Raw genomic sequence first — 427775 nt, 5'->3', positions numbered from 1 at the left:
TTTATGGTTCTCTCACTACAGTTTATATTTCACTTGCTATAGCTTATGCGGACACCCTCTCAGGCCAGTGCTGCCGCGGGCTGCGACGATCGGGGATCTCTTTGGGATCTCTATAGGATCTACACTGGATCTAATTAATTGGGATCTAACCAGTGGATAAGTGGATATCTTGCTAAGAAATGGGTGTTAAGCCAGCGGCTCAATCTTACTGTTTAGCTTAAAAGGCTTCGTTCGCTACTCACTAACCGAGTGTGATCTTAATTAGTGTCTGATATCGGTTTCTGACAGGCCTTCAGCATCAGACTCTGGCAATACGCGATCGACAATATCCAGTATTAAGTGCACTCAACATAAAACGAGAAGCTTTTACTTCAAGCTACATACCAACACTTCAGTAAATGATCTGCTCATCATGTCAAAAGGATCGTTGTATAAGCCCTTCTCCGTGTTTTTCATGATGGATAAGTACCAACCCTTACTGATCACCTGATAACGCATTCTGAGAGCATACAGAACGCTTTTAACCCTATCAGGCAGCATGACGAATATCAGGTATCGTTATTTCATTCTTAAATGAGGTATGAGGCAGACATCTCTACCTCCCGATCCTATGATCTTAACAAGTTAAGAAGATTTGTTCTGACCATATGCTAACGAACTGATCATCAGGCTGACGGGTAATAAGATATTGAGAGTAAAACAAATGGAGGGTGACGTTGTCACAAAGTAAGTTACTATCTTAACAAGATAGTAACTTACTTATTCGAGATTTCTTTACTGAAGCTTAGCTTTGCTGATTAACACTGAGATTTCTTCGTCTGATAAATGTTCAAGTCCGAGAATTGCGGCGCGAACAATGTCAGAACGATTTACTCGTGAACCACCAGCCAGGATTTCATTACGAATACGATTGTCGATATCTTTAAGGTTCTCATCGGTAAACGAGATACTGACTGGTTTAGCTTTAGCCTTCTTTACTGGCTCAGGATCGGGGGCTTTTGGTTGCGGAGCACCTGCTGTGGTTAATGCCGCAGTCCCGCCATTAATGAAGTCATTCTCTCTTTCTTTCGAAACGCCAGCTCTGTTTCTCATAAGATGACCTCCTGGATCAGCCTTTCAACTTCATCTTTAGCTTTACTGTTTTCTGTCTCATAAATGGTCATAGACTCTGCCCAGGCATCCCTGTGAGCTTTACGATCGCAGATACGAGTTTCAGCCAGTTTCATTTCAGGAAAATCTTCCAGAACCTTAGCGGCTTCATTGCCTTCATTAACGAACATATTGGTTGGGGTCATGTTCAGCACAAGATACCCCTTCACATCTTCGTTAAAGTCCTTCGCAGCTGTAAACACTGAGCAGGTATGAGGCACCACATCGAGATCCATTTGTGATGGACGCAGAGGTGAAATGAAGACATCTGCGGCCATCAGGCCACTACGCATTTCTGCACTGTCTCGACCAGCGCAGTCAGCAATGATGTAGTCGTAAGATTTCGCATGCTCTTTAAGCATAGCTTTGATATTGCCGGAGGCACCGGTTACGGGAATATGCGGGAGTGATTCCGGACGGTTATTGTACCAGGTTAATACGGATTTCTGGTCATCGGCATCCACGATGAGCACTCTGTAGCCACGGGAAAGCAATCCAGCAGCGAGAGACACAGCCAGGGTACTTTTGCCTACCCCACCCTTCTGACTACCCAGTACGATAATCATCGATGACCTCCATTAATAACGATAAATAGTGTAACGCTGAAATGTTGTAATCATCATATCTTAACAAGATCTGCTGATAACAACAAGACAAGATAGTATCTTGTTAAGTTGTTATTGCATCTTATTCTTAATATCTTGTTAAGATAGCCATCGTGAATTGCACTGAACCAGCACTCAAACATTCTCTTCCACCATCTCATAGCGACGCGGCAATCACGATAAATCAGTTATCTATTGCCTTAACAACTCAACGTTATTGCGGGGATTGTGAGGTTACGTGAGATCTATACGATGATATTAAGATATTTACTTAACAAGCTCGTAGTATCTGACACTTAGCTACATATCATCTTGTTAAGTTAACTTGTTAACATCTTAATTACTTCCTTTTGCTGTGATGGTTGATTATGCACCCAATAAGCAACGTTTACTCAGTACATCTCACAATATCCCAGAACGTGTTGAGGAACTAATGTTGACACATGCATACTTAGTCTGGCGCAGGTACTCTGATTAATCATACCTGCCGACCTGCCGACCTGCCGACCTGCCGACCTGCCGACCTGCAGGTATGCAGGTATGCAGGTATGCAGGTATGCAGGTATGCAGGTATGCAGGTATGCAGGCAGGCAGTGCGGGTAGTCGGCATTATGAGCACATGCCGGGGGTGCCCCAGTAAGAGATTTAGAACAAGGTTAAGATAAAATTAATATGATAATAAGTTGACGGGATAGTATTATAGTAATTTATTATCTTGTTAAGCCACTAAGCCACTAAGCCACTAAGCCACTAAGCCACTAAGCCACTAAGCCACTAAGCCACTAAGCCACTAAGCCACTAAGCCACTAAGCCACTAAGCCACTAAGCCACTAAGCCACTAAGCCACTAAGCCACTAAGCCACTAAGAAGTTATCAATATCTTAATCTATTGCTATCTTAACAAGATAACATGATAGCAATAGGTTAAAACCGATAGGCTTGTGTTGCTAACATAATTTCCTAACATCTTATTAAGATATCTATTGATGTTCTCACCCGGTGCAATGACAGGGTTAAGATATCAGATCGCGGTTATAATCGGCAGTGTGGCAAGATCGGCAGGGTTAGTAATATACGCAGTTGATAAGACAATACCGACTTAACAAGATCATAAAAAACGTTGTTGTCATCATAATATCTTGTTAAGAAGTTAACTTACCAATTCCTGGGCTGTCTTAATCAATACTAACAAGATATGATCTTATTAAAATTATCTGTTATTATGTAATTATCTTATTAAGATAATAATATAACATGATAATCTTTATTGGATGGTTTCGCTGAATCCGGAATGCCTTAATGCCAAAATCACCAGAGGGGAGCTCTCAGAACTATCTTTAAGGCGCTACCACAGCCAAAGCTTTGCAGAAAAATGCAGCAAAGCACATCACATTTTCTCTCCCTTTGCAGTGGGTGAAGCTTTATGTTCAGCACTGTAAATGAACATAGGATACCCCAGCGCCAGACTACCTGCGGCGGTCACACTTTGAACCAGGCTGTCACCCTGAATCGCAAAAGTATTGGCATAGGTGGAAGCAAATAAAGATGAACGGCTCGCAATAGGAATAGTGACCAGATCGCCAACACTTTGCCAGTTGATGTCATCTCCCGAACGCAAATGACAATGAATCTGTAGTGCCTCTGTATCTGTGAAGTAAGCATGTAACTGTCGGCAGGTAATATGCTCTACCGTTTCACCAAAGATATTCAGGCTGGTAGCAGAAACAACATTCGCCGTTATTGGTCCCAGTGCTGATAACGCATCGGCAACATAAGCCATCGACAGGCAGACCAGAGTTTGATTGACAGCGTAGGCACCCGCAGCACAAGCTATCGCAGGCAAAATGGGGGCAGGTGTTGCATTATCATGTAACGTCAAAAAATACTGGCAAAGGTCTCGGACAGGGACATAAACCCAGAAAGCAGAAATTAATGCTGGAGCAGCCGCAGCAAGACCACCAGAACAGGCCAGCCCGGCCATTGCCCCGGTCACCATGGCGATATTAGCCAGTCGAGCACAGCTACTCTGCACCGTTTGCCTTCCCTGATAAACATCTGTCGCCAGGCCTGCAAATTGCAATAAAACAGGAAGAAGGCCGGAGATGACACCCGCAGTGGTGACGGCTGCTGGCGCTATTGTCGATAAGTGTGACAGCACACCATGCCTGACAACTTCACGCGCAGCGGTGGACAAGCCTACGGATGCAAGGTTGCGTGAAAAAACAGCGCGAAAATTATCTAGGAACTGAGGAAAGTCAGCTTTCGACATTTCAGCAACAAATTCTGGCATCTCAATCGCGCTAAAATCCTTCGTGAAAAACGACTGTTCGGGAAGTTCAGCCATATCAATTGCAGTGAAATCCTTATCAAAAAACCGCCCGATATCGACTTCGCCAGGCGTGTCGCACATATTTAGCGTTGTTGAATGTGATTGATCGGTTATCGCAGAAAGCGAGATCGGGGCATGACGGGAATCGTTGCGATTAACAGCGGATGTGGAACAGGGTGTATCGACGACGTTCTTCGCATAAGAACACCCGTCAGAAAGTGTCTGTGCTCCCCATACATTAGCGGGTGCCGGGTGTTGAACCAGGGGCACAAAAGAGTGATGAGGGCAGGTGGCGATTGAAAACATGGGGCATCCATTTTTTTATTTGAGAAATGATTCGCTACTCCCAAAGTAGAAATGTTTTAACGGTTCTTCCCATATAAAAAACTTATCACCTAAAACGAGGTAGGCGCGCGGAACGTAATGTTCACAATGCAGCAAGTCAGTTGACGCCAAATCGTATGGATGTCTCATTGCGGGCGAGAGGGCAGGTTAGCGCTGTAGTACAGAGATTTTATCCCTGCACCTTTCCCTCTGTGCTACTGTGACGGGATACCCATAACGTAATTCACATCGCAAATCACCATGACCAAACATCACAACCTCGCCGTTATGCACTGGGGCACTTATCGCGTGTCTACTTCCGAAGGCTCCCTTACTGCCGTTGAACCAGTCGAATGGGACCGTAACCCTTCAGCGATCGGCCAGTCTCTGGTCGGTTCGGTGGATGGCCCCAGCCGTATCCGCCGCCCTGCAGTGCGTCTCGGTTATCTCCAGCATGGCCGCGATTCACGTCATGGTCGTGGTAAAGAACCCTTTGTTGAAGTGAGCTGGGAAACGGCCATCGCGCTGGTCGCCGATGAACTGACAAGGGTTAAGCAGACTCACGGCAACCAGGCCTTTTATGCCGGTTCTTATGGCTGGTCGAGTGCTGGTCGCTTCCATCACGCGCAAAGCCAGTTGCACCGTTTCTTTAACCAGCTGGGTGGCTACACGGACAGCACTAACACCTATAGCCTGGCGGCGGCCGAGCGGTTATTACCGCATATCATCGGAGAGCTGGATGTGTTGCAGAAGCAGCATACTCACTGGTCTTCGCTGGCCGAGCATTGCGAGCTGTTTGTCGCTTTTGGTGGCCTGCCTTTACGTAATTCGCAGGTTAATGGCGGCGCAGCAAACGATCACTCTCTCAAGCACTGGCTGGGGGAGATGCAGCGTAACGGTACCCATTTTATTAATGTGAGTCCGGTTAAAAACGATCTCTCCGGTGTTACTAACGCGGAATGGCTTTCACTGAAACCGGGCAGTGACACGGCGTTGTTGCTGGCGCTGAGTTTTGTGCTGATTGATGAATCACTCTACGACGCCCGTTTTGTTGCCAGTCACACCGTTGGATTTGCTGAGTATCGGGACTATCTGCTGGGCCACAAAGACGGCAAGGCAAAAACGCCGGAGTGGGCAGCCGCTATCACCGGGATAGAGGCGCAAGCCATTCGCGAGCTGGCGCGCAAGATGGTGGCAAAACGCACCATGATTAATATTGCCTGGTCACTGCAACGCGCGTTCCAGGGGGAGCAAACCTTCTGGGCAACTGTGGCGCTGGCGGCGATGATTGGCCAGATCGGCACTCCAGGCGGTGGCCTCGGTTTTGCCTATGCCAGCACCAACCTGGCGGGGTCGGTACGTCGTACTTTCTCCGGCCCGCGTTTCCCGGCAGGAACCAACGCGGTCAACGAAATCATCCCGGTGGCGCGTCTTTCGGACATGTTGCTGAATCCAGGTGGTCATTATCAGTTTGACGGCAGGGATTGCACCTATCCCGATATCCGTGTGGTTTACTGGGCGGGCGGTAACGCTTTCCACCATCATCAGGATCTGAATCGTCTGGTTGAGGCCTGGCGACAGCCGGATACCGTGGTGGTACACGAGCAATACTGGACTGCCCAGGCGAAATTCGCTGACATCGTTTTCCCGGTTACCACCTCGCTGGAACGCAACGATATTGGCAGCTCCAGTAATGATGGTTTTATCATTGCCATGCGCCAGCATATTGCCGCGCAGGGAGAGGCGCGGGATGATTACGCCATCTTCCACGCGCTGGCGGAAAAGATGGGTTTTGGCGAGAGTTTCAGCGAAGGGCGTGATGCCGATGCGTGGCTGCGCTTTATTTATGATGCTTCCAGACCGCGTGCGCTGGCAGATGGTATCGATTTACCTGCCTTCGACGATTTCTGGGGGCAGGGAATGCTGGAGTATGCACGTCCAGACGAACCGCAGATTTTCCTGAAAGCCTTCCGTGACAACCCGGAAGTGGCACCACTGCCGACCCCTTCCGGTAAAATCGAACTATTTTCTCAGACCGTGGCCGATTTCGGATATGAAGAGTGTCCGGGGCATCCGTTCTGGTATGAACCTGAAGCTGAGTCACAGCGTGACATCGCCTCCCAATGGCCGCTGCATCTGCTTTACAGCCAGCCGCGAACCCGCCTGCATAGCCAATATGACCACGGTAGCGTGAGTCGTAAAACCAAGATTCAGGGCAGGGAACCGCTGTGGATGCATCCTCTGGATGCCGCAACACGTAGCATCAGCGAAGGCAGCGTGGTGAAGGTGTTTAATCAGCGCGGTGCCATTCTGGCAGGTGTACATCTCAGTGAAGACATTCGTCCCGGTGTGGTGCAGATGTCAACGGGCGCCTGGTATGATCCGCAGGACCCGAGCCTCGCAGATTCACTTGATAAACACGGTAATCCGAACGTTCTGACGGAGGATCGTGGCAGTTCAAGATTGGGGCAGGGCTGTAGCGCGCAGAGCTGCTGGGTCGAGATCGTTGCCTGGAACGAACCGCTACCAGAAGTGACGGCCTTCAACCCGCCTGAGTTTGTGATGGTTTAAGGGGAATAGGATCATGTGGATTTCTGATTATCATATTAATTTGTTAAGTTAATAAGATAGCAGCTTTGTATAGTAAATGATGTGCCAAGGCACGTCTCAGGTCTTAAAAGCATGATCAGGCGAGGTTGTGACTGGCTACTAACCATGCAATAATTGTAATGACGTTTGTAAATACATTTATTGTGAGGAGTGCTGTATGGGTAGCATAAATCTTCGTATTGATGATGAGCTCAAGGCTCGTTCTTACGCAGCGCTGGAGAAAATGGGTGTCACTCCATCCGAAGCGCTGCGTATGACACTTGAATACATTGCGGAGAATCAAAGACTTCCATTCAAACAGACGCTGCTGAGTGACGAAGATTCTGAACTCATCGAAATTGTCCGTGAACGACTTCGCAATCCGCAGCCAGTACGAGTGGCGCTGGATGATCTTTAATGGCTTACCATCTGGAGTTTGACGAACCTGCCACCCCTTACCCCCGTAACAGCTCGTTCTGCTTCAGCGGCAATCCATAAGTGCTGATATCCTCTGAAACGCTTTGCAGGCCGCCCTGATGTGGCCTGCGTTCTCAAACACCATAAGGAAGATATCTTGACCACTCTTAATGACAAACTTGCCTGGCGTTACGCAACCAAGAAATTTGATGCCAGCAAAGTGGTGCCAGAAGACAAACTGGAACGCATCATTGAAGCCGTGCGCTTAACCGCGACCTCCAGCGGATTGCAGCCGTTTGAGTTGATGGTCATTACCAACGCAGAAATCCGTGAAAAAATTCGTGCCGTGGCGTGGAATCAGGCGCAGATTACCGATTGTTCGCACCTGATGGTGTTTGCTGCCTGGGATGATATCACCCCCGATCGCGTCAATATGATGTTCGATCTGACCAATGAAGTCAGGGGCTTCCGTAATGAGGGTTGGGAAAATTACCGTCAGATGCTGCTGGGCATTGTTGCTGAGCGTGGCACCGAAGGTAATTATCAATCGGCGGCGCGTCAGGCTTACATCGCGCTGGGTAGTGCGATGATTGCCGCCGCTTTTGAAGAAGTTGATGCGACACCGATGGAAGGTTTTGACCCGGCAGCAGTCGATGAAATCCTTGGTCTGAAAGAGAAAGGTCTGCGCAGTGTGATCATTCTGCCGCTGGGCTACCGTGCTGATGAAGGCGACTGGCTGGTGAACCTGAAGAAAGTTCGTCGTAGCCGTGAAAACTTCGTCACCGAAATTAAATAACCTGCCTTATTCCTTTCCGGCAGGAGTACAAAAAGGGGTTCCCGAATTGGGAGCCCCTTTTTTAAACACCAGGATCTACACGGAGCGTAAGCGCAGCGTAGCGGGCAGGATGATCTGATTTTCTGCCGGGTCCTGTCCCTGAATCATCTGCGTCAGCATGGAGAAACACTCCTGCGCCAGGCGTGGCACGTTCTGTTCTACGGTGTCGATAGGCACTGACAGCGAATCATAAAGATAGTGATCATCAAAACTGGCGATGCGGATATCGCTGGTCAGCAAATGGTGCTGACTCATATAACGCAGTACCCCTTCCAGCAGGCCACAGGCGGCGGTAAACAGCGCTTTAGGTGGACGTCCGAGTCTGGCACATAGTGCGGCAAACATCTCGTAGCCACTGCTGGGGTGATAGTTACCGTGAATAATCCACTCCGGCCGGGGTGTGACTCCGGCGCGCTCCAGCCCCTGCATAAAACCCGCCAGACGATCTTTGGTGGGTGACAGCCGCGGCTGGCCGCCGAGAAAGTAAACCTCATCAGGTCTGGCGCGTGCCAGTCGTTCCACTAAATCGGCTGTGGGGGTAATGGAGTCGGTGATCACCAGTGGCAGCTGAGTCTCGTTCATATGCCGGTCAAACAATACCACCGGCAGCTGTTCGCTGAGTTTTACGTAGTCACTGTCGCTCAACATGCTGGAGGCAACGATCAGACCATCCACCTGGCGCGCCACGAGGTTATTGACCACGACCATTTCCTGCCCGGCATTTTCATCGGTACAGGAGATCAGCAGTTGCAGGCCCGCTTCGCGACACAAATTTTCCAGCTCGTGAGAAAACACGGCGAAACCGTGGTTGGTGATTTCCGGCACCACCAGCCCCAGCGTATGGCTGCGGTCATCACGCAGCAGGCGGGCATGGATGCTCGGCTGATAATGATGTTGCTGCGCCAGCGTCAGCACACGCTCCCGCGTCTCCTTTGCCACGCGCAACTCTTTACCACGGCCGTTCAGCACCAGGCTGGCAGTGGCTTTTGACACCCCTGCCAGCGCGGCGATATCACTGATGGTAACGCGTTTTGTTTTTCTCACGACAATGCATCGGTTAATGAAACAATGACTTATTCTACCATGCAGTGACGTAACGACCAGTAGCGGGCTTGCAGATCTGCGCTGCCGCTCAGGATTAAACGTGCCGGATGGGCCGGGAAGTAACGGCTGCTCATCACGCCTTCACCATCGTTAATAAATATTTCCACGCTGGAGTGGTCACAAAGGATCTGCAAACGGCTGGCGGTTCCTTCCCAGTAACGATACAGCCACTCACCGGTCTCCAGACTGCGGCGGGCGAGGCGCAGTTCATCCTGACGCCACTCCAGAATTAGCGTGTCGGCAAAATTCAGCGTCACCTCACCCTGGCTTTCCAGCAACAGTTCCAGCCGTTGCGCCTCTAACGGCGGAGCGGTATCCGCGCTGCCGTGGTAACGCTGTTCTTCCCCACGCAGTGCCTGCAATTCTCTGATGGGTTGCTGATACAGCCTGCCATCCCGTGAGCTCAGCTCACGCAGGCAGGTCATCTGATGGATCCAGCCCTGGGCGACGGTGGGTTGGGCCATCTCTTCGCCGTCCGGCACACCCATCCAGCCTACCAGCAGACGGCGACCGTCGGCGGTGAGTGTGGTTTGCGGCGCATAAAACTCGAATCCGGCGTCCAGTTCCCGCAACGATCCGTGCCGGTAATGGACGTTGCCATAATCGAGTTGACCGCTGAGATATGCACTCGGATGGGTATTCAGATAACGTTTCTCTTCCCGCGTCACGCCCTGCGGGCAGCAGATAAGGTAAGTGTTGTCACCGAGGGAGAACATGTCCGGGCACTCCCACATATAACCTGCCTCTCCCAGACCACCGAGACCGCTGCCGGCAATCTCTCCGAGGTTATGCCAGCTGTGCAAATCCGCTGAACGCAGCAGCAGCACTTTGCCCTGCAATTGCGGGTCCTGAGCGCCCAGCACCATGTACCACTCGTCCCCGTGCCGCCACACTTTCGGGTCTCGTACATGCCCGGTATAACCCTCAGGCAGCGCAATCACCGGGCCGGTTTTATCGAAACCACCCGCGCTATTTTGCACCGCCAGACACTGCCAGGCGGTGCGCGAGCCGTCGTCATATTTGACGTTGCCGGTATAGACCAGCGTTAGCACGCCCTGGTTATCGACGGCGCTACCGGAGTAGCAGCCGCTGCGGTCATAGTCCTCATCAGGCATCAGCGCAATAGGTTCGTGTTGCCAGTGCAGCAGATCCGCCGAACTCCAGTGTCCCCAGCATTTATGCTTATGCTGGCAGCCAAGCGCATTCCACTGGTAGAACAAATGGTAGCGACCGGCAAAGTGGATAAAGCCGTTGGGATCGTTGAGCAGGCCGGTTACCGGAGCCAGGTGCCAGCCGGGATAGTGGCTGTCATTGAGCGCCCTGGGCTGGCCCTGCATCACCGCCTGTAAAATGGCGGGCAAAAGCGTTGAGGAAGCCATTATTCAGAGTCCGTTTTGTATTTAAGCAGGTAAGAGAGAACGAAGGCGGTGCTGAAGGCAATCACCATCCCAATCGCATAATTCAGCAGAGAGCTGGCCTGTACAATCGCCATACCCGGCAGGCCCGTCAGTCCGACTGCGGTCATATACACATGCACCGATACCACCCAGGCACCCCCGATGGCACCTCCGATCAGCGCTGCGATAAAGGGTTTCATAAAACGCAGGTTGATACCAAAAATAGCGGCCTCGGTAATGCCCAGCAGCGCTGAGAACGCCGAGGGCAGTGTGATAGCTTTAATCTTCGCATCTTTAGTTTTAAACCATACCGCCAGACAGGCTCCCCCCTGTGCCACGTTAGCCATCGCCCAGATCGGCAACAGGAAGTTGACTCCAATGGAAGGATTGCCCAGCAGACCGGCTTCGATGGCATGGAAGCTGTGATGCACGCCGGTGATGACAATCACCGAATACAACCCGCCAAACAACAGTCCCGCCAGCCAGCCCGCATGGGTGATCAGGGTGCTGAGCACGAAGGAGATGCCATCGCCCAGCATTCGGCCGGCCGGGCCGATGATCAGCAGCGCGACAAAGCCGGAGATAATCACCGTCAGGAAGGGTGTCAGAATCAGATCCAGCGCATCCGGGATTACCCGGCGCAGTTGTTTTTCCAGCATGCTCATAAACCACACCGCCAGTAGCACTGGAAACACCGTGCCCTGGTAGCCAATCATCGCGACTTCGATACCGAAGAAGTTCATGGTGTGGAAGCCTGCCGCCACACCCCAGGCGTTAGTCAGGGCCGGGTGGGTAAGGATGCCGCCAAGGGTAGCGCCGAGGAAGGGGTTACCGCCAAATTCGCGCGCTGCGGTAAAGCCAATCAGGATCGGCAAAATGATAAATGCGGCCGAGCTACACATATCGAGCATGATGTAGAGCGCATTATCAGGATTTACCCAGCCATAGGTTTTGACCATTCCCAGCAGCCCCATTAGCAGGCCGGAGGCGACGATGGCGGGAATGATCGGCACAAAAATATTCGACAGCAGACGGGCGATGCGCTGGAACGGATTCAGTTTACGCGCGGCAATATCAGCCGCTTCTGACTTGCTCGATTCGCTGATGCCCGCCTCGGCGATAAACGCCGCATAAACCTTGTTAACCACACCAGTACCGAAAATAACCTGCAACTGACCGGCATTGCGAAAGCAGCCTTTCACGCCATCGATTTTGCCAATGGCATCGGTATCTGCTTTAGCATCGTCCACCAGTACCAGACGCAGGCGCGTGGCGCAGTGCGCGGCGCTGGCAATATTGTCCCTGCCTCCCAGCAACGGCAGTAGCGACCGGGAAATTTTTGCAAAATCCATACTTACCTCTGTCTTCTCGTTATTGTGCTATCAGCCCGGCTGAAACGGCCCCGAAGGGCCGCGGAATCAGAACCAGGTTTCCATTTGTACACCGAAGTTCCATTCACCACCGGCCTTGAAGCCGTTGCTGCCGAAGGCATCATCGCTGGCATAGTTATCCAGGCGATGATCCCAGTCCATCCAGGTGGCGAAGAGGCGGATTTCCGGACGTTTCAGGAACTCGCCCACGTCACCGGCCTTCAGCGTTGGCGCGACGGTGAGTTTGTAGAAGCTGCCGCTTACTGCGTTACGGCTGTTGTAGCCTTTTGGACGCAGATCCATATATTGATAAGAACCTTCGTACTGCATCTCGAAATTCTGGGTAATCTCCTGAATCAGGCGCAGGTTAGCCGTTGCCCATTCATAGCTGTCACCTTTGACATACCGATCCTTGCTGCTTTGCGCCAGCAACGCCGGAGCAATATGCCAGCCCCCGCCCAGTGGCGTGATGCCATAACTTGCCAGCCGCCAGGTATTAGCTTCCGGCAGCAGGGCACCATCTGAGCCGATGGATTTCACCTCGGCCCCCAGACCGTGGCCGTAGAGCAGGGCGGTTTTCGCCGAACCTTCACGCAGACCATAGAAGCTGTCGTTATGCAGACCGAGTAAGGCGTGCATGCCGGTATTGGCCGCATCGCCTTTGACTTTGTTGCCATCAGTATCGACACGGTCATCGTTATCTCTGGCGCGCATGCCGCTCACCATCAGCTGTAACGGGCCATAGAAGTTATTCAGCGACAGGATGTAGTTCTGGGCGGTATTTTCGTTGTTTTCGATATCGCCAAAGGTGCGGCCATACAGCGAGAGGTTGCTGCGCGCGTCGTCACTCCATTTCATGTCATAGATACCTGCACCGGTCCCGGCGAGGAACACCACATCGGAGTCAATCCAGTGGATGTCGAAGTTATCGCGATCGAAGCGTTTCCCGGCCCAGACGGTGGAATCTTTGAATGCGCCGGTGAAGGTGGGCAGACGACCGATTTCAGTGAAGGCCTGGCGCAGGTTGAGATCGCTGCTGGAGGAGGTCCAGTCGTTGTAGGTGCGTTGTCCGTCGGCGAGCATCACCTTGAAACGGGTGGTTGCGCCGTTGGTCAGCGTCTGTTTGTGTTCAAGATTAAGTTCGACATAGGTATCCGGTTCGTTACCGAGGCGACCAATGTTGCCACCGGTCTCACCCGCTGGCGTGACCGTCGGGCCACCCTGGGTTTTAGATGCCGAGTTATTCATTAACAAGCCGGAGCGGGCATAGCCGTGGAACTCAAAACCTTCATCATCACTGCGGGTGGCTTTCTGTTCCAGACGGGCGGTGCGCTGCTCCACCTGGGTGGTCGTGGTTTGATTCTGTTGTTGTGCCGCGGCCAGCTGCTGTGCCTGTTTTTCGGCAGCGTCGGCGCGGTTTTCTGCGGCATTAGCGCGCTGTTCGGCGGCCTGCAAACGCTGTTCCAGCGCTGCCAGACGTGCCTCAATGCTGCTCATGCTGGGATCCGCTGCCCATGCGGACCCGGAACCTAACAACACACCAAGGGTTATAGCGAGAGTGCTTTTTTTCATTGTTTTGCGTCCCTGAGGAAAGGCTATCATCACAAAGTTATTTTTTTGCTAAACCGGTTTAGGCGTTGAATCATAATCACGGGTAATTTCTCCGCGCAATGAAATTTGCTAAACCGATTTAGTGATTGTGAGATAGCTCGCAAAACGCAGCGCTAACCGGGCCAGAAATTAGCTGAGTTGTTCCTCCAGCTGGTGGAGATAAGGCAGGGCGGTCATGGCACCTTTGGCGGTGGTCGCGAGTGCACCACAAATTTGCGCACTGGCAAGGCGTGCCGCCAGCTGGGGTTCGTTTTCCGGCAGGCCATGCTGCGCCAGTCCCCACAATAATCCCGCGACAAAGGCATCGCCCGCACCCGTGGTATCCACGCTGATCACGGGTAAGGTCGGATAATGGAAGGTCTGACCGTTGTGGCAGGCTTTAACTCCCGCTTTACCCTGTGTGACCAGCAGCAGTTTTATACCGAATTGCTCGGCCAGTTGCCGCATACTGGCATCGATATCTGCTGAACCCGTGGCAAATGCCAGCTCCTCTTCGGAGAGTTTCACCACATCTGCCAGCTGCAACGCCTGGTTCAGACAGTGGAGCAGGTTGGCGGCATCCGGCCATAAATCGTGACGAATATTCGGGTCGAAGCTGACAAAACCACCTGCCGCCTGAACGCATTGCATCGCGGTGAATGTGGTGGTGCGTGAAGGCTCCGCCGCCAGCGCGATGGAGCAGCAGTGCAGCCATTCTCCGGCCTGAAAGTCGGGTAAATCAGCGGGCTCAATAAACAGATCGGCGCTCGGGCGCACCATAAAGGTAAACGAACGTTCGCCGTCATCATCCAGTGCGACCACCACCGTCGAGGTGCGATGGGCGGGATCGGCGGTCATAAAGTGAGTATTCACCTGCTCGTCGGCCAGCGTTCGGCACATAAAGTGGCCAAAAGGGTCATCGCCGACGCGACCAATAAATCCGCTGTTCCCCTGTAGCCGGGCAATCCCTACCGCAACATTGGCTGGCGCGCCACCAGGGCACTGCATCAGGCGTCCCGGCCCTTCCGGTAACAGATCTACAACGGCGTCTCCCAGACACCAGATTCGTGCTGCCATGTCATCATCTCCAAAAGTAATTTTGTAGAAAATTAACTAAACCGGTTTAGCAAGGCAATCGAAATTTGTCTGATCGCGATCTGGTGATGGGGGTATTCTGTGAAAAGAGTAAAAGCGGGGGAGTTGACTGGGTACTTTGCTCCATGACGGCATCGCTAAAAATACGAAGCGGTCAGTAAATGACCGCCTCTTTCCCGGCCCCGGTGGGGCGCAGCCTGACAGAATTTATCCACAGGGTTTCGGGCGGGATATGCACCCTGAATGTGGACAAGATACGCGAGTGCCGCTAACGCATTGAGCGGCAGAAAATTACAAAAAATCATACCCTTTCCAGCGGTAGTTCAGCATTGAAATTACCCAGCTGATGATAAACAACCCCACCACCACAAAACCCGCGTTGCCAAGGTTTTCGTTAAGCGCGCTGACCCAGCGCCACATGCCGCCCTGTAATCCGAACTTATCCGCCAGCAGGCCCAGCGCTTCAAGTCCGCCAATAAATAACGCGGCAATCACTGAGGTACCGGTAATGGTCATGTTGTAGTAAAGCTTGCGCTGGGGTTTATTGAATGCCCAGCCGTAAGCGCTGACCATCAGGATATTATCGAGGGTATCTACCAGCATCATGCCGCTGGCAAATAGCACCGGAAAAACCATAATCGACCAGATTGAGATACCAGAAGAGGCGCTGGCGACGGAGATACCCAACACGCCAATCTCGGTGGCAGTATCAAAACCCAGACCGAATAAAAAGCCCACCAGGTACATATGCCAGCTTTTATCCACCATCTTAAAGGTGGAAGTAAATAACCAGCTCATGATGCCGCCACCGGTCATGTCGAGAGTATCGGCGGTGAGCGTTTCTCCTCGTTTCCACTGGCGGAAATTGCGCCATACACTTTTCAGAATCACCAGATTCACCAGCGCCATGGCCAGCAGAAAACAGGCAGACACGGCGGTGCCGATCACCCCTCCAACATCATGGAACCAGCTCATACGATGCTGGAAGGCAGTGGCTGTCGCGGCAATCGCCAGCGACGCGAGGATAACGATGCTGGAATGGCCGAGAGAGAACCAGGCACCAATACCAATTGAGCGTTTACCCTGTTGCAGCATTTTGCGGGTGACGTTATCAATAGCGGCGATATGGTCCGCATCGACAGCGTGGCGCAGGCCATAGCACCATGCCAGCAGGCTGGCGGCCACCAGCGCCGGGCTGTGACGGAAAATCACCAGCGCCCATGCCCAGGCGGCGAAATTGGCGGTCACCAGCAGCGCCAGCAAGACGCCAGCGCGTGAGGTCGTAGCGGATTTACGTAAATGCATCATTCTATCCTTGTGGGTTTGTCATCAGATGGGCAGCGGCGATCAATGCCTGGCCGAACGAAAGAGCAGCGTCACCGGCAGGTAACTGTTGCGGGAAGAAAACCTGAAAATCAGCGAGGTAGAAAGCCAGACGGGCACGCATCAGCCGGTTGTGCAGCACGCCGCCACAGCAAACGAGGGTAGTAATGTTCTGTAACCGGGCATGATGGCGCGCAAGGTCCGCCAGCCCCCGAGCCAGTGCATCATGAAATGCCCAGGCTCGCGCCGGGACACTACCCTGCCAGCCCAGCCACTGCCGCCAGAAAGTCGCCATATCAGGCTGACCATTAACTACAGGTAAGGTGACAGGATGCTGGCAAGGGCCATGATCGATTGCCAGTGTCTCCAGCAGGCACGCCGCCTCGCCTTCGTAACTTTGCTGCCATGGTGCGCAGCCCAGCGCCGCTGCAACGGCATCAAACAGGCGACCGCAGGAAGAGGCGAGAGGGGCATTGATGTCGCGCTTGATCGCCTTCGCCAGCGGTTGCCAGTTTTGTTGACACACCACAGTGGTTTCAGGGTAGCGCTGCCAGTCCGGCACAAAGGCTTCGCACTGCGCCAGCAGGTTACGCCATGGCTGGTGGGCCGCCAGATCGCCTCCTGGCAGCGCGACGGGCGGCAGGCCGCCGAGATGCTGACAATCACGGTAATCCACCCGCAGGCATTCACCGCCCCAGAACTGGCCGTTCGCGCCATAGCCAATGCCATCCAGCGCTAGCGCGATAACCTTGCCAGCTGTCAGCGGCCAGTGATGTTCGGCCATGCAGGCGGCAGCGTGAGCGTGGTGATGCAAAACTTCGGTCAGCGGCAACGCCATTTCCCGCCCCAGCCTTGTACTGTGCCAGGCCGGATGGGCATCGATAACCACTCGCTGCGGTACAAAGTTGTAGATTTCACACATCAGCTTTAATGCACGTCGCCACTGTGCTTCACTGCCCTCTTGCGTCAGATCGCCGAGGTACTGACTCAGCACTGCCTGCTCACCGCGCGCCAGGCAGAAAGTGTTCTTAAGGTCGCCGCCGAGAGCCAGAATGGGCGGCAGATTTTCGAAGCCGGGCGGCAGGGCGAGGGCATCCGGTACTAACCCCCTGGCGCGGCGCAACATCTCACCGCTGGCGCGCATCACGGAATCATCCATGCGCTGCAGGATGGCGCGATTATGCAGCAACCAGCCATCGGCAATGTCCGCCAGTTCCACTAACGCCTGCTGATTATCAATGGCGGGTGGCAGGCCATTAAGATTACCGGAGGTCATGACCAGCGGGCCGCCAAAATCCTGTAGCAGCAGATGTTGCAGGGGGTTGGCCGGTAGCATCACGCCGATTTCATTGCGCCCTGGCGCGATGGCAGCGCTTAACCCGCTGACGGCAGTCTGCTCCACCAGCACAATTGGTGCTACTGCAGAGGTGAGATGAAACAACGCCTCTGCGGGTAATCCCGCAGTATCTGCAACCATCACCGCAAACGGTTTTGACGGCCTGTGCTTGCGCAGCCGCAATCGCTGGACCGCAGCGTGATTGCGCGCATCCACTGCCAGATGAAAACCGCCCAATCCTTTCACCGCCACAATGTTGCCTGCTCGCAGCGCAGCAACCGCCTGTTGCAGCGCGTTTTCCCCCTTAAGGTGTTGATCAGCGCTGTGCCAGAAAATCTGCGGACCGCAATCCGCGCAGGCCACCGGCTGCGCATGGAAGCGCCGGTCCATCGGGTTGTCGTATTCATCCTGGCAGGATGGGCAAAGCGGAAACGCCGCCATCACGGTAGCAGGCCGGTCATAAGGCATCGCGCGAATGATGGTGAAGCGCGGGCCGCAGTGGGTACAGTTGATAAACGGATAACGGTAGCGGCGATCGCACGGGTTATTCAGTTCGCGCAGGCACGCTGGGCAGGTAGCCGCATCCGGGGCGATCTGAGTATCCATCGCGCTGACGTCACTGTGGCGAATGGTGAAACCTTGCGGCGGCGTGGGCCAGCGCATTGCCTGTTGTTCCACACGATCAATGCGTGCCAGAGGAGGACAATACTGATGGAGCGCAGTGAGAAAGGCGTCGGAGTGACGGGTCAGGCGCACCAGTACCCCGGCACCGTCGTTGCAGACATCACCGCTCAGTTGTAGCCGCTGTGCCAGCTGCCAGACATAAGGACGGAAACCCACCCCCTGAACTTTGCCGCGAATGCGCAGTGCTACGCCGTGATCAGATCCCTCAGACGAGGGATCTTTCGTCGGCAGGAGACGCATTACACCTCTGCCGCTTCACGCAGTCGCGCTTTCATCTCATTGTAGGTGGTCTGGGCATACATTTCGGCCCAGGCCTGATCCTCAATGGCGCTGACATTGACCGCGCAATACTTGGTTTCCGGTGTTTTGGAGATGGGGTCGAGATTATCCTGGGTCAGCTCATTACAGGCCCCGATCCACCACTGATACGTCATATACACCGAGCCCTGATTGATACGTTCATTGACGTCAGCACGGCTGATCACCTTACCGCGCCGTGAGCTGACCCATACCAGCTGACGGTCTTCGATACCCAGCGCAGCGGCATCAGTCGGATTGATCTGCATAAAGCCCGGTTCATCGGCCAGCGTTTGCAATGCGGCGCAGTTGCCGGTCATGGAGCGACAGGAGTAGTGGCCCACTTCACGTACCGTACAGAGAACCAGCGGATACTCCTCATCCGGCACTTCCGCTGGTGCGCGCCATTCGGCAGCGAACAGTTGGCCTTTACCGCTCGGGGTATCGAACTTGCTGTCTTTATACAGATACGGCGTGCCGGGATGGTCCAGAGTGGGGCACGGCCACTGCACATGTCCCATTTCACCCATTTTTTCGTAGGTCACGCCGTAGAACAGCGGGCACAGTTCGCGCAGCTCATTCCAGATCTGTTCGTTGTTGTCGTAGTGCATCGGGTAGCCCATCTCGGTGGCGATCAGGCTGATGATTTCCCAGTCACGTTTGACGTTGTATTGCGGTTCGATGGCTTTTTCAAAACGCTGGAAACCGCGGTCAGCACAGGTAAATACCCCACCGTGCTCACCCCAGGAGGTGGCGGGCAGCAGCACGTCAGCCACTTCGGCGGTTTTGGTCATAAAGATGTCCTGCACCACCACAAAATCGAGCGCTTCAAAGCCCTGACGCACCAGACCCAGATCCGCTTCAGTCTGGAGCGGGTCTTCCCCCATGATGTAGTAGGCTTTGACTTTGCCTTCCAGTGCCAGATGGGGCACTTCGGTAATACGTACGCCGACTTTGTCGTCCATGATGGCCGGGTCTATGCCCCAGGCTTTGGCGAATTTGGCACGGATATCGGCATCGACCACATCCTGATAACCGGGGAACTGGTTGGGCAGCACGCCCATATCGCAGGCACCCTGCACGTTATTTTGTCCGCGCACCGGCCCCACGCCGACGTTTTCCCGGCCAAGGTTGCCGGTCAGCAGCGCCAGGCTGGACAGGCCTTTCACCACGTCCACGGCCTGGCCGAACTGCGTCACTCCCATGCCCCACATAATGGTGGCGGAAGGTGCCGCAGCGAAGGTGCGCATCGCCTGGCGCACCTGCTGGGCAGGGATACCGGTGAGATGTTCTACGTCTTCCGGCGCGTAGCCTTTCACCCTCTCACGATAGGCTTCCAGTCCTTCCGCGTGTTTTGCCACGTATTCTTTGTCGTAGAGTTGTTCTTCCAGCAGCACATGGCCGAAGGCATTCACCAGCGCCATATTGCAGCCGTTTTTAATTTGCAGATGCTGATCGGCAATACGCGCGGTTTCGATGCGGCGTGGGTCGCAGACGATGATTTTGGCACCGTTGCCTTTGGCTTTAATCACGCGGCGCGCCACGATCGGATGCGAGTCAGCGCAGTTATAACCGACGATCAGCAGGCATTTGGAGTTTTCGATGTCGCCGATGGAGTTACTCATCGCCCCGTTACCCAGCGTGACCTGTAATCCGGCGACGGAAGGACCGTGACAGACGCGGGCACAGCAGTCGACGTTATTGGTGTTGATCACCGCGCGGGCAAACTTCTGCATCACGAAATTGGTTTCGTTACCGGTGCCGCGTGACGAACCTGTAGTCATGATGGCGCGGGGGCCGAACTGCTGTTTAATGGTTTTAAGGCGTTTTGCTGTGTAGCTGATCGCTTCTTCCCAGCTGACTGGCTGGAGTTTGCCGCCTTTTTCATAGCGGATCATCGGCTGGGTCAGCCGTGGGGTGAGCAATTTGGTGTCGTTAAGAAAATCCCAGCCGTAATAGCCTTTCAGGCACAGCTCGTTCTGGTTAGTCACGCCATCCGCGGCTTCGGCGCGCAGGATTTTATTATTTTCAACAACCAATTTCAGTTTGCAGCCTGCACCGCAGTAGGGGCAGACGGTGGTAATTTTTTTCATCAGCAACAGGCCTGTTAAAAGTTGAAAGACAGAGATGAAGCATCCAGCGCCGCACGACGGCGTTTCTCGGCGCTCATCTGTTCGAGCCTGTTGCGATCGACGCACAGGATGGCATTGGTCGGGCAGGCTTGCATACACGCCGGGCCGGATTCACGGTGGTAGCAAAGGTCACATTTATTGGCCTCGGCTTTCTCCGCCATCACGTTCAGTCCGGCACCGCTGTTACGAATCACCGGGCGGACCACCACCTCCATCGCTCCGTAAGGGCAGGCGACGACACAGGTTTTGCAGCCAATGCAGCGTTCCTGCATCACGTGGACAAAGCCTCTATCGCGGCTGATCGCACCGTTCGGGCAGGCGTTGGCACATGGGGCGTCTTCGCACTGACGGCACATGGTAGCGGTTGAGATATTCACGCCTTTAATGACGTGAATGCGCGGCAGGAAAGTTTGCGGGGTGAGCGCGGAACAATCCTGGTTTTCCTGATGGGACACGACACAGGCCACCTCGCACGTACGGCAGCCAATACACTTGCTTGAATCGGCAATGATGAAACGGTTCATCAAAAACTCCTGCATTGAACTTGTTATTACGCAGGAGCTATTCATAAACCGTGCCAGATTTTTAGTGGTTAAAAATCATGTAGTTATTTTGGCAGGGATGAAAAATGACGGTGACATTGACACTTTTGACGATGACACCGACGGCGAGATGACAGATGGAGGGGTTAAAAAATGAACAGTGAGTTATTTCCAGTATTTCTTTATAATGATGAAATCGATAATGAAAATTACCACTGTGAATGTCGCCGTGGCTCCCCAGGCATATTTTGGCCAGATGTCATACAAGGTTGCGCCAAATACGACTATTAAAATCAATGGAATCCAGACCCCCAGGACTGTCCAGACTAAGTCCTTAAACCGTGCTTTAAAAAACGCCTTCATTAATTCTCCAGTAGTTTTCCCAGGTCATAGATTGCTCCTTCCACATCACCGAAGCGGGGATATCTGATGTATTTGAATGCGGGTTCTATAAGAAAGTACATCATCTCAAGGCGCTGCCTATATAATAGCTGGTAGTAGAAATTTGCAGAGTTTTTTAATCTATTTGCAGCATCTGCAGCTTCCTGAACGATACCATAAGCACTTAAAGCGAGTGTGGAAATTGTACTGGTTTTACCTATCAATGGATTATGAATTTTGAAACTCCACGCTATTAACCGCGAAATGCTCAGTGATAGTGCAAGGGTGGTAGCTTGATTTGTCGAAAAACGAGAGCCTCCTTTTGAGAGAGTTTGAATGAGATTTTTTATATCTCTATCACTCAACCCCTTCAATCTTTCATTAACATAAATATTAATCATGTCCAGTACAATATCATTCCGCTTTAATAACTCTTTCACACCAGCCAGGAATCTAAGATCTTCTTCTTTTAATTTTGAACAAACATCCTGGTAATTTTAGGTAATACAAGAAGTGTACCAAGTGAGTCTCGTTAAACCTTTTTCTAATTGTTTGATTTGTAATTGTATGTTTCCTGAAACACCTTTAATTGCATCATTGAAACGAAGTGCCAGTGCTTCATCTGATTGGATTTTATTAATTATCATCTTATTGTACATGCTATATTCCTTTATAGCTAAATTGAGTGGTTCTCAATGAGTAGTGTAATTAGTGCAAGCGGCGAATAAAATGCGCGGATAACTTCGATGTCATTAATAAACGATAATCCGCTTTAGATACGTACGCAAGAGATATTTTCTTTGCGCAAAACCTGAATTCGGATTAATCTCTTAAAAGAATAATTTCAATATGAAAAATCAGTCTTTTCCAGTGTGATAAATCCGCCATTCCTTTCTCAATCATCCAGTCTCTGATACTCCTCAGCTACAGTTTTTATCGCTTCCGTCTCAGCTGGTCGATGGTCGGTTCTGGTTGAATGTTTTGATGATGACATTTGAGGAAATATAGATATTGAGTTCATGTGCGAACCCTGGCGCGACCAGATAAGCCGCGCCAGTCTGCATTTATGCTATGGCTGTTACGGTGAGGTCTACGCGGCGATGAAGTTGAGCCAGAGCCAGTTCTATCGCTTCAACTTTTGACGAGTGGAATACGTCGAGCAGACGATCAACCTGCATTGGTTTTAGTCCCATGCTGCGGCATAGATCAGCCTTGCGCCAGCCAGTTTCAATCATGGCATTGTGCAAAGCGGCTTTAAGAGCGACCAGAATGGGCACTGAAACCTGGTGTTCTCCAGCTTGTGGGAGGGTTCCGGCTGGAACCGGGCGGCGTTCGTCAATTTCGATTGAGATAGCGGCGCGAAGGCCATCAACACATTCGATCAACGCATCCTCAATCGTATCACCGACGGAGTTAAACAGCGGCAGATCACGGCAGGTCGCCACATAAGCGCCTGTTTCATTATCCTGCGTCAGCTGTACGGGGTGAAAGAACATGATTCACCTCATCGCTCGTGTAAAAAAAGGTTGAGGCTTAAAGCCCTGGTGCTTGTCAGTTAAGCTGTCGCTTTGGGCCTTACTTACCTGCAATCATTTGTAGCGGCGCGATTTATCGCGCTGTTTTAGGGACTTTGCGGCATTCCAAAACCCGCGCGATAAATCGCGCCGCTACTGGATATGTCTTAACTGAACGGCATCAGGGCTTAAAGCCCCAAGTCCTTGATTATCTTCTTTCTCAGTGGTTCCGGCAGCGCCTTACTTCCGTGGAAGGGGAATTGAATTTAAAGAGAAAAATCAGTCTCTTCCAGCACCATAAACCCGCCATTCCCTTCCCAGTCTGCCAGCCTCTGATATACCTCAGCTACGGCGTTTTTTACCGCCTCGGTCATGGGATAACTGAAGCCGACAATATCGGGCTGGATGCCGATAAACACCACCTCGCCGATGTCCTCCTTCAGCTGGTCGATCAGGAAATTAAGCGGCATATTATGGGTGGTCATCATAAACATTTCGGCGATATCATCCGGGTTGATCACCCGGATTTCGCCGGGTGGCAGCAGCATATCGGTGGCATCGACAATCAACAGCAGATCGGGGTGCAATGCGCGGATGGCAACCACGTCGTTTTCCGGTGCGCTGCCACCGTCGATCACGGTCCAGTCGCCGCGTGGTGCCGAGCGACATTTTTCCGCCAGCAACGGGCCCGCGCCGTCGTCACCCATCATGTTGTTGCCAACGCAAAGTAAAACCTTAGTCATAGCGCCTCCTGACCATCAGATAAATGGCCGGTTCCTGTTGAATGGCTTGTAGCATATCGAGCAGCGCCTGGCTCCAGCGCTGCTGTTGTGGGGTTTGCTCAGATCTCGCGTGATCAAATGCCTGCGCCAGCATCACCACATGACTTTGATCGATGACGATTTCACCGTAACGTGGCACCCCGCCCATTTTGCGTTTTGCCAGACTGTCTGCCGGTAATGTGGCAATCCACGTCTGATAAGCCTCCAGCGGACATACCAGGCTTTCTTTCAGGCAATCAATCACGCCGAGGTGATGGCCGATCGCCAGGCTGTAATAAACCACCTGCTGTGCATCCGGCGGCGTGTGGTCATTTTCATCAATAAACTTGCGGCTGAGCTGGCAAAACACCACAGATTCGCTCATTACACGCGCTCCAGATGCACCAGGTTTTCCAGATTGGCGACGATCTCGGTCAGGCGCGGATCATTCTCCTCTATCAGCCATTGCTGAACGGCACCATCACCTGCCGACAGTTTGCTGATGTAGTTGTCAGCAATCAGGCGTCCATAGCGATAGCCTGCCATACGGCGGGCGGCACGATCGATACGCACGCGCAGCGGCTGCACCAGCTGCGGATGCAACAACTGCGCGGGTTGCAGATCCAGGTCGCTCGCCGGGCGCGCATGGATTTTCTGCTCCAGCAGGCCAAGCGCCATCGCAAACCCGAACAAGGTCGCGGCGGGGGTAGGCGGGCAGCCTGGAATATACACATCCACCGGTACGATTTTGTCCGTGCCGCCCCAGACGCAGTAAAGATCGTGAAAAATGCCGCCGCTGTTACCGCAGGCACCATAGGAAATGCAGATCTTCGGATCCGGTGCGGACTCCCATGCCCGTAACGCCGGGGCGCGCATAGAGCGGGTTACCGCCCCGGTAAACAACAGGATATCGGCATGACGTGGCGAGGGAACGACTTTAATTCCGAAGCGTTCAGCATCAAAAATCGGCGAAAGGGTGGCGAAAATCTCGATTTCGCAACCGTTGCAACCGCCGCAGTCCACACGATAGACATAGGCGGAGCGTTTAATTTTTTTCAGCAGCGATGCCTTCATGCGTGCAATGGATTCTTCCATCGGCATCGGAAGTGGTTGACCCTGCTGATCGCGCGGGCCGACTAAGTTATTCATCCGTTGATTCCTCCCAGCTGGCGGGTGACTTCAATATTCCCGGATGAGACCAGGCTGTGCTGGCGTTTACACTCCGGGCAGGTTTCGAAGGCGGTGCGGCGGGCTTCTGCGCGGCTATCGCCGTTGTGCTGCAACAGCGCGATGGCATAATCGATCTCTTTCTGCACCGCAAAAGGACGGCCACAGTCGCGGCAGTGACACAACGGGAAACGCGCCTGTTGCAGCAAATCCGCTTTATCCCACACCGCCAGCTCGTACTGTTGAGAAAGCCGGATAGCGGCGGTCGGGCACACCTCTTCGCAGCGGCCACAAAAAATGCAGCGACCGAGGTTAAAGCTCCACGCCAGCTCTCTGCTCGCCAGATCGGTTTCCACGCTTAACGCATTGGAAGGGCAGGCATTAACGCAGGCGGCGCAGCCGATGCACTGCTGTGAATTATGTTCTGGCTTACCACGAAAATTGGCATCCACATGGACGGGCTGCAACGGGTAACGGGTGGTGGCGACCCCGCCGCTGAGGGCTTTTTTGATAAAAGTAAACATGGTAGCTCCGGGCTTATTTCAGCGGCGAATGGGTGCGCTCGATGCTATAGCGCTCCAGTTCTTTGTAAGGCACGACCTGGGTTTTCTTGCGGCGCACATCCACCACCGTCATGCGGTCAGTGCAGGAGTAGCAGGGGTCGAGACTGCCAATAATCAGTGGCGCGTCGGAAACTGTATTGCCGCGCAGCATATAGCGCAGGGTCGGCCAGTTGGCGTAGGTCGCCGCACGGCAGCGCCAGCGATACAGTTTCTGGTTGTCACCGGTCATGCTCCAGTGGATATCATCTCCACGCGGTGCTTCAGAAAAGCCAAGGGCAAAACGATGGGGAATGTAGGTAAAGCCTTCCACCGCAAGGGGGCCGCCCGGCAGGTTATCGAGGCCGAAATCAATGATATTCAGCGCGGTAAACACTTCATTGATGCGCACCTTCAGGCGTGACAGCACGTCACATCCGTCGAGGCTGTTAATCTGCATCGGTAGCAGACCGTAGCCAGCAAACGGGTGATCGACGCGGGTGTCACGGGCGTGGCCGCTGGCGCGGACCATTGGGCCCACGTTACTGAAATCGCGGGCGATTTGCGGGTCGAGACGACCAATGCCAACGGTGCGTGACTCGATATTCGGCGTGCTCAACAGGATATCGGACAGATTTTGCACTTCACGGCGCATCTGCTGTGCCAGCTGGCGGGTCTGGATCATGTCATCTTTCAGCAGGTCACGGCGAATGCCACCAATCAGGTTCATACCGTATGTCTTGCGCGCGCCGGTGAGAATTTCTGCCATTTTCATCGACATTTCACGTACGCGGAAGAACTGCATAAACCCGGAGTCAAAACCGACAAAGTGGCAGGCCAGGCCGAGATTGAGCAGATGGCTGTGCAGACGTTCCACTTCCAGCAGAATCGAACGGATCATCTGCGCGCGTTCCGGTACCACGATCCCCATGGCGTTCTCAACCGAGGTGGTATAAGCGGTGCTGTGGGCAAAGCCGCAGATACCGCATACCCGATCGGAAAGGAACGTCACCTCGTTGTAGCCCATGCGGGTTTCTGCCAGCTTCTCCATGCCGCGATGCACGTAGAACAGACGATAATCGGCATCAATAATGTTCTCGCCATCGACAAACAGACGGAAATGGCCGGGTTCATCGGAAGTGACGTGTAACGGGCCGATCGGCACCACATTGTTCTTACTGCTGCCCAGTTCATTGATGAACTCATAGGTTTCACGGTCAGTGGTCGGTGCCGGGCGCTGGCGGTAATCCATGCTGTCTTTACGCAGCGGGTAGAGATCGTCCGGCCAGTCATCCGGCAGCACCAGGCGGCGTTCATCCGGCAAACCAATCGGCTGTAAGCCATACATATCGCGCACTTCACGTTCACCCCACACGGCGGCAGGTACACGCGGTGTGACGGAGGGAAACTCGGGTTTGTTGGCATCCACCAGCACCCGCACGGTGATCCAGCATTTGGTACCGCGTTCCATCGAAAGCACATAGTAAAGCGCGAAGCTGCCGCACAGCGGGCGCTCATCATTGCCGAACAGCACCGAGAGCCAGCCTCCCTGCTGGTAATACAACCACTCGACGATTTCCGGCAGCATGCCGAGTTTGACCGTGATGGTGATTTGATCACGCGTCTGCCAGCTTTCTTCCAGCACCGCGTGAGGAAATTGCTGATGCAGCGAGGCGAGATAGTGTTGACCAATTTTTTCTTCAGACATGGATAAAATTCTCTTCAATCACGCCGCCAGCAAGGAGACGAAAGCTAAAAATGCAATACCAAAACCGGCCCAGGTGATGCGTGAAGTTTCGAGCATGCGCAGACGCGCCATGCTGTTTTCAAACAGCGCGATAATCAGCACCCCGGCCAGCAGTTTGACAATGGCCAGCACGACGGTGAGGGCCAGTCCGCCCCAGCTGAATACCGTCATCTGCCCCCAGGGCACAAACACGCCGACAAACATTTGCAGCACCACCAGTTGTTTCAGTGAGATGCCCCATTTCAGGACGGCAAAACCGGCTCCGCTGTATTCAGAGAGCGGGCCTTCCTGCAATTCCTGCTCCGCTTCGGCCAGATCGAACGGCAGCTTGCCCATTTCGATAAAGGTGGCGAAGGCGCAGGCGGCCAGCGCCAGTCCCAGCGTCAGACTATGCGCGACCGGCCAGCTATGGACAGTGAGGGTGATATTGCTGATATGGGTGCTACCGGCGACCTGCGCGGCTACCCACAGCCCGAGCAGTAAAATCGGCTCCACCAGCACGCCGAGCATCGCTTCGCGGCTGGCACCGATGCCGGTAAACGGGCTGCCGGTATCTAACCCGGCAATGGCAAAAAAGAAGCGGGCGATGGCGAACAGATAGATTAACGTGACAATGTCACCTAATGGTGGCAGTGGCGAGGCCAGTGTTACCACTGGTAGCGTGGTGGCAATGGTCAGCATCACGCCAACCATCACCAGCGGCATCAGGCGGAATACCCAGCCGGAGGCGGCAGGCGCTACGCTCTGGCGTCCCAGCAGTTTGCACAGATCGCGATATTCCTGTAACACGCCAGGACCCCGGCGATTATGCAGGCGTGCGCGGGCCATGCGGGTGACACCAGACAACAGCGGCGCGACTAAAAACAGCACCAGAGCCTGGATCAGGGCAAATAAAAACGTTGTCATGTTAGCTCCTCAGGCAATGACCGCGACCAGCAAAATCGCCAGCTCAATAAACGCCAGGTGACGAAAGAACCCTGCCAGCCACTCTCCGCGCCAGCCCGGCATCCAGCTACCTGGGTTCAGGGTGTGACGCAGGCGCAACAGCGGCGCAAAGGCGGCTTTTACCGGCTGGGCAAATCCAGTTGCGGTGATCACCATCGCCTGCTCGTGACCATAGCCGCACACCCAGGCTGCGCCGCGTGAACGGTTTGGCAAGCGGTCACCACGCAGGATAATCATCAGGATGAATGGCAACAGCGGCGTGGCGATCAGCAGCAGGGCGATCATTGGTTGAGAGACGGCGGTTTGTGCGGTTTGCAGCGGCAGTGGAACCGCCTGCTGTAACAGCGGCAACAGCCAGGGAGCGGCGACACCGGCCACAATGCAGCACAGCGCCAGCACACCGACGCAGAGATTCATCAGCCAGGGGGCGTTGCTGGCATGCTCAGCCTGCGAGGTGCGAGGTGCGCCAAGAAAAGTCACGCCATACACTTTCGCCATACACATCACCGCCAGCGCACCGGTAATCGCCAGCCCAACGGCCATCAGCGGTCCAATCAGGCGAGCGATAAAGGGTGGCAGGCTGCCAAGGTGGAAGAAAGCCTGATAAATCACCCATTCCCCGGCAAAACCGTTCAGCGGCGGCAGCGCGGCCATCGCCATCAGACCGGTCAGCATCGCCAGTGAAATCAGCGGCATCCGTTTGCCAATCCCACCCAGCTTTTCAATGTCGAGGTGACCGGTGCGATACCACACTGCGCCCGATCCCAGCATCAGCGTGGTTTTAAACAGGCTGTGGTTGAACAGATGGTACAGGCCACCGGTCATGCCGAGTGCTGTCAACACGGGCTCGTTAAGCGCCATCCCCGTCAGACCGCAACCCAGCCCAAGCAGGATAATGCCGATATTTTCCAGCGAGTGATAAGCCAGCAGGCGCTGGATGTTGTGTTCCATCAGCGCATACAGCCCGCCGATAAACGCCGTCACCATCCCCAGCACCAGAATCAGTACGCCCCACCACAGCGGCAGGTCATCACTGAGCAGCGAAAAACTCATGATGCCGTACAGTCCAATCTTCAGCACCACCGCAGAAAACAGCGCTGCAGCCGGGGCCGGGGCATTGGCATGTGCCAGCGGCACCCAACCGTGCAGCGGGATAATGCCCGCCAGCAGGCCAAAGCCGAGCAGGCCTGCAATCAGCACCAGTGGTGAAACCGCCGTGCCATGCAGCGCGAGGCGTAACTCGCTAAAGCTGAGGGTGCCGTATTGCTGCCACAGCAAAAAGCAGGCCAGCACCAGCAACAGGGTACCGAGCCGTCCGAGGGCAAACCACAGCTGCCCGGACTGGCGACAGCCGGTGAGGAAGTAGCCCGCCAGTGACACGATTTCTGCCATCAGCACCAGGGTTGCGAAGTTATCGGCCACCAGGGCGGCCACGCTGGCAGCAAGAATCAGGTTGACCAGCAACCCGTTGGCCTTGATGGCGTGATGCTGGTGCCAGGCGATGTTAAACAGCGAGATAAACAGGCCACAAACGGCCACCGTCACCAGCCACACCGCATTAAAAGCGTTGAGCTGTAGCTGCCAGTGCCAGAGCGGGGCGCTACCGCTGAACCCGGTCAACCCCTGTATACCCGCCGCCAGCAGCAGCGCGCAGCTGATTGCGCCGCCTGCTCCGGCAATAAAACCGCTGAGCGGGCGCGCAGGCGCGGTGATTCCTGCCAGCAACGCGCTGGCAAGCAATCCCGGCAACGCCCAGTGAATCAGAATCAATGCATTCATTTTCTTGCCTCTGGCTGGCTGAACAGACTCAGGTCGCCGAGCGTCACCCCAAGGGTTAACTCGCGCTTGCGCTTACTGGCGATGGCGATAGCGCTGTTATCGACCAGACGTAACGCTTTGGTCGGACAGGTGCGTACACAGGCGGGGCCACTTTCATCGAAGTTGCACAGATCGCATTTCACTGCCACGGCCCGGACACCTGGCACCCAGTCCAGCAGCGTACTGACGCTGGCCGGATCCGGCGGTGCAGGTGGGGCTTTGGCGCTATGGACATTGGCGGGGATCGATACCGGGCGGCTGCCGGAAAATTCGATGGCACCAAACGGGCAGGCAATGCCACACAGTTTGCAACTGACGCACAGGTTGGCGTTGAGCTGTACTGCGCCATCCTGCCGGGTGATGGCATTGACCGGACAGACACCGGCGCAGGGCGCATCTTCGCAGTGACGGCACAGCTGCGGTGCCGACTCATCCCGGTTACGCATTACTCTCAGGCGTGGCATGGATTGCAAACCCTGCAGGCGGTGTGCCTCGGCACAGGCCGCTTCGCAGGTATGGCAACCAATACATAATTTTGAATCAGCGATAACAAAACGGTTCACCAACGGGTTCCTCAGGTGACTGTCGTCATTTTTGACGAAACCATGCCGATATCCTGCCGCTTCGACAGTTTTCGACACCCAGCGTTACTCACACAACGGCGCGTTGCAGCTGTTCTATCGACACAGGAATGTTTTCATGTGCCGCGAGATAGAGGCTGTCGTAAACCGGACGGATCAGATCAAGGTAGTGAGTGAGCACCTGGTCACGGTCGCGATTGCTGAAGTGGTCATCCACGCGGCCTTCTTCATTCATATTTGCTCGGGCAATCATGATGTTGCCTCCCCCCTGCGGCAGTTCGAGCTGATACTCAATGCTGTGGCTGTTGAAGCCCTCGCCAGGCCGGATATGGATCACGAAGTGATCAAACAGGAAGAAGCGCAGTTCATCGTTTGGGCTGGATGCCACGGTGTGATACAGCCTGGTTTTTGCCAGCGTAATCCCCTGGGTCAGGGTATTGCCGTATAGCTTCCACTGGGCCTGCATACGTTGATGCTTGTCGGCGATGTATTCTGCTTTTTCACTCAGTTCCCTAATGTCCATCTTTGTTTCACTCTGTATTGTGCTGATATCCCCATAAGGCATGTTTCGTGCCATGTTTTTAACTTATTGTATTTATTGATTAATAATATTTAATCCGCCAGCGTTCGCCGAAAGTGACGTGTCATTTCGTCATCTTTGCCATCAGGGTGACGCTCTGCCTGGCATCGTCCTTGCATTACCCGCCTCAGTTAACCCCGGAGGTGGAACATGCACGAAATAACCCTTTGCCAGCGTGCGGTCGAACTGATTGAGAGCCACGCACGACAACATGCCGCACGTCGTGTAACCGGTGTCTGGCTTGAGGTGGGTGCTTTTTCCTGCGTTGAGACCAGCGCGATGGCGTTCTGCTTTGAACTGGCCTGCCGCGGCACATTGGCGGAAGGCTGCGAGCTGCATCTCCATCAGCAGGAAGCGGAGTGCTGGTGCCATGCCTGTCAGGCATACGTCACCTTACTGACTCAGCGAGTCAGGCGCTGCCCGCAGTGCGCGGGCAGTGACCTGCGTATCGTGGCGGACGATGGTGTGCAGATTAAGCGGCTGGAAATTGATCAGGAGATAAACCATGTGTAGTACCTGCGGTTGCGGCGAAGGCAACCGGTATATTGAAGGGGACGAGCGCAACCCGCATTCGGCGTTTCGCAGCGCGCCATTTGCGCCGGTTGGGCGTCCGGTGCAGCAAATCACCGGCGTGAAATTCGCCCCCACGGAAGATCAACAGGGCGACCTGCATTACGGCCATGGCGTGGCGGGCACCCACGCGCCGGGCATCACACAGCGCAGGATGCTGGAAATAGAACTGGATGTGCTGGATAAAAACCAGCAGCTGGCGACTTATAACCGCGCGCAGTTTGCGGCACAACACCAGCTGGCGCTGAATCTGGTCTCCAGCCCCGGTTCTGGTAAAACCACGCTGCTGACCGAAACGCTGAAGCGCTTGCAGGGGCGCGTTTCCTGCGCCGTGATTGAAGGGGATCAGCAGACGGTCAACGATGCCGCGCGGATTCGCGCCACCGGTACGCCTGCGATTCAGGTCAATACCGGAAAAGGCTGCCATCTTGATGCTCAGATGATCCGCGATGCCATGCTGCGCCTGCCGCTGGCGGAGGAGGGTGTGCTGTTTATTGAGAACGTCGGCAATCTGGTGTGTCCGGCCGGCTTTGATCTGGGAGAGCGTCACAAAGTGGCGGTACTTTCAGTCACCGAAGGTGAAGATAAACCGCTGAAATACAAATATATGTTCGCTGCTGCGTCGCTGATGTTGCTGAATAAAATCGACCTGCTGCCTTATTTACAGTTCGACGTGGCGAAGTGCCTGGCGTATGCCCGAGAGGTGAATCCGGACATAAAAATCATCTGCCTTTCTGCTACCAGCGGAGCCGGAATGGATGAGTGGATCGACTGGCTGGAGGCGGAACGATGTGCATAGGGATCCCCGGCCAAATTGTGGCGCGCGAAGCTGATGGCAGCGCCAGAGTGGACGTCTGTGGTGTACAGCGCGATGTCAATCTGGCGCTGGTGGGTGATGCCGCCGTGGGGCAGTGGGTACTGGTGCACGTCGGTTTTGCCATGAGCGTGATTGACGAAGCCGAAGCCCGCGATACCCTTGACGCGCTGCAAAACATGTTTGCGGTGGAACCGGATGTCGGTGCATTGCTTTATGGTGAGGAGCGTGGCTGATGCGTTACGTGGATGAATACCGCGATCCTGCCAGGGTGATGCAACTGATTGACAGGTTGCAGACACGCGCACCACTGCTGGCCTACAACGAACAGCGACCACTGCGCATGATGGAGGTGTGCGGTGGTCATACCCACGCCATTTTCCGTTTTGGCCTCGACCAGTTGTTGCCGAAGAACATCGAGTTTATTCACGGGCCGGGTTGCCCGGTGTGCGTATTGCCGATGGGACGCATCGATAGTTGCATTGAAATCGCCAGCCACCCGGAGGTGATTTTCTGCACTTTTGGCGATGCGATGCGCGTGCCAGGTAAGAACGGCTCGCTGTTGCAGGCCAAAGCGCGCGGGGCGGATGTGCGGGTGGTGTACTCGCCGATGGATGCCCTGCATCTGGCGCGGCAAAACCCGCAGCGCAAGGTGGTGTTTTTCGGTCTGGGTTTTGAAACCACCATGCCCGCCACCGCCATCACGTTGCAGCAGGCCAAAACGCTGGGAGTGAGCAACTTCACCTTCTTTTGTCAGCATATCACCCTGATCCCGACGTTGCGCAGCCTGCTTTCTCAACCAGACAACGGCATCGATGCCTTTCTGGCGCCAGGCCATGTCAGCATGGTGATCGGGACAGCCGCCTACGATTTTATTGCTGACCAGTTCGGCCTCCCGCTGGTGGTGGCGGGTTTCGAGCCACTGGATTTATTGCAGGGCGTGTTGATGCTGGTAGAGCAAAAAATTGCTGGTCACTGCCAGGTAGAAAATCAGTACAAACGCGTGGTGCCGGATGCCGGAAATGCCCTGGCGCAGCGCGCCATGCGCGAGGTTTTTTGCGTACAGGGTGAGTCAGAGTGGCGTGGGTTAGGGGTGATTGCGGAATCCGGCGTGCGGATAACGGAGCCTTATCGCCAGTTTGATGCGGAGGCCCATTTCCGGCCTCAACCGCAGCAAGTGTACGACGATCCGCGTGCACGCTGCGGTGATGTGCTGACCGGACGCTGTAAACCCCATCAGTGCCCGATGTTTGGCAGCGGCTGCAATCCACAAAATGCTTTTGGCGCGTTAATGGTCTCTTCCGAGGGAGCCTGCGCAGCCTGGTATCAGTACAGAAGTCAGGAAATTAATGCATGAAATCCATTGAATTAGCCCACGGCAGTGGTGGCCGGGCGATGCAGCAGCTTATCGCCAGCCTGTTCCTTCGCGCCTTTGATAACCCGTGGCTGACGGAGCAGGAAGACCAGGCCCGGCTTGAATTGGGTGAACTGACGGCCCGTGGCGATCGTCTGGCGTTTTCCACGGACAGCTACGTTATCGATCCGCTGTTTTTCCCCGGTGGTGATATTGGCAAACTTGCCGTGTGCGGCACGGTGAATGATATAGCCGTCAGCGGTGCGCAACCGCGCTGGCTCTCCTGTGGTTTTATCCTTGAAGAAGGGTTGCCGCTGGCGACACTGGAACGCACGGTCGCCAGTATGGCGCAGGCGGCGAAAGACGCGGGTGTCAGCATTGTCACCGGCGACACCAAAGTGGTGCCACGCGGGGCGGCGGATAAATTATTTATTAACACCGCAGGTCTCGGTGCCATCCCCGCCGGGCTGAACTGGGGAGCCACACAGATTGCAGCGGGTGATGTTCTGATTGTCAGCGGTACCCTGGGTGACCACGGTGCGACCATCCTGAATTTACGTGAACAGCTGGGGCTGAACGGGGATTTACACAGTGATTGCGCGGCTCTGACGCCTCTGATTGCGCCGCTGGTGGCGATGCAAGGTGTGAAAGCGCTGCGTGATGCCACGCGCGGCGGCGTAAATGCGGTGCTGCATGAGTTTGCTGCTGCCAGTGGCTGTGGCATGGAAATCATCGAAAGCCAGCTGCCAATTACACCGGCAGTGCGCGGCGTTTGTGAGTTACTCGGGCTGGACGCCCTGAATTTTGCCAACGAAGGTAAGCTGGTGATTGTCGCCGCGCGGGAGGCGGCTCCTGCAGTCCTTGCGGCGTTACAAAGCCACCCCTTAGGCCGCCAGGCCACCCTCATCGGTGAGGCGGTAGAACAACCCGGTGTCAGAATGAGCGGCTTGTACGGTATAAGACGCGTCCTGGATCTGCCGCATTCTGAACCCTTGCCGCGCATTTGTTGACTTAAACCATTAATTGTCCAATGAAGACTGAATAAACTTTGATTTTGATAAATAGTGGACGATATCCCCGCCCCGTAGTTTTGCTGGTGGTTTTCAATGGACGACAACAATGACATACACCCCGATGAGCGATCTCGGACAGCAAGGGTTGTTTGAGATCACCCATACGCTGTTACAACAGCCGGATCCTGGCGCGCTGATCAGCCGCCTCACTAAGCTGGTTAAACAGGCGGCACTAGCCGATCGCGTGAATATGTTGCTTTTTGATGCGCAGCATCAACAGGTGAGTTTTTATGGCATGGATAAAGCCGGCAGACAGCAGCAGCACGAAGATATCAGGGAGCTGACCCAGGGTCCGGTCCGGCGTCTGCTTTCCCGGCCAGAGGCGCTGATGTGCACCTGGCCGGAGTTTAGCGATACCTGGCCCCAGGTCGCCAGGCTTGATTCTTACAATGGCTTTGGCCGTTATTGTCTGCTGCCACTGGCGGCTGATGGGCATATTTTTGGCGGCTGTGAATTTATTCGCGATAACGATACTGGCTGGAGTGAGAAAGAGCTGGCCCGTCTGCATACCCTGGCCCAGGTGGTCGGATTGGTGGTACAGCAAATTCAGAGCCTGCAGGATACCCATGATGACCGGCTGCAACTCAGTCGTGAACGGGATGCCTTTCGCACACTGGTGGCAGTGACCAACGCTGTGTTGTCGAGGCTTGATCTTGACGAGGTAATTAGCGAAATCGCCCGCGAGATCCACAACCACTTCGGCATCGATTCCGTCGGGATTGTGGTGCGCAGCAGCCGTAAAGCGTGGCTGACGATACATTCAACCCATTTTGTTGATGAAGCGTCGCCGATTCACGATCAAAGCGAAGTGGCAGAAGCCGGGACGCTTTCGGAGAAGGTGTTTAACAGCGGTGAGATGCTGCTGCTTAACCTTTACAACGATGAACAGGCCGCTTCGTTTGAGCACCTGCTTCAGGATCTCTGGCACAACCAGATTCGGACGCTCTGCCTGCTGCCGTTAAAATTTGGCGATAACATGCTGGGTGTGATGAAGCTGGCGCAACGTCGGGAAGGGGGCTTTACACCGGCCAATTTGCAGTTGCTGCAACAGATTGCTGAGCGTATTGCCATCGCGCTGGATAACGCGCTGGCCTGGCAGGAAATCAAGCGGCTGAAAGAAAATCTGGTGGGCCGTGACCTGTATATCACCGAACAGATCGACAATGTAGCGGGTGAGTCCGGAGAAATTATTGGTCGCAGCGATGTGATGACCCATGTGCTGAAGCAGGTGGAAATGGTGGCCCGTAGCGACAGTACGGTACTGATCCTCGGCGAGACCGGGACCGGTAAGGAACTGATTGCGCGCGCTATCCATAATCAGAGTGAACGCAACCGGCACCGCATGGTGAAAATGAACTGCGCCGCCATGCCCGCCGGGCTGCTGGAAAGTGATTTGTTCGGCCACGAACGCGGCGCTTTTACCGGTGCCAATACCCAGCGCATTGGCCGCTTTGAACTGGCGGATAAAAGCTCACTGTTTCTTGATGAAGTGGGCGATATGCCGCTGGAATTACAACCCAAACTGTTGCGTGTATTGCAGGAAAAGGAGTTTGAGCGTCTCGGTAGCAACAAATTACTGACAGTCGATGTGCGCCTGATCGCCGCCACTAACCGCGATTTGAAGCAAATGGTGTCTGAGCGTGAGTTTCGTAATGACCTTTATTATCGACTCAACGTCTTTCCCATCCGGCTGCCACCGTTGCGTGAACGTCCGGAGGACATCCCGCTGCTGGTGAAATCCCTGACCTTTAAAATTGCCCGTCGCATGAATCGTAATATCGACAGCATTCCGGCTGAGACCCTGCGTACCCTGCGGCGCATGGACTGGCCCGGTAATGTGCGCGAGCTGGAAAATGTGATCGAACGGGCGGTGCTGCTGACGCGAGGCAATGTGCTGCATCTTTCACTACCGGACATTGATTATCGTCCACGGGCGGAAAGCAGCGAGCCTGTCACACCCGCTGCAGAAGACCACGCTGGGGAGGATGAGTATCAGCTGATTATGCGGGTGCTGAAAGAAACTAACGGCGTGGTGGCAGGCCCTCGTGGTGCGGCTCAACGCCTGGGCATTAAGCGCACCACGCTGCTATCACGGATGAAGCGGCTAGGGATTAATAAGGAGGTTTTTTAACTGTCCCAATACGCCTCTCAGGGCGCCTCAGACAGGCGTAACAGTGCTGACTGAAACGATGGCGTGAACATCGCGCCATGTGTCAGCCCGGGAAACAGCGCCCAGCTCGCTGTCACGCCGCTGGCGCGCAGGCTGGATACGGTATCCCGCACAGCACGCAGTACATTCGATGGGCCGGTGTTGGGATCCTGTCTGCTGTCACCGTTGCCTTCCATCAGTACCAGCTGTTTATGGCTGAAGCGGTCCTTGCTGACGGATGTCATCTCATTAAGCAGCTGGAAATTATCCCGCCCCAGCGAAGGGCTGGCTGAATAATAGAATGTGAAAAATGGCGAGGAGAGATACGTATCCAGTACAAATAACCCGCCATAGGAATGGCCCCAGATGCCGCGTTTTAACGGGTTGATGGGCAGATTCTGCTCGGCTTGAGGCGCGATGGTCGCCTCCAGCAAATGGCGGAAGGCAGGACTGCCGCCACCGTTTCGGCCATGAGCATCCTGCCGCGGTTCACCGTTATTATTGGTTACCGCTGGCGTGTAGTCGTAAGCCCTCGCATTGAGATCAAACGGCAAGGTGGTCTGGTAACCGATGACCACCAGCACCGGCGGGGATCCCTCTGCTGCTTTTTCCAGCAGGCTGTCGGATAACCGGTCCATTACCGCATTGCCATCCAGCATATACAGTACGGGATAGCCCGTTTTCGGCGGGCTTTTATTGGGGATTCCGGTCCAAACTTTGTAGTGCCGCTGGTCGTCGGCAGAATCAAAGGTACGCACCGAGAAATGGTAAAAAGCGGACCCTTTATCGGCAATATTTGGCCCCAGCGCGGTCATATCGGGGCGGGCGTAACCCGTCCCGACGCTGATTAGCAGCATGAAACAGGTGCACAAACTCCCTTTGACCAGCGAGGACAATTGAGAATGGTCAGACTTACTTTTCATCGTGGTATTAATCACTTATCCAATGTGAAGATGATCAGAAAGTAAAACAATTTAATGATAATGGTTCTCAATTTCAACAAAATCACGGCAAATTGAAACAACTCATCCGCCGATAATCGCTTTCAACTGGTTCAGGATGATGCGTGCTGCCGTGGGTCCAGCGTTATTAAAGTAAGGTTGGTAGTCAACTTCTACAGCCTGGCCCGCCTGCACCGCGCGCAGATTCTCCCAGCCAGCCATGGAACGGATCAGGCTGGAACCGTTTTTCTGACCGCCAAAGATAATCCAGTCGGCATCAATACCTGCCAGGTCTTGCGGCTCAATCACGCGGGAAACGTTAGCAAAATCTTCCCCGCCCCCCCAGTTCAGTCCTAAGTCATTCGCGATTAAACCGGCGAACGAGTTGCGGCCCATGAGTTTTACCCGCATACCATTGGACTGAATAAAGGCGATGGAGGTGGCTGCCGGGCGGGTATGCAGGCAATCGTGATCCCAGGATTGCAACCAGCTGTCGGCCTGCGGCAGACGACCCAACGCTTCCGCCACTTTAATAAAATCGCTGCGCCAGTTGGTGCCGCGGCCTTTTGTCACCACCGCAGGGGCGATGGCTTGCAGGGCGGTGAGAATCTCGGGCTGCTGTAATCCGGCGGAGTTCAGCAGGATAAGATCCGGTTGCACGGATTTTATTGCTTCAATATCGGGATTTTTACGCTCACCGAGGTCGCGCATTGTCCCTAAGCCACGCGCGTACTGGGGATAATAAAGCGATAAATAGGGTTCAAATACTCCCGTACCATGGCCTTGTGTGGTGCCTACAGGGATGATCCCCAGAGTGACGCAACTATCAGTCTGCCCAGTCGAAATGGTGGCAACGCGAACGGGCTTACTGGTTAAAAAAGTTTCGCCATATTCGTGTGAAATTTGGTATGGAAAAGAATTCGTCATTTCTGTCTCGGGCTGGTGTAATTTTGAATCCTGACACTAAAGGTTCCGGCTATCCCGGTCAATGGACTTTTATCTATGATTTTGATAGAAAAAATCAAATTAAGCTCAGTGACCAATGAATTTGTCCTCCTCCTTATTTAATTCATGCTTACAATTTCTTTACGAAATCTTTTCGATATAATGACCGGGATGTGTAACCCTTAATAGTTAATGGAAGCCAGATCCTGAACGATCTGGATTAATGGGGAAATCCGTAAAACGGCATCTAACTATTCACCTCGGGAGGGGGTAATGGCGTTATCAGAAGTGCAGCTTATTACTTTACGTCGTATACAGAACGGAACGAAACACAAGTTGCGTGGCGATAGAGCGATAGGACTGGAAATGAGAAGGGATATTTCGGCCTGCAACAGAAAAGATATTACCTGTCGTAGCCTGGCACCGCTAATGCGGGCAGGTCTGATTGAATTTATTACTCATCCCACCGACAAGTCGCGTTATTACGAAGTCAGACTGACGGCGACTGGCAGGGAACTTATTGAGGAAGAGTGATGAAAAACCGTTTGCTTGTTATTCAATATATCCAGCCGGGTTGCATTTATTAGCATCCGGGAAATCGGGCACATTCTGTAGCGGCACAATTTATTGCGCGGGTTTAAGCAGATAAAAAACAGCGCGATAAATCGCGCCGTTACAGACCATGATCAAGTGACGGGTATTAACGCATCATCGAGGAATCTCACCGCATTGCGTAATGCCTGGTCGGCTTCGGGAAGCAATCCGGCAAACAAATGCCACACATGGAACATCCCGGACCAGACCTCAAGCGAACTGCGGACCCGATTTTCGCCAAGATGCGCGGCGAGTCGGATTGCTCCACTCAGCATCACTTCATTTTCACCTATCTGGATGAGCGTCGGGGGCAGATCCCTGACATCGGCAAAAATCGGTGAGGCATCAGGATGGGTGGGTAATTCTCCCGCCAGAAAAATACCTGCCAGCTGGTTTAGAAATTCTGTGCTGCATAAGGGATCGAGCCCATTTCTGACGCGCGCTGATGCTCCACTGTGAGTCAGATCAGCCCAGGGAGAAATAGCTACGGCGGCGGCAGGCAACGGGATCTGCGCATCGCGTGCTTTGCGCATGATGGTAACCAGCATGGCACCCCCTGCCGAATCGCCGGAAATCGCCAGCGATTTGGCATCCACCCCGTTTGCCAGCAATGCACACCAAGCCGTGAAGGTATCTTCAATCGGGGTCGGGAAGGGATATTCTGGTGCCTGGCGGTAATCCGGGACGTAAACCCGCGCCCGCAGCTGTCTGGCATAGTTCCCGGCCAGACCTCGGTAGGCTTTTATTCCGCCATGAACATAGCCACCGCCATGGATATAAAACAGGGTCCGGCCTTCAATCACGTTATCCGGCGTGACCACCATGGTTGCAACGCCGCCTAAATCCGCCTGGCTAAAAGTCACGCCTTCCGGTGCGGGGAAAAGGCGGTCTAGCGCCGTAACATAGCTGTCGCGCGCCTCTGGCCAGCTTTGATCACTGGCTCCCTGTATTTTAAGTAATACCGGCATCGCTGCCTCTTTCCAGCCATCTAACGCTTTTTGCGCATTAACAGGTAACATTGCTCGCTCTCCTGGTGAATAATTTTCTCCATAAGTAATTTAACCAAACAGTCAGGGAATAAGTTTCTACAATGGGTATCCGTATATTCAACACTGAGCCGCATGCTGGTGCTGGCATGGAGCTCAGGACCATGCGCACCTTCGTGGCGATCGTCGAAATGGGAAGTTTTGTCGCGGCTGCGAAAGCGTTGGGCTTGACACGGTCAGCTGCGGGCAAGGCGCTGTCCCGGCTGGAAACGCATCTGGGCACGCGTTTGCTGCATCGCTCGACCCGTACTTTGTCACTGACCACCGATGGACAATGTTTTTACGAACGATGCGTGCAGATCCTGGCGGATATTGATGAAGCTGAAAGCAGCGTCAGGCAGGATAATCCCGAACCGAAAGGGACTTTGCGTCTCACAGTAACCTCAGCGTTTGGCCGCATCGTGATTTTGCCGCTGCTGAATGAATTCCTGAAAAAATGGCCTGAACTGGAAATTGAAATCAGTTTTACTGACCGGATTATCGACTTAGTTGAAGAGGGTTTCGACCTGGGTATCAGAATGGGTGATCTACCCGTCGATTCATTAATGGTTGCCCGCCGCATTACCCACTGCCAGCATTGTATATACGCGTCACCTGCTTATCTGCAACAGCATGGGACACCAGAAAATATTCATGAAATTGGGTCCCATCAGAGGCTGATATATGGCCTTCAGTCTGACTCAGGCGTCTGGCAACTGGCGGAGCAGGCGGGTGCTGAGATTGCCATAGTTGGCAATCGCCGTCTGCGCTTCGACAGTGGGGAAGCGATAAAAGATGCTGCTGTGGCGGGCATGGGGATCGCCCTGATGCCCTCATTTCTGGCGGCTGACGATGTGCATCATCAGCGTTTAGTCAGGTTATTCCCCGCCTGGGCAGGCAGGGACATCGCCATTAATGCGGTATACCCGCATCGCAAACATCTGGCGGCAAAAGTTCGGCAATTCATTGATATGTTGGTGATGCACTTTCCATCCTGAGTGTTTCCTGGTTTGACGGGCGTTGCGTTGATACCTGGATTTCTATGTATACTTTGTGATGTCCATCACATTAAGGAATTCACTATGTCACGCTTCGCGAAGATTCTGGTTGGTTCTTTTTTACTGATGCTGGCGGGCAGCGCCAGTGTTTTGGCTGCGCCCCTGCCGCGCATCGGGATTATTGGTGCGGGTGATATGGGGGGAACGCTGGGGCGGCTGTGGGTAAAGGCCGGTTACTCAGTGTTTTTTGCCTCTCGCCACCCTCAGGAGTTGCAGTCGCTGGTCAGTTCGCTGGGATCGCATGCCCAGGCAGGTACCCCGTTACAGGCGGCGAAATTCGGTGACGTGGTGGTGATGGCGGTGCCTTATGGTGCCTTACCGGCGCTGGCAAAAAGTCTGGCTGAGCCTTTGCAGGGAAAAGTGGTGCTGGATGTCGCCAATCCTTATCCGCAAAGGGATGGTGAAGTGGCCACTCAGGCGTTACAGGCCGGTAGTGGTGTCTACAGTGCCCGTCTCTTCAGCGGTTCAAGGGTGGTGCGGGGATTCAATTCGCTGGCGGCTGCCAGCCTGGCCGCCGATGCACATCGCACAGGCGAGGCGCTCGCTGTGCCGCTGGCCGGTGACGATAAGAACGCGCTGGATACGGTAGCACAACTGACACAGGCCGCGGGTTTCGCCCCGGTGGTGACCGGCAACCTGGCAACCGCGACCTTGTTTCAGCCCGGCAGCGATCTGTTTTTACAGACGCTGACGGCTGATGAAGTCAGACATGCGATCCATCAGTAAATACCGCTGCACTGACCTGCCGGCATCAACGTCCGGCAGGTTTTTTCCTTGTCTGACCCGATCAATTCGTGCACAAACCTGAAGCACATCGTAACCAGCCTGGTGCAATACAAGGTCATTATGTATTTGTTTATATAACGATTTTTCCTTTGCTGTTGGATGTTTTCTCCTTAAAAGACATAACAATCAATCGGTTAAAAAATGATCGTCTCAGGTCAGAAACCTGGCACAACTTTAGCTTTGCACATAGTGGAAATAATTATCCTATATGCAAAATGAGGCTGTTATGGTTAATATTATGACGTCCGCCGAGCCTGAGGCATTGTTCAGCCCGCAGATGAAACGCGTGCTGTATGCCAGCGTGATTGGCTCGATCATTGAGTGGTATGACTTTGTGATTTATGGAACGGCTGCGGCGATGGTGTTCAATCATCTTTTCTTCCCCGCCGTCGATCCGGCAATTGGTGTCATTTTGTCGTTAGGAACCTACGCGGTAGGCTACTTTTCCCGCCCGCTGGGTGGCGTGATCTTCGGTCATTTTGGGGACAGGTTTGGCAGGAAAGCAATGCTAACGTTAACGTTGCTGATCATGGGGTTAGGCACGTTTTTAATTGGTTGTCTGCCGACGTATCAACAGATTGGCCTGTGGGCACCGCTGCTGCTGGTAACGTTACGTTTTGTGCAGGGGCTGGGTATCGGGGGGGAATGGGGTGGTTCAGTGGCTCTGGCGGTCGAACATGCACCAAAGCACCGCCGTGGACTGATCGGCAGCTTAATCCAGCTGGGATATCCACTGGGTGTCCTGCTTTCTACCGGGGCGTTCGCATTGATCACCCTGCTGCCGCAGGAAAGTTTCCTGAGCTGGGGCTGGCGTATTCCTTTTCTGGTCAGCATCGTGCTGGTTTTTATCGGTGCGCTGATTCGCTTATATGTCCATGAAAGCCCGATATTTCAGGAAACTCAGCAAGCGGAGCCAGCCCCTTCGATCCCGTTTATCGATGTCCTCCGCCATCATAAGCAGACCTTTTTTACCGCGATTGGCTTAAAACTCTCTGAAATCGCCTGGGTGGTGACCATCACCGTGTTTGGCGTCAGTTACGTTACGCAGCACCTTGGTTTGCCGAAAACGGTGATCCTCAATGGCCTGATTTGTGCAGCGGCACTGGAGCTGATCACGATTCCTCTTGCCGGTTATTTATCTGACCGCTTCGGGCGTAAGCCGCTGTTCTACGCGGGTTGCCTGTTTGCCATCATCGCTGCCTTTCCGCTGTTTATGCTGTTCGATACCCGGGACCCGACCATTATTGCCATTACGGTTGCCATCGCCGTCAGCCTGGGTCAGGGCATTATGTTTGGCCCGGAAGCCGCCTGGATGTGCGAGCTGTTCCCAACCCACCTGCGTTACACCGGTGCCTCAATGGGGATGCAGATCGGCGGTGCGCTGGGTGGCGGCGTGGTGCCGGTGGCAGCGGCAGCGCTGCTGGTCTGGGCCAATGGGGCGACCTGGGGCGTGTCGATCATGCTGATCGTCATTGCCTGCATGACGTTAGTCGCGACTTGGTATGCCAGAGAAACCTCAACAACAGATTTATAACGGGAGAGACAGCATGAGTTCTATCGAGAGTATGGCGTCAGTCACACCTGCCGACTTTACTGGCCAGGTTGAGTTTCTGCACTTATGCCCCCGCGCCTTTCTGCCGATGCGTTCAGTGCCAACGCTGACCCTGATTGAAGGACAGGGGATTGAGGGCGACCGCTACTGCCTGAGTGGTGGATTTTATTCACATAAGCCGGAAGAGGGGCGGCAGGTCACTCTATTTGAGATTGAGACGCTGGAGGCATTAAAACGCGACCACGGTATCGATTTTGCACCGGAGGAGCATAGAAGAAATATTACTGTGCGCGGTGTTCCGCTTAACCATTTGGTGGGGCGGCAGTTTTGGGTGGGTGAGACTCTGCTCGAAGCCACACGCTTATCGACGCCGTGTAAACATCTGGAAGAAATCACCGGTAAGCCGGTGTTCGATCCTTTAATTAATCGCTCCGGGTTGAACTGCAAAATCATTAAAGGCGGGCATGTTCATGTTAATGACATCATCAGAGCGCATCGGGTTGGATAAATGAAGGCAATAATCAATGTCACTACCGTGGTTACCCGGCTGGAAATGACGGGCGATGACGTGCTGCTGGTGACGCTGTCCGACCCCGATCGCTGGGAGTTACCGGCCTTTGAGGCAGGGGCGCACCTGGTTCTCTTTTTGGGCAATGGCATGAGGCGCGCCTATTCCCTGTGTAGCGATCCTGACGACCGTTATCATTATCAGATAGCCGTGAAACGGGAAACGAACAGCCGTGGTGGTTCGGCGTGGATCCATCATCATCTTGGCATGGGGGATTGGGTGGGTGTTTCTTTACCGCGCAGTACCATGAAACTCCATCAGGATAAGAAAAAGCATCTGTTAATCGCCGGGGGAATTGGTATCACCCCGATGCTGGCGTTTATTTATCAGCTGGAAAGAAAATGCCTTGATTATGAGCTGCATTATTTTTATCGCGGAAATCCGCCGTTATTCAGGGAAGTACAGCAGGCGATGAACCATGGCCGACTTTTTCTCTATCCCTCATCGGGAAATGCCGGGGTCAAGACATCGGTGGAAGTGATCATGCCTGCCTTGAGCGAGGACATCTGTCTGTATTGCTGTGGTCCGGAACGGATGATGGTTGCCTATAACCAGGCCGGAGCAGCGTGGCCAACAGCACAGCTGCAACAGGAACACTTCTCCGGAGTGACCATTGATGACGCATCGTTGCCACCTTTCACCCTTGAACTACGGCGTAGTGGCAAAATGGTGGCGGTTGCCGGAGGGCAAACACCGCTTCAGGCGTTGCTTGAAGCGGGCGTTGATATCGACCACTCCTGTGAAGGGGGCATATGCGGGGCCTGTAGCGTGAACTGGTGTGATGGCAAGCCGGTTCATCGCGATAAAGTGTTGTCTGCAGAAGAAAGAAAGAGCAGGTTAATCCTGTGTGTGGCGGGATGCGACAGTGAAAAGCTGGTGCTCGATTTATAGTTCCCGATGACCTGATTATGGTCGCCTCTGCATCGTCGCCAGGCTATAGTTGCTCGTCTCATCATCCAGACGAGCTTTATCCGGTGAAGCTCAGACGCAACCCAGAGAGCTTATGAACAGTCGTTCTGAAGAGAGTACCCGCCAGACAATTTCTTTCCAGTTAAAGCAACAGCGTAAAGCGCTAAATCTGTCATTGCAGGCGTTATCTGAACTTTCAGGTGTCAGCGTTTCGATGATTTCTCGCACGGAACGGGGGGAGGTAACACCATCCACCACCGTGCTTTCACGTCTGGTCAATGCACTGGGCCTGAGTTTTGCCGGACTGATGGGGTCGCAGTCGTCTGAAGATATCGTTGTCATTCGTTCAGGCGAGCAGCCGGTGTTGGAAGATAAACAAAATCGCTTTACCCGCACCTGCCTGTCTCCCATTCTTCCTGGGCGTGGAATCGATGTTGTGAAAGTCAATCTCGGCGCGTATTCCGGTTCCGGTGAACTGGTGGCGCATAACTTGCCGGTTGAAGAATACATCTATGTGCTGGCAGGAAGTGTTGAAGTGACGGTGGGTGAGACGATCAATCTTCTTCATACCGGTGATTCCATGTATTACGCTGCAAAAGTGCGGCATGGATTTTATAATCCAGCCGACACGGATTGTGAATTTCTGTTGGTCATTGATGGGAAACAGGGATGAGAGATAAATCCGGCGTACCCTGCGTTGATTCATTCGCTATGGGTGCGATCTTTGCATAAATAACGACCATGCTCAGCATGTTGCAACACTCGGTGACCCGGATTGTTCTATCGGTGAAATAATCTCCGGCGGGTTCGCAGACTTTGATGCGTTTTTTCAAATCAGGATCATAGAAGCGGGCACCTGAACAGCTGTGACGTCCACTCGCGGAAAATGCATAAATTGATGCTCTTTCCCTGAGAATAATGCACAAAATTAACTGAGTATCATATCGGTGGACGGCAAATTAGCCTTAGAGTTGTTCCCATTCAGGCAGTTTGTTGACCACTTTTCGCCAGTAGTGAAACATGGCCATGAAAAAACCAAAAAGCAGCCCTGCAAAGGTTGAGGTTAATAACACGGAGAGCAAGCCGTTACCGGTATTCTTCCAGTACATTACCCACATCATAAATCCCCAGGCTGGACCGAATATCATCGAGAAGATGAACATATTTGCCCGGAAAGGGGTAAAAGGTGGTGGAGGAATGTTCACTCCCAGTTTCCATAAAAGGCGGTACAAAGGAGGCGCATAGTTGCTGCTCCACATGCCTTTACTCGCCATAATTTCAATGGCCCTTGTTTTCTTCCTGACGAACTCTGCGTCCTTTACCATGAATAGCCTCCGTTATTTATACCTTTATAGATCGATCATATCCTGATGATCAATTGTTTCATTGCGGACAAGCAGATGGCCTCAGAAAATGTCAGTGATAACCGGCCAGAGTCCCGGAATCATCTCTCCCGCTGAGAGTGTGGTAATCGCCCTGGTTCCTGAAGATTCACTGATTTTAGTTGCTAACTATTTTTCTCAGAGCAATCCGAAATTAGCATGCTTCGTTGCCGACCCTGGCTGGAAAACAGCTTCCAGTGGTGGGCTAAACGATAAAAGCACCATGATGAATACAAGGATATTTAAAATGACCATCCGCTTAAACACTGTATCTCTTATTAAAATGCTGCAAACTAAAGACGCTATGGAAAAAATTAAGTCACTTTCAGCGGGTTGTATGGCGCGTTGTTTTGCAGGAGGTCATGCCTGAGTCTGTTCAGGATTCAGAGCTCATAAAGCCATTGTCAACGATGGCTTTATTATCGGAGTTTATGAAGGCAGGTCGGGTTTTCTCCTGCTTAGTATAAACTGAATGGGTATCGTTATTCTCCGAGGCTGGTATGGAACAAACAACAAAGATGAGTGCGAATGATATTCGGAGCTTAATTTCACCAGAGTATGTCGATATCGTTTTTAACTTCCTCACTGATTATACAGAAACAGTCAGGTATGAATTGATGGATGAATGTCTGAAGTTTTTATGGATTTGTTCGTCAATGAATAAAAAAGCCTTCGTTCCGGTGAGCCAGGACGTTGATAACGTCTGGCATGCTTTTATCCTGCAAACACGTCTGTATCCGGGGCTGTGTAGTATTCTGCCAGGAAAGGACTTTATTCATCACCAGAGTGGTTCTTTCCATGATTACATGAGCGAGACATCGGGTCAGTTAATGGCAGAGGAACTCGTTCTTTGGTTGACTGAATATCACCATATGTTCGGCGACTTTACGGCGGAAGCGGCTCAGCATTGGGTGATAGTTAACTTCCTGATGCAGGCTGAAGGATTAAGTTTGGCCCAGGTCAATACTCTGGCCGCCGGAGGGGAAGTCAGTATTTCTTTGCCTGATACGGAGGCCCCGGTCAATGCAAAACAAGTCTCTGTCTTTTCGCATGGCGACAGTTGACGATGTGACTGATATTTATGAACTGATTAACAGTTGCTGCATGGATTTGCCTGGGAAATCAGGGAAAAGCCGGGGTTCCTTGCCTCCGGTTGAGATGGAAAATCTTACACAGCAGTTAAGTGAGCAGCGTTCGGCCATCGCTCTGGATAAGCATCGTATCGTGGGTTACGTCGGTGTCAGCCACGCACACCTCGAGGATGAAGACTGGCTAAGAATTGGCCCCATTTGTGCTCAGGCGGGATCCTCCTGTACAGGCATCAGCCTGATGAAATGGTGGAAAAGAAACTATCCGGCACAAAAATACTCTGTTGGATTGCTGGGCTATGTCACCGATGCGCGTGTTGCAAAACTCTATCGTTATTATTTCGCTGCCAGCTATAGGGAATATATCCGGCAAAATGGTGAAGTGATGGATATTATGTATTGCAGGTTTTAAATATATTGGTTGAAAAAGTTGCCAGTGAGGCGACGTGCGTAGCCTCACTGGCATTATGATCAGAACTTTCATCATCCTGGCAAGTCGGAACGATCTCCACGTGTTGTGGGGTGTGAAATGACAATAAATTCCACCGCTGAATCAGAGTCGTTTCTGGCCTGATGTTTTGCTTCGGGAGGAATTTCGACGCCCTGCAGGGCAGAAATTTGCTGCTTTTTACCCTCAAGTTCCATGGTCAGGATGCCTTTAACCACAAAGAAAAACTGTCTGGAAACAGAATGATAATGCCTTTTTTCCTGAGTATGGGCGGGCATTTTCTCGTGAATAATCAGCATATCCTGCCGCTTAAGCAGGTACCAGCCATCGCATCCATCACCCCAGATATAATGTTCGGCATTATCCTTTGAAATCATATTAGCTCTCTTTGTCTATAGGTCATTATCGTAATATGTGATGGTGACAGACGATTCTGGCCATTATTATGCAATAAAATAACCCTGCCAGGAAGGGTTGTGATTCGAGTATGAAGAATAATAATCCATATCTAAGGAGAGGATATGCTTTCTGTCACAAACGCTATTTCGTCTGCATCTAACTTATCTCTTTCTAATCGATGCCGTGTGGACTCATCTTTTCATATTCCGCAAAGTGTAGTCTCGATAAATAATACGGAAATAACGCATCCAGGCTCGAATGTTTCTGATGAAGTTAGTGAAAAAATGAACTGTACGATAAAAGTGCCTGAAATAGTCCACTTTGTCTGGGAAGGAAACAGTGTGCCGGAGGCTCATCTTGCTAATATCCTCAATTTCAGGAGGATTAACCCTGAGTTCGAGATTAAGATCTGGACGACCTGCCCAGGAACGATTATGCGCACTCTGGAGAAGATGCTACATAGTGATGATGCAAAATATCGTTATCTGGCATTTAATTTTAGCGATATAAAAGAGGGTGTGCGCTTCCTGAAAACAGAAGATACACGGCCACTTTTCTCTGCTTTTCCACCGGGGGTTTATGCCGCCTGGGCGAGAGAACATGACGGTAGTTTTGCTAATCAGGCAGCGGCATCCGATGTTACCCGTCTGGCGGCTTTATACCATTATGGCGGAACTTACTTTGATATCGATGTGAGCATGACGAAAAATTTTAACAGCCCGGTTTATAATCCACAACAAAAAACCACAAGTGGAATATTAGCTTGCGGTAATGCTGTTATCACTGCGATTAAAAATAGTCCGGCTATTGCCGCTACATTGATGAATATCGCTAAAAATTATAAATCGACGCCGAGGATGACCAGTGATGATTTCTATCGTAAGTACAACTTGTTTACAGATGAAAAAAACAGATTCGAAAATGAAGATGTCTGGGATATTAAGAGATCGACTAAAAGAGGAAGAATTTATGGTTCAGTCGCACTGACAGGAATAGACATCTTCAGAGAGGTATGGTGGCCAGAGAGTGATCCATTTCATTGTGATGAAATATTCGGCCATAATGAACGTAAGACGCCCATCTCTGCAAATTACTTTAATTTTAAGCACTACAAAAATGAAAGAGATCTTTTTTATAGGGTTAATGACGGGAAAGGGCAGTATATCCCGGCTTCAACTGACCCACTTTCATGTGACTGGCGAAAAGCGGTTGATGCAAAAGCGGAGTCATATAAATGGGTTTCAACCTCGAAATCCAGACGCACCAGTATCTGAACGATGAAGCAGCGCGTTTTATCGCGCTGCTTGACTTCTCCTATGGGTGCGGCGGAAACTGACCTAACTGCATAAACAACCCAAACCAGTCTTCCATATGCCAGGTGGTGGTAATATGCTCGCCATTAAGCTGATGGAACTCATGCAGCCGAAAAGTGACCGATTTTCCGGTAGCTTCAATCCCCATGATCGTCCCTTGATGTGTTCCGGTAATTTCCGCCCGTACCGCAATCTGACCGGGAACCTGGATCAGATCGTGAATGATGATCTGAACATCCGGGAAAGCATGGATAAACTCCCTGATGATAGGCTTCAGCCCTGCAGGACCCGCAGTTTGCCCGGGGGCCAGGGGAATATCATTCCAGTCTGGTGTGACCGCCTCATCAACCAAATCAGGATTCTGGAGGCTGAAAGCCTGATAAAGTTTTTCAACGGCCTGACGTTCGGCCATAAGACGATTTACGGTCTCGTGATTACCTGACATTGCTTCATTCCTCTGGCTGATGATTTTTTATGATTAATCTGTACTTCGCAGTCAGTATCACATCCGCACCCGCTATAATTGAAATAAATACCAGATATAGAGGATTATACGAATTATGGATTTTAGGGGGCTTGACCTGAATCTTCTGGTGGCTTTTGCCGCGTTGATGGAAGAGAAAAATGTGACCCGAGCTGCGACCAAAGCTTCAGTTAGCCAGCCTGCCATGAGTGCCGCGCTTTCCCGTTTACGTACGCATTTTGCCGATCCGCTTTTTATTCGCAGCGCTTCAGGACTGTTACCGACCGCGCGGGCAAAAGAAATCGGTTTGCATGTGTCTAAAGCGCTGGATGAACTGACTCATCTGCTGGCCCCGGATGAATTTTCTCCGGCCAACAGAAGCATGTCATTTACGCTGGGAATGTCGGAATACCCGATGATGGTGTTACTGCCCGGCATAATGAAAGCGGTCAATCAGCAGGCGCCAGGGGTGACGATTCATGTGCAGTCATATATCGATCGGGATGAGTCTGTTGCCCTGCTGGATAGTGGCAAAATTGACCTGGTGATCGGCATTGCGCCGACGAGATCTGAAAACAGAATATTGTCGCTGCCATTAATTCGTGATGAGTTTGTCACCCTGGTCCAGCGGGATAGTGAAGCGGCACGCGAGGGGATGACGCTGGCGTCGTATTTGAGCACGGGCCATATCCTGGTCTCGCCCGAAGGAAATCATTATGGGCTGGTAGATGAACGCCTTAAGGCGATGGGACTGACCAGAGATCTGCGCCTGACGTTGCCTTCCATGTTCGCCGTCATCGGGGTGATCCAGCAAACGCAGTTTATTGCGACAGTGTTAAAACGCAGTGCATTAGCCAGCGAAAAAAATGAAAACGTATTGATGTTCAATCCTCCACTTGAGATGCCGCAGATCCAGTTTGATTTGCTTTGGCACCGGCGATCCGATGCCAGCAAAGCACAACAATGGTTGAGGCAGCTGATTTGTGAACAAGCCAGAGAGTTGATGTAAGTTCACGCCGCGGCGGAAGCAAGCTCCCTTCACATAAACTTAAACAAGCTGTGATATCAGATTCATATTCCGAAGATGCAACCGGTTTTCACCCTTAAAGGAGTATGTAGATGGATCGCTATAAAATTATGTTTGATCGCCTGGAGCAGAATAAAGAAGGGGCTTTTGTTCCCTATGTCACCCTTGGGGATCCCAATCCTGAGCTGTCATTTGAAATTATACAGACATTGATCAATGCTGGTGCAGACGCTGTCGAGTTGGGCATTCCTTTTTCTGACCCGTTAGCCGATGGCCCGGTTATCCAGGCTTCAGCGATTCGGGCATTACAGGCCGGAGTAACACCCGATAGATGTTTTGAAATTCTTACTCGTCTTCGCACTTGCCATCCACATATACCGATCGGCCTGCTGATGTATGCCAATCTGGTGTTCACTAACGGCATCAGCCATTTTTATAAAAGATGTGCACAGGCTGGTGTGGATTCTGTGTTGATTGGCGATGTTCCGGTTGAGGAATCAAAAGATTTTCGTGAAGCCGCTGAGCGCTGTGGCATTTCCACGGTATTCTTTGCGCCACCTAATGCTGACATGACTACCTTAGAAGAAGTATCAGGATATGGCGGAGGTTATACTTATCTGCTTTCACGTGCCGGTGTGACCAGCGTTGAAAATAAGGCGGGTCTGCCTTCACCACATATCCTTGAATCGCTCAGGCGCTTTAATGCCCCACCGGCAATGTTAGGTTTTGGCATATCAATGCCATCACAAATCAGAGAAGTGATGAAAAGTGGTATTGCGGGTGTTATATCTGGTTCTGCGGTAGTAAAAATAATAGAACGCAACATTAATGCGCCAGACGCGATGCTGAGTGAACTCTATTCTTTTGTGAGATCGATGAAAGAGGCAACACGTAACCAATAGAAAAACCACGCGGTGTGAAACCACCGTGTGGTTTTTAACTTACTGAAAATCCTTAGGATTAAATCAGGAAGTCATCCAGAGATTTACCGCTTTCGATCGCAGCTTTAATGACCGCAGGGGTACGACCCTGGCCAGTCCAGTGTTTTTCCTGACCGTCTTCAATATATTTATACTTAGCCGGACGTGGAGCACGTTTCGCACGTGGTTTACCTGCGCCCTGCAGGGAACCCAGTAATTCAGTCGGGTCGATACCGTCTTCCAGCAGCAACTCACGATATTTAGCCAGCTTCTCTGCTTTCTCACGAACAGCAGCTTCTTCCGCATGGCTTTCTTCACGACGTTCTGAAACAACAACGCTGAACTTCTCAAGCATTTCTTCCAGATCGGCCAGAGCCAGTTCACGTGCCTGCGCACGCAGTGTACGAATGTTATTTAGCGCCTTAAGTGAATCACTCATGGAAATCTCCAAACGGTGTCGTTGAACGAGTAAAGTATGACGAATCTAAGATTTAAAATAAGTCTGTGAAATGAGTATATACTCACGCGTCACTATGGAAAAGGGGAAACTTAACGTTGACTATAAAAATAATGATGTTGGGGGTTATTTTTGGGAGGCAGCGAGGGTTTTTATGATAAATGTGCTCATCACCATGATGAATTATTTACTTTACTCAGAAACTTGCCAGGGGTATCGGTACAATTCTTAATTTATCCTTACGCTTTTCTACTACGTTTCAAATCCGATCACGTAATTGCAAATACATCTTTCCTTTAGGGCAAGTTGAACTATAGTTCAGTTCGGCAGCATATTGACGATAATTTCAGGCCGGTTTTGTGCTTGCCTTCTTACACCTGTTGTGTCCAAAAGTTCATGGGCAGGTTATTAGCGCCGCCGGGTCTGCCCGAAAATAAAATGCAAAGCAGCTCGATTATGATGCTGGAGGATAACCTGACGCCAGAATGAAAATAATGGACAGGTGCAACAAAGATCCCTTTTTAACCTGCTATCTGCAGGGGGGTAAACGGCCCAAGAGCAACAAATTAGATACAAGCTATTTACATTTTAGGTGAGTTGTACTTCACTAACTCTCAACGGAATAATCATGGATTACAAGGAGATGTTGCGGTGATGACGCAATCCTTAACCGAAAAAACCGGGCATCTGGCATGGTGCGCACTGATCGCTCTTGAACTGGCGAGACATGATGGGTTGGTCAGCTCGGAATCACAGGAAAATGTTTTCCTGACGCGCTGGCTGGCCACTGCGCTAAAGCAACATCGTTTTCCCCGTGAAGTTGCCAGTGATATCCAGTGGTTGTTGAAACAGGGCCGGGCATTTGGACCCGCTGCAAAACTGCGACACAAACTCGATTATCTATGGCGCTCCTGTACGGGAGAATTGTCCCAGCAGAACGACCTGTTCCGTCTGACCTACGCCATTGAAACCGCAAAACAAATGCAATGGGTCTATCGGGTGCTCAGCGACAGAGAATGGTCAGGGCGTAATACGGTGGTCACCAACGGCGAACTCGACGCGATATATCTGTCACGATCCGGACTGGACGTTTCCTTCAATGCTGACGGTGGACAGATTGCGCCACTGATGGCACGGCTAACCGGCAATGTCGCGGGTCTGGAAAAAATACTGCATCGTAGCGGCTGGCGCAGCGAAGTTTGCCAGGAAACGCAAACGCCTTTTCTTTTCCAGCTGATGACCCACTCATAATTATGTTATCAATCCAGTGGTTAGCCGCGAACGCTGTCGCAACAGTCAACGAATCGGCTGACAAATAAATTCACCTGTTCTAGACTGGCCTCAAAGGTGATGGCGTTCCACCTTCCCACAACCGCCCCGCTCGGGGCTGATGACGCCTGATATGACTCTTAATGACTTGAGAGGTATGTCAGGCTGTTCAGAATTCACCCAGCCCGCATACTTCCTGCTGCGGGGATACTCTTTTGATACATGTTACAGGCCATATCAATCCTGACAGTGATGCCATCTGTACGGCAGTGGTTACCGCTCACTGGTTAAACCGGCAACATCGTCCCGCTCACGCATGGCGTGCGGGTGCGGCCAATCGGGAAACGCATTTTATTTTCGCTGAAGCAGGCTTGCCTCTGCCGGAACGACTTACGCTTCCCCTGGCAGGCAAGGATGTCTGGCTGGTCGATTTCACCGAGCCAGCTCAGGGGCCGGATGATCTGGCTCAAAGCAACGTTATCGGCATTATCGATCACCACCGGCTCGGCGGTTTGGTCACCCAGCTGCCGCCAGAAGTGTGGATAAAGCCGGTAGGGAGCAGCGCTACCGTGCTCTGGTTACTGATGGATGAAGCCGATCGTAACAGTCTGGCCTCATCACACGCCATTCTGCTACTGGGGGCCATCCTCAGCGACACCGTGAATCTGAAGTCGCCAACGACGACGGAAGAGGATATTCGCACCGTTACCCAGATCTGCGTTCGAACTGGCATCAACCGTAAAACCTTCGGTCGTCATTTATTGAGCGCGAAAACCGACCTTGCCGGACTGTCACCCCAGCACCTGCTTGAGAAGGACCTCAAAGCGTTCGTGATCGCGGGTACGGATGTTCGCATTTCGCAGATCGAAGTGATGAATCAGTCTCAGGTTTCTCATCTGATTACCGCGCTTTGTGAGGAATTGCAGCATCAGGTCACAGAGTCCGGGGCTGGGCTGGGTGTGCTGATGATGACGGATATCACCGACAATTTTTCCACGCTCTATTTTGCCGGTCCGGCACTGAAAGATGTCGGGCCCTGCTCACTTCCGGGGATGCTCAGCAGGAAAAAACAGCTGTTGCCCTGGCTTCATCATCATCTTGAACAAAGCCGGGGGTGAAGCATGAAATTTTATACCCATGCACTGGTGCTGGTTCACGACCAGCAGGATGGCGCGTTGCTGCTGAATCATGCTGCTGTGCTGGCACAGCAGACGGGAATGAAAATCACGCTGGCACATATCAGCGAAGACTATCGCGAAATGAATTACGTATCTGACAGCGTCATGGATGACAAAGTTTCGCAAGACATTATCAGGGTGAAATCATGGTTGAGTGAACTGGTTAAGGCCGCGCCGGTGGTGGTTGATACCTGCGAGCTGGTAACCATCAACCGATTCGAGGATGTGGATCAATGCATCAAAGAGCGGGGTATCGACCTGGTGATTGCCGGACACCGCAATCGTTTCATGGGGTTACTGGCCTCACGCTCACTGGAATACATCAACCATTTGACGGTCGATGTACTTATCAAGCACACCCGTAGCTGAACCGCAGGAGAGAAACATGAGTTTTAACATCGACAGAATGACTGCGCGTGAAATTCTCGATTCACGCGGTAATCCGACCGTTGAGGTCGAGGCATTTACCACTGATGGGCTGATGGCCAGAGCCTCCGTCCCTTCGGGGGCCAGTACCGGAACCCGCGAAGCCCACGAACGACGGGACGGCGATCACACGCGTTATGGTGGAAAAGGCGTGCAGGATGCGGTGCTGGCTGTTTGCGAAGAGATCAGTGCAGCAGTAGCCGATATTGATGTGCGTGAACAGCGTGCCATTGATAACGTCATGCTCGAACTGGACGGGACAGAAAACAAAAGCCGGTTAGGGGCCAATGCCATTCTCGGCGCATCGCTGGCCGTTGCCAGGCTGGCAGCGCTGGCGACGCGTCAGCCGCTGTATCGTTATCTGGGCGGGCTACGTGCTAATCTGTTGCCGGTTCCCTGCATGAACATCATCAACGGGGGTGTCCATGCCAGAGGACAAGGCGCTGACTTTCAGGAATTTATGATAGCCCCGCATGGTGCTGCGAGTCTGAAGGAGGCGGTGCGTCAGGGCAGTGAAGTGTATCAGGCCCTCCGTCAGTTGCTGCTGGAAAAAAACCTTTCCGTTGGAGTAGGTGACGAGGGAGGTTTTGCCCCAGCGGTGTCGTCAAATCGTGAGCCGCTGGCATTGATCGTTCAGGCCATTGAGAAAGCGGGTTACCGGCCCGGTGAAGATATCAGTATTTGTATTGATCCAGCATCGAGTGAGTTTTACCGTGATGGCCAATATCATCTGCGAACGGAAAATGCCGCGCTGAGCGCCAGAGAAATGACGGCGTATTATAGCGAGCTGCTGGATCAATTTCCGATTGTGTTGCTGGAAGACGGTCTGGCCGAGGATGACTGGAGCGGCTGGAAATATCTCCATCAACAGCTGGGAAGCCGGGCAGAACTGGTTGGCGATGATTTGTTTGTGACCAACGTGAAATACATCCAGCGTGGGATACAGGAAAACCTCGCCAGCGCAGCACTTATCAAGCTTAATCAGATAGGCACGTTGAGCGAGACATTCGATGCCGTAGCGCTGTGCCAGCGTCATGGCTGGGGGGCGTTCATATCGCATCGAAGTGGCGAAACCACCGATACGTTTATTGCGGATATGACCGTCGCGCTGCGGGCCGGACATCTCAAAACCGGCGCGCCTTGCCGGGGAGAGCGGGTTGAAAAATATAATCAGCTGATGCGTATCGAGCAGGAACTTGGACAGGACGCTCAATACGCCGGGCTGGGGGCGTTTATCCGCCGCGCCTGATTACAGGCCGGGCTTCACGGCCCGGCCCTTTATGGGATAAAGCATGCATACATCGACGCTTATTTTATTACGTCATGGCGAAAGTCAGTGGAACCTTGAAAATCGTTATACCGGCTGGACAGACGTGCCGCTGACGCCACAGGGTTATCTGGAGGCTGAGCGGGCGGGCGCGCTAATCAGGAAGGCATCACTGATGCCTGACTTTGTTTGCAGTTCGGTGATGACCCGCTGCATCCATACCTCCTGGCGTGTGCTGGATCAGCTGGACCGCGCATGGTTGCCGGTGGACAAAACCTGGCGCCTTAATGAACGACACTACGGAGCGTTGCAGGGACTGAATAAAGCCGCAACCGTCGATACATTGGGTGAAGAGAATGTCTTCCGCTGGCGCAGAACGTTGCACGGCGTTCCACCGGTGGATGAAGAGGCGCCCGCCAGGCTACAGACCGATCCCCGCTATCGACACATTGCCCTGCATGACTTGCCTGCGGGAGAGAGTTTGTTTATGACCCTGCATCGGGTGCTTCCGTACTGGCAACAGGTGGTGGTGCCTGAGTTACGGGCCGGTAAAACGGTGTTAATTGTGGCGCATGCCAATTCACTCCGCGCGCTGATGACCTTCCTCGAAAAACTCAGTGACGAGGCGATTACCCGATTGCATGTGCCAACCGGGGTGCCGATCGTCTACTCCATGGACAGCACCGCCAATGTGGTGACGCAGCGCGTCCTGACCTGACCGGGTATCCGGTCAGTTGCTTCATGACATGCGATGACATAAGTCTGGAACAATTCAGAAACCCTTCCTGCCTGGCTTTTCTATATCCTTTTTCCCGTGAAGTTGTGCTTTTCCCCCTTCGCTCTCATTAACGGTAAATCGAGGTAATAAATGAAAAAGTTTCTGGTGCTGGTTGCAGGTTTCGTCTTTATCAGTGCTGCCAGCGCAGCGCCGACCGGTGCATTTATGCAGCGAGTACAGGATCGTTTCAATGCTGCAAATACCAATCATGATGGCAAATTGACGCTGGCAGAAGCGCAGGCGGGTATGCCACGTGTCGCTCAGCATTTTGCGGAAATAGATACAGCGAAAAAAGGCTATATCACCTTCTCGCAGCTCAGTGCATTTATGGCTGCGAAAAAATAATCAACCCGATGAACGCGCTATCCATGAGGACACTGAGTGTGACGTGCCGGTTTGGGCTGCTGCTGGCAGGCTGTGTACTGGCGGGTTGTAAACCCCAGCAAAATGCTCTCCCGCAGCCGGTTCCTGCGGTGTCGGTGAGCACGCCGCAAAAACTTACGTTTGACTCGTCAACCACCGTCACCGGCACTCTGAGTGCTTCAGAGCAGGTACAGATTACAGCGCGCGTCGCAGCGACGCTGCAATCGGTTAATTTTAAAGACGGCGACCTGGTGCAGGCCGGACAGGTGTTATTTACGCTAGACCCGGCTGCTTTACAGGCACAGCTTAATTCGGATCAGGCCGCGCTGGTGAATGCCCAGCGTGAAACCGACCGCGACCAGGCTCTTTATCCGTCACACGTTATCTCCCTGTCCGCGTTGCAGGACGCACAAACCGCCAGAGATCAGGCGCTGGCGCAGCGGGATATCGCGCAAATTAATCTCGGTTATACGCGTATTACTGCCCCCTTTACCGGGCGCATCGGGCGGCGCACTGTCGATGTGGGTAATCTGGTAGGGACCAGCGGTAATACCCTGTTAGCCACGCTGAATAAAATCGACCCGCTGTATGTCACTTTCAGCCTGAATCAGTCAGACGCGACGCGTTTCGGCATTATCGCCGCACGCAGCGCTGCTGTCGGACAGCAGCCGGTGGATGTCACCATTCCCGGACTGAGTGAGCCGCTGCATACCACCATCGATTTTGTCGATAACCAGCTCGACAGCGCCAGCGGCAATATCACCCTGCGTGCGACCCTGCATCAGCCGCCCGTTAATCTGCTGCCGGGAATGTTTGTCCAGGTCACTTTGCATGCGGCAGCGCCGGTGAGCCAGCTGCAGCTGCCGGCCACGGCGGTACAGGGCGACAGTGTTTTCCCGGTTTCTGCGGATGGCACGGTCAGCCGCCTTAGCGTTAAAACGGCTCCCGGTAGTGGTGAGCATGTCATTTTACTTAGCGCAAATGACGCCACACAACGCGTCCTGACCTTTGCTCGCCCGGATTTGGTGGGGAAAAAGGTGAAGGTCAGCAACGAGGCGCAAAGCCAGCATGATTAAGTTCTTTCTCGACCGACCAGTTTTCGCCAATGTGCTGTCATTGATTATCCTGATCCTCGGCGCTGTGGCTTTATGGGCGTTACCGATATCGCAGTATCCCCCCATTACGCCGCCGACGGTGCAGGTGGTGACGCACTATCCCGGTGCCAATGCGCAGACATTGCAGGATCAGGTGGCGTTTCCTATCGAACAGCAGGTGAACGGTGTCGAGCACATGTTGTATATGAAATCGACCACCGGTAACGATGGCACTTATACCCTGAATATCACCTTTGCCATCGGCACCGACAGCGACCAGGCCCAGATCCTGGTGCAAAACCGTGTGCAGGCTGCGCTCTCCCAGTTGCCCGATGCGGTGCAGCAGCAGGGGGTGACGGTGCGAAAAAGATCGACGGCCATTTTGCAGTTGTATAGCCTGCAATCGACCGACCCGGCTCAGGACACATTGTTTTTGAGCAACTACGCCACCAATCATCTGCGCGACTCGCTGGCGCGCATACCTGGCGTGGGCGATGTCACGGTGTTTGGCACCGGTAATTACAGCATTCGTATCTGGCTGGATGCGGCGCGCATGCAGCAATATGGTCTGGTACCGGATGACGTGATCAACGCCATCAAAGCGCAAAACCGTAGCGTCAGCGCCGGACAGCTGGGCGCTCCGCCCGTCAACAGCGGCCAGCAGATGCAACTGACGCTCAACGTTAATGGCCTGCTGAGCGATGCCAGCCAGTTCAATCAGATCGTGATTAAAAGCAGCACCGCGGATGGTGGCAGGCTGGTACGTTTACAGGATGTCGGCCATGCGGTGCTGGGTTCATCGAGTTATGCGCAGTTTTTCACCATGGACGGGAAACCCGCGGCAGGGATAGCCATTTCACAGTTGCCGGATGCCAACGCGCTGGACGTTGGCGCTGCGGTCGCCGCTGAGATGCAACAATTGTCTGCGCAACTGCCGGCAGGTATGCACTATTCACTGCCGTTCGACACCACCAACTTTATTAAGAGTTCAGTCGATGATGTCTACAGCACCTTGTTGATTGCCGGGCTGCTGGTGTTACTGGTGATCGTGGCATTTTTGCAGAACTGGCGCGCGGTGCTGGTACCCGCCACCACGGTACCGGTCACGATTATTGGCACCTTCGGGGCTATCTACCTGATGGGTTTTTCCATCAATCTGCTGACGTTGTTTGCCATCGTGTTGGCGATCGGCATCGTGGTTGATGATGCGATCGTGGTGGTCGAAGGCGTGAGTCATCAGATGGAACAGGGATATGCGCCGCGCGAGGCGACGCAGCGCGCCATGCGCCAGCTGCTGGCCCCCATCATTTCTATCACGCTGGTGCTGGTGGCGGTGTATATCCCGGCCAGTTTCTTACCGGGCCTCAGCGGCCAGATGTATCGTCAGTTTGCGCTGGTGATTGCCGTGACCACTTTGCTTAGCGCGCTTAATGCGCTGACGCTGAAACCGGTGCAGAGCGCACAGTGGCTGCGACCGGTGAAGCCGGGAACCAAACCCTGGATTTACCGGAAGTTCAATCAGGTTTTCGCCTGGCTCGAGAACGTTTATCTCAACACTGTTCGCCGTTTAATTCGGCACAGCAAAGCGGCGCTTATCGGTGGCATGGTGGTGATCGTGCTGGCGTTAGTCGCCTTCCTCAGAATTCCGACCGGCTTTATCCCGCTGGAAGACCAGGGTTATCTGTTAGTGTCGCTGCAACTGCCAGACGCTGTTTCGCTGGAAAAAACCGCCAACGTTACCCAGCGAGTGGAACGATTGCTGAATCAGCAGCCTGGGGTAGACCATGTCGTGGTGATCGGCGGGCTGTCACCGCTCGACAATAATGCGTCCCTGTCCAACGCGGCGCTGATTTACATCACCCTGAAACCCTGGAGTCAGCGTGGCAGAAACCAGGACCTGCGTTCAATCTATCTCAATCTGAATAAACAGCTGGCGGGTATTCCCGATGCCAGCGCGCTGGTGATTGTGCCGCCGCCGATTCAGGGCGTCGGTAACGGTGGCGGTATGCAGATGATTCTGAGCGAGAATGACGGGCAACGTGATTACCGGCATTTGCAGCAGGTGAGTGATAATTTTGCCCGGCAGGCGATGGCACTGCCGCAAGTGTCGCGCATGTTCAGCACGCTGCGTGCTGATGTGCCGCAGATCAATGTCACGCTGGATAGAACACGTGCGGCAGCGATGGGCGTATCGCCTGGTGATGCCTTTGATGCGATGCAACAATATCTTGGTGCCAGCTATGTCAATCAAATCACTCGCGAGAACCATAGCGTGAAAGTTTATGTGCAGGCGCAGTCAGATCAGCGTCTGCTGCAACAGCAAATCTCTGCACTGACGGTAAAAAATGCCAGTGGTGAGCCGGTTTCGCTGGCGACACTGGTCAGTTTCACTCCGACCCAGGGGCCAGCTGTTGCATCTTTATATAACCTCAACCCGGCTGCCACGCTCACCGGAATGCCCGCTCCGGGCTACAGCACCGGGGCGGCGATACAGGCAGTGGAGACACTGGCGAAAGCCACCCTGCCGCCGGACATCAGCCTGTCGTGGACTGATATGTCGTATCAGGAAAAAGTGGCTGGAAACCGTATTTATATTGCCTTCGCCATGTCGCTGCTGCTGGTTTATCTGGTGCTGGCGGCACAATATGAAAGCTACTGGTTGCCCATCAGCGTAATCCTTGGTGTCCCACTTGCTTTATCAGGTACGGCGATCACATTGTTAGCGTTGAATATCGCTAACAATCTTTATACCCAGATTGGCGTGTTATTACTGGCCGGGCTTTCCGCCAAGAATGCGATTCTGATTGTCGAATATGCCCGTCAGCAGCGTCTGGCCGGGAGCAGCATCATTGACGCGGCACTGACGGCGGCCAGAACACGTTTCCGGCCGATTATCATGACGTCGCTGGCATTTACCCTGGGCGTAGTACCACTGATCTTTTCCAGCGGTGCCAGCGCCAGTGCCAGAAAATCATTGGGGATTACTGTTTTCTCGGGGATGTTGTCAGCAACTTTGCTTGCCATCCTGTTAGTCCCTTGTTTTTATGTCGTTTTGCAACGTGCACAAGAGGCGTGGCAGGCGCGACGCAAGCCTGTTCATCAGCCCTCTTTATCGGGTGAATGACCATGAGTGATGCAAAAACCGAGTATAAGGCGAAGAAAATCCTCGTTCTGGACGATGAAAATGAACTGCGCAGCATGCTGCAACGCTATTTAAGCGATCAGGGATTTGAAGTCAGAACGGCGGAAAACAGCGCCCGGCTCGACCGGTATTTGCAACGTGAGCCTTTTGATTTGCTGGTGCTGGATTTGATGATGGAACCGGAAGATGGCCTGTCCGTCTGCCGCCGTCTGCGCGCGGCGAAATATACGCTGCCTATCCTGATGCTCACCGCACGCGGCGACCCGATAGATCGGGTGATTGGTCTGGAAACCGGTGCTGATGACTATCTTGCCAAGCCTTTCCTGCCGCAGGAGCTGGTGGCTCGTATTAAAGCGATCTTTCGGCGACAGGAGTTGCATCGTGGCGCAACGCCCATCGGTTCGGGAGCAGTCTGTTTTGGCCCTTATCGTCTGGATATCACCCGTCAAACGCTTTATCGCGAAGATCAGCTGATGACGCTGAATTCTGCCGAAATGAATTTGCTGATTGCGTTAGCCACCACGCCCAACCGGCCAATCAGCCGCGAAAATTTGCTGAACCGTGCCAGAGGACGTGAGTATGAAGCGCTGGATAGAAGCGTCGATGTGCAAATTTTACGCCTGCGCCAGCAACTTGAAATGCAACCTTCCGAGCCTCGCTGGCTGAAGACCGTCTGGGGCATGGGTTACATGCTGATCGCAGATAGCGAAACGTGAAAACATTCTGGCCCCGCTCCCTGCTGGCACGTAACAGCGTCCTGTTGATCTTGCTGGTGACATTGACGCAATTCACCACGCTGACGGTGTTTCTGGTTTTTATCCAGAAGCCCCGGGTCAACGACGCCGCTTCGCTGATTGCCTCGCAGATCGTGATGCTCGATAAGCTGCTGGCAACGGTACCGGCTACGGATCGTGATCGTTATGTGCAGGCGGTGCAGGGCGTTGCTCAGCCACCGCGACACTCGATAGAAATACCCACGCTGGGCCTGGCCGGATTCTATCGTCGTTATTATCTGAAAGTTTTTCTTGATGGCCTGCATCAGCAACTTCCTGCGGGAATTCAGCTGCGCTGGGAGCAGGCACCGGAAAAAAAATTATGGGTGGAGGTGAAAATCGCCGGGCAGCCGTACTGGGTTGCGCTGGCCGTGGAGCCTTCGAATCATCTTACCAGCCTGATCAGCGCGATTTTGCTGTCAGTGATGTTGTCCCTGATGGCCTTGCTCACCGCTTATGGCCTGCAACGGCGTATCAACCGCCCACTGACATCACTGGCGCGGGCTGCCGCTGACGTCGGCAAGGGTGGCTGGCCGCGTCCCTTATCGCCGGAAGGGCCGACTGAAATCAAGACGGTCAGCCTGACGTTTAATCGCATGCTGGCTGGTCTGGCCGAGATGGAGAATACCCGGGCGCAGATGCTGGCCGGAATTTCTCACGACCTGCGCACGCCACTGACCAAGCTACGCCTGGCGCTGGCAATGAGCGGGCAGGGAAAATCTACCCAGGATGATTTTGGCCGTTATTTTGATGATGTTGATAGCATTCTGCAGCAATTTATTGATTATGCCCGTGGCAGCGCGGCTGAGCAGACCCAGCCGGGTGATATCAATCAGATGATTACCGAACTGGTCCATGATTTTACCGGACTGGGACAGAACTTTAGCCTGAACCTTGCCCCGCTGCCGGTGTTCCTGTTCCGTCCGGTCAGCGTGATGCGCCTGCTGACCAACCTGATGCAAAACGCCGCCAAATATGGCCGGACAGGATTAGAGGTTGCCAGCTGGCGGGAACACAATGCCGCTAACATTGCGGTGCGCGATCGCGGTCCCGGCGTGACAGAGGAAGAAGTATTGTTGATTACCAAGCCTTTCCATCGCGGAAAAGGCACTGCCGCCCGGCATAACGGCTCCGGCCTGGGACTTGCCATCGCCCGCCAGATTGCACAGCAGCATGGTGGCGATCTCAGCGTCAACCGTCGGGCAGGCGGCGGGCTGGAGGTGAGGGTTACGCTGCCTTTGGTGTAACGTTCTTTGTCACGATCCGTAGTGGCGCGATTTATCGTGCAAGGTGTTTAATTAACAGAGCAGCGGGTGATACTGGTTGCCTTTTCCGTGCTCCCATCATCGCTCCACCGGACATACTATTCTGAGAGATAAACAGGCCTCTGAATATGAGATTCACCTCTCCTTTATGAGATATCCCCCCCTGATCAAAAAAATCACTTTTTAAGCTATGATTTCGTCTGGAAATGAATTATTAAATAACTGTCAGTTGCCTTATTCTGATAACAAACACACATTTATGATCATTTAATTTTAACCTGGGAAGAGTAATGCTGTATGACGACCATATCTTTAAATCCTGCTGTTAACATTTCAGTTCCACAAATCACAAATGATTTATCATCTCAAAAACCGAAATGTTACGATCAAAGCGCAGCAAAATTGTTAGCAAGTAGTTTGCCAACCCCGAACGAAACAACAAATGAAATTGATAATTTATTGTTGGGGGATAATGAAGGTGTTCAGGATATTTATTGCGCTATCTATATAGGTTATTCCGGGCAGAGTTACGAAGACTTTGAAGGGGAAATGAAAAAAGTAAAATCAACGCTGGAAGCATGTGTGCGCGATAATCAGGAAAAACAGATAGTTGTGGTATGTGGGGGAACCAGCGTTGGCATAGGCGGCGTTTATGATGTCGTGGCTGGGGATGCTTTTCTTAGGGAACACATCAAATGCATTGGTATTGTTTCTGAATTAGCCTCCGAAGAGGATTTGGTACAGGATAGGGCCGATTTTAAGGTGGGTATCGTGCGTGTTCCTGACCCTAAAAAATCATGGCAGACAAAATTGACTGATGGTGATCGGGAATATCAGGCCATGCTTTATCCGGCACACAAATATGGAGGAGAAGTCATGGCGTTTGGCGCTGGCGGGATCGGTTATGATGAAGTGAAAGCAGCAAAAGATATAGGTATTAAGACAACGGTATTTCCGTCTCAACCGAAAAGTGACCTGCTAGAGGCAAAGCTTAAAGATGGCAAAGAGTTTCGTGATGTCTGTCCCCTGCTATATCATGAGTTTGGGTTTGATCGTTAAATATTAAATTATCTATTGGAGGGGGCTAATAAGTATCATCGACAGTGGTTATTCCTGTTGTGTAAAATTGCCTGCCATATTTTAAATATTTTTCTTAAAAAGAAACGTCGAATTCCAGTCCTTTTTGCCCATAACCCAATCCGTTATGGGCATTTTTTATCACGCTCAATAAATTTCCGGGATTTTGCTGTTATTCATCTTCGATCCTGACTTTATCACCTGCCGCATCCTCGATCGCTTTCCGCAGTTTTTCCGCCGTGATCTCATCGAGGTGAGCGATCACGCCGGGTTCAGTAGCCATCTGGGCATCCTGCAAAGCCCAGCCTTCAGCGGACATCACCGCAAATATCGCTTTGGCGATTCCCGGCGGGTTAGGGCGGGCATTAAACACCACTTTTTTCATTGTTTGCACCTTTGTGTAAAAACATTTGATTAGCCTGAACCCATTAAAACCCGGCGGCACTTACCGATGCGCTGAGCCATCAGTCGCAGGTGTTTTCAACCAAAATGAATCCGCCCTAAATTTACCGAAAGGAGGTGTTGATAGAATGTGAACAGAACAATGTCGCAGCGAAAACTATCCAAATGCCCAGGCAACCCGTGCCAGTTAAATCCGGAGTCTCCCGAAACAGGCGTTTATTTCCTTGCGCTGCGTTTTTCCTGCGTCCCACTTTGATGCTCAGGCCTGGCGGCCATCAGCTTCTATTGTGGATCACACTGTCAACCGCGTGCTGGATCAGTTTGATATCGCGCTAGCGCAGGATCTGTTTACCCGTTGGCAGGGTGCTTATTGATTCAGCTCCTGCAACAACCGGGTGTTGATATATAACTTCTCACGCCCGACATTCATTTCTTCCAGCACGCCGATTTCGACCAACTGTTTCAGATAGGATGATGCCGTCTGACGTTTTGCGACGCCGTGTTCAACCAGGTTTTCAATGCGGCAATAGGGTTGCGCAAAGAGAACCTGAAGTAATTCATGAGTATAGATTTTAGGCAATTTTTCCCGGACATAGTCAGTCGCGTCGGCCAAAAGCCCACGTACAATCGCGATTTTTTTGGTTGTCCATCGGGCGGTGTTTTCCACGGCTTCCAGCATAAAGAGGATCCATGCTTCCCAGTTGCCCTCCGCGGTCACGCTGCGTAGCAAGGTGTAGTAATCATCACGTCTTTCGAGGATGAAACGGGAAAGATAGAGGATCGGTAGTGACAGTAGCTCAGTCTGGATCAGGTAGAGGATATTCAGGATACGGCCTGTACGCCCGTTCCCGTCTGGAAAGGGATGAATGCATTCGAACTGGTAGTGGGAAATCGCCATTTTCACCAGCGGATCGATGTCATCCTCGGCGTGTATGAAGCGTTCCCAGTTTGCCAGCAAATCACGAATGGCGGATTCACCGACTGGCGGCGTGTAGACCACATCATGGTTCTGGTCACGTAACACCGTACCCGGTGTTTTGCGGATATCGGTTTGCACCGCGCGCAACCGGGTACAAATCGATACTGCGGTATTGGTACAGAGCGGATGCGTTGCCAGTTGGCTAAAGCCCTCAAACAATGCGCTGCGATAGCGCAGGGCTTCCTTCGTGGCGGGATCGGCATGTTCGGCGCGGTCCGCAAACTGGAAGAGCTGATCGCTGGTGGTCACAATGTTCTCGATGCGGGAAGAGTCCTTTGCTTCCATGATGGGCAGGATATTGATCAGTAAACCCTGATCGGGGATCAATTCGCCGGCGGTTTTCAGCTCTGCAACGGCCGCGCGCGCACTGATACAGGCTTTGAGCACTGCGCGTGTTTCAATGCGATCGAGCTCGGGAGGGAGTAAAGGGAGTTCATTGTAGGGGATTTCTGGCAGCCAGCTCATATGTTTAAAAAAACCGATTTTATCGACATATCGCCATAATATGTCGATACCATAAGCATGTCACGGTCATATGTTTAAAAAAATCGATTTTATCGACATATCGCCAAAACGTGTCGATGCCATAAACATGTTACGACGACATGTTTAAAAAAACCGATTTTATCGATATATCCTCAGGATTCCGAATCAGCGCCCCTGTCTGCATTGATCAGCTATTCTTACCGGCTACAGCATCAAACGGTGCTGATGATGGAGCATGATCCCTTAGACGATATAAGCATTACAGAGAGTTACATGAGAAAAGTTATTAACGCCTTTTTGCCGCTCTATGCCACCACCCTGTTAATGTTGCTCGGTTCCGGTCTGCTGACCACCTACGTTTCCCTGCGCCTGGCGCATGAGCAGGTCAACGGTGCGTTGATTGGGGCGATCACCGCGGCGAACTATGTCGGGCTGGTGATTGGCGGCAAAGTCGGACACAACCTGATTGCCCGCGTCGGCCATATCCGCAGCTATGTCACCTGTGCCGGTATCATCACCGCCTCAGTGATTGCGCATGGCCTGACTGATCTGATTCCGCTTTGGGTCTTTCTGCGGCTGATTATTGGTTTATGTATGATGTGCCAGTACATGGTGCTGGAAAGCTGGCTCAACGATCAGGCTGAGTCCTCGCAGCGCGGCATGATTTTTGGCCTGTATATGGTGGCGACCTACCTTGGCCTGAGTGGTGGGCAGGTGATCCTGGCGATGCAAAGCGGTTTTGGCATCAGCACGCTGCTGATTGTCGCGCTGTGCTTTGCGTTGTGCCTGGTGCCGATTGCCCTGACGACACGAACCAACGCCAGGGCGATGTCGCCTGCACCGATGGAACTGGGCTATTTTATTCGCACCATTCCGCGTCTGCTGGCCACCACGGTGGTCAGTGGCATGGCGATCGGTGCGTTTTACGGTCTGGCACCAGTGTATGCCAGCAGTCAGGGATTCAGCACGGAACAAACCGGCCTGTTTATGAGCCTGAGTATTTTCGCCGGGCTGGTGGCGCAGTTTCCGCTCAGTTGGCTGTCAGACCGTTTTGATCGTCAGCGCCTACTGTTTTTTATCGCGCTGTTGTACGGCGTGTCGGCGCTGGTGCTGGGCCTGCCACTCAATCTGCCGTTTCAACTGCTGCTCGGCATGGCGTTTTTTATCAGTATGATGCAGTTCGGGCTTTATCCTTTGCAGGTGGCACTGGCGAATGACCAGGTGATGTCAGAACGACGCGTGTCACTGACCGCATGTCTGCTGATGGCGTTTGGTATTGGGGCCAGTATCGGACCACTGGCCGTCGGTGCCTTGATGCAGCCGTTTGGCAGCCATGTGCTGTATCTGTCTTTCACGTTCTGCGCGCTGTTGATCGCGGTGATGAACCGTCCGGTTAAGGTCCTGCCCGTGCCGACTACCGAGGTGCCACTGCCGCATGTGGTGATGCCGGATAGTCTCGCCACCTCGCCGATTGGTGCAGCCCTGAACCCGGTGCTGGAAGAGGAGGCGATTCAGGCGACGATGGTGAATACCGATGACGTGCCAGATGAGCCAGCCGAAGCCACCCGGTGAACCATTTTCACCGGATCGTAGCGGCGCGATTTATCGCGCGCCTTTTGGCTGAGGCAGCGTTGTAAATAGCGCGATAAATCGCGCCGCTACGCGTCCCTGGCCGGGTTTTGCATCAGCCGCAACGTCTCCGCCAGCAGTTTCAGGCGGGCATATTCGATAGCCGGGAGATATTTTGCTGGAATCTCGGTGATGCCCCCGGGCTCGTAGCATTTTGCCTTATACCATTCGGATTGCTGATTGATGGTTCTCGGCTCAGATTGCCCCATCCATCCCAGCACCTTGTCAGCCAGTGCCTGTTCTGAGGCGGGAATTGTGCGCCATATCTGCTGGAGCACTGTTTCGGATGAAGTGTGCCGGTAGAAATCTGCCGGTAACACGTTGGGCCAGTACAGCTCCACACCATACTTCCTGGAGAGTTCGACCCATTTCGTCAGGAAGTTAGCGGGATTGTTCAGGTATATTTCTCGCTCTGGCTGACTGAGAAATGCGGCGATATCGGTCATCCCGGATACGGTGGTCTGTAATGATGGGGGGAAGGGCGGCTCACCCGCTTGCTGACGACGATGGCAGGCCTGGAAAAATTCCGCATGCTGCCAGGCAGTGCGGGCGAACGTCAGGCAATAAATAATACAATCCCACTGGCTTTTCTGCGCAAAAGCACCGATGACGCTAATGCGGCTCTCTGTCAGTGCGGGATAACTCTTGAGCATGGGTTTTAAGCGCTGGTGAATGACATCGACAATGCCACCTCCGAGATGAGCTGCGCTCTGGACAACCATAAGTGACGGTGGTTTACCGGCGGAAAAGACCATGTCGAGATAGAAATGATGACTATTACTTTTCTTTGTCACCGGAGCCCACAAGATACAGCGATTATGTATTAATTGGCCTGTTTCCTGAGCGTGGTTATGTGCGTACAGAATATCTGCCAGCAGCGCGGCGATGGATGTCAATGATTTCAGATTGATATCAGGATGCCGGATATTTTCATTACGTATCAACGCGGGTAATACCTTCCTGTCACGCTCCCAGCTTTCCCACGTGGGGGCAAGTCCGGCATCCATATCATTGGCGGATAAATGCCAGTGATTTTTTAACGCGATCAGAGTGGTGCTGTCAGAACGTTGATAAGTCAGGAAGGACGGTCGGTTGATTTTGTTAATCCGGGATGGCTGACCGTTGTCATTTAACGTTAAAATTGCGCGCGCGTGCAAATCAGCATATCGGAACGCTAAAGAACGTGAAAACTCCGTGTCATAATGCCGCTTAATCTTTCCGGGCAGAGAGGCGGTTACATAGGCCGAAGGGTATTTGGTTTTTTGTAGCAAAAGCATCTGCACCGCATTGTTATCAAAGCTTTTTTGCGCTACGGCCTCCAGCATTTTTTTGCTCTGTGTATGTTTAATAAATTCAATGGGCAAAATGGAAGAAGGATGTTGGATAATTTCTGGGGAAAATTCGTCTGATAGCGGAATAAAGGGCGCAGTATCATTTTTAGTATGCTGGCTATCATGCCATTCCTGAAAAAGCTCCCGATATTTATATGATTTAAGCGAAAAATCCAGGCCGAAACGAACGCAATCCCACTTTTTCATTTGTGCACCCACGCCGATCATACTGATATTTGTGCAAACAAGACGGCCATCTTCTCGCCGAACCTGAATCAAACGATCGCGAAATAAACCAGATACTATTTCCCCCACCATTTGCTGGGATGAAGTGGAGAGCGAATCGCAGGAATCAATGACGATAAGCGAAGGATTCACACCCGGCTTTAGCGAGACATCAATAAATTGCGCGTGGGAAACCGTTGACCTGGCGTCAGTGGCATCATCGGCAGCCACAATATAGCGACAATGGACGGCCTTACTTGTCTGGTTCACCTCTTCATGGTCACGTTGCAGGCTGGAAATAAAGTGACGGATAGCAGGAGAGAATCTGAGATTAAGCGCGGGGTTGCGGCCATTTTCCGCCTGCACCAGTAGTGGCAAGGTTACGCTGATATCCTGCAGGAAATCATCCTGGCGGGTGGGCTGGCCATTTTTTATCGCATATAAATGTTCACGTAGCCGGTGCTGCAACGTTAACGAGGCGGGAGAGCATTGGCAGTTTACCGCTTTTAACACCGCCGATTTGAAAAGATACTGCTGATTAATAATGAAGTCTTGGGTGGCGGGAGAATGGGAGAGTGTCAGGGTAGTGGCATTCGTATGCATCATCTTTATCCTTCCATGGGTGGCTCGGCGATTCGCACCAGATGGACGATCAGCCATAACAGCTCATCATCTGTCATCCCAACTTCCAGCATCTTTTTCACATAATCATTGATCGCCAGCGCACAGCGGTGCATGCGCGGATGCTGCTGAATGATCTGCGGCAGCAGCGCATTGCCCTGGCTGTGGTTCAGCTGCCCGGCAAACATACGCTGAATAAAAAACTGCATATGGATCAGAAAGCGGGAGTAGTTAAGAGAACCGGTGTCGATGGTGATATAGGCATGGTACTGAATAATATTGAAGATATCTTTGAGCATACGCATCGCCAGCAGCGTCTGGCTGGTATCACTGTGTTCTGACTGACCATTCACCAGATGAAAAGCGATATTGCCCGCTTCCTCGGGTGGCAGTTCGAGCCGGAACTGGCTGTTCAGCCGGGTCACCACCTGCTGCGCCAGCGTGAACTCCGCCGGCCAGAAGCGCTGGACCTCAAACAACACGCGGTTTTGCAGCATGATGCCTTTGCGGCTGCGTTCCACGGCAAACATCAGGTGATCGGTCAGAGTAAAGAAAATTTGTGGACGCAGCGGGTTGCTCAGCCCCTGCTGCGCCATCTGCATCACCAGCGCCGTCATCTGGAAAACCTCTTCCGGCATGGCGGCAAAAGCATTGAGATATTCCGCGCCCGGCAGGTTTTCCTGCACCATAAACAGCTTCTCGACTTTTTCCCGTGGGATCATGTCGCCGACGCGGCTACTGAAACCAATGCCTTTACCCATCACGATGGCTTCCTTGCCATCGCTATCTTCGGTCAGCACCAGGCTGTTGTTCAGGACTTTAATGACCTTCATCTGCTAACGGGTGTCCTGTAATTGTTGTCCGTTACTGGCGATAACCTGTTGATACCAGCCAAAACTGCGTTTAGGGATACGCCGCAGATCATGCAGCGACTGCTCGTCGCGATTAACATAAATGAAACCGTAGCGTTTCGCATAGCCCTGATGGGTGCTGACCACATCAATTGCCGACCACGGGAAGTAACCGATCACCTCTACGCCATCGGCGAGCGCCAGCTGGATCTGCTCAATATGCTGGCGCAGGAAATCGATACGATAACCATCATCCACCGTACCATCCGCTGCCAGGGTGTCGGGCGCACCAATGCCATTCTCCGTGATCATCACCGGCAGGTTATAGCGTTCGCAGACTTTGCGCAGGGTTAAACGCAAGCCGACGGGGTCAATGACCCAGCCATAAGGCGTTTTCGCGGTATACGGATTCTCCTCGGGCCGGTAGACGCCTGGCTCTCCCAGCATGATCTGCTGATCACCCGCGCGCGGTGCCACGTCCGAGGCATCCCCGCGACTGGCGGCAATGGTGGCGGTGGAATAGTAGTTGATGGCGACAAAATCAGGACGCGCTGCGGCCAGCAACTCACCATCTTGCGGCAGCATCTGCGGTGCCAGGCCGCGATCCTGCAAATAACGCAGGGCAAGGGCGTTGTAGCGACCATGCACCGCGACATCGAGGAAGCTCCAGCAGCGCAGGGTTTCCCAGTTATGCGCGGCAATAGCATCTTCGGGGCGGCAGGTGGCGGCATACATCGAGGTGGTGTTGATCGCCGGGCCAATTTTCGCGCCAGGCAGCAGTGTGTGGCAACGCTGCATCACCTGGGCCTGCGCCACCAGCATATGGTGGCTCTGCTGATAGAGCGATTTTTTATCCGGCAGCGCGCGCCCAGGCGGCGTGCCAATCGCGCCCGGATGCAGGATCATGGTGTTCTGTTCGTTGATGGTCAGCCAGTAACGCACTTGGTCGCCTAATTCCCGGAACAGCAAATCGGCATAACGCACAAAAGCCTCAATGGTGTGGCGATTCAGCCAGCCACCTTGCTGCTCCAGCGCCCACGGCAGGTCGAAATGGTACAGGGTGACGATAGGTTCAATGCCATGATCGCGCAGGGTGGCGATCAGCCGCCGGTAAAAATCCAGCCCGGCTGGATTGACCGCGCCATCGCCGTCGGGGATGACCCGCGACCAGGCCACCGAGAAGCGGTAGGCTTTCAGGCCGAGTTGCGCGAACCACGCCACGTCGGCTTCCATCTGCTGATAATGATCGCTGGCTACGGTGAAATCGGCTTTGCCAACCGGATGGCTCAGCATATCGACCACTGAAGGGCCTTTACCGTCGCTGTCCCAGGCCCCTTCGACCTGATAAGCCGAAGTCGAGGCTCCCCAGAGAAAACCCGCCGGGAAAGGGGAGGATTGTTGGTAAATCATGCGGCCTGCTCCCGGAGATTGAGTTCCATAATCGGCTGACCAAAATCGACCGGTGCATCCGCCGCAATAGTGATGGCAAATTCATCGCTGTTGATCACCACCACTGGCGTGATCAGGTCATAACCGGCGGCGGCAATCGCCTGCATATCGAAGCGAACCAGCTCATCACCCGCCTGCACCTCATCCCCCACCTGCAAAGATGAACTGAAATGCTGACCACCCAGCGCAACGGTATCCAGACCAATATGGACCAGCACTTCCATACCATCGTGACTCATCAGGCCAACGGCATGGCAGGAAGGAAGAAAGGTCATCACTGTGCCGCTGACTGGGGCGCGCAGGACGCCTTCCTGTGGGCGGATCGCCACGCCCTGGCCGAGCAGGCCATTGGAGAACACATCATCATTTACTTCGCTTAACGCCACCATCTCGCCACGCAGCGGGCTGACGATAGTCCCGGGCTTCAGGTTAACCGGCGCGGGTACCACTTTTGGCGTTTGATTATCCGTTTCGGGAATATCTTCAAAGCCCAGTATCCAGGTCAGGGCGAAGGTGACCACAATAGCGATGGCACAGGTAACCAGCGCATGCACGATGTTCATCGGGTTGGCACCGATAAACGCGGGCAGGGCGGCCAGGCCTGGGGAGACAAAGGCATAACGTACCAGGCCACTTAACCCGGCGTAGATACCGGCACAACCGCCGCCGATCATCGCGGCGATCAGCGGACGTTTTAATTTCAGCGTCACGCCATACAGCGAGGGCTCGGTAATACCCAATAACGCAGTGAAACCAGCAGAGGAAGCGAGCTGACGCAGGTTTTTGTTGCGGGTTTTCAGTGCGACGCAAAGGGTCGCCGCACCCTGGGCGATGTTTGACGCCAGCATGCCCGGACCGTTAATCATCTCAAAACCATTTTTGCTCAATTGCCCGGTGGCAATCGGCGTCATCGCCCAGGCGGTGCCGGTGATCACCAGGAACGGTTGCAGCCCACCCATCAGCATCGGGATCAACCAGCTGGCGTGGCGATCGATAATCACTGCGCCGGAAGCCACCACATCGTTCAGCCAGATACCGAGCGGACCGACCACCACCAGCGCCAGCGGCGCGGTCACCAGCAGGATAATCATCGGCTTAACAAAGAATTTGATAATCGACGGGGAGAAGCGTTCGGCAAAACGCTCAATCCACGACATCAGCCAGACGGTAAGGATAATCGGCAGCACCGACCCGGCATAATCCGCCAGCTGGAAGGGCAGACCAAGGAAGTCCACCGGTTTGCCGCTGGCGATCATTTTGCCGATCTCCGGGTGCAGCATCGCTCCGGCAATGGTCATCGCCAGAATCGCGTTACATTCAAATTTCAGCGCCGCGCCATACGCCAGCAGCACCGGCAGGAAGAAAAAGGCCGCATCTGAGATGATGTTAAGCAACTGCCAGGTCGGGCTGCTCTCGTTCATCACGCCGGTCAGTTTGCAGATGGCGAGCAGCGCCTTGATCATCCCGGCCCCGGTAATCGCCGGGATCACCGGGGTGAAGGTGGTGGAGATAACGCTAATAATCTGCGAAACGATACCGCTGCGCTCTTTGTCGGCCTGCGGCACCGCCTTCGCTTTGTTGCCGCTGGTGGCTTTTTCCAGTACGCGGAACACCCGCTGCACATCGTTGCCGACCACAATCTGGAACTGACCGCCGCGTTCGACGACGCTGATTACCCCCGGCAACTTCTCGATCTGCGCGCTATCCACCGCGTCTCGGTCGTTAAATTCCATACGCAGCCGGGTAGCACAATGAGTCAGAGTACGGATATTTCCGCCCCCTTTCACCAACCGTAAAATCTCTTCCGCTAACTCGTTATGACTCATAGTTTTCCCTTTCGTTAAGGCAAAAAAAAAGACCAAAACAAAAATGCACGCCGGAAAAATATCCGGAGCTGACATTTTCATTTTGGTCTTGCCTGCCGAAGCAGTAGCACGCCGCAATAAAACGTATGTGGTTGTTGCGTGGAGGAGTATCTTTACGCCCCGCAACATTGGCAATAACTAATAATAAAAACTGTGAAGCAACGCAATCATTTCCCACCGTTTACCACCCGGGCTAACGGCTGAAAGCGCACAATAACATAGGAAAATATGATGAATAAGGCTGGACAACAGGCTGCAGAGGCGATTGCCGCCGAAAATCAACGCGGGCAATCGTCGCCGGTAATAGGAAAATCGTTGGGATTAAAACGCAATGTTAAATCTGGCGGGCATACGCCGCCGCTTTTTTAAAAAGCGCGTCTGAGGGACGCACCCCGGTATAGAGATTGAATTGCTCCACTGCCTGAATGGCGAAAACTTCAGCACCACTAATCACCGTTTTCTGTTTCTCCTGCGCATAGCGAATCAGCGGGGTTTGTTCAGGTAACGCCACCACATCAAACACGATCTCAGCCGTTCCCACTTCATCGGTGGAAAAGGACAGGGTATCAGCATCAGGACCGCCGGACATGCCTACCGGCGTGGCATTGATCAGCAATGCCGGGGCCAGGCCTGCCATGGAGGGACGATATTCATACTGGTAAGCCTCAGCCAGTTCTTTGCCACTTCCTTCATCTCTGGCAATAATATATCCCTGCTTAAATCCGAGATTTTTTAATGCACAGGCAACCGCTTTTGCCATCCCGCCACTGCCTTTGAGCGCAAATGTCAGGTCGCCTGAAACCTGATATTTCTTCAGCAGGGTGGTGATGGCAATATAATCGGTATTATATCCCTTCAAATAACCCTCGGTATTCACGATGGTGTTCACCGCATTGATTACCCGGGCGGATTCATCCAGTTCGTCAATAAGTGGAATACATGCCTGCTTAAAGGGCATCGAAATTGCACAACCACGGATCCCCAGCGCTTTCACTCCGGCAATCGCCGCTGCAAGATCATGGGTGGTAAATGCTTTGTAGAGATAATCCAGATCCAGCGCATCGTACAAATAATTATGGAAGCGGGTACCGAAATTAGTTGGCCGCGCGGCAAGAGACATACAAATTTTCGTGTCTTTATTGATCATTCTGGTCATGACATTTTTCCCTTCAGTGTGATTGCCTGCGGGGAAATATTGCTTTAAAAAGGTGAAATGAAAAACTGATGTGTTTTGCTGCACAGAGTTCATCTTTTATGAGCACACAACGGCTGGAACGGCATTATCAGAAGCTACTGGAACTGTTTCCGCAGCGTGAGGCACTGACCACCCTGCAAACCCTGGCGGATGCGCTCTATTGCAGTAAACGGCATATGCGCACGCTGATCATACAGATGCAATCCCAGGGCTGGCTGACGTGGGAGGCCACCCCTGGTCGCGGGCATCTGGCAAAACTGGTGCTGCATTATTCACAGCAGCAACTGATGCTGGCGAATGCACAACGCTTGTTAGATCTCAATGATATGCGCGGCGTGCTGAAGTTATTAGGTAACGAGAAGCATCACCTCGCGACGTTGCTGCGTGGCCGACTCGGCCATCGTATTGACGATGAGCAACAAACCTTGCGTATTCCCTATTATCGTTCGATGCCGAATCTTTATCCCGGAACCGCGCTGCGACGCTCTGAAGTGCATATCATCAAACAGGTGTTTAGCGGGCTGACGCGCATTGATGAAAGCAGCGGCCAGGTGGCGAAGGATTTAGCCCATCACTGGCGCAGGCTGGATGCGTTGCACTGGCGCTTCTTCCTGCGTCCCGGGGTGCAGTTCCATGATGGCACGCCGTTAACCAGCAGAGATGTAGTGGTTTCTCTGCTACGCAGCGCCCGATTGCCGTTGTTTTCGCATTTCAGCAAGGTTGAGGCTGAGGGGAATCTCAGCGTGATCATTACCCTGAACCAGCCGGATGAATTGCTGCCGCAATTGCTGACCGATGTCGCGGCCCTGATATTACCGGCGGACCATCAGCAGCGGCAGAATTTTGCTGCACTTCCCGTTGGAACCGGCCCCTTTAAGGTTGCCGATAATAATGAGTGGCATTTAACACTGCGGGCGTTCGATGGTTATTTTGGTTTCCGCAGTTTGCTGGACGAAATAGAAATTATTACCTGCCTGGAGAACCCGGCATCAAATGCTTCCCAGGGGCCGCTGGCGTTACTGAGTTCCAGCATGAGCGATCTGGCCTATGTATCCAGCCCGCTCAGCCATGTTAGTCGCCCTTCTGCCGATGAAATTGAACTGGAAACCGGCGGGTATTTTTTGCTGTGCGACAGTCGCTCACCATTATGGAAAAACATGGTCCACCGGCGCTGGATACGCGAGCAAATCGACCCGCAGGCAATTATTCAGAATTTCGTGGCGGAAATTCGTCCGCTATGGATGGCTGCGGCCAGCATCCTGCCGGGCTGGTTGCATCATATTGAAGCCGGGGAAAGCGTCAGTCCGTGGGAGGATTCGACCCTGCCACGGCGCTTGCGACTGGCTTACCACCATCAGCACTGGGAATTCCCGATGGTGATTGCCGAATTTAAACATCGTCTGGCGGCCAGCGGCGTCAGCTTAGAGGTGACGGAATTAAGCTATGAAGCCTGGGCGGCAGGTGAAGGGGAGTTCGATTTGTGGCTGGGAACGGTGAATTTCACTGCGCCAGAAGCGTGGAATGTCGGCGCCTGGCTCACCGGGATGCCGTTATTAACCCGCTCGGTTGCCGGTGGTGACCAGGCGTTGTTCGAAAACTGGCAACAACAATGGCGCAGTGGCGCGCTGTCTTCGCAGCAACTGGCGCAAACCATCATCCAGCGCGGCTGGTTACAGCCGTTATTCCATCACTGGATGCGCCTGCAAGGGCCAGAACAAGCCAGAGGCGTTCATTTTAATAATCTGGGATGGTTCGACTTTACCTCCACCTGGATTGAACCGGAAAACCCACCATGAGAATGCTGATCTTGTCGCAGGCCGTTCATCGGGAATGCGATACACTCGAAGCTGTGCCTCCACCATTGGACGAGAAGTTATGAATGACAAAAAAATGATATCCATTGATCAATTCAACGCAGATGAACGGCTTGCGGTTGATGAAGCATTCAACGCATTGATGCAGAAGTATCGCCAGCGCACCGGAAGAGAGCCAGACGCGAAGAAAGAGAAAGAATTCACCGCCGAGGCCAGGCAGCAGATCATGTCGGTGAAGCAGGCCAAAGAGAAAGCGCTGGCGGAGAAAGCGAAGAAAAAACCGGTGCGCAAGAAAAAACCTGAATCGCTGGCCGCGAGCGAAGTCAGTGATTTCAACTGGTCAGCTTCGGTAACCAAAGGCCGCAGATAAACCGGCTTCGACAAATTTGTAGCTGCGCGATTTATCGCGCAATACATTGCGCAGCTATATTTTCCTTATCGATATTTTGGTGCAACGCACCAGCACCACGCCCCAGGCTGGGGCAGCACTTCGGGCACTAAATGAATATCAGGTACTGAACGCCTGGCATCGCTCTTGCATTTCTCTTGTATATACATGCCCGGATGACCTCCGGTTTCTAACCATAACGACAACTGAAGGAAATAGTTATGCTTTCTCGCTATGCATTGAAAAGATCGTTTAGCACCGTTTTTTGCGCAGGGATGCTGTCAGTTACGGTTCACTCTGTTTACGCCGCGGAAACGGAACAGGTGAAAATGGGGATCGAACCCTGGCTGGGTTATGGTCAGTGGCATATCGCCTCTGCCAAAAACCTGTTTGAGAAAGAAGGGTTAAAGAAAGTCGAGGTCATCAATTTCGCCGAGGATAAAGACATCAATGCCGCGCTGGCGAGTGGGCAGATTGACGTCGCCAACATCGCGACTCATACCGCGATGGGGATGATCTCGGCAGGTCTGCCGGTGAAGATTGTGCTGCTGCTCGACCAGAGCAACACCGCCGATGCGATTCTGGCAAGCTCCGGCATAACCAGCATTAAAGACCTCAAAGGTAAGCAGGTGGCCTACGAAGAGGGCACTACCAGCGACATTCTGTTGCGCAGTGCCGTGGCCTCAGCGGGCTTGTCTTTCAGCGATATCAAACCGGTGCCGATGCCAGCTGCATCAGCCGGGAGCGCCATTATCGCCGGACGGGTACCGGTGGCCGTCACCTATGAACCCTACCTCACGGTGGCAAAAAAAGGCGATCCCAGCCTGAAAATGATTTACAGCGGTTCTTCCGATCCTGGTCTGATCAGCGATGTCCTGGTGGTACGCGATGACTTTATCAAAGACCATCCGGATGCCATCAAAGCGCTGATTAAAACCTGGGGCCAGGCGCTGGATTATTACAACGCTAATCAGAGCGAAGGGCGCGCCATTATCTCCAAAGCGGTCGGCGCGACACCGGAAGACCTCGGCACCGCGTTTGATGGTGTGAAGTATTTCACCCTGAGCGACAACAAAGCGCTGTTGTCACATGACTTCACCAGCAAAACCTTCCCGCACATTCTTCAGGCCGCCACTGCGGCAGGTATCGTTACGCAGCCGGTGACGCCTGCGCAGACCATCGATGCCAGCTTTGCCGACGCGCAATAAGCGCGGTTAAAACTTCTCCGCTGGTGCTGCCAGCGGAGAAGACCTGCCACACGGAGGAATTATGAGTTCTATCGACGTTCAGCGCGTCAATCGTCAGGCCAAAAAGAAACGGCGGCGCTCGAATTTATTAACCATCGGCAAAGAGCCAACCCGAGCTCAATTTCTCATTATCTCTGTCGCCGTGTTTGCAGTGCTGTTGCTGGCATGGTGGCTGGCGACCTCGACTGGCACGATAAAACCGATATTCCTGCCGGGGATCGAGCGCGTCTGGCATCAGATGGTCACTCTGGCGCAGAACGGCACGTTACAAAGCGACATCGCCAGCAGCCTGTATCGCATGGTTATCGCCTTCGCTATTTCCTCGGTGATGGCGATAGTGATTGGGGTGCTGGCCGGTTGTTATGGGTTGTTCAAGGCGATTGTCGAACCGCTGGTTGATTTTATCCGCTATATGCCGGTGGTGGCGTTTGTGCCGCTGACCATTTTGTGGACCGGTACCGACGATATTCAGAAGTTCCTCGTCATCTGGATCGGTACCTTTTTCCAGCAGGTACTGATGATGATCGATGCCATCAAACGTGTGCCGACGGATTTTGTCGGGCTGGGCAGAACCCTTGGCCTGTCCGATCGCCGTATCCTGCTGCGCATTGTGATCCCTTCCGCGTTACCGTCGATCTGGGATGCGTTGCGTATCAGTCTCGGCTGGGCGTGGACCTGGCTGGTGCTGGCCGAACTGGTGGCGTCTACCTCCGGTCTGGGTTATCGCATTGTGGTTTCCCAGCGTTACTTCCAGACTGACACCATCATCGGTTACATCCTGCTGCTCGGTTTCCTCGGGCTTATCACCGATCAAATCATGCGCGCGGCAGAGCGTGTGTTGTTCCGTTACAACCGGAGAGGTTCCTGATGGCGACGCTGACGCTGAATAAACTGGAAAAAAGTTTTCCGATGGGCAAAACCCGCCGCCGGGTGCTGCACGGCATCGACCTGACGCTCAACGACAACGAATTTGTCTCGATTGTCGGCGCTTCGGGCTGCGGCAAAAGTACTTTGCTCTCTATCGCCGCCGGTCTGGAAGAGTTCGACAGCGGTGATGTGCTGGTGGATGGCGCACCCATTGAAGGACCGGGACTCGATCGCGGCGTGGTGTTTCAGTCCTACACGCTGCTGCCGTGGCTGACCGCGCGCGGCAACATCGAATTTGCGTTAAAAGCCGCAGGCACCCCGGCCAAAGAATGCCGCGACATCGCGCAGCAGCATCTCGAACTGGTGAAACTGGGCAACGCGGCCGACCGCTGGCCTGGTGAACTTTCCGGTGGGATGAAACAGCGCGTCGCCATTGCCCGTGCCTTGTCTTACCGTCCCAAAATCCTGCTGATGGATGAACCCTTTGGCGCGCTGGACGCTATGACGCGTCATCAGATGCAGCAGTTGCTGATCGAAATCTGGGAAAAGCACCGCCTGACGGTGATGTTTGTCACCCACGACATTGAAGAGGCGGTGTGGCTCTCCGATCGCATCGTGGTGATGGGCCAGGGCTATATCGACTCCACCTTCCCGGTGGGGCTGCCACGTCCGCGCCTCGAAGGGGTTAACCGCACCCCGGAATTTCTTGAACTCCAGCATGAAGTGCTGAATCGCATTCAACAACACGCATTAGCTCATTGAAAAAAGGAATCAATATGCCTGTTACATTTCATGACCTGACCGATGCTGATGTCTTACCCGATCATCTTTTTAAGCGCACCGAGTCTGACCTGTCGTTTTTCATCGAGAAAGTAAAACCGATCATTGAGGCGGTGAGAACCGAAGGCGACCAGGCGCTGATTCGCTTTGCCCGCGAGTTTGACGGGGTGCAGCCAGAGACCTTTTCCATCAAAGCAGAGGAGCAGGAATTTGAAGAGGCTTTCGCCCGGGTCGATGCGGATGTGATTGAATCGATTCGTTTCTCTGTGGAAAACGTGCGTGCCTTCCATGAAGCGCAAAAGCCGGAAGAAATGTGGTGGAAGGAGATGCGTCCGGGGGCATTTGCTGGCGATCGCCATGTGCCGATTGATGCGGTGGCCTGCTACGTCCCGCGCGGTAAAGGGTCATTCCCCAGCGTGCTGATCATGACCACGGTGCCGGCGGTGGTGGCGGGTGTCCCGCTGCCGATAGTGATCACCCCACCAGGACCAGACGGCAAAGTCGATGACGCAACCTTGATTGCCGCACGCCTGGTAGGCATCAAAGATGTCTACAAATGTGGCGGCGCGCAGGGGGTGGCGGCGGTGGCTTACGGTACGGCATCGGTGCCGAAATGCCTGAAAATCGTCGGCCCTGGCAGCCCATGGGTGGTAGCGGCGAAACGTCAGTTATCGGGCTTGATCGATCCGGGCATCCCGGCAGGGCCGAGCGAAAGCCTGATTCTGGCGGATGACTCGGTGAATGGAGCGCTGGCGGCGCTGGACCTGCTGATTGAGTCGGAACATGGCCCGGATTCCTCGGCCTATCTGGTGACCTCCAGCCGTCGTGTGGCGGAAGAAGCCATGGCCGCGTTACCGGGTTACTGGGACAAAATTGGCGCGCAACGGGCCGGGTTCTCGCAGAAGGTGCTGTGCGGTACCCACGGTGGCGTGGTGCTGACCAAAGATTTTGCCACAGCTATCGAGTTTGTGAACCAGTATGCCCCGGAGCACCTTGAGGTGCTGGCGCATGAACCGATGGATGTGATGATGAAGATCCGTAACGCCGGTGAAATCCTACTGGGTGAGCATTCGCCGATTGTGTTGGGCAACTTTGTTCTGGGCCCGAATGCCGTGCTGCCGACCAACAGCGCGGCTAAAACCAACGGCCCGCTTTCGGTGTTTGATTATATGAAGCGTGTTTCCATCGCCTATGTTACCAGCCGGGGTTATCAGGAACTGGCACCGAAAGCCAAACGCTTTGCCGAGTACGAAGGCTTCCCTGGACATGCGCTGGCCGTTTCCGACATCCGTCAGGCGTTGCTGAAGGGGAGCAAAAATGGATGAAGCCCGCCCACCGTTAGCGGCGGAAGCCCGCCGCCTGACGCAGCAAGGCCAGTGGGAGCAGGCGCGGGATAAACTCAGTCAGTTGATCGCCGAGGTGACCGGGGTGAACACCGCCGCGCTTGAGATCAACCGGGACCAGTACAGCCTGAACTCGCTAAACGGCCGTGTCTCGCTGGTGGATGGCCGCACGTTGTTTTTCAAATATCACCATGAGGAAGGGGAAGAACAGACCATCCAGGAATACTACCGCGCCGAGCTGTTACGTGATCACGGCTTTGAGGTCGATGTGCCCGCTTACGCCTGCGGTGAACCCGGACGACAAATCCTGTTGTATCCGCTGCGTGATGATCAGCGGCTGGCGGATGTCTGTCGCGAGATTGAGACCGCCGCAGCGTGGCAGCAGATCGAGCCGATTGTTGCGGCGCAGCGTCGTGCCGATCAGGCGATTATCACCCATACGCTGCCGACGCTGCGCATGGGCACCAGCGCAGAAGTAGAGGCCGAATCCATCCATCAGCTGTTCTGGAATCGGCTGGTCTCGCCCGGCACCGACGTCGGTCTGGGGGGGCGCGTCGCCAGCTTTTATGTCGATCAAACCTTCACCCTCGGGGAGATGCAGCTGGACTGGCCGACTCTGAGTCGGTTGCACTGGCGGGTCAATGGGGTGGCGTATCAACAAAGCCTGCGCGATCTGTTCTTAGCGGCGGGCCGCGTGCTGGCCCCTGCGGCGCTGGCCCGGCACGGCGTGGTGGTGGCACACGGTGATGCGCATAACGCCAATGTCTGGTACGAAACCCATCATCCGCAGCCGAAGCTGGTTAGTTTCGATCCGGCTTTCGCCGGGAGCAGCATTCCGGCATTGCTGGCGGAGATCAAAGCGACGTTCCACAACATTTTTGCCCATCCCTGCTGGCTGTATGAACCGGCTGATGCGGCACAGCGTTACCAGGTCAGCGTGCGGCGTGATGGCGATACGCTGGAGGTGAATCATAACTGGGAGCTGTCACCGCTTCGTGCCGCCTTCCTGCAAAGCAAAGGGGAACTCTACTGGCAACCTTTGCTGGCTGAGCTGAAGAAACAAGGCTGGCTGCCTGCCAACTGGCAACAGATTATGCGTCTGGCATTGTTCTGCTGCCCGACGCTGGTGATGAACCTGCGCGCTGGTTCCGCGAGTCATCATAATCCCACCAGCTCAGCCGTCGGTTTCTCCATTGCCATGATGCTGGGCTGCGGTGGCGATGACGACTTCAGCCAATGGCTGGATGGCCTTCTGACGGAGAACTGAGATGAAAGCAGTGCGTCTGCACGGTATCGAAGCGGTGACGGTAGAGCAGGCGACACTGCCTGATTTACCCTCCGGCTGGGCCAGGGTTGAGGTGCATTCCGCCGGGATTTGCGGCTCTGATTTGCATAACTTCAAAACCGGTAAATGGTTTGCCAGCTTACCGGTGACACCGGGTCATGAACTGTTTGGCGTGATCAGCGAAATCAACGGTGAGGCAGACCCCTTCAGGGTGGGGATGCGCGTAGTAGCGGACTCCCGCGTCTGGTGTGGCGAGTGTGCATTCTGCCTGGCAGGGGAAAATAACCTTTGTGAGTCGTTAGGTTTTGTCGGTGAAGTGTTCGATGGTGGTTTCGCTGAGGAAGCAATCCTGCCATTACAAAGCCTGCTGGCGGTGCCGGATGATGTGCCAGACGATATCGCCGTGCTGTGCGAACCTTTGGGTGTCGCCCTGCGGGTGGTTAACCAACTGAATCCGGCCGAAGGAGACAGCGTATGCGTCGCCGGGGGCGGCACCATCGGGGGACTGACGGCACTGCTGCTCAGTCGGTTGAGAAGATGTCAGGTACAGCTGCGGGAGCCAAATCCGCAGCGCTATCAGTTGATCTCCTCCGTGGTGACGCTCGACCCGCCGGGCGCATACGCACTGGCGGTCGAAGCCTCTGGCCATCCTGCGGCGCTTAATGCGCTGATTGGTGGCATCCGCTCCGGGGGACGCATTGCGCTGGTGGGTATCTTTCATCATACCGATGGCGTGGATCTCAACGCGCTGGTTGAACGCGAAATCTCACTGACCGGCTGTAGCGTCTTTCGCGATGAACAGCACGAAGCATTACAGGTTATGGCGGCACTGGCTGAGGATCTGCGCAAGCTGGTCGCCCCGCCGATTTCACTTGATGAGGTCCCTGATACCTATCTCTCGCTGCTCGCGGGAAAATCTGACTATCTCAAAACGGTGATCAAGCTATGAATGTGTTATCCACCTTTTCTCTTGCGGGAAAACGCGCGCTGGTGACCGGAGCAACGCGCGGTATCGGTTTTGCGCTTGCCAGAGCGCTGCTGCAAGCCGGGGCCAGCGTGATCATTAGCGGACGCCAGCAGAGCACCCTGACTCAGGCGGTGAGTTTATTGCGCGAGGAAAGTGACAATGTCACCGGATTGTTGCTGGATGTCACCCAAACGCCACAGATTGCGCAGGCGATCGCCGCTATCGGCAACATCGATATCCTGGTCAACAACGCCGGTACCGAGCAGGTTTGCCCATCGCTTGAAGCCAATGAAGCGCTGTGGGATACCATTGTCGGCACCAACCTGAAAGGGGCATTTTTCTGCGCTCAGGCGGTGGCAAAAGGGATGGCTGCATCTGGTACCGGTGGGGTGATTATTAATCTTTGCTCGTTAACCAGCTGTGTGGGCGTGCCGGGCGCGGCTGCTTATGGCAGCTCCAAATCCGGACTGGTGGGATTGACCCGCACCCTCAGTACCGAGTGGGCAGGGCATAACATCCGCGTGAACGGCATCGGACCCGGCTATTTCGAAACCGATATGACGCAGGTGTTTTATCAGGATGAACAATGGCGTAACGCCATGCAGCAAAAAATCCCCCTCGGACGCTTCGGGGAACTGGATGACCTTGCCGGTAGCGTGGTGTTCCTCAGTTCCGATGCCGCTCGCTACATTACCGGGCAGATTCTGTACGTTGATGGCGGGTATCTTGCGGCGATTTAACGGGAGAGCGTGCAAAGGGCATAAGGATGTTATTATTCAGGTCAGACGTTGCAGGTAGCAACGGACACAGACCTTAATCCCTGGGGATGACTTATGAACCACGAAGTACCGCTGAAATTTTATGACATCGTAGAAGAGTATGCGACGGAAACAGCCAAGCCGGTAAGCGAGTCCGAACATGATGCGCTGGCGCGCTATTTTCAGCTGCTGATCACCCGTTTAACCAATAATGAAGAAATCAGTGAAGATGCCCAACGAGAGATGGCCAGCGAAGCGGGTATCGATCCGCTGCGTATTGATGACATCGCTGAGTTTCTCAATCAATGGGGCAATGAATAATTCTCCCTGTTGAAACAGTCATGTCCGCTTCTGGCTAACGGTCCTAAGCGGACGTTGCGCCTGGACAGGCGCAACAGATAGAAATTGCCTTGCAAAAGATAACAACTGGAAATGAACTTCTGTTTTAACTCTGTGGCCGGAAATGTGATTTTAAGTCGTGTTGTCTCAAAATAAATATACGCACTCAGCTAAGGTAAAAAATGGAAAAACCATTTTTTCGCAAACATGCTCTCGAATCTTCCGGTGATGAGTGTTCTGCAACCGTGTCGCCCGCCGTTGTTTTTTTTCGACGAAATCTGTTCTCTGTGGTTATAGGCACCGTCAGCTTCATTTATTTTATCGACAGCCATCAGCCTGATTTATTTAAAGCAACGGCAAAACCGCTGCCTCAGCTCCAGCAAATTACCGTCAGCGCTTCAGCAGACGGCACAGTCGAGCAGATCCCGGTCACCCTGGGTGAGCATGTCACATTAAAAACACCCCTCGTGCTGTTCTCAAACGAAAACAGACAGGCACTGGAAGGGACCCGACTGGTCAGCGAGCAATTAAAACTGGAGCAGAGTAGCCTGTTACAGGACATTCAACATACCCAACAGCTTGCCCTTCAGCAGGCCAGCGACAACCGCTTCCAGCAAGAAATGCTTAACGGGCAACTGGAACAACTTTCAGAACAAAGCAAAATTGAGTCATCGCAAATCAGCATGGCGCAGAACCTGGTGAACAAGTGGCGACCTTTGCTGGCAAAGGGATACGTTTCTACACTGCAGTTTGCCCAGGAACAGTCGATTGTATGGGGCTATGAGAGTCAGTACCGATCTTTACTGCAACAGCAGTATGGCACCCGGCAGCAGTTAAACGTATTGAATGATCAACAGCTCCAGTTACCGCTGACGACTTCCGTTAAAATTAATGTACTGCGGCGGCAGCTGGCGCAGGTGGATGAGAGCCTCGAGCAAAATGAAAACATGCCACAGCGGGTGGTTTATACACTCTCTGCCGGTACGGTAAAATCCGTTTTTGCTAAAGCGGGTGATGCGATAACGACCGGGCAACCATTGCTGACAATCGAGCCGGATAATGTCACCGGCCAGATAACGCAGAGAAATAGCGACGTTGTGCTTCAGTATCAGAAAATAAACGACCAGTCAGGCAATACCTCAAACAGTCCTCATCACAAAGTATCAGCCCATAAAGTGTGATGTTGCATTCGGCCTGAAACTGACGAACATACAGCCATCTGGGTGTTTAAGTGGTTAAAATAAACATTGCTATATTCATTTCGCTATGTCTTAATGACGACCTCGGTTTGGAATACAGACCTTATGAAAGCAGTTTTAGTAAAGCAGTCCTCAGTTCAAGTGTTATCCAAAGATACCCTTCTTCATGAGCCTCCTCCTAAGTGCCAAATAAGTAACTCTCTCATTGCAGGCCATTACTGCCGCTTTTCGTGGCTCATAAAATTAAGGAAGTATCTATGTCTAATAAAATGACTGGTTTAGTAAAATGGTTTAACGCAGATAAAGGTTTTGGCTTTATCACTCCTGATGATGGCAGCAAAGATGTATTTGTACATTTCTCTGCTATCCAGAGTGACAGCTACAAAACACTTGATGAAGGTCAGAAAGTTTCCTTCACCATCGAAAGTGGCGCTAAAGGCCCTGCGGCCGGAAACGTCACCGCGCTGTAAGCCGCGCTAATTATCAGTGATGCTTACAACAGCGATGAAGGCAATAGTCTGAGCAGCTAAGCTCTACTGATAGTGAAATAAACCCGCCTGGTGCGGGTTTTTTATTACATAAATTTCAGATAGTTGCCCGGTTTTCCTGTCTGGATGCGGGGCGCTTAAGCGTTCTGACCCTCTGGCCAGGGATAGTGCGGTTGAGTCAGCCCAGGGTCTGAAGCTGCAGGCCTCTCACTCGCACAGTAGAAATTTATCGTCCAGACTTACCCCAAAGACGTGGTTTGTGCAGGCATTGTGCTTTACACTGCGCGCTGCAAAAACTGAGTAGATAAACAATTAAGTAGGCGGTAATGGCGATGAAAGGCACGATCACAACCTGGTTTCAGGATAAAGGTTTTGGATTTATCAAAGATGAAAACGGTGACAACCGTTACTTTCATGTGATTAAAGTCGCCAACCCTGATTTGATTAAGAAAAATGCAGCGGTGACTTTTGAACCCACCACCAATAACAAGGGCTTGTCAGCCTATGCGGTGAAAGTCGTACCGGAAAGCAAATATATTTTTATTGCCGGTGAACGCATTAAGCTCACGTCGATCAAGTCTTACCTGGTTTACAGCGAAGAAGTGCCTGCCGATACCCGCATCGATAAGGAAAATGCGTTGTTGTCTGTGGGGATTCTGATGAAAAGTATCAGACCAAAAGCAGCTGCTGAATCCGCTGAAATGCGCTCACAGAAAAAACTGGCGATCACTACTTTCCAGGGCACAACGTTAATTTTTTCGGAAGATGAGATCGACGTGGAAGCCACGGTAAAAATGCTCAAGCTGAAATAATTCTTCCCGCCCCTGTGCCGGGATCCTGCGTTATTAATCCGCGTGGTTTCGGCCTTAATATGTCGCGATATCATTATTATCGTCATCGTTTGCCTCTCATTGGGTTGTTTCGTCCGACGACCATCACCACGCCTCGCTTGCCATGTAACCAATGCGGTAATTTTCCCTGGCCATGTGCGGTGCATCGCTAAAATCGGCCTGCAATAGCTGCCAGCGGCTGATATCCCAGGCGCTAAGATGTCCGTCGAGAGGCAATAAAGAAAGGTCGCTGTGTGCGGGAATGTTCTGTTTGGTTATTGATAGCCAGCTGGCGCTTCTTATCTCATCAATACAGGGGAGATGTAGCGCCAGCCAGGTCTCAATCTGCGGCCAGCCAAAATCCTGCGTCAGCTTTTTAAAAGCAGGACTCTGTAAAAACATTGTCATCGCGTTGGCATTCTTCCAGACATAGAGCGGGGCATAGCGGTTTTCATTGCTATATCCTTCACCGCATTTGGCAACGAGCCAGGCTTTAAACAACAAACCTGGAAAGCCGTTTAACTTTGCCCCATTCTCCTCAATGCGCTTCTCAATGATGGTCATGTCGTAATTAGCGGGCAAGGTAAAACGATATTGCATCACAATCATAATCCCTCCTCAGAGAGTAATCGCCCATTACTGAAACTCCATTCATCGGCGGTATTAAATTGAATAATCACCATCACGTCATCCGGGCTAATATCCAGCGCCGTGTTGAGTTGATTGCATAATGTGCGACAGAAATTCTTCTTCTGCTCGAAAGAGCGGGGCCTGCCTGCGGTAATATGGAACTGAATAAAATTGTCGCTGCGGCCAGCGCTTTTATAGTGATGGTCAAACACACGCAGACCGGCAGCTGGCGTTTCGAAAACCTGAAAGCGATCGTGGGGAGGGACGGCAAATTCTTTCTCAAGGCTTTGTTGCAGAATGTCGGAAATTTGCACAATTTGCTCATCGCTAAAACCCGGACGCAGAGTGATACGGGTGAAAGGCATCAGTGTTTATCCTCTTCCAGGCATTCGAGGGCGGAAACCGCCGCAGGCCAGCCCGCGTAAAATGCCAGGTGCGTGAAAGTTTCAACAAGCTCTTCACGGTTCAGGCCATTTTGTTGCGCGAAGCGGATATGCCATGGCAACTGCTGGATACGGCCAAGAGCCGTCAGGGCTGCAAGCGTAATTAAGCTACGTTCGCGCGGGGAAAGGGTTTCACGTTGCCAGATATCATTGAAAAGTAAATCCTGACTCAGTTCGGCCAACTTCGGCGCAACACGGGCCAGGGTTTCGCGATCAAGGGACTTCGTCATAGTTGTTACTCCGTATTGACAGTGAAGCCATTCTGGCGCGATATTCTGATCCTGAAAATTGAATTAATTAAGACTTACTATCCCGAATTTCAGGATGATGATGACTAAACTTCCTTTGACGCTCGACCTGGATGCACTGCGCAGTTTCGTGACCGGCATCGAGTGCGGCAGCTTTGCGCAGGCGGCGCATCGCCTCTGCCGTTCAACGTCGGCTGTAAGCGCACAGCTAAAAAAACTGGAACAGCAGTGCGGTGCCGATCTGGTGGTCAGGAATGGTCGCCATCTGGCGTTGACCCATAATGGCGAGATAATTATGGGGTATGCCCGTCGGTTGTTAGCGCTAAATGATGAAGCGCTGCTAGCCCTGAATGGCAAGCTGATGCAGGGTGAAATACGTATTGGTATGCAGGAAGATTTTGGCGAGTCGCTTATGCCGGGCATCCTTGGTGAGTTCAAACGCCACCATCCGGGGATGCGTATTATTGCCCGCGTCGATCGCAACCGGGGATTGCTGAATGCGATCAAGGATAACGCGCTGGATATGGCGCTGTTATGGCAACCGGAGAATGCGCAGCGTGGAGGCAAATTGATCGGTCAGTGCCCGCTGGAATGGATAACGCATCCAAAACTGGATATCAGTACGCTGCTGGCGCAGGGCATGCCATTACCGCTGGTGATGCTTGAAAGCCCGTGCCTGATGCGTTCCCGTGCCATCGAATGTCTGGACCGGGCGAACATCGCCTGGCAAGTGGTATTTGTCAGCCAAAGCCTGAGCGGCATATGGGCGGCGTTGCAGGCAGGGCTGGGTATCACCGTGCGAACACGTATCGGCATGCCCGGTAACTTGCGCGTTGCCGGGAGTATTTTGCCCTCGCCGGGAAATCTTGGTATTACGCTGGAGCAGGGGCTGGGAAATGAAGCCATTCATGGAGCGCAGGTGATGCTGGGGCAACTCATGGAAGAAGCGCTGCTAAGTGTGATGTGAGTATGATTTCTTTCCAGCCACTATCCTGCTTTCGCTTTTCATGGTCGCAGGCGGACCGAAAGTTTCTTCGGTCTGGCTGCTGAGTGCCAGGAGCGGGCGTCCATCTGACCAGGTACTCAAACATACCTGGTCAGATATCACTGGTAACCTGTGGTTATTTCGACAGCCAAATACTCAGATTTTATGCCCAGGCGTCTGATATTTCAGATGAACGGGCCACAATAGCGTGTTGAGGTAGGATTTTTTCGAGTAAAAACAAGTTGGTGTCATGGTCCGGATCGGCACAGCAATCACTCGCAACCACCAGACGGTAATCCAGATCAAAAGCTTGCCCGACTGTAGAAAGCACCACGCCACTGGTAGTGACACCAGCAAGGATCAAGGTTTCGATGCCTTGCGCGCGCAGAATCATCTCGAGATCGGTAAATGAAAAAGCACCAATTCGGCGTTTAATGATGACGACCTCATTTTCTGCCGGTGCAACAGCAGTGTGAATGGCCGCGCCCTCGCTGCCGGTTATGAAAATTCCGTTGTTTTTGATCGCCGAGAAAATCGTGTTGTTTTGGCTGACCTCAGGATAGCCCTTACGAAATCCAACACTGATGTAGATGACGGGTACGCCAACGGCGCGTGCAGAGGCTATCAGCGATGCAGTATTACGAATAACGTCACCAGCGCGATCTTGCGGGAGAAAGTGATTAAGAATAACCGCCTGAAAGTCCATTACCAGCAATGCGCTGTTTTTATGGATATTATTGAGTTGAGTTGTCATGAGATCTCCGCAATTTACAGGTGAAAGATAGAGCAGTCAGTCAGTGTGGAACTGACTGGCGATGTATTTTGAGATTCCAGGCCGCGCCCAGCAGCAGGATGCAGCTGGTTGCCAGAAACACAGCTCGCATTCCTATATGACCGCCGACAACCCCCCCGATCAGCGGCCCGATGAACTGGCCTGCGAACTGCGCGGCAACCGAATAGCCGAGGATGCTGCCTACCATTCCTTCTGGTACGCGATGACGTATCACCGCCGCAATACAGGGCAGTAACCCACCCAGCGCCAGCCCCATAAGGAAGCGCAGAGCAATCAACTGCCAGCCTGATGAGACAAATGCTTGTGGGATCAGCAACAAACCAGCCGCAGCCAGTGCCAGCGTGATAATGAACATATGTCCTTTTCTGTCTGCCAGTTTCCCAAGCCAGGAGGCGGAAATAATGCTTCCCAGGGCCGCTGCAGCCATCACATATCCCGCTACTTTTGTTACCTGAGAGGCATCGCTGACTAAGGTGCGTACATAGACTGTGATAATGGGTTCTATTGACATATTGGCCAGCATCAGTAACAGGCCCGTGCAAAGCATGCAGATAATCACTGAGCGGGCAGGTAGTACCGACCAGCTAACTCGTTTTTTTGCTGCAGTATCCACGGGCTTTGGCACCTCTTCGCGGATGAGAGAGAGGGTCATGATAAAAGCCAGAAATATCAGTGCACCGGCGCAAAGAAACGTGGAGCGGATACCAATCAGACCCGGCAGCCATCCCCCGGCAAGTGGGCCCGCAAGATTACCAGCCATTACGCCGGATGAAACGATCCCCAGCGCCCACGCGGCACGTTTTCTGGGAGCCTGGACTGCGATGAGAATGGTCGCTCCGGATGAATAGCCTCCGGCCAGACCAACTAGCAACCTCAGTCCGACGAGTTGCCAGATATTTGTCACCACCCCCATAAGTGAAACAGTAATCGCCATCCCCAGGCTGGCTCTGACGAGCATCGACTTGCGTCCAAACTTGTCACCCAGTCGCCCCCAGACGGGCGCGATCAACCCGGCAGTAATAAAAGTTGCGCTGAATGCCACGCCAGACCACTGGACAACAGCTGCGTGTCCGCGAACACCAAGCTCTTCGACATACAAGGGCAAAAACGGCAGCATCAGGGTCATAGCAAAGACGGTTGAGAACGAGCCAATACAGCAAACGATCAGGTTTCGCAGCCAAAACCTGTTATAAATTTGGGTCATATAAGCACTCTTTTTTGGTATACCAAATTGGGATACAATATCGATCGTGCAATTTACTGTCAATCCAGGAGAACATTGTCGTCATGAGCCAGGCATCAGAAGTTGAAAACCAATTAAGAAAACTGATACTCAACATGGAGCTGGGCCCGGGAGAAAGACTTACGGAGCGCTGGGCTGAAGCGACGTTTAACGCGTCACGAACGCCTGTACGTGCTGCATTACAAAAGCTGGAGTCTGAGGGGCTGGTATGCCGTGAGGGAATACGCTGGACGGTGGCACCGATCGATGTCAGTGAAGTTGAACAATTGTGTATATATCGGGAAGTGCTCGAAGTGGCCGCGTTAAAACTTTCAGCCAGCCGGATCACAGAAGAACAACTTAATGGTCTGGAAGCCCTGTTCAAAGTGGAGGCTCGTGATCCCTCTGAAGAGGCGATGCATGATGCCGGAACACAATTCCATCTCCAGTTGGCCCGCCTTTGTCAGAATGCATTTATTATCGAGGGGATAAGTGATGCCCTGCGCCGCCTCTCACGGGCACGATGGCTCGACAACGCGCCATCCAACCCCGCCTGGGATGAGCATCATGAAATAATCGCTGCGCTTCGGTCGCAGGACATTGAAACAGCGGCGGAATTACTATCCGGGCATCTACGCGAAAGCCGCTTCCGCCTGCTGGAGGTCATCAATTCAAGCAGACGTAGCCTGAGAGCACGGGGAATTGTTATATCCTGAACATTTGGTGAACTGTAGAAAGTAATGAAAAAGATCCGCTTCTCGCTCATAGCTGCCCTACCTAACTTCTTGATGGGCAGCTTCGTGCCAGATACGGACATGATGGATCCTCCCCTTTAGATTTATCACAGGGAATAAAACTCATGGCTATTTCTCCGTTCTGTTCCAGGGCATTTTTAACAGTAAACTCGCCATGCCACAGAAGCCACTCACTCCAGCAAACAGTAAACCTGCGCCGACAAAGCCGGACAGTAAAAACAGCCTGCTATCAGCGGTATATCCCAATACCACGCCGATAAGAATCAGTGTGCCTGCAACAATCTGAACTTGCCTCATGACAGGCAACGGTTGCTTTTTGTCTTCGATAGTCGGGAGGTGGGCGCTCTTCCACGCGTTAATGCCGCCTGTCATCAGTAAAGCCTGCGCAGGGCTTGCTGCTTTCATTAGCGCGCTGGCATTTTGGGCCGTGCGCATTCCTGCCTGACAATGAAAAATGACGGACTGTTGCTCTGCACCCTCCACCGTTTTACCTGCCGTCATCTCGGTAAGCGGAAGCGAGTGCGCGTGCGGTATGTGTTCACGCAGGTATTCAGCGCGGTCCCGAATATCAATCAGCACAGCCCCTTGATCAATCAGTTTTTTGGCTTCGAGCGGTGATACCGATTCTGGCGTCATTTGAAATCCTCCGGACAGTAAATCTCTTTTAACGTGGAGATGACTTTTTTCACCGCGTCGTTTTTGATGAAATAGTTCACCCTTTGCGCCACCCTCTCAGACTCAATCAAACCATCTTCTTTCATTTTCGCCAGGTGCTGAGAGGTTGCAGAAGGCGTTAAGCCGGTCAATTGCCCCAAATCCCCTGACGAAGTGCCGGGTTTATCAATGAGAATGCAGAGGATCAATAGCCGATTGCTGTTACTCATCGACTTAAGCAGCGTGGTTGCAAGCTGGGCACTTTCCTGTAATTGGAACAGCTGAGTCTCTTTCATTTCTTACTTTAGCATTTTCTAAATTTAGAAAAATCTAAATCAAATGACACTCACATGCAATCAAAAGATTTCAGTGCCTGGCGTGCTTTACCACACCTGTGGCGTGTTATGAATGTTACTGCCCGGATTGAAACGTTATGCTGTTACCTGAAACCCGCTTCATATCCGAAGATCATTCATTCCTGGAAATCTGACCATGGCACGTAACCGCACTTTCTCTCTCGATATTGGCTGGAGAACGCTGCTGAAAGACGCAGGCATGCAGCCTGAACATGTATTGCGTAAGGCTGGTTTGCCCGACGATCTTTTTTCCGGAACAAAGCGCGGACTGGATACTGACGAATATTTTCGTTTCTGGCGCGCGCTGGAGACGGAAGCGAATGATGTTGCTTTTCCCTTACGGCTGGTAGAAAGGGTCACCACCGAAGTGTTCGATCCTCCGCTTTTCGCCGCGCTGTGCAGCAGCAATATGATGCAGGCGATGCAACGACTGGCCCGATATAAGCAGCTGATTGCGCCGATGGTGCTGGAGACAGCAGTGGATCGAACCGGTGTCCTGACCGTGTCACCGCGCTGGTTGTCGGTCGTGACAGGTATACCCCTGTCTCTGCAGGTGGCAGAGCTTGCCTTCTTCCTGCGATTGCTGCGGCTGGCAACCCGTGAACCGATTCAGGCGTTGAAAGTGATGCTCCCTCAGCTTCCCTCCGAAATTGCGGCCCGCCACTTTGCACGTTTCTTCGGTATCGCTGTGCAGTATGGTGAAAAGCCAGCCATCAGTTTTTCCGCTACGGATGCACTTCGACCATTTTTGACGGTGAATGAAGGCATGTGGCAGGTATTTGAGCCTGAGCTGCGACGTCGTCTGAGTCAGCTGGATGAAACGGCTTCAACCGCCGAACGGGTGCGTGCGGTACTTCTGGAACTGCTGCCGGCTAACGAAGCGACTATCGAGAAAACAGCAGAACGCCTGGGTATGAGCAAACGCACCCTTCAGCGCAGGCTTGAGGAGGAAGGGGACAATTTCCGCACCCTGATCAACGGCTGTCGGGAAAATCTGGCCCGCCATTATCTGTGCAATACCAGTCTATCCGGCTACGAGATTGCGTTCCTGCTGGGCTTTGAAGACCCGAACTCATTCTACCGGGCATTTATGGCCTGGACTGGCCAGACTCCGGAAACTGTCAGGGGATCCCTGCGTCTCAATTAAAAGAGAACACGATGATGATGTCAGAAACAAAACGCGTTGTGCTACTTGCGGGTGCTACCGGCCTGGTGGGAGGCAAGCTGCTGCAAATTTTGCTGAACGATCCGGATATTGCATGCGTTCATGCGCTCAGCCGGAAACCGCCTGCAATCAGCCACCCAAAGTTAACCGTCCACCTGGTCGATTTTGCTTCTTTGCCGCAACTGCCCCGTGCCGATGAAGCCTACCTTGCTCTGGGAACAACGATTAAAGTTGCGGGAAGCCGGGAAGCGTTCCGGGCGGTGGATTTCGATGCCAATATGGCGGTTGCCCGGGCGGCGCTTTCAGCAGGCGTAAGCCGGGTAGGGCTGGTCAGTGCAGGTGGCGCCAATGCGCAATCATCCATGTTTTACACCCGCGTGAAAGGTGAACTGGAAGAGGCACTCAGAGCCATGCCGTTCACCACTCTGGTGATTGCGCGGCCCTCTTTGCTGCTTGACTCCCGTGATGGGCTGGGGCAGCCAGTACGCCCGGGAGAACTTATTTCCATACCGATCGCCAGGCTGCTATCTCCCATTCTGCCCGGTGCTTACAAACCCATCGAGGCGCTGGTTGTTGCCCGGGCGCTGGCGCAGCTGGTCCCCACCTCAACGGGTGTTGTTGTGCTGGCTTCTGACCAGATGATCAAACTGGGGAAATCCGGGCGCGTTTAGCAAGCGCTCTGGCGCGTAGTGCAAGATAGATCAGGTCTGTGCTGAGGCAAACTGGGGGCAGTTCACTTAACGAGGTGCCTATGTTTACTCAGGAAAAGAAAACCGCGCTGGTTACCGGCGCATCGTCAGGTATGGGCAAGGCCATTGCTCGTCGTTTGATCGAGGAGGGTTATCAGGTCTACGTGGCTGCCCGCAGTGTCGGGAAAATGGCTGATCTGGCTCTGCTCGGAGCACAGGCACTGCGGATGGATATTTCCAAAGATGAAGAGATTGTATCCGGTGTAAACACTATTCTGGCGCAGACTGGCGGTGTCGATGTGCTGGTCAACAATGCCGGATTTGGCCTGTACGGGCCGGTAGAAGAGATCGGTATTGACGAGGCTCGCTACCAGTTTGAGGTGAATTTGTTCGGTGCAGCACGGCTCACGCAGCTGCTGCTCCCGGCGATGCGCGCCAGACGCAGCGGACACATTGTCAACATCACCTCGATGGGCGGAAAGATGTACAGCATCCTGGGGGCCTGGTACCACGCAACCAAACACGCACTGGAAGGATGGTCAGACTGCCTGCGTCTGGAAGTCGCCGGATTTGGTATCAAGGTCGTGATCGTCGAACCGGGAGTGATAGAGACGGGCTTCGGTGAGGGTGCCAGTGACAGTATCGTCAAACGTTCGGCCAGTGGACCCTATGGGCAGTTGGTGAAGAGGGTGGCTATGTCGATCAAAAACACTTACGGCCAGGGTAAAGGCAGTGATCCGAACCTTATCGCGGAGGTGGTCTCGCGAGCGGTTAACAGCAGCAACCCACGCACACGCTATGCGGCCGGTAAATTTGCAAAGATGTTGATCCGTATGCGCGTCTGGCTGGGTGACCGTCTATTCGACCGTATCATTCTCAGTCAGACCCGCTGACGTAACATTGTGACCCAGTCCGGTTGCATCATATCGCTCACCCCGGACTGAGTTTTCTTCATCTGCCCGGCTATGTTAGCCCAGCAGTTCTCTGCGCACGATTTCTGCACCAGCACTTAACGCATTCAGCTTGCCTCTGGCCACCCGGCGAGATAAAGGCGTCATGCCACAGTTGGTAGAGGGATAGAGCTTGTCGGCGTCAACAAACTTCAATGCATTGCGTATGGTATTAGCCACTTCTTCCGCTGTTTCAATGGTATTGGTTGCCACATCAATGGCGCCAACCATCACTTTTTTACCGCGAATAAGCTCAATGAGATCCATTGGCACGCGAGAGTTGTGACATTCCAATGAAATGATATCGATATTCGATTTTTGCAGTTTGGGGAAAACTTCTTCATATTGACGCCACTCGGTCCCCAGCGTCTTTTTCCAGTCGGTATTGGCTTTGATGCCATAGCCATAGCAAATATGCACAGCCGTTTCACATTTAAGCCCTTCAATGGCTTTTTCCAGGGCAGCAATTCCCCAGTCATTCACCTCATCAAAGAAAACATTAAATGCAGGCTCATCAAACTGGATAATATCGACACCAGCAGCTTCTAATTCTCTGGCTTCCTGATTAAGAATTTTGGCGAATTCCCAGGCGAGTTTTTCGCGACTTTTATAATGCCCATCATAGAGGGTATCAATCATCGTCATCGGACCTGGCAGCGCCCATTTAATCGGCTGAGTGGTTTGCTGACGTAAAAATTTGGCATCTTCCACAAATACCGGCTTCTGGCGCGCCACTTCACCCACGACGCTGGGTACGCTCGCATCATAGCGATTACGAATTTTTACGATCTCACGTTTTTCAAAATCAACGCCGCTGAGGTGTTCGATAAAGGTCGTGACAAAATGCTGACGTGTTTGCTCGCCATCACTGACAATATCAATACCGGCCTTGAGTTGATCCTCCAGGCACAAACGCAGAGCATCTTGTTTACCGTCAATTAATTCCTCACCCTCTAATTTCCAGGGTGACCACAGTGTCTCTGGCTGTGCCAGCCAGGACGGTTTGGGTAAGCTGCCGGCAGTTGAAGTGGGTAATAACTTTTTCATCACAGGTGACCTTTTATTTTAGGTTAATCAAAGAACGGCAGTAGCAGACCATTGCTCAAGCACAGTTTGATATGGTTTGATGAAGTTCTCTTCAGTAAACTTTCCCTGCTCAATAGCCAACTGGCTACGTTCTTCTCGATCATAAACAATGCGGGTTAACGAATAATCCGGGTGCTTCAGGTTTGGCTGATAGCATTGTCCTGCTGCCGAATTCGCGTTGTAAATTTCAGGGCGGTAAATCTTTTGAAAAGTCTCCATCGTGCTGATGGTACTGATCAGTTCAAGGTTCGAGTAATCACTGAGCAAATCGCCAGAAAAATAGAATGCCAAAGGCGCAGCACTATTCGGTGGCATAAAATAACGTGCCTGCAAACCCATTTTTGCGAAATAATGATCGGTCAGGGAGAGTTCATCTTGCTGGTATTCGATGCCCAATACCGGATGTTGATTTCCCGTCTGATGATAGGTGTTTTTACTGGAAACACTCAGGCAGATAACCGGTGGCTTATTAAAGTTCTCTTTGTAAGCGTCTGAATTAACGAACTGCTTAAAGATGTTGCCATGCAGATCGCCAAAGTTTTCCGGTGTGGCGAATCCGGATTGGTTTTTATTGTGTTCAGGCAATACGACGCTGAAGTCATAATCGCGCACATAGGAGGAGAAGTTATTCCCTACAATGCCTGCAATACGTTGGTTAGTTTTTTTATCAACGATATTGGTTTTCAGGATCTCAATCACCGGGAAGGCGTTGCCATGGCCTTCGAGGTTAATATTCAACTCGGCAGAAATGATGTCCAGCTCGACAGCATAACGATCGCCATTAGGGTTATCCCAATGCGCCAGAGAATTGAAACGATTGTCAATCATCACCAGGGCGTTGCGCAGGTTTTCCTGACGTTTATCCCCTCTGGCCAGATTAGCAAAGTTGGTGGTGATGCGAGTGTTTTGGGAAGGGTTATAATTTTCGTCGAAACGAAGGCTTTTAACCGTAAATGAAAAATGCTTATTCATAGTGATCTGGCGTCCTGGTATTCAATATAAAGCCTGATTTTTTCTTGTCTTTTGAGTGTTGCCCAATTTGATGGCGGGCGTTCTCAATCAGTTGCCTTTATATTGTTTTGAAGTTAACAATGCATCTTTTATGCCAGAAGAGTTGTATGAGGAAAAGTGATTAAATTTCAATGGAACATGAGTCATCTTCATGTTCTGGCTTATGGCCAGCAGCGGCGTTGTGGCCGATGCCAGGCGGGTGGTGGAAAAAGGCTCCGCAGAGCCTTTATGTTCCACTGTGAGGTGTGAACCGGATGCCGGGTGGATAAGTCAATTCAGCCATGCAGTCTTTCAATCAATGCTGGAAACAAGGTATGCAGTGACTCAATCTGTGTTGAGCTCAAAGTCATTCGAGCCATTTTTCGCATGGCGAGAGGTGATGTAATTTCTGTCGGTGTGTCCGCTAAGGGTCTGCGCCAGATCCTCATACCAGATTTCGTCTTCCAGGTACCAGGAGTGAGACGGAAAACCGCCAACGAGTATTCTAAGTTTGGGTTCGGGGATAGCCTGATAGCGCGGCCCGCAGTCAACGTCCACCGCTTTGTTTGGGACGGGAGTATCCACTGGCATTCCCACCCGGCCCACGCGCGAACTTAAATCGATATTCTTCACATTGGAGGCGGCCAGCGCCAGGTCAAAACCGCTGTAGTAATTTGTCAGCCGCCCGCAGTGATTGAAGACGGGTAACATGTCGGCATTATCTGCTGCAAAACAGCTGGAGGAGATATCTGCGGCAAAGAGTGCGATCTGCCCGACTCGCCAGTCGTTTGCCAGGTCTGAATCACGTAATTTATCGATACGACGGAAGGCTTCGCGCACCACAAATGCGCCCATCGAATGAGCCATCACATGCACCTTAACCGGACAATCTTTGCTGGAGAAAATGGTGAAGGGGATGATGCCGTCTCTCACCAGAACCGAGGCTGTATCCAATGCATCACCACGGTCGGACAGATAATCCAGTGTCTTATCGTTTGAGGGCCAGTCGAATCCAATCACCATGCACCTGAATCCATGTTCATTCAGCTTTAACTCGGCGAGCCGCTGGCGCTTTAGGGACTCTTCGGGAGAGGTGTCATAACCGTGCACAAAGAAGACAATATCGCGCTGGTGTTCCGGAACGTTGTCGGGGTTGGCTATTTCCATCACTTTCGTCATCCATTGCTTAGCCGTACCAACCGAATGCGAAGGCAATGGAACGGTAGCTGTATCAGGCACTTCCAGATAAGTTGCCCCACCCACCTGATTGCCGAAGACATCTCCCGCCATTTTTATTCTGACGCTTAATACATAACTGTTCATATAATGACCTCATGTGAAGGACGCAATGAAAAGTGTAGAAAAGTCAGATCGCTCAGGCGGGATATATTCACGGACCGTGAGTACTATCACTCATGATTAACTCAGGCTGGCCCCGTAGAGTGGAGCCAGCCCGTGTTTTAAGGCCTTAGTGCACCCTTACATCATTCCCTGTCATCAAACCTACCATCCGGTTCTCATCCATATCCTGTTGTTCCAGCGTTGCGACAACGCGACCGTGGTACATCACCAGGCAGCGATCAACCAACGCCTGTAATTCGGGCAGGTCGGTGGAGTAAACCAGCACCGAACCGCCATCCTCCACAAACTGACGAATCGCCTGATAAATAACCTCTTTCGTTCCGACATCGACACCACGCGTTGGGTCGAATAACAGTAAGGTTTTCGCCCCGGACAGCAGCGCCCGCGCAATCAGTGCTTTTTGCTGATTGCCGCCGGACAGGGTGCCAATTTTAAAATTCAGGTAGCGAGCGCTGAGCTCCACGCGCGGGGCGACGCTACCTATTGCCTCGTCCTCGGCATCGCGTTTAATCAGGCCCAGCCGGGTAAACCGCGACAGCACCGAGGGCGTCACATTGGCAGCGGTGGACAGGGTGGGGAAAATTCCTTCGCTTTTACGGTCTTCCGGCACAAAGGCTATCCCGCTATGCAAATTCAACGCTTCACGGGAATGGCGTAAATTGACCACATGCCCATCCAGTTGTATTTGTCCGCTGCCGGGTTTCATCAGGCCTGCAAGGGTACGAAATAATTCCCGCTGGCCCTGTCCTTCAAGGGCTGCCACGCCCAGTATTTCGCCCTGATGGAGTTCCAGCGAGACATCCGCAAAGGCACTGCTACTCAGGTCATTGGTCACCAGGCGGGGGAGGTGCGCCGCAATGGCGGGTTGACGGCGGGTGGTCGAGCACTGGCTGGATCGGCGGCCCACCATCAGGGCGAAAATATCGTCATTGCTGACGGCGGATAAATCGACGGTTTCGATACTTTTTCCGCTGCGTAGTACCGTGGCATGGCTGGCAATGGCACGAATTTCAGCCAGACGATGCGAGATATACAGCACTGAACTGCCCTGTTGCGTCAGGCGGCGCACCAGACGGAATAACCACTCCACATCAGCCAGCGCCCCGGTCGGTTCATCGAGGATCAACAGGCGGGGATTGAGGTGCATCGCACGCACGATCTCCAGCCGCTGACGCGCCGCTAATGACAGGCTTTCGACATTGGCCTGCGGCGAGATATCGAAGACATCATGTTGATTAAGAATGGTTTCGGTTTCCTGTTGCATGCGTTTGCGCGCAGGCAGGCCAAATGCATTCTTCGGCGCATGGGGCAGAAAAAAATTCTGCGCCACGCTGAGATTGGGCAACAGGCTCAGTTCCTGAAATGCGGTGCTGACCCCGAGTCTGCGGGCGTGCTGAAGGGAATGCGGCGCGTAAGTCTCGCCATCCATCGTCATGGCTCCGCTATTGGGGGCAACCACGCCGGAGAGGATTTTCACCAGCGTGGATTTTCCGGCACCGTTTTCACCGAGAATAGCCTGCACCTGACCCGGCTGCAGCGTCATGCTGACTTCCTCCAGCGCGACGGTCGGACCATAGGATTTGGCGACAGATGAAAGGTGAATGCCTTGCGGCATGGCTTGTTGCATGGTGCATCTCCTGTCGCCCGATGGCAGCAGACCATCGGGCGACGTCAGGCAAAATTATGGGGTGACGGTTGGCTTCACTTTGGTGAGTTTGTATTCATCCGGTGCGGCCTGGCAGCGATCACAGTTGATCCCCGGTTCATCGGCAGCCTTCACAATAGCGGCAGGCAGCGGCTGGATAGTGGTGCCCGGCGTAGGGATACCCTTCAGAGCCGAATCGAGTGAGACCTCAGGCAAATACACCGGGTTATAGATTTCGGCGGAGAACCCTTCCGGCACCATATTGGCCGGGAACACATTACAACCCTCGGTGATTTTTCCGTCCTGACACATTTTGACCTGATCGGCGGTAACCCAAGGCAATGGATATTCGATGTTGGTCGGCGGCAGATTGCGCTTACCGGTGAGAACTTCCATCATCAGTTTGAAAGCATAACCAGCGGTGGCAGGCGGCGAGCCTGCTGATACGCCGCTCAGCCCACGTTTGCGATAATCCGCATTCAGGAAGCCTAAGCGAAACCCGTTCATATTTTCGCCCATAATCGGGATCATCTTGCCTTTGCGATCCGCAACGGCGTTCAGTACCCCGGCTTCACCCAATTCTGACCAGATACCATTGACATCAGGATGGGCGGCAAGCGCTTTCGCGGTTTCGCGCTGGCTAATACGATCGTCCCAGTAACCATAATATTCGGAGACAATCTGGATGCCTGGATATTGTTTAAAAATATGCATCGCACCATCGTAATGACGTTTATCCACCGAGGTGCCAGGCACACCACGGTTCATAAATATTTTCCCTTTACCGCCTAATTCATTGACCAGTTCCTGAGCCATGTTTTCACCCGCACCCGCCGAAATATAACTGACGTTATAGGCACATTTCTCGGTGACGGTGGAGTCAAACATAAAGAATTTCACCCCCTGGCTGCAACCGCGGCGAATAACCCGGTTTAATGCGGTGGGAGAAATAGGAAAACTAATAATGCCATCCGCTTTTGCCGCAATCATACTTTCATAAGCGGAGATCTGCGCCTGCGGATCGGTGCCGGAAATCACCTCAGTCAGGTCCACCATCTTGTCGTAAGGTGGCGTTTTTGCGAGTGATTTTATGATGTTTGCGGTTTCGCTCATCCAGTTATTTCCGCTATAGCTTAAGCTGAGAAATATTTTGTATTTCTTCGGCGCTTCATCGGCGTGAACAGCGGAAATCGTTCCGGCCATCAGCATGCAGGCGCAGGCTAACGCCGCGTATTTTTTTACACGTGTTTGAAAGGACATAGTGACTCCAGAAAATAGAATGTTAGCGTTCAGGTATTACATTTATTTGGAAAAGGCACCGATTTTCTTTGATAAAATTAAAATAGAATTAATGGAGCCGGACTGGAATAACAGCGCCAGCAGAATAATTAAGCCGGAAACAATTAAGCGCCAGCCCTGGTCTAATCCGGTCGCAGCAATCACCGAATCGACGGTGGTTAAAAACAGCGAACCTGCCAGCGTACCGATAAAGGTTCCTTTGCCGCCGAGGATAGAAGATCCCCCTACCACCACGGCGGCAATTGAGGGCAGTAAATAGGGATCACCCATACGCAACGTGGCACCATCGGAATAGCCGGTCAGCAGTGCACCGCCCAGTGCCGCACACAAGCCGCTCAGGGCATACGCCAGTACCGTTACCTTGCCCACCGGAATACCGCTGATGGCGGCGGCACGTCCGTTGCCACCCAGTGCATACAACTGGCGGCCAAACAGGGTGCGTGACTGGAGCAGCAGCGCCAGCAGGCTGAACACGATAAAGAACAGCAAAATACCGGGGATACCGAACAGGCTGCCTTTTACCACGGCCGAAAGCAGCGGGGGTGAAGCACCGAGGGTACTGCCACCGCTTGCCCCCAGCGCCAGTGAAGCCACGATGATGCCGGACCCCATCGTCATAATGAACGGCGGAATGCGCAGCAGCGTAATGCCCAGGCCGCTGATAGCGCCAATCGCGGCGGCAGAGAGCAGAATTAACGGCAGCATCCACAGCGTATTGCTGCCATTCTCGCCAATCATCCCTGCGGCCATCACACCGCCATACATGAATAACGAGGCGACGGAGAGATCCATCCCCCCGGACAGAATCACCAGTCCCTGACCAAAAGCCACCACCAGTAAAAATGAGGCGAGGGTGATAATCATCATCACCTGTGACCAGGAACCGAGGGCCGGGCTTATCAGGCGTGAGGCAAGAATCATCACCACGGTCAGCAGCAATAACAGCACTGGCGCAATGAAATCGGCATTCAGACGGCTACCGCTGCGGCGATCGTCGCGGTTGATTTCCGCGCGGGCTATGGTTGCTTTGTTCATACCGGTGCTCCTTTTTTCGTCGCACGTCGGTTAAGTAAATGGCTGGAGACAATCGACAGGATCAGCAGCACGCCCTGGAAAAAACCGATATAGAACGAGGAGACGCCGAGCGCGAACAACATTTTCTGCATCAGTAGCAGTACCGCCGCGCCCACCATCGAGCCAAACGCACCGCCACGGCCCCCGCTCAGGCTGGTGCCACCCAGCGCCACCGCCGCAAAGGACAGCAGCAGGAACGGTTGCCCGGCATTGGGATCGCCGGTCGCTGTCTGCGCGCTGAGCATGAAACCGGCCGCGCCATAGAAACAACCCGCCAGAATGAAAGCTTTGCAACGCGTCCAGCGCACCGCGACACCAGAGAGACCTGCGGCGGTTTCATCTGCGCCGATGGCATAGATAGCGGTACCGGTATCGGTACGTTTGATCACCAGCCAGATCAGGGCAAATATCAGCAGAAACAGGCCCGAGATCGGCAAAACCTGCCACAGGGAATCGGTCAGCGTGTCACTGATAAACTCCGACACGCTGCCGCCGGGTACCGGCAGCAGCAGCAGGGCGATACCCTGCGCCACAATCATGGTGCCAAGGGTGGCTGCAATGCTCTGCACGCCGTGCCACGCCACCAGATAACCGTTCACCAGCCCGATCAACGCCCCGGCGGCGAGACACATGGCCAGGCTGAAGCAGGCACCGAGCGGTCCCTCAAACGGGAAGACGGCGGTCAGAACATTGGCAATCGAAATCACCCCAACCAGCGATAAATCGAAGCCTTTTGCCAGCACCACCAGCGTTTGTCCGGCGGCTGCCAGCGCCAGCGGTGCCGCGTTATTCACCAGATTGCCAATCGCGTAAGCGCTAAAGGCATCGGGTTCGGACCAGCCGTACAACAGATACATCAGTACATACAACACCACGGCCAGCACGGCACCGTTGGGGGCGGTCAAACCTCTTTTCACAGGCCGAGGGGAGCCTGGGGTCCTGGGATCAAGACCCGACGAGAGTGAACTCATATCCGAATATCCTTTAGATAACGGCGAAGATGTGAATTACCCGTTGCGTGACAGCAGGCCCGCGTCGCGGCTATTCGAAGTTAACATCGACTTCGTCATAGCGTTTCAGACGGTAAATCAGGGCGGAGACACCCCAGCTAATCAGGAACAGGGCAATAATGGCGTAGCCAAGCGTATTGAAGTGATCGGTCAGGGCCTGCACATCGCGCCAGAAGAGGCCGGTAAACGCCATCTTGTCTGATAGCAAACTCAGCACCTCGATCCCGCCGATAAAAAAGGCCACCACAACCGACATCATGGTAATGGTCAGGTTGTAATACAGCTTGCGGATCGGGCGGACAAAGGCCCAACGATACACTCGGACCATCAGAATTCCGTCCAGCGTATCCACCAGCAGCATCCCGGCGGTAAACAGTGCGGGCATCACCATGATGCTGGCGAAGGAGATCCCGCCCACCGCCTGTGCCGAGGAGAGGCCAAACAGGGCGATCTCCGTGGCGGTATCAAAGCCGATGCCGAAGAGAAAGCCGATAGGAAACAGATGCCAGCTACGGGAAACCAACCGGAACAACGGCCGGAACAGGCGTGCCAGCAAGCCACGACGGTTCAGCAGCATGTCCAGGTCATCCGCGACCACGGTGCCGCCGTTTTTGGCCTGGCGGAAGGTTTTCCACACTGACAGCAAAATCGACAGATTGGCGAAGGCCAGCACCAGCATAAATCCGGCAGATGCCAGGGTGCTGATCAGGCTGCCAATTTCCTTCGCATCACCCAACGCCTTATCCAGCGCGCTGGCGGTTAACGCCACAAATAAGCAGCTGATAATGACCACGGCAGCGTGACCCAGCGAAAAGAACGCACCGGCGCTTTCGGCTGAGCGCCCTTCCTGCAACAGTTTGCGCGTCGCGTTATCGATAGCCGCGATATGGTCGGCGTCCACGGCATGGCGCAGGCCAAACATATAGGCTAACAGCGCGGTGCCCATCAGCGTGGGTTGCGTGCGAAACTCAACCCATGCCCAGCACCAGGCCAGAATATTGATCACAACAATGCCCCAGCACAGACCTTTCAGACGCGTTGACGATAGAGCTGTATTCATCGGTATCACCTGTAAATTGTGGTATCAACATGGCAGGGAAGGCCGCCAGACATGGCGGCTCCGAACATTAACGACTTCCCGGCACGATAGTGATCGGCGTTGGGATGCCATGAAGGTGCCCATGGTGATGATGGTGATGGTCATGCCCGTCCTGCACGCCTTTCAGCGTTGAGCAGGGATCGATAATGTGCGCCACCCGATCGAGCTGTACCGGCTGCCCGTGCGGAGTATGCAGATAAGCCAGATGCCATAGCGCCTGGCGATCCTCCACATCCTGCTCGCTGACCAGCGCTTTGTGTTGCAACATCATTTCCAGCGTGGTCAGCCACTGGCGATAATAGGCTTCGCCTAAACTTTCCCCGGGCTGCTGCGGTTGCTCGCGGATGGTAGTGGCAAAGGCTTCAACCCACTCACTCCATGAATAAACCCCGTTTTGCGACAGTTGCAGGGCGGTGGCGAAGGCTTCTGCCTGCCAGGGTTCGCCGAACGCCATTTCAGGTTCTTCAGTGGCCGCCTCTGGGGCCAGTGTCATCGACATTAACGTCATGGCTATGCTCCTCAGGCCGCTGGTTCGATGTAGTCATCCCACAGGTCGAGGTAGACCGCAGAACCTTCGGTTGCCGCCTCTCCCCATAACTCTTCTGCCTCAAAACGGACGCTGTACAGATGCTGCGGTTTTTCGCCTTTGCCATGGGCATAAGTGTCCGGGAATACGAACGAACCATGGTATTGCACGATGGTCCCGCTACGTCCACGGACATAGCGCGGTAAACGGGTGTGGCCGATTGGGTGGATATTCTTCGCCCGCACGCTATCACCGGGTGCAAAACGCACCGGCAGGGTAGTTTCACGCACATACACCGGATTGGTTTTAACTGCCGTATAGACCTGATCTTTTTCTAAAATATTCATGCCTGTGTCTCCTGATCGGCGAGTTGTTTCACTTTGGCTTCCAGCTCATCCAGCGTGAAGAGGCCGTTTTCGATGCCGAGTGTTTCCATGGCGTGATACCAGTGCACGTAATAAGGGGTGCTGAGGTATTCGCTGGGGTCCATCACCTCAATGGCGTGACGAAACTCATCAATCGGGCAGAGTCCACCGGCAAAATAGAGGCCAATGGTGGAAAATACCTGTTTTTCCCATTCCGCTTTGAATACCGGCTCGTTGAGGTCGATCTGGATCGGCCCCAGGTTATGCATACCGCCAACGTCATGAATCGAATTCATCAGGATCTCCTCAGGATTGCACTGCAGGTAAAAGATCGGTGCCAATCATGGCGTTGCGGGTGACCAGCTCTGCCAGCTCCGCTTCGGTTAAATGTTCACTGCCGCTGGGGCGCTGTGGCAGCACCATATAGCGAATCTCGGCATTGCTATCCCAGACACGGATTTCGACACTGGCTGGCAGGGTGACGCCAAATTCCGCCAGCACGCTGCGCGGTTCGATCACGGCGCGGGAGCGGTATTGTGGGGCTTTGTACCAGGTCGGCGGCAGGCCAAGGGTGGGCCACGGATAGCAAGAGCACAGCGTACACACCACCATGTTATGGACGTCCGCGGTATTCTCAGCGACATACATATGCGCGCCTTCCAGGCCGGTGAAACCGAGTTCGGCAATGGCGGCGGTGGCATCGGTCAGCAGGCGCTGTTTATAGTCCGGGTCGGTCCAGGCTTTCGCCACCACTTTGGCGCCGTTTTTCGGGCCAAAACGATGTTCAAAAATATCAATGATTTCATCGACGGCGTCCGCCTGGATGTAGCCCTTCTCAATTAATAACGACTGAATCGCCTTAATCCGCAGCGTCGGAATATTCGGGGGGGTTGTGGGCTCGGTGATCGTGCTCATTGTCTTTCCTCATTTTCTGTTGGTAACGCAATCCGGGAACCATTTCACTGGCGTGGGATTATTTTCCGCAAAAAAAAAGCCCCTAAGCTCTTGCGAGCTACAGGGGCATCTTTGCCATTGTCAGATTATTTATGAAGCAGGCGAACGAAAATATTAAAAAAGCAGCAAACCAATTTATCGTGACAGGAATATCACATGACGTCTTTAACTAAGCAATATATATGCCATAAAAATAATCTTTGATCCAGTTCATTTTTATGTTTTAAAACATGACATTAAGCGTATCTTTTGATGTCGGTTATCGGGACATAATAAAAGGTTATTTCTGTTGCGCATTTTTAGTGCAGCGCTATCACTCTGCTGGTGCGAAATAGCGATGCCATCACAATGATAATAATTTTATATGTCTGATCCATGCCTCCGGATTAGCGAGTACGATCAGGCAAAATTCTTCCACTGTTTTTTGCTGTTCGGTTGCCAGCTGACGTAATAAAGCATAGGAAGATTGTTCACTAAAATTAAACTCTTTAATCAGTAATAATTGCGCTGATAATAAAAAACGTCGCAATTGATGCCGGTGTTCAAATTGCTGCAACTGGTCCTGTAATTGCTTCTGACGCTGAAAATCATGGCGCGCCAGAATCAGGGTCGATAGCACTCCCTCAGCTTTAACCGGTTTGCGTAAATAACCATTGATGTTCTGGTCGATCACCCATTTAACCCGTGAAGGGGTTTCCATGCCCAGCAGCGCAATTTTTGCCAGTGTGGGCCAGCTGTTTTGCCCCATGCTCTGGATCAGCGCCCGATTATCCGAATCAAAAATCATGCCGTCATATGGCGCATCAAAAATAGTCGGGTGGAAATGGCTAAAACTGTCGCCCGCGATCCCCAGTCGCTGGAACTGGAGCAGCAACGCATTTTCGTCACGGGTATGACAGCCAATGAGTGCGATGCGTAATCCTCTCACCACCATCAGTTGCTTTTGCATATGCAGCTTACCCCCTTGCGACCGGTTACTGACGGGACAAATCGGACCAGGTTAACCATGGGTCCGGTGTCACAGGCGAAGCCGCCTGCCACAGCAGGTGAAACTGACCATCCGCACCGATGCGCGCCAGGCGTGGCGTCAGGCTGGCATGGTTGTTTTCGCGATTAATCCGGGTTACCCCGTTCGGCGCATCCAGTTCATAGCCGTAAATCGCTTCCTTTACCAGCGCAGGATCATCGCTACCACTGGCCTGGATACCTCTGGCCAGGAAATGGCCGCTCATCCATGCCGCCTCGGCATCGACAGTCGTGGTGGCCTGTTCGCCGAAACGCTGGTGATACCGGGCGACAAACTGTTCATTTTGCGCGTTGGCGATGCTATGAAAATAGACCGCTGATACCAGGCAACCTTCCAGCGCTTCAGCCCCGATCATCGCCACTTCACGCTCACACAGGGTCAGGCTCAGGCGCGCGGGAGCCGCTTCACGCAGGAAAGGATGTTCCGGCATCATCGTTTTCCACAATTGGAAGAAGCGATAAGCAGAGATGCCGACCAGCGTGATCAGAATCACCGGCGGACGACGCGCCAGGATGTCCTGAATAATTGGCAGCACATCGGTTTCCCCCAGCGGCAGGAACTCGCTGGCGATCATTTTTCCACCGCGGGCTTCCAACGTTTCGCGCGTAATGCGGTCGATCTCTTCGGACCAGATATAGTTAGATCCGACGTGATAAACCTCGCGCGGATAATGTGCGAAGACATAATCCAGCATCGGCAGGACATGCTGATTAGGGGCCGCCCCGAGATACATCACATGGTCGCTGCTTTCAAATCCCTCGTAACGTGCGGTGTGCCACAGCAGGGCGTTTGCCCCCTCCACCAGCGGCAGGATCAGTTTGCGCGACGCCGAAGTGTAACAACCGACAATATGTTTCACGCCGTGACTGTGCAGCAAATCACGGCAATAGCGATAGTAATTCTCCAGCTGGCAGCCGGGATCGCAGACGATCGGTGCGAGGGAAAAGTCCAGGCTATCATCGGCGTTGACCTCTTCAATCGCCAGCATGATGCCGTTCAGCATCTCGCGGCCAATGCTGCCATAGTGCCCGGACACCGAGTAGAGAATGCCAACCGGAATAGTGGACTTACACCTGCGCTCACGCGGTGTGAAAGGGGCTTCTTTTGCTGACATGCGCGTTCTCCTCTCCATTAATCCGCTTCTGCCACCGTGATCAGCAGGGGGTAATAATGTGGCTGACGCATCGCCACCAGATCTTTACGGCGCACCACATTGGTGGGATAACCGGAAGCAAGATTGCTGGTATCGATGTCGAGTAACGCCAGGCCTTCGGCATCCGTGATCAGCGTTTCCTGCCGTGGCCAGGCGAAGGTGTCCGGGCCAAAATTGCCGCTCAATCCACTGGCATCGGCATTGGCATAACTGAGATAAACATTGTTTTCACCGGCTCTGACACGGGGTAACAGCCAGTGGTAATCGCAGGCCGCCGTGGATATCGGAAAATTATGCGGTACTGCGGTTCCCGGATGGGGCATCGAAGGCGGCAACGCCAGCGTGGCCGGACAGGCGATAATATCGCAACCCTGCATCGATAATACCCGTCCCGCTTCGGGATACAGCAGGTCTTCACCCAACAGGAGCCCCACGCGGCCACAGGGGAGGTCAAAGGTTTTCCAGCAATCACCGGCACGCGCCCAGTCGCGGGTGGCATCACTGAGGTGGGTCTGCCGATAGTGCCCGACCAGGCCATCAGGGCCGATCAGCAATGCGCTGTTGTAGCAGTTATTTTCGTCATCTTTCTCTGCCATCCCCAGCACCAGATACAGGCGCAGGCGAGCCGTCAGTGCCATCAGGTTATGAATGGCCGGATGCTGCTGAGTAATGGCGCTCTCTGAGGAAAGATAAGGCCCGGTCAGGCTGTATTCCGGCAGGGTTAACAATTCCACGCCAGCCTGTGCGGCGGCAGTGGCCCAGTGGGTGATGGTGGTCAGATTGCTTGCTACGTTGCTTACCGGGGTAAACTGCGCCACGGCGATACGCGAGCGTTTGCCCGTCGGCAGCGGGAATTTATCGTAAAGCCGGAAGAAATCAAGCGGATTCCACATAAAGGTGTGCGTCATTAAACTTTTATACAACTCCGGGCGACGGCGGGTTAACTGCGGGCGTAGCGTCACTTCCGGCAATAATTCGCCATACACAATGCCATCACCACTGTCTCGCCATGCCTGAACGTTGCCATCCGGATCGATGATGCAACTGCCGCCGCTGAACTGAACGCCACGTTCGGCACCCCAGCGGTTGCTTTCAATCAGATAGCAGCCATTTTCATAGGCGCGATTGATCCAGTAAGGTGCCGGGGTACGTTCCGCCAGCCAGTTACTGATGTGGCAAATCACATCGGCCTGTTGCACACAGGCCAGCCTTGCCGTTTCGATAAAATGGATGTCCATGCAGATCAGCAGGGCGATATTACCGATCGGCGTGGCGAAGACCTGATGACCGAGATCGCCATTGGCGGCCCATTTAGGTTCTGAGATATAAGGATGGGTCTTGCGGTGTTTACCGATGACACCCTCAGGGCCGATCAGCACCGCGGTGTTGTAATACAGGTCGGTAACGCTATCCACTTCCGGCATACCGAGTACCAGATAGCAGCCATAGTGGGCAGACAGTTGCGTAAAGCGTGCGGTAGTCGTACCGGGTACGGTCTCGACAAAGTCAGCCACTTCTTCCCGATCCATCCAGCAATAGCCCGTGGTGCCCATTTCGGGCATGACAATCAATTGAGCGCCATTACGTGCCGCCTCTTCCACCAGGGCGCACAAACGTTGAATATTTTCTTCTTTGCGGAATTGCTGCGGTTCAAATTGAATCGCCGCAACGGACAGGTGCTCTTTAATCATTGTCTTGCTCCTTGAGAAAAAAAAAGCCCCATTGCCGGTTAAGGACAATGGGGCATCTTTGCCTGGTCGTATGCTGATAACTTAGCTATCGACGTCTGAAAACGTTTGACTCTGCGATGATTTTTTTAAGCAAATTAAGTGCCATATTTAATATTCATTAAAAATCATTCGGTTATATATTCTCATCAGGCCCAGCGTTTTTCATGAGCACAGAACTGGTGCAAAAAAGCAGCGAAATGCATCAGGCGGGTGCGAATGATTTTTTAACGCACAATGTCAGAAACGGCAGCATGGCGACCGTTTTTGCGCATCTTCGCACTGGCAATTTTTTCGATATCCTCCAGCGCGACACCTTTGGTTTCCGGGACAAACTTCACCAGGAACAGATAGCAGATCACATTGAAGCCCACAAATATCCACATCGAAAACGCCCCGTAAAAGTGGCTTTGCAGCCAGGCATTATCATTAACGATCGGGAACAGCAGCGTAATGATGAAATTCGCCACCCACATCAGGCTCACCGCCAGACTCATGCCGACGTTGCGGATTTTCTCCGGGAAGATTTCAGCAATCAGCACCCAGGCACCGGCACCCCAGCCCATTGCAAACGACACCATAAATAACAGAATGCCGAACACGGTTAAGTAGCCGGTATCCTGGCTGTATAAACCCCACGAGGCGATAAGCAGGCCGAGTGTGGCACCCGCAGTACCGATTTTCATGATCGGCAACCGGCCATAGCGATCAAATAAATTCATGCCGATAAAGCCGCCGACACCATTGGCCACGGCGATGAAAATCGTCTGGAACAGCACCGCATCTTTGCCGGAGGATCCCTGTTCCAGCACCAGTGGTGCGTAGTAGTTCATCACATTGATACCGGTGAACTGCTGAAGCACGGCAATCATCACGCCCACCGCCAGAATAAATTTGAGCACTGGCGTGTCAGGCAGGCTGCCTTTAATTTTGGCTCCGGTGTTTCTCGCCTGCTGGGCGGCAAAGATTTGCTGTGCCTCCACGCTGTTGAATTGCGGGTAGATGCGGCTATACAAGCTAATCGCCCGGGCGCTGTGGTTATGACGCAGATTCCACTGCGGTGACTCGGGCATGAGGGTACTGAGCACCAGCATGATCACCGAAGGCACCAGCTGCGACCCCATCATCCAGCGCCATCCCTGATTTTGCATCCAGTTATCATCCATACCGCGGGCAATGGTGTAATTGACGATAAAGACGCCCAGCACGCCAATGACCATCGCCAGGTTAAACAGGCCCGAACATTTTGCCCGGATGGCGGTGGGGGCGACTTCCGACATATACATCGGGGCAATGGTACCGGCGACGCCGACAGCGAACCCGCACAGGATGCGTCCGGACCAGAACACTTCAAAGGAATCCGTCAGGGAACAAAGCAGTGATGTAGCGATAAACACCAGCGACGACAGCAACAGCGCAGGGCGGCGTCCCACTTTTTCGGCAATGGTCCCGGCCAGCAACGCACCCACCGTCGCCCCGGCGATAATGCTGGAGACCGCCCAACCCACTTCGGCGGGTGACAGAGCGAAATACATTTTAACCGGTGAAATTGCGCCAGAGATGACGGCGGTAGAATAACCGAACATCAGGCCCCCGAGGGAAGCACAGCAGCATATGAGATACACATAGCCGGCATTAAATTTTTGTTCGTAGGACATCGCAGAACCTCTGAGCTATCAATGATGCATTAGTGATCATCTTTACTGTCTCACGCTGCAACTCAAATGATCATATTTGTATCAATTTTATGATCGCTCTCACAGGAATGAAATGAAAATGCCATTTGTGTATTTTTTAAAACATTCATTTGGGTAGTATCGGGATCAGCTTCTCCACTTATCAGGCGGGGCGCAGGTGCCATTGCCCGGCCTGAAAGTTTTCATTCAGTCCCTGAGAGTCAGAGGAAATAAAATGATTACGTCACTGCATGGTATTTCGACAATGCACGGAAATTTGATTAGTGATATACGCTTAGCCAAAGAGGCGGGATTTAATTCGCTGGAAATATTTTATCCAAAATTTGTCCGTTATCTGGAAAATGGCGGAACGATTGAGGTGTTAAAAAAACAAATCCATGACGCGGGTCTGACGGTATCTTTTCTCAGCGCCCTCGATCATATCGAACGTTTCGAACAGGACGATCGTGCCGCGCTGTTGGCCGAAGCAGAGAAAATTACCCAGGAAGCGGTGCAGTTAGGCACAGACACGGTGATGGTGCTGCCGAGAAACGGTATCGACCAATTCTCCGATGAAAAGATCATGAATATTATGACGGACAATATCGCCGCGATAGCCAGCATCGGTGAGCGTTACGGTGTGCGTTATATGATTGAATTACCGGCGTTTACTAAGTTCAGAACCCTTCAGCAAGGCCTTGAGGTGATTGAGCGTGTCGGTAAAAATAACGTCGGTATTGTGGTCGATTTCTGGCACTTCTACGCAGCGGGATGTACCCCTGAGGAAGTCAGTCGTATGAATAAAGATCATATTTTCGGCGTCCATTTCTGTGATGGATTCGTACCGAAAAATGAAAGCGACAGCTGGGATGAAACTATTCTGCGCTCCTGTATGCCGGGTGAAGGCGAGATTGATTTGCAGCAATGGTCAGATGCGGTTAAAGCCACCGGCTATGACGGTGCCTGGTCTGTTGAATTAATCAGCCCGGCCATCTGGGAAAAAGATCCGGTTATTACCACAAAGACGCTGTGTCATTCCCTGAAGCAATACGCCGCTTAATCGTCATTATTTCTGTTATCGAACATCCGGGATTTTATATTCCGGATGTCTGACTATGGATGAGGAACATTATGACTCAGGTAAAAAACAATCAACTGCCAATCGCTATCAGCCCATTATCCTGGGCCAATGAAGTGATTGCGGAATTTGGTCAGGATGCCACCGCAGACATGTGCCTCAGCGGTGCGAAAGTTGCGGGTTACGACGGTGTTGAAATGAGCCGTTTATTTCCGCATACGGCAGTGGAGCTGACTGCATTGCTTCAGCAGTACCCGCTGAAACACGCATCCGGCTGGCACAGCGGCTTCCTGACGCAGCGTAGTGTCGATGAAGAACTGGCCGCCGTTGCGCCTTTTGCCACCCTGTTACGCGACACCGGTGCCAGCGTCATGGTGTACGGTGAGTGCGGCAACATGCCGGACAATGCGCTTGATATTGCGATGAGCGGGCGACTCACCCTGACAGCTGCGCAGATCGGCGCTTATGGCGACAGACTCACGGCATTTGCCAGCGAGCTGCAGTCCCGTTATGGACTGGGGCTGGCTTACCATCATCATCTGATGATGGTGGCGGAACAGCTGGATGAAGTCAGGGCGGTGATGGCGGCAACCGGCCCTGTCGTCGGTTTATTGCTGGATACCGGCCATGCTTTCTCCGCGGGTTTTGATTATCAAATCCTGCTGGAGGAGTTTGGTGAGCGGATTAATCATATCCATCTGAAGGATATCCGCGCCGACGTGTTGCAGCAGGTACGTCGGGATGATCTCAGCTTTAACGATGCGGTGAGAAAGGGGATGTTTGCCGTACCGGGGGATGGCGCGATTGATTTTGCCCCGCTGGCGCAGTTTGTGCGTGCAAGCGGCTATCAGGGCTGGATGGTGGTGGAGGCCGAACAGGACCCGTCACTGGAACCCCCGGAAATCACTGTTGCCCGGGCGCGTCAGTTTATCCGTCACACGTTTGCCATGTAAAAAATGCCCGGCATTGCCGGGCATCTGATGAGCATCATGGCAAGGCGTAAGCCATAACGTAGTCTCCGCGATTTTTGTTAGTGCCGGTGCGGGTCGCACCACCATCAACCACCACCACGTACTGTTTACCATCCTTGCCAATGTAGGTCATGGGCACACCCTGGCCACCCACCGGCAGGCGCGAACGCCACAACTCTTTACCGGTATCGTTATCCAGCGCACGAATAAAGTAATCGAGCGTGCCGTGGAAGAAGGTCAGTCCGCCGCCGGTGACTAACGGGCCACCCAGGGTTGGCATGCCAATCGGAATATAAACGTGTGGCACCACACCTTCACCCGGGAAGATGCCATGAATCGGTGCATCCTGGATACTGCCCATCGGCACCTGCCACTTCGTTTTACCCGTCGCCAGATCGATGGCGGTCATGCTGCCGAATGGCGGTTTGAAGCACGGCGTGCCGAGTGGTGACAGGAACATTGAACGTTCCACTCCCCATGGCGTGCCTTTTTGTTCGGAATATTCACCTTCCGTTGACGGCACCAGACCGTGTTGCGCGGCTTCCTCTCGTTTGATGAACTGCCCCCACATCGCCATGCGAATATCATTGACGATTAAGGTACCGGTTGAGGCATCCAGCGCACCGCCACCCCAGTTAAAGCCACCGTAATAACCCGGCCAGATCAGGGTACGTTGTTTATCAGAAAGCGGAGTCCACTCGCCTTCCCAGCGCATTTTCTTAAACTCGATGCGGCAGTAGAGCTGGTCGAACAGCGTGGCACCCCAGGTATCGGCTTCCTTCAGCGGCTCGACGCCGACGGAAATCGCCGAATAGGGTTGGGTATCAGCCACTTTCATGCCTGGCATAGCATCGGTCGGGACCTTGCGGTACTCCACCGGTGCTACCGGTTTACCGTCACGGCGATCCAGCATAAATACCTGACCGCGCTTGGTCAGCTGGATCACCACCGGTGTGGTGCTGCCGTCTTTATTCGGCAGATCGTACAGAATCGGTTGTGATGAAACGTCATAGTCAAACTGGTCATTATTGGCCGTACGGAAGTGCCAGCGCAGTTTGCCGGTTTTCAGTTCGATAGCGACGATAGAGTCGTTAAATTCATCCGAGTAGGGGTGACGATTGCCGGTCCAGAAATCCGGTGTCTGGTTGCCCGTGGGGAAATAGGCCAGTCCGAGTTTCGGATCATAAGACGCGGTACCCCAGAAGTTCGGGGACTCCGGTGCATAGTGCTGACCGGGTGGCAACGGGGTGCTGTCGTCAGGTCGTGCCGGATCGAAGGCCCACAGCAATTTACCGCTGCGCACATCAAAACCGCGCACTACGCCGGAAGGTTCGCCGGTAGACATGTTGTCGTTCAGTTTGCCGCCCACCATGATCACGCCATCAGCCACCAGCGGGGCGGATGTCAGGTAATACGAACCTTCTTCCGGGCTGGAACCAATATCAGCGGTCAGGTCAACATAACCTTTGTCACCAAAATCTTCGCAAAGCTTGCCTGTTTCCGCATCCAGCTCGAACAGGCGGCCATCGTTGGTGTTGCTGACGATACGCTTGCGACAGGTTGCCAGCGGGGCAGCATCCGGGGTGGGAGCTGGCATGGCTGACAGATCGGCATAGCTAACGCCACGGCAGCGTTTCCAGCCTTTGTTGCTGGCGGTTTCCTTCATGTTCGGGTCGAAACGCCAGCGCTCCTTGCCGGTGGTGGGATCCAGTGCAATCACCTTATTCAGCGGGGTGCACAGGTACATCGTATCTTCAATTTTCAGCGGTGTGACCTGATACTCGGAACCATCAATCGCCAGATCGCCGGTGCGATAACTCCACGCCAGCTGCAAATCTTTGACGTTGGTCTTGTTGATTTGATCAAACTGCGCGTATTTGTTGCCACCCAGATTGCGTCCCCAGGCGGGCCAGTCTTTGCCATCGGCTTTCCCGGCCTCAGGATGAATCACTTTGGCGCTGTCGCCAGAAGCTTCAACCTCAGCGTGCGGCACGAACATCCCGGCAAGTAACGCCACGAAACTCACGGCATAGACACCGGCAACCGCGAAGGCAGCTTTGGTACTGACCGGCTGGCTGCCATCTTTGCGATGCAAATGAGGCACGCAGACTGAGACAAGTACACCAAACACCACAAAGACAATGACGCGGGGCAGGAACTGCCAAAAGTCAGTGCCGGTTTCCCACAACGCCCATATGACAGCAATCAGCGTCATCGCCAGCGTTAGCGACCAGGCAATAAATTGCCTGCGGAGCAGTGTCCAGCCTGTTAGCAGCCAGACGATCCCGGTGAAAAGGTAAAACCATGAGCCGCCGAGTACCGCAAGATACCCACCGCCTGCGCCCAGCGCGAGTCCTGCCAGAGCAATCACGACGCCGATCAGGGGAGGTAACCATCCCATTTTTCTCATTTTAATATGCCCAGTTAACGATAATGATGGAGGCTAAACATCAGCCAGATAACCTGATCGCCTTTGAGAATTATTCTCACATGAGGCGAGGTGGCGATTTTAGATCATAATGAGAACAAAATGATACAAATATGTCTCAATTAAATAACAAAATGAGGCAAAGGAGGTATCATTATGAATCATGGGGTTTTCCGGAGACTTCCGGGTAACAGATGGGTTAACATCGGCAGGAATGGACCACTGAAGGCAGGCTATTGTTTATGAACCGTAAACCCACCATGAAAGAGCTGGTCGCGGCAACGCAATTGAGCCGGGCAACTATCGATCGTGTCCTCAATCATCGACCCGGCGTCAACCCAAAAACGGTTGAAGTTGTCCAGCGCGCTTATTCCTCATTACTGGTCCAGGCGGCGGGTGGTGTGCAACTTGCCTCAGTGACACAACAAGCCAGTTTCTCGGTGGTGGTGCAGGCCAGCGAGGAGTACAACGAATCGGTGATCGCCACGGCGCAGAAGATCAAAAATCAGCTGGATGCGCGCAATGTCAGCCTCGATATTACCAGCTGTTCCGATGTGCAGGACGACGATGTGGTGCGTCTGCTGTATCAGCAGGCGGAACATGCGGATGGCATTGCTGTGGTGGCGAAGAACACCCCGATCATCAATGCCGCGGTGCAGAAACTCAGGCAGCAGGGGAAGCATATTGTTGCGTTAGTCAGCGATCTCGATCCTGATGCCAGGGATGCCTATGTCGGCATCAATAACCGCGCAGCCGGGCAGGCGGCGGGCTTTATCCTCGGCAGGCATTTACAGCATGACACCCATGCGAGCGTAGCGGTGATTGTCGGTACGCTTTCCTACAGTTGCCACGATGACCGGGAAATTGGTTTTCGGGCGCAGATCAGGAAAACCCTGCCTTCAGTGAGCGTGGCAGAGGTGATTTCCGGCAACGATAACACCCAGCAAACCTACGATGCTGCAGTGCAACTGCTGCGTAACGATCCTACTCTGCGCGCTGTCTACAATGTTGCCGGGGGCAACGCCGGGCTGGCTGCGGCGCTGGATGAATGCCAGAGTGCCATCCGACCAATTGTGATCACCCATGAAATTAATAAGGTGACGGAAAAACTGATTCTTGCCGAGAAGATCGATTACATCTTGTCCCAGGATATCGCGAAGTTGTTACTTGAAACCGTTGATAAGCTGGCGGCGATGAAAAATAACCAGGCTTTTGCTTCCCATACCTTTTTACCGATAGAAATCCTCACCCGCTTTACGCTACCGGCGTTGTAATGTGCAACGGCAGGCCCTCTCTGCCGTTTCAGCTGTTCCCCAATAATTAACCTCCTTTAAGGGTGTTTTAAGTTTCACTCGTCATCATAGCGACAATACGCTGATGGGGAGTGCCATGATGACTGACACATTAAACGAACTAAAAACTAAAGTTCCGCAGGTTACCCTGTTGTTTTGGGTGCTAAAAATGATGTCAACAACGGTGGGGGAAACCGGGGCTGACTGGATTAACTTTGGTTTAGGATTTGGACTGACCCATACCTCAATTATTGCCGCAGGTCTGTTTGTCGTTACGCTGTTGTTTCAGTTGAAATCAGACCGTTATATTCCATGGCTTTACTGGCTGACTGTGTTGCTGGTAAGCATTACCGGCACGCTGATTACCGACTATTTAACCGATCAACTTCAGGTGCCGCTACTGTATTCCGTTGCCATGTTTGGCTCGGCATTAGTAATGGTGTTGATGTTCTGGCATCGCACCGAAGGCACACTGGAATTCACCACTATTAATACCACTGGCCGGGAGCTGTATTACTGGTTAGCTATCATGATCACCTTTGCTTTTGGTACGGCGCTCGGGGATGCTCTGGCAGAAAAACTGGGACTGGGATATTTGTCCACCACGTTGGTCTTCGCGGTATTGATTGCCATCTGTTGCTTCCTGTGGCGGCTGGCGGTGTTCAGTAGTGTGGCCTGTTTCTGGACGGTGTATGTCCTGACACGCCCGCTCGGTGCGTCACTGGCGGATTTATTCTCGCAACCGATTAAAGAGGGGGGGCTGGGATACGGCACGACACCGGTGAATATTATTTTCCTGATTGCCATGGTGATTTTAATTAGCGTGTCCAGCATGTCTTACCCGACATCGCGCAATACACCGCACGCCTGAATTTACGGGGATAAAATATGCTACAACATCTGTTGGACTTTATCTCGGGCAATCATATTGTCGATATGGTGAATGCCGACCCGGTGATGGTGATCGCCATTGTTGCTGCCATTATCTTTTGTGAAACCGGGTTGGTTATTTTACCTTTCCTGCCGGGTGATTCCTTATTATTTACCCTGGGTGCTTTTTTACCGGCAACTCATCTTTCGCCACTGCTGATTATACTGGCGCTGATGGGTGCCGCTTTCCTCGGTAATACGCTGAATTACCATATTGGGAAAGGCCCCATTGGGCGTTTTATCCTTCACCGCAAATGGGTAAAAGAACAACACCGTTTAAAAGCAGAAACCTTCTTCGAGAAATATGGCAGCGCGACGGTTTTTATTAGTCGCTTTGTGCCGATTGTTCGCAGCCTCGCGCCTTTTATGGCTGGTTTATCTTCAATGCCACGCACGAAGTTTCTGCTGTGGAATCTGGCCGGTGCGATTGCCTGGTGTGGCGGGTTTGTCACCCTGGGATATTTTCTCGGTGATTTGGCCTGGGTACGCGACCATCGCGAATGGCTGGCGCTACTGATCGTTGCATTCTCGTTGCTGCCGGTGGTGTCGGCGTTTCTGCGCCCGGCAGCACAGGATCTGCCATGAGAGTGTTGCTGGTCGAAGATGACCGCATGATTGGCTCTGCGGTCGAGGCGGCACTTAAGGATGCCTCGTACGCTACGGACTGGGTACGTGACGGTGCGCAGGCGTTACTCAGCCTCGAAACGCATGACTACGATCTGGTGCTGCTCGATCTCGGCTTGCCTTGCCGTAACGGTTTTGAGGTGCTGCGCGAGGTGCGCGGGCGTGGCAATCCCGTGCCGCTGGTGATTGTCACCGCGCGTGATGCGCTGGAAGACCGTTTGCAGGGACTGGATTCCGGCGCGGACGATTACATCTTAAAACCCTTTGAGATGAGCGAACTACTGGCGCGCGCCAGGGCAGTGATGCGGCGTAAAGCGGGTCACGCCACTCCGCTATTAAGCAACGGCATCCTCGTGCTCGATCCCGCGACGCGTGAAGTGCTGCATGTCGCCAGCAATCAAAGATACAGCTTATCTGGCAGGGAATATGCCCTGTTGCAGGCGTTGTTGATGCAACCTGGCCAAATCTTCTCTCGTAGCGAGCTGGAAGGAAAAATCTACGGTTGGGGTGAGGAAGTGGAAAGCAACGCGGTGGAGTATTTTATCCATGCGCTGCGCAAGAAATTGGGCAGTGATGCCATCAGGAATATCCGGGGCGTGGGATGGAAAGTCTCAAAAAACGACTGAGCGACTCGGTGCAATTTCGCCTGTCTTTTGTCCTGTGTATGGCGATCGGCGGCATAGCCCTGCTGAGCGGCGTGCTGGGCTTTCTCTCCGCCTGGGATGAAGCGCATGAATTGCAGGACTCCTCGTTGCAGCAAATTGCCAGCCTTGCCAAAGACGGCATGCTGACACCACGCAGCAGCAGTTTTATCAGCCCGCCGCTCCAGGATGAGGAAGCCTCGCGCATCCTGGTGCATTTCATCATGCCGGGTGATCAGGCACCGGATCGTTTTGGCTGGCCGCGTCAGTTGCCTGCGGGATTCTATACGCTGCCGATTGATCACCACAGCTACCGCGTGCTGATTGAGGATGTGCATGATGGCATCCGGCTGGCGGTGGCGCAGCGTGCTTCCGTGCGCGAAAGTGTTGCGCTGTGGTCAGCCCTGCGCACCCTGGTGCCGTTCTGCATTCTGTTTCCTGTGCTGCTGTACCTGGCGGCCGATCTGGTCAGAAAGATTTTCCGTCCGATACGCAAACTGGCTGAAGATGTGGACCGGCAAAATGATGATCTCAGTATCGCTCTGAGTAATGAAGCGATGCCACGGGAGATCACCCCGTTTATCACTGCGATTAATCGCCTGCTGAAACGTGCGGCTGAATCGGTGGAGCTTCAGCGTCGTTTTGTGGCGGATGCAGCCCATGAGCTGCGTTCTCCGCTGACGGCGCTGATGCTCCAGGCCGAACTGCTGGCATCTGTCGCGATGCCAGACGAGAGTCGTCAGCGGCTGACGAGTTTGCGCGCAGGGATGAAGCGGACAGCCTGGCTGGTAGAACAATTACTTAGCCTGAGCCGGGCACAGGGCGGTGAAATTGCCAAAATTCCTGCACCGGACGATATCGCGGTGTTTGACGTGGTGAAGCAGGTGATATCCGATTTGCACCCGCTGGCGGAAAAGAAATCAATCGATATCGGGGTGGTAGGCGAGAGTCAGGCAAAGATCGCGGCTCATCCCTCGGCGCTGTATACCGTATTACGCAATATCGTACATAACGCGATTCAATATACGCCTGCGGAAGGCAGGATTGATATTGGTATTAATAATAATGATGCTTTCGTCTTTATTGAGGTTGAGGATTCCGGCCCCGGAATCCCTGCCGATAAAAGAGAAAGGGTATTTGATGCATTTTATCGTATAGAAGGCAGCGATGTAACGGGCTCTGGGCTGGGTTTATCCATCGTTAGCGCTATGGTGGCGCGCATGAAAGGGGAAGTAAAACTTACTGATGCAACTCAGGCTATTTCCGGGCTGAAAGTCAGTATTACTTTGCCATTATCTTAATATCCACAAGGAGAACACGATGTTTCTGACTTCTGAAACGGCAGGAAAGATTAACGACACCCTTTTTCTGCTGATTAATGCGCCAGTGCATGCATCATCCTTAATGCTGACCATAGGTAATGCCTGTGCAGCCTGGCTGGTTTTTATTTTCCCTCTTGCGCTACTTATTTACTGGTTCAGTTTTAAAACGGAAAAACAACAGGTGGCGTTACTGGCGCTGATATCCGCTTTACTGGCGTTGTCGGTAAATCTGGTGATTGGGGATTTCTTCCCGCATCCGCGACCATTTATGGTACCAATTGGTCACACTTTTATTAGCCATGTGGCTGATTCTTCGTTCCCGAGTGACCATATGACGCTGGCCTGTGCCGTCGCCTTTAGTTTCCTGTTAGGGCAACGGATTTATACCGGGGTCAGTCTGTTGCTGTTAAGCCTGTTTATTGCCTGGGGACGGATTTATATGGGTGTGCATTTCCCGGCCGATATGCTGGGTTCGGTATTGGTCGCCTGGTTCTGTTCATGGGGTGTGAAGAAAGCAGAGTACATCCTGATTCCGCTGTTTAAGCAGTTGTATCGACTGAATGATGCTATTTTTGGTTACCTGCGAAATACCCGCGTAAAACATTAATGAGTTGTAGCGGCGCAATTTATCGCGCAATAAATTACGCCGCTACGGATTTAATTACTGACTTTTTTGATGATAAACCGGCGAACTGACTGATTTATCGGTCATCGGATGCAATGCATCGTCGTTATTATAATGGTGGAAGGGTTCCGCATCACCCATATTGATTTTGCTTTCCTGCAAATCGAACGGGTAATTTTCATGGGTTTTACTGGGGTTGGGATGCCAGCTGGCTGGCGTCAATAGCCAGGTATTGGCGGTGCGTTCGACACCGGTATTGGCTTCTACCTGAGTAACTGCCAGCAAAGATAATGCGCCAAGTACAATAGCAATGAGTTTCTGTTTCATAGGGTCACCTCGTGATTTAACGATTACTGTTTTGTTTACAGCATCATTTTCTCACGCAGGTGGTGACCCGACTGCAACGGGGAGATGACAATTTTGTCAGGCCGGGGTATCCGGTAATATCAGGGTGAAGGTACTGCCTTTATTCAATTCGCTTTTAACACTGACTTTACCGCCGTGTAATTCAGCAATGGTTTTTACGATGGCTAAACCCAGCCCGGTGTTTTCCGCGCTGCTTCTCGATTCATCTGCGCGGTAAAAACGCTCAAATAAATGCGGAATATGTTCAGGTGCGACACCTTCACCATTATCCGTTACGCTGAAATACAGCCAGTCATTGTCCCGCCGTGCGCGGAGAATAATATGCCCACCCGATGGCGTATAATGCAGCGCATTGGATAACAGATTAGCCATAGCGCGCTGAAAATGCAGCGGATCGGCAGCAAAGGTTAAGGCACCCTGCTGGGTCAGGGTAATATTTTTTTCTTCTGCCAGAATCTCGTAAAAACCCGTCAGGCGTCTGAATTCTGTTTCGCTATTTAACGTCTCTTTCTTCAGTGGTTCACGGCTATTATCGGCACGCGCCAGAAACAGCATCGAAGAAATGGTGCGCGACAGCCGTTCACCTTCTTCCACTATCGCCTCCAGCGTTTCCTGATATTCCGTCGGGTTGCGCGGCTGATTGAGCGTGACGCTGGCGGCAGAAATCAGGTTATTGATCGGGCCGCGCAGTTCATGCGCCAGATCGGAGGAAAAGCGCGTCAGCTGGGCAAAAGATGCCTCCAGCCGGGTCATCATGCTATCGAATGATGCTGCCAGCACCACCAGTTCTGACGGCCAACGCTCGATGGAAAGCCGGGTATGCAGCTCCTCAACATTGATGTTCTCAATCCGGCGACTGATCACGCGTAAGGGCTGCAATCCCCGGCGCGCCAGGCCGTAGCCACAGGCAGCAAATAGCAGGATTGCCAGCGCGGCGGCGATTTGCATCCGCGCCCAGTAGTTCTCAATGATTTCATTGTTGCGGGAAACATTCAGCGCCGCCTGCACGGTCCAGAGTTCTTTGTCTTTCAGGGTGAAGGTGGTGGCGGTGATCAGGTATTTTTCATGATGATCGCCATCACGATGCCGCCAGCTGGAGTAATTGAAGCGGGTTGTGGGAGCAGGGTAATTGGCTTCAGGGACGCGCATGTTCTTCGATTGCGACCAGATCTTGCCATCCGGACTGATAATGCGCAGCGACAGGCGATCCTGCTCGGCGATAAATTCAAACAGCTCGTTTTGCCACTGCTCCTGTGGTCCCTGGCGTTCACTGATGGTGCTGGCAATTTCCTTTTGGATCTGTAAGGTACTGCGCAGTTCATTGACATCTTTGGTATTCAGCTGATCGCGTAAGGTTTGATACAGCAATCCGGAAACGCTATACAACACAATGGCCATCGCCACGGAAAAGAACAACGTCAGACGAACGGTGATCGGGACATTACGGGGTATCAGCATGCTCTTGTTCTTCCAACACATAACCTGCGCCGCGAATGGTGTGCAGCAGTTTTACATCATAGTTATCATCAATCTTACCGCGCAGACGCCGTATCGCCACATCAATCACGTTAGTTTCCGGGTCGAAGTTCATATCCCACACCTGCTCAGCTATCACCGTGCGCGACAATACTTCGCCGCTGCGCCGCATCAGCAGGCTTAGCAGCAGGAATTCTTTTTGTGTCAGTTCGATACGGTTACCATCGCGGGTCACTTTGTGTTTAACAAAATCGAGCACCAACCCGCCAATCTGTAATTGCGACTCGTCACTGACCACCACACTGTTGCTGGTCTGGCGGCGCAGGATTACCCGCGCACGGGCCAGCAGTTCGCTGAAGGAAAAAGGTTTGATCAGATAATCTTCTGCACCCAGCTCCAGTCCTTTGACGCGGTCCTCGACATCATCACGCGCGGTGAGGAACATCACCGGGGTGGGGCGTCCTGCCTGACGCGCCATTTCCAGTAGCTTCCAGCCATTGATGCCTGGCAGCATCACATCAAGGATCGCCAGGTCATAATCGTTGGTCAGCAGCAGATGCAGGCCATCGATACCGTTGGCTGCCACATCCACCACAAAATCGTTCTCTCTTAAGCCCTTGGCGATGTAATCCGCCGCCATGCTTTGATCTTCTACTAACAACAGTCTCATGGTTCCTCCGTCGCATGGGTCAGTGCGTCCAGACGGGCACCCGTGCGGTCAAACAGCAGATACAGCACTGGCGTAATAAATAAGGTAATAAACTGCGAGAACACCAGCCCGCCCACCACCGCCACACCCATCGGCTGGCGCAGTTCGGCACCGGCACCCCAGCCGCAGGCAATGGGCAAAGCACCCATAATGGCGCACAGGGTTGTCATCATTATCGGCCGAAAACGCTGCAAGCAGGCCTGAATAATGGCGTCATGTGCACTCATACCCTGTTCCCGCTGCGCTGACAGCGCGAAGTCGATCATCATGATGGCGTTCTTCTTCACGATCCCAATCAACAGCAGAATACCAATCATGGCGATAAAGGTCAGATCCAGCTGCATCAGCCGCAGTGCCATTAGCGCCCCGACCGCCGCCGAGGGCAGACCCAGCAAAATGGTCACCGGATGGATCCAGCTTTCATACAGCATACCCAGAATCACGTAAATCACCGCCAGCGCCAGCACAATCAGCCAGACCTGGCTGGTCTGTGACTGTTGGAACAACGCCGCCTGTCCGGCATAGCTGCCAAACACGGTGGACGGCAGATTGATATTATTCTCCGCCTGAGTGATGGCCTGGGTGGCATCCGACAGGGACTTGCCCGGCGCCAGGTCAAAGGAAATGGTAATCGCAGGCAGCTGTCCCTGATGATTCACCGCCGTGACACCCTGTACGCGACTGATATGGGTAAAGGTGGAGAGCGGCAGCAGGTCATTGGAGGAGGAGCGGACGTAAATCTGTGACAAATCGCTCTCGTCCTGGCGGAACGGCTGCTGCACTTCCATGATCACTTCATAGCTGTCTTCCGGGGCATAAATAGTGGAAGCCTGCAAGGTACCGAAAGCGTCGTACAGATTGTTGCGGATCTGGTCCACATCCACGCCAAGCAGCGAGGCTTTGTTGCGGTCGATGGTCAGCTGCGCCTGCAGGCCATTAAGCTGGGCATCGCTGTTGACGCCAACAAACACGCCGCTTTTGTTCATCTCCGCCATCAGCTGGTTGGTGTAATCATTCAGGCTCAGGCCACTGCTGCTACTGACAGATTGCAGGGTGTACTGGTAAGTGCTTTTTGCCGAACGGCCACCCACTTTGAAGTTCTGCACCGGGCTGAAGTACACCTTAATGCCGGGCAGATAGCGGGTTTCGCTGCGCAGCTGCTGCAACACCTGCGCCATCGCCGGGCGCTGGCTTTGATCCTTCAGGGTCAGATTCAGCTGGGTCGTGTCGTGGTCCACTTTGGTCACAATGGTCTCGACCGCGCTGTCTTTCAGCAGGGTGTTCCCGAGCTGGAAAGCCACGTTCTTGCGTGCGTCGTAGGACATATCCTGCGGCGTATCAATATTGGCCGTCACCTGGCCGATATCCTCCTGGGGAAAGAATCCTTTGGGGGCGCTGACATACAGCCAGGCAGTCAGTGCCACCGTCAGTGCTGCCACCGACAACATAACCGTGCGGTGATCCACTGCCCAGTTCAGACCCTGGGCATAGCGCTGCCGCAGGTTTTCAAACATCCGTTCAAACAGCTGGCTCCAGGCCGGTTCCGGTTTATCCTGATGGGGATCGTGGCGAAACAGCATCGGTACTAACAACGGAATGATGGTCAGTGACGCCGCCGCAGAAACCAGAATGGCGAGGGACACCACCCAGGCAAATTCGTGAAACAGCAGGCCCATGGTGCCGGGCATAAAGAAGATCGGGATAAACACCGCCACCAGCGAAAGCGAGATCGATACCACCGTAAAGCCGACCTCTTTAACCCCTTTCAGCGCCGCCTGCTTAGGTTCCATCCCTTCCTCGATATAGCGCATGATATTTTCCAGTACCACGATGGCGTCATCGACCACCAGGCCGACGGCAATCGTTAGCCCCATTAGCGAGATATTGTCGAGGCTCAGGCCAAAGGCGTACATCAGGGCAAAGGATCCCAGCAGCGAGATGGGCACGCTGAGCGCCGGGATCACCGTGGCACGTACATGGCGCAGGAACAGCAGAATCACCATGATCACCAGTGCGATGGTCAGCAGCAGGGTGATATTGACATCGTGGATCGCGTTACGAATCGAGATAGAACGGTCATTAAGCAGCTGCATATGCACCGATGACGGCATCTGCTGCTGCAATTTTGGCATCAGCTGTTTAATGCTATCCAGCGTCGCCACCAGGTTGGCACCTGGCTGGCGAGTGATGCTGAGTACGATAGCGGTGTGATTGTTGACGGCGCTGTGGCTGAGGGTGTTTTCGATGCTGTCCTGTACGCTGGCGATATCAGAAAGGCGCACCGGCTGACCGTTGCGGGTCGCTACCACCACATTGCTGAAATCGCTGGCATTACGCAGATCGCCATTGGTCTGCAACATCATCATCTGCCGTTTGCCATCCAGCTCGCCTACCGGCGAATTGTCATTGGCTGCTTTCAGCGCGGTATGGAGTTCTTCCAGCGTCATGTCCGTGGCGGCGAGTTTGGCCGGATCGACTTCGACACGCACCGCATAACGTTTCTGGCCGATGACTGTTACCTCCGCCACCCCCTTGATCATCGACAGCGAGGGTGAAATCAGATCGTCCGAGTAGCGGTTAAGGTCGGACAAGGTCATCGACGGGGAGTCGAGACTGATCTGCGCAATCGGCGCGTCTGCCGGGTTAACCTTTTTAAAGGTTGGCGGCGTGGTCATTTGCGACGGCAGTTTTTTTAACGACTGGTACAACGCCGCCTGCACATCCACCGACGCCGAATCAATGTTCACCGAGGGATCGAATTCCAGCACGATGGTGGTCGCGCCTTCCAGGTTGGTCGAGGTCATCATCGCCACACCGGGAATGGTCGCCAGGTTTTTCTCCAGCGGCGTGGCAACCGAGGAAGCCATAGTTTCCGGACTGGCACCAGAAAGTGACGCGTTGACTTTAATGGTTGGCGTATCGAAGGTCGGCAGGGCGGCCACTGGCAGATTATTCCAGCACACCACACCCGCTACCATCACGGCAATCCACAACAACAGCACGGCGATGGGCCGCTGCAAACAGAGTTCTGAGAATTTCATGGTTGCATCATCGCCTTATCAATATTGCTGGCGATCTGCACAGCGGCACCAGGGCGCAGATTATTGGCACCTTCATTGACGACACGGGTTCCCTGGGTAATGCCGGTGACTACCGCTAACGCCTGCTGGATACGCAGCAGCGTTATCGGTTGCACCACCGCCCGATTTTGCTTGTCGATCACATAAACAAAATGCCCATCCGGTCCGTTCTGCACCGCCTGCGGTGGCAGCACCACGGCGTCCGGGGTGACACCTGCATCCACCTTCACATTCTGGAACAGGCCCGGCCACAGCAGCGTATTGCTGTTGCTGAACTGGGCTTTGAGGGTGATAGTGCCGCTGGCGGTGCTGACGCTGTTATCGATGAAATCCAGCTTACCGGCGGTCGGTGTACCGCTGGCATTCTCGACCCATACGGTCACCGGCCCCTTTGCCTGCGCCATCAGCACGGGTTTCAGGTCTTTTTCCGGCAAGGTAAAGGACACACCAATCGGATCGAACTGCATCAGCGAAACCAGTGGCAGGGTGCTGCCGGGTTGCACCAGACTGCCCGGATGGACATTGAGCGCGCCGGTTTTGCCGTTGACCGGCGCGACGATACGGGTGTAGCCGAGCGTCACGTCGGCGGTCTGCACATCCTGCTGCGCCGCTTTGTACTGCGCCTGATACTGCTGGACGTTACTTTGCAGCGTGTCCCAGTCAGACATGGAAATGTAGTTTTTCGCCTTCAGCGCCCGACCACGTTGCAGGTCATTTTGCGCTTTGACCAGCAATGCTCTGGATTCGCCGAGTGCCGCCACGGCGCGATCGTAAGCTGCGCTCTGGCTGGCATTGTCGAGAGTGAATAGCAGCTGTCCGGCTTTCACAAAATCTCCTTCATGGAAAGCCACCGTCTTCACCGTGCCGGTAATCTGCGCCTGAATATCGACCTGATTCAGCGCGATAATATGGCCCTGGGTGTTCAGGGTGATGGGCAGTGGTTTGACCGTGGCGGTCACCATGCTGACTAACGCCGGGGTGTTGGCAGGTTTCATTGCCGCATCGGCCTGTTGTCGGGGCCAGAAATACCAGCTGCCGCAGCCAATCACCAAACCGGCGATCAGTAATAACGTTCCTTTATGTCGAAGATCCATGGTGCCTCAAAGCGATAAACTCATTTGTGCCAGTTTATCGAATGGCTCCGAACAAAAAGGAAAAGGGAAGATGACAAATTTGTCATCTTCCCTTTGGCATGTCTGGCTTAATTATGTGTCCAGTAGGTGCCGGTTTCGGGAATCGGCAGGAACTGCTGATTCATTTCACGCAGGGTTTCATCCGGGGATAAATCGTGGAATAAGTCCGGATGGAAGGTTTTGGCAAAGAACTCCGCTACCAGCAGATGCCATGGGCTCATATAAAAGTTCTGCCAGAAAGCGAACGCCTTTTGCTGCTGCACGGCGTTAAGCACCGATACCGTGCCATCCTGTGCCAGCGCCCTGATAAAGGTGGCCTGCGCGCTGGCTGCGTTTACCTGTGGTCCCAGTTGCAGGAAAGCTTTATCTTCCGGGCCTGCCGAGCCGGTGGCGATATAAATATCCGGGTTGGCGGCCAGCACTGCCTCAGGGTTGAGTTGCCCAAACACCGCCGGGAAGCGTCCGGCGGCGATATTGTCACCTCCGGCAAAGGCTATCAGATCGGCGAGATTACCGTGAGCCACGGTGGTGCAGCATTCGGCCTTTTTCCCCAGATGCAGTTGCAGCATGACTTTAGGACGCGGTCCCTTCCAGCCTGCCAGCCGGTCACGGATAAGCTGCATATGCTGCTGATAGAAGGCAATAAAACGCTCGCTTTTCGCCTGGTCATTGAGCGCTTCCCCGAGGGTGCGCAGGCTGGCAACGGTATTCGCCAGCGGATCGACGCGAAAATCGAGGAACAGCACCGGGATTTTTGACGCAGCCAGTTGCTGCATAAACAGGGAGTTGTTCGGCGGGGTGCGGGCATAGACCGGCAAAATCACCAGGTCAGGGCGCAGGGCAATAATCTTCTCAACATTCAGCTGGGAAAAGTTGGAGTTGCCGATCTGCTCAATATTGGCGATGGCCGGGAACGCTTTGACATAGCGCTGCCAGGTTTGTTTGTCGAGGTTGCGCAGATCTGCGGGCCAGCCCACCACACGCTTCGCCGGGTTACCGTCTTCAACCAGTGCCAGCGTATAAATCATCCGGCTCTCGCCAATCACGATACGTTGCGGATTATCCGGCACCTCCACCTGACGTTGCAGGCTATCGGTGAGGGTTTTGGCCTGCACCACAAACGGCAACAGCAGGCACAATGCCGCGAGAAATCGTTTCATGCATAGGTTCTCTTGTGGCTCCGCCAGTTAAGGCGGAGCGAATCAGGTTAGAAATCCACCGATGCCTGCAGGTACATCACGCGCGGCTCACCCTCGATCACGCGCAGGTTACCGGCGCTGGATTCGTAATATTCCCGGTTAAACAGGTTTTTCACGTTCAACTTCAGCTGGGTATGTTTACCCACCAGCTGGCTATCCCAGGCGATAAAGGCATCGGCCACGGTATAGGCAGGCATGACAAAGCTGTTTTCCGGGTCGCCCGCACGGGTGCCGACATAGCGCCCGCCACCGCCAACACGCAACTCACCCGGCAGCCAGGAGAAGCGCAGGGTATGGCTCAGATACAGGCTGCCCATATTGGTGGGGGCGTTGACCAGACGGTTGCCCACGTTATCCGGGTTAACGTTATCTTCGACGATTTCCGTCTTGTCGTAGCTGTAGTTGGCGATCAGATTCCAGTCCGGCGCGATTTCACCGTTAACTTCCAGTTCCGCCCCGGTCGAGCGGGCTTTGGGAATGTTGCGCGTCACACCGTTGATAAAGATCGACATATCGCTTTCATCAATACGGTACAGCGCCAGCGTGGCGGCCAGATTCGGTGCGACCTGCCATTTCGAACCCACTTCCCAGGTAGTGCCTTTCTCAGTGGAGGCGACATCACCGTTATCGTCGGTCTGCGTGGACGGGGTGAAGGACTTGCTGTAGCTGCCGTACAGCGAGACATCCGGCAACACTTTATACACCACGCCCAGCTGCGGCAGGAAGGCGTTGCCACGATCGTTCAGGGTGGTTTCCGGGTTGATAAAACCGTTGCTGGAAGTTTGCGTATAACGCTGGAAGCGTCCACCCAGTACCGCGATCCACTTATCCGTCAGATGGATGTTGTCTTTGGCAAACAGCGAACGACTGTACAGGTTGGTGCGCAGATTACTCAGCGCGTCATTGTAAGTGCTGTCGCTGAGTACCGGCTCCTCACCATACACCGGATCGTACATGTTAAAAGTACGGGAAACGGTACCGCGATAAGAACGTGCCTTGTAGGTTTCATTTTGCTCATAATCAACGCCCAGCAGCAGGTCATGCTGCATCCCGGCGATCACCGGTGAGCCGCTGACATCCCAGGAAACGTACTCGGTCTGATGGTTGAAGCCACGGTTGGCATCCGCACGGCGTGACACAATGCCGGTGGTGGTGTTAATCGCCGTGGCGCGTACTTCGTTACTGTCGTAACGGCGCTGCATCCAGCCATAGTTCAGGTGGGTGTCCCAGGTATCATCCAGGTTGTAGCCATAGCTGACGTTGAGGCGTTTGTTTTTGCCCCACGCATGGTTGGCACTGTCATCGAGGCGACGGTTGTAAGGAATATCGACCGGTTTACCGTTGATAAAGGCGGTACCGCGATCGTAAGGCACATCGTATTTGTACTCGACGTAACTGATGTTGAAGGTGGCACGCTCGCCATACCAGCTCAGTGAAGGGGCCAGCAGGGTGTGTTCATTCACGCCGAAATTGCGCCAGTAATCTTCGCGCTGGCGTTCCGCCACCATGCGGAAGGCAAAGCCATTACCCAGCGGGCCGGTGATATCCACCATGCCAGTGCCGCCGCCATAGCTGCTGGACTCGCCGCTGATATGGGTGTTCCACTCATACTGCGGCTTTTTACTCACCAGGTTAATGATGCCGCCAGGGTTAAGGATGCCGTACAGCAGGGAAGAAGAGCCTTTCAGCACTTCCACATGGTCGATGCTGGAGTCCATGGTCAGTCCCTGGTTGCTGCGCACGCCGTCGATAAAGATCGATCCGTCGGTGTTGGAACCGAATCCACGCTTCACGAAGCCATCCTCGGTGCCGCCCAGCGTGTTGCCCTGGGTCACGCCACTGACAAACTTCACGGCATCGTTCAGGCTGGTGACCTGGTAATCCTTCATTACCTGGGGTGTCACCACGCTGATTGACTGTGGCGTTTCATTACGCGGCGTATTGGTTCTGAGCGTTGCCGCCGCATCATCCTGGTTATAACTGCCGGTGTTGCTGGTGGAAGACTGATCGGCAGTCACTGTCAGGGTTTGATCCTGGGTGGTTTCTGCCGCTGCGGCAGAATGACCATAGAGAAGCGTTGATGCCAGTAAGACCTGTGACCCAGAAAGCGTATATTTCACCGCTGGTGAAAAGAAAGAAAGATACTTCATTTAACTAAATCCGCATCAAAGAGAATTATTTTGAAAGCTGGATACTAATGAGATTGATTTTCATTTACAACCATTTCTTGTTATTTCAGGGAAAATAAATCATTCACCTAAATAAAAAATGGAGATTCTCAATCAGGAGAAAACATTATTTCCTGACATTGATAAATATAATGTAGTGAATAATTTTATTTAAAATCATTATGATATGTTGTAAATGTAGTAGTTGATGTAGCATCATAATATTTGCCATCATTGCACTACATTTCTCTGGCAGGAAGGGATTGGCAACGATACTTTTGATGGATTATTGCGTTGAACTTATTAATTCATAAATTAAGGTATTCTTAATATTCAGAAGAATAATGAGCGAATGCGACGCCATGGCTGATTAAATAACCATCGGCCATTCTTTACTTAGCGGGCCTGTTCAGGCTTTACTATCAAGCAAAACGGCCCGAAAGTTAGCCTGAAAACGTGACAGAAAATGAAAAAAGGCTGATTAACTGTATAATTTATAAGGTGTTTAACTCCGGTGACTGAGTCCAATCCCAAAATCAGTAAAAAACCCTATGATCTCTATGGCGAACGCTTCCACGCTAATAAGCATCTGTTAACTCCCCGGCTGTTAAAAGTCGCGCAGCACATTCACCAGCATCGCAGTGCCGTGCTGGATAAAACCGCGCTGGAGATTGCGATTGATACCCAGACTTCTGACGCCACGGTGATTCGCGCTATCCAGGCGCTGGGTTTTTCTGGCTTCCGGGATCTGAAGATTGTGATTGCCGAATATCTGGGTGTCACCCGCCGTTCACCGGCGCGAGTGGCGGTGACCGTCAATGAACTCTCACAGGATGCGCGGGGCAGCATCGATTTCGTGCTCGACAGTTATCGCATCAGTTGCGAGATGCTGGCGGCACCGGCCAATCGTCAGGCTATTCAGCAGGCCATCGGCTTGTTGCAGCAGGCGGAGCGGGTGGCGATTTTCGGTATTGGCGCATCCGCCATCCTGGCGGATTACACCGCGCGGCTGTTCAAACGCAATGGCACTCCCTCGTATGTGCTTAACCGCACCGGCATTTCGCTGAGTGAACAGATTGCTGATATGCGCCACGCGGATGTGCTGATTATGCTGGTGCAGAGCAGTGCGCACCCGGAAGGGCTGGTGACCCTGGCAGAAGCTCAGCGGTTGGGGATGAAAATTGTGCTGCTAACCGCCACACCCGACAGTATTTTCGCGCAGCATGCTGATGTGATGATTGAAATTCCGCGCAGTCGTTCGGCTGACAAGATGCCTGTACATGCCACGCCGATGATCTGCCTGGAAATCCTGGTGCTGGGGCTGGCCGCCGCAGCACCGGTTGCCACCATGACCAGCATGAGCAAGCTGTATGAGATCAGCAATGCGCTGACCCGTCCAGGTGCGCGTAAGAACAAGTCGTCATAAATGGCTCAGGCCGCGCAGACACTGACGCTCTGGCAGCGATAGACCAACGCCGGGGGCAGGTTGCGCATCACTCTGGTTCGCGTCCAGTGAAAGTAGCCGGAAAGCAACGGTTCTGACAGCGAGGTGTACTGGAACTGAATAAATACGCCGCCGGGGTTCAGTGAGGCGACCACACGTTGCAGGATGCGATGGCGCAGCGGTTCCGGCAGCGACAGTAAGGGTAAACAGGAAAAAATGGCATCGCATCCCTGTTCGACCTGTTCTGCAGAATCCGTGAACACGGTCAGGCGGTGATCGTTTAGCGAGGAGAGTTTCAGCGCCAGCCGGGGATTGATTTCATAAGCTGACAGAGTGGCGCTGGAGTGCATACGGTTTAATAAGTGGCGCGTCAGAACGCCGTCTCCGGCACCCAGCTCTGCGACATGATGCGCCTGCTCCCAATCCACCGCATCCGACATTCTGCGACAAAGAGAGGGTGAAGAGGGAGCAATCGAGCCAAAGGCGCGGGGGTTAGCAATAAACGCCTGCATATAACGGGTCTTTTCTTTGAGCAATGAAAAAGTGGTTAATATCACGGTTATCACCTCCAGGTGTATCACTGGAGTTTAGCCATGCATTTCTTAAGGAAAACTTAAAGGGGCCAGTTTTAAGAGTGAATCCGGCCAGGATGACAAAATCGTCATGTTGCGGCAATCATTACAGCGCTATTTGTAACAGCGCGATAAATCGCGCCGCTACGAATGTGTGCAAATACGCAAATTTATTGCTGAACAATACGGTTTCTGCCACTGCGTTTAGCTTCATATAACGCAGTATCGGCCTTATTCAGTAATAAATTATAATCCGGGTGACCGCTATGTAATGTATAGCCAATACTCACCGTGAGGGTGATTGTTTTTCCGGATACGGTTTCAAAAGGCGTATTATTGACAATGCGACGAATCCGTTCTAATAAAGTATAGGTTTCCGACTGGCCTGCCTCAACCAGCACAATCAAAAACTCTTCACCGCCATAGCGGAATAAATAGTCACTGGCGCGAATGTTATCACTCAACAGGTTAGCGATATGCGTTAATGCGCGATCGCCAACCGAATGTCCCCATTCATCATTCACCTTTTTAAAGAAGTCCACGTCAATGATGGCGACACTCAACGGTAAACGGTTTTCCATTGCCAGGCTGACTTCATGTTTTAAAATAATCGGCAGGTAACGTTTATTGAGCAAATTAGTCAGCGCATCTTTACCATCCTGCATATGAGAAACGTCGTTAAATAACATCTCCATATAGGTATTAATTTTCTGACAGTTAGCATGGATAACACGCAACAGTTCCTGCAATTTTTCTACCGGTATGGCCGTGGTTAAATCAATACCCGCCATGGTTGCATCAATCTTCGCCATCAGCTGGCGCATCTGCTGAATCTGAGGGTTTTCACCAAACTGGCGCACGCATTTATGGCGGAACCACAGGCCAAAGTTAGATTCGGAAATATTCAGCAGTTGTTCCGTTTGCGATACGCCACTCACCAGATTATAGATAACCGAGTTTTCCCAGCTGGAAAGGGCAGATTGCTGTTTGCCCTGTTCCTGCCAGGCATTATTCATCAGTACATGCATACGATAAGCTTCTTCATTACGCGTGGCCCGATAATGGGACATCGCATAGGCATGGCTCATCATTTCGATGGCAATATCAATTGCCATCGCGGCATAGTGCATCACCTGTAAACTGAGGGGGTACGGTATATCATGCTGGGCAACATAAGCAAAAATACCGTATTTTAGCTGCCGGGCACCGCGCTGAACAAATTCAACCGGAATACCAATACGGGCATGTACGCCACCGACGTGGTATTGCAGCTGCGCCAGGTTTTCAAATTGGCTTTCATCTTCGGTCAGAATGGCCTTAACCCATTTCGACAGTGAACTACTGAGTCGCTCCTCAACAAGTTCATAAGACAAATGCCTGGAAATAGCCGGATCTTTGAGCAATGTTTCATAAAAGCGGTGAGCAAGATTATCGGACTGCGTTTCCGCAATCTGACGTAAAATAGCGATAACATCTTGCGGCAGTGCTGCACGTAATGGACGCCATTCTTGCAGAATGACTGCGATATATTGTTCTATTTCTTCCTGCATCATTAAACAAACCAAATGTTAGCTGGATATCCCGGTGAAAATATATCGTATCACACCTGGTGTAATGTGCCTTTGTTTTAACAATAGCATGACAATTAGAGCTAAAATTAAGACAAATAACTGCAACGGAACCCTCTGGTTCCGTTGCAGAACATCAGGATTTATCCGGCGAGGGGATAAAAACCTGCACACTTTGCTTCAGAACCGAGTTAGGTGTGACACCAAAGGCTTTACGGAACGCGTGGCTAAAGTGAGAAAAATCAGAGAATCCATAGTCGAGTGCCGCCTGAGAGACACTGGTTACCCGGCCCTGCTCCAGTGCATCGCGGCTGGCCTGTAATCTTTCCTGCCAGATGACGGCGGCGGGTGTCTTCTGTTTACGGGCAAAGGTCCGGGCCACGGTACGCACGGAGACGTGATGTGCCAGCGCCATACTTTCTACGCTCAGCTCAGGATTGGTCAGGTTTCGGCTAATGTAGTTGCGCATTCTGGCGTACAGATCGCGCTCAGACGCCGCGTTGGCGTTATCCTGCAGCTCAAGACTGAGCACCAGTAGATCCAGCAGCGTTTGCGAAAAGCGGCCTGCGACATCGGGGTTATTCATTAGCACCGGCGTCTGTACCGTCTGATAAATCATCTCCCGCAACGGGATAATCCCCGGGCGGGTATCATCCAGGATGGTGGCAGTGAAACCCACGCTGGCAGGTACTTTACCGGTCAGCAGATGGCGCGGGATGCGAATCAGATGGTTATTTCTGCCGCCAATACTGAAACGAAAGGTCTGCGCGGCATCGTACAGCACCAGATTCCCCGCCGCGAGGCTGGCTTTACGTCCCCCTTGCTCCAGTTGGCCATAGCCACCCTGGATATAACCCAGCCACAGGTCGTCTTCCGGTCCGGTGCGCAGATGCTGTGACTTACGCTCCCAGTAGTGCAGCGTCGAGGTGAGGGTGCAGACATCGATCAGTCCGACCTCCCGCACCGCAAGCTCACCCTCAAAACGCCCCTCCGCCAGCGGCTTACCATCTGAAGGAATGCAGTGACGCAGAATGACATCATTCCAGTATTCAAAGCGCTGAGGCACGGCAACATGTTCGGTGGAATAGCGGATATCCCTGGGTGTGGAATGACTGTTCACAGCGACACCTCATATGAAAACTGCGCATCAGGATTGATGGTTTCAAACTGAAAGCAATTTTTACGCCATGACGATGGCGATATGAATTGGCGGGATAATTTGACTATTCAGTGGCGCTGCCATGGCGCAGACGCACTATCGGCGGGCAACGCTGCACCGTTTCATTCCATCATCACCTGCGTCATCAGGGTTGTCCTTTCCAGCCAGGTGATTGTCCGACTAAGCCAGGAAGCCAGAAAAAATCTCCTTAGTATCAATGGCGAATTAACCCATCGCTGAAAACTATTTACCTGGGAGTCTGTATGGAATCTGCCATTGATAAACACCTGAAATGTCCGCGCACCTTGTCCCGTCGGGTTCATGACGACTATCAACCGCCTTTCCCGATGTTCGTTGGCCGGGCCGATGCCAGCCTGACTCAGGTGGTGATGGCGTATCTGGGCGTGCAGTTTCGTGAAGAACAGCGGGCAACAGCCGTCAGCGCCATGCAGCACATCGTTGCCAGCTTCAGCCTCGATAACGGACCGGGCAACCATGACATCACCTTCCATGTTGATAACCAGGGTTACGGTAACTTTATCGTGGTGGGCTACTGGCGCGATCCGGCGGCGTACTGTCGCTGGATCCGTCAGCCGGAAATCGACCAGTGGTGGTCCGCTGATGATCGTTTGCACGAAGGTCTCGGTTATTTCCGCGAGATTATTGCCCCGCGCGCCGAACAGTTCGAAACCCTGTACGCCTTTAAAGAGGATCTGCCCGGTGTCGGCGCAGTGATGGATAACCTCAGCGGTGAGATTCAGGAGCACGGCTACTGGGGATCGGTGCGCGATCGCATTCCGGCCTCGCAAAATGACTGGTTGCAACCGGACGGAGAACTGCGGGTGATTGCCGGCGATCCCGCTGCCGGAGGCCGGGTGGTGGTGCAGGGCCATGACAACATTACGCTGATCCGCTCCGGCCAGGACTGGGTGGAGGCCGACGAACAGGAGCGTCAGCTGTACTTCACGGAAATGCTGCCGCCGTTACAGGCAGGTATGGATTTTCTGCGCGACGAAGGGCAGCCACTTGGCTGTTATAGCAATCGCTTTGTGCGCAACGTCGATAAAGACGGCAACCTGCTGGATATTGCCTACGACATTGGCTTCTGGCGATCCCTGGACCGGCTTGAACGCTGGGCAGAATCCCATCCCACCCACCTGCGTATCTTCACCACCTTTTTCCGTGTGGTGACCGGGCTGCAAAAACTACGGCTCTACCACGAAGTGTCGGTCTCTGACGCCCGTTATCAGACCTTTGAATACATCAACTGCCATCCCCAGACCGGGATGCTGCGTGACGCACTGCGCTGAAAACACGACGAAATCTCATCCATCGATCACTTTCTGGGGTTTACCTTATGCACGCATTACGCTTTTTCCTGCCTGCCACCCTGCTGGCTTCTTTGCCTGCGTTCGCCGTGGAAGTGGCACCCGGCGACTACAGTCAGTTTCCCGACGGCACCACGGTAGGGCTGCTTTATTACCAGCACGCTTCAACCGGCTCGGCGCACTCGCGCGGTGACAAAGTCAGCTCGGATTACAACCTGAGCTCCGATATCGGCATGCTGCGTCTGCTGCATACCGTGCAGATCAGCGAATCCGCTACCCTCGATCCACAGTTCCTGTTGCCATTTGGCCGCATCTCTGGTGGTGGTGATGCCGCGGCGCTCGGTTCCGCCAATGGCACTGGCGATTTAATTCTGACCGTGCCGTTAAAGGTGAAACTCAGCGAAGGCGGCGATGTATTTGGTTTCGCTCCTTATCTCTACGTTCCCACCGGTAACTATGACCATAACGACGCCCTGAATCTGGGAGAGAACCGCTGGAAGGTGGATTTGCAGGCCGCCTGGGTCAAGTTCTTCACGGAAAAATGGGCGCTGGATGTGGTCGGTGACGCCATCTGGTACGGCAACAATAACGACTATGGAACCGCCTCCTCCCGTTTGCAGCAGGACAACGCTTGGGCAGCGCAGATTATGGGGCGTTATATGCCTGATCCGACGCTGGCGCTTGGTCTGGGGTTCGGTCAGACCTGGGGCGGCGCAACCACCGTTGACGGTGAGAAACAGGACAACCCGGCGCAGACCACCAATGTGCGCATCACCGCCACCAAATTTGTCACCCCGCGTGACCAGTTCCAGATTCAGCTGGGTCGGGACTTGCGCGTGGAAAATGGCGCGGAAGAGGATTTCCGCCTGAACCTGCGTTATGCCCGCGTTTTCTGATGCTGTCCTTCCTGACCAGGTGACTGTCCTTCTCAACCAGGTAGGGGTTGTGCAGTCGCGTTATGTTCAGGTCAGTAATCAGCCCTCTGCTGCGTTTGAAGCGAGCAGTGACTGGAAGCGGATGTCATCGCAGTACTCACCTTTACTTTCCCGGAGAAACACCATGGAACATGATCACGACCACACCGAGCCGCCTGCGGAAATCGCGCTACGCGTGAAAGCTCTCGAGTCGCTGCTGACGGAAAAGGGGCTGATTGATCCCGTCGCGCTGGATGAACTTATCGACACCTACGAACACCGCATTGGGCCCCGCAATGGTGCGCTGGTGGTGGCGAAAGCCTGGAGCGACCCGGATTACAAGGCCCGTCTGCTGGCGCATGGCACCGAGGCCATTGCTGAGCTGGGTTTTTCCGGGGTGCAGGGGGAAGACATGATGGTGGTGGAGAATACCGCCGATGTTCATAACGTCACGGTCTGCACCCTGTGCTCCTGCTACCCGTGGCCGACGCTGGGACTGCCGCCTGCCTGGTACAAATCCGCACCTTATCGCTCGCGCATCGTGATTGAGCCGAGAAGTGTGCTGGCTGAGTTTGGCCTGCACATCAGTGAAGATCGGGAAATCCGCGTCTGGGATAGCAGCGCCGAGCTGCGTTATCTGGTACTGCCGGAAAGACCAGCCGGAACCGAGGGCTGGAGTGAAACACAGCTCGCCTCGCTGGTAACGCGCGATGCCATGATCGGCACTGGCGTGGCGCTGCAACCGGGTAACTAAACCCTTCTTTTCAGGAGACGCTATGAACGGGATACATGATCTGGGCGGTATGCACGGTATGGGTGCTGTTGTTACCGAAGAAAACGAACCTCCTTTTCATCATGAATGGGAGCGACGCGCCTTTTCCTTTTTTGCCTCGCTGTTTGTCGGTGGTCACTTCAATGTGGATATGTTCCGCCATGCGATTGAGCGCATGAATCCGGCGCACTATCTCGAAGAAAGTTATTACGAACACTGGATGCACGCTTTCGAAACGCTGCTGCTGGAGAAGGGGGTGATCACCCTTGATGAGTTGTCTGGGGCGGTCAAACCCGTTATCGCAGCGGCGGAAACACCGGTGTTACGCCAGGAAATGGTACAGGCGGTGGTCACCACCGGTGCCTCGGCGCGCGTTGATGTTGATGTACCCGCCAGCTTCCGGGTGGGTGATCGCGTCCGGGCGAAAAACATCAATCCCCGCGGACATACCCGCCTGCCACGCTATGTACGCGACAAAATCGGCACCATCGTGATTGATCACGGTGTCTTTGTTACCCCGGACACCGTTGCTCACGGCCTGGGTGAACATCCGCAGCACGTGTACAGCGTCAGCTTTGCCGCCACCGAGTTGTGGGGTGATAACGCGCCGCCGAAAGACACGGTGCGTATCGATCTGTGGGACGACTATCTGGAGGCGTTATGAGTACATCCTTTACGGACCATGATGCGGAAAATGCGCCGTTTGAGCATCCATGGCAGGCACAGGTGTTTTCCCTGATCGTTTGTCTGCATCAGGCCGGCAAGTTCAGCTGGAAAGAGTGGGTGGATGTTTTCAGCACAGAAATCAAAGCGCACCCAATACAGGAACATGAAAGCGTTAATGATGCTTATTACCGTCAGTGGGTCGCCGCCACCGAGCACATGCTGCTGTTGCTGCAATTGACCGGGCAGGCCGATATTGCCCGCCGCACCGATGAATGGCGGCAGGCGTATCTTAATACTCCGCATGGTATGCCGGTGACGCTATCCAGCGCTGTCTGCCCGCCCGCGCATGACCATGACCATCACCACCCGGTACTGCGCGTTCCGGTGGCGGTCAGCCCGGCAGTGGCGCGCGCCAATCCCTGAATTGATTATTATCAGCCAGATATGAGGAAGAAAAATGGAACGTACCGTTAATGATATTCATGCAGGTCAGGCCCCGATCCCGTTCAATAGCGTATTACCCTGGGCGGCTTTTATTACGCTGATGGTGCTGCTGGCGGTGTATTTTATTGGTGCTGAGCAGGGGGCCACTGCGGTGTTCTCCGGCAATCAGATCCATGAATATTTTCATGATGCGCGGCATCTGCTGGGTTTCCCCTGCCACTAAGGACATCACCATGACCGGAAAACTTCTGTTAAACGGGATGATGGCAGGGATCCTCGCTGGCATCATCGCCTTCAGTTTTGCCCATTTCTTTGGTGAACCGCAGGTTGATCGGGCGATTTCATTCGAAGAAACCCTCGCCGCACAACATAGCAGCGCCGGGGGTGAGCATCACCATGATCACGATGCCGATGGCGAAGTTTTCAGTCGCGGTACGCAGTCCGGCGCAGGTCTGCTGAGCGGGATGATCCTGTTCAGTGCGGCGATGGGCGGTGCTTTGGCTCTGGTCTGGTCGTTATGCTGGCAGCGCACTGGTCCGGTCGGGGCGAGAGCACTGGCGTTGGCGCTGGCGCTGGGGGGATTCCTGATCATGAGCCTGATGCCGGGGCTTAAATATCCGCCTAATCCACCGGCGGTGGGTGATGCGACGACCATTGGCTACCGGACGATGCTGTACTTCGTGATGCTGCTGGTCTCCGCCGTGATTGTGGTCACCGCCGCCTGGAGCGCGCATCAGCTGCGGGCGCGGCTGGGAAGCTGGAATGCGGCGTTGTGGGGATTGCTGGCCGGGCTGGCGATGCTGATCGTGGCCTGCCTGCTGATGCCAGCGATAAATGAGGTCCCGCATGGCTTCTCTGCCGATGTGCTCTGGCGTTTCCGTCTGAGCTCGTTCGGCACGCAGCTGACCCTGTGGTGCGCCACCGGGCTGCTGTTTGGCGTGTTTGCCGAAAAGACCGTGCAGAATCCCCGTCACCGCTACGCGACGGCAGGATACTGATGGTCGCTGTTCTGCAACTGATTTGCCAGGGGGAAACCCTGGCAAATCGCCACTCACGTTTTCCCGCTAATGATGTTCTGAGTGAAGCCTCTCGCCTGGCGGCACAACAGATGCAGGGAGACGTCGCAGCGGGTAGCCAAATATGGCTGGCACCGGAGCTGGCGGCACTACAGACGGCACAGGCGCTGGGGGTAGTGGGGCAAAGCGTAACGGCACTGGCAGAACCGGCTTATGGACTTTGGGCGGGGATGTCGATCAAAGCAGTGATCACGCAGCAGGGTGAGGATTTTCAGCGCTGGCTGGCAGGCGAGGCTGCACCGGGTGGGGAAGGGGTGGCGCAACTGCTGGTGCGCACTAGTGCATGGTTGTCTGGACGCATTGCCGGGCGTCAGCCGCAGTGTGCCATCGTGTCAGCTGCGGTGATTCGGGCAATGGTTATTGGTCTGCTGGGCGCACCGGTCAGTGCTTTTCAGTTGATTGATATCGCCCCGCTAAGTCTCACGACCCTGCGGGGCGATGGCAAACGCTGGCATCTCACCAGCATTAATTCAGTAAGACTCGCCTTCCCCGAAGGCTCCCTCTAACAGGCAAATTTTCGCTGCGAAATGTGCCCCGGCCTGTAACGCTGCCGGGATATTTCCCTTAGCACGCAGGCTCAGCAGAAAAGCGGTGATAAAGGCATCACCGGCCCCTAAGGTATCCACCGGGGTGACGGCTTCCGGTTGTTGCTGATACCAGTTTTCTCCGTCGAACAGTATGGCCCCCTCTGCGCCCCGCGTGGCGACGGCATAGCGGCTACCGGCCTGCGCCGCCTGCATCAGCAGGTCGCGCGTAGCTGCCAGCGACCATCCGGCACAGGAGAAAAAGGCCGCGTCGAGCCAGCGACATAATGGCAATGCTTGCTCAATGACGAAGTCATCGGAAAAATCATAGGTCAGCCAGCCGGGAAGCTTTGCCAGTTCAGGCAATTGCGCGTCGATATAGCTGTAGCTACTGGTGTGGATCAGCGCGAAATCTGCCAGCCAGGCACGATGTTGCAGCACGAAATCCATCGATTCCGTCTGGCGAACGCCGCCAAGATTAGAATCGAGAAACACCCGTTCGCCTTGCTCGATGGTCAGGCGCGCATAGCCATTTTCGCCTTCAGCCTTCCGGCAATAACGTGTATCGATATCCCGTTTTGCCAGCGTCCGCATCACATGGTCTGCTGCTGCATCGTTGCCGAAGATACCCAGATAAGCAGCAGAGGCATCCAGCATCGCCGCATACACGCTGAAATTGAGTGCGTTGCCACCCGGATAGCGCACGCGGCGGTGCTCATATTTATCGACAACGTTGTCGCCTACGCCAATCACTTTCATTGCCCGCAATCCTTAGTATTCCACTACGCCCATATAGCGACGGGTTGAGAGCGGATGCTGGCGAATATCAGCCAGCGCCGCACGATAGTCGCACATGATGCTGTAAAACAGCACCGGGTTAAAGTAGTCAACCACTAACACCGGCAGGGTATCCAGACCCAGCTCGCGGGCATCCACCACCACGGTTTTGTCGTTGTAACGATTGAGGAATCCCAGCACACGCTGATCTAAACCACGGGTGCGGCCTTCATTCATCAACAGAATAAAGGGAACGTGATTATCGGTGACTTCAAACGGACCATGAAAGAATTCCCCGCTGTGAATCGAAGCGGCATCGAGACGCTGCATTTCCATCAGGGAACAAATAGCAAAACCATAGGCGTGGCCGTATGAAGCGCCACTGGAAAGCACATAAAACAGCGATTCATGCTGATATTGTTGCGCGAAGTCGGCGCAGCGGGCAGCGACCAGGGTGCGGGCCCGGCGAATCACCTGATCGATCTGACCAAAGCTCTGCTGGAAATCATGCCATCCGGCGTAGTCTTCCACCTGACGCAGCACATCAACGCACAGGCTGAGGATCAGTGCCATCGGGTTTTCAGTGACCAGCGTGTCATCACCCCATTTATACAGCAGGTTATGGTCGGCCCATTGCAGCAGTTGCGCTTCGGCATTGTGCGTCAGCGTGATGGTGGCGGCTCCGCGTGTTTTCGCCAGCTGGGCGGCAGCGACCGATTCCGGCGTATTGCCGCCATGTGAACAAACGATAACGATTGACGACTCACCTAATGCGTGAGGGGTGGCATAGACAAATTCATTGGCTGTCATCATCCACGAGCGCAGGTTTTCCCCTTGCTCATTCAGGAAATAATGCGCCGGGTACATATCTACCAGCGAACCCCCGCAGGCCACAAGGAACACCTGACGCACCGGTTTATGCTGAAAATGGCCGCGCATCAGGGAGGAAATAATCGATTGGGTCTGCATGGAATTAATCACCGTAGATATTGAAATCAAAGTATTTTTTAGCTAAGCGGTCGTAGGTGCCATTGGCGCGAATGGTGGCGATGGCCTGGTTGAAACGAGCCTGTAACGCGGTGTCACTCTGGCGCAGGCCGATACCGGTGCCGGGTCCGAAGATCTCGTCATCCTTCACCTGCGGTTGCACCAGCGTGAAGTTTTTACCCTGAGGTTTACTGAGCAGGGCTTCGGTGACCACCACGGCATCGTCGAGGGTGCCATCGAGGCGACCGTTGGTCAGATCGGCATACACCGATTCCGCATCAGGATAGGCAATCACTTCCACACCGGCGTTGCGCCAGTATTTGTTGGCGTAGTTTTCAAACACCGAACCCTGCTGCACCCCGATACGTTTGCCCTTCAGCGACTGTGCCGTGGGGGTCAGCGAACTGCCTTTGGCGGTAATCAGGAAGGCAGGGGTGTTGAACAGTTTGTCGCTGAAAGCGATGGCTTTTTTGCGTTCGTCGGTGATCGAAAGAGAAGAAAGGATGGCATCAAATTTTTTTGCCTGTAGTGCCGGAATCAGCCCATCAAAGCTGTTCTGCACCCACGAGCATTGCACCTTCATTTCCGCGCAAATCGCATTGCCAAGGTCAATATCGAAACCGACAAGTTGACCGCTGGCATTTTTCGATTCAAAAGGTGGGAAAGTGGGGTCGATGCCTAAACGCAGTGGATCTGCGGCCATCGCCGTGTGGACACAACCAAATAAGGTTATTGTTGCGGCTATTACGGAGATGGTTTTTTTTATTTTCATTATTGTTTCCCTGGTGTTGTATTTATACCTAAAAACAGACCATATAGATTGATTTACACGCAATCTGATGTATATAGCAACAACAATTCGCCGCAAAGGCGTAAAAAAATCATCGTGGTATGTTATGCTTATTTATCAAATTACAAGCTTATCAATCATTTTTATTTTTTAAATCAAATGATTGGTTTTTAAATTCTTTTTACTGACACCAGAAAAAAACAGACCATGAACAGTCCGGAAAAGCAGACCAGAAGGCCGCGCAGAAGTTATCTTGATGCGCGCAAACGCTTACTCGAAATACTAAATTCACCCGATTTCAACAGCGGCGATCAGATCCCGGCAGAACGCGAGTTGAGCGAGATGCTGGGGATCAGCCGGATGACGGTGCGCAAGCTACTGGCAGAGTTAATTGATGAGGATGTGCTGGAACGGCGCGGGAATCAGGGGACCTGGCTGGTGGATACCGCCATTGAACGTCCGCTGCAACCGGCACTGGGGATCAGTAAAATTCTCGAACTGAATGGTGCAGTGCCCAGCAGCCAGTTGATCTTCTTTCACATTTCTCCGGCCAGCGCGCGCATTGCACGGTTGCTGCAGATTGCAGAAGGGGATGATTTAGTGATGATCAAACGCCTGCGTCTGGCCGATGGTCATCCCTTCTGTATTGAAACCAGTTATTTACCGCGAGCGCGTGTCGCGGATTTAAGCGCAGAGATGTTAGAAAAAGAAGGCTCCCTCTATCGCCTGCTGGCGGAACGTTACGCTATTCATGATGTTTATGATGAAGGGACCCTCCGTGCTGCCGCAATGAGTGAAGAGGACCATCTGTTGTTGCAGGCGAAACCAGAAAGTCCGGCGCTGGTGTACCGGGGTGTGATTTATGACAGCCAGCGTCAGCCGATTGAATATCTGGTTTCGGTGAACCATCCGCAACGGGTCGCTTTCCGCATCAATGGTGGATTGAATGCAGTGGATGTGACAGCGCCGTGAGTTGAAATTGTGTAATCAGACTAAGCATTAGAAACAACATGGTCGCCTGGAGATAAAACTGAACATCATGATGATGAATGCAATTTATTAGCGGGAGGGTGTGTTTTAAGTATTTAAAGATAATTCTAACTTCAGGCGAATACTATAAATTTCTGGAGAAAAACGGAAGTCATAAAAAGTGATTCAGATAGATTTTACCTAATTTAATTAAAGGTAAAATGACATGAATCCGATACTTAACAATACTCCAACATATAGCCACGCGGAGAGCGTGGCTTCAACATCCACCCATCAGGCAAGCACTACACCTTCCAGTTCTTCAGGTAGTGATGCATTGCAGTTTTTAAGGCAACCTGTACCAGACTTCCTTAGCGATTACGAACGTCAAACAATTATGACTGAGAGGTCTGATGCTTTTGGTAGATTAATTAGTGATTTTGATCCCGGCTCACCTCTTGACTTTTCTGGTATAGATTTAAGTGATATAAATCTCAGCGATGCTGTGACTTCAGGCTTGGGACAACAGTGGACAGACGCTGATTTCGAACGAATTTTTTGTAGTTCCGATGATGATAATTTTGAATCATTCGTTACTAATAATGGTCAACTTACGCAGAACCAACAAATACAGTTAATGAATGGAATGATCGATGCGATTGATAATAATGGCTTCGACTATAGTACTATCCCTGCCTCATTTATTGATGCGCTGAATGACACAGCTTATGCGGGTGATGCAAACATCTCACGATTTATTCGGGAGTGTAATCAACAAAAGAACATCAAAAAAAATGATAGTCAAGTCAGCCCAAACATAAATAGACCTACAGATTATTCTTCACCACCTGATGATTTTAAACTTCCAAATATTAATGGACTCGGAAATGTTAGGTCACTGAATGATGATAAGAATCAATATCTGGCTGAAACAACGAATACTTTAGTCAGGAATCGGTTTAAAAGAGATGCTTATAAAAGTAATAACAAAGCTAAAGCTCATGTGCCAGAAAGTGTCCAGCGTCAGCAACAGGCCAGGCATGTAGGATACCCACTACAAAAACATATTTTCAACGGAAGAGAGTTTCCTGATTTTACCCTTGCAATGAAATTTGGAATGGGTAATTGTGATGAAATGGCTGGTATTGCAGAACAAATAATCAACACCTCTGGTGGTTATGCAAGAAGATATGGCACGGCAAGATTGCATACGTTTACTTTAGTAGGTCACCCTCCTAAATCAGCAAAAGAGAATGTTCATTTTTCAGACTTTGGCAAATGCTGGGTTGTGGATCCCTGGGCAAATATTACCTGTAAGGCGAGTGAATACACAAAAAAATTTAAAGAAAAAATGGAGCAGTGGGCCAGCGAAGGAAAATTAATCTTTACCACGGATGACCGCTGGATTAGCCCAACTTCATCTGAGTGGTTAGATGCTTGCATTGAAAGTATTAAAACTCAAATGATTCCTGAATCTTTTTATCAAAATCAAGAAGAGGCAGAGAGGCCGGATGAACCCATAAAAGAATTACCGCCACCAGTTAGAGAAGCCCTTGATAACCTTGATCCCCAGAAGGAATCAACCACCACGGAAGATATGCAGAAGGCTTTGAAAAAAGCCAAAGAATTAGGTCCAGATACTTTTCTGCAGTGGCTGGATGAAGCAGATGTGGCGAAACGTCTGGCGGAGGGCATTCTCAGTGGCCAGTCAATAACCAGCTGCGGATTACTTCTGGAAGACCTGGCGAATGATTTGCTTGATTTATTAAAAGAAGGCGCTGTTCCCGCCAAACGAATTTGTGAAGCGTTATTCCCGCCACAAGCTAAAGAATTTATTATGGCCGCTATTCCCCAGCTAATGTTGAAACCGGCGGGTGTGAGATTGACACGATTAATGGAGCAACTCGCACAAAAAGATGAGGCAACTCGTTCTGATTTAGTTGATTCTATGTCTAAACGTTCTTGTGTACCCAGTATCGAACGTGCGAATTCAGAGAAAAGTGATTTTTATGATCGCGTCGCTAGCGTTTATGATCGTTCTGTTTTTCCCAAAATCACGGCGGCGCGAAAAGGAAAATTACGAGATCATCTGCCACTGGCATTTTATAAACAATCCAGCGACACTTTGGAAAATGGTAATTTAATGAGCATTAAACATCGGCGAATTGCATCATTTACAAAAATAAGAAATGATGCTCAAAAGTTAGCGCAGGCAATGAATAGTGATGAATTAGGGCATAGGACCATCACACCTGAAATGCTACGTGAAACTCAACAGAAGGATAATGAAAATTATGAAAAGCAAAGGAATGCAATTGTAAACTATCGTAAAATCCACATTGGTAATAAAATTTCCAGCGATATCATTGCTACCGTAAAACAACATATGCCCGAACCAGAATTTGTGAGGAACTTAAATAATTTAGCATCAGAAGTGCTTGCATTCACTAATGAAAGCAATGCAATTAAGGAAGCTGAATGGGAGTCTCGACAAGAACGTATTGAAGTTCTGCAAGGTTCATCTGACGTTGCAACTGATGGTTTGTTTATACTGGCTATGGCTGGTGCAGTTATTGAAGCGACGAGTAGTGTTGAGGAAAGTATGGTGCGTCCTGCTGGCCGTGATATTAATTCAATGATAGGGAAAGGTGAACTTAAGAAGGCAATAGATCTTAACGATTTACGAAACCGTCTTTTTGACAAATTTCATGGTCTCTGGCAGGAAACATTCAAACTACTTGAGGGTGGTGTTAACGACCCCTATGATGGATTGCTGTATACCATGTTAAATATCTGGGAAACTCATCTGCATTTATTAGCCCTGCCGAACTATGCTCTCGATCTTAAAGAGGCTAACGAAATCAACTCTAAAATGGTTCAGCAATTAGTTAGAGATGGATGGTTGAATTCAAATAACAATCCTGCCCTTGACCGTTTCCTTGCCCCAACGCCAACGCCAACCATATCCGCAGCCCCAGTCGTTGAGAAACCGGTTAGTAAAGAACCGGAAAGGCAAATATCTGCAGAATCGGCATCTATAGCCTCACCTCCGAAGAAAAGGGCTAAAACAAAGAAGCAAGCCCTTTTGGCTTGATGAAAAGTGTTTTGTTGCATGATCCAGAGGAACCTCTGGGTCATGTTATTGCAGCACATGTTCTAACCCGGTGAGGTTGCTTTTCTTTTTTGATAAAACCACACAGCCGCGCAACAGCAAAACTCTTTTTAAAACGCTATCGCGATGGCGCTTACCTTAGCGTGCAAACTATTTTTATTGTGCAGGCCTACTGAAAACCCCAATCCCTCCGATAACCCCTCCATGTCGTATTCAAATCAAGAATGTTCTTATTTAAAGGGCATCGTGGAGTGTGTGTGAGAAAAATGACGTCCCGCTCAGAGTGGCAGGTTCGCTGGTTGCAGGTTAAACACAGCGGGGGCCTGCCATGACTGAAATTATCCCGGCTGTTGATATTACTGCGTCTGCGCCAGTTCATTCCGCAGCACCCATCGCTTATCCATTCGTTCTTCCGCCAGACCGTCCCTCAATTAGGGGGCCAGCAGGCATCTTCTACGACTTTAATGATGGTGCCCGGATACTACTGCCTGCGGGGCGCTGGCGCGTTGCCTTACTGGACGATGACTCAGGCAACGTCCTGTTCAGCTGTGAGTCCGGTGCTGGCTGGGTTACATCTGCCAAAAAGTATTTTGTCCGTTTCCGCATTCAGGTCTGGCGTGGCGATGAAGTGACTCCACTGCTGGATGAAACCCTCTCCCTGAAGGACCGGGAGGTGCTGATTTCCTTCCCCACCGGCACGCTGGGCGACCTGCTGGGCTGGTTCCACTACGCGGAACGTTTCCGCCTGCTGCACGGTTGCCGGCTTGAGTGTGCGATGGCACCGAACATTATTAGCCTGCTGGAAGGGCAATATCCGCACATTCGCTTCTCCGCAGCGGATGCTGTGGTGCAGCGCACCCCGTATGCCACTTATCGCATCGGCCTGTTTTTCGGTGGCAACGACACGCACCAGCCGATCGACTTCCGCCAGACAGGTTTTCATCGCATCGCCGGACATATCCTGGGCGTTGATCCCCGTGAGGAGGCTCCGCGCCTCAACCTGAGCGCCGCGCGCACCATTACCGAGCCTTACGTCTGCATCGCTGTCCAGTCTACTTCCCAGGCCAAGTTCTGGAACAACGGACACGGCTGGGCGGAGGTGGTGGCGCACCTGAAAAGCCTGGGCTACCGGGTGCTGTGCATTGACCGTGAAGCCCGCACCGGCCGCGGCTTCGTCTGGAACCACATCCCGTACGGGGCGGAAGACTTCACCGGCAATCTGCCCCTGCAACAGCAGGTGGATCTGCTGCGGCACGCCAGCTTTTTTATCGGCCTCGCCAGCGGCCTGTCCTGGCTCGCCTGGGCGGCGCAGATCCCGGTGGTGCTGATCAGCGGCTTCAGCCTGCCGGGGGCCGAATTTTACACCCCGTGGCGGGTGTTCAGCAGCCACGGTTGTAGCGGCTGCTGGGACAGTCTGCATGAGACGTTCGACCACCAGGACTTTTTCTGGTGTCCCCGCCATAAGGGAACCGATAGGCAGTTCGAGTGTACCCGCCTGATTACTGGAAAACAGGTCTGCGGCGTGACTGACCGGCTCCATGCACAGCTGCATGGGCAGTAAAACCACGCAATAAAAACTACACACAAGGTGATGTGTTCACCTGCAAACACTAAAACAAGAGAGACAGGGAAATGAATAAAGCTTACAGGATTGTCTGGAGCGCTGCGCGTCAGGCTTGGGTGGTGGCGTCAGAACGTGCCGGAAGTGGTGGACGTCCGCCGCTGGCGGTGAAGAAAGCGGCATGTGCGGTCCTGCTGCTGGGGAGTGGTGTGGCGTCGCTGCCAGCAGGAGCGGTGATTTGGGGCGGAACCCTTACGGGAGCCGGATCCTCGATAACGCTTAATAGTGGTGATAGATCGAGCAGCCTCACCGTAACCAACAATGCTTATGAATATGTCAGTAGCGGTGCTGTAGCAACATCAACGGCCATCACCAATAGCGGCAATCAGGTGATTTATGCCGGGGGTTCTGCGGTCGCGACTACCATCAGCGGCAGCGGTTCTAACCAGTACGTCAATAGTGGTGGCCTGGCAACTGGCACAACGGTCAACAGCGGGGGAAGGCAGTATGTCTCGGCAGGGGGTTCTGTTTTCTCAACGACGGTGAATTCGTCGGGTTGGCAGGATGTCTACGGCAGTGCCGATTCCACTACCGTGAACTCTGGCGGTGTGCAGTATGTTGAGAGCGGCGGCAGCGCCAGCGCCACCACCGTCGAGGGCGGAAATCAGTTTGTTGTCAATGGCGGGTCGGTGACTGACACCGTGGTGAATTCCGGTGGTCAGTTGAATACCTACGGCAGCGTCACCTCTGCCACCCTTAATAATGGCGGCAGAGCGTTCCTCTACAGTGGCGGCTCGACGGTTGCGACTCAGATCAATTCGGGTGGCATCGAATACGTCAACTCAGGCACCCTGAGCACTTCAGCCGTACTCAACTCTGGTGGCTACCAGACGATATATGCGGGCGGCGAAGCCGTCGCGGCCACGGTATCGGGGGGAACTCAGCAGGTCTTTGGTGAAGCGAAGTCAACCACGCTGAATTCAGGCGGTGCCCAGTATGTTTACAGCAACGGCACGGCGACCGGTACGCAGATAGGTAGCGACGCGGCCCAGGGTATCTATGGGACTGCCAACTCAACCACGGTGGCGGCTGGCGGTGCGGAGTATGTTTACAACGGCGGCACGGCGAACTGGACTACCGTGACCAATAACGGCTACATGAACATCAACAGCGGCGGCACGGCGTCCGATGCCACAGTCAACTCCGGCGGGACGCTGTATGTTAATGATGGTGCCAGCGCTACCGGTCTGACGCTGGCATCCGGCGCGGTGCTGGTGACCAGTACCGGTGCCGCTCTTGCGGGTACCAACGCACTGGGGGCTTTTTCCATTAGTGGTGGTCAGGCGCAAAACGTGTTGCTGGAGAACAACGGTTTTCTGAACGTCAAATCTGGCGATTCATCGATCGGGACAGTGATTAACCAGGGAGGCTGGGAGTACGTCAACGGCAGTACCACCGGCACCACGGTGAATTCTGGCGGCGTGCAGTCCGTGACAGTGAGTGGTGCCACTAGCGGCACCATTGTCAACGCGGGTGGTGCTCAGAATGTCGCGGGTACGGCTATCTCAACCACGGTTAACTCCGGCGGTACGCTTTCCGTATTTAATGGTGGCTTTGCCTCAAGTTCTGTCATTAACGACGGTGGTCTGCTTAACGTCAGCAGTGGCGGCACCGCCACGGACACCGCGGTAGCGGCGGGCGGTTTGCTGAATATTGCTGACGGCGGTGTGCTGACGCTGGCAAACGGCAGCTTCGTCAACGACGGCGTCACCACCTATGACACCAGCACCAGCGCAGCACTGAATACCGATATCACCGGCAGTGGGCAGCTCACCAAGAACGGTTCTGGTACGCTTACGCTGGGCGGCACTTTCAGCCAGTCGCAGGTTAACCTCAATGACGGCGCACTGATCATGGACGGCCTGCAGGCGACCACGGACATTGTCGCGCAGTCCGGTACCTCGCTGTCGCTGGTCAACAGCACCACCCTGACCGGTATCATCGACCCGACTGACGTGAACATTGACCAGAGCAGTAGCTGGAATATCACCGGTGACTCACTGGTCGATACCCTGACGAACGCAGGCAGCATCGTATTTGTACCGTCGCAGGGAGCCTTTACCCCGTATACGCTGACTGTGACCAACCTGGTCGGCAATGGCGGCACCATCACCCTCTACACCGTGGCGGGCGACAGCAGCTCACCGATCGATAAAGTCGTGATTGATGGCGGCCAGGCTACCGGTAGCACCGGCCTGCTGGTGCTGAACCGGGGTGGACTGGGTGCCCAGACCACCGGCAACGGTATCGCAGTGATCCAGGCCATTAACGGGGGCACGACCGATGTCGGCGCGTTTACCCTGAACCAGCCGCTGGTGGCGGGTGCGTATTCCTACAGCCTGTATCGCAACGCTGACCAGAGCTGGTACCTGACTTCACAGCTGACACAAACGCCCGCTACGGATACCGGTAGCACCACGCCGGATGAAGGTAGCAGCGACACCACGCCGGTCAGCGGTACCACCAACTACCGTGACGGCATGTGGAGCTATGCGGCGCTGCCTTCACTGTCACTCGATTTCGACCGTCTGGTGGCAGGCACGGCGGATACGCGCTTCCATTACGCGCCGGACAGCCGGGTCTGGGGCCGTCTGGTGGCGGGCCATCTGCGCCATGCTGACAGCGGCAGTCTGACAGGCGGCAGCGTGCCGGAAAGCAGCAGCGCGTATAGTTTCCTGCAATTGGGTGGGGATCTCTGGCAGCTTGACGGTGCCAATGCCGACTGGCGGGCAGGGCTGTACGGTGCCACCGGCCTGATGCGCAGCGATGTCTGGCGTGACGGTGGCAGCCACGCGGCGGGTACCGATCGCGACACGTCTTATACCGGTGGTGTGTACCTGTCGGGCCACAGCCATGCCGGTTTGCATATTGACGGGGTGCTGCAGGCGAGTCATCACAGCCTGTCTACCAACTCGAACGACGGTACGCGGTTGTCAACCGATGGCACCGGCTGGCTGGCCTCGGCAGAAGTCGGACAGGCGTTCAGCGTCGGATCAAACCTGTCACTGGAACCGCAGTTGCAGTACACAGTGCAGGGTCTTAGCGTGGATGACGCACAAGATGAAGCAGCATCACTCAGCTGGTCCAACACTCATCGTCAGTCGGTTCGCGCAGGGCTGAAGGTTGGCTCGTCGCAGGATGCGAAGGCGAAGTTGAGCTGGTGGGTTACGCCATCGATAACGCAGAGTTACGGCGGCCACAGTGGCGTGACGGCATCGGTGCCGGGTGTGGCGGTATCGGAAGCATCGTTCAGGAGCAACCTGTCGGGTACCGGGGTTGGGATCAACGGGGGTCTGGACGCACGCATCCGTCAGAACGTGACGCTGGGTGTGCAGGGTGGCTGGTCTGATGCGCTGCACGGCGCGGAATCCGGCGGCTACTATGGACAGGTCAGACTGGGCGTGTCGTTCTGATCATCATCAATTAACAAGCCGGGCATCTTTGCCCGGCTTTAACGTAAAAAACCCTTTTAGATGAAAGGGTTTACCTTGCGGAAGATAATCGATCTCGTAGTTTTTTCAGACGCTCCTGCACCTCTTTATGGGGTTCAGTATCAACACATTCTTCAATATAGGGACCATGAACTGACAGGCTATCAAACGGCCACATTTCGAGAGCATTAATCGCCATCTGACGGTTTCTGATCACCGGACTTTTCAGCGCCGCTTCCAGTAAGGGCCATCCCATTTCTGGAAAGCGTTTTAATTCCTGCAATACCGCATCCAGGTTGCGCTGAGCAGCCCATTTGGGGCCCATGCCGCTGCTCAGTGCGGGTCCACTCGCCATTTCTTTGAGGTCGAACTGAGTTTCTGCCAGAAAACATACCTGGCTTGCCTGGACGGCATCGTCCGTCTGCATCAGTTGATACCAGAGCATTGATTCAGGATTATCTCGCTGTCGGGCAAAAAGGTCAGGAAAGGGATCCTCCTAGCGATGGCGGCATACTTCAATCGCAAGATTGAACAGGTAAGCTTCTTCACCCGCCAGTGCCTGAGTAGTCACCTCATCCCACATGGCTAATGCCAGCACCTCGGCGCTCATGGCCACTAACTGCGAGGAGGTCGTGGTATCTAATGATTTCTCACAATTAGCCCACTCACCCAGATTCCTGGCTGTGAGGTAGTGCAGTGGATGCGCGGGCTGATGTGCCAGGACGCTTTGTAAATAGAGCATGCAAGCCTTCCCACCATCATCATAAGCTGACATACCGGCTACTGGACCTTCGCTTATCAGCACATACAGCATTTCCGCTGCCCCCAACAGAAGGGGATCGTCGTATTCTGTTGCCAGCGCGTCCACTAACCCGCCTCGCAGCGCACAATTCAACGCTGTATATTCATTCATGACTGAGTTAGCGAAACCCTCACGTAACAACCATTGTCGCATCGTTTCATTCAGCGCATCAGGGATACGTTCCATTAGATGGATTCGGCCCCAGCCGTTGACCCTCTGTGCCATGGCAAACCAGATAGCTGCATATTGCTCTGGTTCAATCATGGAACGCATCGCGACGACAGCATAAAGCGTGAACTCGTCATGACGCCCCAATACCTGTAACACCTCCACGCTACGCTGGCCGGGAAAGAAGGCCATCAGTGCCATAGCAAACTTTACCGCGTTGCGATCCGGGCTTTGCGTGCACAGCGATAACACCAGGTCGTGGAGTCGATCCGCTTGCAGACCGGTGCTCTCCGCGATGGCTTTCATCAGTTCATCAATGTAATACAGTGGTGAATCCTGATTTATCAGGAGATACAACCGCTGCATTGTTTGTATGCCAGGTTTTGCCAGCACCTGCTTCAACGCCAGTAGTATCTTATCAGTGCCTGGGTCATCGCTTCCTGCACCGAAGTGATAAATCATCGTTCCTTCCAGTGCTCCCGGCGCCCAAAACGTTTCATCTGAATCACCTAATGGCTGATTCTCTAAAACATGATTATCCTCAGCCAGTGGGCGTGGCTGAGCATAGGTTTGCTCAAGGCGGGCATAAATCGACGGTAACTGTGCATCCCATACCACCGATATAGTCTGTTGCGGTTGCTTGCCCAATAATCTGTTAAGCCAGTTTTTCATATCCGTTCCCTGTTAAGCATGCTTTCCCAGCACGGTTTCAAATAGCAGTGCATCCAGCAAGGCGTCATCCCGCTTATCTGCTGATCGGGGGAGTGCCACTTCAGTACGTGCCAGTTCATCCTCGATAAAGGCATGTATCACGGGCCGGCGTGGCCCATATTGTGCTTCACCGGCTCGCTGTTTAGCAGCAAGCAACGCCGCAATATCCTGCAGTAACGGGCTATCATCCAGGGTTCCTTGCAACAACTGATCGAAACGCATCGGTGGTGCGCCTTTACCCGCTTCTATCCAGCGCACGGCTAACAGCGGGCGCAGCACATAAAAGTACTTTTTCAGCCTGACTTCATCGCCCTGGAGATACTGCCGGAAGTTCTTATGCGCCATAGACCGGTAGTGCCAACGCGCGCGTTCCGGTGAAAAGAAAAAATTGCTGATAGCGTTAATGCGGACCATCACATCATCGTTCTGCCGGTATATGATAGGGGAGTCCAGCCAGTCGATAAGTGTCGGGTTGGCGCGCTTTAACAGCCCCAGCGATTTGCGCCATTCCCAGCCGCAGACGTCAAGTTCAGCGTCGATCGGTTTTTCTATCACATCTCGCGGCGATTCAACGCGCAGATACCACTCAGGTTTGTGCACGTAGAGAAAACGCACATCATAATCACTGTCTGGTGAGGCAAAACCCCAGCCGCGGCTGCCTGATTCACAGGCAAACAGAATACGCACATCGTGTTCATCTTCGATCTGGAGCAGGACTTCCCGAACGCGCTTACGCATTGACTCATTAACGCTGTGTAATCCAGTCTGTATGTTCATCTCATTTATTTCCGTCACTGATTGATTTCGTTTCCATACATATAGCGGATAGCGTGCCAATAATTATATTTTGCAGGAATTGCTAATAACATTATGATTTTAATGTTAATTATTTTTTTCTTTCGATTTGCTACGTGAGGTGAGGAGAGATATTCTTATCTTATTGGATAAGAATTTATCTTGCAGGATAAGTAATGAAAAAACGTGTCGTTATCGGCATGCTGGGAACTCAGCTCGACAGGCGCGGTAAGCGTCAACATCGGTGGACCAAATGGCGTCCAAGTGTCGCGTTGTGCCTGCATGAAGAGTTACCCATTGACCGTTTCGAGTTGTTGTATCAACCACGCGATATCAGCCTGGCAGAACGCCTGATCGAGGACATTGGCGAAATCTCGCCGCAGACCAGGGTGGTGCCACATGCGGTTAGCCTCACAGATCCCTGGGATTTCGAAGAGGTTTACGGCGCATTCCTCGATTTCGCAAGCCGTTATCCCTTCGATACCGAGCATGAGGAGTATCTGGTGCACATCACCACGGGTACCCATGTGGCGCAGATTTGCTGGTTTCTGCTGACTGAAGCACGTTATCTGCCTGCCAGCCTATTGCAGACCGGTCCGGGTAAAAAAGGAGAAGTAGCACCGCAGGGGGTGTACTCGGTCATTGACCTGGACTTGAGCCGCTACGCCACGTTAACCAGTCGCTTTCAGTATGAACAGCAGAGTTCGGTATCATTCCTCAAGTCAGGTATCGAGACTCGCAATCCCACGTTTAACGCCCTCATTGAGCAAATTGAACGCGTGGCGCAGCGATCCAGTGCGCCGATGCTTTTAACGGGACCAACAGGTGCGGGGAAATCGTTTCTGGCAGAGCGTATTTTTCAGTTGCGCCAGTCACGCCATCAGGTCAAAGGAAAATTTGTCGCTGTGAACTGCGCCACGTTGCGTGGTGATAACGCCATGTCAACGCTGTTTGGGCATATCAAAGGGGCGTTCACGGGTGCATTGGCTGCACGCACGGGTTTGTTGCGTGAAGCTGATGGCGGCATCCTGTTTCTGGATGAAATCGCGGAGCTGGGCCTTGACGAACAAGCCATGCTGTTGCGCGCGATTGAAGAGAAACACTTCTTCCCGTTTGGTTCAGACCGTGAAGTTAGCAGTGATTTTCAACTGATTGCAGGCACGCATCGTGATATGCATCAGTGGGTGAGGGAAGGGCGTTTCAGGGAGGATTTATATGCTCGTATAAATATGTGGAGCTACAGGCTGCCGGGACTTGCTGAGCGTCGTGAAGACATTGAGCCTAATGTTGATTACGAATTACAGCGCTTTATGCGCAACCAGCGCAGTCAGGTGCGTTTTGAGAAAGATGCGCGCACTCACTACCTTCGTTTTGCGAATTCAGTGGATGCCACCTGGCGAGGCAATTTTCGTGAACTCGGTGCCAGCGTAGCGCGTATGGCCACACTGGCAGAAAACGGACGCATTACATTGGCACTGGTGGATGAAGAGATCGCCCGTCTACAGGCGAACTGGCATACAGAAGATCAACAGCCTGTGGCATTGCCCATTGAGTGTGACATCGATCTGTTTGATCAAAAGCAATTAGAAACGGTCATTGAAGTTTGCCAGCGCTCTGCCTCGCTGTCAGAAGCTGGACGCAGGCTCTTTGCCATCTCCAGACAGCAAAAAAAGCAGCCAAATGATGCTGATCGGTTGCGTAAATACCTTATGCGTTTTGATTTAAGCTGGGAAGATGTGCACAAAGAAAAGGGTTGATGAGCCAGGGAGTCTGGGCAAATCAACTGAGCTTCAAGCTTCAGCGAATCGACAGATCCCAGCCATTCCTGAATATCTTACTGGCCCTGTTATGGAGCATCCTCATCCCTAAAATAGTGCGCGGGATCTCACTATTTTCTGCGATCCTTTCCCTGAGAGATACCCGTCAGTCTGTCCAGACATCATTGAAAATATCACGCAACATTTTGATAAATAATCAATAAACATATTCCTGACCTTAATGTCACAAGATGGCATTCTTTATGCATTATAAAAATCATAATGGCATTATGAAAATTCACTTTGTTTTGAGTGAGTGTGGGTTAAGCAGGCCTGGACATACGTCTGGCGTCGTTTCGCTTCTATGAGGATCTCCCTGTGGCTAAATATGCAATCAGCTGTACCTGGCAAAGAAAAACCCTCAGCGCCGTTGTGCTGGCCAGCGCCGTGCTCGGACTGTCTGGAGTCAGTGGCACCGCATCTGCTAACGAACTGGCGGACATCAAAGCACACGGCGAGATGGTGTGCGGCACGCTCTCCACCACCGAGCCGATGGGGTTTACCGATGCCAAAACCCGTAAAGTTGTCGGATTTGATGTTGATGTTTGTCAGGCACTGGCCGACCAACTCGGCGTGAAAATGGTGCAGAAAACCCTGTCCGTGGAAGCACGCATTCCGGAATTACAGATTGGCCGGGTTGATATCCTTTCCGCCGCACTCGGTTACACAGCAGAAAGGGCAAAACAGATTGATTTCACTTCCTCACATTTCCAGGTGCCACTGAAAGTGCTGGTGCCGGTCAGCGATGGCGATAAATCCCTGGCGGATTTGGACGATAAACGTGTCGGCATGACTTCCGGGTCCACTTCTGAATATTGGTTGCGCAAATCTTTCCCGAAAATCGGCGTCGTTACCTATCACGATTCCCCATCAGCATTTCTGGCGCTTCAGCAACGGAAAATCAGCGGGCAGGCATTTGCACAAACCTCCGGCATCCGTTATCTACAGGCCGGGAAAGGGAAATATGCCTTTATTGACCAGCCGATTGGCTGGGAACCCAACGCGCTGGGCGTCAGAAAAGGCGAACCTGAATTTCTGGCGGCGGTTAACAGTGCACTGGAAAAAATGGAGCAGGAAGGCAAACTGGATGCCATCTGGAATAAATGGCTGGGTAAGGGTACCGTCTATAATATGCCGCGGGAACATAAATTAGAACCGATCGAACAAATCAAACTCAGTACAGAATAAATCGCCGAAAAATAGATGATGATACTGCCGCATCTGATTCCGGTGCGGTAATCATTACGCCTGTTTTGCAAGAAACGAATATCAACCTCTATACGCAGTTATCTCATCATGATGACTATTGATTATTACGAATCTCACTGCGTTAAGGAGCTGAGTTGCAATGGTAAGTTTTGATCCACTTTCACTGCTGCAGGGTGCTTATTTGCAGTGGCTGATAACAGGTCTGGAAACAACATTAAGCCTTTTTGCTTTATGTCTGATCTCCAGCTTTATTCTGGCATTATTTCTGACCGCGATGCGTATATCAGGTATTGTCCCCCTACGCTGGTTTGTCGTTATTTATGTCGAATATCACCGTAATGTGCCGGTACTGGTTCAGTTGCTGCTGTGGTATTTCGGACTGTCGGCAGTGTTACCCGATATATTGTCTCAGTGGGTCAATGAGCACGGCAGTGAATTCTTCTTTGCCTATGTGGCTCTGACGCTGAATACCGCAGCATTTATGTCAGAAGATCTGCGCAGTGGCTTGCGCTCTATCGCCAGTGGGCAGATGGAAGCCTGCCGGGCGCTGGGGCTAACTTTTGCCCAGGCCATGCGGGATGTGATTTTACCGCAGTCGATTCGCGTCTCTGTTCCACCACTCATTAATCAGTCACTGGCGTTGTACAAGGCCACCAGCCTGGCAATGGCGATCAGCGTTGCAGAGCTCACCTACGCGGCCAAGCAGATTGAAAATGAAACCTTCAGGACCTTTGAAGCGTTCGCCATTGTCTCGGTGATTTATTTGCTGGGTTCATTGCTGATCGTTGGCGTCGGCTTTGCCTACGATCGTTTCATTTACCACGCCGGGAGCCGCTAAGATGAACGATATGCTTTCAATCGTGGTGAACTATCGCGACCTGATCCTGGTCGGGGGATATCCTGACGGCCCGCTGGGCGGATTAGCCCTGACGTTGCTGATTGCGGCGGCGGGTTTAATCTGCGCATTCCCGCTGGCGATATTGATCGGCATTGCCCGCACCAGCAAACATAAAATCATCTATGTGCCGGTAACATTATTTTCCAGCGTGATTCGCGGCCTGCCGGTATTGATGCTGGTGTTCTGGTCTTATTTTGCGGTGCCGTTAATTTCCGGCCATTCTATTTCTGGCGTGAAGACGTTGACGGTGGCGTTGATTATTTACGAAATGGCATTTTTAGGCGAAGTGGTCAGGGCCGGTATTAATGCGATTCCAAAGGGACAAACTGAAGCTGCCCGTACCCTGGGAATCAGTCACACCCGAACTATGTTTGAAATTATCTTGCCGCAGGCATTATTTAATATGATCCCCAGTATTCTGAATCAGTTCATTAACCTGATCAAAAATACTTCACTGGGTTATGTCATTGGTGTTGCCGAATTAACCTACTCCGCTTATCAAATCAACACGCTGGAGTTAACCAAGCCGCTCCAGGTATTTGGCGTGCTGGCAATTATCTATTTCATTATCTGTTTTTCGTTGACGCAACTGGTTGGAAAACTTGAAAGCGTTTTAAAGAAAAAACACTAAGTTAACCTGCAGGAGAAGGCAGATGTTAAGAATTGAAAACGTTGAGAAGTGGTATGGACCCAATAAAGTCCTCAACAACGTCAACGAGGTGGTGGAAAAAGGTGAGGTGGTGGTGGTTTGCGGTCCATCCGGGTCAGGCAAATCGACCCTGATCCGTACCATCAACCGGCTGGAAGAGATTCAGCAAGGACGGATTCTGGTTAACGGTGTAGACAGCCGCGCGCAAAACACCGACCTCAACCAGTTTCGCAGCAACATCGGTTTCGTTTTCCAGCAGTTCAACCTGTTTGCCAACCTCACCGTGTTGCAGAACGTCACGCTGGCGCAGCGCCGGGTGCGCAAGAGTAACAAACGGGAAGCCGACGCGGTTTCCATGGCCTTGCTGGAGAAAGTCGGCCTCTCGGCGAAACTGCATGCCTATCCCCATCAGCTCTCGGGTGGACAGCAACAGCGTGTCGCCATTGCCCGCGCCCTGGCGATGAAACCTCCGGTCATGCTGTTCGACGAGCCGACCAGTGCGCTCGACCCGGAAATGGTCGGCGAAGTCCTGCAGGTCATGAAGCAACTCGGCAAGGAAGGTATGACCATGGTGTGTGTCACCCACGAAATGGGGTTTGCCCGGGAAGTGGCCGACCGGGTGATCTTCATGGATCGCGGTGAAATCCTTGAACGAGCTAAGCCAGAAGACTTTTTCCACCATCCCCAACATCCGCGCGCAAAAATTTGTCGCCGATATTCGCCACTGACAGGACCAATAAGAATGACCATTTTATCCAATACCCTCTCCCGAATTAAACCTTCCGCCAGCAACGCGGCCAGCCAGCTGGCGCGTGATATGAAAGCGCAGGGGAAGGATGTTATCGCCCTGAGTTCCGGAGAACCGGATTTCGATACCCCGGAACACATCAAGCAGGCGGCATTGCAGGCGATGAACCAGGGCGAAACAAAGTACCCGCCCATCGCCGGTATTCCTGCGCTGCGCGAGGCGATCGTGGCCAAATTTAAACGCGATAATCAGCTGGAATACACCGTTAAACAAATCATCGTCTCCAATGGTGCCAAACAGATTATCTCCAATGCGCTGATGGCGACGCTGAACGCAGGTGACGAGGTGATTATTCCCGCACCTTACTGGGTGTCTTACCCGGAAATGGTCGCGCTGGCGGGCGGCACGCCAGTTACCGTCGCGGTCAGTGAAGCGCAGGGATTCAAACTCTCAGCAGAAGCGCTGGAGCAGGCGATCACGCCGAAAACCAAGTGGCTGTTGTTCAACTCACCTTCCAACCCAACAGGCGCGGTGTATTCCTTTGAAGAACTGCGTGCGCTGTCCGATGTGCTGCTGCGTCATCCGCATGTCTGGGTGATGTGTGACGATATCTATGAACAACTGATTTATGACGACAACCAGTTTTACACCTTCCCGCAGGTTGAACCCGCGTTGATGGATCGTTCACTGGTGATCAACGGCGTATCGAAAGCCTATGCCATGACCGGATGGCGCGTCGGCTACGGTGCCGGACCTGCAACGCTTATCAAAGCGATGGAAACGATCCAGGGACAAATCACCTCTGGAGTCTCTTCTATTTCCCAATGGGCTGCCGTTGCGGCGCTGAATGGTCCGCAGGATTTCCTTAATGACTGGCGCGCCAGCTTTGTTATGCGTCGCAATTATGTGGTTGAGGCACTGAATGCGGCCCCTGGCCTGACGTGCCAGGTGCCTGCGGGGGCGTTTTATGTCTATCCCTCCTGTGCCGGTGTACTGAATAAAACCACGCCAGCCGGACGTGTTATCCGCAGCGATAAAGACTTCACCGAAGCCCTGCTGGAAAGCGAAGGTGTGGCGCTGGTACACGGCGACGCATTCGGCCTGGCACCGAATTTCCGTCTCTCGTACGCCGCGTCGATGGAGCAACTGCAGGAAGCCTGCACGCGTATCCAGCGTTTCTGCCGTAGCCTGCACTAAGCTACTGCCCGGGCTTCCACCCGGGCCACATTGCAACCTGAATACTTTTTTGGCCGATTCACGATGCTGACCACGACTTTTCCTGTGTTTAAAGAACCGATGACCCGCAGGTATTTAATGGGGCAGGCCGCATCAATCCTCGGTTTATGGACGCAAAACGTCACCCTGAATTTACTGTTATGGCAGATGAGTCATTCACCCTGGCTGCTCGGGGTGCTGAACTTCCTGTTGTACTGTCCGTCTCTGGTGGTGCCGTTGCTGTTTGGCAGCCGTCTGACGCCAGCACGGGTGAAAACCATCATGATGCGCATCCTGTGTTTCTCGATGACACTCACCACGTTGCTGCTCGCCAGTGTGATCTTTGGTTTCATCAGCCCGACTTTCGTGCTGCTGGTGGCGGCAGTCGCCGGGTGCATCTCCTCAATGGAGCTGCCAACCCGACAACTGCTGCTGACCAGCAGCCTGCACGACAAATCCCTGATGTATAACGCCGTTGCCATGAACACCATGGTATTCAACATCGGGCGGATGTTTGGCCCAGCGCTGGCTGCGTTTAGCTTTAACCATGTGGGTGCTGTCGGCGGATTCGTCGTCTCCCTGTGCGGGCTGACGACCATGTTCTGTGCGGTACGTACCATTCAGGTGGTGGAAACGGAACACAGTCAACGCCGCGCCGGGGGGATGCGCAACGCGCTGCACTTCGTCACCCAGGACAGCTTTGCGCTGCGCTTTTTACCGATGCTGGCCTTTGTTGGGATCTTCGCCGGTTCTTATCAGTCGCTGATCCCGGTACTGGCGGCGCAGAGTTTCCATGATACTGCACGCTATACCGGCTGGTTTTTCAGTAGCGCGGGTGTCGGTTCGCTCTGCTCGGCGGTGTTTATCTCCAGCCGGGTGTCACACCAGCAGCTGCTGCAATGGTTGCAGGTTGCACCCTGGAGCGGGGTTGTGGCACTGGGCGGCATCGCCTTGTCCCATCAGCCGCTGCTGACCTGCCTGTGCTTTCTGCTGCTGGGGTTATCCCTGACGTTTTTCTCCACCATGATCAATTCCACCCTGCAACACCGCAGCCCGCCTGAGCTACGTGGCGGGGTGGTTGGCCTGTACAGCATGTCATTTCAGGGCACCATGCCGATCGGAAATCTGTTGGTCGGCATGCTGGCCTCGGTGGGCAACATCACCCTGACTTTTATGGTGATGGCGCTCGCACTGGCCGCTTTGCTCGCCGGGCAGTGGGGGCTTCTGAAATGCAGATAACACTTTCCTATAACGACGCAATGAAAGAACAAAAGATGAAAAAAACAATATTGATGGCGCGCACGCTGCCGGACGCGTTGGTTAAGCAGTTACGTGAACATTATCACCTCGTTGGCCCATTAACCCGTCTGGATGGCAGCGATTTGCCGGAAGGCGCGGAGTCAGCCGAGGTGTTGCTGACGATGAGCAGCATTACAACCGGTAAGGCGCTGATCGATGCATTGCCAAAGTTGCAATTGGTGAGCTGTTACGGCTCCGGGGTGGAGTTTGTTGATTGCGAGTATCTGAAACAGCGCGGCATTGCTCTGACCAATGCCGCCGGAACCAATGCCAGCAGTGTGGCGGAATTCGCCATGGGGCTGATTTTAGCCGGATCGCGGCATATTTTAGCGGGTGACCGTTTTCTGCGTACCGGCCTGTGGCAAGGCAACAGCGTCGAACGTTATCACCTCGTGCCGGGATTGCAGGATTGCCGACTTGGCATCTACGGGCTGGGGGAAATTGGCAGCCGCATCGCTCGTCTGGGGGAGGCATTTAATATGTCCATCGGCTATCACAGCCGCAGTCACAAGTCGGTGCCTTATCATTATCTGGCGAGCCTGGAAGCATTGGCTGACTGGGCTGATATTCTGGTGGTCGCCACACGCGGCAGCGAAGAAAACTATCACGCCATCAACGACAATATTCTTCAGCGATTGGGTCCGCACGGGTATTTGATCAACATTGCGCGTGGAATGCTGGTGGATGAAACCGCGCTATGTAATGCGCTGGACAACGGCCAGCTGGCGGGGGCCGCTCTGGATGTTTATGAATCCGAGCCCGCTGTTTCCGCCCGCTTACTCGCCACGCAAAATGTGATTCTGACGCCGCATATCGCTGCCAATACCCATTATGCACAAGCCGCGCAGCAGAAACGTATGCTGGACAATGTTGAATTGTATTTCTCAGGCAGTGAGCTGATTGGCAGGGTATGTTAATGCTAGTACATTACTTTTTATTGAATAACGGCTTTTGTTTACCTGACAGGAAATTATGGCAAGGCAGAAAACTACCGATATCGATCGTTCCGTCAAAGCGGTTAAGCGTACCCTGGCCATCTTAGATGCCTTTGTTGATCACCCTGGCGGTATGACGCTGGGAGAACTGGAAGAAGCGACAGGTTTGTTTAAAAGCGTCATCATGCGTTACATGCTGTCGCTGGAGGCGGAGCGCTATGTGTCCAAGCGGGTTGATGGTTGCTATGAACTGGGTTCCCGCGCCTATCAATTAGGTTGTACTTACGAGCGGACTTTCAACCTGCGCGAACACGTCATGCCGGTGCTGAATAAACTGACGGAAGTGACAGTGGAAAGTAGCTCCTTCTTTGTGCGTGAAGGGGATTTTCGTCTGTGTTTGTATCGGAAAGATTCGCCGCAGCATATCCGCTCCAGCGTCCCTGTTGGCACCTTGTTGCCGATGGACGATACCTCCGCAGCGACAGCCTTACGCCATTTTGAGCAGGGGATACCGGAAGGCTGGTCTTACGCGCAGGGCGTGTTCACCTCGACTGGCGCGGGGAGTAACCTGCCGACCAGCCTGACTGCCTCGATGTCGGTTCCCATTTTCAAGCACGATAACCAGCTGGCGGGCGCATTGGGTATTTCCGGTCCGATCATTCGCTTCGATCCGGCTAATCCTGACAGCCAGCAGTTGTTAATTGAAGAAGCCAGAAAACTGTCCTATGCGCTTGGGGCAACCATCTATGAATAAGGGAATGCCTATTTCACGCACCACGTTGCACAGTGAAATAGCCGATGCCATCCGGGAGATGATCGTCAGCGGTGAGCTGGAGCCGGGCGACAGAATACCGGAGAAAGATCTTTGTGAACGGTTTGGCATTTCCCGCACCCCGTTGCGGGAGGCGCTCAAGGTGCTGGCAACCGAGGGGATGCTGGTTCTGCTGCCACAGCGCGGTGCACGCGTAGCGATGCTGACCGATGAAGAACTGTACGAGCTGTTTCCCATCATCGCCAGCCTGGAAGGGCTGGCCTGTGAGTTAGCCTGCGAGAAAATAACTGATGACGAGCTTATCGCTATCGAACAGCTGCACGCCGCGATGCTGCAAACTTACCAGCAGCAGGACAAACTGGAATACGCCCGGCTGAATCGGGAAATCCATCTTGCGTTGTTCGCTGCCGCCCGTAATCAATCCCTGCTGGCGCTCTACCGCAACCTGGAGCAGCGCATCCGTAATATTCGCCATACCGTGCGCCAGTTGCCTGATGACTGGCGGCTGGCGATGCAGGAACATGAGGAGATCATGATCTGCCTGCGCGCGCGCGAGTCCGCCCGTCTGGCGCAAACCATGCGTCAGCACGTAATGAGTACCGCCAACGCGGTGCGCAACGCGATGAACGCCAGCCGACCCGCGGCTGACTGACGATTTACGGCGGGGGTTCCCTCGCCGTTATCCCCTTTTTTGCTTTCTTTTGCTGCTGGCGCAGTGGCTTTTGTCTGCCTTTGTGCAATATGAATTCATTATACATTATTAATTTTCGTTGACGGGATCCTCGCCAACGCATCATTCTGGCCTTCAGCGCTGTCGTCTTCTGTTCCTGCTGCCAGGTGGGAGCAGCCGAATTTTCATTTGCTTGCAGTATTTGGCTTACCACGGAGAGATCATGAAACGATATCTGCCCCTGTTAACCGTTATCACCCTGGGATTGTCTGCTTTGCCGGTTGCCGGTGAAGAACTCAACGGAACATTGAAGAAAATTGCCGACAGCGGACAGATTTCCGTCGGGCATCGTGATGGCGCTGTGCCTTTTTCCTATTACGACGACAACCAGAAGCCGATCGGCTACGCGATGGATATCTGCGGTGCGGTAGTGGATGCGGTGAAAACCCGGCTGAACAAGCCTGATCTCAAGGTTGATACCATGGCGGTGACCGGTGCGACGCGCATCCCGTTGCTGGCCAATGGCACCATTGACATGGAATGTGGCACCACCACCAACAACGCTGAACGACAAAAGCAGGTGACGTTCTCCACGACTTATTTTGTCGCCGCAGTCCGCATCATGTCGAAAAAGTCCGCGCCGGTGGCAGACATGGCTGAGCTGAAAGGCAAAACGGTAGTCACGCTGTCGGGCACTACCAGCGTGAAGATCATCAACGAGGCGAATAATGCCCAACATCTTGGGATGCGCATCCTGATGGCGAAAGATCTGGGAGAAGGGATGCTGACACTGGAAACCGGTCGCGCTGCGGCCTTTATCTTTGATGATGTTTCCCTGGCAGGGGCTCGCGCCACCGCCAAATCACCTGATGACTATCAGATCTCAGATCAGCCTTTATCCGTAGAACCTTATGGCATCATGCTGCGCCGCGACGATCCGCAGTTTAAAGCGCTGGTGAATTCCGCCATCGAGGGGCTGTATAAAAGCGGAGCGATTAACGCCATCTATGCCAAATGGTTTACCCAGCCGATCGCGCCAATGAACGTCAACATGAACTTCCCGATGTCGGCGCAATTGACGAAAGCCATCGCTAATCCGACCGACGATCCGAATCCAGAGTTGTATCGCTAAGCCACGAGACGCGGGCAGGATAAATACATGAACTACCACTGGAACTGGGCCGCCTTTTTCGATGTGTCGCTGGACGGTGCTCATACGTACTGGGAAACGCTGGTGATGGGGTTGGGGTGGACGGCGGCTACGGCGGTTGGCGCTTTCGCCATTGCGCTGCTGCTCGGTTCGCTGGCTGGCGTGCTGCGCAATGTGCCGTCACCCTGGCTGAACCGGGGCGGCAGTGCCTTCGTCGAGGTATTCCGTAACATTCCGCTGCTGATGCAGATGTTTCTGTGGTACTTCGTGTTGCCGGAAGCCTTACCAAAGGAGGCCGGTGACTGGCTCAAGCAACTGCCTGACGCTCAGTTCTATACTGCGGTGCTGTGCCTCGGCTGTTATCACGGGGCGCGTATGGCGGAAGTGTTGCGTGCCGGGCTGGAGAGTCTGTCCAAAGGGCAGCGTATGGCCGGGCAGGCGCTGGGACTGACGCTGCCCCAGACCTATCGCTATGTCCTGCTGCCGGTGGCATATCGCATCGTGACACCGGCTATTACCTCCGAATTCCTCAGCTGTACCAAAAACACTTCAGTGGCGCTGGCTATTGGCCTGATTGAGCTGACCGGCAGCGCCCGAGCCATGCAGGAAAACACCTTTCAGGTCTTCGAGGCGTTCAGCGTCGCCACCTTGCTGTATCTGCTGCTCAATATGACCATCGTCTTCACGATGCGCGGCATAGAAAAGCGGGCTACGCTGCCGGGTTATGGAAAAAAAGGATAGGTTATGCTGTTAGGATTTGACGTTCAAAGCATTATCAGCGCGCTGCCGTATTTGATTTTGACCGGTATGCGCTTCACCCTCAGCCTGACCCTCTGTGCCACGGTGATCGGTATCGTATTTGGCACCGGTCTGGCGATTATGCGCCTGTGCCGCAACCCACTGCTGGCAATGATCGCAACAGGATACGTCAACCTGATGCGTTCGCTGCCGCTGGTGCTGGTGATTTTCTGGTTCTATTTCCTGGTGCCTTATCTGCTGCAATGGTTGACCGGCTCCTCTTTTCCGGTCCGGGTGGATCCGTTCTGGTCATCGGTGGTGACTTTTACCTTATTCGAAGCCTGCTATTTCTGTGAGATCGTCCGCTCCGGGATCCAGTCGCTGCCGCGTGGGCAAAGCAATGCGGCGCTGGCGCTGGGTCTCACGCCGGCACAATCCCTGTTTTACGTGGTACTGCCGCAGGCGATGCGCAACATGCTGCCGCTGTTCCTGACACAAACCATCATCCTGTTTCAGGACACCTCGCTGGTTTACGTGCTGTCGATCACTGACTTTCTCGGTGCCGCCGCGAAAGTGGCGCAGCGTGACGGCCGCCTGCTGGAGATGTATCTGTTTGCGGCGGCGGTGTATTTCCTGATCTCTTACGGCGCTTCACGCGGCGTGCGCTATCTGCAAAAGCGCATCTCCATAGTGCGCTAGCACGACATTTCACTTTGACGGATGTTCTGATGACTGTACCCGATACCCACGATTTCACCTTGTCTGCTAACGATCCTGACGCGTTGTTACGCGCAGCCGCGGCGCGGACTGAGGTGCTGCAACACGATCGTATCGTGCTCTACGCTGGAGCCAATCTGCCCAGTCCGGCTGCAATGGCTGCCTATGCGCCAGGACTCAGCGCTTATCCGGCGATGGGGCCGGCCTTTGACAAAGAGCAACCGGACACCGGGCTGGTTTCGGCACTGGAAGTCGCGCTAACCCAGGAAATCAATGGATTGCTTGGTTCCACCTGGGCCGAGACGCGCCTGCCCAATTGCACCACCGCCAATCTGGCGGTATTCCACACCTTCACAAAGCCTGGCGATTTATTGCTGGCACCGGCTGCAGCCCACGGTGGCCATCTCAGCCAGCGGCGTGACGGTACCCCGGCGCTGGCTGGTCTGCATGTGGCAGATCTGCCGTTCGAGGTGAACAATTGTTGCCTCGACGCGGCAGCGGCGGCAGACCAGGTACGGCGGCTACGACCAACGATGGTGATGCTGGGGCGTTCGGTGATGATCAAACCGGATGACGTGGAGCCGGTGGTCGTTGCGGCCCGCGAGGTGGGCGCTGTGACGGTGTTCGATGCATCTCATGTGCTGGGCCTGATTACCGGCGGCGTGTTTCCCAACCCGCTGGCACTGGGCGTTGATATACTGACCAGTTCCACCTACAAAACGCTGCCGGGACACCCGCATAGCATCATTGCCGGGCGCGATGCCGGGCAAGGGAAACAATTAGCGCAACTTATCGGGCAGCGATTTATCGCCAATGCCGACGCCGGATGCCTGCCGTCTCTGCTGGTCACCCTGCGGGAAGCGCGTGAAGAGGGGACGCGTTATGCGCAGCAAATTTGCCGCAATACGCTGGCGATGGCTGCGGCGCTGGCCGGGCTGGGAGTGACGGTAACCGCGGCAACCGCGGGACAAATCGCTACTCACCAGTTACTGGTGCCGATGAGCGACGATTTACCGCCGAATGCGGTCATCGACAGGCTGGCCCGGCAAGGCGTGCTGGTCGGCACCTGCAACGATCCGCAGGTACCCGGGAAGTTTGCCCTGCGCGTGGGCACTCAGTTTATGACCCGACAGGGATGTGATGAACAGGCGTTTGCGGCATTCGCTGCCCGGCTGGCGGGGCTGCTGGCACGCGGCCCGGATGGGCGGATGGTTTGTTCTCATAGGGTAAAACCATGAGGGTTGAAAAAACGTACAGCAATCATATAATGTAGGTATGTTTCTACATGCTGGAGGTTGTTATGAGTATAACAACAATTTCAAGCCGGTTGTTTAATCAGCAGGTATCAGCTGCTAAGAAGATGGCAGAGAATGGCCCTGTGTACATAACGGACCGTGGAGAACCTGCCCACGTTCTGCTTACCTTTGAAGAGTACAAAAAACTGACTGGCACACGCCGCAACATTCAGGATGCATTGGCGATGTCTGGTGTTGCCGACATTGAGTTTGAGCCAGAACGCATGAACATCGGATTCAGGGACGTTGATTTTTCATGAGATATTTGCTTGATACCAATGTTATATCGGAACTTCGCAAGGCAAGGACGCCTAAGATAGATCTTCACGTATCAAACTGGACTGATACGGTAGAGGCTGGCGATATGTTTGTATCTGCGATCACCATTATGGAAATTGAAAAAGGGATTCTTCAGATTTCACGCAAGGATGCACTTCAGGGGAATATGCTTCGAGGATGGTTTACTCAGATGGTTTTGCGTGAATTTACCGGACGCGTGCTGCCTTTTGATACGGAAACGGCCATACATTGTGCCAGTCTGCATGTCCCGGATCAGCGTTCAGCAAATGATGCCATGATTGCCGCTACCGCATACCGTCATGATATGACGGTTGTTACCAGAAATGTGAAAGATTTTGAGGAATTGGGTGTAAAGTTGCTTAACCCGTGGGAGTGGCGTCAATAAATCCCTTACCTGCTGCTGTAAAGTCTCCCCATCATTTATTGGCAACCTACTCATTTCACACAAGCGAAAAAGGCCGCCCCGTGGGGCGACCTCTTCCGGCACTTCCTTTTGCGACCATCCGTTATTTGTACAGTTCAGCGGTCATATGCACACGGTTGTTGGTGTTGGCTTCGGTAATTTTATACTGATCGCCATGCTGTGCGGCCTGAGCGGCAACCTGAGCTTCGGCACCGTCCAGAGTATCGGCGGTAACAGAAATGCTCTGAGCGAAGCTTGCTGCGGACATCAGAGAAAGAGCGGCTGCGGCGGCGATGGTCATTGCTTTGATAGTTTTCATGGTCTTATTCCTTGGTTTGTATGGTTGAAAGCATGATTGCTTTCGATGGGGATAATGATAACCATGGCAACCATTAGCATATTAACAATAAATGCTGGTATTGTGATCATGCTAACTATTGCGCTGATAGGGAAAATCAATGAACATCATCCCGTCAGGCTCCTGGTATCTAAACCGACCAATAGTGGGTAGATAAGCAAATGAAGGTGATGGGAAATATTTTCAGGATTGTTGTCCTTGCTGTCTTCCTTTCGGGCGCAGCGCTGGCGGCAGATGGTACGCAGGAGGTACTGGCTGCAGGCCAGGCCAGAACCTTTGCCCTCCATGTGCCTGATGGCTCCCCTCCGGTTGGTGGATTTCCCGTGATTCTGGCCTTTCATGGCGGTGGCATGAGAGGAGCAGGGATGGAGAGGATGACGGGATTCAATGCACTGGCCGACCAGGACCGCTTTATCGTCATTTATCCGGATGGCATCGATAAACACTGGAATGATGGCCGCACAACGATCAAAAATCCGCAGGATGATGTCAGTTTCGTCGCGGCTTTGCTTGACCAGGTGCAGCATAACTATGCCGTCAACAGCAGACGAATCTTTGCAACCGGCATATCCAACGGAGCATTGTTTACTGAGCGCCTGGGCTGTGATCTTTCATCCCGCATCGCCGCTATTGCACCTGTGGCGGGTTCACTGCCTGCTGGCCTGGCCCCGGCTTGTCGGCCTGCAAAGCAGGTTGCGGTGATGCAGATCAACGGAATGGCCGACCCGATCATGCCTTACGGTGGTGGATGGGTGGAAGATTTTGGCGGCAGAGGGGAAGGGGGGCAAGTGATATCCGTTGCAGCAACCGCAGCTTTCTGGGCCAGGCATAACGGATGTGCAGGTGAGTCTAAATCCGCCAGGCTTCCCGCTGTTGTCATGTCTGACCCCACCAGAATCGTGCGGACGGATTACCTCAGTTGTCCACCGGCGGGTAAGGTGACAGTCCTTTCGGTGAGGGGAGGAGGCCACGTCTGGCCTGGTAATAACCTGTCATTTCATCCGCGAATTACCGGACAACCCAGCCATCAGATTAACGCCAGCGCAGTGATTATGGATTTCTTTTTATCTTTACCTATGAGACCGACAGACGAATGACAGGTATTAGTTACAACAAACCGCAATCTTGCTAAACACATACTTCAGCTCCGGAGAGTCCATTGCAAGGTTTCCCGGCAGGCTCAGGACCCGATATTTTAGTGGCACTTAACGTCTGTTGTAACTAAATTGTATACGGCAACTTACCTATTTCATTCTTGAAAGAACAGGCGTTTTGCCAATGAATTGATGTTTTATCACAGCAAAAACATGCAACAACAGCATCACTCCCAATGAGATACAGCTATAACGGTGAACCTGAAAGAAAAAATCATTCACTTCAGGGATCGTAACCGGTTGCGGAATAAAGAAAAGGCCAAAAAAGAAGTATCCTTTTTTCAACATCAGGAAACCGCTAATAAGGACGAGAAATATAACCAGGTAGAAAACCTCGTGGAACAATATGACAATACTTTTTTTATAACCAGTAATACTCCCGGTGTAAGGAACAGAAGGGCGAAAAAAACGCCATACAAATCGTATCATCATCAGCAAGGCAACCACCGTTGCCAACGACATGTTTAACGTAGAAAAAAACTTAAAAATTACGGGGTTGGATATAAAATGAAGCGAGTAGCCGACAATCATTGCATAGATAATACCAGCCGCCACTATCCAGTGTAATAATCTGGTAAGAAGATCATAACGCGAGTTTTCATGCTTCATTTGCCTGTCTCATTTTAAAGGTGTTGAGAAAGTTATAGGTATCTGTTATTTCATGTAAAAAATCCCGTCACCAAATTGTTTGCTGATGGGATTAAGACATCACATCATATTTATAAGTAATAACGATGAGACCTGGATATTTATGACCGAGAATATTCTCAGGAATCGGATGCGAAGACGTGGTGGGTTCAAAGTTGACCGCAGTAGCGCTTCTCCTGTAGAAACGCTATCTGTTAATAATCGGATAAAATAAACTGGCTACTCAGTTTTGTTGAATTTTTTCAAATTACTTATGGGGATATCTGAGCGACCGTACCACCGTCGCTATTCACTATCGGCAGAATTAAATCAAGCAAAAAACCTGCGCCAAGGCCTGACGCCCTTAACCAGGGCTGGCAACGCTACGTGAAATCTGAGAAAAGAGCAGGGTAATGGGGAAGGAATTTTGCCGTAGCATCGTCTGGTTTGGCGCATGCCGTAGCGGCACGATTTATCGCGCATCGTCCTGCCATGATGGCAGAAAATCCGTGTGATAAATCACGCCGCTACGGATGAGAGGTGAGTTATGAAGTGCGCTTTCAGATGGTTAATTTAACATAACTATCATTACCCGTACCTTTGTTATATAGGCAAAGCTGACCTGACCGCTTCGGGCTATCTGCTGAGGTTATGCTCAGTGACATTACCAAAAAGATTACTCAACAACTGATTAGTTGCTTGCAAAGTGCGCCTGTGCCGATTCAATTCATCTCCTGTTTTTATTTCCAGAAGAATTTTTATGAAGTCAGTGCTAATCAGGTCATTCAGAAAGTCACCTATGCCACGTTTTATAGCGTCCGGCAGAACATTTTTTGATTCAGGATGAAGTTGCAAGAGTTCTTCAAGATTGGTTTGCCAACTATTGATGAATCCCTCATAAGCAGCACTGGCAAGTACCGGAAAACGCTGAGTCTCAACCATTACTGTCCGGAGAATACCAATGGTTTCAGGATGGGTAATTTTTTCCAGAAAGAGATCGCCCACTAATTGCATCACGTCGTACAGCGGTTTTTCTAATAGGGTCTCCTGATAGCGTGATTTATCCTCGCCAGAATATTCACAGGCACTCAGTATGACAGCTTCAAACAGTTTTTCCTTGCTGATCGCATGACGATACAGAGTCATGATCGATACATTTGCCTGGACGGCAATCTCCTCCATGCTGGAGCCTTCATAACCTACACGTAAGAACACATCTTTAGCAGCGACAATGATAGCCGCACGTTTGCGTGCCATCAGTCGGGCCTTTGGATGATCATCTGACCATTGCTTCACGAGTTATCACCTCACAAACAAACGATAGGATAACCTATCGTATCTATTGGTACGATATGGTTGATTATCGTATTGTATCTCTCCAGGGCTCCTGACACCACACAGGCATGACTTAATGCCAACACCAGGATGTGTCAGGAGCCCTGCCCGATTGGATGTAAATACCTAAACTTTGTTGAAGGAAAAATTCCATGATGAGTGAACAAGTAAAAGAGACAGGTAAACAATCACCTAAACTGATGAGTACATTCCTATGGATAGAACAGTGTCTGATATTTTTTGCTTTTGTTATTTTTGGTGCAATGAAACTTTTCATGCCAGTTAGTCAGTTAGCACAAATATGGGTATGGCCCGGGCAGGTTCCGGAGATATTTTTACGGGTGATGGGATTGATTGATGCACTTGGGGGCATAGGGATTCTTATCCCGGCACTGACCAAAATTAGACCTCAGTTATCTGTCTGGGCTGCTTTTGGTTGTACAACCCTACAGGTTTGCGCCATTGTGTTCCATATTTCACGCGGGGAAGCCTATGTAACTCCACTTAACTTTGTTCTACTTGCACTTAGTGCATTTATACTGTGGGGACGACTACGTAAAGCACCATTCAAAAAATAATATTCTTATCACATTAAATGATGGGTGAATTCATGCCTATGGAAGTCCCTCAGTCATGAATATCGAATAAACAACTGTGCAGATGTACTTTCGCCGGCTTTATTGACCTTTATGCGTCATGTCAGGGAGACAGGACGCATCCAGTCATCATGAAGAATCAATTTATAAAAGAGTTATAACCAGACAACGGAGAATAGCGAAGAATGAAGGCTCGTCATCGCTATTCTCCTGATGAAATTTTATATCAGGTGAGGTTTGGCAATCTATTGTCAAGGATTTGGTTTTTACTTCCCCAACGATAACCAATATAGGTGGCTGCACAGACGGGTTTCTTTCATTTGAGTTATTTCTCTCAAGAATATTTTAAGTTATTCGGAGAGTACCACAGATATATCCTTACCCACGATAAAACATCTCCTTACTATTTCAATCACCATGATAATATTTTAAACAATATCAGCAATAATTATCCATAGGGTGCGACCTATCAATACTGCATTGTAACATGCATTGATTTCACTCATAAAGCCCGCAATAGTAATGAAGACCAGACACAGTCAGGCTGATTCATGTTCTGAAAACATACTCGTTAGCCAGCAGGCTAAGTGAATACAGAATTAATATTGCTTTAGACAGGGAATTAATCATGAGACCATTATTTATTAATCTCATTTTATTAGGTGGGACAACTGAGGAAAAGATCACGGCTTCTCACCATGCTGGCTTTGACCAGGTTGAGCTATGGCGACAAAATTTGACTGATGAAAACTTAACACCTGGTGAAGTGAAAAATATTCTGCATGATCAGCGGATGGCCCTGACCGATTATCAGGTTTTACTTGATTTTGATGGCGCACCAGAGTCAATACGTGATGAAAAGTATTTACAGGCACAACAAATGCTGGATGAAGCGGCGAAGTTGGGTGCTGATACATTATTAGTTCCGGCTTCAACTGACTTTGGTTGCCGCTCCGAATTCATTATTGATGATATGCGCTGGCTCGCGAAAGAAGCAGAACAATATAAAATACGCATTGCCTATGAGGCGATGTCATGGAGTACAGTGAATGACTTACTCCCTTCAGCGTGGCAGGTTGTGCAACAGGTGAACCGTGACAACGTTGGTTTGGTCGTCGATGCCTTCCATATTTTTGCCCGCCAACGAACCCTCGCTGATTTAGCAGGTATTCCGATGGATAAAATTTTTCTGGTACAGCTCAGCGACCTTAATGTAAAACCGTCCCCCGCTAATATCGTTGATATTGCTCGCCACCACCGTTTATTACCTGGTCAGGGGAAATTTCCTCTTCCTCAGTTAATGGATAAGCTACATAACTATCAGGGTCCGCTTGGACTTGAAGTGTTTAATGATGACATACGCGCCCTTCCTCCTGCACGGGCAGCCCGTATGGCCATGCAGTCATTGTTACATCTGATTTAATAACCTTAACAGGGGCAGGAGGATTGAGGTAATGAAACCTGTTAACACACCATCAATTACCGGAAAAACCCAACTTTTGGCGCTGCTTGCCAGCCCGGCTGAACACAGTTTATCACCCCGTATGCATAATTTGGCACTCTCACAGCTCGGGCTGGATTATGTTTATCTTTCCTTTAACGTTGGTAAAGAAAGTCTGGGCCAGATGATAGACACATTCCGGATGCTAAATATTCGGGGATGGAATTTATCAACGCCGAATAAAATCAAAGCTATTGATTTCCTGGATGATATATCACCTGAGGTCGAACTTATTGGTGCATGTAATACTGTTGTTAATCATAACGGCCGACTACGGGGAGAGAATACCGATGGCCGCGGTTTTATTCGTTCCCTTGAAAACGAATCCGTTGAGTTCAAAGGGAAGAAAATGACCGTCATCGGTGTTGGTGGAGTTGCCTCTGCGATCATTGCTCAAACTTCACTTAACGGCATTGGCGCTATAGATGTGTATAATCGGAAAGACGAATTTTTCGCTGGCAGCCAGAAAATCCTCAACAGGATAAGCCAGCAAACACACATCGACATTAAGCTCCATGATCTTGACGAACGTGACTGCCTGCGCGCTTCTCTGCAGGAATCATCAATTCTTACGAACGCGACCTCTGTTGGATTCACCCCCGCAACTCAGGGAATGTCGCCACTGACAGAGGAATCAGGATTTCATTCGCAACTCTTTGTAGCGGATGTTATCTATGCCCCACGTCAAACGTTATTTCTTAAACAAGCGGAGCGAAACGGCTGCCGTTTCATGAATGGGATACCGTTAGTGATCAACCAGGGAGCTGAATCATTTAAGCTGTGGACGGGCTATGATATGCCGGTAAGTTACGTCGGGAAATACCTGTTCGACCATTGAGTACCTTCATACTCACTTCATTTTGAGGACCCCGCGGTCCAGACCTTACGAATGAAGGACCGGGTTAATTAACAGCAACAGATGGTGTAGAATTGCCGTCTTTCTCAGCTTCCCTGAAGAGTTTATGAAAGAAAATCTTCTGATTAGCGTGTCACTGCGCCGTCTGTATGTTTTTACTGAAATTTGCAAAAACATGCATGTTGGGCAAGCTGCTGAACAACTGGGTATTACTCAACCCTCATTAAGTGAACAGATAAAAATGCTGGAAACAGCACTGGGTGTATCACTGTTTCACCGCCGCAATCGAAGCATTGAGCTGACTGAAGCTGGAGGCACGTTGCTAAATGAAGCAAGGATGTTACTCAGTGCCCACCAAAATGCCATTGAACGGGTGGAACGCGTTGCCCGGGGGAAAATGGGCAAATTATCTTTGGGTTTTGTCGGTTCCGCGTTAGCGGAGGAGCAACTGGTTTGGCAATTAAAAACCATTCAGTCCCGCTCGCCACAAATTGAGTTTACCTTGCAGGAAATTAATTGTCAGGCTGCAGTGGATGCATTAATTAATAATGATTTAGATTTGGTTATACTTCGGGGACCGGGACGTTTACCCCCTAACCTTATGTATAAAATACTCTCAAGCCAGCACATTGTCTTAGTGATGCACCCCAATCATCCCCTGGCCAGACTTGATGTCATCTCCATCAGGGATCTGGCACCTTATTCAGTGGCAGGGTATACCAGTGCTGATGATAACTTTGGTATCACTCCGATCATGCGCAACCTGGCTAAAGCTGCCGGATTGGAGCTAAAAATACAATGGAAAGTTACCACTGTAGCGGGGGTTATTAATATGGTTGCCTCGGGGACTGATATTGGTTTTGTTCCATTTCATTCAGCGCTGAGAGCCAGTTCCAGCGTCGTTATCCGTCCCTTACAGGAACCCACACAAAGTGAATTATGGTTAGTATGGCATGAGCATCGTGTTACCCCAGTGCTGGAGCATTTCCTGACACTGATGACCGATACAACGATATGACGATTCCGTATTCCAGCTATTAATCAGACCGAGCTAACATTAAACAGGTAAACTTATCCGCTTACCTGTTTTATCCGAATCAGTGACTGGCTTCAGATTGAGTTCGTTCTTTATTAATACGCAAGGCATGCACAACGTCAGGCAACATCGGGAAGGAACTCTGCCCACCATATTTTTGTATCGAGCAGGCGCTAATCTCAGCAGCAAAAGGCACTGCTTCTGCCAGGGGGATACCCTTCACAATACAATAAGCAATTCCGCCGATAAAAGAATCTCCTGCTCCGGTGGTATCCACCACATCCGGGCAGAAAACGGCCGGGAAGTGCTGGGTTCCCTCCTCAGTGGAGATTACTGCCCCCTTCTCACCTAACGTTACAATCACATTTCCCGCAATGCGCCGTTTCAGCTGTGCCGCACAGGATTGCGCTTCTGCAACCGAATTAACGGGTGAAGAGTGCATAAATCCTGCCTCAGTTTCGTTGACCACGAGGTAATCAACTAACCTAAGCGTTTCATCAGGAATATGACGGGCCGGCGCATTATTCACCAGAATCTTACACCCCAGTTTATGCGCTTTCTGAATAGCGTATTCAACGATGGCTGCCGGAATTTCAGACTGGAAAATAATCAGTGGCCTGGTGATAAATAACCCATCACTGATATCATCCTCAGTGATGAGGTAATTGGCACCTTTGATAATCGTACTGCAGTAGTCACCTGATTCCAGAATCTGAACAATGCCAATTCCTGAACTATTTCCTCGTGAAGCAATATGATTTACGATAACATTGTTATCATTAAGCGATGAAATTAACTCACGCCCATAAATATCATTCCCTACACACCCCACCATATTGACACTCAGGCCAAGTTTAGCACACTGAACGGCCTGATTTGCCCCCTTACCGCCGGGCATCAGCATTAATTCATTGCCCGTAAAGGTTTCACCAATATCAGGCAGGCGATCCTGTTGAACCAGAATGTCATAGTTCAAACTACCGATAACAACAACATCAACTTTCATGATTGAGTCCTTAACTCACTGTTCGCTTAGAGGCCACAGCATTTCTGGTATTGTGTAAACTTTCCTGACTGAATTCACTGGTCTTGCCCGCGATTATAGTAAAGATTGCATCCAGAATATTAAGGTGAACAATGCGCGTTGTTGCATTCTCACCGGTAATTGGATTGTTTTTGACAGACGAGATAATTGCATAGCGTGAAATATTACTTAACGGGCTGTTGGGGTAATTTGTCAGGCAAATGGTCTCTGCACCTTTCTCATTCGCCATTTTTGTCATATTAATAATATCGGTCGTCTGTCCGGAATGGGAAACCGTAAGTAAGATATCGCCAGGGCGCATCAGCGAGGCTGTCATCAGCTGCTTGTGACTGTCGCTGAATACAGAAGAGAAAATGCCAATCTTAAGTAATTTGTGATTAAAATCTTCACATATCGACCCGGAGCCACCGCAACCGGCAATGACTATGCGTGCATTCTCACTACGATTGGTAAATAACGCGGCAACCGATTTCACCACCGTAATATCTATCGATTTGAGTGCATCCTGTAAGGCAAGAATGGAATTATACAGCGTGCTCTCGACAATTTTCTCGGTGTAAAATTCACCACCTGAGACAGGGGGTACATCGATAAATTCTTCTGATACGGTGACAATGTTACCGATATTCATTTTTAAATCGTGAAAGCCATTAAATCCCAGCTTTTTAGCGACCTTTGTAATACTGGCAACACTGACATCCAGATAATCGGCGATATCACTGATGGACATCGAAGCCAGTGTTTCCGGATTATCATCAATGAACCTTGCGATAGATCGTTCTTTCCTTCCTAACTCAGGTGCGAGTGTGCGTGCCAGTAAAAATATTTCGTTTCCTTTTAGACGATTATGCATACCTTCCACCTGCCTGAGCCACTTTCTTATTAAAAGGTTAGCATGCGGTCTCAGCGCGAAAATGTTAACTCCATCACAGGTTGTGAAATGTTTTATTTTTGTATTTTACTCTGAGTAAAATTTCCACCATCAATTTCATCTTATGATTTTACTTTCGGTATCATTTTAAACATGGGATTTACCGTGAGGACAACATGCCTTATAACTCTGCCGACGTTCTATAAAAGGTAAAGACCATGAAATTTTCATCCCGCATCAATTCATTTCGTTCTCGCCCTGAGTTGTTCTCAGCGAAGAATAATATGGACACCTGTGATCTTGTCACGCGCATGGGCAAGGCCGAAGGATTAACCCATATCGAATTAAACTACCCTGAGCATTTTATTGGCCAGGATAAATCCGCTATTAAATCCTGCATTGCCGATAACGGGCTGAAAGTGGGCGGCATCGCTCTCCGTTATAATAAAGAATTTATTAACGGTGAATTTACCAATCCAGATGAAGAATTGCGCAGTAAAGCCATTAAAATTACACTGGACGCGGTGGAGATGTGCAAATTCCTCGGCGGTAACACGGTAACACTCTGGTTTGGTTATGATGGCTATGATTATCCCTTCCAGCAGGATTATTTCAGAGCCTATGAATTGTTGGTGAGTGCCTTACAACAAGTTACGCAGGCTCACCCGGATATGCAATTCAGCTTTGAGTACAAACCCTATGAACCACGAACCTTTTCCTTTATTGGCGATGTCTGTTCAACATTAATGTTGATCGACGATGTCGGTTCCTCCAATCTCGGCATCACTCTCGATTTCTGTCACATGATAATGAAAAAAGAGAATCCTGCCTTTTCATTATTCCAGTCAGCACGTAAGAACAGGTTGGTCGGTTTTCACCTGAATGACGGCTACGGTCACTTTGATGATGGATTGATGCTGGGATCCGTCCATCTGATGCAGACGCTGGAATATATCTATTATGCAAAACGCGTGAAATTTGATGGTCTTGTTTATTTTGACACCTTCCCAAGCCGCGAAGATCCGGTAGCGGAATGTGCTCAGAACATCCGTATGTATAAAACATTATCGAATTTTATTGATCAAATTGGCCTTGAAGAAATGGAGCGTCTCATCAGAGACCAGGATGCTATTAAAGTGCAGTCCCTGCTTCTGAAAATTATTAATTAAAAAAACGTAAATCATCTTACCTCATTTCTCTATCTATACAGTGTCCTGCACTGGGGGGAACTATGTTTAGTCTACTGGGTTTACCTAAAAATTTGTTGTGGGGTTATATTGGTCTGACAATATTCATGATTGGAGATGGTGTCGAACAAGCATGGATATCTATCTGGTTAGTTGAAAAAGGCCTCTCTGTTGCAGAGGCTTCCTTCCTGATTACGGCATACGGAATAGCGGTAACGTTGGCAGCCTGGGTCACCGGAGTCTTCGTGCAGACACTGGGCCCGCGTAAAGTGATGTTGTATGGTCTGATTGCCTTTGTCATTGGCAGCATTGGCTTTATTGGTGTCGGTTTAAAATCGATGCATATGGCGCTGATGCTGCCATTCTATGCCATTCGCGGCATTGGCTATCCGCTGTTTGCTTATTCATTCCTTGTGTGGATTAACTACAGTACGCCGGTAGAACGTCGTTCAACTGCTGTAGGCTGGTTCTGGTTTACCTTTTCACTCGGTCTGAGCGTGATTGGGCCTTTTTTCTCCTCGCTGGCCCTGCCGGTGGTAGGCGAAATTCACGTGCTCTGGACCGGGATGGGGTTTGTGATTATCGGCGCAGCACTGGCTATCTGGGTGAACAGAGACAAAGTCCCGGCGTCAGAAATCCATCCTTTCAGTGCGGCTGAGCTGGTGAAGGGCATAACCATCCTGCAACGCCCGGTTATTGCGATGGGCCTGGTGGTGAAATCAATTAATGGTGTCGCACAATACGGACTGGCTACCTTCCTGCCGTTGTATCTGATCAGTTTTGGCTACAGTAAAACCGAGTGGTTGCATATGTGGTCAGCCGTGTTCGTGGTTGCCATTTTTGCCAATCTCTTCTTCGGCTTCTTTGGCGACAAATTTGGCTGGCGTAACACTATCCTCTGGGTGGGAGGTGTGGGCTATGCAATTGTGTTGATACTGGTCTGGCTGGTGCCTCAGCTGTTGGGTCATAACTTCTACGTGATGGCTTTCGTACTCTGTCTTTGCGGGGTAACGATGGCAGGCTATGTACCTCTATCCGCATTGTTCCCAATGCTGGCTCCTGAGAGTAAAGGTGCCGCCATGTCGGTGCTTAATCTGGGTGCAGGTCTGGGTGCCTTTCTTGCGCCGGCCATTACCGCGCTGTTCTATACCTCGCTGGGAGCGGGCGGCGTACTGGGTATCTATGCCGGATTGTATCTGCTGAGTGCAGTGCTGACCCCCTTCCTCAAAACGCCGGATGAACTGGGTGCCCGGGTAGAAATGAAAGATAAAGCCGCATAAAAAATGCCGTCATCCCGGCAACGGGATGACGGATAGCACTATTTCTCTGCGCAGATGTCTATCAGTACCTTAATAAAAGGGTACTCACGATGATAAAGCTGTGGCATCACGGCAGGCACATCCTGCAATTGAATACGATGGGTGATCAGCAGCGCCGGATTTAACAATCCATTGCGCATGTAGTGCAGGGTCGTTGCCCATTCCCTCCCTGGGAAGGGAGCTGAAAGTGAATTCCACGATCCCCGCACGGTGAGTTCATTACGGATGATTTTCTCAAAGCTGGTCCGGTCAAAGTTCACATCGCCATACGGGATCCCCAGCAACAGAACGGTCCCTCCTTTGCTGGCGAGATTCATCGAGCTGGCAATCCCCCGGGCATTGCCGGATGATTCAATCACCAAATCAACGCCCCTGCCCTGCGTGGTGGCCGAGAAGCGCGATAAAAAATCCCCATCGGTCACATTGAAAACCTCGTCTGCACCGGCACTGCGGGCAACGTCGAGCTTCTGATCTTCTGTATCAAGGGCATAGACCTTCCCGGCACCATAAATGCGCGCCCATTGAACCGCAAGCTGTCCAATCGTTCCACACCCCACAACGGCCACGGTGGCTCCCGCCCTGATACTGACCTGATCGAGTCCATGGACCACAACAGCAGAGGGTTCCACAAAGCTAGCGATGCCAAAATCAAGATCGTCAGGGATTCTGATAACATTGGCAGCAGGCACACGGATAAATTCCGCAAATGCGCCGGCATGATGGCCACCCAATACTTTCAGTGAAATACATTTTGAATAACGAGCACTTTGGCAGTATTCACACTCAAAACAGGGAAAACATGGACACGCCACGACCCGGTCACCGGGTTTGAGCGCTGTAACAGCCTTTCCGGCATCGGTTACCACCCCGGCGAATTCATGTCCCCAGGTCAGTCCAGGATTGTAAGAACCTATTTTACCGAACCGGGAAATATCCGAACCACAGATGCCGGCTGTTTTTATCTGAATGACGACGTCGTCATCCCGGGATACCTGCGGTATCGGCAGATCTTCATACCTGACATCCTGTGGTCCATAGAGATTCAGTACTTTCATTACGTAGTCCTCAGACGTAAATGATTATTTAAAGAAGAATACTCAGCCTGTCTGACACTCCTCACCGGCTGACAGGATTGAAACGTCCTGATAGCGATAACCATTCATTAAGCGCAGTTCTTTCCCAGGTCAGCGGCGTCACTGACACATAACCCTCAGCCACGGCCGCGACCTCACTGTATTCAGGCAGATCCGACACGCCATGTTCAACACGCAGCCAGAAGTAGTCTTCTCCGTGAGGATCAGCGGCTGGCGAGACAGTCACGCCCTTAACCTTGCCGATACCCTGTCTGGTAACCTGTATTCCCCTCACGGCATCGGGATGGAGATTGGGGAAATTCACGTTAAGACAGCATTCAGCGGGAATGCCAAGCTGGAATAATTCCTGTAAAACCGGCAGACAATGCGCTTTGGCAACGCGCCAGTCCGGTAGATCTTCCGGCCTTTTATCCTGACTGAGCGCAATCGACGGGATCCTCAATAACGTACCCGTAATGGCAGCGCCGACAGTACCGGAGAGTACCGTTTCAAAACCGATGTTCGAACCACTGTTAATGCCAGAAAGCAGAACATCGGGTGGTGAATCATGCATGAGATGCCTGACAGCGAGGGCCACACAATCAGCAGGTGTGCCATGAACCGCATACTTTCGTTGTCCTCGTTTTTCAACACGAACTGGTTCCCGCAGACTAATAGAGTTCGACACACCGCTTTTATCGGTCGCGGGGGCGACAATCCAGATTTCATCTGCAAAATGCGCGGCAATCTCTTCCAGAATCTGAATACCCGGTGCATCAATCCCGTCGTCGTTGGCCAGCAAAATTCTGCGGTATGGCTTTTCTGACATAATGGTTCTCCTTATTTCAGGCGTAAGCACTCCTGAAGCCGTGCCTCATCGTTAAATGCTGAGTCAGAAGTTAGAGGTTATTCTTTCTCGCCAAACCCGCTGGCAAAAAGTCCTTTTATTTCAATCATCGCATCCTGCTCATCACTACCGTCGCAAATAATCTCAATATTAGAATTACCTTTGACACCCGCACCTAGAACGCTCATTAATCCTTTAAGTACCACTTCTTTTCCATTATTGATAAGCGTCACAGAAGATTCGTATTTTTTGACAGCTTTAATCAATGTGGCCGCCGGGCGTGCGTGTAACCCCGTGCTATTAACAACACGTATATTCTCTCTGATCATTTTTCTATTCCGAATCGCAGGTAAATATATTTTTCGTTTCAGGATGCACGGTTCATCATCTGAATTTTGCTGAATACATCGGCTTCAACGGCGGCTTTGGCTCCAATCATCACACGCGCCAGGTTCGCCTCATTATTATTTTCCGTCCAGGCTTTTCCGACGGATGTGATAAATGCTTTACGCAAATCGCTGGCAATATTGACCTTAACGACATTGTATTTCACGAAACTACGAATAATGTCTTCATCAATCCCTGAACCACCGTGAATGACCAGCGGAACCGGACAGATTGATGCAATTTCTTTGAGCAGAGGGATATCGATGCGAGGGATGTCTTCAAGACCGTGTACGTTACCGACCGAAACCGCAAGCATGCTGCATCCCGTTTCCTGCACGAAGCGGAGCACCTGTTTGGGATCGGTTTTGCAGTCGGCTTCACTGACGTGATCATCCTCTTTCCCAAGAATCGCACCCAGTTCAGCCTCGACAGGCACCCCGAAGGATTTACAAAAATCAACAGCGGCCTTAGTGAACGCGATATTCTCTTCGAATGGTAGCTCTGCACCATCGATCATCACGGACGTAAAACCAGCGCGCACCGCCTGCTTCACATCATCTAATTCCTTACCATGGTCGAGATGCAGACTGACTGGCACATCCATGGTGGCTGCGCGTTTTTTTACAATTTCATAGATATAATCATAGCCGGATAATTTGGCATTGGTCGGGGCAATCTGAATAAAGTTCGGCAACCCCGAACGTTCAATCGCATCCAGGATAGAGATTGTGGTTTCCAGATTGGTGGTATTGAACGCGCCAGCAAGCACGCGTTTTTCTTTAATACAATCCAGCAGAATATTTCCGTTAACTAATGGCATGATATTTACCTCTCTCTTCGTTGAAGTACAGTTCCTAAATAATATTTATCCGATTTCAGCCAGACATTACCAAATTCAGCTGGCATGTCCTGCTGGAAGAATACGAGCTGTTCCATGTGTAGCACAGGCGCATCTTCATGCACCTCCAGATAATGTCCACGCTCAGAGCCGATAATCTTTGCGGCATAGCGGCTTTCTGAAAAACTTATTTTCCTGCCTGACAGTTTTTCGATGGTTGGGAAAAGATTATTCTGATTAAAATCGACAGCATCGATCCCGGGGCAGTACGCAACATTAATACGGTTCTCAATCAACATCACCTTCTCACCTTCAACGCTACGCACACGTTTGAGATAAAGAATGGGTGCACCGACGTCAATCGCCAGCTTTGAAGCCACCAACTTTGAAGCCGGTTCAATCCGGGATGTGATCATCGTGGTTTCAAAACGCAGATGCTGGCTTTCCAGTGATTCGGCAAACGAGAGCAACCCTTCACCGAGCGAATAAGAGATATTTTCGCTTTTAACAAAAGTTCCCTTCCCCTGCACCTGCACCAATAACCCTTCATTCACCAGCATAGTGACAGCTTTTTTCACCGTTCCCCGACTGACCCCCAGCATCTCCATGATTTGATTTTCCGAAGGGACGCGGTCACCTGTGGTCAGGTCCCCTTTGTAAATGTTTTCACGGATCCACTCAGACACCTGAAGATAAAGGGGGACTTCAGAGTCTTTCAAAACGGTATTCATGCGATGTTCCCTCTGTAATTAAGATCGTCTATGTACGACTATGCACAAGTATCGCCCGAACATAACCTGATTTCCCGGTATTCACAAACGATCTACTTCACAGAATCCATGCCATCCGAGCCTGACAGCACAAGACAGGTTCTGGGAATATCGTATAAATAAGTCCCGATTCTTCTCTTCTACACGTCCATTTGCATGATCACTTTCAACACGTCATTACGCGGATCGGCAGCGAATGTAATCGCCTCTGCCAGCTGTGACAGCGGCCAGGTATGCGTAATCATGTCCTCTACATTGATGCGGTTGCTGCGAATAATCTCCACCGCCTCTGGCATTTCATAAGATGAAAGCGAGTAAGTCCCGACAACGGAAATCTGATCCTTGAAGAAACGTGCTGCGTCGATACTGACCATATTGTTATGGTCAAACGGTGAGAACACGACAACGCGTCCTCCGCGCCGGAGCAAATTAATGGCCTGCGGCAGAAGCGATGAGACGCCAGCCGCGATGACGACGACGTCAACACCGAGGCCTTCCGTGATATCGCTAATCCGGGCTTCAAGATTCTCCGTCGCAGGATTAATGGCGTGGTTAATCCCCAGCTTCAGGGCAAGATTAAGCTTGAAGGGAGACAAATCGGAAACAATGACATTTGATGCACCCATCATCGCAGCAAGCTGAGCACTGAGCAGACCGATTGTCCCGGACCCCATTACCAACACACTGCATCCCGGTGTGATCGCCGCCTTTTTCAGTCCATGCAGACAGCAGCCGATGGGCTCAACCATTGCGGCTTTTTCCCAGGAGACACCTTCCGGAATTTTGTGTGTAAGATGTTTGACGTGCAATTCGGGCAGACGGATATATTCGGCAAATCCACCCGGCTCAAAATTGGTCGGCCTGAACTGCTCACATAGGGTGAAATGGCCACGATCACAATAGTGGCAGCTGAAACACGGAACATGGATAGCCGACACCACCCGATCACCAGGGCGAAAACGGGTTACACGCTTACCCACTTTCACCACTTCAGCCGCGACCTCATGACCCAGGACGACAGGACCGGTTACAGTCTGATGCTGAGCTTTGTGAATATCCGTGCCACATAATCCACAACTCTTCATCTTCACCAGAATGTCACCGTCCTCGATCTCCGGAACGGGTACGTCTTCATAACGGATGTCATTCTTGCTGTAATAAACGCTGGCTTTCATGTTTACGTCCTGCTGATCTGATTTTCGATCTGGATTTTAGTTTCGTAGAGAGGACGGTAAATATGCTCATATACATAACTGAATCCCTCTACGGATTTTTCATCAGGCTGGTAGCGTTCAAGAATATCCTCAGGCAAGCCAGTATTTTCCGGCTCAAAACCTGCGCCTCGGGCTCCCAGCAAAGCCGCTCCACGGCTTACAGCCTCGGGTATTTTACAGGCCACAATCTCGCGATTAAGGATGGTGGATTTGAGTTGCAGCCAGTAGGGATTCTGGCAGGCTGCACCAATCACCATGACGGATTTCCAGTGGCACTCCGTCAGTGCTTCATAAGTTTCCAGCAAATGTTTCAGCTCATAGCAGAGGCCGTGAAACACCGCCTTCAGAAACTCTTCGGGATCGGTCTGATCTTTAACGCCATACACCAGTCCTTTGGCATGGATGGATCGTTTCGGCGGGCCGCTGCCGCGCAGATGTGGAATCAGGAAACTGTCCGTCGGCATTTCAGCTGCCCCTTTATCCCGTAACCAGTGCGTCATGCAGTTGAAATCTGCCGGTTTCAGGTTAAACAGGTTGCAGAACCATTCGATGGCATAACCAGCCGACGGTAGTGATGCATAGAGTGTGTACGAATCAGGGAGCACATGGTGGCCGTTGGATACTTTTGCCTGAAAGTATCTTTCGTTGGCCGAGGGTTGATGCCGCACAACCAGCAATCCCTCTGTCGTGCCCGTTGAGTTCAGGATCTGATCTTCATGTGTTATCCCGACAGCAACCGCGCCCACCATATGGTCATGTCCGGCGATCGAAATTCGGGTTTTCCCGGATAAACCTGTCGCATCACTGATATCCGCCCGTAAATCACCCGTTGATTCGCCCGCGCTGACCAGCGGGCTAAATAACGTCAGCGGAATATCCAGAGCAGAACAGATTTCTTCTGACCAGTTATTTTCTTTAATATCAAAAACCAGTGTACGGGAGGCAAGCGAATATTCCGCACGTTTAACACCACTCAGGCGAAAAGCAATATATTCTGCCATGCAGAGCCAGCTGGCAGGTGTCTGATGATTAGCATGTTCCATCAGCCATAAAATTTTATTCAGACTGTAGTTGCTATGCGCTGGAATACCGGTTATCTCATACAACCTGCTTTCGCTGATACGGCTAACAACATGCTCCAGCTGCGACTGGGTGCGCGTGTCATACCATGTCATAACAGGGCCAATCACCTGATCTTCAGCATCAAGTAAAACGCCTGCTTCACCTACACTGGCAACTGAAATACTGACTATATTTTTCGGTTCTTTAACCGATTTCGAAATAATGCTTAGCCCTTCAACAATGCCAGACCATAAGGTATTAATATCAAAATCGCTGCCATATTCAGTTATTTTTTTTGGCGTAATAAAACTGTGCTTTTTAACTAACTCCAGATCTGCAATCCGGTATAAACAAAGCTTGCAGTTTGTTGTGCCTACATCAATGCCAATTGCGTACATATCTCTCCCCTCTGGAAGGGAATAACATCGTTCAACAATAAATTAGGGAAATACCACTCAGCTTTTCCCTGAAAGAATTATTCAGTTACTTATTTAGAGACCATTGTCTGCTGTGATGCATTACTTTCCTCAATTTCATCCTGCTTTAACTGCCTGGATGTCATGCGGTACAGCAGAAGACAGGTCACGAAAATAATAGGGATAAGTGCCAGGGCAATCAGGTTTCCTTCGAAGATTTTTACCATCCAGAAGCGGAACGGGTTACCGCCATCAAGAAGGCTGGAAATTTCGCTATCCGTGTTCATCGGGAAGTGAATACTCTTTGCCACTGCGGTGAGAATCGGTGCTGCTGCCGAAGCCACATACAGATTTACCGTCAATAATGGGATACCGATGATAAAGGCGCGAGCGATGTTACCGCGGCAGGCCAGTACCACCATCGAAATTGGCACCCAGATATTGGCGAGGTCACCCAGTGGAAGCAGACGGTTGCCCGGCAAAATGACCGCCAGCAATACGCCAACAGGAATCAGCAACAGTGCGGTCGAGAGCACTGACGGATGACCAACTGCAACCGCAATATCCAGACCAATATAGAGATCGTCGCGATCCGGATACTTCTTACGCAGGTATTTTTTGACAGCATCTGAAAGTGGTAACAGCCCTTCCATCAGTAATTTAACCATACGAGGCATAATCAGCATCACGGCACCAAGGCTCATTGCCAGCGTTAATACGCCCTTGAAGTCATAACGCGCCAGTAGACCGATACCTGCCCCAAGAATGACCCCCAACATCATCGGCTCACCGAAAATACCAAAGCGTTTCTGAATCGCATCGGGGTCGGCATGCAACTTACTGATGCCCGGAATTTTATCCAGAATCAGATTTCCCAGCAGACCAACAGGGAAGAAGATGGCCGATGACAATGTGGGCAGTGAAATTCCAGGTAGATTAAAATACTTCTGGATCATCGGGGCACACCAGTCCGCCAGCAACAACGTAATGATGGAGGTCACCCCAGCAATCAGCAGGCCGAACATGAAACTGCCCGTGACGTTGTACACCATTGCGCCGACCATGGAGAAATGCCAGAAGTTCCAGACGTCGATATTCACCGTGCGGGTCCACTTCATGGTCAGCATCAGTACGTTAATGCCGATGGTTAGCGGCACCACAAAAGGAGCAACTTGCGATGCCCAGGCGATCGCTGCAAGCGGCGTCCATCCCAGATCAACCACCGGCAGATTAATCCCGGTGTGTTTCACCATGTCTTTTGCCGCAGGGCCGAGGTTATCGAGCAGCAGTCCAAATACCAGGAAGATGCCGATGAAACCCATCCCAATGGTAAGTGCTGAACGCAGGGCCTTGCTGAAACCAGCCCCAAGACACAGCCCCATAATAAAGATAATGATCGGCAGCATGATGGTGGGGCCAAGCCCCAGCAAATATTGAATCCCGCCATAGAGAGTTTGAAGCATTTGCCTGTCCCCTATTATTTTTTCAGGATTGAGACGATTTTTTCGAGCAGCTCTTCTTCACCAAAACCGGTCAACAATGGCAGACCATTTAGTACTGGCGTCTCGAGGCTCGTTTTAACGGCGGAGGTCACAATAATCAGGTCAGCCATGCCATCCTGAGAACCGATGGTGCCAATATTGGACTGGATTGGCTCCACATTGATACCGTGTTCTTTACAGTGGGTAACGACTTTCTCAGTGGCAACAGCAGAAGTGGCAATACCGCTGGTACAGGCGAAGATAATTTTCTTATTCATTTCAGACTCCGTTATAGGTAATCGGGATTTCAACGCAGCAGGGACAACGTTTATCAGTCGAGATTTTTTGCTATTATCTGCATCACTTCGTCTGTGGAGGACGTCCCGAGCAGAGTATTCATCTCGCTGGTTTTCTGGAACAGGGAAATCAGCTTCATCAGAAATTCGAGATGAGCGTCCTTCTCTTTCAGGAGCAGAAAAAAGATGACATTCACTTTCATCGTCAGATCAGGATCTTCCGCCTGATTGAATTCGATTCCTTCAGGACAGGTGACGACAACCAGCCGCTCTTCACGAACATGTTCAATATCAACGTGAGGAATTGCGACACCCATGGTCTCCAGCTGCATTGCTGTCGGGTGATTCTGTTCCCGCAGGACCAGCGCCTCACGATAGCTGTCTTCAACAATTCCTTTGGCAATAAGGTGGTCAGTGATCCTGCTGAACAACGCATTACGATCCTCTGGAGCCTGCTGCAGATAGATGAGTTCGCGTTCGAGTGATGTATTCAATGGCATCTTAAACCTCTGTCCTTCCAATTTATCGAAGCGCCTGACTGTATGTGTTCAGTGTCAGGTATGGTTGTCTATGTACAACTATGTTCAACCTGTATGAACCCTACTCCTCTCGAATGGAAATGAGCAATGTACACTCGGTGAATTTGTGCTTTTGCTCACAGAAAAAATTCAAGAAGATACGGATTTAATACTCTACATTACTGCCTAACATCATGAATCAAAATAAAAAAGCCAACAAAAACTGACAAGATTTAGGCCATTTAATCACTGGTAGAAAATAAAAGGATCGCACAATTGGCTGGAGAGCTTATCTGGGATAGTTTATAGCTATCGCACCATGAATATATTCATCCGGAATAAGGAGAAGATTTTGTCAGCATTCTTTGGAAGAGGGCGAGTATATTTCCAACACAGAGATCTGAATAATCACATGTGCATGAAAAAAATTAAGACCCTTATTATCTTAAAAGGAATAAAGGCTATGCGTAAAATGTTGTGTGGCGGATAAGGCGACTGGAGAACGGCCACTGAATCATCGCTGAGAATAAATGAAACCCTATCAATGCTAGGCCAGTAAAAAATCAAATGAGATATTTAACAGAATTTCTCAATATTAATTCAGGCTTAATGATGATACGGTCAAATTCAGTTAACTCATAAGCATGTAATCTTTTATGGAGTAATCGTGCTGCTCCCTCTCCCCAGAGTTCAATATCAAGCGAAACTTTACCGGAACGACGCCCGATCAGCACAGCACAACCGGCCGCATGCAGTCCTGATCCGTAATACATCCACCACCAATTTTTGTCCTCAGACCAGATAAAAAATAGGATTGGCTGGTGAACTTCACCAGCCAATCCATGTTATTAAAGATAATATTACCCGCAGAGACTATTTAAGTCCTGGCCGATCTTCTTCGTCTGATGTAAATAACCAGCGCAATAAGTATCAGAACACCCATTACGCCACCCAGAATCAGCAAATATCCTGGAATAACTGTCACGTTGTTATCCCGTAATACCTTCACCGCCGCCGTGTCAACCTGTTCGCCCTGATTACCAAACTGATTACGTACGTAGTTTGTTAAGGTAGCGATCTGCGCATCGGTCAGATTACCCTCAAAGCCCGGCATCACGATGTGCTCTCCAGCCCCGTTCACACGATCCACGCCATGGAGGATAACCTGCACCAGGTTGTTTGGCTTGTCTGAGCCGACCACGCTGTTTTGGGACAATGACGGATAGTATTTATTTTCTCCGATACCCTGTCCTGCGGTGCCGTGGCAGCTCGCACAGTTGCCGTTAAACAACACCGCTCCAGAGGGAGAAGCATCGTCAATTGGCATACCGCGGACTTCCTGGGTGATATCACTCTGGGCATTCTGCCCAGCACCCGATCGGTTTCTGGACGAGGTTTGCTGCGCTGGCACACTTTTGATATAGGTCGCCAACGCGTTCATATCTTCAGGCGTCAGGAAACGCAGACTGTGCGAAATAACATCAGCCATACCGCCGCCTGTCGTAGCCTTGCCGGGTAGTGCACCGGTGCGGAGATACTGCATCAGATCATCGTGGCTCCAGTTGCCAATCCCCGATTCTTTATCCGATGAGATATTAAACGCTTCCCATCCGTCAACCATAGCTCCCGCGTAGGCTTTATCACTTAACCCCATCGCGAGGTTGCGTGGCGTATGACATTCCTCGCAATGGCCAAGCGCCGTGGCAACGTATTTTCCGCGGTTCCATACTGCTGACTGGCCTGGATCTTCTTCAAACGGCTTGTAGTGGAAATTGATCAGATTCCAGCCCTTGAGTGCCAGACGCTGATTGTACGGAAACCCCATTTCGTTTTCCGGCGGATTATGGTTAATCCCCTGCAACGACATAAAATACGCATACATCGCATGAATATCTGCGTCGGTCAGTTTGGAGTACGAAGTGTAAGGCATTGCCGGATACAGGTTCTGTCCGTCTGCACGAATTCCGTGTTTTAGCGCGTTGCTGAACTGCTGCTCTGTCCAGTTACCAATACCCGTCGCTTTATCCGGGGTGATATTCGAAGAGTAGATCACGCCGAAAGGTGTTTTGAACGCCAGCCCGCCAGCAAACGTCGTTCCGCCAGGCGAGGTATGGCAAACTTCACAATCGGACGCCTTACTGAGGTATTCACCCTGCTTCACTAAATCCAGTTTCGAGTTATCGGGAGCGGCTGAATCAGCAAAGCTTGCTGTACTGAACAACAATCCCGCCAGTGGAGCCAGCAGCAATGCCGTTTTAAGTGATAAGCGCATCATACGTGTTTGCACTCCTCGATCAGTTTATCCGCCAGTCTCATCGCCAAAGCAGAAAGCGTCAGCGTACAGTTGACCGTACCGGCGCTCGCCATTACTCCACTGGAGGCAACAAACAGGTTCTGGTGATCGTGGGTACGTAAATCAGCATCAACAACCGAATCATTTGCATCGTTGCCCATGATCAGCGTTCCCATAATATGGTTATTATTGAAATATTTATCATCATGCCGCACTTCTGTACCACCAAACAGACTCGCAATATGATCAAAATGCTGATGCGCAACATCGCGGGCTTTATTGATGTAATCGTTGATAAAGTAATGCACGCCCGGTTTAGGGATACCGAGCGCATCTTTCCTGTCTTCGACAGCAACAATGCGGTTATTTCGGTCCGGAAGAATATCGAAGAAGGTGTTCACCGCTACCCAACGTGATGCATAGTCACGCACCATTGCTGGCAAATCCTTGCCGGATATGCCTTTACTCAACAAATAATTGCTGACCGCGAGTGTCGGCGAGTAGTTACCAAGGTTTATCTTCATCGCCGAATATTCGGAACGGAACGCTCCGTCGCGCAGATTGTTGATACAGCTCAGACGCATTGGTCCACGCCCTGGCCACATAGGTTCTTTACTCAGGAAGTAAACGGATGTCCCCGGATGATCCATTAAGTGACGTCCCACATTATCAGTGGTATTACCGATCCCGTTGGGATACTTATCGCTTTTGGAAATCAGCATCAGCTTTGGCGTTTCGATGGCATTGGCCGCCAGCACGAAAATTTTACCGGTGACACGAAAACTTTCACCATTCGGGTCCTTATACAGTACCGAAGTGATGTTGCCCTTCTGGTCATGTTCGATTTTATACACCACTGCATCAGGAACCAGCAGTGAACCCGCACGCTCTGCTTTGCGTAATGCGGTTTCGCCGGTGTACTGCGCTTCAATCGGACAGATTGGCATACAGTTGCTGTTACCACAGCAGGCGGGACGACCATCGAACGGTAACGTATTACGCGCGGCAGGCTCCGTGATCAGGTGATAGCCATTCTGATCGACGACCTTCTTGAATGCCTTGTCGAAATCAGACAATGGCAAGGGTGGCTGCGGATAGGGTTTGCTGCGCGGTGAACCGGTATCATCAGGACCACCGACTCCCATCTCTACTTCGGATTCATAATAATAGGGTTCGAGATCATCGTAGCTAATAGGCCAGTCTCGCCCGACGCCATATAACGATTTCAGCTTCATGTCATTGGGTAGCAACCGCCATGCCTGTGCTGACCAGTGCCAGGTGGTTCCTCCTGCTACACGCAAATAGCCAGCTTTATAAGGCTCAGGACCATATTGGATGAAATAGTCGTTATCTTCTGGTGAATATTGCGGATGAGGAGCATGTTGCGTCGGCGGGTAAGGTGACTGAAAGTCGCCTTTAAATGGAGAATTTCGATAATTTTGCACGATTTTCCATCTTTCGATGCGCGGACCTGCTTCCAGCATCAGAGTATCAATACCCGCTTTTTGCAGCTTTTGGGCTATTTGAGAGCCAGCGATGCCCGAGCCAACGATGACCACCGTAGCTGAGTGAGTTGTTTTCATGAATTATTCTCTTACATGTTCTTAATGACAGGTGGCTGCGCCCAGTAATGCGGTTCACCCCTGGCGTAGGTCGGCAGTACCACAACATCAGCAATCGGTGTGTACATCAACGCATATTCATACGCGACCACCCGGGCCTCTTTGCCGGTACCAACGATCCCTAATTGCCAGGCGCGCAGGATATCGCTGAACAAGGTCTGAACGTTGTTATCAGTACCCTGGACGGCATTGTGCATCGCTGCGGAAGACATGTCGGCATTCAGAATATTATTAAGCGTTGCTAATTGATTGCTTAGTTCTTTATTGCGGTTCTGCAATAATGTGAAAATACGGTGCCCGAGTGCTTTATCCAGCGTTGGGTAGCCACAGATAATTTCAGATGCCGCCATAAATGCGGTAAAAGTCTTGTCTGAACTCCCCCCGGAATCTATCGCCCAAACAACCTGTCCGGGAAGTACACTACTGGCGGCACCAACGATGGTGGTTGATGCCAAAAGCTTGATGAATCGCCTTCTCCCATTGGGACTGACGTCTGTTGACATGCTCATGGTTCCCTATCTTGCCTCAATGTTTTAACTTGCCTTTTTGCAGCCGTTGATTATTGTAATGTTCTGCTTCAATGGATTTAAATGCTATAAATCAGAGTTAAAAACTGCAAAAACAGTTATTTAAAGAGATACTGTTTTGCCTTAATGATTACATTGCTTGATTTCCCACAATGCTGATAAGAGGATTTTTCATGCGAATTTGCCTCCTCATATTTAATGTGGGTAATATTATGATTTGATAATAAAATGTGATCCAGATAACAAAAATGTTAATTTGATAAGCAAATGCTTATGAGACAAAGATGGCTGATACATTAAAAAGATTAGAATACTTTACTTGTCTTGCCGAGATTGAACATTATGGTAAGGCAGCTGAGAAGCTAGGGATCGCGCAATCTGCGCTCAGCCAGCAAATCAGAGCATTAGAGCTGGAAGTAGGATTTCGCCTGTTTCAACCCGCAGGAAGAGGTATACGCCTCTCTGTAGCTGGTAAACATTACCATCAGAGCGTCATTGAATTACTTGAACGTCATATTCTCGCCATCGAACAGGCAAAGAAAGCCGCAACAGGAGAAATGGGTAAAGTCACTATTAGTCATGTGGGAACCGCCCTGTTAGATGCGCAATTTCTTGCTCTTCTGAAAGACTTTCGCAACCAGTACCCTTCTATCGAAATACAGCTGATTGAGCTGCCAATGCCGGAACAACTGACATTGCTCCGTAATCAAAAAGTTGATCTGGCGATCATTCGTGGGCCATATCCTTTACTGCCTGAAGGCACGCTGAATTGTACATTTTCAGCGCAAAAACTTTGTGTGGCGATGTCACCTAACCATCCTCTGGCCTGTCATCAATCTTTATCCATGAAGGATTTAGAAAACGAATCCTTTGTGAGTTATCAGGAACCGGATATTCAGGGAATTAGCGGTTCACTGATACAACTGTCTCATCAGGCAGGCTTTAAGCCGAAAATAGAATGGCGAGTTTCTGCGGTGAATAATAGTTTAGGGCTGGTTAATGCGTGGTCTGCTGTCAGTCTCGTTCCTGAAAATATTGTTCCCTATAATATTGGTAGCGTTGTTTTTCGCCCTCTCAATGATGCCGATGCCTGGACCCAGCTGATATTCGTCTGGATGCATGATCAAATCAATCCGGTGCAAAAACTATTGACGAACTTCTTTAGTCACTATTCGGCGGGCAATCCAAAACCTCAGCCCTGACCGTCGTTTGCATAGAATCAATGCATGTCGCTTTTATATTGTGACATGATGTAATTAATTTTATCTTTAAAATCATAAGCTTGAATTAATATTGAATCCACAGAAAATTAAGCCGAAAATGCTGATGTACAGATAATAAAGCCATCACTTATATTTACCAGCAGAAAGTGACATTCAGAACCGGGCAATCAGGGTGACATTATCCATGTGGATAGACATGCGCTAAATTCAGATGTCACCCTGAACTCACCATCACACCTGAAACTCAATTTCGATGGCTGTGAACAAGTTGTATTGGCTCTTCGTATTTTCCTGCGGTTTTTTCATGGTGAGGCATTGAATAGACAACATTTTGCTTCACAGCAATCTGTGCGACGAGTTCGTCAAAAGATGTTGAACTGACAATGGGTTCTTTCATGTAGTTGATGTAGACGTAGGTTTTGTGACCCTCGCCTTTAACATACAGGATTGAATCCATTTTGATCAGATACTTACTACCGCCAACTGCATCAATGTAAAGCATGAGAACAAATCCAAAGAAAGCGAAAGTTAAGATTATTCCTAATTTCGCCATCAGAAAATGATCTCGCATAATCTTTTCATTTTCTTTAAAAAAGAGACTGTTCGGCCTTTCAGATGTTCGCTTCAGGCAGCCGGCACCCGCTGCCTGAAGTGGTCGAGACAGTTATCGTATTACTGCACTTTTAAGTTCGAGCCGTTTGATCGGACCGACAATCACCACAAAGCTGAAAATGGCGATCAGCGCATGAATGGCGACGAATACCAGCGCCCATTCAAAGTGGCCTGTTGCTTTGACGATGTAACCAATAACCACCGGGGAAACAATCCCAGCGAAGTTACCACACAAGTTGAAAATGCCACCGGCAACACCGGCCATCTCTTTTGGTGCGGTATCGGACATCACTGCCCATCCCAATGCGCCAATGCCTTTACCCAGAAACGCTAAAGACATAAACAAAACAACCAGATAAATCGAGTCGACATAGTTACAGAACACCATCACCATTGACAGCAACATGCCGAGTACAATGGGTGTCTTGCGTGCAACAGAGAGTGACTTTGTTATGCGCAGAATACGGTCCGAAATAATGCCTCCCATCAGCCCACCCAGGAAACCGCAAATCGCCGGGATGGCAGCAATAAATCCGACTGTTTTGATATTCAGCCCTTTCTCCATCGCCAGATAGAGCGGAAACCATGTAATAAAAAAGAAAGTCAGAACATTAATGCAATATTGACCAAGATAAATGCCCAGCAGCATGCGGTTAGTCATTAATTGTTTTAATGCGCTTAAATCAATTCCGCTTTTTTTCTGGGTTTTGCTTTGATCCATATCCACCAATGCCCCACCCTGACGGATATAATCAATTTCTTCGCGATTAACTCGTGGGTGGTCCAGCGGATTATGTATCACTCTTGCCGCAGTAAACGTAATCACAATACCCAACACGCCCATAAAGATAAAAATCGATTGCCAACCATAATTGAGTGTCAACCATCCCATTATCGGAGCGAAGATAGCAGTCGCGAAATATTGCGCAGAATTAAAGACTGCTGCGGCAGTAGCTCGTTCTTTAGATGGGAACCAGGCAGCAACAAAACGGCTATTGCCCGGCATCACCGGTGCTTCACACAAACCGACAAGGAAGAGAAGAATGGTGAAGCAAACAACGGCACCGAGACCATGGAAAATTTCCACACAGCCTTGCAACAAAGTAAAAACTGACCACAGGCACAAACCAGCCAGGTAAATCTTTTTCGAACCAAAACGGTCAAGTAACCAGCCTCCGGGGATCTGTGCCAGACAGTATGCCCATGCAAACGCTGAGAATATCCATCCCATCTGACCGGGGTTGATACCCAGAGCAGATGTCATATCTTTACCTGCAATTGCCAGCGTTGAGCGATCCCCCACACTCACTGCTGTTATGATAAATAAAATAATAACGACATGCCATCTGACATTGGTTTTCCTGTCATGCGAAATGTCATCAATTTCATTTAATTGAGCCATGTGACACCACCTTAAACTTGTTAGAAGATCAAAAATGCAAATAATGAATGGCTCAGATCTCGCACAATCTGATTTAATTTATTATTTGTACTCCGGATAAATACCCTTCTATTTCATCTGGCAGAATGGCCTGACTTAATAATGATATCTTTTGATATGAATACGATAGGATTCCAGGGAGAACAAGACAATGTGCATTTGCATAACAAAGTGATTTATTTTCTCTGTTTTTATGTTATTTGAAGAATTTATTTGAAGTAGATCACAAAATTAAATTAATGTCTGAGATGGGTTTACGGAGGGTTATCTACTACAGCAGGCGGGTTGTTTGTGATTTGCTGCCAGATTGTTATGGATATTGGGTGAACTGCGGCACCCGATCAGAATATTAATAATTACACCCGAAGACAAGAAGAAAATATATCGATAATAATTTAATTAAGGTAATTATGTTTAGAAGGGAAGACGTTTGAAGGCCGGTAGCATAATAACTACCGGCTAATTTTTGATTTATTCTGCGCTGACTGTCTCAGCCGCCTGCTCAACGGTTTCCATAGCTTCGAACAACACTTCGGCAGTGACTTTAACCGGCATCAGGTGAATGGTCTCTTTCGGACGCAGGGTATGCGCAATCATCGCATCAATCTGAACTTTGTCTGAGATATCGATGCCCAGCTCGTGCAGGCTGGTTGGCAATTTCAACTGACGATAGAAGCCCAGCAGCATTTGCAGTTCCTGCTCGTCCTTCATCAGTGCGACCTGAACCAGAATCCCGTACGCTACTTTGATACCGTGCAGAATGCTATGCGTCTGCGGCAGTACCGTCATACCATTGTGTACCGAATGGGCTGCCGCCACGCGGGTAAAACGTTCGCCCAACCCGCCAATTAATCCGCCACCGGCAATGATCGCATCTACCACAGCAATGAATCGTTCGGTTAATGATCCATTATGCAGATCGGCCAGTACCGTTACACTGTCACTCAGCAGCAATTCCTTAAGCCCGTGCGCCATATTGAGTGCGGTGCGCGCGAGATAAGGCACCTCAGACGCCTGGAAATTACCCACCAAAACGCTGGCCTCATACCACTTGGCTAACGTATCGGCGATCCCGGCCAGCAGATAAGGTGCCGGAGCTTGCAGAATGATCTCTGGCTCGACTAAAACCAGATGGTTCGCCTGTTTGAAGATCTCATAGCCGATATTCTCCCCCTGGGGGTTATACCAGACGGAAAGCGGTGTCCAGGCTGCACAGGTTGCTGCAATAGTAGGAATCAGCACCACCGGTAATTGCATGCGGGCTGCCAGCGCTTTCGCGCTGTCCATCACCGTGCCCCCACCGACACCAATGATCACTTTACAGCGTGGTCCGGCCTGCTCAGCCAGACGGCGAATCAGCGGGTCATTACAGTGCTCACGGATACAAGCTTTACCGGCGGATTCAACAGCAAACGCCTCTGGCAACCAGGCCTGAGCGGCCTGTAACGCTTGTTCACCATACAACCACATCGCATGTTGTAAGTCAGATTCGCTATAGAAGTTGTTTAATTCACGGATCGCGCCCGGAAAGCAGTAATAATTAGCTGGTCCTGGTACTACCTGAATTTCAGTAAAAGACATTTTTTCTTTCCTGGATGATTATCGTATTAACGCTGCACAACATCGGCATAATCTTCAGCATCAATGTCATAGCCAGCAGGTTCCCAGCGAATTGCAAACAGTGCCAGCAGGCCCAACACCGGCGACAGGGCAATCACCCAGAACAGGCCGGTGTCCAGACTTGCGGTCAGCAGCGGGAATAAAAACAGCGCGATAGTGGTAGCGAAACGGGTGATGGTCTGATTCAGCCCCACCCCAACACCCCTTATTGATGCAGGATAGCTCAGTGAGGCATACACCATGGTTTGTGCACCCGGTCCAAACCCCTGCCCCAGCAGAAACAGCGCCAGATAAGCACAGCACAGGGCTGCCTGCAGTTCATCATCAGGTCGTCCCGCCAGCGCCAGTCCCAGCAGGGCCACTAACTGACATGCGTATCCTGCAATACTCATCGCCCGCGCACCAAAACGCGGCACCAGCCTCACAGCGGCCAGTCCCCCGGTAAAGGCGAAAAACAGATTGAGTGCCAGCGATACTAAAATGGTGGTCAGCATCGACTGCTGGAACAACGTGGAAACGATGATCGGTAACCCAAAGGCAATGGCACCGTAAGCAAAGGGAGAAACGAAGGACATCACACTGGTCAGGATGGTCCGTCGCAGGTAGTGGCCCCGTAACAGTAAACCGTAATTCTTCCAGCTTGCTTTGTGTTTGATAGCGGTTGATGAGCCGGCCACTTCCGTCTGTGGAGCGGCCACGGCCGGAATGTTGTAGGACACGCGCAGGATTTGCGCCGCCTGCTCCAGATCACCCTGATTGGCAGCCCATACCGGAGATTCCGTCATATAACGCTTACGAATCGTCAGAATCACCAGCGCAGGTACCGCCCCAAATCCGACAATGTAGCGCCACAGGGATGCAGTCTGACTTTCCGGCAGCCAGTAAAAGAAGCCCAGCACCAACAGGTAAGAAACTGAGATGGCTGCGTACCAGGTCGGACACCACATCGCGATACTGGCGGCCTTGTTGCCACGCCCTTTTAGCCTGGAAAACTCAGCCAGAAATGCCATCGCCACCGGGAGGTCAATGCCGATACCCAGCCCCATAATAAAACGGCTGATGCCGAGCACTTCGGCGTTCGGTGCCAAAGCGCCCAAAATAGCGGCAAAGACAAAGAAAAACATATCCGCCATAAAGACACGATAACGGCCAATTTTATCCGTCAGATAACCGCCGATCAGCGCGCCGACAATGGCACCCATGGTGATCGCGGAGACCACCAGACCAATGCCTTTAGGGCCAAGACCGAATTCACGCGTGATGTCTTTTACCCCGAAGGCCAGCGCACCGAGATCGTAGGCATCCAGGAAAATACCGCCGAGCGCAATGGCAACAATGATGCGTGCATTGCTCCGCGCCTGGGTGGAATTGTTGACTAACTGGCTGACATCGGAAGCGCTGCGGATGGTGTGAACAGCTGAGCCTGGTGATTCAGTCTGCTCGATTTCATTAGTTAAAGTTAGTTGCGTCATGTTTACTATTTATCGTTGTCATCATCTAGATGTTTGGATGTCCAGACGGACAGATTTCCACATTCATTCAGCTCTGGCAACCTTTTTGCCGTGATTAGTTATGAAATATCGTTATATGACAGATATATAACCAAAATTTAACATTAGCTCAATTTGTCACCCCCCTCTGCCGGGGGCATGGCACTGATGTTTTTTTGGGAAAAATTGCGCTGAATGGATGCAAAGATAGAGAGGATAGGTATCAATTAAGGCGGCATAAATGCCGCCTGCTGAGTTAGGCTTTTTTCGGCAGTGCGTAAGCAATAACCTCATCACCTTCCGGGGTCATCATGCCGTGATGGCCTCCCGCCATGATGATAAGGAATTGCTGACCATTGACCTCATAGGTCATCGGCGTGGCTTGTCCTCCGGCAGGCAGTTCATCCTTCCACAGGGTTTCACCGGTTTTCACGTCGATCGCGCGCAGATAGTCATCCGTGGTCGCGCCCACAAACGCCAGGCCGCTTTGTGTGGTGAGGACACCACCATTATTCGGCAGACCGATTTGCAACGGCAGCATGGAATGCAGTCCCCATGGGCCATTACGTTCGGCGGTGCCAAGCGGACGATCCCATAGCGTTTTACCGGTTGCCAGGTCAATGGCTTTGATCATGCCAAACGGCGGTTGCTTACAAATCACACCAATATTGGATACCCAGCCGGTGTTCACATCCTGACCATAAGGCAGACCCGCCTGCGGACGGTTACGTCCCGGTGGTGGTTTTTTGTAGCGCGGGTCACCCATCCAAAACACGCCCATCGCATCATCCGCAGCGCGTGTAACCAGCTTCGAATAGCTCGGCAGGTCGTTATAGTTAGAAATGATAACGCCGTTATGCACATCGACAGAAATGCTGCCCCAATCCGAACCACCGTTGTTACCGGGGTATTCAATCCAGGGTTTATCCGCACTGGGTGGTGTGTAGATCCCCTGATAATTCGCTTCACGATACTGAATACGGCAGACCAGCTGATCGATGGGTGAAACACCCCACATCATTTTTTCAGTCAGATCGGGTTTCTGGGTATGGCTATAGAGCGAACGTGGCTGGGTTTTCGCTCGATCCGCCGGTTCCACCCCACCCTGCGGTGCCGGTTGCTCTTCCACTTTATGCAGCGGTTGACCGGTGCGGCGATCCAGCACCCACAGGTCCCCCTGTTTAGTGGTTTCTATCAACGCAGGAACCAGGCCTTTTTCGGTCGGGAAATCAACCAGGCTGGGTTGTGCTGGCGTGTCATAATCCCACACATCATTACGCACAAACTGATAGACCCAGCGGGGTTTGCCTGTGGTGACATCCAGCGCGGTGATTGAAGAGCTATATTTACGTTCTTCAGGGGTACGCGTCGAACTGTAGTAGTCACCTGCCGAGTTGGCCATCGGTAAATAAACCAGCCCCAGCTTCTCATCGGCAACGGCGGTGGACCACATGTTGGGCGTGCCTGGCGTGTAGGTTTTACCGTCAGGAGGCGTGGTCGTGATATCAGGTTGTTCCATATCCCAGGCAAAGCGCAGCTGGCCCGTTACCGCATCATAACCACGAACCACGCCCGAAGGCGCATGACGGAGCTGACCATCCATCACCTGCTGACCTGTAACCACCACCCCGCGCACCACCGTCGGAGCCGCAGTCACAGAAACAATACCGGCTGGCCATTTGCCTAACCCCTGCATCAGATCGACAAAGCCATGATTGCCAAAGTCCTGGCAAATTTCACCGGTACGCGCATCAACAGCAGCCAGTTTGGCATCCAGGGTGCCGACGATAATACGCTGTGCACAAGCCTGATTCGGTGCTGCCTGCGGATTGTCGTAGTAAGCAACACCGCGACATGCTGAGTTTGGTGGCGAAAATTCGGCTGGCGTCTGTGGATCAAACATCCATTTCTGTTTGCCGGTTGCTGCGTCAATCGCAAAGACTTTATGACGAATAGTACAGCCATAAACCACATCACCTATTTTGATCGGTGTCAGTTCATTGCCAAAGTTCGGCGTATGCGCCTCCCCGGTATGATAAACCCAGACACGCTGTAGCTGGCTGACGTTCGCCGGGGTGATTTGCTCCAGGGTAGAGAAACGCTGCGCACCATGCCCGCCGCCGTAAGTTGGCCAGTCCTGGGCAGCTGGCTGAGTCGCGTTGTCAAAATAAGTGCCTACCGGCGTGGTGGCCGCTGCGACAGCATAGGGCTTTTGCGCCAGCGGAATAGCCACCACCAATCCGACAATAGTCACCACAATAAGACCGATGCCATAGCGGCGGTAGCCGCGTGTGCCATCAGCCTTGCGGCCAGGCATCAGCGCCACGGCAATCACCAGGAATAACAGCGCTAAATCGAGACGTGGAACCAATGCCCAACCGTTCAGACCGGATTCCCATAACGCCCAAACCAGGGTGGCAACGAAGCTCAAAGCGTAAAGATAAAGTCCGGCTGGCCTTCTGAACACCGTCAGCAGTCCGGTTATCAACCAGATCAATCCCATGACGAAATAATACGGGCTGCCAGACAGGCGTGTCAGCCTGAAGCCCAGCGTTGCCAGTACTGCACCTGCCAAAACCAACAAAAGACCGAATACCAGTAAACACACCGCCCTAAGTCGCGACGGTCTGACATGTACTTTATGTGTTTCATCCATGGATATGTCCGATGAGTTGTTTGTGATTAGAAACAGCTGACGATGTGCAGATCCTGAGCAGACCGCGATGTCAGGGTTACGGGTGTGTAATGCAACTTAAGGAAAGATGTTACATTTTACACTATACCTGTATAATCTATGTATGGTTAATAACAACTGTCAAGGCTTAAAAACACCTCGCATCAAACATAACAACATGAAATATAATGATTTATTAAAACTTCAGGTCAGGAGACATGGGGCGAGAGGCTATTTGTCTGGTGGGGGGGGAATGGAACAGCAGCACGCTGGTCATCGTATGCGCAGCAAAGGTGCACAAGATGGCGCACAGGCCAAATAGAGGGCCATGTCAGGCCTTTTCATCTGCGTTACAATTTTTAACAATTGCAAAATCAATAATTAACACCACCGCGCCACATTTTTAACCAACTGATTATATTCATCTTTTTTCCATCACGTGATTCACGTCAAATTTTCACCCTTTTGCTACCGTTGGCAAATGGTGTTGCCAACGGTAGCAAAGAAAAACATAATCGCAACATTACTTCACGCACAGACTGTGTGGGATGAGTAAATCGCTGAAACACTCCCTCTAAGCATTTGGGCGCATGGAGCGGATACTTTATGCTGTGTGCCATGACGCGTCCGGACACAGTGTATTGAGTATGAGTAGAGCGAAAAACGGTGATAGAAAATTTCAGCAACCGACGGCAGATGACGTTGCCAGGCTGGCTGGTGTTTCGAAATGGACGGTACTGCGGGCTTTCAAAGAAAATGCCTCCATTTCCCCTGAGTCCAGAGAGGCCGTGCTAACAGCGGCGAACCAGCTGGGGTTCCGGCCAAACCTGCTGGCACGCGGCTTAAAGCAGCGCAGCACAAAGATTATTGGCGTAGTAGCCGATGAGTTCAGCAATCCGCATACGTTGCGCATGCTGAAAGAGGTGACTCAGCAACTCAACGAACGTGGTTATATGACGCTGCTGTTGAATATTGAGTCTCCGGAAAATTATCAATCGGTACTGCAAATGGCCGGTCAGCTACAGGTCGATGGCATCATTTATCTGGCCACCATTGTCAGTGATGAGTTGCTGGTGGTGGCCGAATCGCTTCACCATATTCGGGCTATCCATGTGTTCCGAAACACCGATAGTGCTGACGTTGAAGTGGTTAACAATGATGGATTCAAAGCGGGCCAGGCGCTGGGACAAGTGCTTATCAGTGAGAATTACCAGCGTTATGGCTATATGAAAGGGCCTGATACCGCTTCAAATCATCTGTTAAGAATGGAGGGGTATGAAGCTTGTCTGGCTTCGCAAGGTCAGTCATTAGAGATTGTACTGGTGACCGGGCATTACGACCGCGATCTTGCTTATCAATGCATGATGGCATATCTGCATGAAACGCCAGCAGATCAATGTATCGATGCATTGTTTTGCGAAAACGATGTATTGGCTTTCGGTGCCATCCAGGCTATACGGGATTTCAGTCCGGATCTGCATATTGGCGTGGTGGGATTTGATGATATTGATGAATCTCACACCACTACCTGGGAATTAACCAGCTGGAATCAGCGAGCCGACCTCCAGACCACCGAAGCCATCAATCGGTTACTGGATGATCGGATTGATGAAGGAGGGGAGTGGCAGAAAGGAGAATTATGCCTGCGCCGCTCGCATCTTAGAAAATAAATCATGCTTTCGCCATTATTTATATAATGGCGAAAATAACAGGAGACCATTACCCGACAATCTATCGCCGTCATACTCGAAATACTCAATTCAAAATCAAATAACACTGTCTATTAGATACATTCTTCTGAATATTTTATCAGTGAGCGTGTTCATGTAGTCGGTGACTCTTTTTGCCTGGAGCATCGTATGGAACGCAGAAGTTTTATTAAAGCAGGTTTAGTTCTGGCAGGAACAGGAACCGCTGCATCTGTATTTAAGCCAGCAGGTGCAGCTGAAAATAATAATGTATTGCAAGGTGGGAAACTGTGGCGCGCTAAAGAAACGGCCTTGCCGGTACCCGCAGACCCAACAAAGCGATTATATCTGAATGAACGCGAATACAACCTGGTCACAGCAATCTTTGACCGCCTGATACCCGCCGATGAACTCAGCCCCGCCGCCTCCGAAGCGGGTTGTGTGGTCTTCATCGATAATCAACTCGCCGGAGATTATGGTAAGGCGAGCTGGCGTTATAATCAGGGTCCGTTCGAAAATGGCACCGCATCTCAAGGTACCCAGACCCCCTACACACCTGCGGAAATATACCGCAAAGGCTTACTGGAACTGGATAACCATTGCCTGTCGCTTTTTGGCAAATCCTTTACTGCTTTGTCTCATGACGCCCAGGATAGTTACCTGGAAAAAATGGAATCGGGTGAATTCAAATATCCAACCTTTTCTTCAGAGGTCTTATTTGGACAGTTTCTGTCGAATGTGATGGAAGGATTTCTCGCTGATCCAATTTATGGCGGCAACCGCAATATGGTCGGCTGGAAAATGATTGGTTTCCCTGGTGCACGTTACGACTATCGTGATTATGCGCCGTTAAAAGGACAGAAGCTGAATATCGAACCAATCAGCATTATTGAACTTCTAAAAGCGTAACCCCAACAAGGCAAATTATGAATTACACCAGACCTAAGGCTGATGCCGTTATTATCGGCCTCGGATGGGCCGGTTCGCTTATGGCTGAAGAACTGACCCGCGCAGGATTAAATGTCGTCGCAATTGAACGTGGCCCATGGGAACAAACACAAACTAACTTCTCTCCTGCGATTGCCGCCGACGAGCTACGTTATGGCGTGCGACGCGAGATTTTAAAACCACCACGGGTAGAAACGCTGACTTTTCGTAATGACAGCAGCCAAAAAGCCCTTCCCGCTCGTGACTGGAATGCCTTCCAGATGGGGTTCAGTGTCGGCGGGGCCGGCAAACACTGGGCGGCGAATGCCTGGCGTTTCAACCCTTCAGATTTCGAAATGGCGACCCGCCTGCGCGACCGTTACCATAATATGAAGCTGGCTGACGGCCTGATCGTCCAGGACTGGGGCATCAGTTATGCCGAGCTTGAGCCTTTTTATGATCGTGTTGAAAAAATCGCCGGTATTTCAGGCAAAGCGGGCGTCATCGGCGGCGTGACACAACCCGGCGGTAACCCGTTTGAAGGCAGCCGCACCAGCGAATACCCTACTCCGCCGCTGATCCGCTCCCACTGGAATGATAAGTTTCACCAGATCACTGAGAAGATGGGCTACCACCCGTTCCCGATTCCTGCCGGGACCATTGGTGCTGCCTATACCAATCCGCTGGGTGTGAATCTCGCCCCCTGTACCTATTGCGGCTACTGCGGTTTCTACGGCTGCGGTAACTGGTCCAAATCATCACCTAATATCTGCGTTGTCCCGGCGCTGATGGACCGAACTAATTTCACGCTGTTGACCGAATGCACCGCGCTTTATATCGATAAAGCCGCAGACGGGAAAACCGTTACGGGGGTGACTTTCCGCGATTCGGATGGGAATACCGGTTTCCAGCCTGCGGATATCGTCTGCCTGTCGGCTTATCAACTGGATAACGTGCGTTTGCTGTTGCTGTCCAAAATCGGCAAAGCCTACAACCATGCGACCGGTGAAGGTACGTTAGGCCGTGCCTATAACTATCAGACCATGTCGATGGGCTATCTCTATTATGAAAATGAACATATGAACCCGTTCATTTCTACCGGGGCCTTGTCAACGCAGATTGATGATTTCAACGGCGATAACTTCGATCACTCCGGATTAGGTTTCCTCGGTGGCGCAGGGATCCAGGCGCTGTCCGACCAGGGTACGCCGCTGGGAATGACTGACCGCCTGCCCCCTGGCAGTAAAATGTGGGGTGCAGCCTGGAAGAAAACGTTCCAGAAAAGCTACCAAAATTACGCCAAGATCCAGGGTCAGGGGACGTCATACTCGCACCGCGATTCTTACCTTTCGCTCGATCCAAACTACACAGATGAAAATGGCCAGCCGTTACTGCGACTGACATTCGACTACAACCAGAATGATCGACTCATGGCACGCTTTATCCGCGATCGCATCGAAGATATATGCCGTGTATCCGGTGCCACATCCTGGGAGACGGAAGCCTTCCCCGATAAACACAACTCTCCCTTCCGCGCCTATGACAGCTCGCACACCATTGGCGGCGCGGTGATGGGACTGGACCCAGCGACCTCGGTGCTTAACCGCTATCAGCAACATTGGGACGCGCACAACCTGTTTGTGCTGGGTGCTTCTTCTTATCCCAATAACGGCGGATATAACCCCACCATTACCCTCAGCGCACTGACGTTGTGGACCGCTCACGCCATCGTCAATGACTATCTCAAAAATCCGGGATCACTGGTGCGATAAGGAGAATATCATGGGTAAAAACATTCGACGTGTCGCCTATGGAATGGTCACGGTCGCAGTGCTCGGCGCGATAGGTTATACCGCGTTAGTGCAAGTCGGACTGCATAAAAGCTACCCGCAACAGGTGCTGGTTGCTGATAATCATGATCAACTGAACGAACAAATCCAGCGCGGGGAGTATGTTGCAAGGCTGTCAGATTGTACGGCCTGCCATACCGCAGAAGGGGGGCAGCCGTTCGCCGGGGGTTACAAACTTAACACCCCCTTTGGCGCGATCCTTTCTTCCAATATCACTTCCGATCCGGATACCGGCATCGGCGGCTGGTCGCAGGAGCAATTCGATCGTGCAGTGCGCCACGGTGTCGGCTCTCACGGATACCTGTATGCGGCAATGCCCTACAATGCTTACGCTAAATTAACCGATCAGGATTTAGCCGATTTGTGGGCTTACATCCGTACCATTCCGCCAGTCAAAAACCAGGTTGTGGAGAACCAGCTCCCGTTCCCGTTCAACCAGCGCTGGACGCTGGCAGGATGGAATCTGTTATTTTTCAAAGACAAGGTATTTGAGCCACAGGTTAATGTCAGTGACCAGGTGAACCGTGGTGCTTATCTGGTTGATGGTCCTGGACACTGCTCGTCCTGTCATACGGCAAAAAATATGCTGGGTGGTGATACCTCCGCTTATCTGCAGGGGGGAGCGTTGCAGGGATGGTACGCACCAAACCTGACGCCTGATCCCCATACCGGTCTCGGCAAATGGAGTGAAAGCGATATCGTGTCTTATCTGCGCTCGGGCACCAATAAGATGACTGCGTCATCCGGTCCGATGACGGAAGCCATCGAAAACTCGACGCAGTACATGACAGATGACGATCTTCAGGCAATCGCACTTTATCTGAAGTCTCTGCCTGCATCCGGAAAACCTGTGCCCCAGCCTCTTTCAGCTGACAATACCGCCATGATTACAGGCAAGAAAGTCTTTGAGTCTCAGTGCAGCGCCTGCCATGTCTCTAATGGGAGTGGCATCCGTAACATGATCCCTGCGCTGGCAGGTAACCCGCAGGTGAATTCCCCTGACCCATTAAGCCTGATTAATGTGGCACTGAATGGCAGCCAGGGGCCATTTACCCATGCGAACCCAACGGCAGCGGGTATGCCGGGTTTTGCCAGGAAACTGTCTGACAGTAACATCGCGGATGTGATGACTTACATTCGTAACAGTTGGGGTAATTCGGCTGGACAGGTCTCTACAGAGGATGTGGCAAAAGCACGTTCATCAACCCAGGCGCAGCCGTGGCTGGGTAGCAAAATACAGTAATTGATAAATCTAAGCCCCGGCAGATTTCCCCCGGGGCTTAATTAAATGTCTTGTTATTCCAGCATCAGCTTAACTTTTCCGGCATCGGCTTCATTATCGCCGGATGAATTAACATAAAACATCACGATAACCGACATCAGCAGCGAAACTGCCATAAAAGTATAGGATGCACCGGGCGAGTTGGTTAAACCATTTAAATAACCGACTAACCATGCACCGAGAAATGCCCCTAATGCACCACAGCAATTAATCAGCCCCATTGAAACACCCGCCACATTCTTTGGCAGAATTTCCGGAATAAAAGCAAAGAAAGGTCCATAGGGTGCGTACATACAGGCTGCGGCTAAAACCAGTAAGCCATAAGACAGCCAAAAATGCTGTGAACCAATCAGCCAGGAGCCAAAGAAGGTTATCGAAGCAACCATTAATAATGGCCAGATAAATACTTTCCGGTTTTGAAATTTATCCGATAACCAGGAAACCAGCAGCATAGTGACAATCGCAGCAAAGTATGGCACCGCGGTAAGCCAGCCTACGGAGACAATATCAATGGTGGCGGCCATTTTTAGGATAGAAGGCATCCACATCATAAAACCATAAACTCCGACACTCCACAGTGCATGAACGAAACAGAGCATCACCACTTTTTTCGAACGCAAAGCCTCGCCATAATTGCGCATCGGCTTAATATTCTTTTGTTCTTCATCGAGCTGGTTTTGTAACACGCGTTTTTCTTCAGGATTCAGCCAGGTCACCTGTGATGGCTTATCTCTGACTAAAAACCACCAGGCAAATGCCCACAGTACCGCAGGAGCCCCTTCAATCATGAACATCTCCCGCCAGCCGAAGGCATCAATCAGATAGCCCGATGCGATTGACATCCATAACACGGTCACCGGATTGCCTAACACGAGGAAAGTATTCGCTCTGGAACGTTCGGTTTTTGTGAACCAGTTACTGATATAAATTAGCATTGCCGGCATCACTGCCGCTTCGACAACGCCCAATATGAAGCGGATAATCATCAGCATGGGGATGTTGGTCACAAACCCGGTGGCGGTGGCACAAAAACCCCACAAAATTAAGCTGACGAAAATAAGTTTCCGTACACTGCGATGAACGGCGTAAATTGCGCCCGGCACCTGAAAAAAGAAATAGCCTAAAAAGAACAATGCGCCAATCAGCGACGACGTTGCATGAGATATCCCCAGATCTTTTTCTATTCCTGATGCAGCAGCAAATCCATAATTAGCCCGATCCAGATAAGCCAGGCTATAAGTGATAAATATAACTGGCATTAAATACCACCAGCGTTTGGCAGGTAATGCAATATTGTTCTTATGCATCTCTTTCATCGGTTCGCCCCTGGATATGAAAGTTACTATTGGAAGACAAACGGAATAATTTTAAAAAAACCACCCAATCTGTTACCCGTAACCCTACCTGAAGCGCCATCACAAGAATTGTGATCAATGTCTCAACCAGGTTTTTACATCCTGTCCTGTAACTTAATTTTGGTAACACGTCTTTGTAACATTACACAGCAGCCAGACTTGACGATTTAAAGGGGCAATGAGTCATACGGAAAAGATAAAATACCCGCCTGTGAGTACTGACGGATATTTTCCTGCGACATTGCGTTTTCACTAAAGACTTATCAGCCTTTCGCAGGGAATGAGTGGGCTACCGATTCAGAAGGTCTTTTTCGATGAACCTGACCACAGCATCCGCATCGCATGAAGGAATCACCTCGGTAGCGATAGCTTTTGCTTCTTCAATGCCGTTCTCAGGAACGTAGCAGCGATCGGCATTCATCAGCATCGGCAGATCGTTAAAGTTATCGCCAAACGCCACCACTTCGTTAGCCCCCAGATAATCTCGCAGGAAATCGATGGCTGAGCTTTTTGACGTCTGGTCAGACAGGATATTCATAAAATAAATATCCGGTTGCGCGCTGTAGACATCACGGTTGAGAAGGCAATGCGCGCCCTCTTCCCCGGTGATAGTGTTCTGCAGTAATGACAGGGTGTGGTAGTCATGGTAAATGACAAAATAGAGCGGGGCATACTCTTCCGGCAGTTCACTAAATGACGCCGTTTTGAAGATTTTCTCCCCCAAAAAGGGGCGCTTACTCTCGATAAAGTGCTGGCTCAGGTCATCACTGGCTGTCTTATAGAACAGTCCATATTCAGTGCCCTTCAGGCAGTAGAGAAATCCTTCCTGGCCGCATCGTTCCAGTTCACGCTCGACAGCCCGGATTAAATCATCGTGCAGACGCAGGGTTTTCACCGGCTTGTCCGCAATCATATCGAAAATAAACAGCCCATCACTGAGTATCGCCGGGCAGGAGAACTTTACGCCTTCCAGCAGCATATTGACTGAACTCAGCGTTCTGCCCGTTGCACAGGTGAAAAACACGCCTTTGTCAAAGAATCCTTCTATGGCATGTCGGGAATAGTCCGACAATACCCCGCCACTGTTCAGGAGAGTCCCGTCAAGATCGCTGACATAGAGCGTTTTTTTCATCTTATTCCTCTGGCTGACAACCGCGGTATCCACATGCGCCATATATGACACACGCCATAGGGAAATGATAGACCTGGTGCTTATGTTTAAGACAGGTACTCAGGACCAAGCCTGATGCCCGTTACAGGGCAGAAGAGAGTTATTTTGCGAGGGATCGTTGACCAGCGATATTTATTACACCCGGCATAATAATCAGAAATAATATTATGCCGGGGGGATAATCAGATATTGACTTTTAATTGCTGGATAAAACGGCTGCGCCAGGGTTTGAGTACCAGTAAGGCCAGTAACGCACACACAATATCCAGCGTAATCGCGCATGCAAACACCAGGCTCCAACTGCTGGTATGCTGATACAATAATGCCGCCAGCGGACCACCAAAGATCGAACCAATACCCTGAGAAATATACAGCCATCCATAGTTAGCAGTGGCGAAGCGGGTGCCAAAGGTATCGGTTAACGTGGCCGGGAATAACGAAAATATCTCGCCCCAGCCAAAAAACACCAGTCCGGATAGCAAAACAAATAACAGAGGGTCATCCTTGCACAGTAGCCATAACGTCATTGCACAACCTTCCAGACCAAACGCAATGAACATCATCTTTTCACGGCCAATACGGTCGGAAATATAGCCGCACACCGGTCTGGTGAGGCCATTCATAAAACGGTCAATGGTCATGGCCAGGGGTAGCGCAGCCATACCCAGCACTGTCACCGAAGTAATACCAAAGTCACCGGCAAAAATGGCCATTTGCGATGTCACCATCAGGCCAGACGTTGACATCATGGTCATCATGACAAACATCAACCAGAAAAGTGGCTGACGTAACATTTCCCGCGATGTGAAGTTTTTGCTGCTGACATTGTGGGGAACATCGGCGCTCTGAGCCGTTGAAGCTTGCGGTGCCCGTAGCCCCTGGCTGGCGATGAAACCCACCACAGCCATGATCAGACCAAACTGCCATAAGGTATTTTCCAGCCCTTTCGCTGCCAAAGAGGAGGTGATCGGAAACGTCGTCAGGACCGCCCCCATACCATATCCTGCCGCCACCATGCCGGTAGCAAACCCTCTCTTCTCAGGAAACCAGCGCACCATCAGGCCGACGACACCGATATAAACAATGCCGGTACCCAGCCCTCCCAGCACACCATAATAGAGATATAACTCCACCAGCGATTCCATGCGCGCAACCAGCATCCAGCTCAGTCCCGTCAATATGGTCCCGACGGCAATCAATTTACGCGGCCCAAAGCGATCAATAAGCTTGCCCTGGATAGGTGAGAAAAACGTTTGCAAAATAATCAGAATTGAAAAAGTAATCTGAATCTCGGCCAAAGGTGCATTTAGTTTTTCCATCAATGGGCGGGTAAATAATGCCCAGACATATTGGGGGCTGGAGATCGATATCATACAAAGCAGCCCCAAAGCCAATTGACCCCATTTTTTCTTTTGGCTTACTACGACAGCGTTAGACAAAGCTGTATTGGTCATATTAATGCTCCGACAGGCAAGTGAGTCATTCAGCGCTGCATATACCATGCCAAAATGAATTAACGCAGTTTCGCCGAGTAGTACTCCACCGTCTCATCCAGTACCAGCATATGCCCGGCATAGTGAGTAAACAGATATGCACTCCCCAGCGCGGGTAACACCTGCTGCGGTGTCACGCCACAGGCCCAAAACACCGGCACCTGGCCGGGGTGCACTCCGGGAAAGACGCCGAAGTCCGGTGCTGCCAGATCGGTAATACCGATCTCAGCGGGCTCGCCAATATGTAACGGCGTCCCATGCGCAGAGGGATAGGCCGCACTCAGCGCCACCGCTTCATCCACTTTATCTGCTGCGACGGGACGCATACTCACTGCCACGTATCCCTGCATACGGGCAGTGGGCTGGCACGGAATCTGTGTCAGATAGACCGGTGGCGCGGCAAGACTCACCGGAATACCTGCTCGGCGCAATGCACCATCCAGCGAGTGGCTGCATCCCAGCAGGAACGCCACGGCATCATCCGGCCAACGGTCGAGCAAATCGTACGGCTCATCTACCAGCTGGCCCTGCTGCCAGACACGATAACGGGGAAACATGCTGCGCAGATCAATGTGGCTTTTTCCCATTAAAATTTCGGTCTGTCCCGTTTCGCTGACTGCTAATACCGGGCAGGCTTTCGCATTGCGCACGCAAAACAGCAGGAATTCATAGGCGTCGGATTGCGGCAATACCACCAGATTGGCTTGCTGATAGCCATCCAATAACCCAGCCGTGGGCTGACGCCATTCGCCACGCGCTGTCGCCGCCCGTAACGCCGCCGGTGTGCTAAAAGAGGTCATTTAAGCACCTCATTATGGGTATCTTTGAGGCGCATCAGCGTCCACAGGCTAAGTAGCGCCGCACAGGCCATAAAGATGCCCGGAACCAGCAGGAAACCGGTTTTATTGATCAGCAGGGTCACTAAATACGGCGTGATACCGCCACCCAGAATCGCGCCCATATTGATGCTGATCGCCATGCCGGTGTAGCGCATGGCTGTCGGGAACTGCTCGGCATAAGTGGGATACCCTACCGATTGCACAATTGGCATCGGTAGCGTGGCAATAAACATCGCCAGCGCGGCCAGCCAGATGTTGTGATGGTCCATCAGCATCATCATCGGGATCACCAGCACCACATAACCGATAAATCCAATGCGCAGAATGGCACGACGGCCATAACGGTCTGACAAACCACCCCAGAACGGCATCATGCTGGCCATTGCCAGGCTGATACCGGCCATCAGCCAGAACACCTGTTTTTTGTCAAAGCCCAGCCAGGAGGTCAGATAGATATTCATAAACACGAGGCCAATCCAGTAACCGGCATTCTGGCCGAACGTCAGCATGATGACACGTAACATGGCTGGCGTTTGGGTACGGAAGACATCGCTGAATGGACGCTTTTGTACTTTATTGCTGGCAAGAAATTCTTTAAAGGCCGGGGTTTCTTCGACCTGGTGGCGAATTAACGCCGAGAAAATCACCAATGGGATGGTCAGCAGGAAAGGTATGCGCCAGCCCCAGGCCGCCAGCTGAGTATTGTCCAGCAGATTGCTGGTCACACCGCACACCAGTGCTGCAAACCCGCCACCGAGCGCCACCCCTACCGGGGTGAAGGCACCATAAAAACCGCGTCGCCCTGTCGGTGAAGATTCGGCAACAAATGCCGCCGCTCCAATAATTTCCGCACCGGCAAAGAATCCCTGAATCAGACGCAGCACCACCAGCAGCAGGGGTGCCGCAATACCCACTGCGGCGGCGGTTGGCAACAGACCAATGGCTGCCGTTGCGCCCCCCATGCCCAACACGGTCAATAATAATACTTTGCGGCGACCAATACGGTCGCCAAGTCTGCCCAGTAAAACACCACCCAGCGGACGAATTAAGAACGCGCTGCCAAATACCGCCAATATCGAAAGCAGTGCCGCCGTATCATTTCCTCCGGGGAAAAACAGCGGTCCAATAATAACCGCCATAAAGCCATAAATACCGAATTCATAATATTCAATGGCGGTGCCGGTCATGGAGGCTATTGCCGCACGCCGGGCAACGCTGTTTTCACCATACTGAGGTTTAACACGCCCGCGAGGTAAGGTTAATTGTGATTCAACTTCATACGACATTTTTCACCTGCCTTGTAAAACAATGAGATGGAGGTTCAATATCAGCCGTGCGGCTATTGTTTTTTCTGAACACTGTCATTGATCTGGAGCAAGAGAAATGCCATTTGTCGAACTGATAAAAATGTTTCGTGCTTAGCGCCACTGAATGATAAAAATGATGGATGAGTTAATTAAATGATTTTTATTTTCATTTGCGAGCTTACTTTCCCGCTTATTTCCCCCTCCTTTCATCCGTTAAACGGGAAATAAAAAACACTTAGCAGGCGATCATTTATTCCGCTGCACGTTATGCAGGCAATATCCTCATTTTGGTGCAGGGAAATAGCAGGCATTAAAAAACCGGTCATTGACCGGTTTATATTTACCGCGAATAAAATGACGCTTACGTGCACAAAGCATTCAGCCATGCCGCACGCTCAATCGCCAGTTGTTGTGCCTGATCGACGCTGATCAGCCGAAATTGTATTTCGTCGCCAGGCAGCATTTGCGCCAGGCGCGGCAGATCGACGCTGGCAACATGGGCAATTTTTGGATAGCCACCGGTGGTTTGCGCATCGGCCATCAGAATAATCGGCTGGCCGTCGGGTGGCAGTTGCACAGTACCATAATCAACAGCTTCTGAAGCCAGCTCCCTGGCGTGCTCCCTGGTAATCGCTGCGCCCTCCAGACGATAGCCCATGCGATTTGAATCCTGCCCGATGCGATAAACGCCGGAGAGAAAACGCTGCTGCATCTCAACAGTGAGTTGCTGCCAGTGACGTCCGGCCATCAGGCGAATGGGTTGTTGCTCACGGGGGAACAGCGCTGGCGCGTTAAAGGGCAACACACGGGGGGTGGCGTTGGCAAAGGCACTGCGGGTAACCAGATGATCGCCCTGCCGCAGATAGCGTCCGGCAAAACCGCCAAACTGCGCTATAAGGCAAGTGCTGTGGCTATTCATCGTCGGTGAAACGTGAAAGCCGCCGTGGACGGCTAAATATGCCCTCGCCCCCTGCCGACGCTGACCAAAACCGAGCACCGCCCCGGCAGGCACAGAAATCGCCTGCTGCATGGGCACCGGCTGCCCGTCAATATGCGGTGAAAGATCAGCTCCGCACAGTGCGATAACAGCACGACGCCAGAAGCGTAGTCGTGGCCCCAGCAGGGTAATCTCCAGAGAAGCGCAATCGTGCTGATTACCGACTAACAGGTTGGCAAGGCGGTGAGAGTAGCGGTCCATCGCACCACACACCGGAACACCCGCCTGCTGATAACCGTAACGCCCTTCATCCTGCAGGCTGCTTGCCATACCCGGGTGTAACACCTCAAGCGACATACGGCATGTCCTCCAGCGCTTTGAATTCCGCTTCATCAATGGCGCGAAAGCGCACCCGATCACCGGCCTGTAACAGGCATGCCGGTTGGCGTTCGCTGGAAAACAGCGTCAGTGGCGTTCGCCCTATCAGGTTCCAGCCGCCCGGTGAGGTCAGTGGGTAAATCACCCCCATCTGATTGGCGATGCCGATCGATCCTTTTGCGACAGAAAGACGCGGTGTAGCGCGACGCGGCAAGGTAAAGATCGCATCCAGCGCACCAAGGTAGGGATGACCGGGTAAAAAGCCGAGCATCAGCACATCGACAACTTTTTGCTGGTGACGGCTAACCACTTCCTCGGGTGATATCCCGCAATGCTGCGCAATATTTATCAGGTCCGGCGCGTACTCTCCCTGATAGCAGACAGGAATGACCCTTTCGCGCCCCTGTTCCGTTTCCTGCGGGGAAAAGCGACTCAAGATTGCATCCAGGCGATTCACCAGCTGGCTGTAAGGTGACAGGGAATTATCGATACGCCACAGCACTTCCGGCTGATAGTGAATACCGAGCGAATGCGCCGCCGGGACAATATCACGGACGCCAGGCAGTGGATTAGCATGCAGAAATCGCGCGAGTTGAGAGAGCAGAGTATGGGGTGCGGAATGCCCAGGTAAGGTGACAATCATGCAGCGTTCACCTGAAGGATCGCGCCGCCACGTTAATGTTTGCTTGACCATAGTGTCCCGTAATCTGGCGAGGCGAACCTCGCCCTGGCAGTGGCTTAACGAGCGAACAACTGGCTCATATCTTTGAACGCTTTAAATTCCAGCGCATTGCCACACGGGTCGAACAGAAACATGGTTGCCTGCTCGCCCACCTGCCCTTTGAAGCGGACATAGGGTTCGATCACGAATTCAGTCTTGAAATCACGCAGACGGGCAGCCAGCGCTTCCCACTCTTCCCAGCTCAGAATGATGCCGAAATGCGGCACTGGCACATCGTGACCATCGACAGGGTTGGTATGCGCATGATCCTGGTTCGCGGTTTTAGGATGTTCGTGGATCACCAGCTGGTGACCATAGAAGTCAAAGTCCACCCACTGGGTGCTGGAACGGCCTTCGCTCAGACCAAAGACTTCGCCGTAAAAACTACGCGCAGCTGCCAGATCGTAAACAGGAATCGCAAGGTGAAAAGGACTTAACGCCATGTTGTGCTCCAGAATCAAGGTTGTATTGGTGTCGTTGTGATTCTGTGATAATAAGGATAAAATTTTTTATTAAAAGCGAATATATTTTTCGTCAAACAACAATTTTTTCGATGAGTGTGGATATTATGCTGCGTGAGCTAAAAACCTTTGTAGCAGTAACTCAGTTAGGATCTTTTGCCGCTGCCGGACAGCGGATTGGCTTAACCCAGTCGGCAGTCAGTGCGCAAATTCGCAGCCTCGAAGAAGCGCTGGGAATGCAGCTGTTTGACCGCTCCGGTCGCACCGCCATTCTCAATGCTGATGGCAATCGCGCGTTACCGATGGCCGAAGAGATTCTGCAAATCTTCTCCCGCATGGCCCAGCCCGAAAACCTCAATGATTATCGCGGTTCGATAAAAATTGGCGCGATATCCTCGATTCAGACCGGATTGTTACCGCAGGCATTAACGCAACTGCACGCCACCGCACCAGGGCTGGAGACCAAACTGCTGCCGGGGGTTTCTTTTAACCTGCTGACCCAGGTTGAAGCGGGGAATATTGACCTTGCCGTGGTGATCAAACCGGGATTTCCGCTGGCGAAAGAGCTGTGGCATAACACGCTGGTGCGCGAACCTTATGTGCTTATTGCGCCCGCAACGCTTACGGGCGACGAACCGCTGGCGTTGCTGCGCAGCCAGCCGTTTATTCGCTATGATCGTACCTCGTTTGGTGGGCGTCAGGTCAGCATGTTCCTGCGCGAACATCGTCTGGAACCCAAACTGGCGCTGGAAGTGGATGAAATCGATGCCATCGTAAAAATGGTAGAGAACGGCTTAGGTATCGCGTTGGTTCCCTGGGCCGGATTATGGACGGAGCGGCAGTGTGCCTTGCGTATTCTCCCCCTTGGCGAGCTGGCGTTCTACCGCGAACTGATCGTCGTCACGCGCTATGCCAACCATAATGCCCCCTTGCACCGCCTGATTATCGAATGCCTGCAACAGGCGGCTATCCCCTTAGGTGAAGCCCCGGTTTCCACCGGTTAATTTGCCGCGCGCAACATTTTGCACATATGTGCAAAAAGGTCGCAAAACTGTAACATTGCACCGATATATTCCTGTCTGTTTTCAACCGACAGGGATGCATCTGTGTCTTATCAAGCCGAAACTCACCCGCGCAACCAGGCGTGGACGAAACTCCGCCACGCGTTGTCCATCATCAGCCAGGAACCTGCGAATCTGCTGGGTGCACTGCTGATGATGCTGTTTAGCTGGATCATTCTTGCCCCGGTGGTTGCGGTACTGCTGAATGCCGTGCTGGTGCAAAGTGGCGACGAAGGCCGCACCGATGCCACTGAGGGCGCATTCACCACTTACTACCTGCTGCGCGCCCTGACATCAAAAATGTCGGATCTGCTGCTCTGGACACCGTTACTCAATACGCTGGTCGTGGCCCTGAGCACCGTGGTGGGTGCACTGATCGTCGGAATGACGCTGGCCTGGCTTACCAACCGCACCGACGTCGCGGGCAGAAAGTGGTTCGCCACCCTGCTTATCGTGCCGTTTATGCTGCCCTCCTGGACCTTCGCCCTGGCGTGGACCACCATTTTTAAAAATCACGCTATTGGCGGTCAGCCGGGTTGGCTGGAGGCGATGGGGATTCAGACGCCAAACTGGATGGCCTATGGTTACTTCCCGATTGTGGTGATCATGGTGCTGCACTACGCGCCGCTGGTGATCCTGATTGTCGGCAATGCCCTGAAGCGCATGGATAGCCAGATGGAAGAATGCGCCAGGGTGCTGGGTGCCACGCGCCGCACCATTGCCTGGAAAATTATCATTCCACTGATGCGCCCGGCGCTGTTGTCTGCCGCCCTGTTGATCTTCGCCGACTGCATCGGTGAGTTTGCCCTGCCCTATATTCTTGGGCTTCCGGTGCACTTCGACACCCTCTCCACCGGATTATACCGGGCGATCGGCACTCGTCAGTCCGGCGTGGCAGCGGTTATCGCCACGGTGATTATGCTGATGGGGATGATCACCCTGATCCTAGATATGAAGATGCTGCGCGAGGCAAAACGCTTCGTCACCGTCGGCGGTAAAGGCGTGATGGAACGTCGCCGCCAGCTGGGTTCCTGGCGCATACTGTCCTCCTTCCTGCCGCTTACGTTTGTGCTGCTCGGGGTGGCGATTCCGCTGATCACCCTGTTCCTGTCAACGGTGATGACCCTGCCAGGCCGCTTCACCGCCGACAACTTCACGCTGGCGTATTGGATCGGGCATAACCTCGATACCGTCGCCCTGCATAACGGCATCCTGCTGACGCCGGAATTCTGGCATACGGTGTGGAACACGCTGCTGATCGTCGGTTCCGCCTCCGCTGCCTGTGGGGTGCTGGGCTTACTGGTGGGTTATGCGGTGATGCGCTGCCATTCGCGCTGGATCGCCGCGTTCTTGCGTCAGTTAACCTTCCTGCCGTATCTGGTGCCCGGCATCGCCTTTGCCGCTGCCTTTCTTTCGTTGTTTGCCGTGGCTCGCGGACCGATACCGGCGTTGTACGGCACCCCGCTGATTCTCATCCTGGCATTGATTGCCGAAAAAATGCCTTATGCCAGCCGTTCCGGTATTGCGGCCATGACTCAATTAGGCAAAGAAGCGGAAGAAGCGGCACGTATCGCCGGTGCCGGTTGGTTCGCGCGCATTTCCCGCATTGTGATCCCCATTCAGGCAGCCCCGCTGGCCACCGGGATCCTGCTGCCGTTTATCTCTGGCATTAAAGGCGTGAGCCTGTTCGTCATCCTCGCGACCCCGGCCACAGATGTACTGACCACCTATTCCCTGCGTCTGATTGACTACAACTACCAGCAGGCGGCCAACGCCGTAGTGCTGATGATTGCGCTTATTTCCTGGGCTGGCACGGTGATCATTCAGAAAATCACCGGAACTGGCCTGGCCGATGGTCTGGAGAACTAACATGCCCTCAATCCATTTATCCAATCTGACCAAAACCTATGCTGGCAGCAGCGCGCCAGCGGTCAATAACATCAACCTGACAGTGAAAGACGGCGAATTTATGTGCCTGCTCGGACCGTCCGGCTGCGGTAAAACCACGATCCTGCGCATGATTGCCGGGATTGAGCATGCCAGCGGTGGCGAAATCATCATCGGAGACAGCGTGGTGGACTCCGTATTGCAGGGTACCTGGTTGCCTCCTGAGAAACGCGGTATCGGCCTGGTTTTTCAGAGCTACGCGCTGTGGCCGCACATGACCGTGGAGCAGAACGTGGATTTCGGTCTGCGTCTGCAGAAAGTCCCGGCTAAAGAGCGTGTTGCCCGGTGCCGCGACGTGATGGAGAAACTGCGTATCGCCGATTACGCCGCGCGTTATCCGGCCCAGCTGTCTGGCGGACAACAGCAGCGTGTTGCCCTGGCACGCATGCTGGCAGTTAACCCCGGCGTGCTGTTGCTTGACGAGCCGCTGTCTAACCTCGATGCCACACTGCGGCTGGAAATGCGCGCCGAGCTGCGCCGCTTACATGCCACCTTCGGCACCACCATTGTTTTTGTCAGCCACGATCAGTGGGAGGCGATGACTCTCGCCACCACCATCGCGGTGATGAGCGCCGGGCAGATGCAGCAGGTCGGCACGCCGGATGAAATCTATGCCACCCCAGCGAACCGCTTTGTCGCCGAGTTTATCGGCACGCCAAGGCTGAATATGATCCCGCTTGATCAGCCGTTAAGCCCGCTGGCGCAGCATTTACAGCAGCGCTTTTCGCTGGACGCACCGGCGCAGGTCTGCGGGATCCGGCCAGAAGAAGTGGTGATCAGCGCGGAATCCGTCAGCAACAGCGTACCAATGACCATCGATAACATCATGCCCACTGGCGGCAGCTGGGTGATTGAACTGGTGGCTGGCAATGATCATCTGTTCCACTCCACCCAATTGCGACCGCGCTGGCAGGCCCAGCAGCAGGTGCATTGCCAGTTACCCGCTCACTCCCTGCATTTCTTTAACAGCCACGGGCAGCGTGTCCCTGCGCTTTAACCCAATTGTTCACTTGATGATGGAAGCAAAATGAAACGTCGTTTAACCGCCCTTTTCGTCACCAGTACCTTACTCAGCGGCCCGCTGGCCCATGCGGAATCCTTCGATTTGCAGGCCCTGATCGCTGCCGCCAAAAAAGAACAACCGATTACCGTCTACGCCTCCACCGGGAAGATTGTGCAGCAGGCGAAGGCCTTCAGTGAGCAATACGGGTTACAGGCAACCGGGGTAAAAGCCGATGCCCCGCAGATCATTGAAATCATGAGTCGTGAAGCGCAGGCAAAGAATGTCAGGACGGATGTAGCCATTGTCGAGGATGCGCCAGCCGGAATGACGCAGCTGATCAACAAAGGTTATGCCCAAAGCTGGGTGCCAGAGGATCTGCGCGGCAATATTGCTGCCCGCTATCAGCAACCGCTGACCGTGGTACTGGCACCGAACGTCTTCGCCTACAACACCGAACATCACACCACCTGCCCGGTCACCAATATCTGGCAGCTTACCGAGCCGCAGTGGCATGGCCGGGTGGCGATGCAGGATCCCACCAGCAAACCCGCGTATACCGACTGGTTCAGCCAGATGGAAACCCATTACGATCAGCAGATCCGCGATGCGTACCAGCAGGCGTTCGGCAAACCGCTGCAAACCGATGAAAAATCGGCCACCGCAGCTTTCGTCAAAGCGCTGGCAGGCAACGGCGTTTTGCTCACCCATTCTGATAATGATGCCGCTTCCGCCATTGGCGCGCCGGATGGCAAAACTGACTTTGTTGGGCTGGTTTCAACTGCCAAATTTCGAGACAACAAACTGGGCATGAAACTGGGCCTGTGCAGTGGCATGAAACCTTTTATTGGCTGGAATTATCCCAGCCTCGGCGTGATCGCCACCGGTAGCCATAGCCCGAATACGGCTAAACTGTTTATTCATTATCTGTTAACGGCTGAAGGCATTGCCCCGCAGGGTGTAGACGGCAAAATGTCTACCAATCAGACGGTAAAACTGCCTGCTGATGAAGCCTCCGGTATCGAAAAATACCGGGCAGAATTGATGGAATACCTGACGGCAACGGCCAAAAACGACTGGAAAAGCCGTCAGGACTGGCAGGATATCTGGAGCCTGAACTATCAAAAATAGCGATTGACCAGACCAGGCGATCCCCCTTTTTCTCTTCATCACAGGCAGATAACCTTGATCCATATCGATATAGAACAACGAGAAGCGGCGCTGAAACGCATTATCATCGAGGCGGGAGAGTCCGCGCTGCGTTATTTTCAATCGCGCAAAGCGGGTGAATACCAACTCAAAGGCCATCAGGATATTCTCACCGAAGCCGACACCGCCGTTGAGGCGCTGGTGTTGCAGGCCATCACCGACGCCTTCCCCGACGACCTGGTGCTGGGCGAAGAGAGCGCCCATCCACCCGCCAGTGCAGAGAGTTTGTGGGTGGTAGATCCGATTGATGGCACCGCCAACTATGCCCGCGGCATCACCCATTTCTGCGTGTGTATTGCCTGGGTTCACCAGGGCATCACCGAGTTGGGTGCCATCTACAACCCGGTCAGCAAGGAGCTTTACCAGACGCGCCGTGGTCACTATGCGCTGAAAAATGGCCAACCGTTACACTGTAACGCCATTGACGATATGCAGCAGGCCTCTTTAGAGCTGGGCTGGTCTTCCCGTCATAGTCAGCGCCGCTATCTCGATGTGATGGCTGCCATGCTGAACCAGGGAGCCAGCGTGCGTCGCGGCGGCTCCGGTGCACTGGCGCTGGCCTGGGTCGCGGAAGGACGCACTGATGGTTATGTTGAACTGCATATGAATGCCTGGGATTGTCTCGCAGGCTTGCTGCTGGTACGCGAAGCAGGCGGCCAGACCGGGCCGGTTCCCCGCGATGCAGCCGGTATTTTTAACGGCCTGCCGGTGCTGGCGTCCGCGCCAGGCATCGCGGCCTCCGTTGCACGCGCCTCAGGCATCCCACTGGACACCCCGTCAACGCCGGTCCCGACCCTGGCAACGCATTATCCCCGCCCGCCGCTAAGTTTAATCGTCAGCGATTTTCCCGGCTGGGAGGTGGATATCTATATCGGCGGGTCCAGCGGCGTGTGCGATGCGGCGCTGCTGGCCGAACATGATATTGGTATCGTGATTAACTGCGCGGTGAACCTCGATATCGACTGGGTCACCACCCCGGAAGACCATGCAGCGGCGCATCTGCTGAATCACGGTTCCGGTGCAGTACGTTACTACAAACTCGGCCTGATTGACGGCGACGGCAATGCGCCAGAAATGCTGCATGCCGGGTATTACCTGATGCGCTCGGCGCTCCAGCAGCAGATTCCTGATAAACCCTCCTACCGCAACCGCAAAAGGGGCAATATTCTGGTTAACTGCCGTGGCGGACGCAGTCGCTCCGTCGCGCTGGTGGCATTGTTTATGCACCTTGAATGCCCGCAACGCTATCCCACACTGGATGATGCCCTGGCCGTGGTCCGTGACAAGCGTCAGCTCCAGCCGGATGAATGGTTTGAGACACCGAAACCCTCGCTGACCCGGCTGGCGGAGCATGCCATCGCTATCGAAAACGCACTCAGCGCGGCAGGTTTGCGTCATGAGCGATAAAAATCCGGGTTTTGCCAGCGCCACCGAGGTGGCGCGCCTCGCGGGCGTTTCCCGTTCCGCGGTGTCGCGCACCTTTACCCCTGGCAGCAGCGTTTCGGCGGAGACCCGACGTAAAGTGCTCGCGGCCGCACAGGCGCTTAATTATCACGTCAATCATCTGGCGCGTGGCCTCTCCAAAGAGGCCAGCCGCCCGGTGTGTATCCTCGGCGGCAATCTGGCGTCGCCGTACCAGGCCAGTTTACTGGAGCATCTTACCCGCAGCCTGAATAAATATGGCCGGGCGGTGATGGTGATCAACACCGATGACGGCGAGGACAGCGCCAGAGAAGCCCTGCAACAGACGCTTAACTACCGTTCTACGGCGACCATTGTGTTATCAGGCAAGCCCCCCAGCTCGCTGATTGAAATATGTCTGCAAAGTGGTCAACAGGTGATTGTGATCAACCGCATGGGGCAGTTTGCCGGAGCAGATAGCATTGAGATCGATTACAGCTCGACCATGAATGAAGCCTTTAATCTGCTGGCTAACGCGGGTTGCCAGCGCATCGCGCTGGTGTCCTCCTCTGCGCGCTCGCCAAGTATGGTGATCCGCGAAACCCGCTTTCTGGCAGCCGCGGCTGAAGCCGGAACTCAGGTGTCGCTGGTCAGGCCCGGTAGCGCCAGCTATCAAAGCGGTGTCAATGCTGCACGGGAGCTGCTGAGTCAGACGCCACGCCCGGATGGCGTGTTCTGCGTAACCGACCTTATCGCCTGCGGGTTTATGGATGCAGCGAGATATGAGTTTGGTTTACGCATTCCACAGGATATCAGCGTGATTGGCTTCGATAACATTGAACAGGCCAGCTGGCTGGGTTATCAACTCACCACCTTTTCCCAGCCACTGGCCGAGATGGCCGAAGCCACCTGCGAACTGCTACTGTCCCCCACCGCCGATACGCCGAACCGCCGGGTATTTCAGGCGCTGCTGGTGCGGCGGAATACGTTAATCCTCTGATTTAACATCCGGGTTATGTCCCCTGCCATTCAGCCACCAGCGTTCTGACCAACTCAGCCGCTGGCATCTCACGCGCCAGTGCCGCGCCCTGCCCAGCCCACTGCGCACCAAAGCCCTGCACGCCTTGCGTTAGCGCTGCCGCTGCGAGTGCTTTGCCCAGCGCATACGTCAGTGGATAGGGAGGAATGCTGTCGCGGGAAAAGTCGCGCGTGAAATGACAAAAGTCGTTAGTGATGCACCGGGCCGGGCGGCCAGATATAGCCGATGTCATGGTGGTACTTAAGGCTTTGTCACTTTTCAGCGCCTGCCGGTAAGCTTCGTTTGCGGCAGATTCCGGACACAGCACAAACGCCGTCCCCAGCTGTACACCTGTTGCGCCCAGCTTAAGCATGGCGGCGATACCCGCCCCATCCATTACCCCTCCGGCGCTGATCACCGGCAAACGCGAATACTTACGTATCGCCTGAAGCAGCGTAATGGTACTCAGCTGGTGATCCCCGGCATCCGGGTTGAAGATACCGCGATGACCACCCGCTTCAATCCCCTGCGCCACAATAAAATCAATCCCTGCGGCTTCTGCTGCCAGCGCTTCGCTGACGCTGGTGGCAGTCGCCAGTGTGATAATGCCCCTCGCCCTGATACGTTGCAGGAATTCTGCCGAAGGCAGACCAAAATGGAAACTGACCACCGCCGGTGCGGTGTCGAGCAGTACCTTAAGCATCGCCTCATTACCCTGAAAAGAAGCATAGATTTCAGCCAGTTCAGTGGGAGGCTGCACCTGATAATGATTAAAGAGCTCACCGAATCGGGCAATCCAGGCCTGTTCCCGAACCAGGTCACGCGACACCAGCGCGTGGCAAAATACGTTCACATTCAAGGGTCCGGTGGTCAAAGATTGCGTTGTCCTGATCAGTATTTCAGCCTGCTCTGGGGTGGATGCTCCCACGCTGATAGAGCCAAGCGCTCCGGCATTACTGACGGCGGCGGCCATTGCCGGCGTGGATACGCCCGCCATCGGTGCCTGGATAAGCGGATATTGCAGATTAAGGGTCTGGCACAGAGAAAGGTTATGCATAGTGATCAGTCTGCCTGATGTCATGAGTCTGTGGTCATAACATCCTCTGATGAGATATAATTTTCAATATTGTTTTCAAAATGAGAATGAAAGATGAACCACACTTCACTGGAAATTTTTCGGGTGGTAGCCGAGGAGCTAAGCATAGTGAAGGCGGCAAAGCGTCTGGGGCGCGTGCAGTCCAATATCACCACCCGCATTCAGCTACTGGAAGAAGAACTGGACGCCCTGCTTTTCATTAGGGAAAACAAGAAGCTGCGGCTTTCTCCGCAAGGTAAACAGTTTCTGGTGTATACAAAAAAAATCCTGGGTCTGGCACAGGAAGCGCGTCAGTGTCTGCATCCCACGGTGCCGACCGGTACTCTGGCACTCGGCACGATGGAATCTACCGCCGCAAGCCGCCTGGCCGAGCCACTTGTCGCTTTCAGTCAATCCTGCCCCGAAGCCACCCTCAGTCTGTGCACACTGCCCACCCGTCCCCTGATCGCTAAAGTTTTGCAATCCGAACTGGACTGCGCGCTGGTGTCCCTGCCGGTGGGGAAAGATGGCGACATCGAGTGTCCTGAGAGCCTGGCCTGGCAGCCGTTGTTTATGGAAGATCTGGTGCTGGTGCTGCCCGTCGGCATGAACCTGATCCACAATCTGCGTGATATCAGCGAAGGTCATCTGGCGGCCTTTCCGCAGGGATGCACCTATCGGGACATCGCCACCGCGTTGTTAAGCAAAATGGCGGGCAACGGCAAACAGATCCGCATCCAGGAAGTTGGCTCCTACCACGCCATGCTGGCTTGTGTCGCCTCTGGTGCCTATATGTGTATGCTGCCGGAGAGCGTTCTCCGCTTGTTGCAAATGCCGGAAGGATTGACCGTACTCCCGGCGGGCAGCGCCGTCACTCAACTGGTCTGGCGCAAGGAATTCAGCTCACCTGCCCTGGATAAACTGCGACAGATTTTGCAAAACCATTCAAACCTCGCCGCATAATGACCTGTTCGCCGTTACGCTGACCAGGCAATGGCCGCCGCAGCCAGCAGCGCAGCAGCGGCGGCACCCAGCGAAGGATTAAAAGAGCCGGTGGCGGCATAAAGCGCACCGGCAATCAGCGGACCGGCAATTTGCCCAACGCCATAAGCGGCGGTCATTGCGGCAATCATATTAAAACTCACCACGCCAGCCAGACGTTTTGCTTCGGGCAGAGCCAGAGTGACAGTGCCCATAAAGGTGAAGCCCACCAGCAGTGCACTGATCAGACAGAACAAAAGTGCGTGGCTGAAGGCAGGTAATATTACCCCCACCGCCTGGATACACAGATTCAGCAGTAAACTCTGCCGATAACCCCTGGACATCACCAGACGGTGCCAGAAGAAGCAGGAAGGAACGGCGGCAAGGCCAAAGACTGCCCAGATCTGCACAGGATCAATGCCGGACAACGAGCCTGAAAGGAACAGCGGCAAATAGGTTGCCGTGATGATGTAGCCAAAACCGGCCAGGCCATACACCATCAGCAGACGGTAAGCGGCGCTACGGGTTTCGGTGCCGCCAGACGCCACGGCAGAAGTCGGTCGGTGGTAGTGAATTAGTGTCTCCGGCGGGCTATTAAGGAGCCGGAAGATCAACAGGAAAATGCAACCGGCACTCACCGCACAGAGCAGCCAGATACTCTGGCTGGTTAGCATCAGCGCTTTTCCCAGCGCAATAAACTCCGCAGAGAGAAAGATGCCCAGCCCGACACCGGCATACATCAGCGGCGCACCGTGCGCATGCTTCATATGTTGCAGCAACCATAACGAAGCCGAAATCAGACTGACGGCACTGCACAAACCCGCCATGCCTCGCACCACTATAATCGCCAGCGGTGAACGCAACCAGGCAAGTGCCACGATAGCGGCAAGCGTTGCCAGCACTGACCCCTGACACAAAAGACGGGCATCGCTGGGCCGGGCTTTGGATAATAACAACGCGCCGATCAGATAACCGGTGTAATTGGCTGAAGCAGCGACATTGCCTTCGTTCAGGCTGAGAATGTGTTCATGCAGCATTACCGGCATCACACCGGTAAACGCGAACCGCCCATATCCCATGCCGATAATCAGCACGCCGCAAGCCGCCAGTGACAGTAAAACAGCCCGGATCTCTGGCCGGTACTTCTGCACTGAAATCATTTCTCCTCCATCTGGTGTATAACCTTGCCAAAATAAATCTCATTTTGAGAATTAAATTAAGTTTACGTTCTTTTATTGGGATTCTAAGTGAGATAACGGAGTGGTGGCAAGCGGGTTAGATTATGTTGCGGCGAAAGAGGATCTGATGTGCCACTTCCCGTTCAGGGATGGTATGCCGAGGGAGGCTGGCCCGTTATCCGGCGGAACATGGTTGAAAAGGCGGAACTGCTGTCATATCCCATCGTGAGAGCCACTTCATTGACCGACATGCCTTCAACCAGCTGGCTTAACGCCACGACCACACATGCACGCTGTCGCCAGTCGGAAAACGACATTCCTGTTTGCTGGCGGAAAAAACGGCGGAAAGTGCTGAGGCTCATAAAAAGCTGGCTGGACCAACGCTCAGCAGAATCGTGAATATCTGGTGTACTGATGAAGCTATTGCACAAACGTAGCAGTAATGGATGCGGTGGCAGTGGGATATCAAACTCACGCACCGGCATGGCGGCCAGTTCGCTTAAAAGTAATGCCACCAGCTGATGATCCCGTGTTGAGAAATACAGTGGCGCCAAAGCCACCGCTTCAATCAGCAATTGCCTGAGCAAAGGTGACACCGTAACCACCTTACAACGTTCATCACCGTGCAGGCTTTTAGCCCTGGCAGGGTCGATATACAGACTCCGTGTCGAGACACCGATGAAGGTCACGCTATGGGTGGTTTGTGGCGGAATCCACACCGCGTGCTGGGGAGGTACGGTCCAGTTGCCTGCCTGGGTCGTAACCTGCATCAACCCGGTCGCCCCGTATAACAGCTGCGCGCGACGATGCTGGTGGGGTGGCAAGACATAACCACCTGGATAGTCATTCCCTACCGCAACAACCTCACGTTCAATGTCTTCATAATCATTAATATGAACGTTACGCATTTCTGTCTCGTATGTTGACCGATTGGCAAGGGTAAATGAGCGCTGCGCAAATGTGAAGTCAGCCTCGCGCCTGTCAGACTTTATCTCTCGCGGGAACAGTGACCCGATCAAAAGGAAGACGCAGTGAACGACATTCTCACCCTTATTCTTGTCGGTTTTGCGACCGGTATAACTACGATACTTTTTGGTTTTGGCGGCGGTTTTGTCGTTGTCCCTTTCGTTTATCAACGGCTGTATCATCAGCCAGCACTCGCGGGCTATGCCATGCATATCGCCGTGGCGACATCGACGGCAGTGATGGTGTTCAACGCCGGATGGGCGAGCTGGCAGAACTGGCGGGTTGGCAAACTACATACTCAGGTTGTCTTTCCACTGCTGTGGTTTATCGCTGCGGGCGCGTTCGGGGGTGCCTGGCTGGCTGGTATCCTCACTGATAATGAGGTGAGACTTTTATTTATCCTCTATCTGCTGGCTACTCTGGCGGATTGTTTATTAAGAAAAGGGTTTATGCAGCCTCCTGCTTATAAACCCTTATCTGCCATCACCCTGAGTGCAGGGGGAATAGTCATTGGTTTTATTGCGGCGCTGCTCGGCGTCGGCGGCAGCGTCATGACAGTCCCCTTGTTACGTCGGCATGGTTATGCGATGGAGAATTGTGTAAGTGCGGCCAACCCTTTATCACTGCCAGTGGCGCTGTGTGGTGCAGGCATGTATAGCCTGGGCGGCCCTGCGCTGATCCCGCAGGGCGATTATCTGGGATTCATTAACCTGAAGATTCTGCTGTTACTTACCATGGCGGGCTTTTGCGGCATGTTGTTCAGCCACAAATATATTCCCCGTGTACCGGATGTCTGGCATGCACGAATCTATCTGTTGTTGCTGTTTCTGGTGCTGACAGGGATTCTAATTTGAACATTTAACTTGCCGATATCTGACGCACTTCATGCCATTACCACATCAACAATCTTATTCAGCTCGCCGTTATCAATGAACAGACGAACCGCCGCCAAATCCGGGTACATGGCGCGGTCACGATCGCGAAACACCACTTTTGTTCTGATCAATTGCAGCGCCGCTGAGGTGACAGTTGCGGGTTGTAATGGTGCATGAAAATCCAGTGCCTGGGCCGCGCACAGCAATTCGACACTTAATAAATCGGCCAGATTACGGGTGGCAGCCTGCGCTTTACGCGCAGATGCCGCGCCCTGCGAAATATGATCCTCCTGTCCCGCCACCGTAGACATGGTGTGTACTGACGCCGGGGCCGCCAGCAGGCGGTTCTCAGCAGACAGCGCCGCCGCCACGCAAGGCGAGATGGAGAATGCCGAACCCCCGCCCTGATCAGCGGAAAGAAATCCCGGTAAACCACTCAGATGGCCGTTCACCAGCCGATCGCTGCGGGCCTGCGATATCGTTGATAAAGCGGCAATCGCTATCGCCAGGTGATCAAGCGCCAGTGCCACCGGAGCACCATGCCCATTACCACCAGGCAGGGCGACTAACACGTTATCTTCAACAATAAACACCGGATTATCAGTTAACGAGTTGATTTCTATCTCCAGCACGCGTCGGCACCAGGCGATAGCATCCCGGACCGCACCGTGCACCTGCGGAATACAGCGCAAACTCAGCGCATCCTGCAAGCGATGGTCACGATAGTGAGCCAGGATGGCACTGTCCGCTAAAATTTTCACTAAGCGTTCGGCGGTTTCTATCTGGCCAGGATGCGGACGAAAGCGATGCAAGCGTGCATCGTAACCACGGATATTCCCCTTCATGGCTTCCAGACTCATCGCACCAGCCAGATCGGCCAACTTGATCAGCGCCTCACAGCGGACCAGTGCTATCGCCCCGAGGCCACTGATCTCATAAGTGCCACTGATCAGCGCATGCCCTTCACGCGGCCCCGGTTCACGCACCGCAATACCCGCACGACGCAGTGCTTCAGCGCCGGATAACAGTTCGCCCTGATACCAGGACTCGCCTTCGCCAAATACCGCCAGCCCGATATGCGCCGTCGCAATCAGATACCCCACCGAGCCACCCATTGGGGCGCGGGGAATCACCCCCTGGTTCAGCATTGCCACCATAGTGGCGAGCAATTCAGGTGACACACCACTGGCACCTTTCAGCATAGCCACAATGATGGTTGCCATAATCGCCCTGACATTGCAGGCATCGAGCGGTTCACCAACCCCGCTGGCATGGCTACGCAACATATTCAGTTGGGTGCGTTTGATCTCTTCAGGGGTTAATTTGACGGAATACAAATCACCGATACCGGTTGTCAGACCATAAATTGGCATGCCACTGGTTATTGCGCTCTGCATAAGCATTTGCGTTTTGCGCATATTTTCCAGAGAGGCAGTATCAAGTGAAATCTTAGCCCCGGCAGCGATCGCCACAATATCGTCAACGGAACATCCCTGATCGCTTAATATCACCCGCTCTTGCTTCATTAACACTGCATGCATGAAGTCTTTCATTTCATATCCAGCCGTCATGATAATCAGGTGGAAAAGTTTCCTCTTCCACCGCGTGGAGTTAGTTTATTTTATGTGCTTTAAGCCAGTCATTGGCGATCGTATCAAAATCATCATGATCATTAAGACGCGCATTCATCGCAATCAAATCTTCCGTGGTTAACGCCTGAGAGATCGCATTTAACGTATCACTCACGGTCTTATCTGCCTTATCGGCGGACAGCAAGGGAACGACATTCTGTACCGGATTAAGATTTTTAGTATCTTTTAACGACACCAGATTTTTGGTGTTAATAGCAGGATCGGTGGAGAACACACAGGCAACATTCACCTGCCCGTGTTCCAGGGCAGAAAGCGTCAGCGGACCACAGACATCCAGCGTTTTATAGGATTTAAAATTCAACCCATAGACTGATTTCAATCCGGGGATCCCTTCCGGACGGGTTTTCCATTCTGCCGGACCGCCGAGGATCATATTTTTACTGTGATCCTTAAGATCATCGATATCTTTCAGATTATATTCACTGGCGGTTTTCTTCGTTACCGCGAGGGTCACCACATCCTGAGCCTGTGAGGGCGTCAGCATGGCAATCCCTTTTGGCAACACCTTCTTCAGGTCACTGGTCACTTGATCGCTGCTTTTCGCCGTAGAATTCTTATCAAAATATTGCAGAGCCGCACCGGTATATTCCGGAATCAGGTTGATCGAGCCATCAGTGAGCGCGGGCATGTATACCTCCCTGCTGCCAATATTCATTTTCCTTTCAACATGAATATTCTTCGCTGCCAGCGCATCCGCATAAATAGTCGCTAACAGCTGGCTTTCAGGAAAATCCGCCGATCCGACAATAATCGTCGTTGGCGTTGCCGCATAGGATGCCTGAGCAAACGCGAGAGAAAACAGTGACACGGCAAATAAATGACTCAATTTCATTTAAGCAGACTCCGGTTGCGTGTAGAAAATAAACGAATGGGTGATTTCAGCAGGGACTCCCGCCGTAAAATACCAGGGGAAACAATGATTCTGATCAGCAGTGAATAAAAGCAATCAACAAGCAGTGCCAGCAATGCCACCAGCACTGCGCCAGCAATCATCTGTTGGTAATCGTTTTGTGCGCGCCCATCAATAATTAACCGTCCCAGACCGCCTAATGAAACATAAGCAGCGATGGTGGCGGTGGAGATGATTTGCAGCGTTGCGCTACGAATACCTGAAATAATCAAGGGTAAGGCACAGGGTAATTCTACGGTTAATAACAGACGTAAGTCGGAATATCCCATTCCTCTGGCAGCATCAATCACGGTACGATCGATACTGGTGATTCCCGACCAGATGCCAAGCATGATCGAAGGCAGTGCCAGGGCAATTAACACAATCAGGCTCGGGATGATAAAGGCTAAATCCGAGGTAAAAACCGGCCCCAGAACAATCACCAGGATAATGATCAGGCCAAATGAAGGCAAAGCCCGCAGAGCGTTGGCGCAACCGAGTAATAATCGTTCACCTTTGCCGGTATGGCCGCAGTAACAACCAATCGGAAAGGCCACGATCATGGTACAAATCAGGGCAACCGCGCTGTAAATCAGATGTTGGTAGATCAGTACCCATAAGCCGCCATCGCCCGTCCAGTGTGCGCCATCAGCAAACCAGTCAATCATGATTTTCTCCTTGCCGGTTGCCACAGCACCAGACGACGGGTGCCATAGACCACCAGGTTATCGAGGATAAAGGCCAGCAGAATGCACAACACCACCCCGGCGATGATCGGCGTCAGAAATTGCAGCTGAAAACCCTGGGTAAACAAACTGCCTAATTGTGGCGTGCCCACCAGCGCCGCAATCGAGACAATGCTGACGTTAGAGACGATGGCAACACGGATACCTGCGGCAATCACCGGTATGGCGATCGGCAGATCGATGGCGACAAATTGCTGCAAGGGTTTGTATCCCAGGGCGAGAGCCGCCTGGCGGATATCTGGCGCGACGGAATCCAGTCCATCGCATACCGTACGCACCAATAAGGCGAAGGCGTAAATTGTCAGCGCCACCACCACATTGATGGTGTCGAGAATGCGTGTTCCCAGCACGGCGGGCAGCAAAATAAACAGCGCCAGCGAGGGAATGGTATAAAGCAGGCCAAACAGATTGAGGATGAGCGCTTTCAGGCGCGGTACAGCCTGAATTAAGCGTCCAATCGGGATAGCCAGCAATAAGCCGATCAACACCGGCACCACAGACAGCCAGAGATGCCAGATAAACAGCTGGAAGATCTGATCGCTTTGCCGCAATAACCAATCAAACCTCATAACCCCACCTCCTTATTACTGGCACGCAGGGTTTCCAGCACATTATCAAAATCCATTGCCCCTAACAGGCGTTGCTGGTCATCAACAATAATGCCCCTTTGGCAGGGAGAGCTGAGAACCGCGTCCGTCAGCTGACGTAACGTGCCGGATAACGGCGAGAAAGTGCTGCCAAGATTAATGTCGTGCAGGTCAACGATTGCTGCCGTGGTCTGTTCCACATCAAACCATCCCAGCGGTTTCTGATCTTCGGTGACCAGGATCCAGCGCCCCTGAGCCAGCGCTCTGGCGTTGGCCACACTCTCGCCCACGCTGATACTGGGTTCAGGTTGCAAAGGCAACTGTGGGTGCAAAGGGCTGAAAGTTAAGCGGCGATAACCACGATCCCGGCCAATAAAATCAGCAACAAACGGGCTTTTAGGCGCGGTAAGCAATGTCGCCGGAGATGCCATTTGCGCCAGTCTGCCACCCGGCATCAGCACCGCGACCTGGTCTCCCAGCTTCATCGCCTCATCAATATCGTGGGTGACCATGATGATGGTTTTGCCAATTTCCCGTTGCAGACGGAGAAATTCATCCTGCAGCTGTTCACGCACCACCGGGTCAACCGCACTGAATGGCTCATCCATCAGCATAAATTCCGGGTCAGAAGCCAGCGCCCGCGCAACACCAACGCGCTGCTGCTGTCCGCCCGAAAGCTGCCAGGGATAGCGGGTTGCCAGTGCTGCCGATAACCCCACCCGTTCCAGCAATTCGTGTGCCGTTTTTCGCGCTGCCTGGCGGGTTGCACCGTTGAGAATGGCAGTCACGGCGATGTTATCAATGATGTTTTTATGCGGAAAAAGCCCCGCATTCTGAATGACATAGCCAATTCTTCTGCGCAGTTTGACCACGTCCATTTCTTCAATGGACTGACCATTGAGTAAAATTTTCCCCGATGAATGCTCAATTAACCGATTAATCATGCGTAATGTGGTGGTTTTGCCACATCCTGATGGCCCGACAAGAATGGTGAGCTTCCCGGTCGGTGCCGTTAAGGACAGCCGGTCAACAACCAACGTGCCATCTTCATAATGTTTGGTGACGTTCTCGAACGAAATCATGATTAATCCACTACCTTATTTTCTGTGCCGCCCCGCAATGAACGCTAAATGAGAGGCGGCAATCTGGTGTTCAGGAGTCGCGCTGGTCAAAAGCGATTAAAGAATCCAGTAATACGCTGATACCACGCGCCAGTTGTTCTTGTGATGTCCACTCTTCCGGACAGTGGCTTTTGCCGAGCAGGCTGGGAACAAACAGCATTGCTGCGGGGGCGAGGGTGGCGATAAAGGCGCTATCGTGCCCGGCACCGCTGGGCATGACCCGGGATAGCCATCCGCGCTGCTGGCATGATTGCTCAATCAACGCCATCAGCTGCGGGTGACATAAGGTCGGATGGGTGTCCGTCAGGACTTCAAAATCATGCAACGAGACGCTGCACTCCTCCGCTGCCTGTGCGGCGATCGCTCGCAGTGATGCGGCGAATGTCTCCATCAACGCGTGATTGTCTGAACGGATGTCAAACACCAGCCTGACTTCACCCGACACCACATTGCTGGCGTTGGGTGAGGCGAAAATTTGCCCGCAGGTAACAGTCAGATGGTGATCAGTGGTTTTAAGTACCGCACGCGCATGGCTATCGGCACGCTGAATCACGTTGGCCGCCGCCACCAGCGCATCCTGACGCATCGCCATCGGTGTAGTACCGGCATGAGCGGCCTGGCCGCTTAACGTCAGCGTCAGACGTAAAATCCCGACAATGCCGCTGACAATACCGATATCCTCCTCGTGATGTTCGAGGATCTGCCCCTGTTCAATGTGCAGTTCAAAACTGGCGGTGATGTCGTTTCTGACAGACAGCTGGTCAGGATTGCCGCCCATACGCCGTACCGCCTCCCGCAGCGTTTCTCCACTTACCGGGTGTGGTGTCGCCAGTAATTTTTCATCGAGAAAGCCACTGATTCCCCGGCTGCCGACGCAGGAAACACCCCATTCGCTGGGTTCTTCCGCGAGAAAATCGATGATTTCAAGGGTGTGCCGTGGCCGGTAACCGGCATGGCTCATGGCTGCCACGCACTCCAGCCCGGCAATCACCCCGGCGATACCGTCAAAGCGCCCGCCCCCTGGCACGGTATCGCTGTGAGAGCCTATAACGACAGTTCCCGCGTCAGGATCAGTCCCCTGGAGGGTACCAATCAGATTGCCCGCGCTATCAATGCGTGTTGCCAGCCCCAGCTCCTGCATCAGTTGGGTTAACCAGCCGCGTCCTTGCAGGAAACGATCGCTGAACGAACGACGCGTGTAGGGTTGCGCCGGGTCGGTGTACTGGCTCAGGGTTTGCAGCCATTGCCACATCCGATTGTCGTTGATCAGCATGTGCCCGGCTCCTGACGGCGGGTCTGTGGCGACACAAACTGGCCATTGCCGGGTGCTGCCGTCACCACATTGTTGGCATAGACCCATTCACCACGCAGCATGGTGCGTTGAACCCGGTAATAGATTTCGCGTCCATCATAAGGAGACCAGCCAGAGAAGTTATTGCCGCTGGCCGCCGCCGAATAGATATAAGGATCGCGTTTAATGATGATCAGATCGGCATCTTTGCCGCATTCCAGTGCGCCTTTGCAATTATCCAGTTTAAACAACCGCGCCGCGTTATAACTCAGCACTTTCGCCAGATGATGAAAGGCCACATTGCGTTGTTCAGCACCGGTTAACGCCAGCGTCACCAGCAGTTCGAGACCAGACGCCCCTGAAGCGTTTTCAAACATATTGGCGGATTGTTTGCGATCCAGTGACCAGCTAACGTGATCGGTGGAAAGGACGGTAATATTTCCCTGTTCCAGATGTTGCCACAAGGCTTCACGCTCCGCTTTCTGGCGCACCGGTGGATTAATTTTTGCCTTTCCGACCAGCCGGGCAACATCTTCTTCTTCGCTGAGTGTTAAATAATGCAGGCAGGTTTCGACGGTCACATCGTATCCCTGGTCACGATAACTCTTGCATAATTGAATACCACGGCCATTCGAGCAGTGAACAATATGCGCACGACAACCTGTTTCCGCACCCAGTTCATACACTTCGGCACTGGCGATATTTTCCGTATAACGAGGACGGGAAAGATTATGCGCACGATAGTCGGTGATATTTTCCTGTTTCAATTTTTCAATCAGGAATTTAACCGACTCATCATTTTCGTTATGCACGCCGGCAATTAAACCCAGCGAGGCGATTTCACTAAAACATTCATGCAGCATATGCGGGGCAATACGCGGGAAACGCTGAGCATCGGTGCCGAAACTGGAGAATTTAAAACCGATGGCACCGGCCTGTGCCATCGCCGCCAGATGTTGTTTGCCTTCCTCTGGATGAACCGTGCCATACAAAGCAAAATCAACCCTGACCTGCGCTTCTGCTTCTGCTCTTTTCAGGTTAAACAGTTCTTCGTTGCAGATTAAACGCCCGGCATCATAAGGCATATCCACGATGGTGGTCACACCGCCCGCAGCAGCGGCCTTCGTTGACCAGATAAAATCTTCATTGTCTTTCTGACTGCGGCTGTGAACCTGAGCATCAATCGCACCGGGGAAAATATAGCTACCACGATAATCAATAACCTCATTCGCTTCAGGCACGCCCTCTTCTGCTGAACCTACCGCGACAACGAGTCCCTGGTTAATCGCGACAAAACCGTCATCAATCATTCTGTCGGCCAGAACAACGATACCTGTGATGACCTTTTCACATGTGAATTTCTGCGAAGACATATTCATACCTTTTTAAATTTAAATGAATACCACTGCAAATCGGAATGAAATCACCCTGGCTGTTAAAACCGCATGACTACTTCTCACGCATTATTTAATGCTGAATAATCCGCAGACTTATTCGGTCTGGTAATAAATATCCGGCGGGGTAAATGCCGTAACAGGCGGTGCTATGCCTGCATAGCGCTCAATTTCCACTAACAGAGAATTACAACTGGGTCCCTGCGCGAGCGGAGAACTGCCCTTATCCTGCGTCAGGACATTGGGATTGCCATGCTTATCCAGGCAACCATCGTCAAGATAGATCGGGTCAAACCAGGCACCGGTGGGCAGTTGCGCCACCCCGGGTATCAACGTATCCGTTAGCCTCACCCCGGCAAGACATTGACCACGCGCGTTGTAAATGCGCACGATGTCGCCCTCGCCAATCCCCCGCGCATCGGCATCAGTTGCATTCATCAGCAGACGATTACGTCCGGCAACTTTTCCGGCGCGGCTGTGTTTGCCGTGATCATACTGGCTGTGCAATTTGTCCGCGGGCTGTGGCGATAACAGATGAATCGGATAATGCCGGGCCAGATCCGATCCCAGCCATTCATCCGGTGCCAGCCACACCGCATGCCCCGGGCACTGCGCATAACCAAAATCGGCAACCTGCTGTGAAAACAATTCAATGCGGCCCGAAGGCGTGCGCAGAGGATGAGCCAGCGGATCGGCACGAAATTCTGCCAGCAGGTTGAAATGGCTGTCAGTTAACGGGAAGGTAGTGACTTCCTGTTGCCAGAACTGGGTAAACGGCGGCAATTGCGGATTGCGGCTGCGCGATTGCTCATAAAGTTCAGCAACCCAGTCTTCTGCTGTTTTCCCCTCGGTGAACGACGCTTCAAAACCCATCAGTCGCGCCAGTCCCTGGAAAATACGGTAATCATCCCGCGCTTCCCGGAAAGGTGGGATCGCCTGCTTCATCGCCACCACGGTGTTATCGCGGTTCACCAGCGCCAGATCGTTGCGCTCGAATGAAGTGGTGACTGGCAACACAATATCGGCATGACGTGCGGTGGCCGTCCAGAATGGTTCCTGCACGATAATGGTTTCCGGTTGCTGCCAGGCTTCAACCAGACGATTAAGATCCTGATGATGATGAAAAGGGTTACCGCCCGCCCAGTACACCAAACGAATATCCGGGTAACGCAGCGTCTTGCCGTTAAAGGCATATTCCGCGTGCGGTGACAGCAGCATATCGGCCAGCCGGGCCACCGGGATACTGTCCTCAACCGGATTCTTCCCCTGCGGCAGACTTGGCCAGCGATAGCCCAGTTCATCCTGACCCACGCCGTTCAGACAGGCGTAGCCGAAACCGAATCCACCACCCGGTAAACCGATATCCCCAAGTAAAGCAGCCAGGGTCACAGCGGCCCAGTAGGGCTGCTCGCCGTATTCCGCGCGCTGAATGGCCCAGTTAACCATGATCATGGTGCGCTTCGCGGCGATTAACTCTGCCAGCTCGATAATCTTTGCCTGCGGAATGTCACAGATCTGCGCAGCCCACGCCGCATCCCTGGTTATGCCATCGTCCTGACCCTGTAAATAGGCCAGAACCTGATCGAAACCCACGGTATAACGCTGAATAAACGCCATATCGTGCCGTTGCTGCCGGATCAATTCACTGCACAGCGCCAGCATCAACGCGGTATCGGTATTCGGGCGGATGGGTAGCCAGTCACACGCCATCTGCTCCGGCATATCCTGGCGGCAGGGCGAAACATTAATAAACTGCACGCCCTGCTCAGCAGCATGTTGTAGCGCCTGCTGATGATTGTGCCTGCCGACGCCGCCGCCCTGAATCTGGCTATTGCGGCCAGGTAAGCCACCAAAAGTCAGCACCAGGCCGCTATGATTGGCGATCTGCTCCCAGGTGGTGTAGTGACTCACCAACCCGCGCTGATTGCCAATGATATACGGCAGAACCACCTCACCTGCCGCGGATGAGTAGGTATTCTCTGAGCCGGTATAGCCCCCGGCCAGATTCAGAAAACGATGGATCTGACTTTGGGCATGATGGAAACGTCCAGCGCTGGCCCAGCCGTAGGAACCTGCATAAATCGCCGGGTTACCATATTGCCGCCGCACACGATCCAGCTCTCCCGCCACCAGCCCCAGTGCTTCGTCCCAGGACACCTCGATAAATTCATCCCGGCCCCGCGGCTTACGATCGCGTGGGGTTTTATCCAGCCAGCCACGTCGGATCAAAGGACGAGCAATGCGCACCGGACCATCAACCGCTTCCGGCAACGATTCACCAATCGGCGAGGGTTCCGGATCATCTGCCCAGGGCTGCACGCCGACAATGGTCGCGTTCTCAATCTGCAACTGGTAAATCCCCCAGTGCGTTGAGGTCAGAACGGAGCGCGTGGATGACTGTGACATCGATATCAGCCCCTGAACTGTGCCGCAATACCCAGCCCGGATTCGATAGCGAGATCAACCGCTGTCTCATAACCGGCACTGGCATGGCGCAGGATTCCGATACCGGTATCGTTATCCATCACGCGGGCTAAACGCCCGGCAGACTCTTCATCCCCCGTTGCCACGGTGGTGACCCCGGCAGATACCCCCCAGTTGCCTAAAGAGTGCACGGCGACCAGATCGGCACCTGAACCACAGTTGAGCAGAGCATTGAGAATCGGCCAGTCAGCAATCGCGTCGGAACCGTCCGCCATATTTTCCGTTTCACGATGCGGTAAACTGGCAGAACCTGAATCGAGATGATCACGGGTAAAAGCGATAGGCCCAATTTCACCCGCCGCCACCAGCTGGTTCACCGCCAGCGCCAGCTTTTTGCGTTCGCCGTACCCCATCCAGCCAATACGCGCCGGCAAACCGGTGAACTGCACATGTTCTTTGGCGGTTTTTATCCAGTCAACGATGCGCTGATTTTCCGGGAACAACTCAAGCACCAGCTCATCAATCTTATAGATGTCCAGGGGATTGCCGCTCACTGCGAGCCAGCGGAATGGGCCGATGCCCTGGCAAAACAGGGGGCGAATAAACAGTTCAATAAAGGAATGGATGTCAAAGGCGGCGCTGACGCCCGCTTCGCGGGCATATTTGCGCAGGTTGTTACCATATTCAAAAACAATGGCACCACGCGACTGCAACGTCAGCATGGCTGAAACATGCTGATTGAGTGTGGCATACGATAATGCCTTTAATCTTTCCGGATCGGTCTGACGCAGGCTGGCAACCTCTTCGGGCGTCACACCCAGCGGGAAATAGCCGTTAACCGGGTCAGCGATGGTCTGGTCAGTTACAATGTCCGGTGTCAGATTGCGCTCAACCAGGATGCTCAGGACTTCGGCGATATTCCCGACTAAACCAACGGAAATCCCTTTACCGGCAGACTGCGCCTCGGCGCACAGGGCCAGCGCTTCATCCAGCTCATAGGTCAGCACCTGGCAGTAGCCACTGTCGAGACGGCGCTGAATTTTTCTCGCGTCCACTTCCACCACCAGCGTTGCGGCCCCGGCCAGTTGCCCGGCAAGTGGTTGCGCGCCACTCATGCCACCGCATCCGCCCGTGACAATCAGCCGACCCGCCAGGCTGCCAGAGAAATGCTGGCGCGCTGCGGACATAAAGGTTTCATAGGTGCCCTGCAAAATGCCCTGGCTGCCAATATACTGCCAGGCTGCCGCCGTCATGCCCGGCATGATCGTCAACCCAGCCCGTTCCAGCGCACGATAGTCATCATCGCCAGCCCAGCCACCGACAACATTGCCATTTGCCATCAGGACCACCGGCGTGGTGTTTTGTGAAGAGAAAATGCCGACTGGCTTGCCGGATTGCATCACCAGCGTCTGATCGGTTTCCAGCCGTTTTAATGCCGCAACCGTGTGATCGAAACTGGTCCAGTCGCGTGCTGCTTTTGCCCAGGCCATATAAATCACCAGCTGGTCCGGGTTCTCGGCATTTTCCAGATTATTTTCCAGCATTCTGAGAATGGCTTCCTGACGCCATCCTTTACAACGCAATTCGCTACCCCGCTGGGCAGTGATGTGACGAGACATAATTATGATCCTGAAAGGTCGAAAAATTAACCCTGGCAGCAACGTCGTGCAGCCCACCTGTTAGCGAAAGAAATAATAATCAGGCATTCACCAGATTTTCATAACCGGGAATATCTTTGAAATTACCAATCCAGCGTTGAATAGCTGGCCATTCCGCTAAGTTATATCCACCTTCTTCTGCCATCGAGATATAAGGATAAAGGCTGAAATCGGCCACACTTAAACTTTCCCCGGCGATCCAGCTACTGTTCTCCAGCGCCTGATTAACATGGGTAAGAGCGACTTTCCCCAACTCCATATAATGCGCAATGATATCGGCAAACTTTTCACGCTGGTTCGTCATGGTATAAAAACGCGGATAGGCCAGAAAACGCAATAAGTCCGCCTGTTCAAAGAACAACCATGCATTAATTTTGCATCGCATAACCGGATCGGCAGGCAGCAATGACGAACCTTCGGCAAAATAAAGCAGGATAGCATTTGACTCATTAAGGTGACGCCCGTCAGCAAGTTCAACTACCGGGATACGGGCAAATGGGTTTCTTTTTTTGAAGGCTTCTTCTTTATGTTTACCTTCCGCCAGGTTTAAGGTTTCCCTGGTGTAGGGGATTTGCAAAAAATTCAACATCAATCTAATTTTCCATGCGTTGCCGGAAAGTTTGCTGTCATACAACTTAATCATAATACGTCCTGTTATTTTGCGTTTATATATGAGTACAGTTCCAGCCCAAGCCCTTGCTCGATCTCTGCAAATACCACCGGGTCCAGAGCGCCTTTGCCCAACGGGAATGTGGAATGGTGCGCAATAATAATGCTGACTTCCTGGCCCACTTTCATCGTTGAAATGGCAATCGGGTCTCCGGTCAATGCATCGACAGAACCAATCATGTCCGGGAATGTCGCCAGACGAGCATCGTCTTTTTCGGCCGTCATATATTCATTGTAAACCCCAAGACGCAGGGTCTCAGTGCCATCGGTTATGGTGACAAAACCAATGTCGAAGCCATCCTGATAGACCACATCGTTCGTTACCACTTTACCGGTCAGAATGACTTCTCCCCCCATAAAGGCGGCGGCGGCACTAGCCCGGGCCAATCCCTGGGGGGCGGATAACATCGCCTTGCCGAGTTCAATCTGGAACGATATGGCCCCGGCAGCCCCATTTTCACGAATAAAATCAGCCTGATAAGGGCCTCTCGCTGAGGCTACCAACCCACCACTGATGGTGGCGCAATGGCGCATGACCTGGGAAGTTTTGATCAAATTCCCTTCAGCGACGACGGCAATTTTTGACCCGGATGAGGCAAAACCTGCCTGCGCAACCTGAACAATCGAGATATCCGGTCTGGAGGCCAGTCCCATTCCGCCCATTTTCACGGTTGGGTGCCCACGGCCATTGGCAGCCGCGTCAATGTAGGGCAGATCCAGGGCCGCAGCCACCAGCCAGCCATTAAATCCGGGTACATGACCACACATCACACCGGCAGGTTTGCGTCCGAGCTTTTCAATCAGATTTTCGGCGGCAGTAATATGATCTTTTAACACCAGTTCTGGTTGGGCAAATCCTGGCGCACCTACTGATGTGGAAATTAATACATACCCTTCAGGATCGATTTCATCCAATTCCGCCAGCTTGACAATATTAAGACCCAGTGCCACTTCAGCCGCGAGATCGTGTTTCTCCAGAGAATTATTAACACCACTCCCCCCCGCCGAGAGCAATAACCCACCATACATTGCAGGCTGGACATCTTTTAAACTTAACTCTCTCATGTATCAACCACCGTAGTCGTGTTTTTTAATTCTAAGTTTATTAGAAAATAAAATAAGGCGTATTTTCCTGTTCGTTGCAAGCCGGATGCCAGTTAACAAAACCGTTTTTGATTCCTCTTTATTAATAACAACCGTTCTTTTTATGCACAAAAAGAGTGCGCGCGCACCATGCATCGCACCAAATTGGACATTTTTAAAATATTAGCTGATGAGAACGAAAGATGCAGGGATTGAAGAATTGATCGGGATGCATTACATCTAATGCTCAATTTATCAGATTCGATACCTCCCGTATTACTTATCTCAAGGAGATAATAATGAAAGATGCCACCCTTGCTATTCACGCTGGCTTCCAGTGCGACCCGGTAACCAAAAGTGTTGCCGTGCCTATTTATCAGAATGTCGCTTATGAATTCGACAGTGCCCAGCACGCCGCCGACCTTTTTAATCTGGAGGTGCCGGGTAATATTTATAGTCGGATCATGAATCCAACCAATGATGTTCTGGAGAAGCGCATGGCTGCCCTGGAAGGGGGGATTGGTGCGCTCGTATTATCTTCCGGCAGTGCCGCAATAACCTGCGCCATTCTGGCGTTAGCGCGTGCCGGAGACAGCATTGTCGCGACACCGCAATTGTATGGCGGCACCTATACCCTGTTAGCGCATATGTTGCCGGGCCTCGGCATCAAAGTGATTTTTGCCGAAAATGACAGCCCCGAGGCTATCGAAAAAGCTATCGAACAAAATACCAAAATCGTTTTCTGTGAAAGTATTGGTAATCCCGCCGGTAATATCATTGATATCGCCGCCCTGGCGCAGGTTGCCCATCAACATCACATTCCTTTAATGATTGATAACACCGTTGCTTCGCCGGTGTTATGCAAACCGATTCAGCATGGTGCCGACATTGTTGTCCATTCCCTGACCAAATACGTTGGCGGTCATGGCAATTCATTGGGTGGCGTCATTGTGGATAGCGGGAAATTCCCATGGCATTTGCATCCAGAGAAATTCTCCTGCCTGACGACCCCTGAGCCTGCTTATCATGGCGTGGTGTATACCGAAAGCTTCGGTGAGGCAGCATTTATCGCGCGTGCGCGCACGGTTCCGCTGAGAAATACCGGCGCTGCCCTGTCTCCGATGAATGCCTTTTTATTGATGCAGGGCCTCGAAACACTGACACTGCGCATGAAAGCTCATGTGGCCAACACGCTGCAGGTGGCGAAGTTTTTGCAACAGCATCCGGCGGTTTCCTGGGTTAATTACGCCGGATTGCCCGAACATCCCCATCATGCACTTGCTCAGCGTTATATGCAGGGTTTACCTTCCGGGATTCTATCCTTCGGTTTAACAGGCGGCTTCAAGGCCGGTGAGACATTCTACGATGCGCTCAATCTTTTCAAACGCCTGGTCAATATTGGTGACGCACGTTCTCTTGCCTGCCATCCCGCCTCAACAACGCATCGTCAGTTAAACGAAGCTGAATTGCTTGCTGCGGGTGTCTCGCCAGAAATGATTCGTCTGTCGGTGGGTATCGAAGATATTGACGATATTCTAAATGATTTAAGCCAGGCGCTTGACCGGGTAAGCTAAATCACTTTTCGTTCAGACAGCGATTTCAGGGAACATGTATGTCACTTTCGGAACTGGCCAAAGACCTAAAGTTATCAACGTCAACCGTATCACGGGCGCTGAATGGCTATAGCGATGTGGCTTATGATACCCGGCAACGCGTTATGCAGCGAGCCATCGAATTAGGCTATATCCCTAATCCGGTTGCCAGAAGGCTTAAAGGCGGCAAAACCAATATGATCGGAGTAGTCCTGCCGCCGCCACTGGTTAATGGCATGCTGGTTGAGCCATTTTACTCATCCATGCTGGGGGCGCTGGTTTTTGAATTACAGGCTTCTGGGCTGAAATTGCTCATCACCAATCAGCACAGCAACGAAAGTGATGACGATGTCCGTGGCTATCAGGACATGGTGCAGCAAAAACTGGTTGACGCCATTCTGATATTGCGGACGCGTGTTAATGACCTGCGCGTTAAGTTTGCCCAGCAACAAAATGTCTCCTTTATTACCTTTGGCAGAACGCAATCCTCAACCCCGCACGCATGGGTGGATGTCGATCATTTCGATGCGTTCTATCAGGCTACCGCGCGACAAATTGCCCGCGGGCATAAGCATATTGCGTTTATCAATACGTCGGCTGAATTCAACTATGCACGCTTACGCCACGAGGGGTATAAGCAGTGTTTACTGGATCATCAGCTTATCTATCGTAACGAGTGGCAAATGGTCGGAGGGCTGACCGAGATGGACGGTTATGTGCTGGCCAGCCGCCTGCTAAAAGTGCAGCCCATCCCCACCGCTATCGTCTGCGCGACGGATGATATCGCTATCGGTGCCATGGCAGCGTGCCGCCTTTTGGGGCTGCAACCCGGCAAAGACATTAGCCTGATTGGTTACGGTAATACGCCCGGCGCAACCTACTCAAGCCCACCACTCACCACCATGGACCCCTTTCCAAAAGAGAACGGTAAACAACTGGGTATCTTTTTTAGCCGACGTATCTTTCAACCTGGAGAAGCAGATTTTCAACATTTGCAGCAAGCCAGGCTGATTGTGCGCGAATCAGATTAGACTCAGCCCGCCATCGCGGGCTGTTTTTCCCGCTCGCCGCACAGTAACAGCAAATCGTCCTGACGATACCAGTCCCCGCATGGCAGCAGGTGGAAGGTCAGTTGGCACAGTGCATCGCCATGGCCAGCAAATTCTTTACGCACCACGCTGGGCTTTACTTGCAGCAAGTGAATAAAGGTTCTGGAAAAAGAATTCTGGCTTTTGAAGCCATACTCAACGCTGATTTCAGCCAGACTTTTGCCTGTGAAAGCAAGATCATAAGCGGCATTCACCAGACGGCGTGCCCTGATGTACTCCCCTAACTTCCAACCACTGATCTCGGTAAAGCGCCGTTGAAAATGCCAGTGAGAATAGCCGCTTTTCTTCGTCACCCTTCTCAGTTGCAGGTCTGCACCGAGGTTTTTCTCAATCCAGTCAACCATATCCACCACAACTTTGCGGAACTGTAGGTCAGTGTCGGGATGAGTATTGAGCGTTACCGGGTTCATGGGTCACGGGTTCCTGTTGTGGGATATCAGCGCGGGTACATGTCAGCCATTATTATTTTGTAATCGATTACTTTCAAGATAAAAATAAGCCCGCGTCCAGGTTCAGCCTATTCCCGTCTGGTTAAGGTGTCGCCAGCTGTTGCCGCAGAAAATCGACCAGCGCCTTAACACGACGCGACTGGCGACGGCCAGCAGGCGTAATGGCATACAGGTTATAGTCATGCCCCTCGGCCAGTTCAAAGCCGCTTAGCACCGGGACTAATCGCCCATGTGCAACATCATCAATAATATCAATGCTGGATTTGAGAATAACCCCGGCTCCCGCAATGGCCCAGCTGCGCAGTGTAGCCCCTTCGTTAGCTGTACGATCGCCGCTGACTCGCACGCCGAATTCCCTGTCATCATCGCGGAAGTACCAAATCGATTGCGGGGCATCTGGGCGAGCCAGCACCATGCAATTATGCTGTTCCAGTTCCAGCGGATGCTGCGGCTTACCCGCCTTTCGCCAGTATGCAGGGGACGCACACACCTGGCGCGTACCGGTGACCAGTAGCTGCCTGTCAGCGCGCGATTTGCCGAAGGATCCTAAGCGTAAGCCAATGTCATAACCACTTTCGGTGAGATCAATCACCGAGTCACTGAGATACAGCGCAATACGGACTTCCGGGTTGCTCTGCATAAACGTATCAATCAAGGGTGCCAGGGTATTACGGCCAAAGTCATTGGTCGCCGTCAGCCGAATCTCCCCGCGTAATGGTCCACGATCGGATAACGCATCGATCGCCTCCTCGATATCCATCAGGATGCGGCGGCAATCTGCCAGAAAACGTTCCCCTTCCGGGGTCAGGGATAAGCGGCGCGTGGTACGAATAACCAGCACCACGCCGAGCATCTCTTCCAGACGTTGCAGGCCCAGCGTTGCCACCGAGGGGGCGATGGCCAGCGCCCGTGATGCCGCCACCAGGCTACCGCGTTCAGCAATGGCGATAAACAGACGAAACAGGCTGAGTTGATCCATTATTCTTAATCCACGAATAGTTAATTATTTTCTGCATTGATTATCATTGTTTAATCCAATGATAGCATCCCTGTCTACACTGTATTTATCGTCCTGAGCGCGTTGTGTTATCGCGTCAGTTAACATCACAGGAGCATTCTCATGTCACATTCCTTCGCAGGTAAACGTGTACTTGTCGTTGGTGGAAGTTCAGGGATCGGCGCTGCGGCGGCAAAAGTTTTTGCTGAAGCAGGTGCCGAGGTGGTTATCGCTTCGCGTAGTCTGGAGAAGCTGAATGCTGTGGCGCAACGCATTGGCAGCGGAGTTCACATCGCCGCCCTTGATTTCACCAATGACGCCGCTGTCGAAAAATATTTTGCCCAGGCGGGTAGTTTTGATCATGTGGTGGTCAGTGCGGCACAAACGCCGGGCGGTCTGGTACGAGAGTTGGCCTTATCCGATGCCTATAGCGCGATGGACAGTAAATTCTGGGGTGCCTATCGCGTGGCGCGGGCGGTATCCATCAATGAACGCGGTTCACTGACCTTTATTTCTGGCTTTCTGAGTGTTCGTCCGGGTCAGTGGGTATTACAGGGTGCCATCAACGCGGCCATCGAGTCGTTAGGCCGTGGTCTCGCGCTGGAACTGGCTGCGCAAAAAGTTCGCGTTAATACCGTTTCACCGGGCATGATCGCCACACCGTTATGGGAGGGCTTACCCGAGGCGGATCGTCAGAAGATGTATGAAGATACTGCCGCAACATTGCCAGCGCGTGTCATGGGGCAGCCGGAAGATATCGCCAACGCGATTTTCTATCTTGCTTCTACCCCGTATGCCACTGGCTCGACGGTGCTGGTTGACGGTGGCGGTGCAATTGCCTAAACCCCACTCCTCTGGAATTTTTCTGTCGCCATAAAATCCAGTCCGGAAAGCGATTGTCTTTCCGGGCTATTATCATTTTTTAGCTCAGGAATAGCGGGCAATAATGATATTAGCGATTTAAATACCTGTTCAGACGTAATATTACTGACATTGTTATCAATACCCTGAAGAATACAATACGGTACTTTCCACGGATGCCAGTTTGCCGGATCGCTATTACCGTACATCGCCACCACCGGTAATCCGGTTGCCGCACCGATATGTACCGCACCGCCATCACTGCTGACCATCGCATGGCAATTCGCCAGTACCGCTTTAAGATCTTCTAACGAATCGGTATAGACCGGCGTTAAATTAATATCTTTACAGGCGGAGGTGATCATTTCCGCTTTAATATTATCGCCTGGATGTGTCAGCGAACTTTCTTCGCCGGGCGACCACAGCAAAACAATACGAAAGGGCGTTCTGTCAGCTATTTTCTTCACCAGTGAAATAAAGCTCTCCAGCGGCCATCGCTGGCATTTCTTGCGTGAGCTGATTTGTATCGCAATCAACATCTGATTGTCTTTGTTATTGATCACACGTCGATAGTGATCAACCAGTTCAGTTTTCGGATAAATATCAAGCTCTTCAGGTTCCATCGCATCAGCATAAACCCCTTTCGCCAGATTAAAAAACACTTCTGCTACATGGAGTTTGCTGTCCTGCACTGGCAGCAGCCTGGTGATGCGTGGATGGCGGTCATTGCCGAAAGCAACGATCTCCTTTGCACGAATAATTTTGGCCCACTTCAGCGAATGCTTATCCCAAAGTGATTTCGCAATCACCACACAATCATATTTTTCCCGGTTTAACGCCAGGCAAAGCCGTGCCCTGTCCCATAACGACTTTAACGCAGAGAACCTGTTTTGACAGTGTTTAGTTTTACTGTATATCCACACTTTCCCGATATACGGATTCCCATCAAATATCGGCGATGCATAACTGTTGGTCAGAATATCTATTCGTCCCTCGTTGCTCCTGGAAAGTTGTTTTATTAACGGCGTTGCAAGCAAACTATCACCAATATTATCCCGACAGATCACCAGTATCTTTTTATTCTTCACATTACTCACCATAGAAACACATTATCATGCCTCCATGAAGACATTGGCGTTTGGTGATGGTTGCATAGCGGAATTGGTTTTTACGGTTTCCTGACAATAAAAAGAACAAAAACCAGGAAAGGAAGAGGGTGGCAGGAATATTATTTAATCAGCAGAGTGAGCCGTCCCTGGCTCCTGTTCAGCTGGCGGAATATTTATTGCTGTTCCACCACATTATTTTCTGCCTCGGGCTGAACGTCATCGCCGGAGAACGTCGCTGGAACCAGGCGGCGTCGATTAACATCGAGGTTAAAAACATCAAAACGATTATAATAACCCACCACATCATGCAGTTGCTTCACTTCGATGATCTTTTTCAAATCAAAAGTGGCCCAGGCAATACCCTCCTCATGTTGCAGCGTGTCGCCGATCGGTGTACCTGTCGGGTCAACAAACAGGGTGGCGGCCTGCGGGGTGTTTTCCAGAATGTCCGCGACCGCGCTGTCGCAGTCAATCAGCATGTTTTTCATTTCCTCATTCATCACTGACGCGCTCATAATGCCAAAGCATTTCGCTTCAAATGAATGCGCCCCGGCACGGATTCGATTGGCTGCCAGGTTATCAAAATTCCCTCCGGCAGCAGGCCGCTTAGTCGGCCAGATAGAAGGCCACTGCGAAATGTGGATCTGCTCTCCTTGCGCCATCAATGAATAACGCGCCAGTGGATTCGTGTTTTCGCCGCAGATCAATCCGCCCACGCGGCCGATGCGGGTTTCGCACACCTTCAGACCGGCACCATCCCCCGGCGCCCAGACCATTTTTTCATAGAAAGTCGGCACCAGTTTGCGGTGATGGTTAATAATCTGCCCGCTCTGATCGATCAACACCGACGAGTTCCACAAACAGCCCACGCTGATCGGGCTGCGCTCACTGAATCCCATGCAGATCAGAATATCGTGACGGGCGGCCGCACTGCACAGTGCCTTAATTTCAGGGCCATCAATCAGCAGGCTGTTCTCTGCCATTTTCTCAAACCAGTTGTGGTTATGAATCGGTCCCCACAGGGCCGCCCATACCGGGAAGCCGGGAATGAAGGATTCAGGAAACACCACCAGTTCGGCACCGTTGCGGCTGGCTTCCGCGATATAGGCCAGCGCCTTCTCCAGAGTGGCCTGGGCATTCATGTAAACCGGTGCAGCATGCACGGCAGCCACTTTCACTTGAGGTAAAAACATCATTCAGTCCTTATTTATGCGCCGGATTTATTCACGGCCGGGAGTTCATTTCAGTTGCGGTCCCAGTTCCCTGCGAACCGCCAGTTCCGGCCATAGACGCTCAGCGCGTTCGTCACGGAACAGCAGAGAGAAGACAATCACCAGCAGAAAGCCAACAGGCACTGACACAATGCCAGGGTTGCTAAGTTCAATCAGCGGGGCTTTCAGACCCACAATGCTGGTGGCGTCATCCGGGATAGCGTTGATCTGCGCTTGCAATGCCTGACGTGACGGTACATTTGCCTGTTCCGCAGCCAATGTTTTTAGCTGGCCTTCCAGCACCGCGCGCTGATGGAGCGGGTAGGTCATTGAGGGTGAAACCATTACCATAAAGATAGCCAGCACGGTGCCGCCGACGATCCCGGCGATCACCCCCGCGGTATTGCAGCGCTTCCAGTAAAGTGACATCACCAGTGCCGGCAGGTTGGCTGAGGCCGCTACCGCATACCCCAAACCAACAAGGTGCGCCACGTTTTGTCCTTTGGCTTCGATACCGGCGATAACCGCCACTACGGCCATCAGTAAGGTGGCAATTTTAGCCGCAGCAACCTGCTGCCGTTCGGTCGCGACGCCGTTCTTAATCGCGCCGACATAGACGTCATGCGCCATCGCCGAAGCAGCCGCCAGCGTCAGACCGGCGACAACAGCAACGATGGTGGCGAAGGAGATAGCGGCAACCAGCGCCAGCAGGAAGTTGCCCGCAAAACTTTCAGCGCCGCCACCCAGATACTGTGCGAGTAACGGGGCCGCCAGGTTGCCACCTTTATCCGCTGCTTTTACCGCATCCGCACCGAGGTAATGTGCGCAGGCAAAGCCAATGACGATAATGAACAGGTGGCAAACACCGATAAACAACATGCTCCACAGCACAGACTTTCTGGCATCGGTAGAATTACGCACGGCGAAAAAACGCATCAACACATGCGGCATGGCTGCGGTGCCCAGCAGCAGGGCCAGTCCGAGAGAAACCTGCTCAAGCGGTTTTTTCAGGTAAAGCCCGGCCTCCAGAAAGCGTTGTCCTGCCTCCTGCGGCGTGAACGAAGGATCGTTAACCAGCGACATCACGTATTGTTGCAGGCGATGATCGGCGGTCAGGGTGTTGAGGAACGCCAGGCCATTAAAGCCAAAGGGTAACCAGGACAGCACCACCAGGATAAAGCAGCAGGAGATCAACAATACGGCTTTGGTGACCTGCACCGCCGTCGTCGCACGCATGCCACCAAACGCGACATAAATCAGCATCAGCATGCCAACCGCAGTCACTGACACTTCATAGGGGATGCCAATCAGTGCCCTGACGATCACCGCGCCCCCGACGATCTGTGGCACCATATAAAACAGCGCCACGATGACGCTCGATACCGCCGCGACAAACTTGGTGGCACGAAAACCATTACGCCAGGCCAGCACATCTCCCAGCGTGTAACGTCCCAGGTTGCGGCATGGTTCGGCAACCAGTAACAACACCGGAATGAAGGCGACGAAAAAGCCAATCAGGTAATTAACACCATCAAAACCATAAAGCGCGATCAACCCGGAAACACCCAGAAAAGCGGCAGCCGAGAGATAATCCCCGGCAATGGCCAGCCCGTTCTGTAACGGCCCAATCTGACCACCGGCGGTGTAAAAATCTCCGGCAGAACTGTTTTTACGTGAAGCAATCCAGGTGATAGAGAGTGATGCCAGGAATAACAGGGTAAAAATGGTAAAGGTCATATATTTATGACCCTGCCCGACCATGGTGTCGGCGGCATTTGCCGTTGCAGAAAAAAGAGTAAGTATGGTTGCAGCCAGCAGATATTTTGTTTTCATTTCGCTTTACCACGTGCCAGATAATGTGTGATCCATTTCGGGTCGTCATAGCGCCCCATCTTTTTGGCGTAACACCACGCAACTGCGGCACCTAGCGGATACTGCAGAATGACCCATAACAGTCCGATATTAAATGAACCGGCAATCTGGTATTTCATCACTGCCGGAAATAACGAGTTCAGCAGTGGTAATGAAAAGAAGAAAATAAAGGTGATTAGCACCAGGAAGGTTATTATCAACCCTTTTTTTCTTACGTGCGATTTAAACTCCCCCGAAGAATATATCTTATTAATTCTCAGCTCTGTCGTTTCTATTTCATTGTTCATTGTGATTCCCCCTTCTGTCCGGAAATCCTAACAAACGGGATAACCATGAGGAACTGGCGATTTAGCACTCGCCCTTGCATTTTTGCAAGGGCGGTATTGCACCAATAAAAGGAATTTGAGTCAGCAGATAAGATCTGTCACTGGCATGGTGGCACGACGAAACACCATTACATTGATATTAATGGTTTTTACATCCACCTGGCATGTTCAGCCTTTGCACTTTGTCAGTGCAATGACATCAATTTAAGCGAATTCCAGGAGCGTTCGGATAATCATTCCCGAACATCTCCAGCAAAAATGCGATGATAGCTTTCATCTTTGGCAAATAACGCAGTTCGCTATGGACCGAAAGCCATACTACCCGGCTTACTTCAACCGACTCCCTGAGGAGGGGTTTTAGTCCAAAGCGCTCCGCCTGCATAAATTCCGGCAGCATGGCAATGCCTGTCCCGCTGGCGGCGGCAAACATTTGTGCAACCAGGCTGCTGGAACTAAAGATAATATCCGGATTAATAATCGCCTCATCCAGCCAGCGCACGGTATCCAGTTGAATCAGGTCGCTGATATAACTGATAAATTTATGATTACGCAACTCACTGATATTCACGGGAACACCGTATTTTTGCAGGTAATCATTATGGGCATACAGACAGAGCCTGAACTTACCCACCGGCAGAATATCCAGTCCTTTACCATCATAGGGATAAAAACTGAGAAAGAGATCGGCTTCGCGACGATTCACATGCACCTGATGCGATGAAGTTAATAACTCCACCATGATATTCGGGTATTTTTCATTAAATTTACCGATCTTCCCGGCCAGGTAGAACGACGCTATCCCCTCCATGGTGCCAATCCTGATTTCCCCGGCGGGCAAATGGCTGACACCGGCTTTATCCGTCTGCATCATCGCCAGCGAATGGGATTCCATCGATTCGATAAAGGAAAGAATTTCACGTCCTTTAGTGGTGGCTTTCAGTCCAGCCGGCAGTCGTTGAAATACCGGCGCAGCCAGCGACTTCTCAAGGCTGGCGATATGACGTGACACGGTGGAAACGTCGATACGCAACTGACGTGCCGCCGCAGACAGGCTGCCACAACGATAAACTTCCAGAAATATTCGCAGATCATTCCAGTTGGGCATTGAAGGTTGCATCGGGTTTCTCAGGCTTGTGTCTGATGTGAATTCAGTATGTTGATAAAAATATCAGCTGAGATTACCACTGCGAAGCATTGTTTATTCACTTCATTTCCAGGGCACTTCCCTGTGCCGTCCAGTATCAGGGATGGGTTCTGGTATCCAGGCGCAACTGGAGGAAAGTCAGATCCAGCCAGCGACCAAACTTGGTTCCCACCTCAGTCATCCGCCCGACCTCGGTGAAACCCAGTTTTTTATGCAGTGCGATAGAGGCTTCATTGCCGGATTCGATACCCGCCACCATCACGTGTTTGCCCTGTTGCTGAGCCAGCTGAATCAGTTCGACCATCAGTGCTCCCCCTGCACCTTTGCCGCGAGCCTCTTTATGGACATAAACTGAGTGTTCCACCGTATGGCGGTAGCCATCCCACGGACGCCAGTCGCCATATGAGGCATAACCCAGAACCTTCCCTTCCTCATCAACAGCAACCAGCACCGGGAAGCCAGCGTCATTCCGATCGCGCATCCATTTAATTCTGTTGAGGAAATCGACGGTTTTGTCATTCCAGATAGCCGTGGTATTAAGTACTGCGTCGTTATAAATGTCGGCGATGACATCTGCATCCCCTTCATTTGCGGTTCGAATCTTCATGGTGGACACCTCGTTTCTCTGTCACTAAAGTAGATGTATTGTTCACTATCTTAGTTATCCATTATGTTAGATAAATTGTCCAGTAAAGAAGATGACGTAAACCAGCGGATCGGACAAAAAATTAAGGCCGAAAGGGAAAAGCGAGCCTGGTCTCTGACGGACCTTGCCGAAAACTCGGGTGTTTCCCGGGCAATGATCCACAAAATTGAACGTGGCGAGAGCAGCCCTACCGCAACCCTGCTGGCGCGTCTGGCGGGTGCTTTTGATATGAGTATGTCCCAGCTGATAGCGCTGAGCGAGGTTCAGACCGGTACGCTGGTCAGACACGATCAACAGGCGGTCTGGCAAGACCCGGAGACCGGTTACATCAGACGCCACGTATCACCGGGACAAATCCCCGTTGACCTGGTAAGCGTAGAACTCCCGGCGGGCGTTGCCGTTCCGATGCCAGCGATATCATACCTCTCACGCCGTCAGCTGATCTGGGTGCTTGAGGGTACCCTCACTTTTCAGGAAGGCAGTACTGCTTTTGAGATGCATAAGGGCGATTGCCTGGAACTGGGTGATCCCACCGATTGTGTTTTCAAAAATGCCACGGCAAAGCCCTGCTTTTATGCCGTGGTGGTACTTAAATCTTCATGACTTTATACGATTGAAACCCCTGCTGATAAAACGCTTATAGTCTTATTGCCGGTGTTATTTAAGGGTGCGTCATCTGACCACCCTGGATGTTCAGGAATATCTCAATCCCCCGTCATTTCGCACACGACATTCTTGAGAAAACCGGCCAATCATACGCGTTGATCTATTTTTCTGACCACGGTGTGACCATTGATAACAGCGTTCGCCCGGTACGTCATGGCGCTGTTTTCACAGCTGACGGGTATCCATAGCGAGCTGATACCGGCACGGTCCCCGCAACAGGTCGCCGATCAGCAGAGAACCGTGTTTAACGGGGTAGGCCTTACTCCTTATAATGAACTGAAAAATAACCCGATAATCGACTAGTCCCTGTGAGACGCCTTACCCGTCACGCGCTCAGCATCCGGCGCAAAAACTTCCCTGAAAAGGTCTTCGGCAGCGAACGGCGGAAGTGAATCTTACGCGGCAGCGCGTAGCGCCCACAGCGACTGACCAGGCGTTCGCGTATTTGCTGCTTCAGGACCGCCTCCTGTTGCGTATTTAGCCCATCGGTAACCACAAAAAGCGCCACCATTTCACCCAGCAGCTGATGCGGGGTGCGGGTGGCCACCACTTCAACGATGCCATCCAGACCCGCCAGCGCATTTTCTACTTCCGCTGTCGCCAGACGTTTGCCGCCGATGTTGATCACGTCATCCATACGCCCCTGAATCACGATCTTATCACCCACCCACACGGCACAATCATGGGTAGCGTAACTCCAGCGGCCATCCCGCTGGAGCCAGTAACGTTGGTCGTGCTGCGTGTCATCCTGCCAGAGCGTTGACATGCCACCCGGACCGAGCGTGGCGTTGACCACCAGCATCCCGGCCTCGCCCGCAGGACACAATGCGCCACTCGCCGGGTCCACGATCGCTACTGAGCGGCTGAACACCGGTTTCAGGCCCCCGCCCGCCCCCGCCAGCAGCGGCCAGCCAGACTCAGTCTGCCAGTAATGATTTTCGCATGGCACGCACATCTCCGTGCTCACCCAGTCATGAGTTGTACTGTCGAGCGGTTCGCCAGCCAGATAGAGCGATCGCAGCGCCGACAGGCTGGCACGCGGCGTCCCCTGCTGGCGCGCCATGCGGATCGCACCTGCGATGGTTAACATCCGGGTGATGCCCAGCTCCGCCACCATTTGCCACCAGCTTTCTCCGGGGGCATTCACCGGGCTGGCTTCACACATCACCGTGGTGATCCCCGCCAGCAGCGGTGCATAGACGCCGTAGCTATGTCCGGTAACCCATCCTACATCCGCCGTGGTAAAGAAAATCTCGTCATCCTGAACCTGAAACAGGTGATGCAGGCTAGCCAGCAGCGCCACGGCGTAACCACCGGTATCGCGCACGATACCTTTGGGCGCTCCCGTGGTGCCGGAGGTAAATAGCAAATGTGAAGGGTGAGACGACTCTACCCAGACACAGGGCACCACGCGCCCGTGATGCTGCGCCAGCTCACGGCTAAATTCCGCACTCGCAATATCTGCCTCACGTAACGTGGCGGTGGCAGCAGGGAGGGCGGGCAGGCTCTCGCGGCTGCGCTTTTCGCTGCTGTGGATCAACAACACGGGCTGGCAGGCGTGGATACGCTGGGCCAGCGCTTCGCTGGTACTGGCAGAGTAAACCACCACATGCACCGCCCCAAGGCGGGCGCAGGCCAGCATGGCGATGGCGGCCATCGGCGTCATCGGTAACGTAATCAGCACCCGATCTCCCTGGCGAATCCCCCAGCTTGCCAGCAAGCTGCTCAGGGCGTTGACCTGCTGCCAGAGTTCACGGTAGCTGAGCCGATGGGTCTGCCCAAGGTAATCGCGGTGGATAATGGCGCAATGTTCCCCCCGGGTCGCCAGATGGCGGTCGAGGGCGTTATAGCTCAGATTGGTTTTCCCTCCGGGGAACCAGCGACAGCGCGGCCCACCCTCAATACTTGCAACCAGCGCGCTAAAACCCTGCTGCCAGTCAAGACGCTGCGCTTCCTGCTGCCAGAACGCGCCATCCTCAACGGTGATCATTGACATACGCCGCCTCCGCAGCGCCCTGGTGGTGGTGCTCAATCGCCTCCGCCAGCCAGGCGGCATCTTCACCCACACCTTCAAAGCGGCCCGATCCCCAGGTCCACAGCCACGGCAATCCAAGGAAATACAGTCCCGGCTGAACCGAGACGCCACGGGTGTGGCGTGGATAGCCTTTATCATTGAATGCAGGTGCGTCGATCCAGCTGAAATCGGTATGGAACCCCACCGCCCAGATAATGGCGGCAATGTTGGTCAGATCGATATGCGTTGCACTCTCTTCCGGTTGCCACAACGGTTGGTAACGCGCTTCCTCTGGTGCATCAATGCCCTGTTCCGCTATCCAGACATCAATGCTGTCTTTAATTTTCTGTGAAGTGGCGTCAGCGCCGTCCAGATTTGCCTTGAGATCGTCGCCGGTGAGCAATTTCCCGTCGCGATAACCCAGCAGGCGGCCATAGAGCTGCATACCCTGCAAGGCAAAAGCGCGCAGGTCGATATCACGCCCGCCATCACGGCCCGTGACATAGTGGTTGGTCTTGCGCCGCGCGTCTTCACCGAGCGGATGATCGTCAACCGTCAGGCGGTAATGCCCCATATCATCCAGCCAGTCCACCACGTCACGACCACGGTAAAAACGCGCCACGCGCGGTGCGCTGCCCACGCACAGGTGCACGCGACGACCGGCAAGATGCAGGTCTTCTGCGATTTGCGCGCCGGACTGCGCCGATCCCACCACCAGCACCTCCCCGGCGGGCAATTGCTGCGCCGATTTATAGCTGGCGGAATGCACCTGCATGATGCTTTCTGGCAGTTGTGCGGCGATCGCCGGGAAGCGCGGGCGATGATAATTACCCACCGCAATCACCACCTGTTCGGCGGTGAAAACCCCTGCCGAGGTCAGTAACTGAAAACCGTGCTGCGTTTTCTCCACGCGCAACACGTTAACCCCTTCGCGTAGCGGTGCGTTAAAACTGCGCGCATAGCGTTCAACATAAGCAATGATTTCATCACGCAGCATAAAGCCATGCGGATCGTCACCGTCATAGGGAAAACCGGGCAGCTTGCATTGCCAGTTGGGTGTCACCAGGCAGAAGTTGTCCCAGCGCTGCTCGCGCCATGCCCAGGCCAGCTGGTGACGTTCCAGCACCATATGACGGATATTTTTTTGCGTCAGGCTCCAGCTCATGGCGAGACCCGCCTGCCCGCCGCCAATAATGACGACAGGATAATGAGTGTTGTTCATCGTAATCTCGCTTGTTATCAGACCGGGACGGGGGTGATTTTTTCCACAATGACCTGCTGCTGCGCCGTAAACTGCCGGGCTTTTTGCACAATCACCGCAGACTGATCCTGCGCACTGGAGCAGTAATAACCGAACTTCGCTTTTACCCTTTCACTGGCCTCGTCCAGCGCGCGGGTGCTGAGAGTGACGAACTCCGCCAGCGTATAGGGATGATTCACCTCCAGATGCTTCTCAATCGCGGTGGAGGGGGAATAGCAGGTATCTTTGCTGCCATCAGGCCAGCAAACGACAAAATGCATTGCAGGCATCGTAAGTTCCTCTAATGATTGTTCATGCCGGTAAGCGGCTGTTGCGCCAGATCCCAGTAGCAGGCGTGCTGCTGCCGGTACTGCATGATGAGTTTTCTCTCCGCGGTGAACTGCCCCACCGCAGCACAGCTGATGGCGCAGCGGGCAAAGCGTGCAGCCACCTCGTCGCAATGTTGTGGTTCCACAGCCAGCAGGAAACCGAAACTGGGGAAGGCGCACAGCCACTGCTCCAGTTCCACGCCAGCCGGGATGGGGATTTGCGTCAGATCCAGCCCGGCACCCAGCCCGCTACTCTCCAGCATCATCACCAGCGTGCCCGCCAGCCCGGCCTGGCTGATGTCTTTCGCTGCCTGAATGAATCCTTCGTCGGCCATCGACGGTAGCAAGGACAACGCCTGACGCAGGGCCGGAGGGTCGGCATGGGTTGCCGCATCCCAGTTGTAACCGGGAGGATGCCAGCGCCCATGCAGATTGATCGCCACCATCAGCGTCTGCCCCGGCTGTACGGCAAAGCTGCTGAGTGGATGGGTCGTTTCCCCCAGCACCGCCACGGCAAGTTGTGGCTGATCGCTACGCAGATTGGTGTGACCGCCCACCACCGGCACCTGATACGCGCGTGATGCCGCCGCCATCCCCTGCAGGATCTGCTCCGCATGAGGTAACGCGTCATCCCACAAGGCATTAACCACCGCCAGCGGGCGTCCGCCCATCGCGGCAATGTCACTCAGATTGACCATCACGCCACACCAGCCGGCAAACCACGGGTCCTCCGCGACAAAGCGATTAATAAATCCCTCCATCGCCAACAGCTTGTAGCCGCTGCCATCCGGGATCAGCGCGCAATCATCCCCATTGGGGTTCGGGTTAGGCCAGGCATCGCGCAGCTGCTGCGCCACCTGCTGGATATCACGCTTATGGGTCAGGCCGCTAAAAGCACGCAGCCGTGCAATCAGCGCGGGTAAGTCATGATTCATTGTGTTACCCCCGTCAGAAAGATCGGTATCTCGGCTGGCTTGCGCACCGGGGTATTGATCACCATGCCACTTAGCGGGTCGTAGCAAGGGGGATAGAAATTCAGATCGGCCTGCATCCTGGCATGGCGGACACCACGCAAATCCAGCCACTCCAGCGTGTGCCAGTGCATGCGGCGAAACAGCGGTTCGTTCTGATGCTGCACCTGGGCATAAAATTCCCGACAGCCCAGCGCATGAGCGCTGCACACCGCCAGACGGATCAGCGTCGGCCCCAGCTGGCCCTGCCGACGGTAGGCGTTATCCACGGCAAGGCGCGATCCCATCCAGACCCCTGGTGCCAGTTCATGGATGCGTACCGTACCCACCACTTCATCATGCCAGCCACCCACACTGCCTAGTGCCACCAGCAGCCGGGCATGGCCATCGATGTCATCCAGGTCATCGCCCTCAAACAATCCCTGTTCCTGGCAGAACACCCGCTGGCGCAGTGCGTAAGCCTGCCGCCGTTCCCACGGCAGCGTGACCCATTTGATGGTGTAACCCGCGTAGTGATTCATCATGCCCCCCTTACGCCATTGCCTGTTCAAAGCTGGAAAGTGAAGAACAGGCACCGCAGCGACCACAGCCCGCCTTGATATCGCTGGAACGCAGGCTTGCCTGACTCAGCATCTGCCCGAGCGGCTGCAAAATTGACGACATAAACTGGCTGTCAGGGGCCGGATGATGTTCCAGCGGTGTGCCGCTGATCGGTACAAAAGGCACCACAAACGGATAAACCCCGAGGTCAATCAACGTCTCCGACAGCGACAGGATGGCATGCGGCGTATCGCCCAGACCTGCCAGGATATAGGTACTGACCTGGCCCCGGCCAAACACCGCCACCGCATCGGCGAACGCCTCAAGATACTGATCCACGCTCACCTGGGCCTTACCCGGCATAATGCGGGCGCGCACTTCCGGCGTGACCGCTTCGAGATGCATGCCCAGCGCATCAATGCCTGCGTCTTTCATGCGTCGGAACCATTTCGCATCTCCCGGTGGCTCGCATTGTCCCTGCAACGGCAAATCCACCGCCGCTTTGATGGCGAGCGCACTTTCCACCAGAATGCGGGCACCACGGTCGCTGCCTGAGGGTGTGCCGGTGGTCATTACCATGTGTTTCACCCCATCCAGCTCCACGGCCGCTTTTGCCACTTCTGCCAGTTGCTGCGGGGTTTTACGCGCAATGGTGCTGCCCGCCGCCAGCGACTGCCCGATAGCGCAGAACTGGCAGGCTTTGGCGCGATTTTCATAGCGGATACAGGTTTGCAGCACGGTAGTCGCCAGCACGTCGGTGCCATGCAGCGTCGCAATCTGCGAGTAAGGTACGCCGTCCGCCGTCTGCCGCTCATAAAAACGTGGTTTATGGGCGATGCTGATCTCCCGCACCGGAATCAGGTTGTTGTACAGCCGCGTGGCACCGGACTCCTCGTGTTTCACCTGCCACGGCGACTGGCGCGCAGAATGGGTGTAGATCGGCACCATCACCGTCACACCATCGATATTCATCGCCTGATGATCCGATGGCCCGGCGCCACCATGACGGCTTACATGGTCCTGGCGGGGATTGATCACGTTAACCCCCTGGGTAAGCAGCTCAGTGATCAGCTGCTGGCGCGTAGACGGAACGTTCTGCATCGCGGTCTCCTCCCGTTTCGGACTCATCATCACGCGCCACCACATAACGGGCAGGTGTCGCATCGAGGCGCAGGCTGAGTAATTCTGGTCGGGCATAGTGGCCGACAGAATCCATCATGCGTTTGCGTTTGGTGATCAGGGCCATGTCCAGATCGGCAATCAAAATCCCCTCACCTTCGGTCAGCGGCGGCACCAGGTGACGGCCTTCCGGCGAGATGATGGCGGTGTTGCAGCCGCCACGCAGACCCTTCTGTAATGCCGGGTCGCTGGTCAGTTCGTTGATTTGCTCCTCAGTGAGCCAGCCAGTGGCGTTGATGACAAAGCAACCGGACTCCAGCGCATGATGGCGAATGGTGACGTCCATCTGCTCGGCAAAAATCGGCCCCACCAGCGAACCGGGGAACTGGCTGCAATGGATCTCCTCGTGCTGGGTCATCAGGCTGTAGCGCGCCAGCGGGTTGTAGTGCTCCCAGCAGGCTAAGGCTCCGATGCGCCCAACCGCGGACTCCACCACTTTCAATCCGGCGCCGTCTCCCTGCCCCCAGATCATCCGTTCGTGATAGGTCGGGGTGATCTTGCGACGCTTCAGCACCAGTTCCCCGCTGGCATCAAACACCAGCTGGGTGTTGTAGAGCGTGCCGTGGTCACGTTCATTCACCCCCAGCACCACCACGATGTTGCGCAGACGGGCGCGTTCGCCCACCGCATGGGTGATCGGGCCGGGCACCACCACCGCCTGGTCATACAATTTCAGATGCGCCGCTCCGGCGGTCATCGCGGGCGTGATAAACGAGAAGTAGGGGTAGTAAGGTACAAAAGTCTCAGGAAAGACAATGATCTCTGCCCCCTGTGCGGCTGCCTGATCGATAGCGTCCAGCACCCGGGCCAGCGTTTTGCTGGCCTCATGGAGATCTGGCGCAATCTGGGCGGCGGCGGCACGAATAATGCGTGACTCAGCCATAACGCGCCTCCGCTTACATCGTCCAGGTATCGATGATCACCGCGTTGTCACGCACGTGCAGCAGTTTCAGGTCCAGCACATCCAGCGGATTGATGGGACGAACCCCTTCCAGCAGTGAAGGTTCGCCGTGACCATACAGGGCCTGTAAGGCAAAGCGGCAGGCGTAGACTTTGCCGCCTTCAGACATAAATTTGGTCAGCTGATTGGCATAGTTCTGGTGACCGGGAAAAGCTTCAGCACCGATGGTCGGGAAACCACGCTGCACGCCGAGCAGCACGCCCGGTCCATACAACAAGATGGACGTTTCGAATCCTTTGCGTTGTAGCCGGGTGGCCTGCAACATATTGACGAAACCGATCGAGCCTTCAAAAGCCACGGTGTGGAAGGTCACCAGCGCCTTCTGGCCTGGCTCCGCCTTCACATCTTCAAAAACTTTTTCTTCGTAATCGACAAAGAAATCACCCGTCTTATGGGCTGGCAAAGTTACTTTTGGCATAGCACGTTTCTCCCGGTTTTGATCAGGGGGGAGCCTCGCTCCCCGTCATGGTACATCGCAGGTGATGCACAGAGACTGGAGCAAGGTACGTGCCAGCGGCGGATCCGGGGCATGCAATCAATGGCCCATCAAATGCTCAAATTATGCGCAAAAAAAATTTTCATCCTACTAACATTCCCATAACCTGCCGTGCCAGATAGCGACAAATCACCTTGAGATGCACTGAATTGATGCCAATTTGCACCAAAAATGCACACAACTAAAATCATCATGCAATCAATGATGCAATCAATGGATAAGGTGATTGCAGATTAACCTCCGCCAGGCAATAGTGATGCACACTTCGCCATTTTGCTGGAATTGTCTGCATGCTTAATAAACTCGGCAGTCGCTGGAACAGCTATCAAAATCAGAACACCCAACGCCCGGCTTATCTGTTGATTGCCGATATCATCGCCGACGGCATCAACAGCGGCGAGTTTCAGCCGCGCGATCGTCTGCCGCCGTTACGTGAGCTGGCACTGCTGCTGGCGCTCAATTACACCACCGTGACCCGTGGCTACGCGGAAGCCAAAAGACGTGGATTGATTGACTCACGGCCAGGCCTCGGCAGTTACATTCGTGGTAAGGTGCCCGCCGTCCCGCTCAGCGGGGGCAGCAGTTATGAGATGACGATGAATTCACCGATTGAACCCGGTATCGAGCTGGCACAGGCAATCAGTGAAGGGGCGATTAACCTGTTCGCGCAGAAAAACATTCTCAGCCTGCTGCGTTACCAGGATTTTGGCGGGCAGGCCGATGATAAGTCGATGGCAAAGGTCTGGCTGGAGAAGCAGTTGCCCGCCGTGAGCCTGGAAGACATTCTGGTCGCCCCTGGGATCCATAGCGCGCTGGTGGGACTGCTGACCCTGCTGTGCCGCAAGGGCGGCAGTGTGTGCGTCAGTGATTTGATCTACCCTGGCCTGAAAGCCATCGCCAGCCAGCTGAATATCACGCTGCAATCGCTGCCCTGCGATGAAGATGGCCCGCTGCCGCGCGCCTTTGAACATCAATGCCAGACTGGCAACATCAGCGCATTGTATATCAATCCCACCATCCAGAACCCCACCACCCTGACGCTGCCGCTGCGCCGCCGTGAAGCACTGGCTGATGTGGCATCGCGTTACAGCGTGCCAGTGATTGAGGATGAGGCTTATGCTGCGCTGGCGACACAGCATATTGCGTCGTTCAGCGAGCTCATCCCCGAACTGACCTGGTACGTCACCGGCATGTCCAAATGTTTTGGGCCGGGGCTGCGCACCGCATTTATCAAAGGTCCGGGTAAGCGCAATACCCAGCTGCTGGCGGGTGCGCTGCGCGCCCTGAACGTCATGGCCAGCCCGATTACCAACGCGCTGGCGACCCAGTGGATCAGCGATGGCACCGCCGATCGGGTGTTGCTTTCCGTGCGTGCCGAATCGGTGATTCGCCAGAAAATGGCCAGTGACATCTTGCGCGATTTTAGTTACCGCGCCACACCGCAGGGTTTCCACCTCTGGTTGCAGCTGCCGCGTCATTTCAACTGGAATCCTGCCGAGATGGCGGTAAAGCTGCGCGAGCTTGGCGTCAGTGCTGTCTCAAGCGCGGCCTTCTGCACCGATAATAACCCGCCGGATGCGCTGCGTATTTGTCTGGGTGGCTCCTGGTCACGGGAAACCTGCGCGGAAAATTTACAGACTATTGCCCATGTCATGCTGAATCCTCAGCATTACGGCAGCGTGATTCTTTAAGCATATTAATGAGTTCTCTTGAATAATGATGATGATGCTGGCAACATTGATCGCCTGCTTTAATTAAATCGGGTAAGTCAGGATGACACGGCCTAAATTTGCTGACATCAAAATATTTTTTATCGGGTTATTGCGAAAAATAAACTGGGAAGCGTTCTCGGTGATCGTCGCGTTAGGCATATTTCTCTGGGGAAATCACTTATCTTCCGTGGATAAAGAACAAAATGCCCTTGATGAAGTGCAAAAGATAAAAATCATGTTGCACTCCGAGGTGGAATACAACCTGCAAGCCGTTGAAACCGGGGGCTATGAACAGTCTCTCGTCGAGGAGTGGAAAGTCTGCGTACCTTTACCGGACAACGATAGCGAGGCGCTTGCACGGCTTGAAGTTGTCGCTGCCTATTTGCACGATGATATTTATAAAGCCACGCTGCCTAAGTTACAGAACCTTCCCCCTGAGTATGTTGACAGGCTGGTACGTTATTATAACGCCATCGGCAGATTTAAAGATTTAAGCGCGATGATTAAAAGCAGCGGTGGCAATCAAAGCAAGATCAAATTGTTTAAAAGTGAATATTCGGCGTTGGTGACCCAATCTGCCGCGCTGGAAGAATTACTGCGCACGCAAGACGCGTCATGATGTTATTCACGTATTTCATTCCCTTTCTTAGCCATTACCATTCTGGATTTTATTGTGATGAAACTATTTACTCCTAAAGCTATCACTTTGCTGGTGACATTATTGGGTTGCAGCACCACTTATGCCGGAGAAAGTCTGGCTGATTTGCAAACTGCGGCAACAAACGGTAATGCCGCAGCACAAACGACCCTCGGCATCGATTATCTTAAAGGTGACGGTGTCACGCAGGATTACGGCAAAGCACAGGCGTGGCTGGAAAAAGCCGTGGCTCAGGATAACCCGGATGCCTGTTATGCACTCGCCATGATGTATACCTATGGAAACGGTGTGGCGAAGGATCTGGATAAAGCTATTGAACTGTATAAAAAGGCCGGTCCGGCGCAGCAGGGCGACGCTTACAACAATCTGGCGGTCATCTATGGCAAGGGATTGAATGGTAAAAAAGATCCCGTACAGGCCATTAAGTATTATCAACTGGCCGCTGATGCCGGTAACAGCGAGTCGCAGGTGGTGATCGGCTGGAAATATGCCACCGGCGATGGGGTACCTAAAAACACCCGCAAGGCGGTTCAGTATTATGAGAAGTCGGCAGCGCTCGGTAACCCTCAGGGACAGGCGTCACTCGCCAGCGCGTATGACGATGGTATCGGGGTAAAACGTAACGATGCGCTCGCCGCCGCCTGGTATAAAAAAGCCGCTGACCAGGGCAACAGTTCCGCAATGGCCAATCTGGGTGCCATGCTCACTGATGGTGAAGGCGTGAAGCAGGATTACACCAAAGCCCGCTTTTATCTGGAACAGGCGGTGGCGAAAGACGTGCCAGAGGCGATGACCACTCTTGGATATCTTTATCTCAACGGGCTGGGCGTGAAAAAGGATTATTCCAAAGCGACTGAGCTCTATAGCACCGCTTGTGATCGCGGGGTGCCGAAAGCCTGCTCTACCGTAAAAGAGATGAAAGCGAAAAAGATTTATCGGGTCAGCACTGCCAGCCAATCCGCAGCCACCACGACACCACAGCGTCTGATCGCGAAATCCATCGATGAGGGAGTTAACGCCACGTTTACCTGGCAAGGCGACGATGCCACCTTTAAAGCTAACGGGCATGCCGAGGATTGCTCATTTTTAAAAGACTTTTCGGAGCCAGGCGGCAATCTCGCCACCTCTTTTGTTTGCACCGGAAATGTCCAGATCGTGCTGAAGCAATTCAAAACCACAAAAAATGCGTATATCGCGGTGACCACCAACAACTTCAAGGATGAGGTGAAATCTTTCGCGGTTAATGTTTACACCGTGGAAGCCTCCGCCGCTAACTGACAAGTGTTGCCGACTGTAGGTCGGCTGCCCACGCCGATTACGATTTATAGCGCACCGCTTCAATCAATTTCGAAAATGCCGCGGTGTGCTGTTTACGGCTGGGATAGTAAAGATAATAACCGGCAAAAGGCGCACACCAGTCATCCAGCACCACCTGAAGTCTCCCCTCATCAATGTATTGTCTGACGCAATCTTCAGGCACATAGGCGATCCCCATCCCGGTTAATGCGGCATCAACGCGCGAGGCAAGGTTATTAAAAATCAGCTGTCCTTCAACTTTTACCCGGATCTCTTTGCCATCCTTGCTAAATTCCCAGTTATAAATCCCCCCGAGTGTCGGCAAACGCATATTGATGCAGTTATGGTTCTGGAGTTCATAGGGGGTCTCCGGTATCCCGTTTTGCGCGAAATAGCCGGGGGAAGCCACCACCACCATGCGCCAGTCCGGACCAATGCGTACCGCCACCATATCTTTCTCAACCTGTTCACCCAACCTCACCCCGGCATCAAAACGGCCACTGACAATATCCGTCAGGGTGTTATCCACCGATAATTCAATATTGACTTCCGGGTAGGCCTGTAAAAAAGGTTTTAATAACGGCCAGAGGGTTGAAGCCAGCGCGTGCTCCCCGGCAGTAATACGGATATTCCCGGAGGGTTTGCCCTGATCATCGGTTAATTGCAGCAAGGCTTTTTCGATATCGGCAATCATCGGCCCGACATTCTGAATTAACCGCTCGCCTGCTTCCGTCGGTGCCACGCTGCGGGTGGTGCGGGTTAGTAAGCGGGTATTCAGCCGCTCCTCAAGTCCACGAATAGAGTGACTCAACGCCGATTGCGATACCCCCAGTTTAGCGGCAGCACGGGTAAAACTCTGCTCTCGCGCCACCATCACCAGATAGATGAGGTCGTTAAAATTTTCCCTGAGCATCGATTACGCCTCTTTGTCATCTTTTGTCAGGCTACCGGCCTGAAAACCATACATAAACTGAAATATATGTGATTTATTCACAAATTGACCAGAAAAAGCTGACGGATTGTGAGATAAGCCCTGTTCTAAGCCAGATTTCGGTTCAATGCTTAACCTTTTGGAGCGGTACTGATGAGTTTTACTCATTACGCCTATCGGGTTTTGCCCGCTAATAAACTGTAATTCGTAATGATACTATTATCTCGTCGTTAGCCAACTCTTCTTTTAATTATGTGAGGTTTCTATGAAAACGTTAATTGCTTCCGCTTTTGCCTTAACCACTCTTTTTGCTGTTAACAGCGCCTTTGCCGTCGATGTCATCAACGATACCGCCGGTAAACAAAAAGTCGGTGTGGTTTCTGCTTCCGGTGCCTATTCTCTCGACGGACTGACCAATAAACTGGCGGATAAGGCCGAGGCACAGGGTGCAACATCGATGAAAATTATCGCCGCTGGCGGTGAAAATAAACTTTATGGTGTCGCGGAAATTTATAAATAATTCCCCCGATCTGACGACCAAATAAGCCGATATACACCCTTCTCCGGATTAATTTAATTCTATTGCGTACACCTGTTATCGGTGTCCTGGTTTGCTATTGCCTGGAATAAATGGATGTCACCGAACGCCCTGCCTGGCGTTCGGCATCTTTTATGAATCCGCCTCATAAGGTCAATCCCTGTCGCCAGGCTAATCATCGGCAAGAAATCTGTTAATTTACCTGCAGATACCGATTGTTCTCCGCACCTGCATGAATAACTTCTCTCAGCAAGAAACCGACTATGACTACTCCTGTGATGGACGCTGTAACGCAACGGCGTGATTTACGTCTGTTGATTATCCTGAGCGCACTGATGTCGTTTGCCTCAGTATCAACTGACCTCTACCTGCCGGCGATGCCGGTGATGGGCAAGGATTTGCATGCTGCCAGCGGGGGAGTCGAATTCACCCTTTCCGGCTTTCTGATTGGCTTTAGCCTTGGGCAATTAATCTGGGGGCCAGCGGGTGATCGTTATGGCCGACGCATTCCGGTGGCGCTCGGTCTGGTACTGTTTTTGATCGGCTCAATGGGTTGTGCCTTATCCACCACCATTACCCAGATGGTCAGCTGGCGCGTGATCCAGGCCGTCGGTGCCTGCGCCGGGCCGGTACTGGCACGGGCCATGGTGCGCGATCTCTATAGCCGCGAACGTGCCGCACAAATGCTTTCAACACTGATTTTATTTATGGCGGTTGCGCCGTTATCCGGCCCGATACTCGGTGGCCAAATCATGGCCTGGAGTAACTGGCATATGATTTTCTGGTTTATGGTGCTGCTGGGGGTTGTTGCCATCGTCGGGCTGGCCTTTCTGCCGGAAACGCTCAACCCTGAATCACGCGCCACCACCCCGCTCTCCTGGGCCCTGAAGGACTACGTCAAAATACTGAAGGATAAACGGGTCATGGGTTATGGCCTGGCCGGAGCCTGTTACTATGCCGGGTTTTACGCCTTTATCGCCGGAACACCTTCTGCCTATATCGACTATTATCATGTCTCGCCACAGATGTATGGCTTGCTGTTTAGCGTCAATATTATCGGCGTGATGGGTGCTAATTTTCTCAACAGCCGCACGGTAAAGCGCATCGGCAGCGATCGTCTGTTCCATCTCGGCAGTACCATTGCGGCGTTAGCCGGGGTGATGTTCGCACTGGATAGTCACTCAGGCTGGGGCGGCATTAGCGGCCTGATCCTGCCATTCCTGGTTTATGCTGCCATGAACGGGTTGATTGTGGCTAATTCGGTGGCCGGTGCCTTAGCCGAAGCCACCACCAATGCCGGTGGCATCTCATCGTTAATTGGGGCCATGCATTATGGATCCGGCATTTTTAGTGCCGCCGTGTTGGGATGGTGGAAAGATGGCTCTCCCTGGCCGATGGGTGCGGTTCTCGGTGCGGTTGCTATCTCCGGTTGCGTTATTAGTTGGGGGCTGAAGCGTCATAGCCACCTCTCCTCAATGACAACGCGCCAGTAACATCACAAATTTATGAAAAATGCTCATAGGTACAACCCACGTATGGCATCTAATCCTCGGCCCGTAGCTTTGCTAAGGTTTAGCTGTCAGCCAGAGACTCATCACAAAGGAAGTAAACATGTTAAAAATTATCCCTAATGGCTCCGTACCCTCACGTAAAGGCCCGGAAGAGTACTTCACCGGCACTGTGCGTATTGATGCACCATTCAGTGGCACTGAGTCGGCACGTGTGGGTGGTGCAACCGTGACCTTCGAACCGGGTGCGCGTACCGCCTGGCACACCCATCCGCTCGGTCAGACGCTGATCATCACTCACGGCCAGGGCTGGATTCAGTGCGAAGGTGAAGAGACCGTGGTGATGAATCAGGGTGACATCATTTTTATCCCGGAAGGCGTGAAACACTGGCATGGCGCAACCCCTGACAATGCCATGACGCACATCGCCATCGCCGAATCTGTCAACGGCAGCCCGGTTGAATGGATGGAAAAGGTCACCGACGAGCAATACAAAAAGTAATAACGCCTCTGAAACCGCTCAGAAAACCCGCTGCCCGGTGATGCGCCGGGCAGAATGATTTTCTATAAATAACAATCACCTGATCAATTTTCGCACCAGAAAGTGGCCTGGTTCTTTCCTAATTTTCCGATATTGCCCCAAAACTGTGCTACAAAAGCATGGCTGTAATCTGATGACATTAACCCGGGGAACGAGATGAAAAGCGTAAAAGCCACATCAATTCGTGAGGTGAACGATAAGCTGCTCAACGGTGAATCCAAAGAAGTTGTTATCGATTTTGATATCAGTAGTGATGACTTCTTTGCTCTCTCCGATTACTGGTGTGAGCGGGGGGCAAAAATCAAAAAAGAAGGTGATCGATTCAAAATAAAACTGGGCAAAACCAGTATACCTGAGCCTCCCGAAGCGAAAAAATAACACCCTGCATAGCGCTGATTGACGCAAGGATGCGTCAATATCAGACTTGAATAAATTTCTTTAATAACGCAAAATTCGGAATTGATTCGATCTGAAGGATTATTTTTAATAATCAATCATAAGCATTGATCAATTACCTGTAAAACCCATGGAAAATATGTAACTTGCAAGACATGATTTAAAATATCTTTGTTGACGTGAAGTTATCAGGATTAAAAAAATTAACATATAGGGAAATTTAACATGCCAACAGTGAATAATCACTTATCATCACATTCATTTCTCCGCGCAAATGCCAACAGTGCACAGCAGTCCAGTCATATAGATGACACTACAGCACAACCACAGACGAAAGATGAATACCTTTCCCACTGGCGGCAATGGGCGCAAGATGCGCCGGTTGGTGCAGGCGAACAGCGTGACAGGGCGGTGGATATCATGCTTGACTGCTTTGAACGACAGTCCAATGTGCTATATTTACCCAACCTTTTTCTTAGCTCATTACCAACATTTATTCCCCAGCACATTGAAACGTTAGATCTCTCGAATAATAAACTCCAGAACCTTACTTTTCAATTGCCTCCACATGTTACAGACCTGTGCATAGATCATAACGAATTGACGTCTCTGGCAGGCATACAATTAAATAACCTTTCATATTTATCAGCAACATATAACTTCATCGACGTATTACCTGAATCCTTGCCAGAAAACCTGTTGAGATTATATGTCAGTCATAATCAATTGAACTTTTTACCTGAAATTATTCCAGAAACTGTTATATTTTTAGATATATCCAATAATCAACTGGAAACCTTTCCTGCTTCTATCGTTAATCTTCCACGGCATGCTTGCATTACTGCCAGCAACAATCCGTTGTCAGCACGTACCCTCCAGCACATGATGAATGTTAACAACTCCACGAATTATCATGGACCACAAATCCATTTCTCCATGTCAGAACATCAGGCTCTTCCGATAACTCATCCATTACAACAAGTAATTACCAAATGGCTACAACCGGATGAGGTTAACGCAACCGCAGAGAAATGGAACGAAATCAGCAAAGAAAACGGTGCCGGAGAATTCAGCGCCTTTCTGACTGAACTTGGAAGCACAGTCAGTGCCAGGAATAATGGGGAATTTAAGGAACAGGTTGCCAGTTGGTTAATCAGACTAACCGCCGACTCAGAGCTACGTGAGATGACATTTGCGGTTGCTTTAGCTGCAACTGAATCCTGCGAGGACAGAGTGACTCTGGCATGGAATGATATGCAGATTGCTGAACTCATTCATCTGGCCGTATCCGGTAAATATGACAACAAATTGCCTGAATTAGTGACTATTGCTCGCGAAAAATTTCGCCTCGAAAAACTGGAAGTGATTGCCAGAGAGAAAATAAAAACGCTGGCGTTTGTTGATGAATTAGATGTCTACCTGGCATTTCAAACCAAACTTAAGAGTTTCCTCGAACTGAATACCGTGGCAGAAAAAATGCGTTTCTTCGACGTATCTTCAGTCTCCAGAGATGATCTCAAGGCCGCAGAAATACAGGTAAAAACGGCAGAAAATGATGAATTCCCCCGCTGGTTATCCCAATGGACACCATGGCAGAAGGTGATCGAGCGTATAGCGCCGGCTGCCTGGGATGACGCCTGGGATCAAAGATATAATATGCTTGAGAGTATCGAATATAAGCATCAGCTTAACTCGGCACTGGAGGCCGAAAAACTCATGAATGTTGAGGACGCGGAACGATTCCATTCAAAGAAAATTTTAAAAGAAATGGAGATAAATATTCTTCTGCCTCTGACCCAGCAGCTATTTGATGAAAGAGGACATCAAGGTCTTTTACTTCAAAAGTGGGAAGGTATTTAAATATTCATAGCATCAGTTGAATGCCTGAATAGACCACCTTAACCATCAGGGGCCAGGGTAGCCTGGTCCCTGGGTGACTAGCTGCGATGTTGCTCCTCAGATACCGCACCATAGCAACATAAATCCCCCCGAGAGACTTTATATTTACTAAGCCCCTGTTATCTTTGACGCTTCACTTCCTACAGGACGCCTGGTAATGACTACCCCTTCTGGCGATAAAAAATACCTGCCTCGTCTGGCAGCCGTGGTAATAACGGGATTCCTTGCCGGGCTGGCAGGAATGCTTCTCGCCATGATTTTACACAGCATTCAGCATCTCGCTTTTGGCTACAGCATGGACCGGGTCATCAGCCCGGAATCTTTTCTGCAAGGGGTGACGGATTCACAGCACCTGCGCCGTCTTGCTGCCATTGTCACCGGGGGTATCGTTGCCGGGTGTGGCTGGTGGCTGCTCGGTCGCTATGGGCGCAAGCGGGTCTCTGTCGCCGCGGCTGTTGCGCCATCTGGCGCCAGAATGCCGATGGGAACCACCACCCTGCATGCATTGCTGCAAATCATCACCGTCGCGCTGGGATCTCCGCTGGGGCGTGAAGTCGCGCCGCGGGAAATGGGGGCGCTGGCCGGGGGATTTATGGCTCGCCGGGTGGGATTGGATCCCGACGAAACCCGCACGCTGATTGCCTGTGGTGCCGGTGCTGGCCTGGCTGCGGTATACAACGTGCCGCTGGCCGGTGCGTTGTTCAGCCTGGAAGTGCTGCTGCTGTCGTTCAGCTGGGAGAAAGCGCTGGCCGCCATCATCACCTCCGCCATCGCGGCCTGGACAGCAACGCTGGGGCTGGGCAATGAATCACAATATCACTTTACCTCTGGCACCCTTTCCCACTCTTTCCTGGCGTGGGCGATTGTTGCGGGTCCGGTGCTGGGCGGTGCCGCATGGCTGTTTCGTAAAACCACCGGTGCCGCCCGCGCCGGTGTCCGTGCCAACTGGCAAATGCCGGTTTTTTGTTTGCTGGCGTTCGCGCTGCTCGCTGTTCTCAGCCTCCATTTCCCGCAGTTACCGGGCAACGGTAAAGGGCCGATGCAGCTGGCCCTGAGCGACAGCATTGATTACCGCGATGCGGCGTTACTGCTTGGGCTGAAGATGGTGGTCATTCTGGCCGTGTTGCGTGGCGGAGCCGAAGGCGGATTGCTTACCCCAGGGCTGACAGTCGGAGGGCTGTTGAGCCTGCTGCTGTGCTTTCTCTGGCAACTGGCTTTCCCAGGTGGCGATAACGGCAGCTTCGCTCTGGTAGGGGGTGCCGCCTTCCTCGCAGCATCAATGCAAATGCCGCTGACCGCCGTGACGCTGGTGATGGAGTTTACCCACATGGATCATGACTATTTTGTTCCCACCCTGCTGTGCGCCGCCGGTGCTTTCGTTACCTGCCGGGTGCTGGAGAAAAAACACGCATTCTGATGCGCGCTCCTCAATTTGCCCGGTTCAGCCGCCAGACCAGGGTTTGCCGGGCATGGGCAATCCTTGGTTGTCGCAGTGCGCTGGGCAGCCAGACCAGGTTATAACGTATTTCGGTATCTCCCACGGGGGCGTGCAGAGCGACCAACTCGCCGTTGTCGATATGCTGCTGGCACAAAAACAGCGGCATCACTGACCAGCCAAATCCCTGCAGCAGCAGGCTACGCAGACCCCGTAAATCCTGGCCGACCAGCGCAGGCAACAGGGTTTGGTATTTGATGCGATTTTTATCCAGCCAGTGATCGATCAGCGAAAGTTCAAGGTTATACGCCAGCAGCGGCTCCTGCAGCAGGCCCGCCGCACAATCGTGGTGGGTATGGATCCGCTGCGCCACTTCAGGGGCGGCTACTGCCACTACCTTATCGCTAAAGATAACTTCCCCTTTGAGACGGCTATCGGTCACCGGATGCGCGGTAATCCCCAGATCACAGTGACCTTCAATGACCATTTGCGCCACCAGCGGACCATCACCGGTATGCATATGTACCCGGATACCGCTTTCCAGCAACGGTAACAGCTCCCCGGCCAGTTTATCCGCCATAAAATCGGCATGGCCGATAATCTGCAAAGTACCGCTGACATCCATCGAACGCGCCCTGGCCGAAGCGAGTGCCGATTCGGCGGTGTCGAGGGAGTTGCCAATATCCGCCGCCAAATCCTCCGCCGCTGGCGTGGGCATGACCCCTTGTGGCTGGCGTTCAAATAACGGCCGTCCGATCGCCACCTCGAGGCCGCTGATGTGCTGAGATACCGCAGGTTGCGTCAGGTTCAGCGCTCTGGCCGCGCCGGAAATTGATCGCTGACGGTAAACTTCCATAAAGGTGCGCAAACGAACCAGTGACATACGTCCCCATAAATTAATTTATACCCCCACGAAAATAGCCTTGTTAGCCGCGGAAATCCAGCGCGGTTAAGCTTGTCGCATCTTAAGTAAACGCATTCAGACAGGAAAAGATGATGAACAACGCTCCCCATGATCAACAGCTGCAGCACATCCTGCAAACGATGAAGAATGCCCATTTGCAGGCGGGTCCGGCTTCAGCTGAATTACGTCGTGATCGCCTGATGCGTAGCATCGCGCTGATCCGTGATAACCATGCTGCCATCAGCGCCGCGATCAGTGCTGATTTCGGCCATCGCAGCCTGTACCAGACCATGGCTGCCGACCTGGTCACCACCATCAATATGCTGCAACATTCCGCCGATAATCTGGCGCAATGGATGGAACCGGAAGCAGCCGAAGTACCGGTCCCGGGTATGCAGGCATGGATTGCACCGCAACCGCTTGGCGTGGTGGGCATCATCAGTCCGTGGAATTTCCCCATCAACCTCGCTTTCGGTCCGCTGGCAGGCGTATTTGCCGCCGGTAATACGGCGATGCTGAAACCCTCGGAGCTGACGCCAAAAACCTCCGAACTGCTGGCTGAACTGGTCGCGCGTTATTTCGACCCGCAGGAGCTGACCGTAGTATTGGGTGATGCCGATGTCGGACAGGCGTTTAGCCGCTTACCTTTCGACCATTTGGTGTTCACCGGCAGCACCGCTGTGGGTAAACATGTGATGCGCGCTGCCGCAGAAAACCTGGTGCCGGTGACGCTGGAGCTGGGCGGTAAATCGCCGGTGGTGCTGGATGTGGATGCCGATGCCGCACTGGCCGCAGCCAGAACCATGACCATTAAAACCTTTAACGCCGGGCAGATCTGTATTTCACCGGATTATCTGTTGCTGCCGCCGCAGGCTGAAGCCACATTTGTCACCGCAGCCCGCAACTTTATGCGTCAGGCATTTCCGACTGTCCAGGCGAATCCGGATTACACGGCAATCATCAGCGATCGTCATTATCAGCGCCTGCTTGCGCTGCTTGACGATGCGAAAAGCAAAGGCGCACGGGTGGTCAGCCTGGCACCTGAGGGTGAGCCGGATTTCGATGCCCGCAGCAGAAAAATCGCGCCGCATCTGGTGCTCGATGTCAGCGAAGAGATGCTTATCATGCAGGAAGAGATCTTTGGTCCGCTGTTACCGATGAAAACCTATGCGACCTCAGCCAGTGAAGCCATTGCTTACATCAATGCGCATCCGCGTCCGCTGGCTGCCTACTATTTTGGTCACGATCCACTGCGTCAACAGCAGATGGCACAACAAACAACATCTGGTGCACTGGTCATCAATGATGTCATGACTCATGCTTCTCTCGACAGTTTACCGTTCGGTGGCGTCGGTGCATCAGGTATCGGCGCTTACCACGGCATTCACGGTTTCCGCCGTTTCAGCCATGCCAAACCGGTGGTGATTCAGGACGAGGCGGGAACCACAAACCTGCGGCTACGTGCGCCTTATCAGGAAAAAACGGCCATCATCGCCTCAATGCTTGATCAGTCATTCCAGACCCAACAGCAGTAATTCACTACGTAACCTGAGGATTTATCATGAAAGTGTTAATGGTACTGACGTCACACGCAGAACTGGGCAATACCGGTAAGAAAACCGGATTCTGGCTGGAAGAATTTGCCGCACCTTACTACGTGTTTAAAGATGCAGGTGCAGAGATTGTGTTGGCCTCTCCGGCAGGTGGGCAGCCACCGCTGGATCCGAAAAGCGACCTGCCTGATTTTCAGACCGCAATGACCGACCGTTTCAAAGCCGACCCGGCGGCGCAGCAGGCGCTGGCGACTACCGTGAAGCTGGACACCGTTGACCAGGCGGCGTTTGACACCGTGTTTTATCCTGGTGGTCACGGTCCGCTGTGGGATCTGGCGGAGTCGGCCACATCCATTCAGTTGATTGAGTCTTTTGAACGCTCAGGTAAACCGATTGGCTTCGTTTGTCATGCACCGGGCGCACTGCGCCATGTCAAAGCCGCCAATGGCGAGCCGTTAGTGAAAGGTAAGCAGGTCACCGGTTTTACCAACAGCGAAGAAGCGGCGGTGGAACTGACGGATGTGGTGCCGTTCCTGATTGAAGATGTGTTTATCGCCCAGGGCGCTAAGTACCAGAAAGGTGCCGACTGGATGCCGTTTGTGGTGGAAGATGGCAATCTGGTCACCGGACAAAACCCGGCCAGCTCCGAAGATGTCGCCAAACGTCTGCTGAGCAAACTGGCTGGCAAGTAATCGCCACCCGCAATCCTGAGAAGGATTGCGGGCTGTTTTTATGCTAATACCGTCAGCCGCTTACGCTGTACCAGCCATATCAGCAACGCGCAGCCTGTCAGGACCATCTCTCCCACGGTAATCCCTGACCAGCCACCCAGTTGCCACAGCGTGCCTGCCAGAGAAGAACCGATCGCCCCACCGATGAAGTTGCTGACCACAAACGCCGTATTCAGACGGCTCCTTGCCGTGACATCCACCGCGAATAATCGCGTCTGATTGAGTACATTGGTGGCCTGAATGGCGATATCCAGCAATAACACCGCAGCCAGAATGGCAAAGATGGAGGAACCCCCGACATCAGCAACGATCAGGGACACCATCACCAGCAGCAGCGCCCCACCTGTCGCACCGGCTGACCAACCACGATCGTGTAGTCGCCCGGCACGTCGTGCGGCCAGCGCACCAGCCAGCCCCACAAGGCCGACCAGGCCAATCTGGCTGGCACTGTAACCGTAGGGAGCCGAGCTGAGTAAAAAAGTGAGCCCGGTCCAGAATAGCGTGAAGACTGAAAACCCAATGGCACCCAGGACCAGCGTAACCTGCACGGTAGGATGCTGACGCACGACCGTGATAATAGAACCCAGCAGTTGCGGGTAAGAACCCGCTGCGCGTTTTTGATCGGCTGGCAAAGACCGTAACAGAATCAGGGCCAGAGTCAGCGTCATCAGCGCCGCGAGAACATAAATCGCACGCCAGCCGAAGGCATCGGCCACCAGGCCGCTGACCGTGCGCGAAGCCAGAATGCCGGTCAGAACACCTGAAACCACGGTGCCAACGATTTTGCCGCGCTGGTGATCCGCCGCCAGATCGCCCGCTAACGGAATCAGTAACTGGCCCGTCACCGTGGTGAGACCCACAAAAAACAGTGAAGCCAGCAGGAAGCTAAACGTGGGTGCGAAAGCACAGGCAATTAACGCCAGGGCGGATACCGCCATAATGGCGGGAATCAGGCGGCGGCGATCGTGGCTATCTCCCAGCGGAACCAGTAACAGCACACCTAACGCATAGCCAATCTGCGTCAGGGTGACCAGCAATCCAGCATGGCTATAAGAAATGTGAAATGCGTTGCCAATGTAGTCGAGCAGAGGTTGCACCCAGTAAAGGTTTCCTACCGCTATCCCCCCGGCGATTGAGAATAATAAGGTCAGGCTTTTGGTCATTCCCACAGAGTGAGAGGCATGTGCCGCTTTGGCCACGTTTTCTCCTTTTATTTTGCGTTGCTTGATTATTGGGGCTGGAGCCGGAAATGCGTGTGGAGTGATTACGATGTGATGAGCACGGAACAACACTATCACTGAAAATGACTGGCGAGTCTTTTTAGCAAAATGTTAGCGCAAAATGAACCGCGTAAAGGTGAATAGTGTTATGAGCGAAAATCATAGATGCAGATGATAAAAACGCAATAAATTGCGCCGCTACAGAATCGGGACGTTAACAGATACTATTAACCCTTACCCGCTATATTGTGAGCGTTTTATGGACCCGTTATCCGATGTGCTTCAGCTATTGTCCGCCCAAAGCTATATCACCACCGGACAAACTACCGGAGCATGCTGGTCGATGTGCTATCCCGGATTTTCCGGGATGAAGTTTATGGCGGTGCGTAAAGGAAAAATCTGGTTCCGTCTGGTAGCTGAAGATCACTGGCGTGCGCTTGCTGCCGGTGACGGGGTGATTATCACCCGTTCTGCACCATTCATCATGGCCTCCGATCCTGCCCTTACCCCGGTCGCGTCCGCCACCGTGCCCTATGTCAGAAAAAATGGCCTCGCCGATTACGGTGGTGACGACAGCCTGCTACTGGCGGGGAAAATGGAGATCGATCCGGTCTCCGCAGAGCAGTTGCTGGATCTGCTGCCGTTGGTGATTCCATTGCACGCCGACTCGGAGTCCTCCTCTACGCTCAGCTGGCTGATGACCCGGCTGCATGCCGAAAGCCAGTCTCACCGCCCGGGTTCCGCCGTCGCCGGGAACCATCTGATGCATCTGGTGATGATTGAAGGTATCCGCACCTGGGTGCTCTCTGAAGAGGCGCAGTTGCAGGGCTGGATGGGGGCGTTGCGCGACTCGCGCATTATGCGTGCAATTACCGCCATTCACGCCGAACCGGCAAAAAACTGGCATCTGATGGAACTGGCGAATATCGCCGGGATGTCACGCGCCGGGTTTGCGCGTCGGTTCAGCGAAACCACCGGCACCTCCCCGCTGAATTATGTCACGCACTGGCGCATGCAGATTGCCAGCAAAGCCCTCAGACTGAGTGCCGAGCCGATCAAGCAACTGGCTTTTCGCCTGGGCTATGCCTCCGAAAGCACCTTCAGCACCGTCTTCAGGCGCGTTTACGGGTTACCGCCGTCAGCACATCGGCTGGCAAAACAGGACGGTCCGCTGCAGCGTCTGGCCCCTTTCGCTGGCAATGAAGGCGCAAAATGAGATTCTCACGAAACAAATATAGATTTTAGATTATTAAAAATCTCAACCCACCTCTGTAACATACACTCCAGATACCAAACTGCTCAGTGGTTCCGCCTGCAACTTATACATTCATCAGTACGGTAGCGACCTACAGCCGTGGGTCCGCACCTCTTTGGAATAAACATGCATATAAAAAACTCCACTCAGGACAAGCTGTTCACCACAGCGGTGTGTCTGGGTTTCGTTCTGGTCCAGCTTGATGTCAGCATCGTTAACGTCGGGCTGGAAACCCTGCGACAGAATTTCCATGCCGGGATCGCTGACCTCGAATGGGTGATTAATACTTATTCCCTGCTTTTTGCCTCGCTGCTGCTGGGTGCCGGTACGCTGGGCGATCGCTTTGGTGTCAGGAATATCTTTGTCACTGGCATTTTAATCTTTATCGCCGCGTCGCTAAGCTGTGCCTTTGCGCCCAGCATCTACTGGCTGGATATCGCACGCGGCATTCAGGGGGTGGGCGCTGCCCTGCTGGTCCCCAGTTCGTTGACGCTGCTGCGTCAGTATTTCGCTGATGGCAAGGCCCGTGCCGGGGCGATCGCCCTGTGGGCGGCGTCAGGCAGTTTTGCGCTGGCTGCAGGCCCGGTCGCGGGTGGTTTTCTGATTAAACTGCTGGGCTGGAAAAGTATTTTCCTGATCAATGTGCCAGTTGGTTTGCTAAGCGTATTTTTTACCCTGCGCTTTGCCCCGGTCAGCCCGCGCTTTAACCGGAAAATTAAGATTGTCAGCCAGACGCTGATTATTCTGGCGCTTGGGCTGCTGACTTTTGCTCTGACAGAATCCGGACGCTTCGGTTGGGATAGCCATATCACTTTATTGTCTTTGCTGGCCGGGCTGCTCGCGCTGGCGCTATTTATTCGTGGCGAGAAAAAGTCGGCCGATCCGGTTCTGCTGCCATCGGTGTTGGGTAACAGGCTTATCCTCAGCGGGGTAGTTATCGGTTTTCTTTGCAATATGGTGTTTTATGGTGCCGTGTTCATTTTCAGTATTTTTTTCCAGAGTGATCTGAAACTCACCGCTTTGCAGGCTGGCCTGGCTTTTCTGCCAATGATGCTGTGTACCGCGCTGGTGAATTTCAGCAGTGGCAGATTGGGGCGATTGTTTCGTCTGCGCGGGTTATCGTCTGTGGGTAGCCTGGTCAGTTTTGTCGGTTTCGGCCTGCTGTTATTGATTAAACAGGACTGGGGAACCTATCAGCTGTTTATCCCGATGATGCTCCTGGGTGCCGGAACATCTCTGGCAATGCCCGGTGTGGCTAACCTGATTTTTTCTCAGGCGACACATGAGGAAGCCGGATCGGCGTCAGCCCTGTTTTCCTGCGCACGGCAGATGGGAGGGGTGATGGGCGTTGCGGTGTTCGGCCTGATTATCAGTGCCAGTGGTGATGAAAACCTGATTGGCGGCCTGAAAATGGTGGCGGCAACCGCCATGCTGATGACGCTGATTTGGTTAACCATCAGCAGAACGCGCTTACCGGCGTAAATAGTATGACACAGGCCGGAAGGCGATTCCGGCCTGCATAAACTTAGTATTGGTAACCTGGTTTTTTAATTAACTCAGCTAAATGCGGTTTGATGATGGTGTCATAAACGTCACCCTTCCATTTTTCGGATGGAATTTCATTCAGTGCAACGGATACCGCATCGTCAGTGGTGCCCAGATGTTTTACCAGCGCAGCGGTAATATCATCAGCCAACGCTGCAAGCTGCTGTTCCGTCAGGTTACGTGGCAAACATTTAATATCTACATGTGGCATTTTTTATCCTTACGGGTGATTTGTACTGAATTTTACTTTACCTGTCGGAGAGTTCCCCGGAAAATGAACCCAATCCCGCCCGGATTGTGTTCATAACCTCCCCTTCGTCTGTGTCTTACCGCTCTACTCTTAACCTTATCTGACAGGTTAACTTCTGACTATGGTGTAAAAACAGGATGTAATGATGAAGGAATTTCATTAATGTCGCGCGATAACCTAAATGATCTGGTGGCCTTCATCACGGTAGCCCGCGAGCAAAGTTTTACCCGCGCAGCGGCAACACTGGGCGTTTCCCAGTCGGCCCTCAGCCATTCCATGAAGGCGCTGGAATCCAGACTGGGATTGCGCCTTCTCACTCGTACCACCCGCCGCGTCTCGCCCACAGAAGCGGGGGAGCGTTTATTACAGGCACTCGGTCCGAAGCTGGATGAAATCAAAAATGAGCTGGATGCGGTACTCGACCTGCGGGATAACCCGACCGGCGTGGTGCGCGTAACCGCGACTGATTATGCGATCACCTATCTGGTCTGGCCGAAACTGGAAAAATTCCTGCCTGACTATCCGGATATCCAGGTAGAACTGATCACCGATTATGGGCTGACCGATATTGTTGCCGGCCGCTTTGACGCCGGGATCCGGCTGGGAGAGACCGTTGCTCAGGGCATGATCTCGGTAAGAATCAGTGACGATGTCCGTTTTGCCGTGGTGGGTTCGCCTGACTATTTTCAACGTTATCCCACCCCGCTCCATCCACGCGATCTGGTAGCACATCGCTGTATTAATCTTCGCCTGCCGACGCATGGCGGCTTATATGCCTGGGAGTTTGAAAAAGAGGGGGAAGAGCTACGCGTCAGGGTTGAGGGCCAGACCGTTTTCAACAATATCTTCCATGTACTCGATGCATCGGTGAGTGGTTTTGGCCTGGCGCATGTACCGGAAGATCTTGCAGCCCCACTGATCGCCGAGGGAAAACTGGTGCGGGTGCTGGAAGACTGGTGTCCTTACTGGGATGGCTACCATCTCTACTATCCAAGCCGCCGGGCACCCTCCCGCGCCTTTACCCTGATGGTGGATGCGCTGCGCTATCGACGGTAGTATTGCGTGACCCCGTCTTACAAGACGGGGTCACTCTACAGCGATCCTCTGTACTTAGCGCATTTGCAAAATAATCACATCACTGCTGGCCGGATCGGTGCGCTGACGCAAATCATGCACATCTTTTTCGCTCACCGGCGCGCCGGTATTCCCCCAGGAAGAGCGGATAAAACTCAGCACATCCGCCATTTCTTTATCGGACAGCTGTTTGCGGAACGGCGGCATACGATAAGCATCCGGCATGCCATTCGCCACCACGCGTGCCGAGCCATTCAGCGTCACATTGATTGCCGACGATTGATCCACCAGCATGGAGGTCGCCCCGGCCAGCGGCGGGATCCACGGTGCCTGTCCACGACCATCCGCACCATGACAGTTGCTGCAACGGGCCATAAAGGTCTGTGCCCCTGGGGTGCTGAGTCTTGCCGGCAGGCTCAGTTTGTTGATCGAATCACCATCATATTTCCATGCCTGAGGTTGGTTGTTGCTGCCCGCAGGTAAGGACTTCAGATAATGTGCGATAGCTTTAAGATCGTCATCGCTCATGTATTGCGTCGAGTTATTAAACACATCCGCCATCGAACCAAACACCACACCATGCTGATTACGTCCGGTTTTCAGGAACTGATACAGGTCGTCTTCACTCCAGCGCGCCAGCCCGGTATTGATGTCCCCGCGCAGACTCGGGGCATACCAGCCATCCAGCGCTGCACCGGCGACAAAATGCGGGCTGTCGGCATCGAGACCTTTTTCATTAAAGGCCAGACCACGCGGCGTATGGCAGCTGCCACAGTGACCCGGTCCCTCGACCAGATAAGCGCCGCGATTCCACTGCGCATCCTGGCCGGACTTTGGCTGCCAGGGACCATTAACGGTAAACACACTATTCCAGAAGGCCAGTGGCCAACGCATATTTAACGGCCACGGAATATCACTGGGTTTATTGGGTTGATTGACCGGCTTAACCGCGTATTTGAACCAGGCGTAAAGCGCGGCAACGTCCTCATCACTCAGTTTGGCATAGGAAGGATAAGGCATCGCCGGGTAGAGACGATGCCCATCGCGTGCAACGCCATGCCGTACCGCCCGGCTAAATTCGGTCAGGGTATATTCACCGATGCCCGTTTCCTTATCCGGGGTGATGTTGGTTGAATAAATATTGCCGACCGGTGTCGCCATTTTTAACCCGCCCGCAAACGGCGCGCCATCTGGCACACTGTGGCAGGCAACACAGTCACTTAATCGGGCAACATATTCCCCCTGTTTCAGCCATTCTGCCGATGGGGGATCCATCGACTTACTCACTGCGATGTTATCTGTCGGGGTACGCATTACCCACGCCACAACGCCCAGGATAACGATCAATAAAGCGAACACCACACTGATACTGCGCTTGGTCATATTGTTATTCTCCGGCTTCAGTTCAGGATTACGCGAAGTTGTGGCGTGATAGCGGCATGCTGCGGACACGCTGACCGGTGAGCCTGAACACCGCATTGGCGACAGCCGGGGGAATAGCCGGAAGTGGCGGTTCGCCAATCCCTCCCATTTTTTCACCACTGGCAACAATCCTGACGTGGACATTGGCCATACCTGAAGGCGGCAGAATCGGGTACATATCGTAATTACGGGCGACGGGTTTGCCCTGTTCATAGACGCTTTCTTCCAGCAGCACCTGGGATAATCCCAGCGCGACGGCACTGTTCACCTGTGCCTCCACAATCGCCGGGTTAATGATGCTGCCGGGATCAATCGCCTCCCAGACTTCATGGACTTTTACCCTGCCATCGACAATCGACACTTCAGCGATGGCGGCAGCCTGAGTACCAAAAGGAGAGGCCATCGCGATACCCCGCGCACGTTTCGAACCATCAGCAGCGTCATAGGGGCCGGGTTTCCAGCCACCGGAGAGTTCAACTACGGCATTGAGCAAATTGGTCAGCCGTTGATTGCCTTGTAAAAGATGCAGGCGCAATTCAAACGGATCTTTTTTTCCGGCAACGGCAATCTCATCGAGGAAGCTTTCGTAGAGAAAATCATTCATCGAGTTGCCTACCGAGCGCCAGTAACCCAGCATCACCGGCCCTTTTTTGTAAATCTGGGCAATACGGCGATGCGGAATATCATAGGCTTTGCCGGTCAATCCCTCGATGGCGCTGGGATCCAGTTTGGCACCACGTTTACCGACGATGCCCTCGGTAGGGCCTTCGGTAATACTGACCACCTCAAGCGCCACCGGATAACCCGCCTCATCAAGCCCGGCCTGAAAACGGACGGCAGCCATCGGGCGATGGGTGTCTCGTAAGAACTCCTCTTCACGGCTCCAGATCACTTTCACAGGACGCCCGACCGCCTTCGCCAGTTCAATTGCCTGGGGATATACCATCGCCGTGTCATAGACAAAGTGTCTGCCGAAAAAGCCCCCTAACAGCGGCGAATGGATGAAAATCTTTTCGGGCGGCAGACCGGTGCGTTTTGCGGCGTCCGCCTGGAACATTTCCGGAGCCTGGTTAGGCAGCCACAGTTCGAGGGTGCCGTCAGCGTTAAAACGCGCCAGGGCAGAGGGTGGCTCTAATTGCGCATGGTTCAGATACTGCGAATGATACGTGGCTTGCAGCGTGCTGTGGGCGCTAGCTAATGCCTGGCTGACATTGCCTTTAGTCTCGGCATCGTCACCCTTACCCGGTTCATTCGCGAGTGCCTGTGCATGTTGGTCTGAGGAGAAATCCGCTGGCATATAACGCTCACGAGCCGACTCATCGGGTTCATTCCAGCTGACCTGTAAGGCTTCAGCGGCTCGCTTAGCGTGCCACCAGCGCTCGGCGACCACCGCTACGGCTCCCGGTAAGCGATGCACCGAATGAACGCCTTTCATACCTGAAACCTGTTCTTCGTTACGGATCTCCCCCACCGTCAAACCGAGGCGCGGTGCATGCTGAACCGCTGCCTGCAACATGCCTTCCACCTTACAATCAATGCTATAGATTGCCTGGCCGGTTGATTTTGCATGTATATCAAGACGCGGGACGGGTTTGCCAATCCAGCGGAATTGTGCCGGATCTTTCAATTTAATCGTGTCTGACGCAGGTACGGGCAGATCCATGGCACGCGCGGCCAGCTCACCATAGGAGAGGGACTTGCCGGATGTCGGATCGATCACTTTACCCGGTTCCGTGATCAGCGAACTTAGCGGCACCGCGAGTTCTGCGGCGGCGGCCTGGAGTAACATGTGGCGTGCCAGCGCGCCAAGGCGGCGCATGGTGTCGTAACTCATGCGCACCGACATACTACCCCCGGTGATGCGTCTGCCGCCCTCCATCACTTTGTAATCGTTACCTGCTGGCGCATTTTCGACAATGAACAGCGAGGGGTCAGCATCCAGCTCCTCCCCCACGATTTGCGCCATGCCGGTGAAGATACCCTGCCCGCCTTCAACAAATGGGGAAAGGAAACGGATGCTGTTGTCGGGACGAATTTCCAGGAAGGCGGGTACGCGCGTCCCGGCAGCGACGGTCGCGTTAGCATCCTGCGCCCGCGCCTCGCCGAGCGGCAGGCCAAAACCCAAGACAAACGCCCCCGCCACGGTTCCGGCCGAGGCAAGGAGGAAACGTCTGCGTGAGAGATTGGTCGCCTCTCCCTCTGTCATTTGTGCCAACGAGGCGGTGAAGATGTCCGCAGAGAATTTCATGCTTCACCCTCCTGTGCGGCAACCTCATGGATGGCCGCTTTGATAGCGTTATACGTGCCGCAGCGACACAGGTTGACCATCGCCGCGGCAATCTCCTCATCAGAAGGATGCGCAACCTGTTTCAATAACGCCGTCGCCGCAATCACCTGCCCTGACTGACAATACCCGCACTGCGGAACCTGGTGCTTTATCCAGGAGGCCACCACGCGCTTGCCAACCTCGTCGCTTTCAATCGCCTCAATGGTAGTAATCTGCTTACCGGCCAGCTTATCTATCGGCGTGACACAGGAACGGACCAGTTGCCCGTCAACCATCACCGAACAGGCTCCACATTGCGAAAGGCCACAACCGTATTTCGTCCCGGTCATCGCCAGATCATCACGAATTACCCAGAGCAACGGGGTATCGGCGTCTGCATCGACCTGAACCGTCTGATTATTGATAAAAAGTTCCATAGCTCTCCAGTAGTTTGCTTCAATTGTTATTATGAAAACGATGCGACAAACATCACTGCAAAATTCCGGCTGTTTAATGTCAGCCAGTCATGACAGGTGGGACATGCAGAGGGTACGGGTGGTGGTATTTAATTTACGTAATGCACGAAATAATTGTAGCCATGAGTAAAATGGCTTTGTAGCGTTATTGCCTGATATCAGTTATGAGTGATTTTAATTAATATCGCCACATCTCCGGCCATTTGAACGTACGAATTATAGACTCTCCACATCATTACATCCCGCCAGGAAAAGATTTAATGCCGTTAAAATCGCATAAATCGATAAAAATGAGGCACTTTCGGCCACGCATTCGATGGTAATATCCCGCGCGCAGTCTTTCGCATTAACAGAATAATATTGATTTTTTAAGGCAGACATAACGTGAAAAAGATCTTCAAACTTTCACTGGTAGCATCATTAATGGGTCTCTCGGGAATGGCCGCTGCGGCGCAGCAGGATTCCAACGGTTTCCTCGACGATAGCCATCTGGATGTGTTGTTACGCAATGCGTACATCAACAGGAATTATAAAGACGACGGCATTCGCACTCGCCGCGAGTGGGGACAAGGCATCATCGCCAATTTCTCCTCTGGATTCACTCAGGGACCGGTCGGATTTGGCGTCGATGGTCTGGCGCAGTATGCGGTTCGACTGGATGGCGGCCGTGGTCGTAGTGGCGCAGGCGGCATCGATTTCTTTGCCCAGGATAACGATGGCAAAGCAAAGTCAGATTTGGCTAAATTCGGTGCCACGGCAAAAATGCGCTTCTCCAACACCGTGCTCAGCTACGGTACACAGCGCCCGGTTCTGCCAATCCTGACCGCCGATGATTCGCGCCTGTTGGATGAAACCTATACCGGTTTCATGATCAACTCGCAGGAAGTTGCCGGATTAAACGTTTCAGCTGGCTATTTCACCGATGAACAGCAGAAAAGTGACGACAGCCATAATACCGGCCTAAAATCCCTGAGCTTTGCCGGTGCCAGTTATCAATTTACCGATCAGCTGAGTGGTGCGTTTTACGCGTCAAATGTTGAAGACGTGATTAACAAGCAATATCTCGGCCTGAATTACAAAGCGCCAATTGCGGCTAATCAATCCTTTGGCCTGGATTTCAACGGTTATAACTCACGCCTGAGCCAGGAATATGCCGATCAGCTCGACACTGGCCGCAGTAATACCATCTGGAGCCTGGCGGCCAGCTATACCTTCGATATCCATACCTTCAAAGTTGCTTATCAGCAAAGCAGCGGTAGCACCGGTTACCATTATGGCGGATACCGTAATCAGGGTGGCGTAGGCGATGGCGGCAACACCATCTGGCTGGCGAACTCTTACTGGTCTGATTTTAATGGTGAAGACGAGCGTTCATGGCAGGTGGCTTACTCCATCGATCTGAGCGGTGTCGGTATCAATGGTCTGAGCTATGACGTTGCTTATGTCCGTGGTGACAATATCAAAACCGCAGCGACCGATAATGGTCACGAGCACGAATTCTTCAACCAGCTGCAGTATAAAGTGCCGGATGGTGCCGCGAAGGACCTGAAAGTGAGACTGCGCTTCTCTTCACTGCGCGTCTCATCTGATGCTTCTGACTATAATGTCGGCGGTAATGAAGTCCGCGTATTTGTTGAATATCCGTTCTCAATTCTTTGATTAAAAAATGGCAGCTTATCGCTGCCATTATCATAACCGCACGATTCCGGAGCTGCGCGATTTATCGCGCAATTCTGAGTACGGTGTAAACCCCGCGCAATAAATTGCGCCGCTACAGCCTGATAACCCCTATGAATCCCGCTCATCAATCATGCCGCAAAAGGTGTATTTTTTCGGGCCTGTTAAGCTTTAAGGTTGCCCTGAACTGAATAAATACCTTGCTGCCGGAGGCAGTATGAACGATGAATTTAACCTCAGCCGCCGGGCATTGTTTCCCTTCCTGACCGGTGTTTCCCTGCTGGCGCAGGACGCTGTGGCGCAGCCCCTGACCGGTTCGATCCTTTCCGGCCAGTCAGATACGCTGGTGGCCTGGCATTCCCGCAGCGGCAATACGCGGGTGATTGCCGGTATTATTCAACGCGCCCTTAAGTCTGACCAATATGAAATTCTCCCCCAGCAACCCTATCCTGCTGATTACCTGGAAATGGTTGAACAGGCGAGCAACGAGAGAAAAAGCGGCTTTAATCCCCCCTTACTGAATAATCTGGCCGACCTGAAAAAATATAAAACGGTCTATCTTGGTTATCCTATCTGGGGTATGAGTCTGCCTTCTATCGTGCGCTTCTTTTTAGTTCGCCATGATTTTTCTGGAATAAATATCATCCCTTTTATCACTCATGGCGGGTATGGCATTGGCGATAGTGTTGATATTGTGACGAAATCCACCGCAGGCGCGACTATTTCAGCGCCTTTTATTATGCAGGCCGATCAGGAGCGTCAGACAATGGAAAAAACCCTGGGCTGGCTGGTTGATGTGCAACATAAATAACACCGCCGGTATCGGGAGAGGATTATTGGCCCTGCTCCCATTGTCGCAGGTCATGATCCGTCAGCGTGGTGGATTTGAATTTTTCCCAGGAGTGACAAAGCATTGCCCATTTCTCTTTTCGGGCGGGCAGCATCTCCCCGAGTTGGTCCGCCGTATCGCTTATACAGGGGGGAGAGGCCTGCAGGCTGGCGTTATTGTGTATCGCCTTGTCCCATTTGTTCGCAGTCCCCAGCTCAGCAGCAACGGTATAGTCAAACAGCGCACGGAATGTCAGGATCGCGCCCAATGCCTGGGAACGTTGCCGATTAATGGGTTGCATTATTTTTACCAGCTGCGAAAACTCTTCCCCTGGTTGCACATTATTAAGAGAACGCAAAGCGGGATGCAGCGGCCAGAGAATGATCGCAATTTCATTACGCGTATCTTCTGGCCAGTTTTCAAGCCATAACAACAATTTGTCTAACGGCGTTTTACTCATATTAATTCGTCACAGTTTATTTTTCGGCGGGATGTTAATTGATGCGTGGCAAAATATAATCCCTATTCTCTGCCCGCGCAACATTATCACCATGGCTATTTTCCTGACAAAATTGTCAGAAAAATGTCAGCGACCAGACCGGATAAAATAATATAATGCCGCTGCAATTAATTATGAAAGGTAGCTCCAACGATCATGAAAATACTTCTGGTAGAAGATGAGGCGAAAACCTCCGCCTTCATCGCCACCGCGCTCAGAGAACAGGGATTGATCGCTGACATCGCTACCGACGGCAGAGACGGGCTGTTTATGGCAACCGAGTATGATTATGACGCCATTGTGCTGGATGTCATGCTGCCGATTATTGATGGCTATGCGCTGCTCGAAACCCTGAGAAAAAGCAAAAGAACCCCGGTGTTAATGCTGTCGGCGCGCGGATCGCTGGATGAACGCCTGCGTGGTTTACGCCTCGGTGCCGACGACTATCTGCCCAAACCCTTTTCACTGGCCGAGCTGGTTGCCCGCTTGCAGGCGCTGTTACGCCGCAGCGCCATTGACACCATTGACATCGCCCATATCCAGATCCACGACCTGACGCTTGACCTGCTGGCACGACGGGTAAGCCGTAATGGCAGCCGGATCGATCTTACCCAGAAAGAATTCGCCCTGCTGAGTTTGCTGGCGCGTAACCAGGGCCAGGTGCTGTCCAAAATGATGATTGCCGAGCAGGTGTGGGATATGAATTTTGACAGCGACGCTAACGTGGTCGAAGTGGCCGTCAAGCGCCTCAGAACCAAAGTCGACACCCCTTTCAGCGTCAAACTGCTACATACCGTGCGGGGAATGGGCTATGTCCTCGAATCAAGGGAATAATCCAGGGTGCTGAACAAGTTCAGAAAATCGATTTCGGGCCGACTGGCGCTGATGTTTGCCATCGTCACCATCAGCCTTGCGCTGGCTTACGCCATCTGCCTCCGGGTAACATTGCGTGAATCGCTGGATAAGCAGATGCATAACGAGCTGCTGTTTCGCTACTCCCTGATGGAGCCGCTGATCGTCTCCCGTGCATCGGTGTATGACTGGCAGGTGCTCAAGAATAAATTCATCAATCTTGCCACCTCTGAAGGGGGCCGTGCCCGTTACTGGATTATCAGCGCTAACCCGTTCTATCAGCTGGGCGGCCCTGTTCCGCAGGGTATCGATTTGCCGACCCTGAAAGATGGTTTCAGTCAATTTCCCAGTGAAAACCCGGATGAATGTCCGTTATTTGTGCTGGTACGCACGCTGCCTGCCCGTGAAGGGCGTCCTGAACTGCGTTATATCGTCGCCATTGACTCGACGCCCTATATGGGAACGCTGGACGAATTCACCCGCGTGCTGATGTTTATCACCACGGCAGGTGTATTGATGGTTGCTGTACTGGGATACGCAATTTCCCGCCTGGGCATGAAACCAGTGAAAGAACTCAGCGAGCAGGCTCATCAGCTTATCCCCGGCAGGAAAAGCCAGCGGCTTGACCCGCGCCCATTGCCGGAAGAGTTACATACGCTCGCCGATTCCTTTAATGGCGTGCTGGCACGACAGGAGCGGGCATGGGAGCAACTGGAAAGTTTCAATGCGGATGTGGCTCATGAGCTGCGAACCCCGCTGACCAACCTGATTGCGCAAACGCAGCTGGCCCTTTCGCGTGATCGCTCATCAGAACAGCTCCAGAATATGCTGGGATCAAACCTGGAAGAACTGGAGAGAATGTCATCCATTATCAATGACATGTTATTTTTGTCTCACGCCCAGACCGGGAAATTTTCGCCGCAGCGGGCCGACATGTCGCTTGGGGAAGAAGCCAGTAAAACAGCTGAATATCTGGAGTCGGTGCTTGCCGACCGGCAGCTTACCATTACCATCAATGGTGATGCGAAAGTGCTGGCGGATCGCCGGCTTATCACTCGTGCGCTGGCCAATCTGCTGAGCAATTGCGCGCGCTACGCTGTCGTCGGTAGCACCGTCCTGATTACTATCCACAGCGATAATCGTGTCGCCAACGTCGCCGTAGCAAATCAGGGTGACCCGATTGATCCTCGCCATCTGGACCGTTTGTTTGAGCGGTTTTATCGGGTCGATAGCGCCAGAACACAAAGCAGTACCAACCACGGGCTGGGACTGTCGATTGTTAAAGCCATTGCCCAGGTTCATGGCGGAGAAGTATTTGCGACCAGCGCCGAAGGCCTGAATACTTTTGGTTTTTCCCTTTCCATTAAATCATCCTGACGATTCTGACAGCAAGCCGTCACCGGAATGACAGCCTGACACTGCTAATATTCCTGTGTTAATTCAGCTTCTGTTATTTTGAAAAGGAAACATCATGAATGAAAAAAACATTCTGATTATCGCCAGAGTGCTTATCACCCCACTTTTTATTTACAGCGGATTAGGCAAGGTATTTCATTTTTCCGATAATGTCGCTAAAACACCCTTTGGCGATAGCCTGATTGGGCAACTGATGATTATTGGCGCCATTGTGATTGAGCTGGGCGGCAGTCTCTGCTTCCTGCTCGGCTACCGGCTGAAAATTGCTTCTGCTGTCTGGATTTTTTATATCCTGCTAACCAGCGTGATGTTCCACCAGTTCTGGTTATATACCGGTCCTCAGCAGGTTGGCCAGGTGATTAACTTCACCAAAAATCTCAGCATTTGTGCCGGCTTACTGTATTTCCTGCTTTATTCCCCGGAGAAAAAGCAACCTGAAGCCTGAGTGAGTTAGCAGTACCAACATTAAACATTACTGATATTTTTGACCCGTAGTCCCGCACTCCATGCTTTCATCATTTTCTCACTGGAGTGCTCGTTCACTTCGGCTTTGCCGGCACCGTATGCCGCATTGACTCAGGCATACGGTGATTATTTTCTCTACTCTTAGAGTTTCCGACATAATGGCAACCCCAGCAAAGGAGAAAATAACTGTGATCCAATGTAAACGCGTCTATGATCCTGTCAGTGATAACGATGGCTACCGGGTACTGGTGGATAGACTCTGGCCGCGCGGAATTAAAAAGACCGATCTTCATTATGACGAGTGGAGTAAAAACCTCGCGCCCTCAACGGAACTGCGCAAAGCCTTCCACGCTGAAACCCTGGATGTCCCCTCTTTCAGTACAAGTTACCGACATGAACTGGCCGCACATCAGGAGGAAGGTCGCCAACTGGCTGATCGGGGAAACAACGGTACTGTCACCCTGTTATATGCCGCGAAAGATACGCAGCACAACCATGCTGAGGTGCTGGCACAGTGGCTGCGTTCGCTGGCTATTGCTGGGTAGCTGCTGCCACATCATAGCGTGGATAATCGGTGTACCCCGCCTCCGCACCACCAAACAGCGTGGACGGATCGCTCACGATAGCCAGCGGCAGATCGCTGGCAATGCGTGCTGGCAGGTCCGGGTTGGCAATAAACGGACGGCCGAACGCCACCAGATCAACCCATCCGGCATGCAGATACGTTTCGGCTTTCTCAATGGTGTAATTCCCGGCAACGATCAGGCTGCCATTAAAGGCGGCACGCAGCGCTTTACGGAATCCATCCGGGATGGTTGGGGCATCATCCCAGTCGGCTTCTGCCAGATGGATAAAGGCAATGCCTTTTTCGCTGCACCATTCCGCCAGCGCGAGAATGGCATCCACCGCTTCGGGGTCATCCATACCCCGCTGGGTAATAAACGGGGCCAGACGAATCCCGGTGCGCTGCACACCAATGGCATCGCTGATCGCCGTCAGCAGTTCCTGAGCAAAGCGGATACGGTTGCTGAGCGGGCCACCATATTGATCGGTACGATGATTTGAGGTGCGGCGCAAAAACTGATCAACCAGATAACCATTGCCGCCATGCACTTCAATACCGTCGAATCCTGCCTTAATCGCATTGATCGCCGCCTGACGATACTCATTGATCACCGTCTGAATGTCCTGTTCCGTCATCTCGCGTGGTAACGGGCAATCCACCATCTGTCCCTGACCGTTTTCATCAACGATCCACACCTGCGCTTCAAATGGGATGGCTGACGGTGCCAGCGGCCGTCCATCAGGATGGAACGACGGATGCGACATGCGCCCGACATGCCACAGCTGGGAGATAATTTTCCCCCCGGCACGGTGGACCGCCGTGGTGACCAAACTCCAGCCCGCAACCTGCTCCGGCGTGTGCATACCAGGCGTCCATGAATAGCCCTGCGCCTCGGGTGAAATCTGCGTCGCTTCGGTGATGATCAGCCCTGCCGAAGCACGTTGCTGATAATATTCAGCCATCAGCGCGGTGGGAATGTTGCCCGGCTGTGCCGAGCGTGCGCGCGTCATGGGGGCCATCACGATGCGGTTTGCCAGCGTCATGCCGCCCAGCTGAGTTGGCTTCAGAAGCATTTTTTCTGCCATTCCTCATTTTCCTCTGTCGTCAGATAAAGTGGCTTGACACTAAACCATTCCGGGTATTTTGATAATGGCGATGAAAACTGAATCTCTATTCGGAAAAACGGAACAATATGGGCAAGCTGGAAGACCTGACATTACTGGTGCAAGTGGTTGAAGCCGGTGGGCTGGCCGCAGCAGGACGGCGCATGAACCTGTCGCCCGCCACCATGAGCGCACGTCTGAAAGCGCTGGAAGAACGTTATCAGACGCGCCTCTTTCACCGTTCAACCCGGGCAATTTCTCTCACCAGGGTAGGTGAAGAATTTTATCAATCCGCTCTGCGGGTGCTGGAAGAGATGGAGCAGGCCGAAGCGAAACTGGCACAGCACGAAGGCGTGCTAAGCGGCACGCTACGAATCTCAGCACCCTCAGATTTTGGTCGCCAGTATCTTTCCCCGGCACTGCTCGAATTTTCTCGCCTGCACCCGGAAGTCAGAAGCACGCTGCTGCTAAGCGAAGAGGTTGAAGATTTAATCGCCCAACGGCTGGATATGAGCATCCGCTTTGGCAATCTTCCTGACAGCAACCTGGTGAAGCGCGAGATTAAACCGAACCATCGGGTGCTGGTCGCGTCACCTGACTATCTTGCCCGCCATGGCACGCCAGGCCATCCGCTGGAATTGCCGCAGCATCGTTGTCTGGTGATGGAACAACGCGGTTCACTGCTGAATATCTGGCGCTTTGCCGTTGAAGATGAAATCAGGACGGTGGAAATCAGCCCCGCGATGATCAGTGATGACGGCGCGCTGATCCGCCAGTGGGTTTTGGGCGGTGCGGGTATCGCCAGCAAGTCATGGTGGGATGTGAAACGTGACGTGGCAAATGGCGATTTGGTGGTGTTATTTGGCGATCACTTTATCGGCTTCAGCCGTTATGACAGCCGCCAGGTGGGATTGCAGTTTGTCTATCCACAGCGCCGATTCCAGCCACAGCAGGTGGCGGCGTTCAGTGATTTTTTTATTGGCTGGCTGGATAAGAACTGAGCCGGTTATTCTTATCCAGCGGGAATTATAACAACATAACAATTTAATAAAATAATAATAATGTGCACTCCCTGCCAGTTACCGGAACATGCCATACTATGACCATTCACTCATAGCTATCGTCCAGGGTTTGCACGCCGGGGAGACACCGCTTTATGAAACATCTGCCGCCAACCGCGACCTTACGCGCCTTTGAAGTCGCCACCCGGCATTCAACCTTCACCTCGGCTGCAGAAGAATTACATATCACGCAAAGCGCCGTCAGCCATCAACTGAAAAACCTCGAAGACATCTGGGGGTTACCGCTTTTTCAGCGTGGAAAAACCTTAAGTCTGACGCCAGCTGGCGCAGCCCTTGCCCCTATAGTGCGTGAATTCTTTATGAATCTGGATGCCACCCTGGCCGATCTCCACGAGCAAAACGGCAGGTTCCGGCTGAGGGTGAACACTACTTACTCCTTCGCACTGAAATGGCTGTTACCCCGTTTACCCGATCTGACGAGACAACACCCGGAAATCCTGGTGACGCTGGAATCCAGCGATAAAGTAATCAATTTCTCCGGTTCTGATTCGGACGTGGCGATCCGTTTCGGCAACGGCAATTATCCCGCACTGCACTCCGAATTTATGTTTCGGGAGCAAATCTTTCCGGTAGCCAGCCCGGCGTTGCTCAGCCGTTTTGGCACCCCGCAGGAACCGGCCGAATTATTACGTTATCCCCTGCTCACGCGTGACGGTGCTGATCTGGTGCCCAAATGGGAGAGCTGGTTTAAACAGGTTGGCGTCAGCATTCCGGCACTAAAGGAAAACGTCCGGCTGGCGGATACCAATATGACGCTTGAAGCCGCACTGCTGGGCCAGGGCATCGCTCTGGCGCGCAGTGGCCATGTGGAAAAAGAGATTGGCGAGGGTAGCCTAATCCGCTTATTCGATACGCCCTTTCCCTCCCCTATCGCCTACTATTTTGTTTGCCCGAAAGGGTCAGAAACGCAGCCGCATGTGGTGAGTTTCCGCAACTGGCTGCTGGCAGAGTCGCGTAAGGCACAGGACCTGTATCTCTGAAGCATGAGTTTTTATTCATACCATAATGAAAAGACTTTGCTTTAATTCTGGCTCTGGGCTGCATAGCATCAGCGTATGCCTGATGGTATTACTCACCTTATTCGTCGTTTTGAGGAGTTGATGATGTCCGGAAATTCAGGGGTTGCGCTTATCGGCCCAGGGGCGATTGGCACCACTATCGTCGCCGCCCTGCATGAAGTGGGACGTACGCCGGTGGTGTGTGGACGTACCGCTCACCCACAGCTGGAAGTGCGTTTTGATGGCGGCCAAATCGTGGTGCCGGGACCGGTACTGACCGATCCGGCAGAGATTACCCATCCGTTCAGCGTGGTTTTCGTCGCCGTGAAGACGACGCAGCTGGCAGCCACTACCCCGTGGCTGGCTGCGTTATGCAACGAGAACACGGTGGTTTGCGTGTTGCAAAACGGTGTGGAGCAGAAAGCGATGCTGGCGAATGCCGTTGCGGGAGCGACTGTGCTGCCATCGGTGGTGTGGTTTCCGGCACAGCGCGAGCCGGATGCTTCCGTCTGGCTGCGAGCCAAACCACGCCTGACCTTGCCTGATACGCCCGCAGCAAGACGGGTGCAGCAAACGCTGGAGGGCACACGCTGTGAAGTCGCCCTCTCTGATGATTTCACCTCGGTTGCCTGGCGTAAATTGCTGCAAAATGCAGTCGCCGGTTTAATGGTTTTGTCGGGACGTCGCGCCGGAATGTTCTCCCGTGCCGATATCACCGATGTGGCATTAGCCTATTTACGTGAATGCCTGTCGGTTGCCCGTGCCGAGGGGGCAATCCTGAGTGATGACGTACCGCAGGAGATTATCGATGGCTTCCATCGTGCCCCGCCGGATTTGGGCACCTCCATCCTCGCCGATCGCCAGGCCGGACGCCCGCTGGAATGGGATATCCGTAACGGCGTGGTATCACGGCTCGGCCGGACGCATGGCATCGCGACACCGATCAGCGACATTATCGTGCCGCTACTGGCCGCAGGCAGCGACGGACCGGGTTGAGTTTCCGGACGATCAAAGATGTTTTCCAGGGAAAGGAGTCGAATAAGATGAGTAATTACTTTATGACGTGGCTGCGGAGGCAACTGAGATATTTTGCCAGCACCCTGATCCCGGTGCTGCTCATTCTCGGATTCGGGATGCTGTCAGTGACATTCTGGCCGTCTTACGCCTGGGGTACGACGGCGACTTTCGCAATTGTCGTCATTGCCATCACGTTCTGGCTGATTTAACGACTTTCTACTTTGCCTTACCCGCTCACAGGACGGGTCACGCATACGAAAAAGGCCGCCTTGCGGCGACCTTTTCCGGCACTTCCCTGTACGATCATCCGTTATTTGTACAGTTCTGCGGTCATGTGAACACGGTTATTGGTGTTCGCTTCGGTAATTTTGTACTGCGCGCCCTGCTGTGCTGCCTGAGCAGCGATTTTTGCTTCCGCCCCGTCCAGAGTTGAGGAGGTTACGGAGATGCTCTGAGCAAAGCTGCCAAATGACATCAGTGAAAGAGCAGCGACAGCGGCGATGGACATGGCTTTGATAGTTTTCATGGTCTTAATCCTTAATTTGTCTGTTTAGAAGGCTGTGCGCCTTCGATGGAAGTAATAATAACTATAGTTATTGTTTCTAGATTGATAATTAGTGCGATCATTGTGATCTGGCTAATCATTACTTCCCGCGTTAACCGTTTATTTAGTCAGTTCAGCTGACAGGTAAGCACCGTTATCCACGCGTGCACCGGTGATTTTGTACGAAGCGCCAGCCTGTTTAGCCTGAGCGGCGATTTTGGCTTCTGCGCCATCCAGGGTTGAAGCGGAAGCGGTGATGCTCTGCGCGAAGCTGCCGAAAGAAACCAGTGACAGGGCCGCAACTGCAACGAAAGTTTTGATAGATTTCATGGTCAATTCCTCAGAGATAACTTTTAGTGGGTGAGGCGTTGTGCCCCGATGTGAGAGAGAATAGACCTGTAGACCGGCGAGTAAAAGCTGAGGGATTTGCTGAAACAATTCAAAAAATTTGATTAATATTTGCGCCCGCAAATTGCACTAAAAGATCATCAGAAAGTCAGTGCACCACAATTTTTCTTTTTTTTAGCAATATTTCTTTCGCTCATTCGTCTACCTCAACACAGGCAGTAATCCACTAATGTGATGAGAGGAAAGACGATGAGAGATTTTGATATGCGTGGACGTCGGTTTGGTGGTCGCGGCATGGGTGGACACAGAATGGCTAAACCGTTGTTGCTGGGTGTCGCGCTGGTGGTGGTACTTGGCTTGCTGGTGATGTCGTTGTGGAATGCGTTACTTCCCGCCATCATCGGGGTGAAAAGTATTGGCTTCTGGCAGGCGCTGGGGTTGTTAGTCCTGTGCCGCATCCTGTTTGGTGGCCTGGGTTTCCATGCAGGCATGTTTGGCATGGTGCGCGAACGTCGCCGCATGCACGAACGCTGGATGCAAATGACCCCCGAACAACGTGAAGAGTTTATGCGCCAACGCCGTGAAGGTTTTGGACGCCGTGATGCTCGCGGTCACTGTGGCTGGCGTGGACGCTGGGAGGATAATACGGATACCCGCAAACCGGCGGAAAACACGCCGCCTAAAACGCCGGAAGCTGAGTGACAGCCATGAAATCCGCAACGGCGAAGGAATCCCTGCTAATGTCAGCGATCGGTGCCTGCCGATCGCGGCTGAAGTCCTTTATCAGCCGTCGCATCCCGGTACGTGACGATGCCGAGGATATCCTGCAGGAAGTGACCTGGCGGCTGATGACGGTGGATCAGCCGGTGGAGAATGCCGTCGCCTGGCTGTTTCGCGCCGCCCGCAATGAAATGACCGACCGATCGCGCAAAAAAAGCGAGCTGCCTCTGTCTGCCTATTTTGGCGATGATGCCGGCGACACGGCGGAAGATGAGCTGGCGGAGACGCTTTTCGGTGTGCCACACACACCCGAGGATGAATACCTGAAAGCGATGATATGGGCAGAGTTAGGCAAAGCCCTTGCAGAGCTGCCACCCGCGCAGCGGGAAGTGTTCGATAAAACCGAGTTGCAGGGATACAGCTATAAAGAGCTGGCAGAAGAATCCGGGGTTAGCGTGCAGACATTATTATCACGTAAACATAAAGCGGTGCTTTATCTGCGCACCCGATTGCGTGACCTATATGATGAACTTACAGGGTAAATAGCCAGATAGGCTTAGAATCCATCGATGATGAAGTCCAGCGCAGCTCTGATGACTTCCCGCTGGCTTTCAAGATGACAAATTTCCACCCCCAACACAGTCAGGTGAACCCCTGCCAGTTCATGGGTCATCATCAGATAGCGGTTACCTTCCACAATTAACTCCGGGTTAAGTCGTTTCACGACTTTGCCCTGATATAATTCGACAGGTGTCAGAGGAATAACCACACGAGAATCGATACTCTCAATAATATCGCTCTGCACATCCAGCAACAGAGGATAAAGATCAGACCCACTCTTATTTTTATATACCCGGTACTGCATCAGTTAAAACTTCCTGTGTTTGTCTGAAAACATACCATTTTCCGCCATGTGCCGGTTCAGGTCTGAAATAGCATCCGCATTTTCGCGCTTCCATTTTTCTGCGGCAGTTTCGCGAAGTTTCGCGCTAATCGCACCTGCTAACAGCTGGGACAAGCTAAACCCTGCATCCTTAGCCTGTTGAAGCAACCCGGGGTCAAGCGTTAGGGTGACGTTCTGTTTGCGAAGCTTTGTCGTTGCGTGTGGCATAAAGACCTCTACCTTTGCAGTTACATGTGTAGTTTACACAGCATTTCACACCTGATTCAAGGTCGCAATCATAGTTCAAATCCGGCAAACCTTATGCAAAGACGGCAGTTGGTGTGTAGCGGCCCGGCTTTTACCATCGCATGACAATAAACGTCAAAAGGAAAGGTCATGCCCACTTTACGACCGCTGCTGGTCAGCGCGTTGCTGCTCACAGCACTCATCTCCGCTTCCACCCAGGCGGCTGAAACGCTGCGAATTGGTTACCAGAAATCCTCTACGTTACTGACGTTGATTAAGCAGCGCGGCGACCTGGATAAATCCCTTGCTGCCGAAGGCATTAACGTCAGCTGGCACGAGTTTTCCAGCGGCCTGCCGTTGCTCGAAGCGCTTAACCTGAACAACGTCGATCTTTCTGCTGATGTCGCCGACACGGTGCCGGTATTTGCCCAGGCGGCAGGCGCGGACCTGACTTACTACGCACGCGAAACCCCTTCCCCCAACGCACAGGCGATCCTGGTCCCGGCGAACTCAGCGATTAAAACGTTGCAGGACCTGAAAGGGAAAAGGATCGCCGTCACCAAAGCAGCGGGCAGCCATTATCTGTTGATTGCGGCGCTGAAACAGGCAGGACTGGGATTTAATGACATCAAGGCCGCCTGGCTGACACCGGCAGACGGGCGTGCGGCACTGGAGAATGGCAGCGTTGATGCCTGGGTCACCTGGGAACCCTACGTCACCAGTGCGAAGATGGAACAGCACGCGCGCGTGCTGACCAGCGGTGACGGCCTGGCGAGCTACCAGCGCTACTATCTGGTATCCACCCCTTATGCCAAAGCGCATGCTCAGGTGCTGAATACCGTGTATCAGGCGCTGCAACAGGAATCCGCCTGGCTGAAAGCCAATCCCGCCGAGGCGGCGAAAATCCTGTCGCCGTTGTGGGGCAATCTGCCCGTCTCCACCGTGGAACAGGCAAATGCCCAGCGCAGCTACCAGATCGAACCGGTGCACATCAGTAACCTGGCAGAACAACAGAAAATTGCCGATGCGTTCTACGATGCGAAGCTGTTACCCAAACGCATTAATGCAAGTGATGTCGGGACCTGGCAACCCTTGCGGCACTGATAACATCGGCTCCCAGCGGGAGCCGATGCTGATTATCTCAGGCGTTCACTTGCCAGATTATAAACTTCACTCCGATCACGTTTACCGACGGCAACCACAGCGATGATTAATTCATCATCTATCACCTGGTAAACGAGACGGAAACCGGACGCACGGAGTTTTATCTTGTAGCAATCCTTTATCCCCCTTAATTTTGCTGAAGGGATATGTGGGTGCTCAACACACTTCTTTAGTTTTTTGGCAAACTGCTGTTGAATGGTTTTATCGAGTTTCTGCCATTCTTTCAGCGCATCTTCCCTGAATTTGACTCGATAACTCATAAATAACTATCCAGATCCACATCAATCAGATTCTGGTTACTGCGTTCACTGACTAGCTTAACCAGTTCCTGATCATCGAGTGCATCCAGTATTTTTTCGTACAACTCAGCAGGAACACAATAAAAAGCGGGTTGGTTACGGTTAAGGATGGCTACCGGAAATCCATCTCCGGCGCTCACTGTCGCCATAGGGTTTTTCTTAAGCTCGCTGACACTGGCGCTCGTGTCACTCAAAATGATGTTTGGCATAATGCACCTTAAAGACTGTTTAACCGGTCTTTATAGTAAAACTGAAAAGACCACTTAACAAGTCTTATATACAGCCTGCAAGCCTTTCTGGGTTACGCGTTCTTTGTCTCACGTTTTAACAAGCGTCCATTCCGGCCCTGCACTTTGCCGTCCTCATAACTCACCATCCCGTTGACCACCACCAGATCTATGCCCGGCGCCTGGCGACAGGGATCGCGATAGGTGGCAACGTCTTCAATGCGGGTCATATCCACCAGGGTTAAATCGGCGAATGCCCCCTCACGGACCCTGCCACGATCGCGCAGGCGAAAGCGTGTGGCAGACAGGCCGGTCATCTTCCGCACCGCTTCTGCCAGGTCGAACAATTTGAGGTCACGGCAGTAATGGGCCAGCACGCGCGGAAAAGTGCCCCACAGACGTGGGTGAGGATTGGGATCGGAAGGTAAGCCATCGGAGCCGACCATCGACAACGGATGGGCCAGCACCTGACGCACATCGTCCTCGCTCATCATATGGTAGATCGCCCCGGCCGGACGCAGGCGCTCGGTGGCCTGCCACTGATCAACACCCCAGAGTTCAGCGATCTCCTGCAAGGTCTTTTTTGCCATCTCCGGGTGAGGTTCCGACCAGGTGATATAAATCTCCATCTTGCCATCAACGCGCCAGGCATCGAGCGTGGTGGAGCTGCAATTGTAGGGATAGCAATCACAGTTACAGGATTGTTCGCTGGCGGCTTTTTCCAGCGCCGCCAGTGCCAGCGGTGCCCGACCCCAGTTACCGGCTCCGGCACATTTCAGATGCGAGATAACCAGCTCAGCCCCGGCCTGCCGCGCGGTGGTAAATGATTCCGCCAGCGAGTCCAGCAAACCGTCGTGTTCATTACGCATATGCGTGGTGTAAATTGCTCCCGCGGCACCAACGATATCCACCAGCGGCTGCATTTCCGACATCGGAGCCTGGCGGGCATTGGTATAGGCCAAACCGGAACTCAGACCGATGGCCCCCGCATCAAGCGCGTCCTGCAACGTCCCGCACATCTGTTCGAGTTCGCTACTGGTGGCCGGACGATCAAATTGCGCCATCACGTTAGCACGCAGCGCGGTATGACCAATCAACGCCGCCACGTTCACACTCGGACCGGCATCTTCCACCGCCGCGACATAATGCTGAAAAGTGGGATAGACAAAGGCGTCTTTTTTCCCTAACAGGTTCATCGGATCGGGCGGCGCATCCGGTAAAACCACCGGCGACGCGCTGATGCCACAGTTCCCGACAATCACCGTAGTCACCCCCTGGGAAATCTTGGCAAGCATCTCCGGCTGATGAATCACATTGGTATCATCGTGGGTGTGGACGTCAATAAACCCCGGCATCAGACAGCGCCCATGGCCTTCAATCACGCGCTGCGCCGCCTCGCCCCTGAGATCACCGATGGCGACAATCCGTTCGCCCGCAACGGCCACATCCGCCATATAGGGTTCAGCACCGCTGCCATCCACCACCGTGACGGCACGAAACAGTAAATCAAAAGTCATGCTCCGATCCTCCGGCCAGCGGCAAAATCCCAGCCTTTACCGGGCACCGCACCCATCAGTTGTTGGGTATAAGGATGTTGTGGCGCACCCAGCACATCAGCTGCTGCGCCGTATTCGATCACCTTGCCGTGCTGCATCACCAGCACGTCATCACACAGTTGAGCGGCGACCCGCAAATCATGGGTAATAAATAAAATCGCCACCCCGAGACGACGCTGAATGTCATCAAGCAGTTGCAACACCTGCGCCTGCACTGAAACATCGAGCGCTGATACCGCTTCATCCGCCACAATCACATCCGGTTCCATCGCCAGCGCACGGGCGATAGCGATACGCTGCCGCTGCCCACCGGAAAACTGATGGGGAAAACGCTCGATAGCGTCAGCAGGCAACCCGACCAGTTCCAGCAGTTCCTGTCCACGCGCCCAAGCCTCGGCGAAAGAGACGCCGTGATTCATCGGCCCTTCCACCAGACTTTTTCCGATACTGATGCGCGGATTGAGCGAGCGGTTCGGATCCTGAAAAATCATCTGAATGCGTTTACGATGTGGTTTGAGACCCGCGGGAGACAGCTCGGAAATATCGTTGCCGGTGATGCGAATCGCCCCTTCATCCGGCGTCAGCAAGCGCATTACGCAGCGCGCCATGGTAGATTTACCGGACCCGCTTTCGCCGACAATACCCAGCGTGCGCCCTCTCTTGAGGCTGAAGGTGACATCATCCAATGCGCGCGTTCCTGCGCGCCGTTTGCCAAACCAGCTCAGCAGCCCCCCTTTCGCCCGATAGATTTTGCCCAGCTCCACCACATCCAGCACCACCTGCGGACTGATGGCTTTGCGTGCCGGTCGTGGTGCCAGGCCAGGTACCGCCGCCAGCAGCGCTTTGGTGTAATCCTCGCGGGGTTGCGACAGCACCTGTTCTAATCCACCGGATTCAACGATATTGCCTTTGCGCATCACGCAGACGCGGTCCGCAATATCCACCACCACGCCCATATCGTGCGTGATAAACAACACCGCTGTACCGTGCTTTTGCTGCAATTCACGGATCAGTTTGAGGATTTGCTGCTGCGTGGTGACATCCAGCGCGGTGGTCGGCTCATCGGCGATCAGTAACCGGGGCTCCAGCACCAGCGCCATCGCGATCATAATGCGCTGACGCTGGCCGCCGCTCAGCTGGTGCGGATACGCACCATAGATACGGGTGATATCCGGCAGCTGCACCTGTGATAAGGCATCCATTACGCGTGCATGGCGTTCCGCTGCGCCGAGCCCGGTATGCGTCTGCAAGACTTCGTCGATCTGGCGTCCCACCGTCAGCACCGGATTGAGTGCCGTCATCGGCTCCTGAAAAATCATCGCCATGTGGCTGCCACGCAACGCTTTCTGGCGGCTATTGCTCACCTGCAACACATCTTCGCCATCGAGCAGGATGCGGCCACCGGTGACCTTCAGCGCGCCTTTTGGCAGCAAACCGAGAGTCGCCAGTGAGGTGACCGATTTACCCGAACCGCTTTCCCCCACCAGACACAGCGTCTCTCCGGCGTGGATACGGAAAGAGATATCCTGCAGGATCGGCACACCTTGTGCGGTGCTTACTGACAGGCGATCGACATACAGCACCTCATAATGTTGTTCCGTCATTTTTCGCCCCTTTTTTTCAGTCGCGGGTCGAGGGCATCGCTCACCCTATCGCCCAGCAGGTTAATCGACAGAATGCACAGCGAAAGCAGCAGCCCCGGCCATAGCACCAGCGAGGGTTTCAGCTGGAAATAAAGGCGTCCCTCGGAAATGATGTTGCCCCAGGTGGGAATTTCCGTGCCGATACCCGCGCCGAGGAAGGACAGAATCGCTTCAGTGAGAATCGCCGATGCGCAGATATAGGTACTTTGCACAATCAGCGGAGCCAGAGTATTCGGCATCAGATGCCGGGTGAGCACCCGAAAGGTGGAGGTGCCCGTCAGGATCGCCGCTTCTACATAGGGTTCTTCACGCGCCGATAGCACCCTGGAACGCACCAGGCGCACCACCTGCGGGATCTCAGGCACCATTATCGCCACCATCACCGTCCAGATGCCCGCGCTGCTCAGTGAAACGATGGCAATGGCCAGCAGGATGCCGGGGATCGCCATCAGGCCATCCATCACCCGCATGACTATCGCGTCGAGGCTGCGAAAATACCCGGCCAGCAACCCGAGCGGCAGGCCAATCAACACGCTCATTAGCGTGACGCCCAGCCCGACCATTAACGAAATGCGTGCGCCATACACCACGCGTGCAAACAGGTCGCGACCGTAGGCATCGGTTCCCAGCCAGAACTCCGCGCTGGGTGGTTTGAGACGAAACGCGGGTGACAACGCCTCGGGATCATGGCTGGCAATCCACGGGGCAAAGATCGCCATGCAGACAATCAGCGTCAACGTGACCAGCGCAATCACCGATAACAGCGGGATGCGCGGCAGCGTTAACCAACGACGTCGGGGCGCTGGCAGCAGCGCAGAAACAGGTTTACTCATGCTCATGCCTTACCCTCAGTAACGAATACGCGGATCGCTCAGCGCATACGACAGGTCAATCAACAGATTGATGATGACGTAGACCCCACTGGTCAGCAGAATCATGCCCTGAATCACCGGGTAATCGCGCGCCAGCACCGCATCAACAATCAACCGGCCCAGACCGGGGATGTTAAACACGCTTTCGGTGACCACCACGCCGGAGATCATCAGCGCAAAGCCGGTGCCGATCACCGTCAGGATCGGGATCATCGAATTACGCAGCGCGTGACGAAACAGCACATGGATTTCCGCTAACCCTTTAGCGCGGGCGGTACGGATATAGTCTTCACCCAGCACCTCCAGCACGCTGGCGCGAGTCATGCGTGCCACCAGCGCGATATATACCGATGACAACGTCAGAGCCGGTAAAATGATGCGCTCGGCAAACGGCCACACTCCTTTGGTGATGCTGGTAAATCCCTGTACCGGCAACCATCTCAGTTCAATGGCGAATAGGGTTGCCAGCAGGTAACCAATCACAAACACCGGAATCGAGAAGCCCAGCACCGATGCCGACATCACCAGGTTGTCGATCCAGCTGCCGTGTTTCCACGCCGCCAGCACGCCGAGCGGCACGGAAATCAGGATGGTGAGGATAATCGCCACCAGCGCCAGACTCAGTGTCGGCTCCAGTCGCTGACCAATCATGGTCAGTACCGGGGTATGTGCCATCAGTGAGGTGCTGAAGTCGCCATGCAACAGCTGTCCGATCCAGACGAAAAATTGCTGATATAACGGCTGGTCCAGACCCAGATTGGCGCGAATCGCCGCCAGCTGCTGAGGTGTCGCCATATCACCGGCAATAATTGCCGCCGGATCGCCCGGCGACAGGCGCAACAACAGAAAAACAAACAGCGCGACCACCAGCATCACCGGGATTGCCGCCAGTACGCGGCGAATAAAATAACCAGCCACAGGAGCCTCCGAAGGTTGTGTTTAAGTCAGCAATTAATCGTCTTTCTCGACGTTCCAGAACACGGTGGAAGGTCCGGTCATTAAGTGGCTGATATGGTTGCTCCACGCAGCGACATCATAAAATTGCCCCAGCGGGATGTAGCTGACTTCGTCCATCGCGTGCTTCTGGATCTCGACCGCAATTTCTTTCTGTTTGGCCGCATCGGTGGCGGTGGCAAAATCCACTTTGAGCTGGTTCATCTGCGGATCGGTCGGCCAGCCGAACCAGGCACCGTTACGTCCGCCACCGTCCAGCATTGGGTTCACCACCGGGTTCCAGATGGTTTCGGCATTCCAGTAGGTAAAGAACATATTCCAGCCGCCCTGGGCCGGTGGGTTCGGGTTGGCGCGACGCGACACCAGCGTCTGCCAGTCCATCGGCTGTAAATCGACCTTGAAGCCCACCTTACGCAGCGCCTGGGCAGCCACCACCGGTTGTGAGGCCTGGCTTGGCACATCGGTTGGCTGCATGATCACCACGGGTGTGCCGTCGTAACCGGCTTTCTTCAGCAGCGCTTTCGCTTCCTCGATATTGCCGCCGTTCAGCAGCGATTCGCCGCCCGCCTGGCTTTCCAGTGCCGTACCGCAACCAAACACCGAGGCACAAAGTTTGTAGTACTGCGGATTGCCCACCAGCGCATCGAGCACATCTTTCTGGTTCATGGCCAGCAATGCCGCGCGGCGGATATCAGGATTGTTAAACGGTGGATAGAGGAAGTTCATACGCCCACCGGTCATGGAACCGAGCTTGCTCAGGGTGCCGTACTTCAGATTCGGATCGGCCTGCACCATCGGCAGCAGGTCGATCGGCAGTTGTTCAATAAAATCGATATCACCGGAGGTTAAGGCATTAATCGCCGTCATCCGGTCAGGCATGTTGATCCATTCGACCCGGTCCACCTTCACCACTTTGCCACCCGCCGTGCCGCTGGCCGGTTCTTTGCGCGGCACGTAGCCTTTGAATTTTTCATAAACCACGCGATTACCCGGATCAAATTCGCTGGCGACAAACTTAAACGGCCCGGAACCGGTGTAATCGGTGATCATCTTGCCATCCGGGGTGTTCGCTACCCTCTCCGGCATCATAAATGCCGCGACTGACGAGGGCTTCGCCAGCAGTTGCAGTACATAGCCGAAGGGTTTCGCCAGCTTGAGGATGATGGTTTTATCATCGGTGGCGGTGAGGCTAGCGACATACTTCATCATCAATTGCCCGCCGACATCGTAACGCGCCCAGCGTTTCAGCGAGGCAACGCAATCGGTGGCGGTCACCGGTTTGCCGTCATGCCATAACAGGCCGTCACGCAGGGTGAAGGTGTACGTCAGGCCATCGGGTGAAATTTTCCAGTCTGCCATTTGTGGCTGCGGCGTCTGTTTATCGTCCATGCCGATCAGGGTGTCGTAAATCATGTAGCCATGGTTACGGGTGATTTGCGCCGTGGTGGCGATCGGATCCAGTACCCGTAAGGAAGATGACATCACAACATGCAGGGTTTTCTCTGCCGCCATCACCGATGGCGCGGCAATGGCGGCGCTCAGGCCAACCGATAACAGACAAGCGATCAAAGTACGGGACGGAAATAGTTTCACTCTTAACACTCCAGTAAAAGGCAAACCCTGGTGTCGGGAAATGCGGTGTGTGCAATGTAAGGGGACAACGCAGGACGTAAGCGTCCTGCTGCCGTCAGAGTGCTGCTGCTAAGGCATGCTCGATATAAAGCTGGCGTAAACGCTGAGTCAGGGGACCCGGCTGACCCGCGCCAACCGGCTGGCCATCGACGTTGACGACCGGGTAAACAAAGGAGGTGGATGAAGTAATGAAAGCTTCTGCGGCCTCCCTGGCTTCATCGATAGTGAAGCCGCGCTCTTCCAGACGCAGGCCATGTTCGTTAATCAGGGCAATCAGCGCACTGCGGGTGATACCCGGCAACAACAGCTGAGAAAGCTCACGGGTGACGACGGCACCGGCGTGAGTGATGATAAAGGCATTGTTGGAGGTGCCTTCGGTAATCAGGCCATCCTTTACCAGCCAGGCATCGTCAGCGCCGCGCAGCCGCGCCTGTTCTTTCGCCAGGCAGGCGTACAACAGTTGCGTGGTCTTGATATCGCAACGCCCCCAGCGCAAATCCGGCAGGCTGACAATGTTCATCCCGCGTTTCGCCAGTGGGCTACCAAGGATATCTTTGGCCTGGGTATAGAGCACCAGTGTCGGTGGCGTACCTGCTGCGGGAAACGAGAAGTTACGGTCTTCCACGCCACGGCTTACCTGCAGGTAAATCAGACCTTCGTGCAAATCGTTGCGGGTGACCAGTTCCCGATGAATCGCCAGCAACTGATCGTTATCAACCGGTAACGACAGCGCCAGCTCGCCCAGCGAACGTCGCAGGCGCTTGAGGTGCTGTTCGAAATCCACCAGCCTGCCCTGCAATACCGCAGTCACCTCATAGATGGCATCGGCGAAGGTGAACCCCCGATCAAAGACCGAGATTTTCGCTTCATTTTCCGCAATAAACTCACCATTCAGATAGACGGTGCGCATGACTCAATTTCTCCGGGTTAGGGGCGTTCCACGCCAGTCTGGCGTGTGATGATGCCGTAATGTTCGATGCGGCGATGACGGGCGAAATCAAAGATGGTGGTCTTGCCGAACTGGCACAGATCCATGTCGCAGCGGTGGGAGATCAACTCATCACCCTGCCCGCTGGCGCGCGCCACGACAAAGCCGTTGGGATCCACGATGACGCTGCCGCCCATCAACGGGAAGCCATCCTCCACACCGGCCTTCGCCACGCCAACCACCCATGTTGCATTCTGGTAAGCCCCTGCCTGCATACAGAGTTCGGAGTGGAACAGCCGTTTGGTTTCGCCTTCATCGCGCTCAAGGGAATTCACGGAAGGGGTGTTGTAGCCCAGCGTGACCAGTTCCACGCCCTGCAACCCCATGACGCGATAGGTTTCCGGCCAGCGGCGATCGTTGCAGATACACATACCCATGATCGCGCCCTGGTTTTCCCAGGTCGGGAAGCCCAGATCGCCCGGCTCGAAATAACGTTTTTCCAGATGCTGGAAATCACGATGTGGATCGTACTCAACATGCCCCGGCAGGTGCACCTTGCGGTATTTGCCGACAATATTGCCCTGACGATCGGTCATGATTGAGGTGTTAAAGTGACGCCCTTCCGGGGTCAGTTCGGCGTAACCAAAGGTGATGGCAATACCCTGCTCGCGGGAGAAATCGAACAGCGGACGCGTCACATCATTCGGCATTTCGCGTTCAAACCAGCTATCGACTTCATGCTGGTCTTCCATATACCAGCGTGGGAAAAACGTCGTCAGCGCCAGCTCAGGAAACACCACCAGCTCGCACCCCTGCTGTCGCGCCTGCTCCAGTAATGCCAGCATGCGCCGGACCACACTTTCTCTTGAGTCGCTTTTTTGGATTGCTCCCAACTGAGCTCCGCCAATTACAATTTCACGCACGCACTTTTCCTCAACAAGACCGACACAGTGTCGTAGGGCCATTGTGTGAGGTTCAGGGCGCTCTGTCGTATACCAAAATGTGGGCCTTACTTAACCTAAAGTTAATCCATGTTGAACAGATGGAAGCCGCTGCTATCCAGCACCTTGCGCAAATGGTCGATAAATACCTGCGCGAACTGCGCCAGCGGTTCGTGACGCAGATGCACCAGGCTGATGGTCAGGCGTTCTTCCGCCAGGATCGGCAGCACTGCCATGCGTTCAGCACCGGAGGCACGGAACGAGATCTCATCCACCACCGAGAATCCGGTGCCGTTTTTAACCAGCGCACAGGCGTGATGTGGGGAATCGACATCAATACTCGGACGATATGGCAGACCAACGCGTTCGAAGGCCTTCATCATAAAACTGTAGAACGGGGTATCCGAGGAGTAACCAATAAAGGGCGTCTCCGCCAGCGCCGCAGGCAGCTCTTTGGCCGGTAATCGGGTGAGTGGATGATTGGCCGGGCACACCACCATCACGCGGATATAACTCAGGGGCACGGCACACAAGTTGGGATGATCGATAGGAAACAAGGAGATACCGAGGTCCGCATGCTGATCAAGCAGCCGATCCCGCAGCAACCGGTGTCGCAAACATTCGAGGCTGACAAGGATGTTTTCGTTGCACTGCCTGAAAGCACCAATAGCATCTGGCACCAGTTGATGCCCCAGACTGGGGCTGCTGGCAATGCGCAGCACACCCTGACGCTGCTGTACCAGGTTGTGCAACGTGGTATTGACGCGCTGGATATCGCGATACACCGATTCGACATCATTGAACAGGCTGCGTGCCTCTGGCGAAGGATATAACCTTCCCTTAACCCGTTCGAACAACCGGAAGCCAATGCGAGCTTCCGTGTGCGATAGCATCCGACTGACGGCGGGTTGAGACACAAACAACAGTTGCGCGGCACCGTTAATCGAACCGGTAATCATAATCGCCCGAAAGACTTCAATCTGACGTAGATTAAGCGACTGCATTCGGTTTTCCTCTGAGGAATGAATAGCGTGTGCTGAGCGGTTAAACGCTTAACACCAGGTTATAGGTTGTTAGCAATTAGCATGCCAGGAGGGGTTCCGCTACGGGGAAGTGCGCTGACAGCGGGGGGAGCGTTCGGTAATAATATGATTCGCAAGTTTTTACCGGAGCCATCGATTGTGAGCGTCGCACACATTATTCTGCCTGTCTTTCTGTTGATTATTCTCGGCTATATGCTGGCCCGCCGCGGTGCCCTCGATGCCCATGCCAACAAAGCGCTGGGTAGTCTCGCCTTTAAGCTGTTTATGCCAATGGTCCTGTTTACCGGGATGGTCAACGCGCCACTGCATGATGGCCTGAATATCAAAATTCTGGCGGCGTACTTTGTCCCGGCGCTGCTTATTTTTGCGGTGGTGAATATCATTACCCATCGCCATATAGGGAATCCGACGCCATTTGGCCTGACGGCTTCCTTTTCAAATAATGCCCTGATCGGTCTGGCGATGGTGGCGGGTATGTACGGTGATGCAGGATTGGTATTGCTGTTCACGGTTCTCGCGGTCCACAGCCTGCTGCTGTTTGGCTTTCAAAGCCTGTATAGCACCCTCGCCGGAAGCGAGCCGTTTAAACCCGGCGTCCTGCTGGCAAGCCTGGCGAACCCGATGATTATTGGATTGTTGCTGGGAACGGCGGTGAATCTTGCACATCTTACCTTGCCTGACTGGAGCATGAAGCTGGCGACCTGGCTGGCTCAGGCGGCACTGCCTTGCGCGCTGATCGTGCTCGGGGCCAATCTCTCTGGCTTTCGTCTGCGCCCCAATGCGGCGGTGGTTGGCATTACCGTCGCCAAGCTGGCGATCATGCCGCTGGTGGTGTTGCTGGGTTGTGTGCTGCTGCATATCAGCGGTATGGATAATTTAGTTTAAAAATCAACGAAGATCGTCCAGGAGCGCCGATTTATCCCGGTTGGACAGCAGCTTAGAAATGCATGATTATGAACTTAGTCGAACTTAGGCGTTAATTTTTGCCCCATATATGCCCCATAGTTCAAATTGCCGGTACTATCCCCCCATACCCGGGTAATGAATTATCATGGTTAAGCTTTTAATTGTGACCTTTTCTGAGAATGTTCGCAGCATCCCTCGCTACAGCTTTTGTCGGCAGTTGCTTAGATGAAGCAGCCATACGCTCAAGCTCATACAAAATATTGCTCTTGTTTATCGGCACACCTTTTGCCGTCAGTTCGATTACAGCCGCCCCTATGGCGCATCCAATCATTCCTGCCCTGTCCGATCTCATTTCATTCATCGTAGTAATTTGAAGGATTGGTTTGACTTAAAGTTAAAAGTAGCTCGAAAACAAAAAGTTTCAAATTCAGTTAACTATCTAAACTTAAAGTGATTTTCTCATAGATCACATCAGCTTTTCGAATGGCACACCTATGACTTTCACCTCGGCCATTGAACTGTATGAAATCACAGTATATAAATTACTGTAATTTTATACAGTATTAATAAGGGGTGACGAATGTACGTTGAACTGATTTATGACAAACGCAACTTTGACGGTCTGGATGGCGCAAATGGGAAAATCCTGGCCGAACTGACAAAGCGTATTAACCGAATCTTCTCTGACGCTGCAGTGAAGGTAAAGCCGATGGCGGGTAACAGCAGCATCAATACAGATGCAAATAAAGCGCAGAAGGCTAAAATCAGTGAGGCAATTGAGGAAATGTTTGAAGAGGCTGATATCTGGCTGACAGAGGAATTCTGAGAGGTGGGTCATGCGCGTGGAAGTGACCATCGCAAAAGACAAAGCAGCAGCGATGCCGAAAGGCTCTATTTCTGCCCTGACACAGGAGCTGGCAAAACGTCTGAGTTCTCGTTATTCGGGTGTTGAGGTTGTCGTGAAAACGGCCAGCAATGATGGCCTGTCCGTCTTTAGATCGCAGGATAAAGAAGGTGATAAGGCTTACGTGCAAAGCGTGCTTCAGGATGCCAGGGAATCAGCAGACGATTGGTTTCACGGGTGATTAATCCAAACCGTTAAGCTGTTGCCGCTACGCTCGCATAATCAGCATCTCAGATTAAACATACATTGTTCATGATACACCTTTAGCCCGGGCAAGCTTATCCCACCGCCCGGGTTTCTTTTCGGACTATAGCTAAGAAAAATTAATCAAATCGACAAAATTTAATCATCGGTATGAATGTGTACAAATATTTCAATATCTCTATTATAGAGATGCACTGCACACAGCAATTGTGGTGCGATGAGATTTTTCCCTATTGGAGTTTTAAGCCTGCACACTCAGCAGGCATTTTTTTGCATACAATGCTACTGATGCATAAACTGATAAAGCGGCATGGCTATAAACATGCCGTGAGGTGGATTTTATGCAAGAATTTGCCCGTGTTGTTCGGGAGCCGTAGCACGGGCTTTTTTATGGACATGGACCATCCCATGCACGGGTAACTACCCATGTTACCCTGCTTCGGTCTGATAGTGATATCCACCACTACCAGGCCGTCTGCAGTTTCCACCATAATTGTGCCTTCATAGCGGGCGTTCATTATCTCGTTCCAGTCGAGACGCTTTTCCAGATAGTCCCTTGCAGGGGATGGAAAGCCCATATCAGTACGGTCCGTTAGGATTGAACAAGCGGAACGTCCGGTTTTCGCTGAAGTCCGGCGTAATGTCACGAAAGTAATTCATCTGATTCTCAATCCAGTCATTCGCTTGCTTTAATGACCAGTGGTGATGATGCCGCTCCAGTTCTGCAACGAAGTCAGTTGTTCACTGTCTTCTGCACTTTCTGGTCCATCTTGATGCTCTGGTAAAAGGCGTTCTTGATGTCGCTGTAAGGTGGCATGGTGATCAACTCCCGATGATTACTGTATGTCCATACAGTATTATTAATCGACAGAGTCGATCAAGTAGATCATCGGAGGTTTCTGAGAAGGGATTGTCAGGAAAGGAAATTTAGTGCGGGGAGAGTTGAACCTTTGGAGGGACATTGGGTCATAAATTATATGGATAATCCCATGTAACGAATTTCGCCCGCTAATGCGGGCTTTTTTTTTGCATAACGCCCAGCTGTTACTACAATCCTTACACGGCATATCCTCAACATGCCGGAATCGCTATATCCATCAGCTATGGACTTTGCCCGCTCCTCTCATTCCGTGGGATGCGGGCTTTTTTTTGCACGCTACACAGCCGCGGCTAAACTGATATTGTGGCGTGCCACACCGACATGCCGCAAACATTATCCAGGTAACAACTTGCCCGTGCCTACCTATCCGGAGCGCGGGCTTTTTTCTACCAGAAGTCCTTAGGAGACTATTCTGATAGACCTCCCCCTTTCCCCTTACCTAGCCTTAAATGGCTACACGCAGCCTGATGATTACTAACTAAGCTCATTGATTATCTCCTGATATTTATTAGCTTAAGATGATATTTTCTTAAATAAATACATTAAATGTTATTATTGGTGTCTAACGTGAGAAAGTTAACATGAACTACGTTTTTTATACCGATGTGATAACGCCATCCATGGCGTTATGTTAGATGTGGTTTATCCCAGACACATCGAGGACGCCCGGCGACTGGTTACCCTAGAGCTTGACCCGAGCCGGGCCAGCAGAACTTCTGTAGCCTGAGTAGTTGCTGGAAATGTCACCTTTTTTGCTTTCGGAAATCTTGTTCCCGTCTATGTTAATGACACCATTTATCGGCAACCCTTTCTTTTCTTCAAGGTATATCGCGACCCTCAGCCCGCTTCCTTTGATGGTGTTGCCTTTTGTGTTTCACCAGGATAAACCTTATCACAAATTAAGAGTAATATATTCCATTCAATGATGGGGATGGTGTTATTTTTTAGTGAGTAAGTTAACCATATAGGGGATGGTGATCATGTTAGACCAATGGAAGAAAGCCGTAGTTCATTTAGAGTGTGTAACTGATAGCGAGGAACAGGAAGAGAGAGCAAAAAGAATCTTTGAGTTGAAAGAAAGATTTGAAAAGGGAGAAATCCCCCAAAAAACATATGATGCAGAACGTAATGGGGGAATCAGAGACATAAGGTTCAGAGGTACAGCATTATTTATATCACATAATGGAAAAAGATATTTACTGACAGCTAGACATGTTCTGTTTGATGAAATCACCTATGCTAGGAGACTACAAAAGGCGTTAAAGGATGCCGAGAAGCATCCTGAACATCAGAGAGAGGAATATGTTGAATCTCTCAAAAAAAGATTTTCTGACATAATATTCCCACTTATATTTAGGGTGTATTCGCTGGATGAGGTAGATTCCGGGATTGTATCGAATACACATAATATTCTTATGAACCTTGGATCGGGAACCACTGAGTCCCATCCCTATACTTTCTCTCACCCAGACCTAGATCTGGCAATCATATCATTAGATAAAAGAAATAATGAGTTTGCTGACGATTTAATAAGAAACGGATATTACCCAATCCCATCAGAACTTATAGCTGATGGACCATCATCTGAAGGTGCAGAGATATTTACAGTTGGCTTCCCGGTTGCAACTTCTGTATTAGGGATAATCAACCAATCCAAAGCGATGAGTAATTGGTCGTCAGATAATTGGGCTTTGCCAGTATTTTCATGGGGGAAGGTTTCAATGTTGCATGAGCCATTACAATTCTATTGGTGTGATATAACCACATATCCCGGCAATAGTGGTGGACCTATAGTTGAAAACGGGAAACTGATAGGTGTAGTTTCCAGTCAGGCAGTAATCAAAGATAACTCCGCACCAGGGGTAGAATCAAGAATACCATTTGTTCGAATGGTTAAATCTATCTTTGTGAAAGAACTTTTAGAGCAACAAGAGAAAAAAGACAATCTTCACGCTTAACAGGTAATACCCCCACTCCAAAGCGTCGAATGGGGGTATACATTAATCAGTTAACATCTATATCCGAAATATTTTTAACCCATCCTGCCGCCATAAGTGCATCCACCATTTCCTCTGGCACGGAAACATAGTCGTAACTAATTCCATCCTGAGTTTCCGCGCTTCCTTTTATGTATAGAGTAACCATAGTTTTAGCTCCAAATCATGGTTATAAGTGCATTGCCATATTTTGACTTAACGTGAAGATACCGCGTCCCGGCAGCGCTGAGGTTAAAGTTATATGAGCAAACCGCGAACGCTGAACTGGCAATTATTTTACCATTGGTGGTAGCTCCGTTCGCCAGCTCGATACCGGCAGTTCGTGTTGCGGTATCAACCGTAGATGCAGCCAAGAGGTTGCTATTAGCGTATATCTGCATTTCAAAAACACCGGCACTTACATCTGCAACTCCAGATCCTGTTGCTTTCAGGAAAGAAAGAGATACTGAAATGTTGCTTCCTGCTGTAGCGCTGTATGATGCGGTGTAATTGATATAGCCTTCCGGAGTGAAATGACTCTGCGCTCTGTCAAAGTTCGATATTGAGTTTACAGGAGTTCTGGCATAAAAATTATTCTCGTAAAGAACTATAGCACCATTATTTCCCCCATCACTATATCCACCGATATTGGCAAAGATATCCACTGTTGATGATGCAGAGAAAAAGTTGTCATGAATCGCCGTAAATGCTGGGTTAGCAAGCCCATTTTTACCCTCAACCTTGATGGCGTTTGTGCTGCCACCAACGGTATTGCCACCCACATCAGCACTAAGGACACCGGTAAGACACAGGCCATACAGTGTATTACCAGTGGCGATGTTGTTGCTCAATTCCAGTCCAGCGGGCGCTGTTGTTCTTCCATTGACCAATATCCCGATGCGTAGGTTGTTTGGCACGTAATTATCGCGGATGCTTGGAGCGGTTGAAACGCACCCTGCAAATATCCCATCGACCCCGTTGGCGCTTGCCCTGTTACCAAATATGCTCAACCGGCCATCGCACTGAAATACATCGATGCCATTATTGCCATTACTGAATGCACGGCAGTTAGAAATCTCACCTTCCGCAACATAACCCATGCCAAAACCACAGTATCCATTGCCACTGGCCTCTGCATCCCGAAGACCAAGCCTACCAGATGCTGAAACAGTGTAACTGAACAAGCCAAACCATCCATTGCTGTTAAATCTGTTCACGCCCTGTGTTTTAATATTCCATGATGCCCCCGCCGCCCCAACAGTTAACCCATTTTTGCCGTCTCCATCTTTGGTAAAATACTGCCCCGCAGGATATGAACTTGTTCCTGTACCACCTCCAGAAAGGGTGGGCTTGGTACCGTCATTAACAAGAGTTACTGCCGTTCCTGATATTGACAGAATCTGGCAGCGAGAGTCACCAATCCAGACATAATCATTTACAGCGAATCCGCTAACACTGTCGACAGCTATTACATAATCACTTGCAGTATTTACTGCATTAATACAGGTTGTACGGGTTAAACTTCCGTTATTGCTGAACTCGCACGAATCAAGAGTTAAATCAGGCGTCCCTGTGTAGGTGCCTAAAAGTACTTTAGCTCCGTACCCGGTGAATCCTTTAGCAGTTATTTTTCTGAGATGAATTTTACCGGTACTTGCGGGAGCAGTGAATGTAATACCATTTCCTGTATACCCACCCTTTGGAACGAAGTTAAAGTTCACTAGGTTGCCACAAACTAACGTTGTTAACGCACCTATCGCATATGTCCCACCACGGCCATCAAGGATTAATCCCAGCGCCCCACATACCGCATCAGCCAACATAATAGCTGCGCTGTCATCTGCAACCCCGTCGCCGATAGCGCCAAAATCCTGAACACTCAGTGACTCAGCATTTTTATCATGCTGAGTCCTGAGAACCGAACCAGTAAATGGTTGCTTTACTGCCAGTAGGAAATCACCCAGCCCATCAGCACTCGAAGCAAGATTTGCACGCAATACTGCATCACCAACCGACAACCAAGCATCAGTGCCCACCCCTCCAGCAGTCGAAGGGGTTGAACCAGCGGCAACAACCTTCGGAAATGTACCAGCCCAGCGGTAATATTCCCCCGTGGATGTGTCACGTAACACCTGATTTGGCAGGGTAAGCGTTGCGCCAGCTTGAAAGCTGTCCATCGTGACGTAGCCATAGTTGGCGATGGCGCGCTGGTTCTGTTTTTCAATACCAAACCACGTTAATCGGGGAACCCCCAAGCGGTCCGGCCACGTCTCGTTGCTTAAATCATTTTCGCGGTGATCCAGATTCTGCGCGTTGTCATACAAATCTTTCGCAGCAGAAGACCCCAGCGGGTTTCTGGTGTAGTAAGTGGTCATGCGGGCCTCATAAAAAAACCCGCCGTAGCGCTGAGGAATCCCCAGTAACGTAGCGGGTTATGGTTAGAGATTAATTTATTTAGAAAGAAACTTTAGCGTTGCGATCACCAGCTAGAATAAATCGCCCCATCATTACGTGATGATGATAACTACCACGTCTCTCAGTTCCGGCCATCATCTGGTAGAAGTTATCCATGAAAGCTGACTCATTAACTACGGTCATGCGGGTCACTGCACCTGTAGGTGCAACGTGTGGTACAGTTTTGTGCTCAACATCAAACGCGACTACCAGCTGGCGGCATTTCTTGGTGCTGAGGCCAGTCTGGTCAGAAAGAAATGAATATCCCTGATATCCAGCAGGAATTGCCCCCTGAGCCATATCACCGACCTGTTGTTCAAGAGCGTGAATGCGCTTGTCTTGTTGCACATTTGCCATCGCAATAGCAGCGATGATCTCATTTTGAGAAAGTGCTACTGGCTTCTGAGCGATCCCCGCCTCACGCTCATACAGGCAGTCAATTACCTTCATGCGCAAAACTGCACTATAACCGGTAAGCAAACACTCTACGTGACGACGATCTAGAAGGTACTCGGTCTGCTGGCGGTTCATACTGTCAAAATAGATGCGTCCAAAGTTGGACGCATCTTCATTTAGGTCGGTAAGCATATTTTCAATGTCACGCTTGATGTGTTGATGCTGCTTACCAGTAAGCTCAGCAATCTCACGGCTGGACATAGTGACAGCATGACGATGATTTGCTACATTAAAACCAGTTGATGATGATTGTTGCATGCAAGACTCCAATCAGTAGTTGATGTAAGCCGCCAGCTCCACACTGGCGGTTTTCTTTTTGGTCTTCACCAAATTCTTGCCTCTTCTCCAGGTAACATTTGCTCCTTTGCCCCGTCAATGACGCTTCTCATGAATACGGCCCCATCCTTGAATCTGTCACATAGTCTCCCGGCAAGTGGAGACTCAATGGCGCGCAATGCCGGTTCTATTTGCATTTCCCATGCTTCGTACATCACCTGATAGTGATTAGCTAAAGCATCTACGTAATATGCGTGCCGCTCTCGGGTGCTTGGCATGTTTTCACGAACAACATTTTGCCCAGTATCTCGGTCGAGGATATCCAAGACCCACCGCCGAAAACTCTTTGCAGTGGGTGTGCGCGCAAACATTGCCACAAGGTGTGCACCACGAAGGGAGAACGCTCTTGTCATTTGTTCTCCGCAAGGGGTGGTCACTTTGACCACCCCTGTCATTTGTTCGGTAAATTCATCGGCATGGCGCGTATAAATGCGCTGAACCGCCTTATCATCTGCATACGCTAGTGCAAATCCGAGTTGATTGGCAGTAAGCCAGATACCAGGCATACCAGCAATCGGTTGAAGATGAAGCCCGTGGAAGCTAAGGTCCAATTCGTTTATAATGTGCATGTCAATATTCCTATGAGATGGTTTATTTGGCATAGAAGCCCTTACTGTTACAGCAGTCAGGGCTTCGCTGTTTTTACCGGATAACAACATCGCCTCTCTCCTCAAGCTTGATAAGCAATTCCATCCGATATGCAATTTCTGCCTGAATTGAACGATGGCATCGTTTTGCCGACTCTCGAATGTGAGCATCCACGCTTTCAATAAAGCGAACCTGCCGCGGCTTGATAGAAGAAACCTTTTCAGTCATTATGAACTCCTCTCTCGTAACAACATAAAAACTCATATTGATGTGATCATTTTTGTTCATATTGAAATATGAGTCAAGTTTATTTTATGGATGAGTTTTTATGAGCTTTGATGACAAGTTCTCAACGCGAGTTGCCCATGCAAGAGCGATCGTGGGCTTAACTCAAACCGAGCTGGCAAAACTATCCGGTGTGGTCCAGCGTCAGATTGCTGCATACGAGGGTGGTGAAGCTAAACCTCGTGAAAAAACCCTTATGAAAATGGCCGCAGCCTTAGGAACATCGGTCGAATGGTTGACGTCTGGTAACGGAAATCCACCTAATACTCGCAGCTATGCCCCGTACACCTCCGTCAGGCAAATACCTAAGATAGAAATGGGAAATTTTGCAGACCGATTTGAGGAAGAAATACAAAATGCTGAAAAGTTCCATCCGTGCTGGATTGATATAGGGGCTAATTCGTTTGCAATGATAATCCGCGGCTACTCAATGAGTGGTTCAGGTGGTTATAGCTTCCCCGAGGGGGCAATAGTTACATTCGATCCTAGCGTTGAACCATCAGAAGGTAGCTTCGTTTTGTATGCAATTGAGGATGAAATGACCTTCAAGCAGTACTTCCCGGATATGAGACAAATTACACTTAAATCCCTCAACAAAGATTACGCTGATATCGTTATCAAAAAAGGAGTTGGCCGGGTAATAGCTACGGCGGTACACGCGGAAATTAGACTTCCTCACTAACTCGGTTAAACCCCGCCAGAGGGCGGGGTGTGCCGGATTTAGGTTGGTCAGGTTGAGGACGTTGAATCGGTGTCGCCGGGGTATGTCGCGTCGTCATAGCTGTAGAAGCTATCGCGGTATTCGTTTGCTGTTACCTGGCATGTTCCATCAGATTGAGGCTCTATTTCAGCGATTAGCGCGTCATACCCGACACGGGAAGAATCACAGAAAATCAGCCGGGGCGGCTCAATGGCTGGATCGTTCATAACAATTTCATCGAATGCCGCAAGGTAAGGCACCGACAGTTGATAATCCCCTACTCTGGTAGCCACCATAAGCCCGGACGCTGTTCCGTCCTGGTAGCGCAGGACAGCTCGCGGATTATCAAAAGACCAGTCCAGCGGTTCACTGACAGTGAATGTCGTAACATCATCCGCGGTGCTCATGGCAACAACGAGGCATGAAACCGTTTTATTTCCCGGTATGTCGTCGGTCAGAATGATGCGATCACCCACGTTGTAACACAGCGCATCCATTTCAGTTGTGGCTGAGTGCGACAGGCGCTGTTTCTGATATTTCATCAGGCGGCGCATGCCAAACTGATAGGCCTTATCTTGGTCTAACACACCATCAAGGGTATAAGACTCAATCTTTGACGGCGTTGGGTTATCCGGTAACCGGCACTGCACTGTTTCTTCTGCCCAGGTTGTGCCGTTGATGTAGGTAACATCAACGCCGTCATAATCATCATCAGATGGAGCAGTAAAAGAGGTTTCCAGGTGATCAGTGGTTTCTTGTGGGCTGATAATCCCTGTCCACGTTTTCACCCCTTCCCGCCCTACCGATGCCAGACCATCACTTAACAGGAAATAGCTTTTACCCGCGTTCGTGATTTTCTGAAGCATATCGAGAGCTGACGATGAATCAGAACCGGATGAATCGGCAGAGAAATCGAAGTAATCTCCTTCAGGAGTCCAGTAAGTCGCTTCAAGTTCTGCAATGGCTTCCTCGTCCATATCAAGACCCAGCGAATTACCAACATGCAGTAACGCACCGGAGATCGTCCTTGCTGTTCCAGTGTCATACTGACGGGTTGCAACTATATTGACCCTTCTGTCTGACTGAGCAGCCAGCTTTCCACCTGTCTCAACGGTAACACCCATCAGTGTTACGCCAGCATAGGATGTTGGCCGGGTAAGCAGTCGTCCACGCAATGCCTGCCAGTACATAGAATCACGGGCATTGTCGCTGCCCTGCTCATTCAGCCTGCGACAGCGAACCTCAATTAGACCCGCAGCAGACGGTGTAATTCTCTCCGTGAACCCCAGCCCGTTGATGTTTTTAAGACTGTAATTACCGGTATGGCTTATCCATCCGGTGCCGGAGCCATAGACACGATACTGAATTTCCCACTCTACGGTACGGCTCTGCTTTTTCCCCTTGCTGTTAAATCCACATATGCCGCTCGGAAAAGAAAAATTCACCTCAAACAAATCGCAGGTTTCATTTTCAGGGCAGGCCAGAAATGGCCCCATCCAGGTGTCGTTATCGTTGATACCACTGGCCTCATAATCGATCATCGTCCTGGCTGAGAATCCCGGCCACACTTCATCGACCACGCCATCAATAAGGCGTTGAACTGTAGCTGTCGCACCTGACGCTGACACTATCTGGTATTCATAACCACGATGAGATACTGACAGGCGCTGCTGACCTGTTGGAACGCCGGTAAATGCTGTGCCGGTTGCGCTGGCGTAAGCCAGAGTGACACTGGCCGTTACTGCTGCGCTGCCACCCGATGATGTTGTGCCAGTCATGTTAACCGGCGATGAACCGAATACGCCTGATGGCAATGAAGAGGTCGTGATGCTGCCGCCCGCATAGGGGCTTGAAGGCTCAGTGATCAGCACCGTACCGCTGTTATCCTGTGCGGCCAGGCCGGAACCTTCCAGCGCTTCGGTAATGGCCGCAACCAGACCGGACATCGTGACGTAATCAGCTATCAGGGATACGGTGTAAGTTATACCCTGCCAGGTCACGTCAAACGTGGCTGTATTTGTCGAAAAATCATACGTTGTCGGCGCTGCGCTGGCCTGAACAGATGCCGCGCTCCCACCCGTGCCTGGAACGGCTGCCTGTGTCGGTGTATAGCTGGCAATAAAAAGCTGATAATCGATGCTGCCGTAAGTCATTGTCACCGGCATACCAACATATGGATTTATTTCAGACAGGAAGTCACTCGCCAGCACGCTGTAACCGGAAGATGAGCCGACGTTGAAGGTCGTCGGCGCAATAATCTCAACAGTCTCCCCCTCTACCCACGAATCCGGCAGTGCTTCATCATCATCGTCCGTATCATCGTCATCATCAGTATCAAGGCCGGTGAACGACACGCCGGCACCCGAAACCGTCATACTGTCTGCAATGATGTCATCGGCTTCCGGGGCAGTCTGCGCCATATCCAGCCCTGAGCCTGATGACGTGCCGCCGACTTCGGTAGATGAAAACCAGTTTTCACTGCGCTCATCACCAGAAACATCCGCACCGGGCTGGTAAACGGTATAATTGAAACCCGTGAGAGATGATGCTGGCGTATCCCCTACCCGGATATCACCATCAGTAAACGCGAAATTACCCATCCCGACGCAGATCAACATGCTGACGCGCATGATAGTGGGATCGGTGGAATCAAACCGGGTTACGGGAGAAACAACATAATCCGGGTAAATACGGGTCCGCCCAAAGACCTCACGGATCGCATCGCCAAGTTTTGCTGAGTTGGCCTCAGCCGGATTCAGGTCCAGGCTTTTCCCGGTTGATGATGTATATGAACCGGTGTCCATATTTGCCATCATAAAGATGGAATACGCAGCCGCAGCTACTGACACCGCCACGGCTATCCACGCCAGTGTTTCTATCCCGTAAGGGACCGGGTAAATACGCACATCGCTGGTCGGCGAAATATGGCACTCAAACCAGACAGATGATGGTATCTGTTTTCCGTCAACATCAATGCTGATGGGATGCGCTACATCAGAGTGAAATCCCTTAACATTCGCAGTCAACCAGCCATGAACTGTTGTTTCACCATGCTGATGCACCTCCAGAGGTTCACCAGGGAGACGGGAAGGAAATATGCTTATTGTCACTGCCAGAACTCCACTTTAACAAAGCGACGCCTGAAACGGGAAAGCGGCAGAAAAGTCACGTTGGTGCCAGGATTGCATTCAGCCACATGCAGAAGGCCGTTAATTTCGACCACAATACCCACATGCGTGACTGCTGCCCCTGAATAGCAGGCAACACCTGCGCCTGCACATGGCTCACATTTCTTAAGAGACAGCATTAGCTTTCTGGCTTCACGGTCGAGACCGTTCCCGTCTTTAGTTACACCTGAAAAATCAGGCCATTCCGAAAAGCCAATGTCACGGCGGATTTCATTCACAATGCCGAAACAGTCAAGTTCAGGATATACGCGGCCACCCTTCAGCCAGGTGACTGAACGGTATTTATCTGGATCAAACAATGGATTCTCCTTAGCTGATGTACCGAAGCCCAGGGTAATACGGAAGCGTGTATCGGTTACGCGGCCACGCAGTATCAAGAATGTTCATGTAGCCTGCCTTAATCTGCACCTGCAAAGCCGTCCAGGAACCGGATTTCACAACCAGTGTGTAGGGTTTGGATGCAGGTGCACTGAGGTCAGTGGAGATGAAATTGCGATACTTGAGCGTGGCGCTGCTCAGGTTATCCAGTGCTGTTCTGATTGCTGTGGATACCACACCTTCGATATTACTGATGGCAAACTGTAAATCCTGAGTACCATCACTGTTTCTTGCCGGAAGGGCTATATCAATAGCGCATGCCTTGAATGTTACAGTATCGCCATCCTCGGTCACTGCCGTAATGTCCTCATAACCTTTACAGAGATAATGGACCCCATCACCGATACTTATTTCCAGTGTTTCAATGATGACTTCATTACCGGATGAGGCATAAAGCCGGTTAAGCACTGTCATGATTCAGGCCACTCACGATTCATTGCACGATCAATAATGTCGTTGTTGACGACAAAATCCGGGAAATCGGTCCACTCCGGTGAAATAATGGGACGCTGCCATAATTCAATCGTGGCCGTGTACTGCCAGAATTTACCCGCCAGCAACATTGGCCCTTCATAAATATCAGTAAACCTGCACTTATACAGTTCAACACCAAGCGGTGTTTTCACTTTCATATAGAACCATGATTCACCGTCAGTAAGACGGTCTCTGAACCAGGCTTCGAAGTACTGCGCCATGCCCTGTTTTTTGAAAAACCATTTAAGCGGAACCTGAGTCGGAACTGAGGTGTAAAGCCGCCTCTGCCTTGCACGACCTGACGTTAAATTAGTGCGCAAAAAAGGACTTACAGGCTTGAATGACAGATCGGACTGAAGAGGCAGCGGAAGATAATCATGGGGATAATAAATATCAGCCATTAACCTGTTCTCCTTTTACTGGACCATCCTGCTGCTAATGCTTTTGATACTCTCCCCCGACCGGTCGCAATATGATCCGTAACCAGTTGATAGGTCTCTTTGCCACCCTGCGCAACAGCGTCCTGTATCATCTGCATTGTGCGCTGGTCCGGGTCTCCATTTACCTGGATGGTCGGTGAATAGTGAAATGCATTTTCGCCAGCCGTTGCCTGCTGCTGCCCGCGCAGACTCTCCAGAGTGGAGTCCAGTTTTGCAGATGTCTGAGCTGTCATCACCCGTTCACCTTTTTGCAGCAACCATGTGCCAGTTTCCGGCACAGCATCAATACCGTCATGCGCCATCCCCGTCAGCGCCACTGACTGGATATTTGAAACAATACTTGCCGTGGCTGCGGCCACAGAGGCCATTGCGACCAGGTTGTAGGGGAACGGATTTGCCGCTGCCTGAGCGATGCCTGTCTGGATAGCAACCATAGACTGAGCGATTGCATAGGCTTTATCCGCAATAAAAGCTGCTTTGTAGATTGCTGATTTCTCACCAAATGCCGTGCGTGTGATATCCACAACAGAGTCCAGACTGGACTGCGTGGCGCTGCTGATGATTTTATTTTTCTGATCTTCAATGCTCTGTTCGGCCTGTGAGTGCTTCTTACGCAGTGCCTCTTCCTGCGAATCCCACTGAACATTGAGATCGGAACGCTGCTGCCTGTACTGTGCGAGCGAGGCCAGGTTGCTCTGATACCATTTTTCCAGCTCCGAGGATTGCTGATCCAGTTGCGATAACTGGTTGGCATCTCCGGCAAACGTACCCGACAGCATGCCGCCAAATTCGCTGGATTTCCTCACCGAACGCTGAACGTCTTTAGGCAAATCCGTAAGGGATTTGCTCGCTACATCCCGCGAAGTTTTATCGTAATTTGCCTGAGATATGCCACCATCTGCTTTCAGGCGATCCAGTAAATCAAGACGCTGTTTGGTGATGCTGAGCGTTTTCTCTTCTTTACCGCGCAGGTCTTCCTGGAGCTTAGCCAGCGCCTGTTGCGCTACAATCTGGTCACCAAGCCGTGCATTGACTTCTGCCTGCGCCAGGACTTTATCTTTACTGGCAAGCAATGACTGTTCGTCTTTGCTCAGGGCACGGTTTTTCGCTGCATCTTCCAGTACAGAAAATTTCGCTTCGGTTTCCCACAGGGTTTTACGTTGCTGGCTGATGGTGTCATTGATACCGGCATGCTGCTGGAGCACCTTCAGCTGGGTCTGCAACGCCAGGGTTTCAGCATTGACACTGTCAGCAGCCTGATCACCGGCTGAGACGCTGTACCCTTTCTGTTTTGGTGTCTTGGGGTCCTTATACTTCTCTTCAATCCCCTTTTTAATCTGCGCGATTTCCTCATCGCTCAGCGCCTGATTAAGTTTTCGACGCTCAGAAATATACTGATTCAGACGCTGATACTCAGCGGTGCGTTGCTGTTCCTTTGTCAGACCGGCATCAGAGATGGACTGAAAATGCTGCTGATTTAACAGCGAACTTTGCTCAAGCGTGGACTGCTTCTGCTTTTCCTCCGTTTTCTGCTGTTCGGCATGAAGTTGATCAGTTAACGATGACACCTGCTGCCGGGCCAGATCGCGCGCATTCTCCAGACCAACACGCTGCTGACCCTGTGCGCTGGTAGATCGCAGAGCCTGATCAAGCTCATAGAGCTTATCGGTGGCATCCGACAGTTGTGACTGAAGTGATTTGGCACGGCCAATATCAAGCAGGGCATTCCACATGGATTTGAAGGCGTTGCCGACGCTGTCAGCAGCTGTTTCCAGCGTACCCATGTTGTTCTGGATATCACCGGCCATTGTCTTAAAGCCCTGGGCAGCTACGCCATTCGCATAATTCAGGGCATCAGTGTATTTTCCGGCATCCTGGAGAGATTTGACGTAATCCAGCTGCTGAGCAGTAACGTTACCGTACTGCTTAGCCATTGCAGTCAGACCGCTGGTCGGGTCTGAAGTGATCCGGCCAAAAGCAGCGGCCAGATCAGCGACCTTTGCGCCGGTCGCATCAGACAGAGAGGAAATTGATTCAGCAACAACCTGATAATCGCTTCCGAGATTAGCCCCTGCGCTGGCAAGGGCAGCAACAGCCGCGGTTGCACCACTAAACGAGCTGCCAGCTCTTTCGGCAGACTCAGAAATAAATAACAGATTGTTGGCTGTCTGACCTGCGCGGTCTCCCGTCATCACCAGGGCTTTATTAAACTCACTGGTGACAGCCTGACCGGTGGCAAAAGAATAAGCCAGCGCACCAGCAGCTGCCGTCAGCCCAACAACACCGGCCATAACCGGATTAATGGCCCCGAATAATGCGCTAAAAGTCGGACGCAGGCCACCGAAGGAGTCTTTAATCTGGCCTCCCTGTTGCAACAGAATAAGCCAGGGGCTTTGTCCACCCGCTAACTGAGTAGCAATATCGGTGAACTGTGCAGGCAGCGTGCGCATTGCAGCTTTATATTGACCAACGGAAATTCCCGCGCGTTTTGCTGCAAGCTCCTGCTTATTGAATGCATCCTGCCCGGCCTTTCCCGCGGCATCTGAATCTTTGCCCAAACCAACAAACTGCTTGCGCACAAATGCCGTCTGTTCAGTAAACGACGAGGAATTTAGATCGAGATTAACGACCAGATCACCCACTGCCTGGGCCATAACGCACACCTCCTGAAATACCTTCAGCCAGCAGCATCAGCTGCTCATCGCTGGGTTCAACATCTTTTTTGTCAGGGTGCAACAGACTGAAACTGGAAGGTGTCATGTCGTTTTTGCACATGAGAGAAATCACCAGGTGGCTGAGGCTGGCAAAATGGGCGTCCAGAAGGTGATCGTGGAAATAATGGTCCCGGTAAAATAGCGACCATTCACGAAGCTCTGTCGAAGTCATACCGGAAAGCATTGCCCGCCAGTCCGGGCGTCCAAACTCACGGGCCAGCCGCATCACGAACCTCAGTTCCCTGGCTAAGACTTTTCCGCTGTGACTGCCTCGCCGACTGGCTCACTTTCGGAATCAGTATGCTCCTCATTTTCCGGGGGCATCATTCCTGACAGAACCTTAATCTGCCTGTCGGCCTCACCAAGCGCGGTTACCGGCCAGGTTGGCAGAATCTCTTCATAAAGCGCCTGAACTGAAGGCCCTTTTCTGTCGCCCTGCCACATTGACATAGCCACCAGCATGGCGCTGGCCCGGATACCCGTTGCCACCAGCTCAGCGTGACGAATCGCGGGATCACTTTCTGCTGGAGATAACTTTTTTTCCATCTCCGCCAGATAACTCAGGTATTCGATGCGCTGAAGGGCAGACAGCTCGTAAAGAGTCAGGCTTTCCCCGGCGAAACTGAATTCTTCCGTTTTCAGAAACATGACTTCTCCTTATGAACCTGACTCAGCAAGCTGATTCTCTGCCAGCAGCGGTTTGCCCTTATTGGCGATTTTAACCGTGCGGGTAATAACCTCGTTGGCAGCAACGGCTTTACCCAGACTGCTGACCCAGCCGGTAAAGACATCCACAACACCATTAGGGTATTTGATTTTGTACGGTTTATCGCTGCCATCATCGAACCAACCGATCAGGGTCTGCTGACCGGTTTCACCGGGCTTCCATGCAAGGGTGAAGCTCGCTTCACCTGCTGATTTCTGCCCCTGGGTGGTGGACGCCCAGTCGGCGTTATCATCATCCAGATAGGAATCATCATAAGAGTCAGCTGTCAGTTCTGCCGGTGTCAGGTCCTTGATTTGCGCCAGGCGAGTCCAGTCATCATCCGATGTCGGATTTGCATAAGCATCGCCACTACCGGTATACATCCAGAGCGTAGTGCGGGCACCCTTAGTAGGTGTGGTAGGATCATTTGCTGCCATAGTAGCCTCACAGGTAATAATTCAGATTGTGACGGAGGTCAGCGGAACCCCACGTCGCCATTTCATCGTCGCGCTGGTAGTCATAACCGTCAGCAACAACCATTTCCACCAGCGAAAACAGGGCTGGCATGTCTGAAAATGCAGGATAAATGCTGTTCTCCATCCACAGGTCGAGGGCAGAGTCAGGGTTAGAGGCCTTCAGAAAAACTTCAACATGCAGTACAGCACGCCACTCGTCTTCATCCAGCATGCTGCCGGTAGGCTGCGCATCCGTCAGATAAACGGCAACAGTGGGCAGTTCTTCGGCGTTAATAACTGCCGGGCGTCCGTCATACCAGCGCACCGAAGGGTCAGTGATGACCGTTTGCAGAGAGCTTATGACCGCCTGGCGTATAAGGGTGTGTTTATTCATCGTTTAATGATGATCCTGAGCTGGTTTTTAAGGGCGGCGGCCATCTCTTTCGGCATATCGCTTTCCATCAACTTCGGCAGCTGATCTTTGAAAGCAGTAGTCAGCGGAACCGACATCGGGATTTTGACCACCTCAACCGGATAGCGGGTTTTGCCCGTCCGGCGCAGTACGTGCCAGCGACCGTTCGCCAGCTGCTGAATAAAAGCGTGCGGAAAACTAAATTTCCCGATTTTCAGCACACTGTCTGCGCCGCGCGTTCGTCCGATACGCCTGGACAACTGAACACGGGCGGCACCCAGTTTGATGGCCGGTAAATCCCCCCGATTCACCCGCAAAGTTGCGACAGGGTTATTGACGGAGGCTTTTTTCAGCTTTGAACGTTGCATCACCAGCTTTCGCTGCACGCGGGTATCACGGGAAACCACTGAACTGCTGCGCCCGATGGCACGAACAGCCACACGGTTAACTGCCTGCGATGATGCGCGCGGAACAGCGGTCTGACTGATGCTGTTCATGTTGGCAATCGCCTGCTCCAGGCCTTTTATGCTCATGGCCTACTCCAGCCAGATTTGCGGCTTGCCGTTGAACTTAACGTGACGTGTCACGCTATATTCATTGCCGTTATAAATGACGGTGTCGCCGGTTCTGGCACGGTAATCCGCATCAAATACAACCAGAGACAGACCGTCGCCGCCCAGTGCCCCCATTTCAGGCAGGAAATGACTTTCAACAGCCGTCATCACCTGCCCGTTAATGGTTACATCCCGCCCTAAACGGCTGGCGGTTACTGCATCCATTCGCGCGGCCAGCCGGTCAAACGGGTTAGCTGCCACTTTCCGTTACAGCCGGAGCCGCACCCGCGTTGATCTTCACGTTAACCGCCGTGGTACCGGAGGCGGCGTCCTCCCATGCGATACCGGCATACACACCGCCATCTGCACTGGCCTGTGCGGTGCCATCACTGACATACACTGCTGCACCCGGAGTAAATACATCTGCGCTGGCTTTCGGTAACTGAAAAACCCCCTCCGTAAAGCCGTCGCCGGTGTCCTGCACGGCAATATCGGTGATGGCAATAGCCACAATGTTGCCGATGATGACAGCTGAACCGCTGGCGATTGCGGAGGAGCCGGCATTGAGCAGGGGGATGGTGTTACCGTTCTGTACGAAATTCTTGGCCATCTTCTTTTCTCCATCCGGCCCGTAAGCCGGATTTCAGGTATAAAAAAAGCCCTTACGGGCGGCTAACTGCTGGCTGACTGTCAGGAACCCTGAGCGCCGGTGGATTTCACCAGGCCGCGCCAGTCAAGCGGGGCAACACCGGCATCAATGCGCACTTTGGTGGCGATACCGTCCGTGTTAAACCCTTCCTGCTGGTCGATATACGGTGCTTCCACGCCGTTCAGATAGGCCACCTCAATGGTGTCCATGCCCTGTGCAGCGGCCATATACCACTGGATTGCGCTCTTATCGTCCAGGCGCGGCTCAGCAATGATGGTGGCGAAGTTTTGGATCGGGTTGATAATACCGGCGTTAACATCAGCACCTTTCACGCTGGCAGATTTAATGGTCTGATTTGCCACGGTTTCCAGCGCAGTCGGCACCAGCAGGAATGCCGGGCGAATGTTAAGAGTGCGCCCGGTGGTGCCCTCTTTCTGTGTGCGCATCAACTGACGCGCCGCATCCAGACCGGCCACATCAATGCCACTGCTGGCGATATTGCGGTGATCAGCACTGAACAGTGCGCTGCCATCAGACATTTCCGGGTTACCGGTCAGAATGGCGTAGACCAGATCGCCGATGGTCGCTTTGGCAGCGCGCCCCATCTTCAGCGGAACGTCCGTCAGCTGATTCAGGTCATCATTGATGATGGCCTGGCGAGTGATGGAGAAGATTTCACCGTAGGTTGCCAGTGCAATCGGTTCCCCACGATCGGAGGTGGTGACATACTTATATTCAGCACCTTCACGGACCTTGCGCAGGGACGGGAAACCACCCAGGCCAACACGATGCGCGGTTTTAAAGTCCGACAACTGGCCTTTTTTGGTCCACTGTTCAAAGGTCTCATCCGCTTCTTCCCAGCCCTGAAGAATGGATTTATTCGCCACATCCAGCAGGATATTACCGAAATCCGAAGTGCTGTGAGTCAGCGCCAGGCCCACCATCTGCATCGGGTTGTATGACGCCACACCGATACCGCGCTCAGTCAGTGACATGCGCGCATATTCACGCATTGACATGGCATTATATGGGTTGTTGTTATCACGATTTTCATACCCCGCGCGGGCCATAAGCGCCTGGCGGATACCGTCACCGGTGAAATTGCCGTTACCGGAATGGATATGTAGCGCGGCACCCGGTCGGGTGGTCGGTGTGGAATCTTTGCCGAGTGCCTCCAGAAGCTTATCTTTTGCCTGGTCAACAGAGCAGTCGATGTCTTCCAGGCATTGAGTCTGCAATTCCTGGTGACGACCACCAAAGCTGGCAAACAGATTTCGGATGCCTTCCGCGCGCTGGCGCTGTTCGGCATGAATCTGTGCGCGAATAGCAGCCTCATCAGGTCCCGTAACCGGCGCAGACTGTGAAACTGGCGCGGTCGTCTGGGTTGCTGGCTGCTGCGTGGTCGTGGTGGACGCTTTCGGTGCAGTATTCAGCAGGGTTTTAAGAGAACGTGGCATAGCTTCAAATTCCTCAATACGTTTGGAGTTAATGCGGGCCATTGCCTGCACTGCGGGGGTTAACTGATCGGCAAAGCCGTGTTCAATACATTCCTGCGCAGTCATCCAGGTTTCTTCACCCAGCATCCCGGCAAGTTCCTCAGCGGTTTTACCGGTCTTTTTGGCGTAAGACGGGATTAATACCGCCTCAACCTTATCCAGCAGATCGGCGTAATCGCGCATGTCGTTGGCGTCACCACCGGTAATGCCCCAGGGCTTATGGATCATCATCATGGCGTTTTCCGGCATGATGATCGGGTTACCCACCATCGCAATCACGGACGCCATCGACGCGGCAAGGCCGTCGATATAAACCGTTTTGGTGGCTGAATGGGCATTCAGCAGGTTGTAAATGGCAATGCCATCAAACACATCGCCACCAGGTGAGTGAATATGGAGATTGATGTGATCAATATCGCCGAGCGCCTTCAGGCTGGCGGCAAACGACTGGGCTGTAACGCCCCAGTAACCAATCTCATCGTAAATATAAATATCCGCTGCGCTCTGGCCGCTGGCTTCCATGCGAAACCAGCTGTGATCACCGGATGACGCACGCGGAGAAAAGCGTGTTTTACTCTTCTTTTTGCTGACCACTGGTCGCCCCTTTGTCATTTGCCGGGTCGGTATCAAACACCAGGCCCAGGTCTTTGTTTTCATCAACCTCCGCTTTGCGGCGGCGTTTAATTTCGCCAGGATTAGCGCCGCGTGCGCGCACCCAGTCGCTTTCTGTGGCCGCACCTCCGCGAATCATGGTTTTCCAGGCATTGGCCTCTTTCTGTGGATCAATCCACGGCATTACAGGACCGCTGTAGACCGCATTCATCAGCGTTGTGCGGTCCACGTCAGTGGGCACTTTGATAACTCCGGCAACCATTGCCATATTCAGCCACTGGCGGTACATCGGGCGGGTGACGGCGGCAACGAACGCATCCTGAAGGATGCTGTAGCCTTCAAAAGACTCCACCAGCTCCTGCCGCTGCGAGCTGTAGCTGCCGTCATAGTTACGGGATATGCTGGAAAAGCTGCTGCGACTGCCAGCGGCCACTGCACGGAGCTGACCGTTACGGAATGATTCAAGGTTGGCGTTGGGGCGGTCAGACTTGATCATGCCGATATCTTCACCGGGAAGCAGTTTGTCAAACAACATGCCCGGCTGAATATCCAGCTCACGCGCTCCCTTAATGTTGTTTTCGTCGTATGACATCGCATCACCCTTACGGATGAACATACCCAGCGCGGCAGCAATACGTGCTGCCGTCAGCTCTGAATCTTCATACTCCTTCAGGGCGCTGAGGCGGATAAGAATGCCGGAAAGTACGCTGTTACCGCGCACCTGATGCAGACGACGCATAAACTTGAGGTGCAGCATGTTCCCGGCATCGACCTGCTTGATGTCACCCAGCGCAACACCTGATGTCACAAGATTTTTACATACGGCGTATTTCACCGGGCAACCCCAGTCATTGAGGAATATCCCCTGCACTATTTTCTGGCTCTGATCGCTCAGCTCAAGTGGCACATAGTCAGGTTCCAGCGCTTCTATCCAGAAGGGAATGCCGTTCGACGCTTCCAGCCCGGCGGCGTTACCCTGCACCAGTTGTGCAAACACCTCGCCATCACGCAGCCAGGTACGGGCCATCAGGCGCTCAAGTACGGGCCGGGTAAACTGACCGGTCACATCCGGCGATACGGACCATTCCGCCCAGGCTGTGCGAATCTGCCGGGACAGATCATCGGCCAGAAGACCGGTTTTCAGCATCGGCTGTGGATCAACAACAATGCCGCGCGAGCCAACTATGCGTTCCTCCAGTTTGTCAAGCAGACCAATAACCAGATCGTGGTTACTGTCCAGCCAGCGGGCCTGCTCGCGGATAGAGCGTCCGCCAAACTGCGTCATCTGATTGGCGTTACGGTTTTCACGCTTCGCACGGTGCGTGCGGGTCGGCATGGCTGCTTCATAGGCTTTGATTTCAAGCCGGGAGCGCAGGCGCGCCGCTTTCCAGCCAGGTGAAATCAGCCCGATGGCGTTATCCAGTAATGTCATCTACGAAACCTCGCCAGGCTGTACTGCGGTCGCCCGCGCTGCGCATCAATACATTGCTGCAACTGACGTTGCCAGTATTCCCGCCCTTTTCTGATCTCGCTCAGGCTTTCCATCGTCATGGACTGGCCGTTTATTTCTATAGATTTTCCATCGAGCACGGCCAGTTCCGCTTCGATGTATCGCTGTAACATACGTTCGATATCGGCCTGATTCACAGCCAGCCTCCGTTAGATGCGGGTGCCCATGCGGAAGGCGCTGCCTCCCTGCGGGGTTCCGCTGGTTTTGATTCAGGTTCAGGTTGACGTGCGGGCCTGGCGGATGAGGGAGAGCGCCCGGAAACAGATGATTTTTCCGGTGCACAAGCCCAATCCGGTGGGCTATCCCAGTTAATGCGCTCATAACCGCGCAGGATGACCAGGGCGTGGGCATACACCAGCAGGTCAAACGCTTCGTTGGCACCTTTACCAGGCTTTTGCCACTTACCGTCTTTTCCGCGTTCCTCATAAGTCAGTTCGTCATAGAACCATTCACCCAGCCAGTCAGGGAAATGCACATAGTTGGGGCCGGGAACATCGCGCTGAAGGGCATTGCTTATGCGGTCTTTCAGCTGATTGGTCTGCAACAGATATAACGGAACATCACCCCGTGCTTCAGCACGGCGGTTAGGTCTGTCGGTGTTATCAGGAAAGGTTTTGGTCACCAGTTTGCTGCGCGTGGTACTGTCACCCTTGAACAGGTAAACCCGCTTGTGAACGCCATCGCGGCGGCACTGACGCCAGAATTCATAGGCATTGCCTGTTACGCCATCTTCACCGCCAGAGTCCACCGCCATCGCAAGAACCGGCAGGGTGACGGAAGGATCGGACGACATCGGCCAGCACTTATCCAGCACATCAGACCGGAGCAGTGACCAGTCCTCAAGGTAAGCATCAGGACTGACGGGCAGGCTTTCACCATCCGGCCCGCTGCGGAGCGAATGCCGAATGTTATAGCGATCCACAATCCAGCGCTCACCGTGGGCACCGTAACCCACTACCTGAACGACAAAGCGTTTATTCCTGCCGCCCTGCACGTCCACAGTCGCAGCAAGGAAATGCACGCCATCGGGCACCGTGCGGCGGTTGACTGTTTCTGCACGCGCCATCAGGGTTTCGGCCTTACGGGCGTCAGTGGCAGAACGTGGCAGATATGGAAGACCCCAGTCCGTGTTGATGACCGCCTTCAGCGTTTCCTCACTGCCGGTCGTATCGTATTCCTGTTCGGCGGTAAGCAGTTTGTAAGTCAGCTGCGCCCAGGTCTGATAGGCTGCTGCCGGACCTTCCATCCAGAATGATGCAATACGTGATCGCCTTGCCTCTCCTGTCCTCTGTCCCTCAGCGTTAATCCCCTCGCCATCTCGAAGCCAGATACCTCGCTGATTAAGCAGGCGCTTTTCATGTGGGCTGATTCGGCCTGCACAGTGAGGACACTGTACATAAGCCGATTCACTTGCCACTACCGGGTCGGGGTTGTCGCGGTATCCCGCAACTGCATCCATTGATGGCTGGAAATACTCCCCACAGTGTGGGCAGGGCCAGTACCAGCGGCGGCGGTCGCCACGGTTATACAGAGATGAAATCCCGGTGGCGGGCGGTGCTTCATGCGCAGAATGACGACGCCATTTGCTGTCAGATATTTCCCGACCAGGACTACTCTCAACCAGGGTCATGCCTGATGACATAAATGTGGTAGTTCGTTTGGATGCCAGGGAAAATCCATCACCCTCGCCATCAATATCATCAGGCCAGCGGTCATAATCTGTCAGGGCAACAAAGCGATAGTCCGACGATGACATGATATTGACTGACGGCCAGCCAATCTTCAGGTAATTCCCGGCCCGGAAAGTACGATCATGAACGTTATTATCACTGGCGCGTGGACTGAGCCGCCTGGCAACTTCGGGACTACAGCGAAAAGTACGATCCAGACGCTTCTTGGAGTGCTCGCGGGCCTTCTCCTCTGTCATCTGAATCAGAAGAAAATCAGCTGGATCACAGACCACCGAATAGACTATCCAGCCATCAATCAGGCCGATGGTCTTCCCGGTTCGTGCAGGGCCGACAAACACCACGGCATCATAATTACGGGATGCCAGGCAATTCATCGGCTCAGTAATATAAGGTGTCAGTGTCGCGTCCCACGGCAGCGAGCTGCCACCGCCCAGCGGAACCCGCATATAACGGGAAACTGCTTCAGATACAGGCATGCGGCGTGGTGCTTTCAGCAACTCGGAGACATCACGGCGGATTGTGCTGGCAGATGCATAACTCACTGGTCGGAATCCTCTTCTTCCCCTGCGCTGTTCACTTTACCGGCAAGTGCATCACGCATTTCATCAATGATTTCCTGCGCTTCCGCTATCTGTTCTGGCAACCATCCACGGTCACGCTCCAGTCGGTCAGGCCAGGTATCCAGCACCTGAAGCACAGACTTCGCCATCATCGCCATTTCCCGATGCACTTCATCGGCAGGTACAAGCTGTTTCAGCGTGGATTCCAGCTTCACGCGCTCGTTTTCAGACTGAAACCAGTCCTTACGGGATTTTGGGTCCATCAGAGAAGGATCGTGCCGGGAGTCAGGATTGTTAAATTCTTCAGATACAAATAATGCAGGTCCGACATCTTTCAGGGCGTAAACCGGATTGCCTCTTACGGTATCAGCCGCTGTGATGTTGGCATCTATCAGTCTCTTTCTGACAGTTTTGCGGTCCATGCCAAACGCTTCAGCAATTTTCGCAACACTCCAGTTGTAAGCATCACCGATTTTGCTGATGTCTGACATTGCTCACCTCAACACACCAGCTGATTTCCCTCTTTTATGTTTTTTAACATAACGTTAGAGACTGGTCAGATGTCCCTTATCCTGGTGTCACTGGACACCTCAATAACTACTTATATGAAATAAAACATAAAGTTAACTCACATGGTGGTGTCCGCATGGAAAATGCAAAACTAGCCGTTTTCCGCGAGTGAGCCGCCCCGTGGATGGGTTCCCCTCCAGAGGGACCCACAAATGATAATCATTCTCATCCGTATATATCATCGGGATGCAAATGGTAACCGTTCGTATTTGAAGCCACCCGCGCCAGACGCCATGCCCGGCGACGCTCTGGCCTGCCCTCACCATCAGGGTGCGCCTCGACTGCCGTACTATCTGCGTCATCGACCAGCGAGTAGCACGGGTAAATGACAGCTGCGCCATACGCATCACCAACCGCATAGTCTGCTGGCATTGCCGCATTCCATCGCCACGAATGCTTCGCCTTCCGGGTAAATTGGCAGCAGGTCACGAATCTGTTTCTCTGCCTGCTTTACCTTTGCCTGACTCTCTTCAGGGAGTGATGCGATCAATCCTCTGAACATCAGAATGGTTTGTTCATCTGCCGTCATTACTTACTCCAGTGAGAAGCAGGAACGAGCGGGTAGCCGTTAGCATCGCAGCCGATGACGGTTCCGCTTTTCTCCATTCTCTGTTTGGTTGAGTCATGATGCGCTTTGCACAGCGATTGCCAGTTGTCTTTACTCCAGAACAAATGCTGTGCTTTCGATATCGCCTGGCTGTTGCCCGTCTTCAGCGCGTCTTTCAGTTTGTGTGGTTCGATGTGGTCTACAACCGTGGCCGCTGTGATCCTTCCCTGCTGTTCACACATCACACACAGCGGATGCTGTTGCAGGAATCGCAGGTGAGCTTTATCCCATCTGCTGCCGTAGATGCGGGGTTCTTTCATATCCCAATCCATTAAAAACATTGTCGCTTTACCGATTAGGAATTATCTTAATAAGCCCTTGTTACAGGAGTTCTTATGATCAATTACACGGTACGCGTTGAGTTGCATGATGCAGATAAAAGCAATAAATATGAAAACCTCCATAAGCAAATGAAACTGGAAGGTTTTTCACGAAGTCTTGGTATTGATGGAATCAGGTGGGAGTTGCCAACATCTGAATACTCAATCGTGTCAGACCTCGCACCAGAAAAGATACTGAGCAAGGCTCAGATTGCAGTGTATAAAATTCAGTCAAAGCCTGAACCATCAATACTGGTAACCGGTTCAATTACCCCACGGGTGTTTTCTGGTCTTGAGAGATTCAGGTCAAAAAAGCCATAACCGCCTGATTAACCCAGCGTTGAGCGTTTTCATGCCAGTCTCCATGCTCTGCGGCGTTCTGTCCTCGGCTCATTGTCCGGGTGACGCTCAACCGTTGGCAGGTCGGCATGGTCAACGAGTGAATAGCATGGATAAATGACACATCCACCGTATGCATCGCCGACAGCATAATCAGCGGCTTTGGTCTGATTCCATCTACTGACTATCTGTTGCAGGCTGCTTTGTGGCGGGCTGTAACAGACACCGTGAATTAGCTTACTCATTACGATGTGACTCGCGCGGGTGCGGTCTGTTTCAACCAGCATCCCTGCAATCTCTTTCTGGTACTGCGGTGGTCTGCCGGTGCCTAGGTAGAAGCTCACCAGATCATCAGGGAATCGCTCCAGCCATTCGGAAACCAGCAGGCGAAAGCCATCAACCGGCTGTGCATCGTCTTCAAGAATGACAACGCGGCAGTCCTGTTGTGCAGCCCACTCAATAGCACGGTGATGATTCCAGTTGGCTCCCCTGCGTTAATCATCAATCAGCAGATGAGCGCCAATCGAATTAGCCAGCTGAACAGCGGCATAACTGCGGGTGTGATGGCCGACCACCACAAATCTGATTTCAGTCATGTGGTAGTTGCCTTCCTTCAGATAAGAAAAAACCGCCCGGAGGCGGCCAGTAAACTTTCAGGAAAGCTGGTCATTATAGATATACCTTCTAAGTGGTTTGCTTTATTTATAAGTGGATGGATTTTTACCAGCAAAGCGCCTTCTACTGAACTTCGCACTACTCCTCCGACTTTTTATCCTCCTAACTGCATGCGATATCACGATGCTCCATGCCGGGTCAGCTCTGCTATTCCGATACCCCTCTAACGCTTCAAGCAGAATTGACCATTGCTCAATCTGGACCTTCTTATCAGGACCAATACTCTCTCTGATTGACTGGATTAATCCATCCACATCTGCTTTCACTTCTTGAAGCACTTTGCCCGATTGGTATTCAGCGGCTAATTTTTTGATTTCAATAGCGAAAAAATTCATATCGATATTCTTCAAAATCAGCTCATACTCTTCCTAGTTGGTTTATGAAGAAGCTTAGCCTACTAATTTGTATTTTGCTGACAGAGTATTCCAGTTGTGAGAGAGTCCTCGCATGATTTACACCTGTCCGCAATGCTTAATAGCGTAGTAAACCGTTATCCCTGGCGGAGGATTAAAAAACCGTCCGAAGACGGTGGTGGAGTAAACTAAGTTAAAACTATTCACAACATTTTGTTAGCCGCTTCCAGAATTTCATCACTGGTTAGGGTCCGGTCAGAGGCGATATGAACAATTTTTGAGTCCCCTGTTAAAGATGGAAATCCGGCTGACATTATTGGAAGTTGAATTCTATCACCATTGGGATAATTACGGCCAATTGAGGTAACGCCTCGCATTACACTAATGACCTCGGCAGGCTCAAGATTGAAGAAGACTATAACGCTTTTCATATGCGATCCCGCGGCGGGTAGTTAAAAACTGACCCTAACACAATGGGTAGCTCATAGCTTGTATTGATGAACATCCATTCGTTAATTTACATATGAGCAGTAAATCATCATCAGGCGCACTCGCAAATGCGCCTTGTGATGAAAACTTATTAAACTCACCCACCGAATCAGCAACCGGCACCAAGGCCGATTTTTTCAGCCATTACCTCAAAAGCCATATCCAGTGCTTTATGACTGAAACTACTTTGCGAGGTCAACAGCTGGAGTTGCTGAATCAGTTGTTCAGGTGTATCAACTTCCGGAAGCGGAACGTGTCTGACTGAGTCAAAAATATCAATAACGGCCAGTTCACCTGTGTCATCAATGTAAGCTGATTCATTACTTTTCATTTCAATTACCTCATAGCTGTAACCAAATGAGTGTAATTCACAACTCAACATGATGCTTTGATAAAAGTTGCTACTGAAATATACAATCGATTCAGATGATTAACTATGCTGTAGCTTGAAAGTTATTAACTGAGCCAGCTACGGATGTAGCTGTTGCTGACGGGGCATCTGCTGTTGCTGCCTGTGCAGCCTTCAGGCGTGTCTGTACTTCCAGCTCAATTGCATCGGCTTTAGCCTGCCCTTTGGCTTTAATGTAATTACGAATCTTCACCCAACCACCAGCGATCAGGTAAAGCACGGATACGAAGAAGGAGAACCACAGCGCTACACTTTCATAAAAGGTCATTTCATTTTTCCTTAGTTAAGACATTGCTCTCTGATGTACTGCTGAAGACCAGCTATTTGCTTTCCGGCTGTTTCGATTCGGCTTCTGAGGGTGAAATAATCCCGTTGAGCGGAGTCAGTAAGTCGGGGGCTGGCTGCATCATCCACGCTGGTGGGGCCGGTGGCGTTGCTTGTTGGACAGGTCGCGCTGAGCTGCAACCGACGCTTGCCAGAATCAACATCAGCACGCAGCTGATCGATAGTTGCCTGAGCATCAGATAACTCCTTCGTGTATTTACTATCCAGCGCCGCTACATCACGTTGCCGTACCTGCATATCGTTAATCGTGTCTTTCGCCAGATTAAGATTCTGCTCGGCAGTATCAGCCCGGACACTGTTGCTTTTGTACCGATAGCCGAAATAGCCACCGGCACCAATCAGGCTAAACAGCATGATTAGAAGAACGATGACGATCCCCGCCTTAATCTCTGCTGTCATGGCCGCTTTCTCTGGTCTACGAGGCGACCAATGACCCCACACAGGGCGACCACAGCCGTGACCGTTCCCATGTATTCAGCCGGAATATGTGATTTCAGGTCATCAGAGAGTGATGCCCACGTTGGCGGTATTGCACCAGCAAGTACCAGGCTGTGGACAGAGAACCATCGCCAGCAGCGTTTCCAGTCTTCGACTAAGCGCATGTCACACCACCAGAACAGAATAGGATTTAGTAAATCGGGCGCGACGATCATCAAGGCCATTAAGTCCACCATTGATAATCTGCGTAACGCGGCTGAGATCGCCAGGATACCTGAGACAGCCGTTAGTGAAATAGAACCATGCGGCGCTTCGTGCAGCGTAAGCGTCATCCACCAGTAACTCTGGCTTTGCCACCAGATCAACCTTCAGGCCGTTGCCGCAATTGCGGTAGTTAGTCAGACCGGTTATCTGGATCAGGCCGCGACCGCGATAGAACCAGCCATCACCTGCCGCGTTATTTCCCATCCGTTTGCTGTATACCAGGTTGGCGATTGCTCGCTGGCGAATCAGTGGTAGCGATGACTCATTCGGGCGGCGACCTAACGAGTTAGCCTGATCCTGCGTCAATCTTCCGGCACGAACGAAATCAGCCAGCCCTGCAACGCTGTAATTGAAGCTCTCAACCAGCCTGTTGAAACTGACGCTTTCATGTCCGGCCTGAGCAATAAACATTGCCTGGTCAATCGGTGCGGTGATGCTAAATTCCTTCATGGCCGCATCAATATGCGGAAACCAGCGCGCAGCTAACCCGGCGCTGATACCAGCCGCCTGCTGAAATTGTGTCTGATTCATGGATTACGCCTGTGGGTTGCCGCCACCAAAGCGGAAGTTGATAACTCGGATAGCCAGATTGCGGATTTGCTCAACACCAATCAGGCCAATGCTACCGCCTATCCCAACAGCCAATTCCGTGGGCAGGCCAAAATAGTTAAGTGAGGAATAAACTGACAGTGTCACCAGCCCACATAATGGAGCTTCAAGTAACATTTTTTTCCAGCCGCCGCCTGTGTAAGCCACACGCAGGACCGTAATAACGATCGCCATTGCTACACCACCAGCTGGGACGTCACCGGCCCACCACGATCGAAGTAATTCCCAGAATTCTGCCCAGGTGTGGATGCTATGCATTTTCATGGTCTCTCACCTCCGTGATTACGGTCGGCGCTATCTGTGGTCTGAAGAAAAGTGCGCATCGTCCCTTCGGTACAGGTATGTAATTCAGCAGTGACGGAGCGCAAAAGAAAAGGCCCGCCGAAGCGAGCCTTGATGTATGTGAAATGAATGTTAATGATAAGATCGAAAACAATTAGCCACCTAATCGATTTCGTGCAATTATGCCGATGGATTTCCCGAGTGATGTTGTTCATTCACCCGCACATTTTCTAACCTCTGCGGTGTGCGGGATTTTTTTCATCTCACAGTAGATACCGCTGCGGTGCCGGGTGCCTCCCGGAGAGCAGGATAAGCCAGACTCCTGGCTCGCATGACACGTCAGAAACTTTGGCTTTGCCCCGCCGCACAGGGGGATTCACCGCATAAATAACATAAGCAACCCAAAACTTTTATTAAAATTATTTTAATTTCAGAAGTAATTTTAATTGAGCATTGATCCAACAATGTCGATGATGGGCTTTGATTATTGACCACCGCATTGGTGTTGATTTCGTACAATTGAAGATGATTATACTGCGGTGCCGGGTGCCTCCCGGTGACCCAGCCACGGCATCGCTGAGGCGCGCTTCACAGGTTATTACTTCACCGATACGCCCCACCGCATAGGGGGATTCACCGCATCATAATCATAGCAGAAATAAGGACATCTGGTGCCGTAGCGTCGGGTGCCTCCCGGTAGGCCTTTGCACAATCAACATTGGCCCGCATGTGTGCTTTGAGGATTGTTCTGCCCCGCCGCTCAGGGGGATTCGCTACGGCATTAGAATTTCTGCGGTGCCGGGTGCCTCCCGGTGGGCCTTTAGTCAGAAGGCTCGCGATACATGGACCACCACAACATCTTTGAGAGACTATTCGCCCCTACGCATAGTGGGATTCACCGCATTAAGCACAAATTATCAAAGCGCAATGATAAATAAAACCCTGACGCACATCGGCGATAGTTACCTGGCTCGTCAGCCGCAGGGATTATCTGGTGCAAACTGGTGGTGACGATCCACCCTCTCAAGCTTTTCAGACAAGCACTAATTCATCTCAGCTAAGTTTGCATATCTGTTTTTTTTACTGTCTAAATATCAGGATTCCATGATCCTAGGTGAAACATCTATCTTGATGCTCAATCCCTGCCGCGCACAAATCCGATGTTATATCCAATTGCGAAGCAAGACAGCGAAAGAGAAATGTACGGGATAAGCTCGTTAATAATATCTGACATGGATACTACCTCATGGATTTCAAAAGCATTCTGATCGGCATAGCCATACCGGTACTCGCTATTTTTCTGCCAACTATTCTTAGTCATTTGAGTGGAAGCAGGAGAGCTTACCGTGCAGCTGCATCACCGCTTCTCAATAAATTGCTCATTGAAATGTCTGCAATCAGAAATGATTCATACCCGTTTCAGACCATTCGCGAAGATGAGATTTATAGTCTGTATTCATTTGCTGGAGCGAGAAAAAGGAAGGCGCTTTCCCGTGCATATGATCAATACGTTGAAGCACACAGCATTGCGAAAACCAGCCACTGGCACGATGTGCAGCCACCTGAAAATGTCTGTTTCGTGTCATCATTCATCGTCAACAACCCGGATGAGGTACTGAAGAAAATGAAACGGCTGGAAAAAGAACTGCTCCGATAAAACAAAAAACCCCGCCAGTTGGCGAGGTTTCGATGATAAGCAGTAATGCGAAGTAACCACTCTTATCAGATTATCTGTTTTTTTACGTACGTAAATACTTTTCAGGCGATATCGCTGAATTGTTCTCGCCGCACGTAGCGATCCATTTCCAGCGTAATATCAAGCATCATCAACATCCCTTCGATTACACCTTCTGCTTTCTGCAATTTCTTACCGATATGACCGTCAGAACATTTATGTTTGCTCGCCAGTGTCATAAAGGTAAGGCCGAAAACGTAGTAATCGAAAAGCAGATCATGCAGGTCCGAATTGTTTTTATTCAGCTTTGCAATGCAGCTTGAAATAACCATCGCGTCATCTTCGCAACAGGAAGGACGGGATTTCACTTTCGAAGGGATTAGCCCTTTAAAGCCAGCGGCAATTGATGACCAGGTAACATCTTCCTTATTGCTTGCTACCCATGCGCCCCAGCGCTCAAGAACTAATTGAATGTCACGCATCGTTATTTCTCCATGCCGGTTTATTTTTTTGCTATCCCGATTACGCCAATGCTTATGACGTGATCCAGGAATCTCAACAGCAGTTCTGTCTGGCTCCCGTATTTGTTTTCGAATTCACTAGGGTTGCGGTGGAGTTCGTCGTGATGCGCCCTGCAAAGCGGTATCACAAACAAATCGTGCGCCTTGGTTCCCATTCCTCCCTGTCCGTGTCCGATGATGTGGTGCGGGTCATCTGCTGGGTTATTGCAGCAGGTGCATGTCTGCGCTTTGACCCACCGCGTGTAATTCTCGCTCACCAGTCGGCGGCGCTTTGGCCGCTTCATGAATGATTCCGGCGACTCAGGATCGATAGCCAGGCTGATGACCGCCTTAACTACCTCAGCCGCTTCCTGTATCACTTCCCGCGCTGCGCGCTCAGGCTGGATATGCGATTCCTTCAGTGGGCCGGTAGCCTTTGTCTCTGCTGGCATTCGCAGCACACGGCGCACTGGTGCTTCAGGTATCAGGTCCGTCACGTCATTGAGACAGGCCCACAAGCACAGCTCTGGTAATGTCATCCGATGGTCAGAGCCTAAACCCATCTGAATGCAGGCGGATTCAATGACCCATCGCGCCATGTTCCCTGATGCAACCGCTTCCAGTTGCACAGGCAACCCATTCGCACGGCAGTAGTTATCATCGTGATAGCACAGGCAAACCGTGCCCAATTCGGTCCGCAAGGTAGTGTAATGCGGATGATGATATGAATCCTTTTTCTGAAGCTGGCAGGCGTTAATTTTTTGCACCCATGCATCATGGGCTTCCCATCCACCAGCGGCTTTGATTACCCGGTCATCATTAAAGAATCCTGCCAGTATTTTTTCGTCCAGTAATGGCTGGCTGCTGTCATTGATTAAGCCTGATGGCAGGCTTGCCAGCTCTCCCGGTGGCGTGCATATCAGAACACGGCCACGGAACAAGGGGAGCAGATCACTCCCCGGCTTTAGAAGTACAATTCCCGTGCGTGGGGCTACTTCAGGCGTAAGCAATGCTCGCATTTACACCTCAATGCACGGTTTCAAGCAGGCGAAGAAGCTCCGGGAAACGCGACTCGAAAAAGTGTGGCTGAGTTTCGCGGGGATTCGCCGGGCTGGTTACGTTTTTCCCGTACATGCACCCTTTGGCAGTGAGTGACCAGAAGTTTTTAACGCCACCAGGCGCTGATCGGCTAACCCTTACCTTTTGCTCAACAACACCGACCTTTTCCAGCAGTTTGTATGCCTGGCTTGCCGTTAACTTAATGCCATGAGTTTTCAGTGATGAGGTTAGTGAGAAACTTGCGCGGCTTGATCCATTTGCTGCATCGGCTGGAGCGTCAATGGCATATACCGGCATCATATTAGGGATACCGTAATACTGTTGAATCTTCTGATAAGCGCCGAGTTTTGATGAGTTGGAGAAATTCAGCAGCTTTGAAGCTGACTCAAGGAGGAGAATGCTGGCCTGAACTTCATCAGGCATTGAGACCGGTTTTTGCTGGTTCGCTATAGCATCATAAGTGCGGATGACTTTCAAACTAAATTCAGGGCTGATCCACATAGCGAAGGAATACACCAACTCCTTGCTAACGAAAGTACCCTGGTTTTTTCCTCCCTTGATGACCGTTACGGGGATTCCCGTATCGCTCAATAATTCAACAAGGTCTTTAGTTTGCTTCAGACGCATCCAGTCGTGCGGATCATTTCGACGTTCACCACCAGCAGCCTTATGCAAATCATTAAGGCAATAGCGGCCTTCGTTATCCTGACGAACAGAAACACCATCAATCACTAAAAGTTGATTCATGCTAACTACTCCATGCCTTTTCGTTGTTATCCGGTCCCGCCCCATCAACTGCAATTGAACGGGACCAACCTTTGCCGGGGGAATCTGCAAACGCCCGCCAGCAAATCCATCATAGCGCCTATGAAAATTAATAACATCCCCAGTTGCGCCAATTGCACAACCTGACAAACTACTACATGTTTTCCTGAATATCTGGAGAGAACATTTACTATACGAATTGATAGAACAGAAAAAGCGCCTGAAGGCGCTAATTGACAACTATTTGATTTTTCTCAAGTTACAATCATCTAAAACAACTTAATCATATATACGTAACTTCACACTCCATACTCCAGGACTTTTTCTCCTTCATCGGTAAGTCGAACTCTGTAATAGCGTGACATGTCACTGGGGTAACGTTCAAAATCAATCAAACCTTCACGAATTAGTGGTGGCAGGCTACGACAATTAACTACTTTCCGTTTATCGTATCTGGGGCCTTTTCTTACTTCTACTCCTACAACTTTATCGCCACGCAAATTGTATTCTGCACCGTTTTTCATGCGACGCATCGTATTGTACTTTTCCTCTGACATGCCCATAAAATCACTCCACCTTGAGTTAATTCGTAAACCGATAATTCCAAAAGTTCTCTCTGAGACATGAAGTTGCGTCTAATCTACAACATTTCATATCCCAATATTAAATAATCATTACTGATTGTGTACTGTCAAAGTTGGCGGGTTGACAATAGTCTTCTCCCGTGAAGCAATAATCACGGGAGGCGGCTTTTGTAGTTATCTATTATTCCGTATAGTTAGCGCTTCCTATGACCAGTTGTACATTGCTGTCACACTGATTGCCCCAGCAATGCCAGCCCTCGGCGGCGGTACGCGCGAATAATTCAATGCGTGACACGTCACCATAAAGTTGCTCCAGGCGGTTGCGCACTTCCCACGGCTTCGCGCTATGTTCGCCCAGGCATGAATACACAACCTGCTTAACCGATGCGCTGGCGCGTGGCAGGCCAGTACCGCGTGTGGCAATCAGAACGTCCTCGGTGTTACTGCGGGTATGGTTGCCACCGTTCATGCGGGTTTCTGCGTTGAGCATGTCCAGAAGGTCGGTAAAGTCGTGAATGGTCTGATCCACCAGCGCACGGTTAAAGCGTTTCTCGGCCAGTTGATTCAGCTTCACCCAGGTGAACCCCTTCATGGTTCGGACGCGATATCCCCATGATTCAGCCAAGTCTCGCGCTTCCTGGTTGTGGGTGCCGGTGTACCACATAGCCAGAACTGAGTTTTCAGCCCCCAGCCCCCACACGGGCAGGCGCTTAAGGTCAGCCATAGACATGGTCTGATAGTGATCAGTGGCAGCACCATTGCTGATGCTGTTGTTGTAGGGCCACGGAGGATCGGCGTAGTTGAGTTGGTAAGGCATTACGCAGCCTCCCCGTTAAGCTCAGTTGCCGCGCGGTATTCAGTGAGGATGTTTTGCACCTCATCAATGGTTTCATCATCGAAGCCATACCAATGACCATCGCCAAACGCATCGCTGGAAAAGTCAGCTTTGCTCATAAGCTCAACTAGGCGACGGGCGCGGGTGGCGCTGAATTGCGGCATAGCTGCGGAACGGGTCAGTTTCTTCTTCCCGCTGGCTTTGGCTTTCTCCAGTTGGGTTTTGGCTACCGTCTCGGCTTTGGTTCCATGCTCCCGGACCATTGCTACAGCGGTCGTCGCGGCAACTTCGCCGGTTTTGACCATCTCCTTCAGGCCGTCACCCATCGTCAGTAACTGGAGATGATGATCAACATCTGCCAATGAGCGCTTTACCTTCTTCGCAATTTCTGCCGGTTCCCACCCCTGATTGATCATGCGCTGGTACGCGGCGGCACGTTCCAGCGGTTCCAGTGCCCTGCCCTGGCTGCTTGTGACCATGAAGGCGATGCGGTCGGCTTCACTGCCTACAAAGTCTTTGCACTCCAGTCGGATGTCATGACCCGCTGCCTGTGCCAGCTTCGCGCCATGCCAGCGGTGATGACCGTCGATTATCTTCACGCCCTCATTTGTCACCTGAACGGCAACAGGCGGGACATACTCACCAGCGATAAACGCATCGCGTAACGCTTCAACCTGCTCCTGGTTAATATCGCGAACGTTGTAACCCGGCTCAATGTAGAGTTCGTCCACGCCCAGCAGGTAAGTTTTGCGGACAGTGATGTTTGTTTCGTTGTCGTCTTTGTTTTTATAAACCTGAAGTAAATTACTCATTTGTGTGTCAGCTCCCATGCCAGGGCGAAAATCAGAACGGTTATCATCAGGACCGCAAAGCGGGTTCCACGGTAGAAATCTTCGTTGCGCCGGTAGTGGCGCTGTAGGGCTGCTTTCATCGGCGCTTCCTCGACTTCAAAGGGAAATCAGGTTCTGGCAGGGGCCGAAGTGCGTTGGCGCGGGTGATGCACTTTTTTCGAAGGTTGTAAGCCTTTTCTCGTAACCCCTCTTTGCTGGTACTGTGCATTGCTTCAAGCCATACTCGGGCTGCGCGGTTCCAGTTGTTCCGATCCTGTAACTCATACGCTTTGTGGCTCAGCCTGGAGAATTTGGTGTCCACCTCTCCTTCAGGCTCAGATGAGAAATACCGGTAATAATGGTCCCGCCAGATTTCACCGTTCAGAATCATTTCCGGTAAGACGCTGTAGACAGTTTTGATACTGCGATCAATTGCTTCAGCAATCTGCTCCGGTGCCTGTCCGGGAAACGCCATCAGGTGAGTAAGAATCAAAGTTTCAGTGTTCATCATTCCCCCCGGAAACCATCAGGATGTGGGTAATCAACACTCGCGGTTTGGTTGACGTCGCGTTGCATGGATTTTTTGATGTTGTTCCATTCGGAGCGGGGTGGCCGACCGGCTTTGTCCCACTTGATGGCTGACTGGAGATAGCCGGGAAGGTTGCCAGGGATGAACAGCGTTTTTGGACGCATGTACTGGTACTCAGTGATACCCGACCAGTGAACATGCTTGTAATCCACGACCAGGCGCAACTCTTCGGCAGTGAAACCTTCAGTAATGCGGGATTTGATATGTCCCATCGACGACTTAGCCTCGGTATGTTTCGCACCGCAGACCCGGTTCAGGTGCCACAAAACCTCACGAGATTGCTTGATAATTGACCCGGCATCGTCTGGTTGCGCAGCAACCTGACAAGAAGGGTTTTTATCTGATGGATCAGTAGTTGAAGTTACTAACGGATCGGGTCCAGTTTCTGGACCGTGAGAACCTGATTTAATTTCTGATTCTGAACGTACAGAATTTGAACGTACAGGTTCTGAACGTTCGGTTTCTGAAGGTTCAGAATCTGAATGTTCAGAATCTGGAGCGTCAGCATTGTATTTATCGAAGGCAGCTTTGAGCCTGCGAACATTAAGCGTGTAGATGTTCGTTGCATTTCGCTGCCCATTGCGGCGCTCTTTGGATGTTAACCAGCCAGCCTTTTCAAGCTCGCCAATAGCAGTGATAACGGTGCTGCGGCCTGCGCCAATCTGACGAGCAATGGTGCCTGTGCTGGGCCAGCTGATACCGCTGTCGTTAGAGAAATCAGCAAGGCGCGCCATTATCAGCAGCTTGGTTTTTTTGATGCCTTCTGCTGCGCAGGCTTCCCAGATATAAGCGGAAATTTTAACGCTCATGGTGTTACCTTCCTGAACTTCTTTCCCCATAACTCGCGGGGCTGTGCGCATGGCAGCGGGTATCCCTGGCTTTTGCGCATGAAAATGACCCGGTGGTTAACTACGTCCACACCAACGGTTTCAACGATGTGCCCGTGATCGTCCCTGTAGAGTTCAACCCACGGTTTGATGATTTCACCGGGTAAGCCGGGAGAAATGATTTCGTGATATGTCACAATAATTTCTCCTGAGCAGATTTAGGGTTGCGCGCAGGCCTGGCTTTGCGCTCGTTCTTTGGGGTCTGATAGCGGGCTTCAAGACGGGCGTAGTGAAGGCAGTCATCAAACATCGCGCCTTTTTTCGATGCCTGTGAACACTTGCAGTAGTGGTCAACGCCCTTGTTGGCTCCACGGCGGGCAACATCCTCCGGGTAGCCCTCACCCATCAGCACCTTAACGATATGTTTGTGAATGAAATCAGCGGGATTCATTTCTCCCCCCCCCTGACCATCGTGCTGCTGGTAATAATTATTCCATGCAGCCCTGACTACCTTTTCGCTGACTTTCTGGTAGTTGTTTGCTCCACCAGCGGCGGGTATTCTTTCCTCATACAAACGCACACCAGCTACGAAACGGCAGCGAAATTGCTTTGTTGGTTTTCTCTGGCTTACAATGACCATGCGATTAACTCTCCATGCCGGTTTGTTTATTCGCAAAACTGACGCCTGGGGCTGCAACCCTGGGCGTCAACCCTTTAGGACCCTTCCTGCGGCTGAACGCCACAATAATTGACCTCACCTCCTCATCACGCGCGGCAATATGTCTGCGGTGGTTCATAATGATTTCCGCCGCCTCGGCTTCATCAATAAACCCATCTTCAACAGCCTGTTCGATAATTTGATCGACATGACCACGCTGTGCCGCTGTCCGTACCGATTTGTTAAAAAGCTCAACGCTGTCCAGGTCCTCAAACTTCGGAATTTCCACCAGCATTGCGCCACGGCGTGCTGCGAAGTATTCAGCCAGGAGGTTCGTGCCTGACAGGTCCTCCATCGCTTCAAGCTCGTGATGCTCGAAGAACCTGCACCCGTTCTTTTCGTACAGATTGTTGTTGAACTGAGTCACCGTCATGCCAAGTGCACCCGCCATAGCAGATCGACCACCACTCAGGGCTTTGCACATCGCTTTAACTGTTTCTTTGATGTCTACCATGTTGATTTCCTTCTGGTAGTTATGTTTGGCCTGCGTAATGTTTAACCTGTTGCCTTAACAGGCAGGCCGTCGCTGGGGTTTGGATAAATATCTGGTCGCAATTGATGGGGTGTCACAGACCAACCACCCCACTCACAGAGCTGAATTACACGGTCAGGTGGGACCCGGTCCTTGCTCACCCAATTCGCTACAGACTGCACTGAGTTGAAACCGAATCGGCGTGATACCTCCGACATGCTTCCAACTGCTTTCACAGCCTGATCGCTCACGTTCTTAAAGCGGTCTTGCATTCTTTTTTCCTCATGGATGGGATAAATGGATGCTACTTAAAGTAGCAAAAATACGCAACTAAAAATAGAAATGACAACTATGCCTAGCGCGCTTAATCTTCTACTTATGGTGGAAGAATCTAAATACAAAGACTTTGCCGAAAGGCTTAACAAGTCGCTCCAGAGCCATTCGCTTGGGGTAAAAGAACTCTCTGAACTTTCTGGCGTCTCTTATGAGATGGCTCGTCGTTATACGCTGGGCACAGCAAAGCCGAGGGATGAGAAGATGTTGAGAATTGCCGAAAAGCTGTCGGTATCTCCTGCATACCTTGACTATGGAGTGATGGAAGCACTTGATATTCCAGATAAAGGAACTGTAAGGATTAAACAGTTTGATCTGCACGCTTCAGCTGGTAATGGCTATATAAATCACCCTTTCCCTACGGTGATCAGCTCAATCGAAATACCTGAAGATCGTGTTTATGAGTTATTTGGGCGGAAAAGTCTGGATGGTATTGAGCTAATCAATGTGGATGGTGACAGTATGATGCCAACCCTCAGCCCAAGGGATTTGCTATTCGTTGACCGAGGCATCGATCACTTCAATGGTGACGGCGTTTATGTTTTCAATTTTGAAGATTCGACATTTGTTAAGAGACTTCAAAAGGTTAAAGGAAGAAAACTCGCTGTTTTATCTGACAACGAAAAGTATCCCCCTTTCTACATTGAAGAACATGAAATGACTGAACTCTTCATTTTCGGCAAGTTAATCAGATGCCTGCCACTAAAAATGCTAGATTTTGGATAAGGGTTAAAGACTCTATACACCGGCGAAAGCCGGTTTTTTTATGCCTTTTTTCAGTAAGTTAAGCCAACTAAAGCTATTCACCTCATATTTTCTACTTTTTGTTGTTGATTTTCTCTACTTAAAGTAGCTATATTCTATCCATCGGCAGCTTACGGGAACAGCAAATGAAGATGGTTAGGAACATGGCTAACACCAGCCTCCGTGATTTACTCACCTTCCTGTACCTGTTTCCCGAAGCTGAACTTGTCTGTGATGGTGATCTGGGTGTTGTAACGGTGGAGTGCTGTGTCGAATCTTTGCCCTATCGGGCATCGTTTTAGCGATAGATGAGAGCTTGGCGGTTAATTCGGCCTTTCCCTACGGGTTAACCGCCCTTTTTCACAACGGTGAGAACATTTGACGGGCGCAACTAGCCGCGCCACAGAGGCGTTAAGTGTTCTCAACCATTGTGATTCAGGCCAATAGCGAGGGAATGACCATGAAGTAGCAAAGCGGATAGACCGCGGCCAGTTATGCCAATGCAGCAGTTATGATGCTGCCCCTAGTCCCGAAAGGGAGCCAGATGCAGGTTCAAACTGCTCACACGCTGGTCAGGGTTAATCATGAAAAAGGTGTGCCGGGATGGGCCAATAACGCTTGCTGACGCGTTAACCCGGTGACTGGTGAGGGAGGCGCTGAAGCTAACCCGAAACTAATCCTCACAGGCATGAGCGCCGCCACTGCGTCAGTGTGGCACACAACAGGTTAGAGCATTGGCCGATGGCGGGTATAGCGAGGCGTCCTGACAGTGCTCTTACCGTTGTGGTGAATGCGCAGGCTGATGCGCTAAAGGTAGCGGTTTTAATACTGTGGGAATTGTCGCCGAGTAAATTCGACGGGATGTGGTCAGGCATTGCTGCCGTTCCAGACAGCCTGACATCAAGACCTCCACAGATGCTGGGATTTTCAGCCCCAGCCATCACAACAACATTCGGCCTGATGGTCATCAGAATCCAGAGTCGTGTGGTATGTCCGTCCGGTGCGCTGGAGCAGGACACATAAAAACGGCGAGTGATGTCCAAGCGGAAGTGACGTTAAAGCCCCGAAGCCACTGCGTTAGTGTGGCACTAATTAAAACTCATGCACCTGTCAGTCAGTAGAGTGAGCATTCCAGGGTGAAAGACAGGATAGCCCGGCTGGTGCCCGTCATAGCACCACACAACGGTGAGAGCATTTCTCTGTGGCGAAGGAAACTCCTGAAGACCTCCCTGAACCGATTAATGCTCTCAACCGTTGTGGTGAATGCGGCCAGCGCACGCGGTAAAACTGACAATCATCGTTATCGTGCGATGCGTCAATTCTATGAGTCACCGCCCTGTGGTTTGTCAGCTTGATCAGGGCACCGGGAGGCACCCGGCACCACACATCCTTTCAGGCATGGAGAATTACGGCGGCAGGTGTTGCAGTACCTGCCAGCCAATTTGAGTGAATCCCTTTTTGATTTATTGCCATCAACGGCAAGGGATTCGTGCAACTAAAAATCGGTATGGAGAAATTATGGAACACCCACACGACGATATTCAGGTAGGCGTCAGCCGGGCAGGCTGATAAGGATGGTGAGTGATGGACGATAAAGCCAAAAAGAAATACCTCACAAAAATCCAGAAATTAATGCGCCTGGCTCAAAACACCAGCAGTCCGGCAGAAGCCGCAAGCGCCCTTTCGAAAGCTCAGGCTTTCATGAAAGAACATGGATTGAGTGAGTCAGAGGTGAGCTTCTTGGAGATCAGCACCAGCGAAAGTAAGTCATCTCCAAGCGATGCCGAAAAACTGCCTCGTTATATGGGCTTCCTTGTTGCGACCATAGAGAAGGCATTTGCAGTTAACTGCCTGGTGAGCTGGCGATTAACACCGAGTTTCCAGCGTAAGCGGGTCGTTAAGTTTTACGGTCTGGATGGCAGAGACGTTGCAGCAGCTTACATCTTTGATGTTTTAACGCGTCAGATTAAGCAGGCAAGAAAAGAGTTTCAGGCCAACTATTGCTATCGACTCCCGTCAAAGCGCAAAGCTGCTATGTCTGACCAGTTTTGTGAGGGATGGGCATCAGGTGCCTACCACGCCGTAAAAGCCCTTGAAGTCAGCGAAGAGCAAGAATCAAAGATGAGTGCTTACGCTAAAAAATTGCGGGAAGAAGGAGTTGGTGAGGCCAAAATCCGGAAAACAGCAAAGTCAGACAAACCTTCACATGCTGCATGCCTCGGTTACAGAGAAGGAATGCTCGCCAAGGTGTTTCACGGTGTTGATGGGCGAAGCATAACCCTGTACTTCCCGACCACGAGAAATAATTATACATGAACGTCTAATCTTTCCATTTGAAACTTATTCGTTATGTCGCTATCAAAAGGACTTCCGTAAAATAAATAGTATATAGATTTTTTAAACAGGAGACATAATGTTAATAAGCAATGAAAGACTAAAAGAAATAGTTGAGATGGATATATCCGAATTAGGTGGAAAAAGACATGCTGTAAGCATCGAGGAATGGCAGGAAGTAGCCAGAGAATTGCAGAAGATGCGAAAAGGAAAAGAAGCACTTGGCATTTACTTTGAAATAACACCACGTAACTATCCGAGATTTAACGTTGTCTATATAGATGAAAACAAGGCATGTGGTTACACAATCCATAATGGAAAATTTTCGGCACTAGGACGAAAGGGATTTGATAGAAATTTCCAAAAACTAGAATTTAATGATTTTGAAGATAATGATTAAATCACCCACAGAACGCAAAGCAACGTGCACGTCAGCCCGCTTCCGGTGAAAAGAAACCTGAGCTTGTGCTCAAATCAGAAACTCTAAATGCTGGCGCAGAATTGCGCCGATCTTCACCCAGGGCGTGAACCATATGAGTTAAATGAGTACATCACTATACTTATTCGTATCGATAACTCCCAACTTAAACGACAGGTGGCAGAACTGAATAAACGTAACTGTGGCCGCTGTGGTGATCAGTTGCCGGTTACTGAATGTTACCTTAGTGGTGAAAATGCTTGCTGGCTTACTCATGGCTGGCATGAGCTGAAGTTCAAAATCACGCCGTGACATGTCACGGTAATTTATTCACCTGTTGCAGCAGGTCAGGCATGGAGTGAAATATGACAGACATTGTGCAGATCGAAACGAATGAATGGGTTACAGAAAAGCTACTAATTGCTGTAACTGGCTGGAAGTCAGGAACCATCGAACGCGCCCGAAAAAAATCATGGTTGCTGGGGCGCGAATATAAACATATTTCTCCTGATGGTGAGCCTAAGCCCACCAGCGAATGCATGTATAACAGGAAAGCGATCGATGCCTGGGTTGCTGCACAAAAAATACCAGTAGTGACCGAATGATATGATCGCGATATTCTTGAATGGCTCCTGGACGTCAGGAGGGAAAAGTGAGTAAAACATCATACCCAACGGGCGTCGAGAACCATGGCGGATCACTCCGCATCTGGTTTCAGTACAACGGCCTGCGCGTCAGGGAAAATCTTGGCGTGCCCGATACGGCCAAAAACCGCAAAGTAGCCGGGGAGCTTCGCGCTTCGGTGTGCTTTGCAATAAAGATGGGAAGTTTCAACTATGCAGCACAGTTCCCGCAGTCAGTAAACCTGAAGCGGTTCGGCGTTGAAAAAAAGGAAATTACCGTCAGTGACCTGGCAGAAAAATGGCTGGACCTGAAAAAAATGGATATCAGCGCCAACACACATCATCGTTACTGCTCCGTGGTGAGAAATATGGTGCCACGTATCGGCGGCAAAAAACTTGCCTCAGCCGTTACGAAAGAAGACCTGCTTTTCATCAGGAAAGATCTGCTGACCGGTGTTCAGGTTATCACGCATTCCCGCCTGAAGCCGGTGAAAGGAAGAACGGTGCCTACTGTCAATTTTTACATGACAACTATAGGTGGCATGTTCCAGTTCGCTGCTGACAACGGCTATGTGGACGTTAACCCGTTCAGCAGCATCAGGCCGCTGAAAAAATCGAAAGCAGAGCCGGACCCGCTGACCCGTGATGAATTCAGCCGGTTTATAGCTGCATGCCCGAACCGCCAGACAAGAAATTTGTGGATGCTTGCGTTTTATACCGGCGTCCGGCATGGAGAGCTGGTCTCGCTGGCGTGGGAAGACGTTGATCTGAAAGCCGGAACGTTAATGGTGAGGCGAAATCTGACATCGCGAGGACTGTTTACTCTGCCAAAGACTGATGCAGGTACAGACAGAGTAATACACCTTGTCGGTCCGGCACTTAATGCACTGAGGGATCAGGCGGAACTTACCCGACTGGGTAAGCAACACCTGACAGAAGTAAGACTGCGGGAGTATGGCCGGACAACCACTCACCCCTGCACCTTTCTTTTTTGCCCTCTGCTGGTCTCACCCGGCGCGGTTGGCAGGCATCATTACGCGGTAGGAACACTGCGAAGTATATGGGAACCGGCAATGAAACGGGCAGGATTAAGATACCGCAAAGCGTACCAGTCACGCCATACCTACGCATGCTGGCTGTTATCAGCTGGTGCCAATCCCGCGTTTATTGCTTCACAGATGGGGCATGCGAGTGCACAGATGGTTTACAGCGTTTATGGAGCGTGGATGCCTGAATGCAGTGCCAGTCAGGTTGAGTATATCAACCAGAGGCTTAAAGAGAATGTCCCATACATGCCCCACGGTGCAAGGGGTGCCGGTTGAAGTCGTTTTAAATCATATCGTTATTGCTGATTCTATTGCATATCAGCGGAATGCCACGCGGGGTGCTGGTGCTGATGGCCGCCAATCCTTCCGGCGTTAACGTGCTCGGGTTTTCACGCTCGCAGCAGGAAAGCCAGATAACCAGTTCCGCGATTTGCCTGACCACCCTGCTGTCGATGGGTACGCTGCCGGTGTGGATCTGGGTGAATGCGTTGCTTTGAAATCCTGCGGGCATCATGGTTGCACTTATCAGTAGCGGCGCGATTTATCGCGCAGGTTTTGGCAGCAGAAACCCTGTAAAAAGACACACAATACTTCGTGCCGCTACGCAATATGCCTTAGAACTGGTAAGTCATCCCCACACCAAAGCTATCATCGGTAGAAATCCCGAACGGGGTATTCTTATCAAGCTGGTTGATTTTATAATCGGTGTAGACAAGAAAGTTTTTATTTAAAAAGTACGCGACGTTAACATCCAGATATTTGGCCAGATAGACATCGCCGTAACCTTCAATCTCTTTCCCCTGAGACTGGAACCAGCCAATACCGGGAACGATACCGTTATCGAAAACATAGCGCGAATAAACTTCGAAGTTCTGGGTTTTGTTGGCAAAACCATAGCCACGAATAGGCGTGATATTCTGGCCCTCAGAATATTTAATCGCAGCATAAAACTGGCCTGGATTATATTTGAATCCCAGCGCCCACATTTCGGCCCGATCACCATCGCCATATGCTAAAGCTTCCTGCGCCGCTGTGCGATGCGAGTTGCCATAAGCGGCCAGCACAGTACCACCCCAGTCGAAACTATAACTGACGGAAGCGCCTGCACCCTCACCATTCGAGGTGTAAACAGTGCGGCCGCTGTTATTACTGCCCGCCCCGTTTTTCCCCTGATACTGCAAGGCAAAGTTGACCTTATCAGACAAGCCAAACAAATTGGTATTACGATAAGTCAGCACCCCGGTGGCGCGGCCGGTCATAAAGCCATCGGTGTAACTGTCTGTCAGATGGTCAAAAATCGGGGCATAGTCCGTAATGCTGGCAACATCATATAACACGCCGTTATTTCTGCCGTAATCGATGCTGCCCCACTGGCCATATTTCAGTCCGGCAAATCCGTAACGGGTTTTATTGCCCTCATCACCTTCAGCTTCGGAATGGTTGGCCTGAATATTATATTCCCACTGACCATAACCGGTGAGCTTATCATTAATTTTTGTTTGCCCTTTAAAACCCAGACGCACATAACTATTATCACCATCCACGCTGGTATCATCACTGAAATAATGCCTGGCTCGCACGCTGCCATAAAGATCCAGTTTGTTGCCGTCTTTATTATAAATTTCTGCTCCCTGAGAGATTGCAGGCAGAACAACAACCACCGCAAGCAGTGTATATTTCATCATCTTCATTATTAATGCCTCATCATTTTTATTTTAAAAAGGGGTGGCGAGATGCCACCCAATTGCACTATTAACGGTTTAATGGACGGGGTTGCGCATCCTGCGGCAGCAATGAATGGTATGTCTCACCTTCCAGTTGCAAGATATGTTCTTCTTTGGCCTGGTTAATAATCGCCGGATTGGTTAATACACGCACGGCTGAGGCTGCCATCACGCTGCCTGCCAGCAGCATGCCCTTGTGTGCGTAAGAGGTTTTGCCCTGTGTCACCATTTGCCAGGAATGCGGTGGCGTGCCCCATGCGCAGGTCGCAATATAAACCTGCCCGACCGGCAACAGCCAGCTAACATCCCCAACATCGGTGGAGCCATTGAGGAAATCAGGTTCGCGGCGTAAAGGGGTAATATCCTCGGACAATACCCGTCCTTTTTTCGCAACCTTGCGTTTTTCCTCATCAGAAAAAGTTGCCTGGATCGATGCAGCAAAGGCTTTTTCATCCTCGCTAAAGGCCACCGGCCCGATTTTGTTCAGTTCTTCGTCCATGATACTTGCCAGCGTTACGTTAGGAATGAGATCCGCAGAAGCCGCATCAAATTCAATCGTCACCTGGGTGCCAGACATCAGCGCTGCACCCCGGGCGATATCATGCACTCGCTCAGTAATATCACGCACTTCATGCATTTTGGGGGAGCGTACTTTGTAGAGAACATGCGCCTCAGATTGCACCACATTCGGCGCGTTGCCACCGGCATTGGTGATGGCGTAGTGCAGTCGCGCTTCGGGAATAATATGTTCGCGCAGGAAGTTCGCACCGACATTCATCAGTTCGACGCCATCCAATGCGCTGCGTCCCAAATGCGGGCTAAAGGCCGCATGGGTACTCTTCCCTTTAAACAGATATTTCACCTGATTGGTCGCCAGCATACGTGCGTTATACGCCAGGTTTTCATCCCAGGGGTGCCAGGTGAAAGCAATATCGACGCCCTCAAACAGACCAGCGCGTGCCATAAATGCTTTACCGCCCCCGCCTTCTTCCGCCGGGCAGCCAAAGAATTTAATCGTCCCGGAGAGCCCGGTTTGTTCCATACAGGCTTTGGTAGCAAGGGCTGCCGCTAAGGCTCCCGCACCTAACAAATTATGCCCACAACCATGCCCGTTACCGGACGGCACCACCGGCGAAAAATAGCTGCATTCTGCCTGCTGGCTGAGGGATGGCAATGCATCAAACTCGCCCAGGAAGGCAATAACCGGCTGTCCTGTTCCGAAGGTCGCCACAAAAGCGGTTTCAATGCCGCCAGCTTGACGCTCAACTGCGAAACCCGCGTCTTCAAGGGTCTGCGCAATCAGCGCGGCCGACTGCGACTCTTCATAACGGACTTCTGCAAATTCCCACACCTGGTCGCTGACCGAAATAATCTTTTTACGTTGCTGGTTCAGCGTGTCCTGAATAATGGCTGAATAATTCATAGGGCCTCTCTTATTAATGCGATGGATTTGAACGGGTTTCACTCTGTACCGTGCTGTTCGAATGGGTCATTGAAAGCGCAATCAGACAGGTGACCACGGCGCAGGCGATAATCATCAGAAAGGCCGTGGAATAATTCTGGTTGGTCAGCTTTAACAGATATCCGATCACCAGAGGGGACAGGAACGAACCGATTTGCGCCACAGAGTTAATCAGGCCGGTCGCGGTCCCGACGGATGCTTTCGGGTATTGCTTGATGATGGTGACGAAGACGCTGATGCTGATCGCGTTAAGGAAAATATTGGAAAGGGATAACCAGGCAAAGGCGATCGGCACTGTAGAGGCATTAAACATCAGCCAGATAAACAGCGCAGACACCGAGGAGCCGATCGCAATCAGAAACTTTTCCCGCCCCTGGAAAAAACGATCCAACAACCAGCCGCAAACCAGAAACGAGATAAAACCCAGTGTGGGTGGCAGCATCGACCATGCCCCCATTGAGACCATGCTCATGCCCTTCACTTTAATCCAGTAGGACGGCAGCCAGGATTGCAGCCCCCAGAACACAATATTGGTGAAGAAATAACAGGCGGCGATTTGCCAAGTCAGCGGGCGGGTAACGATTTCCAGCAAGCGTCTTTTTTCCGAGGTTTTATCCCGCGTCAGGCTGGCAGCCGGGGACGCTACCTGGTGATCCGCTGACGAACGCAGCACCAGCCAGAGCACCAGTGCCAGACCCATGCCGAGAATCCCCAGCACGAAAAACATCATCCGCCAGTTGAAGAAGGCAATCAGCGTGGTGACGACCACGGATCCCACGGCAAAGCCAACCGATGCACCGGATTGCAGGAAAGACTTGGCTCTTGCCATTTTGCTTTTATCAAATTGCTGGGCAATGACGACAGAACTGCCCGACGGGAAAACCGCTTCTCCCATCCCAACAAAGAAACGCGACACGACCAGACCGAGGATCCCGGTCGCCATTCCGGTACAAGCGGTGGCGACGGACCAGAGACCTACCGCACCGGTGAGAATGGTTTTGCTACCCAGCCGATCGACAAGATAGCCACCAATCAGTTGCGTGATTGAGTAGGCGAGGAAAAAGCCACTGATAATCATGCCCGTTTCATCAGAGGCCAGTCCGAATTCACCGCTAATCGGAATAATGGCAATGTTTATCGCGGTTTTATCAATGAAGCCCACAACCCAACACAAAAACAATATGAAGATAATGACTTTATTTTTATTCTCTGTAATGAAGCCAGACATAGATGACCCTCAAGTGGATAGCGATACCTTTTCTTCGCCCTTGCTACCCTTGCAAAAAAAGTGAAAAATAACTATGTGCGAACATACACCAGAAAGGTTTATTTTATGTATGAAGATACACATAGCGTTGCCGTACCGGATCATGCATCGGCAATAACCTCAATTGTGCAGCGCTATTATCCGCAGGCGCAGGTTAATGTCAGTCATTCGGCACGGCGTTATGATGATGCGCTGAAAGATGCTGACGAAAATATTGATGAGCGTAACGAATCATATATTCTTAGCCATCAAATTCTGCCCCGTGAGATCATCATAGAAGCGGTCTGTCTGTATATTGATTCACTGAAGATAAATATTAAAAACATTGATAACGAGTCTGATAATGGCTATGTACATGCATTAATCAATGATATCAAGGTTTACTTTCTCTCTGGTGTGATTAAATATCAGAACTTTATGTTCAGAAAAGTCAGCGATAATACCTGGCATCTGGCTTCGGGTTTATCGCATGAAGTCATTTTACAGCATGTGATTGAGGGTGCCCTTAAAACCATTCCGCACAGTGATGCAGCGATATTTCGTATCTATGATCAAGAAAAGAACTTGTTGATTCCGGTTGCGATGCTGGGGTTTGAGAACAATTATTATGAATACGCCGTTACACCACAACAGTCCATTTCCGGCAAAGCTTTTGAAAGCCGATCATCCATTTTAGTTAATTCCAGAGAAGAAATATTAAATAGTTTCACGGAGCACTCAACGGTTCGTGAAACTATCATGAAAAACAACCCGATCGCCAATGCCCTGTTATGTGTCCCGGTGTTAGATCAACAAACCTGTTATGGCACATTGACGATATTATCCCTGAAACGGCATTCGGTATTTAACTCGCTGGCAGTTTCTTTGCTGGAAACCTTCGCCTCTCAGGTGGCATTAGCCTGGCGCAATGCCCGTTTGTACGATGAAAAAGCCGCCAGTCTGCGTGAAGTGGAAACGCTCAAATCACAACTCGAAAAACAAAACAGGTTGTTGAAGGTGAGCGTGGACCTCCATGCTGACATGATAAATTTATCGACAAAGTTCAATAGATTAGATGAATTCATCGAACAGCTTTCCGCTCGGGTGAACTCAGCCATGAGCTATATCGATATTCTTGGTCACCGTTATTTCAACGCCAGAAGCCAGCATTATAGCTGGGATACGCTATCTCACCTCCATAAAGCGCATGACAACACCAGTAACGTGATAACCGAGGGTGAATGTCTTATTTATCCGCTGATTAATGATGACTTCCTGGTGGGTTTTATCATTATCAATGGCTACGACATTGATGAATTGAATTCTGTGATCGCAGCCCGAATTCGTGACTTCGTCGTGATGGAGATTATGAAGCGAACCAGTGCCGTTATTATCGCTCACAAAAAGATCGCGTTTATTTTTCAGGAGGTCATCCGCTATGGATTATCTGCCAGACATGAACGCAGCCTGCTGGATAACGGTTTTCATTTTAAAAACTGGATAATGTGCATCAGATTATCGCCATTTAACACCGAGTTGAATGACCTGGCCTTTATCACGATCAAAAACCATCTGGTCGGCAAGACAGGGCTTAATCATTCAGCCTTCTATGTTGAAAATGATGAAGTGGTGATATTCCACTCAGAAAATATCAATGGAAAACTGAGTATGCTGGAGCAAAAAATAGGTGGGGACCACTATCTTCAGCACAATTTTCAGGTAGGATTAAGCTCCATCACAACGAAAGAAAATATCGTGATAAGTCATCAGCAGGCAGGAACCGCTCTTGATGTACTCAAAACCCGACAGCGGCCCGGCATTCTGAATTTCAGCAACACCGGCATTGAAAGATTATTCACCAAACATAACAGCGAAGAACTCAAAACATTTGTTAACGATGTCCTTTCTCCGGTATTGGACACCGGCGATAAAGGGGCCGTTTTAATTGCAACTTTGCAGTCTTATCTGAAAAACAGCCAGTCAACCGTGCTGACTGCGAAGGAGCTGAATATCCATATTAATACGCTCTACCAACGGCTGCGGAAATTTGAAACGCTCACCAATCTGAGCCTTGCCAATCCAGATGATTTTCTTATGATAAGCCTGTCATGTCATATGAACCGGATTTATTCCTGATGCGTACAGATGGCCAGGTTAATGGCCATCTGCCATCACATTACTCACCAGCCAGCATAAGCCTTGATTTCGGCATCCGTCACCTGAGGAGCTTTGCGAATTGCCAGTGCCAGCTTCTCAATGGCGTAATCAATCTCCTCAGTGGTAATAATCAGCGGTGGCGTAATTTCCAGCACATTGCCGCCGACGTAATAAACCACCAGCCCTTCTTTCCAGGCCTGATACACCACTTTCTGCGCCAGGATGCGGTCCGGTCTTTGGCTGTCATCGGCCACAACCAACTCCACACCAATCGCCAGACCATGACCACGCACATCGCCGATAACCGGGAGATCCTTCGCCAGGTCACGCAGCATCTGCATAAAATACTGCCCGGATTGGGCTGCGCGCTGCGGCAATGCCTCCGTTTCCAGCACATTCAGCACCGCACGCCCAACGGCAGTACAGATGGGATTGCCCGCTGTGGTCAACAAAGCATGGGCGGCGGGTCCGCCGAGGATTTCTTTGGGACCAACCGTGGCCGAGAGCGGCAAACCGCCACCCAGCACCTTCCCGAAGGTCACAATTTCCGGTGCAATGTTCTCATGCTGGAAGGCATGCAGCAGCCCGGGACGGCCCAGCCCCATTTTGACCTCATCGCAAATCAGCGGTACGCCAGCGTTGATACATAACTGGTGTAATCCGGCGAGAAAACCGGCCGGGGGCACCACCATGCCGCCATCGGATAAGATCGGTTCGACAATCACACAAGCGACATCCCCCTGCTCCAGCTGGGCCTGCACTTCGTGCAGACTGGCCTCGACGCTGGCCTTAACCGGGTCTTTGCCTGCGCTATGCGGACGGAAGGGATTGGGATAAGTCGCGAGGTAAAGATCGGGATCGGCGGCGCTGCCTGCCGAAATATGCACTCCTGACACCTTCATCGCCAGCCCAATGCCACCATGATAACCATGAGCAAAGGCCACCACCTTGCGTTTGCCCGATGCCAGGCGACAGGCGCGCAGCGCGACATCATTGGCATCACTCCCGGCGTGACCGAGATAGACACAGCGATCCCCTTTTCCTGGGGTAATCGCCAGTAAATCTTCGGCCAGCCCGACGGAATCAGGATGCACCGCTGACAGCCCTCCCGCTCCGGCCGGGGTCTGCGCCGCTTTCATCATCGCTTCGGTGATTTTCCGATGTCCGTGCCCCAGGCCACAGGCAGTCCAGGTCGCCGACAGATCGAGCAGTTTCCGTCCCCCCACTTCGGTTAACCAGCATCCTTCACCTGATGAAACGGTCAGCGGGAAAAAACGTAGCTTCTCAATGCCGGCAATCGATTGCGCATCGCGCTGATAAAGCGCTTCAGCTTCCGGCGGAAAAATAGCCTGACTCATACTGATTCCTTCTGTGCGATAGCAGTGGCGATGGGTTCAGCCGGAGCGGAAAACTCTTCCGACAGCGACAAGCCAATATTTCGCACCAGACGCGGCGCGGAGATAATGATGATCAGTCCGGCAATGCACCAGTAGAACGCCACCAGCGCCGGGCTAAATAAATCTTCCTGGCCTACCACGTTGTAATAGAGGGAGACGACCATGATGACGATGCCCAGTACCGGCAATAACAGCTCCCATTTAGGGATGTTCTGACCCATGCGGGTGATGAAGTTGATGACACCTAACTCAATCATCAGATAGGTAATCATCAGACACACTGAGCCAATCACTGCAAAGTAGAAGTAGGCATCAATCGCGCTGTTGCCCGTGCCCATTGAAGGTTTGCCCGTCAGCCATGCTACAACGTCCACCAGCAGACTCACCACTAACACTAACGTCAGCGCATTACGCGGTTGATGGGTTTTGCTTGATACCTCGGCAAAACAGCTATGACCAAAGCCGTCACGGGCCAGGGCGAACAACAGACGGCTGGAAGTTGCGGCGGCGGAGAGATTAGCGGCAAAAGCGGACATCATGGCGGTGAACAACATGCACAGCGAAAATACCGTTCCGACATAGGTCTGCGACAGCGTACCCAGCGAGTTGGCGGAATTTTTAAATGCATTCAGTCCGGATTCGCTGGTGCCAAAACCCAGGGTCTGCACATACATCATGCCGACAAATAAAATCCCGGTCAGCACGATGGAACCCAGCAACGCCAGCGGGATGTTACGTTGCGGATTTTCTGTCTCCTCACCCAGCGTGGCGCAGGCTTCAAAACCCGCCCAGGAGAGGAACGCCGCCACCACCGCCGCCATCACTGCCTGGAAACTCACACCATTCAGGCTAAACAGCGATGCATGTTGCTCCGTGGTCGCTGGCTGATGGATGATGATGACCGCAGCCAGCACCAGCATCAGGACGATCCCTACCCCTTCAATCACCATCAGCACGCGCGCCACGGTCTGTCCATCACGCGAGTTCAGAATCCAGCTAAAAATCACCCCCACCGCCGCGGTGACAATCCACGGGATCTCAATGTGCGAGGCGGGAAATAGCGCCTGCAGGAAAGCATTGGTGAATGCCCCTAAGGCCGCCAGGGTGGCAATCGAGAAGAACAGATAGGTTCCCATGATGGCAAAACCGGAAAAGAATCCCGCGCGCGGCCCGATGGTTTTGCCCACCAGACCATAGGCGCTGCCCGCATGGTTATAAAAGCGCGTCAGGCGGATAAAACCGTACGCAATGAGCGCAATCCCCACCAGACCCAGCACGAATACGATAGGCAGTGCTTTCCCAACTGAATCAATTAATCCCTGCGCATTGCCGGACATGGCTAAGGTCGGCCCTACCATGCCCAGCGACAGGGCCAGCGCTTCCCAAAGCTTTAAATTACGCTTTTTATTTGGTGCATTATTCATCTCTCTCACCCTCATACAACGTGATTGTTTAGCGAGTTGTTAATGGGTTTCCCCGGTGTTAGTCAGGCAAAATGGTGCAAGGGGCCCGTCAGACGGACCAGGCAAAGCGGAACTTCTCGGTTGTGGTTTTTAATGGCAGGTGACCATAACTTTCGTGTTCATGACGACGCACAGCAATCAAGGCACCCAGCAGTTCCGGGCGGAACAACCCCCGGGCCAGCTCGCTTTGTTCCAGCCGGGTTAAGGCATCGGCCTGCGAGTAAATCAGGCGTTTGATCTGTTTCTCGCTGCGCTGCTGTTCAGAGAAATCGGCGGGGGCGGATTGTGTCGCTTCGGGTAGCGACATTGACTGCGTGTGACCTGCCAGTGCCATGCCGAGCACTGCGCCACAGGCGATATAGGGGTTCGCCGAAGGATCAATACATTTCACTTCCAGATGCGCACCGTACGGATTCGCCGGATTTGCCGCACAATAGCGCACCGCCGCCTCGCGATTTTCCAGCCCCCAGCAGGCATAAGCACCCGACCAGTGTCCCGGCTGAAGACGATCGGCGGAAAGTACCGAGGGAGCCAGTAACGCCACCATTTCAGGCAGATAGTGGACAATCCCGGCAATTAAACTCCCCCCTTCTGCCGTGATGCCATACGCACAGTCACCACCGGCCAGCAACGGTTTGCCCTGACGGGTAAAGGAGAAATGCAAATGCGCGCCATTGCCTGCCCCGCCTTCAAACGGCTTCGGCGAGAAGCTAACGGCTAACTTATGTTTGCGCGCGATACGGCCCAGCAGAATGCGGGTCAGAACCAGCCGATCAATGGCGGTCACAGGATCTGCCGGAGCGAGAGACAATTCAAACTGGGCGGCACCGTATTCGGCATGAAACTGCTCAAGGCCAACACCCGCTTCGCCGAGCGTATTAACGATATCGTTAACCACGGCTTCCCTGTCCAGTAATGCACCCATGCCATAGGCATGCCAGTGACCGGTGGCTGCGTCAGCGTCATCGGGCAGTAAATAAAACTCCAGCTCCCCCGCCGCCAGGGTCTCTATACCCGCCGTCTGCAACGCTTCAACCTGGCTGCGCAGAAACTGGCGTGAGCACCATGCCGCGCGTTCGCCTTCCTGTTCAAAGACATCCACGGGTGCCCAGCAAAATCCATCCTTCAGCTTCACCAGCGCGGAAAGATCAGCGCGCAGGCGATCGTCACCCACCGCCGAAAATGCCGGGATCCAGGCGATAGCATTGTCAGCGCAAAATAACGCCCAGGAAGGGGATGCCCCGACACCAGACTGGCTGATGGTTTTCAGGCGAGTGGCAGGAATGGATTTGCCACGAATAACCCCAGCGGAATCCACCAGGGTGGCAAATAAAGTGGCAACACCACTCGCGATAAGATTTTCACATTGAGAATCAATGGATTGATTATTTTCTACTGCCGCTACTTTATCCATTACACCGAAAACTCCCGTCTGCTATTTACTGGTGACCGCACTTGAGATTTTTTTATATATGTTACACAATCCACTTAAAATCAATATATGTAATATATATTAAATTCGTATAGCTGAATCACGCCGGTTGTGGCACTGTCTTTGTGTCAATGCCGCGAACAGGTGTGGTGAAGGAGAGCAGGTGTGCTGGCACAACAAATTAAAGACAGCATGGCGGAACTCAGCCCTGCTGAACGAAAAATAGCGCGGGCGATGCTGGCGGATTATCCCAGAGCAGGTTTAGGAACAGTGCAAACGCTGGCTGATCAGGCCGGCGTCAGTCTGCCCTCGGTGGTGCGTTTTGCCCGGCGTATGGGGTTTGGTGGTTTTGTCGATTTTCAGCAGGCGTTACGGGATGAGCTTTCCGAACAGGCCAAAGGGCCGTTGCAGCGCCTGGATAACTGGGTGACCAATGAAAGCCCTTCGGCACTGATCGAGGCAGCCATCAAATCGTCAGTGCTTGCCATTCAGTGTTCGCTGCGTGATATCCCCGAGTTTGAAATCACCGAGGCAACCCGCTTAATCGGCGCCAGGGAACATCATGTCATTCTGGGTGGCGGGCGCATCAGCCAGTCGCTGGCGATGTATTTCGGGCGCAACCTGCAACAGGTACGGCGTGGCGTCGATGTGCTTTCTGAAAATCATCACGAACGTATTCAGCAAATCATTGATGCCAATAAAAATGATGTGTTCGTGCTGTTTGATTTTCGTCGCTATCAACAGGATATGTATCAGCTGGCGCAAGAGATTGTGGCGCGCGGTGCCACGTTGATTGCCGTTACGGACACGCAACTTTCCCCTATTGCTTCTCTTGCCAAAGTAGTCCTGCCCATTCATGTCGAAACCCCATGGTTGTTTGACGGTTATTCGGCTGGGATTGTGCTGATCGACACGATTATCGCCGCCATCATGGAACATCAGGGCGATAAAACCGTGGAACGGCTGAAACAATGGGAAGCGCTGGGCCCCCTTTCATTGAATGCAAAATCTAAATGACTTTTCCAGATGAGGTAACGTTAGACGTGAGCGCACCACTGCTTTTTCCAGATGAACCCGCCCCCTTTGTCGTCGAGAATCGAACCGGTCATTCGCCTTTTCTGATCCTGTGTGATCATGGCGGGAAACGCATCCCCCGCCGCCTGGGTGATCTGGGCTTACCACAATCGGAGATTGACCGGCACATTGGCTGGGATATCGGGGTTCTGGCGGTTTCCCGCCACCTGAGCCAGTTGCTCAATGCGCCGCTGGTCCATCAGATCTATTCGCGTCTGGTGATTGATTGTAACCGCAACCCGGGTATTCCCAGCTCAATCCCGACGATTTCAGAAGCTACCCTGGTGCCCGGCAATATGACGCTGAGTCAGCATGATCGCGACCAGCGCCAGACGGAAATCTTTGCGCCGTATCATGCGGCGATTCGGGACATTCTGGCAGAACGCAAGACTCTCGGCATCCCAACCTGTTTACTGGCGATGCACAGCTTCACCCCGGTGTTTCACGGCGAGCAACGTCCGTGGGAAATTGGCGTGCTGTACCAGCACAAGGCTGACTATGCGCTGGCGATCCTCAAACAGCTGCAACAAAGCCAGCGCTGGACGGTGGGCGATAACCAACCTTATTCGGTGTCCGACGAAACAGATTACGCCGTGCCGCAACATGCGGTGAAGAACGATCTGCACTATGTCGAAATTGAATTGCGCCAGGACCTGATTAGCCAGCCAGCGGGACAAAAAATGTGGGCTGAGGATTTGGCACCGATTTTCACCCAGTGCTGGGAAGACATTGTCAGCCAACAATTTAAAAAGGAAGCGTAATCGATGTTTAATCCAACCAGCCGCAACATTGCTATTGAGAAAGCATCCGCCACCCTGCTTTTTATTGATGTACAAAACTACAATGCCCGGCGTGACGGCGGTGAATATGTGGGTATGTCTGCCGCGCAACAGAATGAACAATTTGGTTATTTCTTCGACATCATCGAGCGCGAAACCCTGGGCAATATGCAAAAGATCCAGGCGGCCTGCCGTGCCGAAAAAATTGAAGTGATGTATACGGTGATCGAGAGCCTGACCAAAGATGGCCGCGATCGCAGTCTGGATTACAAAATTACCGGCTTCAATGTCCCGCGCGACTCATGGGATGCACAAGTGTTAGATGCTATCGCCCCAGGCGAAGATGAAATCGTTCTGCCCAAAAGCTCATCCAGCGTGTTTATCTCCACCAATATTGATTACGTGCTGCGCAACCTCGGTACCCGTTATCTGGTGATTGCCGGATTCCTCACCGACCAATGCATCGAAAGCGCGGTGCGCGATGCCTGTGACCTCGGGTATCTGGTGACGCTGGTGACGGATGCCTGCGCCACACTCTCCCCCGAGCGTCAGCAGAACTCGCTTACTGCGATCAAAGGCTATTGCCGCCAAATCACTACGGAAGAATTTTTAAGCGAGCTGTCGGCGTAATGGCATATGCTGTAGCGGCGCGATTTATCGCGCGCCTTTTAGTCGGTGCACCGGGAAAATAGCGCGATAAATCGCGCCGCTACACATCAACGGAGGTATTCAGGGAATCAGCAGAATCTTGGCAGCAGAGACGCGCTGCGACTCCAGATCATCGAAAGCATTCGCCCCCTGCTGCAACGCCCGCTGTTCCACCCAGCCCAATGCGCCCAATGCGCCCTGCTCCAGCATCGATAACGTCAGATGGAAATCTTCCATGGTGTAGGTGTAAGTTCCCAGCAGCGTAATCTCGCTCAGGGTGATTTTGCGCATATCAATCTCGCTGTCCCAATCCTGCAAACCGATATGCATAATCACCCCACCGGGTTTCACCGCATGCACCGCCAGTTTCCGTGTTGGACCAGCGCCTACCGCATCGATGACCAGCTGCTGACTTGCCGCTTCTACCGGCGTCTCAATCGGGTTGATGCTGGCACAGCCGGTATGACGCTCAGCCGCTTCGGCGCGTAATGGGTTGGTTTCCGCAAGAGTTATCTGACGACATCCCCAGGCGCGCAACACCAGCACCGTTAGCAGACCAATTGCCCCCCCGCCGATCACCAGCGCGTTCGCTTCTGCCAGTGGCATCTGCAATGCCCGCTGGGTCAGGCGTAGCGCGTGCACCACGGTGGCGGCCGGTTCGGTGATCGCCGCATGCTGCAACGAGATACCCGCTGGTAATGCCACCACTGAACGCGCCGGAATCGCCATATATTCAGCAAAGGCACCGGGCCAGTCCATGCCGATCATATGGCGGTCGCTGCACAGGTTGTCACGCCCCTGGCGGCAATATTCGCACTGCCCACAGGTGATTAATGGGTTGGCGGTCACCCGCTGCCCCGGTTGAAAACGCGCTGACTGGCTTTCAACTATCTCCCCAGCCAACTCATGCCCCAGCACCAGACCGGGCTGGCGGCGTGGATCTTTGCCGTGGAACGCATGCATATCTGATCCACAGATGCCCGCCGCCGCAATGCGAATCACCACCTGATCGCCCCCTTGCGGCAACTGCGGGTAAGGCCGGTCCTGGATTTCAACGCCCAGTGGGCGGGTATAGACAAGCGCTTTCATGCTTCCTCACTTAATCAGGACAGAACGGGGGAGATTGATGCTGCCTGCACCATGGGTGCGACGCCACAGGTAAACGGCGCAGATGGCACTGGTCAGGCCGATAATCAGCACATAGGCGCAGATTAACCAGGGCTTGCCGCCCAGCATGTCCGAGAAGATGGTGGCCAGCACCGGTGTTAAACCACCGGCAAACACGCCGGAGATCTGGTAGGCGAACGAAATCCCGGTATAGCGCACCGATGCGTCAAAACATTCCGAGTAGACCGATGACAGCGTGCCAAACACTGCCGCATGGAAAATACCAAACGGGATAACAATCGCAGTCCAGACCAGCCAGATATTATCCGGATGGTTATACATCAGGGCGAAAGCCGGGAAGGCGGAGAGTCCCGACAGAGTGGCCCCCATCGCAAAAATACGCGCACGCCCCCAGCGATCGGCCATATAGCCCCAGAACGGGATAAAGAAACTCATCACCAGCGCGCTCGCCAGAATGGCAACAATCGCCTGATCGCGCGGAATGTGCAGCGTTTGCGTCAGCCAGGTCAGCGAAAAGACACCGAAAATATTGAAGAACACACCATCAATCAGGCGCATCCCCATACAGGTGAACACCACCCCGGTGTTTTTGCGAAATAACTCCACCAGCGGGATTCGTTTCGGCGCATTTTTCTGTTCCTCCTGCGCCTTGAGGAAATCCTCGGTTTCCGCCACGTTTTTGCGGATATAAGTCCCGATGATGACAAACACGCCACTGAGCAGGAATGGCACGCGCCAGCCCCAGGACATAAAGGCTTCATCGGGCAGCAGCATCGACGCCAACCCAATGGCGGCGGAGGCCAGTAATAACCCCAGCGACATCCCCACCTGCGGGATACTGGCGAAAAATGCGCGATGTTTCTCCGGGGAGGATTCGAACGTCATCAGCACCGCACCACCCCATTCGCCACCCAGACCAATGCCCTGGATTAAACGACACAGAATCAGCAGGCAGGGTGCCCACAGGCCAATCTGGTGATAGCTGGGTATCAGCCCGATAAACACCGTCGCCCCGCCCATAATCACCAGGGTCAATATCAGCATCTTCTTGCGGCCCAACGTGTCACCGAAATGACCAAAGATAATGGCCCCCAGCGGTCGGGTCAGAAAGCCAATCGCAAACACGCCATAGGAAAGCAGCGTGGTAATAAAGGGGTCACCTTCCGGGAAATAGAGTTTGTTAAACACCATCCCGGCAACGGTGCCGTAAAGAAAAAAGTCATACCATTCAATGGTCGAACCAAACAGGCTCGACAGGGTGACGCGTCGCAGGTTACCGGCAGCAGGTTTTTGCATGATGTGTTCCTCTGCGCTGAAGGGTGATCAGATGGCGCTATAACCGCCATCGACCATCAGGGTTTGCCCGGTGATATAGGCGCTGGCGTTGCTGGCAAGAAACAGCGTTACGCCATGTAAATCGGCCATTTCACCATTACGTCCCAGGCAGGTATGGGCGGCGTGCCGTTCACGCAGGGCATCGTTGGCAAATACCGGACCGGTTAAAGCCGTGGGAAAGAAACCGGGACCGATGGCATTGCAAGTGATGCCCTGGCGTCCCCAGCGCTGAGCAATGGCGCGGGTTAACTGGACGATGCCGCCCTTGCCTGCGCCGTACGGCGCGCTGTTGTCAAATGCCCGCGAGGATTGCAGCGACGCGATATTGATAATGCGCCCCCAGCCACGCTGTGCCATGCCGGGTGCCAGTGCCTGCGTCAGAAAGAAAGGCGCTTTGAGATGCAGCGCCAATTGCTGATCCCAGGCCGACTCGCTCACCTCCTCAAACGGCTGACGCAGGTTCACCCCGGCGGCGTTCACCAGGATGTCCACCGCGCCGCAATCCGCAGCCAGCGCGGCCAGCTCCGCCTGCCGGGTGATATCGGCGCACAGATAACGTGCTGAACCACCCAGACGCTGGGCGACATCAGCCAGCTGCGCCTCGCGCCGCGCCGCCAGAATCACCCGGGCACCAACGGCCACCAGCGCTCCGGCCATCGCGGCACCGATACCACTCCCTCCGCCCGTCACCAGTGCGGTTTTGCCCTGTAAATCGAATAACGTTGCAGGATGCATAGGATCTCCTTAGCGCGTCACCGGCATGCCGAGCTGGAAGGTATCGCTGGGGAAGTATTTCTCCAGCCGCACTGCCGCCGTGCGTGCATGCGCTTCCATCCCTTCCAGCCGGGAGATACGCGCTGTGGTCTCGGCGATCTGCGGCACCGCTTCGCGTGCCATCTGTTGCCAGGTCAGCGTCTTGAGGAATTTGTGCACCGACAACCCGCCGGAATAACGCGCAGCACCTTTGGTCGGCAAAACATGGTTGGGTCCGCTGCATTTGTCGCCAAAGGCGACGGTGGTTTCTTCACCGAGAAACAGCGAGCCATAGCAGCTAAGGGAATCACGCCACCAGTCCAGGTCGCGGGTATGCACTTCGAGGTGTTCCGAGGCGTAGCGATCGGAAATGTCAACCATCTCTGCACGGCTGTCACATAAAATCACTTCGCCGTAGTCGCGCCAGGCGCAGCTGGCCGCATCACGGGCCACCGGTGGCAATTGTTCAATCAGCTGCGGCACCTTCTGCATCACCGCATCCGCCAGCGGGCGTGAAGTGGTGAACAGCCATGCAGGGGACTCATGACCATGCTCGGCTTGCCCCACCAGATCGCTGGCAACGATGTCGGCATCCGCGCTGTCATCAGCAATCACCGCCACCTCGGAGGGACCAGCAAACACATCAATACCGACCTGACCAAACAACGTGCGTTTGGCTTCAGCTACAAACTTATTCCCCGGCCCCACCACCACATCCGCCGCTTTGCCGGTAAATAATCCCCACGCCATCGAAGCAATCGCCTGTACACCGCCCAGCGTCATGATGGTGTCGGCACCAGCGCGCTGAAAGGCATAAAGCACGCAGGGATGGATTGACTGCCCCAGGTAAGGGCCTGAACAGGCGATGATATTTTTCACCCCGGCAGCTTTCGCCGTTGCCACACCCATATAAGCAGAAGCGATATGCGCATAGCGTCCTGCCGGGGCATAACAACCGACCGTTGTCACCGGCAACACTTTCTGTCCCGCCACCAGCCCGGAGGGCAGGCGAACTTCAAAGTCTTGCACCGAAGCGCGTTGCGCGCAGGCAAAGCTGTAAACCTGATCGATGGCGTAATCGATGTCGCGACGCACGTCAGCAGGGACGGCACGGATCTGCGTAGCAATATTCTCCCGCGTCAGAATGACGTCACCTGACCAGTTATCGAGTTTGCTGGCGTAGTGACGAACCGCCTCTTCACCCTGTTCTTTAATGGTGGCAAGCATCTCCTCCACCACGCGGCGAGCTTCAGAAGTATTTGATTCCGGCGTTTTACTTGCTTTTTTTAACCAGGTAACTGACATACGCGTCTCCAGAGATTGATAGGTTTCCGACAATAGGCGAAGGTGCGGACTCCTGTGTCATATATATGACTAGAACTATCTATAGTGAGCTATGCCGGTAACTGCAAAAGGCATGTGAACAAAAAGTGATCACGATCGGCTTCAGTCGCCGGAAGTTCAGGTGTGATCACATTTTCGTCACACCGTTCGATGCATAGAAAATAAAGTATTATCAATCATCGATTTAATCGATTACCTCCTTCTCTCCTCTCTCTTCCCGCGATGTTCAGCCGCTATTCGTGAAGCGCCTCCCAAAAACAGATGTCGGGAGAAGATAATTTTTGCCCCGTCAGGTCATTTAATATATGTCATATACATGAGTTCATTTGTTGTTCAATAACGGAGGCAGTTATGAGTATCGATTTTGTCGTACACGATGATGGTGATTCTGTCGGGGTAGTCGTGGTGGAAGGTATCGAGGCAGGCCAGACCCTGACCGGATGGATCATGGATCAAAACAAAACTATTGAGTTTGCGGTTAAGGATGCCATTCCCATCGGCCATAAGCTGGCAATTCGCGATCTGGCGGTGAATGACACCGTCATTAAATATGGCGAAGACATTGGCCGGGTCGTTGCGGCGATTAAGCAGGGCGAGCATCTCCACGTACATAACGTCAAAACCAAAAGGTGGTAATTATGGAAATCACAGGACGCCAGTTTGCAGGATATCGTCGCGCCAATGGTCGCGTTGGCATTCGCAACCATGTCATTGTGCTGCCGGTGGATGATATCTCCAACGCGGCGGCAGAAGCGGTGACGAATAACATTAAAGGTACCCTCGCCCTGCCACATCCCTATGGACGTTTGCAGTTTGGTGAAGACCTGGAGTTGCACTTTCGCACCCTGATCGGCACCGGCTGCAATCCCAACGTTGCCGCCGTTATCGTGATTGGGATCGAGCCGGGTTGGACAAAGCGGGTGGTGGACGGCATCCAGGCCACGGGCAAACCCGTCGCCGGATTCTGGATCGAGCAAAACGGCGATCACAACACCATCTGCGCGGCTTCCCGCAAAGCGCGTGAATTCTCGCAATATGCCTCGGAGCTGCAACGCGAAACCTGCGACATCAGCGAGTTATGGGTCTCGACTAAATGCGGTGAATCGGATACCACCTCCGGCTGCGGCGCGAATCCTTCCGTTGGGAATTTGTTTGATCGTCTGTATGAAAACGGCAACACCCTGCTGTTTGGTGAAACCTCCGAGCTGACCGGCGGTGAACATCTGGTGGCGGCACGCTGCGCCAATGCCGATGTGCGTCAGAAGTTTCAGTTCATGTTTGATCGCTACAGCGCGATGATCGATCGCTGGAAAACCAGTGACCTGTCTGAGTCACAGCCAACCAAAGGAAATATCGAAGGCGGCCTGACCACCATCGAAGAAAAAGCGCTGGGCAATATTCAGAAGATCGGGAAAAAGTGCCGCGTGGATGGGGTGCTGGATAAAGCGGAAACCCCCACCGGGCCAGGATTGTGGTTTATGGATTCCTCCTCGGCTGCCGCGGAGATGGTGACGCTCTGTGCTGCCGGTGGCTACGTGGCGCATTTCTTCCCGACCGGCCAGGGCAACGTTATCGGCAATCCGATCCTGCCGGTGATCAAAGTCTGCGCCAACCCGCGTACGGTGCGCACCATGTCTGAACATATTGATGTCGATGTCTCAGCCGTGTTGCGACGCGAAATGAACCTCGACGGTGCTGGCGATGCGTTGCTGGAGTGTCTGCTGCGCACGGCGAATGGTCGCCTGACGGCGGCCGAAGCGCTGGGGCATCGGGAGTTCGTGCTTACCCGTATTTTCGAAAGTGCTTAACCCCCTGCCCGCCTTCTCTGGCGGGCGTGATTTCCACTCGCCTGCGGCGGCCTGCCGGACGCCGGTTTGCAGCCGCCAGGCTTCGCGAGGACAACCAGATGCGATTGCTCAAGCACCTTTATGTCCAGGTCCTGATAGGCCTGGTCGCCGGGGTTGCTGTGGGGTACGCCTTTCCTGATTTTGCCGTTCAGATGAAGCCCCTCGGTGACACCTTTATCCGTCTGATCAAGATGATCGTGACATTAGTTATTTTCTGTACCGTGGCGATTGGCATTGCGCGCATGGAAAGCCTGAAGCAGGTCGGTAAGGTGGGCGGCAAAACGCTGATCTACTTTGAGGTGGTAACCACGCTGGCACTGATAATTGGCATGGTGGTGGCGGACGTCATGAAACCTGGTGCCGGTATGAATGTCGATGCCAGCAAGCTGGATGGCAGTGCGGTAAATCACTACGTTAACGTCAGCGAACACAGCAAAGGCTTTCTCGAACAGATCATTCCAGATTCGGTGATCGGTGCCTTTGCGCAGGGCAATCTGTTGCAGGTGTTGTTGTTCTCGGTGCTGTTCGGTATCGCGTTGTCGCTGGTTTCACAACGCAGCGCGTTTATCACCAAAACCATTGAACAGTGCGGTGAAGTCCTGATGCGCATTGTCGAATTGATTATGCGGCTCGCGCCGCTCGGCGCTTTTGGTGCCATCGCCTTTACCGTCGGCAAATATGGCCTGACTTCGCTGCAACATCTCGGCATGCTGATTATCTGCCTCTACATCACCAGTTTCCTGTTTATTGGCGGAGTACTCGGGCTGATCTGTAAACTGGTGGGAGTGAGTCTATGGCGGTTAATTCTCTATTTCCGCGAAGAGTTACTGATTGTGCTGGGCACCTCCACCACCGAGTCTGTCCTGCCGCGTCTGATGATCAAGATGGAGAAACTGGGCTGCGATCGCGCCATTGTCGGGCTGGTGCTCCCGACCGGATATTCATTTAATCTTGACGGCGCGGCGATTTATCTCACGATGACTTCGCTGTTTATTGCGCAGGCCACCAATACCGATTTGACACTATGGCAGCAAATTGGCTTGCTGTTGATCCTGCTGCTGACGTCGAAAGGTGGCGCAGGGGTGGCTGGCGCGGCATTGATTGCACTCACCGCCACCCTGGCAACCCATAACATCATCCCGCTGGCGGGGATTACTCTGGTGCTGGGTATTGACCGGATTTTGAATGAAATGCGCGCCGTGACCAACATGATCGGCAATGTGGTTGCTACGTTGGTGATCGCCCGCTGGGAACAAAAGCTGGATTTGGCGCAGGCGCAGGAGCAGCTGCGTCTGGGGCCGGAAAAAATGATCATGCCAGTGGATTCCCCGGCCGAGGAACCATTGTCAACCACACAGATAGACAGGAGTACAATGCGATGAGCCATGAAACCCTGGCGCTGACCGAGCTGGAAGCGCTTGCCCGACGCGCGTTATGTCAGTCAGGCGTTGACCGCCAGTCGGCTGATGCCACCTGCGCCGCACTGATGGCGGCGGAACGTGCCGGAATCGCGTCACACGGTTTCGCCCGGCTGCCCTATTACCTCGACCAGCTGGAGAGCGGCAAACTGAACCCCCGCGCCGTCCCGACGATCACGCAACGCGGCGCAGTGGTCAATGTCAATGCGGATTCCGGCCTGGCGTTTCCCGCCGTGCAGCTCGGTCTGGACCGGGGAATGGTGCTGGCGCAGGAGTTTGGTGTGGTCGCGGTGGCTATCGGTGATTCTCACCATTTTGGTATGGCCGGTTATTACGCCGAACAGGCGGCCCGCCTGGGATTGGTGTGCATGGCGTTAAGTAACGGTCCGGCAGCAATGGCCCCCTGGGGCGGCAATGTGCCACTGTATGGCACCAACCCCATCGCTTTCGCCTCACCACGCGCCAGCGGCGAGCCGCTGGTGATTGACCTTTCCCTGTCCGAAGTGGCACGCGGTAAGATCATGCTGGCGAGTCAGAAAAAGGAAACCATCCCCACAGGCTGGGCGATCGATCGTGACGGCAATCCAACCACTGACGCTGATGCGGCACTGGCGGGCAGTATGGCCCCCGCAGGCGGTGCCAAAGGTGCGGCGCTGGCGTTGATGGTTGAATTGCTCACCGCCGGACTGACGGGCAGCCATTACGGTTTTCAGGCCAGTTCGTTTTTTAATACGGAGGGTGGCTCCCCGCATATCGCACAGCTGCTGTTGCTGCTGAATCCGGCTTTCTTTTCCGCTGGCTATGTTCAGCATACGGAAATGTTGTTCAGTGCAATGCTGACGCAGCCCAACGTGAGGTTGCCCGGGGAGCGACGCCAGGCCACTGCGCGGCAAAATAGCGACACGCTGAGTTTGCCTGTGTCGCTGCTGGAACAGCTGCGCATCAGAGCTGGTTGAAATAGGCATGGTGGCGGGTGAGTACAGTGGAGACACGGTACTCAACCGGTCTATCCTGAAAATCCAGCGCCACACGGTAGATACGCAACAATGCTTCCCCTTCTGTCGCCTCAAGATGCAGGACCTCATCCGGTCCCGCATTCACCGCTTTTATCTGTTCATGGGCGTTAGCCACGGTGCAGGCAAATTTCTGCTGATACAGCTGGTACAGGGTGTTGGGCAGGATTTCCGGTTCCCGATCCAGATGGGGAAAGCGTGCGGCATCAATATAAACATGCTCAAGGATGGCAGGAGCGCCATCCAGATCGCGCACACGCCAGATATGAATCACTTTACTGCCGGGTGTAATAGCCAACGCTGTCGCTTCTTCCTCAGAAGCGGTACGTAAATGGCGCGCCAGCACACGTGACAACGGCAGCGAACGCTCGCCATTTGCCCTGAGAACATTGAAGAAGCGGAACAACGCGCTGTCTGAATCATGGGCCGCCACCACGGTGCCTTTGCCCTGATAACGAATCACCACATTGTTACTGACCAGTTCATTGAGCGCTTTGCGGAGTGTACCAATGCTGACGTTGTAGGTTTCCGCCAGACTCGCTTCGCTGGGAATATAGGTACCTGCGGGCCATTCGCCGGAGGCAATTCTTTCCAGCAGCAGCTGGCTGATTTGCAGATATAGCGGCTGAAAAATCGCCGCTTTCACTTCAGCGGATGATGAGATGTCCTGATTCATTTACCTTCCTCCACAATCCGGCACAGCGAATGCCTGTAGGATTACTATGACATATACAGGAGTTAGCACCATCCTGGTGCTGTAAAAAAGTGATCGGGGAACAGAATTTGCGATCAAATTTACTATCTTGTTATTTTAACAAATTAACAAACCCGCTACGTACGTTGATTACCTGATATTCAGATTGGTTATAACGATATAATCAATTTTTCATTCGGCTGGAAAGGTCTCATCCTTAGTCCTGTAGAGGAGAGGAGGACAACATGGCCGAATTATCAGTAGCTCGTTATCAACAGGATCTTAAACGCTTCATTCCCGGGCTGGCACTCACGGCGGTGATTGCCTTCACCACTGCATGGCTGGGTAACCAGCCGGTGATGTCGGGCCTGGGGCTGGGGGCGCTGACGCTGGCAATCATCGCCGGTATCGTGGTGGGGAATACCTTTTATCCCGCATTGCATCCGCAATGTGATGAGGGTGTGCAATTTGCCAAACAGAAATTGCTGCGACTGGGGATTATCCTCTATGGCTTCCGCCTGACTTTTCAGCAGGTGATGGACGTGGGATTGAGTGGCGTCATCATCGATGTGTTGATGTTAGGCAGTACTTTCATCCTTGCCAGTGTGATCGGTTCCCGGTTGCTGGGTATTGATCGCAAAACTGCCTGGTTGATTGGTGCAGGAAGCAGCATTTGCGGTGCCGCAGCGGTGTTGGCAGCCGCCCCGGTGGTAAAAGCTGAACCTGCAAAAGTTGCCGTGGCGGTCGCTACTGTGGTGATTTTCGGTACGCTGGGCATTTTTCTTTATCCACTTATCTGGCATGAATTTGCGCAATATCTCCCAGGCATTTCGCTGACCCAGTTTGGCGTTTATACCGGTTCCACCATGCATGAAGTGGCGCAGGTGGTTGCCGCAGGGCACGCAGTCAGCCCGGAAACCGAGAACGCCGCGGTCATCGCCAAGATGCTGCGTGTCATGATGCTGGCCCCTTTCCTGCTGCTGCTGAGTGTGTTTATCAGCCGGGATAGCGGGGAATCCCGCGCGGCAAAACAGCCAATTATTTTCCCCTGGTTTGCTCTGATTTTTATTCTGGTGGCGTTATTTAATTCGTTTCATTTTTTGCCCGCGCCGATGGTTGCAGGCATCAATACGCTGGATAATGTGTTACTGGCAATGGCGATGGCGGCACTCGGATTAAGCACCAGCGCACGTCAGCTGGTCAATGCCGGTGCAAGACCGTTTATGTTGGGTTTAATCTTGTTTGTGTGGTTAGTATTAGGCGGTGGTGCCATCAACCTGTTGATTCATCATTTTATGAGTTAATCGATATTCTCAGTAAAGATGATAGTTAATCACGCCATAAACATTTTCGGCCATTCCCCTCACCTTATTCCCGCATGTTAACCAGCAACGCTGGCCTTAACTGGCCAGCATATCTGATTGTTAAACAAAAACTAATCAGGAAGTCTCAGTCACCCTAATGCCCTTGTTCACCAAAAGAGTATCCATAAGAGAATGATACAAACCAGTATTATAAATGCTGCATTCAGTCCATTCTCCGGAGGTAATCCCAAATACTCCATATGCTTCCTCATTTAAAAAATAAAAAGTCCATGCCATAACGTTATTAGTAAAACATTTTGTTTATTAGAAATGATTATTCCCAGAACCCAAACGTTGGTCCACTTATTCCTTTATAAGTTCACCGATGTGAGTATGTATGAGTGTAAAGTTTTCGTAAGAAAAACATCTCAATTTCGCTAAACTGGTCATCATGACTTATTTTTCTGCAGGAAAAAATAGAATTTCTCATTAATAATGAGCAACGGCTGACATATTTCTCGCAAAAAATTTGAGATAAGTTAATTTAATTATGACATCGATCTGTCGCCGTGTTACCTGACAATCGCATCCCGTCCGGCATAGAACGGCAAAGCGGTTCGCATACCTGAAATCAAACGCGAAAATTTGTGACCAGACCCACAAAATCGGCGCTAAATCAACAGCTTTCCCCTGCCCCACTTTGTAAAAGTACGCAACGCTGATACGATTTGTAATCGATTACTTTTCATCTCAGGCAAAAATGTAATCGATTACTTTAAATTTATGGGATGGATTACTTATGAAGAACACATTGACCGGAACTGCCGTTATTTCGCTTTCATTGATCATTGCCGCAAGCTGCACCGCAGCCACCACGGATTTACCGATCGCGCTGCAGATGTATACGGTGCGTAACAATGGCACGCTGGAACAGCAGTTTGCGCTGGCACAACGTGCTGGCTTCCATGCTGTTGAACTGGTGAGCGATCAGGGTGTGACGGCCCATGAAATGAAACGTCTGCTCAGCAAATATCATTTACAGCCCATTGCCGATCATGTGCAACTGGACGATCTGGAAAATCATTCCGCCACTATCGTGGCCTTTAACAAAGCCATCGGTAATACCACGCTGGTGATGCCGTGGATCAAACCTGACGTTCGACCGGACAGTAAGCAGGGCTGGCAACAGATGGGGCAACGCTTAGATGCTATTGGCAAAAAGTTAAAAGCCCAGGGCATGACCCTCGCTTACCATAACCATAATTTTGAAATGAAGAAGTATGACGGTCAGACCGCGCTGGATATTCTGATGTCTTCCAGCAACCCAGAGCATCTTAAGCTTGAACTGGATGCAGCATGGGCTTCGCGCGGCGGCCAGGATCCGGCAGTGATACTGCAACGCTATAAAGGTCGGGTGTTTGCGATCCATGCAAAAGATAACGCGCCCATCGGTATTCGCGACGATCAGATGAATTTCGCGCCAGCGGGCGAAGGGTTGCTGGCCTGGAACGAGATCATGCCAGCAGCGAAAGCCGCAGGCGTGCAATGGTATATCGTCGAGCACGATAAACCTGGCAACGAAGCGGAAGCTATCATTACCGAATCAAATAAATTCCTTCAGCAACAACTCAGCCCTGCGGGCGTGAAATAATCAACTCGATGCGCGGTGCAGGAATTCCCAGTCAAGAATGATTTTCTCCGCCGCGCTACCGGGTTCATCAATACGCCGCAGCAGCAGACGCACTGCCTGGCGGCCAATTTCCCGTGACGGTTGCAGGACCGTGCTTAATTTCGGGTAAGTCATCTCACTTAATTCCGTGCCATCGAAACCAATAACGGCGATATCGTCAGGCACCGTCAACCCAGCATCCTGGATGGCCCGCAATGCCCCGGCGGCCAGCGTATCGGAAACGGCGAACACCGCATCAGGGCGTTCTCCCTGGCTCAGCAATGCCTGCATGGCGTTTCTGCCCGCTTCATAACTGAGATCGGCGGCATATACCACCGACTGCCAGGCGCTACCCGCATCCGTCAGCGCCTGGCGATAGCCCTCTTCCCGCAGCCGGGCGTATTTGTAGCTTAAATCATGGTTGATCATCGCAACGCGTTGGCATTTCCGCTGCAAAAACTGTTGCACGACATAGACAGAAGCATCGCGATCATGGATACCCACGGTGGAGACCGCAGAGGCGTCATCATACTCAGCACACTGAACCCAGGGCGCATCGCCGATTAGCGTGGTCAGCTCGGTCAGGCTGGCAAGCGCATCCATGGTGATAACGCCATCAACCATCTTGCCGGAGAGCAGCTGCAAACTGGAGCGGGAACGTTCCACATCGGAACCGGAGTTGCACAGCAGGATGCGATAACCATTTTTTTCGGCTTCGGCTTCGATGCCTTTAACGACATCCGCACAAAATGGGTTGGCGATATTGGACACCATGACCAGCAGCATACTGCTCCGGGCGGTGCGCAGCTGTCTGGCAAGTAAATTTGGCTGGTAATTGCTCTGCTCAATCGCTTCAAGGACTTTGATCCGGTTGCGCTCTTTCACGCTGCCCTGATTATTCAAAACCCGTGATACGGTTGCCACTGAAACGCCGGCCAGGCGAGCAATTTTCTGAATCGACATGACGCCCACATATTCGTTAAAACACAATTAATCGCAGGATATCATACAACTGGCCGGCTCAATCATGCCTGATTTATAGCGGCGCGACTTTCACCCAACGTTGTTCGCGATGGCTCTGAATCATGGCTTCAATCACCAGCATGATCTGTGCCCCTTCGCGGAAAGTGGCATAGCTGTCTCCCCCGGACGATCCATTGCGCACCGCGCCATAAAATCGACTGAGCATATTTCTGAACGCATCCGGCCAGCCTTCAATATGCCCGCCCGGGAAGTGGGCACTGGCAGCCACATCAGGGCTCATCAACGACGGGTCGTCACTCAACATCGCGTTGGGTTTGGCCCGGTATCCCAGCCACAGCTGTTGTGGCACTTCCTGATCCCAGGCCACCGAGTGATCACTGCCGTTCAGTTCAAAATACAAGCGGTTTTTACGACCGGCACTCACCTGCGATACCGTCAGACTACCACGGCTGCCATCGGCAAAACGCAACAGCACATTGGCATAGTCTTCGGTATCAATCGGCTTTTCATCGTACTCCGCCGTTCCGCTTGTGCCAAAAGTCGCCTGCTGCTGCCGTGGAGCATGACGAACCGGCCAGACGATGGCGAAATCGGCCATCACCTCCGTAATCAGCTGCCCGGTCACAAACTGCACCGTATCACACCAGTGTGAGCCGATGTCGGCTACCGCGCGGGAAATTCCGCCAATTTTAGCATCGGTGCGCCAGTTAAAATCTGTCTGCTGCACCATCCAGTCCTGGAGATAGCTGCCATGGGTGGCAAACACCCGTCCGGTGCTGCCAGAGCGGACTAAACTGGCCGCCTGTTGCACCATGGCGAACTGTCGGTAAACGAAGCTGACACCATTGATCACGCCTTTCTCGTTTGCCAGAGCGAGCAGCTCCCGCGCTTCAACGCTGGTCATACACAGTGGTTTTTCAGAAAAGATATGTTTCCCGGCCAGCATTACCTGGCGGTTAATGCTGGCATGCAGATGGTTCGGGGTGCAGTTATGAACCACCTGCAATCCCGGGTGTTGCAACAATTCAGCCACATCGGCATAGGCAAAAGGGATGTTCAGTTGCTGTGCTTTTTTCTGTGCCTCTTCCAGAGAAGCATCACAAATCGCCACAACGTCCACATCGCCAAGCCGACGGATGGCTTCCAGGTGCGCGGGCCCAATAAAACCGGCCCCGATAATGGCGGCTTTAATCATGTGTGGCATCTCCCGCCATTCCCAGCATGGCTTTAATTTCTGCCCGATCCGAGGCGGTCTCAGCAAAATCATCAAAGGCGCGGTCCGCCACCGGAATGATGTTACGTTTAATAAACTCAGCCCCTTCTCTGGCACCGGTTTCGCTATCTTTCAGACAACACTCCCATTCCAGCACCGCCCAGCCTGCATAATCGTATTGCGCCAGTTTGCTGAAAATTCCGGCAAAATTGATTTGCCCGTCACCCGGTGAACGGAACCGTCCGGCTCTTTCCAGCCACGGTTGATAACCACCATAGACACCACTTCGGGCTGAGGGAGTAAACTCGGCATCCTTAACGTGGAAGGCACGAATATGTTGATGATAAATATCGATAAAGCCAAGATAATCCATATGTTGCAGCAGCATATGGCTGGGGTCATAAAGGATATGGCAGCGCGGATGGTTGTTCACCGCATCGAGGAAACGTTCGAAGCTGACGCCATCATGTAAATCTTCGGAGGGATGCAATTCGTAGCACAGGTCAACACCCTGTTCGTCAAACACATTGAGGATCGGCTGCCAGCGACGCGCCAGTTCCGTAAAAGCCTCGTCAATCAACGCAGCTTTCCTGGGAGGCCACGGATAAAAATAGGGCCATGCCAGCGAACCCGAGAAGGTAGCATGCGCATGTAATCCCAGCTTCGCTGACGCGACGGCGGCGCGTTTAACCTGAGCCATCGCCCATTGCTGGCGTGCGCTATCGTTTTGACGCAGTTCCGACGGACCAAAATCACTGAATGCCTGCTGATACGCCGGATGCACCGCAACTAACTGCCCTTCAAGATGCGTTGATAGCTCGCTAATCACCAAACCATGCTGCGCCAGGATACCCTTCACCTCATCACAATAAACCTGGCTTTCTGCGGCTGTGGCTAAATCAAAGATTGCCGGGTGGTTACAGGGAATCTGCACTGCCCTGAAACCCAGGCTGGCGGCCCATTCCGCCAGACCCTGCAGGGAGTTAAAAGGTGGCTGGTCTCTTATAAACTGGGAAAGGAATACGCCAGGCCCTTTTAATGTTTTCATCATCACCTCTCAGGTTATTTAGCCACTTCAGCATCTTTATAGTGGAAGGAAAGCAAGAAAATGATGGCAATCACCGCAGCGGCAATCGCAGGGATCCACCAGAATGTTGGCCAGTTCGCCACCACGTCACCACTGCCCTGATTGATCAGGCGGTTATACAACGCACCGGAGATCTGCGAGCCCAGTAACATGCCGACGCCATAGGTAAACATCACGATCAGGCTCTGCGCCTGGCCTTTCACTTTGTCGCCAGCCACACGGTCGGTGTAGATGAAGCCAATCACGAAGAAGAAGTCGTAACACACGCCATGCAGCAGGATGCCGAGGTACAGCACCCAGCGCAGTTCTTCATTGACGCCGAAGGCAAACAAGGCATAGCGCACAAACCAGGCGAGCATCCCCACCAGCAGCATGGCTTTGACACCGAGGCGGCGGAACAGCAGCGGGATAACCAGCATGAAGAAGATTTCTGACATCTGACCGAACGACATCGCCGTACTGACATTGCTGATGCCGAGATCCGCCAGGAAGGACGCGGTGTAGGCATAGTAGGTCCCGAGAGGAACCGATATCAGCGTGGCGCAGATGGCAAAGATCAGGAAGTGGCTTTTTTTGAGCAAGGCAAAAGCATCGGCACACAACAGGTCGCGCAAGGCCAGCGGCTGGCCTTTCGCCGGAGCCGGTGTATGCGGCAACGTCAGGCTATACAGCGCCAGTAACAGTGAGCAAATCGCCGCCAGATTAAAAATGGCCGCGCTGGCCGCAATGCCCGTTACCCCGATGCAGATACCCGCCACAATCCAGCCAATGGTGCCGAATACGCGCACCACGGGAAAACTTTTCTCACTGTTCGCCAGGTTATGGAAGGCGATGTTATTAGCCACCGCCAGGGTCGGCATAAAACACAGCGTATACACGAACAACAATGAGATCAGTTGTCCCCCGCTCTGGTTTTCCAGCGCCTGCGGCACAAACCACAAGATGACCGCTCCCAGCAGATTCAGTACCGCCATCACTTTCTGCGACGCAAAGAAGCGGTCAACCAGCATCCCGAGCACGAAGGGTGACAGGATGGAGGCAACGGGTTGTGCAGAGAACGCATCACCGATTAACGCCGCCATATTATGCTGGGTCATTACCAGCCCGAGCGTCACGGACCAGGTACCCCAGATGAAAAACTGAAGAAACATCATCAGCGCGAGGCGAGGAACTAATGCCCTGTGCTGTGTTGCGCCTGCAACAGAACCTGCGATTGATGAAACCATGGTAGCCTCATAAAGTAATCGATTACAAAACTCAGTTTGCAAAATGTAATCGATTACTTTTTCCCACGTCAGTATTTTTCCATTTAATTGAGAGACACATCACAAACAATTTTTCACCCGTAAAACCAGGGCCAGCCGGAAAAAGCAGATGTTGATATTCAACCTTGAAACAGGTTATAGATGACAAAATCTGCTAATTTTTATAAGAAATTTGCGCTTTATGCTGAATACTGATCATTTTTTCGAAAGGATTGAAACCTCTATCGGGGTTGATTACATGCTGCGCGCACGTGAAGGGGTTCCACAGCAAGGTGTCTACATCCGGCCGCATGTGCACCTTGAGCATGAAATCATGTGGTTTCATCGGGCTGAGGGGGCCTTTTCGATCGGTAGTGAAAAATTCCAAATCAGGGACAATACCTTAGTCTTTGTCTCATCCATGATGTTGCACGATATGGAGCTGAGTTTCACCGGTGACCATGAGCGATTCCTGCTGCAATACGATACTGCGGTGCTGAATCGGCTGAAATATCCCTTCCCCGCATCCGCTTCTCATGCAGGCTTTGTGATGCAGTTGACTCATCACCAGGCAGAAAGGGTCCAGTTTTTATTTCAGTGGCTGACAGAGTTACATGATGAACCCCATACGCTTGACGAAGTGGATCCTTTATTGGTTCTTTTATTAAATACGGTATTAACCCATGGCGAATCTGCGGAAAAGGTAGTGATCAGCGGAGAAAATAACAGCACATTCGATAATATCATTGACTTCGTGGTGCAAATTGAGAAAAGCAAAAAATTTAGCATCAGCCTTAATGAGGCGGCCGCACACTGTAAACTCTCTGCCAGCCACTTCTCCCGTTCCTTTAAAAAAATCATGCAAATCAGTTTTAAAGAGTACCTGCTACGCAAGAAAATCGCCCAATCTGCCGAATTACTCAGAAATACCGACCTGAGCATTACCGACATCGCCTATCAATGTGAATTTACTGACAGCGCGTATTACTGCTTTAAGTTCCGGGCATTGATGGGGGTAACACCGAAAAAATTCCGCAGCAACTCGCGTTCGACTAAACAGCTTTCAACCAAGCATGATGTTTCCCCTCCAGCCACCACCAGCACCCAGCCCTGAGTTAAGTCAATTAGTTAAATAGTGATCTGCGTTTCACCGCTAGCGCAAAAAAATTATATAAAACCCCCAAATCACTACATATCCGGCCCTGATTTAAGCCTAATTTTGATACCTGGCAGTAAGAACCTCTCTACCTACATATAAAGAACGCACCAGGGGTATCGTTATGTCTACACTCACCATTAAAGAAAAAATAGGCTATGGGCTAGGTGACGGCGCATCAAACATTATCTGGCAAACCATCATGTTGTTTATGGCCTATTTTTATACCGATATTTATGGTTTAAGTGCCTTCCACATGGGAATGATGTTTCTGGTGGTACGCGTCGTCGATGCATTCTTCGATGTTTACGTCGGTTTTCTTGCCGACCATACCACCACTAAACACGGACAGTTCCGGCCTTATTTGCTCTGGTTCTCGTTACCTTTTGGTATTCTGGGTGCATTGACCTTCTTTACGCCAGATATTGGCGAGACAGGCAAAGTCATTTACGCCTATGTTTCCTACACGGCGTTATCTCTGCTTTATACGCTGGTCAACGTGCCTTATTGCGCCATGATAAATAACATTTCGAAGAACCCGGAAGAACGCGTGTCTATGCAGTCATACCGCTTCGCGTTTGCCGCACTGGGTGGCATTGTGGTTTCCATGATTGCTCTGCCACTGACCAAAGTGATTGCCGGTGGTAACCTGCAACAGGGTTACTTTTACGCCATGCTATTGATGGGCATCGCCAGTAGCATCATGTTTTACCTGTGTTTTGCGTTAACAAAAGAACGCTATATTCCGCAGATTGATGCTTCGCAGAAATTCAGCGGCGTCTTTGTCGAATTACGCCAGCTTGCCGTCAACGCTAACTGGCGAAGGATATTTGTCCTTAATGTTGTGAACCTGACTGCCGGAATATTGAAAACCGGTGGAGCGATGTATTTCGTGACTTATTATCTTCATCGCCCTGATTATGTCAGCATTATATTGACGATTATTCTTGGTGCAAAATTTATCGGTTCAATATTCACCACTACGCTTTATTCCAGGCTGGACCGGGTTTTCGCCTACAAGATGGCCATGACTGTCCAGGCGGCGATTATGATTGGTTTATTTTTCGTACCGGCACAACATCTGATACTTATTTGTGCCATTATCGGTGTCATCCATTTTATTAACTCCACCGCAACTCCACTGCAATGGAGCCTGCTCAGCGATATCATCGATGATATTGAACATAAAGCAGAGAAATCCTTTAGCGGCCTGGTGTTTTCCACCAATCTGTTTGCCATCAAGGTGGGCATTGCGATTGGCGGTGCGCTGATCGGATGGCTGCTGACCTTCGGCGGATATGTTGGCAATGCTGCCGTTCAGGCAGACGATGCCATCCTTTGCATTCGGCTTATTTTTACCGTGATCCCTGCGTTGTTAATTTTAAGTCTGATCCTGATACTGAGAAAATATACGCTTAACAAAACGACGTCATCAATTAATCACGCTGTGGATGCACTGACTCAAGCGGAAGGAGAGGCAAAATGACAGAAATTATCAATCCCATTCTCCCTGGTTTTAACCCGGATCCCTCAATCATTTTTGCCAACGGGGCATATTATATTGCCACCTCAACCTTCGAGTGGTTTCCCGGCGTGGCACTCTACAAGTCATTTGACCTGAAAAACTGGAAATTAATCAATTTTCCTTTAAACAGGGTGAGTCAGTTAGATATGAAGGGAAATCCCGACTCAGGTGGCATCTTTGCTCCCTGTTTAAGTTATGACCGGGGTGTGTTCTATCTGGTTTATACCGATGTTAAAAATCTGACTGGCCGATTCTGGGATACCCATAATTATCTGGTCACAACTGATGATATTGAAGGGGCATGGTCAGAGCCGGTTTATCTTAATAGTCGGGGTATCGACCCCTCACTTTTTCATAAACAAGACGGCACAAAATGGCTGGTCAGTATGGAGATGAGTTACCGGGACGGAGGTAAACCCGGGTTTCCTAAATGGAACGGCATTATTCTGCAACAGTATGATGAACGAGAGCAAAAACTCGTCGGTATGTCACATAATATTTATGCTGGCAGCGAATTAGGCATAACCGAAGGCCCACATCTTTATGAACGCGCGGGATGGTTTTATCTGTTAACCGCTGAGGGCGGCACGTTTTACAATCATGGTGTCACCATGGCGCGATCGCGCGAGCTGACGGGGCCCTATGAAACCGACCCCATTGGCCAGTTAATGACGTCCCGCTATGACTGCCGCTTACCCTTACAGCGCACGGGACATGCCGATCTGGTAACAACTGAAACCGGTGAATGGTTTATGGTTCATCTGTGCGGCAGACCGCTGCCCTCCAGAGGCAGAAGTCCGATGGGGCGTGAGACGGCGATCCAAAAAGTTTACTGGAGCCATGATGGCTGGTTAAGGCTGGCCAATGAAAAGACCACGCCTGCACTGATTACCCATACGCAACTGGCAGAACGTCCCTGGCCGCAGTTGCCGCAACGTGAAGATTTTGACAGCGCGACCTTACCGCTGCAGTTGCAAAGTTTGCGCATCCCGCTTGCCGAACACATCTGTAGCCTGAACGCCCGCAGGGGCTGGTTGCGGCTGCACGGCAGAGAATCACTCAGCTCCCATCATTGCCAGAGTCTGGTGGCGCGGCGTCAGACCGATTTCAGTTTTGAGGCCCAAACCTGTGTGGATTTTCACCCCACCTCTTTTCAGCACATGGCCGGGCTGGTTTGTTATTACGATACCACCAACTATCTGTACCTCTTTCTCTCGACTGACGACCATGGCAAGCGCACGGTTAATTTACTGATTAATGACCTGGGAAGATTCAGCCAGCCTGCTGGTGACGGCATTGAACTTGGCGGCCATAGCCTCATTCATTTGAAAGTGTGCGTTGATCATGATGCGGCTTATTTCTTCTACTCGGTTGATGAGCAGGAATGGCATAGCGTGGGAGGATATGTGGAATACAGCAAACTCTCTGATGAATATTTTAAAGAGCGCGGGCATGAGCGCTTTACGGGTGCCTTTGTCGGTATCTGCTGCCAGGATTTCACCGGAGAAAACCACCACGCTGATTTTGATTATTTTTCTTATCGGGCTGTCTGAAGGAGGCACTATATCTGGGGGTGGCTGTCCCGGAGTTTGTCGCGGATGAAATCGAGAAAACGCTGCGTTTTTGCCGGTAATAACCGGGTTTCGGTTAAGGCATAAACGGCAGTGGCTTCTCCGTGCCATTCGGGCAGTACCGGAACCAGCAGCCGCGCCGCCAGATCGTCTTTTATCGCCTGGGCAGGGACAAAAATGATGCCCTGATGCATCAGCGCCAGTTTTCTCATCATACCAACATTATTCAGCGTGAACCGCCCACGACCATTGATGGTCACGCGCTGGTGATCATTGAGTAGCGTCCAGCCGGTATTTTTGAGAAAGCCAATGCATTGATGTTCATTAAGATCATCAGGGTGCGTCAATTTTTTTGCCCCTGCCAGATAGGCTGGCGAAGCAAAAAGTTGTCCGTGAAACTGCATCAGCTTACGAGCTATTAAATTCGACATGGCAGGTTCGCCAATGCGAATAGCCACATCAATACCTTCAGAGATCAGGTCAGCTCGCCGTGGCGTCAAATCCATCTCAAACTGAATGCCGGGATAAAGCCCGGCAAACTCAGCCAGTAATGGCGTGAGGAATATCGCGGCAAAATCCACTGGCAGAGATACCCGGATCACCCCCTCAGGCTGTTCAAGCATATCCCCCAGCTGTTCATGAATCAGTCGCGCCTCATCCACAAGACGCTTGCAGCGTTGATAATAAATTTGCCCGGCTTCGGTTAACTCCACCCGGCGTGTGGTGCGGTGCAACAGGCGCAACCCGATGGCTTTCTCTAGTTGGCTGATGCGACGGGAAAGGGTCGAGCCTGGGATCCCTGACACCTCAGCCGCCCGGGTAAAACTCATGGCTTTCGCCACTTCAACAAATAACGCCATGTCGTTCAGCAGTTCCATCTCATTACGCCATAAATGGAAAAATAATTTCCATTTTATACTATTTATGCCGTCAATTGATTAGTGAATCATGAACTACGCCGGGAAAACTTTCTTTCCTGAATTTTTCGCATGAGTGACACGATGATTAAAGACACTAACTTTCCCAAAATATCCTATGGCTCCCCACACGACTTACAGGGCAAAACGGTAGTTATTGTGGGAGGGACCGGGGGGATTGGCCGCGCGCTGAGCCGCTATTTTGCGGCGAATAAAGCCAGCGTGATTGTGGTAGGACAAACCTTTCGCGATGCCGGGATCGGCGGGATTACTTTCCTTCAGGCCGATCTGAGTCTCATGACCGAAGCCAAAAGAGTCGCTGGCCTGCTGCCTGCCCCTTCGATAGATATGCTGATCTTTACCAGCGGTATCTTCGCAGCCCCCAAACGCCAGGAAACTGCCGAGGGACTGGAGCGAGATATGGCGGTGAGTTATCTCAGCCGCCAGGTTATGCTGCGCGAGCTTGCAGCACAGCTTGGTTCAGCAAATACCACCAAAACCCGTGTTTTTGTGATGGGATATCCCGGCTCCGGTAAACCCGGCACGCTCGGTGACTTAAACGCGGAAACAAACTACCGCCCGATGGAAGTGCATATGAATACCGTGGCAGGGAATGAAATGATGGTGCTGGATGGCGCACAACGATATCCCAATCTCAGTATCTTTGGCCTGAATCCCGGTTTTGTTAAGACCAATATCCGCGCCAATTTTCTCGGGGGAAATAAGCTGTTTTTCAACGCTCTGGAGACAGTTATTGGCTGGCTCACCCCGACAGCTGAACAATATGCCCGATCAATCACCCCATTGTTGCTTTCACCCCAGTTAGATCTTCACAACGGTACGCTGTTTGATCGTAAAGGGCGGGCCATTCATCCCTCGAAAGGGATTAGCGACCCACAACATATGCAGGCATTTATCCAACAGTCTTCCTCATTGATAGGCCGCGTACTGGATTAATTCCCTCTCGCCAGCTATTCCGCCTGATCCTTGGCATAGAGATAGACCGATGCCCGTGAGACGCCAATATGCTGCGCGATCGTCTCCATCGACCGTTTGATATCGAGGAAACCGTTGTCGCGCAGATCATTAATCAGCGCTTTGCGTTCCGCTGTCTTGAGCGCGCGTGGCGTGGTTGCCAGTTTCGCGGCAAACTGATCGATGTGCCTGCGAATCGATTCCGTACCGGTTGGCTCCAGGTTTTCCAGGATGTTGTCGGTGCTGATTTTGGTGAACTGATCGAAAGCACTTTGCATGCCGCGGAACAATGTCATGTCCACATTCAGGCATAACGCCGCAACAAACTCGCCTTTCGCATTACGGATACCAACTGATGTGCTTTTTACCGGGCGTCCATCCGCGAAGTGGTTGGCGTAATTGGCAATCACATCGGGAAAATCAGGCGAGGCGATGCGGGCCAGCCCCAGCTCGGTTGCTGGTTCACCGCATTCACGCCCGGACAAATTATTGTGAATGGAAAGTATGGCATGCTCGGGATTGGTCAGATCATGGACCACCACCTCACAAAAGGGTGCAAATGTCGCACTCAATCCCTCAGCAATCGCGTCAAGTTGAGAAAGTAAGAGATGTTCCTGCTGCTTTGCCATGCGTTCTCCGGCTGCCATCGGCTATTTTTCGATAAAATATTCATAGTAAGATTTTTTGTCAAATAACACCCCCGTTTGCGTTGTTTTAACGCTTGTCAGAGGCGCCATTTATCGCTATACCTTTAGATTCATTGTCTAAAACTATACTTTTTGTAACTCGTTACTGGTGCAAAATTCTCACACAGGTAAAAAGTATGACTGCATTGATGCTCCCAACCTTTGCCGATGTCCAGGCCGCCGCAGAACGCATTACGCCCTATCTCAACCGCACCCCGGTGATGACCTCCCACACAGCAGATGCGCTGACAGGCGCGCAGATCTTCTTTAAATGTGAAAACTTCCAGCGCATGGGCGCGTTTAAATTCAGAGGCGCATTGAATGCGCTGTTGAAGTTCAGTGATGAACAGAAAGCAGCGGGTGTCGTCGCTTTTTCGTCGGGAAACCACGCACAGGGCATCGCCCTGGCAGCGAAAATCCTCGGCATTCCGGCCACCATTGTGATGCCAGAGGATGCACCTGCGGCAAAAGTGGCGGCCACACGCGGCTACGGTGGCAACGTTGTCACCTACAACCGTTATACCGAAGATCGTGAGCAGATTGGTCGGGAACTGGCAGAACGGCACGGATTGACCCTGATCCCACCCTACGACCACGCGGACATCATCACCGGTCAGGGCACGGCCGCCAAAGAGTTGTTTGAAGAAGTCGGTGAACTCGATGCCCTTTTTACGCCGCTCGGCGGCGGAGGCCTGCTCTCCGGCTCGGCGCTGGCCGCTGCGGCACTTTCTCCAGCGTGTCAGGTATTCGGTGTTGAACCGGCGGCGGGTAACGATGGTCAGCAATCGTTCCGTAAAGGCGAAATTGTGCATATTGATACGCCAAAAACCATCGCTGATGGCGCGCAGACCCAGCATCTCGGCAATCTGACCTTTCCGCTGATTCGTCAACTGGTCACGGACATTTATACCGCGCAGGATGAGCAACTGATCAGCGCGATGACCTTCTTTGCGGAAAGAATGAAGATGATTGTTGAACCCACCGGCTGCCTGGGTTTTGCCGCTGCGCTGGCGCATGCGGAGGAATTGAAAGGCAAACGAATTGGTATCATTATCAGTGGCGGAAACGTGGATATCGCGAAGTTCGCCTCGTTGGTCGCGGCCTAATCTCGCCGTCCGCGCCAGACGCCCTCTGCGACTGGCGCGCCGGTGTTATTGCAGATTGAGAAAATCTTTTAAGGTCAGTTTAAAACCAACGGAAATTTTTTCGATTGTTGCCAGTGTTGGGCTGGATTCCCCTCTTTCAATCTGTCCCAGCATCGATTTACTGACGCCGGTCATTCTTTCCGCCTCGCTCAGACTCCAGCCATATGATTTTCTCAGTTGCCGCAGTCGTTCAGCGATAATTCTGTCAATGGCTGCCATTTTCACCTTCAGAGGATTACGGAAATGGATGAGTATCTTAATTGATTTTTTTATATTCCAATGACAGGATGCAAACAAGGAAATCATGCGTCCTCAAAAAAATATAAGAGTACAGTATGATTAAAATAAGAAAATCATATTATACAGGTGAGTAATCATGGAGAAGAAAAAAAGCACCGACGCGCCGGGGAATGATAAAACGCTGGATCGCTTTGATATGGCGATTTTGCGTATTTTACAGCGCGATGGTTCAGTCTCCAATGTTGCCCTCGCAGATAAAATCAACCTGAGTCCTCCCGCGTGTTTGCGTCGGGTTGAGCGCTTGAAAAAACTCGGCTTTATAAAGAACTATGTGGCCTTACTCGACCCATCCACCCTTAATGCCGGACTGGTGGTGATGATCGGTGTGGTACTGGATCGTTCAACGCCGGAATCATTTAAAGACTTCGAAGGCGCGGTCAGTAAAATAAGAGGTTGCATGGAGTGCCATATGGTCAGTGGCGAATTTGATTATATTATGTTAATTCGCACCGCTGATAATCAGAGCTTTAATAAACTCCATGCCGAGCAGCTGTTATTTCTTCCTGGCGTACGTCAGATTCGTTCTTTTATTGGACTGCGCGAAGTATTTTCCACCACACAAATACCTTTATGATTCTGCCTTGCCTTTTTCCGGGTCATAATCGCGATCCCCAGCGCAATAAGCAACGAACCTGCCAGTAACGACAGCGGCAGATCTTCATGCAGGGTGATGACGGAGACAATCAGCCCGGTGATCGGCACAAACAGCATCATTGATGAAAGCGTCACGCTGGACAACCAGGCGCTGGCCGCATTGACAGCGCAGAAGCAAAAGGCTGTGGCGACCGGGCCGACAAACAACGTGATGGCCAGCAACGCACCGGAGTTATCGCCACTCCATCCCCCTTCGAACACCCATGTCAGCGGCAGCAACAGCAGCGAGGCAAGCAGCATCTGCCAGGGTGCCAGCTCAAAAGCATTGAGGCGCGAACGATTACGACGTAAATGCAAAATACAAATCGCCCAGCACAATGACGCCAGTAATAATAGTCCATTGGCGACCAGCTGAGTCATATCATGCCAGTCGGTTGCCAGCGGATTAAATAACACCAGAATGCCGATAAAACCGGTGCAGGCACCGGATAACTGGAGCGTTGTTAATTTCTCCCGCAAGAAAATAACCGAAGCCGGCACCACCCATAAGGGCGTCGTATAGGCCAGTACTGCCGATTTCCCCGCCGGGAGAAAACTCATCGCAATACAACCCAGCGCGGTAAATGCCATCATCTGCAAAACACCCACGCTGATGATGATCGGAAATTCACTGCGGCCAGGGATACGTATTTTCCCGGTGGCGAACTGCAATAAAAATAGCACCAGCGCGCTACTGGAAAAACGTAATGTTGAAAACCACAGCGGCGTGATATGTGAAAGACCGGCTTTCATCACTGGCCAGTTACATCCCCATAAAATGATAGCCACCACCAGCAAAATGATGCCTTTCGTTTTGTTTGCATTGTCAGTCATAAATTAATTCGGATGAGGGAAAGGGTTAGCAGATAAATAGCATTATCAAACCCGCCAATTCAATTTTAGCGATGGCAGGAAAGCGCCGTTTTGCTACCCATTAAGTCTGACAGCCCTTCCAACCATAACCACATGAATTTATTGAATTTAAATTCAATGACCATGCAGAAAACCTGTTTCCTCAGCTGCCGCCACGCAATTTTATTTCCTCAATTATGGTGAAAACGAAACTTTACTCAGTGAAATGGTGAATCTATTCAAATTTATTAGAAAAAATCAGGTTAAAACGAAATGTGAAAAACACCCTCACCAGGGTATTGTTATTTCGTCACCACGATTAATAGCGCTGAAAAATTAATGGCGTACCAATTTATTCCCCGGAGATAAACAATGAATCTTGAAAAGTTCCCCCGCTATCCTCTGACATTTGGTCCGTCGCCGATTACACCGATGAAACGTTTGAGTGCTGAACTGGGCGGGAAAGTGGAAATTTATGCCAAGCGCGAAGACTGCAACAGCGGCCTGGCTTTTGGCGGTAACAAAACGCGCAAAATGGAGTACCTGATCCCCGAAGCGCTGGCTCAGGGCTGTGACACTCTGGTGTCGATTGGTGGCGTTCAGTCTAACCAGACCCGTCAGGTAGCCGCCGTGGCCGCACACCTCGGTATGAAATGTGTGCTGGTGCAGGAAAACTGGGTCAATTATTCCGATGCCGTCTATGACCGTGTTGGTAACATTGAGCTTTCCCGCATCATGGGTGCGGATGTGCGTCTCGATTCTGCGGGTTTTGATATCGGAATTCGCGAAAGCTGGAAACAGGCCATGGAAGAAGCCGCAGAAAACGGCGGCAAACCCTTCCCAATTCCAGCGGGCTGCTCGGAACATCCGTACGGTGGCCTCGGCTTCGTTGGCTTTGCCGAAGAGGTGCGCCAGCAGGAAAAAGAGCTGGGATTCAAATTTGATTACATCGTGGTGTGCTCAGTAACCGGCAGTACCCAGGCGGGCATGGTGGTTGGCTTTGCGGCTGATGGACGTGCACGCAACGTTATCGGTATTGATGCCTCAGCGAAACCGGCACAAACCAAAGCGCAGATCCTGCGTATTGCGCAGAACACCGCCAACCTGGTGGAGCTGGGACGCGAAATCACTGAAGAAGACGTGGTGCTGGATACCCGCTATGGCGGCCCGGAATACGGCTTACCCAGCGAAGGCACGCTGGAAGCGATTCGTCTGTGCGCCCGTACCGAAGGGGTACTGACCGATCCGGTTTATGAAGGAAAATCCATGCAGGGCATGATTGATATGGTGCGTAACGGCGAATTCCCGGAAGGCTCCAAAGTGCTGTATGCCCATCTGGGTGGTGCGCCAGCCCTCAGCGCGTATAGCTATATTTTCCGCAATGGCTGATTGATCGCCTGACAGCAGAAAAACGTTGCCCGGCCTTCCCTGCCGGGCAACGTTGTTTAACGGAACTGCAATGCGAAATCATCACGACATTGCTGGTCAAGCTGGTGCAGTTCCTGACGCAGAAAGACAAAAAAGGTATCCAGTATCGCCGTTCGTGGCATACCTATTTCGGTCTGAAGTTGCAGGCTGCGCTGACTGAGCTGATCGCGGTTGATGGATTTGATAATCAGGCCATCTTTTCGCGCGCTATACATGATGGAGTAATGGCTGCTAACGCTGATCGCCTGCGGGGTTTTGCAGACAAACTCATACAAGGTTGAAAAATGGTTGCTGGTGAATATCGGGTCGATAAACACGTTATTCATGCGACAGGAGAGATCAAACAGCTGACGAATGGTAGCCGACTGGTCCGGCAGCACCACCGGCCAATCGTTGAGATCGGCCAGCTGAATATCACGTGACGCCAGCGGATGGTCAGCCTTCATAAACACCAGCACCGGCGAGGGAAATGAAGCCAGCACCTCAACCCCGGTCTCGGGTGACAGGCTGAATTTAATTCCCAAATCACACTCACCGTTGCGAATCAAATCCGGTACCTGTCGGGCGGTGCCTACCGTCAGCACAAAACTGACGCGCGGATGCAGCAGACGAAACTTTGCCATCAGATTCGGCAGCAGATTAAACGCCAGCCCGTCGGTGCAAACCACCCGAATGGTGGTTTGATCAGCGGCTTTGATCCCCTTCAACTCGGCCATTGCCAGTTCCATATCCGCCATACTGCGGCGCACATGGTTTGCCAGAATATGACCGGCATCGTTGAGCTGCATCCCGCGCGGGCTGCGTTCGAACAGCGTCATGCCCAGACGCGATTCCAGCCGCTGAATATGGCGGCTGATGGCAGAGATGGCGACAAACAGTTGCTGGCTGGCGGCGCTGATCGAACCGGTGGTCGCCACCGCCATAAAGTAACGAATTTCGTTGTTATGCACTGCGGGTCTCCGTTTTGTCAGCCACCACGGGTTTGCATGACCTCCCGCCCTTCTTCAGCCAGATCCCAGAACAGGCCGGTCATCAGTTGCAGCGCTTCGCAGCTGAGGTCAGCGAGCAGATGTTCATCGGGGGCGTGCTGAGAACAGGCAGGATAGGAATGCGGTAGCCACAATGTCGGCAGATTAAAGGTATCGAGGAAGCAGGCGTTGGGTAAGCCGCCACCGAAATTAGGCAGCACCGCCGCCTTTTTCCCCAGCGAACGCTGGATGGAGGCAACGCTCCAGTTCACCCAGGCATCATCAGGATCAATGCGCGTGGCCTTAAAGCAGTTAACCGGGTCAACAATTGCCACATCATTGAATCCATGCTGATCCAGATGACGGCGGATATGGCTGGCAAAATTATCGACATCGCTACCTGGCACGTAGCGCATATGGCAGTGCGCTACGGCCGCCGGGGGAATGGCATGCGCCGGTTTATCCGGCGTACCGCTGGTTAACGCCAGCGTCTCCAGCGTATTCCAGCCATAGAGTTTTTCTGCCGCACTCAGCCCCGGCTCGCCCCACTCCGGCGCGATTTGCGGATCGCCCGGTGCGTTGCCCAGTTCCAGGTCGCTGAGATGATGGCGGATAGTGGCTGACAGCGGCGGCGGCAGCAGTTCCGGCAACAAAATCCTTCCATGGGCATCCACCAGGCAGCCAATCGCATGCGCCAGCCGAATGCCCGGATTACTGAGGAGTCCGCCCCAATTCCCCGAGTGATGCGCGCCGTCTCGCAGTTTAATCACCAGCGAGAAGTTGAACACCCCACGCGAGCCGAGAAACAGGGTTGGACGCTGCGCCGTGACGCGTGGACCGTCCGAGGCAATAAATAAATCTGCCGCCAGCCAGTCTCGGTACTGCTGGCAAACCTGCTCCAGCCCGGGCGACCCGGCTTCCTCGCCCATCTCAAGAATCAATTTAACGTTATAACCCAACCGCCCGTTACGCGCTTTCAGCACCAGCGCCAGCGCCGCCAGGTTGATGCTGTGCTGGCCTTTGTTATCGGCGGTGCCACGGCCATACCAGCGGTTGCCCTCCGCGTGCAGCTCCCAGGGCGACAGACCGTTGCGCCAGTTGTCTTCATCGCCAGGTACCACATCCCCGTGGCCATAACTGAGCAGGGTAAAGTCCGCATCGTCTTCCAGCCGACGAGCCAGCAGAAACGGCCCTTTCCCGAGCTCGGGATTCGCCACTATCAGGCAGCTGAACCCCATTCCCGCAAGATAAGGGATCATTTCTTCTTCCAGATACGCCATCAGCGTAGCCGCCTGCTGCGGATTCTGGCTTTCGGTACGGTACGCGATGCGGCGATTCAGCGTTTCGCGAAATTCGCCGGAGTGGAAATAGTCCAGCGCGGCTTGCAGGGCGCTTTCACGAGTCATGGTTTGCTCCTTTCAATAATTGTCGGACTGCCCTGTTCAGTTGAGGGTAATTTCCGGGATACCCAGCCCAGGCTCAGGGGTCATCACCGAGGCCAGCAACGCCCGGGTATACGGATGCTGTGGCCGACTGAAAATCTGTTCGCGTGTGCCCTGCTCAACGATTTTCCCTTTACGCATCACCGCCACATGGTCAACAAGATGCTCAACCACCGACAGGTTGTGGCTGATAAACAGATAGGTCAGCGAAAACTCCTGCTTCAGCGCCAGCAACAGATTGAGAATCTGCGCCTGTACCGAAACATCCAGCGCTGACGTTGGCTCATCACAAATCAAAATCTCCGGGCGCAGGATTAACGCCCTGGCAATGGCAACGCGCTGACGCTGCCCACCGGAAAGCTGGCCCGGATACTGACTGTGGGTGCGCGACGGCATGCCCACCATATCCAGCATCTCACGCACCTGTGTTTTGCGTTCTGACGGAGTGCCAATGTTATGCAGTCGCAATGCCACTTCCACCACATCGGAAACCGTGCGCCTTGGATTGAGTGAAGAGAAAGGATCCTGAAAAATCGGCTGGATGCGGGCGCTCATTTGGCGGCGATCCACCGCATCGACTTCGCGCCCTTCAATCAGCACGTTGCCTGATGTGGGGGGCAGTAACCCCAGCAACATTTTTGCCAGCGTGCTTTTTCCACAACCCGACTCACCCACCAGCCCCATGGTTTCACCACGCCGGATGCGCAGTGAAATATTATCCACGGCAAGGATCTCCGCCGGTGGCTTGAACAAGCCGCGATTAAGGCGAAAGCTGCGACTCAGCGCGCAGAGTTCAAGGGCGATATCTTCATTACCCGCAATATGCGGCAGCACCGGGAATGCTGTGTTCATTTCTGTCATACCCCCTCCCCGACAGCGATGGGGCGCACACAGCGCACCCGATGTTGTGCGTTGACGGACTGATAAGGCGGTGTTTCGCTACAACTTTCCTGACACTGATTGCAGCGGTTCCGGAAAGCACAGCCGTGCTGCGGTCCGGTCAGATTGGGCACCACGCCGGGGATGGTTTGCAATGGCTGTCCCGGTAAGGTGCGACCGGATACCGGAATACATCCCAGCAAGCCACGCGTGTAGGGATGCTGGGGCTGATGAAACAGATCATTGACCGGTGCCGTTTCGACGATCTGACCGGCATACATCACCGCCACGCGATCGGCAATGCGTGCCACCACGCCTAAATCGTGGGTGATAAAGATCACCGCCATACCCATTTCCTGTTGCAGCTCGCGCAGCAGACGCAGAATTTGCGCCTGGATGGTGACATCCAGCGCGGTGGTGGGTTCATCGGCGATAATTAAATCCGGGCCACACATCAGCGACATGGCAATCATGATGCGCTGGCGCAGCCCGCCGGAAAGCTGATGGGGGTATTGTTTCAGGCGATCCGCCGCCATCGGGATCCCGACGCGCTCCATCAGATAAACCGCCCGGTCACGCGCTTCGGCACGGGAAACCTTGCGATGCGCCAGCAGGGTTTCGCATAACTGCTCGCCGAGGGTATATGAGGGGTTGAGCGAGGTCATTGGCTCCTGAAAAATCATCGACATTTCATTACCGCGCAGCGTGGCGCGTTCGCGTCGCCCGAGAGACTGCAGATTAGTGTCTTTGAAGCGCATACTGTCAGCCTGACGCTGAGCATTGCGTGGCAGCAGATCCATCAATGCCAGCGAGGTCATTGATTTACCGCAACCGGATTCACCCACCAGGCAAAGCATTTCCCCGCGCTGCACACTGAAATCAATGCCGCGTACCGCATGCAGGGTGCCGCGCGGTGTCTTGAGATTCACCTGCAAGTTTTTGACTTCCAGCAGTGGTGTGTCGGTAGTGATGTGACTCATGGCCTGACCTCCTTAATTACGCCCATCTAACGCCGTGAGATCACGCAGACCATCACCGACCAGATTGATGCTAAGTACCAGCAATGCCAGTACCACACCGGGGATCAAAATCACCCAGGGTTGGAAGAACATATAGGCTTTACCTTCCGCCACCATCAGGCCCCATGAAGGCATCGGCGGCTGCACACCCAGGCCGAGGAAGGAGAGCGTGGCTTCCAGCAGGATGGCGTGGGCAATCTCCAGCGTCACAACCACGGTCAGTGGCCCGAGCAGATTGGGCAGAATTTCGCGCAGCATAATAAACCACGAGGAAGCCCCCAGCGTTTGGGCCGCCGCAATGAATTCAGCCTCACGCAGTTGCCGCGTGACCGAACGTGAAACGATAAGAAAGCGATCCCAAAGCAGCAGACCCAGCAAGACAATCACGACTTTTACCGACCCGCCAATCAGCGAGGCCAGCGCCAGCGCCACCAGGATCACCGGCATCGCCAACCGTACCGTGAGAATGTAGCTGACCAGCGCATCCACCCGACCACCGAAGTAACCCGCCAGAATACCGAGGGTGATCCCGATAAAGCCGGATAACATCACCGACACCAGCCCGATGGTCAGCGACACGCGCGCGCCATACAGCAGACGGCTGAAGTAATCGCGTCCGAGTTTGTCGGTGCCCAGCAGGTGATCCCAGTGACCTTTTTCAAACCACACCGGCGGTATCAGCCGGTTGCTGACGTCCTGGGCATAGGGGTCGTGTGGGCTGATCAGCGGTGCCAGAATCGCCAGCACCACGATAACGCCGAGGATAACGACGCCCAGCGTCATGCTGTGATGACCCAGCACCCGCCGGAACACACGCTGCCAGGGAGACGGCTCGGGCAACAGACCGGATTCCGGACTCATGCTGTTTTTCATTGTTCCTGCCATTGATGTTTTCATGGAAGCCCCTTATTTGCTGCGCAGACGCGGATCCAGCACCGCATTGAGCACATCCGCCAGAAATGTCAGCCCGATATAAAAGATGGCGATGATCAGCACGATGGCCTGCACCACCGGAAAGTCATTACGCGAGATGGAGTCCCAGGCCAGCTGGCCCAGCCCCTGCAAAGAGAAAACGGATTCGATCACCACCGAACCACCGAGCATAAAACCCAGCTCGACCGTCGCCAGCGCCACCACCGGGATAATGGCGTTGCGCAGGCCATGTTTCACCACCACTTTGAAAGCGCTTAATCCTTTGGCATGGGCGGTGCGGATGTAATCCGCGCCCAGCACATCCAGCATGCCGGAACGTGTCAGGCGCATCAGCGATGGCATGGCGTAGTAGCCCAGCGCCACTGCGGGCAGGACAAAATGTTGCCAGCTGCCGTTCCCGGCGACCGGGAGCCACTTCAGCCCCACCGCGAATATCAGAATCAACACCAGCGCGAACCAGAAATTGGGGATAGCCTGACCCAGTACCGAGATAAACATGGCGCAACGATCCACCCAGCTATCACGGAACACCGCCGCCAGTACCCCGAGCGGAATCGCCACCACCAGCGCCAGCAACAGCGCGACGCCACCCAGCTGGAGCGTAACCGGCATGCGCTGCCCGACCAGTTCCATCACGGTATTTTCAAAATAGAATGAGCGACCAAAATCCAGGTGCAGTGCCGACCAGAACCAGTGCGAAAATTGCGTCACCAGCGGCTGGTCCAGCCCGTTCTGAACGCGGATTTGTTCGACGGTATCCGCACTGGCGTCCGGCCCGGCGATGGCTATCGCCAGATCACCCGAAAGATGCAGCAGGGAAAAACTGACCACCGCCACGGTGAACAGCACAGCCAGCGCCACCAGCAATCGATGAAAGATAAAGCGCAACATGGGTTCGCTCCTTATTGGCGTGGTATCCGGGAGCCACAGCCGCAGCCCCCGGCCATTGACTATTTCCAGCTGGCCTGCGCAAAGCGCGGCAGTTCATCTGGCCAATCCTGGAAATTCAGTTCCGAGTTAAAGGCATAATTCGTCGAGTAGGAGAACAACGGGGCCATGTAGGCCTGGGATGAGATCCGTCCCAGCGCGGCGGCATATTGTTCGCTGCGTTGCTGCGCATCCACTGTGGCATCCGCTTTTTGCAGCATCGCGGTCAGCTCGCTGTCCTTCCAGATATCGCTGCCTTTGCCGCCAAAATAGGGGGTGGTAAACGCCGAGACATCGTTGATTGAAAACGATCCCCAGGTGTTGAACGCCATCGGTGCCTGTCCTGAGCTGAGGGCGGTTGCCATGACCGGATACTGGACGAAGTGCAGACGGGCGCGGATGCCTACTTTGCGCAGATCGCCGATGATGGCTTCAGCATAGTCACGCTCGCGATAGGCCCACAGGTCGGTATCGAAACCATTCGGGTAGCCCGCTTCCGCCAGTAACTGTTTGGCTTTCGCCGGGTCATAGTTGTAGTGCGTGACCTGGCTGTCATTACAGGCAACCTGGGCACGGAAGCAGGCGGTGTAGACCGGCTTACTGCCGCCCCGCACCAGGTTATCAACAATCCCCTGGCGGTTGATGGCGTAGTTAATGGCCTGACGCACGCGCAGATCCTTCATCGGCACCCCTTCCGGACCGCTGGCATTGGTGTTCAGGGCGAGGAAGCCAACACGCATCGTTTCACCACTTTTCACCGCGATGTTTGGCATGGCGGACAGCGGTTCGACCTGGTCAGCTGCCACGCGCCAGATCCAGTCCACCTGGCCGGTCATCAGTTGGGCAACACGGGCTTCCGGGTCGCGGATCACGACAAAATTGATCTTACCAATCTTCGGCTGGCCAACCGGGCTTTCTTTGAAGTAATCGGGATTTTTCACCATATCGACGCCCTGACCAGGGATCACTTTGACAATGCGGTAAGGTCCGGTGCCAATGGGCGCTTTACTGAAACCTTCGAGCTTCACCTGCTGGAAATATTTTGCCGGATAGATTGGGGTTGGCCCGGAGAGATATTCCAGTGCCGCCGGGAAAGGTTTTTTCAGATGCAGACGTACGGTGTAGTCATCCACTTTTTCGACGTGATCGATCCAGTCAACGCTCTGCGGCACCACGGATGCCGTGCCGGGGCCGGCAATACTCTGGAAGGTGTAAACCACATCGTCGGCGGTAAAGGGATCGCCATTGTGGAATTTCACGTCCTTACGCAGATGCAGCAGCAGCGTCGTGGGGGATTCCCACTTCCAGTCTGATGCCAGTTCGGGTTTATATTCCCCGCTTTGCGGATCGCGATAAATCAGGGTGTCCCAGACCATATGGGACAGAATCACCCCTTCACGCAGCGTGTTGTGATACGGACTGATGTTTTCCACCTCATTATCAGAGGCATACACCAGGGTATCATTCTGTTTTCCTGCATAGCTGTAAGAAGCGCAGCCTAATAACAATGCGGTTAAAGCATACTTATTGATCAGTCGTGCCAGGGAACGAGCCATACCAGTCTCCACCGTTAAATGAAAAGGTAATCAACAAAAACAGATGGGACTGATGTAGCAAGAGCAGCGCCAAAGCGTGGAAAGTGTCATTACTGATTTTCGATAGCCGATTTCTCAAAATGAGAAACACGGGCGCTGACTGACGCTCACGCCAGAAAATGAGGTGATGCAGGCCGGAAACAGCCTGCCGATGGCGTGCCCGACCGTAGGTGCATCGGACGGGAGGCATTATCGGGGTGCAGAAAAAGCGCGTTTTGCACCCTTAGTGTGAAGGTTATTTGTGCAATGCGCGTTCTTGTTTTGTGAAGAGGGGTAACGAAGTACGGTTGGCGCGGGTTTACTACAACGAGAATGGCCCGGATGAAACCCGAGCCATTCTGGTCAACTAAAGGGGTTTTACGGCGGGAAAATCAATGTCGGTGTCGTTCACCCGATTCACCATATTGGTAAATAGAATGGCGGTCACCACACCAATGGTCTCAATCACCTGTTGATCGTTAAAGCCTGCGGCTTTGAAGGCGGCGACATAACCAGCAGGCACCGTGCCTCGTGTAGAGACCAGCAATTGAACAAACTTCACCAGCGCATCAATTCTGGCATCATCCGCGAGAAAACCTTGCCGTAACTCCAGCGTCTGTGCCTCGCTATAGCCAGCCTTTAGCGCCTGGGGGGTGTGCGCCGCCAGGCAGTAATCACAACCGCTCTCTTCACTCACCACCAGATTGATGGCTTCCCTTTCCCGCGCATGCAAACTGCTTTTTGCCAGCGTGGCGTTAAGTTGCAGTGTCTGCGCCAGGATGTCAGGGGCATTGCTGCCAATGGTCAGATACGCATTGGGTACTTTGCCCATCACCTGTTTAATGCCGCTCCAGATCTCAGCGGTTTTACCTGTCGCTTCTGCCTGGGTGAGAGTATGTAAACGACTCATGGTTAGGTTCTCCGTATGGAATGCCGGTTAATCAGTGGGAAATTACGCCAGATAACGCGCTGCGGGCTGATTATGGGAGAAATCCTGCATCACCGCCTGGCGCGCCTGTTCCCATTGCTGCAACAGGGTTTCGTCGTGCAGTGAAGGGATGGTAATCAGCTCGCCACGCTGAAAGCCTGCCAGGGCTGCGTCTACCATATCCTGCGCACTCATGACGATCTGCGGGTCCAGCTGGCTTAACGGCAAACCCCCGTTTTCCCAGAAAGGCGTTGCTGTGGCACTCGGCAGAACGGCTTGTACCTGAATGCCCTGCCCGGCTAATTCATGATGCAGCGACTGGCTAAACGCCAGCACATAGGCTTTGCTGCCGCCATAGACTCCATTCAGAATTTCCGGGGCAATGCCGACGATGGAAGCAATATTGATAATGGCCCCCTGTCCTCGCGCAACAAACCCTGGCACAACCGCATAGGTTAGCCGGGTCAATGCCGTAACATTGAGGTTAATCATGGCGGTCATCTGATCCACGTTGCTGTCCAGCAGGGACGTGTGCGTGCCGATACCGGCGTTATTGACCAATAGCGTAATGCTGGCATCTGCGCGTAATTTATCCTCCAGCATCGCCAGCTGTTTCGCATCATTCAGATCGGCTGCAACCGCCTCTACTGTGCGCTCCGTATCCGCCGTGATATGACTGGCTAACTGGTTTAACCGATTATGGTTGCGCGCCACGATGATCAAGTCATAACCCATTCTTGCCAGTTTATCGGCGTAAATAGCACCCATTCCGGTAGAGGCTCCGGTGACAACAGCAGTACCTTTCATTGTGTTGCTCATTTTCTTCACCTTGTATGACATGCGATTGAATAAATATCACGGCAAGGCGAACGGTAAGAAATGACGTTGAAGGTCGTGATTTAAGACATCATTTGGCCGATATTCTGACCCTTTCTGGATGATTTACTGCTTGATAAGACGTGGCATTTGAGGAAGCATCAGGGCTTGCGCGCAGGTTGATATACGGCCGATTTCACACATTAAGGATCTCGCTATGCACCGGGTCGGATTGTTGATTGCTGACCAGTTTCAGTCTCTGGCACTGTCAACCTTAAGCATTTTTGAGTTCGCCAATTTAGTGATTGGCGAACCGTTCTATCAATGCACGGTTTACTCGGAAGCAGGCGGCCAGGTTTCGTCTTCCTATGGGATCAGTGTTAGCAGCATGGCGCTGTCAGACCATGCGGAGGCCGATACCTGGTTAGTCGGTGGGGTACTCACCCCGCTCCAGCTCCCGGCCACCGCCGGTGTGGTTCATTTCCTGCAAAACCACGCGTTGCGCGCCCGCCGCGTGGCGGGTATTTGTACCGGTGCTTTCGTGCTGGCTCAGGCGGGATTGCTGTCCGAACGTCGCGCGACAACCCACTGGGCGTATGCACAGACCATGAAAACGTTACATCCTACGGTGAGAACCGAAGAGGATCGGATTTATATCATCGATGACCGAATCTGGACCTCCGCCGGAATGACGGCGGGTTTAGATATGGTGCTGGCGATGGTCGAAAAAGATCACGGTGCCGATGTTGCGCGCGGTGTCGCCCAGCGCATGGTGATGAATCAGCGGCGCTCGGGTGGTCAGCGGCAACATTCCGCCTTGCTGGCCCTGTCTCCGCGTAGCGATCGCCTGCAAACCGCACTCGAATATGTGCGTAATAACCTCGCCAGACCGCTGACTGTCGAACATCTGGCTGATGCGGTCCATTTGAGCACAAGGCAACTGAACCGTTTATTCCTGGCTGAGACCGGAAAAACCCCGGCACGCGCTATCGAAGGTCTGCGGCTGGAATCTGCCCGCCTGATGATTGAGCAGAGCCGACTGTCCCTTGACGTGATTGCGCGTGAGTCAGGCTTTCGTGATCGCCGTCATATGCGCGATGTTTTTATGCGTGGCTATGGTATCCCGCCACAATCGCTACGAACCGGGAGAAATTGATAGCAGGTTTACGTCAGCGGCCATAGGTCGGAATGGGACTGACAAAGGATCAGTTGATCGGTTGGAAAACGTCTTTTGTAGAATCTCCCGTTGGCTATCCATCCGCATAAAACCACCTGCCCAGCCGTTTCCAGCACCACCATGGTTTTTCTCCTTTTCGGGCGGCGCACAATAGAACCTGGCAGCAGCATCATTACCCCTGCACCGATTTGATAATAAAATCATTGGTTTTCCGCAGCATCGTAATATCTGGCTTGATCTTGCCGTAGACACGCATGCCCTCCAGCATCATAAAAATGCATTCGGCCATCACCGCGGCGCTTTCATCGTTGCGGAACACGCCCTGCTGCTGGCCTTTCTGCAAAATGCTGGTCAGCCGCGCCACAATACCGCGGAATTTATACTCAACCCTGGCGCGTACATCAGCGTCACCCGGCAGCAATTCGCACGCCGCCGCGATGGTAAAGCAGCCTTTTTCCCCCTCCGGACCCGATGAAACCAGTGCAACAAACTCCAGCGTCTCACGCAGGGCATCAACTGGCGTCAGCTCATCATCACGTTGCTTACCGCGCACCAGCCCGGCATCCATATATTGCTGAAGGGCGGCCAGAAAGATCGACCGTTTGTCAGCATAGAGTTTATAAATGCTCGCGCTGGCCAAACCAGATGCCTTCATCAAATCCGCCATCGACGTTGCGCGATAGCCCTGCTGCCAAAAGCAATCCAGTGCCGAGTTGAGAAAATCCTGAGGGTCAAACTCTCTGGGTCTTCCTGCGTGTTGTCTCATGGTTGCATCCTGTGGCGTGTGGTTGCGCTAATTGTAGATCGATCAATCTACAATTGAAACCTTCTTTTACACCGAGGAATGAAGAGGCAAGGATGATGGAGAAAGACGAAGCCGGGGTTGTTGCCCCAAATCCAGTAGCGCGATCAATTTTTGAGGTGAGCAGTTGGCTCAGGATACAGAGAGAAATGATTGATACTTATGGAGTTGAATTCTGTGATATGCAAGGTAAGTTGGCCATTTTAAATCATAATCCCTTGCCTCATAGCAAGGGATTGCGCCTATTGCTTATGTTCGCCCCGTGCTTTTCCTAAGAAATAACTGGCAACATAGACCACTGCGAACGAACCGAAGAAACCAGTAAGTTTCATGGCAACACTATCGAATATGGTCAATGAGGCGAGAGCGATAAAGCTCATCACAACCGTAATTGTTCCCTGTAACGTATGGGCAAGAAACCACCCAATTGCTTTACCCACCCAGTTTACAAATCGCATCGTTAATCCTTTTACACACTTCTGGATGACTGTTTATGAATTCAAGATATGGTTTCAACTGTTCTTCAACAACAAAGTAGATCATGTCCAGACATTGAGAGTGTACTTTCCAGAATGTATGTGGTTTGAGAATATTAATCGATAGAGATCAAAGAATTGATATAAAGGGAGGGAGCCGGGGCAGACAACCCCGGCGGGGTTAATACGCTTAAATTCAGGCTGTCGCGATGCTCGCCAGCGTGACTCCAGCCTGGCCATTGGCTACGGCAACACCATCGATAAACAGCGGGCGCGTTTCGCCTGCTGGAAGAGTGACCTTCAGAGTCTGCCAGGCGGGCTTATAACTTCCTTTGCGGTTGAAGCGCAGATGAATGGCCGCCGCATCGCATGTCATTTCCCAATGCAGCCACAACGCATTACCTTTCTGATAACCCCATGACTCACCATCATCTTCGAACAACAGCCCCGCACAGGAACCTTTGCTTTTTAACGGATAAAGTTGCAGTTCGCGCTGATCGTCAGCGTTTGCGTCAACATGGCGCAGACGCTGGCTTAAAGGCAACCCGGCACCGGCACGCACCAGCATCGGTTGCTGCTCCAGCGGAGCATCCAGCGTGATCCATTGACCACCGCTGTACCACTGATGTGTCGCAAAATCATACCAGCCGGTTTGATTGTCCGGCAGCCACAGGCGGCGTTCGCGTTGCCCTGGCTCGACTACGCTAGCCACCAGCAGATCACGCCCGAGCAGGAATTCGTCACATTCGACGCTGGTTTGCGCGTCATGTTCATGATCGAGGAAGGTCGGACGCAGCATCGGTTCATCGTCCGCATGCGCCTGCCACAACAGCGTGTAGAGATACGGCAGCAGGCGATAGCGCAATTCGATGGCTGCGCGAATGGCAGGCGTCACTGCCGGATACATCCAGGGTTCATTCACGGTGTGATCATCATTCCACGAATGGATGGTAAAACGCGGATGCATCACGCCATTTTGCACCCAGCGCACAAACAGTTCGGCATCAGGCTTATCACCCGAAAAACCGCCGACATCGTGGCCGACATTATATAAACCGGAGAGGCTCATCCCCAGCCCCATGCGGATGTTGTAACGCAGTGACGTCCAGTTGGTGCGGTTATCACCACTCCAGGTTTGCACGTAACGTTGCATCCCGGCACAACCCGAGCGGGAAATCAGGAAAGGACGCTTTTCCGGGGCAAAGCGCTGCTGCGCTTCCATAGAGGCACGCATCATTAACAATGGCATCACCGGGCGGATATGCTTGATGGCGATCGGCGTGCCAAAGCCGTGGCAACGGGCTTCGCCATCCCAGACCTCATATTCGTTGTTGTCATTCCAGGTGGAATCGATGCCCTTCTCCAGCAGTTGCCGGGTCACATTTTCCTGCCACCATGCCACCGCGTCCGGATGGGTAAAATCGAGGTGCGAACCTTCGTCATCCCAGAACACCGAACGCTCAGGGGCATCCTGCTCCGAATCGCGGATAAATAGCCCTCTGGCTGCCACTTCTTCATAACGCGGATGATCCTGCAACAGACAAGGTTTGATATTCGCAGCCAGGCGCAGGCCCGCATCGTGAAACGCCTGACTCATCGCTTCCGGTTGCGGCACCTTGTCGTAGTTCCAGTTGAACACATAACGCTTGTTGTTGATCGAGGTGTAGCCGGAAGAGAGCTGGAACGAATCACACGGAATATCGTGTTCTTCACACAGGTGGATAAAATTCATCAGCTGATTCTGCGCATCCGGCGCATCGGTGTAGTGCATGGTGGAGCCGCTGTAGCCGAGGCTCCATTTTGGACCAAACAGGGTTTTGCCCGTCAGACGGACAAAGGTTTTGGTGACATCCAGCACTTTGTCGCCGACAAACAGGTAATAATCAATATCGCCACTCTCAGCCTGCCAGCGGCGATACGGCTGGTGATAGTTATCCAGCTCATTCCCGAGATCGAACCAGCTGCTGCTGAGGTTATCGTAATACAGGCCGAAGCTGACGTCCTGGCGACGGGTGATGGTAAAGGGAACGTGTTTATACAACGGATCGGTTGAGGAGGCGTTGTATCCCATCGCATCCAGGTTGCGCATTTCATAGCGCTTACCATTACGCTGCAAATCACCGGCCTTCTCGCCCAGGCCATAGTAACGATCGTCAGTCATGCGACGCTGATAATGTGCCACACCATCGCCGTGTGCATTCAGCAGGTAAGCGCTGGTGGGACGATCGCTGGTCAGCAATTGCCACTCCCCTGCGCTGTCACGATATTGCCACTCCAGCGACAGTGGCTGGCGAATGATAACGCGCAATTTCTCTGTCGCGACAACCAACCTGTTGTCCGTTTCCTGCAAGGTGAAGCCGGGTAAGGTGAAACCGGCCAGGCTGTCACGCGCTCGGCCTTCCCACGGCACGTCGCTTTCCGGCGCAATGCTCCAGGTTCTGTCGAGGGAATATTCCCCCTGACGTTTAATCACCACGCGGAACATATTTTGCTCCAGCACATACAGGCATAAAGTATGTTTGCCGTCCACGGTCAGGGCCAGATGGTGTTTGTCGGAACCTGCCAGGGACCAGTTTTTTAACGTTTTCATCGTTACCTACTTTTTCAGGCGCGCTGGGCGCGACGTTCAGCAATAAAAGCGATCAGGAATACCGCACCAATCAGGTCAAAGAAGCCCATCGCCACAAACAGGGGATTAAAGCCAATCTTGTCGGCCGTCACCCCAATCACCAGCGAGAACAGGAAGCTGGAGATCCAGGCAAAAGAGCCGCGCATACCGTTGACAGTCGCCATCTGGCCTTTGTCAAACTTCTCCACCACCAGCGCACTCAGCATGCAGGAGATGATCTGATGGCCGAAGCCGCCGATCGAGATCAACGCAATGGCGACATAGGGACTTTTGGTGATCGCCACCAGCGCGAGAGAGAGCATCAGGAACGCACCGGTGACAGAGCTGGCAACAACCGAGTTAACCTGGGTAAAACCAAACAACCGCGTATAGATGCGCGTCAGATAACCACTCGCTGCACTGCCTAAATCAGCGGCGAGGAACGGTAGCCAGGCGAACATGGCGATTTGCTTCAGGTCCATACCCAGATCTTTCGCCAGATATAACGGCACCCAAAAGCTCAAGACTCCCCATGCGGGCTCAGCCATAAAGGCCGGGATCGCGATGCCGTAGAAACGTTTGTTTTTGGCGACAGTTTTCAGCGCTTTGAAGAAACTGAGTTTGACTGCCGGGGGTTCATTATCCTGACGGATAAATTCCAGTTCAGCGCTTGCCAGGTTTGGGTGACGTTCGGGATCGCGATAGAACAGCCACCACAGAATCACCCAGGCCAGCGCCAGCAGGCCGGTAAACAGGAACGCCCCCTGCCAGCCAAAGGAAGCATGGGCAAAATAGATAATGGGTGGCGCCAGCATCGCACCGATGGAGAAGCCGACTCCCGCCCAGCCAGCTGCCACCGGCCGCTCTTTTCTCGGAAACCACTCGCCAATCACCTTGGCGTTGGCTGGCGTAGCAGCCGCTTCCGCTCCACCCATGACAAAACGAAGAATAGCCAGATGTACCCAGTTGGCAGCGCCTGCGTGGAACAGGCAGGCCAGCGCCCATATAGAGGCACAGATCAGGAAGCCCATTTTCAGGCCAATCACATCAATTAACCAACCACAGAGGGGCTGAAAGACGGTATAGGCCAGCTGGAATGCCCCAACGATCCATGAATATTGTTCGGTGGTGATGCCGAGACTGGTTTTCAGCTCAGGTGCCAGGATGCCTAACGAGTTGCGGGTTATATAGTTGACCGTAACGCCAGCTAAAAACAGCACCAACACCCACCAGCGCAAATTGCGCCAGATTCGCTTACTGCCTGCGGCAGCTATCCCCGGATTCAAACTGCGGTTCATCTGGTTCTCCACTTTTTTTGACATCATGAGTTAACAATTCCCGCGGTTAACAGAGGCTGAAGGAAGGGTTTCAGCGCAGGATTTGTCATGTCTTATTGAGGTGCGGTTTCTGTGAACCGTCTCTGACCATCCGCCAGGAGTGAAACACAGTTAATCCAGGTGGTCGCCAGGTTGATGCCGTAATTGTGATCTGGTTAACCAAATTCATCTTACTGGTTGACATGATGCGCTAAAGAGTCGAATTTTAGCGTCAAACGGTGCCATAGCCGATAAAGGATGCGCATTCCCCGGCTTAATTGGTCAACCAATTTAGAAATTCACTGAAGAGGAAAACACATGAAGCAGACCTGGCGCTGGTACGGTCCGAACGACCCTGTCTCACTCGCTGATGCAAGACAAGCTGGCGCAACCGGGATTGTCACCGCCCTGCACCATATTCCCAACGGTGAAGTGTGGTCGGTTGAAGAGATCATGAAGCGTAAAGAAACGATTGAAGCCGCAGGTTTAGTCTGGTCAGTGGTGGAGAGCGTGCCGATTCATGAAGAGATCAAAACCGGCAGCGGGCAATGCCAGAAGTGGATCAGCAATTATCAGCAGTCATTACGCAACCTCGCACAATGCGGCATCACCACCGTGTGCTACAACTTCATGCCGATACTCGACTGGACACGTACCGATCTCGAATACCTGCTGCCCGATGGCGCGAAAGCGCTACGCTTTGACCAAATCGAGTTCGCGGTGTTTGAACTGCATATCCTGCAACGTGCCGGTGCGGAGCAGGATTATAGCGCGGCAGAAATAGCTCAGGCCGCCGAGCGCTTCGCCAGCATGAGTGACGAAAGCAAAGCACGCCTGACCCGCAATATTATCGCTGGCCTGCCAGGCGCGGAAGAAGGCTACACGCTCAATCAATTCCGTGCCCAACTGGCGCGCTATGATGGCATTGACAAAACAAGGCTGCGTGAAAACTTTGCCACCTTCCTGCGCAGCATTATCCCGGTGGCGGAAGAAGCCGGGGTCCGCATGGCGGTTCATCCTGACGATCCGCCGCGTCCGATTCTCGGTTTACCCCGCATCGTCTCCAATGCGGATGATTTGCAGTGGATGATCGATACCGTCAGCAGTCCGGCCAATGGTTTCACCATGTGTACCGGCTCCTATGGGGTACTGGCAGAGAATGATTTGCCCGGCATGGTTAAGCGCTTTGCCTCACGGATTTATTTTGCCCATCTGCGCTCAACCAAACGCGAAGAGAATCCGAACAGTTTTCATGAAGCCGCCCATCTGGCCGGGGATGTGGACATGTTTGCGGTGATCAAAGCCATCGCCGAAGAGGAGCATCGCCGTAAAGCGGCTGGTCAGGAAGACCTGATCCCGATGCGCCCCGACCATGGTCATCAGATGCTGGACGATCTGCATAAGAAAACCAACCCAGGTTACTCCGCGATCGGCCGCCTGAAAGGTCTGGCGGAAATCCGCGGCGTAGAGCTGGCTATTCATCGCGCCTGTTTTTAACGCTGGCTTCCGGGGCTGACTTTATGGCCCCGCGCTTTAAGACTGGAGTTAACATGGAAAACACCCTTGCCAGCGGCACATGTACTGTTGCCCTTCCTGACTGGGATAGTTCCCGGCTGGTCCCCCGCATTGTCCATCTCGGATGTGGCGCTTTTCACCGCGCCCATCAGGCTGTTTATCTGCATCACCTGCTGGAAATCAGCGACTGCGACTGGGGCATCAGTGAGGTCAACCTGATGTCGGCAAGTGGCCAGCAGCTGGTGGAAAATCTGCGTAAACAGCGTTTGCTGTATAGCGTGGCCGAAAAAGGCGCAGATCAAATCGCGCTCAAAATCATCGGTGTCATAAAAGAGGCCCTGCATCCGGCGCTGGACGGTTGTGGCGGTATTTTACAGGCGATGACGCGTGAGCAAACCGCCATCGTTTCCCTGACTGTGACGGAAAAAGGTTATTGTACCTCCGCGGCCTCTGGCGAACTGGACCTGACGCATCCGTTAATCCAGCACGATCTTTCTCACCCTGACACGCCCAAATCGGCGATGGGTTATATCGTGGAAGCGTTACGCTTGCGCCGTGAGCAAGGATTACTCCCCTTTACCGTTATGTCCTGCGATAACCTGCGTGAAAATGGTCATGTCACGCGCGCAGCGGTTCTCGGGCTGGCGCGGCAACGCGACCCTGAGTTAGCTGAGTGGATTGCCAGCCAGGTGACCTTCCCCTGTACCATGGTGGACCGCATTGTCCCGGCGGTTACCGCGGAAACGCAACAGGAAATCGCCGCCATGCTGGGAGTGAATGATCCCTGCGGTGTTGCCTGCGAACCGTTCCGCCAATGGGTGATCGAGGATAACTTCGTTAATGGTCGCCCCGACTGGGATCTTGTTGGCGCGCAATTTGTTGACGATGTCGTCCCGTTTGAACTGATGAAACTGCGTATGCTCAACGGCAGCCATTCGTTCCTGGCTTACCTCGGCTACCTCGGTGGGTTCCAGACCGTCGCGGAAACCATGCAACATAACGCATATCGCCAGGCCGCCTTCACCCTGATGATGGCAGAACAGGCTCCTACGCTGACCCTGCCTGTCGGCATTGACCTGCGAGGTTACGCTGAGCAGCTAATCGAGCGCTTCAGCAATCCTGCTTTGCAACATCGTACCTGGCAGATCGCAATGGATGGCAGCCAGAAGCTCCCGCAACGCTTACTCGATCCACTGCGGCAACATCTGCGAAACGGTACTGACTACCGTCATCTGGCGATGGGTATTGCCGGGTGGATGCGTTATGTGCTGGCAGAAGATGAATCCGGCAATAGCATCGAGGTGGTTGACCCATTATTCACTACCTTGCAGGCGATCAATCAGCAGCATGCAACGGGAGAAGATCGCGTCAAGGCATTGCTGGCGATTAACACGATTTTCGGTGAAGACCTGCCTGCAAATACGGCCTTTGTTGCCACGCTGACACAGTCCTATTTGCTGCTGTGCCAGGCCGGTGCACGCGCCGCTGTCGAATCACTCAGTCATGGAGTTTCCTGATGAGCCAATTTATGGATGAAGATTTCCTGCTGCAAACCGGTTTTGCGCGTCGTCTGTACCACGACTATGCCGCCGCGATGCCAATCTACGATTATCACTGCCACCTCAATCCGCGCGAAATCGCCGAAGATCGTCGTTTCGCCAATCTGGGGCAGATCTGGCTCGAAGGCGACCATTATAAATGGCGTGCATTACGCGCGGCAGGTGTTGAGGAATCACTGATTACCGGAGCCAGCACCAGCGATTATGACAAATACATCGCCTGGGCGCATACCGTGCCGAAAACCCTTGGTAACCCGCTCTATCACTGGACTCACCTCGAATTGCGTCGTCCATTTGGTATCACTAACACCCTGTTCGGACCGGATACCGCGCAGCAAATCTGGGACCGCTGTGCAGAGAAACTGGCTTCTCCTGAATTTTCTGCGCGCGGCATCATGCGCCAGATGAATGTTCGGATGGTCGGCACCACCGATGACCCTGTTGATTCTCTGCAATACCATCGTCAGATCGCCGATGATGACAGCATTGATATTGATGTTGCGCCGAGCTGGCGGCCTGACCGGGTGTTTAAGATCGAACTCGACGGTTTTGTTGATTATCTGGAGCGGCTTGAAGCGGCGGCGGATGTTGCCATCAACAGCTTTGCGGCACTCCGTCGTGCGCTTATGCAACGACTTGATCATTTTGCTGCGCATCGTTGTCGGGCCGCTGACCACGGTATCGAAACCCTGCGTTTTGCGCCGGTGCCGGACGATCATACGCTCGATACCATTCTGGCAAAACGTCGTCGGGGCGATCAGCTGGAGGAGCATGAAATCGCGCAGTTCAGCACTGCGGTGTTGGTATGGTTTGGCGCAGAATACGCGCGCCGTGGCTGGGTGATGCAGCTGCATATCGGCGCGATTCGTAATAACAGCACGCGCATGTTTCGTCTGCTGGGTCCGGACAGTGGCTTCGATTCTATCGGTGATAACAATATCGCCTGGCCACTGGCGCGTCTGCTTGATGCGATGGATATTGAAGATCGGTTGCCAAAAACCATTCTTTATTGTCTGAATCCGCGTGATAACGAAGTGCTGGCGACCATGGCAGGTAACTTTCAAGGTGCGGGCATCGCAGGCAAGGTTCAGTTCGGTTCCGGCTGGTGGTTCAACGATCAACGCGATGGGATGCTGCGGCAGCTGGAGCAAGTATCGCAAATAGGTTTACTCAGCCAGTTTGTTGGCATGCTGACCGATTCACGCAGCTTCCTTTCCTATACCCGCCATGAATATTTCCGCCGTATTCTGTGCAACCTGCTCGGGCAGTGGGTAAAGGATGGCATCCTGCCTGAAGATGAACCGCTGCTCGGTAACATGGTGCAGGATATTTGCTTCAACAATGCGCAACGGTACTTTGCACTCGCCCCTCTGTGAGGTCAGCAGCATCACTATGCTATAGTGCCTGTCTCTGAAGATGGCAGCTTCAGGGGTTGTTATCCCTTAACCAGCAGAAAGAGCATTATGAAAATTCATGCCTCACCACAGCGCCCTTATCAGGAAGTCGGAGAGCTTCTCCGCAGGATGATTACACAGAAGGAATATGCTGTGGGGGAACGGCTGCCGCCGGAACGTGAAATTGCCGGGATGCTGAATGTCACGCGTACCCTGGTGCGTGAGGCGTTGATCATGCTGGAGCTGGAAGGGTTGATCGAAGTGCGGCGTGGTGCAGGCATCTATGTAATTAATGATAATCCCTCGCCGCCTGCCCCTGCCCAACCCGCCTGCAACGATGCAGGACCGTTTGAGATGTTGCAGGCTCGTCAGCTACTGGAAAGTAACATCGCCGAGTTTGCGGCACTTCAGGCCACCCGCGAAGATATTGTGAAAATGCGTCAGGCGCTGGAGCTGGAAGAAAAAGAGCTGGCTTCCGGTGCCGTGAATAGCTCAGAAAACGGTGATCGCAATTTCCATCTGGCGATTGCCGAGGCAACCCATAACAGCATGCTGGTGGAACTGTTTAAACAGTCATGGCAGTGGCGTGAAGACAATGTGATGTGGAGTCAGTTGCACCGCCATCTGATTAACACCAGTTACCGCAAACAGTGGTTAGATGATCATAAAAAGATCCTCGCTACGCTTATCAAGAAAGATGCCCGTGCCGCTAAAATGGCAATGTGGCAACATCTGGAAAATGTTAAACAGCGCCTGCTGGAATTTTCTGACGTTGATGATATTTACTTCGATGGTTACCTGTTCGATTCCTGGCCACTAAATAGCACCAGTAGTCAGGACATCTGACGGGCTTCTGCTGATTCTCTGTCCAATGCGTTTCAATGAAACTCCTGCACAGCTGGCAGGAGTTTTACTTTCTGGCTTCAAACATGTCTGACTAACAGCCCTGTCGTTACCGCCTTCCCTTGTGCTGACTTTTCAGGTGCAAGCCCCCGTTAAGCCCACGGCAGATCTTATCTACTTATGTAGGATCCTTTTACCTGCTTGCTGATGCCTTCAGTTCTGTCAGCACTCAAGCCTTATCTACTCACTACAGCTTATCTCTGGCTACTCAGGACTGATTACAGCTCAGATAACATCAGTCTCAGACTCAGATGTTTTAAGTTTAAAATCATTTAATATCAGAAAGATATATCTATACCACTCTTTCAGATGCCACTGATTTTGTGATAAGCCTGTATGTCGCCATGAAACATGTGACGTTGTCACATAATGCATTCAATTCATCTAACCTGCTGATAAGATTATGTTATCGCTAATTAGTCATTTTTAAGAACCGATACCATTTCCTCAAATCAGCGTGATGCTCTCTACTCCCTATAGTTTATATATAAGCTATAGGGAGTAAATCATCTCAGGTGATACTTCATAAGCTGTAGGAAGTAATCATAATCTATAGTGAGTAAATTGTGATTGCATCTATTAAGTTAGTAATTGCTAACAAAAATAAAATCAACAAGTTGCAGGTTAGTGGTTACCAGGGGGGTAACTGAATATAAGCTATAGGGAGTAGATTGCTCATCACAGACTATATATAAGCTATAGTAAGTAACTTTCCCTGCCAGTGATGTTGCATCATAAGCTACAGGGAGTAGATCATGAGATGTAGTCAGCCTTTTATAAACTATAGTGAGTAGATTCCTGCCAATCCCCCTCCCCTGCATAAGCTATGGTGAGTAATCTACTCACTACAGCATATGACATAATCTATAGTGAGCAGAAACATAAGTTATAGTGAGTAACCTGCACGAAGACTATCAAATGAGCGGAGTCATCAGTCACTTTAAGATCAGTGAGTTAGCTGAAAAACATAAACTATGGAGAGTATTAAGAGGGGTAAGTATAAGCTGTAGTAAGTAACTTACTCACTACAGCTTATATCCATCACTTAGCTTTGAACAGTTTCTCGAGGTCGGCCATCGAGATCCCTAACTTATTCAAAAGTTCGAGTTTTTCCTGAAGCGCTGCATCAACCGGTTCAGCCAGCGTTGTGGGAGCTGGAGTCGGAAGCTGAGGATTTTCAACGCTTTCATTTTTCGGGGCTTTCAGTTTTGGACGGCGATAATGCACGTTGAAATAGACGCTACGGCCCCGCTGCACTTCTGAGTAGTCCAGATAGCCTATCTCCTTCAGTTGCTCCATCGCACGCCTTACTGTCTGGTTTTGTGAGAAAACCGGGGACTTAAGATTAAGCCTGTCACGCAGGCGAGCCAGAGAAATGGGGGCAGGATTTTTTGGCAGACTTTCGATATAGGTATAAAGCGCCTGAGCTGACTCACGACGCTTCAGCACATTGATAGCTTTAAGCTGCAAAAGCACTTTGCGATCAAACTCATATAGTTCAAAGAGTTTGGGGTCTGCCTGCAAAATAACGATGTCTTTTTTGGTATCGTAATAGGCTGACTGCACCAGGTGGGTGATATATTCCTTACCATCATCCCCCATGTTGCTGGTGAATGAGATGGTTGTCGCTGCTATACGCTTCAGAGAGGGGCTGATACGCTCTCTGAGCTTCTTAGACGAGCGGCTTGAAGGGATCCCGCATAGCTTGGCAAATTCAACGAACGGCAGCTGTACCTTGTCACCAATGACTTTGTGCTTGGCAAAGGAATGAATGATCCCGACCCAGGTCTTGAAATCGTTATCCATATCAAGGCGCGGGCCGACGATCTCGACCTTATCGAACCCCTCGGCTTTCGCCAGAGAAAGTCGGGTCAATTCCTCGGTGGCGTCCGTGGTAGCAAATGTTTTATTTTTACTGTTTTTCAGTGACTTAAGTGTAGGAACAAAAACACCGAGACGCATTAATGCAACCGGCTGAACCGTATTGTTGGCATTAGGTGTGAGCGTGATGACCTCACCTGTATTCTTGTCCTTTTCCTCAAACAGTTTCTTCAGGTCTAGATTCTCGCTGTCCACGGGCATTCTCACGGTTTCGTCGATGATCGTTGAAAAGATCGAAGCATCAGGATTGTGAATTACAGAACAACAACTCACTCAAAGTGAGCCTAATTGCATGAAGATAAGAGAGAAAAACAATCCACAGCAATATCGGTGTTCAGTGCATTTTGCTCACTATAGCTTATGTCGTTTTCCAACTACAGCTTATATTTAGCATGCTATAG

General features: G+C 52.4%; 413 protein-coding genes, 7 pseudogenes and 1 riboswitch. Of the genes and pseudogenes, 178 read left to right on the top strand and 242 right to left on the bottom strand.

Translation table 11 applies throughout. The annotated features are described in order from the left end of the window. Positions 1–774: 774 nt before the first annotated feature. The 3 genes from AC6I8X_RS25260 to AC6I8X_RS25250 form a co-directional block, all read right to left on the bottom strand. Entirely contained in the window at positions 775–1092 is a 318-nt protein-coding gene (locus tag AC6I8X_RS25260) for a hypothetical protein (RefSeq protein WP_313683725.1), read from the bottom strand. Then, positions 1089–1715, bottom strand: coding sequence for a ParA family plasmid-partitioning AAA ATPase (locus tag AC6I8X_RS25255; protein WP_299454569.1), 627 nt, complete (start codon positions 1713–1715; stop codon positions 1089–1091). Before AC6I8X_RS25255 ends, AC6I8X_RS25260 begins: the two co-directional genes overlap by 4 nt. A 1426-nt stretch (positions 1716–3141) precedes the next feature. Then, positions 3142–4389 carry a hypothetical protein gene (locus AC6I8X_RS25250; RefSeq protein WP_497841551.1) on the bottom strand — a complete coding sequence of 416 codons (1248 nt, stop codon included), beginning with the start codon at positions 4387–4389 and terminating at the stop codon, positions 3142–3144. Positions 4390–4668: 279 nt separating this feature from the next. On the opposite strand from AC6I8X_RS25250, the gene AC6I8X_RS25245 reads away from it, so the two are divergent. From AC6I8X_RS25245 to AC6I8X_RS25235, 3 genes are all read left to right on the top strand, one after another. Next, positions 4669–6978 carry a molybdopterin-dependent oxidoreductase gene (locus AC6I8X_RS25245; protein WP_497841550.1) on the top strand — a complete coding sequence of 770 codons (2310 nt, stop codon included), beginning with the start codon at positions 4669–4671 and terminating at the stop codon, positions 6976–6978. A 196-nt stretch (positions 6979–7174) separates the two neighbouring features. Next, positions 7175–7414, top strand: coding sequence for a type II toxin-antitoxin system RelB/DinJ family antitoxin (locus tag AC6I8X_RS25240; protein WP_313686418.1), 240 nt, complete (start codon positions 7175–7177; stop codon positions 7412–7414). Positions 7415–7570: 156 nt separating this feature from the next. Next, positions 7571–8209 carry an NAD(P)H-dependent oxidoreductase gene (locus AC6I8X_RS25235; protein WP_313686420.1) on the top strand — a complete coding sequence of 213 codons (639 nt, stop codon included), beginning with the start codon at positions 7571–7573 and terminating at the stop codon, positions 8207–8209. 75 nt (positions 8210–8284) lie between these two features. On the opposite strand, the gene AC6I8X_RS25230 is transcribed toward AC6I8X_RS25235, so the two are convergent. From AC6I8X_RS25230 to hydN, 9 genes are all read right to left on the bottom strand, one after another. Further along, the gene (locus AC6I8X_RS25230) at positions 8285–9292 is read right to left on the bottom strand and encodes a substrate-binding domain-containing protein (protein WP_313686422.1); all 1008 of its coding nucleotides are present in this window, start codon (positions 9290–9292) and stop codon (positions 8285–8287) included. A gap of 29 nt (positions 9293–9321) precedes the next feature. After that, positions 9322–10731: a sucrose-6-phosphate hydrolase gene (locus tag AC6I8X_RS25225; RefSeq protein WP_497841549.1), complete on the bottom strand. Its 1410-nt coding sequence runs from the start codon at positions 10729–10731 to the stop codon at positions 9322–9324. Continuing rightward, the gene (locus AC6I8X_RS25220) at positions 10731–12101 is read right to left on the bottom strand and encodes a sucrose-specific PTS transporter subunit IIBC (RefSeq protein ID WP_332667935.1); all 1371 of its coding nucleotides are present in this window, start codon (positions 12099–12101) and stop codon (positions 10731–10733) included. The genes AC6I8X_RS25225 and AC6I8X_RS25220 overlap by 1 nt, the downstream gene beginning before the upstream one ends. A gap of 66 nt (positions 12102–12167) precedes the next feature. Next, positions 12168–13691 (bottom strand): carbohydrate porin, encoded by a 1524-nt coding sequence (locus AC6I8X_RS25215; protein WP_497841548.1) that lies wholly within the window; start codon positions 13689–13691, stop codon positions 12168–12170. A gap of 168 nt (positions 13692–13859) precedes the next feature. Continuing rightward, positions 13860–14786 carry a fructokinase gene (gene cscK / locus AC6I8X_RS25210; RefSeq protein WP_497841547.1) on the bottom strand — a complete coding sequence of 309 codons (927 nt, stop codon included), beginning with the start codon at positions 14784–14786 and terminating at the stop codon, positions 13860–13862. 309 nt (positions 14787–15095) lie between these two features. Next, entirely contained in the window at positions 15096–16109 is a 1014-nt protein-coding gene (locus AC6I8X_RS25205; protein WP_313686436.1) for a HoxN/HupN/NixA family nickel/cobalt transporter, read from the bottom strand. Positions 16110–16113: 4 nt separating this feature from the next. Beyond that, on the bottom strand, positions 16114–18387 hold the full coding sequence (gene hypF / locus AC6I8X_RS25200; protein WP_497841546.1) for a carbamoyltransferase HypF: 2274 nt from the start codon (positions 18385–18387) through the stop codon (positions 16114–16116). Next, positions 18387–20537 carry a formate dehydrogenase subunit alpha gene (fdhF, locus tag AC6I8X_RS25195; RefSeq protein WP_497841545.1) on the bottom strand — a complete coding sequence of 717 codons (2151 nt, stop codon included), beginning with the start codon at positions 20535–20537 and terminating at the stop codon, positions 18387–18389. The genes hypF and fdhF overlap by 1 nt, the downstream gene beginning before the upstream one ends. Positions 20538–20551: 14 nt before the next feature. Then, on the bottom strand, positions 20552–21100 hold the full coding sequence (gene hydN, locus AC6I8X_RS25190; RefSeq protein WP_497841544.1) for an electron transport protein HydN: 549 nt from the start codon (positions 21098–21100) through the stop codon (positions 20552–20554). On the opposite strand from hydN, the gene AC6I8X_RS25185 reads away from it, so the two are divergent. Further along, positions 21084–21275 carry a hypothetical protein gene (locus AC6I8X_RS25185; protein WP_497841543.1) on the top strand — a complete coding sequence of 64 codons (192 nt, stop codon included), beginning with the start codon at positions 21084–21086 and terminating at the stop codon, positions 21273–21275. The genes hydN and AC6I8X_RS25185 overlap by 17 nt on opposite strands. 205 nt (positions 21276–21480) lie before the next feature. Here the strand turns inward: AC6I8X_RS25185 and AC6I8X_RS25180 are convergent, their stop codons facing one another. The 12 genes from AC6I8X_RS25180 to hycA all read right to left on the bottom strand — a co-directional run bounded on the left by AC6I8X_RS25180 (position 21481) and on the right by hycA (position 31094). Further along, positions 21481–21939, bottom strand: a complete 459-nt coding sequence (locus AC6I8X_RS25180) for a hypothetical protein (protein ID WP_497841542.1) — start codon at positions 21937–21939, stop codon at positions 21481–21483. 57 nt (positions 21940–21996) lie between these two features. Further along, entirely contained in the window at positions 21997–22158 is a 162-nt protein-coding gene (locus AC6I8X_RS25175) for a hypothetical protein (protein WP_313685309.1), read from the bottom strand. A gap of 405 nt (positions 22159–22563) precedes the next feature. Next, positions 22564–22995 carry a type II toxin-antitoxin system HicB family antitoxin gene (locus AC6I8X_RS25170; protein ID WP_497841541.1) on the bottom strand — a complete coding sequence of 144 codons (432 nt, stop codon included), beginning with the start codon at positions 22993–22995 and terminating at the stop codon, positions 22564–22566. A gap of 284 nt (positions 22996–23279) precedes the next feature. Continuing rightward, positions 23280–23756 (bottom strand): hydrogenase maturation peptidase HycI, encoded by a 477-nt coding sequence (hycI, locus tag AC6I8X_RS25165; protein WP_497841540.1) that lies wholly within the window; start codon positions 23754–23756, stop codon positions 23280–23282. Then, entirely contained in the window at positions 23749–24159 is a 411-nt protein-coding gene (locus tag AC6I8X_RS25160; RefSeq protein ID WP_497841539.1) for a formate hydrogenlyase maturation HycH family protein, read from the bottom strand. The genes hycI and AC6I8X_RS25160 overlap by 8 nt, the downstream gene beginning before the upstream one ends. Beyond that, a complete protein-coding gene (locus AC6I8X_RS25155) occupies positions 24159–24923 on the bottom strand; it encodes an NADH-quinone oxidoreductase subunit B family protein (protein ID WP_313685302.1) in 765 nt (254 codons plus the stop codon). The genes AC6I8X_RS25160 and AC6I8X_RS25155 overlap by 1 nt, the downstream gene beginning before the upstream one ends. After that, on the bottom strand, positions 24920–25465 hold the full coding sequence (locus AC6I8X_RS25150; RefSeq protein WP_313685301.1) for a formate hydrogenlyase complex iron-sulfur subunit: 546 nt from the start codon (positions 25463–25465) through the stop codon (positions 24920–24922). The genes AC6I8X_RS25155 and AC6I8X_RS25150 overlap by 4 nt, the downstream gene beginning before the upstream one ends. A gap of 13 nt (positions 25466–25478) precedes the next feature. After that, the gene (locus AC6I8X_RS25145) at positions 25479–27188 is read right to left on the bottom strand and encodes a hydrogenase large subunit (protein WP_497841538.1); all 1710 of its coding nucleotides are present in this window, start codon (positions 27186–27188) and stop codon (positions 25479–25481) included. 18 nt (positions 27189–27206) lie between these two features. Further along, on the bottom strand, positions 27207–28133 hold the full coding sequence (locus AC6I8X_RS25140) for a respiratory chain complex I subunit 1 family protein (RefSeq protein WP_497841537.1): 927 nt from the start codon (positions 28131–28133) through the stop codon (positions 27207–27209). Positions 28134–28142: 9 nt separating this feature from the next. Continuing rightward, entirely contained in the window at positions 28143–29951 is a 1809-nt protein-coding gene (gene hycC, locus AC6I8X_RS25135) for a formate hydrogenlyase subunit 3 (RefSeq protein WP_497841536.1), read from the bottom strand. Then, on the bottom strand, positions 29948–30553 hold the full coding sequence (locus AC6I8X_RS25130) for a 4Fe-4S dicluster domain-containing protein (protein WP_313685296.1): 606 nt from the start codon (positions 30551–30553) through the stop codon (positions 29948–29950). Before AC6I8X_RS25130 ends, hycC begins: the two co-directional genes overlap by 4 nt. 88 nt (positions 30554–30641) lie before the next feature. Then, entirely contained in the window at positions 30642–31094 is a 453-nt protein-coding gene (gene hycA, locus AC6I8X_RS25125; RefSeq protein ID WP_497841535.1) for a formate hydrogenlyase regulator HycA, read from the bottom strand. A 207-nt stretch (positions 31095–31301) separates the two neighbouring features. Between hycA and hypA the strand changes: the two genes are divergently transcribed. The 6 genes from hypA (at position 31302) to flhA (ending at position 37093) form a co-directional block, all read left to right on the top strand. Further along, positions 31302–31664 carry a hydrogenase maturation nickel metallochaperone HypA gene (gene hypA, locus AC6I8X_RS25120; RefSeq protein WP_497841534.1) on the top strand — a complete coding sequence of 121 codons (363 nt, stop codon included), beginning with the start codon at positions 31302–31304 and terminating at the stop codon, positions 31662–31664. Continuing rightward, positions 31657–32520, top strand: a complete 864-nt coding sequence (gene hypB / locus AC6I8X_RS25115; RefSeq protein WP_299453256.1) for a hydrogenase nickel incorporation protein HypB — start codon at positions 31657–31659, stop codon at positions 32518–32520. The genes hypA and hypB overlap by 8 nt, the downstream gene beginning before the upstream one ends. Next, complete coding sequence (locus AC6I8X_RS25110; protein WP_299453257.1) at positions 32511–32771, top strand: HypC/HybG/HupF family hydrogenase formation chaperone; 261 nt, start codon at positions 32511–32513, stop codon at positions 32769–32771. Before hypB ends, AC6I8X_RS25110 begins: the two co-directional genes overlap by 10 nt. Further along, positions 32771–33892, top strand: a complete 1122-nt coding sequence (hypD, locus tag AC6I8X_RS25105; protein WP_497841533.1) for a hydrogenase formation protein HypD — start codon at positions 32771–32773, stop codon at positions 33890–33892. Before AC6I8X_RS25110 ends, hypD begins: the two co-directional genes overlap by 1 nt. Beyond that, positions 33889–34899 (top strand): hydrogenase expression/formation protein HypE, encoded by a 1011-nt coding sequence (hypE, locus tag AC6I8X_RS25100; RefSeq protein WP_497841532.1) that lies wholly within the window; start codon positions 33889–33891, stop codon positions 34897–34899. Before hypD ends, hypE begins: the two co-directional genes overlap by 4 nt. A 109-nt stretch (positions 34900–35008) precedes the next feature. Then, on the top strand, positions 35009–37093 hold the full coding sequence (gene flhA, locus AC6I8X_RS25095; RefSeq protein ID WP_497841531.1) for a formate hydrogenlyase transcriptional activator FlhA: 2085 nt from the start codon (positions 35009–35011) through the stop codon (positions 37091–37093). Between the two features lie 17 nt (positions 37094–37110). On the opposite strand, the gene AC6I8X_RS25090 is transcribed toward flhA, so the two are convergent. Next, positions 37111–38034 (bottom strand): alpha/beta hydrolase, encoded by a 924-nt coding sequence (locus tag AC6I8X_RS25090; protein WP_497841530.1) that lies wholly within the window; start codon positions 38032–38034, stop codon positions 37111–37113. Positions 38035–38136: 102 nt separating this feature from the next. Next, positions 38137–38979, bottom strand: a complete 843-nt coding sequence (locus tag AC6I8X_RS25085) for an ABC transporter substrate-binding protein (RefSeq protein WP_497841529.1) — start codon at positions 38977–38979, stop codon at positions 38137–38139. Between the two features lie 291 nt (positions 38980–39270). On the opposite strand from AC6I8X_RS25085, the gene AC6I8X_RS25080 reads away from it, so the two are divergent. Next, entirely contained in the window at positions 39271–39531 is a 261-nt protein-coding gene (locus AC6I8X_RS25080; RefSeq protein WP_313685283.1) for a hypothetical protein, read from the top strand. A gap of 152 nt (positions 39532–39683) precedes the next feature. On the opposite strand, the gene AC6I8X_RS25075 is transcribed toward AC6I8X_RS25080, so the two are convergent. Continuing rightward, positions 39684–40610: an alpha/beta hydrolase gene (locus tag AC6I8X_RS25075; RefSeq protein WP_497841528.1), complete on the bottom strand. Its 927-nt coding sequence runs from the start codon at positions 40608–40610 to the stop codon at positions 39684–39686. A gap of 116 nt (positions 40611–40726) precedes the next feature. Between AC6I8X_RS25075 and AC6I8X_RS25070 the strand changes: the two genes are divergently transcribed. The 6 genes from AC6I8X_RS25070 to AC6I8X_RS25045 all read left to right on the top strand — a co-directional run bounded on the left by AC6I8X_RS25070 (position 40727) and on the right by AC6I8X_RS25045 (position 46162). Continuing rightward, positions 40727–41614 (top strand): LysR family transcriptional regulator, encoded by an 888-nt coding sequence (locus AC6I8X_RS25070; RefSeq protein WP_497841527.1) that lies wholly within the window; start codon positions 40727–40729, stop codon positions 41612–41614. An 84-nt stretch (positions 41615–41698) separates the two neighbouring features. Continuing rightward, positions 41699–42400, top strand: coding sequence for an NADPH-dependent F420 reductase (locus AC6I8X_RS25065; protein WP_313687853.1), 702 nt, complete (start codon positions 41699–41701; stop codon positions 42398–42400). Between the two features lie 286 nt (positions 42401–42686). After that, positions 42687–43994 carry an MFS transporter gene (locus tag AC6I8X_RS25060; RefSeq protein WP_313687855.1) on the top strand — a complete coding sequence of 436 codons (1308 nt, stop codon included), beginning with the start codon at positions 42687–42689 and terminating at the stop codon, positions 43992–43994. 13 nt (positions 43995–44007) lie between these two features. After that, a complete protein-coding gene (locus AC6I8X_RS25055; RefSeq protein ID WP_310616460.1) occupies positions 44008–44520 on the top strand; it encodes an MOSC domain-containing protein in 513 nt (170 codons plus the stop codon). Further along, positions 44521–45471: a PDR/VanB family oxidoreductase gene (locus AC6I8X_RS25050; protein WP_313687858.1), complete on the top strand. Its 951-nt coding sequence runs from the start codon at positions 44521–44523 to the stop codon at positions 45469–45471. A 112-nt stretch (positions 45472–45583) separates the two neighbouring features. Next, positions 45584–46162 (top strand): helix-turn-helix domain-containing protein, encoded by a 579-nt coding sequence (locus AC6I8X_RS25045; RefSeq protein ID WP_313687860.1) that lies wholly within the window; start codon positions 45584–45586, stop codon positions 46160–46162. A 292-nt stretch (positions 46163–46454) separates the two neighbouring features. Here the strand turns inward: AC6I8X_RS25045 and AC6I8X_RS25040 are convergent, their stop codons facing one another. Continuing rightward, positions 46455–46814, bottom strand: a complete 360-nt coding sequence (locus tag AC6I8X_RS25040) for a DUF6404 family protein (protein ID WP_497841526.1) — start codon at positions 46812–46814, stop codon at positions 46455–46457. Between the two features lie 88 nt (positions 46815–46902). Here AC6I8X_RS25040 and AC6I8X_RS25035 point away from each other — a divergent pair, with 88 nt between their 5' ends. The 3 genes from AC6I8X_RS25035 (at position 46903) to AC6I8X_RS25025 (ending at position 48371) form a co-directional block, all read left to right on the top strand. After that, the gene (locus AC6I8X_RS25035) at positions 46903–47241 is read left to right on the top strand and encodes a hypothetical protein (RefSeq protein ID WP_497841525.1); all 339 of its coding nucleotides are present in this window, start codon (positions 46903–46905) and stop codon (positions 47239–47241) included. A gap of 130 nt (positions 47242–47371) precedes the next feature. Next, complete coding sequence (locus AC6I8X_RS25030; protein ID WP_313687865.1) at positions 47372–47935, top strand: UCP032817 domain-containing protein; 564 nt, start codon at positions 47372–47374, stop codon at positions 47933–47935. Beyond that, positions 47895–48371 (top strand): GNAT family N-acetyltransferase, encoded by a 477-nt coding sequence (locus AC6I8X_RS25025; RefSeq protein WP_497841694.1) that lies wholly within the window; start codon positions 47895–47897, stop codon positions 48369–48371. The genes AC6I8X_RS25030 and AC6I8X_RS25025 overlap by 41 nt, the downstream gene beginning before the upstream one ends. A gap of 71 nt (positions 48372–48442) precedes the next feature. Here the strand turns inward: AC6I8X_RS25025 and AC6I8X_RS25020 are convergent, their stop codons facing one another. Then, positions 48443–48784: a cupin domain-containing protein gene (locus AC6I8X_RS25020; RefSeq protein WP_497841524.1), complete on the bottom strand. Its 342-nt coding sequence runs from the start codon at positions 48782–48784 to the stop codon at positions 48443–48445. 144 nt (positions 48785–48928) lie between these two features. Here AC6I8X_RS25020 and AC6I8X_RS25015 point away from each other — a divergent pair, with 144 nt between their 5' ends. Continuing rightward, positions 48929–50080 (top strand): glycosyltransferase, encoded by a 1152-nt coding sequence (locus AC6I8X_RS25015; protein WP_497841523.1) that lies wholly within the window; start codon positions 48929–48931, stop codon positions 50078–50080. Between the two features lie 40 nt (positions 50081–50120). Here AC6I8X_RS25015 and AC6I8X_RS25010 read toward each other — a convergent pair whose 3' ends face one another. Beyond that, complete coding sequence (locus AC6I8X_RS25010) at positions 50121–50564, bottom strand: ester cyclase (RefSeq protein ID WP_313687874.1); 444 nt, start codon at positions 50562–50564, stop codon at positions 50121–50123. A gap of 115 nt (positions 50565–50679) precedes the next feature. Between AC6I8X_RS25010 and AC6I8X_RS25005 the strand changes: the two genes are divergently transcribed. Beyond that, complete coding sequence (locus AC6I8X_RS25005) at positions 50680–51591, top strand: LysR family transcriptional regulator (protein ID WP_313687876.1); 912 nt, start codon at positions 50680–50682, stop codon at positions 51589–51591. A 110-nt stretch (positions 51592–51701) separates the two neighbouring features. Next, positions 51702–52511, top strand: coding sequence for a tryptophan synthase subunit alpha (trpA, locus tag AC6I8X_RS25000; protein WP_497841522.1), 810 nt, complete (start codon positions 51702–51704; stop codon positions 52509–52511). Between the two features lie 58 nt (positions 52512–52569). Here trpA and AC6I8X_RS24995 read toward each other — a convergent pair whose 3' ends face one another. Then, positions 52570–52968 (bottom strand): H-NS family histone-like protein, encoded by a 399-nt coding sequence (locus tag AC6I8X_RS24995; RefSeq protein ID WP_299453297.1) that lies wholly within the window; start codon positions 52966–52968, stop codon positions 52570–52572. 672 nt (positions 52969–53640) lie between these two features. On the opposite strand from AC6I8X_RS24995, the gene AC6I8X_RS24990 reads away from it, so the two are divergent. The 11 genes from AC6I8X_RS24990 (at position 53641) to AC6I8X_RS24940 (ending at position 65600) form a co-directional block, all read left to right on the top strand. Then, positions 53641–54237 (top strand): DUF2913 family protein, encoded by a 597-nt coding sequence (locus tag AC6I8X_RS24990; protein WP_497841521.1) that lies wholly within the window; start codon positions 53641–53643, stop codon positions 54235–54237. An 86-nt stretch (positions 54238–54323) separates the two neighbouring features. Next, a riboswitch (Fluoride riboswitch) is annotated at positions 54324–54393 on the top strand. Between the two features lie 77 nt (positions 54394–54470). Further along, positions 54471–55373, top strand: a complete 903-nt coding sequence (locus AC6I8X_RS24985) for a DHHA2 domain-containing protein (protein WP_497841520.1) — start codon at positions 54471–54473, stop codon at positions 55371–55373. 3 nt (positions 55374–55376) lie between these two features. Continuing rightward, complete coding sequence (locus AC6I8X_RS24980) at positions 55377–55802, top strand: universal stress protein (RefSeq protein WP_497841519.1); 426 nt, start codon at positions 55377–55379, stop codon at positions 55800–55802. A gap of 16 nt (positions 55803–55818) precedes the next feature. Continuing rightward, positions 55819–57108: a phosphopyruvate hydratase gene (gene eno, locus AC6I8X_RS24975; protein WP_313689007.1), complete on the top strand. Its 1290-nt coding sequence runs from the start codon at positions 55819–55821 to the stop codon at positions 57106–57108. A 43-nt stretch (positions 57109–57151) separates the two neighbouring features. Then, positions 57152–57844, top strand: a complete 693-nt coding sequence (locus AC6I8X_RS24970; protein ID WP_497841518.1) for a 2,3-bisphosphoglycerate-dependent phosphoglycerate mutase — start codon at positions 57152–57154, stop codon at positions 57842–57844. 150 nt (positions 57845–57994) lie between these two features. Then, positions 57995–58249 carry an EF-hand domain-containing protein gene (locus AC6I8X_RS24965; protein WP_084879488.1) on the top strand — a complete coding sequence of 85 codons (255 nt, stop codon included), beginning with the start codon at positions 57995–57997 and terminating at the stop codon, positions 58247–58249. Between the two features lie 38 nt (positions 58250–58287). Continuing rightward, on the top strand, positions 58288–59343 hold the full coding sequence (locus tag AC6I8X_RS24960; RefSeq protein ID WP_497841517.1) for an efflux RND transporter periplasmic adaptor subunit: 1056 nt from the start codon (positions 58288–58290) through the stop codon (positions 59341–59343). Further along, positions 59336–62485 (top strand): efflux RND transporter permease subunit, encoded by a 3150-nt coding sequence (locus AC6I8X_RS24955; RefSeq protein ID WP_497841516.1) that lies wholly within the window; start codon positions 59336–59338, stop codon positions 62483–62485. The genes AC6I8X_RS24960 and AC6I8X_RS24955 overlap by 8 nt, the downstream gene beginning before the upstream one ends. A gap of 2 nt (positions 62486–62487) precedes the next feature. Beyond that, positions 62488–63219, top strand: coding sequence for a response regulator (locus AC6I8X_RS24950; protein WP_497841515.1), 732 nt, complete (start codon positions 62488–62490; stop codon positions 63217–63219). Continuing rightward, positions 63216–64523, top strand: coding sequence for an ATP-binding protein (locus tag AC6I8X_RS24945; RefSeq protein ID WP_497841514.1), 1308 nt, complete (start codon positions 63216–63218; stop codon positions 64521–64523). The genes AC6I8X_RS24950 and AC6I8X_RS24945 overlap by 4 nt, the downstream gene beginning before the upstream one ends. A gap of 315 nt (positions 64524–64838) precedes the next feature. After that, positions 64839–65600, top strand: a complete 762-nt coding sequence (locus AC6I8X_RS24940; protein ID WP_497841513.1) for a hypothetical protein — start codon at positions 64839–64841, stop codon at positions 65598–65600. A 190-nt stretch (positions 65601–65790) separates the two neighbouring features. On the opposite strand, the gene AC6I8X_RS24935 is transcribed toward AC6I8X_RS24940, so the two are convergent. After that, positions 65791–66003: a hypothetical protein gene (locus AC6I8X_RS24935; RefSeq protein WP_313684376.1), complete on the bottom strand. Its 213-nt coding sequence runs from the start codon at positions 66001–66003 to the stop codon at positions 65791–65793. Between the two features lie 301 nt (positions 66004–66304). Between AC6I8X_RS24935 and AC6I8X_RS24930 the strand changes: the two are divergent. Further along, a pseudogene (locus tag AC6I8X_RS24930) lies at positions 66305–66394 on the top strand (3-octaprenyl-4-hydroxybenzoate carboxy-lyase); the annotation flags it as partial. Here AC6I8X_RS24930 and fic read toward each other — a convergent pair. Next, the gene (gene fic, locus AC6I8X_RS24925; protein WP_497841512.1) at positions 66388–67464 is read right to left on the bottom strand and encodes a protein adenylyltransferase Fic; all 1077 of its coding nucleotides are present in this window, start codon (positions 67462–67464) and stop codon (positions 66388–66390) included. The pseudogene AC6I8X_RS24930 and the gene fic overlap by 7 nt on opposite strands. 294 nt (positions 67465–67758) lie before the next feature. Here fic and AC6I8X_RS24920 point away from each other — a divergent pair, with 294 nt between their 5' ends. Further along, on the top strand, positions 67759–69057 hold the full coding sequence (locus AC6I8X_RS24920) for an MFS transporter (RefSeq protein ID WP_313684372.1): 1299 nt from the start codon (positions 67759–67761) through the stop codon (positions 69055–69057). An 86-nt stretch (positions 69058–69143) separates the two neighbouring features. Here the strand turns inward: AC6I8X_RS24920 and AC6I8X_RS24915 are convergent, their stop codons facing one another. From AC6I8X_RS24915 to AC6I8X_RS24895, 5 genes are all read right to left on the bottom strand, one after another. Continuing rightward, positions 69144–71330 (bottom strand): YopJ family acetyltransferase, encoded by a 2187-nt coding sequence (locus AC6I8X_RS24915; protein ID WP_497841511.1) that lies wholly within the window; start codon positions 71328–71330, stop codon positions 69144–69146. Then, positions 71279–72124, bottom strand: a complete 846-nt coding sequence (locus AC6I8X_RS24910; protein WP_313684368.1) for a PRD domain-containing protein — start codon at positions 72122–72124, stop codon at positions 71279–71281. The genes AC6I8X_RS24915 and AC6I8X_RS24910 overlap by 52 nt, the downstream gene beginning before the upstream one ends. A gap of 3 nt (positions 72125–72127) precedes the next feature. Next, positions 72128–73552, bottom strand: coding sequence for a glycoside hydrolase family 1 protein (locus AC6I8X_RS24905; protein WP_497841510.1), 1425 nt, complete (start codon positions 73550–73552; stop codon positions 72128–72130). Continuing rightward, positions 73549–75417 carry a beta-glucoside-specific PTS transporter subunit IIABC gene (locus tag AC6I8X_RS24900; protein WP_497841509.1) on the bottom strand — a complete coding sequence of 623 codons (1869 nt, stop codon included), beginning with the start codon at positions 75415–75417 and terminating at the stop codon, positions 73549–73551. Before AC6I8X_RS24900 ends, AC6I8X_RS24905 begins: the two co-directional genes overlap by 4 nt. Before the next feature lie 373 nt (positions 75418–75790). Continuing rightward, complete coding sequence (locus AC6I8X_RS24895; protein ID WP_313684362.1) at positions 75791–76612, bottom strand: shikimate 5-dehydrogenase; 822 nt, start codon at positions 76610–76612, stop codon at positions 75791–75793. 98 nt (positions 76613–76710) lie between these two features. Here AC6I8X_RS24895 and sgrR point away from each other — a divergent pair, with 98 nt between their 5' ends. The 13 genes from sgrR to AC6I8X_RS24830 all read left to right on the top strand — a co-directional run bounded on the left by sgrR (position 76711) and on the right by AC6I8X_RS24830 (position 88938). Continuing rightward, complete coding sequence (gene sgrR / locus AC6I8X_RS24890; RefSeq protein WP_497841508.1) at positions 76711–78447, top strand: HTH-type transcriptional regulator SgrR; 1737 nt, start codon at positions 76711–76713, stop codon at positions 78445–78447. A 79-nt stretch (positions 78448–78526) separates the two neighbouring features. Beyond that, a complete protein-coding gene (locus AC6I8X_RS24885; protein ID WP_084879520.1) occupies positions 78527–78835 on the top strand; it encodes a hypothetical protein in 309 nt (102 codons plus the stop codon). Between the two features lie 239 nt (positions 78836–79074). Beyond that, a complete protein-coding gene (locus AC6I8X_RS24880) occupies positions 79075–80061 on the top strand; it encodes an ABC transporter substrate-binding protein (protein ID WP_299453354.1) in 987 nt (328 codons plus the stop codon). Positions 80062–80122: 61 nt separating this feature from the next. After that, the gene (locus tag AC6I8X_RS24875) at positions 80123–80968 is read left to right on the top strand and encodes an ABC transporter permease (protein WP_084879522.1); all 846 of its coding nucleotides are present in this window, start codon (positions 80123–80125) and stop codon (positions 80966–80968) included. Beyond that, the gene (locus AC6I8X_RS24870) at positions 80968–81729 is read left to right on the top strand and encodes an ABC transporter ATP-binding protein (RefSeq protein ID WP_084879523.1); all 762 of its coding nucleotides are present in this window, start codon (positions 80968–80970) and stop codon (positions 81727–81729) included. Before AC6I8X_RS24875 ends, AC6I8X_RS24870 begins: the two co-directional genes overlap by 1 nt. A gap of 14 nt (positions 81730–81743) precedes the next feature. After that, a complete protein-coding gene (gene hisD / locus AC6I8X_RS24865; RefSeq protein WP_313684354.1) occupies positions 81744–83072 on the top strand; it encodes a histidinol dehydrogenase in 1329 nt (442 codons plus the stop codon). Continuing rightward, positions 83065–84357 (top strand): hypothetical protein, encoded by a 1293-nt coding sequence (locus AC6I8X_RS24860; RefSeq protein ID WP_497841507.1) that lies wholly within the window; start codon positions 83065–83067, stop codon positions 84355–84357. The genes hisD and AC6I8X_RS24860 overlap by 8 nt, the downstream gene beginning before the upstream one ends. Before the next feature lies 1 nt (position 84358). Then, positions 84359–85324: a zinc-dependent alcohol dehydrogenase gene (locus AC6I8X_RS24855; protein ID WP_497841506.1), complete on the top strand. Its 966-nt coding sequence runs from the start codon at positions 84359–84361 to the stop codon at positions 85322–85324. Then, positions 85321–86082 carry an SDR family NAD(P)-dependent oxidoreductase gene (locus AC6I8X_RS24850; protein WP_497841505.1) on the top strand — a complete coding sequence of 254 codons (762 nt, stop codon included), beginning with the start codon at positions 85321–85323 and terminating at the stop codon, positions 86080–86082. Before AC6I8X_RS24855 ends, AC6I8X_RS24850 begins: the two co-directional genes overlap by 4 nt. A 93-nt stretch (positions 86083–86175) precedes the next feature. After that, complete coding sequence (locus AC6I8X_RS24845; RefSeq protein WP_299453370.1) at positions 86176–86421, top strand: YmjA family protein; 246 nt, start codon at positions 86176–86178, stop codon at positions 86419–86421. Positions 86422–86621: 200 nt separating this feature from the next. Next, complete coding sequence (locus AC6I8X_RS24840; RefSeq protein WP_497841504.1) at positions 86622–87620, top strand: HlyD family secretion protein; 999 nt, start codon at positions 86622–86624, stop codon at positions 87618–87620. Between the two features lie 275 nt (positions 87621–87895). Continuing rightward, positions 87896–88108: a transcription antiterminator/RNA stability regulator CspE gene (cspE, locus tag AC6I8X_RS24835; protein WP_313685735.1), complete on the top strand. Its 213-nt coding sequence runs from the start codon at positions 87896–87898 to the stop codon at positions 88106–88108. A 344-nt stretch (positions 88109–88452) separates the two neighbouring features. After that, positions 88453–88938 carry a cold-shock protein gene (locus AC6I8X_RS24830; RefSeq protein ID WP_313685737.1) on the top strand — a complete coding sequence of 162 codons (486 nt, stop codon included), beginning with the start codon at positions 88453–88455 and terminating at the stop codon, positions 88936–88938. A 123-nt stretch (positions 88939–89061) separates the two neighbouring features. Here the strand turns inward: AC6I8X_RS24830 and AC6I8X_RS24825 are convergent, their stop codons facing one another. Genes AC6I8X_RS24825 through AC6I8X_RS24815 form a run of 3 tightly spaced genes read right to left on the bottom strand, consistent with a single transcriptional unit; the run spans position 89062 to position 90259 of the window. Next, a complete protein-coding gene (locus AC6I8X_RS24825) occupies positions 89062–89565 on the bottom strand; it encodes a DUF4865 family protein (RefSeq protein ID WP_497841503.1) in 504 nt (167 codons plus the stop codon). After that, on the bottom strand, positions 89562–89951 hold the full coding sequence (locus AC6I8X_RS24820; protein WP_497841502.1) for a tautomerase family protein: 390 nt from the start codon (positions 89949–89951) through the stop codon (positions 89562–89564). The genes AC6I8X_RS24825 and AC6I8X_RS24820 overlap by 4 nt, the downstream gene beginning before the upstream one ends. Further along, positions 89951–90259, bottom strand: a complete 309-nt coding sequence (locus AC6I8X_RS24815; protein ID WP_313685743.1) for a carboxymuconolactone decarboxylase family protein — start codon at positions 90257–90259, stop codon at positions 89951–89953. The genes AC6I8X_RS24820 and AC6I8X_RS24815 overlap by 1 nt, the downstream gene beginning before the upstream one ends. Positions 90260–90359: 100 nt before the next feature. Here AC6I8X_RS24815 and AC6I8X_RS24810 point away from each other — a divergent pair, with 100 nt between their 5' ends. Further along, a complete protein-coding gene (locus AC6I8X_RS24810) occupies positions 90360–91244 on the top strand; it encodes a LysR substrate-binding domain-containing protein (protein ID WP_497841693.1) in 885 nt (294 codons plus the stop codon). A gap of 174 nt (positions 91245–91418) precedes the next feature. Here the strand turns inward: AC6I8X_RS24810 and AC6I8X_RS24805 are convergent. Then, positions 91419–92016: pseudogene (locus tag AC6I8X_RS24805) on the bottom strand (cysteine hydrolase family protein). 40 nt (positions 92017–92056) lie between these two features. Beyond that, a complete protein-coding gene (locus tag AC6I8X_RS24800; RefSeq protein ID WP_497841501.1) occupies positions 92057–93259 on the bottom strand; it encodes an MFS transporter in 1203 nt (400 codons plus the stop codon). Between the two features lie 83 nt (positions 93260–93342). Between AC6I8X_RS24800 and AC6I8X_RS24795 the strand changes: the two genes are divergently transcribed. Then, on the top strand, positions 93343–93993 hold the full coding sequence (locus tag AC6I8X_RS24795; RefSeq protein WP_497841500.1) for a GntR family transcriptional regulator: 651 nt from the start codon (positions 93343–93345) through the stop codon (positions 93991–93993). Positions 93994–94140: 147 nt separating this feature from the next. Here the strand turns inward: AC6I8X_RS24795 and AC6I8X_RS24790 are convergent, their stop codons facing one another. Both AC6I8X_RS24790 and AC6I8X_RS24785 read right to left on the bottom strand, forming a co-directional pair. Further along, positions 94141–94668: a rhodanese family protein gene (locus AC6I8X_RS24790; RefSeq protein ID WP_497841499.1), complete on the bottom strand. Its 528-nt coding sequence runs from the start codon at positions 94666–94668 to the stop codon at positions 94141–94143. Continuing rightward, entirely contained in the window at positions 94665–94982 is a 318-nt protein-coding gene (locus AC6I8X_RS24785; protein ID WP_299453397.1) for an ArsR/SmtB family transcription factor, read from the bottom strand. Before AC6I8X_RS24785 ends, AC6I8X_RS24790 begins: the two co-directional genes overlap by 4 nt. A gap of 196 nt (positions 94983–95178) precedes the next feature. Between AC6I8X_RS24785 and AC6I8X_RS24780 the strand changes: the two genes are divergently transcribed. From AC6I8X_RS24780 to AC6I8X_RS24770, 3 genes are all read left to right on the top strand, one after another. Beyond that, positions 95179–96189 (top strand): helix-turn-helix domain-containing protein, encoded by a 1011-nt coding sequence (locus AC6I8X_RS24780; RefSeq protein WP_313685754.1) that lies wholly within the window; start codon positions 95179–95181, stop codon positions 96187–96189. 11 nt (positions 96190–96200) lie between these two features. Continuing rightward, positions 96201–96878 (top strand): NAD(P)H-binding protein, encoded by a 678-nt coding sequence (locus tag AC6I8X_RS24775; RefSeq protein WP_313685756.1) that lies wholly within the window; start codon positions 96201–96203, stop codon positions 96876–96878. 80 nt (positions 96879–96958) lie between these two features. After that, positions 96959–97789, top strand: coding sequence for an oxidoreductase (locus AC6I8X_RS24770; protein ID WP_497841498.1), 831 nt, complete (start codon positions 96959–96961; stop codon positions 97787–97789). Positions 97790–97864: 75 nt separating this feature from the next. Here AC6I8X_RS24770 and AC6I8X_RS24765 read toward each other — a convergent pair whose 3' ends face one another. The 16 genes and pseudogenes from AC6I8X_RS24765 to AC6I8X_RS24690 all read right to left on the bottom strand — a co-directional run bounded on the left by AC6I8X_RS24765 (position 97865) and on the right by AC6I8X_RS24690 (position 114821). Continuing rightward, positions 97865–98893, bottom strand: a complete 1029-nt coding sequence (locus AC6I8X_RS24765; protein ID WP_299451707.1) for a methionine synthase — start codon at positions 98891–98893, stop codon at positions 97865–97867. Positions 98894–98920: 27 nt separating this feature from the next. Beyond that, entirely contained in the window at positions 98921–99904 is a 984-nt protein-coding gene (locus AC6I8X_RS24760) for a DUF1852 domain-containing protein (RefSeq protein ID WP_313685761.1), read from the bottom strand. Between the two features lie 363 nt (positions 99905–100267). After that, a complete protein-coding gene (locus AC6I8X_RS24755; RefSeq protein ID WP_313685763.1) occupies positions 100268–101245 on the bottom strand; it encodes an alpha/beta hydrolase in 978 nt (325 codons plus the stop codon). Between the two features lie 145 nt (positions 101246–101390). Next, positions 101391–102911 (bottom strand): sugar ABC transporter ATP-binding protein, encoded by a 1521-nt coding sequence (locus AC6I8X_RS24750; protein WP_497841497.1) that lies wholly within the window; start codon positions 102909–102911, stop codon positions 101391–101393. 54 nt (positions 102912–102965) lie between these two features. Continuing rightward, complete coding sequence (locus AC6I8X_RS24745; protein WP_313685767.1) at positions 102966–104189, bottom strand: sugar ABC transporter substrate-binding protein; 1224 nt, start codon at positions 104187–104189, stop codon at positions 102966–102968. Between the two features lie 42 nt (positions 104190–104231). Continuing rightward, on the bottom strand, positions 104232–105263 hold the full coding sequence (locus AC6I8X_RS24740; RefSeq protein ID WP_416414657.1) for an ABC transporter permease: 1032 nt from the start codon (positions 105261–105263) through the stop codon (positions 104232–104234). Continuing rightward, a complete protein-coding gene (locus AC6I8X_RS24735) occupies positions 105260–106219 on the bottom strand; it encodes an ABC transporter permease (protein WP_497841496.1) in 960 nt (319 codons plus the stop codon). The genes AC6I8X_RS24740 and AC6I8X_RS24735 overlap by 4 nt, the downstream gene beginning before the upstream one ends. 124 nt (positions 106220–106343) lie before the next feature. Continuing rightward, positions 106344–107372: a HoxN/HupN/NixA family nickel/cobalt transporter gene (locus tag AC6I8X_RS24730; RefSeq protein WP_497841495.1), complete on the bottom strand. Its 1029-nt coding sequence runs from the start codon at positions 107370–107372 to the stop codon at positions 106344–106346. Positions 107373–107439: 67 nt separating this feature from the next. Further along, positions 107440–107919, bottom strand: a complete 480-nt coding sequence (locus tag AC6I8X_RS24725; RefSeq protein ID WP_313688850.1) for a nitrile hydratase accessory protein — start codon at positions 107917–107919, stop codon at positions 107440–107442. 11 nt (positions 107920–107930) lie between these two features. Then, on the bottom strand, positions 107931–108284 hold the full coding sequence (locus AC6I8X_RS24720) for an SH3-like domain-containing protein (protein WP_313688852.1): 354 nt from the start codon (positions 108282–108284) through the stop codon (positions 107931–107933). Then, the gene (locus tag AC6I8X_RS24715) at positions 108281–108598 is read right to left on the bottom strand and encodes an SH3-like domain-containing protein (RefSeq protein ID WP_313688854.1); all 318 of its coding nucleotides are present in this window, start codon (positions 108596–108598) and stop codon (positions 108281–108283) included. Before AC6I8X_RS24715 ends, AC6I8X_RS24720 begins: the two co-directional genes overlap by 4 nt. Positions 108599–108608: 10 nt before the next feature. Further along, positions 108609–109230 (bottom strand): annotated as a pseudogene (nthA, locus tag AC6I8X_RS24710) (nitrile hydratase subunit alpha). 369 nt (positions 109231–109599) lie between these two features. Then, positions 109600–110205 (bottom strand): ANTAR domain-containing response regulator, encoded by a 606-nt coding sequence (locus AC6I8X_RS24705; RefSeq protein ID WP_497841494.1) that lies wholly within the window; start codon positions 110203–110205, stop codon positions 109600–109602. Between the two features lie 25 nt (positions 110206–110230). After that, a complete protein-coding gene (locus tag AC6I8X_RS24700; protein WP_497841493.1) occupies positions 110231–111397 on the bottom strand; it encodes a transporter substrate-binding domain-containing protein in 1167 nt (388 codons plus the stop codon). 17 nt (positions 111398–111414) lie between these two features. Further along, a complete protein-coding gene (locus AC6I8X_RS24695) occupies positions 111415–113127 on the bottom strand; it encodes a nitrilase-related carbon-nitrogen hydrolase (protein WP_497841492.1) in 1713 nt (570 codons plus the stop codon). A 263-nt stretch (positions 113128–113390) separates the two neighbouring features. Then, entirely contained in the window at positions 113391–114821 is a 1431-nt protein-coding gene (locus tag AC6I8X_RS24690) for a sugar porter family MFS transporter (RefSeq protein ID WP_497841491.1), read from the bottom strand. 253 nt (positions 114822–115074) lie between these two features. Here AC6I8X_RS24690 and AC6I8X_RS24685 point away from each other — a divergent pair, with 253 nt between their 5' ends. Next, positions 115075–115899, top strand: a complete 825-nt coding sequence (locus tag AC6I8X_RS24685; protein WP_497841490.1) for a sugar phosphate isomerase/epimerase family protein — start codon at positions 115075–115077, stop codon at positions 115897–115899. A 71-nt stretch (positions 115900–115970) separates the two neighbouring features. Further along, positions 115971–116870: a myo-inosose-2 dehydratase gene (gene iolE / locus AC6I8X_RS24680; RefSeq protein WP_497841489.1), complete on the top strand. Its 900-nt coding sequence runs from the start codon at positions 115971–115973 to the stop codon at positions 116868–116870. Between the two features lie 34 nt (positions 116871–116904). On the opposite strand, the gene AC6I8X_RS24675 is transcribed toward iolE, so the two are convergent. Next, entirely contained in the window at positions 116905–119298 is a 2394-nt protein-coding gene (locus tag AC6I8X_RS24675; RefSeq protein WP_497841488.1) for a membrane-bound PQQ-dependent dehydrogenase, glucose/quinate/shikimate family, read from the bottom strand. Between the two features lie 260 nt (positions 119299–119558). Between AC6I8X_RS24675 and AC6I8X_RS24670 the strand changes: the two genes are divergently transcribed. The 6 genes from AC6I8X_RS24670 to AC6I8X_RS24645 all read left to right on the top strand — a co-directional run bounded on the left by AC6I8X_RS24670 (position 119559) and on the right by AC6I8X_RS24645 (position 124732). Beyond that, on the top strand, positions 119559–120590 hold the full coding sequence (locus tag AC6I8X_RS24670) for a substrate-binding domain-containing protein (RefSeq protein ID WP_497841487.1): 1032 nt from the start codon (positions 119559–119561) through the stop codon (positions 120588–120590). 118 nt (positions 120591–120708) lie between these two features. Continuing rightward, a complete protein-coding gene (locus AC6I8X_RS24665) occupies positions 120709–121479 on the top strand; it encodes a COG4705 family protein (protein ID WP_313684785.1) in 771 nt (256 codons plus the stop codon). A 17-nt stretch (positions 121480–121496) separates the two neighbouring features. Further along, on the top strand, positions 121497–122123 hold the full coding sequence (locus AC6I8X_RS24660; protein WP_313684787.1) for a DedA family protein: 627 nt from the start codon (positions 121497–121499) through the stop codon (positions 122121–122123). Beyond that, complete coding sequence (locus AC6I8X_RS24655; protein WP_497841486.1) at positions 122120–122788, top strand: response regulator transcription factor; 669 nt, start codon at positions 122120–122122, stop codon at positions 122786–122788. The genes AC6I8X_RS24660 and AC6I8X_RS24655 overlap by 4 nt, the downstream gene beginning before the upstream one ends. Beyond that, on the top strand, positions 122764–124104 hold the full coding sequence (locus AC6I8X_RS24650; protein ID WP_313684791.1) for a sensor histidine kinase: 1341 nt from the start codon (positions 122764–122766) through the stop codon (positions 124102–124104). The genes AC6I8X_RS24655 and AC6I8X_RS24650 overlap by 25 nt, the downstream gene beginning before the upstream one ends. Before the next feature lie 19 nt (positions 124105–124123). Further along, positions 124124–124732, top strand: a complete 609-nt coding sequence (locus AC6I8X_RS24645) for an undecaprenyl-diphosphatase (protein WP_313684793.1) — start codon at positions 124124–124126, stop codon at positions 124730–124732. 54 nt (positions 124733–124786) lie between these two features. On the opposite strand, the gene AC6I8X_RS24640 is transcribed toward AC6I8X_RS24645, so the two are convergent. The 7 genes from AC6I8X_RS24640 to AC6I8X_RS24610 all read right to left on the bottom strand — a co-directional run bounded on the left by AC6I8X_RS24640 (position 124787) and on the right by AC6I8X_RS24610 (position 134863). Next, positions 124787–125077, bottom strand: a complete 291-nt coding sequence (locus AC6I8X_RS24640) for a hypothetical protein (protein WP_313684795.1) — start codon at positions 125075–125077, stop codon at positions 124787–124789. Between the two features lie 96 nt (positions 125078–125173). Next, the gene (locus AC6I8X_RS24635) at positions 125174–126574 is read right to left on the bottom strand and encodes a heavy metal sensor histidine kinase (RefSeq protein WP_313684797.1); all 1401 of its coding nucleotides are present in this window, start codon (positions 126572–126574) and stop codon (positions 125174–125176) included. Continuing rightward, entirely contained in the window at positions 126558–127262 is a 705-nt protein-coding gene (locus AC6I8X_RS24630; RefSeq protein WP_313684799.1) for a heavy metal response regulator transcription factor, read from the bottom strand. Before AC6I8X_RS24630 ends, AC6I8X_RS24635 begins: the two co-directional genes overlap by 17 nt. Next, positions 127259–130342, bottom strand: a complete 3084-nt coding sequence (locus AC6I8X_RS24625; RefSeq protein ID WP_497841485.1) for an efflux RND transporter permease subunit — start codon at positions 130340–130342, stop codon at positions 127259–127261. The genes AC6I8X_RS24630 and AC6I8X_RS24625 overlap by 4 nt, the downstream gene beginning before the upstream one ends. After that, positions 130339–131475 carry an efflux RND transporter periplasmic adaptor subunit gene (locus tag AC6I8X_RS24620; RefSeq protein WP_497841484.1) on the bottom strand — a complete coding sequence of 379 codons (1137 nt, stop codon included), beginning with the start codon at positions 131473–131475 and terminating at the stop codon, positions 130339–130341. Before AC6I8X_RS24620 ends, AC6I8X_RS24625 begins: the two co-directional genes overlap by 4 nt. Positions 131476–131582: 107 nt before the next feature. Further along, positions 131583–132674 carry an ABC transporter substrate-binding protein gene (locus AC6I8X_RS24615; RefSeq protein ID WP_497841483.1) on the bottom strand — a complete coding sequence of 364 codons (1092 nt, stop codon included), beginning with the start codon at positions 132672–132674 and terminating at the stop codon, positions 131583–131585. Between the two features lie 47 nt (positions 132675–132721). Further along, a complete protein-coding gene (locus AC6I8X_RS24610; RefSeq protein WP_313684805.1) occupies positions 132722–134863 on the bottom strand; it encodes a TonB-dependent siderophore receptor in 2142 nt (713 codons plus the stop codon). 532 nt (positions 134864–135395) lie between these two features. On the opposite strand from AC6I8X_RS24610, the gene AC6I8X_RS24605 reads away from it, so the two are divergent. Next, the gene (locus AC6I8X_RS24605) at positions 135396–136307 is read left to right on the top strand and encodes a MurR/RpiR family transcriptional regulator (RefSeq protein ID WP_313684807.1); all 912 of its coding nucleotides are present in this window, start codon (positions 135396–135398) and stop codon (positions 136305–136307) included. Between the two features lie 5 nt (positions 136308–136312). On the opposite strand, the gene AC6I8X_RS24600 is transcribed toward AC6I8X_RS24605, so the two are convergent. The 3 genes from AC6I8X_RS24600 to AC6I8X_RS24590 all read right to left on the bottom strand — a co-directional run bounded on the left by AC6I8X_RS24600 (position 136313) and on the right by AC6I8X_RS24590 (position 139585). Continuing rightward, positions 136313–136879 carry a class I SAM-dependent methyltransferase gene (locus AC6I8X_RS24600; RefSeq protein ID WP_313684813.1) on the bottom strand — a complete coding sequence of 189 codons (567 nt, stop codon included), beginning with the start codon at positions 136877–136879 and terminating at the stop codon, positions 136313–136315. Positions 136880–137067: 188 nt separating this feature from the next. Further along, positions 137068–138447: a diguanylate cyclase gene (locus AC6I8X_RS24595; protein WP_313684815.1), complete on the bottom strand. Its 1380-nt coding sequence runs from the start codon at positions 138445–138447 to the stop codon at positions 137068–137070. 154 nt (positions 138448–138601) lie between these two features. Beyond that, a complete protein-coding gene (locus AC6I8X_RS24590; protein WP_497841482.1) occupies positions 138602–139585 on the bottom strand; it encodes a helix-turn-helix domain-containing protein in 984 nt (327 codons plus the stop codon). Between the two features lie 302 nt (positions 139586–139887). Here AC6I8X_RS24590 and oxdA point away from each other — a divergent pair, with 302 nt between their 5' ends. From oxdA to AC6I8X_RS24550, 8 genes are all read left to right on the top strand, one after another. After that, positions 139888–140934, top strand: coding sequence for an aliphatic aldoxime dehydratase (gene oxdA / locus AC6I8X_RS24585; protein ID WP_299453895.1), 1047 nt, complete (start codon positions 139888–139890; stop codon positions 140932–140934). A gap of 47 nt (positions 140935–140981) precedes the next feature. Beyond that, the gene (locus AC6I8X_RS24580; protein WP_497841481.1) at positions 140982–141848 is read left to right on the top strand and encodes a transporter; all 867 of its coding nucleotides are present in this window, start codon (positions 140982–140984) and stop codon (positions 141846–141848) included. A gap of 163 nt (positions 141849–142011) precedes the next feature. Continuing rightward, entirely contained in the window at positions 142012–142620 is a 609-nt protein-coding gene (gene nthA, locus AC6I8X_RS24575; protein ID WP_313689838.1) for a nitrile hydratase subunit alpha, read from the top strand. Between the two features lie 22 nt (positions 142621–142642). Continuing rightward, on the top strand, positions 142643–143302 hold the full coding sequence (nthB, locus tag AC6I8X_RS24570) for a nitrile hydratase subunit beta (protein ID WP_313689840.1): 660 nt from the start codon (positions 142643–142645) through the stop codon (positions 143300–143302). Continuing rightward, complete coding sequence (locus tag AC6I8X_RS24565; protein WP_299453904.1) at positions 143299–143727, top strand: nitrile hydratase accessory protein; 429 nt, start codon at positions 143299–143301, stop codon at positions 143725–143727. The genes nthB and AC6I8X_RS24565 overlap by 4 nt, the downstream gene beginning before the upstream one ends. A gap of 34 nt (positions 143728–143761) precedes the next feature. Continuing rightward, positions 143762–143971, top strand: a complete 210-nt coding sequence (locus AC6I8X_RS24560; RefSeq protein WP_084879573.1) for a CbtB domain-containing protein — start codon at positions 143762–143764, stop codon at positions 143969–143971. Between the two features lie 10 nt (positions 143972–143981). Continuing rightward, positions 143982–144746 (top strand): CbtA family protein, encoded by a 765-nt coding sequence (locus tag AC6I8X_RS24555; protein WP_497841480.1) that lies wholly within the window; start codon positions 143982–143984, stop codon positions 144744–144746. Continuing rightward, a complete protein-coding gene (locus AC6I8X_RS24550) occupies positions 144746–145330 on the top strand; it encodes a histidine phosphatase family protein (RefSeq protein WP_497841479.1) in 585 nt (194 codons plus the stop codon). The genes AC6I8X_RS24555 and AC6I8X_RS24550 overlap by 1 nt, the downstream gene beginning before the upstream one ends. Here the strand turns inward: AC6I8X_RS24550 and AC6I8X_RS24545 are convergent. Genes AC6I8X_RS24545 through AC6I8X_RS24535 form a run of 3 tightly spaced genes read right to left on the bottom strand, consistent with a single transcriptional unit; the run spans position 145295 to position 147878 of the window. Further along, complete coding sequence (locus tag AC6I8X_RS24545) at positions 145295–146107, bottom strand: PfkB family carbohydrate kinase (RefSeq protein WP_497841478.1); 813 nt, start codon at positions 146105–146107, stop codon at positions 145295–145297. The genes AC6I8X_RS24550 and AC6I8X_RS24545 overlap by 36 nt on opposite strands. A gap of 12 nt (positions 146108–146119) precedes the next feature. Beyond that, positions 146120–147094, bottom strand: coding sequence for an SIS domain-containing protein (locus AC6I8X_RS24540; RefSeq protein ID WP_497841477.1), 975 nt, complete (start codon positions 147092–147094; stop codon positions 146120–146122). A gap of 4 nt (positions 147095–147098) precedes the next feature. Beyond that, the gene (locus tag AC6I8X_RS24535; protein WP_409521709.1) at positions 147099–147878 is read right to left on the bottom strand and encodes an ABC transporter substrate-binding protein; all 780 of its coding nucleotides are present in this window, start codon (positions 147876–147878) and stop codon (positions 147099–147101) included. Positions 147879–148109: 231 nt separating this feature from the next. On the opposite strand from AC6I8X_RS24535, the gene AC6I8X_RS24530 reads away from it, so the two are divergent. The 4 genes from AC6I8X_RS24530 (at position 148110) to AC6I8X_RS24515 (ending at position 157017) form a co-directional block, all read left to right on the top strand. Further along, positions 148110–148874 carry a GntR family transcriptional regulator gene (locus AC6I8X_RS24530; protein ID WP_497841476.1) on the top strand — a complete coding sequence of 255 codons (765 nt, stop codon included), beginning with the start codon at positions 148110–148112 and terminating at the stop codon, positions 148872–148874. Positions 148875–149097: 223 nt separating this feature from the next. Beyond that, a complete protein-coding gene (locus tag AC6I8X_RS24525) occupies positions 149098–151965 on the top strand; it encodes a hypothetical protein (RefSeq protein WP_497841475.1) in 2868 nt (955 codons plus the stop codon). A 346-nt stretch (positions 151966–152311) separates the two neighbouring features. Then, positions 152312–153544 (top strand): autotransporter strand-loop-strand O-heptosyltransferase, encoded by a 1233-nt coding sequence (locus tag AC6I8X_RS24520; protein WP_497841474.1) that lies wholly within the window; start codon positions 152312–152314, stop codon positions 153542–153544. A 71-nt stretch (positions 153545–153615) separates the two neighbouring features. Next, positions 153616–157017, top strand: a complete 3402-nt coding sequence (locus AC6I8X_RS24515; RefSeq protein WP_497841473.1) for an AIDA repeat-containing protein — start codon at positions 153616–153618, stop codon at positions 157015–157017. A 70-nt stretch (positions 157018–157087) separates the two neighbouring features. Here the strand turns inward: AC6I8X_RS24515 and AC6I8X_RS24510 are convergent, their stop codons facing one another. The 3 genes from AC6I8X_RS24510 to AC6I8X_RS24500 form a co-directional block, all read right to left on the bottom strand. Beyond that, positions 157088–157462 (bottom strand): hypothetical protein, encoded by a 375-nt coding sequence (locus tag AC6I8X_RS24510; protein WP_497841472.1) that lies wholly within the window; start codon positions 157460–157462, stop codon positions 157088–157090. A 69-nt stretch (positions 157463–157531) separates the two neighbouring features. Next, on the bottom strand, positions 157532–158677 hold the full coding sequence (locus tag AC6I8X_RS24505; protein WP_497841471.1) for a hypothetical protein: 1146 nt from the start codon (positions 158675–158677) through the stop codon (positions 157532–157534). A gap of 12 nt (positions 158678–158689) precedes the next feature. Beyond that, positions 158690–159493, bottom strand: coding sequence for a nucleotidyltransferase domain-containing protein (locus AC6I8X_RS24500; protein WP_497841470.1), 804 nt, complete (start codon positions 159491–159493; stop codon positions 158690–158692). 194 nt (positions 159494–159687) lie between these two features. On the opposite strand from AC6I8X_RS24500, the gene rtcR reads away from it, so the two are divergent. From rtcR to AC6I8X_RS24420, 16 genes and pseudogenes are all read left to right on the top strand, one after another. After that, on the top strand, positions 159688–161268 hold the full coding sequence (gene rtcR / locus AC6I8X_RS24495; RefSeq protein WP_313685460.1) for an RNA repair transcriptional activator RtcR: 1581 nt from the start codon (positions 159688–159690) through the stop codon (positions 161266–161268). 378 nt (positions 161269–161646) lie between these two features. Continuing rightward, positions 161647–162516: a transporter substrate-binding domain-containing protein gene (locus AC6I8X_RS24490; RefSeq protein ID WP_313685462.1), complete on the top strand. Its 870-nt coding sequence runs from the start codon at positions 161647–161649 to the stop codon at positions 162514–162516. A gap of 160 nt (positions 162517–162676) precedes the next feature. Next, the gene (locus tag AC6I8X_RS24485; RefSeq protein ID WP_497841469.1) at positions 162677–163375 is read left to right on the top strand and encodes an amino acid ABC transporter permease; all 699 of its coding nucleotides are present in this window, start codon (positions 162677–162679) and stop codon (positions 163373–163375) included. Between the two features lie 10 nt (positions 163376–163385). Then, positions 163386–164066 carry an amino acid ABC transporter permease gene (locus AC6I8X_RS24480; protein ID WP_497841692.1) on the top strand — a complete coding sequence of 227 codons (681 nt, stop codon included), beginning with the start codon at positions 163386–163388 and terminating at the stop codon, positions 164064–164066. A gap of 22 nt (positions 164067–164088) precedes the next feature. Continuing rightward, positions 164089–164664: pseudogene (locus AC6I8X_RS24475) on the top strand (amino acid ABC transporter ATP-binding protein); the annotation flags it as partial. Positions 164665–164826: 162 nt separating this feature from the next. After that, the gene (locus AC6I8X_RS24470; RefSeq protein ID WP_497841691.1) at positions 164827–166029 is read left to right on the top strand and encodes a pyridoxal phosphate-dependent aminotransferase; all 1203 of its coding nucleotides are present in this window, start codon (positions 164827–164829) and stop codon (positions 166027–166029) included. Positions 166030–166092: 63 nt separating this feature from the next. Beyond that, on the top strand, positions 166093–167286 hold the full coding sequence (locus tag AC6I8X_RS24465) for an MFS transporter (protein ID WP_497841468.1): 1194 nt from the start codon (positions 166093–166095) through the stop codon (positions 167284–167286). Positions 167287–167321: 35 nt separating this feature from the next. Further along, positions 167322–168263 (top strand): 2-hydroxyacid dehydrogenase, encoded by a 942-nt coding sequence (locus AC6I8X_RS24460; protein WP_497841467.1) that lies wholly within the window; start codon positions 167322–167324, stop codon positions 168261–168263. A gap of 55 nt (positions 168264–168318) precedes the next feature. Continuing rightward, positions 168319–169035: an IclR family transcriptional regulator gene (locus AC6I8X_RS24455; protein ID WP_299453942.1), complete on the top strand. Its 717-nt coding sequence runs from the start codon at positions 168319–168321 to the stop codon at positions 169033–169035. Then, entirely contained in the window at positions 169028–169705 is a 678-nt protein-coding gene (locus AC6I8X_RS24450; RefSeq protein ID WP_497841466.1) for a GntR family transcriptional regulator, read from the top strand. The genes AC6I8X_RS24455 and AC6I8X_RS24450 overlap by 8 nt, the downstream gene beginning before the upstream one ends. A gap of 241 nt (positions 169706–169946) precedes the next feature. Next, on the top strand, positions 169947–170855 hold the full coding sequence (locus AC6I8X_RS24445) for a transporter substrate-binding domain-containing protein (protein WP_416414604.1): 909 nt from the start codon (positions 169947–169949) through the stop codon (positions 170853–170855). 27 nt (positions 170856–170882) lie between these two features. Beyond that, positions 170883–171614 carry an amino acid ABC transporter permease gene (locus tag AC6I8X_RS24440; protein WP_313688563.1) on the top strand — a complete coding sequence of 244 codons (732 nt, stop codon included), beginning with the start codon at positions 170883–170885 and terminating at the stop codon, positions 171612–171614. Positions 171615–171617: 3 nt separating this feature from the next. Next, positions 171618–172310: an amino acid ABC transporter permease gene (locus AC6I8X_RS24435; RefSeq protein WP_497841465.1), complete on the top strand. Its 693-nt coding sequence runs from the start codon at positions 171618–171620 to the stop codon at positions 172308–172310. A 29-nt stretch (positions 172311–172339) separates the two neighbouring features. Then, positions 172340–173566 (top strand): glycine hydroxymethyltransferase, encoded by a 1227-nt coding sequence (locus tag AC6I8X_RS24430; RefSeq protein ID WP_497841464.1) that lies wholly within the window; start codon positions 172340–172342, stop codon positions 173564–173566. 62 nt (positions 173567–173628) lie between these two features. Continuing rightward, positions 173629–173883 carry a type II toxin-antitoxin system Phd/YefM family antitoxin gene (locus AC6I8X_RS24425; protein WP_313688559.1) on the top strand — a complete coding sequence of 85 codons (255 nt, stop codon included), beginning with the start codon at positions 173629–173631 and terminating at the stop codon, positions 173881–173883. After that, a complete protein-coding gene (locus AC6I8X_RS24420; RefSeq protein ID WP_313688557.1) occupies positions 173880–174308 on the top strand; it encodes a type II toxin-antitoxin system VapC family toxin in 429 nt (142 codons plus the stop codon). The genes AC6I8X_RS24425 and AC6I8X_RS24420 overlap by 4 nt, the downstream gene beginning before the upstream one ends. Positions 174309–174429: 121 nt before the next feature. On the opposite strand, the gene AC6I8X_RS24415 is transcribed toward AC6I8X_RS24420, so the two are convergent. Further along, on the bottom strand, positions 174430–174645 hold the full coding sequence (locus AC6I8X_RS24415) for a YdgH/BhsA/McbA-like domain containing protein (protein ID WP_084872098.1): 216 nt from the start codon (positions 174643–174645) through the stop codon (positions 174430–174432). A gap of 200 nt (positions 174646–174845) precedes the next feature. Between AC6I8X_RS24415 and AC6I8X_RS24410 the strand changes: the two genes are divergently transcribed. After that, positions 174846–175781 (top strand): CE1 family esterase, encoded by a 936-nt coding sequence (locus AC6I8X_RS24410; protein ID WP_497841463.1) that lies wholly within the window; start codon positions 174846–174848, stop codon positions 175779–175781. A gap of 147 nt (positions 175782–175928) precedes the next feature. On the opposite strand, the gene AC6I8X_RS24405 is transcribed toward AC6I8X_RS24410, so the two are convergent. Next, positions 175929–176447: a cytochrome b gene (locus AC6I8X_RS24405; protein WP_497841462.1), complete on the bottom strand. Its 519-nt coding sequence runs from the start codon at positions 176445–176447 to the stop codon at positions 175929–175931. Positions 176448–177101: 654 nt separating this feature from the next. After that, positions 177102–177761, bottom strand: a complete 660-nt coding sequence (locus AC6I8X_RS24400; protein WP_497841461.1) for a TetR/AcrR family transcriptional regulator — start codon at positions 177759–177761, stop codon at positions 177102–177104. Between the two features lie 191 nt (positions 177762–177952). On the opposite strand from AC6I8X_RS24400, the gene AC6I8X_RS24395 reads away from it, so the two are divergent. The 4 genes from AC6I8X_RS24395 to AC6I8X_RS24380 all read left to right on the top strand — a co-directional run bounded on the left by AC6I8X_RS24395 (position 177953) and on the right by AC6I8X_RS24380 (position 181771). Beyond that, positions 177953–178378 (top strand): DoxX family protein, encoded by a 426-nt coding sequence (locus AC6I8X_RS24395; protein WP_497841460.1) that lies wholly within the window; start codon positions 177953–177955, stop codon positions 178376–178378. Positions 178379–179024: 646 nt separating this feature from the next. Beyond that, positions 179025–179819 (top strand): sugar phosphate isomerase/epimerase family protein, encoded by a 795-nt coding sequence (locus AC6I8X_RS24390; RefSeq protein WP_497841459.1) that lies wholly within the window; start codon positions 179025–179027, stop codon positions 179817–179819. 31 nt (positions 179820–179850) lie between these two features. Then, entirely contained in the window at positions 179851–180735 is an 885-nt protein-coding gene (locus AC6I8X_RS24385) for a shikimate dehydrogenase family protein (RefSeq protein WP_497841458.1), read from the top strand. A gap of 124 nt (positions 180736–180859) precedes the next feature. Continuing rightward, on the top strand, positions 180860–181771 hold the full coding sequence (locus tag AC6I8X_RS24380) for a LysR family transcriptional regulator (RefSeq protein ID WP_497841457.1): 912 nt from the start codon (positions 180860–180862) through the stop codon (positions 181769–181771). Positions 181772–181850: 79 nt separating this feature from the next. Here the strand turns inward: AC6I8X_RS24380 and AC6I8X_RS24375 are convergent, their stop codons facing one another. Together AC6I8X_RS24375 and AC6I8X_RS24370 are read right to left on the bottom strand one after the other, a co-directional pair. After that, positions 181851–182795: a ribokinase gene (locus AC6I8X_RS24375; RefSeq protein ID WP_497841456.1), complete on the bottom strand. Its 945-nt coding sequence runs from the start codon at positions 182793–182795 to the stop codon at positions 181851–181853. Between the two features lie 10 nt (positions 182796–182805). Beyond that, positions 182806–183687: a MurR/RpiR family transcriptional regulator gene (locus AC6I8X_RS24370; RefSeq protein WP_497841455.1), complete on the bottom strand. Its 882-nt coding sequence runs from the start codon at positions 183685–183687 to the stop codon at positions 182806–182808. Positions 183688–183923: 236 nt separating this feature from the next. Here AC6I8X_RS24370 and AC6I8X_RS24365 point away from each other — a divergent pair, with 236 nt between their 5' ends. Continuing rightward, the gene (locus AC6I8X_RS24365; RefSeq protein WP_497841454.1) at positions 183924–184874 is read left to right on the top strand and encodes a sugar phosphate isomerase/epimerase family protein; all 951 of its coding nucleotides are present in this window, start codon (positions 183924–183926) and stop codon (positions 184872–184874) included. Between the two features lie 62 nt (positions 184875–184936). Further along, positions 184937–186172, top strand: coding sequence for an MFS transporter (locus AC6I8X_RS24360; protein WP_497841453.1), 1236 nt, complete (start codon positions 184937–184939; stop codon positions 186170–186172). Between the two features lie 38 nt (positions 186173–186210). Here AC6I8X_RS24360 and AC6I8X_RS24355 read toward each other — a convergent pair whose 3' ends face one another. The 14 genes from AC6I8X_RS24355 to AC6I8X_RS24290 form a co-directional block, all read right to left on the bottom strand. Beyond that, on the bottom strand, positions 186211–187266 hold the full coding sequence (locus tag AC6I8X_RS24355) for a galactitol-1-phosphate 5-dehydrogenase (RefSeq protein ID WP_497841452.1): 1056 nt from the start codon (positions 187264–187266) through the stop codon (positions 186211–186213). A gap of 61 nt (positions 187267–187327) precedes the next feature. Continuing rightward, a complete protein-coding gene (gene surE, locus AC6I8X_RS24350) occupies positions 187328–188113 on the bottom strand; it encodes a 5'/3'-nucleotidase SurE (RefSeq protein WP_497841451.1) in 786 nt (261 codons plus the stop codon). Between the two features lie 77 nt (positions 188114–188190). Continuing rightward, positions 188191–188460, bottom strand: a complete 270-nt coding sequence (locus AC6I8X_RS24345; RefSeq protein ID WP_497841450.1) for an HPr family phosphocarrier protein — start codon at positions 188458–188460, stop codon at positions 188191–188193. Between the two features lie 38 nt (positions 188461–188498). After that, complete coding sequence (locus AC6I8X_RS24340) at positions 188499–189338, bottom strand: class II aldolase (RefSeq protein ID WP_497841449.1); 840 nt, start codon at positions 189336–189338, stop codon at positions 188499–188501. 5 nt (positions 189339–189343) lie between these two features. Continuing rightward, complete coding sequence (locus AC6I8X_RS24335) at positions 189344–190087, bottom strand: GntR family transcriptional regulator (protein WP_497841448.1); 744 nt, start codon at positions 190085–190087, stop codon at positions 189344–189346. A 179-nt stretch (positions 190088–190266) separates the two neighbouring features. Continuing rightward, positions 190267–191301: a zinc-dependent dehydrogenase gene (locus tag AC6I8X_RS24330; RefSeq protein ID WP_497841447.1), complete on the bottom strand. Its 1035-nt coding sequence runs from the start codon at positions 191299–191301 to the stop codon at positions 190267–190269. A 2-nt stretch (positions 191302–191303) separates the two neighbouring features. Beyond that, positions 191304–192800 (bottom strand): FGGY-family carbohydrate kinase, encoded by a 1497-nt coding sequence (locus tag AC6I8X_RS24325; protein WP_497841446.1) that lies wholly within the window; start codon positions 192798–192800, stop codon positions 191304–191306. 89 nt (positions 192801–192889) lie between these two features. Continuing rightward, positions 192890–194281, bottom strand: coding sequence for a PTS galactitol transporter subunit IIC (locus AC6I8X_RS24320; RefSeq protein WP_497841445.1), 1392 nt, complete (start codon positions 194279–194281; stop codon positions 192890–192892). A gap of 14 nt (positions 194282–194295) precedes the next feature. Further along, entirely contained in the window at positions 194296–194577 is a 282-nt protein-coding gene (locus AC6I8X_RS24315) for a PTS sugar transporter subunit IIB (protein ID WP_497841444.1), read from the bottom strand. 53 nt (positions 194578–194630) lie between these two features. Next, positions 194631–195095, bottom strand: coding sequence for a PTS sugar transporter subunit IIA (locus AC6I8X_RS24310; RefSeq protein WP_497841443.1), 465 nt, complete (start codon positions 195093–195095; stop codon positions 194631–194633). Positions 195096–195676: 581 nt separating this feature from the next. Further along, complete coding sequence (locus tag AC6I8X_RS24305) at positions 195677–195952, bottom strand: hypothetical protein (RefSeq protein WP_497841442.1); 276 nt, start codon at positions 195950–195952, stop codon at positions 195677–195679. Between the two features lie 38 nt (positions 195953–195990). After that, the gene (locus tag AC6I8X_RS24300; RefSeq protein WP_497841441.1) at positions 195991–197388 is read right to left on the bottom strand and encodes a c-type cytochrome; all 1398 of its coding nucleotides are present in this window, start codon (positions 197386–197388) and stop codon (positions 195991–195993) included. Then, the gene (locus AC6I8X_RS24295; RefSeq protein ID WP_497841440.1) at positions 197385–198989 is read right to left on the bottom strand and encodes a GMC family oxidoreductase; all 1605 of its coding nucleotides are present in this window, start codon (positions 198987–198989) and stop codon (positions 197385–197387) included. The genes AC6I8X_RS24300 and AC6I8X_RS24295 overlap by 4 nt, the downstream gene beginning before the upstream one ends. Positions 198990–199000: 11 nt before the next feature. Then, positions 199001–199531, bottom strand: coding sequence for a sugar dehydrogenase complex small subunit (locus tag AC6I8X_RS24290; protein ID WP_497841439.1), 531 nt, complete (start codon positions 199529–199531; stop codon positions 199001–199003). 308 nt (positions 199532–199839) lie between these two features. On the opposite strand from AC6I8X_RS24290, the gene AC6I8X_RS24285 reads away from it, so the two are divergent. Next, entirely contained in the window at positions 199840–200757 is a 918-nt protein-coding gene (locus AC6I8X_RS24285; protein ID WP_497841438.1) for a LysR substrate-binding domain-containing protein, read from the top strand. A gap of 265 nt (positions 200758–201022) precedes the next feature. Here AC6I8X_RS24285 and AC6I8X_RS24280 read toward each other — a convergent pair whose 3' ends face one another. From AC6I8X_RS24280 to AC6I8X_RS24260, 5 genes are all read right to left on the bottom strand, one after another. Next, positions 201023–201349 (bottom strand): hypothetical protein, encoded by a 327-nt coding sequence (locus AC6I8X_RS24280; RefSeq protein ID WP_497841437.1) that lies wholly within the window; start codon positions 201347–201349, stop codon positions 201023–201025. Positions 201350–201442: 93 nt separating this feature from the next. Then, positions 201443–202792 (bottom strand): MFS transporter, encoded by a 1350-nt coding sequence (locus AC6I8X_RS24275; RefSeq protein ID WP_497841436.1) that lies wholly within the window; start codon positions 202790–202792, stop codon positions 201443–201445. Positions 202793–203302: 510 nt separating this feature from the next. Further along, positions 203303–204412: an oxidoreductase gene (locus AC6I8X_RS24270; protein WP_497841435.1), complete on the bottom strand. Its 1110-nt coding sequence runs from the start codon at positions 204410–204412 to the stop codon at positions 203303–203305. Positions 204413–204438: 26 nt separating this feature from the next. Continuing rightward, a complete protein-coding gene (locus tag AC6I8X_RS24265; protein WP_497841434.1) occupies positions 204439–205923 on the bottom strand; it encodes an MFS transporter in 1485 nt (494 codons plus the stop codon). A gap of 274 nt (positions 205924–206197) precedes the next feature. Beyond that, positions 206198–208597, bottom strand: a complete 2400-nt coding sequence (locus AC6I8X_RS24260; RefSeq protein WP_497841433.1) for a membrane-bound PQQ-dependent dehydrogenase, glucose/quinate/shikimate family — start codon at positions 208595–208597, stop codon at positions 206198–206200. A gap of 665 nt (positions 208598–209262) precedes the next feature. Here AC6I8X_RS24260 and AC6I8X_RS24255 point away from each other — a divergent pair. The 4 genes from AC6I8X_RS24255 to AC6I8X_RS24240 all read left to right on the top strand — a co-directional run bounded on the left by AC6I8X_RS24255 (position 209263) and on the right by AC6I8X_RS24240 (position 214323). Next, a complete protein-coding gene (locus AC6I8X_RS24255; protein ID WP_497841432.1) occupies positions 209263–210285 on the top strand; it encodes a LacI family DNA-binding transcriptional regulator in 1023 nt (340 codons plus the stop codon). Positions 210286–210474: 189 nt separating this feature from the next. Next, positions 210475–211212, top strand: coding sequence for a gluconate 2-dehydrogenase subunit 3 family protein (locus tag AC6I8X_RS24250; RefSeq protein ID WP_497841431.1), 738 nt, complete (start codon positions 210475–210477; stop codon positions 211210–211212). A gap of 17 nt (positions 211213–211229) precedes the next feature. Further along, complete coding sequence (locus AC6I8X_RS24245) at positions 211230–213002, top strand: GMC family oxidoreductase (protein WP_497841430.1); 1773 nt, start codon at positions 211230–211232, stop codon at positions 213000–213002. Between the two features lie 10 nt (positions 213003–213012). Then, positions 213013–214323, top strand: coding sequence for a c-type cytochrome (locus tag AC6I8X_RS24240; RefSeq protein WP_497841678.1), 1311 nt, complete (start codon positions 213013–213015; stop codon positions 214321–214323). Between the two features lie 53 nt (positions 214324–214376). Here the strand turns inward: AC6I8X_RS24240 and AC6I8X_RS24235 are convergent, their stop codons facing one another. The 8 genes from AC6I8X_RS24235 to AC6I8X_RS24200 all read right to left on the bottom strand — a co-directional run bounded on the left by AC6I8X_RS24235 (position 214377) and on the right by AC6I8X_RS24200 (position 223006). Continuing rightward, positions 214377–215678: an MFS transporter gene (locus AC6I8X_RS24235; RefSeq protein WP_497841677.1), complete on the bottom strand. Its 1302-nt coding sequence runs from the start codon at positions 215676–215678 to the stop codon at positions 214377–214379. Positions 215679–216006: 328 nt separating this feature from the next. Further along, complete coding sequence (locus tag AC6I8X_RS24230) at positions 216007–216849, bottom strand: HAD family hydrolase (protein WP_497841676.1); 843 nt, start codon at positions 216847–216849, stop codon at positions 216007–216009. A gap of 221 nt (positions 216850–217070) precedes the next feature. After that, positions 217071–218342: an oxalate/formate MFS antiporter gene (oxlT, locus tag AC6I8X_RS24225; protein WP_497841675.1), complete on the bottom strand. Its 1272-nt coding sequence runs from the start codon at positions 218340–218342 to the stop codon at positions 217071–217073. 59 nt (positions 218343–218401) lie between these two features. Continuing rightward, the gene (locus tag AC6I8X_RS24220; protein ID WP_497841674.1) at positions 218402–219181 is read right to left on the bottom strand and encodes a D-glutamate cyclase family protein; all 780 of its coding nucleotides are present in this window, start codon (positions 219179–219181) and stop codon (positions 218402–218404) included. Further along, a complete protein-coding gene (locus AC6I8X_RS24215; protein ID WP_313687344.1) occupies positions 219178–220506 on the bottom strand; it encodes an MFS transporter in 1329 nt (442 codons plus the stop codon). Before AC6I8X_RS24215 ends, AC6I8X_RS24220 begins: the two co-directional genes overlap by 4 nt. A 382-nt stretch (positions 220507–220888) precedes the next feature. After that, positions 220889–221821: a 5-oxoprolinase subunit C family protein gene (locus tag AC6I8X_RS24210; RefSeq protein WP_497841673.1), complete on the bottom strand. Its 933-nt coding sequence runs from the start codon at positions 221819–221821 to the stop codon at positions 220889–220891. Further along, complete coding sequence (gene pxpB / locus AC6I8X_RS24205) at positions 221811–222536, bottom strand: 5-oxoprolinase subunit PxpB (RefSeq protein WP_313687348.1); 726 nt, start codon at positions 222534–222536, stop codon at positions 221811–221813. Before pxpB ends, AC6I8X_RS24210 begins: the two co-directional genes overlap by 11 nt. Before the next feature lie 44 nt (positions 222537–222580). Further along, positions 222581–223006, bottom strand: coding sequence for a VOC family protein (locus AC6I8X_RS24200; RefSeq protein WP_299454029.1), 426 nt, complete (start codon positions 223004–223006; stop codon positions 222581–222583). Positions 223007–223131: 125 nt separating this feature from the next. Here AC6I8X_RS24200 and AC6I8X_RS24195 point away from each other — a divergent pair, with 125 nt between their 5' ends. From AC6I8X_RS24195 to AC6I8X_RS24170, 6 genes are all read left to right on the top strand, one after another. After that, positions 223132–224028, top strand: coding sequence for a LysR family transcriptional regulator (locus AC6I8X_RS24195; RefSeq protein WP_497841690.1), 897 nt, complete (start codon positions 223132–223134; stop codon positions 224026–224028). Between the two features lie 102 nt (positions 224029–224130). Further along, positions 224131–225954, top strand: coding sequence for an ABC transporter permease (locus tag AC6I8X_RS24190; RefSeq protein ID WP_497841672.1), 1824 nt, complete (start codon positions 224131–224133; stop codon positions 225952–225954). 1 nt (position 225955) lies between these two features. Further along, positions 225956–227029: an ABC transporter ATP-binding protein gene (locus tag AC6I8X_RS24185; protein WP_497841671.1), complete on the top strand. Its 1074-nt coding sequence runs from the start codon at positions 225956–225958 to the stop codon at positions 227027–227029. 30 nt (positions 227030–227059) lie between these two features. Next, positions 227060–228163 carry an ABC transporter substrate-binding protein gene (locus AC6I8X_RS24180; protein WP_497841670.1) on the top strand — a complete coding sequence of 368 codons (1104 nt, stop codon included), beginning with the start codon at positions 227060–227062 and terminating at the stop codon, positions 228161–228163. 54 nt (positions 228164–228217) lie between these two features. Then, a complete protein-coding gene (locus tag AC6I8X_RS24175; RefSeq protein WP_497841669.1) occupies positions 228218–229648 on the top strand; it encodes an inositol monophosphatase family protein in 1431 nt (476 codons plus the stop codon). Next, positions 229638–230642, top strand: a complete 1005-nt coding sequence (locus AC6I8X_RS24170; protein WP_497841668.1) for a LacI family DNA-binding transcriptional regulator — start codon at positions 229638–229640, stop codon at positions 230640–230642. Before AC6I8X_RS24175 ends, AC6I8X_RS24170 begins: the two co-directional genes overlap by 11 nt. Before the next feature lie 13 nt (positions 230643–230655). Here AC6I8X_RS24170 and AC6I8X_RS24165 read toward each other — a convergent pair whose 3' ends face one another. Further along, complete coding sequence (locus tag AC6I8X_RS24165) at positions 230656–231717, bottom strand: NAD(P)H-dependent flavin oxidoreductase (protein WP_497841667.1); 1062 nt, start codon at positions 231715–231717, stop codon at positions 230656–230658. Between the two features lie 93 nt (positions 231718–231810). On the opposite strand from AC6I8X_RS24165, the gene AC6I8X_RS24160 reads away from it, so the two are divergent. Next, complete coding sequence (locus AC6I8X_RS24160) at positions 231811–232698, top strand: LysR family transcriptional regulator (RefSeq protein ID WP_497841666.1); 888 nt, start codon at positions 231811–231813, stop codon at positions 232696–232698. 14 nt (positions 232699–232712) lie between these two features. On the opposite strand, the gene AC6I8X_RS24155 is transcribed toward AC6I8X_RS24160, so the two are convergent. Continuing rightward, positions 232713–233873 carry a YbfB/YjiJ family MFS transporter gene (locus AC6I8X_RS24155; RefSeq protein WP_497841689.1) on the bottom strand — a complete coding sequence of 387 codons (1161 nt, stop codon included), beginning with the start codon at positions 233871–233873 and terminating at the stop codon, positions 232713–232715. A 164-nt stretch (positions 233874–234037) separates the two neighbouring features. Continuing rightward, positions 234038–234802, bottom strand: a complete 765-nt coding sequence (locus AC6I8X_RS24150; RefSeq protein WP_497841665.1) for an AraC family transcriptional regulator — start codon at positions 234800–234802, stop codon at positions 234038–234040. Between the two features lie 123 nt (positions 234803–234925). On the opposite strand from AC6I8X_RS24150, the gene AC6I8X_RS24145 reads away from it, so the two are divergent. Next, positions 234926–235714, top strand: coding sequence for a sulfite exporter TauE/SafE family protein (locus AC6I8X_RS24145; protein ID WP_497841664.1), 789 nt, complete (start codon positions 234926–234928; stop codon positions 235712–235714). A gap of 29 nt (positions 235715–235743) precedes the next feature. Here the strand turns inward: AC6I8X_RS24145 and AC6I8X_RS24140 are convergent, their stop codons facing one another. From AC6I8X_RS24140 to AC6I8X_RS24090, 11 genes are all read right to left on the bottom strand, one after another. After that, positions 235744–237261 (bottom strand): HAL/PAL/TAL family ammonia-lyase, encoded by a 1518-nt coding sequence (locus AC6I8X_RS24140; RefSeq protein WP_497841688.1) that lies wholly within the window; start codon positions 237259–237261, stop codon positions 235744–235746. Between the two features lie 85 nt (positions 237262–237346). After that, on the bottom strand, positions 237347–238219 hold the full coding sequence (locus tag AC6I8X_RS24135; protein ID WP_497841663.1) for an ABC transporter substrate-binding protein: 873 nt from the start codon (positions 238217–238219) through the stop codon (positions 237347–237349). After that, a complete protein-coding gene (locus AC6I8X_RS24130) occupies positions 238216–238944 on the bottom strand; it encodes an ABC transporter permease (RefSeq protein ID WP_497841662.1) in 729 nt (242 codons plus the stop codon). Before AC6I8X_RS24130 ends, AC6I8X_RS24135 begins: the two co-directional genes overlap by 4 nt. After that, positions 238941–239591: an ABC transporter permease gene (locus AC6I8X_RS24125; RefSeq protein WP_497841661.1), complete on the bottom strand. Its 651-nt coding sequence runs from the start codon at positions 239589–239591 to the stop codon at positions 238941–238943. The genes AC6I8X_RS24130 and AC6I8X_RS24125 overlap by 4 nt, the downstream gene beginning before the upstream one ends. Further along, positions 239588–240691 (bottom strand): ABC transporter ATP-binding protein, encoded by a 1104-nt coding sequence (locus AC6I8X_RS24120; protein WP_497841660.1) that lies wholly within the window; start codon positions 240689–240691, stop codon positions 239588–239590. Before AC6I8X_RS24120 ends, AC6I8X_RS24125 begins: the two co-directional genes overlap by 4 nt. Positions 240692–240761: 70 nt before the next feature. Then, positions 240762–242003, bottom strand: coding sequence for an N-carbamyl-l-glutamate amidohydrolase ErtE (gene ertE / locus AC6I8X_RS24115; protein ID WP_497841659.1), 1242 nt, complete (start codon positions 242001–242003; stop codon positions 240762–240764). Further along, a complete protein-coding gene (ertD, locus tag AC6I8X_RS24110) occupies positions 241997–243394 on the bottom strand; it encodes a hydantoin-5-propionate amidohydrolase (RefSeq protein ID WP_497841658.1) in 1398 nt (465 codons plus the stop codon). Before ertD ends, ertE begins: the two co-directional genes overlap by 7 nt. A 117-nt stretch (positions 243395–243511) precedes the next feature. Further along, complete coding sequence (locus AC6I8X_RS24105; RefSeq protein WP_497841657.1) at positions 243512–245821, bottom strand: molybdopterin-dependent oxidoreductase; 2310 nt, start codon at positions 245819–245821, stop codon at positions 243512–243514. Positions 245822–245826: 5 nt separating this feature from the next. Then, positions 245827–247458: an S-methyl thiourocanate hydratase gene (locus AC6I8X_RS24100; protein ID WP_497841656.1), complete on the bottom strand. Its 1632-nt coding sequence runs from the start codon at positions 247456–247458 to the stop codon at positions 245827–245829. Positions 247459–247537: 79 nt separating this feature from the next. Next, positions 247538–248140: a glutathione S-transferase family protein gene (locus AC6I8X_RS24095; RefSeq protein WP_313683663.1), complete on the bottom strand. Its 603-nt coding sequence runs from the start codon at positions 248138–248140 to the stop codon at positions 247538–247540. 11 nt (positions 248141–248151) lie between these two features. After that, positions 248152–249231 carry an S-methyl thiohydantoin desulfurase gene (locus AC6I8X_RS24090; protein WP_313683662.1) on the bottom strand — a complete coding sequence of 360 codons (1080 nt, stop codon included), beginning with the start codon at positions 249229–249231 and terminating at the stop codon, positions 248152–248154. Between the two features lie 317 nt (positions 249232–249548). Here AC6I8X_RS24090 and AC6I8X_RS24085 point away from each other — a divergent pair, with 317 nt between their 5' ends. Beyond that, complete coding sequence (locus AC6I8X_RS24085; protein ID WP_497841655.1) at positions 249549–250823, top strand: O-acetylhomoserine aminocarboxypropyltransferase/cysteine synthase family protein; 1275 nt, start codon at positions 249549–249551, stop codon at positions 250821–250823. 38 nt (positions 250824–250861) lie between these two features. Continuing rightward, positions 250862–251872: a LacI family DNA-binding transcriptional regulator gene (locus tag AC6I8X_RS24080; RefSeq protein WP_299454079.1), complete on the top strand. Its 1011-nt coding sequence runs from the start codon at positions 250862–250864 to the stop codon at positions 251870–251872. A 2-nt stretch (positions 251873–251874) separates the two neighbouring features. On the opposite strand, the gene AC6I8X_RS24075 is transcribed toward AC6I8X_RS24080, so the two are convergent. Together AC6I8X_RS24075 and AC6I8X_RS24070 are read right to left on the bottom strand one after the other, a co-directional pair. Next, positions 251875–252360, bottom strand: a complete 486-nt coding sequence (locus AC6I8X_RS24075) for a helix-turn-helix domain-containing protein (protein WP_313683660.1) — start codon at positions 252358–252360, stop codon at positions 251875–251877. 121 nt (positions 252361–252481) lie between these two features. Then, positions 252482–253378, bottom strand: coding sequence for a LysR family transcriptional regulator (locus AC6I8X_RS24070; RefSeq protein WP_313683659.1), 897 nt, complete (start codon positions 253376–253378; stop codon positions 252482–252484). A 141-nt stretch (positions 253379–253519) separates the two neighbouring features. On the opposite strand from AC6I8X_RS24070, the gene AC6I8X_RS24065 reads away from it, so the two are divergent. Next, the gene (locus AC6I8X_RS24065; RefSeq protein ID WP_497841654.1) at positions 253520–254239 is read left to right on the top strand and encodes an SDR family oxidoreductase; all 720 of its coding nucleotides are present in this window, start codon (positions 253520–253522) and stop codon (positions 254237–254239) included. Here the strand turns inward: AC6I8X_RS24065 and AC6I8X_RS24060 are convergent. The 6 genes from AC6I8X_RS24060 to AC6I8X_RS24035 form a co-directional block, all read right to left on the bottom strand. Then, positions 254236–255357: a glycosyltransferase family 9 protein gene (locus AC6I8X_RS24060; RefSeq protein ID WP_497841653.1), complete on the bottom strand. Its 1122-nt coding sequence runs from the start codon at positions 255355–255357 to the stop codon at positions 254236–254238. The two genes, AC6I8X_RS24065 and AC6I8X_RS24060, sit on opposite strands and share 4 nt — an antisense overlap. Positions 255358–255539: 182 nt before the next feature. Next, positions 255540–256559 carry a carbon-nitrogen hydrolase family protein gene (locus tag AC6I8X_RS24055; RefSeq protein ID WP_497841687.1) on the bottom strand — a complete coding sequence of 340 codons (1020 nt, stop codon included), beginning with the start codon at positions 256557–256559 and terminating at the stop codon, positions 255540–255542. 45 nt (positions 256560–256604) lie between these two features. Continuing rightward, the gene (locus AC6I8X_RS24050) at positions 256605–258410 is read right to left on the bottom strand and encodes a solute symporter family protein (RefSeq protein WP_497841652.1); all 1806 of its coding nucleotides are present in this window, start codon (positions 258408–258410) and stop codon (positions 256605–256607) included. Continuing rightward, entirely contained in the window at positions 258407–258736 is a 330-nt protein-coding gene (locus AC6I8X_RS24045; protein WP_497841651.1) for a DUF485 domain-containing protein, read from the bottom strand. Before AC6I8X_RS24045 ends, AC6I8X_RS24050 begins: the two co-directional genes overlap by 4 nt. 238 nt (positions 258737–258974) lie before the next feature. After that, complete coding sequence (locus AC6I8X_RS24040; RefSeq protein WP_497841650.1) at positions 258975–259892, bottom strand: LysR family transcriptional regulator; 918 nt, start codon at positions 259890–259892, stop codon at positions 258975–258977. 124 nt (positions 259893–260016) lie between these two features. Then, a complete protein-coding gene (locus AC6I8X_RS24035) occupies positions 260017–260526 on the bottom strand; it encodes a GNAT family N-acetyltransferase (protein WP_497841649.1) in 510 nt (169 codons plus the stop codon). A 63-nt stretch (positions 260527–260589) separates the two neighbouring features. Between AC6I8X_RS24035 and AC6I8X_RS24030 the strand changes: the two genes are divergently transcribed. Beyond that, positions 260590–261168 (top strand): helix-turn-helix domain-containing protein, encoded by a 579-nt coding sequence (locus AC6I8X_RS24030; RefSeq protein WP_313689682.1) that lies wholly within the window; start codon positions 260590–260592, stop codon positions 261166–261168. A 388-nt stretch (positions 261169–261556) separates the two neighbouring features. Here the strand turns inward: AC6I8X_RS24030 and AC6I8X_RS24025 are convergent, their stop codons facing one another. The 8 genes from AC6I8X_RS24025 to AC6I8X_RS23990 are packed head-to-tail and all read right to left on the bottom strand — an operon-like array spanning position 261557 to position 268883. Continuing rightward, positions 261557–263227: an AMP-binding protein gene (locus AC6I8X_RS24025; protein ID WP_497841648.1), complete on the bottom strand. Its 1671-nt coding sequence runs from the start codon at positions 263225–263227 to the stop codon at positions 261557–261559. Then, positions 263208–264467 (bottom strand): MSMEG_0569 family flavin-dependent oxidoreductase, encoded by a 1260-nt coding sequence (locus tag AC6I8X_RS24020; RefSeq protein ID WP_497841647.1) that lies wholly within the window; start codon positions 264465–264467, stop codon positions 263208–263210. Before AC6I8X_RS24020 ends, AC6I8X_RS24025 begins: the two co-directional genes overlap by 20 nt. Positions 264468–264484: 17 nt before the next feature. After that, complete coding sequence (locus AC6I8X_RS24015; protein WP_313687285.1) at positions 264485–264775, bottom strand: MSMEG_0570 family nitrogen starvation response protein; 291 nt, start codon at positions 264773–264775, stop codon at positions 264485–264487. An 11-nt stretch (positions 264776–264786) separates the two neighbouring features. Further along, positions 264787–265749: a sll0787 family AIR synthase-like protein gene (locus AC6I8X_RS24010; RefSeq protein WP_497841646.1), complete on the bottom strand. Its 963-nt coding sequence runs from the start codon at positions 265747–265749 to the stop codon at positions 264787–264789. After that, a complete protein-coding gene (locus tag AC6I8X_RS24005) occupies positions 265746–266306 on the bottom strand; it encodes an MSMEG_0567/Sll0786 family nitrogen starvation N-acetyltransferase (RefSeq protein WP_497841686.1) in 561 nt (186 codons plus the stop codon). Before AC6I8X_RS24005 ends, AC6I8X_RS24010 begins: the two co-directional genes overlap by 4 nt. 10 nt (positions 266307–266316) lie before the next feature. Then, positions 266317–267426 carry an MSMEG_0568 family radical SAM protein gene (locus AC6I8X_RS24000; protein WP_310618225.1) on the bottom strand — a complete coding sequence of 370 codons (1110 nt, stop codon included), beginning with the start codon at positions 267424–267426 and terminating at the stop codon, positions 266317–266319. Then, positions 267386–268387, bottom strand: a complete 1002-nt coding sequence (locus AC6I8X_RS23995; protein ID WP_313687279.1) for a Nit6803 family nitrilase — start codon at positions 268385–268387, stop codon at positions 267386–267388. The genes AC6I8X_RS24000 and AC6I8X_RS23995 overlap by 41 nt, the downstream gene beginning before the upstream one ends. 13 nt (positions 268388–268400) lie before the next feature. Beyond that, the gene (locus tag AC6I8X_RS23990; protein WP_084879338.1) at positions 268401–268883 is read right to left on the bottom strand and encodes an MSMEG_0572/Sll0783 family nitrogen starvation response protein; all 483 of its coding nucleotides are present in this window, start codon (positions 268881–268883) and stop codon (positions 268401–268403) included. Positions 268884–269251: 368 nt separating this feature from the next. Here AC6I8X_RS23990 and AC6I8X_RS23985 point away from each other — a divergent pair, with 368 nt between their 5' ends. The 3 genes from AC6I8X_RS23985 to AC6I8X_RS23975 all read left to right on the top strand — a co-directional run bounded on the left by AC6I8X_RS23985 (position 269252) and on the right by AC6I8X_RS23975 (position 272609). After that, positions 269252–270652, top strand: a complete 1401-nt coding sequence (locus tag AC6I8X_RS23985; protein WP_497841645.1) for an aminotransferase-like domain-containing protein — start codon at positions 269252–269254, stop codon at positions 270650–270652. Positions 270653–270734: 82 nt separating this feature from the next. Then, on the top strand, positions 270735–271292 hold the full coding sequence (locus AC6I8X_RS23980; protein WP_313687274.1) for a hypothetical protein: 558 nt from the start codon (positions 270735–270737) through the stop codon (positions 271290–271292). Positions 271293–271349: 57 nt separating this feature from the next. Continuing rightward, positions 271350–272609: an SEL1-like repeat protein gene (locus AC6I8X_RS23975; protein WP_497841644.1), complete on the top strand. Its 1260-nt coding sequence runs from the start codon at positions 271350–271352 to the stop codon at positions 272607–272609. A 37-nt stretch (positions 272610–272646) separates the two neighbouring features. Here AC6I8X_RS23975 and AC6I8X_RS23970 read toward each other — a convergent pair whose 3' ends face one another. Further along, positions 272647–273540: a LysR family transcriptional regulator gene (locus tag AC6I8X_RS23970; protein ID WP_313687270.1), complete on the bottom strand. Its 894-nt coding sequence runs from the start codon at positions 273538–273540 to the stop codon at positions 272647–272649. Between the two features lie 283 nt (positions 273541–273823). Here AC6I8X_RS23970 and AC6I8X_RS23965 point away from each other — a divergent pair, with 283 nt between their 5' ends. The 6 genes from AC6I8X_RS23965 to AC6I8X_RS23940 all read left to right on the top strand — a co-directional run bounded on the left by AC6I8X_RS23965 (position 273824) and on the right by AC6I8X_RS23940 (position 279857). Continuing rightward, positions 273824–274078, top strand: a complete 255-nt coding sequence (locus AC6I8X_RS23965; protein WP_084879343.1) for a YdgH/BhsA/McbA family protein — start codon at positions 273824–273826, stop codon at positions 274076–274078. A 281-nt stretch (positions 274079–274359) separates the two neighbouring features. Beyond that, entirely contained in the window at positions 274360–275589 is a 1230-nt protein-coding gene (locus AC6I8X_RS23960; protein WP_497841643.1) for a Bcr/CflA family multidrug efflux MFS transporter, read from the top strand. A 118-nt stretch (positions 275590–275707) separates the two neighbouring features. Beyond that, positions 275708–276106 (top strand): (R)-mandelonitrile lyase, encoded by a 399-nt coding sequence (locus tag AC6I8X_RS23955; protein ID WP_497841642.1) that lies wholly within the window; start codon positions 275708–275710, stop codon positions 276104–276106. Positions 276107–276301: 195 nt separating this feature from the next. Further along, positions 276302–276523, top strand: a complete 222-nt coding sequence (locus AC6I8X_RS23950) for a hypothetical protein (RefSeq protein WP_084879346.1) — start codon at positions 276302–276304, stop codon at positions 276521–276523. A gap of 243 nt (positions 276524–276766) precedes the next feature. Beyond that, positions 276767–278401, top strand: coding sequence for an NEL-type E3 ubiquitin ligase domain-containing protein (locus AC6I8X_RS23945; protein ID WP_497841641.1), 1635 nt, complete (start codon positions 276767–276769; stop codon positions 278399–278401). 196 nt (positions 278402–278597) lie between these two features. Further along, positions 278598–279857, top strand: a complete 1260-nt coding sequence (locus AC6I8X_RS23940; protein ID WP_497841640.1) for a chloride channel protein — start codon at positions 278598–278600, stop codon at positions 279855–279857. Between the two features lie 10 nt (positions 279858–279867). Here the strand turns inward: AC6I8X_RS23940 and AC6I8X_RS23935 are convergent, their stop codons facing one another. Next, positions 279868–280758: a LysR family transcriptional regulator gene (locus AC6I8X_RS23935; RefSeq protein ID WP_313684419.1), complete on the bottom strand. Its 891-nt coding sequence runs from the start codon at positions 280756–280758 to the stop codon at positions 279868–279870. A gap of 113 nt (positions 280759–280871) precedes the next feature. On the opposite strand from AC6I8X_RS23935, the gene AC6I8X_RS23930 reads away from it, so the two are divergent. Beyond that, positions 280872–282314 carry a coniferyl aldehyde dehydrogenase gene (locus AC6I8X_RS23930; protein WP_313684429.1) on the top strand — a complete coding sequence of 481 codons (1443 nt, stop codon included), beginning with the start codon at positions 280872–280874 and terminating at the stop codon, positions 282312–282314. A 26-nt stretch (positions 282315–282340) separates the two neighbouring features. Then, positions 282341–283024 (top strand): type 1 glutamine amidotransferase domain-containing protein, encoded by a 684-nt coding sequence (locus AC6I8X_RS23925; protein ID WP_313684418.1) that lies wholly within the window; start codon positions 282341–282343, stop codon positions 283022–283024. A 38-nt stretch (positions 283025–283062) separates the two neighbouring features. Here AC6I8X_RS23925 and AC6I8X_RS23920 read toward each other — a convergent pair whose 3' ends face one another. After that, on the bottom strand, positions 283063–284262 hold the full coding sequence (locus tag AC6I8X_RS23920) for an MFS transporter (RefSeq protein WP_497841639.1): 1200 nt from the start codon (positions 284260–284262) through the stop codon (positions 283063–283065). Positions 284263–284542: 280 nt separating this feature from the next. Between AC6I8X_RS23920 and AC6I8X_RS23915 the strand changes: the two genes are divergently transcribed. Beyond that, positions 284543–285499, top strand: a complete 957-nt coding sequence (locus AC6I8X_RS23915; RefSeq protein WP_313684415.1) for an AraC family transcriptional regulator — start codon at positions 284543–284545, stop codon at positions 285497–285499. 165 nt (positions 285500–285664) lie between these two features. Then, on the top strand, positions 285665–287020 hold the full coding sequence (locus tag AC6I8X_RS23910; RefSeq protein WP_497841638.1) for an MFS transporter: 1356 nt from the start codon (positions 285665–285667) through the stop codon (positions 287018–287020). Positions 287021–287063: 43 nt separating this feature from the next. On the opposite strand, the gene pptA is transcribed toward AC6I8X_RS23910, so the two are convergent. Beyond that, positions 287064–287294 carry a tautomerase PptA gene (pptA, locus tag AC6I8X_RS23905; protein WP_084879355.1) on the bottom strand — a complete coding sequence of 77 codons (231 nt, stop codon included), beginning with the start codon at positions 287292–287294 and terminating at the stop codon, positions 287064–287066. 201 nt (positions 287295–287495) lie between these two features. Between pptA and AC6I8X_RS23900 the strand changes: the two genes are divergently transcribed. Further along, positions 287496–288389 (top strand): LysR family transcriptional regulator, encoded by an 894-nt coding sequence (locus AC6I8X_RS23900; RefSeq protein ID WP_299454169.1) that lies wholly within the window; start codon positions 287496–287498, stop codon positions 288387–288389. 54 nt (positions 288390–288443) lie between these two features. Here the strand turns inward: AC6I8X_RS23900 and AC6I8X_RS23895 are convergent, their stop codons facing one another. The 3 genes from AC6I8X_RS23895 to AC6I8X_RS23885 are packed head-to-tail and all read right to left on the bottom strand — an operon-like array spanning position 288444 to position 292532. Beyond that, on the bottom strand, positions 288444–289790 hold the full coding sequence (locus AC6I8X_RS23895; protein WP_313684409.1) for a c-type cytochrome: 1347 nt from the start codon (positions 289788–289790) through the stop codon (positions 288444–288446). Positions 289791–289818: 28 nt separating this feature from the next. Further along, positions 289819–292077 carry a xanthine dehydrogenase family protein molybdopterin-binding subunit gene (locus AC6I8X_RS23890; RefSeq protein ID WP_497841637.1) on the bottom strand — a complete coding sequence of 753 codons (2259 nt, stop codon included), beginning with the start codon at positions 292075–292077 and terminating at the stop codon, positions 289819–289821. After that, on the bottom strand, positions 292074–292532 hold the full coding sequence (locus tag AC6I8X_RS23885) for a (2Fe-2S)-binding protein (protein WP_497841636.1): 459 nt from the start codon (positions 292530–292532) through the stop codon (positions 292074–292076). Before AC6I8X_RS23885 ends, AC6I8X_RS23890 begins: the two co-directional genes overlap by 4 nt. 462 nt (positions 292533–292994) lie before the next feature. Here AC6I8X_RS23885 and AC6I8X_RS23880 point away from each other — a divergent pair, with 462 nt between their 5' ends. Together AC6I8X_RS23880 and AC6I8X_RS23875 are read left to right on the top strand one after the other, a co-directional pair. Then, complete coding sequence (locus AC6I8X_RS23880) at positions 292995–294230, top strand: OprD family outer membrane porin (protein WP_497841685.1); 1236 nt, start codon at positions 292995–292997, stop codon at positions 294228–294230. A gap of 235 nt (positions 294231–294465) precedes the next feature. Further along, positions 294466–295059: a flavodoxin gene (locus AC6I8X_RS23875; protein WP_497841635.1), complete on the top strand. Its 594-nt coding sequence runs from the start codon at positions 294466–294468 to the stop codon at positions 295057–295059. A 22-nt stretch (positions 295060–295081) separates the two neighbouring features. Here the strand turns inward: AC6I8X_RS23875 and AC6I8X_RS23870 are convergent, their stop codons facing one another. Continuing rightward, entirely contained in the window at positions 295082–295537 is a 456-nt protein-coding gene (locus AC6I8X_RS23870; protein WP_313684399.1) for a hypothetical protein, read from the bottom strand. A gap of 195 nt (positions 295538–295732) precedes the next feature. Here AC6I8X_RS23870 and AC6I8X_RS23865 point away from each other — a divergent pair, with 195 nt between their 5' ends. The 4 genes from AC6I8X_RS23865 to AC6I8X_RS23850 all read left to right on the top strand — a co-directional run bounded on the left by AC6I8X_RS23865 (position 295733) and on the right by AC6I8X_RS23850 (position 298854). After that, entirely contained in the window at positions 295733–296410 is a 678-nt protein-coding gene (locus tag AC6I8X_RS23865) for a heavy metal response regulator transcription factor (RefSeq protein WP_313684397.1), read from the top strand. A 9-nt stretch (positions 296411–296419) separates the two neighbouring features. Then, positions 296420–297805 (top strand): heavy metal sensor histidine kinase, encoded by a 1386-nt coding sequence (locus tag AC6I8X_RS23860; protein ID WP_497841684.1) that lies wholly within the window; start codon positions 296420–296422, stop codon positions 297803–297805. Between the two features lie 94 nt (positions 297806–297899). After that, positions 297900–298289 carry a DoxX family protein gene (locus AC6I8X_RS23855; RefSeq protein ID WP_313684395.1) on the top strand — a complete coding sequence of 130 codons (390 nt, stop codon included), beginning with the start codon at positions 297900–297902 and terminating at the stop codon, positions 298287–298289. A 208-nt stretch (positions 298290–298497) separates the two neighbouring features. After that, positions 298498–298854, top strand: coding sequence for a DUF488 domain-containing protein (locus AC6I8X_RS23850; RefSeq protein WP_497841634.1), 357 nt, complete (start codon positions 298498–298500; stop codon positions 298852–298854). Here AC6I8X_RS23850 and AC6I8X_RS23845 read toward each other — a convergent pair. After that, on the bottom strand, positions 298841–299959 hold the full coding sequence (locus tag AC6I8X_RS23845) for an alkene reductase (RefSeq protein WP_497841633.1): 1119 nt from the start codon (positions 299957–299959) through the stop codon (positions 298841–298843). The genes AC6I8X_RS23850 and AC6I8X_RS23845 overlap by 14 nt on opposite strands. A 107-nt stretch (positions 299960–300066) precedes the next feature. On the opposite strand from AC6I8X_RS23845, the gene AC6I8X_RS23840 reads away from it, so the two are divergent. From AC6I8X_RS23840 to AC6I8X_RS23825, 4 genes are all read left to right on the top strand, one after another. Beyond that, the gene (locus tag AC6I8X_RS23840) at positions 300067–300978 is read left to right on the top strand and encodes a LysR family transcriptional regulator (protein ID WP_497841632.1); all 912 of its coding nucleotides are present in this window, start codon (positions 300067–300069) and stop codon (positions 300976–300978) included. Positions 300979–301133: 155 nt separating this feature from the next. Continuing rightward, a complete protein-coding gene (gcvA, locus tag AC6I8X_RS23835; RefSeq protein WP_497841631.1) occupies positions 301134–302039 on the top strand; it encodes a transcriptional regulator GcvA in 906 nt (301 codons plus the stop codon). A gap of 123 nt (positions 302040–302162) precedes the next feature. After that, a complete protein-coding gene (locus AC6I8X_RS23830) occupies positions 302163–303053 on the top strand; it encodes an oxidoreductase (protein ID WP_497841683.1) in 891 nt (296 codons plus the stop codon). 47 nt (positions 303054–303100) lie between these two features. Beyond that, positions 303101–303283, top strand: coding sequence for a hypothetical protein (locus tag AC6I8X_RS23825; protein WP_497841630.1), 183 nt, complete (start codon positions 303101–303103; stop codon positions 303281–303283). 101 nt (positions 303284–303384) lie between these two features. Here the strand turns inward: AC6I8X_RS23825 and AC6I8X_RS23820 are convergent, their stop codons facing one another. Both AC6I8X_RS23820 and AC6I8X_RS23815 read right to left on the bottom strand, forming a co-directional pair. Beyond that, a complete protein-coding gene (locus AC6I8X_RS23820) occupies positions 303385–303600 on the bottom strand; it encodes a YdgH/BhsA/McbA-like domain containing protein (RefSeq protein ID WP_084878987.1) in 216 nt (71 codons plus the stop codon). Between the two features lie 138 nt (positions 303601–303738). Continuing rightward, complete coding sequence (locus AC6I8X_RS23815) at positions 303739–303948, bottom strand: YdgH/BhsA/McbA-like domain containing protein (RefSeq protein WP_013508023.1); 210 nt, start codon at positions 303946–303948, stop codon at positions 303739–303741. Between the two features lie 267 nt (positions 303949–304215). On the opposite strand from AC6I8X_RS23815, the gene AC6I8X_RS23810 reads away from it, so the two are divergent. After that, positions 304216–304668, top strand: coding sequence for a hypothetical protein (locus AC6I8X_RS23810; RefSeq protein ID WP_497841629.1), 453 nt, complete (start codon positions 304216–304218; stop codon positions 304666–304668). Between the two features lie 5 nt (positions 304669–304673). After that, positions 304674–305228 carry an RNA polymerase sigma factor gene (locus AC6I8X_RS23805; protein WP_497841682.1) on the top strand — a complete coding sequence of 185 codons (555 nt, stop codon included), beginning with the start codon at positions 304674–304676 and terminating at the stop codon, positions 305226–305228. 14 nt (positions 305229–305242) lie between these two features. On the opposite strand, the gene AC6I8X_RS23800 is transcribed toward AC6I8X_RS23805, so the two are convergent. Then, positions 305243–305551, bottom strand: coding sequence for a CcdB family protein (locus tag AC6I8X_RS23800; RefSeq protein WP_313688324.1), 309 nt, complete (start codon positions 305549–305551; stop codon positions 305243–305245). A gap of 3 nt (positions 305552–305554) precedes the next feature. After that, entirely contained in the window at positions 305555–305797 is a 243-nt protein-coding gene (locus AC6I8X_RS23795) for a type II toxin-antitoxin system CcdA family antitoxin (RefSeq protein ID WP_313688323.1), read from the bottom strand. 168 nt (positions 305798–305965) lie between these two features. Here AC6I8X_RS23795 and AC6I8X_RS23790 point away from each other — a divergent pair, with 168 nt between their 5' ends. Then, positions 305966–306919 carry an aliphatic sulfonate ABC transporter substrate-binding protein gene (locus AC6I8X_RS23790; protein ID WP_497841628.1) on the top strand — a complete coding sequence of 318 codons (954 nt, stop codon included), beginning with the start codon at positions 305966–305968 and terminating at the stop codon, positions 306917–306919. Positions 306920–306951: 32 nt separating this feature from the next. Here the strand turns inward: AC6I8X_RS23790 and AC6I8X_RS23785 are convergent, their stop codons facing one another. From AC6I8X_RS23785 to AC6I8X_RS23740, 10 genes are all read right to left on the bottom strand, one after another. Beyond that, positions 306952–307239: a type II toxin-antitoxin system RelE family toxin gene (locus AC6I8X_RS23785; protein ID WP_299454201.1), complete on the bottom strand. Its 288-nt coding sequence runs from the start codon at positions 307237–307239 to the stop codon at positions 306952–306954. Further along, the gene (locus tag AC6I8X_RS23780) at positions 307236–307487 is read right to left on the bottom strand and encodes a type II toxin-antitoxin system Phd/YefM family antitoxin (protein ID WP_299454204.1); all 252 of its coding nucleotides are present in this window, start codon (positions 307485–307487) and stop codon (positions 307236–307238) included. Before AC6I8X_RS23780 ends, AC6I8X_RS23785 begins: the two co-directional genes overlap by 4 nt. Positions 307488–307579: 92 nt before the next feature. Continuing rightward, positions 307580–309022, bottom strand: a complete 1443-nt coding sequence (locus AC6I8X_RS23775; protein WP_497841627.1) for an N-acyl-D-amino-acid deacylase family protein — start codon at positions 309020–309022, stop codon at positions 307580–307582. Next, positions 309019–310665, bottom strand: coding sequence for an ABC transporter ATP-binding protein (locus tag AC6I8X_RS23770; RefSeq protein WP_497841626.1), 1647 nt, complete (start codon positions 310663–310665; stop codon positions 309019–309021). The genes AC6I8X_RS23775 and AC6I8X_RS23770 overlap by 4 nt, the downstream gene beginning before the upstream one ends. After that, positions 310662–311543 (bottom strand): ABC transporter permease, encoded by an 882-nt coding sequence (locus AC6I8X_RS23765; protein ID WP_497841625.1) that lies wholly within the window; start codon positions 311541–311543, stop codon positions 310662–310664. Before AC6I8X_RS23765 ends, AC6I8X_RS23770 begins: the two co-directional genes overlap by 4 nt. A gap of 9 nt (positions 311544–311552) precedes the next feature. Then, complete coding sequence (locus AC6I8X_RS23760) at positions 311553–312494, bottom strand: ABC transporter permease (protein WP_310618283.1); 942 nt, start codon at positions 312492–312494, stop codon at positions 311553–311555. A 33-nt stretch (positions 312495–312527) separates the two neighbouring features. After that, entirely contained in the window at positions 312528–314123 is a 1596-nt protein-coding gene (locus AC6I8X_RS23755; protein ID WP_313688310.1) for an ABC transporter substrate-binding protein, read from the bottom strand. Between the two features lie 94 nt (positions 314124–314217). Continuing rightward, a complete protein-coding gene (locus tag AC6I8X_RS23750; RefSeq protein ID WP_497841624.1) occupies positions 314218–315072 on the bottom strand; it encodes a D-amino-acid transaminase in 855 nt (284 codons plus the stop codon). Positions 315073–315089: 17 nt separating this feature from the next. Then, on the bottom strand, positions 315090–316013 hold the full coding sequence (locus AC6I8X_RS23745; RefSeq protein ID WP_497841623.1) for an N-carbamoyl-D-amino-acid hydrolase: 924 nt from the start codon (positions 316011–316013) through the stop codon (positions 315090–315092). 101 nt (positions 316014–316114) lie between these two features. Beyond that, the gene (locus AC6I8X_RS23740) at positions 316115–317035 is read right to left on the bottom strand and encodes a LysR family transcriptional regulator (RefSeq protein ID WP_313689244.1); all 921 of its coding nucleotides are present in this window, start codon (positions 317033–317035) and stop codon (positions 316115–316117) included. A 177-nt stretch (positions 317036–317212) separates the two neighbouring features. Between AC6I8X_RS23740 and AC6I8X_RS23735 the strand changes: the two genes are divergently transcribed. The 4 genes from AC6I8X_RS23735 (at position 317213) to AC6I8X_RS23720 (ending at position 321926) form a co-directional block, all read left to right on the top strand. After that, positions 317213–317959 carry an AEC family transporter gene (locus AC6I8X_RS23735; RefSeq protein WP_497841622.1) on the top strand — a complete coding sequence of 249 codons (747 nt, stop codon included), beginning with the start codon at positions 317213–317215 and terminating at the stop codon, positions 317957–317959. A gap of 601 nt (positions 317960–318560) precedes the next feature. Continuing rightward, complete coding sequence (locus AC6I8X_RS23730; protein ID WP_497841621.1) at positions 318561–318806, top strand: DinI-like family protein; 246 nt, start codon at positions 318561–318563, stop codon at positions 318804–318806. A 10-nt stretch (positions 318807–318816) separates the two neighbouring features. Further along, positions 318817–319065: a DinI-like family protein gene (locus AC6I8X_RS23725; RefSeq protein WP_497841620.1), complete on the top strand. Its 249-nt coding sequence runs from the start codon at positions 318817–318819 to the stop codon at positions 319063–319065. A gap of 1883 nt (positions 319066–320948) precedes the next feature. Further along, positions 320949–321926, top strand: a complete 978-nt coding sequence (locus AC6I8X_RS23720) for a S1 family peptidase (protein ID WP_497841619.1) — start codon at positions 320949–320951, stop codon at positions 321924–321926. Positions 321927–322117: 191 nt separating this feature from the next. On the opposite strand, the gene AC6I8X_RS23715 is transcribed toward AC6I8X_RS23720, so the two are convergent. From AC6I8X_RS23715 to AC6I8X_RS23700, 4 genes are all read right to left on the bottom strand, one after another. Continuing rightward, positions 322118–324319, bottom strand: coding sequence for a tail fiber/spike domain-containing protein (locus AC6I8X_RS23715; protein WP_497841618.1), 2202 nt, complete (start codon positions 324317–324319; stop codon positions 322118–322120). Between the two features lie 79 nt (positions 324320–324398). After that, on the bottom strand, positions 324399–325112 hold the full coding sequence (locus tag AC6I8X_RS23710) for a Rha family transcriptional regulator (RefSeq protein WP_497841617.1): 714 nt from the start codon (positions 325110–325112) through the stop codon (positions 324399–324401). 65 nt (positions 325113–325177) lie between these two features. Continuing rightward, on the bottom strand, positions 325178–325849 hold the full coding sequence (locus AC6I8X_RS23705) for a BRO-N domain-containing protein (RefSeq protein WP_497841616.1): 672 nt from the start codon (positions 325847–325849) through the stop codon (positions 325178–325180). Further along, positions 325833–326006: a hypothetical protein gene (locus AC6I8X_RS23700; protein WP_497841615.1), complete on the bottom strand. Its 174-nt coding sequence runs from the start codon at positions 326004–326006 to the stop codon at positions 325833–325835. The genes AC6I8X_RS23705 and AC6I8X_RS23700 overlap by 17 nt, the downstream gene beginning before the upstream one ends. A 100-nt stretch (positions 326007–326106) precedes the next feature. On the opposite strand from AC6I8X_RS23700, the gene AC6I8X_RS23695 reads away from it, so the two are divergent. Beyond that, positions 326107–326745, top strand: a complete 639-nt coding sequence (locus tag AC6I8X_RS23695; RefSeq protein ID WP_497841614.1) for a LexA family protein — start codon at positions 326107–326109, stop codon at positions 326743–326745. 47 nt (positions 326746–326792) lie between these two features. Here AC6I8X_RS23695 and AC6I8X_RS23690 read toward each other — a convergent pair whose 3' ends face one another. The 20 genes and pseudogenes from AC6I8X_RS23690 to AC6I8X_RS23595 form a co-directional block, all read right to left on the bottom strand. Further along, a complete protein-coding gene (locus AC6I8X_RS23690) occupies positions 326793–329873 on the bottom strand; it encodes a host specificity factor TipJ family phage tail protein (protein ID WP_497841613.1) in 3081 nt (1026 codons plus the stop codon). Further along, on the bottom strand, positions 329870–330250 hold the full coding sequence (locus AC6I8X_RS23685) for a nitrite transporter (protein ID WP_497841612.1): 381 nt from the start codon (positions 330248–330250) through the stop codon (positions 329870–329872). The genes AC6I8X_RS23690 and AC6I8X_RS23685 overlap by 4 nt, the downstream gene beginning before the upstream one ends. Positions 330251–330260: 10 nt before the next feature. After that, positions 330261–330743, bottom strand: coding sequence for a DUF1833 family protein (locus tag AC6I8X_RS23680; protein ID WP_497841611.1), 483 nt, complete (start codon positions 330741–330743; stop codon positions 330261–330263). Beyond that, positions 330740–331204, bottom strand: coding sequence for a hypothetical protein (locus tag AC6I8X_RS23675; RefSeq protein WP_497841610.1), 465 nt, complete (start codon positions 331202–331204; stop codon positions 330740–330742). The genes AC6I8X_RS23680 and AC6I8X_RS23675 overlap by 4 nt, the downstream gene beginning before the upstream one ends. After that, positions 331204–333897 (bottom strand): phage tail length tape measure family protein, encoded by a 2694-nt coding sequence (locus tag AC6I8X_RS23670; protein ID WP_497841609.1) that lies wholly within the window; start codon positions 333895–333897, stop codon positions 331204–331206. Before AC6I8X_RS23670 ends, AC6I8X_RS23675 begins: the two co-directional genes overlap by 1 nt. Continuing rightward, positions 333878–334183, bottom strand: a complete 306-nt coding sequence (locus AC6I8X_RS23665; protein ID WP_497841608.1) for a phage tail assembly protein T — start codon at positions 334181–334183, stop codon at positions 333878–333880. The genes AC6I8X_RS23670 and AC6I8X_RS23665 overlap by 20 nt, the downstream gene beginning before the upstream one ends. A gap of 20 nt (positions 334184–334203) precedes the next feature. After that, positions 334204–334605 (bottom strand): phage tail assembly chaperone G, encoded by a 402-nt coding sequence (gene gpG, locus AC6I8X_RS23660; protein ID WP_497841607.1) that lies wholly within the window; start codon positions 334603–334605, stop codon positions 334204–334206. 30 nt (positions 334606–334635) lie between these two features. Beyond that, positions 334636–335100: pseudogene (locus tag AC6I8X_RS23655) on the bottom strand (phage tail tube protein); the annotation flags it as partial. 7 nt (positions 335101–335107) lie between these two features. Continuing rightward, positions 335108–335512, bottom strand: a complete 405-nt coding sequence (gpU, locus tag AC6I8X_RS23650; RefSeq protein ID WP_497841606.1) for a phage tail terminator protein — start codon at positions 335510–335512, stop codon at positions 335108–335110. After that, entirely contained in the window at positions 335509–336063 is a 555-nt protein-coding gene (locus AC6I8X_RS23645; protein ID WP_497841605.1) for a phage tail protein, read from the bottom strand. The genes gpU and AC6I8X_RS23645 overlap by 4 nt, the downstream gene beginning before the upstream one ends. A 3-nt stretch (positions 336064–336066) precedes the next feature. Further along, positions 336067–336309 (bottom strand): DNA breaking-rejoining protein, encoded by a 243-nt coding sequence (locus AC6I8X_RS23640; RefSeq protein WP_497841604.1) that lies wholly within the window; start codon positions 336307–336309, stop codon positions 336067–336069. A 25-nt stretch (positions 336310–336334) separates the two neighbouring features. Next, complete coding sequence (locus AC6I8X_RS23635; RefSeq protein ID WP_497841603.1) at positions 336335–336694, bottom strand: DUF2190 family protein; 360 nt, start codon at positions 336692–336694, stop codon at positions 336335–336337. A gap of 80 nt (positions 336695–336774) precedes the next feature. After that, positions 336775–338751, bottom strand: coding sequence for a ClpP-like prohead protease/major capsid protein fusion protein (locus tag AC6I8X_RS23630; protein WP_497841680.1), 1977 nt, complete (start codon positions 338749–338751; stop codon positions 336775–336777). Positions 338752–338800: 49 nt separating this feature from the next. Then, the gene (locus tag AC6I8X_RS23625; protein ID WP_497841602.1) at positions 338801–340273 is read right to left on the bottom strand and encodes a phage portal protein; all 1473 of its coding nucleotides are present in this window, start codon (positions 340271–340273) and stop codon (positions 338801–338803) included. Next, positions 340270–340488, bottom strand: a complete 219-nt coding sequence (locus tag AC6I8X_RS23620) for a DUF6148 family protein (RefSeq protein ID WP_313687556.1) — start codon at positions 340486–340488, stop codon at positions 340270–340272. Before AC6I8X_RS23620 ends, AC6I8X_RS23625 begins: the two co-directional genes overlap by 4 nt. Then, positions 340485–342584, bottom strand: coding sequence for a phage terminase large subunit family protein (locus AC6I8X_RS23615; RefSeq protein WP_497841601.1), 2100 nt, complete (start codon positions 342582–342584; stop codon positions 340485–340487). Before AC6I8X_RS23615 ends, AC6I8X_RS23620 begins: the two co-directional genes overlap by 4 nt. Further along, positions 342581–343093 carry a DUF1441 family protein gene (locus tag AC6I8X_RS23610; protein ID WP_497841600.1) on the bottom strand — a complete coding sequence of 171 codons (513 nt, stop codon included), beginning with the start codon at positions 343091–343093 and terminating at the stop codon, positions 342581–342583. The genes AC6I8X_RS23615 and AC6I8X_RS23610 overlap by 4 nt, the downstream gene beginning before the upstream one ends. Positions 343094–343337: 244 nt before the next feature. Then, positions 343338–343559, bottom strand: a pseudogene (locus AC6I8X_RS23605) (hypothetical protein); the annotation flags it as partial. Beyond that, positions 343519–343701 (bottom strand): hypothetical protein, encoded by a 183-nt coding sequence (locus tag AC6I8X_RS23600; RefSeq protein ID WP_497841599.1) that lies wholly within the window; start codon positions 343699–343701, stop codon positions 343519–343521. The gene AC6I8X_RS23600 and the pseudogene AC6I8X_RS23605, both read right to left, overlap by 41 nt. Next, positions 343701–344039, bottom strand: a complete 339-nt coding sequence (locus AC6I8X_RS23595) for an HNH endonuclease signature motif containing protein (RefSeq protein WP_497841598.1) — start codon at positions 344037–344039, stop codon at positions 343701–343703. The genes AC6I8X_RS23600 and AC6I8X_RS23595 overlap by 1 nt, the downstream gene beginning before the upstream one ends. 75 nt (positions 344040–344114) lie before the next feature. Between AC6I8X_RS23595 and AC6I8X_RS23590 the strand changes: the two genes are divergently transcribed. Continuing rightward, positions 344115–344420 carry a hypothetical protein gene (locus AC6I8X_RS23590; protein ID WP_299454313.1) on the top strand — a complete coding sequence of 102 codons (306 nt, stop codon included), beginning with the start codon at positions 344115–344117 and terminating at the stop codon, positions 344418–344420. Between the two features lie 29 nt (positions 344421–344449). Here AC6I8X_RS23590 and AC6I8X_RS23585 read toward each other — a convergent pair. From AC6I8X_RS23585 to AC6I8X_RS23545, 9 genes and pseudogenes are all read right to left on the bottom strand, one after another. Beyond that, positions 344450–345034 (bottom strand): annotated as a pseudogene (locus AC6I8X_RS23585) (hypothetical protein). Positions 345035–345136: 102 nt separating this feature from the next. Beyond that, complete coding sequence (locus tag AC6I8X_RS23580; protein WP_299454316.1) at positions 345137–345463, bottom strand: hypothetical protein; 327 nt, start codon at positions 345461–345463, stop codon at positions 345137–345139. A gap of 206 nt (positions 345464–345669) precedes the next feature. After that, a complete protein-coding gene (locus AC6I8X_RS23575; RefSeq protein WP_299454319.1) occupies positions 345670–345897 on the bottom strand; it encodes a hypothetical protein in 228 nt (75 codons plus the stop codon). 167 nt (positions 345898–346064) lie between these two features. Then, positions 346065–346286 (bottom strand): hypothetical protein, encoded by a 222-nt coding sequence (locus AC6I8X_RS23570; RefSeq protein ID WP_299454323.1) that lies wholly within the window; start codon positions 346284–346286, stop codon positions 346065–346067. A 103-nt stretch (positions 346287–346389) separates the two neighbouring features. Then, positions 346390–346632, bottom strand: coding sequence for a DUF1378 family protein (locus tag AC6I8X_RS23565; protein WP_497841597.1), 243 nt, complete (start codon positions 346630–346632; stop codon positions 346390–346392). A gap of 11 nt (positions 346633–346643) precedes the next feature. Then, positions 346644–347108, bottom strand: a complete 465-nt coding sequence (locus tag AC6I8X_RS23560; RefSeq protein ID WP_299454329.1) for a lysis system i-spanin subunit Rz — start codon at positions 347106–347108, stop codon at positions 346644–346646. After that, positions 347105–347311 carry a DUF7940 domain-containing protein gene (locus AC6I8X_RS23555; RefSeq protein WP_497841596.1) on the bottom strand — a complete coding sequence of 69 codons (207 nt, stop codon included), beginning with the start codon at positions 347309–347311 and terminating at the stop codon, positions 347105–347107. The genes AC6I8X_RS23560 and AC6I8X_RS23555 overlap by 4 nt, the downstream gene beginning before the upstream one ends. 1 nt (position 347312) lies before the next feature. Beyond that, positions 347313–347942 (bottom strand): glycoside hydrolase family 19 protein, encoded by a 630-nt coding sequence (locus AC6I8X_RS23550; protein ID WP_299454332.1) that lies wholly within the window; start codon positions 347940–347942, stop codon positions 347313–347315. A gap of 3 nt (positions 347943–347945) precedes the next feature. Beyond that, entirely contained in the window at positions 347946–348284 is a 339-nt protein-coding gene (locus tag AC6I8X_RS23545) for a phage holin, lambda family (RefSeq protein ID WP_299454335.1), read from the bottom strand. Positions 348285–349548: 1264 nt separating this feature from the next. On the opposite strand from AC6I8X_RS23545, the gene AC6I8X_RS23540 reads away from it, so the two are divergent. After that, a complete protein-coding gene (locus tag AC6I8X_RS23540) occupies positions 349549–349959 on the top strand; it encodes a hypothetical protein (protein WP_497841595.1) in 411 nt (136 codons plus the stop codon). A 101-nt stretch (positions 349960–350060) separates the two neighbouring features. Here AC6I8X_RS23540 and AC6I8X_RS23535 read toward each other — a convergent pair whose 3' ends face one another. From AC6I8X_RS23535 to AC6I8X_RS23475, 13 genes are all read right to left on the bottom strand, one after another. Beyond that, a complete protein-coding gene (locus AC6I8X_RS23535) occupies positions 350061–350459 on the bottom strand; it encodes an antiterminator Q family protein (RefSeq protein ID WP_497841594.1) in 399 nt (132 codons plus the stop codon). Between the two features lie 20 nt (positions 350460–350479). Beyond that, positions 350480–351496: a DUF968 domain-containing protein gene (locus AC6I8X_RS23530; protein WP_497841593.1), complete on the bottom strand. Its 1017-nt coding sequence runs from the start codon at positions 351494–351496 to the stop codon at positions 350480–350482. 7 nt (positions 351497–351503) lie between these two features. Next, positions 351504–352283: a KilA-N domain-containing protein gene (locus tag AC6I8X_RS23525; RefSeq protein ID WP_299454346.1), complete on the bottom strand. Its 780-nt coding sequence runs from the start codon at positions 352281–352283 to the stop codon at positions 351504–351506. A gap of 317 nt (positions 352284–352600) precedes the next feature. Further along, a complete protein-coding gene (locus tag AC6I8X_RS23520; RefSeq protein ID WP_299454348.1) occupies positions 352601–352864 on the bottom strand; it encodes a hypothetical protein in 264 nt (87 codons plus the stop codon). Between the two features lie 202 nt (positions 352865–353066). Further along, positions 353067–353702: an MT-A70 family methyltransferase gene (locus AC6I8X_RS23515; RefSeq protein WP_299454351.1), complete on the bottom strand. Its 636-nt coding sequence runs from the start codon at positions 353700–353702 to the stop codon at positions 353067–353069. Continuing rightward, entirely contained in the window at positions 353702–354532 is an 831-nt protein-coding gene (locus AC6I8X_RS23510) for a ParB/RepB/Spo0J family partition protein (protein ID WP_299454354.1), read from the bottom strand. Before AC6I8X_RS23510 ends, AC6I8X_RS23515 begins: the two co-directional genes overlap by 1 nt. Then, complete coding sequence (locus AC6I8X_RS23505; protein ID WP_497841592.1) at positions 354529–354651, bottom strand: hypothetical protein; 123 nt, start codon at positions 354649–354651, stop codon at positions 354529–354531. The genes AC6I8X_RS23510 and AC6I8X_RS23505 overlap by 4 nt, the downstream gene beginning before the upstream one ends. Continuing rightward, positions 354648–355061: a MarR family transcriptional regulator gene (locus AC6I8X_RS23500; RefSeq protein WP_497841591.1), complete on the bottom strand. Its 414-nt coding sequence runs from the start codon at positions 355059–355061 to the stop codon at positions 354648–354650. Before AC6I8X_RS23500 ends, AC6I8X_RS23505 begins: the two co-directional genes overlap by 4 nt. Further along, a complete protein-coding gene (locus tag AC6I8X_RS23495; RefSeq protein ID WP_497841590.1) occupies positions 355058–355948 on the bottom strand; it encodes a conserved phage C-terminal domain-containing protein in 891 nt (296 codons plus the stop codon). The genes AC6I8X_RS23500 and AC6I8X_RS23495 overlap by 4 nt, the downstream gene beginning before the upstream one ends. Then, positions 355945–356163 (bottom strand): DUF4222 domain-containing protein, encoded by a 219-nt coding sequence (locus AC6I8X_RS23490; RefSeq protein WP_497841589.1) that lies wholly within the window; start codon positions 356161–356163, stop codon positions 355945–355947. Before AC6I8X_RS23490 ends, AC6I8X_RS23495 begins: the two co-directional genes overlap by 4 nt. Continuing rightward, positions 356160–356606 carry a hypothetical protein gene (locus tag AC6I8X_RS23485; protein ID WP_497841588.1) on the bottom strand — a complete coding sequence of 149 codons (447 nt, stop codon included), beginning with the start codon at positions 356604–356606 and terminating at the stop codon, positions 356160–356162. The genes AC6I8X_RS23490 and AC6I8X_RS23485 overlap by 4 nt, the downstream gene beginning before the upstream one ends. A gap of 4 nt (positions 356607–356610) precedes the next feature. Next, positions 356611–357138, bottom strand: a complete 528-nt coding sequence (locus AC6I8X_RS23480; protein WP_497841587.1) for a YmfL family putative regulatory protein — start codon at positions 357136–357138, stop codon at positions 356611–356613. A gap of 41 nt (positions 357139–357179) precedes the next feature. After that, positions 357180–357428, bottom strand: a complete 249-nt coding sequence (locus AC6I8X_RS23475) for a transcriptional regulator (RefSeq protein ID WP_497841586.1) — start codon at positions 357426–357428, stop codon at positions 357180–357182. A gap of 70 nt (positions 357429–357498) precedes the next feature. On the opposite strand from AC6I8X_RS23475, the gene AC6I8X_RS23470 reads away from it, so the two are divergent. The 7 genes from AC6I8X_RS23470 to AC6I8X_RS23440 all read left to right on the top strand — a co-directional run bounded on the left by AC6I8X_RS23470 (position 357499) and on the right by AC6I8X_RS23440 (position 363151). Then, the gene (locus tag AC6I8X_RS23470; RefSeq protein ID WP_497841585.1) at positions 357499–358215 is read left to right on the top strand and encodes a LexA family transcriptional regulator; all 717 of its coding nucleotides are present in this window, start codon (positions 357499–357501) and stop codon (positions 358213–358215) included. A 1602-nt stretch (positions 358216–359817) separates the two neighbouring features. Next, positions 359818–360549, top strand: a complete 732-nt coding sequence (locus tag AC6I8X_RS23465) for a DUF2786 domain-containing protein (RefSeq protein WP_497841584.1) — start codon at positions 359818–359820, stop codon at positions 360547–360549. A gap of 97 nt (positions 360550–360646) precedes the next feature. Next, entirely contained in the window at positions 360647–360967 is a 321-nt protein-coding gene (locus AC6I8X_RS23460; protein WP_497841583.1) for a hypothetical protein, read from the top strand. Between the two features lie 87 nt (positions 360968–361054). Then, positions 361055–361297 carry a hypothetical protein gene (locus AC6I8X_RS23455; RefSeq protein WP_497841582.1) on the top strand — a complete coding sequence of 81 codons (243 nt, stop codon included), beginning with the start codon at positions 361055–361057 and terminating at the stop codon, positions 361295–361297. A 53-nt stretch (positions 361298–361350) separates the two neighbouring features. Then, entirely contained in the window at positions 361351–361590 is a 240-nt protein-coding gene (locus AC6I8X_RS23450; RefSeq protein ID WP_497841581.1) for an excisionase family protein, read from the top strand. 47 nt (positions 361591–361637) lie between these two features. Then, entirely contained in the window at positions 361638–362930 is a 1293-nt protein-coding gene (locus AC6I8X_RS23445) for a tyrosine-type recombinase/integrase (RefSeq protein WP_497841580.1), read from the top strand. Positions 362931–362953: 23 nt separating this feature from the next. Further along, positions 362954–363151 (top strand): hypothetical protein, encoded by a 198-nt coding sequence (locus tag AC6I8X_RS23440; RefSeq protein WP_497841579.1) that lies wholly within the window; start codon positions 362954–362956, stop codon positions 363149–363151. Between the two features lie 117 nt (positions 363152–363268). On the opposite strand, the gene AC6I8X_RS23435 is transcribed toward AC6I8X_RS23440, so the two are convergent. The 3 genes from AC6I8X_RS23435 to AC6I8X_RS23425 all read right to left on the bottom strand — a co-directional run bounded on the left by AC6I8X_RS23435 (position 363269) and on the right by AC6I8X_RS23425 (position 367068). Then, the gene (locus AC6I8X_RS23435) at positions 363269–364336 is read right to left on the bottom strand and encodes a porin (protein WP_313689251.1); all 1068 of its coding nucleotides are present in this window, start codon (positions 364334–364336) and stop codon (positions 363269–363271) included. A gap of 70 nt (positions 364337–364406) precedes the next feature. Further along, complete coding sequence (locus tag AC6I8X_RS23430) at positions 364407–365801, bottom strand: M20 family metallopeptidase (RefSeq protein ID WP_497841578.1); 1395 nt, start codon at positions 365799–365801, stop codon at positions 364407–364409. 13 nt (positions 365802–365814) lie between these two features. Then, positions 365815–367068, bottom strand: a complete 1254-nt coding sequence (locus AC6I8X_RS23425) for an MFS transporter (RefSeq protein WP_497841577.1) — start codon at positions 367066–367068, stop codon at positions 365815–365817. Between the two features lie 105 nt (positions 367069–367173). On the opposite strand from AC6I8X_RS23425, the gene AC6I8X_RS23420 reads away from it, so the two are divergent. After that, complete coding sequence (locus AC6I8X_RS23420; protein WP_497841576.1) at positions 367174–369222, top strand: helix-turn-helix domain-containing protein; 2049 nt, start codon at positions 367174–367176, stop codon at positions 369220–369222. Positions 369223–369266: 44 nt separating this feature from the next. Here AC6I8X_RS23420 and AC6I8X_RS23415 read toward each other — a convergent pair whose 3' ends face one another. The 3 genes from AC6I8X_RS23415 to AC6I8X_RS23405 all read right to left on the bottom strand — a co-directional run bounded on the left by AC6I8X_RS23415 (position 369267) and on the right by AC6I8X_RS23405 (position 373517). Beyond that, a complete protein-coding gene (locus tag AC6I8X_RS23415) occupies positions 369267–370601 on the bottom strand; it encodes an aspartate aminotransferase family protein (RefSeq protein ID WP_497841575.1) in 1335 nt (444 codons plus the stop codon). Next, entirely contained in the window at positions 370598–372064 is a 1467-nt protein-coding gene (locus tag AC6I8X_RS23410; RefSeq protein ID WP_497841574.1) for an APC family permease, read from the bottom strand. The genes AC6I8X_RS23415 and AC6I8X_RS23410 overlap by 4 nt, the downstream gene beginning before the upstream one ends. An 88-nt stretch (positions 372065–372152) precedes the next feature. Further along, the gene (locus AC6I8X_RS23405; protein WP_497841573.1) at positions 372153–373517 is read right to left on the bottom strand and encodes a type I glutamate--ammonia ligase; all 1365 of its coding nucleotides are present in this window, start codon (positions 373515–373517) and stop codon (positions 372153–372155) included. Positions 373518–373700: 183 nt separating this feature from the next. Here AC6I8X_RS23405 and AC6I8X_RS23400 point away from each other — a divergent pair, with 183 nt between their 5' ends. From AC6I8X_RS23400 to AC6I8X_RS23390, 3 genes are read left to right on the top strand one after another with little or no spacing between them, the layout of a single operon-like run. Next, complete coding sequence (locus AC6I8X_RS23400; protein ID WP_299454413.1) at positions 373701–374552, top strand: MurR/RpiR family transcriptional regulator; 852 nt, start codon at positions 373701–373703, stop codon at positions 374550–374552. After that, on the top strand, positions 374549–375370 hold the full coding sequence (locus AC6I8X_RS23395) for an N-formylglutamate amidohydrolase (RefSeq protein WP_497841572.1): 822 nt from the start codon (positions 374549–374551) through the stop codon (positions 375368–375370). The genes AC6I8X_RS23400 and AC6I8X_RS23395 overlap by 4 nt, the downstream gene beginning before the upstream one ends. A gap of 3 nt (positions 375371–375373) precedes the next feature. Continuing rightward, positions 375374–376018, top strand: coding sequence for a cysteine hydrolase family protein (locus AC6I8X_RS23390; protein ID WP_313685979.1), 645 nt, complete (start codon positions 375374–375376; stop codon positions 376016–376018). Positions 376019–376117: 99 nt separating this feature from the next. Here the strand turns inward: AC6I8X_RS23390 and AC6I8X_RS23385 are convergent, their stop codons facing one another. From AC6I8X_RS23385 to hpsN, 4 genes are read right to left on the bottom strand one after another with little or no spacing between them, the layout of a single operon-like run. After that, on the bottom strand, positions 376118–377125 hold the full coding sequence (locus AC6I8X_RS23385) for an alcohol dehydrogenase catalytic domain-containing protein (RefSeq protein WP_497841571.1): 1008 nt from the start codon (positions 377123–377125) through the stop codon (positions 376118–376120). A 6-nt stretch (positions 377126–377131) separates the two neighbouring features. Then, positions 377132–378460 carry an MFS transporter gene (locus AC6I8X_RS23380; protein WP_313685975.1) on the bottom strand — a complete coding sequence of 443 codons (1329 nt, stop codon included), beginning with the start codon at positions 378458–378460 and terminating at the stop codon, positions 377132–377134. Positions 378461–378487: 27 nt separating this feature from the next. Then, positions 378488–379234: an SDR family NAD(P)-dependent oxidoreductase gene (locus AC6I8X_RS23375; RefSeq protein ID WP_497841570.1), complete on the bottom strand. Its 747-nt coding sequence runs from the start codon at positions 379232–379234 to the stop codon at positions 378488–378490. A gap of 9 nt (positions 379235–379243) precedes the next feature. Beyond that, a complete protein-coding gene (gene hpsN, locus AC6I8X_RS23370; RefSeq protein ID WP_497841569.1) occupies positions 379244–380557 on the bottom strand; it encodes a sulfopropanediol 3-dehydrogenase in 1314 nt (437 codons plus the stop codon). Between the two features lie 390 nt (positions 380558–380947). On the opposite strand from hpsN, the gene AC6I8X_RS23365 reads away from it, so the two are divergent. From AC6I8X_RS23365 to AC6I8X_RS23350, 4 genes are all read left to right on the top strand, one after another. Continuing rightward, the gene (locus tag AC6I8X_RS23365) at positions 380948–381232 is read left to right on the top strand and encodes a UxaA family hydrolase (RefSeq protein WP_084879401.1); all 285 of its coding nucleotides are present in this window, start codon (positions 380948–380950) and stop codon (positions 381230–381232) included. Between the two features lie 2 nt (positions 381233–381234). Further along, a complete protein-coding gene (locus AC6I8X_RS23360) occupies positions 381235–382404 on the top strand; it encodes a UxaA family hydrolase (protein WP_497841568.1) in 1170 nt (389 codons plus the stop codon). Between the two features lie 98 nt (positions 382405–382502). Further along, entirely contained in the window at positions 382503–383825 is a 1323-nt protein-coding gene (gene dctA / locus AC6I8X_RS23355) for a C4-dicarboxylate transporter DctA (protein WP_497841567.1), read from the top strand. Next, a complete protein-coding gene (locus tag AC6I8X_RS23350; RefSeq protein ID WP_313686862.1) occupies positions 383822–384817 on the top strand; it encodes an Ldh family oxidoreductase in 996 nt (331 codons plus the stop codon). Before dctA ends, AC6I8X_RS23350 begins: the two co-directional genes overlap by 4 nt. Here AC6I8X_RS23350 and AC6I8X_RS23345 read toward each other — a convergent pair. Continuing rightward, entirely contained in the window at positions 384804–385550 is a 747-nt protein-coding gene (locus tag AC6I8X_RS23345; RefSeq protein ID WP_299454448.1) for a GntR family transcriptional regulator, read from the bottom strand. The two genes, AC6I8X_RS23350 and AC6I8X_RS23345, sit on opposite strands and share 14 nt — an antisense overlap. Before the next feature lie 263 nt (positions 385551–385813). Here AC6I8X_RS23345 and AC6I8X_RS23340 point away from each other — a divergent pair, with 263 nt between their 5' ends. Continuing rightward, complete coding sequence (locus tag AC6I8X_RS23340) at positions 385814–386872, top strand: YeiH family putative sulfate export transporter (RefSeq protein ID WP_313686864.1); 1059 nt, start codon at positions 385814–385816, stop codon at positions 386870–386872. Positions 386873–387671: 799 nt separating this feature from the next. Further along, complete coding sequence (locus tag AC6I8X_RS23335; protein WP_313686866.1) at positions 387672–388523, top strand: sugar phosphate isomerase/epimerase family protein; 852 nt, start codon at positions 387672–387674, stop codon at positions 388521–388523. Here AC6I8X_RS23335 and AC6I8X_RS23330 read toward each other — a convergent pair whose 3' ends face one another. From AC6I8X_RS23330 to AC6I8X_RS23315, 4 genes are all read right to left on the bottom strand, one after another. Then, a complete protein-coding gene (locus AC6I8X_RS23330; RefSeq protein WP_299454456.1) occupies positions 388524–389504 on the bottom strand; it encodes a LacI family DNA-binding transcriptional regulator in 981 nt (326 codons plus the stop codon). A 73-nt stretch (positions 389505–389577) separates the two neighbouring features. After that, positions 389578–390720, bottom strand: coding sequence for a Gfo/Idh/MocA family protein (locus tag AC6I8X_RS23325; RefSeq protein ID WP_313686878.1), 1143 nt, complete (start codon positions 390718–390720; stop codon positions 389578–389580). Next, positions 390713–391786 carry a sugar phosphate isomerase/epimerase family protein gene (locus tag AC6I8X_RS23320; RefSeq protein WP_497841679.1) on the bottom strand — a complete coding sequence of 358 codons (1074 nt, stop codon included), beginning with the start codon at positions 391784–391786 and terminating at the stop codon, positions 390713–390715. The genes AC6I8X_RS23325 and AC6I8X_RS23320 overlap by 8 nt, the downstream gene beginning before the upstream one ends. A gap of 14 nt (positions 391787–391800) precedes the next feature. Then, positions 391801–393051, bottom strand: coding sequence for an MFS transporter (locus AC6I8X_RS23315; RefSeq protein WP_497841566.1), 1251 nt, complete (start codon positions 393049–393051; stop codon positions 391801–391803). Between the two features lie 220 nt (positions 393052–393271). Between AC6I8X_RS23315 and AC6I8X_RS23310 the strand changes: the two genes are divergently transcribed. The 3 genes from AC6I8X_RS23310 (at position 393272) to AC6I8X_RS23300 (ending at position 397303) form a co-directional block, all read left to right on the top strand. Next, complete coding sequence (locus AC6I8X_RS23310) at positions 393272–394183, top strand: helix-turn-helix transcriptional regulator (protein WP_497841565.1); 912 nt, start codon at positions 393272–393274, stop codon at positions 394181–394183. A gap of 166 nt (positions 394184–394349) precedes the next feature. Further along, positions 394350–395711, top strand: a complete 1362-nt coding sequence (locus AC6I8X_RS23305; RefSeq protein ID WP_497841564.1) for a glycoside-pentoside-hexuronide (GPH):cation symporter — start codon at positions 394350–394352, stop codon at positions 395709–395711. Continuing rightward, positions 395708–397303 (top strand): glycoside hydrolase family 43 protein, encoded by a 1596-nt coding sequence (locus tag AC6I8X_RS23300; protein ID WP_497841563.1) that lies wholly within the window; start codon positions 395708–395710, stop codon positions 397301–397303. The genes AC6I8X_RS23305 and AC6I8X_RS23300 overlap by 4 nt, the downstream gene beginning before the upstream one ends. Positions 397304–397311: 8 nt before the next feature. Here the strand turns inward: AC6I8X_RS23300 and AC6I8X_RS23295 are convergent, their stop codons facing one another. Then, complete coding sequence (locus AC6I8X_RS23295; RefSeq protein ID WP_497841562.1) at positions 397312–398199, bottom strand: LysR family transcriptional regulator; 888 nt, start codon at positions 398197–398199, stop codon at positions 397312–397314. 123 nt (positions 398200–398322) lie between these two features. Between AC6I8X_RS23295 and AC6I8X_RS23290 the strand changes: the two genes are divergently transcribed. Next, positions 398323–399195 carry an SDR family NAD(P)-dependent oxidoreductase gene (locus tag AC6I8X_RS23290; RefSeq protein ID WP_497841561.1) on the top strand — a complete coding sequence of 291 codons (873 nt, stop codon included), beginning with the start codon at positions 398323–398325 and terminating at the stop codon, positions 399193–399195. Positions 399196–399209: 14 nt separating this feature from the next. Here AC6I8X_RS23290 and AC6I8X_RS23285 read toward each other — a convergent pair whose 3' ends face one another. Further along, positions 399210–399842, bottom strand: coding sequence for a helix-turn-helix transcriptional regulator (locus AC6I8X_RS23285; protein ID WP_313683706.1), 633 nt, complete (start codon positions 399840–399842; stop codon positions 399210–399212). Between the two features lie 194 nt (positions 399843–400036). Here AC6I8X_RS23285 and AC6I8X_RS23280 point away from each other — a divergent pair, with 194 nt between their 5' ends. After that, positions 400037–401005: a threo-3-hydroxy-L-aspartate ammonia-lyase gene (locus tag AC6I8X_RS23280; RefSeq protein ID WP_313683707.1), complete on the top strand. Its 969-nt coding sequence runs from the start codon at positions 400037–400039 to the stop codon at positions 401003–401005. A 45-nt stretch (positions 401006–401050) separates the two neighbouring features. Here the strand turns inward: AC6I8X_RS23280 and AC6I8X_RS23275 are convergent, their stop codons facing one another. Then, positions 401051–401263, bottom strand: a complete 213-nt coding sequence (locus AC6I8X_RS23275; RefSeq protein WP_299454522.1) for a helix-turn-helix domain-containing protein — start codon at positions 401261–401263, stop codon at positions 401051–401053. A 157-nt stretch (positions 401264–401420) separates the two neighbouring features. Here AC6I8X_RS23275 and AC6I8X_RS23270 point away from each other — a divergent pair, with 157 nt between their 5' ends. Continuing rightward, the gene (locus AC6I8X_RS23270; protein ID WP_084879416.1) at positions 401421–401918 is read left to right on the top strand and encodes an Lrp/AsnC family transcriptional regulator; all 498 of its coding nucleotides are present in this window, start codon (positions 401421–401423) and stop codon (positions 401916–401918) included. On the opposite strand, the gene AC6I8X_RS23265 is transcribed toward AC6I8X_RS23270, so the two are convergent. Beyond that, complete coding sequence (locus tag AC6I8X_RS23265; RefSeq protein ID WP_313683708.1) at positions 401858–402811, bottom strand: DMT family transporter; 954 nt, start codon at positions 402809–402811, stop codon at positions 401858–401860. The two genes, AC6I8X_RS23270 and AC6I8X_RS23265, sit on opposite strands and share 61 nt — an antisense overlap. A gap of 390 nt (positions 402812–403201) precedes the next feature. Here AC6I8X_RS23265 and AC6I8X_RS23260 point away from each other — a divergent pair, with 390 nt between their 5' ends. Next, positions 403202–404218: a 1-aminocyclopropane-1-carboxylate deaminase gene (locus tag AC6I8X_RS23260; RefSeq protein WP_084879418.1), complete on the top strand. Its 1017-nt coding sequence runs from the start codon at positions 403202–403204 to the stop codon at positions 404216–404218. A gap of 56 nt (positions 404219–404274) precedes the next feature. On the opposite strand, the gene AC6I8X_RS23255 is transcribed toward AC6I8X_RS23260, so the two are convergent. The 9 genes from AC6I8X_RS23255 to AC6I8X_RS23215 all read right to left on the bottom strand — a co-directional run bounded on the left by AC6I8X_RS23255 (position 404275) and on the right by AC6I8X_RS23215 (position 413746). Beyond that, positions 404275–405207 carry a LysR family transcriptional regulator gene (locus tag AC6I8X_RS23255; protein WP_313683709.1) on the bottom strand — a complete coding sequence of 311 codons (933 nt, stop codon included), beginning with the start codon at positions 405205–405207 and terminating at the stop codon, positions 404275–404277. A gap of 17 nt (positions 405208–405224) precedes the next feature. Beyond that, a complete protein-coding gene (locus tag AC6I8X_RS23250; RefSeq protein WP_497841560.1) occupies positions 405225–406631 on the bottom strand; it encodes a M20 family metallopeptidase in 1407 nt (468 codons plus the stop codon). 36 nt (positions 406632–406667) lie between these two features. Beyond that, positions 406668–407528 (bottom strand): ATP-binding cassette domain-containing protein, encoded by an 861-nt coding sequence (locus AC6I8X_RS23245; protein ID WP_497841559.1) that lies wholly within the window; start codon positions 407526–407528, stop codon positions 406668–406670. Further along, the gene (locus tag AC6I8X_RS23240; protein ID WP_497841558.1) at positions 407525–408526 is read right to left on the bottom strand and encodes an ABC transporter ATP-binding protein; all 1002 of its coding nucleotides are present in this window, start codon (positions 408524–408526) and stop codon (positions 407525–407527) included. The genes AC6I8X_RS23245 and AC6I8X_RS23240 overlap by 4 nt, the downstream gene beginning before the upstream one ends. Positions 408527–408538: 12 nt before the next feature. Then, positions 408539–409462 (bottom strand): ABC transporter permease, encoded by a 924-nt coding sequence (locus AC6I8X_RS23235; protein ID WP_299454536.1) that lies wholly within the window; start codon positions 409460–409462, stop codon positions 408539–408541. A 9-nt stretch (positions 409463–409471) separates the two neighbouring features. Further along, positions 409472–410389 (bottom strand): ABC transporter permease, encoded by a 918-nt coding sequence (locus AC6I8X_RS23230; protein ID WP_497841557.1) that lies wholly within the window; start codon positions 410387–410389, stop codon positions 409472–409474. Positions 410390–410448: 59 nt separating this feature from the next. Next, entirely contained in the window at positions 410449–411981 is a 1533-nt protein-coding gene (locus AC6I8X_RS23225; protein ID WP_313683714.1) for an ABC transporter substrate-binding protein, read from the bottom strand. Between the two features lie 385 nt (positions 411982–412366). After that, positions 412367–412909, bottom strand: coding sequence for a carboxymuconolactone decarboxylase family protein (locus AC6I8X_RS23220; RefSeq protein WP_497841556.1), 543 nt, complete (start codon positions 412907–412909; stop codon positions 412367–412369). Between the two features lie 42 nt (positions 412910–412951). Beyond that, on the bottom strand, positions 412952–413746 hold the full coding sequence (locus AC6I8X_RS23215; RefSeq protein ID WP_313683716.1) for an SDR family NAD(P)-dependent oxidoreductase: 795 nt from the start codon (positions 413744–413746) through the stop codon (positions 412952–412954). A 214-nt stretch (positions 413747–413960) separates the two neighbouring features. Between AC6I8X_RS23215 and AC6I8X_RS23210 the strand changes: the two genes are divergently transcribed. Continuing rightward, positions 413961–414899, top strand: a complete 939-nt coding sequence (locus tag AC6I8X_RS23210; protein ID WP_299454548.1) for a GlxA family transcriptional regulator — start codon at positions 413961–413963, stop codon at positions 414897–414899. Positions 414900–415092: 193 nt separating this feature from the next. On the opposite strand, the gene AC6I8X_RS23205 is transcribed toward AC6I8X_RS23210, so the two are convergent. The 4 genes from AC6I8X_RS23205 to AC6I8X_RS23190 form a co-directional block, all read right to left on the bottom strand. After that, positions 415093–415686 (bottom strand): TetR/AcrR family transcriptional regulator, encoded by a 594-nt coding sequence (locus AC6I8X_RS23205; RefSeq protein ID WP_084879427.1) that lies wholly within the window; start codon positions 415684–415686, stop codon positions 415093–415095. A 278-nt stretch (positions 415687–415964) separates the two neighbouring features. After that, positions 415965–416180, bottom strand: coding sequence for a hypothetical protein (locus AC6I8X_RS23200; RefSeq protein ID WP_497841555.1), 216 nt, complete (start codon positions 416178–416180; stop codon positions 415965–415967). Positions 416181–416394: 214 nt separating this feature from the next. Continuing rightward, positions 416395–418788 carry a glycoside hydrolase family 31 protein gene (locus tag AC6I8X_RS23195; RefSeq protein WP_497841554.1) on the bottom strand — a complete coding sequence of 798 codons (2394 nt, stop codon included), beginning with the start codon at positions 418786–418788 and terminating at the stop codon, positions 416395–416397. 14 nt (positions 418789–418802) lie between these two features. After that, entirely contained in the window at positions 418803–420104 is a 1302-nt protein-coding gene (locus AC6I8X_RS23190; RefSeq protein WP_299454557.1) for an MFS transporter, read from the bottom strand. Positions 420105–420440: 336 nt separating this feature from the next. On the opposite strand from AC6I8X_RS23190, the gene uxuA reads away from it, so the two are divergent. From uxuA to uxuR, 4 genes are all read left to right on the top strand, one after another. Further along, positions 420441–421619, top strand: coding sequence for a mannonate dehydratase (gene uxuA / locus AC6I8X_RS23185; RefSeq protein ID WP_416414727.1), 1179 nt, complete (start codon positions 420441–420443; stop codon positions 421617–421619). Positions 421620–421672: 53 nt separating this feature from the next. After that, positions 421673–423154 carry a fructuronate reductase gene (locus AC6I8X_RS23180; RefSeq protein WP_497841553.1) on the top strand — a complete coding sequence of 494 codons (1482 nt, stop codon included), beginning with the start codon at positions 421673–421675 and terminating at the stop codon, positions 423152–423154. Next, entirely contained in the window at positions 423154–424572 is a 1419-nt protein-coding gene (uxaC, locus tag AC6I8X_RS23175; RefSeq protein WP_497841552.1) for a glucuronate isomerase, read from the top strand. Before AC6I8X_RS23180 ends, uxaC begins: the two co-directional genes overlap by 1 nt. 87 nt (positions 424573–424659) lie before the next feature. Continuing rightward, on the top strand, positions 424660–425436 hold the full coding sequence (gene uxuR / locus AC6I8X_RS23170) for a Uxu operon transcriptional regulator (protein ID WP_313683724.1): 777 nt from the start codon (positions 424660–424662) through the stop codon (positions 425434–425436). A gap of 1098 nt (positions 425437–426534) precedes the next feature. Here uxuR and AC6I8X_RS23165 read toward each other — a convergent pair. Continuing rightward, entirely contained in the window at positions 426535–427539 is a 1005-nt protein-coding gene (locus AC6I8X_RS23165; RefSeq protein WP_313683726.1) for a RepB family plasmid replication initiator protein, read from the bottom strand. Between the last annotated feature and the right edge of the window lie 236 nt (positions 427540–427775).

The sequence above is a fragment of the Pantoea sp. X-Soil-TKNS-1280 genome, from assembly GCF_059730475.1.
This window is presented reverse-complemented; position numbering and strand designations above follow the sequence as displayed.

What these genes read in the sequence shown, in the direction of transcription:
- AC6I8X_RS23365 (WP_084879401.1), top strand. Translation starts at nt 380,948, where the DNA reads ATGAGTATCGATTTTGTCGTACACGATGATGGTGATTCTGTCGGGGTA.
- hypF (WP_497841546.1), bottom strand. Translation starts at nt 18,387, where the DNA reads ATGCGTCTCCTGCCGACGAAAGATCCCTCGTCTGAGGGATCTGATCAC.
- AC6I8X_RS23330 (WP_299454456.1), bottom strand. Translation starts at nt 389,504, where the DNA reads ATGTCGATTCAGAAAATTGCTCGCCTGGCCGGCGTTTCAGTGGCAACC.
- flhA (WP_497841531.1), top strand. Translation starts at nt 35,009, where the DNA reads ATGACATACACCCCGATGAGCGATCTCGGACAGCAAGGGTTGTTTGAG.
- surE (WP_497841451.1), bottom strand. Translation starts at nt 188,113, where the DNA reads ATGTCAGAAAAGCCATACCGCAGAATTTTGCTGGCCAACGACGACGGG.
- AC6I8X_RS24800 (WP_497841501.1), bottom strand. Translation starts at nt 93,259, where the DNA reads ATGACCCAAATTTATAACAGGTTTTGGCTGCGAAACCTGATCGTTTGC.
- hypE (WP_497841532.1), top strand. Translation starts at nt 33,889, where the DNA reads ATGAAATCCATTGAATTAGCCCACGGCAGTGGTGGCCGGGCGATGCAG.
- AC6I8X_RS24715 (WP_313688854.1), bottom strand. Translation starts at nt 108,598, where the DNA reads ATGAATTCGATTCATGACGTTGGCGGTATGCATAACCTGGGGCCGATC.
- hycC (WP_497841536.1), bottom strand. Translation starts at nt 29,951, where the DNA reads ATGAATGCATTGATTCTGATTCACTGGGCGTTGCCGGGATTGCTTGCC.
- hycI (WP_497841540.1), bottom strand. Translation starts at nt 23,756, where the DNA reads ATGACTAAGGTTTTACTTTGCGTTGGCAACAACATGATGGGTGACGAC.
- AC6I8X_RS23595 (WP_497841598.1), bottom strand. Translation starts at nt 344,039, where the DNA reads ATGAAAGAACCCCGCATCTACGGCAGCAGATGGGATAAAGCTCACCTG.
- AC6I8X_RS24815 (WP_313685743.1), bottom strand. Translation starts at nt 90,259, where the DNA reads ATGACGAAGTCCCTTGATCGCGAAACCCTGGCCCGTGTTGCGCCGAAG.
- AC6I8X_RS23270 (WP_084879416.1), top strand. Translation starts at nt 401,421, where the DNA reads ATGGAGAAGAAAAAAAGCACCGACGCGCCGGGGAATGATAAAACGCTG.
- AC6I8X_RS24040 (WP_497841650.1), bottom strand. Translation starts at nt 259,892, where the DNA reads ATGCAACCTTCAATGCCCAACTGGAATGATCTGCGAATATTTCTGGAA.
- AC6I8X_RS24060 (WP_497841653.1), bottom strand. Translation starts at nt 255,357, where the DNA reads ATGGTGAGTAATGTGAAGAATAAAAAGATACTGGTGATCTGTCGGGAT.
- AC6I8X_RS24555 (WP_497841480.1), top strand. Translation starts at nt 143,982, where the DNA reads ATGACCGGAAAACTTCTGTTAAACGGGATGATGGCAGGGATCCTCGCT.
- hycA (WP_497841535.1), bottom strand. Translation starts at nt 31,094, where the DNA reads ATGGACATTAGGGAACTGAGTGAAAAAGCAGAATACATCGCCGACAAG.
- AC6I8X_RS23910 (WP_497841638.1), top strand. Translation starts at nt 285,665, where the DNA reads ATGCATATAAAAAACTCCACTCAGGACAAGCTGTTCACCACAGCGGTG.
- AC6I8X_RS24170 (WP_497841668.1), top strand. Translation starts at nt 229,638, where the DNA reads ATGAGCGATAAAAATCCGGGTTTTGCCAGCGCCACCGAGGTGGCGCGC.
- AC6I8X_RS24420 (WP_313688557.1), top strand. Translation starts at nt 173,880, where the DNA reads ATGAGATATTTGCTTGATACCAATGTTATATCGGAACTTCGCAAGGCA.
- AC6I8X_RS24635 (WP_313684797.1), bottom strand. Translation starts at nt 126,574, where the DNA reads ATGCTGATACCCCGTAATGTCCCGATCACCGTTCGTCTGACGTTGTTC.
- AC6I8X_RS23695 (WP_497841614.1), top strand. Translation starts at nt 326,107, where the DNA reads ATGAGCTTTGATGACAAGTTCTCAACGCGAGTTGCCCATGCAAGAGCG.
- AC6I8X_RS23535 (WP_497841594.1), bottom strand. Translation starts at nt 350,459, where the DNA reads ATGCGTGACATTCAATTAGTTCTTGAGCGCTGGGGCGCATGGGTAGCA.
- AC6I8X_RS23805 (WP_497841682.1), top strand. Translation starts at nt 304,674, where the DNA reads ATGAAATCCGCAACGGCGAAGGAATCCCTGCTAATGTCAGCGATCGGT.
- AC6I8X_RS23295 (WP_497841562.1), bottom strand. Translation starts at nt 398,199, where the DNA reads ATGGAACTGCTGAACGACATGGCGTTATTTGTTGAAGTGGCGAAAGCC.
- AC6I8X_RS24360 (WP_497841453.1), top strand. Translation starts at nt 184,937, where the DNA reads ATGTTTAGTCTACTGGGTTTACCTAAAAATTTGTTGTGGGGTTATATT.
- AC6I8X_RS24545 (WP_497841478.1), bottom strand. Translation starts at nt 146,107, where the DNA reads ATGAAAGTGATTGGCGTAGGCGACAACGTTGTCGATAAATATGAGCAC.
- AC6I8X_RS23520 (WP_299454348.1), bottom strand. Translation starts at nt 352,864, where the DNA reads ATGGGCATGTCAGAGGAAAAGTACAATACGATGCGTCGCATGAAAAAC.
- AC6I8X_RS25225 (WP_497841549.1), bottom strand. Translation starts at nt 10,731, where the DNA reads ATGGCTTCCTCAACGCTTTTGCCCGCCATTTTACAGGCGGTGATGCAG.
- AC6I8X_RS23320 (WP_497841679.1), bottom strand. Translation starts at nt 391,786, where the DNA reads ATGAAAACATTAAAAGGGCCTGGCGTATTCCTTTCCCAGTTTATAAGA.
- AC6I8X_RS24845 (WP_299453370.1), top strand. Translation starts at nt 86,176, where the DNA reads ATGAACCACGAAGTACCGCTGAAATTTTATGACATCGTAGAAGAGTAT.
- AC6I8X_RS24810 (WP_497841693.1), top strand. Translation starts at nt 90,360, where the DNA reads ATGACTAAACTTCCTTTGACGCTCGACCTGGATGCACTGCGCAGTTTC.
- hypD (WP_497841533.1), top strand. Translation starts at nt 32,771, where the DNA reads ATGCGTTACGTGGATGAATACCGCGATCCTGCCAGGGTGATGCAACTG.
- uxaC (WP_497841552.1), top strand. Translation starts at nt 423,154, where the DNA reads ATGAGCCAATTTATGGATGAAGATTTCCTGCTGCAAACCGGTTTTGCG.
- fic (WP_497841512.1), bottom strand. Translation starts at nt 67,464, where the DNA reads ATGAGCTGGCTGCCAGAAATCCCCTACAATGAACTCCCTTTACTCCCT.
- AC6I8X_RS23785 (WP_299454201.1), bottom strand. Translation starts at nt 307,239, where the DNA reads ATGAGTTATCGAGTCAAATTCAGGGAAGATGCGCTGAAAGAATGGCAG.
- AC6I8X_RS23305 (WP_497841564.1), top strand. Translation starts at nt 394,350, where the DNA reads ATGTCTACACTCACCATTAAAGAAAAAATAGGCTATGGGCTAGGTGAC.
- AC6I8X_RS23590 (WP_299454313.1), top strand. Translation starts at nt 344,115, where the DNA reads ATGATCAATTACACGGTACGCGTTGAGTTGCATGATGCAGATAAAAGC.
- AC6I8X_RS23810 (WP_497841629.1), top strand. Translation starts at nt 304,216, where the DNA reads ATGAGAGATTTTGATATGCGTGGACGTCGGTTTGGTGGTCGCGGCATG.
- AC6I8X_RS23215 (WP_313683716.1), bottom strand. Translation starts at nt 413,746, where the DNA reads ATGAGCAACACAATGAAAGGTACTGCTGTTGTCACCGGAGCCTCTACC.
- AC6I8X_RS25040 (WP_497841526.1), bottom strand. Translation starts at nt 46,814, where the DNA reads ATGGTAAAGGACGCAGAGTTCGTCAGGAAGAAAACAAGGGCCATTGAA.
- AC6I8X_RS23425 (WP_497841577.1), bottom strand. Translation starts at nt 367,068, where the DNA reads ATGTCTGGCTTCATTACAGAGAATAAAAATAAAGTCATTATCTTCATA.
- AC6I8X_RS25245 (WP_497841550.1), top strand. Translation starts at nt 4,669, where the DNA reads ATGACCAAACATCACAACCTCGCCGTTATGCACTGGGGCACTTATCGC.
- AC6I8X_RS23680 (WP_497841611.1), bottom strand. Translation starts at nt 330,743, where the DNA reads ATGACAGTGCTTAACCGGCTTTATGCCTCATCCGGTAATGAAGTCATC.
- AC6I8X_RS24655 (WP_497841486.1), top strand. Translation starts at nt 122,120, where the DNA reads ATGAGAGTGTTGCTGGTCGAAGATGACCGCATGATTGGCTCTGCGGTC.
- AC6I8X_RS25175 (WP_313685309.1), bottom strand. Translation starts at nt 22,158, where the DNA reads ATGTACAATAAGATGATAATTAATAAAATCCAATCAGATGAAGCACTG.
- eno (WP_313689007.1), top strand. Translation starts at nt 55,819, where the DNA reads ATGAGTTTTAACATCGACAGAATGACTGCGCGTGAAATTCTCGATTCA.
- AC6I8X_RS24275 (WP_497841436.1), bottom strand. Translation starts at nt 202,792, where the DNA reads ATGGCTCAATTAAATGAAATTGATGACATTTCGCATGACAGGAAAACC.
- uxuR (WP_313683724.1), top strand. Translation starts at nt 424,660, where the DNA reads ATGAAAATTCATGCCTCACCACAGCGCCCTTATCAGGAAGTCGGAGAG.
- AC6I8X_RS23710 (WP_497841617.1), bottom strand. Translation starts at nt 325,112, where the DNA reads ATGCAACAATCATCATCAACTGGTTTTAATGTAGCAAATCATCGTCAT.
- AC6I8X_RS23955 (WP_497841642.1), top strand. Translation starts at nt 275,708, where the DNA reads ATGTTAAAAATTATCCCTAATGGCTCCGTACCCTCACGTAAAGGCCCG.
- AC6I8X_RS24860 (WP_497841507.1), top strand. Translation starts at nt 83,065, where the DNA reads ATGGATGAAGCCCGCCCACCGTTAGCGGCGGAAGCCCGCCGCCTGACG.
- AC6I8X_RS23865 (WP_313684397.1), top strand. Translation starts at nt 295,733, where the DNA reads ATGAAAATACTTCTGGTAGAAGATGAGGCGAAAACCTCCGCCTTCATC.
- AC6I8X_RS23965 (WP_084879343.1), top strand. Translation starts at nt 273,824, where the DNA reads ATGAAAACGTTAATTGCTTCCGCTTTTGCCTTAACCACTCTTTTTGCT.
- AC6I8X_RS23430 (WP_497841578.1), bottom strand. Translation starts at nt 365,801, where the DNA reads ATGAATTATTCAGCCATTATTCAGGACACGCTGAACCAGCAACGTAAA.
- hypB (WP_299453256.1), top strand. Translation starts at nt 31,657, where the DNA reads ATGTGTAGTACCTGCGGTTGCGGCGAAGGCAACCGGTATATTGAAGGG.
- AC6I8X_RS24215 (WP_313687344.1), bottom strand. Translation starts at nt 220,506, where the DNA reads ATGTCGTATGAAGTTGAATCACAATTAACCTTACCTCGCGGGCGTGTT.
- AC6I8X_RS24090 (WP_313683662.1), bottom strand. Translation starts at nt 249,231, where the DNA reads ATGAGAGAGTTAAGTTTAAAAGATGTCCAGCCTGCAATGTATGGTGGG.
- AC6I8X_RS24230 (WP_497841676.1), bottom strand. Translation starts at nt 216,849, where the DNA reads ATGAAAAAAACGCTCTATGTCAGCGATCTTGACGGGACTCTCCTGAAC.
- AC6I8X_RS24265 (WP_497841434.1), bottom strand. Translation starts at nt 205,923, where the DNA reads ATGACGCAACTAACTTTAACTAATGAAATCGAGCAGACTGAATCACCA.
- AC6I8X_RS24875 (WP_084879522.1), top strand. Translation starts at nt 80,123, where the DNA reads ATGAGTTCTATCGACGTTCAGCGCGTCAATCGTCAGGCCAAAAAGAAA.
- AC6I8X_RS24335 (WP_497841448.1), bottom strand. Translation starts at nt 190,087, where the DNA reads ATGAATACCGTTTTGAAAGACTCTGAAGTCCCCCTTTATCTTCAGGTG.
- AC6I8X_RS24160 (WP_497841666.1), top strand. Translation starts at nt 231,811, where the DNA reads ATGAACCACACTTCACTGGAAATTTTTCGGGTGGTAGCCGAGGAGCTA.
- AC6I8X_RS24445 (WP_416414604.1), top strand. Translation starts at nt 169,947, where the DNA reads ATGAAACGATATCTGCCCCTGTTAACCGTTATCACCCTGGGATTGTCT.
- AC6I8X_RS23610 (WP_497841600.1), bottom strand. Translation starts at nt 343,093, where the DNA reads ATGTCAGACATCAGCAAAATCGGTGATGCTTACAACTGGAGTGTTGCG.
- AC6I8X_RS23225 (WP_313683714.1), bottom strand. Translation starts at nt 411,981, where the DNA reads ATGGCTCGTTCCCTGGCACGACTGATCAATAAGTATGCTTTAACCGCA.
- AC6I8X_RS23465 (WP_497841584.1), top strand. Translation starts at nt 359,818, where the DNA reads ATGGACGATAAAGCCAAAAAGAAATACCTCACAAAAATCCAGAAATTA.
- AC6I8X_RS23840 (WP_497841632.1), top strand. Translation starts at nt 300,067, where the DNA reads ATGGGCAAGCTGGAAGACCTGACATTACTGGTGCAAGTGGTTGAAGCC.
- AC6I8X_RS24440 (WP_313688563.1), top strand. Translation starts at nt 170,883, where the DNA reads ATGAACTACCACTGGAACTGGGCCGCCTTTTTCGATGTGTCGCTGGAC.
- AC6I8X_RS24345 (WP_497841450.1), bottom strand. Translation starts at nt 188,460, where the DNA reads ATGATCAGAGAGAATATACGTGTTGTTAATAGCACGGGGTTACACGCA.
- AC6I8X_RS23985 (WP_497841645.1), top strand. Translation starts at nt 269,252, where the DNA reads ATGCTTAATAAACTCGGCAGTCGCTGGAACAGCTATCAAAATCAGAAC.
- AC6I8X_RS24085 (WP_497841655.1), top strand. Translation starts at nt 249,549, where the DNA reads ATGAAAGATGCCACCCTTGCTATTCACGCTGGCTTCCAGTGCGACCCG.
- AC6I8X_RS24320 (WP_497841445.1), bottom strand. Translation starts at nt 194,281, where the DNA reads ATGCTTCAAACTCTCTATGGCGGGATTCAATATTTGCTGGGGCTTGGC.
- nthB (WP_313689840.1), top strand. Translation starts at nt 142,643, where the DNA reads ATGAACGGGATACATGATCTGGGCGGTATGCACGGTATGGGTGCTGTT.
- AC6I8X_RS24970 (WP_497841518.1), top strand. Translation starts at nt 57,152, where the DNA reads ATGCATACATCGACGCTTATTTTATTACGTCATGGCGAAAGTCAGTGG.
- AC6I8X_RS23435 (WP_313689251.1), bottom strand. Translation starts at nt 364,336, where the DNA reads ATGAAATATACACTGCTTGCGGTGGTTGTTGTTCTGCCTGCAATCTCT.
- oxlT (WP_497841675.1), bottom strand. Translation starts at nt 218,342, where the DNA reads ATGACCAATACAGCTTTGTCTAACGCTGTCGTAGTAAGCCAAAAGAAA.
- AC6I8X_RS24790 (WP_497841499.1), bottom strand. Translation starts at nt 94,668, where the DNA reads ATGACGCCAGAATCGGTATCACCGCTCGAAGCCAAAAAACTGATTGAT.
- AC6I8X_RS23515 (WP_299454351.1), bottom strand. Translation starts at nt 353,702, where the DNA reads ATGCCTTACCAACTCAACTACGCCGATCCTCCGTGGCCCTACAACAAC.
- AC6I8X_RS24255 (WP_497841432.1), top strand. Translation starts at nt 209,263, where the DNA reads ATGAGTAGAGCGAAAAACGGTGATAGAAAATTTCAGCAACCGACGGCA.
- AC6I8X_RS24075 (WP_313683660.1), bottom strand. Translation starts at nt 252,360, where the DNA reads ATGAACCCGGTAACGCTCAATACTCATCCCGACACTGACCTACAGTTC.
- AC6I8X_RS24405 (WP_497841462.1), bottom strand. Translation starts at nt 176,447, where the DNA reads ATGAAGCATGAAAACTCGCGTTATGATCTTCTTACCAGATTATTACAC.
- hpsN (WP_497841569.1), bottom strand. Translation starts at nt 380,557, where the DNA reads ATGTCAGTTACCTGGTTAAAAAAAGCAAGTAAAACGCCGGAATCAAAT.
- AC6I8X_RS23575 (WP_299454319.1), bottom strand. Translation starts at nt 345,897, where the DNA reads ATGAAAAGCGTTATAGTCTTCTTCAATCTTGAGCCTGCCGAGGTCATT.
- AC6I8X_RS24285 (WP_497841438.1), top strand. Translation starts at nt 199,840, where the DNA reads ATGGCTGATACATTAAAAAGATTAGAATACTTTACTTGTCTTGCCGAG.
- AC6I8X_RS23375 (WP_497841570.1), bottom strand. Translation starts at nt 379,234, where the DNA reads ATGCATCCTGCAACGTTATTCGATTTACAGGGCAAAACCGCACTGGTG.
- AC6I8X_RS23725 (WP_497841620.1), top strand. Translation starts at nt 318,817, where the DNA reads ATGCGCGTGGAAGTGACCATCGCAAAAGACAAAGCAGCAGCGATGCCG.
- AC6I8X_RS25075 (WP_497841528.1), bottom strand. Translation starts at nt 40,610, where the DNA reads ATGTTACCTGTTAATGCGCAAAAAGCGTTAGATGGCTGGAAAGAGGCA.
- AC6I8X_RS23815 (WP_013508023.1), bottom strand. Translation starts at nt 303,948, where the DNA reads ATGAAATCTATCAAAACTTTCGTTGCAGTTGCGGCCCTGTCACTGGTT.
- AC6I8X_RS24580 (WP_497841481.1), top strand. Translation starts at nt 140,982, where the DNA reads ATGCACGCATTACGCTTTTTCCTGCCTGCCACCCTGCTGGCTTCTTTG.
- AC6I8X_RS24540 (WP_497841477.1), bottom strand. Translation starts at nt 147,094, where the DNA reads ATGCAGACCCAATCGATTATTTCCTCCCTGATGCGCGGCCATTTTCAG.
- AC6I8X_RS23390 (WP_313685979.1), top strand. Translation starts at nt 375,374, where the DNA reads ATGTTTAATCCAACCAGCCGCAACATTGCTATTGAGAAAGCATCCGCC.
- AC6I8X_RS23205 (WP_084879427.1), bottom strand. Translation starts at nt 415,686, where the DNA reads ATGAGACAACACGCAGGAAGACCCAGAGAGTTTGACCCTCAGGATTTT.
- AC6I8X_RS25185 (WP_497841543.1), top strand. Translation starts at nt 21,084, where the DNA reads ATGATGAAACGGTTCATCAAAAACTCCTGCATTGAACTTGTTATTACG.
- AC6I8X_RS24355 (WP_497841452.1), bottom strand. Translation starts at nt 187,266, where the DNA reads ATGAAAGTACTGAATCTCTATGGACCACAGGATGTCAGGTATGAAGAT.
- cscK (WP_497841547.1), bottom strand. Translation starts at nt 14,786, where the DNA reads ATGGCAGCACGAATCTGGTGTCTGGGAGACGCCGTTGTAGATCTGTTA.
- oxdA (WP_299453895.1), top strand. Translation starts at nt 139,888, where the DNA reads ATGGAATCTGCCATTGATAAACACCTGAAATGTCCGCGCACCTTGTCC.
- AC6I8X_RS24370 (WP_497841455.1), bottom strand. Translation starts at nt 183,687, where the DNA reads ATGCATAATCGTCTAAAAGGAAACGAAATATTTTTACTGGCACGCACA.
- AC6I8X_RS23190 (WP_299454557.1), bottom strand. Translation starts at nt 420,104, where the DNA reads ATGAACCGCAGTTTGAATCCGGGGATAGCTGCCGCAGGCAGTAAGCGA.
- AC6I8X_RS23235 (WP_299454536.1), bottom strand. Translation starts at nt 409,462, where the DNA reads ATGAAAACATCAATGGCAGGAACAATGAAAAACAGCATGAGTCCGGAA.
- AC6I8X_RS23230 (WP_497841557.1), bottom strand. Translation starts at nt 410,389, where the DNA reads ATGTTGCGCTTTATCTTTCATCGATTGCTGGTGGCGCTGGCTGTGCTG.
- AC6I8X_RS23385 (WP_497841571.1), bottom strand. Translation starts at nt 377,125, where the DNA reads ATGAAAGCGCTTGTCTATACCCGCCCACTGGGCGTTGAAATCCAGGAC.
- AC6I8X_RS23405 (WP_497841573.1), bottom strand. Translation starts at nt 373,517, where the DNA reads ATGGATAAAGTAGCGGCAGTAGAAAATAATCAATCCATTGATTCTCAA.
- AC6I8X_RS24025 (WP_497841648.1), bottom strand. Translation starts at nt 263,227, where the DNA reads ATGTCAATGATCACCGTTGAGGATGGCGCGTTCTGGCAGCAGGAAGCG.
- AC6I8X_RS23990 (WP_084879338.1), bottom strand. Translation starts at nt 268,883, where the DNA reads ATGCCAAAAGTAACTTTGCCAGCCCATAAGACGGGTGATTTCTTTGTC.
- AC6I8X_RS23245 (WP_497841559.1), bottom strand. Translation starts at nt 407,528, where the DNA reads ATGACAGAAATGAACACAGCATTCCCGGTGCTGCCGCATATTGCGGGT.
- AC6I8X_RS24900 (WP_497841509.1), bottom strand. Translation starts at nt 75,417, where the DNA reads ATGAGTCATAACGAGTTAGCGGAAGAGATTTTACGGTTGGTGAAAGGG.
- gcvA (WP_497841631.1), top strand. Translation starts at nt 301,134, where the DNA reads ATGAAACATCTGCCGCCAACCGCGACCTTACGCGCCTTTGAAGTCGCC.
- AC6I8X_RS24770 (WP_497841498.1), top strand. Translation starts at nt 96,959, where the DNA reads ATGTTTACTCAGGAAAAGAAAACCGCGCTGGTTACCGGCGCATCGTCA.
- AC6I8X_RS24030 (WP_313689682.1), top strand. Translation starts at nt 260,590, where the DNA reads ATGTTAGATAAATTGTCCAGTAAAGAAGATGACGTAAACCAGCGGATC.
- sgrR (WP_497841508.1), top strand. Translation starts at nt 76,711, where the DNA reads ATGAGCACACAACGGCTGGAACGGCATTATCAGAAGCTACTGGAACTG.
- AC6I8X_RS24235 (WP_497841677.1), bottom strand. Translation starts at nt 215,678, where the DNA reads ATGAAAGAGATGCATAAGAACAATATTGCATTACCTGCCAAACGCTGG.
- AC6I8X_RS23240 (WP_497841558.1), bottom strand. Translation starts at nt 408,526, where the DNA reads ATGAGTCACATCACTACCGACACACCACTGCTGGAAGTCAAAAACTTG.
- AC6I8X_RS24905 (WP_497841510.1), bottom strand. Translation starts at nt 73,552, where the DNA reads ATGATTTACCAACAATCCTCCCCTTTCCCGGCGGGTTTTCTCTGGGGA.
- ertE (WP_497841659.1), bottom strand. Translation starts at nt 242,003, where the DNA reads ATGCTGATCAACGACAATCGGATGTGGCAATGGCTGCAAACCCTGAGC.
- AC6I8X_RS23485 (WP_497841588.1), bottom strand. Translation starts at nt 356,606, where the DNA reads ATGGTCATTGTAAGCCAGAGAAAACCAACAAAGCAATTTCGCTGCCGT.
- AC6I8X_RS25080 (WP_313685283.1), top strand. Translation starts at nt 39,271, where the DNA reads ATGGCGTTATCAGAAGTGCAGCTTATTACTTTACGTCGTATACAGAAC.
- AC6I8X_RS24870 (WP_084879523.1), top strand. Translation starts at nt 80,968, where the DNA reads ATGGCGACGCTGACGCTGAATAAACTGGAAAAAAGTTTTCCGATGGGC.
- AC6I8X_RS24470 (WP_497841691.1), top strand. Translation starts at nt 164,827, where the DNA reads ATGACCATTTTATCCAATACCCTCTCCCGAATTAAACCTTCCGCCAGC.
- AC6I8X_RS24935 (WP_313684376.1), bottom strand. Translation starts at nt 66,003, where the DNA reads ATGAAAAAAGTGGTGTTTAATGCCCGCCCTAACCCGCCGGGAATCGCC.
- AC6I8X_RS24525 (WP_497841475.1), top strand. Translation starts at nt 149,098, where the DNA reads ATGAATCCGATACTTAACAATACTCCAACATATAGCCACGCGGAGAGC.
- AC6I8X_RS24795 (WP_497841500.1), top strand. Translation starts at nt 93,343, where the DNA reads ATGAGCCAGGCATCAGAAGTTGAAAACCAATTAAGAAAACTGATACTC.
- AC6I8X_RS23630 (WP_497841680.1), bottom strand. Translation starts at nt 338,751, where the DNA reads ATGGAAGCCAGCGGCCAGAGCGCAGCGGATATTTATATTTACGATGAG.
- AC6I8X_RS24185 (WP_497841671.1), top strand. Translation starts at nt 225,956, where the DNA reads ATGCCCTCAATCCATTTATCCAATCTGACCAAAACCTATGCTGGCAGC.
- AC6I8X_RS25145 (WP_497841538.1), bottom strand. Translation starts at nt 27,188, where the DNA reads ATGTCTGAAGAAAAAATTGGTCAACACTATCTCGCCTCGCTGCATCAG.
- AC6I8X_RS24260 (WP_497841433.1), bottom strand. Translation starts at nt 208,597, where the DNA reads ATGGATGAAACACATAAAGTACATGTCAGACCGTCGCGACTTAGGGCG.
- AC6I8X_RS23675 (WP_497841610.1), bottom strand. Translation starts at nt 331,204, where the DNA reads ATGGCTGATATTTATTATCCCCATGATTATCTTCCGCTGCCTCTTCAG.
- AC6I8X_RS23260 (WP_084879418.1), top strand. Translation starts at nt 403,202, where the DNA reads ATGAATCTTGAAAAGTTCCCCCGCTATCCTCTGACATTTGGTCCGTCG.
- AC6I8X_RS24035 (WP_497841649.1), bottom strand. Translation starts at nt 260,526, where the DNA reads ATGAAGATTCGAACCGCAAATGAAGGGGATGCAGATGTCATCGCCGAC.
- ertD (WP_497841658.1), bottom strand. Translation starts at nt 243,394, where the DNA reads ATGTCTTCGCAGAAATTCACATGTGAAAAGGTCATCACAGGTATCGTT.
- AC6I8X_RS23300 (WP_497841563.1), top strand. Translation starts at nt 395,708, where the DNA reads ATGACAGAAATTATCAATCCCATTCTCCCTGGTTTTAACCCGGATCCC.
- AC6I8X_RS23855 (WP_313684395.1), top strand. Translation starts at nt 297,900, where the DNA reads ATGAATGAAAAAAACATTCTGATTATCGCCAGAGTGCTTATCACCCCA.
- AC6I8X_RS24195 (WP_497841690.1), top strand. Translation starts at nt 223,132, where the DNA reads ATGCTGCGTGAGCTAAAAACCTTTGTAGCAGTAACTCAGTTAGGATCT.
- AC6I8X_RS24135 (WP_497841663.1), bottom strand. Translation starts at nt 238,219, where the DNA reads ATGAAATTGAGTCATTTATTTGCCGTGTCACTGTTTTCTCTCGCGTTT.
- uxuA (WP_416414727.1), top strand. Translation starts at nt 420,441, where the DNA reads ATGAAGCAGACCTGGCGCTGGTACGGTCCGAACGACCCTGTCTCACTC.
- AC6I8X_RS24720 (WP_313688852.1), bottom strand. Translation starts at nt 108,284, where the DNA reads ATGAATATTTTAGAAAAAGATCAGGTCTATACGGCAGTTAAAACCAAT.
- AC6I8X_RS23540 (WP_497841595.1), top strand. Translation starts at nt 349,549, where the DNA reads ATGGATTTCAAAAGCATTCTGATCGGCATAGCCATACCGGTACTCGCT.
- AC6I8X_RS24435 (WP_497841465.1), top strand. Translation starts at nt 171,618, where the DNA reads ATGCTGTTAGGATTTGACGTTCAAAGCATTATCAGCGCGCTGCCGTAT.
- AC6I8X_RS23830 (WP_497841683.1), top strand. Translation starts at nt 302,163, where the DNA reads ATGTCCGGAAATTCAGGGGTTGCGCTTATCGGCCCAGGGGCGATTGGC.
- AC6I8X_RS24465 (WP_497841468.1), top strand. Translation starts at nt 166,093, where the DNA reads ATGCTGACCACGACTTTTCCTGTGTTTAAAGAACCGATGACCCGCAGG.
- AC6I8X_RS23560 (WP_299454329.1), bottom strand. Translation starts at nt 347,108, where the DNA reads ATGACAGCAGAGATTAAGGCGGGGATCGTCATCGTTCTTCTAATCATG.
- AC6I8X_RS24480 (WP_497841692.1), top strand. Translation starts at nt 163,386, where the DNA reads ATGCTTTCAATCGTGGTGAACTATCGCGACCTGATCCTGGTCGGGGGA.
- AC6I8X_RS25025 (WP_497841694.1), top strand. Translation starts at nt 47,895, where the DNA reads ATGCAAAACAAGTCTCTGTCTTTTCGCATGGCGACAGTTGACGATGTG.
- AC6I8X_RS24415 (WP_084872098.1), bottom strand. Translation starts at nt 174,645, where the DNA reads ATGAAAACTATCAAAGCAATGACCATCGCCGCCGCAGCCGCTCTTTCT.
- AC6I8X_RS24065 (WP_497841654.1), top strand. Translation starts at nt 253,520, where the DNA reads ATGTCACATTCCTTCGCAGGTAAACGTGTACTTGTCGTTGGTGGAAGT.
- AC6I8X_RS23970 (WP_313687270.1), bottom strand. Translation starts at nt 273,540, where the DNA reads ATGCTCAGGGAAAATTTTAACGACCTCATCTATCTGGTGATGGTGGCG.
- AC6I8X_RS24250 (WP_497841431.1), top strand. Translation starts at nt 210,475, where the DNA reads ATGGAACGCAGAAGTTTTATTAAAGCAGGTTTAGTTCTGGCAGGAACA.
- AC6I8X_RS23265 (WP_313683708.1), bottom strand. Translation starts at nt 402,811, where the DNA reads ATGACTGACAATGCAAACAAAACGAAAGGCATCATTTTGCTGGTGGTG.
- AC6I8X_RS24390 (WP_497841459.1), top strand. Translation starts at nt 179,025, where the DNA reads ATGAGACCATTATTTATTAATCTCATTTTATTAGGTGGGACAACTGAG.
- AC6I8X_RS24395 (WP_497841460.1), top strand. Translation starts at nt 177,953, where the DNA reads ATGATGAGTGAACAAGTAAAAGAGACAGGTAAACAATCACCTAAACTG.
- AC6I8X_RS24670 (WP_497841487.1), top strand. Translation starts at nt 119,559, where the DNA reads ATGAACCGTAAACCCACCATGAAAGAGCTGGTCGCGGCAACGCAATTG.
- AC6I8X_RS24140 (WP_497841688.1), bottom strand. Translation starts at nt 237,261, where the DNA reads ATGAAGCAAGAGCGGGTGATATTAAGCGATCAGGGATGTTCCGTTGAC.
- AC6I8X_RS25255 (WP_299454569.1), bottom strand. Translation starts at nt 1,715, where the DNA reads ATGATTATCGTACTGGGTAGTCAGAAGGGTGGGGTAGGCAAAAGTACC.
- AC6I8X_RS24690 (WP_497841491.1), bottom strand. Translation starts at nt 114,821, where the DNA reads ATGTCCTACGAACAAAAATTTAATGCCGGCTATGTGTATCTCATATGC.
- AC6I8X_RS25260 (WP_313683725.1), bottom strand. Translation starts at nt 1,092, where the DNA reads ATGAGAAACAGAGCTGGCGTTTCGAAAGAAAGAGAGAATGACTTCATT.
- AC6I8X_RS24965 (WP_084879488.1), top strand. Translation starts at nt 57,995, where the DNA reads ATGAAAAAGTTTCTGGTGCTGGTTGCAGGTTTCGTCTTTATCAGTGCT.
- AC6I8X_RS23600 (WP_497841599.1), bottom strand. Translation starts at nt 343,701, where the DNA reads ATGACGGCAGATGAACAAACCATTCTGATGTTCAGAGGATTGATCGCA.
- AC6I8X_RS24410 (WP_497841463.1), top strand. Translation starts at nt 174,846, where the DNA reads ATGAAGGTGATGGGAAATATTTTCAGGATTGTTGTCCTTGCTGTCTTC.
- AC6I8X_RS23495 (WP_497841590.1), bottom strand. Translation starts at nt 355,948, where the DNA reads ATGAGCGTTAAAATTTCCGCTTATATCTGGGAAGCCTGCGCAGCAGAA.
- AC6I8X_RS24940 (WP_497841513.1), top strand. Translation starts at nt 64,839, where the DNA reads ATGACGACCATATCTTTAAATCCTGCTGTTAACATTTCAGTTCCACAA.
- AC6I8X_RS25155 (WP_313685302.1), bottom strand. Translation starts at nt 24,923, where the DNA reads ATGAATAACTTAGTCGGCCCGCGCGATCAGCAGGGTCAACCACTTCCG.
- AC6I8X_RS23980 (WP_313687274.1), top strand. Translation starts at nt 270,735, where the DNA reads ATGACACGGCCTAAATTTGCTGACATCAAAATATTTTTTATCGGGTTA.
- AC6I8X_RS23570 (WP_299454323.1), bottom strand. Translation starts at nt 346,286, where the DNA reads ATGAAAAGTAATGAATCAGCTTACATTGATGACACAGGTGAACTGGCC.
- AC6I8X_RS24045 (WP_497841651.1), bottom strand. Translation starts at nt 258,736, where the DNA reads ATGAACAATGAAATAGAAACGACAGAGCTGAGAATTAATAAGATATAT.
- AC6I8X_RS23345 (WP_299454448.1), bottom strand. Translation starts at nt 385,550, where the DNA reads ATGAATCAGGACATCTCATCATCCGCTGAAGTGAAAGCGGCGATTTTT.
- AC6I8X_RS25010 (WP_313687874.1), bottom strand. Translation starts at nt 50,564, where the DNA reads ATGTCAGGTAATCACGAGACCGTAAATCGTCTTATGGCCGAACGTCAG.
- AC6I8X_RS23360 (WP_497841568.1), top strand. Translation starts at nt 381,235, where the DNA reads ATGGAAATCACAGGACGCCAGTTTGCAGGATATCGTCGCGCCAATGGT.
- AC6I8X_RS25045 (WP_313687860.1), top strand. Translation starts at nt 45,584, where the DNA reads ATGAACAGTCGTTCTGAAGAGAGTACCCGCCAGACAATTTCTTTCCAG.
- hydN (WP_497841544.1), bottom strand. Translation starts at nt 21,100, where the DNA reads ATGAACCGTTTCATCATTGCCGATTCAAGCAAGTGTATTGGCTGCCGT.
- AC6I8X_RS24765 (WP_299451707.1), bottom strand. Translation starts at nt 98,893, where the DNA reads ATGAAAAAGTTATTACCCACTTCAACTGCCGGCAGCTTACCCAAACCG.
- AC6I8X_RS23275 (WP_299454522.1), bottom strand. Translation starts at nt 401,263, where the DNA reads ATGGCAGCCATTGACAGAATTATCGCTGAACGACTGCGGCAACTGAGA.
- AC6I8X_RS23825 (WP_497841630.1), top strand. Translation starts at nt 303,101, where the DNA reads ATGAGTAATTACTTTATGACGTGGCTGCGGAGGCAACTGAGATATTTT.
- AC6I8X_RS24650 (WP_313684791.1), top strand. Translation starts at nt 122,764, where the DNA reads ATGGAAAGTCTCAAAAAACGACTGAGCGACTCGGTGCAATTTCGCCTG.
- AC6I8X_RS24990 (WP_497841521.1), top strand. Translation starts at nt 53,641, where the DNA reads ATGACGCAATCCTTAACCGAAAAAACCGGGCATCTGGCATGGTGCGCA.
- AC6I8X_RS23935 (WP_313684419.1), bottom strand. Translation starts at nt 280,758, where the DNA reads ATGTCACTGGTTCGTTTGCGCACCTTTATGGAAGTTTACCGTCAGCGA.
- AC6I8X_RS23530 (WP_497841593.1), bottom strand. Translation starts at nt 351,496, where the DNA reads ATGCGAGCATTGCTTACGCCTGAAGTAGCCCCACGCACGGGAATTGTA.
- AC6I8X_RS23665 (WP_497841608.1), bottom strand. Translation starts at nt 334,183, where the DNA reads ATGCGGCTGGCCCGTGAGTTTGGACGCCCGGACTGGCGGGCAATGCTT.
- AC6I8X_RS24425 (WP_313688559.1), top strand. Translation starts at nt 173,629, where the DNA reads ATGAGTATAACAACAATTTCAAGCCGGTTGTTTAATCAGCAGGTATCA.
- AC6I8X_RS23455 (WP_497841582.1), top strand. Translation starts at nt 361,055, where the DNA reads ATGCTGGCGCAGAATTGCGCCGATCTTCACCCAGGGCGTGAACCATAT.
- AC6I8X_RS25160 (WP_497841539.1), bottom strand. Translation starts at nt 24,159, where the DNA reads ATGAGCGAATCTGTGGTGTTTTGCCAGCTCAGCCGCAAGTTTATTGAT.
- AC6I8X_RS24375 (WP_497841456.1), bottom strand. Translation starts at nt 182,795, where the DNA reads ATGAAAGTTGATGTTGTTGTTATCGGTAGTTTGAACTATGACATTCTG.
- AC6I8X_RS23845 (WP_497841633.1), bottom strand. Translation starts at nt 299,959, where the DNA reads ATGGCAGAAAAAATGCTTCTGAAGCCAACTCAGCTGGGCGGCATGACG.
- AC6I8X_RS24885 (WP_084879520.1), top strand. Translation starts at nt 78,527, where the DNA reads ATGAATGACAAAAAAATGATATCCATTGATCAATTCAACGCAGATGAA.
- AC6I8X_RS23285 (WP_313683706.1), bottom strand. Translation starts at nt 399,842, where the DNA reads ATGGCAAAGCAGCAGGAACATCTCTTACTTTCTCAACTTGACGCGATT.
- AC6I8X_RS24695 (WP_497841492.1), bottom strand. Translation starts at nt 113,127, where the DNA reads ATGATTAAAGAGCACCTGTCCGTTGCGGCGATTCAATTTGAACCGCAG.
- AC6I8X_RS23975 (WP_497841644.1), top strand. Translation starts at nt 271,350, where the DNA reads ATGAAACTATTTACTCCTAAAGCTATCACTTTGCTGGTGACATTATTG.
- AC6I8X_RS24920 (WP_313684372.1), top strand. Translation starts at nt 67,759, where the DNA reads ATGAGAAAAGTTATTAACGCCTTTTTGCCGCTCTATGCCACCACCCTG.
- AC6I8X_RS24520 (WP_497841474.1), top strand. Translation starts at nt 152,312, where the DNA reads ATGACTGAAATTATCCCGGCTGTTGATATTACTGCGTCTGCGCCAGTT.
- AC6I8X_RS23820 (WP_084878987.1), bottom strand. Translation starts at nt 303,600, where the DNA reads ATGAAAACTATCAAAGCCATGTCCATCGCCGCTGTCGCTGCTCTTTCA.
- AC6I8X_RS24880 (WP_299453354.1), top strand. Translation starts at nt 79,075, where the DNA reads ATGCTTTCTCGCTATGCATTGAAAAGATCGTTTAGCACCGTTTTTTGC.
- iolE (WP_497841489.1), top strand. Translation starts at nt 115,971, where the DNA reads ATGACTCAGGTAAAAAACAATCAACTGCCAATCGCTATCAGCCCATTA.
- AC6I8X_RS23795 (WP_313688323.1), bottom strand. Translation starts at nt 305,797, where the DNA reads ATGCCACACGCAACGACAAAGCTTCGCAAACAGAACGTCACCCTAACG.
- AC6I8X_RS24950 (WP_497841515.1), top strand. Translation starts at nt 62,488, where the DNA reads ATGAGTGATGCAAAAACCGAGTATAAGGCGAAGAAAATCCTCGTTCTG.
- AC6I8X_RS24760 (WP_313685761.1), bottom strand. Translation starts at nt 99,904, where the DNA reads ATGAATAAGCATTTTTCATTTACGGTTAAAAGCCTTCGTTTCGACGAA.
- AC6I8X_RS25060 (WP_313687855.1), top strand. Translation starts at nt 42,687, where the DNA reads ATGGTTAATATTATGACGTCCGCCGAGCCTGAGGCATTGTTCAGCCCG.
- AC6I8X_RS23420 (WP_497841576.1), top strand. Translation starts at nt 367,174, where the DNA reads ATGTATGAAGATACACATAGCGTTGCCGTACCGGATCATGCATCGGCA.
- AC6I8X_RS24180 (WP_497841670.1), top strand. Translation starts at nt 227,060, where the DNA reads ATGAAACGTCGTTTAACCGCCCTTTTCGTCACCAGTACCTTACTCAGC.
- AC6I8X_RS23625 (WP_497841602.1), bottom strand. Translation starts at nt 340,273, where the DNA reads ATGACATTACTGGATAACGCCATCGGGCTGATTTCACCTGGCTGGAAA.
- AC6I8X_RS24640 (WP_313684795.1), bottom strand. Translation starts at nt 125,077, where the DNA reads ATGAAACAGAAACTCATTGCTATTGTACTTGGCGCATTATCTTTGCTG.
- AC6I8X_RS24455 (WP_299453942.1), top strand. Translation starts at nt 168,319, where the DNA reads ATGGCAAGGCAGAAAACTACCGATATCGATCGTTCCGTCAAAGCGGTT.
- AC6I8X_RS23410 (WP_497841574.1), bottom strand. Translation starts at nt 372,064, where the DNA reads ATGAATAATGCACCAAATAAAAAGCGTAATTTAAAGCTTTGGGAAGCG.
- AC6I8X_RS23730 (WP_497841621.1), top strand. Translation starts at nt 318,561, where the DNA reads ATGTACGTTGAACTGATTTATGACAAACGCAACTTTGACGGTCTGGAT.
- AC6I8X_RS23875 (WP_497841635.1), top strand. Translation starts at nt 294,466, where the DNA reads ATGAACGATGAATTTAACCTCAGCCGCCGGGCATTGTTTCCCTTCCTG.
- AC6I8X_RS23525 (WP_299454346.1), bottom strand. Translation starts at nt 352,283, where the DNA reads ATGAATCAACTTTTAGTGATTGATGGTGTTTCTGTTCGTCAGGATAAC.
- pxpB (WP_313687348.1), bottom strand. Translation starts at nt 222,536, where the DNA reads ATGGTCAAGCAAACATTAACGTGGCGGCGCGATCCTTCAGGTGAACGC.
- AC6I8X_RS23415 (WP_497841575.1), bottom strand. Translation starts at nt 370,601, where the DNA reads ATGAGTCAGGCTATTTTTCCGCCGGAAGCTGAAGCGCTTTATCAGCGC.
- AC6I8X_RS24630 (WP_313684799.1), bottom strand. Translation starts at nt 127,262, where the DNA reads ATGAGACTGTTGTTAGTAGAAGATCAAAGCATGGCGGCGGATTACATC.
- AC6I8X_RS24070 (WP_313683659.1), bottom strand. Translation starts at nt 253,378, where the DNA reads ATGGATCAACTCAGCCTGTTTCGTCTGTTTATCGCCATTGCTGAACGC.
- AC6I8X_RS24645 (WP_313684793.1), top strand. Translation starts at nt 124,124, where the DNA reads ATGTTTCTGACTTCTGAAACGGCAGGAAAGATTAACGACACCCTTTTT.
- AC6I8X_RS23640 (WP_497841604.1), bottom strand. Translation starts at nt 336,309, where the DNA reads ATGGATGCAGTAACCGCCAGCCGTTTAGGGCGGGATGTAACCATTAAC.
- AC6I8X_RS23505 (WP_497841592.1), bottom strand. Translation starts at nt 354,651, where the DNA reads ATGAAAGCAGCCCTACAGCGCCACTACCGGCGCAACGAAGATTTCTAC.
- gpG (WP_497841607.1), bottom strand. Translation starts at nt 334,605, where the DNA reads ATGTTTCTGAAAACGGAAGAATTCAGTTTCGCCGGGGAAAGCCTGACT.
- AC6I8X_RS24365 (WP_497841454.1), top strand. Translation starts at nt 183,924, where the DNA reads ATGAAATTTTCATCCCGCATCAATTCATTTCGTTCTCGCCCTGAGTTG.
- AC6I8X_RS24980 (WP_497841519.1), top strand. Translation starts at nt 55,377, where the DNA reads ATGAAATTTTATACCCATGCACTGGTGCTGGTTCACGACCAGCAGGAT.
- AC6I8X_RS24290 (WP_497841439.1), bottom strand. Translation starts at nt 199,531, where the DNA reads ATGTCAACAGACGTCAGTCCCAATGGGAGAAGGCGATTCATCAAGCTT.
- AC6I8X_RS24100 (WP_497841656.1), bottom strand. Translation starts at nt 247,458, where the DNA reads ATGTCTCGTCACATCACTGCCCAGCGGGGTAGCGAATTGCGTTGTAAA.
- AC6I8X_RS23450 (WP_497841581.1), top strand. Translation starts at nt 361,351, where the DNA reads ATGACAGACATTGTGCAGATCGAAACGAATGAATGGGTTACAGAAAAG.
- AC6I8X_RS24120 (WP_497841660.1), bottom strand. Translation starts at nt 240,691, where the DNA reads ATGATTTCGTTCGAGAACGTCACCAAACATTATGAAGATGGCACGTTG.
- AC6I8X_RS24740 (WP_416414657.1), bottom strand. Translation starts at nt 105,263, where the DNA reads ATGAACAAAGCAACCATAGCCCGCGCGGAAATCAACCGCGACGATCGC.
- AC6I8X_RS23720 (WP_497841619.1), top strand. Translation starts at nt 320,949, where the DNA reads ATGTTAGACCAATGGAAGAAAGCCGTAGTTCATTTAGAGTGTGTAACT.
- AC6I8X_RS24705 (WP_497841494.1), bottom strand. Translation starts at nt 110,205, where the DNA reads ATGCAAAAGCAACTGATGGTGGTGAGAGGATTACGCATCGCACTCATT.
- AC6I8X_RS24000 (WP_310618225.1), bottom strand. Translation starts at nt 267,426, where the DNA reads ATGCAGAACGTTCCGTCTACGCGCCAGCAGCTGATCACTGAGCTGCTT.
- AC6I8X_RS24220 (WP_497841674.1), bottom strand. Translation starts at nt 219,181, where the DNA reads ATGACCTCTTTTAGCACACCGGCGGCGTTACGGGCGGCGACAGCGCGT.
- AC6I8X_RS23210 (WP_299454548.1), top strand. Translation starts at nt 413,961, where the DNA reads ATGCACCGGGTCGGATTGTTGATTGCTGACCAGTTTCAGTCTCTGGCA.
- AC6I8X_RS23770 (WP_497841626.1), bottom strand. Translation starts at nt 310,665, where the DNA reads ATGACGGAACAACATTATGAGGTGCTGTATGTCGATCGCCTGTCAGTA.
- AC6I8X_RS24280 (WP_497841437.1), bottom strand. Translation starts at nt 201,349, where the DNA reads ATGCGAGATCATTTTCTGATGGCGAAATTAGGAATAATCTTAACTTTC.
- AC6I8X_RS23475 (WP_497841586.1), bottom strand. Translation starts at nt 357,428, where the DNA reads ATGCAAGACCGCTTTAAGAACGTGAGCGATCAGGCTGTGAAAGCAGTT.
- AC6I8X_RS23565 (WP_497841597.1), bottom strand. Translation starts at nt 346,632, where the DNA reads ATGACCTTTTATGAAAGTGTAGCGCTGTGGTTCTCCTTCTTCGTATCC.
- AC6I8X_RS24430 (WP_497841464.1), top strand. Translation starts at nt 172,340, where the DNA reads ATGACTGTACCCGATACCCACGATTTCACCTTGTCTGCTAACGATCCT.
- AC6I8X_RS23705 (WP_497841616.1), bottom strand. Translation starts at nt 325,849, where the DNA reads ATGTTGTTATCCGGTAAAAACAGCGAAGCCCTGACTGCTGTAACAGTA.
- AC6I8X_RS25085 (WP_497841529.1), bottom strand. Translation starts at nt 38,979, where the DNA reads ATGACGAATTCTTTTCCATACCAAATTTCACACGAATATGGCGAAACT.
- AC6I8X_RS25110 (WP_299453257.1), top strand. Translation starts at nt 32,511, where the DNA reads ATGTGCATAGGGATCCCCGGCCAAATTGTGGCGCGCGAAGCTGATGGC.
- AC6I8X_RS24385 (WP_497841458.1), top strand. Translation starts at nt 179,851, where the DNA reads ATGAAACCTGTTAACACACCATCAATTACCGGAAAAACCCAACTTTTG.
- AC6I8X_RS24200 (WP_299454029.1), bottom strand. Translation starts at nt 223,006, where the DNA reads ATGGCGTTAAGTCCTTTTCACCTTGCGATTCCTGTTTACGATCTGGCA.
- rtcR (WP_313685460.1), top strand. Translation starts at nt 159,688, where the DNA reads ATGAAAAAACGTGTCGTTATCGGCATGCTGGGAACTCAGCTCGACAGG.
- AC6I8X_RS24665 (WP_313684785.1), top strand. Translation starts at nt 120,709, where the DNA reads ATGACTGACACATTAAACGAACTAAAAACTAAAGTTCCGCAGGTTACC.
- AC6I8X_RS23925 (WP_313684418.1), top strand. Translation starts at nt 282,341, where the DNA reads ATGAAAGTGTTAATGGTACTGACGTCACACGCAGAACTGGGCAATACC.
- AC6I8X_RS24080 (WP_299454079.1), top strand. Translation starts at nt 250,862, where the DNA reads ATGTCACTTTCGGAACTGGCCAAAGACCTAAAGTTATCAACGTCAACC.
- AC6I8X_RS24340 (WP_497841449.1), bottom strand. Translation starts at nt 189,338, where the DNA reads ATGCCATTAGTTAACGGAAATATTCTGCTGGATTGTATTAAAGAAAAA.
- AC6I8X_RS23895 (WP_313684409.1), bottom strand. Translation starts at nt 289,790, where the DNA reads ATGACCAAGCGCAGTATCAGTGTGGTGTTCGCTTTATTGATCGTTATC.
- hisD (WP_313684354.1), top strand. Translation starts at nt 81,744, where the DNA reads ATGCCTGTTACATTTCATGACCTGACCGATGCTGATGTCTTACCCGAT.
- AC6I8X_RS25035 (WP_497841525.1), top strand. Translation starts at nt 46,903, where the DNA reads ATGTCAGTGATAACCGGCCAGAGTCCCGGAATCATCTCTCCCGCTGAG.
- AC6I8X_RS23940 (WP_497841640.1), top strand. Translation starts at nt 278,598, where the DNA reads ATGACTACCCCTTCTGGCGATAAAAAATACCTGCCTCGTCTGGCAGCC.
- AC6I8X_RS23310 (WP_497841565.1), top strand. Translation starts at nt 393,272, where the DNA reads ATGCTGAATACTGATCATTTTTTCGAAAGGATTGAAACCTCTATCGGG.
- AC6I8X_RS24530 (WP_497841476.1), top strand. Translation starts at nt 148,110, where the DNA reads ATGAACAGTCCGGAAAAGCAGACCAGAAGGCCGCGCAGAAGTTATCTT.
- AC6I8X_RS24210 (WP_497841673.1), bottom strand. Translation starts at nt 221,821, where the DNA reads ATGTCGCTTGAGGTGTTACACCCGGGTATGGCAAGCAGCCTGCAGGAT.
- AC6I8X_RS23790 (WP_497841628.1), top strand. Translation starts at nt 305,966, where the DNA reads ATGCCCACTTTACGACCGCTGCTGGTCAGCGCGTTGCTGCTCACAGCA.
- AC6I8X_RS23335 (WP_313686866.1), top strand. Translation starts at nt 387,672, where the DNA reads ATGAAGAACACATTGACCGGAACTGCCGTTATTTCGCTTTCATTGATC.
- AC6I8X_RS24550 (WP_497841479.1), top strand. Translation starts at nt 144,746, where the DNA reads ATGGTCGCTGTTCTGCAACTGATTTGCCAGGGGGAAACCCTGGCAAAT.
- AC6I8X_RS24010 (WP_497841646.1), bottom strand. Translation starts at nt 265,749, where the DNA reads ATGAATCATGACTTACCCGCGCTGATTGCACGGCTGCGTGCTTTTAGC.
- AC6I8X_RS25065 (WP_313687853.1), top strand. Translation starts at nt 41,699, where the DNA reads ATGTCACGCTTCGCGAAGATTCTGGTTGGTTCTTTTTTACTGATGCTG.
- AC6I8X_RS23780 (WP_299454204.1), bottom strand. Translation starts at nt 307,487, where the DNA reads ATGCCAAACATCATTTTGAGTGACACGAGCGCCAGTGTCAGCGAGCTT.
- AC6I8X_RS23645 (WP_497841605.1), bottom strand. Translation starts at nt 336,063, where the DNA reads ATGAGCATAAAAGGCCTGGAGCAGGCGATTGCCAACATGAACAGCATC.
- dctA (WP_497841567.1), top strand. Translation starts at nt 382,503, where the DNA reads ATGCGATTGCTCAAGCACCTTTATGTCCAGGTCCTGATAGGCCTGGTC.
- AC6I8X_RS24050 (WP_497841652.1), bottom strand. Translation starts at nt 258,410, where the DNA reads ATGAAAACAAAATATCTGCTGGCTGCAACCATACTTACTCTTTTTTCT.
- AC6I8X_RS24840 (WP_497841504.1), top strand. Translation starts at nt 86,622, where the DNA reads ATGGAAAAACCATTTTTTCGCAAACATGCTCTCGAATCTTCCGGTGAT.
- hypA (WP_497841534.1), top strand. Translation starts at nt 31,302, where the DNA reads ATGCACGAAATAACCCTTTGCCAGCGTGCGGTCGAACTGATTGAGAGC.
- AC6I8X_RS23930 (WP_313684429.1), top strand. Translation starts at nt 280,872, where the DNA reads ATGAACAACGCTCCCCATGATCAACAGCTGCAGCACATCCTGCAAACG.
- AC6I8X_RS23325 (WP_313686878.1), bottom strand. Translation starts at nt 390,720, where the DNA reads ATGATTAAAGCCGCCATTATCGGGGCCGGTTTTATTGGGCCCGCGCAC.
- AC6I8X_RS24850 (WP_497841505.1), top strand. Translation starts at nt 85,321, where the DNA reads ATGAATGTGTTATCCACCTTTTCTCTTGCGGGAAAACGCGCGCTGGTG.
- AC6I8X_RS24955 (WP_497841516.1), top strand. Translation starts at nt 59,336, where the DNA reads ATGATTAAGTTCTTTCTCGACCGACCAGTTTTCGCCAATGTGCTGTCA.
- AC6I8X_RS23960 (WP_497841643.1), top strand. Translation starts at nt 274,360, where the DNA reads ATGACTACTCCTGTGATGGACGCTGTAACGCAACGGCGTGATTTACGT.
- AC6I8X_RS24560 (WP_084879573.1), top strand. Translation starts at nt 143,762, where the DNA reads ATGGAACGTACCGTTAATGATATTCATGCAGGTCAGGCCCCGATCCCG.
- AC6I8X_RS24610 (WP_313684805.1), bottom strand. Translation starts at nt 134,863, where the DNA reads ATGAAGTATCTTTCTTTCTTTTCACCAGCGGTGAAATATACGCTTTCT.
- AC6I8X_RS24620 (WP_497841484.1), bottom strand. Translation starts at nt 131,475, where the DNA reads ATGGATCTTCGACATAAAGGAACGTTATTACTGATCGCCGGTTTGGTG.
- AC6I8X_RS25005 (WP_313687876.1), top strand. Translation starts at nt 50,680, where the DNA reads ATGGATTTTAGGGGGCTTGACCTGAATCTTCTGGTGGCTTTTGCCGCG.
- AC6I8X_RS24685 (WP_497841490.1), top strand. Translation starts at nt 115,075, where the DNA reads ATGATTACGTCACTGCATGGTATTTCGACAATGCACGGAAATTTGATT.
- AC6I8X_RS23380 (WP_313685975.1), bottom strand. Translation starts at nt 378,460, where the DNA reads ATGCAAAAACCTGCTGCCGGTAACCTGCGACGCGTCACCCTGTCGAGC.
- AC6I8X_RS24295 (WP_497841440.1), bottom strand. Translation starts at nt 198,989, where the DNA reads ATGAAAACAACTCACTCAGCTACGGTGGTCATCGTTGGCTCGGGCATC.
- pptA (WP_084879355.1), bottom strand. Translation starts at nt 287,294, where the DNA reads ATGCCACATGTAGATATTAAATGTTTGCCACGTAACCTGACGGAACAG.
- nthA (WP_313689838.1), top strand. Translation starts at nt 142,012, where the DNA reads ATGGAACATGATCACGACCACACCGAGCCGCCTGCGGAAATCGCGCTA.
- AC6I8X_RS24095 (WP_313683663.1), bottom strand. Translation starts at nt 248,140, where the DNA reads ATGATTAAGTTGTATGACAGCAAACTTTCCGGCAACGCATGGAAAATT.
- AC6I8X_RS23550 (WP_299454332.1), bottom strand. Translation starts at nt 347,942, where the DNA reads ATGAATCAGACACAATTTCAGCAGGCGGCTGGTATCAGCGCCGGGTTA.
- AC6I8X_RS23180 (WP_497841553.1), top strand. Translation starts at nt 421,673, where the DNA reads ATGGAAAACACCCTTGCCAGCGGCACATGTACTGTTGCCCTTCCTGAC.
- AC6I8X_RS23765 (WP_497841625.1), bottom strand. Translation starts at nt 311,543, where the DNA reads ATGAGCATGAGTAAACCTGTTTCTGCGCTGCTGCCAGCGCCCCGACGT.
- AC6I8X_RS23280 (WP_313683707.1), top strand. Translation starts at nt 400,037, where the DNA reads ATGACTGCATTGATGCTCCCAACCTTTGCCGATGTCCAGGCCGCCGCA.
- AC6I8X_RS24330 (WP_497841447.1), bottom strand. Translation starts at nt 191,301, where the DNA reads ATGAAAGCCAGCGTTTATTACAGCAAGAATGACATCCGTTATGAAGAC.
- AC6I8X_RS25205 (WP_313686436.1), bottom strand. Translation starts at nt 16,109, where the DNA reads ATGCATTTACGTAAATCCGCTACGACCTCACGCGCTGGCGTCTTGCTG.
- AC6I8X_RS23555 (WP_497841596.1), bottom strand. Translation starts at nt 347,311, where the DNA reads ATGCGCTTAGTCGAAGACTGGAAACGCTGCTGGCGATGGTTCTCTGTC.
- AC6I8X_RS23340 (WP_313686864.1), top strand. Translation starts at nt 385,814, where the DNA reads ATGGCCGAATTATCAGTAGCTCGTTATCAACAGGATCTTAAACGCTTC.
- AC6I8X_RS23200 (WP_497841555.1), bottom strand. Translation starts at nt 416,180, where the DNA reads ATGCGATTTGTAAACTGGGTGGGTAAAGCAATTGGGTGGTTTCTTGCC.
- AC6I8X_RS24785 (WP_299453397.1), bottom strand. Translation starts at nt 94,982, where the DNA reads ATGAAAGAGACTCAGCTGTTCCAATTACAGGAAAGTGCCCAGCTTGCA.
- AC6I8X_RS25170 (WP_497841541.1), bottom strand. Translation starts at nt 22,995, where the DNA reads ATGTTCTTTCACCCCGTACAGCTGACGCAGGATAATGAAACAGGCGCT.
- AC6I8X_RS24660 (WP_313684787.1), top strand. Translation starts at nt 121,497, where the DNA reads ATGCTACAACATCTGTTGGACTTTATCTCGGGCAATCATATTGTCGAT.
- AC6I8X_RS23220 (WP_497841556.1), bottom strand. Translation starts at nt 412,909, where the DNA reads ATGAGTCGTTTACATACTCTCACCCAGGCAGAAGCGACAGGTAAAACC.
- AC6I8X_RS23315 (WP_497841566.1), bottom strand. Translation starts at nt 393,051, where the DNA reads ATGGTTTCATCAATCGCAGGTTCTGTTGCAGGCGCAACACAGCACAGG.
- AC6I8X_RS24315 (WP_497841444.1), bottom strand. Translation starts at nt 194,577, where the DNA reads ATGAATAAGAAAATTATCTTCGCCTGTACCAGCGGTATTGCCACTTCT.
- gpU (WP_497841606.1), bottom strand. Translation starts at nt 335,512, where the DNA reads ATGAATAAACACACCCTTATACGCCAGGCGGTCATAAGCTCTCTGCAA.
- AC6I8X_RS23915 (WP_313684415.1), top strand. Translation starts at nt 284,543, where the DNA reads ATGGACCCGTTATCCGATGTGCTTCAGCTATTGTCCGCCCAAAGCTAT.
- AC6I8X_RS24755 (WP_313685763.1), bottom strand. Translation starts at nt 101,245, where the DNA reads ATGAACAGTTATGTATTAAGCGTCAGAATAAAAATGGCGGGAGATGTC.
- AC6I8X_RS23510 (WP_299454354.1), bottom strand. Translation starts at nt 354,532, where the DNA reads ATGAGTAATTTACTTCAGGTTTATAAAAACAAAGACGACAACGAAACA.
- AC6I8X_RS23880 (WP_497841685.1), top strand. Translation starts at nt 292,995, where the DNA reads ATGGGTCTCTCGGGAATGGCCGCTGCGGCGCAGCAGGATTCCAACGGT.
- cspE (WP_313685735.1), top strand. Translation starts at nt 87,896, where the DNA reads ATGTCTAATAAAATGACTGGTTTAGTAAAATGGTTTAACGCAGATAAA.
- AC6I8X_RS24150 (WP_497841665.1), bottom strand. Translation starts at nt 234,802, where the DNA reads ATGCGTAACGTTCATATTAATGATTATGAAGACATTGAACGTGAGGTT.
- AC6I8X_RS24565 (WP_299453904.1), top strand. Translation starts at nt 143,299, where the DNA reads ATGAGTACATCCTTTACGGACCATGATGCGGAAAATGCGCCGTTTGAG.
- AC6I8X_RS25215 (WP_497841548.1), bottom strand. Translation starts at nt 13,691, where the DNA reads ATGAAAAAAAGCACTCTCGCTATAACCCTTGGTGTGTTGTTAGGTTCC.
- AC6I8X_RS24005 (WP_497841686.1), bottom strand. Translation starts at nt 266,306, where the DNA reads ATGAATCACTACGCGGGTTACACCATCAAATGGGTCACGCTGCCGTGG.
- AC6I8X_RS23995 (WP_313687279.1), bottom strand. Translation starts at nt 268,387, where the DNA reads ATGGCTGAGTCACGCATTATTCGTGCCGCCGCCGCCCAGATTGCGCCA.
- AC6I8X_RS24730 (WP_497841495.1), bottom strand. Translation starts at nt 107,372, where the DNA reads ATGAATACAGCTCTATCGTCAACGCGTCTGAAAGGTCTGTGCTGGGGC.
- AC6I8X_RS24130 (WP_497841662.1), bottom strand. Translation starts at nt 238,944, where the DNA reads ATGATTGACTGGTTTGCTGATGGCGCACACTGGACGGGCGATGGCGGC.
- trpA (WP_497841522.1), top strand. Translation starts at nt 51,702, where the DNA reads ATGGATCGCTATAAAATTATGTTTGATCGCCTGGAGCAGAATAAAGAA.
- AC6I8X_RS25030 (WP_313687865.1), top strand. Translation starts at nt 47,372, where the DNA reads ATGGAACAAACAACAAAGATGAGTGCGAATGATATTCGGAGCTTAATT.
- AC6I8X_RS24510 (WP_497841472.1), bottom strand. Translation starts at nt 157,462, where the DNA reads ATGCAGACGGACGATGCCGTCCAGGCAAGCCAGGTATGTTTTCTGGCA.
- AC6I8X_RS24485 (WP_497841469.1), top strand. Translation starts at nt 162,677, where the DNA reads ATGGTAAGTTTTGATCCACTTTCACTGCTGCAGGGTGCTTATTTGCAG.
- AC6I8X_RS24020 (WP_497841647.1), bottom strand. Translation starts at nt 264,467, where the DNA reads ATGAACAACACTCATTATCCTGTCGTCATTATTGGCGGCGGGCAGGCG.
- AC6I8X_RS25250 (WP_497841551.1), bottom strand. Translation starts at nt 4,389, where the DNA reads ATGTTTTCAATCGCCACCTGCCCTCATCACTCTTTTGTGCCCCTGGTT.
- AC6I8X_RS25140 (WP_497841537.1), bottom strand. Translation starts at nt 28,133, where the DNA reads ATGACAACGTTTTTATTTGCCCTGATCCAGGCTCTGGTGCTGTTTTTA.
- AC6I8X_RS24270 (WP_497841435.1), bottom strand. Translation starts at nt 204,412, where the DNA reads ATGTCTTTTACTGAAATTCAGGTAGTACCAGGACCAGCTAATTATTAC.
- AC6I8X_RS24615 (WP_497841483.1), bottom strand. Translation starts at nt 132,674, where the DNA reads ATGAAACGATTTCTCGCGGCATTGTGCCTGCTGTTGCCGTTTGTGGTG.
- AC6I8X_RS23395 (WP_497841572.1), top strand. Translation starts at nt 374,549, where the DNA reads ATGACTTTTCCAGATGAGGTAACGTTAGACGTGAGCGCACCACTGCTT.
- AC6I8X_RS24675 (WP_497841488.1), bottom strand. Translation starts at nt 119,298, where the DNA reads ATGAGAAAAATGGGATGGTTACCTCCCCTGATCGGCGTCGTGATTGCT.
- AC6I8X_RS23945 (WP_497841641.1), top strand. Translation starts at nt 276,767, where the DNA reads ATGCCAACAGTGAATAATCACTTATCATCACATTCATTTCTCCGCGCA.
- AC6I8X_RS24300 (WP_497841441.1), bottom strand. Translation starts at nt 197,388, where the DNA reads ATGATGCGCTTATCACTTAAAACGGCATTGCTGCTGGCTCCACTGGCG.
- AC6I8X_RS23700 (WP_497841615.1), bottom strand. Translation starts at nt 326,006, where the DNA reads ATGACTGAAAAGGTTTCTTCTATCAAGCCGCGGCAGGTTCGCTTTATT.
- AC6I8X_RS23250 (WP_497841560.1), bottom strand. Translation starts at nt 406,631, where the DNA reads ATGACTCGTGAAAGCGCCCTGCAAGCCGCGCTGGACTATTTCCACTCC.
- AC6I8X_RS24750 (WP_497841497.1), bottom strand. Translation starts at nt 102,911, where the DNA reads ATGCAACAAGCCATGCCGCAAGGCATTCACCTTTCATCTGTCGCCAAA.
- AC6I8X_RS23900 (WP_299454169.1), top strand. Translation starts at nt 287,496, where the DNA reads ATGTCGCGCGATAACCTAAATGATCTGGTGGCCTTCATCACGGTAGCC.
- AC6I8X_RS24460 (WP_497841467.1), top strand. Translation starts at nt 167,322, where the DNA reads ATGAAAAAAACAATATTGATGGCGCGCACGCTGCCGGACGCGTTGGTT.
- AC6I8X_RS23350 (WP_313686862.1), top strand. Translation starts at nt 383,822, where the DNA reads ATGAGCCATGAAACCCTGGCGCTGACCGAGCTGGAAGCGCTTGCCCGA.
- AC6I8X_RS25055 (WP_310616460.1), top strand. Translation starts at nt 44,008, where the DNA reads ATGAGTTCTATCGAGAGTATGGCGTCAGTCACACCTGCCGACTTTACT.
- AC6I8X_RS23670 (WP_497841609.1), bottom strand. Translation starts at nt 333,897, where the DNA reads ATGGCCCAGGCAGTGGGTGATCTGGTCGTTAATCTCGATCTAAATTCC.
- AC6I8X_RS25150 (WP_313685301.1), bottom strand. Translation starts at nt 25,465, where the DNA reads ATGTTTACTTTTATCAAAAAAGCCCTCAGCGGCGGGGTCGCCACCACC.
- AC6I8X_RS23545 (WP_299454335.1), bottom strand. Translation starts at nt 348,284, where the DNA reads ATGAAAATGCATAGCATCCACACCTGGGCAGAATTCTGGGAATTACTT.
- AC6I8X_RS25050 (WP_313687858.1), top strand. Translation starts at nt 44,521, where the DNA reads ATGAAGGCAATAATCAATGTCACTACCGTGGTTACCCGGCTGGAAATG.
- AC6I8X_RS24105 (WP_497841657.1), bottom strand. Translation starts at nt 245,821, where the DNA reads ATGTCACAGTCATCCACGCGCTCCGTTCTGACCTCAACGCACTGGGGG.
- AC6I8X_RS24725 (WP_313688850.1), bottom strand. Translation starts at nt 107,919, where the DNA reads ATGACGTTAATGTCGATGACACTGGCCCCAGAGGCGGCCACTGAAGAA.
- AC6I8X_RS25090 (WP_497841530.1), bottom strand. Translation starts at nt 38,034, where the DNA reads ATGAAAAGTAAGTCTGACCATTCTCAATTGTCCTCGCTGGTCAAAGGG.
- AC6I8X_RS24450 (WP_497841466.1), top strand. Translation starts at nt 169,028, where the DNA reads ATGAATAAGGGAATGCCTATTTCACGCACCACGTTGCACAGTGAAATA.
- AC6I8X_RS24165 (WP_497841667.1), bottom strand. Translation starts at nt 231,717, where the DNA reads ATGCATAACCTTTCTCTGTGCCAGACCCTTAATCTGCAATATCCGCTT.
- AC6I8X_RS24855 (WP_497841506.1), top strand. Translation starts at nt 84,359, where the DNA reads ATGAAAGCAGTGCGTCTGCACGGTATCGAAGCGGTGACGGTAGAGCAG.
- AC6I8X_RS24500 (WP_497841470.1), bottom strand. Translation starts at nt 159,493, where the DNA reads ATGAACATACAGACTGGATTACACAGCGTTAATGAGTCAATGCGTAAG.
- AC6I8X_RS24505 (WP_497841471.1), bottom strand. Translation starts at nt 158,677, where the DNA reads ATGAAAAACTGGCTTAACAGATTATTGGGCAAGCAACCGCAACAGACT.
- AC6I8X_RS23500 (WP_497841591.1), bottom strand. Translation starts at nt 355,061, where the DNA reads ATGATGAACACTGAAACTTTGATTCTTACTCACCTGATGGCGTTTCCC.
- AC6I8X_RS23740 (WP_313689244.1), bottom strand. Translation starts at nt 317,035, where the DNA reads ATGCAGTCGCTTAATCTACGTCAGATTGAAGTCTTTCGGGCGATTATG.
- AC6I8X_RS23635 (WP_497841603.1), bottom strand. Translation starts at nt 336,694, where the DNA reads ATGGCCAAGAATTTCGTACAGAACGGTAACACCATCCCCCTGCTCAAT.
- AC6I8X_RS24125 (WP_497841661.1), bottom strand. Translation starts at nt 239,591, where the DNA reads ATGAGGTTTGATTGGTTATTGCGGCAAAGCGATCAGATCTTCCAGCTG.
- AC6I8X_RS24775 (WP_313685756.1), top strand. Translation starts at nt 96,201, where the DNA reads ATGATGATGTCAGAAACAAAACGCGTTGTGCTACTTGCGGGTGCTACC.
- AC6I8X_RS24915 (WP_497841511.1), bottom strand. Translation starts at nt 71,330, where the DNA reads ATGGCTGATCGTCCATCTGGTGCGAATCGCCGAGCCACCCATGGAAGG.
- AC6I8X_RS24700 (WP_497841493.1), bottom strand. Translation starts at nt 111,397, where the DNA reads ATGTCAGCAAAAGAAGCCCCTTTCACACCGCGTGAGCGCAGGTGTAAG.
- AC6I8X_RS23750 (WP_497841624.1), bottom strand. Translation starts at nt 315,072, where the DNA reads ATGCGCACCGTCTATCTGAATGGTGAGTTTATTGCGGAAAATGAAGCG.
- AC6I8X_RS24995 (WP_299453297.1), bottom strand. Translation starts at nt 52,968, where the DNA reads ATGAGTGATTCACTTAAGGCGCTAAATAACATTCGTACACTGCGTGCG.
- AC6I8X_RS24745 (WP_313685767.1), bottom strand. Translation starts at nt 104,189, where the DNA reads ATGTCCTTTCAAACACGTGTAAAAAAATACGCGGCGTTAGCCTGCGCC.
- AC6I8X_RS24625 (WP_497841485.1), bottom strand. Translation starts at nt 130,342, where the DNA reads ATGAAATTCTCAGAACTCTGTTTGCAGCGGCCCATCGCCGTGCTGTTG.
- AC6I8X_RS24830 (WP_313685737.1), top strand. Translation starts at nt 88,453, where the DNA reads ATGGCGATGAAAGGCACGATCACAACCTGGTTTCAGGATAAAGGTTTT.
- AC6I8X_RS24820 (WP_497841502.1), bottom strand. Translation starts at nt 89,951, where the DNA reads ATGCCTTTCACCCGTATCACTCTGCGTCCGGGTTTTAGCGATGAGCAA.
- AC6I8X_RS24380 (WP_497841457.1), top strand. Translation starts at nt 180,860, where the DNA reads ATGAAAGAAAATCTTCTGATTAGCGTGTCACTGCGCCGTCTGTATGTT.
- AC6I8X_RS25240 (WP_313686418.1), top strand. Translation starts at nt 7,175, where the DNA reads ATGGGTAGCATAAATCTTCGTATTGATGATGAGCTCAAGGCTCGTTCT.
- AC6I8X_RS23460 (WP_497841583.1), top strand. Translation starts at nt 360,647, where the DNA reads ATGTTAATAAGCAATGAAAGACTAAAAGAAATAGTTGAGATGGATATA.
- AC6I8X_RS24515 (WP_497841473.1), top strand. Translation starts at nt 153,616, where the DNA reads ATGAATAAAGCTTACAGGATTGTCTGGAGCGCTGCGCGTCAGGCTTGG.
- AC6I8X_RS23870 (WP_313684399.1), bottom strand. Translation starts at nt 295,537, where the DNA reads ATGAGTAAAACGCCGTTAGACAAATTGTTGTTATGGCTTGAAAACTGG.
- AC6I8X_RS23800 (WP_313688324.1), bottom strand. Translation starts at nt 305,551, where the DNA reads ATGCAGTACCGGGTATATAAAAATAAGAGTGGGTCTGATCTTTATCCT.
- AC6I8X_RS23195 (WP_497841554.1), bottom strand. Translation starts at nt 418,788, where the DNA reads ATGAAAACGTTAAAAAACTGGTCCCTGGCAGGTTCCGACAAACACCAT.
- AC6I8X_RS24780 (WP_313685754.1), top strand. Translation starts at nt 95,179, where the DNA reads ATGGCACGTAACCGCACTTTCTCTCTCGATATTGGCTGGAGAACGCTG.
- AC6I8X_RS23480 (WP_497841587.1), bottom strand. Translation starts at nt 357,138, where the DNA reads ATGGTAGACATCAAAGAAACAGTTAAAGCGATGTGCAAAGCCCTGAGT.
- AC6I8X_RS24595 (WP_313684815.1), bottom strand. Translation starts at nt 138,447, where the DNA reads ATGCAGGAAGAAATAGAACAATATATCGCAGTCATTCTGCAAGAATGG.
- AC6I8X_RS23290 (WP_497841561.1), top strand. Translation starts at nt 398,323, where the DNA reads ATGATTAAAGACACTAACTTTCCCAAAATATCCTATGGCTCCCCACAC.
- AC6I8X_RS25070 (WP_497841527.1), top strand. Translation starts at nt 40,727, where the DNA reads ATGGAGCTCAGGACCATGCGCACCTTCGTGGCGATCGTCGAAATGGGA.
- AC6I8X_RS24825 (WP_497841503.1), bottom strand. Translation starts at nt 89,565, where the DNA reads ATGATTGTGATGCAATATCGTTTTACCTTGCCCGCTAATTACGACATG.
- AC6I8X_RS23890 (WP_497841637.1), bottom strand. Translation starts at nt 292,077, where the DNA reads ATGAAATTCTCTGCGGACATCTTCACCGCCTCGTTGGCACAAATGACA.
- AC6I8X_RS24895 (WP_313684362.1), bottom strand. Translation starts at nt 76,612, where the DNA reads ATGACCAGAATGATCAATAAAGACACGAAAATTTGTATGTCTCTTGCC.
- AC6I8X_RS24325 (WP_497841446.1), bottom strand. Translation starts at nt 192,800, where the DNA reads ATGTACGCAATTGGCATTGATGTAGGCACAACAAACTGCAAGCTTTGT.
- AC6I8X_RS24910 (WP_313684368.1), bottom strand. Translation starts at nt 72,124, where the DNA reads ATGAAGGTCATTAAAGTCCTGAACAACAGCCTGGTGCTGACCGAAGAT.
- fdhF (WP_497841545.1), bottom strand. Translation starts at nt 20,537, where the DNA reads ATGAAAAAAATTACCACCGTCTGCCCCTACTGCGGTGCAGGCTGCAAA.
- AC6I8X_RS23775 (WP_497841627.1), bottom strand. Translation starts at nt 309,022, where the DNA reads ATGACTTTTGATTTACTGTTTCGTGCCGTCACGGTGGTGGATGGCAGC.
- AC6I8X_RS25020 (WP_497841524.1), bottom strand. Translation starts at nt 48,784, where the DNA reads ATGATTTCAAAGGATAATGCCGAACATTATATCTGGGGTGATGGATGC.
- AC6I8X_RS23470 (WP_497841585.1), top strand. Translation starts at nt 357,499, where the DNA reads ATGACAACTATGCCTAGCGCGCTTAATCTTCTACTTATGGTGGAAGAA.
- AC6I8X_RS23715 (WP_497841618.1), bottom strand. Translation starts at nt 324,319, where the DNA reads ATGACCACTTACTACACCAGAAACCCGCTGGGGTCTTCTGCTGCGAAA.
- AC6I8X_RS24310 (WP_497841443.1), bottom strand. Translation starts at nt 195,095, where the DNA reads ATGCCATTGAATACATCACTCGAACGCGAACTCATCTATCTGCAGCAG.
- AC6I8X_RS23885 (WP_497841636.1), bottom strand. Translation starts at nt 292,532, where the DNA reads ATGGAACTTTTTATCAATAATCAGACGGTTCAGGTCGATGCAGACGCC.
- AC6I8X_RS24240 (WP_497841678.1), top strand. Translation starts at nt 213,013, where the DNA reads ATGGGTAAAAACATTCGACGTGTCGCCTATGGAATGGTCACGGTCGCA.
- AC6I8X_RS24245 (WP_497841430.1), top strand. Translation starts at nt 211,230, where the DNA reads ATGAATTACACCAGACCTAAGGCTGATGCCGTTATTATCGGCCTCGGA.
- AC6I8X_RS24015 (WP_313687285.1), bottom strand. Translation starts at nt 264,775, where the DNA reads ATGCCTGCAATGCATTTTGTCGTTTGCTGGCCTGATGGCAGCAAAGAT.
- AC6I8X_RS25220 (WP_332667935.1), bottom strand. Translation starts at nt 12,101, where the DNA reads ATGGATTTTGCAAAAATTTCCCGGTCGCTACTGCCGTTGCTGGGAGGC.
- AC6I8X_RS25015 (WP_497841523.1), top strand. Translation starts at nt 48,929, where the DNA reads ATGCTTTCTGTCACAAACGCTATTTCGTCTGCATCTAACTTATCTCTT.
- AC6I8X_RS24055 (WP_497841687.1), bottom strand. Translation starts at nt 256,559, where the DNA reads ATGTTTTTACCTCAAGTGAAAGTGGCTGCCGTGCATGCTGCACCGGTT.
- AC6I8X_RS23950 (WP_084879346.1), top strand. Translation starts at nt 276,302, where the DNA reads ATGAAAAGCGTAAAAGCCACATCAATTCGTGAGGTGAACGATAAGCTG.